Raw genomic sequence first — 450,579 nt, 5'->3', positions numbered from 1 at the left:
TCAGGGAGAAGCCGGTGATATAGGCACCGAGGAATCTCAGGTTCTGCCAGGCCTGCACCGCGATGAAGACTCCGACGATGATGGCGGATGCCGTGAGGCTGAACTCGAACATGTTGGCCCAGGGCACGCGATGCGCCGCGACGCCGCGCAGCACGGTGCCGACCACGTGAAGCACCCAGCCGAGGATCGTCAACGCGAACGCGACCCGCTCGAACTGGTTCGATCTGCGCTGCGGCGCGACCGGTGCGGCCGGCTGGCGCTCGATGACCGCCGTTCCCCCGACCCGCGACATCTGCCCCACGCGCGCGGGGGCGGCTACGGCAGCGACCGGCGTCTCGGCGGACCGCTTGGCGAGGTCGAGCGTGAAGGCGATGAAGGCGAAGAGGTACACGCCCATCGCGGAGTAGATCGCGGTGAGAGAGTACGACGCGAGGGCAGCGGAGGTCACGGATCCAGCCTAAGCCCGAGTTGCTGGGAGTGGCGCTGGGCGATCGCTGAGACTGCGGCGCCCAGGGTGGGGTCCTCACCGCGCGCGAGGCCGGCGTATTCGATGCGGAGTCGGCCCTCCGCGAGCTCCACGACCTTGATCCACACGCGACGACGCGGGATGAACAGGGAGGTGAGCAGCCCGGCGAGCACGCAGAGGGCGAAGAACAGCACCCAACCCTGGGTGGGGTCGCGATGCACGTCGAACGAGACGAAGCGCTGCACGCTCTTCGACAGGTCGGCCTTGTCGGAGGCGGGCGCCTTGTTCTCGAAGGTGATGGAACCGAGGCCGCCGGGGATCTTCGCGGTCTCGCCTGGCTTCAGCCGCAACGCCGACGTGCCGTCGGCGGTGCCCGGTCCGGCGAGCGGCGTCATCTTGTCGGTGTCGAGTACGTAGACCGACTTCGGGACACCCTTGTTGATGCCGAGGTCGCCCTTGAAGACGACGAGGGAGAGCACCGGGTTGCGGAGGTCCGGGTAGACCGAGCCGAGCACGCCGTCCGCACTCTCGGCCGCCGTCGGGTAGAAGAAGGCCCGCATACCCACCTGGGAGGAGAGTCCGTCGGGCACCTTGATGATGCCGAGTGAGGTGAGGTTGGCATCCTGGGCGAGGAACGGCACAGGCTCGGAGTAGACGACCTTGCCGGCCGGATTCTTCACGGTGACCCAGGGCGCGTAGCCGTTACCGAGCAGGTAGATGTCATTGCCGCCGAGCCGCAGCGGGTCGTTGACCTTGACCACCGCCTTTGTAGCCTTGCCGGCTGCATCGAAGGTCGTGACGTCGGCGGTGTAGTCGATCGGCTGGCCGAGCGCGTTGTCGTTCTTCTCCTCGTACTTCACGGCGAACTTGTCGAGTCGCAGCCGGTACGGCTGCAGGTCGCTGTCCGAGAAGAACCGCCCCTTGGTGAAGGAGTCGAAGGTGAGGCGCACGTTGGCGAAGGCCTGCCCGACGACGAGCACCTTCTGGCCGGTGTAGCCGACGCCACCGCCGATACCGACGGCCAGGAGGATGCCGATCAACGAGATATGGAAGACGAGGTTGCCGGTCTCCCGAAGGTAGCCTCGCTCGGCGGAGACAGAGAACTCCGGCCCGTCGGGTCCGCGCCCGTCGAACAGCTTGACGCGATACCCCGCCTTACGCAGCACCCCACGCCCGGACTCGACGGCGGAGGCCGCCGTGAGGGCCGGGCCGGCGGCATCCGCTTCGATCTCGAATGCGCTGAAGGCGCCGAGACGCTCGAGGCGCGCGGGGGTCTTCGGCGGCGGCGACGCGAGGGCCCGTGCATGGTGGATCGTGCGCGGGATGACGCACCCGATCAGGGAGATGAACAGCAGCAGATAGATGGCCGAGAACCATGCAGAGGTGTAGACGTCGAAGAGTTGGAGTTTGTCGAGCACCGGCGCTGCCGACGGGTTGTTGGTGAAGTACTGCGTGACGCCGTTGGGGTCGGAGCTGCGCTGCGGGAAGACCGATCCGGGCACGGCGGCGATCGCAAGGAGCAACAGCAGGAAGAGCGCGGTGCGCATGCTGGTGAGCTGCCGCCAGAAGAAGCGCACGTAGCCGAGGGGGCCGAGCTTCGGCTGGATGACGCCGTCGCGGGGGGCGGGCGCCGGGGAATCGATGTGATCAGAGGGGCGTGACATAGTTTCCGACAATCACTCCCTGCAACTGGTTGATGATGATCTGCCAGATACCGGAGACCATGAGGAGCCCGATCGCAATGAGCAGCGATCCTCCGATGATGTTGATCACGCGGATATGGCGCTTGAGCCAGGCCACCGATCCGGTGACCCAGTTGAGACCGAGTGCTACCAGCAGGAAGGGGATGCCGAGTCCGAGGCAGTAGACGATGCCGAGGAGCACCCCGCGGCCCGCAGTTCCGCTGCCGGCGCTGAGGGCGATCACTGCCGCGAAGGTCGGGCCGATGCAGGGGGCCCAGCCGAGCCCGAAGACGATGCCGAGCAGCGGTGCTCCGGCGAGACCGGTGGTGGTGCGCCAGCGCGGCTTGAAGTCCCGCTGAAGGAAGCTGAACTGACCGATGAAGACGAGTCCCATGAGGATGAGGACCACGCCGGCGATGCGCGTGATCACGCCGATCCAGGGCAGCAGAACTGCTCCGACCGCTGCCGCGACCAGAGTGAGCCCCACGAAGACCACACTGAACCCGAGGACGAAGAGAGCGACGCCGAGCAGGAGCCGGCTGCGTTGCCGGGCGCCGCGCACGTTCTTCTCCGCCGTCCCCGCGAATCCCCCGATGTAGGCGAGATAGCCCGGCACCAACGGAAGCACGCACGGGGACGCGAAGGCCACGATTCCCGCGAACAGGGCGATGGGAAGTGCCGCGGCGAGGTTGCCGCCGAAAATGAGTTGGTAGATCGGGTTCTGCACTACTTGCTCTCGGCGAGAGTGTCGGAGATGAGGGTATTGAGAATCGACTCGGATTCCAGCTGGCCGACGATGCGCGCGGCGATGCGGCCTTTGGCATCCAGCACGAAGGTCGTGGGGGTGGCGGTCGGGGCGACGGCCCCGGCGAAGGCGATCCTCGCGGCACCGCTGTCGACATCCATCACCGAGGGATAGGTGATCTTGTAGGTCTTCTCGAACGAGAGGGCTCCCGGCGACTGGTCGGCGACATTGACGCCGATGAAGTCAACGCCGTCCGACTGGTACTTCTCGTACAGCCCCTGCAGGAAGGGCGCCTCGGCGCGACAGGGCGCGCAGTTCGCGTACCAGAAGTTGACGACGGTCACCGGGGCGCGGTCAGCGGAGACGGTAAGGGTCTTGCCGTCGACCGTGGTCCCGGTGAAGTCGATCGGTATCGTGCGTTTCGCGGCAGGGATCTGCACAGGCAGACCGGAATCATCCGTGTAGTTGGCGCCGCCGTTGCCGTAGTCCTTGGCCAGGGAGTCGGTGGAGCACCCGCTGAGCGCGAGGGCTCCGACCACCAGTGCCGCAGCCATCAAGGAGCGCGCCTTCACACCGCACCCGTGTCGATCGATCCGGCGAGCAGCTCGGCTGCGGGGTCCTGGTAGCCCACCTCGACGAAGGAGTCGCCGTCTTTGCGGAGGGTCGTGATGCTCGACAGGTGACACCGTCGCTGACGGGGGTCGTGGAACGGCTTGGATCCGGCGACGAACCTCTGCACCATGACGATGGGCATCTGGTGGCTCACCATCACCACCTCACCGCCGTCCGAGGCATCCCAGGCGTCGCCGATCGCCGACATCATCCGGTCGATCACGCTCACGTAGGGCTCACCCCAGCTCGGCTTCCAGGGGTTGATCACCCAGCGCCAGACACGCGGTTTGGTGAGCACCGCCGGTCCGAACTCGAACTTCTCGCCTTCGAAGCGATTGGTCGGTTCGATCAGGCGGTCGTCGGTGACGATCTCGAGGCCGAATTTCGCACTCCAGGGAGCGGCGGATTCCTGCGCGCGCTGCAGGGGACTGGCATACAAGGCCGTGATGGGATGCCCGGCCAGTTCGCCTGCCGCGGCCGCCGCCATCCGCCGTCCGAGCTCCGAAAGATGGTAGCCCGGCAGGCGCCCATAGAGGATGCCCTCCGGGTTGTAGACCTCTCCATGCCGGACGAGGTGGATCAGGGATGCAGCCACGCGCCCAGTCTACGTTTTGCGCTGCTGCGGGAATCCCGTGAGGATGCCCTGCGACCGGCTCTGGACCGAAAGCGGCACGGTCCCTAGAGTGGTGCGTGAAACGGGCAGGGTCGCCCGTTCCGACGAGAAATCCCGACGAGAAAGCAGGCTGGACGATGGCTGGAAAGTTCGAGCTCTACACCGACAAAGGCGGCGAATACCGCTTCCGCCTCAAGGCAGGCAACGGCGAGGTCATCGCCCTCTCGTCGGAGGGGTACTCCTCAAAGGCCGGGGCCAAGAACGGCATCGAATCCATCAAGAAGAACGCCGCGGACGCGCCTGTCGTCGAAATCGAGTAGCGTGCGCACTCTGCGCTCAGCGGATGCCCGTGGCTCCGGCCCCGGGCATCAGTGCTGTGTCCGGCTCCCACTGGTACCGTGACCTCCATGGACAACGACTCCCCCGACCCCCGCCAGGCCGCCATCGAGGCAGGACGTGAACTGCAGACGATCCTCGAGACCCACATCGCGCTGCTCGTCGCCGGTTCGGACCAGGACGACGACGCGGTCGAGGTTGACCGCGAGCTCTGGGAGGCCGTCGGTGCCTACGGTGAAGCACTCGACGACCTCTACGACGATGAGGAGGACGACGACGAGGATGACGCGGAGGAGCTCACCTTCACCGTGCGCACCCGTTACGACTACACCGTCGTCGACGAGAAGGAGTTCCTCTCCGCGGGCACCGGCGTGGGAGCTGCGGTCTCGGCGCTGCTCGAACGGGCCGGCGGCAAGCCGGTGAGCGCGCTCGAGGTGGCGTCGCTCGAGACCGGCAGCGGCATCCTCACGGTGCATCTCAACAACGAGCTGCTGGTGTCCGCGGACTTCCAGGCCGCCGACGAGGAGACCGACCTGCTGCTGGTGGCACCCAACGAAGACCTGGTCTACGTGCTCGACGAGCCGGTCTACGACTCCCGCGCCGAAGCGGAAGCCGCCGCGAAGAACCGCTAGGCGTCTTCGACGACCCAGGCCTCGCGGATCACGTTGCGCTCTCGCACCGCCGCGCCCTCCGACCAGGCGAGTACGGCGGCTCCGACGAATCCGCAGAGAACGAGCACAGGCACCACCCAGCCCGGCCAGGATCCGGGCGCTGCGAACTCGGCGGCACCGATGATCGGCGCAATTCCCCATCCGATCCCGACAAGCGTGACACCGGCCCGAGTGCCCCACCACAGGCCGGTCACCTGTGCGACGAGAGCTGCGGACGAGGGTGTCTTGGGGGCGGAGGACCCAGCCAGCCGCCGAATGTCGGCCGCATCCCTGACGCTGGATGCCCAGCCGATCACTGCGACGACCGCGACCAGGAAGAGCGCGACGAGGGCGATCGTGCCCGAGAACCGCAACACGATGTCGATGAGCGTTTCGCCGGTGTCGTTGAAGTACCGCGTATCGCAGAGTCGACAGGGCTTCCGAGCGATCAGCACCGCGAGAAAGGTCACCCCCGACGCCGCCGCGAGAACTCCCGCGGCGAGCGCGCCGCGTCGCGCCATCCGTTTAAGCAGGCGAGTGTCGGACGCGAGCGCCTCGCGTTTCCGAGCGCTCTTCTCGGCACTCCGCTGGCGTCCGCTGCCGGCGCTGGCGACAGACCTCCGTTGCGGCCAGGCTGACGAGAGTCGCTCGCTCGTCGCTTTCCACTGTGAAGACCACAGGGTGCCCGCAAGCGCCAGGCAGCCGATGATGACGATGACGACTCCACAAGTGACGGCGATCGCGACAATCCCGACCGCCACCTCAGCGGGGTTCGATCGTGCCGTGTCGATCGTTGCAAGGGAGAAAATGACCAGGGCAATCGCAGCGAAGATCAGAGAATACGCGCCGTACGCCCAGAGCCCGGAATAAGGACTGGCCATGGTCGATTCCTCGCGCACTTGACGTGGTGGGATCTCAGCGGGACTCGTCTCGGCCTCCCGCGCAAGCTGGCGAGCAAAGGTCAGCCGGGCAACGCACAGTGTGAGCGCCACACCTCCGAGGGCCACATAGACGAGGCCTGCCGCGACTCCGAGGGCCGCCCGCCACATGGCGTCCCACGCGCCGTCGTACCAGACGCCCGGATAGGTGTCCTCGATGACTGTGCCGAAGAAGACCACGAGAAGAAAGCCCGCACCAGCGCCGACGGCGACCGAGGCGAAAATCAGGAACAGAACTCTGGCTGCAAGGGCGGAGCCGCGACGGCGTTGGTCTCGAATTACGGTGAGGCTCATCGGCGGACTACGCCAGGAAGTCGACGGTCGCCTGTTCGCTGACCAGTGAGCGGATGTGCGCTCCGACCTTCTGGTGCTCCGGGTGCACCTGGTAGGCCTCGAGCCCTTCTTCGTCGTCGAAATGCACCACCAGGCCAAGGTCCCAATGATTCGGACCGGTCACCACGCTCGGCCCGACGCTCAGCTCGCGAATCGACGGCACGACCCCCACGAGCGATTCGAGGCCGGCGACGATCGACTCGATCTTCTGTGTGCCCTCGGAGCTCGCGGCATCCGCTATCTTCCACGACACGACGTGTATGAGCATTCTCTAGACCTCCAGTAGGGCGGCACGCAATCGCACCGGGTCGACGCGCCAGATGTTGTGGACGCGCCCGTTGATGAGTACGACCGGGATCTCGTCCGCATAGCGGTCGAGCAGCGCAGCGTCATCGAAGATCGAAAGCTCCTCGACTGACATGGCGGGAGCGGATGCTTCGGACTCGAGCTCTCGCACGACCGAGCCGATCGTCTCCCTCGCGGCGTCGCACAGGTGGCAGCCCGGTTTGCCGATGAGGGTGATCGCTGCCGTGGACACGATTCAACAGTATCGGCGTTGCGCGCGGCAGGTCGGCGAATCGGCCAGACGTGCCGCGTAGCATGGTGCGACATGCCAGCCTCACAACCCGGACCGGCCTCCGCACGACCGATCGTCGCATTCTTCGACGTGGACAACACGCTGCTCCACGGCGCGAGCGCGTTCCACGTGAGTCGTGCCGCCTGGAAGCGCGGGCACGTCGGGGTGCGCGACCTTCTCACCTTCGGCTGGCACCAGCTGAGGTTCGTGACGGTAGGAGAGAACGTCAAGCACTTCGCGAGCGCCCAGGAACGAGCGCTCGGACTGGCCAAAGGGTTGCCCGCGGACGAACTCACGAATCTCGCCGACGACGTCTACGAGCGGGAGATCGAGTCGCGGCTCTGGCCGGAGACCGTGGAGCTTGCCCGCGAACACCTGCGCAAGGGCCATGAGGTCTGGCTCATCACCGCGGCCCCCGTGGACATCGCGGCAGTCATCGCCCGGCGACTCGGACTCACCGGTGCCCTCGGCACGATGCTGCGCGCAGAGGGCGGCAAGCTCACCGGGGAGTTCGACGGCCCCGTTCTGCACGGTGCCCGTAAGGCGGTCGCCGCGAAGGAACTCGCGGACTCGCTCGGGGCGGACCTGGCGGATTGCTGGGCCTATTCGGATTCCCGCAACGACATCCCCCTGCTCGAACTGGTGGGCAACCGCATCGTGGTGAATCCGGATGCCACGCTCGCGGCCCACGCGGGCGCGAACGGCTGGCCGATCATGCGACTCGATCCGGCCAGCATCCGGGCGACGGTGAAGCGGGTACGCCGGGAGGCTCGAGCGGTGCGGCCGGGCGCCGATCCGTCGACCAACGCAAAACGCCAGGCCGGTTAGGCCTGGCGTGTCGCGGTCTGCTCGCGCGGGACGCGGCAGACGTTACTTCTTGTTGCGGTGCTACTTCTTGTTGCGACGCTGGTGACGAGTCTTTCGAAGCAGCTTGCGGTGCTTCTTCTTCGCCATGCGCTTGCGACGCTTCTTGATTACGGAACCCATAGAGACCTCAACTGTTGTTCGGAAGACGACCGGGTCCGATCAGAACCGCGGAAAAATTGCCTCGGGCTATCTTAGCCGCCCGGGTGTGTCCCTGCTAACCGGCCGGGGATCCGATGCCCGGCTCAGGCTTTACAGCGCGGGCTAACCGACGTCGGAGATGTGAGTGTCGATGGCCGCGACGACGGCGGATTCCGGCACGCGGAATGAGCGGCCGAAACGGATGGCGGGCAGTTCCCCGGCGTGCACGAGACGGTAGACCGTCATCTTCGACACCCGCATCATGTCGGCGACTTCCGCCACCGTAAGAAAACGCACCTCGGAGAGATCGCGTGCCATGTCGGGTGCCCCTTAGGTTCCAGCGATATTGGGAACAGACGCACCCGATCGCTTGTGTTACAGGAGTGCTAATCGGTAACTGTAGGGGCTAATGTGACTCGCTGGCAACAGCCCCATTCGGCCGACCACGTGTCGCCCTAGCGCCCGAGCTTCTTTTTGATCGGCTCGATCACGCGGCGCTCGAGGTCATGCTGCGCATCTTGCAGTCGGATCGATGCCTCGGCGGCCCGGCGGCCGATCGCGGTGCCGGCCTCGGTGGGATGCTGCAGCGTCTCGGCCGCGCGGCGGAACGGCTCCGGGACCTGCACTCCGGACCACGCCGCGAACACCGTCGAATCGTCGTCCACTCCGCCGTCGAAATCTGCGCTGAGGAAGGGGATGAGCCAGTCTTCGAGGTCTTCGAGGGGACTGGTGTCGAGGCTGTAATACCTGTGCTGTCCCTCCTCGCGCACGGTCACCAGGTCGTGGTCCCGCAGCACCTTGAGATGCTTCGAGACCGTCGGCTGGCTCAGCCCGAGCTTCTCCACGATCTCACCGACGCTGATCTCCCCGGCGTTGGACTTTCCGCGGGAGGTGTCGGATGCCGTGTACCTGTCGAGCAGCACCTGCAACAGGTCCCGTCGGGTCGCATCGGCAACCACGTCAAAGATGTCAGCCATCCCGACAGGCTACCGGGCGTGGCGCAGGGGTACCATGACAACCTGTTGCGAGGGGATCGATGGCCACCAGACCAGTTGTGAGCGCCGGGCACCTCGGCCAGGCCCGGTATTCATTCACAGCTCTGGCCTCGGCATCCCCGGCTCGCTTTGCCGTCGGGGTGTTCATCGCCCTGATCGTCGTCTTCACCGCACTGCTCTCGTTGCCGGTCGCCACGGCAGCGCCATCCGGAACCAGCTTCGCCGACGCACTCTTCACCGCGGTCTCGGTGGTGTGCGTCACCGGACTGACGACGGTGGACATGGCGACGAACTGGAGCGCATTCGGCAATGGCGTGATCCTCGTCGGCGTGGAAATCGGAGGGGTCGGTGCGCTGACCCTCGCGTCGATCCTTGGGCTCGTCATCTCGCGCAAGCTCGGCCTGAGGGCGAAATTGATGGTCGCGAGCGACAGCAACCCGCTGCGGATCCAGCGCGGTCCGATCGCGGAGGGCCAGGCCGTGAGGCTCGGGGAGATCGGCGGGCTGCTCGCCACTGTCGCCATCAGCACCCTCGTCATCGAGGCGGTGATCGCCGTGGCGCTCCTGCCCCGAATCCTTCTCGGCGGAGTCGACCTTCCCGACGCGATCTGGCAGTCCATCTACTTCGCGGCGATGGCCTTCACCAATACCGGTTTCGTGCCCATTACCACCGGTCTCGCCCCGTATGCCCACGATCTGTGGTTCCTCGGGGTGCTCATGCTCGGCGTACTGCTCGGCAGCATCGGCTTTCCTGTGATCTACGTGCTCTCCCGCACGCTTCGAAAACCGCGCCGCTGGTCCCTCCATGCCAAACTCACCCTCGTCACGAGCGGAATCCTGCTCCTGATCGGTGCCGTCGCCTATTTCGGTCTCGAGTTCGCCAATCCCCACACACTCGGCGGCCTGGACGGCGGGCAGCGAGTGCTGCAGTCGTTCTTCCTGTCGGTCATGACCCGTTCGGGCGGCTTCGCGACCATCGACATCAGCCAGCTCAACGGATCGAGCCTGCTCGTCACCGACATGCTCATGTTCATCGGCGGAGGCTCGGCCTCCACCGCCGGCGGTATCAAAGTGACGACCCTCGCGGTTCTGTTTCTCGCTGCGTTCGCCGAAGCCCGCGGCAACAGCGAGGTCGAAGCATTCGAACGCCGCATCCCCACCGATGTGGTGCGCATCGCTGTGAGCGTGGTGCTGTGGGGCGCAACCACGGTCGCCGTTTCGACGATCGTCGTCCTTCAGCTCACCGGCGAGCGCCTCGACTTCGTGCTCTTCGATGTGATCTCGGCGTTCGCGACGTGTGGCCTCTCCGCCGGCCTCACCGAGAACCTCCCCGACTCCGCGAAGTACGTGCTCGCGGCCACGATGTTCCTCGGACGCGTTGGTACAGTGACACTCGCCGCGGCCCTCGCCGCGAGCACCCGGCGACAGCTGTTCCACCGAGCGGAAGAGAGGCCCATCGTTGGTTGATCCCATTCCGGCCAATGCCGCCGTGCTCGTGATCGGTCTCGGGCGGTTCGGCACGGCTGCGGCCGGCGAACTGATACGACTCGACCGCGATGTTCTCGTGATCGACACCGATCCCCAGCTCGTGCAGACCTGGTCGGAGGTCGTCACGCACGCCGTCCAGGCGGATGCTCGCAACATCGACGCGCTGCGGCAGATCGGCGCGCAGGATTTCTCCATCGCCGTCGTCGCTGTGGGGTCATCCATCGAAGCCAGCGTGCTGATCACCGCGAACCTGGTGGACCTCGGTGTGCCCCAGATCTGGGCGAAGGCCATCAGCAAGTCCCACGGCACGATCCTGGAGCGCATCGGCGCGAATCACGTGATCTTCCCCGAGCTCGAGGCTGGGGAACGGGCCGCCCACCTGGTTTCCGGAAGGATGCTCGACTTCATCGAGTTCGATGACGACTTCGTGATGGTGAAGATGCATCCGCCGAAGCCGATTCGCGGAGTGGCGTTGTCCGAGTCGGCGGTGCGGCGGAAGTTCCGGATCACCGTCGTCGGGGTGAAGACCCCTGGCGAGGAATTCACCTATGCCACGGCAGACACTGTGGTCTCCGACCATGACCTGATCATCGTGAGCGGCAACTCCGCCGACATCGAGAGATTCGCGAACCTGGAGAAGTAGAGCCGGTCGAGTAGCGAGCGCCAGCGAGCGTGTCGAGACCACGGCCCCCGGGTCTCGACACGGCCGCGGGCGGCCTACTCGACCAGCACACCCTTGCCGGTCGAGTAGCGAGCGCCAGCGAGCATGTCGAGACCAGCAGAGCAGGTCAGCCGGCGGCCAACTCACGCGCGCGGGCAAGCGCGGCGCCCGTCGCGCGGCCGAACACCGCCGAGAGGTCGGCCTTCTCCAGTTCCCAGATCGCGCGCTCGGTGGTGCCCTTCGGGCTCGTGACCCGGCGACGCAGCTCCGAGGGATCCTCCCCGGATGCCTCGAGCAGTTCCGCGGCGCCGAGGAAGGTGCCGTTCACCATCGTCGCGGCCTCCTGCCAGGTGAACCCGAGCGCGACGGCGGTCTTGGTGAGCTGCTCGATCAGGTAGAAGACGTACGCGGGTCCCGATCCCGAGATCGTGCTGAGGGCGTCGATCTTCGATTCGGGGATCTCGAGCACCTGCCCCACGGTGTCGAACAGGGTGAGCGCAAGCGCGACATCCTCCGGCGTCGCGCGCGAACCGGGGCTGACGCCGGTCACCCCGCGCCCGACGAGGGCCGGCGTGTTGGGCATCGCCCGCAGCACCACCTGCGAGACAAGGGCCTCCATAGTCGCCGTCGTCACTCCCGCGGCGACACTCACGACGACGGCATCCTCGGCGAGCGCCGGGGCGATCTCCCGCAGAAGGTCGGGCACCATCGCCGGCTTCACCCCGAGGAGCACGATCCGGGCGCCGTCCACGGCGACCAGGTTTGCCCTGGGATCGGTTTCGAGGGCAAGGGAGGTGACGGCATCCGACCGAATGGCAGCGGCCTTGGCCTCGGTGCGATTGGTGACGCGGATGCCGCCCTCGACGGTGATCGACGGGGCGAGCAATCCGCTGAGGATCGCTCCGCCCATCGAACCGGCTCCGAGAATGGCGATGGTCGGAAGGGTGCTCATCACCTCATCCTAGGATTGACCGCATGAGCACCCACCGCAGGACTGCAGAGGCCACGCCATGAGCACCGAGGGCAGCAGGAAGGCGATCCTGGCGGCGATGTCCGCGAACCTCGGCATCGCCGTGGCGAAGTTCATCGCCTGGGGGCTTTCGGGCTCGAGCTCGATGCTCGGCGAGGCCGTCCACTCGCTCGCCGATACGGGCAATCAGCTCCTGCTCTTACGCGGTGGCTCCAAGTCTAAGAAGGCCGCGGATGCTGACCATCCTTTCGGCTTCGGACGCGAACGCTACGTCTACGCGTTCGTGGTCTCGATCATCCTGTTCAGCGTGGGTGGGGTTTTCTCGCTGTACGAGGGGGTCAACAAGATCCAGCATCCGCATCCGCTCGAGAACGCGTGGATCCCGATAGTCGTGCTGCTGGTGGCGATGGTGCTCGAGGGCTTCTCGCTGCGCACCGCGGTGCGCGAGTCCAACCACGTTCGCGGCAAGGACGGCTGGATCGCGTTCATCCGTCACGCGAAGGCACCGGAGCTGCCGGTCGTGCTGCTCGAGGATGTCGCGGCCCTCACCGGCCTGCTGCTCGCCTTCGTCGGAGTCGTGCTCACGATCATCACGGGTGACGGAATCTGGGATGCCATCGGCACCATCGGCATCGGCGTGCTCCTCGTGCTCGTGGCCATCGTGCTCGGAATGGAGACGAAGAGCCTCCTGGTGGGCGAGGGCGCTTCCGCCGACGACACTGTGCGCATCCGTGACGCGATCAACGCCGACTCGGACGTCGAGTCCCTCATCCACATGAAGACCCTCTACCTCGGTCCGGAAGAGCTGCTGGTGGCCGCAAAGGTGGCCTTCCCCACGAAGATGAAACTCGCGGAGGTCGCTGCGGCGATCAACTCCCTCGAAGCGAGGGTGCGCGCCGAAGTGCCGATCGCCAGGGTCATCTACATCGAGCCCGATGTCTATGTCGCACCCGGCGAGGGCAACCCCTCGACCGAGGCCATCATCATTCGAGCGGCCGACTGACCATGCCGGTCGCGCTGGTGCTCCGACACCTCGACATCGCCCACCTCGGCAACCTCGAAGCGGTGCTCCTCGACCACGGCTACGACATCCGCTACGTGGATGTCACGGTGGAGTCGCCCCTCGACCACCCGGAGCCCGACCTCGTGGTCGTGCTCGGTGGCGACATCGGCGTGTACGAGAAGGACGCGAACCCCTTCCTCGTCAGCGAGCTCGACTACCTGCGCGACCGTCTCGCGGCCGAACGCCCGACCCTCGGCATCTGCCTGGGCGCGCAGCTCATAGCGGAGGCCCTCGGAGAGACAGTGCGCCGGGGCAAGACCGTGGAAATCGGGTTCCGCGAAGTCACCCCGACCGAAGCCGGGCTCGACTCGCCGCTCCGCCACGTCGCCGGCGTGCCGATGATGCAGTGGCACAGCGACACCTTCGGGCTTCCGAGCGGGGCCGTCCGACTGGCCAGCTCCGGTGCATACAGCAACGAGGCCTTCGCGCTCGGGGACTACGCGCTCGCTGTGCAGTTTCATCCGGAACTCACGGCCGACATGTACGAGGCGTGGATCTCCGGCGGTCTCGACGAACTCGCGACGCTCGAGATCGAGCCCGACGACCTGCGCCGGGATGCCGCCGCCAATGGGCCCGCCATGCAGGTGGCATCCGTCGCCATGTTCAGCGAGTGGCTCGGCGCGCTTTAGCAGCCGTTGAAGCGCGGTCAGCCGCGGCGCTCCCCGAAGAAGTCGAGCAGCAGGGCGGCGCACTCCGCCTCCTCGACTCCGGCATAGACCTCGACGCGATGAGGCATCCGGCGGTCGCGAAGCAGGTCGTACACCGACCCGGCCGCACCGGCCTTGGCATCCCACGCTCCGAAGACCACAACGGGCACGCGCGCTGCCAGGATCGCCCCGGCGCACATCGCGCAGGGCTCGAGGGTCACGACGAGCGTCGTGTCGGTGAGGTGCCAGTCGCCGGTCGCGGCTGCCGCGGCCTGAAGCGCGAGGATCTCGGCATGCGCGGTCGGGTCCTTGCGCAGCTCCCGCTCGTTGCGTCCCGCGCCGATCACGGTCCCGGATGCGTCGAGCACGAGGGCCGCGACGGGAACGTCCCCGTGCGTGAGAGCCTGCCTCGCGCTCGCAACGGCCTCGAGCATCCGCTGGGTGTAGAGCGGCGGTACGACTGTCAACACGCCCCTCCCTCTCGGCTAGATTGAGCCTATGCGAGTCCACGTAGCCGACCACCCGCTCATCACCCACAAACTCACCGTGCTGCGTGACAAGAACACGCCCTCGCCGACATTCCGGGCCCTCGCCGAAGAGCTCATGACCCTGCTCGCCTACGAGGCGACGCGTAACGTGCGGGTCGAGACGGTGACCGTCGAGACGCCGGTGGCCACCGCGACCGGTCTCGCCATCAGCCAGCCACGTCCCCTTGTCGTACCGATCCTGCGCGCCGGGCTCGGCATGCTCGAGGGAATGGTCAAGCTCATTCCCACAGCGGAGGTCGGGTTCCTCGGCATGGTGCGCGACGAGGAGACCCTTCAGCCGACGACCTATGCCGAGCGACTTCCCGACGACCTCTCCAACCGCCAGTGCTTCGTACTCGACCCGATGCTGGCGACCGGGGGTTCGCTCATCGCGGCCATCGACTTCCTGCTCGCCCGAGGCGCCGTGGATGTCACTGCCGTCTGCCTCATTGCCGCTCCCGAGGGCCTCGCCGCCGTCGAGGCCGCGATGGAGGGTCGGGACGTGACGATCGTGCTCGGCGCCGTCGACGAGAAACTCAATGAGGTGGGATACATCGTTCCCGGCCTCGGCGACGCAGGAGATCGCCTCTACGGACTCGTCTAGGCGCACATCCTGCGCGCTGGCTTGACTTTTGCCCGCGCCCTGCAAGATAGTTGTGCTATGACTGTTTCCGCGCGTACTCCGAACGCCCCCGTGGCATCCGGAAGCTTCCGCGCGGTGATGTGTTGTCGAATGTGTGCCTAACGGCCCACTCCTGAGTCGGATTCCCCTCGTCGCGAGTCGCGAATCCCCGGGTGCCCGCCCCTCATAACGAGCGGCTCCCTGTACTGCACCACCTGAAGTATCCCGAAGGATCACACCCTCATCATTAGAGGCCCTTCACCCCTCTCAAGGATTCTCGACACATGTCTCTTGCCACAATCGACCGCGTTCTGCCCTCCACGTCCCGCTCGTCGGCGCCTCGCCGACTCGTGCCCGTCGAGCAACCCGCTCCGGCCATCGAAACGCCGTCCCGCATCCGCGCCGTCCCCGGCGGCACCGAGGCCCGCGGGTTCGTGCTCTACGTCGGGGTCGACGAACTCAAGGCAGCCGCGGCGGGCACCGACCTCGCTCAGATCGTCGAGGCCCTCCGCGCCCTGGCAAAAGAGCTCGTGCCCACCTCCGAGACCTACGCTGCCGTCGCCCTCGCCCCGCAGGGTGCCGGCGGCCGCGACGTGGAGGTCGTGCGGCTCGCCCTGCAGGACCCGTCCGCCCTTGCCAAACACCGTCAGCAGCCCGAGCCGGAAGAGAAGCCACGCGGCGGCGTCGTCGTCGACCTCTCCCGCAAGCGCGTCGTGCTCGACGACGAGACCGCCGCCCTCACCTACAAGGAGTTCGAGCTGCTGCAGTACCTCGTACTCCGCGAGGGCCGCACCATCGATCGGGCCGAACTCATCTCGTCGCTCTGGTCGGCGGGCGATGACGACGCCCCCAACGAGCGCACCATCGACGTGCACGTGCGCCGTCTGCGCTCGAAGCTCGGGTCGTACGAAGACATCGTCCGCACCGTTCGTGGCGTGGGTTACCGCTTCGACCGGCACGCGGATGTCGCGATCCGCCACACCTCGACGCCGAGCCCGGACGTCTTCTAAGCCGCGCTTTGCCTCACAGGGCAGCGGATGAGTCGGCGGGCTCCGACTTCTTCGACTGGCTGGCCAGCGCATCGCGCTCGGCGAGCAGCGAGTTGAGGGTCACGTTCTCGAGCCCGGGGCTCACGACGTCGTTGAACGGGCTGTCCAGCCCGGTCTTCGCGTGCACCGCGGCAGCGTAGGCCGACGCGGTCGCCTGCAGCTTCGCCGACGCGCGCTGGGACTTCTTGAGGGACACGCGGCTGCCCCCGACGGCCTCCGCGTGCTTGCGAAGGGCCTTGGTCAGATCCTTGAGGGCGGCATCGATTTTCTTGGACATGGGCCTTATTGTCGCGCATGAAGGTAAACAGACCGCAAGTGCGGGTTTTCGTTCTGCGCACGGCACCCCGACAGAGAATTCCCGACCCTCCCCGAGGGTGAATCACGTATGCTCATCTCTTCCTCGTCACCCGTAACGCGAAGGACTAATCCATGAGCCGCTCCCACGCCCGTGGCTGGCGTGCGGCTCTCGGCGCGGCGCTGATGGTGCTCGCCTTCGGTGGCGGCGTCGTGCCGTCCGCTTCCGCTGCGGAACCGACCGGGTCGACCGAGAGCTTCCGAGTGCCCGTGCCCGCGGCGCCGGGATCCGCCGCGACCATCTCCCTCGACGTCGACCTGTACCTGCCCGCGACCTCGCGTCCCGCTCCCGCCGTGCTCCTGGCGCACGGCTTCGGCGGATCGAAGCGCTCCCTCGCCAAAGACGCCGAACGGATGCGGCGCGAGGGCTACGTGGTGATGGCCTACTCCGCCCGTGGATTCGGGCGTTCCGGGGGGCGGATCTCCCTCGACTCCCTCGATTACGAGGTCGCGGACGCGAAACGCCTCGTCGATGTGCTCGGCAGCCGACCCGAAGTCGAGACGAGAGACGGCGACCCCGTCGTCGGCGTGGTCGGAGCGTCGTACGGAGGGGCGCTCGCGCTCATGCTCGGCGCGACGGACCCCCGAATCGATACGGTGGTCGCCGCCATCACCTGGAACGACCTGGCGCAGGCTCTCGTGCCCCAGTCCCCGGCGGCGGATGGCGCTGCGGTGCAGCCCGGCGTCTTCAAACAGGCCTGGGCCACCCAGCTCTTCGGAGCCGCAGCCTCGCCCTTCGCGGGAGCCTGCGGACGCTTCACCGCCGAACTCTGCACCCTCTACACGAAGCTCGTGGGCGGAGGGCAACTCGATGCGGCCGATCACGCGCTGCTCGAGGCATCCTCCCCCGCTTCGGCCCTCAGCGGGATGACGGCGCCGACCCTGCTGCTGCAGGGCAGGCAGGACACGCTGTTCGGCCTCGACCAGGCCGATGCGAACGCCCGCGAGATCGCCGCGGCCGGTGCACCGGTGACGGTGTCGTGGTTCGCCGGTGGACACGACGGCGGGCAGACCGCCGGCACCTCGGCGACCGTCGACCGGTGGCTCTCCTCGCACCTGCGGCGCGGAGCGGTGACACACTCCCGGTCGGAGCCCTTCTCGTTCACCGTGCCGTCTTCGGTGCGCGGCTTCGCCGAGACCCGCGTCGCCGCGCGCTATCCCGGGCTGGAGGGTGGCAGCACGAAGACCCTGCCCCTTCGCGGCCGTTTCGACGTCGTCGTGAATCCGCCCGGAGGGTTGCCGGCGACGATCTCGTCTCTTCCGGGGACCGGACCGCTCGACTCAGTGATCGGCGGGATCGGCAGCGGCATCGCCGGCACCGCTGCACAACCGGCCCAGCAGGCGAAATACACCACCGCGCCGATCACCGCGCCGTTCGTGTTGGCGGGCTCCCCCACCGTGACCGTGGATGTGCGGCTGCCACGTTTCCGGGACCGGGATAGGGAGTCCGCGCCATCCACCGCTCCGGTCGAAGTACTGCTGTTCGCGCAGCTGCGCGTCTCGTCGGGGGACTCGGACATCGCTGTCGGCGGTGGAGTCGCCCCGATCCGGATCTCACTTCCGGCGGACGGCTCTGTCGTTCGGGTGCCGGTGCGGCTGCCGGCCACCACCTGGAGGTTCGAGCGCGGCGACGTGATCGAGCTCTCCCTTCGGACGACGGATGCCGGCTACCAGGGATCCCCCACCACCGCTGTCTTCGCGGTCGACACCGACGGCGGCATCTCTCTGCCGACGATCGCCTCCTCCGACCCGGCGGTCGCCGGGGGTGCGCCGTCGACCGCCGCGATCATCGGCATCCCGATCGTGCTCCTGCTCGCGCTGGTGCTCGGGATCGCCGCCGTCGTGAGCGACCGCCGCCGGGATCGGGCCCTGCCCGTCGCCGCGGCCCCGAACGACGCCCCACCCCTCATGATCCGCGGGCTCACCAAGAACTATGGCGGGTTCCGCGCCGTCGACGACCTCTCCTTCACCGTGCAGCAGGGACGGGTGCTCGGGCTTCTCGGCCCGAACGGCGCGGGCAAGACGACCGCGCTGCGCATGGTCACCGGACTGCTTCGACCCGATGCCGGCGAGATCGAGATCTTCGGCGAGAAGGTCTCCCCGGGATCCCGGGTGCTCACGAGGGTGGGCTGCTTCATCGAAGGGCCGGGGTTCCTCCCCCACCTCTCCGGGCGGCGCAACCTCGAGCTCTTCTGGGCCGCGTCGGGGCGCCCCCGTGCAGAGGCACGTTTGGCCGAGGCGCTGGATATCGCCGACCTCGGCTCGGCGGTGAACCGTCGCGTCGGCGGCTACAGCCAGGGAATGAAGCAGCGCCTGGCCATCGCGCAAGCGATGCTCGGGATGCCGGAACTCCTCATCCTCGACGAGCCGACCAACGGACTCGATCCTCCCCAGATCTTCGCTCTGCGCGGGGTGTTGCGTCGCTATGCCGAGACCGGACGCACGGTCATCGTGTCGTCGCACCTCCTCGGCGAGGTCGAACAGACCTGCTCCGACGTCGTGGTGATGGCCCGCGGCCGCCTCCTCGCCGCAGGTCCCGTCGCGGAACTCGCGGGAGAGTCGACAGAGCTCACGATCGAGGCGACGGATGTGGAGGCCGCCCTCGACGCCGTCCATGGCCTCGAGGGTGCCGAGGCGCACATCATCGCCCCCGGCACCATCCGGGTGCTGCCTGCCGGGAACAGCCCGGAGGCGGTCGTGGCCGCAGTCACGGCGCAAGGTATCGGCATCCGCTCGGTGACTCGCGGGCGGCATCTCGAGGAGACCTTCCTCGAGATGGTGGGCACGGAAGGGATCGTCTGATGAGCACGACCAGTGCGCCGGCACCGTCTGCCTGGAGCCCCGGGCCGATCCCGGAGCCCACCCCCTCCGTGCGCCGCACCATGCCCATCCGGGTCGAATTCGCCCGGCAGATCAGCCAGTGGCGCGTGCGGGTCGTCCTCATCATCTTCGCGCTGCTGCCGGTGGTCGTGCGGCTCGCCTTCCTCATCGGTGGAGCCGGTGGTCCCGCGGCGGGGCGCACCGACCTGGCTGCGTTCGCCCAGGCGAGCGGCACGACGTTCACGGCGTTCATCCTGGTGATCACGGCGGGATTCCTGCTGACTCTCGTCGTTGCGCTGCTCTTCGGAGATATGATCGCCGGCGAGGCGTCGAGGTCCACGCTGAAATACCTGCTCACGATCCCCGTCGGACGCACCCGGCTGCTGTTCGTGAAGGTGCTGGTGTCTTCGACGGTGCTGGTGGTCGGCATCCTGCTGCTCACCGGCATGTCACTGCTGGTCGGAACGATCTCCTACGGGGGTGGCGGCATCCAGATCCCGGTCGGGCCGCAACTCGGGATGGGCGAATCCCTGATGCGGATCCTGGCGGCGGTCGCGATCATCTGCGTCCATCTCTCCTGGGCGGCCGCGCTCGGAACGATGTTCACCGTTCTCGCGGAGGCCCCGCTGGCTGCGGCGGGCGGTGTCGTGATCACCTCCATCCTGTCGAGCATCCTGGAACGCATCCCTGACCTGGGGGAGGTGCGCAACTACCTCCCCACCTGGAATACGGATGCCTTCCGCGAATTCTTCAACGCCCGCATCGACTACGCCCCGATCGCCGACTCCGTGCTGTCGGCCCTGATCTACGCCCTGCTCTTCACCACGGTGGCGGTGTGGTGGTTCCGCCGCAAGGACATCTCGAGCTGAGGGTGGCGGGGCGCGGTCGACGTACCACGCGCGCCTCGCGGCGAAGTTGTGAAAGTCAACCTGTCCAAATCGGATGACTGGCCAGGTGCAGCTGACCGTCGCGCGCAGAGTCCGCTGCCTCATTACCGCGGGCAGGTCTCGCCCTGTGTCGTATCTCATGGGTTACGTGGCACTTCACTTACGGGACGGCGAATCGCCTCAAATCGGGCCAGGTGAAAAAAATACCGCCCGCAAGGGGAACCCTCAACGGGGCGGTGGTGATGCTTTCGCTCTTGTCCTGCCTACCCATGCCTGGTTCCGAATGAAGCGCGAAAGGCACAGGCTGAGGACGATGAATGGGCTCGGGTAGCCTGAGGCCGACGGTCACGTGCAGCTGAGAGTTTTGGCCGCTACCTGGCACTTCAAGAAACTTGATGTAACGGATACGGCCATAGCGGACATTCATGGGTGTGATGGACAACGAGGCGGAACTCTGGCAACGAGCACGCCAAGACGACGGGTGGGCGTTCGCGCAGATCTTCGACCTCCACCGGAATCGGATACACGGGCGCGCACTCTCCCTCATGGGAAATGTGCATGACGCCGACGAAATTGCCGCAGCAGCGTTTTTCGAGTTATGGCGCAAGCGCCGCACGGTGGTCCTCGTCGACCACTCGGTCCGGCCCTGGCTCCTCGTCGCCACAGTCAATCTGTCACGAAACGCCCGCCGGAGCACGGCACGCTACCGACGGCTACTCCAGTCCCTTCCACAACCGGAGCCAGTCCTGGGACATAACGCGGAGCAAGCGGAAGCGAGTCTGAGGCTTGCGTCGTCTCTCGGGCGGCTCGCGCCAGACGACGCCGCGCTTTTCGTTCTTACAGCCCTCGAAGGTCTCTCGATCGCCCACGCCGCTCAAACGATCGGCCTGAAGCCGGCGACAGCGCGCGTCCGCCTCCATCGCGCTCGTGCCCGACTTCGAACCGAACTTGGCGACCTCAAGCCCGATACGCGTCCCGCCATGGAAGGGAGTGCTTCATGACACCCGTTGGAATGACCCCCGCAGTTGCCGAAGCTGTGCGAGCCGAGCTTCTGGCGATCGGTACGAAGAACAGCCGCCTCCAACGCCATCAGCGCCGCGCCCGGCAGCTGGCCCTAACCATCGCCCTGGTCGCGGCGGCGGGACTATCGACCGCCGCCGCGATCGTCGTCAATCACTTCCCCGGATCAACAACTGTGACGCCTCTCGGCGGGCTCCACTCCGTCACGCACACAGGGACCAGTGCCCTCGAACTGGGACCCGCGCCTGCCGGCGCGACCCGCGTAATCGTCATCGTCCAATGCCTCAACTCGGAAGGATCAATCTCCATATCGTCACTCCCACAAAATGCGGGCGACATTGGTGATCTTGCTACGTTCTATTGCAAAGACGGAGGCCGCGTGGACTCTCACGGCATCGTGCACCCGTGGCACATGAACGATGCATCGCTACCCGCTACGGGGAAAACCTCGATTACCATCACCGCAGATTCGGGCACTCGGTGGAAGGTGACCGGACAGTATGCCGATTCGAAGATGACCCCGTGGGGCAAAAATGCCAAAGGACAAAGCTTCGGACAGTGCAACGTCAACGGCTGCCCGGACCTGATCGGAGCCCTCGGCACCAATCACAAGACCGGGTTCGTACTCCTGAAGCAGATGGATGCGCTGCGAGGAAGTGGATACATACCCGTCTATGAGTCAGACGGCACAACCGTGACCGGACGTTTTAAGATCGGCACACCGTCTCCGTAACGCGAGCCGGACGATTAGCGGGCCTCATTTGACGGTACTCCCAGAGTCGGCTCGGGACCCTTCTTCGCCCCAATCGCGTGCCCGCAAGCGGAAACGACCAGCGGGGCAGTTCGCGGGCGAGAATGGCCGCCGCACCGTGGGTCTCGACGTATGTCGGAAGGGAAGTCCATGTGCGATTGTCATGTTCTAGTAACGAGATGAGGCGCTCGAACTGATCAAGCGTTCATTGACAATTACTCCGCGACGGTATGAAGGAGACAAATGAATCGAGCGCGTGTGCGGTGGGCAAAGTCCACTCGCTTCCACCGAATGATCACCACAGCAACCGCCATACTTCTTGTCGTCTGGATCACTATCTATCTGATCGGTAGTGCTGTTGCTAGCAGCGGCGGGTACCTGGATACGAGCACATCGCTCGTGGTGGCGGTCTTGTCTCCAATAGTTGTCGCGTTCGCGATAACTAATCTCGTCCTCGGCTTACGACTCACGGCACGGTTGAAGGCTGAAGAGTCGGCCAATATCAGGAATGAGAAGCTGAACTAGCGATAGCAATCAGCGTGTGGACGATCCGATGGATTCCGTCCGACGCGCCAGCCTGCAAGCCGGACTTCCTGCGGACGCACCCCGAGCGCGAGAGGAAGATGGAACTATGCCCGCTGCTCACCGTCCTGGTCTTCGGGTCGACTCGGGGCTGACGATTCCTGAGTCCGAGCTGTCTTGGCGGTTTTCGCGGTCATCCGGCCCCGGCGGGCAAGGTGTGAACACTGCCGACTCCCGCGTAGAACTCGTGTGGGATATGGCAGGGTCTGTAGTTCTCACTGCATCCCAACGGGAGCAACTCCTAGAGCGTCTGGGCAGTCGTATCGTCGACGGAACGCTGACGATCGCGGCATCCGAGCACCGTGCGCAATTACGCAACAGGGATGCTGCGCGCGCCCGGCTGGCCGCAATCGTGGCCGACGCCCTCTTACCGCCGTCACCGTCGCGACGACCGACGAAGCCGAGTCGCGGTGCCAGGAAGAGACGCTTGGAAGAGAAGAAACGGCGAACCGACGTCAAGCGACTGCGTCGCCCTCCTCGCGAGTAGAGCGACCAGTGAGGAGAAGATGAGCAGGCTATTTTTCCGCCATCGCTAGTCCGCCGGAAACTACATTTCGGCCCGATCAGTCGCCGAGAGTGGAACGCTTACCGGGGCGATCAATCTTCGCGGACCCAGGTCGCTTTCGAGATAAACTGCACGCGATTCTGTACCGTTCTGCGGATGACTGCTGCGACTGACAGGAAGACTAGCGCGACGCCAGCAGCCTGGGTCCAGGTCAGGGTTTCGCCAGCGGCGATACCACCGATGGTGAGCGCGACGATGGGGCTGAGGAGGCCCAGGAATGCTGGAACTCGTGTGGGAAGCAGTGTGATGCCTCGGAACCAGAGGGGGTAGGCCAGAGCTGTACCGGCGAGGGTGAGGTAGGCGTACCCGGCGATATTGCCGAGGGTCGGTGCGCTTGACGGCAACGGTTCGAAGATGGTGGTCAGTAGGACGAGGAAGATTCCGCCGCCGATCAGTTGCCAAGAGGTGGTCACGATGGGTGTCTGACCGTCCGACCACCTCTTGGCCAGCACCACTCCGATCGCCATTGAGACTGCTCCGAGCAACGCCGCGCTGACCCCGATCGGATCGAGCCCGGCTTGGGCGCGAAGGACGATGAGAGCGACGCCCACGACGCCTCCCGCTCCAGCCGCGATCACCGTTCCATTTAGCCGTTCCGAGACCAGGCGGGAGGCAAGCACCGCCACGAGCAAGGGCTGAATGCCACCGACGACCGCGGCGACTCCCCCCGGCAGGCGTTCGGCGGCCACAAACAGAAGCGCGAAGAACACCCCGATATTGAGCAGGCCCAAAACAGCCGACTTCCACCACCATGCCCCGCGGGGTAGGCGTCGCCCGATACAGAGGAGGATGAGCCCTGCCGGGAGGGCTCGCAGGCTGGCGGTAAGCAGCGGGTGATTTTCGATGAGGAAGGTCGTTGACGTGTAGTAGGTGGTACCCCAGAGCATGGGAGGGACAGCAGTGGTGAGGAGAGCAGGCCATAGTTTGCTAAGCACTTAGACATAATACCTAAGTTCTTAGCGATATAGTGAGGTTATGGATCACGTTGACCGGATTGTCGAACAGTGGCGTCTCGAACGACCTGACCTGGACTCAACCCCTATGGCCGTAATCGGTCGACTGAGCCGTGCATCCGCCGCGGTTGACGCTCGATTGGCAGCCACGTTCGCGACTCATGGCATCGACGCATCCACTTTCGATGTGCTGGCGACGTTGGCACGTCAAGGGGCGCCCTACCGGATCACCCCCGCCGAACTCGCGGCAGACAGCATGATTAGCACCAGCGCTGTTGCTCAGCGACTTAACCGGCTGGACAAACTCGGACTTCTCACTCGTGAGCCCCATCCTGACGACGGACGAGGGAAGCTCGTGAGAATCACCAAGGCAGGACGGGAACTCCTCGACAAGGTGTTGCCCGACCACCTTGCGACAGAGGGAGCAATTCTCGCGCCGCTGTCGACAGACGAACGCAGCATGCTCGCTCAGCTGCTGACCAAACTTGCCATTTCCATCGACTGAATCTCGCGCTGGGCAACACCATCGCCACGCCTCCAAACGGGACCCACCACGCGACAACCATTCGGCGCGCCCGTGTCTCATATCCCATGGGATACGAGACACCGAGATGGGCTAAGCGCGACCCTCGAGCTCGCCCGTAAGGCGCCCGGTCCTCGGGCTTAATCTCGGGACAGGTAAACGGTAATCCTCCCAACAGCTGCGAGCTCGATCCCCGTGAGTGTGGGGATGCGTCCTCTCGCCGTCCCTCTTCCGGACGGAAGCGGGGCCAAAACCCTGTGGGCTCAGCGTCAGCGCGGAACTCAGCGATGAAGTTACGGCGATTCGGCAAGAAGCAGGCTTTCCCTTGCTTTGCCTCGTATCGCCGTGCGGGCGCACTCGAGCGTGGGGTTGAGTGATTTAGAGATGGAGGAGACGTTCGGGCGTGGCGTCACATGGTGATGACGAGGGATCCGGATGCTCGGCCAGCCCGCAGATCGGAAAGGGCGGTGTCTACGCTCTCGAACGGGTAGGTGGTGACCGTCGGGGCGAGAGAGAGGTTTTGCGCGAGTTGGAGGAAGGACGTTCCGTCGGCCCGGGTATTTGCAGTGACCGTGCGCAGGTCGCGCTCGTTGAAGAGGTTGTCGCTGTAGTTCATCGCAGGTATGTCAGACATGTGGATTCCGGCCAGAACAACGGTCCCCCCGCGCTGGGTTGCGGCAAGCGCGACCGGCACAAGCCTGCCAGCGGGTGCGAAGATAATCGCTGAATCCAGCTTCACCGGCGGTACTGCGCTTGCACCGCCGACAAAGGCTGCACCGATACTGCGTGCCAAATCTTGGTTGGAGGTCCCTCGAGTCATGGCGTAGATGGTCGCCCCGGCGGCTTGGGCAATTTGGGCGGTGATATGTCCGCTTGATCCGTATCCGTAGATTCCGAGGGTGCCGCCGACGGGCAGAGCGGCACGGGACAGCGCTCGGTATCCGATGATTCCTGCGCACAGCAAGGGTGCTACTTCCGCCGCGTTGGTCGTTTCCGGCAGAAGATAGGCGAACGCTTCGGGCACGGTCGCGTACTCGGCGAAACCTCCGTCGGCATCCCAGCCCGTGTACTGAGAGTCCGGGCAGAGGTTCTCGCGTCCGCTCCTGCACCACAGGCACACCCCACAGGTGCGCCGCAGCCAGGCGATCCCTACTGTGTCACCGACTCGCAGGTGCTGTACACGTTCGCCGAGGGTTGTCACTGTGCCAACAATCTGATGCCCGGGAGTTACGTGGGCCAAGTGGGGCTTCAGCTCCTCGTCGATCACGTGAAGATCTGTCCTGCACACCCCGCACGCTACCACCCGAATCGCGACCTCATCGGGGCCGGGTATAGGTATGGCTTTACGAACCAAACTGATCTGCCCGGGCGCATCGCCTGTTACCCACGCGTTCATCTTCTCCACAAGATTCCTTCGATTCCGTAGCCAAATACTGTGCAGGCGCGAGTTCTCGCACCGATTACTGGCAGGCCAGCCCCAGGGTGATGAGCTGGCCGGCCGAGGTGGAGGTTAGAAGGCTGCGTTGATGTCGACGACGTCGATGACTTTCTTATTGATGAACTCCTGGATACCAAGGTTGGTCAACTCGTGACCGTACCCAGAATGTTTGACCCCTCCGAAAGGGATGTCGGCCTTCACCATCGTCGGATGGTTGACGTAAACCATTCCCGTGTCGATCTTCCTCGCCACCTTCTCACCGTTTTTGGTGTCCTTGGTGAACACTGACCCGCCGAGGCCGAATGGTGAATCGTTTGCCACGGCGATCGCCTCGGCTTCGTCCTTGACCCTGATCACGATCGCGACCGGTCCGAAGAATTCTTCGTAATAGGAGGGATTTTTGGGGTCCATGCCCGTGAGGATTGTGGGCTGAAAGAACGCGCCGACCGACGGCACCGGGTCACCAAGGGTTTCTGCTTTCGCACCACCGGCGACGGCCTCTGTGACCTGGCCGGCAAGTTTGTCGGCAGCTCCCTGGGACGACATTGGTGCGAGAGTTGTCTTAGGATCCATCGGATCTCCTGTTTTCAGCGCGGCAACCCCGGTGCGAAACTTTTCGAGGAACTCATCGAAGACTTCATCGACCACAATGATGCGTTTTGCCGAGACGCAGACCTGCCCGGCGTTCCAGTAACGGCCAAAGACTGCCCAGTCGACTGTTTTGTCTATGTCGGCGTCTTTGAGAACAACAAACGCGTCGGCTCCGCCCAGTTCGAGGGTGCTTTTCTTCACCGCTTTTGCGGCGTACGAGGCAATAATCGAGCCCGCCTCTTCGCTACCGGTGAGAGCGACACCGCGCACGCGTGGGTCGTTGATCACATACTCTGTCAACTCGTGCGGCAGATACAGGTTCTGGAATGCGCCGGCCGGCAGACCGGCTCGTGCGAACAGATCATCGAACATCGCAGCGGCCTGCGGCACATTGCTCGCGTGCTTAAGCAGAATGGTGTTGCCGGCAAGCAGCTGGGGTGCCGCTACGCGCACCACCTGGTAGTAGGGGAAGTTCCAAGGCTCCACGGAAAGGAGCACTCCGAGCGGTTCGCTGACTATTTCCACTTCACCTTCCGCCGCATAGGCGACAGGCACCGTCACTGTCTCTAACAGGCTCCCGCCCTGGTCTGCGTAGTACTGCAGGATGTCGGCTGAGAGATCGACTTCCGCTTCGGCTTCGGCGATTACCTTTCCCATCTCGAGAGTGAGAAGTTCGGCGTAGCGTCGCTTGTCCGCTCGCAACAACTCTGCTGCTTTGGCGAGGAACGCTGTCCGTGTTGAGAAGGCGGTCTCGCGCCACGAAAGGAACGCCTCATGCGCGGCCGCGATGGCAGCCTCGACCTCTTCTTTAGTAGCGTCGGGGAACGTTGCGACGACCTCGTTCGTGTACGGGTTGATGGTTTGATACGTCATTTCGTAGTGCCTTTCTTATCGGTGGAATTGTTATCAGACCGCACAGAGACTGCGTTCGTTGCTGTTAAGGACTCACCTTCGGCGATGATTGGCGGCGTCATTCTTGCGGCCCTGCGTCAGCAGCGGATGGCTGCTTAGCCCTCCAGGGCATGTCGGTGGGCTGCGTTTCTGACATGTCTTCGGGATCGGCTTCAGTCATGAACCAGGCTTTTCGCGTCGGAAAACCGCTGGAACCTTGGGGGCACGTCATGGGTGCTAGATCCTTCCAGTCGGGAGGTGATGCTCGAACTGACGGCCGCGGATATGTTCGGCCACAATGCACACCCAGATTGCCTCCTGGGTGGGGATCCACGGAGGCATGCTGTGGAGCAGCTCAACGCTCAGGGGAGGTTCGTTGGGAAGCACAGACGCACGTCCGCTGACCACTACGCTCCAGGTCCCGTTCTCGACTTCGGCATCCACTTCGAAAGCGACTCGGCGGTTGATCATCAGGTCGCGCAATTTCTCGCCAGCTGCTGTCCGGAACAACACGGTCTGTCGATCGCACACGTAGTTCACCGGATAGATTTCCGGTTGCCCGTCGACGCTGACACCCAGGTGCCCGAGACTCCGTTCACGCAAACGCTCCCAGCTCTCGTCATCGGGAAGCTCCAAGACCGGTCCCTGCGGCGACCACTCTGCCTCCGGCAATGCGGCGGTCAAAGGATTCATCACGTCACCGGGACGACCGCGTGCGCAAACTCGAAGACGAGCCGTGCCGGAACGTCGCCCGAGAGGACCTCCGCCATGGCGGCGTTGACGTCATCGAGCTCGCGCGTCTGGGCGACTACTCGGGTCTTTCCTGCCGCGTGGAGGGCGAACACCTCCGTCAAGTCCTGACGGGTTCCGACGATCGAGCCGATGATCGAGATGCCTTTGATGACGGTGTCGAAAATCGGAATCTCCATTGCACCGGTCGCCGGCATGGCGACGCAGACCAGTCGTCCACCGCGTCGTAGTGAGGCGAAAGCCTGCGCGAATACCTTCGCCGATGGTGCGAGAACGAGCGCTACATCGAGACCGCCGAGCTTCTGGATCTCGACCACCGGATCCGAGGTCGCCGCATTCACGACATGACTGGCGCCGAGTTCGGTCGCGAGGTCGAGCTTCTCCTGCTCGATGTCAATTCCAACAACGAGGCCGCCCATAATGCTCGCGTACTGCACGCCGAGGTGGCCGAGCCCGCCGATCCCGAACACGCCGACGAGTTCAGTCGGCGTGATGTGGGCAACTTTGAGGGCCTTGTAGGTGGTCAGTCCCGCGCAACTGAGCGGGGAGGCATCAAACGAGCTGATGCCGTCGGGTACGGGAACGACATACTTCGCACTGGCGACCGCGTACTCCGCAAATGCGCCGTCCATCGAGTAGCCGCTGTCTTGCTGCTTCTCACACAGGGTCTCGCGGCCGTCGATGCAGTAGCGGCATTCTCCGCAGGCCGAGCCGAGCCAGGCGATCGCGACCCGTTCGCCGACGGTCCGATCGGTGACGTCGGCACCGAGCTTCTCGATGATTCCTACGCCCTCGTGGCCAGGAATCAGCGGCAGGGTCGGCTTGACCGGCCAGTCTCCGTGCGCGGCGTGAATGTCGGTGTGGCAGAGACCGCAGGTCTCCATCCGGATGAGCACCTGGCCTGCTGCTGGTTCGGGGATGTCCCGCTCCTGGATCTCGAGTGGGGATCCGAATGTGGTGACGACTGCTGCCTTCATGGTGTGCCTTTCGTGGAGAGAGATGGTGGGATCAGGCGGGGACGTACTCTTTGACCGCCGCCGTGATATCGGCGAGGCCTTTCTTGGCATCCGCGAAGAACATGCCGGTCTTCGGGTCGGTGAACAGCGGGTTACTGATCCCGGAGTAGCCAGGCCGCATCGAGCGCTTCAGGATGACGACCGACTTGGCATGGTCGACGTCGAGAATCGGCATGCCCGAGACCGGATTGCCCGGCTTCCGGGCATCCGGGTTGTAGACGTCGTTGGCGCCGACCACCAGGGCGACGTCGCAGTTGTCGAAAGCCACGTTGGCGGCATCCAACTGCAGCATCTGCTCGTAGGGCACGTTCGCCTCCGCGAGCAGCACGTTCATCTGACCCGGCATGCGGCCGGCCACCGGATGGATGGCGTACTTCACGTCGATCCCGTGCGCCATCAGCAACTTGGCCAGCTCGGCGACCTCGTGCTGCGCCTGGGCGGCCGCGAGCCCGTAGCCGGGGACGATCATCACGTGCTGGGCGTATGCCAGCTGCACGGCAACATCGTCGGCGGTGAGTTCGTGCACATCGGCGAGATCCTGAGCATCCGCCGGCGCGGACGACGTCGAGTCGCCCGTGCCGAAACCGCCGAGCACGATGGCCAGCACCGAGCGGTTCATGGCCTTCGCCATCTGCAGGGTCAGGATGGTGCCCGCCGCCCCCACGAGGGCACCGGCGATGATCAGCGCCTGGTTGTTGATCGCGAACCCGGCCATTGCGACGGCGAGGCCGGTGAAGGCGTTCAACAACGACACGATCACCGGAGCGTCAGCCCCGCCGATCGGCAGCACCATGAGCACGCCGAACAGGAGCGACGCAACCAGCACGACCACGAGGAACAGAATGTTGTCCCCGATGACGATCGCGAAGACCCCCGCCGCGAGGGCAACTCCGATGGCCACGACGTTGACGATCCGCGCGCCGGGGAAGGTGATCGGACTGCCCGAAATGATGCCCTGCAGCTTGCCCGCGGCGATCAGCGAACCCGAGAACGTGACCGAACCGATGACGACGTCGAGCACGATCGGAATGGACGACGTGAGATCCAATCGCGCACCGCTCGTATGCAGCACGAAGTCGGCGAAGGCGACCGCCGCCGCCGCTCCACCACCCACCGCGTTGAAGATGCTGACCAGCTGTGGGATGTCGGTCATCTTGACCGTGCGGGCGCGGATGATCCCGAATGCCGCACCACCCGCGGCACCGAGCACGAGCGCGAGCCAGCCGATCCAGCTCCCCCCGGAGTTGATCAGCGAGAACACGATCGTCGCCGCGACGGCGATGACCATCCCGCCCGCCGAGATGAGGTTGCCGCGGCGAGCGGTCGAGGGCAGGCGCATGAGATGCAGCCCGACAACGAAGAGCGTCGCGGCGGCGAGGTAGATCACGCCGATGACGAAGGCGAAGAGGGTCATGAGGGGTCCTTGGAGTTAGTGGCGACAGGCGCTGCCGGTGCGGTCACCGCGGGAGCGGGGGCGTGCCGGGTGAACATCTGGAGCATCCGGTCGGTGACGACGTACCCGCCGAACACGTTGGCGGCCGCGAGAGCTGCGGCGACGAAAGTGAGCACATATCCGAGCGGGCTGTTCGCGACCGAGGCGGTCGCGACGGCACCGGCGATGACGACGCCGTGGATCGCGTTCGACCCCGACATCATCGGGGTGTGCAGTGTCGAGGGGATCTTGCCGATCACCTCGACGCCGACGAGCAGGCTGAGGACGAAGATTGCAAGGTTGCTGTACAGGGCTTCCATCAGGCGGCCTTCTTCGTGGTGTCGTCGGGAACGGATGACGTGGGTGCGTTGGATGCTGGGGCGTCGGCTTTAGGAGCATCAGCTGTGGGGGCGCTGACCTTTGTCGCATCGGGTAACGCGTCGAGCTTCAGCACCTTGCGCATCGCCGCGTTAGTGACTTCGCCGTCGTGACCGACGACGATGCCCTGGTGAACCTCATCTGTCGGGTCGATCACGATCTCGCCTTCCGGGGCGAGCGAATCGAGAACGGCAACCACGTTGCGTGCATACATTTGCGAAGCTGAGGCGGGCAGATCGGCCGCGAGCTCGCCACCTCCGACGAGCGTGACGCCGCCCTTCGTGACCGTGGTCTTACCTTCCGCGGAGCCAGCGACGTTGCCGCCGAGCGAACTGGAGCCGAGATCAATGCAGACCGAGCCCGCTCGGAGGGTCTTCAATGTGGCGGCGGAGACGAGTTCCGGCGGGGCATGACCTGGCACCTTCGCGGTCGTGATGATGACATCGAAGTCGGCGAGTGCGTCGTCAAGTTCTTTCTGCTGGGTGGCTTTCTCGTTATCGGTCATGACACGTGCGTAGCCGCCAGCGCCTGAGCCTTTGGCGACCGAGCTGGTCAGGAACTTCGCCCCCAGCGATTCGACCTCTTGGCGCGAAGCGTCGCGGATGTCATAGCCAGTGACGACCGCCCCTAAACGCCGGGCAGTGGCGATCGCTTGCAGACCGGCGACGCCCGCGCCGATCACAATGACCTTGGCTGGGGTCGCCGTTCCAGATGCCGTAATCATCATCGGCAGATACCGACCGAAAACATTCGCGGCCACGATCGCAGCACGGTAGCCAGCCGCGCTCGACTGGGAACTCAGCGCATCCATCGACTGCGCCCGGCTGAGCGTGCGCGGGACGAACTCGAATGCGATGGTGGTAACCCCGCGTTTGGTGAGCTCGCGGATCATGTCGGGTCGGTTGAGAGGATTGAGCAGGCCAACCAAGGCCTGATCCTTCGTGAGGGCTGCGACGAGCTTGTCGTCAGGTGTACGGACAACCGCAATGACCTGGGAGTGTTTGAGAATGCTTGCGCGGGTCTGGATGGTAGCTCCGGCAGTTGTGTACGCCTCATCGGTGAAACTCGCGGCTTCGCCAGCACCGGACTCGATGTGCACGGTACGGCCAGCCTTGACGAGCTTGGCGACCGCTCCAGGATCAAGGGCGACCCGGTGCTCGCCTTCTTCAGTTTCGGTGAGAACACCGACACGAAGTGCCGAGGGCGACGGAGTGGCTGTTGCAGCCATGACAATCCTCTGTTCGGAGCGAATAAATTCGCCGCCGAGGACTGGAGCAACAGGGATTACGTTACGCTTCAAGCCACAGAATTTCGTACGCCTGTGACTATTGCCAGAAAGGACCTTCGGCCCTTCCATTTGGATTGCTGCCGGCCATCCCGCGAATGAGCCCTTTCGGCATCAGCCACTTAGTCATTCAGGTATTGCGCCCGACGTGCGTGAGTCTTTTCACCACGAACATCGACTGCTGCGCTGTGGACGGCGAATGATGATGTCGCCCCGATAGATGGTGGTTTGTCCGCGAATGTGCACATCTTCTGACCTGCCGCCCGCCCTCAGATAGTTTTCTGGTTCCGCCGCGCTTTTCGCGGAGATTGTTTTTGGTGCGCAGGGACGGGCTGCCGTGCCTGGCTCCCACCAACGTTTTCTGGCGTTCAGTTTGCGCCGTATCGCATCGTGGAGTGTGGTCGCCCTGTTCGCGCTCGAGGGTGTGCTCGGGCTCACCACCGGTGCCGCTGGTGTCTGGGGACTGATCAATATTGGTGTTGCGGTCTGGCTCGCAAGCTCGGAGTTGCAAAACCATCACGATGACTGTTTCAACGGTCGTGGCAAAAAAATTGTGGCCGGGATCCGGAAAAGGTTCACACCCCCGCGTCGCTCCCAGACCATCGTTCGCCTGAACCTGGAGGGAGCGCGCATCACGTGAACCCTGTGAACGTTCGCGACGATCGCGAGGGGAGCTCAACGCTCTTCAGTACCCCCATGTGAGATACGTCGTCGTGGAGCGCGGCCATCCCTTCGCAGGGGCGAAGTGACAGCTAGCCCATCATGGAACGGGTGAACGATATTGGGTGCCGAAGACGGCCAATTGATCGGCTGCGCGATCAAAGCCCGGTTCTCGTGCAAATCGGAGATGTGAGGGGGCGAAACCGGTCGTCCTCGATCGGTTCCGCACTTGCGTTCGCAGACTGGGAGTCGATCGCCGGGTTCGCGGTCGGTGCAACTTCGGTGATCGCTCCGGTCTATATAAGCAAGATCGCTCCGACGCGCGTCACCTCAGACGAAGATTCAGCCTCAATCCACCGGTCGGCTTTGATTCGGTGACGGCGAGTTAAACCGAGAATACCCCTCTGATCAGGTAAAATAGTTGTTACTTAGACAAACTATCGACCAACCAGGGAGGCATCTCTTAGATGCAACTTTCTCACACTCACCGGTCCTTGTCCGCATCTTTCGATGACCCGAATCTCGTGTCATCTGCCGGGCTTGTTCCCGTGATGGCGTTGGCGGCGAAAACTGGCCTCAGTACCCTCGTCGATCAGTGGGTGAAACTACCCGGATACTTCGGCGCGAACGCGGGCATGAAAGTGATGGCGTTGGTCGCCGGAATGCTCACCGGGGGCGATTCCATCGACGATATGGCGGTACTGCGGCACGGGGCGCTGCGGAAACTGTTCACCGGAACCTACGCCCCTTCAACGCTGGGATCGTTCCTGCGCGCGTTCCTGTTCGGCCATGTTCGCCAACTCGACGCCGCCGCGTCCCGCTGGCTGGGCAACCTCGCCGCCGTAACCCCGATCGTGGCCGGTATCGACGAGTACGCTCTGGTCGATATCGACGACACCATCAAAGAAGTGCACGGGCACCAGAAACAGGGCGCCGGATTTGGCTACTCCGGCGTCCGCGGCCTCAACGCCCTGTTCGCCATCATCAGCACAGGACTGTCCGCACCGATCATCGTCGCCTGCCGGCTGCGGAAAGGCCCCACGAACTCTGCCCGCGGAGCGGCGAAGTTCGTCTCCGACACCCTCGCCGCCGTGAAACGTCTCCGCAACCCGACCGCGACGGGACTGCTGCTTCTGCGCGCCGACAGCGCCTACTACGTCAGCGCCGTCATCACGGCGGCCATCCGCGCCGGCGCGATGGTGTCGATCACAGCCCGCCTGAATTCTTTGGTGAAAGCGGCGATCAGCAAGATCCCCGACACCGCGTGGATCCCGATCAAGTACACCAACGCGATCTTCGACGACACGACCGGGCAGTGGATCTCCGACGCGGAAGTCGCCGAGATTGGCTTCACCGCCTTCGGCTCAAAGAAAAAGAGCGAACAAGTCGCTGGGCGCCTGGTCGTGCGGCGCATCCCGGAGCTGAACAAAACCGTTGCCGCCGGCCAAGGCACTCTCTTTGACCTGTCGAAACGCACTCGACTCGACTCTGATCGTCCCCGGGTAGCGGTTGAAATCCGGCACGGCGGCTATGTCTCGCAACCCTACGGCTTCGTGGCGTCTCGCCGACTATGTGCACTCCGCGGGGAATCATCTCGCGTTTGCCGACTTCGCGCAGAGTTTTTGACATCGCCGATTCTCGTAACTATGTGTCAAAACCGTGGCGCAAGTTGGCGGAGTCATCCATAGTTTCGAGACACCTGAGAGCGGCCCACGCGCGCAGGTACTGCTCCGCGCGGTGCGCGGAAAAGTTATCTGTCACAACGGACACGGAAGTGTCAATGCGGTGAAAGCAGGTGTCAAAGGACACTCAGTGAAAACTTTTGGATCTCCCAGAAAAATAACGGTTCGATAACTAGCGCATCGTTACCGTGCTGTTATACAGTTCAAGAGCAGAAGTTGTTTGCTGTGGCAGCTTCTGCGGAATGTGATTGCAGGACACTCTTGGTGCAAGGGAGAGGGTCGGTTTCTTGCCTCTGAAACCGACCCTCAATCCTGTTTAACGCGGTTTTAGGGCCTGCACCTGCGCACCTCCCGCCCTCCCCTTCCGTAGAGTTGCACTCGGGTTGAGAGGAGACCCGTGAGCGACAAGACGACTGCGGTCACTGCCTGGGAAGCGCTATTCCGTGCGCAGGTCTCGGTGATGCGCTACCTGAACGCCGAGTTCCCCACCGGCGAACTGTCGCTCAACGAGTACGACGTGCTCTTCAACCTCTCCCGCCAGCCCGGCCGGCAGTTGCGGATGAAGGATCTGAACCGGCACCTTCTGCTGACCCAGCCGAGCGTGAGCCGGTTGGTCGATCGGCTCACCACTCGGGGGCTGCTCTCCAAGTCCCATGACCAGGATGACGCGCGCGGCGTCAATGTGGCACTCACCGTCGCGGGATTCGAATTATTCCGCCGGGTGGCGCGGACCCACATCGAATCGATCGCCGAGCGGGTGGGCGGATCCCTGAGTGCGACGGAACTCGAGACCCTCACCGAGCTCTGCGACCGGCTGAGACTGGCCGAGCGGCCGTAGTCCGCGCCCGCAGGTCAGTGCGCCTGGCGTCAGAGCACCTTGGCGTCAGTGGTTCTCTGTGGCCGTTGGTCGGCGCTCCAGCTGGCGGCGCTGCCGCGCTCGCGACCCGACGATGATGACGAAGGAGCGGGGCGCCGCGAGCAGTGCCCTGATCACGCGCACGGGATACCTCCTCGTGACGCTCCAGAACGGCCCGCTCCGGTGCCCGGGCGGAGACTCGAACAGGGCGACGGCGAAGATGACCGGGTCGCTCACGCGGTCGACGAAGAGCCTCACCTGGCAGTAGACCTCGCTCGGGAGGGTGATCTCGCTTACGGCCCGCCCGATCGCCGTGAGAAAGGGGCGAAGCGGTTCATGGCCATCGACGGTGTCCACCAGCGCGACCACCGCATCCTGCTCGGAGGGGGTGAGGCTCGTTCGGAACATCGTGACGAAGTAGTCGATGTGCGATTCGGCCCGACGGTCGCGGGCGAGAGTACCGAGTTGGTCGTGGCCCGCTACCAGCAGGGTGCTCACGCGGTCGAGGGCCGGCACGTCGATGCCGCCAATCGGCAGCACGACCCTGCGCCCCCACAGCTGCTCGAACACCTCTGCCGGTGGGGCATAGAAGCCCGGGAAGATGTCGTAGATGTCGATCGGGCAGACCAGGGCCGGATGCACCAGCCGCACGAAGACCGGGGGGAGGAATCCCTTGGTCTGGCCGGCTGAGGCGAGCGACCAGCCGATACCTTCGAGAGCCAGCACGAGGTGGAGCTGGTGGATGGGCTCCACGATCACGATCGCCGTCGGCGACACCCGAGGCGAGACGAGACCCAGCTGCGCGAAGATGGGGCCGCCCGCGGCGAGAGCCCGGATACCGTGCTCCTGGCAGAGCTGCCAGACGAGTCCGGCGACCCGCAGCTTGTCGCCCCGGAGGCGCGCCTGGTCGGACGCGCTCTTCGACGCGCCGGGCCAATCCGGTGCCGGATCCGTTGCCATGACTCTCCCCAGGTCACACCGTACTAGACCACTTCCTTTCCAACACGGATCTCGTACTGTGGAGTGCATGACCCCGGCGCCCGATCCCGCACTTGCACCGACGATCGCCTGGCTTCGGGACGACCTCCGGATCGCCGACAATCCCGCGCTGGTCGCGGCCGCCGAGCGAGGTGCGCCGGTCGTGGTGCTGTACCTGCTCGACGAGCAGAGCCCGGGCATCCGACCGCTCGGGGCGGCGTCACGCTGGTGGCTGCATCACAGTCTCGAGGCGCTCGCGGCGGCCGTCCGTGCAATCGGGGCGACGTTCGTACTGCGCCGGGGTGCCGCAGAAACCGAGCTGCCCGCACTCGTCGCGGAGCTCGATGCCGGCGCGGTGTTCTGGAATCGTCGCTACGGCGGGCCCCAGAGGAAAGTGGATGCCGCGCTCAAGTCGAGCCTGCGTGAGGCCGGCCTCACGGTGCAGAGCTTCCAGGCCAACCTGCTGCACGAACCCTGGACGGTGACCACCGGCGGGGGCACCCCGTTCCGCGTCTTCACTCCGTTCTGGAAGGCGTGCCTTGCCGCGGCCCCGCCCCGCGAGCCGCTGCCGGGCCCCTCCGGTCTCTCCGGGATCGAGGGCGTGGCGAGCGACGATCTCGCCGAGTGGACACTGCTGCCGACGCGCCCGGACTGGGCGGGTGGCATCCGGGACGCCTGGACTCCGGGTGAGGCAGGCGCGACGACTCAACTCGAGCACTTCGCCGCACACGACCTCGCCCACTACGACACCGCGCGGGATACCCCAGGCGGAGAAGCCACTTCCCGCCTGTCGCCCTACCTACGTTTCGGTGAGATCAGCCCGTTCCAGGTCTGGCAGCGCACCCAGCGGGGCGAGCTCGACGCGGCCGCACGACGCAACGCGCCGAAGTTCCTCAGTGAGATCGGCTGGCGGGAGTTCAACTGGAACATCCTCTTCCACGCTCCCGACCTGCACGAGAAGAACTTCCGCGCCGACTTCGACGCCTTCCCCTGGCATGACCCAGACCCCCGTGACCTCGAGGCCTGGCAGCAGGGCCGCACGGGCATCCCGTTCGTGGATGCGGGAATGCGCGAGCTCTGGCAGACCGGCTACATGCACAACCGGGTGCGGATGGTCGTGGCATCCTTCCTGATCAAGAACCTGCTCGTGGACTGGCGCGTCGGCGAGCAGTGGTTCTGGGACACCCTTGTCGACGCCGACGAGGCGAGCAACCCCGGCAACTGGCAGTGGGTCGCGGGATCCGGAGCGGATGCCGCCCCGTACTTCCGCATCTTCAACCCGCTGCTGCAGGCGGAGAAGTTCGATAGGGACGGCAGATACCAGCGGCGGTATCTGCCGGAGCTGGGAACCGACGAGTACCCGCAGCCGATCGTCGATCTCAAGAAGTCCCGGGACGACGCTCTGGCCGCCTACGAACTCGTGAAGCGGGCCGGCGAGCGCGCCTGATTTCCGTCGGCCTACGGGCGCGGTCGGCCGCCGATGGTCGACACGGCGAGCGCGCCGGCGCGGGCTCCGGCGGAAGCCGCGGCCATCGCCCCGGCGCCGGTCACCCAGGCCGCGAGGAAGCCCGCCGCGAAGGCATCACCGGCCCCGGTCGGATCGACGATCGCGACCGGTACCGCCGAGACGGTGGTGGTGGGCATGCCGCGCTCGACGACGACGACGCCGGCGGTGTCGAGGGTGAGCGCCACGACGTCGAATCGTTCACCGAGACGTTCGACGATCTCGAGGGGATCGTCCAAACCGGTGAGGATGCGCCCCTCCTCGAGATTGGGGAAGAACAGGTGCGCCCCGGAGACCGTGTCGAGGAACTTTTCGACGCCGAAGTCGCCGATGAACCCGGCCGAACCCGGATCCACCGAGATGCGCACACCGTGCGCGGCGGCCCGGTCGAAGAGGTCGCGCAGCTCGTCTTGGCTCTGCTGCGAGAAGACGCTGTAGCCGGTGAAATGGAGCACGGCCGCCCCGGTGAGCATGCGGTCGGTGACGGCCGCGGGCGACATCCGCGTGTTCGCCCCCTTCTCGGTGAGCATAGTGCGGCGTTCGCCCTCGACGATCACGATGATGGCGCCCGTCGGCAGGTGCGGGTCGCCGATGAGGTGCGGTCGCACCCCGCTCGCGGAGAGGAGACCACTGTGGCGAGCGACATCCTCACGGCCGACCACGCCGACGAAGTCGACGGATGCCCCGAGCGAGGCCATCCAGGCCGCCGCGTTGGCCGCGGAGCCACCCGCCCGATTGCGGATGGATGACGGCGTATCGGTGTCGACTCGGATCGCGCCATCGGGCACCACCACCACGTCGTCGACGACATCGCCGAAGACGACGATCCGCCCGTGTCCGTGGCGCCGTAATCCGCTCAGGCGCGATCCCGCACCGTGGTGATCAGGGCTGCGTTTATCAGGCAAGGGCAGACCATTCGATCGCGATCTGCGCCGCCAGCCTCACGTTGTTGCGGGCGAGGTCGAGGTTCACCTCGAGGCTGCGGCCCTCGGAGGCGTCGACGATGTAGCCGAGGAGGAAGGGCGTCACGGCCTTGCCATGCATGCCGGCCGCGTCGGCCGCGGCGAGCGCCTCGATCAGCACGCGGTCGTGCTCGATCGGATCCCACTGCTGCTCGCGCGGGATCGGATTGGCCACCACGATCCCCTGGCCGTGGCCGAGGGCATCCTGGCTGCGCATGATGGCGGCGACCTGGGCGGCCGACTCGACCGACCAGTCGATCGTGTAGGCCGACTCGGTGAGCCAGAAGCTCGGGAAGATGGTCGTGCGGTACCCCACGACCGGAACGCTGAGCGTCTCGAGGCGCTCGAGGGTCGCCGCGATGTCGAGCACCGATTTCACCCCGGCACTCACCACGGTGACCGGGGTCACCGCAAGGGTCGAGAGATCGGCGGACTCGTCGAATGTCGCGCCCGCGCCCCGGTGCACGCCACCGAGGCCGCCGGTAGCGAACACCCGCACCCCCGCGAGCGAGGCAAGGTGCGCAGTGGCCGCGACCGTCGTGGCCCCGGATGCCCCGGCCGCGGCGAGCACGGGGAGATCGCGCACGCTCGCTTTGGTGAGGTCCTCCTCGGCGATGCGGCGAACGCCCTCGGAGTCCAGTCCGATCTGGGGCACGCCGTCGAGCACGGCGATGGTCGCCGGAGTGACGCCCGCGTCCCGCAGGATCTGCTCGAACTCCTTCGCCGCCTCATGGTTGCGCGGGCGCGGGAGGCCGTGCGAGATGATCGTTGATTCGAGAGCGACGACGGGGCGCCGGTTGTCGAGGGCCTCGGCAACTTCGGCGGAGACGGTGAACGCGGGGTGGGGTGCTGTTGTCATAGGACTTCAGACTATCGGGGGCCCTAAGACGGCACAGGAGAACATCGCACCAGACCCTCGAACCGGTGCCGGGGACTTTCGCGTGTCTCGGCTATCGGCGTCGGAAGGAGGTGAGCAGTGCAGCGAAGAGGCTCAGGCCGAACCCCGCCGCGACCGCCCCCGTCACCCGGCGATGGCTGATGGCCCAGACTTGCGGGGTCATCGAGTGAGCGCGGTCGCTGAAGATTCCTCGGGCCCCCTGATCACCCGCGACGGGTTCATAGAGGTTGGTGGGCAGCATCGGCTGGGTCTTGTCCGCGGCCTGCTGGCCCGAATACCCGGTCTTCGCCAGGTACCAGTCGAGGAATCCCGCCCCGAAGCGGTTGCCGAGCACCGTCGCGACGGTCGGCTCCCCCACCCAGGTGCGGCGGCGCGGGCGCTCGGCCACGGCGGCGATGGCACGGGCGCCGACCTCTGGCTCGTAGATCGGCGGCACCGGCTGCGGATGGTGCGGCAGCTGCGACTTCACCCAGTTGAACTGGATCGTGTTGAGGGCAGGCATGTCGACAGTGGAGATCTTCACGGCGCTGCCGTTGTGGATCAACTCGGTGGTCACCGACTCGGTGAAACCCTGCACGGCGTGCTTCGCCGCGCAGTACGCGGCCTGAAGCGGGATGCCGCGATGCGCGAGTGCCGACCCCACCTGGATCACATGGCCGCGATTGCGCGGCACCATGCGCGAGAGGGCCGCCCGCGTGCCGTTCACGAAACCGAAGTAGTTGACCGCGGTCGCGCGCTCGAAGTCCGCGGGAGAGGTCGAGAGGAACTCGCCGAACACCCCGACCATGGCGTCGTTCACCCAGAGCTCGATGGGCCCGAGCTCCGCTTCCACCCGGTCGGCCGCCTGCTCGACGGCCGCGACATCCGACACGTCGGTGGGGATGCCGAGCGTCCGCCGCCCGCGCGCGGTGACGTCGGCCGTCGCTCCGGCGAGGCCGTCCTCTCCGCGCGCGAGGATCGCGACGTCCCAGCCCCGATCGGCGAGCTCCCGGACGACCGCACGACCGAGCCCGGCCGATCCACCGGTCACCACTGCCACGCCCTTGCTCATGCCCTGTCTCCTCGTGTCGTTGCGGTGTCGTCTGCCTTGCCTTCCGCGATGAACGCGAGGCGCCGCAGCGTCTCAACGTTGCGCTGATAGAGCGCGATGTCGAGGAGGGGACGCGGCACCCAGGTGCCGGGCCCCGCGACAGGGAACTCCTCGATGCGCACCACGCAACCGGTTCCGCGCGGCTTCACGTCGATGATCACCTCGGCCTCGCCCATCGGCCAGCCTTTCGGCCTCAGTGCAAGGTGCCTCGGCGGATCGTACTCGAGCACCACCGACTCGTCGTCGATGAGCGCCGGCCAGACTCCGAAGGAGTGATGAAGCACCGATCCGACGGCGGGCCAGTCTTCGTCCACGTCTCGCATCCGGGAAGCTCCGACCACCCAACCGGGAAACAGCCACCCGTCGGCCAGCACCGCGAAGACGTCTTCGGGGCTGCACGCCATCTCTCGCACGGTGATCGACATCCGGCACCTCTTTCCTGCTCGATCTCCTCATCATGGAGCAGGATGCGTCGTCACGATGGATCGGCCGGGAGGGCTTGCCTCCCGGCCGTCAACGGTCTAGTTTCCGCGGCGCGCGCGGCTCACATCCCGACGCCGGCCATGACGACCACGCCGCCGAACATGCTCACCGCCTCCACAATCGCGACCCGGTTCGAGCGCGGTCGCCTCCCGAGCCGGGCGACCAGCCAGAACGTCAGCGCGGCGACGGTGACGAGCCCGAGCACCAGGAGCACCACGAGGGGATTCGCCATCGTCATTCCGTCGTGGACGCCACCCCCGGCAGCGGCTGCATCCCCACCTGCCGATCGCAGGCCCATCGCCGCGATGGTCGTAGCCGTCAGCAGCAGGGTGAGGCTCCGGTGCACCGCCATCGCCGTGCCCACCGGGGTGCGGACCGCCCGGTCGAATCGAAGTCGCACCACCGGCACGAGCGCCACGAGCAGGAGCAGCGCGATCCACCCGATCGAGGGCACCAGAGGCGCGCGCCCGCCGGTCGCCAGATCGGCCATCGCGAGCATCATCACGATGGATGGGGCAACGGTCACCGGCGCCCAGCCCGTCCAGGCCCGCCGGAGCGGGGCGTGCGTGCGCTGGTCTGCAACCGTGCAGCACACCCCGACGGCCCCCGGCAGGAGCATCGCCACCTCGAGCGCGGGGAGCATCCCTCGCCCTAGTGGTGGTGTGCGGAGTGGTCCGCGTGGCCGTCTCCCCCGTGCGAGCACTCGTGCGCCGCCTCGTTCGGCGGCACGTTGAGTGCGGGGTTGCGGTCGAAGAAGCCATACGGCTTGAGGGTGAACTTGGCGTAGTCGGTGGGCATCACCGGCCAGTCCTCCGGGCGCGGGAAGTGGGTCGGTCCGAAGGTGTGCCAGAGCACGATGTCCTCGCCGTCCAGCGCCCGGTCTCCCGCCATGTACCGCGGGAGGCCGTCCCCTCCCGGGTTCTGGTGCACGAAGTCCCCGGCCGGATACCTCTCTGCCGGGTCGTACTGGGTCACCCACAGCTGCTTCGTGGTGAACGCGGCGCGCTCGGCGATGGATGACGCGGGGTCGGCCATCAGCGTCGGCGACTGCTGGGGCATGAGCACGTAACCGGTCGGACGACCGAGCCGGTTCGTCTTCTCGGTATTGACGATGTGCCAGGCTCGACCGACGGACGCGTCGGCGAGGCGGCCGGCATCCGCCTCGCTCGACAGACGCGTCGCGCTGTTGGTGAACGCGCCGCCGTGGGGGTTCGACTCGCTGATCGGCAAGCGCACGGCATCCACCTCGTCCACCGCGTTTGAGAGCCCGTCGACCATCATGTCGAGACGAGCGCTGAAGTGGTGCTGGTGGTACGGCGCACCGAGCCCGGGAGCGACCTCGCTGGCGTAGGGGCTGCCCTCCACATAAGACGAGGTGAAGAGGATGCCCGTGAGTTTGGCCTCACACTCGATGGTGCCGTCGAGGTAGAGGTACCAGTAGAAGCCGTAGTCGTAGTTGCCCACCGTGGTGAAGAAGCTGATGACCAAGCGGCGGGAACGGCGCACCTCGTTGGAGCCGGTGAACATGTCACTGTGCTTCCAGAGGGTGCCGAAGTCCTCTTCGTGCATGCAGATGCCGTTCTGGATCACCTGGGGGTTGCCCACTTCGTCGGCGAGGACGGCATCGAAGTACTTGATCTCTCCCACGCAGTCGCACCCGAGAGCGAGCGAGTTGGTGAAGCGACCGAAGAGGTACTCCCCGGTGTCGAAGTAGTTCTGCCAGAAACGCACCGGTGAGGGATCCCCGTAGGGCACCACCATCTCGGCGATCGAGCCGCGGTAAAGGATCGGTCGCTGGTCCACACCGTCGAAGAACGACAGCTGGCGCAGGATCAGGCCCTCCCGAGGGTCGAATCCCACGTCGAACTTCCAGTTGCCCCAGGTCACCGACTCGCCGTCGACCTCGAAGCTCGGGCCCTCCGGCTGGGTGATCGAGATGGGCTTGAGCGCGGTGAGCGGCGCGCCCTGCACAGCGGGGTCGTCGAAGTTGCCTCCCTCGGCGGGGATGGGCATCACCTCGGCATCGATGAGTCGCGTGATCGTGCGGCTCGAGACATCCACATAGGCACACAGGCCGTCGACCGGATGCGCCCACGGGTGGTCCTCCGGATAGTCCTGGCGGAAGGCGAGCACGCGCAGGATGCGGCGCCCTTCCTCTTCGGGGTAGTCGTAGTAGCCCGCGGAAAGCGGCACGCAGACCACGGTGTCGACGGACGCCCCGCGCGCCTCGAGGGCCGCCACCCATCGGGGGTCCGCCGCGACGATCGCGCCGATCGCGTCGAACTCCTCGAGTAGCACGGGCAGTTGGCCGGTACTGCCGTCGAGCACCGCCGTGCTCACGATCTCCCCGGTGTCGAGGGACAGCACGCTGTCGGTCGAGTGCCCGGTGGCCATGTCGAGCAACATGACGCGAGCGCGCCGGTCGGGGCGGTCGGCGATGCCGGCGAGGTAGTCGAGAACTTCGAGCTTGTGCGGCTCCTCGAGGCCGACGTAGGCGAACCGTGTGGTGGGGGTGAAGAGCTCGCTCGCGGTCACGAGGTCGCGGATGCGCTCGATCTCGGTGACGCCGAGGCTCTCGAGGGGTCCGGTGGTGGTGATGGGATCGGTCATGGTCATTGGTCTGTCCTCAGGGTGGTGACGGATGGGTCGTGACGGATGGGACGGGTCAGCCGGCGATGGCGTCGGTGATGGACTCGTACGCAGCGACATTGCGCCGCCTGAGCACTGCGGCCTGAATGAGCCCCGCGACCGGGAAGACCACGATCAGTCCGAGCAGGATGGCGCTCACCGCTCCGAAGACCGGCGCGCCCTTGGCATTGACGTCTCCCACCAGGAACGGGAAGTTCATGCCGATGACCACCGCGGAACCGACGAGTCCCACGAAACCGAGAGCCGGGGCGATGAGCGTGTTCCAGAGCCTCCGGTCACTCTTGGTGGTGCGGAAGTACACGATCACCGCGACGGACGTGAGGGCCATGAGGATGGCGATCGCAAGAGTCGCCACCCCGGAGAACCAGGTGAACACCTGCAGGATCGGGTCGAGGCGCAGCACGGCAAAGACGGCGATGAGCACGAACGCGGTGATGGTCTGGATGAGCGACGACACGTGGGGGGAGAGATGCCGGGGGTGCACGTCACCGACACGGCTCGGCAGCAGTCCGGCGTTCGACATGGAGTGCTGGTAGCGGGAGATGACGTTGTGGAACGACAACACGCAGGCGAACATGCTCGTGATGAGCAGCGTGTTGAGGATGATCTCCCCGACCGGACCGAGATAGCGCAGCGTGGTGGTGATCACCATCGTTCCGGGATTCTTGGCGGCCTCGGCCACCACGTTCGATGGTCCCCAAGCCATCACGAGCGCCCAGGAGGCGAGGGTGTAGAAGATGCCGACGCCGATCACGGCGATGTAGGTGGCCTTCGGGATGGTGCGATCGGGGGTCTTGGCCTCGTCCCGGAAGATCACTGTCGACTCGAAGCCGATGAAAGCCGCGAACGCGAACATGAGGCCGATGCCCGGGGATCCGGAGAAGATCGCGCTCGGCAGGAACGGCGCGGCCGAGAGGCCTTCCTGTCCACCGGTCGCGACGACGGCGATGACGAGGGCGAGCACGATGCCGACCTCGCAGACCAGGAGCACTCCGAGCACCTTGGAGCTGAGATCGATGTGCCGGTAGCCGAGGGCCCCGACGATGAGGATGATCGCGAGCGAATAGATCCACCAGGGGAGGTCGGGGCCACCGAGCGCCGCGATGGAGGCGCCGATGAGGTAGCCGACGTAGCCGTGGACGGCGATCTGGATGGTCGTATAGGTGAGGAGGGCGAGGTACGCGGCCGACAGCCCGGCCGGCTTTCCGAGGCCGTGCCCCACGAAGGTGAAGAATCCGCCCGGTTTCGGGATCCTCTTTGTCATGGCCACGAGTCCCACGGCGAACAGCACGAGGACGACCGCGCAGACGGCGAACAGTGCGGGGAAACCCACCCCGTTGCCGAGCAGGAAGCCGAGGGGCGCCGACCCGCCGATAACAGTGAGCGGCGCGGCTGCCGCGACGACCATGAAGACGATCGATCCGACACTGAGAGAGCCGGAGAGCCCGGCCTTGGCGGGAGGGTTGGCGATGTCTGTCGGTTCGCGTGTTGTTGTCATGGTGACTCCGTGGGGGTGGGAGGGAACTTCAGGAATGCCTCCATCGTCGCCGCGGCTCGTTGCGCGCCGGTTCCGCCGGCGTAAACATCCGGAAGCGTCAAATGAGACAGCGCCCGCCGTTGTCTCATTTGACGATCACACGCCCGAAACACTGTCGACCTACCGCCGCAACAGGCGGTCGCTAGCATGAAAACCCCCCACCCAGGAGCTGAGCAGTGACCGCACTCGAGCGCGCGATTTCCGATCCGCCCCGTGTGACGGGCGTGCTCGACCGCTCCCCCGTCTCCGGACTCGCTCGACGCAGCATCGGATTCGTCGACGTGCTTGCACAGTCGGTCTCCGCGGTCGCCCCCTCGGCCGCGGCGATCACGATCCCCTCGATCGTCGCCGCCGTCGCCGGCGACGGCACGCTGTGGGCCGTCGCCGGGGCCCTTTTGCTCTCGTTACTCGTGGCGACGACAGTGAACCAGTTCACCCGGCGGATGTCGGCGACCGGCTCCCTCTACACCTTCGTCTCGAAAGGACTCGGCATCGGCGCCGGTTTCCTGACCGGCATCGCGCTGGTCATCGGATACGCCTTCGTCGCGATGTTCTCCCTCACGGGGAGCGGGCTGTTCCTTGCCACGCTCCTCGGCACGTTCCTGCCGGGAACCAGCAATTCCGCACTGCTGGTGAGCGCGTCGATCGTGGCGCTGGCCGCTGTGTGCTTCCTGGTGCTGGCCCGCGGCATCCGGCTCTCCACCCGCGTCACGCTCGTCGTAGAGTCGGCATCGGTCGCCTTGATCCTCGTGCTGACGATCGCCATGCTCGTGCGGCAGGGCGGCGGCATCCACTGGTCGGTGCTCAGTCTCGCCGGCACGACCCCGCGGGAGTTCGCCACCGGCACGGTTCTCGCTCTCATGGCCTTCGTCGGTTTCGAGAGCGCCTCCACTCTCGGTGCCGAAGCGCGAAAGCCCTTCGCCAGCATCCCGCGGGCGATCGTCTGGACGGTGGTCGCCTCCGGCGTCCTCTACCTGCTCTCCACCTACAGCCAGCTGATCGGCTTCTCGACCCTCGGGCGATCGATCACCACCAGCGCCTCCCCCGTCAACTCCCTCGCCGACGCGTATGGGCTCACCTGGATGGGCCTGCTGCTTGACGCGAGCATCGCCACCTCCTTCTTCGCCTGCGCGATCGCCTCGACGACGGCGCTCGTGCGGGTGATTTTCTCGATGGCCCGTGAGGGCCTGGTGTCGCCGGTGCTCGGGCGCACCCATCCGACGCTCAAGACGCCGATCGCCGCCGTCGCCGCCGCCGTGCCGGTGCTCGCCATCGTGCCGGTGGTCACCATCGCACTCGGCGGAGGGGTGTGGGAGGCGATGGGGGTGCTGCTCGTCGCCTCGGCTGCGGGCTACATCACCGCCTACGTCTTCGTCTGCATCGCCGCCGTCGTCTTCCTCCGTCGCATCGGAGAGCTCACCTTCTGGGTGGGGGTGCGCGCTATCGCCGCAGCGGCGCTCCTCGGCGTGGGGCTCGTCGTTTACCTGATCGACCGCAGCACCAGCGCCAGTTCGGCCGGGGTGTGGATCTTCCTCGCGATCGTCGCCGTGGGAATGGTCGTCTACCGAGTGATGCGTCTGCGCCGTCCGTGGCTGAGCTCCGCCATCGGGGTGTACGACGAGACGACCCTCCAGGACCTGCTCGGCGGCCTGCCGGCCGACCCCTCGCCGCCGGGCCCGCCCATCAGCCGACGATGACCTCAGCCGACCGCCTCAGCGAGGTTCGCGCCCGCCAGCCCAAGGCCATCCACAGCGCCCTCGTGGTGCTCGAGGAGGTGGCGCGCTGCGGTCCGGGGGTCACGGCCCGCGAGGTGAGCGAGAACCTCGGCTTTCCCCGGGCGACGGCCTACCGGCTGCTCAACCTGCTCGTGCAGGAGGAATACCTGGTGCGCCTTCCCGACCTGAGCGGATTCGCGCTTGGCCTCAAGGTGGTGCAGCTCGCCGGAGTGTCCACCCCCGTGCGGCCCCCGCAGGCGGTGCGCGACCTCCTCACCGGCCTGCGCGGAACGATGCGCGGGGGCATCCACCTCGTGCGCTACGACGAGGCACGGCTGGGCATCGTCGATGTGGATCCCGATTTCCCGCTGAGCAATCCCGCTCGGCTGACCCGCTACCTCGATGCCTCAGCGATGGGCCGGTTGCTCCTGAGCGAGTTGCGGGAGGCGGGCACACTCCCGGATTCCGCGACGGAACGCTCCCCCGCCGAGGTCTCCCGGCTCGCACGGGAGACCCGCGCCCGGGGGTTCGCGGTGCAGGTCGACGAGAGCACGGTCGGCTACGGATGCCTCGCCGTTCCGATCCGCGACCGCGCCGGGATCCTCGTGGCGGGCCTGTGCCTCTCCGCTCCGAAATCGCTCATCGAACGACCCGGCTCCGCCCTGGACTCGATGCGCTCGAGCTCGGCTCTGCTCGGTCCGTTGCTCGCCTGAGGCACCGGCGTATTCTCGCCCTCCGCCATCCATTTATGCTTGATCGGTGCTCACTGTCCTGATCCCCTGGCGTCCCCAGCCCTCCCGGCTGGCGGCCATCGACGCCGTCGTGGACTGGTACGTGCAGAACTTCGGGGACGTGGACATCCGCACCATCGATTCCGACGACGAGATCTTCAATCTCGCCCGGTGCCGCAACCTCGGAATCGACTCGATCGAGGACGCCGGCGAGGTGGTCGTCATCAACGACGCGGACACCATCCCCCAGCTCGAGCCGCTGCGCGAGGCCATCGCCGCCGCGGCGACCTCCGGCCTTGTGCACCTGCCGTACACGCGGTACCACTGGCTCGGCACGCCGGGCACCGCCCAGTTCACGGCGGGCACACCGCTCGACCAGTGCGACTACGAACTCGTGAACGGCGCCTGCTCCGGTGTCTACGTCACCACCCCGCAGAGCTGGTGGAGCCACGGCGGCCAGGACGAGCGCTTTCGCGGCTGGGGCTTCGAGGACGCAGCCTGGTATGTGGCGCACGAGACCCTGCTCGACGAGGTGCCGCGGCGCCACGAGGGAGTGGTCTATGCCCTGCACCACGCGGCGCAGGCTCGCGAGGGTGAGCAGTACGACGCGAATGCCGCACTGATGGAGCAATATCGCGAGGCCCGGTCGAGCCGGGATGCGATGCGTCAGCTCGTAGGGACCGACGCCACCGCCGAGAAGGCGCGGCGACTTCCCGCCTCCTGACGCAGCCCCACCGACAACGCAGAGAGTGCTTCGCGGGCGGGCAGGTCCAGCGCGGTGCGCACGGCATCCGCGAGCTCGGCCACCGTTGCGGTGTTCGGTGCGAGGGCGATGCCGAAACCGGCGTCCTCGAGCGCCGCCGCCCCGGCGAACTGGTCCGTCGAGAAGGGCAGAACCACCAGCGGGACACCCATCGTCATTGCCTCGGTGACACTGTTGTTGCCGCCGTGGGTCACCGCGGCGGCGGCCCGCTCCAGCAGGGTCACCTGCGGCAGGAACTCGCGCACGAGCCAGTGCGGCGGCAGCTCACCGAGATCGGCCCGATCCGCGGATCCGATGGCGATCGCTCCCCGGATGCCCAACTTCTCGAGCGCTGCACAGACCCGCGCGAGCACGTCCCCTCGCACCGAGAGGAAACTGCCGAAGCTCACATAGACGAAGGGATCGTCGCTTTCCGCGAGCCAGGCATCCACCTCGGCATCGCGCGCCTCCTCCCGCACAGCGGACCCGAGGAAGCGATGCGGCGGAAGGAGGGCGGTGCGCTCGGGCGGTGAGAGCTCGGCGGGATAGTTGAGCAGGAGCAACTCGCCGTGCTCGCCGAAGGCGCTCGGCGACGGCGGGGCCTGTGGCGCGAGTTCGGCGAGGGCGGCGTTCCACTCGGCGGTGAAGGACTCGCTCACCCGGTCGCAGAGCTCGCGAAGCATCCGCAATTCGTCCGTCGTGGGCTCGAATGCCACGGGCCAGGCCGGCGGGAAGCCGTAGACCTCGTCACCGACGGGGAGGGCGGAAGGATGCCCGAGCACGACGTCCGCGTAGGGCACCGCCGCGGCCACAAGGGCAAGCCGCGCGCTGAAGGCCAGGTGATCGACGATGATCGCGTCGGGCCGGATTGCGGCGACCACCGCCTGCACCTCGCGGGCGACCCGTACCGGCTCCCACATGAGGTCGCTCAGTCGCGCCTCGGCCTGGAAGGCGAGCGTCTCCACCATCCCGCGGCGGGTTGCGTCGAAGAACCCGCGCAGAGCGTCGTCCTCGCCGGTGGGCTGCTGTTCCGCGCGGATCACCCCGGGATTCGAGCCCTTGCCCAGCTGCAGGTTGATGCGTTCGAAGCCGAAGGAGTCGACGATGTCCGCCGTCGCCGGCCCGGTTGCGACGACGACGCGCTCGCCGGCATCTCGCCACGCGGTGCCGAGGGTTGCGAGGGGGAGCAGGTGCGAGGCGTAGTCGGGACTGATGATGAGGAGGGTCACAGGGCCGCGAATGACCAGCCCCGCGATTCACTCTCCTCGTCCTGCACGCCCTGGTAGACGTTGGACAGGGCCCGGGCCATCGCCTGGATCGTGAAGCTCTGCTCCACTGTCGCCCGTGATGCCGTTGCCCGATCGGCATCCTCCTCGGCGATGGAGGCCTCGAGCGCCTCGACCATGGCGCGGCGCAGCAGGTCGACATCCCACGTGGGAGTCAGGAACCCGGTGACGCCCTCCTCGACGTAGGTCGCCGGTCCGCCGCCGTCGGGGGCGACGACGAGGAGTCCGGAGCCCATTGCTTCGAGGAGCGCGATGCCGAACTCCTCCTTGAGGCTTCCGCAGACGTAGATGCCGCGTGGGGCAGCACGCCCGGGCAGCCCGAAGCGGGCCGCGGCGACCCAGCGGGCGACGGTGTCGTTGCGGCGATGACCGGAGAGCACCAGCCCCGCCTCGAATCGGCGATCTGCGGGCACGATCGCGTCCATCAGTTCGAGCTGCTCGCGTTCGTCGGCGGAGGGATCCACCAGGTTCCCGCCGATCAAGAGCAGGTTGGCGCGATCGGCGAGAGGACCGTTCGCCCAGGCATCCACGATCGTGGCCATGCCTTTCACCCGATGGAACCGGCCGACACTGACGAGCAGCGGAAAGTCACGGCGGTGCTCCGGCACCTCGGCGAGAAGATCGCGCAGCTCCTGCAGGGCGGGAGTCGCGGGCTGGCCGGCAGCGTGGCCCGCACTCTCGACGACGGCCCGGTCGACGACTTCGAGGTCGATGCCCTCCGGCACGATCGTGTGGCGTTCCGGATGCGCCGTGATGTCGATCCCCACGAGCTCCCGCATGTCCCGCTCGAGTGAGGGCCGGGGAAACAGCACGGTGTGTGCGGCGTTGGCGGCGAGCTGCTGCACGAGGTGAGTGCGGAACCAGAAGTGCTCCACCTCGTCGACCTCGCCGAAGTTCTGCCGGGTGAGCCGACCGGACAGGTCGAGCGAGTGGATGACGGCGTGCGGGTCCGGAGCGACCGTGAACACCACGGGGATGTCCAGTTCGCGGGCGACGTCTGCGGCGGCGAGGCTGCCGACATCCGCCATCCGCAGGTGCAGCAGGTCGACTCCGCCGGCGGCCCGGAGCATGCGACGGATGCCCCGGCGGGCGGCCACCCGCAACGGCCAGGCGCTCGCGGACTGCACCGGCTCGCTCAGCAACGGCACGCGCCCGTAGTCGTGACCCCACTCGCCGGCACCGATGTCGACGACGCTCTGCAGGGCGTCGGAGACCGAACCACGCGAGAGCGTGATCACCCGCTCCACCCGCGGGGCCGCGGAGTCTTCGGCGACGAGGGCGTCCCCGAGCCTCACCAACAGGGTGGCGATGCCGCCGTTGTCACCGCTGCCGGCCTGGGTAAGACCGGCATCGAGGTCGGCGTGAAGGAAGAGTTGGGCGATCGTGAGGCCGCTGCGGGGGCTGTCGATCGGGGTCGCTTCGGCCGACAGGTCGACGAGGGAGAGGCGCGCGACATCCGCCAGGTAGCCCTCGGAGCGGGCGAGGTCGTCGAGAACGGCGACGATCTCACGATCCCCTCGCCGCTGGCCGAGGGCGGAGACCGCCGCGACCCGCACGGATTCCTCCTCGAGGATGTCGGTCGCGACGCGCAGGAGGGCCGGAGTCGCCACGGACTTGCGGACGAGACCGAGAGTCTCCACCAACCGGTAGCGGGCGCCGGGTTCATCGACGCCGAGGAGGGCCGATTCGAGCCCGATCGCGACATGCTCGGCGACCGGGGATCCCCACTGCTCGAGGGTGCGCTGGGCGAGCATGCCGCCGAAGCCGCCATCGGCCACCAGGCCGATCAGCCTCCCGACAGTGTCGAATCTCGGCAGCCGAAGGCTCAGCGCCCAGGCGGCGTGCTCCCGAAGGAAGCCGCGGCTGCTGGAGAGCAGGCGGGAGAGGGCGATATCGGCCTGCTCGTCGAAGATCTGCGCGAGCGCGTGCGTCGCGGCGATGGCGGCGACCTGGTCGTCGCTGTTCAACGCCGAGGTCAACACCCGGATCGTGCGGGCTCCGCCATCGCGGCTCGCCTCGAAGGCGAGGTCGTCGGCGAGGCGCATCGAGTCGACAAGCCGGTCCGCTCGCAGCACTGCGTCTAGAGATGTCTGGATGCCCACAATGCTGATGATAGGCGGCAGCATGCTGGTAAAACGATGGGGTTGTGCTGGGCGTTCACCGCGTGCTAGTCGCCGGGCAGAGAGACGCCGTTCCCCGGCTCACGCCCGGTCGTGAAGAGTGACGTGGTAGCCGTCGGGGTCCGCGAATGTGAAGGTGCGGCCGAACGGACCGTCCATTGGTGCGAGCACGATCGGGGTGCCGGCGGCGGCGAGGGCGTCATGGATCGCGTCGACCTCGGTGGCGAGCATCCAGAGCGCCATTCCCTGGCCGGGCTGGGCTATGGCGTCGAGATCGACGCCGTCGAGTACTCCCCGAACAGCGAAGGCGACGGGCTTCGTATCGAACACGACCGCGTGCGGTGGCCCCGCGAGGCGGGTGAGTCCGAGGAATTCCTGGTAAAACGCGGCGGAGCGGTCCATATCGCGCACTTGCAGGGAAACGAAATCGGGGCCGATGACGGGCATGGGTGAACTCCTTCTCTGGTGTCAGATATCTGACATTAGCAACTATATGTCAGACTTCTGACATGAGTCAAGATGAAGCGCCCACCCCCGGGCTCGACCTGGACACCTCGCTCGGATACCTCCTCAAGCAGGCCGCGAGCGTTCTACACGGCGCGATGGATGCGGTCCTCCGACCCCTCGGCATGACCATCACCCACTACGCCTGCCTCGAACTTCTCGCCCAACGACCCGGCCTGTCCAATTCGGAGTTGGCGCGCGGAACCTTCGTGACCCGCCAGTCCATGAACACCCTCCTTCACCTGATGGAACGCGACGGGCTCGTCTCGCGGCCGGGCACTCCCCTCGGGCGCGTGCGCCCCACCGAGCTGACCGACCTCGGCCGTCGCCAGCTGGCGTCGGCCAGCTCGGCCGTGCGGGCGGTGGAAGAACGGATGCGAAGCGGTCTGGAGAGCTCCGAGCAGGATCGGCTGCGCCGTCTGCTCGGCACCTGCATCGACTCGCTCGCCGCAGACTGACTACCGCTGCCGGTTCGACTAGCGTGGTGGAGGCTCGCGCGGCGCGACGCCCAGAGAGAGACACTCGGAGATTCACGTGCGCGTAGTAGCAATCGGCGATGTCGGCGTGATCGACGACATGATCCACATCGGTGATGAAGCGATGTTCGAGGCCTTCGTCGACGCGATGCGCGAGCGCGGTCTCGACTCCGTCGTCGCGATCTCGGCGAACCCAGGCGAGACGATCGAGCGCTACAGCAGCGGCGGATTCCGCGCAGAGGCGATCCGGGGTATCGGATTCGCGCCCTCGGCCGGAGGGCGGGCAGCGCAGGAGGATCGCCTCGACCGGGTACTGCGCACTGCCCGCGGCGAGGCCGGCCTCCTGCCCGACGACGACTCGGCATCTGCCGTGATCGATGCCATCCGCAGGTCCGACGGTGTCGTGGTGACCGGGGGCGGCAATCTCGCCTCCACCTGGCCGTCGCACATCTTCGAACGCCTGGCCATCGGGGCGATCGCGGATGCCCTCGACGTGCCGTTCGTCGTGAGCGGGCAGACCCTCGGTCCACAGCTCACCGACGACGACTCCGCGCTCGTCGCCCGCCTGCTCGGCCTGGCCCGGCTGGTGAGTGTGCGCGAGTCGGCGTCTCTCGCGGTCGCCGAGCGCCTTGGCGTACCATCCGATCGCCTGCGACTCGGGGCCGATGACGCCAGCTTCCTCTTCGACGAGGCACTGCCGTCGCTCCCATATTGCGTCGTCACCCTCGCCAATCACGTCGGGGATTCCGACCGGGAGGCGGTGATCACGGCGCTCGCCGACCTGCTCGACGAGATCGTCGAGACCACCGACCTCGACATCGTCTTCCTCGCCCACTTCGGCTCGCTCGACGACTCTCGGGTGCGCGGCGACTCCTTGGTGCACGAGCGCGTGATGGCGCAGATGGAATCCCGGCGGGTGATGGCGGTCGTGCCCCCGGATGCCCCGGCCGCGGCCCGCATCGCCCGCTCGGCTTCGCTGGTGGTCACCAGTCGCTACCACCCCGCGGTCTTCGCGGTGCCGGCGGGGGTCGCGACCATCGGCATCCCGGTCGACGAGTACACGGGCGTCAAACTCGCCGGTGCCCTGCGCAACTTCGGGCAGGATGGCATCCTGCCGGTGAACGACCTGCTCGCCGGCGAAGGCCCGGCTCTGCTCGCCAGGGTGTGGGCAGCGCGGGACGCCACGGTCGCTGCCGGGCGGACGATCGCCGACACACAGCGTGCGGACACCGCCGACTGGTGGGACCGCGTCGCCGGGATCCTGCGCGCGGGGGCCTGAGCCTGGAGTCCCGGCGCTACCGGAGAACCGAGCAGATGCGACGCACGGCTTCGACGAGAAGACGCGGATCGCAGGCAAGGTTGATGCGCACATAGCCGTCGTAGGCCTCGCCGTAGCTGTGGCCGGAGTTGAGTGCGACGCGGGCGCTGTCTATGAGGAGGGCGGCCGGATCGGCGCCGAGGTCGTACGCGCGAAGGTCGATCCAGCCGAGGTAACTCGCCTGAGGACGGTGGTAGACGGCGGCCGGCAGCTGCTGTTCGAGCAGGTCGGCGAGCAGGGCATCATTCTGCACGATGTCGCCGATGGTCTCGTCCAGCCAGTCGGTGCAGCCGAACGCGGCGATGTTGGCATGCAGGCCGAGGATGCTGGTGCGGCAGGTCACCTCTTCGGGAAAACGATCGAGCATGGCGAGGGAGGCGTCGTCGCCCGCGACCAGCATGGCGCACTTCGCGCCGGCCAGGTTCCAGCCCTTGCTCGCTGAGGTGACGCAGATACATCGCGCGCCGAACTCGGGGCCGACCTCGAGGAAGGGCACGAACGCCTGCCCGGGATGCGTCAGGGGCGCGTGCACCTCGTCGCTGATGACCAGCACGTCGTAGCGGGCCGCGAGCACCGCGGCGGCGGCCAGCGTCTCGCGGTCGAAGACGAGCCCGAGTGGATTCTGCGGGTTGCAGAGGAGGAAGGCATCCGCTCCCTCGGCGAACGCCCGCTCGAGCCCGTCGAGGTCGAGTGACCAGGACGACCCGTCGTCGAGCAGCGGCACGTCGACGCGCACCGCACCCGCTTCCTCGACGAGTTCATAGAAGGCGGTGTAGACGGGAGGGTTGATCACGACGCGACCACCGCGGGGGATGCCGTACCGCAGGGTCTCGACGATCGCGGCGCTGACATCCGTGGTCACCCGCACGCTCGCGGGGTCCACCTGCCACCCCCACCGGTCGCGGGCGAATCGGGCGAAGGTGCCGGAGAGCGGCCCGGGGGCGTCGATGTAGCCGAAGTCGGAGGCGCGAACGCGCTCGACGATCGCGTCGGAGATCGGGGTGGCGACGCTGTAGTCCATCTCGGCGACGGACAGCGGGATCACATCCGGGGCGTACCTGGTCCACTTGACCGAGGATCGACCGGCGCGGCTGACGTCGAGGGAGAAGGTCGCCTCGAGTGTCATCCCCCCAGCATCGCGGTTGCGACGGGAGGGCGCGATCCCTTTCGTCACGGAACGTAGCACTCGCGCGGGAGACGACCCCGCCAGGCCGAACGGGCTGCCGGCCCTGATGGGTCGACAGCCCGTTCGACTGGAGCTGTGATCGCGCGCGGGACGTGCTGTCAGTGACGCGAACCGCTGTGACCGGAGTCGTCCGAGCCGTGGCCGGAGTCATCGCCGCGGTCCTCGCCCCGGTTCTGGCCGTGGTCGTCACCCGCGTCGTGTCCCGCACCGTCGTCCGAGACGCCGGAGTGACTGTCGTCGCCATCGACATCATCGGCCTCGTTGGCATCGTCGCCATCTCCGCGGCCGATGCTGTCGTCACCCTGGGGGTGGTCGGTATCCGTCGGCAGCCCGGTCGACGGCGATGGCGCGGGGACCGTCGTCGGAGTCACGGGGAGGGCCGAGTCATCATCGACGGTGCCGTTGCCGCGTAGTCCATTGTCGTCGCCGACGGAGGGAGTGCCGGACGTCGCCGGGGTGCGGTGATCGGACGTGGTGACCGAACCGCTCTGGGCCTGCGCCGACGCGACCGCGCCGACCGACAGTACGCCGGCTGCGGCCAGCGCGACGATGGTGATTGTCTTCCTGGTGCTGAACATTTTCTGGGCCTCTCCGAATCACCGCCTGAGGCGGTGGCTGTGTGTGGCTGATCGGCCACAGGCTCAGTCTGGGAGCCGCAGATGAGACCCGAGGGAGCCGGCTATGAGAGGGTTCTTATTTTTCGAAGATCAGTCAGGTCCCCGTTCTCGCGGTTCACTTCACCTCCTGATTGCCGACCACCTCCCGTTTTTCTCATCACCTCCCGGTGTCGACCGGTGGGTGATCGCAAAAACGGGAGGTGGATGACTAGTCGGGGGCTGCCAATACCCTTGGCCCATGGCAGTCATCACCGTGACGAAGCAGGATGCGCGCCGGATCGCGGTGCGCGCCGCCCTCCTCGATTCCCGGCAGCCGAAAGTCCACCCGCCGGATGACGTGGTCGGCGTCGTGCGCGAACTTGCCATTCTGCGCGTCGAGCTCACCAGCACGGTCGCCCCGGCCGCCGATCACATCTGCTGGTCCCGACTCGGGTCGTCGTACCGCCCGGTCGACACCGAACGCGCGCTCAGTCAGGGCCTGCTCTTCGAGCGCGGATGGATGCTTCGCCCGATGTCGGACCTCGGGCTCTATCTCGCGGGCATGCGCACGTGGGCCGACCGCACCGGTGCCGCCGGATGGATGCAGGACAACGCGGACTTCGCCCGCAGCATCCTCGATCGCATCGCCGACGAGGGGCCGAAGACCTCCCGCGACATCCCGGACGAAGCAGTCGCTCCCTGGCCCTCGACAGGGTGGACCAACAATCGCAACGTCACCCAGATGCTCGAATGCCTGCATATGGCCGGCGAATTGGCGGTGGTCGGGCGGGCCGGGCGGCTGAGGATCTGGGACCTCGCCGAGCGGGTGTTTGCGCCGGTTGCGGAGATCCCGGCGGAGGAGGCGCGCCGCATCCGCAGTGAGCGGCTGCTCGGAGCATGCGGCATCATGCGCGACAGCATCGCCGTCTCGCCTACGGAATTGCACGGGATCGCTGCGGTCGGCGAAGCCGCCACCATCGAGGGCGTTGCGGGCAAGTGGCGCGTCGACCCCGCCCAGCTCGGTCGCCCGTTCGAAGGTCGAACCGTGCTGCTCTCGCCCTTCGACCGGCTCATGACGGACCCGCACCGGGTCGCAAGACTCTTCGAATTCGACTACTCGCTCGAGATATACAAGCCGGCGCGATCCCGCATCTGGGGCCAGTTCGCCCTGCCGATCCTGCACGGCGACCGCCTCGTTGGCAAGGTGGATGCCCGGTCCGATCGCGATTCCGGTCGATTCATCGTGCACCGGATCCACGAAGACGAGCCCTTCGACCGATCGACGAAGGCGGCCGTCGATGCCCAGGTCGAGTCTTTCGCGGAGTGGCTGCGATTGACGGTCGTGCGCGGCTGAGTGCGCTCCGTGTTCAGGCGCCGGCGCGGAAGTAGTGGCTGGCCTCCAGGTCGTCGAGCAGCCCGGGATGGGTCGGCGTCCAGTCAAGCAACTGCTGGGTCAGCGCGCTGGAGGTGGGCACGTCGAGCGCGAAGAACGCGCCGATCCATCCGAAGTGCGCGGCACCGTCCTCCGGCGCGACCGACGCGACCGGGATGCCCAGGTGGCGACCGATCACCTCGGCGATGTCGCGGGCGCGGATCCCCTCCTCCCCCACGCCGTGCACGACCGAGCCCGCCGGCGCCTTCTCGAGGGCAAGCCTGATCATGCTCGCGGTATCCGCCCGGTGTACGGCGGGCCAGCGGTTGGAACCGTCCCCCACGAACCCCGAGGTGCCCGTCTCGCGCGCTACCCCTACGATCGTGGAGATGAACCCGTGGTCGCCTTCACCGTGTACCGTCGGGGCGAATCGGAGGGCAACCGGCCGCACCCCGCGCCCGGCGTAGTCGAATGCGAGCGCTTCGGCCCCGCCGCGCGGCGCATCGGGGCCCGACCACGGAACGGCGTCCCGCTCGGTCGCGACCCGCCCAGGCGCGAGGCCGGCGACGCCGGAGGCGAAGAGGAACGGCCGGTCGGAACCCACCAGAGTGTGCCCGATCGACTCGATGACGGCCCGCTCGGTGCGGCCGGCACCCGCCATGTCTGAGAAGTCGTGCTTGAAGCCGAGGTGGATCACGCCGTCGGATGCCGCGGCCGCGGTCCGCAGCACGTCGAGGTCATCCAGACCCCCACGCACGACAGCGGCACCCGCCGCCGCCACGGAGGCCGCGGATTCGTCCGACCGCGCGAGGCCGACGACCTCATGGCCGGCAGCGATCAGTTCTGGTACGACGGCCGATCCGATCCATCCGGATGCACCGGTGACGAAAACGCGCATGAGGGCTTCTCCTTCCGTCCGGCTGCAGGGCCGGACCATTCATGTCAGTCGCTGTCATCAGTGTAGCACTCCATGTCAGTGACAGACATCACTAGAATGGCGGAGTGGGACGATGGGAACCGGATGCGCGAGGGCGCCTGAGGCTCAGCGCACTCGAGCTGTATGCAGAGCGCGGCTTCGAACTCACGACGGCCGCCGAGATCGCCGAGCGCGCCGGTGTCACCGAACGCACCTTCTTCCGCCATTTCGCCGACAAGCGGGAAGTCCTGTTCGCCGGATCGAGCGAACTGCAGGAGTCCGTGGTGAACGCAGTGGATTCGGCGGCGGGATCGCTCACGCCGATCGAGATCGTCGCGACCGCGATGCAGACCGCCGCGGCGCTACTGCCCGATCGGGACTACTCCCGGCGTCGCGCTCAGGTGATCGCCGCGAACCCCAGCCTCCAGGAACGTGAACTGCTCAAGTTCTCGACTCTCGCCGGCGCGGTCGCCGACGCCCTCGGGCGGCGCGGAATTCCACGGGTCACAGCCGGGCTGGCGGCCGAGACAGGCGTCACGGTTTTCAAGATCGGATTCGAGATGTGGATCGAGGTCGGCACGACTGCCGACTTCCCCCAGTGCATCCGTGACGCGCTCGAGCAATTGAGGGGCCTGACCTCCGGCACCTGACCGCATAGCTGTTGCGCATCGGTAACCCAGGGTTTACGGTAACAATACTGTTACCGATGTGGGGAGCCCGCAATGCACTATTTCGAATCCGAATCCACGATCGCCGCCTCCCCCGCCGATGTCTGGGCCGTTCTCTCCCGAGCCTCCGAGTGGCCCGCCTGGGATTCGGGAGTCGACGCCGTCGAAGGCACGGTGAGCCCCGGGGCGAAGGTGACGGTGCGCTCGCACGTCGCACCGACCCGTGCGTTTCCGGTGAAAGTCACCGGGTTCACCCCGCCACGGTCGATTGTGTTCACGGGAGGGATGCCGCTCGGCTTGTTCCGCGGGGTGCGCACTTACACCGTGACTCCTGTCGATGCCACGTCGACGAAGTTCACGATGCGCGAGGAGTACACCGGTCCGCTGCTCGGCATGATTTGGAAGTCGATCCCCGACCTCTCGGATTCGTTCCGTCAGTTCGCCGAGGGGTTGAAAGCGCGGGTCGAGCGTGGCGCCTGAGCCCGCGGCCGGGGACCCGTTCGATGCGCTTGCCGACGAGAACCGGCGCAAGATCCTCTCCCTTCTCGCCGAGCGCGAGAGGCCGGTCCACGAACTCGCCGCGCAACTGCCGATCAGTCGCCCCGCTGTCTCGCGCCACCTCCGGCTGCTGAGTGAGGCCGGCTTCGTCTCTGAGGAACGCGAGGGCACGCTGCGGATCTACTCCCTCCGCGAGGAGGGCCTAGCCGCCGTGGAGGAGTACCTTCGTCGCACCTGGGGCGAAGCCGCGACCCGCTTCCGGTTGATGGCCGAGAACACCGAACGAGTGGACAACACCGAATGATCGACCCGCTCCGCATCAGCTTCGAGGTCGGCTGCACCGCGGCGCACGCGTTTCACATCTGGACCGACCGCATCGACAGCTGGTGGCCGCGCAACCACACCGCGACCAACCTCGCCGGATCCGTCATCGGTCTCGAGAAGCATGTCGGAGGCCGACTCTTCGAGCGCGCACTAGACGGGCAAGAGCACGTCTGGGGTACCGTCACCGCGTGGCAACCGCCCGAGCGCTTCGCATACCGCTGGCACATCCGGCGGGAGCCGGCCGACGCGACGGATGTCGACATCCACTTCGTTCCGATCGGCGACCGCACCCGGGTCGACATCGTCCACAGCGGGTGGGAAAACCTGGGGGCCGCGGGGCCGAATTGGAGAGACCTGAACCGCGGAGGCTGGGATGGTGTGCTCCCGCACTTCGTCACCGCGGCCGAATTCGCGGGATAGCCCGCACCGGTCAGGCGCTGTTACCCCGCCTCTCACAGCTGGCGGTGTGCGGGGAGAATGGGGCTTGATCGCACCCTCAGGCTCGAGGTTGCGAGTGGGAATGATCCGGGCGATTCATGCGTTTGCATGGATATCCGCGCAGCGGCGCGATCGATGAACAGGAGAAACCATGACTGCGACCACTTCCGGCCTCCACCACGTCACCGCGATCGGGGGCGACCCGCAGGGCAATATCGACTTCTACATCAAGGGCCTCGGGTTGCGGCTCGTGAAGAAGACCGTCAACTTCGACAGCCCGGGCACGTACCACCTCTACTACGGCGACGACGCGGGCACCCCCGGATCGCTCATGACCTTCTTCCCCTGGAAGGGCGTCCACGAAGGCCGCATCGGCGCCGGGCAGTCCACCACCACCGCGTTCTCGGTGCCCGCCGGCAGCCTCGGCTGGTGGAGCACCCACTTCGCCGACCTCGGAGTCGGTTCGACCATCACCACTGAGAACTCCACCGAGGAGCGCCTCTCGCTTCGCGACCCCGACGGCCTCCAGCTCGATCTCGTGGCGTCGTCCATCGCAGACCCGCGCGACCCCTGGGACTCGGCATCCGTCCCGGCGGAATATGCAGTGCGCGGCCAGCACTCGTCGGTGCTCACCGTGAACGACCCGGCCGGCACGTCACGCGTGCTCGTGGATGAACTCGGCATGCGCCTGGTCTCCGAGCATGGCAACCGCCTGCGATTCGCCGCCGGTGACGAGGTGTCGGGCCGAATCGTCGACGTGATCGCGGATCCCCGTGCCGAGCAGGGCCTCACCGCCGGCGGCACCGTGCACCACATCGCCTTCCGGGTGCCGGACGGCGAGACCCAGAAACTCTGGCGCGAGCAGCTCGTCGACCACGGCTACGAGGTCACCGAGATCCTCGACCGGCAGTACTTCACTTCCATCTACTTCCGCGAACCCGGCGGAGTGCTGTTCGAGATCGCGACCGACACACCCGGCTTCGACATCGACGAACCCCTGCTCGAACTCGGTCGCAGCCTGAAGCTGCCACCGTGGCTCGAGCCCTCCCGCGAGGCGATCGAGCACGCGGTGATTCCCGTGACCCTGCCCGGGGAGAACAACCCCGGCCTTGGCGAGGCGTGACCGGATGACTCCGCTCGAAGTCTCCGCCTGGCCCCACGTGTACTCTGCCGGCGTCGGCCCGGTGCTGTTGATGCTCCATGGCACCGGCAGCACCGAGAACGAGATCGCGACTCTCGCCAACAGGATCGACCCCACCGCCGCCGTGCTAGCCCCGCGCGGGCGTGTCAGCGAGAACGGAGCGACACGCTGGTTCCGCCGCCTCGCCGAAGGCGTATTCGACGTGGACGACGTGATCGTTCGCGCCGGGGAGCTTGCCGAATTCCTCGGCTGGGCGCGAGCGGAATACGACCTGGAGGGTCGTGAGATCGTGCCGGTCGGCTTCTCCAACGGAGCGAACATCGCCCTCGCGCTCGCGCTCCTGCACCCCTCCGCGGCACCGCGCGCGATCGCCTTCTCGGGGATGTATCCCCTCGGCGATCGTGACGCTCCGACCCCCCTTGACCGGTCCTCCATCCTGCTCCTGAACGGCTCGTCCGACGCGATGGCGCCCGCTGCCTCGGTCGACCGCCTCGCCGATCAGCTTGCGGTGCGCGGTGCGCAGGTCGACCGGCTGACCCGACCGGGAGGTCACGGCATCACCGAAGAGGAGCTGGCCGCTGCCCGCCGGTGGTTGGCCGGCTAGGAATCGGCGAGCGCCACGTTGAAGTTGTCACGGAACAGGTTCGCCGGGTCGTACCGCGTCTTGAGTTCGCGCAGGCGGGCAAGGGTCGGGGGCGGGAAGGCGTCGGCGATCCGTTCGGGGCGGGGGTCGGTCTCGAAGCTCGTGTAGAGGCCGCTGAAGTGTTCGTGCAGCTCGTCCCAGAGCTCGTTGAGTCGCTCCCGGTGGCTGCCGAGCACCACGATCGAGAAGTTGGCGGATCGCCCGGCGTAGGCCGTGGCATCCGTCGCAATGTCGGATACGGCTCCGCCGACCGAGCGGATCTGGAACCAGTAGACCTCGCCGGAGTCGAGCAACCGCTCGGCGGCGAGCGCGAACTCCGGCGTGATGTGCTCGATCAGCGCCGAGCGACCCACCGGTTCGCCCTGGCCGTGGTGGTCGCCGGGCTGCGCGTTGGCCATGATGCTCGCATAGGGCACCAGCTGCACCGATTGCTGCACCAGCGGGCCGATATCGGCGAGGGGTTGCAGCCGCTCCATGATCGTGTCGGGGTCATCCGAGTCCACCACCGACATCAGCTGGGCGATTCTGGGTTCACCGTCTCTACGCCCACCCATGATCAGAAAGCTCGTGAGATCGCGGGGCGCCGCTTCGATCGCGGCGCCCCAGCGCTCGAGGAAGTTCGCGGTATCGCTGGCGTCGAAAGCGAGTTGGGCCCACCCGACATCACCGACCACATCCACCTCGAATTCGAAGGAGGTGACGATGCCGAAGTTGGCTCCCGCCCCACGGATCGCCCAGAACAGGTCCGGATTCTCCGCGTCACTCGCTGTCACGATGGTGCCGTCGGCCAGCACGATCTCCGCGGCGACGAGGTGGTCGATGGTGAGGCCGTGCTCGCGCACGAGGTATCCGACGCCGCCCGCAGTGGCCAGGCCGCCGACACCGACCCCTCCGTAGTCACCGGAGCTGAGAGCCCAACCGTGCGGGGCGAGGGCGTTCGCGACATCCGTCCACCGCGCGCCCGGTCCGACGCGCACTCGCCGGGTCGCTAGGTCCAGTATCTCGATCGTGTCCAGTTTCTTGACATCGATGATGATGCCGCCCGCGTTGGTGCTGCGGCCGCTGAAGCCGTGTCCGCCGCTGCGAGTGCTGAGCGGAAGCGCGGAGTGGGCTCGGGCGAAGCCCACGGCCTCCGCGACCTCTGCGGTGGTCGTCGGGCGCAGCACGATGCCGGGAGAACCACCGCGCATATAGGTCGCCCGTACCCGGGAGTACGCCGAATCCCCCGGCTCGACTGCCGCCGCGACGAGTGATGCCGGCACGGCGTCGTAGTCGATGCCAGGAGCGCGTGCGGCCAGCGCGACGGCACTGCGCACCCGTCCCTGATCCGTAGATCTCGAGTCGCGTTCGGTCGCCACCCTCTCGCGTACGTCGGGCATGACCTCCTCGGCGAAGCGCTGCAGGGTCGCCGGGTCGTCGGACGCCACGATGAAGGTGCCGACGCCGTTCTCCAGGGTGAGGTCGAGCAACTGCTCCACCCCGAGGTCGGGGCCGATGTTCAGGAGGCGACGGATCTCGCGGGGGTCGCGCCCGGCATCCATCGCCGCGGCGTCGATGATGGCGTTGCCCGCGGCAAGGCCGCCCGGCTCCAGGTAGACGAGCGACGGTAGCCAACCGTCGGCCTTCCGCCCGATGAGGCGCAGCATCCGAGGCTTCAGCGCGCCAAGCCAGATCGGGATGTCGTGGGCAGCCGAAGGGCCGCGCTTGGCGCCATCCACTGCGTAGTACCGGCCGGGCAGGCGGAGCGGCGCGCGCTCGCCGGCATCCCAGATTCCGCGGATCACGTCGATCGCTTCGGAGAGCGCATCGACGCCCTGGCCGGGGGTGAGACGCCTACCGCCCATGGCCTCGATGGCATCCCAGAATGCTCCCGCCCCGAGCCCGAGGTCGAACCGGCCGCCGGAGAGCAGGTCGAGGCTGGCCGCCGCGCGTGCCACCACCGCCGGGGGTCGAAGCGGCAGGTTGAGCACGTTGGCGGAGACGTGGATGGTCGACGTGCGGGCCGCGACCCACGACATCAGTGTCCAGGTATCGAGGAAGCCGGGCTGGTACGGGTGGTCCTGGAAGGTCACGAGGTCGAAGCCCAGTTGCTCGCTGAACACCGCGAGCTCGACCGGCGCCTGCGGCGAAGCGCTCGTCGGGGTGATGAACGTTCCGAAGGAGAGCGGATGACCGTAATCTGGGATGCCGCAAGCCTGCGCCCTATCAGTCCGCTTGGCAAACCACCGGTAAGCGACTTACTATAGGTAAGTGATTAGTGAGTGGCACCATATTGACGACGACGAGTGCCGTCGTTTCCAGTCCTCGATCGAGCACGTGGGCAAGCGCTGGAGTTCCGGCATCCTGATGGCGGTCGCCCAGGGCGCCACCCGGTTCAGCGAGATCCTCGCCGCGGTGCCCGGGCTCTCTGACCGTCTGCTGTCCCAGCGGGCGAAGGAGCTCGAAGCATCCGGCCTGCTGTCACGCGAGGTGATCCCGTCGACCCCGGTGCAGGTGCGCTACCACTTGACCCTGCGTGGGCAGGACCTGATGGACTCGCTGCAGCCGCTGGTCAGCTGGGGGCAGAGGTGGGGGACTCCGAATCCTGCTCCGCGAGGAACGCCTGCGGTCCTTTCTCCGCTGCCACCGGATCCATCCACAGCGCGCTGAACCAGTTGCCGTCGGGATCCTCGAAGTCCCGCGCGTACATGAACCCGTAGTCCTGCGCCTCCCGGAATTCGGTGCCGCCGGCCGCCACTACCCGGTCGATCATCTCGTCGACCGCCTCCCGGGAATCCCGGCTGATCGCCAGCTGGGTCTGCGCAGCAGTGTGCGGATCGACGATCGGCTTGTGGGTGAAGGTGCCGAAGAACTCGGGCGTGAGGATCATGAGAAACAGGTTGTCGTCGATCACGACGCAGGCTGAGTTCTCATCGGAGAAGGCCGGGTTGATGGACCAGCCCAGCGCTGTGAAGAACGCCTTCGACCGCTCCACATCGGTGATGGGGAGGTTGACGAAGATGCTGGTGGCCACGGTGTCTCCTGATCTATCGCCGGTGAGGATCGGTCGAATGGCCGCCACGGTATCCGGGCGTGCGAGTCGCTGTCAAGAGCTGCCCCCGATGCGCCCGTCCGCGGCATCGAGCGAGATCTCCTCCGAATCGAGGGCGGTGCGCATCACTTCGATCGACTCCGTCGAGTAGGCACCGCGCTCGTACGCGTCGCGGAGCACGGCGCGCTCCGCGTCGAGCTGCACCCGGCGCAATCGCTGGTACTGCGCCACCTCGTTCTGCGGGTCTGAGAGGTCGGCCCTCGCCCAGATCTCGAGTCGACCGAGCCACGCCTCCGTCTGCGCGTTGACCTCCCGCACCACCTGTGGTCGTGCCGGAGCGACGGATGATTCGGATCCCTCGGCCGCCGCGGCGACCGCCGTGTCGCCGGCATCCTTCATCTGCTTGCGCAGCTCGACCAGCTCAGCCCGACCACTGCCGGGCACGTCGTCCGCGGGATGCAGCCGGCGCACGACCGGCGGCAGCAACAGTCCCTGCACGACCAGCGTGACGATGGCGACAGCAAAGGCCACGAGAACCAGCGGTTCGCGCATCGGCGCCCCTTCCGGGATTGTCTGCACCGCCGCGACGGTGACCACTCCGCGCATGCCCGAGAGTCCGAGGATCACGCCGTCGCGCCATCCGAGGGCCTGATCACGCTCCGCCGTGAGGTCGTTGTTCTGCTGGTCGAGCCGCTTGCGGAAGTTCTGGAAGGTCTTGGAGAACCGCGCCCGGGCAGTGTCGTCGATCTCGACGGGCTCCGCCGGCGGGTTCGCCTCGAGCTCCGCGATTCGGGTAGCGATCCGGTCGCGGGCGGCCTTGTCCCTCTTCGTGACTATGCCGAAGGTCGCCCGAATCCCCCGCGTGAAGTTCCTCAGCGGAGACTGCTTGATGCCCAGCTGCCGGAACTTCGCGGCGCGCTGCTGAAAGTCCTCCTCGGTGACGCTGTCGAACCGACCGTTGGTCTTCTCCGCCTGAACGGCGCGCTTGCGGTAGCGGCGGCGAATCGTCCAGAGCAGCGGAGGCATCGATGCGAAACGGAGGCCCACGAGCAGCAGGATTACCAGCCCGGCGACGCCGAGGGTGCCGGGCAGCTCACCGCCGCTCGCGACCTCGCCGATTACCGGCCAGAGCTGGAACCCCATGTAGAGGAAGACCGCGTTCTCGACCAGCAGCGTGACGATGCGCCAGGTGCCCGACTCGGCGAGACGCAGGGATGCCCGGATGCGGTACGCCCCCTGGTTGCCCACGAGGATGCCGGCGACCACCACCGCCACGACTCCGGACGAGTGCGCGAACTCCCCCGCGAGGTACGCGACGAAGGGCACTACCAGCGAGACCGCGGCATCCAGCACCGGGTCGGTGATCCGTCGTCGAAGCGCGACTGAGACGGCCCCGAGGACGCCACCGATGATCACGGCGCCGACGACCGCCCAGAAGAAGGTGAGCGCGATCATCCAGCCGCTGGGCGACTGAACCGTGGCGCTTGCGATGGCGAGCATCGTGGAGAGCAGCACCAGCGCAGTCGCGTCGTTGACGAGCCCCTCGCCTTCGAGGATGGTGACGATGCGCGGCGGCAGCCCGAGCCGCTTGCCCAGGCTCGTCGCCGCGACCGCGTCGGGCGGGGCGACGACCGCGCCGAGCGCGACGGCCAGCGCGAGGGGCACGGTCACCCAGAGCAGGCTCACGAGTACGCCCACCAGCACCGCCGACACCGCAACAAGTCCGACGGCGAGGAAGACGATCACCCGCAGGTTGCGTCGGAAGTCCACGAACGGCACCTGCCGCGCGGCCGCATAGAGAAGCGGAGGCAGGATGACAGTGAGCACCAGGCTCGGCTCGATGTCGAAGTGCGGAACGGCCGGGATGGCGCCGATCCCCACCCCGACGACCGTCAGGGCCAGCGGTGCCGCGACCCCGATGCGCCCGGAGAAGAAGGAGACGACGCCGATGACAAGCACCACCGCGACGACGGTGAGTGTGGCGAGTTCGGTGGGTTCCATGCGGGAAAGGCTAGCTGGGGGCGGTGCACGGATCGAGCAGGAGGCAAATGGCTGAACGGTGCCGATGAGCCGACGCATATCGTGAACTCGTCGGTAGCGACCGTCGCGGTTGCGATATCCGCATCACTCCTCACTCCGACGCTCTCGAAGAGACGGTCGAAGGTGCGTCCGTTGAGGACGAGCCATGCCCACCTCTAGAGGGGCTGGACCGGATCGGCCTTCCAGAGGATCTGACGGATCGGCCCCGCCTGAGCCAGGGAGTCGACGAACCCATACGAATCGCGCGCGATCTGCTCGAGGACCGACGGATCCACATCGCTGAGTTTCTTGAAGACGACGCAATATCCGGTGAGGGAGTGCGTGCCCAGCTGATCCAGCAGCCGGGAGTGCCGTGCCGTGCCATCCATCAGGTAGAGGGTGATCTTGCGCTTTCGCGGATAGAAACCGATCGTGTGACCGTCGCCTTCGCGGCCGCTGTCGTACTTGTAGTGGTAGGTGCCGAATCCGATCGTGCCCACGTTCCACAGCGCTGGCACGTGCCCGCTGATCCGTTGCAACAGGTCGATGAGGGCCTCGGTGTCCGCAGCGGTCTGGGCATCGAGCGAGGTGATGTAGGTGTCGACTGCGGAGTCTCTCATCGCGCGCGCTTTCTCGGGGTCGTGCCGCGATTCTAACGACGGATGCCGATTGCCCGCTGTCGTGCAGCGCTTGTTCCAAGCGCGCTCTGGAGTGAGCTTCCGCCGGTGGAGGACGCCGGGGTGGATCGGGCGACATGTCTCCTCCTCCACCGAATGTATATTCGAGACTTATCAACATCTTTGTAGCATAGTATAGTAATTGTGTTCCATTTGAGGGAGAATGGGGCTATGTCCATCACCGCCACTGTCTCGCTCGAGGTCCCCGCCCTCGATGAGATCTCGCGCGCGGACGACGTAGAGCTGATCGAGGTCATGCGCAAGTGGGCGCAGGCGCGTCGAGCAGTGGATGCCGGGCTGGCCACCCTCGCCGGCGTCGTGGCCGCGCGGTCCTCCCTCGAGCTCGGTTATGACGGACTGGCCCAGCGGGCGGGCGCACGCACTGCAGACGCGTTTGTGTCCCAGCTCACCGGCACATCGGGGCCGGAGGCTCGCGCGATCACCGCTGTCGGCACGATGATGAGCGACCCTGCGGCCTGGCTGGGCGAGGTCGCGTCACGGGTGACGTCTGGTGACCTGTCGATCGGGGCCGCTGCCGCCATCCAGAGCGGGCTCGGGACGCCATCGCCCACGGTCGCCGCCGACGATCTGGCGGATGCCGCGCACGAATTGCTGGCATCCGCAAATTTCCTGCCGCCCGAGAAGGTCGCTCGGCACGCTCGCGAACTCCGCGACGAGCTCGATGACGCGGGCGTCGCCGATCGCGAGGCGCAGTTGCGCGACAAGCGATTCCTCCGTCTCACGCCGCAGGCGGATGGGATGACGCGCATTTTCGGTCTGCTCGACCCGGAGTCGGCGGCCCTCGTCACCGATGCGGTCGACGCCGTGACCGCGACACGGCGAGGCGGCCCACGCTTTGTCGACGCGGCTACGGCAGCGCGCGCAGAGGCCATCGCGCTCGACGAGCGCACGACCGGGCAGCTGTCACTGGATGCGCTGGTCGAGATGGTGCGGATCGCCGCCTTTGCAGACGACGGCCGCGTCTTCGGCACCCGCAAGCCCGCCGTGAGGGTGCATGTCACCGCCACGGATCTTGCCCGCGGCACCGGTGTCGCCCACCTGGAAGGCCAGACCGCGGCAGCGTCCGTCGCGACCGCGCAGCGACTCGCGTGCGGCAACGAATTCCTCGCGCTCGAGTTCAGCGACAGCGGGGTCAACAGCGGCTCGGCACTCCGACTCGGTCGCACCCGGCGCACGTTCTCCGACGCGCAGCGCACCGTACTGGCAGCGATCTGGGGCGGATGCGCGGTGGGCGGCTGCGATCGGCCCCCGTCCTGGTGCGAGGCCCATCACATCGACGAATGGGTCGAAGACGGCGGCGCGACCGATGTGGGCAATGGCATCCTCCTGTGCCGACACGACCACATGCGCGTGCACAACAACGGCTGGAAAGTGCGGCGACGCGGCAAGGACTATGTTCTCGAGCCGCCGCCGGGCGATCCCCTGCATCCCGCCGAGATTCCGTTGATTCCGAAAAATCCGGTCTATCGCCGCGGACGGAGGATGGTGGATGCCGACCGCGAAGTCGAATGCTCCGCCTGAGATTGCCTCACACCAGAGCCGAGCGCAGCAGGCCGACTCGAGCGCAGCGGGTGGTCGCGGCGCAACGGACGGTCGCAGTGCAGCGGGTGGTCGCGGTGCAACGGACGGTCGCGGTTCAACTGACGGTCGCGGTGCAGCGGACGGTCGCGGGCATCGTGACCGTCGCACCATAGGACGGGCTGCTGCGGGAGACCAGAGGCGCACACCCGGCATCACCAGGCCTGGACCGTGACGCCCAACCATTCGGCGAGGGCGGCGATCTCGGCACGCACCATTTCGTCTTCCTCAGCGTCGAAAGGCAGGAACTCATGCACCGCGGTGACCACGAGTGCGTCCCGCCCACGGTTCACCTCGGCGTCGAGCATCCCGACGAAGCGGTCGCCCATCAGGATGGGATGGGCGAAGAATCCGTACTTGCGCCGCGTCTTCGGCTTGAACTGCTCGAGCACGTAGTCGAACTCGAAGATGTCATGCAGCCGAGGCCGATCGAACAGCATTCCGTCGTAGGGGCTGAGGAAGGCGACCCGACCGCCCGGGTCGTCATCCAGAGCGGCGAGCGCCTCGGGGTCCACCCGCCACTTCTGCTTCAGGCCCTCGATGACGGCGGGTTCGCCCGCCTCCCCCACCGGAGTCCAGGGCGACTTCTGCTTCGCGATCCCGGCCGCGTGCAGTCGGCGCTCGTTCAGCATCCGCTCGGCCTCGTCCAGCGCCAGCTCGGGAAGATCCTGCGGATACACCCGCTCGGCCAGGTCCCACCGACGATGGCGCCCTTCGCGCCCGACGATCGCCACCTCTCCCTGCCGCTGCAGGAAGTCGAGCATGTGCACGGTCTGGTTGGATCCGAACCAGCCGTCCGGTGGACGGATCACCTCGGCCGTGTCCGGGATCTCGGTCGCCAGCAGCGGCCCCTCCGCACGCAATCGGGCGAGGACATCAGTGCGGAAGCGGTCGTTGGCGGCCAGCCATTCTCGACTGCTCTGCCGACGGGGCCAGCTCCGCATGGCGGGCAGCATGAGCGGAAGCAGACTCACCGGGCGGAACGAACCGTCGAATTCGAACAGCAGCCGATCCTTCTCCACAGCCTTCGACAGCTGGATCTGGTCGTAAGCGGTGCCGAGCCGCGACCAGAGGATCGTGTGCTCCGCGGGGGCGATCGTGGCTGTGGGGTCGATCTTTATCGCGCCGAGCTCCTCGGCGACCTCCACGACATCGCCCGCTCGATCCGCATCCAGCAGCTGGGCGCGCACGGCGATCCGCCGGGCCTGGTCTCGCGTGAGCTGGTGCGTCACGGGTCGAGAGTAGCAGCGGCCGTGTGCCCACCGCCCGGCCGAATGTCGGCACTCGCACGGGAATTCCCCAGACTGACGATATATCGTTGGCTATCGTCGAGCCAGAAGACATCGACGTGGCCAGGCGGGATGAGGTCATCCAGCCAGCAGAGACACCGAGGAGATCATCATGAGCAATCCATTCATGGGCGACAGGTTCGCGGGACGCCGGGGCGGTGCCGGCGAAGGTTGGCCCGCCAACGCCATGTGGGACGCGATGGAGCAGTTGCGCGGGCAGTTCGACCGCAAGGTCGGCACCAGGATGGGGCGCGGTGATGTGCGTGCCGCGGTGCTCTCCCTCCTCGCCGAGAAGCCGATGCACGGCTACCAGATCATCCACGAGATCGAGGAGCGTAGCGGCGGCAGCTGGAAGCCCAGCCCCGGCTCGGTGTACCCCACGCTCCAGCTTCTCGCCGACGAGGGCTTCATCAGCGCCGAAGAGTCCAACGGTCGTAAGACCTACTCGCTCACCGCCGAGGGGCGTGCTGTAGCGGATGCCGCGGCGGAGCAGCCGGCGCCCTGGGAGGGCCAGAACACTCGTGACACCAGGCGGGCGACGGCACTGCCCAAGGCCGGTATCGACCTCGCCCAGGCCGCTGCCCAGGTGGGACGCACCGGCAACCCCGAACAGGTGAAACAGGCTGTCGCCGTTCTCGAAGAAGCGCGTCGTAAGCTCTACTCGATCCTCGCCCAGGACTGAGCGTGCCCCCCGCACTTCGGCGCGGCGGAGACGAGATTACCGAGATCAGATGACCGACGCCGGCAACATGCGTGCCCGCTCCCGCAGAATCCTGCGGTTCGCCGCCCGCTACCTTGCCCAGGCGTGGTGGTACGAGCTGTTCCTGCCGCGGCTCGGGCTTGCGCGACTCTCGGCGCGCGGCCGGAGTAAGCGGCTGCAGCGCATCGCGCGCAACTTCCACGCGCTCGCGGTGGACCTCGGTGGCCTCATGATCAAGGTCGGCCAGTTCATGTCGTCGCGCCTGGACATCCTGCCGCCGGAGATCACCAAGGAACTCGAGGGGCTGCAGGACGAGGTGCCGCCGGTGCCGTTCGCCGCCATCCGCGCCCTCGCCGAAGCCGAGCTCGGAGTGAGCCTCGAGCGGGCGTTCGCCTTCATCGACGAGACCCCGGTGGCCGCAGCATCCCTCGGCCAGGTGCATCGTGCGCGGCTCGCGGAGATGGATGCCGCGGACACGGGCCTCGTCGACGTCGTCGTGAAGATCCAGCGACCGGGCATCGACCAGATCATCGATGTCGACCTCAGCGCGCTGCGTCGGGTCGCCGGCTGGCTCAGTCGGGTGCGCCTCGTATCGGATCGCGTGGACATGCCCTCACTCGTGGAGGAGTTCGCGTTCACCAGTCTCGAGGAGATCGACTACCTGCACGAGGCGGCGAGCGCGGAGAGGTTCGCCCAGAACTTCGCGGGCGATGCTCGGGTGCGGGTGCCCGAGTTCGTGTGGGAACGCTCGACCAAACGCGTGCTCACCCTGCAGGACGTGACGGCGATCAAGATCAATGACGTCAATGCCCTGACAGCCGCCGGCATCGACCCCGCGGAGGTCGCTGCCGATTTCGCAGCCGTGATGTTCGACCAGCTCTTCGTGCACGGCTTCTTCCACGCCGACCCGCACCCCGGCAACATCTTCGTCACGCCAGCGCAACGCAGCGACGCTGAGGGCACCCGGGCCTGGCACTTCACGTTCATCGACTTCGGGATGATGGGTGAGGTACCCGACGGCCTGCGCCGCGGCCTTCGCCAGCTCATCATCGCCGCGGCGTCGCGCGACGGCACGGGCATGGTGGACGGCATCCGCGAGGTGGGGGTGCTCCTGCCCTCGGCGGACACGGCCGAGCTCGAGCGGGCGATGACCAAGCTCTTCGCCCGGTTCGGCGGAATGGGTTTCGCGGAGTTGCAGGAGGTCGATCCGCGCGAGTTCCGGGCGTTCGCGACGGAGTTCGGCGATCTCGTGCGGTCGCTGCCGTTCCAATTGCCCGAAAATTTCCTGCTGATCATCCGCGCCATGTCCGTGACATCGGGTGTCTGCAGTTCACTGAACCCCGCCTTCAACATCTGGGATGCGGTCGAACCGTACTCGGCCCAGCTCATCCGCGCCGAGGGCGGCAACCTCGTGCAGGACGTCCTGAAACGGGCGGTCTCGACCGCAGGGCTGCTCGCGGGGCTGCCGCAACGGCTCGACAACCTCACCACCCGGTTCGACGAGGGTCGGATCTCGGTGCAGGCCCCGCGCCTCGAGCGTCGCCTCATCAGTCTCGAGCGCACGGCTCGCCAGACCATCTCGGCTGTGTTGTTCGGCGCCCTGTTGATCGGGGGCATCCTGCTTCGAGCCGACGACGTCGTGTTCGGGACTGTGCTGATGGGCATCTCGGCCATTCCGCTGCTCCACGCCCTCTTCGCGGGTCTGGTCGCGCGTCGCGGGCCGCTGCCTTAACCGCCGCTAAGCTTTCTCGAGCCCATCGACGACGAGCTGAGGGCCTGGCACCCATGTCCCCACGATTCGGCGTGAACTACGTCCCCTCTTCTCAATGGTGGTACTCCTGGGTCGACTGGGACGCCAAGAGTATCCGAGCGGACCTGGCGGCCATCGCCCGACTCGGCAGCGACCACATCCGAATCCACTGCCTGTGGCCGGTCTTCCAGCCCAACCCGTCCCTGGTCAGTTCCACCTTGCTGAACAGGCTCCGGGAGCTGCACGATATCGCCGACGAGGTCGGGCTCGACGTGGTCGTGACCCTGTTCAACGGGTGGTTGAGCGGATTCGACTTTCGTCCAGACTGGCTTCCGGCCACCGCGAACGTCTTCGCGGATGAGCCGACCCTTGTCGCGCAGGAACTGCTGATCCAGCGGGTCGGGGAGGCCGTCGGAGCACACCCGAGGTTCCTCGGAATCGATCTCTCCAACGAGCCGAGCGTCATCGCGATGAATGCGCCGAATCGCAGCACGACCGCAGAGGGCGATGCCTGGTTGGAGCGGATGTTCGCCGCCGTCTCGCGCGCGGCACCCTCACGGCTCGCGACCGTCGGCATGGACCACCTGCCCTGGATGACTGACGAGACGCCGTTCACGCGCCCGTCCCTCGCGGCTCTCGGCACCGTCACCTCCGTGCACGCCTGGACCTACTTCACGGGGGCCCTTGACCGCTACGGAGTGGACAGTACCGGCACCCAGCGGATCACCGAGTACCTTCTCGAGCTCGCGCGCGCCTACTCGGCCGATCCGCAGCGCCCGGTCTGGCTGCAGGAGTTCGGAGTCTCGGGAGAGTGGATGGCGCCCGACGCCATGGAGCGCTATGTGACCGACGCGACCAAGGCCGCGCTCGGTGTCGACGGGCTCTGGGGCGTCACCTGGTGGGCATCCCACGACATCGACCGGCGTCTCGGCGGATTCGCTGCGCTCGAGTACGACCTCGGACTGCTCACCGTCGACAATGCCGTCAAGGCCACCGGCGAGCGCTTCCGGGACGCCGCCAGTGCCGCCCGCACCCTGCCGAAACTGCCCCAGAAATCGGTGGCGCTTGTTTTGCCCGACGGACGCACCCCCGATCTCGGCTTCGCCGACGCTTTTTTCGAGCTCGTCGATCGCGGCATCTCGCCGACCATCGTGCTCGAGTCGCGATCGGCGGACTCCGCCTGGCTCGCCGCCCGAGGAATCACGCAGGTTCTGTATTAGCCGGTCGCCAGAGCGGGCCGACGACGAGAAGCAGGACCGCCACGTTGAACAGCGCGTTCGAGGGATTACCGGAAGCGATGGATCCCGCGCTGTCGAACAGGAACCAGGCCGAAGCACCGACGACGAGCGACCGCCGCACTCCCTCCGGGGCCGGGTCGTAGGCCCAGTAACGCAGGCACACGACCATCATTCCCCAGCCGAGAAGGAAGCCTCCCGTCAGTGCCGAAAGAAAATGTGTGGTGCCGCCGTCGAACCGCTGCCCACCGTCGATGGGCCAGGACAACAGGTCGAGCGTCCCGTGCGCCGCACCGGAGGTCGCGGCGACCGAGCCGAGGGTGAATACCGGCCCGAACGCTCCGATGACTATGGCCGAGACCCAGAGCCAGTTCTTATGAGCACGTGTGCTTCGCATCGATTCTCCCTCTCCGTGAGAGGGCGATCGGACTCACGACCCATCCGGCCGTGCGGCGGTACCTGGTGAAGAGCCTCGCTGCGGGTGCTACCCCGATGCCGGATTCCGGAATCAGCGCGGCAGCTCGCGGTCGCGCAGGGCGAGAACGGCTGACGGGATGCTGAGGGCCGCGGCCTCGAGCATCCAGAAGATGCCCATTACCGCGTTGTAGTTGAGGGCCACCTTCCAGGTGTCCGGATCCTGCCCGAGCACGACGAAGGCGAGGAGCGCCGCCCCAGCAAGCACGATGACCAGCGCCGCCAGCCAACGGTAGGCCTCGAGGTAGGTGCGGTCCCGCAGCAGCGTCTGCCGCTCGTCGAGGTATTCGTCGGGCAGGTCGGCGACCAGCCGTACCGACAGCCGGAGCATCCACCAGAGGACCGCTCCGACAAGCACCGCCACGATGCCGGCGATCGACCCGAGGAGGATCCAGCACGCGGGAATCACGACTATGAGGGCGATCATCGCCGCCGCCAGCGCGAAACGCGCGCGGCTGGTGCGCAGGGACTGGAAGCGGGTATCGGACATGATGCGGTCGACGCGATCGGCGACCTGTTGCTTGTTCCTATCTTTGCGTGAGGTGCTCATCTGATGCTCCTGAGGGGGTGAACGGGGTCAATGAAAACAGTTCGCCAAGCGGAGTCGCGAGCTCGCTTGCGATGCGCAGTGCCAGGGCGAGACTCGGGCTGTACTCGCCGCGTTCGAGGTATCCGATCGTCTGATAGTGCACGTCGACGGCGTCAGCCAGTTGCTGCCGGCTGATGCCACGACTGGCACGAACGTCTTCCAGTCGGCTGAAGACCGGCTCCTCTGACTTCGGCTTGCGTCCCATGAAAGGCAGCATAAATGCTACATAGCATTATTGCAACATTGTCTCCTTCAGTGGGGCTGCGCGCCCTCCGGCAGGAAGCGGGCCACCGCGTGCTCCAACCATTCCCACAGCGCAACGCGGCGTTCGATCGCGAAGGTGACCGGTTCGGCCCGGGCTAGGCGGCCGATCTCGACGTAGCCGTCGTTGAGCGACGGAAAGGTGTCCCCCAACGCGAAGCGCACCGCGTGACCGGCGGTGATGGGCGCGGTCGTAGCGCCGGGCAGGATGCCCATCGCGGGCATCACGTGCTTCCACACCCAGTACATCGAGGCCGGCATGTCCTTGCCAAGACCGGTGCCAGGGACAAGGCCAGGGTCGTAGGCGTTCAGCCGTCTGCCGGATGCCGCGAACCTCTCCGCCCAGTCGTGGGAGAGGGTCACCAGCGCGAGCTTGCTCGATGCGTAGGCGACACCGCCCCTCCGTCGCTCCTGCGCGAACCGCGTCTCGTCGGCGGCGGGAGCATCCGGCCGCGCGAGATCGGCGGGATCCAGCCACTGCGGATCAGGGACCAGGTTGAAGGATTCCTTCTTGCCGCGGTGGGTCGACGAGCCCATCACCGTGGCATGGGCCGCCGGCGCGAGGGATCGCTCCAGCCCCCGCAGCAGCAGGTGTTGGGCGATGACGTTGACCGTGAAAGTCAGTTCGAACCCCTGGACACCGGTCTTGCGTCGGGAGGCGAACTGGGCACCCGCGTTGAGCATGGCCGCATCGATGGGCCCCAGATCTCCCCCGTCCTGCATGGTTGCGATCTCCTCGAGGGCGCGACACACACTCTCGAGATCGCCGAGATCCAAGTGGATGCCGCGGGCCGCCAGCCCCCGCGACCGAACGGTCTGCACCGCAGCATCCAGTGCCGCGCCATCGCGGGCGAGCAGCAGGATGTCGGGGCGGGACGGGTGCGCGACGAGGGCCTGGAGCATCCGGGCGCCGATGCCGCTGGTGGGGCCGGTGAGGAGAACCGTCGGACTAGTGATGTCACTTTGTGCCATAGCCAGAATCTAGCTGATGTCATGATGTGACACAAGGGTAGGATCGTGGGCATGCCCCGCTGGCCAGAAGACTCCCGCCGGAGGCTGATCGATGCCGCGGTGGTGCTCTTCGCCGAGCGTGGCTACACCGACTCGACCGTCGAGGACATCGCCCTCAGCGCGGGAGTCACCCCCCGCACGTTCTTTCGTCACTTCTCGGACAAGGAGGAGGTGCTCTTCGGCGATGACGACGACCTGCTCCCCCTCCTTCTGGCCGAGATCCGCGGCGACTCGGGGCCGGTTCGAGCCGAGGCGCACATGAAGAGAGCCCTCGGCGCGTTGGCGGAGGTCTTGGAACCGCGGCGCGAGGCACTGCGCAAGCGCCAGCTAATCATCGACTCGCAGATTTCGCTGTCGGGGCGGGAGCTCGCCAAGCAGGCGCTGTGGCAGCAACAGGTCACGACCGCTCTTATCGATCGGGGATTTCCGATCGAGCAATCCGATGTGCTCGCGTCGATCGGTTTCGCGCTGTTTCGGCGATCCCTTCACGCCTGGCTTGCCGAGCCCGGCGGAGCATCACTTCAGAACCGCATCGGTGAGGCCCTGGCCGGCGTGCCATCCGTGCTCGACATCACCAGTACCCACTGAACCGGGCCGATCGAGTCGGAATCAGCGGTCAGGACTTCGCAATTCGAGCACCGAGCGCGGCTCCCGGCGGTCGCCCGGCGCCGTCGCCGCCAGAAGGCCGGTCAGTACGCGACGCCGAACTGCTGGCCGGAGTGCGCCGGGGACTCGATCTCGTCCACGATCGCGGTTGCGAAGTCTGCGCCAGAGATCGCGGACGATCCGCTTTCGTCGAAGATCGCGACATCCCCGCCCGTGCGATGGGTGCCCGTCGCTTCTCCCGGCGCAAAGGACCCGTAGGTGGCGGCCGGACTGACATAGAACCAGTCGAGGCCCTGCGGAGCGCCGTCGACCAGATCGTCGACGACCTCCGCCATGACTCGGGCCTCGGTGGCGAACTGCGGCGGCACCTCACCCGCGTAGGCAATGCGCGGAGCCCCCGGAGCCAGCCGGAGGGCGCTGAAGCCGCCTACGATCCCGATCCGAGTGCTCGCGGATGCCGCAACTCCGGCGAGCGTCGAGTAGAGACTGCGCAACGCGGTCTCGAGCTCGCCCCGCGGAGCCAGCGCACCGACGAGCACGTCGGCGGACGATACCAGCCCGGCCAGTTCATCGTGGATCGAGCCCGTGCGATAGTGCACGCCGGCGATGGGCTCTGCGGGGGCGTTGCGGCTGAAGGACGTCACGTCATGGCCGCGTGCGACAGCTTCGCGGACGATGTTCGCGCCGGTGTAGCCGGTTCCTCCGAGGACGGTGATTCGAGACATTGTCTTCCCTTTCGCTGGTGCTTGCGCTACTTCGATCACTCTAGAAGAAGTGGTTACTGTTGGTAAGTAGGCACCTTGGAGTAACCGACTGGAGTGGCACATGCGGCATGACGATGGGCGTGAACTCGATCCGTATCAGGCGGGCTGCCCGACCCGGCGCATCCTCGACCTCATCGGTGGGCGGTGGACGGTGCTCATCGTGGGTGCGCTCGGCCCGGGGACCGCGCGCTTCTCGCAACTTCAACGGCGAGTGGACGGCATCTCCCAGAAGATGTTGACGCAGACCCTGCGGGCAATGGAACGAGACGGCCTGGTGGTGCGCACGGTGACAGCGGAGGTGCCGGTGAAGGTCGAGTACGCCCTCAGCGACGCCGGCCGCACCCTCACGGAGCCTCTCAAGGCCCTCGAAGAATGGGCGATCGAGCACTTCACGGGCGTCGCCGCGTCGCGCTCAGAGTACGAGTCGCGGGTCGTCGGCTAGGCCGGTTCCACGACGACCGAACAGTCGAAAACGCCGGAGCCAGCGGCGGGCGAGGGTGCGACATCCGCCCCCGCCCGCCGGGCCGGCCATTTCAGGCGGGGGCGTAAGCGACCGCGACGTCGAGCACCCACGTGACCCCGAAGGAATCGGTGAGCATGCCGTAAGCGGGCGAGAACGCGGAGGGCGCGAGGTCGGAGAGGATTCTCGAACCGCGGCTGAGGCGACCCCAGAGTTCGGTGATCTCCTCGGCGGAATCCCCACGCACAGACACGAACACGGCCTTCTCGCCGCGGTCGTATGAGACGCTCGAGGGCACGTCATAGGCCATGACCTGGAAGCCGTTGTCGCCGATGATCTGGCCGAACTTGATCTGCGCGGCCTCTTCTGGGATCTCGGCGCTATAGGCCTGCTCGTTGGTGACGGCGATCAACTGGCCTCCGAACACCGAGTGATAGAACTCGAGCGCCGCAGCGGCATCGCCTCGGAAGTTGAGGTGGGGGGTGGTGATGACGGTCATTTCTGCTCCCTGAATGGATTCGATTGCCGGGAGGTCCCCGGTCTTCCTCCACGCTCGCAGCCATCTAGGACAGATTCCGTCCTAGATTCGAACTACTGTCGAGGTATGACCACGACTGCCTCGACCACAGCACGACTGCTGCGTCTGCTGTCGCTCCTGCAGACGCGGCGGGACTGGCCCGGCACCCTTCTCGCGGATCGGCTGGAGATCAGCCATCGCACGGTGCGGCGCGACGTGGACCGGCTGCGCGACCTCGGGTACAGCATCCGCGCCACGATGGGTCCGGATGGCGGGTACCGCCTCGACGCGGGCTCCGAGCTGCCGCCGCTGCTGTTCGACGATGAGCAGGTGATCGCCCTCGCGGTCTCCCTCCAGGCTGCGCCCGGGCTTGGGGCGGGGGTGGAGGAAGGCGCGGCTCGCGCCCTCGCGACGGTGCGCCAGGTGATGCCCTCCCGGCTACAACACCGCCTCGACGCGCTTCGATTCACCACCCTCCCCGCGCGGCCGGGCCGCGCGGTCGCCGAGCCCGTGGCCCCGGACACACTCGTCGCGCTCTCCGGCGCCATCCGCGACCGGCAGATTCTGCGATTCGACTACGCGAGCCGCGGCCCGGTCGACGAGGACACAGGGATACCGCCCCGATGCGTGGAGCCGCACCACATCGTCAATTCCCACGGCCTGTGGTACCTGGTGGCGTGGGACTGCGACCGCGACGACTGGCGGATGTTCCGCGCCGACCGCATCTCACCGCGCACGCCGACCGGCCCCCGGTTCGTGCCGCGTGAGATCCCCGGAGGCAGCGTCGCAGACTACGTGTCGGCGCGCTTCACGGGATCGGACGGGGTCGACGCCTGGCCGTGCCGCGGCACCGTGATGCTCCACCTTGCCGCCGGTGCGGTTCTCCCCTTCGCCGGCGACGGCGTCGTCGAGGATCTCGGACCCGACCGGTGCACTCTCGAAGCCGGGTCCTGGTCGTGGGGGTCCCTCGCCGCGTCCTTCGGCCGTTTCGAGACGACGATGGAGGTGCTCGGCCCCCCGCAACTCGCGGCGGCGTTCGTCGAGCTCGCGGGGCGCTATGCCTCGGCGACGGCAGGCGAGGGGATACTCTCGACCAGTGCCGACCAGTGACCCGAATGCCCCGCGGTTCCACCACATCGCCGTGCTCGGCAGCTCCTTCGCGGCCGGCCCCGGCATAGGTCCGGTCATCGACAGGGCGGCCGGTCGATCGGGTCGCAATTACGCTCACCTTGTCGCCGAGTTCTACGGTTCACGGCTCACCGACCTGAGCGTGTCCGGCGCCACCACCTCCACTATTCTCGACACCTCCCAGCGCCTGAGGACGAGACGTTTCGCGCCGCAGATCTCTTTGCTCCCGGAGGAGTGCGACCTCGTGCTCATCACCGCCGGAGGCAACGACCTCGGCTACTCGTTCTCCCTCTGGCGAGCGGGGTGGGGAGGGTGGCTGTCGAAGCGTCGACTCCTCGCCGGGATCGGTCGCAGGCTCACCAGGGGCGCGGTGCCGACAGCCGGGCCTTACGACGTCGCTCGTGCCGCCGCCGGGCTCGCCCGGGTGGTCAGCGAGGTCCGCTCTCGCTCCCCTCACGCGCGAGTTCTGCTTGTCGACTACCCCACAGTGATAGGCGCCACGACCACCACAAGCAGCGCTGTGCCGCTGGATGACAGCGCCCTGAAGCTCTTCCGGCGGGTGGGCCAGCTGCTCACGAGTGCGTTCGAAGACGCCGCCGCTTCGTCCGCGGCCGAACTGGTGCAGGTATCGGCGCTCAGCGAGGACCATGCGGTCGAGTCGGAAGAACCGTGGATGGTCGGCTTCGCGCCACGCTTCTCGGGCATTCCCGCGTTTCATCCCAATGCTGCCGGACACGCGGCCATCGCCCGGGCGATCGAGCGGTACCTCATGGCGTACCCCCTAGCACCGGGGACCCGACCGGCCTAAGCGCCGGGAAGCCTCTCGCTGCGGAGGAGTCCCTCTTCGAGCTCGCCGGCGAGCGCCGGCCGGCAGTCGTCGAGGGTCAGGAAGATTGTCGCCCACTCCGACTCGTACTGCGCGGGGGTGAGCCGCCCGTGCACCGCACGGTCATCGAGGGCCGCGAAGGCGGTGCGGGCGGCAGCCATGCTCGCGACATTGCCCCAGCACGAGATGCCGCCATCCACGGCAACCCGAACCACTACCAGCTGTATCGAGGCTTCGCGCAGTCGTCTCGTCGCCCGGGCGCCGTACCAGACACTCGCCCCGTACAGCGCGAACGCCACCATGAACGCGAGCAACGGAGACAGCACCACACCGAGCGCCATCATGGCGAAGAGTGCAGCGACCGAGCCGACAAGGGGCCAGTTGCGGAAGATCCCATGAAGTCTTCGCTCCGCCGCGGTCGTGCCCGGAGGGTAGACGGTGAGGCGTTCGCGAGTCCAGAGGCCCCGGCTGAGAGGTGCGACCTCGAAGTGACCCCATGGGTGCGGTCCCTGCAGCCTCGTCTTCACGCGCTCGGGGAGGCGGTCCCACAGTCGAAGATCGGGGAGGGTGATGGTGGTCTCGGAGTGCTTCACAAGACTGGTCTACGCCGATCCGCCGGCCGCGGGAACGATGCTTACGACATCTACACGCTCGACGGAGGAAACCCTAACGGGTTGCTCGCGCCCGCGGCCAGGCGGGGCCGGTGGCGGTCATGAGCGATGTCGCTGTGCCTAATCCGAGGGCAGAATCCGAGGGGCTGAATCCGAAGGCTGGTCGGGCACGAACCGATAGCCCATCCCGAGGACGGTCATGAAATACCGCGGACGGGATGGCACGGGCTCGAGCTTCTTCCGCAGCTGGGCGAAGTAGAGCCTGAGGTATCCGGTGTCCTTCGTGTGATGCGGGCCCCACACCTGGGTGAGGATGCTCTCGCGCGTGATCAGCTTCTCAGGATTCTGGATGAGGAGCTCGAGGATCCGCCACTCGGTGGGGGTCAGCCGGATCGATTCGGTTCGCTCGGGGTCGCCCCGGGTGACCTGCTTCGCCGCGAAGTCCACGGTGACGTCCCCGAAGGTGGTGACCGGTTCATCTTCGCCCGCCGGAACCCGCCGCGTCAGCGCTCTCACCCTGGCGAGCAGCTCATCGACCGAGAACGGCTTGGTCACGTAGTCGTCGGCGCCGGCATCCAGCGCCTCGACCTTGTCGGCGGCGTCGGTGCGCCCGGACACGACGAGGATCGGCACCTTGCTCCACCCCCGGATGCCCTCGATCACCTGAATGCCGTTGAGGCCCGGCATGCCGAGATCGAGCATCACGAGGTCGGGATGGTGGCTGATCGCCTGATTCAGCGCCTCGACACCGTCGCTCGCCGTGACGATGTCATAGCCCCGGGCCCCCAGCGTCACCTTGAGGGCGCGGAGGATCTGGGGGTCGTCGTCGGCGATCAGGATCTTCATGCCGACAGTGAATTCTGCGTCGCCGACGGTGATTCCTGCGTCGCCGGCAGTGATTCCTGCGTCGCGGACAGTGATTCCTGCGTCGCCGGCAGTGAGATGACCATGGTCAATCCGCCCCCCGGGGTGTCATCGGCCTGGAGCGTTCCGCCCATGCCCTCGACGAAGCCTTTGGAGAGGGCGAGCCCGAGTCCGAGTCCGGTCGCGTTGTCCGTGTCGCCGAGTCGTTGGAATGGCACGAAGATGTCTTCCCGCCGGTCCCGCGGCACACCGGGGCCGTTGTCGGTGACGCGCACCTCGACCGAGCCGCCGAAGGCGCTCGCCGAGATCCGCACCGACATTCCCGGCTGGGAGAACTTGCGGGCGTTCTCGAGTAGGTTCACCAGCACGCGCCTGAGCAGCCCGTCATCCGCGAGCACTTCGGGGAGGTCGTCGGTGATCCCCAGCTCGACGTCCGCCGGCCCGAGCCCCAGCTCGTCGATCGCCGCGAGGATCACATCCTCCACGTGCAATGGTTCGGTCCTCACGGCGAGCGCACCCGCCTGCACCCGACTGACGTCGAGGAGGTTGGTCACGAGGTCGGCAAGCGTCTCGAGGCTCTCCTGGGCGGTGGCCAGCAACTCCTCCCGGTCGGCGGCAGACCAGGCCACGTCGGTGCTCCGCAGCCCGCTGACGGCGGCGGTGGCTGCCGTCAGCGGCCGCCGGAGGTCGTGCCCCACTGCGGCAAGCAGGGCGCTGCGCATCCGGTCGGCCTGCTCGAGGGGCTCCACCTCGCCCGCCGTCTTCACCAGCGCACTGTGTTCGAGAGCCGCGTCGATCTGCGCGGCGATAGCGGCGAGGAGCCGTCGCTCGGAGGCCTCCAGGTCGGGACCGCGCAGCTCGAGCGAGGCCCGCTCACCGACCGGGAGCGTCGTGAGGTGGTCGGCGTCGTCGACGATGCCGGACTCGAGGAGCACCCCCTCCGCTCCGACGATCCGCACACTGTTGAGGGCGAAGGACTCCCGGGTGCGGGCGATGAGCGCCTCCAAAGCGTCCTCGCCGCGGAGCACGCTGCCCGCGATAGTGGCGAGCAGCTCGGACTCCGCCGCCGAGCGCACTGCAGCCCGTGATCGCCGGGCGGCCTGGTCGACGACGTAGCTCACCAGTGTCGCATTGAGGAGGTACAGGATCAGCGCCAGGGCGTGGGCGGGTTTGCCGATCGTCACCGTGTAGAGCGGATCGACGAAGAAGTAGTCGAGGGTGAGCCCGGAAAGCAGGGCGGCAAACAGTGCCGGCCAGATGCCGCCGATCAGCGCGACGATGACCACCAGAAGCTGGAAGGCGAGCACGTCGCTGGTGATCGAGTCGTCGGTGCGGAAGGTGACGAGCAACCAGGTCACGAGAGGGCCGCCGACGAGAGCGACGATGAACCCGATGATCCGCCTCTTGAGCGTGAGCGCGCCTGTGAGGCGGGGCAGCGCGAAGGCCCCGCCCGCCGCGGAGTGGGTGACGATGTGCACGTCGATCGGCCCGGACTCCCGGATGACCGTCGCACCGATGCCCGGCCCGGTCAGCGCCGCGGAGAGGCGGCTGCGCCGGCTGACGCCGATCACGAGCTGGGTGGCGTTGGACGCCTTCGCGAAGTCGACGAGGGACCGGGGGATGTCGTTGCCGATCACCTGGTGGTAGGTGCCGCCGAGTTTCTCGGCGAGCGCGCGCTGCGCCGACAGGGCGCCGGGATGCGACTCGACCAGGCCGTCCTGACTCGTGACGTGCACGACGATCAGCTCGCCTCCCGCCGACCGCGCGGCGATGCGAGCCCCGCGCTTGATCAGGGTCTCTCCTTCCGGGCCGCCGGTGAGAGCCACCACGACGCGTTCTCGCGCCTCCCACTTGCTGTCGATCCCGTGTTCGTTGCGATAGCTCTTCAGCGCGCTGTCGACCTCGTCGGCCAGCCAGAGCAGCGCGAGTTCCCGGAGCGCCGTGAGATTGCCCAGTCGGAAGTAGTTGGAGAGCGCCGCATCGATCCGCACGGCGGGATACACGTGCCCCTCGGCGAGACGATCCCGAAGCGCCTGAGGGGCGAGATCCACGACCTCTATCTGGTCGGCCGAACGGAGGATGTTGTCGGGTACGGTCTCCCGTTGGGGCGCCCCGGTGATCTGCTCGACCACATCGCTGAGCGACTCGATGTGCTGCACGTTGACCGTCGACATCACGTCGATGCCCGCATCGAGCAGCGCCTCGACATCCTGCCACCTCTTCTCGTTGCGGGATCCCGGCGCATTGGTGTGCGCGAGCTCGTCGACGAGCGCGATGTCGGGTTGTCGCGCGATCACGGCGTCGATGTCCATCTCGGCGAGCAGCACGCCGCGGTGTTCGGTCTCGACCCGGGGGATGATCTCGAGGTCCTTGAGCATCGCGGCCGTCGCTGCGCGTTCGTGGGTCTCCACGACCGCGACGACGACGTCCCGTCCCTCATCCCGGAGACGGGCCCCTTCCTCCAGCATCGTGTAGGTCTTACCGACGCCGGGGGCGGCGCCGAGCAGCACTCGGAGCCGCCCTCTCTTCATGCGATCAGCCCTTCAGTTTCGCGAGCGCGATGTTCAGCTCGAGCACGTTTACGCGCGATTGTCCGAGGTAGCCCAGATCCGGTGCCTGGATCTGGTCTTCGACCAGCTTGCGCACCGCGGAGACGGGAAGGCTTCGAACCTCCGCCACCCGGTCGACCTGCAGGAGCGCGTACTCCGGGCTGATGTGAGGATCGAGGCCCGAAGCCGATGCGGTGACCGCATCGGCGGGGATGCTGGATTCCTCGACACCGTCGAGTGTGGCGATGGCCGCCTTCCGTTCCTTCACGGCCGCGATGAGGTCGGCGTTCTCCGGCCCGTAGTTACTGCCGCTGGAGGCGGAGGCGTCGTAGCCGGTGCCCGCAGCCGAGGGCCGCGACTGGAACCACTGCGGGAGGGCCTTGCCCTTCTTGTCGGTGAAGCTCTGGCCGATGAGGGCCGATCCGACTTTCGCGTTCCCGACCGTGATCGTCGACCCGTTGGCCTGGTACGGAAGGGCGAGCTGGCCGATGCCGGTCATCACGGCGGTGTAGCCGATGCCGAGCACGACGGTGAATATCAGCAGAGCCCGGATGGCCACCCAGTATTGGCGGACCGCCGTTCTTGGTGAACTCATGATGTGTGTCTACTTTCCAGTTCGAGGGTGTTCAGAAGCCGGGGATGAGGGTGACGAGCAGGTCGATCAGCTTGATGCCGATGAACGGCGCGACGATGCCGCCGACGCCGTAGATCAGCAGGTTGCGGCTGAGGATGCGAGAGGCCGAGGTCGCCCGGTAGCTCACCCCGCGCAGTGCGAGCGGGATCAGGATGACGATGATGATCGCGTTGAAGATGATCGCCGAGAGGATCGCCGACGCCGGAGAGTGCAACTGCATGATGTTGAGCACGGCGAGCCCCGGGAACGTTCCGGCGAACATCGCCGGAATGATGGCGAAGTACTTGGCCACATCGTTGGCGATCGAGAACGTCGTCAGCGACCCGCGGGTGATCAGCAGTTGCTTGCCGATACGCACGATGTCGATGAGCTTCGTCGGGTCCGAGTCGAGGTCGACCATGTTGCCGGCCTCCTTCGCGGCCGAGGTTCCGGTGTTCATCGCGACGCCGACATCCGCCTGCGCGAGGGCAGGCGCGTCGTTGGTGCCGTCTCCGGTCATTGCCACGAGGTTGCCGCCCTCCTGCTCCTTGCGGATCAGGGCGAGCTTGTCTTCCGGTGTCGCTTCGGCCAGGAAGTCGTCGACCCCGGCCTCCGCGGCGATCGCCTTGGCGGTGAGGGGGTTGTCGCCGGTGATCATCACCGTGCGGATGCCCATCAGGCGTAGCTCCGCGAAGCGCTCCGCCAGTCCGGTCTTGACGATGTCCTTGAGGTAGACGACCCCGAGGATGCGCGCCTCACCGGTGGTGGACTTCGTCGCCACGACGAGCGGCGTTCCGCCGGCGTTGGCGATGCGGTCGACGAGTTCCTCGAGTTCGGCGAGCTCGCTGCTCGCCGCCTTCTTCGACTCCTCGACCCAGGCGATGACGGCGGAACCTGCGCCCTTCCGGATCTGCGAGCCGTCGGAGAGGTCGAGACCGCTCATGCGGGTCTGGGCGGTGAATGGCACGATCTCCCCCGCCACGCTCGTCGGCTCACGGAAACCGTCGACCTTGGCCAGGTCGACGATCGACTTTCCCTCCGGGGTCGGGTCGCTGAGCGAGGAGAGGGCCGCCGCCGAGACCAGGTCGGCCTGGTCCACTCCGGTCATCACGGTGAATTCGGCCGCCTGGCGGTTGCCGTAGGTGATCGTCCCGGTCTTGTCGAGGAGCAGGGTGGTCACGTCGCCCGCGGCTTCCACCGCACGCCCAGACATTGCGAGCACGTTGCGCTGCACCAGCCGGTCCATTCCGGCGATACCGATCGCCGAAAGCAGGGCGCCGATCGTGGTCGGAATGAGGCAGACCAGCAGGGCGATCAGCACCGGCACACTCACCGGGGAGCCGACGTAGCCGGCGACGGGGTTGAGGGTGAGAGCGACGATCACGAAGACAATCGTCAGACTGGCCAGCAGGATGTTGAGCGCGATCTCGTTGGGCGTCTTCTGCCGCGACGCGCCCTCGACGAGCTTGATCATGCGGTCGACGAAGGTCTCGCCTGGCTTGCTCGTGATGCGCACGACCACGCGGTCGGAGAGCACTCGGGTGCCACCGGTGACGGCGCTGCGATCCCCGCCGGATTCGCGGATGACGGGAGCAGACTCTCCGGTGATTGCCGACTCATCCACCGAGGCGATGCCCCAGACGATGTCGCCGTCCCCGGGAACCAGTTCACCGGCGACGATCACGACGACATCGCCGAGGGTCAGGTCCGCGGACGAGACCGGCGAGGTGGCCGCCAGCTCGGCGCCCGCATCCTTCTTCTCGTCGTACGACACGACGCGGTTGGCCATCGTGCTGGTTCGGGTCTGGCGCAGGCTCTCCGCCTGCGCCTTGCCGCGGCCCTCGGCGACGGCTTCCGCGAGGTTCGCGAAGACGACGGTGAGCCACAGCCAGATAGCGATACCCCAGGTGAAGGAGGCGGGCACGATCGCCCCGCCGGACTTGGACGGCCCGCCGAGGAACGGCTCAGCTATCGCGATGAGTGTCGTATACGCGGCACCGATCTCGACGATGAACATGACCGGGTTTCGCCACATCTGGCGCGGATCGAGCTTGCGCAGCGCGCCAGGGAGGGCGGCAAAGAGCTGCTGCGGGGTGAACGCGCTCCGCTTCGGAGCGTGCTCTTCCCCAGGAGCCGGCTTCCGCTCGGGAGCGGGGGTTTCGATGACAGTAGACATGTTTATTGCAGCCCTTCAGCAAGCGGTCCGAGCGCCAATACGGGGAAGTAGGTGAGCGCCGTCACGAGAACGGACACTCCGATGAGCAGGCCGACGAACTGCGGCCGGTGGGTGGGGAGGGTGCCCGCCGTCGCCGGAACCTTGTCCTGGGCGGCGAGCGAACCAGCGAGGGCGAGAACGAACACGATCGGCAGGAAACGACCGAGCAGCATCACGATGCCGAGAGCCGTGTTGAACCACGGAGTGTTCGCGGTGAGGCCGGCGAAGGCCGATCCGTTGTTGTTCGCGGCGGAGGTGAACGCGTAGAGCACCTCTCCCAACCCGTGGAGGCCGGGATTGTAGATAGAGGTCTTCAGGACATCCTCCCGAACTGCCGGTATCGCGAAGCTGAGCGCCGTGCCTGCCAGCGCGAGGGTCGGCGTGATGAGGATGTAGATGCTCGCGAGCTTGATCTCCCGCGGCCCGATCTTCTTGCCGAGGTACTCGGGAGTGCGCCCGACCAGCAGGCCGGCGATGAAGACGGCGATGACCGCGAGGATCAGCATTCCGTAGAGACCGGATCCGCCACCTCCCGGTGCGACTTCGCCGAGCATCATGTTGAACATGGCCATGAACCCGCCGAGAGAGGTGAACGAGTCGTGCATGGAGTTCACCGCGCCGGTGGAGGTGAGGGTGGTCGAGGTGGCGAAGAGGGTGGACCCCCAGATGCCGAACCTCTGTTCCTTGCCCTCCATTGCGCTGCCGGCGAGCCGGGTCGCCGCGCCGCCGGTGAGCGTCTCGAACAGGGTCATCGCCGTAAGTGAGACCGCGAAGATGGAGGCCATCACCGCGAGGATCGCATTGCCCTGGCGCTTGTCTCCCACCATTTGGCCGAAGGTGCGGGTGAGCGCGAACGGGATAGCGAGCATCAGGAAGATCTCGAACAGGCTGGTCCAGGGGGTCGGGTTCTCGAAGGGGTGCGACGAGTTGACGTTGAAGAACCCTCCACCGTTGTTACCGATCTCCTTGATCGCCTCCTGCGATGCCACCGGGCCACCCGGTATCGACTGCGTGCCACCGGTGATGGTGTTGACGGTGTCGAAACCGTTGAAGTTCTGGATGACGCCGCCGGCGATGAGGACGATGGCCGCGACGATCGACAGCGGTAGAAGCAGTCGGAGGGCCGAGCGGGTGATATCCACCCAGAAGTTGCCGACGGTGCCGGACTTTCGGTAGGCGAGACCACGGATGAGCGCGACGGCGACGGCGATTCCCACCGCGACCGAGAGGAAGTTCTGCACCATCAGTCCGCCGAGTTGCACGGCGTAGCCCATCGTCACGTCGGGCGAGTACGACTGCCAGTTGGTGTTGGTCACGAAGGATGCCGCGGTGTTGAACGACAGCCCCTCCGGGATCGCAGGGAAGCCCAGCGCGAAGGGAAGTACGGCTTGCAGTCTCTGGATCGCGTAGAGCACCAGCACGCCGACCAACGAGAACGCGAGCACACTGCGCAGATAAAGGCGCCAGGTCTGCTCGGAATCCGAGTCGACGCCGATGACACGATAGAAACCGCGTTCGACCCGAAGGTCCTTGGAGGTCGTGAACATGCGCGCCATGTAGTCGCCGAGTGGGCGATACACGAGCGCGAGGAGCACCACGAGGGTCAGGATCTGGAGGATCCCAAAGAGTACGGCCATCAGAAGCGCTCCGGTTTGACGAGGGCGAACACGAGGTAGACGAGCGAGGCCACGGCGAGAACCGCGGCGATGATGGTGAACACGATCACAGCTTCTCCACCCCCCAGGCAACGACGCCGATCACCGCGAAGACGGCGATCGGCACGAGGATGTACACAATGTCGAGCACTGGGAGCTCCATTCGAGTTGGATCGCGGAACCCTGAGTCGGGCCCGATGCCACGTGAGGCACAGCAGATGAGTAGACACCCTCCGTTATCGCTGCTTGGTGTTGCTCACGAAGTCTTTACGGCCGGGCCGGAAACCCTAACGAATCCCTAACAGTGACGGTGGATCGGTGCCGCGAGCCGAGGCTCCGCGAGCATCGCGTGAGGATTCGCACCCGGCGCGCACGGAGTTCGTGAGGGATCCGTCCGCGCTGGTGCGGGTCGCGGAGCTCAGCGGCACTCCCTGTTCGATCAGCGGATGTTCGATAGTGCCGGATTGGTCGCCCGTCGACCACCCACCGCACCCCCGTGACGATCTTCCGAATCGGATCGATCGAGACGGATGCCGGTGGGTCCCTGACCATACGGGTGACTGCCCCGTGGGCTGATCCCTCGGACGAGTGGAGTGAAGTGCGACTCATCGGTCGCGCCTGGACGGCCTACGCCAGCCTCGCGCGCCTGGCGTTCGACCCTCAGGGCGTACTCGACTATGTCGTCGCCCGGCCAGCCGATGTGGCTGTCCACCCTGGCATAGGTTCGCGCGCCGATCGGCCGATGCGACGAGATATCGGGCCGGCTCGATCTCGAAAGTGGAGGGTCAGACCGCGGACGCCCGTTCGCGCCGCGCTCGCAGCGCGTGCACGAGCCGCTGCACCCCGAGCGCGAGGCAGGCGGCAGCAAACACGAGGCTCACCGCCACCGAGACCGCCAGGTCCGGCACCGCGGCCCACCACGCGCGATCCAGCAGGGGTTGATGCGTCTGTTGCGGCACGACCACGAACGCGAAGGTCACCGTGACGAGCGTGACGAGCGTGACGACTATTCGGGGCATCCATCGGCCCCACCCGCTTCGTCGCGGTCGCAGCGAAGAGATACCGAAAAAGAGGAACCCAGCGAATTGCACCAGAGGCAGAGCCACCATGATTGTCGGCGCCGCGGCGACGAGCGGATCGACGACGCGGGTCGAAGTCTGGGTGCCGACGATCACGTGTAGTAGCCCGTTGGTGAATACACCGAACCGTCCCATGTCGGTGCCGAGCCCGGTGTTGCTGAGAACCACGACTCCCAAGCCGCGATCGGGTGCGAACGCCAGGTACGAGGTTTCGCGCGTGGTGCTGCCGTCGTGGTCGTAGATCAGGGGAAGGGTCGGGTCGTCGTAGTTCTCGTCCCGGTCATGAAGCTCCCAGAATGGGCGCACGAACCAGCCGCTCGCGTACTTGCTGAACGTGTCGACCGTGGTCAGCGGAGCATGGTCCGCCGCAATCACCTTCGGATCGATGCCCTCCTGGCCACCCAATTCGGCTCGGAGAAGCCGGGTCAGATCGGCCGCGGTCGACGAGGTGTAGGCAGAGGGCGCACCCATCGGCCACCGCGGGCCCGGAATGGTGGAGTCGATCGCCCCGAACCAGGTGTAATGCCCCGTGGCGAGGCCGTTCGCCTTGGCGATCGCCAGGTCGCTGGTGGTTGCGCGGAGGGCGAGCGGCCCCGCGACGAGATCCTGCAGGGAGTGTTCGAAGTCCGTGCCGGTGACCTGCTCGATGATCGATCCGAGCAGCGTGTAGTTGCCGTTGGAGTATTCGAACTTCGTACCCGGCGCCGATGCCGGAGAGCTCTGCAGCAGGTGGCGCGCCTCCGCTTCGAGGGAGGTGAAGCCGGGCGCCGGATCGAACTCGTCGGCGGTGCCCGCCTCTGCACTGATCCCAGAGGTGTGGCTGAGCAGTTGCGCGACGGACACATCGGCGTATGGGCTGGTGCCGCCACTGAGCGGGCGCAACAGCGCGCCCACCCTGTCGTCCAGGGACAGCCGGCCCTGCGCGATGAGCTGCTGGATGGCAAGCCCAGTGAACTGTTTCGACGTCGATCCCAGCACGAAGGGGGTGTCGGGCGTGACCGCCGGCCCTCCGGGAGCGGCATCGCCGTAGGTGCGATCGAAGATCACCGAGCCTTCGGACAACACGACCACGGCGAGACCCGACAACTTCAGCTCCGCGCGCTCCCGCTGCACGAAGGCGTCGATCTCGGATGCGGTCCCCCACCCGGTCGGCGTTGTCGGCGGGGCGGGGACGGCTTTCGCCTGGCCTCCGCCAAGTATCCCCACGAGCACGGCGGCGATCAGCAGGCCTCCCCGCACCCCTACGTGCCGCCCGCCGGTCGCTCGCATGCGCGAAATTCTAGTGAGACGGAGCCGCACCCGCGACTGGTTGCACCATCCGATCAGGCGGCGAGGTGGAACGTGTTCGCGAAGCGATCGAGGAGCTCACCGCGCCCCCGCAACACCTCGACCACACCGGTCGTGATCGCGCGATCCGGGGCGAGCTCTCCCGAGATGAGTCGGCGGATGTCCGCACCCGTTGCGAAGGCGAGGTCGGCCGGCCCGTCCCCGCGCGTCACCTCGAGGGCGGAGCCGTCCACCCGGATCAGCAGCTCGGCGGCCCCGAAGCGCGCCGCGTAGGCGGTCGCGGGCAGGAGCACCGCGACCTGCGGCCGGAACGCGGTTCGCAGATCCATGGTCATCGCGTCGGGGGTGATCACCTGCTCCTCGCGGGGATCACCCATCGTCTTGAACCCCCAGGCGCCGAGCGCGAGAACGACGGGCTCCAGTTCTCGACCGTACGGGGTCAGCTCGTAGACGATCACGCGCGAATGCGGCACGCGGCGAAGCACGCCAGCGGCCTGCAGCTCTTTGAGCCGCGCCGCCAGGATGTTGCTGGGAATGCGCGGAAGCCCCGCAGCGAGCTCTCCGTACCGGCGCGGACCGACGAGCAGGTCGCGCACGATCAGCATTGCCCAACGCTCGCCCACCAGCTCGAGGGCTCGCGTCACACCGCCGTACTGGCCGTAGTCTCGGGCGACCATGGGGTGTCGTTGCTCGGCTTCAGGCCTGCTGTTCTGCGAAGGCTTCGGGTCCCTGCTCGGCGGCGACCGGATCCATCCAACCGAATTCGAGGAAGTTGCCGTCGGGGTCGGTGAGCTGGCGCTGGTACATGAAACCGTAGTCCGACGCGGGGTGGGGTTCAGCCCCGCCTGCAGCCAGGCCATCGGAGACTGCCTTGTCGACCGCGTCGCGGCTGTCGAGGAAGATCGCCGTCGCCACCGTGGGGTTCACCGCCGGGTCGCCGATCGGCAGGTCGGTGAAGGTCTGGAAGAAGTCGCGCACCAGGATCATGAAGTAGCTGTGGCCGTCTTCGACGACGACACAGGCGGCATTGTGATCGGTGAAGAGTGGATTGATGGTGAATCCGATCGCGGTGTAGAACGCCTTCGCGCGCTCCAGGTCGGTCACCGGCAGGTTGACGAACATCTGGGTCATCGTGGACTTCCTTCTTCTGGATTCCGAATGCGGATGCGGATGACGTAAACACTTGCAAAAAACAAGTGCGGCGTCAAGACCCCCTGCGATCTCTTCTGGCGATGAACGGACGACAAGTTTCGATAAACGCCGCTCCGGGCGAGCGCACCAATGGCTCGCACAACGCACGGTTGCGGCCTAATGTCGTGGCCAGGACCCTTTCGAGATCGCGCCCGGCACGTCCGGTGACGCCACACGAGCGAGCGGAGTGACTCCGGATGCCTGAGGACCTGCAGGTGCGGCTGGCGACGGCAGACGACTATCGGGCGATCGAAGAGGTAGAGACCGCGGCGTTCGGCACCCACTCGCGCGTGGTCGTGCCCTTGATCGAGCGATTACGGGCCACCGGGGCCGACGCCTTCGAGCTCGTGGCAGAGAACGGCGGCATGATCGTCGGTCATGTGATGCTGTCCCGCGGCTGGCTCGACGCGCCACCACGGTTGGTCGATGTGCACGTGCTGAGCCCTATCGCCGTCACCGCCGGTCACCAGAACCAAGGAATCGGGAGGAAGTTGATCGATGATGCCGCCATTCGCTCGGGCGAGAGCGTGCCGGCGATCTTCCTCGAAGGAGATCCCGCCTACTACTCCAGAGTGCAGTTCGTCGCTGCCACAGGATGGGGATTTCGATCCCCTTCAGTGCGAATTCCGCCGCGGGCATTCCAGGTGCGACTACTGCCGACCTACGAATCGTGGATGACCGGAACCCTCGTCTATCCGGACGCTTTCTGGTCATCCGACGCCGTGGGGCTTCGCTGACAGATCAGGATCACCCTGGGAAAGCGCCCCCGATCAGTCGTGGGTTTCGTGCTCGTGTTCACCGTGCTCAGCGCGCTCGAGTTGGAATGTGGAGTGCTCGATCGACACGGCGAAGTGCTCGGCGACGCATTTCTGCAGGTCATCCACAATGCGTGGTGCGTGCCCGTCGAAGAAGCAGGCGTCGTCGACGACCACGTGCGCGGTGAGCACGGGGAGCCCGGTCGCGATCTGGGTCGCATGGAGATCGTGCACGGCCCGAACGTGCGGGATTCCGAGGATATGGGTGCGCACGGAGTCGAGATCGAGCCCCCGCGGAGTGGACTCCAGCAGCACGTCGATCGTCTCCCTCAGGAGGGTGAAGGTGCGCGGCAGGATCAGCACGCCGATGAGCATGGCCGCCACAGCATCCGCCCTCGTCCATCCCGTGGTGGCGATGACGATGGCCGCGACGATCACGGCGACCGATCCGAGGGCGTCGTTGACGACCTCGAGGAACGCGGCCCGCAGGTTGAAGTTGGAGTTGCGGCCGGAGGCGAGCACGAGGATCGACGCGATGTTGCCGACCAGGCCGATGATGCCGAACACGACCAACCCGCCCGAGCCGATCTCGGGAGGGTTGATCAATCGCTGCACCCCCTCGACGAGGACGAAGATGCCCACGGCGAGGAGCACGGCCGCCTGCACCGTCGCCGCGAGCACCTCGGCGCGTGCGAAGCCCCAGGTGCGTCGCGAGCTCGAGGGGCGGGTGGCGAGATTCGCCGCGACGAGCGCCAGCAACAGCCCTCCGGCATCGACGAGCATGTGCGCGGCGTCGATCAGCAGCGCGAGGCTGCCGGTGATGATCGCTCCGACGACCTCGGCGAACAGGATCGCGGTGGTGATCGCGAACGCGATGGCGAGCCGCCGGCGATTCGACCCGGCCGGTGCGTGAGTGTGCTCTGCCACAGCTATGCCTCCTCGTGCGTCCAGGATCGTCTCCGATCGTCCTGCTCCCATTATCTGGCCGCGATCGTCGACAAGTCGCCGGAGCGAGGGCGAACGCGGAGCCGTCCGGCGTGACCACGGCGGAGTTCACCATGGTCACGCCGGGCGGCCTATTGCAGAGCGCTCAGGATGCTGGCCATCTCGGTGATCTCCGCCGCCTGGCCGGTGGCGATGCCCTGCGCGAGTGTGATCGCGTCGGGGTTTTTGCCGTCGCTGATCTCCGTCTTCGCCATGGCGATCGCGCCCTGGTGGTGTGTCGTCATCTGGAGGAGGAACAGCCTCGAGGCCTCGATGCCGGTCGCATCGTCGAGCGAGGCCATGTCACCGTCGGACATCATCCCCGAGTCCATGCCGGACATCCCCGACATTGAGCCCATCGGGCTTCCCCAGGTTTTCAGCCAGGCCGTCATTTCGGTGATCTCGGGCTGTTGGGCCGCCTTGATCCGCATTGCGATGTCGATGACTTTCGGATCGATCCCGCTCTTCGCGAGGATCATGTCCGCCATCTCGACGGCCTGCTCGTGGTGCGGCACCATTCCCATCGCGAAGGCGACATCCGAGTCGTTGAATGCCCCGGTGTTCTTGGCGGAGGTGGATCCCGGTGAACTGCTGTGGGTCATCCCTCCTATCGAAGGCGTCGCCGAGCATGCAGACAGGGTGAGGGCGGTGGCGAGTACGCCGACTATCGCCAGGGTTGAACGTCGTTCATACATGGGTGTTTTCCAATCAGTTGAGGGTGAATTTGAGCGCAGAAATGCCCGGGATGCGGGCGCGCTTGATCACGTCCTGCTGATGGAGAGTGCGTTCAGATCGGGTGGCGGTGGCAACGCGAGACACGCGGCCGGGGGGATCGCCCGCCACAGGGAATGCGTGGGGGCGAAGAAGATCGACCACTGGCGGGAAGCGGTGATGGTGAGGACCAGGCCGGTGAACAACAGGGCAAGCACGCAGGCCATGTTGGCCACTACATGGCCCGGGTCGCACATCCCGCTGCAACTACCGGGCGTATTGGCCGAGGTGGGAATGACCATGGCGACCGCGCCACCGTGGGTGTTCATCTCCGCGGCCATGGTCGACACCGGTTCGTGGTGGTCACCGGGCGCCGACACGATGGTGTGCATCGCCAGTAGGCCGACGATCACGCCGACGGCCATCACGAGCATGACGATGAGGTGCGCGAGACCCGGGCGTGGATGTCGAATCACTACGCCCCTTTCGCCACATACCCATGCCGGGTATCGAAGTTGAGATGAAGACCGGTGCCAGCACAGGGAAGAACCCCTAGCCGGCGCTCCTCTCGAGAGCTTTCTCCAGTTGGCCATCATTCCCCGCCGGAGTGTGAGTTTGCCCGGACAACCGGGCGCCCGCACTGACTTCGGGCCGGAGATCCAGGCGCCGCAGCAGCTGTGCGTTCAGGGCAACCACAACGGTGGACGCCGACATGAGCAGTGCCCCGACTGCCATGGGGAGGATGAAGCCGATCGGCGCGAGGACGCCCGCGGCGAGCGGCACCGCGATCAGGTTGTAGCCGGCCGCCCACCACAGGTTCTGTTGCATCTTGCGGTAGCTCTTCCGCGAGAGCTCGATCACGGACAGCACCGAGCGGGGGTCGTCGCTGGCGAGGATGACGCCGGCGGAGGCGATGGCGACATCGGTGCCGGCGCCGATCGCGATTCCGACATCCGCCTGGGCGAGTGCTGGGGCGTCGTTGACTCCGTCGCCGACCATCGCGACCGTGCGTCCTTCTCCCTGGAGCTCGATCACCTTCGCCGCCTTGTCTTCGGGGCGCACCCCGGCGAAGACCCGATCGATGCCGAGTTCTCTCGCGACGGACTGCGCGACCGCGTCGGCATCCCCGGTGATCATGACGACCTGGATTCCCAGCGCATGGATCGCGTCGACGGCCTGCCGCGATTCGGGCCTGATCTCGTCGGCGAGCCCGATGGCCCCCACGACCGCGCCATCTCGCAGCACATGCAGGATGATTTCGCCGTCCTCCGCCCACGCTGACGTTTCCATCAACGCCGAAGCGTTGTGGGATTCGAGCATGCTCGGTCCCCCGACGCTGATGCGGCTGCCCTCGATGGTTCCCGTGACTCCGACGGCGGTCGATGCCTGAAAATCGGTTGCCCGAAGGTGGGTGAGGTTCCGCGCCCTGGCCGCAGCGACGATTGCTGCGGCGAGGGGATGTTCGCTGTCGCCCTCGACGGCTGCCGCCCAGGAGAGCAACTCCTCTTCGGACACTCCGTCGACGACGGCGACTTTCGAGACGGTGGGCTCGCCCGTGGTCAGGGTTCCGGTCTTGTCGAAGAGCACGGAGGACACTGTGCGCATTGCTTCGAGGGCGAGCCTGTCCTTGATCAGCACGCCGCCCTGTGCGGCACGTTCCGTTGCGATGGACACCACAAGGGGAATCGCGAGACCGAGGGCGTGCGGGCACGCGATGACCAGGACCGCGATGGTGCGGATGATCGCATCATCCGGAGCCCCAAGGGCGGTCCACACGATGGCCGTGATCGCGGCGGATCCGAGTGCGAACCAGAACAGCCAGCCCGCTGCCCGGTCGGCAAGGCGCTGGGCGTGGGACGACGAGTTCTGGGCTTCGCTGACGAGACGCTGGATTCCCGCAAGGGCAGTGTCGTCACCGACCGCGGTCACTCGCACCCGCAGCGCGCTGTCGGTCGCGACGGTGCCTGCCACGACGTGGGATCCGATGCCCCGGCTCACCGCACGCGACTCGCCGGTGATCATCGACTCATCGACATCGGCTGTGCCCTCGGTGACTTCACCATCGGCCGGAACCCGTCCACCGGGGCGCACCACCACGAGGTCGCCCACGACGAGGTCTGCGGGCGCGACCGTGACAGTGCTGTCTCCATCGACCCGTTCTGCCTCATCGGGAAGAAGGGCGGCGAGTGACTCAAGGGCGGTCGAGGTCTGCGCGAGGGAGCGCATCTCGATCCAATGCCCAAGCAGCATGATCACGATGAGCAGCGCCAACTCCCACCAGAAGTCGAGCTGATGATCCAGAAGCCCGAGACTCGCTCCCAAGGACGCCACGAACGCGACCGTGATCGCCAGCGCGATGAGAAGCATCATCCCCGGCTTGCGTGCCTTCAATTCCGTGACGGCACCGGTCAGGAAGGGTCGCCCGCCCCACACGTACATCACGGTTCCGAGAACGGGCGAGATCCACGCGACGAACGGGAACGTCGGCAACCGGTAGCCGAGGATCATCGCGAACATGTCGCTGAAGGCTACGACCGGCACAGCGACGACCAACATGATCCAGAACAGGCGCCGGAATTGGGCAACGTGATCGCCGTGACCGGCGTGGTTCATGCCGGCGTGGCCGGCCATCTGGTGCGAATTCATCGCTTCGTGTTCCTGCGCGGATGCGTGCGCGTCCCGTTGTTTCATGCGCCGATCATATACCCCCTAGGGGTATAAGGGAAGGGCTGCAGCAACGGGCGTCACGCAGTACCCAGGTGCTTGACACGCTCGAGGTACTCCTCAGTTGTGAGGTCACCCCGGGCATACCGCTCATCCAGGATCTGACGCGGACTCTGCACAGGGCTCACAGCCGGCGGGGCAACAGTCGCGGAGTGATTCGGGCGTCCGGGGACCAGGCGAAGAACGACGATGACCGCAACGACGACCAGGGCGACAACCACGACCCCAGCGAGCCAACCCCAGCCCATCATGTTGTATCCGTAGCCCCACATTGCGCCGTCTCCTCCCGGTCGAAGCGCGTTCGGCTGCCGACCTCGTGTCCCATGGTCCACTTTGTGGCGCTCACGCCACAGGGCCATTGGTCCCGTTCTCCTGTCGGCCGAATCGCCCCTGAAGTCGAGGGCTCCCGCGTCTGGAAGGGCTTGCGCGCGATGTCCCGGAGAGGTAATGTACAACCAAATGGTTGTACAACTGGAACTCTCCGACGACGACGTGAACCGGATCTTCCGCGCCCTCGCCGACACGACCCGGCGCGACATCGTTCGCCGGACGCTCCTCGCCGAGGTCTCGGTCTCGCAGCTCGCCGACGCGTACGCGATGTCGTTCGCTGCGGTGCAAAAACACGTCGCAGTACTGGAGGAGGCGAAGCTCGTGACAAAACATCCCCGCGGGCGAGAACGGATGGTGCGGGGCGACCCCGAGCGCATCCGCCAGGCGCAACTCCTTCTCGACCAGTTCGCCGCGCTCTGGCGCTCGAGGATCGACCGTCTCGATGCGCTGCTCGAAGAAGATCCCCACTAGAAAGGTTTGCCATGCCCGTCACCTCCGTCGAGAAAGACCTCGACCGTTTCACCCTCACGATCGTCGCCGACTTCGCGGCATCCCTCTCACGCCTCTGGGATGCTTACACCGATCCCCGCCAGATCGAGCGATTCTGGGGTCCGCCGACCTACCCGGCCACCTTCTCCCGCCACGACGCCGCCGTGGGCGGTCGCAGCGTCTACCGGATGACCGGGCCGACGGGCGACGAGCACTACGGCTGCTGGGAGTGGACAACGGTCGATGCTCCCCGGTCGTTCACCATCGTCGACTGGTTCGCCGATGAGACGGGTGCGCCGAACACCGAGCTTCCGCCGCTACATGCGAGTTTCGAATTCGAGGCGACCGACAGTGGATCGCGTCTCACCACCGTCTCCCGCTTCGATTCGCTGGAGGATCTCGAGAAGTTGCTGGAGATGGGCGTGCTCGAGGGCACGACACTGGCGATGGGCCAAATCGATCAGGTCCTCGCCGATCTCGCCGCGTTCGCCACGGACCGTGTCGCGGAGGCGCAGATCCTCAGCGACACGCAGGTGCGGGTCGCCCGCGTCATCCGCGGTTCTGTCGAGCAGGTCTGGCGCGCACACAACGACGCCGACCTCATGAAACAGTGGCTGCTCGGTCCCGACGGCTGGACCATGCCCGTCTGTGAGATCGCGACCACAGTCGGAGACAGCTACCGCTACCTGTGGGCGCCCGAGGGCGGCGGCGAAGGCTTCGGCTTCACCGGAGAACTTCTCGAATCGCAGGCGCCGTACCGCGCCGTCACCACAGAGTCGATGATCGGCATGGACTTCCCGTCGACTCTCAATGAGCTCACCCTCACGCCCGTGGCGGAAGGCACGCTTCTCTCCCTCGTCATCACGTACGCGAACGCCGAGATGCGGGATGCCGTACTCGCCACCGGAATGACGGGCGGCATGGAAACGAGCTACGCCCGCCTCGAGGGGCTGCTCGAGTCACGGGTCGGGGTGTAGCCCGCGAGAACCGCCTGGCCGCCGTCGCCGGTCTCCCTAGGATGAGCACATGGCGATGCCGGTCCTGGCTACGAAGCTGTTCGTTCCACTGCCGCGCGCCAAGGCGATACAGCGCCCCCGCCTCACCGCGAAGCTGGAGGATGGGGTTCGCGCGGGCCGGAAGCTGATGCTCATCTCCGCCCCGGCGGGATTCGGCAAGACGACTCTCCTGAGCGAGTGGATCGGAGTGGCTTCGAGCCGGAACCCGGATCTGAGGGTGGCGTGGCTGTCACTCGAGCCCAGCGACAATGACCCGGCCCGGTTCCTCGCGTATCTGGTCGCCGCGCTCGGCCAGGCAGATCCTTCGATCGGCGCCGATGATCTCGGCAGTCAGCACCTGGACGACACTGCGCTGACCACGATCATCAATCGGGTGTCGCGCAGTGCGTACCCGATCGTGCTGGTGCTGGACGATTTCCAGGTGATCGAGAACCCGCCGGTGCGCGACGCCGTTGCGTTCCTGATCGACCATCTCCCTCCCCCACTGCACGTAACCATTGCGAGCCGATCAGACCCGCTCATTCCCGTTGCGCGGCTCCGCGCGAGGGGAGAGCTGACCGAACTGCGTGCCGCAGACCTGCGCTTCACCCCCGATGAGGCCTCGGCCTTCCTCACCACCGTGATGGGTTTGTCCCTCTCCACCGATGACGTCGCCGCCCTCGAAACCCGCACGGAAGGGTGGATCGCCGGGCTCCAGCTCGCCGCCCTCTCGATGCAGGATCGCTCCGATGTCTCCGCCTTCATCAGCGCGTTCGCCGGCAGCAACCGCTTCGTCATCGATTACCTGGTCGAGGAGGTGCTCGAACGAGCACCGCTCGACGTGCGGGATTTCCTCTGCCAGACCTCGATTCTCGCCCGGCTGAATGGATCGCTCTGCGACGCGGTGACCGGGCGCACCGGCGGTACGGCGATGCTGGAGTCGCTGGAGAGGGCGAACCTGTTCGTCATCCCCCTCGATGACGAACGCGAGTGGTACCGCTATCACCACCTCTTCGCCGACGTTCTGAAGCTCCGCCTCCTCGCCGACGACCCGGTCAAGGGCGCCATTCTTCACACCCGCGCGAGCGAGTGGTTCGATCAGCACGATTCATCCGACGAGGCGGTGCGTCACGCATTCGAAGCCGGCGACTTCGCGCGGGCGGCGCGGGTGATCGAAGCGACGATCCCCGGCGTTCGCAAGAGCAGGCAGGATGCGACGCTGCTCGGCTGGCTGGACAGATTGCCCGAGGCGATCATCGCGCGCCGACCGGTGCTGAGTGTCTTCTCGGCCTGGTCCTCCCTTGTGGCCGGAGACATCGACGCCGTTGCACCCCGCCTGCTTCACGCGGAGCTGTTGCTTGCCTCTATCGGGGCCGACGGGGCGCCGGCGCATGATTCCGAGGCCGGCGAAGAACTCGCTTCACTACCGGTCACCATCGCGCTCTATCGCGCCGCCGTGGCGATGGCATCGGGGGATCAGGCGGGGATCGCGACGCACGCCCGGCACGCCCTTGACGTGGCATCGCCCCAGGACCACCTCGGTCGGGGAGCCGCAGCGGGGCTGTTGGGGCTCGCCTCGTGGGCGGGAGGAGAACTGAACGCGGGCGTCGAGGCCTTCGCTGCGAGCAGCGCGAGCCTGCGACGGGCCGGCAACCTCACCGATGCCCTCAGCACGACGATGGTGATCGGCGACATGCTGGTGCCGCTCGGCCGCCTTCGAGAAGCCGAAGACCTCTACACCTCCGCCCTGATGGAGGCGGTCGAGCACGGCAATGGCGGCCAGCCCACTGCGGACCTTCACGCGGGCCTCGCCGACCTGCTTCGGGAGCGGAACGAACTCCCCAGCGCTCTCCGACACCTCGACGAGAGCGAAGCGCTCGGCGTGGGCGCGTTCTCACACGAACACCACTACCGATGGTTCGTCGCGCTGGCCGGAGTGAGGCACGCGGAGGGCAACCCCGACGCCGCCCTCGCCCTGTTGACCGAGGCGGAGGGGCACTATCGCCGGGGGTTCTTTCCGGAGAGCCGTCCGATCGGCGGCATGAAGGCCCGAGTCTGGATCGCCGAAAGACTCCTCGGGCAGGCCGCAACCTGGGTGGCCGAGCAGGGCCTGTTCGCCGCTGACGACCTGACCTCCCTCCGCGAATTCGGTCACATCACCCTGGCTCGATTCCTGATCGCGCGGCACCGCGCAGACCCCACCGGGGGCGCGATCGGCGACGCGATGCCCCTTCTCGCACGACTCCTGGATGCCGCGGAATCCGGCGGCAGGACGGGAAGCGCCACCGAGATCCTGATGCTGCAGTCGCTTGCGCTGGAATCCCTCGGCGAGGATTCGCTGGCGCTGGCCGCGCTCGAGAAGGCACTCGGCCTCGCCGAACCCGAGGGCCTCGTCCGGTTGTTCGTCGACGAAGGTGCGCCGATGCTGCGATTGCTTCGAGCCGCCGCCGGGGCGGGCATCCGCACCGACTATGTCCGTCGCCTCAGCCAGGCCCTTCGGCAGGCCGAAGGTGCTGGCAGCGCCGGCCAGGCCATCGTCGGGGTGCTCAGCGAGCGAGAGCTTCAGGTGCTCAGGCTCCTGGCCACGGCGATGACCGGTCCGGAGATCGCCCGGGAGCTCTACGTCACCCTCAACACGATGCGCACCCACACCAAGCACATCTTCCTCAAGCTCGAGGTGACGAGCCGCGGTGCGGCAGTCCGGCGGGCAGAAGCGCTTGGCTTGATCTGACCGGGCCTGCTCGAAGATCACCACATCGCGGCTCCGGGTGGTGATGCCCGGTCACCACGGGTCTTCGTAGATTCAGGTCGTTCCGGGTAACCGCCCGGGACGACACTGAACATCGGAGAGCCACCGTGACCATCAACAGCGCCACCCTCACCCGCACAGCCGCCGTCGCGGCCATCCTCGCCGGACTGACGTACGTCGTCATCCAGTTCATTCACCCCGCCGACGTGATCGCCTCGCTCTCGACCTCAGCCTGGGTCGATGTCCACATCCTCAGCTTCGCCGAGGCGGTGCTCGCCACCGTGGGGATTGCAGGGATCTACCTCCGCCAGGTACGCGAGTTCGGCGTTCTCGGCCTGATCGGCTACCTGATGTTCGGCTTCTTCTTCATCCTGCAGTCGGCATTCAACTTCGCAGAGGCCCTCATCGCCCCACTCATCGCGGTAAACGCGCCCCAGCTCGCCGTGGACTTCGTCGGCCTGTTCGGTCGCTATCCCGCCGTGACCGACCTCGGTCCCCTTGCCGCGCTACCGCTGGTCGGGAGCGTGCTCTACGTCGGCGGCGCCCTGCTGTTCGGTATCGCCATCATCCGCGCACGGGTGCTCTCGCGCGGGGCGGGCATCCTTCTGATCATCGCCGCTGCGGTCACACCGGTCGCCGGCGCACTGCTCCCCCACGCCCTCGAGCGCATGGCCGCTGTTCCGATGGGCATTGCCATCGCCTGGCTCGGCTATTCCCTCTTGGCCGACCTGCGCAGGAAGAGCTCCAGCGGGCGGACGCGTGCGGGCCAGCCCCGCCTCGACCGCACCCCTGCGGTCTGACTCACACGCACAACCGATGACCGGCCGGTGCGTCACCGATCACTACGAAGTGCGATTGGAGGGGCAGCTCGACCAGGGCTGGACCGACTGGTTCGACGGGTTCACCCTCACCACCGAGAGCGACGGGACCACCACCCTCAGGGGGGGGGCGGTCGACCAGGCCGCCCTCCACGGCCTGCTGCGCCGCATCGGCGATCTCGGCGTGACACTGCTCTCGGTGAACTGCCTCGCCACAACCCCACGATCGCCTCACACCGAGAGAACACCCTGAGGAAGCACTGGAATGACTGCAACCACCGTCCACATCCCGGCATCACGACGACAGCGAGGGCAGTGGCGCGTGCCAACGGGCCTCGTCTCGCTGAGCCTCATCCCGATCCTCGGCGGGGCACACCGCGTCGCCGAGCTGGGTGGTAACGCCGCCATCACTTTCTCCAACGCCCGCTTCTTCGACTCGCCCTGGCCGGTTGTCATCCACATCGTGAGCGTCACTATCTTCAGCCTGGTGGGCGCTTTCCAGTTCGTCCCCGCCCTACTGAGGCGACCACGCGGGTGGCACCGGCTCGTCGGCCGAGTCCTGATCCCGGCCGGGGCACTCGCCGCCCTGTCAGGCATGTGGATGGCGGTCTTCTACCCGCACCCCATCGGCGACGGTCTTGCCCTCACTCTGCTCCGCCTTCTCTTCGGTGCCGCGATGCTGGCCGCCCTCGCCCTGGGCATTCGGGCGATCGCGCAGCGCAGGTTTGTCGTCCATGGCGAGTGGATGACCCGGGCCTACGCCATCGGGATGGGCGCCGGCACGCAGGCCATCGTGCTGATCCCCGCCGCGATCGTGTACGGACCGCGCGACGAACTCTCGCGAACGGTGCTCATGGGAGCTGCCTGGGTGATCAACCTCGCCGTCGCGGAGTACGTCATTCACCGTCGAGCCCGTCGCCAGGCATCGTCGCCCTCGTCAACTCGGATCTACTGATCTCCCCGTGGTCGGCGGCTGCCGGCGACGCCACGGGCCGACACTCGATCCTCAACCTGCTTGTCGTGGTCGCGGGCTCATTCCGGCTGGATCAGGGAGGAGGTTGACGGAGTCGGCCCGCTGGGGTCAGCCACGGGCCGCGGCTCCGGGGAGCCCGGCCGTCCGAGGCCTAGACATCTAGATATCTAGCATTCAGAGTAGGAGTGTGCCGAGTTCGAAGCAGCAGTTCAACGTGACCCTTCCGCCCGCACTGATCCGCGCCGCGAAGCACCAGGCCATCGACGACCAACACTCGCTGTCCGACTGGCTCGAGAAAGTCCTCACCGAACACCTATCAAAGGAATCCACAATGAGCGCACTACCCGCGGTGACCGTGCAACCAATGGTCCACGTGGAAGACATGCCCGCATCGGTCGCCTTCTACGAGGCCCTCGGAGCGACAGTCGTCAACGGCTCACGCGATGGCGACTTCGTGCTGCTGTCCCTGGGCGACACCCAACTCTCGCTGCTGGCGCATCCTGCCAACCCCGATCAAGGAGGGGGAGACGTCGAATTGAATTTCGAAGCAACCCGCCTCGACGAGCTCGAAGCGTCAGTCACTCGGGCAGGCGTCGAGGTGGTTTCGCCGGTGACCGACGAAGGTTTTGGGAGGCAGCTGCAGCTTCGAGCACCCGGTGGACTCTTGATCAAGATCAACGAACTGGATCCCGAGCTCTACGGGTAGACCTCAGAGGCGATTTCCGTCGGCTTCCCCGTGAGCTACCGGCCGAACAACCTCTTGAGCAACCCGGGGCTCGACGGCTCCTTGTCGTGCCCCGGACATTGTTGTGAGCGCGGGACGTTCTTCATCACCTGGTCGACATGCTGGCCGCATCCCGCCCAGGTCGTCTTGCCACACACTCGGCAGGTGACCGCTCTACACATCGGGCTTTCTCTCTTTCGTTGGGTTCCGTCTCGCTGAACTATACCCCCGGGGGTATAGTTCTTTATAGGGAGATGGTTATGAAGACGGTGATAGTCGGTGGTGTCGCGGGCGGGATGTCGGCCGCGACGAGGTTGCGACGGTTGGACGAGGCCATGGAGATCGTGGTGTTCGAGCGCGGCCAGTACGTGTCGTTCGCGAACTGCGGCCTTCCGTACTATGTGGGCGGTGTGATCCCGAGCCGCGACTCCCTGTTGCTGCAGACGCCGAAATCGCTCGCGTCCCGTTTCGCCCTCGACGTGCGTGTGCGGCACGAGGTCACGGCCATCGATCCGGACCGAAAGCTCGTCACGGTCACCGACCTTTCCACGGGCGCGGTGCATACCGAGTCCTACGATTTCGTGGTGCTCGCCGGCGGAGCGGTTGCGTCTTCCGGCGACACGGCACCGGCCGTGCCGACCTTCACCCTTCGCAGCGTGGAGGACGTCGATCACATCACCGAGACCGTCTCGGGTCTCGTCGGACCCACCCACGCTGTGGTCGTCGGCGGCGGATTCATCGGGCTCGAGGCCGTGGAGAACCTGGTTAATCGCGGCATGGAGGTGACCCTGGCGCAACGCGGCGCCCACATCCTGACACCCCTCGACAGTGAGATGGCTGCCCCCGTGCTCACGGAGCTGCGCCGGCACGGCGTCGATGTGCGCACCGGCACCACTGTGGCATCCGCTTCAGAGGGCTCGGTGCTCCTGAGCGATGGATCCCGGGTGCGGGCCGACATCGTTATCGAAGCCAGCGGGGTGCGACCAGAGATCGCGGTCGCGCGCAGCGCCGGACTCACCATCGGCCCGACCGGAGGCATCGCCGTCGATCGCCAGCAGCGCACGAGCGATCCGTCGATCTTCGCCGTGGGCGACGGGGTGGAGAAGATCGACCACGTGGATGCCTCGCCCACCCTGGTGACAATGGCTGGCCTTGCCAACCGACACGGGCGGGCCGCCGCCGACGCGATCGCCGGGCACCCCGAACCCGCGTGGCCGGCACTCGGGACCTCGATCGTCGGAGTGTTCGATCTCACCATCGCGATGGTGGGCTGGAGCGAGAAGCGGCTGGTGGCCGCGGGACGCCCACATCGGGTCATCCACACGCATCCCGCCTCGCACGCCACCTATTACCCCGGCGCCGAGACGATGGCCCTCAAGCTTCTCGTCGACCCGGTGAACGACGCGATCCTCGGCGCGCAGATCGTCGGCGGCGCGGGAGTCGACAAACGGATCGATGTGATCGCGACAGCGATGGCCGGTGGTCTCACCGCCTCATCGCTCGCCCACCTCGAACTCGCCTACGCACCGCAATACGGATCCGCGAAAGACGCCGTCAACATGGCCGGCTATGTGGCCGACAACCTCGCCACGGGGCTGACCCGGTCCGTGCAGTGGCACGAACTGGACGCCGCCCTCGATCGGGGCGCGATGCTGGTGGATGTGCGCACCCCCGACGAGTTCGCCGCCGGTTCGATCCCCGGAGCCATCAACCTGCCGCTCGACGACCTCCGTCACCGGCACAGCGAACTGGATGGCCGAGCGCTGATCGTGCACTGCCAGGTCGGCCAGCGCGGGCACACCGCGTCCCGCCTGCTCACCCAACTCGGCCACGACGTACACAATCTCGACGGGGGCTATCGCACCTGGGCCGCGGGCACCTCCGCCCACGACCGGGACAGCGAACTCACCCCCGCCTGACCCACACCATTTTCGAGGAGACCGAATGACCGACGACAATTCCCAGCCCGCACCCGACTCCGAAGCATCCGCCGCCGAGATGCGGAAAATTCTCAACCGTCTTCGCCGGGCACAGGGACAGCTCGCAGCGGTGATCGCTGCCGTCGAAGAGGGCAAGGATTGCCGGACCGTGGTCACCCAGCTCGCCGCGGTGTCCAGCGCCCTCGACCGTGCCGGTTTCACCATCGTGTCGTCGGCGATGCGCCGATGCATCACCACCCCGGATGCCGCGGACAACACCCTCACCGTCGACGAGCTCGAGAAGCTGTTCCTCACTCTCGCGTGAACGTCCTGGTGGCTCGAATCCATCGCGGAAGTTGATCGACTAGCCTCGAGATGCCGCGCGCGATTGTTTGGCCGGCCGGTCTGGGTTGCAGAGCCCGACACTCTCGAAAGGCGCATCGTGACGGTACCCACCAGCATCCCCAGCCCCCCGTCCGACTGGGCGCAATTCCACCTGGGCCCCCTCACCATTCACACCTACGCCATCTGCATCCTGATCGGCATCGTCGCGGCCGTCGTGATCACGCAACGCCGCCTGTCGCGCCGCGGTGCGCCGGACGGCGTCGTGCTGGACATCATCATCTGGGCCGTGCCCATCGGGATCGTGGGGGCGCGTTTTTATCACGTATTCACCCACGTCGGCGACTACTTCTTCCCGGGCGCGAACCTCTGGAACGTCTTCGCCATCTGGGACGGCGGCAACGCCCTGTACGGGTCCCTGCTCGGTGGCGCACTCGGCGCCTACATCGGGTGCAGGCGACACGGCATCCGATTCTGGTCTTTCGCGGATGCTCTCGCCCCGGCCATGCTGGTCGCCCAGTCCCTCGGGCGCTTCGGCAACTACTTCAACCATGAACTCTTCGGGCTGCCGACCACGCTGCCTTGGGGACTGCAGATCGAAGCATCCAATGCGAAGTTCCCGGCGGGACTGCCGGCCGGCACGCTGTTCCACCCGTTGTTCCTCTACGAGATCATCTGGAATCTCGTCGGCGTCGCGATCATCCTGATCCTGGAGCGGCGGTTTGCGCTGCGCTGGGGTCGCACCTTCGCGCTTTATCTCATCTGGTATGGCCTCGGTCGCAGCTGGCTCGAGGCGATCCGCATCGACCCGACGAGCGACGGGTTCCTTGGCATCCCCGCCAACATCTGGGCCTCTTTCGTCGCGATCGTGCTCGGCATCACCCTGTTCATCATTCAGACGCGTCGCCACCCCGGCCTCGAGCCCTCTGCGATTCGGCCCGGCTGGGTGCCGCGGCAGTCTCGCGGCACGGCGCCGGCCGTGATCGAGGTCGCGGATGATGCGGAACACCCGGTGGATTCCTCGCCGAAGAGCTGATGCCGTTGGTCAGGCGACTCCCGTCTCCCGCCTGCGTGCCAGCAGGTAGCTCACGGTGACTGCCCCGCCCACACACAGCATCGTCGGCACGAGCAGTGCGGGACCTTGGTTTGTGAACTCGACCACGAGAACTATCGCAGTGAACGGCGCCCGCATGGTGGAGGCGAGAAATGCAGCCGCAGCAACGAAGGCGAATGCCGCGACCGTGCCGCCGGGCCACGCCAGCTCCCAGAGCCCGCCGAGCGCTGCGCCGAGGCAAGCCCCGATCGCCAGGGAGGGTGTGAGCGTTCCCCCGGCCGCTCCGCTCGCGATCGTCGCCGTCGTCGTGAGCACCTTCACGACTGCCAGCAGGGCAAGCACCCCCACTGGTACCAGCGCAGAAAAGGCTGTCTGGCCGAGTGCGCGCCCGTTTCCCAAGACCTCCGGGAAGGGAATCGCGACCAGGCCGACGCCGGTGAAAACGAGGGGCATCACCACGATGACCCACCACGATCGGGGGCGACGAGCCTCCGCGAGTCTTGCCAGTCGCACGAACCCGACCGCACCGACCCCGAGCACGGGACCGGCGAGCAGCGCCCACACGAACAGCGACGAGGTCAGGTCGAATCGGGGCAGTACATAGAGCGGATCGGTGGGCACAGCAATGCTGGCGACGATCGTAGCGATCGCCGATGTCACCAGCGCGGGCAGGGCGGTGGCGAAACTGATCTCGGCCAGGAGAATCTCCACGGCGAAGAGGGCGCCACCCAACGGAACGCTATAGACGGCGGCGAGACCCGCCCCCGCACCGCAGGCGATCAGGATCCGGCGCTCGCGGGCGGTGACCCCGGCCTTCTCGCTCAGCCATCCGGCGGCCGCCGCCCCCAACTCCCGGGGCGCAACCTCGCGACCGATCGATGCACCCAACCCCACAATCGCCACCTGGAGCCCGGCATTCACAAGGGTCGCGAGCAGTGGCATCCTCTTGCCCTCGATGCTCTGCTCGACCGAAACGACACGGTCGCCCCAGCGACGAAGCGACCACCAGCCCACGCCCCCGATGACACCGGCAGCGGCAAGCACCGCAACGCGCTGCCCGGGAGGGGCCTGGCTGACGCCATCGAGAAAGGAGCCAGCCGAATAGCCGTAGGCGAGGTGTTCGATGCCGTGAAGAGCGAGGCTCACGACGAGTCCGCTGATACCCGCGCCTATTCCGACCAGACCGGTCACCACCACCATCCGGATCGCCCAAGAGAAGGACGGTCGGAGGGTAGTCGTCACCCACTGATCGTACCGAGCGACAGCGACCTCGCATGATGGACTTCTCAGATCGTGGGGTTGCTTCGGGTGACGGGCCTACGTGGTTCCGCGTGGCAAGTGCTGACTCACCCTTCGGTGCCGAGGGAAGTCGTCTGGGCGGATCGCTCGGCAACGGGTTAGATGGAGTCCATGCGTGAGCCCGAAGCGATGGTGGTCATGCGGAGAGTTCCTTCGCTTCGACGCCGAGTTGGGCGAGCATGGAGACGACGTGGGCGCGGATCTGGTCGCGCACGCGCCGGACCTCTTCGAGCGGCAGGTCGGCCGGGTCGTCGAGCGCCCAGTCCTGGTAACGCTTGCCGGCAAAGACCAGGCACGCGTCCCCGCACCCCATCGTGACAACGGCATCCGCAGCGTGCACGACGTGATCTGTGAGCGGCTTCGGGACGCTCGCGAAAGTCAGTCACGATCGGACCGGTCAGGCCGTGGCGGGCAGCAGCTCGGCCAGCAGGGCCTGGACACGAGCCTTGATGTCGTCGCGAATCGGACGCACCTCGTCGATCGGCTTGCCCTTCGGATCCGTCAGCTCCCAGTCCTCATACCGCTTGCCCGGGAAGATCGGACACACATCACCGCAGCCCATCGTGATCACCACGTCGGAGTCTTTCACCTGCTCCGTCGTCATCAACTGAGGCACCGCCTGGGAGATGTCGATGCCCTCCTCGGCCATCGCCTGGATCGCCATCGGGTTGATCTGGTCCCCGGGCTCGGAACCACCGGATCGCACCTCGACGGCGCCACCGGACAGCTCGCGCATATAGCCTGCGGCCATCTGGGAACGGCCGGCGTTGTGGATGCAGACGAACAGGACAGTGGGCTTCTCGGGCATGTGATTCCTCAATCTCGACGATAGACAAAGCATAGACCGTCATCTATCTATTGGCGCGCGACAGGAACGGGAGTTCAGATGGCGTTCACCTTGAGGGAGACAATGAGAGACCGCACTCGAGCTTCGATGTCATCCCGGATGTCCCTGACTTGGGCAATGGGCAGGCCGACCGGGTCTTCGATCTCCCAGTCGAGGTACTGCCTGCCCGGGTAGATGGGGCAGGCATCCCCGCAGCCCATCGTGATGACGACATCCGCTGCTCGCACCACCTCGTCCGTCAGCGGCTTGGGGAATTCACCGCCGATCGACACTCCGATCTCATCAAGTGCGGTCAGCACAACCGAGCGCACGGCGCGGGCCGGAGCAGATCCCGCCGTGCGAACGCGCACGGCATCCCCGGCCAGGTGCTCGAGGATGGCGGCCGCCATCTGGGATCGGCCCGCGTTCTGCACACAGACGAACAACACCTCGGGAACATGGTCGAGAGAGGTGGACTCGCTGCGCGCCAGCGCCGACAGCCGGTCAGCGGCGAACCGTGAGGTGAGGGAGGGAAGATATCGGTCGATCCGGGCCCCGTCGGCCAACAGTGCGTAACTTTCCCGAACGTACCGTTCGACGGTCTCCGGCCCGAAAACTCCTGCAAACCGACCGGCAAGGTCGATCGAGATGCGCTCGAGCACACCGTCCGCCATCACGGTGGCGCGAGTCCCGTTGAGCACCTCCACCACACGATCAACCTGCTCCGGATGCATCGAATACCAGGCAATTCGGCCGTCAGGGGTCCGCGTCAATACCCCTTCGTCGACCAGCGCTTTCAGGTGATGGCTCACCGTCGGCTGCCGCAGTTTCAGCTCGGCAGCCAGCTCCCCGACCGAGCGCCTACCCATCGGGCTCTCCATGATCAGTCCCAGGATGCGCGCGCGAGTGGGGTCGGCCAAGAGCTTCAATTCCACCGAAGTGGTCGCCTCTGCACCCATAGATGCGAGTCTATGGGTGCACTGGGGCCGATTGGGCAGCCCGTTGACGGGGACTCGGCGTGATTCACAGCGAGCTACCCGACGCGGTGCGGCGCACAGGCGCCGATTCGGGCGTCGCGCGCTGGAGAGCCGAGACCGGCCAGACGCCCGACTTACGGGAAGTGCGAACGCGCGCTGGGTGACGTCGCCGCGGCGAGCACGAAATCGACGAGAGCCTCGAGATACTCGTCGGCACGCAGGTCGAAGTCCGCACGGCGGCTGTCGGGGATGTAGGCCAGGCGATGTTCCACCGAGCCGGACAGGGCGTCGAGGATGAGCGCGGTGGATACCCCCGGATCGAGCTCCCCCCGGCCGATTGCCCGCTGGATGATGTCGCGACCCGACTCGATCACGGTGCGCCGGTAGGCGTCGCGCACCGGCCCAAGGATCTCGGGATAGGTCACGGCGTCGATCGCTGCACGCCGTTTGGCCTGCCCGGACTCGCCGCCCCACATGCTCAGCTCGATGTTGGCCACGCCGAGCAAGTCACCGCGGATGCTGCCGGTATCGATGACCTCGGGCTCGATGTTCTTCGACAGCAGGGCGTCCCTCAGCAGCGCCGCCTTGTCATCCCAACGGCCGTAGAGCGCGGCCTTGCCCACATGGGCGCGGCGGGAGACGGCGTCCAAAGTGAACGCTGCCCAGCCGACCTCGGCATAGACGGCGAGGGCCGCAGCCATGACTCGAGGCTCGATCTGCGGATCGGGCTTTCGGCCGACCGTGCGTTCAAGAGTCATGCAGCGATTCTGCCATAGGGGTTCGCTACCTCACGCCCAGCACGAGGCTCGCAGAGGCTGCGAAGAACAACCCCACTCCTTGAACGAAGCTCGTGCGCACGTTCGGCACCTGCGCGGCGGCCTCCCCGCGAAGCTGTCGCACCGCTTCCTGGATCGCGAACATGCCGTACATGCCGGTATGGGTATACGAGAGTCCGCCACCGTTCGTGTTCATGGGAAGGCTGCCGCCCGGTGAGGTGTGGCCCTCGGCGATGAAGGCTCCGGATTCCCCGCGCCCGACGAATCCAGTGTCTTCCAGTTCGTAGAGGGGGAGGTGTGCGAACGCGTCGTAACACATGAGGTGATCGATTTCGCCGTGGGTGAGGCCCGAGGTCGCGAACGCCTCGGCACTCGATCTCCGGAAGGCGCCGAACGAGCCATAGTCCTCCATCTGCGACACGAGCACGCCTTCGGCGGCTTCGCCGGATCCGAGTACCAATACCTCGCGACCGGCGCTCGGCAGGTCCTTCGCACGCTCCGCCGTCGTCAGCACGAGGGCGCCACCACCGTCCGTGACCACGCAGCACATCTCTTTGGTGAAGGGGTAGGCGATCATCCTGCCGTCGAGCACCTGCTCGACGGACGTTGGGGTGCGACGTTCGGCGCGGGGGTTGTCGACCGCCCATCGGCGCTGCGAGACGACGACCTCGGCGAGGTCGGTGCTGCTCATTCCGCGCTGGTGAAGGAAGCCCAGCGCGGGAACCGTGAAAATCGAGTACGGTGCGACCGCCCCGTACGGCGTCTCGAACTGGCCGGTGAGCGACGACGGTGAGCGAGTCCAGGGCGGCATCCCGACCTGCGATCGCCCGGATTCGCCGTGCGTGATGAGCACCGTGGTTGCGGCACCGGCGGCGATCGCCGCCGCCGCGTGTCGCACGAGCAGCATGAAGCTGCCGCCACCGACCATGGTGCCGTCGAGCCACCGGGGTGTGATCCCCAAGTAGTGCGAGACCTCCATCGCCATGGGGCCGGCTGTCGCGATGCCGTCGATGTCGTCGAGCGTGAGCCCGGCATCCCGCACCGCGGCGCGCGCCGCTTGGGAGTGCAGTTCGAGCATCGAGACGCCGGGCAGCGCTCCGATTTTGGGTGTCTCTGCGGCCCCGACGATCGCGATGTCTCCGTGCATGGAGGTCATGCGGCGCCGCCGGCCAGAGCGAAGACGGGCAGGGTCATGTCGCCGCGCTGCCGGAACGCGACTGTCACGGCCGCGCCGATCGGAAGGTTCTCGGGCAGCGGCTCAACATCAACGATGTTCGTCATCAGGCGCGGACCCTCCTCCAGTTCGACAAGGGCGATCACGGGCGACTCGCCTTCGGTGCCCGGAATCGGCCGGGCGTTGATGATATACGACACGAGGGTGCCCCTGCCCGATACCAGAGCCCACTCGAATTCGTCGTCAAGGGATCCCGGCACGGCGCCGCGAGGGTAGAAGAAGAACTCGCCGGTGCGCCGCGACCGCTGGAGCATCAACTCGTGGCGAGCGGCCGCCTCCCAGTAGGGGGCGGTCTCGGGCGTGGCCACGGGCACGTACTGGTCAGGCATCCGCAGGCTCCCGACGCTCGGTGAGACGTCCGTTGTTCAGCACGACGGTCTCGCCCACCGTCACGATGAAGCTCGCGCCGTCGTCATCCTTCCAGACCTGCACGACCAGCTCGTCGCCCGGATGCACTATCGACGCGAAGCGCGCCGAGAACGAACCGAAGCGACTCACGTCGTTGTCGAAGAGCTCGGCAAGCAGCAGCCGACCGGTCATGCCGTAGCTACACAGTCCGTGCAGTATCGGTCGGTCGAAGCCGGCGCGCGCCGCGAACGACGGGTCGCTGTGCAAGGGGTTGCGGTCACCCGAGAGCCGGTAGAGCAGCGCCTGATCGGTGCGCGTCCGCGCCCGCAAGGTCACGTCGGGCTCGCGCTCGTCTGGCTTGACCCAGCTCGAACGCGGTCCAGGGTCGCCGCTGAACCCGCCCTCGCCGCGAACGAAGATGTTCATGACCAGGCGCGCCAACGGGGCACCCGTCGCTTGGTCGGTCAGAACGTTCTCGACTTCTATGAGCGCGTCGCGCCCCTTGTCGTAATACCCGATGACGCGGCCGCGGGTCGAGACCATCCCGGCAACGGGAAGCGGGCCGTACAGCTCCACCGATTGCTCAGCGTGCAGCACCTGCTCCATGCCGAAGTCGCCGAGGCGCGGCCCCCCGCCTCCGGAGAGGGTGACGGCGAATGTCGGCAGCACGAGCTGGTCGATGCCGGCACTGTTCTCGGTGGTGAACTGCAGTTCCTGCCCGGGGTCATCGGCGCCGGCTCCCACTCCGAGGGCGTAGAGCAGGGCATCCTTCGAAGACCAGGCGTGCGTGCCCGCATCCCACTCGGTGCCGAGCAAGTCGAGGTTCAGACTCATGCCGTGACCCTCGCGGGGAGCGGCTCACCGTTCATCTCGGGCAGCGGGGCTGCCTCTGCCACGAGTGCGGGGATGGCTGTGTCGAGCTCCTCGAGGGTCCACAGTCCCTCCTTGTCGATGCGAGGACCCAGGTGCCATCCCTCTGCGACGCCGATGCGGGATCCGACGATGTCGAACACGCGACCCGTGACGCCGTGGGCGGCCGGGCTCGCAAGCCAGGCCACCAGCTTGGCGATACGGTCGGGGCCGAGCTCCGGATGCTCGCCCGTCATGAGCGACGCCGTCAGGCGGGTCGCGGCGGCCGGGGCGACCGCGTTCGCGGTGACACCAGACGACGCGAGTTCCTTGGCAGCGACGATCGTGAGGGCGGCGATCCCCGCCTTGGCCGCGGCATAATTGGCCTGTCCGAAATTGCCGTACAGGCCCGACGGCGAGCTCGTGTTGATCAGCCGGCCACCCACAGGCTGGCCGGTCTCCTTGGCTTTCGCGCGCCAGTAGGCCGCGGCGAAATGGCTCGGTGCGAACGTGCCCCGAAGATGCACCCTGATCACCGCATCCCACTCATCAATGCTCATGGCCGCGAGCGTGCGGTCGCGCAGGATTCCCGCGTTGTTCACCAGGATGTCGAGGGTTCCGAACGTCGAAATGGCGGTCTGGATGAGCGCCTTTGCTCCTTCCCAGTCGCTGATGTCGTGACCGTCGGCGACGGCCTGCCCGCCGATCGCGAGGATCTCCTCCACGACCTGCTGGGCTGGGGTCGCGTCGGCGCCGACACCGTCGGCGCTGCCGCCGAGATCGTTGACGACCACGGCCACTCCGTTGCGGGCCAGTTCCAGCGCGTGCTCGCGGCCTATTCCTCGGCCTGCTCCGGTGATCACGGCAACGCGGGTCGTCTTCTGGTCTGTCATGTGCTCTGTCTTCCTGTGTTCGTTCTTCTGGTGGTGGTGGATCAGTTAGGCAGGTACTGGGTTCGCACCAGGCGACGCTGCAGCTTTCCGGCGGCACTGCGGGGCAGCTCGGTCTGTAGGTCGATCTGTCGCGGACGCTTGTAGGAGGCGAGCCCGTTCTTCGCGTGCTCGTTCAGGGCGGCGATCAGCTCGTCGGCCGAGAATCCGGGCTTCGGCTGCACCACTGCGACCACGCGCTGGCCCCACTCGTCATCGGGCACCCCGATCACGCAGACGTCTGCGACGGCATCGTGCGCGAGGAAGTGCGACTCGATTTCGGCGGGGTAGATGTTCACGCCGCCGGAGAGGATGAGGTCGGTGCGCCGGTCGAGAGTGAACAGGTAGCCGTCGTCATCCAAATAGCCGACATCGCCGACCGTCACGTACTCCCCGCGCCGTGACTCGGCGGTCTTCACCGGGTCACCAAGATACTCATAGGGCATGGTGGTCTTGAAATAGATGGTTCCGGCCTCGCCGGTCGCCGCAGTCTCATCCTCGTCGGTGATGATCTGCACGACCTCCGGACTCACCTTGCCGACGGTTCCCGGCTTTGTCTCGAAGTCACTCGGCGGCGTGAGCGCCACGATTCCTTCGGTCGCACCGAGATACTCCCAGATGATCGGGCCGACCCAGGCGAGCATCGCGGCTTTGACATGCACGGGGCACGGAGCACCCGCGACCACGATCGCCTCGAGGCTCGAGAGGTCGAAGCGCGCCTTCGTCTCGGGAGGCAGGCTGAGCATGCGGTGGAAGTGCGTTGGCACCATGTGCGCCGTGGTCACGCGCTTGTCCTGGATAGTACGCAGCACAAGTTCGGCGTCGAAACCCTCCAGGATGACCAGCGTCTGGCCTATGTGCAGTCCGGATTGCGCGAACCCGAACGGCGCGGAGTGGTACAGCGGGGAGCACACGAGGTTCACCCCGTCGGCACCCAGTCCGAACATCGTCATGAAGAAGACCAGGCTCGCGTAGCCCTCGTGGGGTGCGACACCAGTGCTCGGCCGATAGACGCCCTTCGGCGTGCCGGTCGTTCCCGACGTGTAGCCCATGATCTGGCCGAAGATCCGGTCGCGCGGCGGGTGGCCGTCGGCGAGGTTCTGAAGCTCGCTATACGGACGCCAGCCCTCGACGGCTGTGCCCATGACGAATCTAGTCAGGCGAGGGAGATCGGGGAACGTGCCGTGCATGGCTGCGAATTCGCTGCCGGCGACGAGCACCTTCGACTCGGAGTTGGAGAGGATGTACGCCACCTCCGGCTGACTGAGGTGCCAGTTGATCGGCACCTCGATGACGCCGATCTGCGAGGTCGCCAGCACCAGCTCGAGCGAGGCGACGCTGTTGCGCGCGAGCATCGAGACGCGGTCGCCGGCCACGAGACCAAGGTCGCGTAAGGCATTGGAAATGCGGTTGGCACGGGTGGCGAGTTCGCCGTAGCTCACTCGCTCGCCGTCGGGGCCGATCACGGCGAGACGGAAAGGATCACGGGCAGCGATGGAGAAGAAGCCTGCGGCATCCGATACCGCGGGGGCTTCGAGCTGCTGGTCGACCATGGTCATAACTCTCCTTTGAGTCGAAATGGGATCACATGTCCGGAGCTCAGAGCTTTACGGACGATTATTGTCTGATATGCGACGATAGCGCGAGTCGCACGTCTCGTCAACAGAATCACCACAGCGACGGAGTGGGCAGTTGCCGGATGAGGCGTGCCACCTCCCCCGCATCCACCTCCTCCAGTCTCGCGGGGCTCCACCGCGGGGTGTGTGTCCGATCGAGGATCGTCGCCCGCACGCCCTCGCCGACATCCGCCCGCGTAGCGAGGTGGTTCATGATGACGAACTCCATCGACAGGCAATCCCGCAGGCTGAGTCCGGCGGCGCGATGGATCGCGGCGAACGCGACCGTCGTGGCCGTCGGGGAGAAGCTCGAGATTCGGTCGGCGGCGGCGGCAGCGTCCCCGCCCGCGGCGCGCAAGCGTTCCAGCACCTCCGGCAAGGTACCCGCGTCGTAGCACTCGTCGATCCAGTCGCAGTCGGCGAGGAGGCGCGAGGGGCCGGGATCCACGGCGAGACGCTGCGCCGCGGCGCGCGGCTCATCCCCGCGCTCGAGGGCGGTCGCGAGTTCGCTATAAGCGCCGGATGGCAGTTGCAGGTCGGCGAAACCGGCGGCGACCGCATCCTGGCCGGTCATGCTCGAGGACGTGAGACCCAGGTGCAGTCCCAGAAGCCCGGGTGCACGGGCCAGCAGGAACGTGCCGCCCACGTCCGGGCTCAGGCCAATGCGGGTCTCGGGCATCGCGACGCGGGACCGCTCGGTGACGACCCGTACCGCGCCGTGCGCCGAGATTCCGACCCCACCACCCATCGTGATGCCGTCCATCCAGGCGACGTAGGGCTTCGGATACTCGGCGATGCGGGCGTTCATCCAGAACTCGGCCCGCAGAAACTGCGAGGGGTCGTCGTCGTCGGCGCGGAGGTCGCCACCGGCACACAGGCCGCGGTCCCCCGCTCCGTCGATCAGCACGCTCGTGATGGCATCGTCACCCTCCCACTGATCGAGGGCTCGAGTGATGAGGACGACCATCTCGCGGGTGAGTGCGTTGACCGAATCCGGCCGGTTGAGCGTGATGCGCCCGAGGTGACCCTGCTCCCGTACTAGAACGGGATCTTGAGTCCGCAGGGTCACCGTTCACGCCCTTCTACTGGCGCGGCGGGCCGGTGATGACCTGGGTCTCGGTGAATGAGTGCAGTCCCCACGGGCCGTTCTCGACGCCGATGCCGCTCCACTTGTGACCGCCGAAGGGCAGGTCGGGGCGAACCCCGCTGCCGTGCACATTGATCGACACCTGGCCGGCATCGATCTGCGATGCCAACGTCGCGGCCTCGGCGGGGTCGGCCGACCAGATCGAGGCGGTGAGGCCGAAGTTGCCCCGGTTCGCGCGCTCGATCACATCGTCGACGTCGCTGTAGGAGATCACCGGCAAAGCGGGACCGAACTGCTCCTGGTCCACAATAGCGAGGCCGTCGGTGACGTTGCTCAGGATGGTGGGCTCGAAGAAGTAGCCGTCACGGTCGATCGCCTTGCCGCCTGCCGCGACGTGGGCGCCGTGGCTGATCGCATCCTTCACCAGCTCCCCCACCCGGTCGTACTGGGCGAGGTTGTTGAGCGGGCCGAGCTGCGCGCCTTCCACGTTGCCCTCGTCGACCTTGACCGTCTTCGCGATGCCGGCGAGCGCGTCTACCAGGTCGTCGTGAATGCTGTCGTGCACGTAGATGCGCTTGGCGGCGAGGCAGACCTGCCCGTTGTTCATGAACGCCCCCCAGAACAGCGACTGGGCGATGTCGTCGACCGAGCTACCAGGAAGCACGATCGCCGGGTCGTTGCCGCCCAGCTCGAGCGTCACGCGCTTGAGATCGTCGGCGGCAGCGGAGGCCACCTTCTTGCCGGTGGCGGTCGAGCCGGTGAAGCTGATCTTGCGGGCGAGCGGATGCGAGGTCAGGAGCTGCCCGAGCGGGTCGAGTCCCGTGACCACGTTGAAGACGCCGTCCGGCAGCACGCCGCGCAGGATTTCTCCGAGCGCGAGGCTCGTCAGAGGGGTATAGGGCGAGGGTTTGAGCACCATGGTGTTTCCGGTGCGCAGCGCGGGGGCGATCTTCCACATCGCCAGCAGCAGCGGGAAGTTCCACGGCGTGATCGCCGCGACGACCCCGAGGGGCCGGCGGTGTACCTCGGCGAAGCCGGTCGCGTCATCCTGCACGACCTCGAGCGGGATCTCCAGGGTCGCGAAGTAGCGCAGCCATCCTGAGGTCATCGCGACCTCCGTCGCGGCGTCGGAGATCGGCTTGCCCTGCTCGCTGGTGAGGATCGAGGCGAGTTGCGCCGCCGCTGCGTCGATGGCGTCGGCGGCGGCCAGCAGTGCCGCCGTTCTCACACCGTCATCCCGCTTCCAGTTTCTGAAGGCGGCGGCCGCCGCGGTGAAGGCCTCGTCGACCTGGGCAGCGCTGAGCGAGGGTGCTGAGGCGAACACCCTGCCGGTGGCTGGGTTGATGACGTCGAAGCGTACGGACTGGTCGACGGCCTTGCCATTGACGGTCGCCGACAGAGCCGGCGCGAGGGTGGATGTGGACATTGTGTCTCCTGTGACGTGGTTGGTGTTGGCGAGGTGGGCTAGGCGAACGAGAGCACGGGCTTGATGGTGGCGCCCGACAGGCTGTCGGCCTCCGCTTGATTGATCGAATCGAGTGGGTACTGCTTGATCAGACGGTCGAAGGGGAACAGCCCCTGCTTCCAGAATTCGATCAGCTGCGGGATGAACAGCTGGGGGATGGCGCTGCCCTCGAAGATGTAGCGCACGGTCTTGCCCACCATCGAGCCGGGCACGATCGAGAACAGGTCGGCACCGGCACCGACGAGAATGGAGGTGCCGCGGCGGGCGAGCACGTCTACCGAGGCAGTCATCGCGGTACCCACCCCTGTGGTGTCGAGCGAGAAGTCCATGCCCGCGCCCGTACCGCGCACCTCGGCGACGAGGTCGGTGTCCCGACCGTCGACGACTCGCGTGGCCCCGAGTTCGAGCGCGAGCGCGCGACGTTCGGGGTTGAGGTCGATGGCCACGATGTCGGAAGCGCCAGAGAGCTTCGCCGCCATGACAGCCGAAAGACCGACCGCACCGGCACCGAAGATCGCGATCGACTGCCCGGGCAGCAACTTCATCTCATTGAGCACCGCACCCGCACCGGTCTGGATTCCGCAGCCCAATGGGCCGAGGATCTCGAGCGGGACATCCTTGTCGACCACGACGACGTTGCGTTCAGTAGCGATCGCGAACTCCCCGAACGACGACTGGGCGAACCAACGGCTGGTGATCGGGGCACCCGCGCCGTCAGTCACGGCACCGGTTCCGTCGGGACGCACGCCGGAGAGGTTGCGCAGTTCGAAGGTGAGGCAGTAGGCGGGCTGGCCTTGCACGCACATCGTGCACGCGCCGCACGAGCCGAAGGTGAGCACGACGTGGTCGCCGACCTGCACCGACTGCACTCCGGCGCCGACCTCCTCCACGATGCCGGATCCCTCGTGACCGAGGATTGCCGGCAGGAAGTGTTCGCCAAGCAGGCCGCTTCGGCCGAAGACGTCGGTGTGGCACATACCCGCGCCGACCATGCGCACGAGAACCTCGCCGTGGCCGGGATCGGCCACCTGCACGGTCTCGACGACGTAGGGCTGATCTGCCTGACGCAGGATCGCGGATCGGGAATCGGTCATGGTGAGTCTCCTTTGACTGCTGCCGGTGGTTCAGGATGAAGCAGGGTGAGCTATTTCGGACAATCTTTGTCCGTAATTACGAATTCGTCAAGAGTTGGGCAGGACATAACTGATGGGCGCCAGTTCTGCGCCCGACGGGTAACGGAAATCGAATGCGACCGCGCCTTCGCTCGTGAGCGCCGCCACGAGTTCCTGCCGCGGTCGAGCCCCGGCCAGGTTGGCAAGCACGAGCCGGCCGCCCGCTGTGCGTGTCGCCTCGGTGCCCGCGACGCTGAGCCACTGGCCGTCCGAGTCGATGTGGATCCACGGATCTTGGACGAGCAGGTTCATGGTGCCCCCGTGCGCCGTGAAGCGGATGGCTCCGGAGAACCGGTGGATCGCGCCATCCGGCTCGCTCTGTACTCCGACGTAGGGGAAGACGAAGGTGTTGTCGCGCGCCACGGCGGGCTCGGCGACGTCGATGACGCCGCCGGCCTGCTCGACGTACGCCCGGAAGGTGTCTTTCACATTCCAGGCCAGGTGTGGCCCCTCGTTGCGCGACATGGGCGGCCGATCAGGTTCGGGCCGCGGTCGGCTGCAGGATGTCGCCGGCGCGGTCGAAATCCCCGCGGTCGGCGATGAAGCGCCGGTACTTCATGATTCGCCGGGGCTGGTTGAGGGTCGCGGCGCCCACGAGTCGGTCGCCCACCCGGTACAGCGCCACGAAGCTGTCGTCGTTCGGACCACCTGACGCGAAACTGACGCTGTCGGCGACCGCGGTACCCACGAACTGGATGCGGTGGCCGTACCAGTCGCTCCAGAAGTACGGAACGGTCTCGTAGCCCAGCGCCTGTTCCGGGAAGAGCGCGTTCACACCGGCTCTCGTGCCCTGGTCAGACGCATTGGTCCAGTTCTCGAGCCGCATCGTGGCGTCCATCAGTCCGTTCGGCCAGTGCGCGACGTCCCCGGCGGCGTAGACGTCCTGCGCGGACGTGCGCAGGTATGCGTCGCACACCACACCACCATCGATCGGATTCAGCTCGAGGCCGGAGTCCACGAGCCATCCGGTCGCCGGCGCGGCCCCGATGCCCACGATGATGAGGTCTGCGGCGATGGTCTCGCCCGTGCTCAGTCGCACCGCCTCGACACGTTCCGTGCCGATCACCTCCTCGACCTGAACCCCACACAGCAGTCGCGTGCCGTTGCGCTCGTGCAGTCCGCTGATCGCGATGCCCACTACTTCGCCAACGGCGCGCACGAGCGGTACGGGCGCGGCCTCGACGATGGTCACAGTCGCACCCTTGGCTCGTGCCGACGAGGCTAGCTCAGAGCCGATGAAGCCAGCGCCAATGATGACCAGATGCGTGTCGGCGTGAATCGCCTCGCGCAGCCGGTGAGCATCGTCGAGCGTGCGGAGGGTCTGGATGCCATCGAGCTCGGGCAGATGCGCCAGTACCCGAGGCTCGGCACCCGTCGCGATGATGAGCTTCTCGAAGGGGATCTCTTCGCCGCCTACCGAGATGGTGTGGCGCTCGGGATTGAGTGCGTCCACCAGGGCGCCGAGCCTCAGCTCGACCGCGAGATCGTCCCGCAGCTCGCTCTCGGTGAGGAAGTAGCTCGGCGCGCCGCCCTCAGCGAGAAACTCCTTCGACAGCGGGGGGCGATCGTAGGGCAGGTGGGCTTCCGCGCCGAACAGGGTGATTCGGCCGGCGTAGCCACCGCGCCGGGCGGCTTCGACGGCGCGCAGGCCCGCGAGGCTGGCGCCCACGACTACGAGTCCGGCATCCGATGACGGGCTGGTCATGAGGCGCTCGCGATCGTGAGTGCCTTGGCCGGGCACGAGCGCACCGCGGTCTCGATGTCTTCGCGGTCCGCATCCGAGATCGTGTCCTCGAGCAGGATGAGCACCCCATCGTCACCGACCTCGAAGTGGTCGGGGGCGATGGATTCGCAGATGCCGATCCCTGTGCAACGGGTGCGATCGACGATGACGGTGGTGGCCATCAGCTGACCTTTACAGGCAGGCGCTTGATGCCATTGATGAACTCGCTGTACAGCTCTTCCGGCTCGCCCACCTCGATCGCCGGCAGCTTCTCAAGGATCTCGCTGAACAAAGCGCGCAACTGGGCCTTCGCCACCCCATTGCCGAGACAGAAGTGGATGCCGCCGCCACCGAACCCGACGTGCGCGCTGCGACCGCGGGTGAGGTCGAAGGAGTGCGGATTCTCGAACTCCCGTTCATCGCGGTTGCCGGAGGCGTAGAACACCACAACCTTGTCTCCCTCGACGATGTGCTGGCCGCGAAGCTCGATGTCCTGCCGCGCGGTACGCGCGAACTCGATGACCGGCGAGGCATAACGCACGAACTCCTCGATGGAGCCTGCGATGCGGCCGTCGAAGTCCTCGGTGAGCCAGGCCTTTTGGTCAGGGTTGCGGTCAAGGGCCACCACGGTGCGCGAGGTGGTCTGTTTGGTGGTGTCGTTGCCGGCGACGCTGAGCAGCAGCATGACGGCGCCGATCTCGTCGTCGGTGAGGGGCGCCCCGTCGAAGTTGGCTCCGGCGAGCGCGGTAGCGATGTCATTCGCGGGGTGCTGGCGTCGGTGGGCGACCAGGTCGACACCGATCTGCTGCAGGATGCCCAGCTGCTGCATGACGAATTCCATGGGGTTCACTCCCGGTGGCATCATTTCCGGGTCGCGGGCACCGATGAACCGGTCTCCTGCCTCGGCGAACTCGCGCACGAGGGACTCCGGAACGCCGACCATGTCGGCCACCGTGAGCATCGGGAGCTTGGACGAGACCTCGGCGACGAAGTCGAACTCCCCGCCACCCACCACCCGATCCACTATCTCTCCAGCGCGTCGCGAGATCTTCTCGCTCAGCACGCCGACTGCCTTCGGGGTGAACGCGCGACTCATGATCTGGCGGTAGCGGGTGTGAAAGGGCGGATCCATGCTCAGGAAGGTAGGCGGCTGGATCAGCGCGGGGTGCTGCGGGCGCAGACCGACCGATCCGGGCTCGCCGGAGCCGAAAAGTTCGTTGTTCTCGCTCACGTAGCGAATGTCCTCCGCCAGAGTCACCGCCCAGAAGCCGGATTCTCCGTGTACCTCTGCGGGCATCTCCGGGGTTTCCAGCGGGACATGCCAGCTCACCGGATTGTCGCGTCGCAGTCGGGCGAAGGTCTCATCCCGCTGTTCGAAGGTCTTGCCCCAAAACTGCACACTGGAGATGTCCTCCGTGGTGGTGGAATCGTGCCGGGTTGCATAAACGGTCGTCATTGACTGTCCTCTCGTTGGTCCTGCGAATCGTGCGCCGGTGCTCCTGCGAAGTGAGATTTCAGACGGTTTTCGTCTGTTGGTCGAGGGTAACCCTCGCCGACCATCGCGTCAACGCATTCTCGGCGAACTCGAACATTACGGACGATTATTGTCTGTTAGAGTGCTCGTCAACAGTCAGTGACGAAGGAGTGACGATGAGGGTGTTGCTGATGGGACCGCCCGGGGCCGGAAAAGGCACGCAGGGGCTGCGCCTGGCCGCACGCCACGGCGTCGTCATGATCTCAACCGGCGAGCTCTTCCGGGCACACGTGCGGGACCGCACCAACCTCGGCCGGCAGATCGCGGCCATCGTCGACTCGGGCGACTACGTACCAGACGAACTCACCAACGCGGTAGTGCGCGATCGACTCGGACGGCCGGATGCTGCTGCAGGCTTCGTTCTGGACGGCTACCCCCGCACGCTCGGTCAGGTGACCGAACTCGACGCGATCCTTTCCGAGCTCGGGATCGACCTCGATGCCGTCGTCGAACTCGGAGCCTCCGACGACGAGGTCATCGGGCGACTGATGGTGCGCGACACCGAGTCGCGACGCAGTGACGACTCCCCGGACGTCGTCCTCAAACGACTCGCGATTTATCATGAGCAAGCGGCCCCATTGCGTGACGACTACAAACGGCGAGGATTGTTGATCGAGATCGACGGCTCCTATCCCCCAGACGAGGTCGAGCGCCAGATTGCGGCATCCATTCGGTCCGTCGCTCCTGCCGGTTCGTGACGACGGTCACCGGAACCGACCAGCAGCGCGCCTGGTCGGAGAAGCGGATGCCGTCCGTCGAGAAGGTCAGCAACCACGTCTGGTCGGTTCCGGTGGCGTGCGATCCGTTCCCGGTCCGCTACACGCTCGCGTATCTGATGACCAACGCTGCCGGGGATTTCGTCGTGGTGGACCCCGGATGGGATAGCCCGGAGGGCCGCGCACAGCTCCTCGACGCGATCGCCGCCGCGGGGCTGCAGCTGGACCGATTGGTGGGGATCGTCGTGACGCATTTCCACCCGGACCACGTGGGCATGGCGCAGGCGCTCTCCGACATGACCGGGGCATGGATCGGGATGCACCCCCTAGACACGCTCCCCGGAGTCACCTCGGCAGCCGTCACGAGTGCGATCGACGCGGATCGCCGATGGTTGGTGACCTGCGGTGTGCCCGAACCGATGCACAGCACTATGTTGCTGACAGAGCGATCGCTCCGCGCCTTCGGCGGCTCCCCACAGGTTCGAATGGAGTTCGCCGATGGCGACGGGATCCCGTTGCCGGATCGCGACCTTCGGGTGGTCTGGACTCCGGGTCATAGCGCCGGCCATCTCTGCGTGGTCGACCACGACGAGCAACTCGTGCTCACTGGAGACCATGTCCTGCCGAGAATCTCGCCCAACATCGGTATCGGCTTCCACGACGGTGAGCGCGATTCAGTGGGCGAGTATCTGCGATCGCTAGAGACTATTGCGGAATGGGACGCCTACGAGGTCTGCCCCGCGCACGAGTGGAGGTTCGCCGGCCTCGCCGAACGCTGCCGCGAACTGACCGAGCACCATCAGGTGCGCAGCGCTGAAGTCGAAGCGGTTCTCGCCGCGACACCTGAGGCTTCAGTGTGGCAGATCGCCGAGCAGCTGACGTGGTCGCGTGGCTGGGCCAATCTCGATTCTGACGGCGTTCGCGGCGCTCTCGGCGAAACCCTGGCACATGTTCGCCATCTTCGCGCGATGGTGCGGTAGTTCCGGAACGCACCGCGACAGGAAGCAATTCTTTCTCGCCGCTGAGCGATACCTGCAGACGGTCGGGGCGCCCGTCCGCGTCGCTGACCTTGACGGTGAAATCTGCGTCGAAATCAAAGCAGGTTTCGCGCCGAACCAAGCCGACTAGCAGACCCTGCAGGCCGGGAAGGTGGTGGCCCTCGCGCCGACAGTCTGTCTCCCAGAGTTGGACAGCGTCGCTGGAACAGTCAGCTGTCCCGGCCTTAGAGCACGGAAAGGGCACCGCCAATTCCAGCGGTTCCCGCGCCCTGTGGTTCAAAAACCACCTACCTTGATCAGCTCTGTTCTCAGTGCGCCCAAGGATTTGAACCCCAGGTGAAATGTGGGCACTGGCACGGCCAGGCTGTGATTTTCACGGGCACAGATCGACCGGTAATTTCGGCTCCCGAGCTGTACACCTAACCCGGCCCGAAATGATGGCGATGATCCGACGGAGTCGTGTTCAGGCGTCGGCGAAATGCCCGGTTCATGGTCTCGGGCGCCCCGAAGCCGCACGCGCGAGCGATCTGTTCGACCGTGAGGACCGTGGTCTCGAGCAGGCGGCATGCTGCTTCCATTCGCACCGCTTCGACGTGTTCCGCTGGCGTGATCCCGACCTCGAGCTTGAATAGGCGACTGAACTGGCGTTCCGAGAGGTGTGTGCGGGCTGCCATGACCGGGATCGACAGATCGTCCGCCAGGTGCTCGGGAAGCCAAGCGAGAAGGTCACGAATCGGCTCCTCGTTAGCCGACTGGGCCGCCAACAGTGCGGAGAACTGACCTTGACCACCGGATCGACGCAGGTAGACGACGAGTTGCTTGGCAACGAAAGCGGCAGCCTGCCTACCGTGATCATCAGCCACCAACGCCAGCGAAAGATCGATACCGGCAGTGACCCCGGCGGATGTCCACACGTTGCCGTGCTGAACATAGATCGCGTCAGGGTCGACCGATACGTCGGGGTATTCCTGTTCGAGCTGCGCGCAGTCCGCCCAGTGGGTGGTCGCTTCTCTGCCGTGGAGGAGCCCCGCAGCGGCGAGCAAGAAGGCTCCGGAGCACACGGATGCTACTCGTCGAGATCTCCCGGCCACGCGCCGGATGTTGCCAATCAACTCCGCATCGTCGGTCGCCTGGTCGAAGTCGCGCCCGCCAGCCACAACGAGCGTGTCGATGTCGCCGACGACCTTCTCTATCGGCGTGGTTGCGTATTCCAACCCACTCGTTGAGAGAACCGGACCACCGCCGACACTTACGACCTGAGTCGAGTACGGCGGTATGGACAGGAACCGGGAGGCGGTCGAGAACACTTCTAGCGGCCCGGCTACGTCGAGGATCTGGGCGCCCGGGAATCCGACGATGACGATGCGTGGTTGCGGCACGACCCTCCGATACAGAAGTCATTATCAGCCAAACGCGTGGCCGAGAACGTCAACATCGTGTCCTAGGCGGGTCGGCGACCGAACTCTACCGTGAATGCATACCCACAGACAGGAATCGAGAGCAAATGCGCACCCCACGCACGACACAGATTCCGTGGATGTGGCTCGCCACGACAATCGCACTCACGACGGTTGTGATCGCATTCGGCCGCTTTAAGAGCAACGAGCGAATCGCACAAGCAATCGCGGTCGGAGCAACACGACGCCGAGAAGAACCCACCGCCGCGACATTTCCCATTGACGCCAGACAAATTCACGAATCGAGCTCGAAATGACCCCTACAAAACCATCCCAACAGTCCCGACCCCGTCGCCGGACGCGAATGGCCCGAGGATTCGGCATAGCCGTGGTCACTCTTCTCCTGCTCACCGGAGTCTCGGCTCTGGCGAACGCATCCATCACCGCATCGGAAAAGAAGACCCTCACCCCATACGGCCAGCGAGTATCGGTCAATGCGGGCTCACTCAATGTGTACCGCAATGGCGGAACCGGACCGACGATGGTTCTTCTCAGCGGCTTCGGCACCCCGGCACCTGCGATCGACTTCGCACCCCTTATACGCAAGCTGGACGCGTTCAACGTGATCGTCGTCGAGGGCTTCGGCTACGGCTACAGCGATCTGAATGTTGCAAATCGCACGATCGAGAACATTACGAGCGAACTCCACCAGGTTCTGGCCAAACTGCTGGTGAACGAGCCCGTGATTCTGGTCGGCCACTCCGTCGGAGGTCTCTATGCACGCTATTACGCGAACGCCTACCCGAAGGAGGTCTCCGCCATCGTCGGTATCGACCCCATGGCGGCTACGACGTCATCGCTTAAGGTCGGGGCACCGTCGATCGCGGAGGGTATCCAGGCCGGTACCGGTCTCTTCCGATTGGTGACGACTGTCGCGCCCGCCCTCATCCAGCCTCCCGGGACCGCCTACACGCCAGGCGACCGCCGGCGAACCGCTGCCATGACGAATTGGAACTATGGCAACGTCTCGATCTCCGACGAATGGAGCCGAATCGGTGCCAATTCCACAAAAGCCAATGCGCGCCCGTTCGCCGCCGACCTTCCGGTCCTCGAGGTCCTGTCGAGCGAGAGCGTCACGACGATGCCGGAGTGGTTGCCCAACCATGAAAAGGAGCTCAAGGGAGTGGCCACGCATCAGCTCGAGGTGGTTGAGGGATCCCATTACCTGCACTGGACGCAGTCCGCGGCGCTGGCTCGGATCATCTCGAACTTCATCGCCGCGCACGTCACCGACTAACCAATCAAGCTCTCGACGCCGCAACGTGAAGCACCCGGACAGTCGACCCATCACATGCAGGAGAATCATGTCGCCCATACTGCGCCGCATAGGCGCCATCACCCTCTCAGCTACCATCGCCCTCGTCGCATTCGCTGCCACAGCCGCGGCCGGGATCGTTCACTCCAGCCAACCGTCCCCCTCGAAAGTCGCGGGCACCCCGAGCGCCCACCAACCCGCTCCGCGCAGCGCGAAAGCCCGCTTCAACGTTGCAGTAGTCCTCGGTCAATCAGGGTCAGACGCGACTGACGTGCTCGCTCCCTACGAGGTGCTCGCTAGCTCACCCGCCTTCGCTGTCTACACGATCGCCGCCTCGACGAAACCAGCGGCCCTGGACGGCGGCCTGGCTGTCGATCCTGACTACACGTTCGCGGATGTCGCTTCCGGAACCGCTCCAACTCCGGATGTGATCGTCGTTCCGGCCGTCAATCTCCCCGATGGCCCGGAGGAGGAGGCCGCACGCGATTTCGTCGCCGAGGCCTACGGGGACGGTGCGCGCATTCTCGGGATCTGCGCGGGTTCACGCCTGCTCTCCGCAACCGGGATTCTCAACGGCCTCACGGCCACGTCGCATTGGTCACGTATCGCCGCACTGGAGAAATCCAACCCCGAGGTTTCGTGGATCCGGGGGCAACGCTATGTGCAGGACGGTCGAGTGACCACCACGGCCGGCGTCACCTCGAGCATTTCCGGGGCACTCAAGGTGATGGCCGACCTGGCCGGAAGCTCGGAAGCTGCACGAGTGGGCGGCGAGATTGCCTACCCGGGCTGGACGCTCGGTCAGGCAACGACAATACCCAAGGCATCGTTCGGACTTGCAGATGCCGCCGTGCTGCTGAACACAGCGTTTCCGTGGGGTCGCCCGAGCTTCACCATCGAGCTGCATGACGGAGTGGGCGAGATCGATGCCTCTGCTCTCTTCGAGGTCTACGCCTATTCCCAGTCGGCCCAAACGCGCGCCGTGTCCTCCACCGGATCCGTCCGCACGAGACACGGACTCGTATTGCGCACGGAACTGAAACGCGATGCCGCCGAGCCGACGCTCGTCGCCGGCGGCTTGGAGAGCACCAGCGGATTCGGCGGTCTCGACGCCGCGTTCGAGCAGCTGGGTCGCTCCGTCAGCCCCGCAATTGTCGTGTCCGTAGGAAAGATGCTCGAATACCCACTCGACCGAGTCGTCCCCGCCCCCACACAAACGGCTGACCCATGGCGCGCGCCGACCCTTCTCGGGCTAGCCGTTCTGCTCGCCACAGGCCTCGGCACCCTCCCGCTTCTCGCACGCCGGCTCCGGCGACGCAAACGACCATCCATCATCCGACCGTGAATCACCCCACCCTCTCAACAAGGACAACAGCAATGACGAAAGAAACGAACGTCCCGCACATTTCCCGCAGTGCTGCCTGGGTCGGAGGTGTCTGCCTGCTCCTCATTGCAGTACTCGCCGGCGCCGGCAACTTCGGCGCGCTCGCTCCTCTCATCACTGCAGGCGACGCAGCAAAGACCGCCGCTGCCATCAGCGGTTCGGAACTCCAATTCCGCATCGGCGTGCTTTGCATGATCCTCGCGGCCATCCTCGACGTTGTTGTCGCTGCCGCACTGCTTCGCATTCTGGAGCCAGCGAACCGGATGGTTGCCCTCACAGCCGCGTGGTTCCGCATTGCATACGCTGCGGTGTTCGTCGTGGCCCTCACCCAACTCGCGAGCGTACCGAATTTGCTTCAGAACCCGGACCGGGCCCTCGACGCGATCGACTCGTACAACGTCATCTGGCACGTCGGGCTGATGCTGTTCGCCGGGCACCTCCTCTTAGTGGGGTACGTGGCCGTCCGGTCACGCATTCTGCCGCTTTGGCTCGGCATTCTGGTCGGCATCGCCGGCGCGGGATACTTCGTCGACGGCGCCGGCACCATCCTCCATCCCGACTATGTTCCGTCGATCTCGACCGTCACCTTCATCGGAGAGGTCGCACTCATTGGCTGGCTTCTGTGGGCGGCCATTCGCCGACCACAGTTCCAGCTCGCAGCCGCCAAGTGAGACATCCGTCGTCCGCTCTTACTGGAAAGGAATCGAAATGTCTGACGTGAGAAGTCGCTTCGGCACCCGCCCCACTCGCAAGCGCAGATCCCGCCGCTGGTTCCGACGCGCGGCTGCCGCCTTCGTTCTGGTGCTCGTCCCGGCGGCGATACTATTTCAATCACTGCGAAGCGGCCAGTACGCGGACGACAGCTGGACTGGCGTCCTCATGGCGGCAGTCCTCATCGTCATGTTCGTCACGACCAGGCGGCTAGTGCTGACGCTTCTCGTTGCAGCACTCGTCGTTGGCCTCACAGTTTGGGCCGTCACTCCATCCGCAGTGGCTTCCGCCCTCGGCGACTCCGTCGTTCTCGCCAAGATCGACCAGGCGCACGATTCCGGGCTACTCACCCGGCAGCGCGACATCGCGGTCGCGTTGGTATCCCTTCATAGCGACGCGCCTATTCGGTATGCGGGCGTGGGCGCATCGGACGCCACCCCTATGGAGATCGGATCACTGACCAAGGCGATGACCGGGTTGGTCATCGCTGATTCTGTGGGCCGAAGCGAGATCCGAATGGACACGCCGATTTCCACCTACCTTCCTCAGATGGCGGGCTCTCCCGCTGGCACCGTGACGATGCATGAACTCGCGACACATACTGCCGGCTACGCCGCCTTTGGACCGACCGCCCTTCGGCGGGCCAGCTGGAGCGCTCCATTCGGCCGGAACTTCCTCGACAGTGATCTCAGCGAGCTTTACGCGGATGCCAGACAAGGGACGCTCGAGACACGGGGGACCTATTCCTATTCGACCTTGGGAGCCGCAATCGCCGGGCAAGCTGTCGCCGCGGCAGCCGGGATGACCTACCCCGCCTTAATGCAGGAGCGGCTCTTTGGACCGCTCGGCATGAAGCACACATTCATCCAAGGCTCACATGCACTAGTGCCGGGCGGATGGTCAACGTCGGGCCTTCCTGTCCAGCCCTGGCTCCTTGGCGCGTATGCCCCCGGAGGCGGCGGAGTGTCTACAACTCGAGACCTCGCGATACTCGCCACTGCGCTCCTCGATGGCTCAGCACCCGGCGTGCCCGCCCTTGATGCCACCACGCCCACCACGCAGATAGACACGCGGGTGGGGACCTTCTGGCACACCTCGACCCTGAAGTCAGGCACAAAGCTCACGTGGCACGGCGGGCAAACCGGCGGCTACACCACCTACTTCGGCCTTGACCGGACCAGAGGGACCGCCGCCATCGTGCTCTCCGACGTTGCCAATCCCGCGACAGATACCCTCGGTGTCGCGCTCCTGACCAACCGCGACTGAATCTGCAGGAGGGCGACTCGGTGCACCGAGAGTTTCATGGTGCCGTGCGTCTCGCCGAAGAGGATGTCCTTGGCGAGATTGGAACGTCTGCCCTGCTGTTCAAAGGTCAATTGGCTACCTCAGCCTGCCGTACCAAAACCCAGACAAACACTGGGCTGCGAAAAGTCAAGCTGGTCGATTTTCGACTCAGAACCGGCGCCAAATGTTTTGCAGTGTGGGCAGAAACAGAAACGGGCCAGACCCTATTCCACAAGAAATCCAGGTCAGGCCCCTTATTCTAAGTGCGCCCGGAGGGATTTGAACCCCCGACCTATTGATCCGTAGTCGAAAGCCGGAGGCCCGGAGTTATGCGGAAGTGGCCGAAATGTCGCCAAATCGTTGATGACTGGGCACGACCCCGGTGACGCGATCTGACCAGGATGTTATCCAGGTGTGGGTGAGATGTGGGCAGACGGGAGAGTGAGATTCCGCCTGTGTTCGGAACCGGACTCACTCGCGAAGCGAGGGGGAAACACCCGTCTCGGTGGGCGTTTCCCCCTCTAGCTCGCAGTTCGAAGGACGTGGAACCTTCGTGTGTACTGCGAGCGGTCTGGGGTTACGGATCAGCCGCCCTCGTCACGGGACCGCTGCATGATCAGCGGGAAGCTCCAGCCGTGAAACCAGCCGAGGGTTCGGATCCAGGATGCGTCGATCGCAGCGGTGCTCGCGTCTCCCGACTGTGTCATGGACTCCGTCAGAGCGAGCAACATCGTGTGAAGCTCCGCGAGTTGCGTGACTGTCTGATCCCTCGTCTCATTGTCGACGTCGCCGGAAGCGATCAGGTGAAGGCGGCACGGAAGGCTGGTCGGCGCGACTTCCCCGCTCGCTCTCCCCCAGCAATCCGGGCACGCGTGGGGCTGCCAGTGAGCGGCAGTGTCCTGGAACCACGAGCGAGTGAACGCGAATCGGTTCGCTTCGGCCGCGAGTGAGTCGGGGTCGAATCCGGCGTGGGTCACCAGGATTCCGGACGGTGTCCCATCGCGAACGTCGTCACATACCAAGCAAGTACCCTGCCCGGCGAGCGTCTTCATTCTCCGACGATGGTGATTGGTCGACAGCTCGGCAATCATTCGCTCGAGCAGGTAGGCGTAAAGGATGGAAACGTCGAACGGTTGGTGTCCACCTCGTCTGCCAGCGCCCGATTCCCACAGCTCGATCTCGGTGGAGGAATAACCCCAGGCGTGCCGCGAACACATACCCCAATCGGCATGAAGACGTGCCCTCGTCTGAGTGTCCATGATGTCTCCGTGAACGAAGGACCACAGCACGCGCACCTCGTCGACGCTGAGATTCTGAGATTCGTCGGGTGCCAGAGGGAGGTCATACCGTCTCAGCGCGGTGACCTGGTCACTCATGCGCCGCACCAAGCAGGGAAGCCGAGCACTCCCGGAAAGATCGTGTTGTTGAGTAGGACGGGTGCGTCCAATGGATCTCCATCCTCGCCGAGAGAGTCTTCGATGAATCCGCAATCGGCCGGATACCCCATCGGGGTGAAGAGTTCCCGGTCGTGACTGATACGTCCCGTGAGATGGTCGACCTCGTACTTGTTGTTGCCGCCCTTGGGAATCTCGATCATCACGCTCAGAGTGGTCATAGTCCGTCCTTTCCGGTTCGAGGTTCCGTGTCATCGAGGTGGGACCGAAGCCACCCAGCAACGCGTTCTTCGTCGAGGGCACGCGTACTGACATCGCCCAAAAGTCGCAGTATCAGCGAGTCTGAGATCTCGGCCAGGCGGCGAGCCAGCTCCTCGAGCACGCTCGCCCAGCGTGCTATCGACCGCGCGGCAAGTTCGAGCACGGTTGCAGTGTCGGCGAAGTCGACTTCATTGTGCGGGCTCACAGCAGGGACCCGATCCACAGTCCGAAGGATGCCGCGGCGACGGCAACGACCAGCATTCCTGGCCCATTGGCCACGGCTGCACCAAACCGACGGCTTTGCACGAGCCGCACTGTTTCGAAACTGCCAGTGCTGAAGGTCGTGTAGCCGCCCAGAAGCCCCGCTCCGAGAACGAGGTGCGCGCTGTCGGGCAGAACCCGGGCGAGCGTGAGCCCCGTGATGAGGCCGAGCAGCAACGATCCCGAAATGTTGATGAGGAAGGTGGCGATGGGAAAGTTCAGTTTTGATTGGCTTCGTACCAGTCCGTCGACCAGTAGGCGGAGGGCAGCTCCCACGCCGCCAGCGGCGCACAGTCCAATGAAAATCAGTGCTGTCACGATGCGGCCCCCGGGTCAGCCGTGATTTGTCGTCTCTGGTGGACGGCCGAAGCGATCGCGATTCCCGCAAACGTCGTAGCGGCACCCACGACCAGGGTTGCTACCGCGTAACCGATCGCTGCTGCTGCACGGCCATCCGCGAGCAGTTGGCTCGTGTCGGTGGCGAGGGCACTGTAGGTCGTGAAGCCGCCAAGGACACCGGTGCCGAGTAATAGGCGCAGTGATCGCCTCCGCCCCTCATCGGCCCCCGTCCGCGCGAGCGCTTCGAGCAACGCACCCAGTGCGAAAGCGCCGACGACATTGATCACCAGAATGATCACCGGGATACCCCACGCTGACGGCACGATGATGCTCAGTGCCTCTCGCAGTGCCGTTCCCACCATCCCGCCGAGAGCAACCACAGCAAGGTAGCGGATGCGCAGGTGCACCGGTCGACTGGCTCCCGGGTGAGAGTCGCCGAGCTCGATATCACTGTCGACGGGCAAGCCGCTTCCCTGGGTCATGCCGTTGGTTGCTGAGATGTCGTTCACTCGTCAGCAGTTCCCTTCTTGTCAGGCGAGCCCGTAGCGAAGGCCCGGGGTGCTTGTTTCGATTTCCATCAAACGGTTGTACTTCGCCACGCGTTCGCCTCGCGCGGGGGCACCCGATTTGATCTGGCCGACCCCCGTGCCGACGACGAGGTCAGCGATGAACGTGTCGCCGGTCTCACCCGAACGATGCGAGACCATGCTGGCCATTCCTGATTCGCGAGCGGCCGCGATCGCGTCGAAGGTCTGACTGACCGTGCCGATCTGGTTCGGCTTGATCAAAGCAGCATTCGAATACCCCTGAGCGGCTCCGTCACGGATACGTGCAGCATCCGTGACGTAGAGGTCATCCCCCACCAATTGCGTCCGGTTCCCGACCCGATCGAAGAGCACCTTCCAACCTTCATGATCATCCTCTGCAAAGCCGTCCTCGATGCTCCGCAACGGATAGACATCCAGCAAGCGCACGTAATAGTCGGCCAGGTCCTCGCGCGAGAGCATTTTGCCCGCGATTCGGTATTGACCGTTGCCTTCGTAAAATCCGTTCGCGGCTGGGTCGATCGCGATCGCGATGTCGTTCAGCCCGGGCGTGAACCCGGCGTCTCCGATGGCGTCGACCAGAAGTTCCAGCGCTTCCTCCGGGCTGCTGATCGGTGGGGCGAATCCTCCCTCGTCGCCCAGCCCGGTCGCGTTGTACTTAGTGCGAATTCGCGCCGCGAGGGCATGGTAGATCTCCGACCCTGCTTCCACTGCAAGGGCTTCTGTGTCCGCTCCGACCGGCGCGATCATGAACTCCTGGAAGTCCAGATCGTTGGCCGCATGTGCGCCACCGTTCAGAACATTGAAATGCGGCACCGGCATCGATTCCGCAGCCCCGGTGGCCCGCGCGATCCACTTATGAAGCGGCACCCCCGCCTGATGTGCGAAAGCCCGAGTGGCTGCGATGGACAAAGCCACGATGGCGTTCGCCCCTAACCGGCCCAGATTGGGCGTGCCATCCAGCTTCCGCATCGCGGAGTCCACTTCGCCGATGGAGGTCCAACTGCGCGTCACGAGCAGTGGACCCAGCTCGTTCATCACTCCAGCAACGGCCTGACGCACTCCGCGACCCGAGAACGATGCTCCGCCATCGCGCAATTCGACGGCCTCGAACGCGCCAGTGGAAGCTCCGGCTGGCGCAGACGCCTCGACAATGGCGCCGTCCTCAAGCTGGAGGCTCACCTGGATCGTGGGAAAGCCGCGCGAGTCCAGGATTTGGTGTGCCGTGACCGCCCTGATCGCCACGGGATGCCCCGTGGGATGACTGACGTATTCGCCCGCAGCGTGGTCCACCGCAAAGTGTGCACCGGTGTAGTCGTTCATCATGTTCCTCCTTCGTGTGCGAGTGCGAGAGCGGCTGCTTTCGCGGTTGAGGCATCCAAGTACTCCCCGCCGGCAACGACAGGAACCAGGTCATCATCGAATCGGTACACCAGCGGCTGTCCCGTAGGGATGTTCAGCTCCTGCAACGCGCCATCGTCCAGATCGTCGAGAACACCGCAGAGAGCGCGCAGTGAGTTGCCATGCGCGACGAGCATCACCGATGCGCCGGATTCGATCTCCGGGACAACACGTTCGGAGTAGAACGCGCGAACACGGCCGCTGACCTCTCGCAGCGACTCTCCGCGAGTCAGTGCGGCCGTCGGAAGATGCCTGAAGAGTGATGTCGCGGCCAATTCCACGTAAAGGTCGTCCGTCATTTGCGGCGGCGCGCTGTCGACTGACCGTCGCCAGGCCCTGAACTGATTCCGACCGAACTGCGCGAGGACCTCCGCCTTCGACCTGCCCGTAAGAGCACCGTAGTTGCGCTCATTCAATCGCCAGTCGCGCAGGAGACGACCGATCCCAGTGACGCACTCGACAAGGACCTCCGCGGTCTGTCGAGCGCGAAGCATTTCAGAAGCGAACACGACATCCGGAATAATTGCTGACTTCTGGACCAGAAGTCCTGCCAACCGCGCCTCGACCAAGCCGAGCGCAGTAAGCGGGGCATCGATGACGCCAGTGAACAGGCCAGCCGCATTCGCAGCACTCTGGCCGTGACGAACGAGCACCAAAGTCCTCCCACTTCCCCCGCACTCTTCCTCCCTGCTCATGTGTCCTCCCACGGCAATGGGCGTTCGAACGGAATGGGATCTAGCGGAATGACGACGACCGGCCGATGTTGACGGTGCGCCAAATGAACGGCGATGGAGCCGTTGAACATCTCTTGAAACGAACCGGTCATGCCGGCCCGGCGGCTGCCGACCACGATCATCGACGCGTCGACCACTTCGGCGAGGCGTCCGAGAGCACGTGCAGGATCCCCGGCGAGCTCCCGTCTGCTCCAGCTGTCGCCTTCCGGGCCGAGCAGTCTCGAGAGTTGCGCCAGAAGCTTGGTCGGAAGACCGGAGTGCCTTTCATCGCCCATATCCGGGTCGATCGGCATCGAACGACCGTTTCCATCAGGTAGTTCGTCGATCACGTACCGACCGGCGTCAACCCAGGCGCAGATGAGCTGGGTGCCCAGTCGAGAAGCCAAGGCCAGTGCCTGCTCGACAACGACATCGGACTGCCCGGACGCAACCCCCACGACCAGAGGTCCGAAGGTGGGCGATGATTCGCGTGCGGCGGTCACGGGGGCTCCTATCTCTAAGCGCACAAGAGTGCTGAGATAGGGACTGTTGTCGACAATTCGCCGAGGTTGGTTCCGGTGAGCCCCACCGCCGGAGCGCTTCCGCGCTTCTCTTCCAGCATGCCACGTGACGTTGCTAAAGGGAAGGCCGGTAGCGGCTCAACGCCTGCCTACGATGTGGCCCGATAACTAAGTGCGCCCGGAGGGATTTGAACCCCCGACCTATTGATCCGTAGTCAATTGCTCTATCCGCTGAGCTACGGGCGCATTCGTTGGGCGTAAAACCCGACCTGACGACTATACCAGCCGATTCCTCCGCCACGATTCCCGGCGCGGATTCGAGACCGCAAGCATTCGCACAGTCCGGTGCACGAGACTTCAGCCATGCAGATCGAGACGATGTTTGTCCGGGCATGCCCGAGCCGGGATCGCCGACCATGACCGCGGGATTCTCGATCGGTCTTGCCGCGATCTGCGTACTCATCGTGATGGCGAGGTTCGCGCTACCGCAATTGCCGCTTGCCCAGGCGGGCGTACGACTCCGCATCGCGGAGGTGGCACTCCTCGTCGTGGGTGTCCTCGGCCTCACGTTTCACTGTACGGCGATGTTCTCTCGCCAGCTTCTCGTCGGGATCCCCGCCGTGCGACCCCTCGTCGGTGCGGTCAACGGCATGGGAGCCGCCAGCGTCGCGCTCTATGTCGTGCCCGCGATACTGCTGCTCATCGGTCTTCGTCGCCAGCACTGGATCGCACTGGCCGTGATGACACTTGCCTTGATCGCAGTGGGTCTCACCATGTACCTCGGCAGCCCCCTCCGCCTGCACCTCGCCTCCATCTTTTTAGCGGTGGTGGTGCTTGTCGGCATTCTCTCGGTGCTGACCAAGGGGCCCTGGCAGAGGAAAGATGCGGGAGCCACTGCACCGCCGGCATGAGGTCACGGCCAGCGGCGCAGCACGCTACTGGAGCCGCGTGGTCGAACTCCGGCGAGCGCGGAATCCGCCGCTCACCTGCACCGAGGCGAGCACCGGATGACCGAGCAGCTGTTCGAGCGAGTCGAGCGCAGTCTCCACCGTGTCGACGACGTCCCGGGGGGAAACGCCGCGGCGGGCCGTCGCCGATACCTTGAGCACCGGAGTGCGGCGCACCAGGTACGTGGAGACGTGGGACGAGACGAGCTCGGGATGCCCGTCGAGGGCGTCCTGCATGAGCTGCTCCGCGACCTTCGAGTCCACGATGGTCGAGCCGTCGCCCGTCGCGGCATCGTCGATGAGACGCCCCGTGTGGCCGTGGCCCTGCCGGAAGATGAAGACCACGAGCAGGATCACGATCACCAGGAGGGCCGCGAGAACGGCGACCCACCACCAGTCGACCGTGGTGCCACTGAGCGGAGCGGAGCCCAACCAGCCCGAGAGGGACTTGCGAACCCGCGGCGCGACATCCTTCCACGCACTGCTCACGCTGGGCACGCTACCCACGGCGACCGCCGCCGCCCCGAGTGCGAGCACCACGAGTCCGATCGCCAGGATGAGCACGCGGTTCAGTGCTCGATTGGTGTTGTTCATGCTCCGACCTTTCCGGATTGGGCGACGACTACCTTCGAGCGGATGCTGCGGCGAAGGCCGTACTCGTGCAGCTGGCGGTCGACGGCCGCTACGACGGATGCCCGGTCGACCGGCAGTCCGGAGACCGGAGTCACCCGCACCACCGCCTCCCGGTGCGAGACGCTCACACTCACACTGTCGGGGTCGACATTGCCGGCCCGGGCCGCGTGCCGGGCGAGCGCCGAAGCGATCACCTCGTTGTCGACGATGGCGGCGGTGCGGTCCGTCGCCACCACGTGACGCGCGGTGCGGCCCGGCACGAGGGCAGCGACCACCAGCACGAGCCCGATGATTGCGGCGAGCACTCCGATGGCGATCACCGTCGACGCGGGGTACCGGGGCACGTCCACGAGGAAGTCCGCGACAGCCCCGGGGCTGGCGAGGAGCGGCGGCTGCGATGCGAGCGCCAGCACGATCTCGGTGCCGGCGAGGAGGCAGGCGAGGATCACGATCACGGCGAGCACGATAGCGAGGCTGGAGCGCGGCGAATGCGTTTCACGCCGCGTGATGCGCCGATAAAGCGCGTTCGGGGAACTCATCGGACCCTATCTTCCTGCCGGATGTCGGCACTCTTCAGCCGCACCACCACTCGGGCGATACGGTAGCCGGTGAGCTCGCTCACCCCGGTGCGGATCTGCCCCTGCGCACGCGAGGCGCGCTCGAGGATGCTTCCGCCGGTGCGGGCGACCAGGTCGGCGTCACCGGTCACCCGGTCGAGGGCGACCGCGCGGATGGGGCTCTGCACGGTGAGGACGAGCTCACCCCGTTCGTCGGTCAGGTCGACACCGATGCTCGAGGCATCCACCCCGAGCGCCGCGGCGCTCACCGCGGAGGCGACTCGACCGAGGGCGCGCGAGCTGACGTTGGTGCGTCCGCGCCGTTCGGTGGTGCGGGCATCGGTCATGATGACGAGCGCTTGCCTCGGAAGACGTCGACGAGGCTGCTGAGGTCGAGCTTGCCGTCCATCACGCGACCGACGACAGCGCCGACGGCCATCGCGAATGCGACGAAGAAGAACGCCCAGAAGCCGATGACGATCCAGGTGAGGGCGAGGACCGCCCCGATCAGGATGCCGGTCTTTGTCGAGGTCACAGGACCCGCGCCTCGGCCTGGTCGTCAGCGTCGTCAGAGGGAAGGTGCACGTCGTTGACGGTCACGTTGACCTCGGTGACGTCCATGCCGACGAGCGTCTCGATCGCGCTGATGATCGCTGCGCGAACGCCCGCCGCGACAGTCTGCAGCGGCACCGGGTACTCCGCGACGATGCTCACGTCGACGGCCACCTGGGTCTCGCCCACCTCGACCTTGACACCCTGGGTGAGGTCGGTGTTGTTCATCGCCTCGCGGATGGCGCCGAGGGCTCGCGCTGCTCCACCGCCGAGTCCGTAAACTCCGCTGACGTCGCGTGCCGCGATACCGGCGACCTTGGCGATCACGGCGTCGTTGATGACGGTCTTGCCGGTGCTCGTGGCGGTGGTGACCGAGGGGGTTGTGGCGGTCTGGGGGCTGGTCATGTTGGCCATGGGTCTGACTCCTCTTGATGTGAAAGCCCGGAGCGCGGATGGCATTCGGACTGTTTCGATGTATTCATAGAGGAGACGTTGGTCGAGGTCGATTCGTCACGGCGAATCGCGAAATTGTTTTGAGCGGAGCACGCCGATGGGCCAGACCCTTATTTCTCGACTTCCCTCGCTCCGGGTCGGGCGCACGCCGGACCAGTCCCAATCGGTGACGCCGCTCGAGCTCTTCTACGACCTCGTCTATATCTTCGCGGTGGGTCAGCTCTCGCATCACCTGCTCACCCATCTGGACTGGAAGGGCGCCGCGGAGACCGGCATCCTGCTCGTCGGGGTCTTTGCGGTCTGGGCGTTCACGAGTTGGGCCTGCAGTCTTCTCGATACGTCCCGGCTACCCGTGCGCGCATTCGTGATCGTGACGCTCTTTCTCGGCATGATCCTGAACACCTCGCTCGACGACGCCTTCGGGGATCGTGGCTGGCTGTTCGTCACCATCTATCTCGCCTGCCAGGTGTCGCGAAGCATCTTCATCGTGTTCGCGGGCGTCGACGGCATCATGCAGGACCATTTCTTCCGGATGCTCGGCTGGGCGGTGGTCTCGTCGCCGCTGTGGATCATCGGTGCGGTGGTCGACGGGCCGTCACGCCTGCTGCTCTGGGGCATCGCCGCGGTGATCGATGTCGTGGCGACCCTTCTGTCCCACCCCGGGATCCGCCGCCGCACAGAGACCAGGAACTACGAGTTCGCCGGGGAGTACCTGCTCGAGAGGTGCCGGCTGTTTTTCCTCATCGCGCTCGGGGAGACCGTGATCACCTCGGCGACCGTCTTCACGCAGACCTCTCTCGACGGGCTCACACTGCTCGCGCTGTTGGTTGCGATCACCGGAACTACGGCGATCTGGTGGAGCTACTTCGTGCGCTCGGAAGAGGAGGCCCTCGACGTGCTGGAGGAGACTGATGACGAAGCACAGATCGGGCGGAAAGCGATCTACGCGATCGCGGTCATGCTGGCCGGCCTTGTGCTCGTCGCCGTCGGCGATGAGTTGAGCATCTCGCACCCGGATGGAAAGCCCTCCGTCGCGGCCAGCATCATGCTGTTCGGCGGACCCGCGCTCTATGTGCTCGCCCAGGCGGTCTTCCAGAAGCGCACGAAGGGTCGCGCGGTCGCATCCCGCCCCATCGCCCTGATCGCATTCGTTATCGGAGGCGTCGTGTCGCTCTTGTTGCCGACGCTCGCCGCGGCGACCCTCGCCACGGTGATCATGGTCGGCGTCGCCGTGCACGACAGCCTGATCGAGGCTCGGGAGAAGTCCGATCGAACGGCGCGTCGGGACGCCTCCCGGGAGTAAGGGGGAGGGATCCCGTTCACGTCGTCTGTGATGCGAGGGTCTCCGAGAAGCCCCGAAAGGGTATCAATCTGCACGCTTTGCGATATGATCAATTTATAAATTCATTTAGCAAAGGATGAGACATGCGCACCGTCAGCAGGCTGATGTGGCTTCTGGGAGCGAGTTTCGTCACCGTCGACGGGGTCTACCTCGTCTGGAGCCTCCGAGCGGAAAACTTCGAGCTCATCGGCCTGATCACCATCGGGCTCTCCGGTGTTCTCTGCCTGCTGCTCGCCTTCTACTTCGGGCAGGTCGTGAAATCCGCCGGGGCCAATGCCTGGGCCGAAGACCGCCAGGATGCCGAGATCGACGACGGGGATCCGGAGGTCGGCTTCTTCAGCCCCTGGAGCTGGTGGCCCGTGCTGCTCGGTGCGGCCAGCTCCCTCGTCGTGGTCGGACTCGCGATCAGCGCCTGGATCGTGCTCATCGCCGTACCGCTGCTCGTGATCTGCATCATCGGCTGGGTGTACGAGTACTACCGGGGCAACTTCGCACGATGACCTTCGACGAGCGCGCGATCGCGCGGCTTGATGACACTGTCAACTCATGGAATCGTGAGGGCATGTCTGAATACACCGATGCCCATCGTCCCCTCTACGAGGTGAAGGCCAACCTGTTCAAGGGCCTCGCCCACCCGGTGAGGGTGCGGGTGCTGGAAGTCCTCGCCGGGGGCGATGACGTGTCGGTGGCGGATCTCCTCGCCGACACGGGCCTCGAGGCATCCCACCTGTCCCAGCACCTGTCGGTGCTTCGTCGCCACAATCTCGTCGTCGCCGAGCGACGGGCCAGCCAGGTCTTCTACCGGCTGGCCTACCCGAAGGTCGCCGACCTGCTCTCCATCTCGCGGGCGCTGCTGGTCGAGATCCTGCAGACGACCCAGCAACAGCTGGCATCGACGGTGAGCATGTCCGATTTCTCCGAAGACGACCGGCCACGATAGGAGCCCCATGCAACTCCAGCTACTGATAGACCGGATGATCGACCAGGCACTCGAGCTCGATCCGGCCGGCTCGTACAGCATCCTGATCGGCAATTCCCCGGCGACGGAGCTGGACTGGCCGACGGGCAAGAAGGTCTACCGCTGGTGCCCTGTCGTGCAGACGCGTCTCGTGCCCAACTACAGCGTGGTGCTCGCCCCCTCGCCCGACAATCTCCGCAACAGCAACCTGATCGAGTTTCACGGCCGCATCCTCAACGGGGATGTCACGCGGTACACGATCCGCCAGGTCGATCCCGCGTCGAGCGACGACACCGCTCTGCCGACGGCGCCATAGTGACGGTCACCGGGCACAATCCGACCCGGCACCTGATCGACGCGATGATCGACCGGGCCCACGACGACAACGGGCTGGCCGGCTACATCATCGTCATCGGTCATGCTCCCCTCACCAGTCGCGCGAGTGAGGATCTGGCCTGGTTGCAGGGGCACAAGACCTATCGCCGACTCCCCGTCGCCTACAGCAGCTCCATCCCCTGGGAGGCAGTGCTGCTCTCGCCGGCCGCCGACAACTACCAGGTCGGCGAAGTCATCGAGTATCGCGGCCTGATCGATTCCGGCCGGATCACCAGCAACACGATCTACCTCTAGACGGTCGCGTTCTGAGGTGTGCTCCGCGCGCTTCTTGTCAGCATCGGGGCCCGTCCCGTAGCGTCGGAACGCGAGCGCGCCGCCGTCGGGTGCTCCCTGCCCCAGCCCGTCCCGACCACTCGAACGGATTCGATGACGAACCCCAGCCTCGCCCGGCTCGACCTCAACCTGCTGGTCTCGCTCGACGCGCTGCTCACTGAGCGGAGCGTCACCCACGCCGCGACCCGCCTCGGCCTGAGTCAGCCCGCGTTGAGCGCCTCGCTCTCCCGTTTGCGCATCCACTTTAACGACGAGATCCTCACCCGGCAGGGCAACACCTACCAGCTCACGCCGCTCGCCACCCGGCTGGCGGACCAGACCGCGATCGCGCTCGATTCCGCGCGGCGGGTGTTCTCCACCCAGGCCGAATGGGACCCCGCCGAATCCACGCGTGAATTCACCATCTACGGCTCGGACTACAGCTTCGCCACCATCGGACACGTCGTCACCGCCCTCGCCCGCGAGCGTGCGCCGCAGGTGCGGTTCCGATTCGTGCAACACACCCCGCCGATCATCGAGGACGCCGTCAATCAGTTGCGCTCTGCCGACGGCCTCATGATGCCCCACGGTTTTCTCACCGACCTGCCTTTCGTCGACATCGGCACCGACGAATGGGTGGTGATCGCCTCGGCCTCGAACGAGGCTGTCGGCGACGTGCTGACGATGGAGGATGTCGCGGCGCTGCCGTGGGTCTTCACCTACCAGTCGCGCGCGGCCTTCACTCCCGCGGCCCGGCAGATGCAGCAGCTCGGTGTCGAGGCCCGTGTCGAGTGCGTGGTCGAGGGATTCCTCGCGCTGCCCTTCTTCATCGCGGGCACGCAGCGCCTCGGGCTTCTGCAGTCCCGGCTGGCCCACTATGCCGGGCTCGACCCGGACATCCGCGTGCTCGCCCCGCCCTTCACCGCCACGCCGATCTCGGAGGCCTTCTGGTGGCATCCGATGCACCGTCGCGACCCGGAGCACGCCTGGATGCGCGAGCTCTTCGCCGAGGCTGGCCGTTCCCTGGCCGGGACCGCCTCCCGCTGACGCCGACCGACCCTCTCGCCTACGCGGCCGGCCAGATCCCCTGCTTGCCCGGCGACAGGATGCCGTCGGGATCGAGCGCAGTCTTGATGCGACGCGCGAGCCGGAGGGCCGCATGGTCGTTGAAGGAATACTGTTCCGCTGCGACATCCATGTGGGCGACGTGCGCGCGATAGAGTCCGAAGCCCTCCGAGCCCGCTGCAGTGATGAGGGACGACACCAGCTCGCCGATCACCGACCGTTGGGCGTCGTCGCTGCGGTCGAAGGTGATGAGGCTGATCGCGATGATGTGCCGCGGCCACAGCATGAATCCGGCCGCGTAGTCGAGGCCCACCGCTTCGACCCGGGGGCCGACGATGCGGCGCACCGCGTCGGCGGCCTCACCGGTCGGGCGACAGACGAAGCCGACGTCGGCGTGGGCCGGTTCACCGCCGCGCCAGGCGACCATGCCGATCGCCTCGTTGCTCGGGATTCCGAGCTGGGTGCGATCCTGCGGGGCGACATCCGCGGGGTCGACGTCGCCCGGGTACTCGTCGAAGATCATCGTGGCGCCCGGGATGCCGGCGATGGCCTCCTCGATCTCGCCTCGGCGCGCGTTGAGCATGCCTGGCGTGCCGTACACGCCGAACTGCGCATTCCAACGACCGAGACCGAACTCCTGCATCATCGCCGTGAGCGCGTCGTCCGGCATCAGGCCGGGTCCGTCGTAGAAGCGTTCGCGGGTCGTGGCCGCCGAGCCGGCGATCAGCCCGTTGCCGATGACCGCATTGCTCTGGATGACGCCGGCCAGCATCAGCGGACGCAGCGTGTCTATCAGCTGGGCCAGTTGGTCGTCCCGCGGTACGGACACCGAGCAGGAGGCCGCGCGCTCGGGTCGTGGCCGCAGCCAGATGCCCATCTTGGTGACGATGCCGAGGTTGGACTGGTAGAAGAGACCGTCAAATCCCGGGCCGAAGGCGCCGCGGTAGTTGCCCCAGGTGTCGCCGCCCGGCAGCCCGCCCATGCCGGTGCGCACGACGTCGCCGTCGGCCAGCACCACCTCCATGCCGCACTGCATCGCCTGGTGCTCGGAGTTGGTGGTGTAGCTGAAGCCGCGCTCGAGGGTGTTGCCGACGAGGCTGCCCCACGAGAGGTCCGGCACCGAGACGGCGAGACCCGATCCGGTCGCGCGCAGGTGAGCGTCGAGGGCCTGGAACGAGACCCCGGGTTCGACGATCGCAACCCCGGATTCCTCGTCGACGGAGATCACGGCGTCCATTCGGCCGAGGTCGCAGATGACCGAGCCGGGCACTCGCGCCTCCGCGCCGCCGTAGGCGAAGTTGCGCCCGCGGGAGACCGTCCAGAGCGGCAGGCGGTGTTCTCGAGCGATCGCAACGACACGACGCACCTCTTGCACAGTGGATGGCCGCACGACCCCCGCGGGCCGGATGCGCTCGTCGAATGCGAAGGGGTCCAGATACTCCTCCAGACGCGGGGAGTCGGGACCGAGCACGTTGTCACCCCCGAGGGCGGAGACGAATTCGGAGAGCCAGTCGACAGCGGTGTCAGCGAGAGTCATGTCGAGATCCTGTCGCCCCCATCGCATTAAGTCAACACCTGTCAATTTTTTATGGACGACTGTTCAGAATGTTGCTAGGCTGCGAGCGTGATCGACACCGAGGTCAGCCCGCGCCGCGCCCAGCGCCAGGAGCATCCTTCCAAAGGGGATCGCCGCGAGCGCGCGCTGCTCGAAGCCGCCGGGCGTCTGCTGCAGGCGGGCACCTTCGGCGATGTGTCGGTCGCCGGCATAGCGAGCGAGGCCGGCATCTCCCGTGCGAGCTTCTACTTCTACTTCGCCTCGAAGCAGGCTCTCCTCGCCAGCCTCCTCGACGAGGCCGTGCAGCACTTCAACGCGCGGATCATCAGCGTCGTGGCCAGCGATCGGTTCGATTCACCGGCCGATGCCGTGCGCTCCACTGTCGAAGCGGCAGGTGAGCTCTGGTGGGACCACCGCACGGTGCTGTGCGCGAGCGTCGAACTCGGCTCGGCGATGCCGGAGGTCTACGAGCGCACTATGGCGAATCTCTCCGTCGTCGGCGCCCCCACCGTCGCCCTGCTCCAGCGCTATGGAACCGTGCCAGAAGCACGCGACACCGTCGCCGCAGAAGGACTCGTCTCGGTGCTGATGCTGATGTCGGAGCGCAGCTACTTCGACCTGATGCGGGGCGATCCCACCCCCGCGGCGCGTGACGCCCTGACCGAGCGCCTTGTCACGGTGTGGCTGCGCGCGTTCGGGCTGGACACCTGATGCGAGGGGGATTCTGATGCGAGCCGGCCACATCAACGGCGTCACGGTCTGGCACCGCGTGGTCTGCACCCTCAAACGACGCGGCTGAATTTCCGCACCCGGCAGCACCGTGCCCGCTCAGCCCACCCATCCACTTCACGGTCATTGGAGACCCATGCTTCAGAACACCCTGTTCGACCCTGCAGCCCTGCAGGCCACCGTCACCGGCCGCGTCGTCGTGCCGTCCGACTCCGACTACGACGAGATCCGCGCCGGCTTCAACGGAATGATCGACAAGCGGCCGCTCGCGATCCTCCGGGTTCGGAACGACGCGGATGTCGCGGCCGGCATCCGGATCGCCCGCGAATTCGACCTCCCGCTCGCCATCCGCGCCGGCGGTCACTCCGCCCCCGGCTTCGGCAGCGTCGACGACGGCCTCGTCATCGACTGCCGCGAGCTGCAGCACGTCGAGATCGACGACGAGAGGAAGACCATCACCTGCGGAAGCGGCCTCACCTGGAAGGAGTTCGACGCCGTCACGGGCGAGCACGGACTCGCCGTCACCGGAGGGCGCATCTCCGGCACCGGCGTCGCGGGCCTGACGATCGGCAGCGGCAGCGGCTGGCTCGAGCGCGCCATGGGCCTCACTTCGGACAGCCTCATCGGCGTGCGCGTCGTCACCGCGGAGGGCGCGATCGTCGACTCCGACGACGACCCGGACCTCCTCTGGGCGCTGCGTGGCGGCGGCGGGAACTTCGGTGTGGTCACCGAATTCCGCTTCCAGCTCAGGCCGCTCGGGCCGATTGTGCTCGCCGGGCAGCGGTTCTACCCGCTCGAACGCGGGCGGGAGGTGCTCGCCGCCTATCGGGACATCATGATGGCCGCGCCGAAGGAACTCTGTGGCGGACTCGCCTTCATCACGGCACCGCCTGCTCCCTTCGTGCCGGAGGAGTATCGCGGGAAGGTAGTCGCGGCGACCATCGTGCTGTGGGCCGGCGACCAGGCCGACGCGGCCAGGGGGCTCGCGCCCCTCGAGGCGCTCGGCACCCCCATCGTCGACCTCGTGCGACCCATGCCGTACGCCGAGCTTCAGCAGATCACCGACAAGGGCGCCCCGGCCGGCAAGCGCGACTATTTCAAGGGCGGGTTCATGACCGAGCTCTCCGACGCGGCGATCGATGACATCGTGGGCATCGCCGAGACCGTGACCGAGCCGCTCACGCAGATCATCTGCGCCCCGCTCGGGCACCATACCCAGTACGCGGTGGCCGACGAGTCGCACTCGGCCATCGGTCACCGCAACGAGGAGTGGTCGTTCCAGGTGCTGTCGCTCTGGTCCGATGCGAAGGACGACGCCCAGCAGAAGGCGTGGACGAAGGGTGCGGCCGAGGTGATGTCCTCCTACAGCTCGATGGTGTCCTACCCGAACTTCCTGTCCGCCGACGAGGTGGCTGATGTCGAGACCGCGTACTCCCCCGCGGTCTACCGCCGGCTTCGGATGGTGAAGGACCGGTACGACCCGCAGAACGTGTTCCGCATCAACAACAACATCGCCCCGAGCGCCTAAAAGAACTGAGGCTCCGCTGACGCGGAGCCTCAGTTCTTCGCGAAGACGACCACCTCGCGGGTGAGCAGAGTCGTCATCATCGCGGGGTCGGAATCCGGCGCGAGCACGAAGTCCCTTGCGGCATCCAGGGCACCCGCGGAGGTGTCGAAGCGGAGGCTGACGACGCCGGCGGGTTCGGGCATCCCGGCGCCGCCGAAGTACCTCAACAATTCCTCGCCCTCCGGCTTGCGCTCGTGGAAGGTGACCGCGGTCGCGCCGATCGGCAGGGGCCGATCACGAACCGCGCGCCAAGAGGCCAGGAACGCCTCGTGCCGGATGCCCTCGGCCGCGTAGAGGAACGTGAAGGTCTTCGTTTCGGCGGTGCCACCTCCGGAGCCGACATCGTCGGTGAGCACCGCGATGGCGCTCGGCAAGTCGGAGAAATTGCGCCCGTCGGGACCGACCACCTCGCGGGTGTAGTCGGCGCCCATTGTTGCCCCGAGCTGCGGCATCCCCTCGAAGCGAAGCTCGATCACGGCATCGCGATCGTTGATCGTGCGCGAGAACTGCGCGGTGTCACCGGTGATCGAGTCCACGACATAGTTCTGCACGTAGCCGCTCAGCTGCAGCGGATTGCGCGTCGCGATCTCGCCGTGCACATCGTGGAGGTAGGCGAAGAACTGCTCGCGGCTGAGGCCGGGGCGACGACGGATGGCGGACATCAGGGTGATCATGAAACTCCTCCGGGTAGTACAGCCGACCAACCACCATCGACCATGAGGTTGGCGCCGGTTACATACGACGCATCGTCGCTTGCAAGGAAGAGAGCGCAGGTCGCGACCTCCTCCGGCCGACCGATGCGCCCCAAGGGGATGGCGCGAGCGATGTCACGCATGGACGAATCGGCGGCGAGCAGATCGCCCTCGGTCGCCGGGGTGCGGATCATCCCGGGGCTCACGCAGTTCACCCGTACCCCGTGCGGGGCTCCCTCGGCGGCAAGCTGGTTCGTCATCGCGATCACCCCGCCTTTCGTCGCGGTGTGCGCGATGCGGGTGTTCGTGACCGACCCGGAAACCCCGGCGGTGGAGCCGACGAGGATGACGCTGCCGCGTGCCGCTACCAGGTGCGGCCACGCGTGTTTCACCGGCAGGAAGACGATGTCGAGCTCGTGCCGCAGCACCCACGACCAGTCCTCGAAGCTCGTCTCGGCCACCGGCGAGAACCGGGTAGCGCCGGCATTCGCATAGAGGATGTCGATGCCGCCATGTTCGGCGATCACGCGCACGATGAGATCGCGCACCTGCGCGTCGTCGGTGAGGTCGACCGGCGCGACCCCCGACATCCGCGCGCCCGCGAGCCGAGCGGTCTCGGCATTGCCGATCGCGTCGAGATCGCACCCGACCACTGTGGCTCCCTCGGCGGCGAACAGGACCGCGGCGGCGCGCCCCTGCCCGCCCGCGGTGCCGGTGATGACCGCGACCTTTCCGGCGAGCCGCTCAGGCAGCCTGCACCACCAGGGCCGGTTGGGGCTGGCGTGCGAAGACGACGACCACGACGATCGCCAGCACGATGCTCACCGCTCCGACGAGGCCGATCGCGACCGCGAGGCTCCCGGCGGCGCCCGTGAGGGCAAGGACAATGAGCGGGCAGAGGAACTCTCCGAAGAAGATGGCTCCGGTCCAGAGCCCGGTGCCGCGACCGCGCTGTTCGTAATCGAGGCGGGAGATCGCCCAGGTGAGCAGGGTAGGCAGCAGGAGTCCCGTTCCGAAGCTGGTGACGACCGCGCCGATGATCGCGACGACGGGCGACGGCGAGACTGCGACGATTCCCATGCCGAGTGCAGCGAGCACGAGCGCCGTCGGCAGCAGTACCTCGACGCCGAAGCGGGCGACCCAGCGGAAGACGAACGCGCTGATCGCGGTGGCGAGGGAGGCGATTGCCGCCGCCGCCCCGATGAACGCGGTGGAGGCGACACCCAGGCTTGCGAGCACGTAGGGCAGCTCCACGATCATCGTGTAGAAGATGATGCCACCGAAGACGGTGACGATCGTGGGCAGCAGGAGCGCACGCCACCGGATCGGCTCGAGTCGCGTCACCGCCTTCTCGGAGCCGTCCGCGGTCTGGCGCGACGGCCAGATGGCGAAGATCATGGCGATGGCCACGACGAGACTCACCGAGTAGAGCCAGAACGGGGTGCGCCATCCGCTCGCGCCGAGCGCGCCGCCGACCGCGAAGAACACCGTCGCAGCGAGAGCGGTGACGAGCGCCTGGAGGCCGAGGTAGCGATTGCGCCGGTTGCCACTGAAGTAGTCGGCGATGAGCGTCGTGCAGCAGGTCATGATGAAGGCCTCGGTGATGCCGACCCCGACGCGACTGAGCACGATCGGCACGAGGCCGTCGAGCCAGAGCGGCGCCGTTCCGAACACTGCGTAGACGAGCAGCGCGACGATCAGCACTCGCTTGCGACCGACCTTGTCGACGATCGCCCCGGCGAATGGCGCGAGGATAGCGATCATCAACGCGGGAATGGTGAGCACGAGGGGCACGAGTGCCGCGGCTCCGGGCGTCGATGCGAACTCCTTCGACAGGATCGGCAGGATCGGCGCGAGCAGCACCGCGCCGAGGATCGGGAGACAACTGCCGATGAGCAGCAGGGTGGCCTGGAGCTTTCCGGCGGCCCGGCCGGTGGCCGGGTTGACGGCCGCCTCATTGCGGAACGCCTGGGGGGAAGCCGTGGCGAGATCATTCGTCATTGAATTACTACCTTCTCTTCGGGTGGTGACTGGTGTGCCCGGCGTCGTGCGCGATCGCGCACCCTGGCCGGGCGGATGGACGGAACCGGCACGGCGGCTCCGACGGTGTTGCGGATCTCGCCGATGCCTTCGACCCGCATCACTACCTCATCGCCGGCGGCGAGCGGTCGCGGGGTGAGGGTGCCGCTGCGTCCCCAGAGCTCGGCGAGGCATCCGCCATTTCCGGCCGTGCCCGACCCGAGCACGTCGCCGGGAACCACACGGGAGTTGCGCGAAGCGTAGGCCACGAGGTCGCCGAACGGCCAGCCCATGTTGGACAGCAGGTCGGTGCCGATCGGCACTCCGTTCACCTCGACTTCCAGGACGAGCGGGAGGAAGCCGTCGGCATCCACGAGGGGGGCGAACTCGTCGGCCGTGACGATCCAGGGGCCGAGGGTGGTCGCAAAGTCCTTGCCCTTCGCCGGCCCAAGGCGCACCTTCATCTCGCGGCCCTGGACGTCGCGCGCGGACCAGTCATTGAAGATCGTGTACCCGAAGATGTGCTCCGCCGCGCTCTCGGGGTCGAGGGACCGGCCGTCACTGCCCGCGACCGCCCCGATCACCGCACCGACCTCGAGCTCGAAGTCCAGGCGCTCCGTCGCGGGGGGTTCGACCGTGTCGTTCGTGGCGATCACGGAGTGCGGATTGGTGAAGTAGAAGGTGGGGTATTCGTACCACTCCGGCACGACCTCGCTCTTCCCATCGATGCTCGCCGTCACCCCCTCGACGTGCTCTTCGAAGGCGACGAAGTCACGGATGCTCGCCACCTCGAGCGGCGCGAGAAGGGTCACCTGCGCCAGCGGCGTCGTCGGGCCGTCGTGCCTCTCGGCGAGCGCGAGTGCCGCGGGCAGCCCCATCCGCAACAGGTCGCGCACCGTGATGCCGTCGAGCGCCTGCACGCCGGCGTCGGTGACGATCCCCTCCTCGAGGTGCCCGTTTCGCAGCCAGCGCGCGATCCTCATGCGAACAACCGCTCGGCGTTGCCCCGAAGGATGGCGTCGACCTCGGCGGGGGTGAGTCCCGCCGCCTCGACCCGCTCCACCGGGTCGGCGACGCCCATGTCGAACGGGAAATCCGAGCCGAGCACCACGCGGTCGGATCCCACTGCCGCGACGAGCGCGCGCAGGGCCTCGGGCGTGTGCACGAGCGAGTCGAAGCTGATGCGGGAGAGGTAGCTCGAAGGCACGTTCGCGCACTCATGGGCCTCCGGGCGCACGGTCCAGGCGTGGTCGGATCGGCCGATGAAAGTGGGGAGGTATCCGCCGCCGTGGGCGGCGACGATCCTGAGCTGCGGGTGCCGGTCCAGCACCCCCGAGAAGATGAGATGCGAGAGGGCGACGGCGTTCTCCGCCGGCTGGCCGACCGTGTTCGAGAGGTAGTAGACGTTGAGACGCTCATCGAGCGAGCATCCGAAGGGGTGAAGGAAGATGACGGCGCCGAGCTGTTCGGCCCGCGTCCAGAACGGCTCGAGGCGCTCATCCGACAGCTCGACGTCCCCGGCGAACGACGAGATCTCGACTCCCGCCAGGCCATTGCCGATCATCGCATCCTCGAGGGCCGCGACCACCAGGTCGGGATGCTGCAATGGGACGAGCCCGAGACCGCGAAGGCGGTCGGGGGCTTCGGCGACGAGCTGCGAGACGGCCCGGTTCGCCTCCCGCGCGATCCACGCCGCGAGCTCGGCATCCGCCCAGGGGTAGTAGTGCGAGGGGGATGGCGAGACGACCTGCTGGTCTACGCCGGCCGCATCCATGTCGGCCAGACGACGCGCGAGCACCGTCAGCTGCTCGATTCGGGCGCCGATCATGGCCCCGGATGCCCGGGTCGAGGGAGTGCCCTGGCGCCTCAGGTCCAGCGCCTGCGCGGCGGCGAACCCCGCGGGCTGCCGAGCCTGCACCGCGGCCTGGAGCCCCGGAAGCAGCACGTGGGCGTGCACGTCGATCGCTCCCGTCATGCGGGCACGCTCACCATCGCGGCGATCCCGTTCATCAGGCCGGGGATGTCGCCATCACGGTTGTTCTCGAGCAGCCAGGTCACAAGCTGGGTCGACGCTTTCACGACGGCGGTCGCGCGCTCCACCCGACGTTCGTGGAAGGGAGCCCAGACGTGTCCGAGAGTAGTCGTCGAGAGGAGGAGCTCGCTGAGCACGGCGGCATCCTCGAGCGCCTGCGCAGCACCCTGCGCGATGGTGGGTGGGCAGCTGTGGGCCGCGTCACCGATGAGCACGACCGGCCCTCTGTTCCAGGCGCCATCGACGACATGCTCGGTGAACCAGGTGTAGTTGACCCTGGACGATGTCGTGAGGTTCGCCCGCACATCGTCCCAGGGACCGTGGTAGGCGGAGGCGAGTTCCTTCATGATGGCGACGCCTTCTTCTGGCGTCACTCCTGAGCGGTCCTGCTCACGCTCGACGATGTACGCATACATCGAATCCTCACCGGTCGGGCAGTATCCGGCGATGAGCGACGGTCCGCCGTAGAAGAGATCGGTGTGGGTGACCGATGCCGGGCGGTCGACGAAGGCCCGCCAGATACCCGCGCCGATGTGCCGAGGCTGGAGCGCGATCCCCATCAGCGAGCGAACACCGGAGTGAATCCCATCCGCGCCGATCAGTAGATCGTAGTGGCCGCCGTCTGCCCCGTCGAGCGTCACGGTCACGCCATCGGACGAAGCCTCGAACGCGGTGACTTTCGCACCGAACTGCACGTTCGCGCCAACCGCGGTCGCGCGGTCGATGAGAATACGGGCGAGGTCGGGACGATACATCCCGGCGGTCGCTGGCAGGTCAGGGCCGCCGGTGCGCTGATCCGGAAACTCGGCGATCAGAGTGGCGGCGGGGTCCGGTGCACGCAGGCCCAGCATGTCGAAGGAGTACGACTGCCGCCGCACGGCATCCCACACCCCCAGCTGCCGCAGCACCCTCAGTGCGTTTCCCTGCAGGGTGATGCCAGACCCGAGAGCACTCAGGCTCGGCTTCTCCTCGAAGACGTCTACGTCGACGCCGGACTCGGCAAGGATGATCGCCGCCGCCGCGCCGGCGAAACCGCCGCCCGCGATGGCTACGCGCTGCACTGCGCTCATGGTGTTGCTCGTTTCTACTTGATAGCCAAAGGGTTGACGGGGGATCCGACGGCACCGGTGATCGGCAGCGGCGGAGCAGTCAGGAAGAAGTCGTAGCGGCCGTCGGTGGCGCAATCCTCGGCGAGCGCGTCGAGATCCCACATCTCGCCGATCGTGAGGCCGAGGTTGGGGATCACCACCTGGTGCAGAGGCTGGAAGGCATCGTCGAACTCGTTCGGCCGCACCTCGAAGCCCCAGGTGTCGGTCGCGATCGCGGCGATCTCGGTGTCGTGCAGCCAGCCGACCGTCGTGAAGGAGAGCCCGGCGGATGGCCCGCCCGCGTAGCCGTTCCAGCCCTCGCGACGAGCGCGGCTGAGTCGGCCGGTGCGCACAAGCACGATGTCGCCTCGGCCGACCGTCGACGACGTACCCTGGGCCGCAATGCAGCCGACGAGCTCCTCGGTCGTGATCGCGTAGGCATCCGGAAGCTCCCCGTCGTCACGCAGGAAGCGGCCGATATCGAGCAGCACACCGCGCCCGACGAGGTGCGGAGCCATGTGCTCGATGCCCGTCACGAGGTCGCCCTCGCTGGTGACTACGTCGCCGCTCGGCCGTCCGTTCCACGCCCTGCCGTGGTCGAAGATATGACCGAGGCCGTCCCACTGGGTCGAGCACTGCAGCGGCATCGCGATCACGTCATCCGCACCGCCGATGCCGTGCGGGAAGCCCTGATTGCCGCGCTCGGCATCCACCCCGGTATCGAGCATCGTGTGCACCGGGTTGGTGCGTCGACGCCAGCCGAGCTGGGGTCCGTTCATGTCGAAACTCTGGGAGAGCGAGAAGCTCACGCCACGCTGCACGAGGCGAGCGGCCTCGAGCCGCTTGGCCTCGTCGATGAAATTGACCGTGCCGAGCACGTCGTCCTCGCCCCACCTGCCCCAGTTCCCGTAGAGGGCGACGGCGCGGGCGACCGCACCTTCCGGGTCGGCCCTATCGAGGGAGTCGACGGTGATCGCGTCGGTCACCGTGTCACCTCGGCGACGCACCGCACTGTCTGGGAGCCGAGACCCGTGATCGAGCCGACCATCACATCCCCGTCCGTCAGGAAGCGGCCGATGGCCTGGCCGTTGCCGGCGGGGCTTCCCGTGAGCAGGAGGTCCCCGGGATAGAGGCGGGTGGTGTGGGATGCGGCGGAGACCAGGGCGTCGATGCCGAACAGCAGGTCGTTGGTGAGCGCATCCTGCATCGTCTCGCCATTCAGCGTCAGGGTGATGCGCAGATTCTCCGGGTCGTCGACGAAGGCGGCCGGCACCAGCTCCGGCCCGGTGGGAAGGAAGCCTGGAGCGTTCTTGCCGCGGAACCAATCGGTGCCGATCTCCGGCATGTCCCGGCGGAAGATGAGGTCCCGCGTGCTGATGTCGTTCACGATCGTGTAGCCGGCGATGTGCCTGCGCGCGTCGGCCGGGCTGACCTGGAACGCCTCGGCGCCGATCACGACGGTCAGTTCCAGCTCCCAGTCGTGGCGGTCGCTATAGGCGGGCAGTACGAGGTCGACGTTGTCGCCGACGACGACGGTCGGCAGCCCGATGAAGAAGTAGGGGATTCCTGAGCTCGCCCGCGTGTCCATCATGAGCGCGATCTCCGCTCGCGCTTCATCCTCGGAGCGCGGATCGCTCTCCGGCCGGTGGGACATCGCGAGTTCGATCACATGCGTACGGTAGTTGGCTCCGGCCTGGATCACCTGGCGTGGTTCGACCGGCGCCACGAGGGTGACGCTCGAGGCGTCCAGCCAGCCGTCGCTGGCCTCGGCGAGCGCGACCAGACGGGCGAAGCTCGCCTCCCAGACGGCGAGGAGTTCGTTGATCGTCTCGGCGAGCGGCAGGATCCGGCCATCGACCAGGAGTCCGGCCACCGGGGGGCTGTCGACGGTGCGAAAGCGCACGAGCGAGAACGGCACCGCTCGGATGCCTGCTGCAGAAAGTTCGGGCACGGTTCGTGTCTCCATTCGCCGCCGCACTCGTCGGTGAGCGGGGTGCGTCTACTCTCGCCCGACGAGGGGTATCAGAGAAGATGAACTTGTTTATGTTGCGGATAACCGCGATCTATATCTCGCGCAGTGCGTCGGAGATCGCCTTTCCCCCGCCATGGCCGGTGAGTCCTCCATCGACCGGGATCTCCGCCCCGGTGATGAAACGCGCGCCGTCACCGAGCAGGAAGGCCACGAGCGGAGCGACGTCATCCACCGATCCCACCCGCCCGAGCGGAGTCGCCGCGATGTTCGCCGCCCGGAAGGCGGGTGAGGCGCTCGCCGTCATCGGTGTCTCGATGTAGCCGGGGTTCACCAGGTTGACGCGGATGCCGAGCGGGCCGAGTTCCATCGCCGCCGTCTTCGTCACCCCGCGAAGCGCCCACTTGCTCGCGCCGTACGCGACGGCGTAGTGGGCCGTCACCGCGGCCGCGGATCCGACGTTCACGATCGACCCTCCCGCCGTCATGAGGGGGGCGAGATGGCGGATGCCGAGGGTCGCGCCGGTCACATTGACCGCGAAGACTCGCGCGAGATCCTGCGCCTCGATGTCGAGGATCCTCGCGCGCCAGGTGATCCCGGCGTTATTCACGAGACCGTGCACGATGCCGTACCGCTGCGCGATGCCGCCGGCGAGCTCCCGCCAGGACGCATCGCTCGAGACATCGAGGATGCGGCGATCGAGGTCCGCGTCCAGCGGCCCGTCGTCCGGCAAGGCAAGGTCCGCAGCGACGACGGTCGCCCCGAGGGAGGCGAGCAGGGTGGCTTCGGCTGCGCCCTGCCCGCGCGCGGCGCCGGTGACGACGATGACGAGTCCTTCGAGGTTCATGGCGTCACTCTAGCCACAGCATCGGGCATAGGTGTCGCTTATACCCTGCATCAACAGTTTCGTCTTGCCTGATACCCCAGGGCTGCCCGACAGTGGAAGCTCCGGCGAACGACCGCCCCCTCACCGAAGGATCAACGATGATCAAGCTGCTCTCCCATCTCGCCCACATCGAGATCACCGCCCCCGACCTCGAGGCATCTGTGAAGTTCTATGAGGAACAGGTCGGGCTTCGTGTCTTCGGCCGCGAGGGCGGCAAGGTCTACCTCCGCGCCTGGGGCGACTACTACGACTACAGCGTCGTGCTCTCCGAGGGGGCTCAGCCGGCCCTCGCGGTCATGGCCTGGCGCACGTCGAGTGACGAGGCGCTGGATGAGGCGGCGAAGCGCATCGAGGCGGCGGGCATCACCGGCGTCTGGACCGACCGCAACTTCCACCGCGGGCGCTCCTACACCTTCGTCGGCCCGTTCGGCCACACCATGGAGCTCTACTGGGAGGTCGAGCGTTTCCACGGCGAGGGCGAGTTCGCCTCGATCTTCCCCGACCGGCCGGAGCGCCGCAGCCGTCATGCCGTCGCGCCGCGCCAGCTCGATCACCTCACCGTGGCCGCCCCCGACGTGCGGGCGTTCTGCGAGTGGTACAACGACATCCTCGGATTCCGGATCATGGCGTACACGACTCTGGATGAGGCACCACTGACCGTCTTCGGCGTGCTCACCACCAATGAGAAGTCCCACGACCTCGGGGTGGTGTTCGACGGGTCGTCGACGGCCGGTCGCATCAACCACTTCGCCTTCTGGGTCGACACTCGGGAAGACCTCCTGCAGGCGGCGGATGTGCTCATGGAGAACGGCGTGGACATCGAGTACGGGCCATCCATCCATGGCATCGGCGAGCAGAACTTCCTTTACTTCCGCGACCCCAGCACGATGCGCATCGAGGTGAACACCGGCGGCTACCGCAACTACGTGCCCGACTGGACTCCCAACGAGTGGACGCCCGCGAGCGGATCGAACAGCATCTACCGCAACGGGGCCATGCCGATGTCGATGACGGAGTCGTTCCCGCCCGCCGATGCCCCCACCGCGACGGAGGAAGGGATCCACCCCGACACCGCCGAGCAGCTGCTCAATCCCTACGCGAAGCAGGGGCGCGGCTAGGTCGCGCTTCCCCGTCGCATAGGCCTGCACCGGGTGGCAGCGCGCCGGGTGTGAGGCCGTTTCGTGCGCGCGGAGTGTGCGCTCACTGGCGAGAATGACATCCTCTTTGGCAGCGGGAGCATGCTTTTCTCGCCACTCACGGGCGCCGTTGCCCCGGACAGACTCCGCGAGATTCGACGCCCCGCCGGCTTGGTGGCGAGAGGGCCGGACCTCTTGACGGTCGCCGGAGTAATGCATCAGCTGGCTCCTGCAGAGGGGACGCCGGGGGTGCGAGTCCGGGTCCGACGCGGCGCACTCTGGAGTGCGCGCTCACTGGCGAGAAGAACACGCGGATGACGCCCCTAAAGGTGTACTTCTCGCCACTCACCGCACGCGGAGGTGCTCACCGCACGCGGAGGTGCAGCGTGTGACCCCGCCTGCAGGACCGCTAGCTTCGCGGCGAGACCGAGCGATCCCAGGCCGCCCACTCGCCCGCCCGGGCATCGATCTCGCCGCGCAGGCCGGCGTGCGTCGCCGCGGTGTGCTGCACCTCGCGAAAGTGGTCGAGTTTCTCGACCATCGACAGCACGGACTGATCCCGTCCGGCTGCGGAGAACTCCACCGAGACGGCGTCACCAGTGACCACGAACTCACCTCGGGCGCCGCAGCTCGCGCACTCCACACCCTCCGGCACGATCGCGATCACGGAAAGGTGGCAGACCGGGCAGACCCCCGGATCGCCCACATATTCCGCGTCGTCGTAGGTGCGGCCGAGTTGGCGCGCGACGCTTCGGCCGAGCTGCGCCGCCCGCTCGAGCGCGGCCCCATCCAGCACGATCGACGACGGGCTGCCGGCGCCGGCGAACTGCACCTGGTCAACGACGGCCAGCTGCATGGAGGCGGTCAGCGTGTGCATCAGAGGAAGGGCGAGCGTCTTCCAGTACGCGGGGATCGATCCGCCGACGGCGATGAACCCGCCGACCCGGGGCCGCAGCACGCGCTCGTCGATCGCGAACTGCAGCGGGATGTCCTCGCCGGCTGCGCGCATCCGCAACAGTTCAGAGGTGAAGGCGGCGTCGGCCTGGGGACCGGAGATCTTGTCGCCGAGCAACCGGAGCTTGCCGGGAACGGTGCGCGAATAGATCGGCGTCGAGACGATGAGGCCGTCGCTCTCCATCAGCCGATCCCAGAACCAGGCGCCGTCATCGCTGCCAGCCGTCGGCCCTTGGCTGAGTTCGAGGTCGTCGATGCGTACCATCTCCACGGTGGCGCCGGCTTCTTCGGCCGCCTTCAGGGAGGCCTTGAGCAGGATCTCTGCGCTGCCGCCGCGATTGCCCGCCGAGAGTCCAAGAATCGTCATATCGTCGCTCCGTAGATGCTTCCGTCGCCGAGGGAAGCCCACATGCCGAGCACGCCGGCGGTCGGTTGGTGGATCTCGATCGGATGCCCGAAGAGCGGACCGCCGCCGAACCAGTTGGCCACCGCGCCGCCGACCGAGGTGGTGAGCAGGGCGCAGCCCGCCGATTCGAGATGCGCGGTCTCGGTCGTGAGGTCCGTCGTCCGCCACGAAGTATGGCTGACCGCGCCGGGAGCAACGCCGAGCGCCGTTCGAAGGGACGGCGGCTGGATGTCATGGGCCAGGTTCAGCTCGAGGATGACCGGCCCCCACTGAGCGAAGGCCGCACTGTGGTCGAGTACCGCGGGCTCGCCGTCGAATCGGAACAGCCCGAGATCGACGTGCTCGATCACCCGAAACGGGCCGACACCGAGGAGCGCGGTCGCCTGGGCCATCGCGGCGTCCAGGTCGTCCACCCAATAGCCGATGTGGTGCAGCCCCCGGTTTGTGGTCACGGGCGCACCGCCGACAGCCAGCGGAAGGTGTTGACCATGGCGATCCGGCCCGTGGTCGGGTCGGTGAACGGCACGAGCGCGGCCTCGATCGCGGCCCCGACCGCCTGCGCGCCGACGTCTTCGACCGCTCGCGTTCCCCCGCCCGAGCCGCGCAGGCCGCGCACGGCATCCGCGGTGGTCTCGTAGCTCCAGGTGCATTCGACTTCGCCGCGGTCGAGCTCGACCAGCCCGGCGGCCCCGAGCGCCGCCTCGAGGTTGCCCGGTGCCGACAGTGCGTACGGCTGGTGGTCGGCGGAGCGTTCGGGCGGGCTCAGCCGGGTCATCGCGTCGTGGATCGCCGTGGACTGTGAGCGTTCGGGTTCCGCGAACATGCCGATCACCAGCCTGCCGTCGGGGCGGAGCGTTCTCGCCGAATCGGCGATCGCGGCGACCGGGTCCTGCGCGAATGGGAAGGCGTTCACGGCGGTGACGACGTCGAATGTCGCGTCCGCGAAGGGCAGAGTCTGCAGGTCTCCCAATCGAAGATCGGCGCCCGGCAGCCACCCGGACGCGATACCGAGCATCGCGGCCGACACATCGATGCCGGAGACAGTTGCCTCCCGCTCGGCGGCGAGTCGCAGCAGCAGCCCGGTACCGCAGGCCACATCGAGCAGCACAGTGCCGGCAGCGACCCCGGCCGCACCGAGCACGGCCTCGAACAGCGGCAGCGTGTGCGGCTCGCTGAAGAGCGCCCAGCCTTCCGGATCCGCGCTCCACAGCCGCTGCTGGATCAGGGCGGATGCCGACAGCGCAGTCACCTCAGGCAATTCGGGCTCCGTCGGACCCCGTCATCCGTTGCGCGAAATCGAGCGCCCGGTCGAGGATCGCGGCCGTGTCCACGACGCCGTTCCACAGGTGGTTCGCTCCCGGAACCGTCGTGAACTCGACCTGCACGCCCGCGCCGCGAAGGGCATCCGCGAGTGCCTCGCTCTGGGACACGGGCACGAAGGCATCGTCGAGACCGTGCGCGATGAGGAAAGGCGGAGCGGACTCATGCACGCGGTGGAGCGGGCTCGCCGCGCGCGCCGCGGCAGGAAGCTCAAGCGCCGTTCCCCCGAGCCATTCCGATTCACGGGTGAGAGAGAGCGTCTCCGGATCGGCCCGCTCGGCGAGAGCGACGAGGTCGGATGGCCCGTACCAGTCGATGACGGCGAGCACCCCCGAGTCGGACTCGAGAGCGACAAGGGCTCCGATCGTCGCGCCGGCCGATTCGCCCCAGACCACGATGCGTGAGACGTCGAGCCCGTGCTCCGACGCGTGCTCGCGGAGCCACGGCAGCGCGGCCCGCACGTCGTCGACCTGGGCGGGGAAGTGCGCCTCCCCGCTCAGCCGGTAGTCGACGGATGCCACGGCGAACCCGGCAGCGACGATGCGCCCGAAGGACTCGGCCGCGGTGAAGTTCGGTCCGAACACCCGCCTGCTGCCGACCCGCCATCCGCCTCCGTGCACGAACAGGATGACCGGTGCCGGCGAGGCCGAAGGCAGGTGGAGGTCGAGGGTGAGAGGTCGGAAGCCCGGAAGCTCGGCGAAGACGATGTCGCTGAGGACCTCGCCGCTCACTCCCCCATCCGCACATCTGGGCGGAACACGTGGCCGTACTTCTTGCCCGCCGTCATGAACTGCTCTCGGGTGGGGATATAGGGCACGGTCGGCAGGGTGGCCTCGGTGGTGGGCTGTCCGATGCCGTGGAAGAAGCGCTCGAAGCCACCGGTGTTCACTCCCAGGATCTTCGAGGGCCCCTCCATCTTGAAGGCATGCACGGTGAACGCGGGCACGAATCCGAAGTCGCCGGCCCTGAGCAGGCGCTCCTGCTTGAAGCCCTTCTCGTCATCCATCCACACCCGCACGGTGCCGTCGACGATATAGAAGATCTCGTGCACATCGGGGTGGTGATGGGGCGGGATCATGTCGCCGGCCGGCCCCTCGCAGGTGAAGACGCCGAACTGCCCCTGGGTCTCGTCACCAGTGAGCATGAGCGTGAAGAGGGTGTCGAAGACTATCGACTTCTCGCCCTCGCCCTGCTCGAGGAAGTAGGGGGCCGGAGTTCCGGGAAGGATGCCGGCGAATGGTGCGAGGGAACTATCGGTCTGGGGTGACTCGATCGTCATTTTCTAACCTCCTTGTTAGTGATGTCATCTACTTTCAGACCTTCTTCGCCAAGTATCCAGTTCGACCTGCCTATCCATCGTTAGGCTTGTCCTATGGATGTCCCGGTTCATGCCCTGCGATCGTTCTGCGTTCTCGCCGACGAGCTCCATTTCGGAGCCGCGGCTCGACGTCTCAACATCTCGTCCCCCTCACTCAGCCAGCAGCTGTCCCGCCTCGAGGAGAATGTCGGCGCCCGGCTGTTCGACCGCAACTCTCGCCGGGTCACCCTGACGGCGGCCGGTCTCGAACTCCTTCCGCTCGCGCGGCGGGTGCGGGACACTCATGACGACGTGCTCGACTGGGCGCGGGCACGGGCCATCGGCCAGGACGGCGTGCTCCGGGTCGGAGTCGTGGCGGCCGGCGCCGGAGCGCTCACGACCGCCGTCATCATGAGCGCCGTGCAGCAGATGCCGACCCTTCGCCTCGAGATGCGCCGGCTCGGCTTCTTCGATGCCCCCACCGAGCTCCTCGCCGGGCGCGTCGACGCTGTCTTCGTACCGGGCCCGCTCGCCGCCGACCCGGCGCGCATCCGCTCGACCACGCTGTGGACCGAACCCCGCGTGCTGGTCGTGTCGTCCCGCCATCGGCTGGCCGGTCGTGAGTCGATCGGCATCGCCGAAACCTCCGAAGAGACCTTCGTGGCGGCATCCGGAGGCGATGCGGTCGCCGTCGACTGGTGGCTCGTCGACCCGCGTCCGGACGGCAGTCGACCACGGCGGGGTCCGGTGGCCGACGACATCGATGGCCTGCTCGAGCTCTGCGCGGCGGGGGTTGGCGTGAATATCGCCGCCGCTTCGGCCGCCACGCATTACCGCCGCGACGACCTCGCCTTCGTGCCCATCGTCGACATCGAGCCGGCCACGATCATCCTCTGTACCCTGGTGCGCCCACTCACGCCGGCAGCGCAACAGTTCGAGGCCATCGCCCTCGAGGAGGCACGTCGGGCCCGGGAGGGGCAGCTTGCCGCCGAACTCTCTCCGCGGTAGGCTACTTTCAACAGACGAAACTCTCTTTCATGTGCCGTCTGTCAGGAGCGAGAAAGGGGATCCGGTGGTCGACGACGACTCAGCCTCCGCAGGCAAGTCCGGCAACCAGTACCGCATCGAGTCTCTCGCAAAAGGGCTCCAGGTGCTGAAACTCTTCGACGAGAACACCGTGTCGCTACGGTTGCGGGAGATCTGCGACCGCACCGGGATCCCGATGCCCACCGCATTCCGGATCGTGTCGACGCTCGAGGAAGACGGCTTCCTCGATCGCACCGCCGATGGCGACCTGCAGCCCGGGGTCTCGGTGCTCACGCTCGGCTCCGCCGCCCTTCGCGGGTCGAGCCTTGTGCAGGTGAGTGAACGCCCGCTGCGGCACCTCGCCGAGGCCACGGGCGAGACCGTGAACCTGGGCATCCTCATCAATGACCAGGTGCTCTACCTCGCCCGGCTGCGCAACGCCGACCTCGTCACCGCGAACGTGCAGGTGGGATCCACGCTGCCCGCCGTCTACACCTCGATGGGCAAACTGCTGCTCGCCTTCCTCACCGAGACCGAACTCGACGCCCGCATCGGGTCGCACTCCTTCCTCGGCGGCGCGGGACCCAACGCGGTGACCTCGCGAGAGCAGTTGGATGCCCGGCTCGCCACCATCCGTGAGCAGGGCTATTCCATCCAGGACCAGGAACTGGCGCAGGGCCTTCGCTCCGTGTCCGTGCCGGTCTATGGGCGCGAGACGGTGCCGGTCGCCGCGATCAACATCGCGGTGTCGTCGTCTCGGCACGACGTCGAGTCGCTGCGGGGTCCGCTGCTCACCCAGATCCGCGAGACTGCAGCCGACATCAGCATGAGGCTCAAGGCGCTGTGAGGCTGCCGCGCCTTCGTCCCGCAGACCTCGACGACGAACAGCGGGCGCTCTACCGGGAGATCACCGAGGGTCCCCGCGCCCACCGGCCGCAGCACTTCGCACTGACCGCCGAGGACGGCTCGCTCAACGGCCCGTTCAACGCGTTCCTCTTCGCCCCCGGGATCTCGCGATCTCTCCAGGCGCTGGGTGCGGCGGTGCGCTACGAGACCAATCTGTCGGACCGCGAACGCGAGCTCTCCATCCTGGTCGTCGCCGCGCAGTGGGGCAGCGGCTTCGAACGTGAGGCCCATGAGGCCGTCGGCCGCGCCGCCGGCCTCACCGAGTCTGAACTCGACTCCGTGAGACGCGGCGGAATACCCGACCTTACCTCGCCGAGGGAGCTCGCGGTCGTGCGCGTCGTGCACGCCATGACGCGCGGCGATGTCGACGACACGGCCTGGACACAAGCGGCGGCGGTTCTCTCGCGCACGACCCTCGTCGAGCTCTCGACTCTGGTCGGCTACTACTCCACCCTTGCCCTGCAGCTCCGCGTGTTTCGCGTCGATGAGAGGAAGCAATGAGAATCACCCACTACGGCCATGCCTGCGTGCTCGTCGAAACGGCGAGGGCGCGCATCCTGATCGATCCCGGCACCCTGTCGACCGGATTCGAAGGCCTTCGAGACCTCGATGCCGTGCTGATCACCCACAATCACGACGACCACCTCGACCTTCCGCGTGTGACCGAACTCCTCGCTCACAACCCCGGCGCGATCGTGCTCGCCGACCCCGAGAGCGCCGATTCCCTGCCCGCGCGAGCGGTGGGGCAGGGGGATCGCATCGAAGCAGGTGGCACGATCATCGAGGTGATCGGGGAATCCCACGCACCGGTCTTCGAGAACTTCCCCGGCAGTGCCAATGTGGCGTATCTCCTCGACGACGGAGCCTTTTTCCACCCGGGAGACTCCTTCGAGCTGCCGGAGGTGCCGGTGGACGTGCTCGCCCTGCCGATCAGCGGCCCCTGGATCAAGCTGGGTGAGGCGATCGGCTACCTGCGAGCGATCGCCCCCCGCGTGGTCCTGCCGATTCATGAGGCCGCCTGGGCGGATCTCGGGATGCCGCACTCGATGATCCGCAATTTCACTCCGGAGGGCACCGAGTTCACCCCCCTCGAGCGAGGAATCTCCACCGAACTCTGACGGCTGTCGATCGGCTCGTCATCGGCGGCGGTGCTGCCGGGGCGTCGGCAGCGACAACCGCGGCCCGAACCGTGCGCGGGTGCTGGCTGCCCCGTCTGGGGAGGCGCTGCGATTCCGCTGACCTCGGCTCAGAACATCCCGTGGCCACCGGTGGTGGACTCCGGCACCGGCTGCAGCACATCCCAGTGCTCCACGATCAGGCCGTCGGCGAGCCGGTAGAAATCGGCCACTGCGAGCTCCGGGCGGCCCGGGGGCTGCGCCCGCAGGTGGATCGCGGCGAGGTCGCCGTCCACCACGATCCGCTGCACCTCGAAGCTCGCGCCGTCGGCCGAGAACATCGGGGCGAGGAAGGCGATCGCCGCCTCCCGGCCGTCACCGATCCCGGGATTGTGCTGGACATAGTCCATGGCGACAAATCGGCTGAACGCGGCCGGCACATCCCGTTCGGTGTAGAAGAGCCGCGCGAAATGCTCGATGATGGCGCGATTGCCCGCTGTCAGATCACTCATGACGACTCCCTCTGCCGTGTGCTGGATCGCCGAGCCACGACCTCTCGATTCCCCGGATGACCGCCACCATGGTCTCGTGCAGAGGCGTCGGGACTCCGACCGCCCGTCCCGCGGCCACGATACCCCCGTTCAACACATCGATCTCGGTGTGGCGGCGGGCGGCGACATCCTGAAGCATGCTGGCCCGATGCCCGTAGGCGTTCGCCACGGCGTCGTCGATCATGGCACGCGGATCGCTGTCGAGGGTGATCCCGAGGGCCGCGGCCACACGCTCTCCCTCGTCGATCAGCGCATCGACGATCGGTCGAAGCGAAGGGTCATCTCCGAGCTGGCCGACGCTCAGGCCGGTCATCGCCCCGAGAGCGTTACCCGCCGCGTTGAAGACGAGCTTGGTCCACTGGGCGCCGCGCGCGTCGGCCATGGCCCGAGTGGTCATCCCGGAACGGTCGAGCATCTCCGCCAACGCTGAGACTTCGGCCATCGAAGCGGGCTTCGGCTCGAAGGGGCCGAGCCAGGTGCCCCCGGTTGCGTCGAAGCGCACGACCCCCGGCGCGGTCAGCGCCCCGGCCGCGAGAGTCGTTCCGCGGATGACCCTCGGCACGAACTCGGCGATGATCTCTTCGTTGCCGATGCCGTTCTGCACGCTCGCGACCGCGGCATCCGCGAAGATCCCGGCGGTGGCGGCGAGGGCGGAGCGGGTGTATTCGGACTTCACCGCGACGATGCCGAACTCGCAGGGCGGGATTCCGGCGGGATCGACGTGCGCGCGGACGGTCGATCTCAGTCGCGCCTCTCCCGTGAGCTCGAGCCCGTCACGGGTGATCGCGTCGACCTGGGCGGCCGAGACGTCGAATGCCCAGACCGTCACGTCATCGAGTTGGGCGAGGTGCGCAGCGAAGAGGCTTCCGATGGCGCCGACACCGACGACGCAGACGTTCGTCATGCCATCCCCGCGACCGCCGCCATGGCGATCGCGGCACACACCTTCGGTGCGACCCCGGCGACGCCGAGCCCGCCGACCACCCGGCCGTCTTCCTCGAGCGGGATCCCGCCGGGTGAGGCGAGTACGGCAAACGGCAGCGCGGCACCCAGCTGGGTCAGCACCGCGAGATTGCCATAGTGCTCGGCGAGGGTCTCGGTCGGCGCCTGGAAGGTCGCTGCGGTCGCGGCGAGCGCGAGCGAGACGAAGGCGGCGGCGGTCGCGGCGCCATCCATCACGTCCTGCTGGATCGGGTCGCCACGGTGGTCGACGAGAGCGACGGCCACCCGTAGGCCGCGCCGGGTCGCCTCGGCCATCACGGCATCCGACAGCCTCACCGCCCAGTCGTGCTCGAACTGGGCGGATGCCGGCGGCGCCTCGGTCATGCCGAGGCCTGTGGGAGCATCCGCCGGAAAGTCGCCGAAGGACCGCGCCCAGCGCGCGTAGTCGTCACCGTGCTGGCCCACGTACGGCAGGCCGAGCGCGTAGTGGATGAGGAGGTCTTCCGGGTTCGCCGGGCGCCCCTCGGCGATCATATTCTCCGGCGCGATCCCGGATGGGAAGAACGGACTGACGGTCGCCCCGGATGCGGCGATTCCCGCGATCACCTCGTCGCCATCGAAGACGGGCATGCCCCCAGCCCCCGGGAACAGCGCCTCCGGCGATGCCGTCTTGAAGCCCTGCTCCACCGGAGCTGAGACGAAGTTCATGCGGGTGAGATGTTCGGCGCTCGGCACCTGCTGGGTCGCCGAGATCCACGCTTTCGACCTCGCGCGCGCCATCCCTCCCGCGCCTCCACGGTCGAGCCGTGAGGTCGTGACGAGAGCGCCGCTGGCCCCGACCACGGCGATCCCCCCGCGGAGTCCGAGCTGTTCGGCCTTGTCGATGGCCCGCTGCACGAGCGCCCGGGCCTCGGTGAGGCCGATGTCGCGGGTGCGTCCCCGTGTCATTTTCCGGCCTTCCCTGAGGCGAGCACGGGCGCCGGCACGAAGGGCCGCACAGTCTTCACCGGGAAGACGCGATCCCGCAGTTTCACGAAGCGACGAGCGAGGCCCTTCTCCCCCGCGAGTTCGCTCGCCACCCCGTTGGGGTTGGCGATCGCGGTGACGGCCAGCGCGATGCCGGCGACGATCATCTGGTACTGGCCGATGTGCAGCACGTTGTCGAGGAACGAGACGAAAAACCCGTCGGAGGCGAACATGAGGCCGGCGATCACGGCGCCGGCGATGCGCCCGATGCCCGCGACATAGGTGATTGCGAGCACGCTCAACGACGAGAACACCGCGAACGACGACGACGAGACGGTGCCCTGCTGGAAAGCGAGCAGCCCTCCACCGATACCGGCGATGAACGACGAGAGCGCGAAGGCGTAGAGCTTGAGCGGGGCGACCCGGATGCCGACATAGGCGGCCGCGCGCTCGTTGGACCGCACCGCGATCATCATCCGCCCGGTGGCCGAGTTGCGCAGCCGGGCGACGCAGTAGCCGATGAAGACGACGATCACCAGGAGCAGCGCCCCGAACGTGATCGTCGGGTACACGGTGCCGTTCGAGATGCCGAGGTTCAGGCCGAACAGCGACGGCGGAGCGACCTTCCTGCCGCCCAGACCGCCGGAGAACCCGACATTGCTGAAGACGAGAGCGTCCATCGCGGCGGCGGCGGCAAGGGTCACCACCGCGAGGCTGACGCCGCGCACCCGGAGGGCGGGAAGCCCGATCAAGATTCCGAGCGGCACGACCAGCAGCGCACCGAGGATCAGCGAGAACGGGAAGGGGATGCCGAGATCGCCGCTGAGGTGACTGAGGATGAACGCGCCTACTCCCACGAACGACATCTGGGCGAGAGAGACCTGGCCGATGAACCCGCTCAGCAGCACAAGCGAGAGGCAGATGCAGGCGGTGATGATCGACGACATGAAGGCGGCGCGTAGCGACCCCTGGAGGGCGACGAGGATGACCAATCCAACGGCGAAGGTGATGATCGAGGTGAGCAGTGGGCGCGATGGTCGCCCGAGTTTGGGATTGCGCCAGCTGCCCGAACTGCCACGGGCTCCGAGGCGCCTTGCGCTGATCGTCATGGTGACGAGGATGATCACGAAGGGCAGTCCGTCGGAGAGCCCCTGCTGCGGGAGCCAGGTCCAGATGGTCTGGAGCTTGATGAGCTCTGACTGCACGATGCCGAGGCCGAGGCCTGCCCCCGCCGTCCACCAGAACGACTGGAACCGGCCGATCAAAGCGGCCCCGAGGGCAGGCACCACGAACAGCGTGTACGAGGTCGGGTCGAGCGAGGAGATCGGAGTGATGAGGATGCCGGATCCGGTGGCGATCAGGCTCGCGATCACCCAGTTGCGGCCCGCGATCGCGGTCGGGGATATCCCGATGAGCGCGGCACCGGTCTCATTCTCGGCACTCGCCCGGGTGGCGAGGCCGAATTTCGTGAAGCGGTAGACGACCAGCAGCGCCGTCGCGACGACGACGACGATGCCGGCGAGGTAGAGCCGGTCCGAGGGGAAGGCGATCCCGGCGACTCGGAGGGGAGTACTCGGAAGGATCGGGGAGGTGGCGAGGGAGGTGGTGCCGAAATTGAGCACGGCCACGGCCTGCAGGTAGAGCATCACGCCGACCGAGGCGCAGACCTTGGTGAGAGGTGCCGCGCGCAGCAGCGGACGGTACACCCCGAGGAAGAGCAGCAGTCCGAGCCCTGTGCCGTACACCAGCGTGATCACGAGCGCGGGACCGAGGTCCATCGGAGTCTGCCCGGGGGTGAGTTGAATCTCATGCGGGAGCACGATCCACGGGAGTTCGAGAACTCCCGTGGATCGCAGGTTGACGAACACGTACGCGCTGAACATGGCCACGGCGCCGTGAGCGAAGTCGATCACGCCGGTCGAGCGGTATTTCAACACCAGGCCGAGTCCGAGCAGTGCGTACACCGACCCGGCCCCGAGCCCGAGGAGCACGAAGAGCAGGAAAGCACTCACGAGCGTTCGTCACATCCCTAACTAATTGGTCGGATACCGCGATGAGCGGTGGGGTCAGTTCTTCGGCGTGTAGTACGTGCCCGGATCGACGAACTCCTTGGAGGCCACCGTCGGCACTCCACCCTTGATCTGGCGGATCTGCTGGAACGCATTGCAGACGGCCGTCGCTCCGGCGAGTTGCTTGCCGTCGCAGGTGTACGGGTGGCCCATGAAGTTCGCGTGATCACTGCCCGTGGTGAAGGCGGCGAGGATCTTGTCTTTCGTCAGGTCGGCGGTGCTGAACTTCGCCAGGGCGGCCTGCACGTTTATCACGGTCTGGAAGCCGAGAGCGGCGAGCGAGTCGAGGGCGATATCCGCCGGGGCGTACTTCTTGAGCGCGGCGAGGTAGAGCTTGGTCTCGGCGGTACCGGCACCGGGGTCGAGCACCGGTGAGGCGAAGTAGAGTCCGTCTGCGCCGCCATTGGCTCCCTTGATCGCCGCGGGCGAGGTGCACGGGTCGATGCCGAGGATCTTGGCCTGGTTGCCGAGCTGCTTCAGCGAGTTGAGGATGTTCGGGCAGGCCGCCGGCGCATCGACGTAGATCACGTCGGGGCTTGCGCCCACCGCGGTCGCTACGGCGGCGGACACGTCGGACGCGGTCGGGGCGATCGCGATCCTTGTGATCTTGGTGATACCGGCGTTCGTCATGGTCGGGATGATCGCGCCCTCGGCCGACGCGGTGCCCTGGGTGTCGGAGGTGTAGATGACTGCAGCCGACTTGGCCCCGAGGGTCTTCGCTGCGTAGACGGATGCCGCCGCGTTGTCCGCGGTGGATACGCTCGAGAAGATCACGGCGTTCTTGCTGTTCTGCTCGACCGGGGTGAATGGGACCCCGCCGAGGTAGGCCAGATCGGCGCGCTCCCAGACCGGGATGGCACCGGGTGCTCCAGTGTCGGCACCGCCGAGGATCGCGACGGGCTTCTGGTCGAGAATCTGGTTGGCACAGCGCTGCGAGGTCGCGGGGGATCCGTCCGTCGCGCAGGAGACGATCTTGATCGGGTGTCCACCGATGCCGCCCTTGTATTCGTTGACGTACTCGGCCGCGGCCTTTTCGGCCAGCACGACCTCCGGGAAGGTCACCGGGCCGGATTCGAGATTGAGGACTCCGAAGACGATCGGGGTGCCGGTGGCTTTGTTGGGAGTTCCGAGTGCGGATGACGCGGTTCCCGTGTCGGAGCCGGTGGGGGTTGTCGCGGTCGTCGAGCACGCCGCGAGGGCGAGGCTGACGCCGAGGGTGAGGGCGACGATCGTCGCACCTCGGGTCTTTCCATTGATTGCCATGTCACTCCTTCGTTGCAGTACGTGTGGCGCAACCTCGCCCGACGGGTGAGGTTCAAGCGAGCCCCCGATCAGAGGGGCTGCAGGCTAGGGGGATGCCGTCGGTTTCTCCTCGGTGGCCCTCTTCTTGGTGGCCCTTTTCTCGGTGGAGGCAAGGGCCGCGACCGCGTCGGGGTCTCCGAAGTAGGAGGCTTCGATGAGCTGTTTGCTCGATCTCAGCTCGTCGGTCTTGCCCTCGAGCACGATGCGACCGTGGGCGAGCACGTAGGCGCGGGAGGCGACATCCATCGCAAGGGCGACGTGCTGCTCCACGACGAGCACCGCCGTGTCGAGCCGAAGTGCGATGTCCTGGAGCACCGGGAGCAGTCGTTCGACGACGACGGGGGCGAGACCGAGGCTCATCTCATCCACGATGAGCAGCCGGGGCCGGCCGACGAGCGCCCGGCCGACCGCGAGCATCTGCTGCTCGCCTCCGGAGAGGAGACCGGCCTTGCGGGAGAGGCACTTCTTCAGCTCCGGAAGGAACTCGAGCACCTGCTCCTCGCTCTCGTTCGCGTGGCCGCGCACACTGGCGACCCGCAGGTTCTCCCGGGTGGTGAGATCGTGGAAGAGCGCGCGGTCTTCGGGCACGAGGGCGACGCCGTCCCGTGCGAGCCGATGCGCCGACCGTCCCGCCGTCGACGCCCCGAGCAGCGAGATCGTGCCGCTCATCGGCTTCACGAGACCCGCGATCGCCGAGAGAGTCGTGGTCTTGCCAGCGCCGTTCGAGCCGAGAAGGGCCACGATCTCTCCCCGCGCCACGGTGAGGGACACCTCGCGCACGACGGCGAGCCCGTTGTAACCTGCCGACATCGCCGAGAGCTCGAGTACGTGCTCCGAGACCGCCACGGCCGCGTCACGCTTCGACATTGTGTCCTCCGAGGTAGGCCTCGATGACCCGCTCGTCCTTGCGGATCTCATCGGGGGTCCCGCTGGCGATCACCGTTCCGAAGTCGATGACGAAGATGCGGTCGCAGACGCCGAGCACCAGCTCCATGTCATGGTCGACGAGCAGGACGCTCACCCCGTGGCCGGGGAGGGAGCGCAGGCGCTCGCCGAAGGCGATGCTCTCGTCCGTGTCGAGGCCGGCCGCCGGCTCGTCCATCAGCACGAGCCGCGGGCGCTTCGCCAGGGCCCGCGCCACACCGGCGAGCTTGCGCTGGCCGTGGGACAACTCGCTCGGAAAACGGTCGAGCACCTCACCGAGGTCGCAGAGCGCGGCCGCCCAGGCGATGTCTTCGACGCCCTTTGGCCGGCTCGGCGCCACCAGGTCGGAGAGCATGTTCAGAAAGGTCGGCTGCTCGGCGGCGACCTGAAGGTTCTCGAGGATGGTGAGGTCGTCGAAGAGCTCGACGGACTGGAAGGTGCGCAGCAATCCCCGGCGGGCGACGGAATGCGGGGCGAGCGTGTCGAGGCTCTTGCCTTCGAAGAGCACCGAGCCACCCCGGTTTCGGATGGCGCCGGTGAGGGCATCGATGAACGAGGACTTTCCGGCACCGTTCGGGCCGATCAATCCGACGATCTCGCCCTCGTCGATCGAGAGGGAGACGTCGTTGACCGCCACCACGGCTCCATAGGAGACGCGGAGCCTATCCACTTCGAGCAGCCGCATCGTTGCGCCTTCGGGTCGGTAACTTTCATTCTTCGAAAGCCACTTTTATTTTCTTGATTTGAAACTAACGGGTGATCCGGAGGCTGTCAATCGGCGGATCTCGACACGAACCGGGTCGTTATCGAACCGATTCCTTCGATGGTCGACACGAGCACGTCCGCGGCACCGAGGAATCGCTTCGGCGTGCGGGCGTTGCCGATGCCCGAGGGAGTGCCGCTGAAGATGATGTCGCCAGGCAGCAGGGCGCAGATCGCCGAGAGGCGCACGATCAGCTCGGGAACGTCGTAGATCATGGCGGAGGTCCTCGAGTGCTGCAACGTCTCGCCGCCGATGTCACAGCTGATCTCGAGGTCTGCCGGATCGGCGAACTCGTCCGGGGTGACGAGCCACGGTCCGGTCGGGCCGAAGCCGGCATACGACTTCCCGAGGCTGAACTGCGGGCGGCTGCCCTGCATCTGAACGTGACGCTCGGAGAGGTCCTGACCGATGGTGAATCCCGCGATGTGACGCCAGGCATCCTCGCGCGCCACCCTCTGCGCGCGCCTCGAGATCACCACGACGAGCTCGACCTCCCAGTCCACGAACTCGCTCGGCAGTTCGACCGTCGCTTCCGGGCCGGTGAGACACGTGGGGAACTTGGTGAACGTGACCGGGGTCGAATCGCTCGGATACCCGGCCTCCGCGGCATGCTCGGCGTAGTTCACGCCGATCGCGAAGACCTGGGCGGGACGCGGAACCGGCGCATCGAGCCGCGCGACATCGAAGGGTTCCGCCCCCGAGCGCACTCCGGCCGCCCACGCGACGAACTCGTCCCACCGGCCGTAGAGGGCCTGCGGGTCGGATCCGAAGGTGCCGCCGCTGGCGCGCTCGATGTCGACCGCCCCCTCGGGCAGTACCAGCACGGCCCGGCCGGCGAGATTCGCCAGCTTCATCGGATGCCCCGACTCACCAGTCGACCCGCTGCGGGGCCGGCTCGCCGTGGGCCTCTTCCCAGCTCACCACGTGGTTCTTGAGCACCCCGATGCCAGTGATCTCGGCCTCGATCTGGTCTCCGGGCTGCAGGTAGAAGTCGAACGGGTTCGGCTGAACCGCCGCGACGCCCGAGATGGTGCCGGTGGTGATGATGTCGCCCGCGCTGTAGATCTGCGGCGAGTGGTACGCCACCAGGTGGGGGAACTTGATGCGGGTCTGGTTGGTGTTGCCCTGTTGGCGCACCTCGCCGTTCACCCGCAGTTGCATCGGCAGTTCGTGCATGTCGGGCACCTCGTCGGCGGTGACGATCCACGGGCCGATGGGGCAGAAGGTGTCGATGCCTTTGCTGAACGAGAACACCCCCGACTCCATCTCCTTCCGCTGGATGTCGCGAGCGGTGATGTCGTTGAAGACCGTGAAGCCGGCGATGTAGTCGACAGCCTCGTCGGGCCCGAAGAACTTGCCGGACTTGCCGATGATGATTGCGAGTTCGAGCTCGTAGTCGAGCTCCTGCGTGAGGCCCTCCGGGTAGACGATCGCGTCATCCGGCCCGATTATGGCGTCGACGTTCTGGAAGAACACGATGCCTTTGTGCACCGGATGCGACCAGTCCACAGCCTGCAGTTCTTTGTGGTGATCGGCGAAGTTGCCCGCGGTGTGGAAGAACTTCTTCGGCCGGATGGGCGCCTCCAGCTTCACGTCGGAGTAATTCAGACGCTCGCCGGTCTCGATGACCTGGCCACCGCGCTCGAAGTATTCGCGCGTTGAGGGCACGTCCAGTTCGATGACGACGCCCTCTTCCAACTCGAGTCGACCCACGCGGCCGTTGTCGAAGGTGATGAGTTTCATCTTTAGGCTCCTACCATGTTGAATCCGCCATCGGCGAGCAGGTAGCCGCCGGTCAGATGTGCTGCCTCTTCCGTCGCCAGCCACAGGCAGGTGCCCGCGACGAATTCGGGAGGCGGGATGACACCCATCGGCGTCTGGGAGATGAGGGTCTCCCGGCGACCGGCTTTCCAGTCCGCGCGATTGAGCAGCCGCTCGGTCTCCATGAAGCCGGGGGCGAAGGTGTTCACGCGCACCGCCGGGGCGAGCACCTTGGCGTACGACTTCGTGATTCCGAGGATCGCGTACTTCGCCGCGGCGTACTGCGGCGCGCGCGGCGATCCGCGCACGATCACCGTCGAGCCGACGTTGATGATGTTGCCGCCGTTCGGTTGTTCGAGCATCCGCTCGCCGAACTCGTGGGTCATCAGCAGCGTGCCCTTGACGTCGATGTCGATCACGGCATCCAGCGCCTCCTGGGTGAGCTCGCGCCAGGACATCTGCTCGCTTGAGACATCCCCGACATTGTTCACCAGCACGTCGAGAGTGCCGAACGCGGCCCACACCTCGTCGGCCATCTTCTTGATGGCCTCCCAGGTGCCGATGTTCGCCTGCACGGTGATCGCCTCGCCACCGATCGCCTCGATCCGCTCGACCGTCGCCTCGGCTCCGGCCTTCGAGGAGTTGTAGTGCACTGCGACCCTTGCCCCCTCCTGCGCGGCGCGAAACGCGATCTCGGCCCCGAAGCCGGTTCCGGCGCCCGTGACGAGCACGGTCTTGCCTTCGAAGCGGGGGAAGATCTGTGGACTCATGATGATCTCTTTCGTTGCGGGGAACTGGTGAGTGTCGGTGGTCAGACGAGGGTACGGCCGCCGTCGATATAGAGCACATGTCCGGTGATGAACTGCGCGTGGCCGGAGGCGAGGAAGAGCACGGGGCCCACTACCTCGGCCGGCACGCCGAGTCGCCCGGCGGGCACGAGCTTCACCAGGCCCTCGCGCACCCCCGGCTTCGCCAGGTAGTCCGCGGTGAGCGGCGTCTCGATGTAGCCGGGTGCGACCGCATTGACGGTGACGCCCGAGCTCGCCCACTCAGCGGCCATCACGCGCATCATCTGGTTGAGGCCGCCCTTGGATGCCGCGTAGGGGCCGTGGTTCTTGTGGGCCAGCTGCCCGGAGACCGAGGAGAAGACCACGATGCGGCCCGTGCGGTTCGCCACCATGTGGCGACCCGCGGCCTGCGCGACCCCGAATGCCGTGGAGAGGTTGGTGCGCATGACCCGCTCCCACTCGTCCTCCGTGAAGTCGAGCACCGGCCGCCGGTCGTTCATGCCGATGCAGTGCACGAGCACATCGAGGCCGCCGAGGGTATCGATCGCCGCCTCGACGAGTCGTGCGCCCGCTCCAGCCTCCGTGAGGTCTGCCTGGAGGGTGTGGATCGAGCCTTCCGTCGCTAAGGCGTCCAGCCGGGACTGGTCGCGATCCACGATCACGACCGTCGCGCCGGCCGCGACGAATCCGAGTGCGCAGTCGGTACCGATGCCCCCGGCACCCGCGATGAGGACTCGCGCTCCGGAGAGTCCGAGCCAGTCCGCCCCCACCGGAACCCCGGGGTGTTCAATCGTCTGCACGCCGCTTCCCAACTTCGGTCACTTCACTGTGTGAAAGTCGTTTTCGTTATATGAATGTACAGTGATCGGCATGGGAATGTCAACGTAGACACGAGCGATTCGGCGGCGCGCCGAACGCACCGCCAGTCCAGTGTCTTCAAAGAGCCGGAAGCGGTCAGGCGGCGAGGGCTGCGGCGATGGCGGCGGCGGCAGCGGCAGCGGCAGCGGCAGCGGCAGCGGCAGCGGCAGCGGCCGAATCGTGCGGTATCTCGCGAGCGAAGCACCCCGCGTCCACCTCAGTCACTGGGAGACGTAGGCGCCCAGATTTCCTCCCCTTGGCCCGCATCCCGCCGCGAGTGGGCAAAGGTGGCTCCATGCGTCTCGAAATGGCGCCACTACTGCCCACTCGCGCGCTTTTCTCCACGCATCACATACTCGATATTCGGTCGAGGCTAGGCGCGCTCGAACACCGCCGCGAGGCCCTGGCCGCCGCCGATACACATGGTCTCGAGCGCGTACCGACCGCCGCTGCGCTGCAGCTGGCGCGCGAGGCCGGCGAGGATGCGCACGCCCGTCGCGCCGATCGGATGCCCGAGAGAGATGCCTCCGCCGTTGACGTTCGTGCGCTCCCAGTCGGACTCCGCGAATCCCCATTCGCGAGTGACCGCGAGCACCTGGGCCGCGAAGGCCTCGTTGATCTCAATGAGGTCGAGATCCTTCAGCTCGAGTCCGGCGCGATCGAGCGCGAGGGCCGTGGAGGGGACGGGACCGAGGCCCATACGAGTGGGGTCGACGCCGGCCCGCGCCCAGGACACCAGCCTTACCAGGGGCGTCAGCCCGAGCTCGGCCGCACGCTGCGGCGTCGTGACGATGCAGGCCGCCGCCGCGTCGTTCTGTCCACTGGAATTGCCCGCGGTGACGGTGGCGTCGGGATCGCCTTTCGTCACCGGTCGGAGAGCGGCGAGCGTTTCGAGGGAAGAGTCGGCCCGCGGATGCTCGTCGGTATCGACGATCACATCGCCCTTCCGCCCGGGCACGGTGACCGGCACCATTTCGTCGGCGAAGAGGCCGGCCCGCTGCGCCGCGACCGCGCGCTGGTGGGAACGCAGCGCGACCTCGTCCTGTTCCTCGCGGGAGATGCCGTAGTCACGCCGCAGGTTCTCCGCGGTCTCGACCATGCCTCCCGGTGTCGGATAGAACCTGCCCCCGGCCGTGACGCGTCCGCGGCTGAGGGCGTCGTGGAGCATCAGCCCGGCACCCGTGACGCCCCGCCGGCCCTCGACGGTGTAGAGCGGTGCATTGCTCATCGACTCCACGCCCCCGGCGATGACGAGTTCGCTCGCCCCCACCTGGATCTGCATCGCGGCGTCGATCACGGCCTGCAGGCCGGAGCCGCATCGACGGTCGACCTGGTAGCCGCCGACGGTCACCGGAAGGCCGGCGTCCAGCGCTGCGACCCGGGCGATCGGCGGAGCCTCGGACGAGGGATACCCCTGGCCGAAGATCACATCGTCGACGGATGCCCCGTCGATCGCCGTTCGAGCGACAAGCTCTTCGATGACCCGCGTCGCCAGCGATAGGGCGGACACGGTTGCGAGAGATCCGCCGAACCTCCCGACCGGGGTGCGCAGCGGCTCGCAGATCACCACCTCCCGCAGCTCGGTCATCGGTCGAGCGCGATCGTGAGGGGTGCGCCAGTCGCCGCGATGACCTCGTCGACGGTGACCCCCGGAGAGGTCTCGACGAGCACGAGCCCCTCGGGCGTGACGTCGATGACCGCGAGCTCCGTGATGATGCGGTCGACGCAGCGCACGCCGGTGAGCGGAAGGCTGCACGTCTCCACGATCTTCGCCGAGCCGTCTTTCGCCACGTGCTCCATGAGCACGATCACGCGGTCGGCTCCGTTGACGAGGTCCATCGCGCCGCCCATACCCTTGATCAGCTTGCCCGGCACCGCCCAGTTCGCGATGTCGCCGGCCACCGAGACCTGCATCGCCCCGAGCACCGCAGTGGCTATCCGGCCTCCACGGATCATGCCGAAGCTCGCCGCGGAGTCGAAGTACGACGCCCCCGGGAGCACCGTCACCGTCTCTTTGCCCGCATTGATCAGCTTGGGATCCGCTTCGCCCTCCCACGGGTACGGCCCGACCCCGAGTATTCCGTTCTCGGAATGAAGCACGACGGTCACCCCATCGGGGATGAAGTTCGGGATGAGCGTCGGCAGTCCGATGCCGAGGTTCACATAGCTGCCGTCATGCAGCTCGAGAGCGGCCCTCGCGGCCATTTCGTCACGGGTGAGTGGCATCAGTTGTCGCCTCGCTGTCGAACTGTCGTCTTCTCGATGGGCAATTCGGTCGCCTGCTCGGGCGTGAGCTGCACGATGCGGTCCACGTAGATCCCGGGGAGGTGCACCTGGTCGGGGTCGAGCTCGCCTGGCTCGACGATCTCGTCCACTTCGGCGATCGTGATCCGGCCGGACATCGCGGCGAGCGGGTTGAAGTTGCGGGTCGACTTCTCGAAGACCAGGTTGCCGTGGCGGTCGCCTTTCGCGGCACGCACGAGCGCAAAGTCCGCCCGGATCGCCTCCTCGAAGACGTACTCTCGCTGCTCGCCGAGCGACCCGAGCACGCGGGTCTCCTTCGCCGGGGACTGCACGGCCACCGTGCCATCCGCTGCGTACCTCCACGGCAGTCCGCCCTCGGAGACCATGGTGCCCACCCCGGTGGCGGTGAAGAATCCGGGGATGCCGACACCGCCGGCACGCAGCCGCTCGGCGAGCGTGCCCTGCGGAGTCAGCTCGACCTCGAGCTCGCCCCCGAGATACTGGCGCGCGAACTCCTTGTTCTCGCCGATGTACGACGCGATCACCCGGTCGATGCGACCGGCCGAGAGGATCTCGCCGAGCCCCCAGCCGTCGACGCCGCAGTTGTTCGAGATGACCTCGAGGTGATCGGTGCCCTGAGCGAGCAGTGCCCGGATCAGCACGATCGGCACTCCAACGAGTCCGAAGCCGCCAACCGCGATCATCGCTCCGCTCGGGATGTCGGCGACGGCCTCCGCCGCCGATGCATAGGTCTTATCCATGGGTCTCCTTCGTGTCGATTTCGGCAAAGACGTCGCGCGCGATGGCCAGCGCGCGATTGGCCGGCGGCAGCCCGGCATAGAGCGCGGTGTGCAGTATCACCTCGGCGATCTCGATGCGGCTGAGACCGTTGGTGAGGGCGGCCCGAACGTGCATCGCGATCTCGTGCTCGTGACTGCCGGTGACAAGGCTGGCGAGGGTCGCGATGCTGCGCTCCCGCCGGGACAACTCCGTGCGGCTCCAGACGTCGCCCCAGGCGTAGCGGGTGATGAATTCCTGGAAGCTGGCCGTCTCCGCGGTGATCTTCGCCTCCGCCGCATCGACGTGGGCATCCCCGAGCACCGCCCGCCGGGTGCGAACCCCGCGCGAATACAGGTCGTCACCCGACGCGAGCAGGTCGGCGAGGATCCGAGCGGCCTCGACGGGCCTCTCGATGGCGGCGAGGTGGGAAGCGTTCGGGATCTCGACGTAGTGCGCGCCCGGTATCTGCACGGCGAGGTGCGCGACGGCGCCTGGCGTCGTCACGGGATCCTCGCTCCCGCCCACAGCGATGGTCGGCACGGCGATCGCCCCGACATCGGCCGTGCGGTCGAAGTGGGCGAGCGCTCCGCAACAGAACGCGTAGGAGGCGTCATCGGTCTCGGACAGGTCGTTCAGGATTGCGGATGCCACGGCAGGCTGCCGCGCGATGAAATCGCCGGCGAACCAGCGGGCCGGGGTTCCGGCGACGAGCGAGGGGGTGCCCTGGCTGGTCACCTGGGCGACGCGATCGATCCAGGTCTGCTCGGTGCCGATCTTCGCGTCCGAGCAGAAGATCCCGAGGCTGAGCAGGCGATCCGGATGGCGCAGGGCGAGCTCTATCCCGACGGCGCCGCCGAGAGAGACGCCCGCGTAGTGGAAGCGGCCGCCTCCCGCCTCATCGACGAGCCGCAGCACCGCATCCGCCAGCTCCCCCATGGTGAACGGCTCCGTCGCGGCCGGGCTCGCCCCGTGCCCGGGCAGGTCGAATCGCAGGACGCGGGTCGCACGGCGCCCACCACTCGCCGTGAGCGCGGAGACCGCCGGGCTCCAGAGGGAGCTCGTCGTTCCGAGGGACGGACCGAGCACGAGTAACTCGCTCGACGCGCTCGAGGGGTCGGCCGGATCGATCGTGCAGCGGATAAGGGGAACGGTCATCGGGCGCTCCTCGCCTGGTGTGGTGAAGCCTGGTGTGGTGAAGCTTGGTGTGGTGGAGCCTGGTGTCGTGACGCCTGGTACCGGGCAAGGGCGGCGTCGACGATGAGGTCGGCGGTTGCGTGGATCGACTCTGGCGACAGGTCCACGACGCGGCCGTCGAGTTCGGCCGCGAGTGCCGCCCCGAACGACAGGTCGGCGGTGGTCAGCTCGATGGCACGAGCGACGACGACGGCCGCCGCGGCCCGGCCGAGATCGGGCACCAGCTGGGAGGTGGCGTGTTCCGCCCAGGCGAGCCCGCCATCCGAGTCGACGGTGGCACGCATCCGCTGGGTGTCTACAGACAGCGCCGAGAGGAAGACCGCCGTCGCGGCACTGCTCTCCACCGCTATTCGCAGCAGCGAGCGGAGCGCGAGCCATTCGGCGTGCCAGGCCCCGGCCGGCCGTTCGTCTTCCGTCGCGAGGCTCGAGAACACCGTCGCGAGTAGGCCGGGCGCCTGGAGGGCGGCCGATCTCACCAGCACCGCGGCCGTCGGGTTGCGCTTCTGAGGCATGGCCGACGACGCCCCAGCGGAGCCCTCCGACAGCTCGCCGATCTCGGTGCGCGCGAGCACGAGCGCGTCGGTCGCGACGCGGCCGAGACAGCCGATCACGAGGGAGAGGGCGGAAGCGAGGGTGGCGACGATGCTGCGCTCGGCCTGCCAGCTGCGCTCGGGGTCGGCGAGCCCCAGCCTGCCCGCGAGCGCCGCGCGGAGGCGGGGGCCGCTCTCTGCCGACCCGCCGAGATCGGCGAACGCGGTTCCGGTGCCGACGGCTCCGGCGAGTTGAACGGGCAGGGCGAGGGCGTCGAGGGAGGCCCGGGCGGCTTCGACTCCGTCCAGCCAGGAGGCGGCCTTCACGCCGAAGGTGATGGGGGCGGCGTGCTGGGTGAGCGTGCGGCCGACCATGAGACTGTGCCGATGGGTCTCGGCGAGGACGACGAGGCGTTCCGCGGAATCGGCGAGAGACGCGGACACGAGGCCGATGGCCCGCGTCGCGACGAGCATGAGGGCACTGTCGAGGATGTCCTGGCTCGTTGCACCGCGATGCACCCAGTCCCCGGCACCTGCATGGCTCGCCTCGGCTTGCGTTCGCAGCTGGGCGACCAGGGGGATGACGGGATTGCCGCCATCGCGGTTGCCGCGGGCGATCTGCCCGAGGTCGAGGTGCGACACCTCGAACGAGACCTCGGCGACCAGGTCGGGCGCGTCACCGATATCGTGCCAGGCCAGCATCAGCGCCCTCTCCACCTCGACCAGCGCCGCGAGCACGGCATCGTCGTCGACGCCCGGTGTCGCCAGCGGGTCGAGCAACCCCCAGTCACGCACCCGCATCGACTCCGTAGTCGAAGAAGACCGTTTCCTGCTCGCCCTGAAGCCGGATGTCGAACCGATAGCTCGCATCGCCGTCCGGCCGGGCCACCAGGGTCGCCCCGCGGTCACCGAGCCCCTGCAGCGCGGGATCGGGGGCATCGTCCCCGAAATAGGCCCGGGTGAACAGGTGGTGCAGAAGGCCGCGCGCGAAGATCGTGACCATCACATAGGGCGATGAACCGGCGCGCATCGGCCCGGGCTTCACTGTGGTGAAGGAGTAGTGGCCACCGTCGTCGACCGCGGCCCGGCCGAACCCGGTGAAGGTGTAGCCGTCGCGGTGGAGGCTGCCGCGTTCGGAGACGACCGATCCCGCGGCATCCGCCTGCCAGATCTCGACGAAGGCGTCGGGCACCGCCTCGCCGGCGCCGTCGAAGACGGTGCCGTGCAGCCGGATCGTGCCGGGAGCGTGGGGAGGCAGCAGTCGGTCTCCCCCGTCGTAGGGGAGTGCATATCCGAAGAACGGACCGACGGTCTGCGACGGGGTCTGGTGAAGGTCAGTCATCGATCGTCTCCTTCCTGCTCCATCCGGGTCGCCTTCGACCCGGTCAGCACGATATTCCAACGGTAGCCTGTCGCCCACTCGGGCTGGGTCACCTCATGGTCGTAGGTTGCGACGAGTCGGTCCCGGGCGGACTGCTCGGAGATGGACTGCAGGATCGGATCGAGGGGGAAGAGCGGATCCCCCGGAAAGTACATCTGCGTCACGAGACGTTGCACGAACTGGTCGCCGAACAGCGAGAAGTGGATGTGCGCCGGCCGCCACGCGTTGCGGTGATTCTTCCAGGGGTACGGGCCGGGCTTGATCGTGACGAAACGATAGCTGCCGTCGTCTCCGGTGACCAGCCGGCCGGTGCCCGTGAAATTCGGATCGAGCGGAGCCGGATGCTGGTCGCGCTTGTGCACGTAGCGTCCCCCGGAGTTGGCCTGCCAGACCTCCACCAGCTGGTTGCGCACGGGTCGGCCGTCACCGTCGAGCACGTGCCCCGTGACGATGATCCGCTCGCCGAGCGGTTCACCGGCGTGCTGGATCGTGAGGTCGCTCTCGTTGGCCGCGACGTCGCTGTGTCCGTAGACGGGAGACACGAGTTCGATCACCTCGGGATCCGTCCTCACCAAATCGTGGAACGGATGGCGCAGCGTGCTGCTGCGATACGGGGTGAAGCCGCGCTCGGGATGGCCCCGCGAACCGTCCGCGGCCGCATGGGCCGCCGCGATCTCGGCCGAGATCTGCGCCTGGGTGGGGAGTTCCATGATCAGATCCCCTCGATCGCAAGCCCGGTGTATTGCTCGGCGAGGCTCTGCAGGGCGAATCGCGAACCGGTGACGTACTGGAGCTGGCCGATATGGCTCCGGTAGCGGCTCTCCGCCTCTGCCCCTGTGCCCGTCGTGTGCAGCATCTCGGTCATCCAGCGCGAGAAGTACTGGGTCTTCCACTGTCGGGAGAGTGCGCGGTCGCTGTAGCCGGCGAGCGGGCCGGCATCCCCGGCGTAGTACGAGTCGAGGGCAGCGCCGAGCATCGCCACGTCGGAGATGGCGGCGTTCAACCCCTTGGCTCCGGTCGGCGGCACGATGTGGCCGGCGTCGCCCACGAGGAAGAGCGCCCCGTGGTTGAGGGTCGAGGCCACGAAACTCCGCATCGGGGTGATCGACTTCTCGGTGATGACGCCCTCATGCAACGTCCACCCCTCGATCCCGAGCCGCTCGTGGAGGCCGGCCCAGATGCGCTCGTCGCTCCAGGCGGCGATGTCGTCGTCCGGATCCACCTGGAGATACAGGCGCGACACTGACGGAGAGCGCATCGAGTGCATCGCGAAGCCGTCCGGGTGGAGGGCGTAGATCAGTTCGTCGGTGGAGGGCGCGACATCGGCGAGTATGCCGAGCCAGGCGAACGGATACTCCCGCTCGAAGCTCGTGATCACGCCCGCGGGAATGATCGAGCGACACACCCCATGAAAGCCGTCCGCTCCGACCACGAAGTCCGCTTCGACGGAATACTCAGTGCCCTCGTGAACGAAGTCCACCGAAGGACGGGGGGTCTCGACGTCGCGCGGGGTAACCCCGCTCGCTTCGAAGTAGAGCGCCGAGCCGAGCGCGTCGTGGGCGAGCATGAGGTCGTTGACCACCTGCTGCTGCCCGTAGACCGTGACGGTGCGGCCGATCAGCTCGGCGAAGTCGACGTGATGACGGATGCCCTCGTACTGGAGGTAGATGCCGTCGTGCACGAGTCCGTGCTCGGTGAGGCGCCCGTCGAGGCCGAGGCGTCGCAGCACTTCAACCGAGGACTCTTCGAGCACCCCGGCCCGGATGCGCGAGAGCGCGTACTCGCGCGACCTCGCCTCGATGATCACGAAGTCGATGCCGGAGGCGGCAAGCAGGTGCCCGAGAAGCAGGCCGGCAGGGCCCGCCCCCACGATGGCTACCGAGGTGCGGATGTTCATACTGGCCTTTCGCAACGGCGGGAATGGTAGCCCTACTCTGGCCGGTACGGTTCGGACGCGGGGCCCGACTTCCACCCAGTGGAATTCAGGAACGCCACCCCAGCGCCCGGGAGATGCCCCGCGCAGCCACACTCACGGCGAGGGGGTACTGCGGATCGGATCGGAGTGCCGCGTGCGCCACGATCGACACGGCCGCCACAACGGCATCCGTGTGGTCACGCACCGGTGCCGCGGCGGAGAAGGAGTCGGCGGTCATTTCGTTGATCGAGATCGCCATCCCGGTCGCTCGGATCTCGGCCAGCCGAGGTCGGAGTTCGCGATCGGTAGTCATCGTGTTGGCCAGGTACTTGCGCGGCGCGGAGGCGACCAGCTCGTCGAGCACCTCCGGCGGCGACCAGGCGAGCAGCACCAGTCCGACCCCGGTGGCGTGCAGGGGGAGTCGAGTGCCGACATCGGAGATCACGGGCACGGCGGATCGGCCGGAGACGCGCTCGAGGTAGAGCGCACCGAGGCCGTCGCGCACGGCGAGGTGCACGTTCTCCCGCGTGAGGTCATAGAGATCTTCGAGGTACGGGATCGCGACGGTGCGCAGCCGGCGCGCCGTCGGCGCGCGCACCCCGAGCTTCCACAGTCGCATCCCGACGCGGTAGAGGCCGTCGTCGCCGCGCACGATTCCACCCCAGGCCACCCATTCGGCCACAAGGCGATGCGCCGTGGTGAGCGGCAGGTCGGCGCGTCGGGCGATCTCGGTGAGGGTCAGTTCCCCTGCGCCGCCGAACACGTCGGCGATCGCGAAGATCTTCGCGGCGACGCTACGGTCGTCGGCGGACCGGTTGCCGGACATGGTCACAATCTAGCTGGCGAGCGTGCCTCATCCGCGCGGTGACGGCAGCCCGGCGCGCCCGGCGTTGCCGGCGGAGCGCTCCAGCCGATCAGAGCGGGAGCGGCAGGTAGTCGAACCGGTGCGACTGCTCGGACCACTCGGATGCCGCCCCGAGGGCGCCAAGCTCGGCGCGCATCGCGATCAGTTCGATCGCGTGCGCATCCAACGCCGCGTCCTCGTCCGACCGCGGCTCGAGGGCGGGCACCACAACGGCCCGGCCGTCGTCGCCGGTGGCGACGAGGATGCTCATGCACTGCGTCGTCAGCGCCATCACCGGATCGACCGGGTCACCCGACCGCACGTGGATCGCGACATGCATACTGCGCACACCCGTGTGGATGAGTCGGGCCTCGACCTCGACGATGTCGCCGATGTGGATCGGCCGGTAGAAGTGGATCCCGCCGGAGTAGACGGCGATCGTCGCCCGCCGGGTCCACCCGGTCGTGCAGGTGCGGGCTGCCTCGTCGATCCAGCGCATGACCGTTCCACCGTGGGCGTTCCCTCCGAAGTTGGCCACCGATGGCGCGGCGAGGAAACGCAGGACGATGCGGGGCGCCGTCCCGAGGTCGCTGTAGGTCTGGCGGCGCATCTCGTCGTGGATCCGCGCGCGGGCCGCGATCCGTCCCTCTGCCCCCGCTGCGAGATCCAGGTCCTCGAGACCGTGGGGTACCCACTCCGGCACGGGGTGCGGGCGTCCGGCCCCATCGACGGCCACGAATACCAGGATGCAGTGGGTCCCCGGGGCGAACTCGCCGTCACGGGTGTCCGCCGAAGAGATGGTCACCCGTACATGGATGCTGGTTCGACCGGTGTGGATGACGCGGGCCGTGGCCTCCACCAGCTCGCCGGGGTGGATCGGGCGACCGAAGTTCACGTTGCCGACGTAGGCGGTGACGCAGGAGGTGCCCGCCCAGCCGACGGCGCAGGCGTAGCCGGCTTTGTCGATCCATTCGAGCACGCTTCCGGCCTGCACAGTGGACCCGTCGGCAGCGGCATCGCCCGGCGCCGCGAGGAACCGGAGGGTGATGCGATCCTTCACGGGGTCACGTCCTCGACGAAGTCGACGGCACCAGCGGGGCGCAGCGGGAGGACGGCGAACTCGACGCTGGCAGGGGTCACGCACGCAGGCTAGCATCGCCTGCGCCCGGCGGCGCCCGGGTGGGTCGGGCACGGGGCGGTCATCATTGAAGCGGGCTCCTCGTCACCGCCGCACAGCGAAAGCGGCAAGGAACACCCGCACTGCGGCTGCCGCATGAGCGTCGAGCTCCGTCGACGTCGGCACTCCGGCATCGCCAAGCAACATCGCCCGGTTGAGAGGCTCACCCATCATGAGCCAGTTGAACTGGGACGCGGCGACGGCCGGGTCATCGACACTCAGCAGGCCGCGGTCGTGCAGTTGCTCGAGCATTGCGGCTATCGCGGTGATCGCACGTTGCGGCCCGGTGATGTACAGGGTCTCGGCGAGCTCAGGGAAGCGCGCCACCTCGCCGATCACCAGTCGACGCAACTGCAGGATGCGCGGGGTGGTCACGAGGCTGAGCTGGCGCCGCGCATACGCCCTCAGAAACCCGGCGAGCTCGTCCTCTTCCGCAGGGATCTCCAGCTCGCCGATTACACGATCGCCTACATCCGTGGTCATCGCGCTGACCAGTTCGATGAACAGTGCCTGTTTGCTGCCGAAGTGCGAATAGACCGTCTGCTTGGAGACTCCGGAAAGAGCAGACACCTCGTCCATGCTCGCGCCGAGGTACCCGTTGCGCAGGAACACATCTTCGGCCGCTGCCAGAATCGCCCCCCGCTTTCTGATCGAGGCCGCACCCCGTGGTGTCTCTTGCACTTTCATACTGGACAGTCTAGTTTGATTCTATCCCGATGACGTCCCATCGCACTGAGGAGCAAGGTCATGGAACAGATCGCCCTGCCGCAGGCCCTCGACTACGAGTTCGAGGCGACACTCGTGGGCGACATGGGTCCGCACCGCTGGACCGTCGTCAAAGTGCCCGGATCGGCCGACTTCTTCGGCACTCGCAAGTCCCTCAAGGTGGCGGGGACGATGGATGGCTGTGCCTTTGCGGCGACCATGCTTGCGCTCGGCGAGGGTGTGCACATGATTCCGGTCACGGCTGCTCTGAGAAAGGCCATCGGCAAGGACGCCGGCGCCGACGTGACCGTCCGCTTGCTCTCGCGGCTGTCGTGAGGAGCATCGACCATGACTGAATTCGTCACGACCAGACGCGGCGAGAGCCGGGTCGATGGACGAATCGACCTCGACCGCGAGCTGGCGGCGATTGCAGCCCTCGTCGACACCGCCGGGGAACCGGTCGTGTTGTGCGGTCATTCGTCGGGAAGTTCCATCGCGCTCGCCGCCGCAGCCGCCGGGCTGCCCACCGTCGGGCTTGCGCTCTGGGAGGCTCCCATCGGACCGACGGGTGGTGGCGCCCGCGCCTGGGCGGAAGAGGTGGACCGGCTCATCGACGCCGGCGATCTCGACGGGGCCCAGCGCTACTACATGAAGGACATGCCTCGGGAGTTTCTCGAGGGCATCCAGGGCTCCCCGATGTGGTCGGCCCTCGTGGCACAAGTGGGCAGCAATCGGCCGGACGGAGAATCGCTCGCGTAGGCGGAGTCGGCGCCTCTCGGCGAGCTGCTCGGTGATGTGCGAGTTCCGATCGAGGTTCTTCTCGGCGAGCACACCTTCGATTCGATGATCACTGCCGCCGATCTCATCGTCGAGGCGCTCCCCTGGGCCGAACAGAAACGGATGCCGGGGGCCAACCACTCGTGGGAGGCGGAGCCGATGGCGGCCGATCTCGCGAGATTGGTGACGGAGGTCCACCTGCGTGAGTGACCACTGGGCGTGTCCTGGCGGGCACGGCGACCTGCCGGCACCGTGGTGCTCGGCTGACGACTCACAATAAGCGAAAAAGCCCCGATCATCAGGGCTTTTTGCGGATCATTCTCTGTGCGGAGCCGGTGGGATTTGAACCCACGGTACCCTTACGGGTACTCCACCTTAGCAGGGTGGTGCACTAGGCCGAACTATGCGACAGCTCCAAGTAGTCGTCTGCAATCATAGCGGCACTGTCCACCTGGGCCGATTCGCCCCCCTGAATTGGGGAAGGCCCCACCCCCGGACTGGGGAGCCGCCGCAGCCATCCGGCGGGCCGCCGCAGACCTAGAGTGAAGTCCAGCGCCCGAGCAGGCTAAACCGATTGCCGGCAGCCGGTACCGATGCGCGCCACCACCGCTTGAAGGGAACCCACGTGTTTCCCTCCAACCTCGCGTCTGCAGGACCGACGATCGGCGTGCTGATCATCGCCCTCGGGGTGGTGCTGCTGGTCGTGGCGATACTCCTGCTCCGTCACATCCGCCGGGACGACGAGTAACGACCTAGTTGTTCACCTTCGAGCAGGTGTAGTCGGCCGCAGTCTGGCCGAGCACTCCGGTGATGGCCTCCGCGGGGGGCGTCGTGGCTCCGGCCGAGGCCGAGGGTGCCGGGGATCCGGATGCCGCGGGCGCGGGGGTCGCAGGAGCGCTCGGGTCTGCGACCGAGCCACGACCCGTTCCGGAGTCGAGCGAGAAGGGCTCATCCGCCTTGATCTTGGCGAACAGAGCGGTGGCGACATCCTTTAACGGCGCGACCTTGCCCGCGTAGACCCCTCCGACGCCGGTCGTGCCGGGGTACTGCACGAACGTGATCCGGTCGAGGGGGATGCCCTTGAGCACCAGCGCGAGCGACGCCATGGTGTTCACGTTCTTCAGGCTGTTGGACAGCGTCATGTTCTGGCTCGCCGCGGTGGCGATGCCGTACAGCTTCGTGAAGTTCGTGAGCGTGTCGTTGCTTTTCACGGTGCGCACCAGGGAGGAGAGGAAGACCTGCTGCGAGCTGATTCTCCCGAGGTCGCTTCCGTCACCCACCCCGTGGCGGCTGCGGAGGAATGCGAGCGCTTGCGCCCCTTCGAGAGAGTAGGTGCCCGCCTTCGGCAGGCTGATCCCGCTGTACCTGTCGACGAGTGGGCCGTTGATACAGACGGGCACGCCACCGACCGCGGTGGACATCTGGATGACGCCCTGGAAGGTGATGAGCGCCGCGAACGGGATCTTGAGCCCGGTGAGGGTCTCTACCGTGAGCACAGTGCAGGCCAGGCCACCATAAGCGAGCGTGTTGTTGATCGGCTGCGCCGACATCGAGTTGTAGTTGCCCTTGCCGTCTTCCCGCGGGCAGGCCGGGATCGGCACCACCATGTCGCGCGGGATGCTCACGGCGACGGCATTCGTCTGGTCTTCCGACACGTGCACGAGCATGGTCACGTCGTTGAGCACGCCGTCGTCCTTGCCGAACTGCGCTCCCTGTCCGGCACGCGTGTCGCTGCCGACAATGAGGATGTTGAAGCCGCCCTCGAACGATCCGAGATCGGGCGGTGGCCCCTGGGTCTCGCCCGCCAACGCGACGGTCTTGATGTTGTTGGTGATCTGGGTCACGGCGATACCGGCGACGGATGCAGCGCTCACCGCGACGACCGCAGCGGCGGCGGCGACGAACTTGAGCACGGTCACAGCGGGGCGCGACGGGCGCAGCCGACCGTGGCGCGCGATGCCGGAGATCGAGCGGGAACGGGGACGCAGGTCGCTCATGAATGATCCTTTCGGCGAGGCGGAGCCGGAGCTAGGGGGAGGAGGGGGTGCTCGGAAGCGAGTCTGGAGGAGTTTACACGGGCACCATTCGCGGAGGGTCAGAACGACCGAGGCGACGGCATCCGTCCCCGCACCCTAGGCTGAGGCGACCCTCTTGCCGCCCAGACCCGCCGGGAGAATAATGACCGCACATCCGCTCGCGCTCGTCGCACTGGTCCTCGGCGCGCTGGCCCTCGGCGGGTGCACCGGCGGCACGGCGCCCTCCGGCGGGACCCCCTCGCCCTCGGCGACGCCGTCCGAGTCGCCATCGCCATCGGCCACCGCGCGTTCGGTCGCGCTGCCGAAGGACTGCCCGTCGGTCGTGAAGAAGACCCGCTACGAACCCACCTTCGGGGACACCCCGCTGAACGACCCCGGCGTCGTCGACGCTGCGGATGCCGGCGTCGTGGAGCCCACCCCGTCGCCCGCCGGGGCGACGCCATCCGAGATTCTGGCGAACGCCGTCGAGCTGCACTGCGTGTGGCGCGACCCCGGCGCGGACATCACCTACCTCGAGGTGTCGATGGCCCACGTGGACTCCGCCGTCGCCACCGGCTACCTCACCGAGCTTGCGAGCAAGAGTTACTCCTGCACCGACACCCTCGGCGGACAGTCGTGCACGCTGGTGAAGCCCAACGAGCAGTACCCGGTCGATGAGGGCTACACCAGCTTCCTGCGCGATGACGTATTCATCTCCATCGCGGAGGCGAACTTCCCCTCGCCGAGCCTGCTGGCCGACATGGTCGCCATTCTCTGGAAGTAACAGTCTCTGGAAGTGGTGGGGTCAGTCCCCGGGGCCGAGTCGCGCGAGCCCCTCGACGATGCGTGGTCCCATCTGTCGCACCCAGCCCAGGTAGGACGCCGAGTCGTAGGGACGCGGCGCCTCGACCGTCGGACCGATCGCGAAGCCGACCACCGTGACGTCGTAGTCGCCCTGCACGAACTCGGCGGTCTCCGTGTTGAAACTCTCGGCGCGAACTGATGCCCGGCGGGATGCCCCGCGGCGGAACAGGGGCGACGGCGTGGGGTCCGCGATCAGCAGCAGGAACACCTGGTGAGCGGCAGGAAGCCGGGTCCTCAGCAGCCGAAGCGTGATCTCGAGGCTCCGGAGCCAGTCCTGTCGCGAGGTAATGCCGAAGGCATCGTTGATCCCGACGGCCAGGATCACCGCGTCATACCCACCGAGGTCGAGCGAGGACAGGTGGGCGGGAGCGAACCGCAGGAGGAGGGAGGGGATCGGCGCCACATCGACCCTCACCCCGCGGCCGGTCTCCGCCGAGAGGTACCGCGCGAGGTGGCCTCCCGCCCCGAGAGCGTGGCTTGCGAGGCCGGAGCCCACGACCACACCAGATCCCACCAGCAGGATGTGGTGCGGGTCCGGACCGGGTACCGCGATGAATCGCGAGTCCGTCGGCACCGGTAGCGAGGCGAGGACTCCGGGGGTGCGAGCGAGAAGGTTCGTGCCGAACACGATTGCGGATTCACGGAAGAAGCGTCGGGGCGCGCGATCGATCACCACCGGTCGGCGCGCCTTCGCGGCGTCGGCGTGTACTCCCTGTGCTTGCCGCGCATGAAACCACTTCCCGTTTCGTCGACGAATCGGTGCAGCACGTCGGCGCGTTCAGCGCCCTCGGCATCACCCATTGTAGTTCAGATGCTGAATTATCTGAATGTCTAGCAATGAGTTCTTCCGTCGGGGGAGCGCTGTACCGTACGCCCATGGTGCGGTGTGTGGTGGATGACGGCGACCGGTGCGACGCACGGGCCGAGCCGGGCTGCCCGCTCCCCCTGTGCACCAGACACCTCCTCGTCGCGCACGATTGGGTCGTCGGGAGCGTGGGGGTGACGGATCGCCTGCCCTCCCCCTGCCTCGCCTGCGGCTCCCGGCTCGGCGTGCGCTACCCCTCGGGATGGCTCTGCGCCCTCTGCGAATGGAAGCTCGGCGACATCCCCGACCACGACGCGTCGGCCCTGCGGGTGGACGTCGTCTACTACATCCGCTTCCGTGGCCGCATCAAGATCGGCACCTCTGGCAATCCACGCCAGCGGCTCGCGAGCCTGCCCTACGACGAGATCCTCGCCTTCGAGCGGGGCGACCGGCTGGTCGAGCAGCGGCGTCACGCCCAGTTCGCGAGCCATCGCATCCCCCGCACCGAGTGGTTCGAGCAGCACGACGCCCTTCTGCTGCACATCCGTGAGCTCGCCGCCGGGGTGGATGACCCGTGGTCGCAGTACTCGCTCTGGGTGAGCCGGCGACTGGCGGTGCTGTAGCCACCGCCGGCGCGCAGGCGATCTGGTTATGGTGGATTCATGGCTTTCGTCTCCGAACTGTTCGATCCGGCCGCGTGGCGAGACGTCGAGGGTTTCGACGCCCTCACCGACATCACGTATCACCACGACACGACCGGCAAGATCGCCCGCATCGCGTTCAATCGACCAGAAGTGCGCAACGCCTTCCGGCCGCAGACGGTGGACGAGCTCTACCGTGCGCTCGACCACGCGAGGCAGGACACCGCGATCGGTGTCGTCCTGGTCACCGGCAACGGGCCGAGCGCGAAGGACGGCGGCTGGGCGTTCTGCTCCGGCGGCGACCAGCGCATCCGCGGTCGCGACGGGTACCAGTATGCCGACGGCACGTCCTCGACCGGCCGACTCCATATCCTCGAGGTGCAGCGGCTCATCCGCATCATGCCGAAGGTCGTGGTCGCCGTCGTGCCCGGCTGGGCCGCGGGGGGCGGTCATTCGCTTCACGTCACGTGCGACCTCACGATCGCGAGCGCCGAGCACGGCAGGTTCAAGCAGACGGATGCCGACGTCGGCTCGTTCGACGGAGGGTACGGCAGTGCATACCTCGCCCGTCAGGTCGGGCAGAAGTTCGCCCGCGAGATCTTCTTCCTCGGCCAGGAGTACTCCGCCAAGCGCGCCTACGAGATGGGGGCGATCAACGCGGTGGTGCCTCACGCTCAACTCGAGACGACAGCATTGGAATGGGCCCGCACGATCCTCGGCAAGTCGCCGACGTCGATCCGCATGCTCAAATTCTCATTCAACGCGATCGACGACGGTCTTGCCGGCCAGCAGGTTCTCGTCGGCGAAGCAACCAGGCTCGCCTACGGCACGGACGAGGCGGTCGAGGGTCGGGATGCCTTCCTCGAGAAGCGCGACCCGGACTGGTCGCCGTACCCCTGGCAGTTCTAGCGGCCGCCTCTAGCGACCCACGCGCCCGAAGGTGCCCGCGATCGCCCGCAGCACGAGCGGCCGGGCCGCGATCCAGGCGGCGACCATGATCACGATCGACGCGGCGAAGATCCAGAATCCGGCCCAGCCATAGCCGTTGTTGACGGCGTACATGTGGTTGAGATTGTTGATCGCCCCGGTTGCCAGCACGAGGGTGACGTGCACGACGATGAACGCGACGAAGAAGACCATCACCGGGAAGTGGATCCTGCGCGCCACCGGAAGCGGGAAGATCCTGTCGATCGGCGCGAACCGGGCGGCGAGGCCCGGGGACATCCGGATGCCGGTGATCAGGGCAAGCGGCGCTGCGATGAAGACGACGAGGAAGTAGCTGAGCACCTGGAGAGCGTTGTAGTTGGCCCACCCGTTCTCGACCGGCCAATTGAGGGAGGCGTACTGGAGCCCCGCGGAGACCGCATTGGGGAAGACGTCCCAGTTTGTCGGGATGATGCGGGTCCATTGCCCCGTGGAGAAGATCAGCACATAGAACAGCACGCCGTTGAGCACCCAGAGGGTGTCGATGGAGATGTGCATCCAGAGGTTGAGGCTGATCCGCACCGGCTTTCCCGGGGTCTTGATCAGACCGGAATTGTTGCGCGTCCAGTACGCGTCCGGCCGCTTGGTCGTGCGCACGAGCCAGCCGCTTCGGATGATGAACAGAAGGAAGAAGGCATTGAGCCCGTGCTGCCAGGCGAGCCAGGCCGGGAATCCGACCGGCGAGAACGAGGGCAGCTCGGACTCCCCCGGAAACGACTTCAGGAAAGACTGGCCGCCGGCACTCACGCGGATGCCCCGTGCAGCGAGAACAAGCAGGAACAGCACGACAAGCACCGCCGGTACGATCCAGACCAGCTTGAACCACCGGCTTTCCCGGAAGCCCGACATCGTTTCGGAGAACGCCATCAGTCGGCGCGTCTACCGAGAGCGTCGATGAGCTGCGGCACCACGGTGAAGACGTCGCCGACGATGCCGAAGTCGGCGATGTCGAAGATCGGCGCGTCGGCATCCTTATTGATCGCGACGATGGTCTTCGCCGTCTGCATTCCGGCGCGATGCTGGATCGCCCCCGAGATCCCGAGCGCGACATACAGCTGGGGGGAGACCGTGATGCCCGTCTGCCCGACCTGACTGGTCTGCGGCACGTAGCCCGCATCCACTGCCGCGCGGGACGCCCCGACCGCTGCCCCGAGCGCGTCGGCGAGCTGCTCGACCAGTACGAACTTCTCTTTCGATCCCAGGCCGCGGCCGCCGGAGACCACGCGGGTCGCGCCCCGCAGCTCCGGTCGATCCGTCGCGACGACGGCCTCGTGGACTTCATCGATCACGGCGGCGGCCACGGGGTCGACGGTGACCGGCTCGGTCGTGACGGTCGGTGACGCGGCATCCGCCCTGGCGTCGATTGCACCCTGGCGCACGGTCACGATCGTGGGACCGGCGCCGGGTACGGTCGCCTCGACGGTGTACGCGCCGCCGAAGACGGAATGGGTTGCGATAACGACGTCCCCGTCGGATCGGACGTCCACGACATCCACGAGCAGGCCGGTGCGCAGCCGCACGGCGAGCCTTCCCGCGATCTCTCGCCCGTCGATGGAGTGGGCGAGCACGATCGCCGACGGCTGAAGGGCGGCGGATGCCGCCTCGAGCGCGACGACCTGTGGCGCGACGAGCAGCCCGACGGACTGGTCGGTCTCGGCGACGTAGACCTGGGCGGCACCGAGGGCGCCGAGCTGCGCGGTCAGCGCGTCGGTCGCGCCGGGAGCCGCCACGACCACTGCGACGGGAGTGCCGAGCTTCGCGGCGGCGGCGATGAGCATCGCCGCCGTGTTGCGGACCTCGCCGGAGGAGGAGGTCTCAATGAAAGCGAGTGCGTGTGACATGGAGTTCCTCGGCTCAGATCAGGCGGCCGGCTGCGAGGAATTCGGCGAGCTCGTTGCCCGCATTCCCCTCATCGACGATCTTTGTGCCGGCGGTGCGCGCCGGTCGCTCGGTCGTGCTGGTGACCACGGTGCTCGGCGCGAATCCGGAGTCATCGAGGGCGAGGTCGGAAAGCGTCCAGACATCCAGAGGCTTCTTCTTGGCCTTCATGATCCCCTTGAAATTGGGGAAGCGCGGCTCGGCGGATGCTTCGGTGACCGAGATCACCGCGGGAAGGGCGGCGTGCACGGCTGCCGTGCCATGCTCGTCACCCCGCACGCCTCTGATGCCGTCCGGCGTGAACTCGGCCGAGTCGAGATAGGTCATGCTCGGCACTCCGAGGTGCTCGGCGATCATCGCGGGGATGACGCCGCCCCGACCATCCGTCGCTTCGTTGCCGGCGATGACCAGGTCGAAGCCGCTCTTGGCGATGGCCGCGGCGAGCACGGCGGCGGTGCGCGAGAGGTCGGAGCCGGCGAGCGCGTCATCCCGTACATGGATGGCGGAATCTGCCCCCATCGCAAGTGACTTGCGCAGGACATCGGTCACGGAGGAAGGGCCCATGGAGAGCGCGACGACGTCGGCGTCCCCCGCGTCCTTGAACTGGAGAGCCACTTCGAGTGCGCGTTCGTCGATCTCGTCGATCACCGCGTCGCTCGCCGAGCGATCCAATCGGCCGGTTGCGGTGTCGAGCTTGCGCTCGCCCCACGTATCGGGCACCTGCTTCACCAGCACGATGATCTTCATTGATACGCCCATTCCTCGAATACCAAGCGATCTTACGGGGCGGATACACCCGGTGTCATTTGGTTGCACCTCCGAGCATATCCAACTAGTTCCTACTAAAACTGATGATCTCCGCTACGGTGGGGGCATCCAGCGGACGGGAGGATCCAGCCAGTGTCACCAGCGATTCCCCTCTCCAGTGATCCCATCGCCGAGGCGAAACGCCAGTGGCTCAGCCATGGCTGGCGGGAGGCCGCCGACGGCATGGCCGCCGTCACCTCTCTGATGCGTGCCCAGCAGCTCATGCTCGGCCGGGTCGAGAGCACGCTGAAGCCATTCGGGTTGTCGTTCGCCCGGTTCGAGATGCTCACGCTCCTCAGTTTCACCAAGGACGGGCAACTTCCGATGGCCAGCGCCGGCGCACGACTGCAGGTGCATCCGACGAGCGTCACGAATACCGTCGACCGCCTCGAGCGCGATGGTCTGGTGACCCGATCCGCTCATCCCACCGACGGCCGCGCAACCATCGTCACGATCACCCCCGCCGGCCGGGAGATCGTCGCGGGCGCGTCCCCCGCACTCAACTCGACGGTCTTCGAACAGCCCGGGATGTCGGAGCAGGATCTCTCCGACCTGGTGCGGATCCTCGCCCGCTTCCGTCGACAGGCCGGCGACTTCATCGATCCGCCGACGCCGCCGGATCCGCTGTAGCGGGTTGTCGAGACTTCCGCATGGATGGGGAAAGTGTGGTGTTCGCCGGCAACTCGTCCGCAGCCGCCGGAAGGTCTTTCGAGATCCCAGTCGGCATGTACGTCCTCGTTCACAACGGCAAAAACGCCCGGATGCACCTAGATGGGAACTCCTGGGCCCACAGCAAGGCATTCGCGTGCTCTGAGAGTCCGAGCGCCTGTCGCTGTCTGTTTCCCGCCAGCGATCCGGCCGCCTGGTAGTGGCTTGCGCTTCTCAGCTGCCTTCGGCCTTGTCATCCGCTTGACGCAACGTGTTTTCTGCGAAACGCCCTCTGCGGCCCACCGCGGACACAAGCACCAGCGAGCGGATCACAATGGCCAGAGTCAACGCGGAAGCTACCCCGGCCACAGTCAACGCGACGATCTGCCATCCCGCGAATGATGCCACGGAGAGCCATTGAATCAGGTACGTCGCGGCGGCCGCGACAGGGAATGTGAACGACCAGAACCCCAGATTGAACGGGACTCTGCGATAGACGGGCACCAAGAACAGTTGAAGCAGCAGCATCAGGACCGTGACCCCGAGCAAGCCTTGCGATACTCCATCGGCCCTCTCCCCATGAAGAGCGAACCAGGCCGTGCCCGCGACTGCCGGCGGGGCGAGGATGATCGCCAGCGTTGGGGTCAACGGCCCCGGTAGCGGCGGGAAGAAGGCAAGCCGCGCCAGCAGTACCGTGAGGATAACAACCCAAAAAATGATGCCCACAGCAAAGGCTCCAAAGGCGATCATGGGGAAACCCACCCTGTAGGACGTTGTCGCCCCGACGAGGGCCGCGGCCACGGTGGGAAGGAAATATCCGCCGTGGATTGCCTCCGGGGTGAGTCGTCCGGTGTGCCAGTACGCCAGGATCCACCCGGCAAAAAGTGCGGCGGTCACGATCGAGGCGAGGACTAATATCGTTCCGCCTACAGGCCAACTCTGATGCAGGTGCGCTCCGATCAGCATCCCAATGACGGGCACTATCGCGGCGATCGGTCCCTGGGCAGGGTGGCGCAGTTGTGATCGAAGAGTCTCATCACTGTGCCTCCCTCGATAGAGGTGGGCGAAGATCAGCCACGCCCAAACGATCGATGCGCAAATCCAAAGAAGTTCGGAAGGGATGGGCGACATCCTCAATGCAGATGTAACCGTCGTCCATAAGCTGGCGAGCCCGGCGGCACCGAACCCAATAGCCAGGGTGTTCAGCGGTATCCGGGGTTGCCCCGAGCGGTGCAGTGAAGGCGGGGTGTGATGGCCCACAGTCTCATTCCTTCCCTGCCAGGTTCGTTCGCGCACCGGTTTGGCGTGCGTTCTTGGGCGCCTTGACCGCCTTGTAGGTGAGTTGCGCAGCAACCGCGACGAGCAGGAGCGCGAAGAGGATCCCGGAAAGTCTGGCGGGCAGAGCTAGCGATAACGCGGCACCGGGAATGCTAGCCGCAGTTGCGGCAACCCCGATAAGCAAGCCGGCTCGCACATCGACTGTGCTGGCCCGCCAATTGGCGACAGTGCCGATGGCGCTTGTGGGGATCATCACGACAAGCGATGTCCCTTTCGCAACCAGGTCGCTGATGGCAAATAGCCCGACCAGGGCCGGGACGGCGACGATACCGCCGCCGATGCCGAAAAGCCCCGACAGCACACCCATGCCGAGGCCGAGGCCGACATATCCGAGCGCCACAAGTGCGCTGAATTGGAGGGAGTTGCCCCGCTCGGGTGCCACCAGTATCAGCCTGACGGCGACCAACAGGATGAAAGCTATGAACATCCATCTCAGCCAAAACAGTGGTATCCGCTTGAGCAGAGCGCTGCCGGCGATGGCCCCGACCACTGCACCAATGGAGATGAACAGGCCAGCGACAAGATCTATCTCGCCCGCGACAAGGTAAGCGATCGAGCCGACGATAGCGGTGGGAACAATCGCGGCGAGCGAGGTGGCGGCGGCCACTCGCTGATTCAGCTTCGCAAACGTGGTCAACAGCGGCACCATGATGATCCCGCCGCCTATCGCAAAGACTCCGGAAAGTACGCCCCCTACGACCCCGATCGCGATGAGGATCGCCCAACGGCGAGGTTCTCCAGAGGTTGGTGTTGTCATCGCACGTGACGCCCCACCAGCTCGACTGCATCGATCAGTCCGTCCACCCCCGCGCGACCGCGGTTCCGGATTTCGGACGTGTCGATTCCACTACGACCGACTCGTTCAGGGGCAAGATTTCGAATGCTGTCGTCATCCTCGAATCGAGAGAGGCCCGTTTCGTCATCCCAGAGCCGACGGGGAGAGTGTTGAGGGGACTCCGACGTAGTCGGCTTTGTCGGGGTGCGTTCAGTCACGTACGTTCTCGCTTCGCCAAGAGCTCGGCCTCGAGAATCGCATCGGCGAACGCCTCGGGCTTCTCCTGAGGGAGGTTGTGTCCGGCTCCCTGGATGACGTGGTGCCGGTGTGCGCGGGTGAAGTGTTGGGAATATCCGCGGCCGTCCGTGGCCGGGAAGTTCCCGTCGGCACCTCCATCGAGGGAGACCGTGGGCACGGTGATGGCGGGAGCAGATTCAAGTCGCCGCTCGAGCTCGGCGTATCGCTGATGCCCCGCCGCCAATCCGAGGCGATGCCGGTAGGAGTGGATGACCACATCCACATAGGCAGGGTTGTCGAATGCGGCCGCCGCAAGGTTGAGATCGTCGTCGGTGAAGGCCCACTCGGGCGAATTGCGTGTCCAGACGACGCGGGCGATTTCGCGACGGTTCGCTTCCAGACCGGCCCGACCCCGTTCGGTCGCGAAATAGAAGAAATACCAGAGCCCAGCTTCGGTCGCCGGGGGCAGAGGGCTCCGTGATGCGGCGATGTTTTGAATCAGGTACCCGGTCACGGAGACCAGGCCCGAACATCGCTCTGGCCAGAGCGCAGCCGCGACGCATGCGGCGCGCCCTCCCCAGTCGAAGCCGGCCAAGACTGCACGTTCGATATCCAGCATGTCCATCAGCTCGATGACATCGGCACCGATGGCGGCCTGTTGCCCGGATCGTCCTGCATCTTCGAGACTCACGGTCCCGCCGTGGCCCCGGAGATAGGGGATGATGATGCGCCGGCGCTCGTCGGCGAGAAGTGATGCGACTCGACCGTAGCTGTGGATGTCGTAAGGCCAGCCGTGCAAGAGGATGACCGGGTCGCCATCCTGTGGCCCGGTGTCGATGTAGGACACCTCCAGCGGCCCGGTCACCGCATGTTGCAGGGGGATTCCGTCGAGCAGACTCGTCATGACGCTGTCGGGGCGTCGACGAAGGAGGCGACGGGCGCACCCGCCTCCACGATGTAACAGGAGAGCATTCGCCCGGTTTCGGGACCGAGATCGAGCGCGTTGTGCGGTGTCCCGGGCGGGATCAGGAATCCGTCTCCGGCGTCCAAGATGAGGGTCGGCGTATCTTTGATGCTCATCTGCACCCGGCCAGCGAGGAGGTATCCGACTTCTTCACCGGGGTGGGTGTGCCAACCCGATTCGACGCCAGCGGGAATCTCAGTGAGGACCTGCACGATATCGCGCCCCGGAATGGAGGAGCTGACGTGTTGGATCTCGGTCCGCTTGAGGGTCTTTGCGAGATCATCGGCCGGGGGTGTTGTGCTTTCAGACATCGAAGGACCGCCTTTATTGCGTGAGGATGACCTCCTTGCGCGCGGAGGTCGGGGGTTGATCTTTAGCTGTTCAGGAATTCAAGCAAGTCGTTGTTGAACTCCTGCTCGTGCGGGCCGGTCAACCCGTGGGGGGCACCCGGATAGACCTTCAGCGTCGCATTTGGCACGATCTTCGACGACTTGAGGGCTGACGCTTGGATCGGCACGATCTGGTCATCGTCCCCATGCAGGATGAGCGTCGGCACGTCGATCTTCTTCAGGTCCTCGGTGAGGTCGGTCTCGGAAAAAGCCCTGATGCAATCGAACGCTCCCTTGATGCCGACGGTCATGGACATCAGCCAGAACGCCTCTCGGGCGCCTTCAGACACGGTGGAGAGATCCCGGTTGGCCCCGTAGAACGGGAAGGCCAATTCCCGGTAGAACTGAGATCGGTCAGCCAGGACGCTCTCCCTCAACTGGTCGAAAGGTTCGATGGGCAACCCTTCCGGGTTCGCGTCGGTCTTCAGCATCAGCGGCGGAATCGCCCCGAGCAACACGACCTTGGAGACGCGGCCGGTACCGTGGCGCCCGATGTAGCGGGTCACTTCTCCACCGCCCGTTGAGTGCCCGACGAGCACCGCGTCGTGAAGATCGAGAGACTCGATGACCGCGGCGAGGTCGTCGGCGTAATGGTCGAGGTCGTTGCCGTCCCAGGGCTGACTGGATCGGCCCCCGCCGCGCCGATCGTGTGCGATGGCGCGGAAGCCGTGGTCTGCTACGAACTTCGCCGACCCATCCCACACATCGGAGGTGAGCGGCCACCCGTGGCTGAAAACCACCGGAGTACCGGCTCCCCAGTCCTTGAAGAAGATATCCACCCCGTCCGGTGTGGTGACTATTGGCATCGTCGGCTCCTCCTTCTCACTTCAGCCCTTTCGCCGAACTGTCTGCTCATTCTGGGGCGTGCGAAATCGGGAAACGGTGGGGTTTTCCGGAAGAATCGTCCGGTTGACCGGAGTGCAGCGGGCGCGTCGAAGGCGGACTGTCAGTAGGGACACCAACTATCGAGCAAGGGAGTTGCAATGGCCACCATCACCGTGGGTGAAGAGAACTCGGCACCGATCGAGTTGTACTACGAAGACCACGGCAGCGGGCGCGCGGTAGTGCTGCTTGCGGGCTGGCCGTTCGACGCCCGATCGTGGGAGCCGCAACTGCACCCCCTGCTCGCTGCAGGTTACCGAGTCATCACCATCGACCGGCGCGGGTTCGGCCGATCCAGCGCACCGACCACGGGCTATGACTTCGACACACTCAGCGCCGACGTCGAGGTGCTCCTCCGGACTCTGGATGTGCAGGATGCCAGCCTTGTGGGATTCTCGCTTGGCACGGGTGAGGTCGCGAGATACATCGGTCGTTTCGGCACGGAACGGCTGCGCAGCGTGGTGCTCATCGAAAGTCTGACGCCGACGTTCGCGCAGGGCCCCGACAATCCCAAAGGTGTCGACGAGGCAGGAGTCCAGGGGGTACAGCAGGCCATCGTTGAAGACCGATTCGCATGGCTGACGGGCATGATGGAGAATTTTCTGAATCTCGATGAATACCAGGGGAACCGCGTCAGCGAGGATACTGTGCGGGCGATGTGGTCAGCCGGCGCCGAGGCATCCCCCTACGCGACCTGGGCCTGCCCGCAGACGTGGCTGGAGGATTTCCACGCCGATCTCGAACGATTCGACGTGCCGACGCTGATCCTTCACGGAACCGCGGACCGCATCCTGTCCATCGACGGGCAGGGACGGCGCGCCCACGAGGCGCTGCCGGCGGCCCGCTACGTGGAGATCGACGGAGGGCCACACATCAACCCCGTCACTCACACGGCGGAAGTGAACCAGGAACTGCTCCGGTTCCTGGTGGACCCGACGTAGCGGAGCAACCCCCGGAAGGCCGGCTTGGCCCTCGCTCCGGAGCCCGTCAAGGGCTCCCCCCATCGCCCTCGAACCTCGAACCTCGAACCTCGAACCAAAACCGAACGGAACTCTCATGGTCACTGTGATCCTCGTTCATGGCGCATTCGCCGATTCCGACAGCTGGAACGGCGTCATCAAGCCGCTGTCCGATGACGGTCACCGCGTCATCGCGTACGCCAACCCGCTCCGCGGTATCTCCCTCGATGCGGCACCATTGAGCGACCTGATCAGGACGGTGCATGGCCCGGTCTTGCTCGTGGGGCATTCGTATGGCGGAGCGGTGATGACCGCGGTTGACGCCACGGCAGGCGACATCATTGGCGCCGTCTACGTCGCCGGTTTTGCCCTGCTATCCGGCGAGAGTCCGGCAACGGCATCCGCGCTCGCTCCCGGATCGACCCTGGCTGACACCCTGGTCGAGGTTCCGTTGATGTCAGGTGGCGCCGACCTGTACATCGATCAGGACAAGTACTGGCAACAGTTCTGCGCGGACCTGCCGGAAGATCAGGCTGCGGTGATGGCAGTGACCCAGCGCCCCGTGACGTTCGCTGCGTTGAACGATCCGCTGAGCGGCGACCCTCTCTGGAAGTCAGTTCCGAGCTGGTTCGTCTTCGGGGAGGAAGACCGCAACATTCCCGCTGGAGCGCACCATGCCATGGCCGACCGTGCTGGCGCACGCAGAGTTGTGCAGTTCCCGGGCGCGTCCCACGTCGTCGGGATCTCCCACCCGGCGGAAGTGGTGAAAATCGTGCGAGAGGCCATCACGTCAGCCGATTGATCACAAGCAGGAAAACGGATCCCTGACTGCGGAGAGGCACCATGAATCCAGCAACGTTCGTTGGGTGGGTTGTGGTCTTCGTGTTGCTGGCCGTAACGGTCGCGGGGCTTGCCAGGCGTTTTAGTTGGTCAGCGCCAGTGCTTCTCGTGGTAATCGGCGCGGGTGTCTCCTTCATACCTGGCGTACCGAGAGTGCAGCTCGAGCCGGAATTCGTTTTATATGGAGTCGTGCCAGCGCTGCTCTACGCCGCTGCCTTCGGGACCTCTGTCGTGGATGTGCGCGCGCGACGTGACACCATCCTGCAGCTGTCGGTCGGGCTGATCGTTTTCACCGTTATCACTGTCGGGCTGGTCACCCACCTGTTGCTGCCGACGATAGGGCTTGCGGCCGCCTTCGCGTTCGCCGCAGTCGTGTCTCCCACCGATGCCAGCGCGGTCACAGCGATAGCCGGCCGGCTCAAGCTACCGCGCCGCGTTGTGACCGTTCTCGAAGGGGAGAGCCTCCTCAACGACGCAACGGCGCTCGTACTTCTGAATACCGGTATCGCCTCGATAGTCTCGGTCACCACCCCCGGAAGAATAGCGGCGGACCTCGCCCTCGCCATCGTGGGAGGCGTAGGAGTCGGCTTGTCGGTCGGGTGGCTGATGGCAGCGATCCGAAGCCGGCTCCGAGCGCCCGTCCTCGACACCAGCCTCACTCTGATCACCCCCTACTTCGCATTCATCGCCGCCGACGCCATCCACGGGTCCGGTGTGCTCGCCGTCGTCACCTCTGCGCTCTACCTCGGATTCAGATCCCCGGAGGTGCAGTCGGCAGAGGCACGTGTCGCTGAAGCCGTCAATTGGCGCACTGCGTCGTTCCTGATCGAAAACGCCGTCTTCCTGTTTATCGGCTTGAACACGGCGGCTATAGTCCGTGGAGCGGCGACAGAACTTACCGGGTGGGGCACCGTAGGCGTGTGTGCGGCGGTGATCGGAACACTCTTCAGCGCCAGATTCGTATTCATTTTCGCGATGGTCGGCATCTTCAAGCACGGTACGAAATACATGCGAACGCAGGACCTGCGCTGGAAGAACGCCTCGATCATTTCCGCCGCAAATGTGCGCGGCGTCATCACCCTCGCCGCAGCGTTCCTCTTGCCACCAGAGACCCCGGGGCGATCACTATTGCAACTGATGGCATTCGTCGTGGTCGTCGTCTCGCTATTCACCGGTCTGCTGCTCCCCCGGCTCGTCACGCTACTGAATCTGGCTCCGCCGGATGATTTACGAGAGCGCGCCGCCTGGGAGGAATTGATGGCCCAGGCCCAGGCCCGCGGGCTCGAACGTCTCGAGGTCGAGGTAACTGATCGCGACCATGCCCGCGTTGTGGATCAGTTGCGCGTCAACGCGACCCTCATCACGGACTCGATACGCCTCGAGACCGATCAGAACGAGAAATTGCTGATGACCTATCAGCGGCTTCGGCAGGTAATGCTTCGGGCGGAACGCCAGTACGTCATCTCCGCGAGGAGGCAACACCTCTTCCCAGAGAGTGTCGTCGCCGCGGCGCTGCGGTCCATCGACATCGAGGAGCTGGCCTTACGCGCCGCGCCTGTGCTCGACGAAATCGAAAGATCTCCCCGCTCTGATTGGGGTGAGCGGATGCCTCGCCGTCGAAGCCGCGGTGGTCCGAAACGGTCACGATCGGAAGGAGTCGACCGATGAGTCGTCAGTACGGCTGTATCGCTTTCACCGATGATGTCCGCCGAGTGCAAAAGGACTACGGCAGCGCCGAGTTCTACGCTCGGATGGCCCGCCACGGGCACAACAATGCCCAGGTCGATGCGCTGGGAGCACGAGAGGTGAGCTTCCTGGAGGAACGCGACGGGTTTTACGTGTCGACAGTGAGCCAAACGGGTTGGCCTTATGTGCAGTTTCGGGGAGGGCCCCCTGGATTCGTGTCCGTTCTGGACGAACACACGATTGCATGGCCCGAGTACAGAGGCAATCTGCAACACGTCTCCACCGGCAATCTGGCCGGTGGAGATCGTGTCGCTCTTATCGCCGTCGACTACCCGAATCGGCGACGACTGAAACTATTCGGGATGGCGCGAGCTGTTCGGGCAGAAGATGACCCTTCCCTCATCTCGTCGCTCAGAACCCCGGATTACGACGCACTCATAGAAGCCGGCATTGTCGTCGCTGTGACCGCGTACGACTGGAATTGCCCTCAACACATTCCACAACGATTCACCACAGACCAGGTTGAGAAACTGATCGCTCCACTCCGGGAACGCATCCACGCACTGGAGACGCAGATCGCTGACTCTGCCACGATGGCCCTGGAATGAAGCTGCCCCCGTGCCGCGTTGCGCGGATGGGCCCGCGACGAAGCCGAGAGCGTCTTCGTGAAAGAGTCCCGAATCCATTGCGAAACGCCTCGGGCCCGTCGATGATCGAGGAATCTGTCCAGCCGCCCCGGCGTCGAATTCCGGCGAACCCTACGATTTTTGAGCGTCGCTCGAAGCACACTGTGGTGATGGGCCTTTCAGTATTGGTTGTCGACGATGATGACGGGTTCCGCGGATTGGCGATAAGGATCCTGACGGATTGCGGCTATCGCGTCGAGGGCGAGGCGCGTAATGTATCGGATGCGCTCACGCAAATGGCGCGCCACAGGACGGACGTCGTCCTCCTCGATGTCGGGTTGCCCGACGGAGACGGACTCGAGTTGAGCAGGCTGATCACCACACCGCCCTCGACCGTCCGCGTCGTCCTCGTCTCGGCTGACTGCGATGCCACATCCGCGCACGACGCGACCGACGCCGGAGCGACCGGTTTCGTCCCCAAGAGCGAGCTGTCGTGCGGAGTTCTTGCCGCCTTACTTCATACTGGCTGAGGTGCGATGGACACTTCGGTGGCTCACCCGGTACGGGTCTCGGTGGGGGAAGACGACCTACTTCTCCGAAAGGGTATCGTTCGCGTTCTCGGCGACGCTGGACTCGAAGTAGTTGCGGAAACTGGAGACGCGGCCGAGCTGCTCAATGTCACACTGGCCTACCGTCCGGACGTGGCCGTCGTCGACATCAGAATGCCTCCTCATGATCACGAAGATGAAGGACTCCGGGCTGCGATCGAACTTCGACATCGACTTCCAGGGATGGGGGTGGTGGTCCTGACTCAATACGACGACCCCGAGTATGCACTTGCCCTGATCAACGACCGAGCGGAGGGTGCCGGCTACCTCCTGAAGGAGCGCGTCGGAGACGTCCATGAATTCACCGACGCGGTCATCCGCGTGGCGCATGGAGGAAGCGCTCTCGACCCCGCCATAGTCGCTCGAATGATGCGTCCGCGCAGAGTTCCGGAGGCGCTCGCGCGTCTTACCGACCGCGAACTTGCCGTCCTGAAAGCGATGGCTGGGGGCCAGTCGAATTTCGGTATCGCAAGAACCCTCCTCGTCAGCAACGCGGCGGTCGAAAAGCACGTCACGTCGATCTTCCGAAAGCTGGACCTCGCCCCGGAGGCGACTGGCCATCGACGGGTGCAGGCAGTCCTACGCTTCTTCACTACTCAAAGGCCTTAGCCAGTGGATTCTGCCGACAGGATGCCGCGTTCCGTCGGTCACGTGCCCCCACTCACCCCCCTGAGAGAGCTCGAGCTTCGACGACTCGTAGACGAAGAGCAATCACTCCGGAATGTCGCAACACTCCTTGCCGCGTCCGGGCCCACCGAAGACATCCTCACCACCATCTGCCGCGAGGCCTCGGCCTTGCTCGATGGCCAGGAAGTCAGCCTGCTCCGGTTTGAAGAAGACCACACTGTGGTCTGCGTCGCCACCCATAACGGCCCGATACCACCGGGCGTTCGAGCAACTTTCGGTCCGGATTCAGTCCCTGAACGGGTGGGAACGACCAGAGCGCCGGTGCGTGCCGACGACATGGAGGAGTGGTCGGATAGAGATCTGGTTCGTCCCTTCGGCATCCGGGCCGTCGTCGCTGTCCCAGTTTTCGTCGAGGGTGCGGTCTGGGGAATGTGCTCCGCGAGTTCGCAAACCGGACCGCTCTCCCCTCGCACCGAAGACCGGTTGGCTGGGTTCGCGCAACTGACGTGGGCGGCAGTCGCTCACACTGAGGCTCGCGAGAGCCTGAGGCGACTGGCGGATGAACAAGCTGCGCTCCGGGGTGTTGCTGAGCTGGTGGCTCGCGAATCTCCACTACCGGACGTATTCCAGGCCGTCGTCGAAGCGGCTGCCCGGGTCTACGAGGCCGAGGTTCTGCTCGCCGTGGGAGAGGAAAAGCAACCGAGCGGAGAACGAACGCTCGCACATGCAGGGAATTCCCCCGAGACCGAATCCCGCATGGCTCGACTACCAATACAGGTCGACGGTGAAGCATGGGGAACCCTTCAGGCGACGTGGCCCGCTTCGTTCGGGCATGTAACGGAAGAACATCTCAAGGCGTTCGCTGACCTCGCCGCGGCGGCAATCTCGAACGCCGACCATCGGGAGAAACTCACTGAGTCTCGCGCCCGCGTAATCGCAGCAGCGGATGAAGCCCGGCGGCGACTTCAACGCGACGTCCACGACGGGGCCCAGCAGCGCTTGGTCCACGCCATCATCACCCTCAAGCTTGCCCGGCACGCCGCCGGAGAAGATCTCGCGGAACTTCTCGCCGAGGCGCTGGCGAACGCAGAACAAGCCAACCGACAGCTCCGAGATGTCGTCAGAGGTATTTTGCCGGCGTCCCTCTCGCGGGGCGGGCTCGCGGAGGGGATACGTTCGCTGGCCGCCGACACCGGGTTATCCGTTGACCTGGACCTCGACATCCCTCGCCTGCCGACCAGCATCGAAACCACCGGCTACTTCACGGTCGCCGAGGCGCTGACGAATGCGATCAAACATGCTCACGCAAGTCGGATTCGAGTGTCTGGAAAACTCTCGGACTTTGGCGAACTGATCCTTATCGTCGAAGACGATGGTGTCGGCGGCGCTGAACCTTTGCGAGGAACCGGGTTACTAGGTCTTAGCGACCGGATCGAAGCAAGTCACGGTGTACTGACCATCACCAGCCCAGCGGGTAGCGGTACTCGTATCGCTGCAAGTATTCCCGCGCCCGTCGGCGCTGACTGAGCAACAAAACAGGGCTAGTGATGCGCATTTTTTCGGCGGAGGGCTAGGGATTCGAACCCTAGAGACATTTCTGCCCACCAGTTTTCAAGACTGGCTCCATCGGCCGCTCGGACAGCCCTCCTGAAGTACGGATCGAGCTTAGCCGACACGCCGACCGGCGCCGCTCGGCGGGGCGCGGTGCGGCTCGGCGCGGCGCGGCGCGGCTCAGCGCGGCTCAGCGCGGCTCAGCGCGGCTCAGCGCGGCTCAGCGCGGCTCAGCGCGGCTCAGCGCGGCTCAGCGCGGCTCAGCGCGGCTCAGCATCCATCGGCCAATCGAGTCGGGGGACGACGTGCCTTCTGGGACGCGCAGGCCGCAACTACTCCCGAGTCGATTACGAAAGATCGCGCAAAGAAGCACGCAGCACGCGCTCACGCACGCACCCGCGCGCACCCGCACGCACCCGCACGCACCCGCACGCCCACGCACCCGCACCCACCCCGGGGCATCCACTCAGAACGTGCGGAACAGCTCCGCGATGCCGTCGTCGAGATCGGAGAGCGTGACCTCGTTCGCCACCGCGAGCACCTCATCCGGAGCCTGACCCATCGCTACACCCCGACCCTCGTCGGACGCCCAGCGCAGCATGTCGATGTCGTTGCGGCCGTCGCCCACCGCGATCACCCGCGAGCGGGGGATGTCCAGCCACTCGCGCACTCGCTCGAGGGCAGTCGCCTTGTTCACACCATCCGGGGCGATGTCGAGCCAGGCCGTCCAACCCACGTTGTAGGTGACCTTGTGCAGACCCATCTTTTCCACGATCGACAGGAAGTCTTCGATCGCGTGCTCGGGCGAGATCACCACCACCCGGGTGGCCTGATGCTCGCTCAGCTGCTCGAACGGCACCTGCTCGCTCGAGGCGCCGAGAGTCGACTCGGGGAAGGAACCGGTGTACCGGTAGAACCCCTCCTCGTCCTCGACCGCGTAACTCGCATCGCCGAGGCTCTCGCGGATGGTCGTGAGAACCTCCGACGGATCGAACGAATCCACGGCGACGCGCGAGTAGCCGGACTCCGCGTCGGCGTCGCGTCCGAGGGTGATCGCCCCGTTCGAGCAGACGACGTAACGCGGGGTCAGCTGGAACTGCTCGAGCACGGGAAGGGTCATCGACACCGAGCGCCCGGTGGCCAGCATCACCTCGTGGCCGGCATCGCGCACGCGCTGCACCGCGCTGATCACCTCCGGTGAGATGTCGCCGTCTTCACGCATCAGAGTGCCGTCGATGTCGAGGGCGACGAGCCAGGGATCCGTCACGCGACCGGTTCCATCACTTCGAGGCCGCCGAGGTAGGGCTGCAAGGCGGGCGGCACCCGCACCGAACCATCCGCCTGCTGATGCGTCTCGAGAATCGCGACGAGCCAGCGCGTCGTGGCGAGGGTGCCGTTCAGCGTCGCCACGGGCGTCGTCTTGCCCGATTCGAGGCGGTAACGGATGTCGAGGCGCCGGGCCTGGTAGGTGGTGCAGTTGCTCGTGGAGGTGAGCTCCCGGTATTCGCCCTGGGTGGGAACCCACGCCTCGATGTCGAACTTGCGGGCGGCGCTGGATCCGAGGTCCCCGGCGGCGACATCGATCACGCGGTAACTGAGGCCACACGCCTGCAGCATCGACTCCTGGAACGAGACGAGCTTTTCGTGCTCGGCCTCGGCATCCTCGGGAAGCACGTAACTGAACATCTCGAGCTTGTTGAACTGGTGCACGCGCAGGATGCCACGGGTGTCGCGCCCACCCGACCCGGCCTCCCTGCGGTAACAGGTCGACCAGCCGGCGTAGCGCGCCGGGCCGGCGGAGAGGTCGAGGATCTCGTCGGAGTGGAATCCGGCGAGCGCCACCTCGCTCGTTCCCGTGAGATAGAGGTCGTCGGCGGGGAGGTAGTAGATCTCGTCGGAGTGGGCGCCGAGGAATCCGGTGCCGTCCATGATCTCGGGTCGCACGAGCGTTGGGGTGATCAGCGGCTCGAAGCCCTCGGACAGAGCCTTGTCGAGCGCAAGGTTCATCAGCGCGATCTCGAGGCGAGCGCCGATGCCGCGCAGGAAATAGAAGCGGCTGCCGGAGACCTTGGCACCCCGGGTCATGTCGATGGCGCGGAGCTTCTCACCGAGTTCGAGGTGATCGCGCGGCTCGAAGTCGAACACCGGCTTATCTCCCACCTCGCGGAGAGTGACGAAGTTCTCTTCGCCGCCGGCCGGCACCCCGTCGATGATCGGATTGGCGATGCCCCGCACCGAACGGGTGAATTCCGCCTCGGCATCCGCAGCGACCTGCGCCAGTTCCTTCACCCGGGCGGCGAGGCCCTGGGCTTCAGCGAGCAGCCGGGTCTTCTCCTCGCCCATGGCCTGCGCCACCTGCTTGCCGAGGATCTTCTGGGTCGCCCGAAGGTTCTCCGACTCCGAGATGGCGGACCGGCGCTTCACATCGGCCTCGACGGCCACGTCCACGAGCCCGTCGGACTCACCCCGCGCTCGTTGCGATGCCTTGAAAACCTGCGGATCGTCACGGAGAAGCTGCGGATCAATCACCCCTCCAGTCTATTGAGCAATGCCGTACCGTAGACCACGTGACCGCCGCCTCGCTGCCCGAAGACCGCCACGCCGCCGTTGTCTACAACCCGATCAAGGTGGATCTGCCGCGGCTCGAAGCGCACGTCGCCGAGGCCGAAGCCGCGGCTGGCTGGGGCACCACCCAGTGGCACGCCACGTCGGTGGAGGATGCCGGCCAGAGCGTGACGAAGACCGCAATCGAGCAAGGAGCCGCCGTTGTGATGGCAGCGGGTGGCGATGGCACGGTGCGCGCTGTGGCCGAGGCCCTGCGCGACTCCGGCGTGCCGATCGCCCTCATTCCCTCCGGCACAGGCAACCTGCTCGCTCGCAACCTCGAGCTGCCCCTCACCGACCAGATCGCGGCGATCAACGCCGCATTCACGGGCAGGGAGCGCAAGATCGATCTCGGCGTCGCCGAGATCGAGCGCTCCGACGGCAGTTCAGAGGAACATAGCTTCCTCGTGATGGCCGGCCTGGGCCTCGACGCGAAGATGATCGCGCTCACCAATCCCAAGCTTAAGAAGGCGGTCGGATGGCTCGCCTACATCGATGCCGGAGTGCGCGCCATCCCCGACCTCAAGCCTGTCAAGCTGCGCTTCAGCATCGACGGGGCACCGGAGCGCACCACGAGCGTGCACACGATAATCGTCGGCAACTGCGGGGCGCTGCCGGGCGGCATCCTGCTCATGCCCGATGCGAAACCCGATGACGGCATTCTCGACATCGCCGCCCTCAAGCCGAGCGGCCCGTTTGGCTGGCTGAAGGTGTGGAACAAGGTGGCCTGGGAGAACGGCGTGCTGCGCAAGAGTGCGCTCGGCCGATCGATCATCGACCTCACCAAAGACGTGAAAGACGTGCTCTACGCCACCGGCACCGACCTGCGGATGACGGTGGAGCAGCCGCAGGAATTCCAGCTCGACGGTGACGAGTTCGGTGAGGCGAAGTCCGTGCATGCCTGGGTCGATCCCGGAGCGCTCACGGTGAAGGTTCCGGCGTAGGGTCTTCGTCTCCCTCCGGGCCAGCTGTCCAACGGAACGCGCGCAGGAAGAGCAGGCCTGCCCCGGCAGCGAGGCCGACGAGGGCGAATGCCGATGCCGCAGAGGACGCGACCTGCGCCCAGACCACCGGCCACGGTATCCCCGAGTCGGTGCTGCGGTAGCTCTGCGGCGAACCGGCGTTGTACCAGCACAGCGCCACCGCCGCGACGAGGAGTATCCCGACGCTTACGACGAGCACTCGTTCCGCGATTCTCACGGCCGCTGCCGACGCACCGCGAGCCAGAATACGTATCCGACCAAGGTGGCGAGCCCGACGGTGACGAGCGGGGCGGAGAAGACGTAGGAAAGCACGCCCGTGAATCGCCTCTCGACAGAATTGTCGGACCCGAATGCGCCGGAGTACGACCAGACGAACTGGGTCACGAGCAGCCAGCTGCCGAGAACGATGAACCCGAGCGCGACGACCGGGATGGTGAACACGTAGGGGTTACGCCGCCGCGTCACCTGATCCGCGTGCACGCTCGGTGCATCGGCGGCCGCTTCGAGATCGATCGCGGCCGCGGGAGGCATCCCGACCTGCGTCGGCTCATCGACTCGCGGTGCCGGGACGATCGGCCTCGGCGCAGCGCCACCGGTGTACCCGCGCTGGAACTCCGGCCGATACCGGGGGTCGATCGACGGTGATTCGCTCTCCATGCCCACATCATCGTCGATCCTCGAGTGATCGTCACTACGACGTGCCGCCGTGACGGCGTCGGCAGCCATCCCAGCGGCAACTGCTCAACATCACCGATCGTCAGAAACCGACGCAAATCTGCTGTTGAACGCTCCATCCGCCCAGAATCTGCTGTTGAACGCTGCCTGGCCTAGACGAGCAGCGACGGGCTCGCGACCCGCTCCGGATGCAGCAGGCGCGCCAGCACGACCGCCGCCCCGGCCAGACCGAGGAACAGCGACACGCTGCCCTCCGCCCGCACTCCGGACGGCCACTCGAGCGGATCGGCCGGAAGGGCGCCGACGATGGTCTCGGCGAACCGGCGGGCGGCTTCGAGATGACGGGGGACTCCGCGCTCCGAGGCGAGAACGAGCACGTCGAGCGAGGCGCCGAGCCCATGGCAGAGGGTGAGGCCGCCGAGCAGGTCGGCATCCCCGAATCGCGGGACGGATGCCGCGGCCCGTGCCAGCTCCGATCCGCAGGCCTGCACCGCGGCCTCCGCCTCGGCTCGCACGGAGGTGGCAACCGATCCGAGGTCGAGACCGCCGTCTTCGAGCTGCAGCAGCCGGAGTCGCGTTGCGCCGATGCCGGCGGCACCGTGGCACCACATGGTCGGGTAGCCGCCGTCGTCACTGCGAAGGTCGGGCCAGCCTCCGGCGATCGGATCGAACCAGGCCGCCTCCCAGCGCAGGGTGTCCCGCAGCAGCGGGAGGGCGACATCCGCGGTGCGTTCGTCGCGACACGCGGCCTCGGCGAGCGCGAGCGCGATGCCGCTGTTGCCGTGCGCGAGCCCCAGCAGCGGGCGAGCGGCGCGCTCTTCGATCGCGAGCGGATCCGCCCAGCACACGCCCACCGGATGCCGGGTGGCGCGGGCGGCGAGCAGGGTGACGGCATCGTGAGTGCAGGGGCCGGGTCCGCGGGACTGGGCGAGAACGAGCCCGGCGAGTCCGCTCGTGAGGTCGGTCGCCGGCACTTTGGGGCTCGCCGTCGCTAGGGCCTTGCGAGCACCACCGGCCACCCCGGCACTCTCGGCCGCCAGCACCACGCCGGTGGCGCTGTCGAGCAGGCCGCCGAAGGGCTGCCCCTCGACCGCACGCAGGGCCGAGGCAGCGGCTCGTCGAGCGAGGTCGTCGAGGTCACTTCGGTCGGTCTCTGCGGCGAGCTGGGCGAGAGCCCACGCCACTCCTGCATCGCCGTCGTAGAGGTTCGCGCGGCCCCCGACCAGGCGGGCGGGCGTCCCCTCGGCATCCAGTTCCCAGCTGAGCCAGCCGACGCGAGTGCCGTCGTCGATCGCGGTGGAGACGAGGGCGTCGATGCAGTCGTCGAGAGCCGCCTCGAGAATGGCGCTCACGATCCCACCTCCGCGGTGTCGGCATCGGCTGCGCGCACGGCCCGGCGATGCGGGTGCGACGGATCCAGACCCGCTCGCACGAAGCCGGCCTCGACGGCGGCGATCGGGAAGTCCGACGCTTCGATGAGCGCACGGGCCACCAGGGCGCACCGCTCTTCGCCGAAGCTCAGGCCGTTCTCCGGGTCCTCCGACCAGCTGATGCCCGGGGCGATCCACTCGGTGAAAGGCGGGCCCGGCACCCAGCGCACGAGACCCTCCGCCTGCCGGGCGAGCATCGACCGCAGGTCGACTTCGGCGTCTTCGAGGTAGACGACCACGGCGTCCGCGCGGTTGATCGAATACGCGTCGATGCCCGCCTTGAACATCCAGGGGGTACGCGCGGTGGCGAGCACCCCGGACAGCGCCCCGACAAGGTCCGGCAGCAGCTCGAGCTGCGGCGCGAGGTACAGCCGGGAGAGCCCGGGGCCGACGGTGCGAGGATCCCACCCCCCGCCCCAGGTGCGCCACCACCCGTTGGCGACGGCGGCACCGAATCGTGACAGCACCGTAAGCCGTTCGCCGACGGTCGGGATCAGGCCGAAACTCGGTGACCCCTCGGCGTGGAGGTACTCGCCCCTGGCCGCCGCGTGCAATGATCCATCGTCGCGACGCACGACCGCGATCCCGGCGGCGCCCCGTCGCACGACTGTGGAGTCGGCGACCAGCCGGGTTCCGGCGTGCGCCTCCCTCAGCATGCCGGCCAGGGGCGGCCAGGTCGGATCGATCACCTGCGTCTCGCCGACAGGCGCCGCGTACCAGCCGCCATAGAGTGCCCCCGCCAGGTCGTCGGCGGAGATACTCGGTGTCTCGGCGAGGAGGTCGAGACCGAGCCGGATGCCCCGCTCCAGCCGGGCGCGCAGCTCGGGCGGGAACGAGGCGATCATTGCGCCACCACCCGCACGGTTGTGCCGATCGACCGCTCGGCGGCGTGCGCCCTCGCCCGGTCGAGCCAGGCGTCGACCTCCGAAGTGACATCGTCGAGGTCCGGCCCCGGCATCGCGAGCTGTCGTGCGGCCCAGCCCGGCGCCATGGCCACCTGCCACGCGGTGAGAAGTGCGCGCACGCAGGCGAGCGAGGACTCGATGCGCCCGCTGCCCCCGCCGTGGTGGTATGCCTCGCCCAGGGCATCGCCCGCTGCCGCAGCCGTTACATCGTCGAGAGCGAGGGACTGCACCATCGTCACCGCGCAGATGAGATCCCAGGAGGGATCCCCCCGGCCTGCCGCTTCGAAGTCGATGAAGGTCAGACCGAGTGCGGCGCTGCCGCGAGAGGGAGTGCCGACGACAAGGTTGCCGGCCGACAGGTCGCCGTGGATGAGGTGGTCGGTGGTCCAATTCGCCGCCGCGACATGGAGGGCGGCGTGGATGACGGGCTCCGTCAGCGCGGCAAGCACGGAATGAAGGGTGGCCGAGCCATCCGTCGCCATCGACGGCGGAAGCGAGTCCGGTGCGAGGGCCCACGGCCGAGGGGCGTTCGGGCACCCCTCGGCCAGGGCTGTCTGGTGCAACTCCGCGAGCGCGGAGCCGGTCGCCCGCGCCGCGGCGATGAGCGACCGCGGTTCCCGGGAGAATTCGGCGAGATCGATTCCGGGCACGGCCGAGGTCCAGAGACCGGGGTCGGGCGCATCGAGCAGGCGGGGCGCGAACCGGCGGCCCTGCAGCATCCGCAGCACCGCCCGTTCGTTTTCGATCGCATCATCCCCGTCGAGCCGCGAGGCGAGGCCGCGCTGCTTGACGAAGACGAGGGGCACATCGTGCCGGTCGAACCGGTGAACGACGTTGCTCCGGGACTGCGGCACGACGGCGACCGATCCGTCCAGCACGTCGGAGGCGTGCAGGAGGCCGGATCGGATCGCCGCGGCCGCGAGTCCCGGAGCGGTGGTCATTCCGTGCCCTCGTCCGACAGATCCTCGAGCGCCGCAAGGTACCCGGCCCAGTAGGTGGTGTCGTCTTCGAACTCGCCGGTCGAGTACTGTCCGGCGTCGGGGTCGGTGTAGTCCGCCTGGAAGCCGGGCATCTGTCCCCCGGGAATCTCGATCGGCCCGCCGGGATTGAACGGGTCGGAGGGATCGTTGCACGCCCGCGAGAAGATCGGGCCGGGCGGGCAGGCCGGGCGGCTGTAGACGACCTGGCAGATCGGGGTGCGGGTGATCCGGCAGGTGATCGGCCTCGTCGGGAGGCAGACAACCGACCGCGTGACCCGGCAGAGCACCGTCGATCGCGTGACGCAGGTGGTGATCACCCGGGTCGGGCAGAGCACCGGGATGCGGGTCGGTGGCAGCGAGATGATGCGCACGATCAGGTCGACCCCCATGGTGTCGAGCGCCGTCGCGATCGGGTTCGCGAAGGTCATCGAGCCGTCGTTGGAGCCCGCGAAGAGCAGGCCGACGACATGTCGACTCGCGTTCACGACCATCGATCCGGAGTCGCCGTGGTCTGAGAACCGGGCCGACTTCGTCGTGTCGGTGTTGATGCGCAACTGGTGCTTCAGCGTGCGAACGCCGATGGCTCCGCCGTAGTTGACGCTCGCCGTGAAGTCGGTCGACGCGATACTGCCGTACGTGAGCTCGGTCGTGCGGCCGCGCTTGCGCACCGGCTCGCCGACGATGGCGGTCGCCTGCCCGGCGACGTACCCGATGTCCCGGATGCTCGGCTCCCAGGCCTTTCCGGCGTCGAGGGTGACGACAGCGGCATCCACCTGGTCGGTGAGTGAGCCGCGGGCGAGGCTGCCGAACTGCACCGCTGATCCGCCACCGTCCGGGATGGAGGGCTGCACCATCCGGTCCCCGGCGGTCCACGTGTTGTTGAGACAGGCTACGTGGAAATTGGTGAGCGCCATCGTGGCCCCGGATGCCCGGTCGCGCACGAGCGCGCCGAGGGTGCCGGAGAAGACGTACTGTCCGCTCGTCGGCACGTCGGGTGGGTCGAGGTGGATGCTGCGCACCGGCCCCATGCTGATGCCGCCGGTGAGTGTCGGGTAGACCGTGGCATCCACGAACGCGGATCCGTCCGCGAGTTCACGGGCAGGCTGCAGTTCGATCGTCAGCTCCTTGACATCCGTCTTGATGCCGTCGATCTCGGCCGGGATGAGCTGGTCTTTGGGCAGAGAGCTCTTCGGCTTCTTCTTGTCGACGTACACGACGATGCTCAGCTCGCCGGTGTTCACTCCCTTCGACACCTTGTGGCCGATGTCGACGGCGACGACACCCGGTTGGGCGATCAGCGCGTCTTCGACCCGTTCCTTAACCGGGCGGATGGCCGCTCGGGCTTCGTTCTCTGGCTCGGGCGCCATGAGTTACTCCTCCATACGGGCGGCCCCACGGGTTGGAGTCGCTACCAGTACAGGAGGAGGAAGTGGTCGGTGAGATACCTCGCCGCGGCAGGAATCGCGACCTCTTAGGAGTCGAGCCCCTCGAGCCACTCGCGAGCGGCGGTGAAGGCCCGGTCGTCATAGCGGGGAGTCACCGTGATCGCGAGCTTGTCAGCACGGGGGTATGAGCCGAGGAAAATCACGTTCGGGCTGAAGCGCTTGAGCCCGAGGAGCGCATCCGCGACTCGCTCGTCGTGGAGGTGGCCATCGAGGTCGATCACGAATCGATACCGTCCGAGAGCGTCCCCGATGGGTCGCGAGGCGAGCAGGCTCATGTTGACCCCGCGGGTGGCGAACTGCTCCAGCATCTCGAGCAGGCGCCCGGCCGTGTCATCCGGCAGCTCGACTATGACGCTGGTCTTGTCCGAGCCGGTCGGCGCAGGAAGGCGGGTCGTGCGGCTCACGAGTACGAAGCGGGTCACGGCGTGGGGATTGTCGCCGATCTCGGTCGCGAGCACCTCGAGTGGATAGTGGCCGGTGATGCCCGGGGGTGCGATAGCGGCATCGGCCGTGGTGTCCTCGAGGAGGGACGCGGCCGCGGCGACGTTCGACGTGGCCGGCAGGTGGCCATGCTCCGGCAGGGTCGCATCGAGCCAGAGGTGACACTGAGCGTAGGCGACCGGATGACCGTTGACGACCCGCACATCCTGCAGCCGGGTGCCGGGCCTGGCGACGAGCACGAAGTTCACCGGCACGAGGTATTCGCCGATGATGCGGAGGTTCGGGATGTTGGCGAGCGCATCCTGGCTCGCGCTCACGCCGCCCTCGATGGAGTTCTCGATCGCAATCATGGCCGCGGTGCTGCGCCCCGACACCACGTCGTCGAGGGCCTGGCCGACGTTGTTTACCGGCCGCCAGGTCTTGCCAGCGGCATCCACTACCTGGGCGAGCGCCGCCTCGGTGAAGGTGCCGGCGGGGCCGAGGTACGAGTAGGTGTCGTCGGCATGCATTTCGGGCATGGCTGGAAGCCTATCTCCCCGGTGTGCGCCGATCAGTGTCGGCACAAACGGTCCGGTCACAGAGGGGCGACACCCAGTTCCTGGTCGGCCTCGACGAAGCCGCCCGCGAGCAGGATGGCGTCGAGTGAGCGCTCCTCCTTCTGGTCGATCTGCGACGCGAACTGCTCGGCATCGTCGACGGGCACGAATCCGATGCGCCGGCCGGCGTCCAGCCGAACCCAGCGGCGAGAGTTGTTCGATACGCCCCACACGATGGAGTGCCCCGGCTCGGTCAGTGCCGCACACGCCTCCACGAGTCGCACCATGTCGGCCGGCGAGAACCACAGCGAGAGACCACGGCCGTGGACGGGTCGATCGACGAAGTTCGCGATTCGGGCGGAGACCACCGACATGCCGATACGGTCGCCATAGAGGCTCGCGAGCGCCTCGGCCGCGACCTTGCCCACTCCGTAATAGGTGTCGGGGCGTGGCGCGAGCACCTCGGCCACGCGGGCCTCCGCGGCCGTGGCGTAGCCGACCGCGTGGATCGAGCTGGCGATGAGCACCCGCGGGACACCCGCTCGCCGCGCGGCCTCCAGAACCGCCTGGGTGCCGTTGATGTTGGTCTCGACGATCTCTGACCAGCTGCGTTCCGAGGCGTAACCGCCGAGGTGGATCACCAGGTCGACCCCCGCGCAGGCCGCCTCGAGGGCATCGAGGTCGGTGACGGATGCCGTCACCGACTCCTCCGCGCCGGTGGCGGGCACCGCAAGGGGCAGGATGTCGAGCAGGCGCAGCGCGTGGCCCGCGGAGGCGAGTGCGGGTCGTATCGCGGTGGCGATCCTCCCGTTGCCCCCGGTCACGAGAAAACGTTGCATGAGCCCTAGGTTACGGTAGGCACGTGACACGGACGAGCATCTGCGCCTACCCCTGGGACCTCATCGGGGACGCCGCCGCCGGGGACAGGCTCGCTGCCGTCGGCGCTGATTCCGTCGTGCTCGCGGCCGCCTACCACTCGGTTCGCGCCGCGACTCCGCTCCACCCCGGGCATCGCGTCGTCGACGCCACGCACTCGGCGCTCTACGTCCCCGTGCGTGCCGACGCCTGGTCGGGGACGCGCCTCGTCCCCCGAGCGGCCGGGGCGTGGGCCGGCCCGGATTCCTTCTCTCGCGCCGCCGAGACGGCCACTGCCGCCGGGGTTGCGGTGGAAGCGTGGATCGTGCTCACTCACAACGGGGCCCTTGGTCGGGAGAATCCCGAGCTGTGCGTTCGCAACGCCTTCGGCGACGTGTACGACTACGCGCTCTGCCCATCCAATGGCGATGTCGTCGACTACTCGGAGCGCCTGGTGAGCGAGGTGGTGGAACAGTCCGCCGTGTCGTCCCTGGTGATCGAGGCGTGCGGCCCACTCGGCTCCGGCCATCTCGGTCACCATGAGAAGACGACCGGGGCCGATTGGACTCCCGTTGACGATGCCCTGTTGTCGGTCTGCTTTTGCGGAGCATGCGTGAACGGCATGATCGAGAGAGGGCTCGACCCCGCCTATCTTGCCGAGCGCACCCGTCGGGCGGTCGGTCGCACCGGCTCCCTCGAGCAGACCTTCGAGGATGCCACCGGCGAGGTGCTCGCGGTGCGCGGCTCCGCGACGGCGCGCTTGAAATCGACCGTCAGGAGCGCGGCCCGTAGCCGGGGCATCCGGCGGATCACCTTTCATGCACAGCCCGACCCCTGGGCCGTCGGGCCGGGTGCCGCCGTCATGGACGGATCCGCAGACGACGCCTACCTGCTGCCGGAGAGCAACCTGCTCGGGGCGGACGCGGCAGAGCTGGAGCGCATCCGGACCCTGGCCGGCACGGCCGCGCTCGGGGCATACGTCTCTGCGATGCCGCCGATCGACAGCGGCGTCCTGCCCGAGCGATGGAGCCAGCTGGCGGGTGTGGTCGACGAACTGTGCGCGTACCATTTCGGCCTGCTGTCGGCGGAGCGACTCGACGCGGTGGCGCGATCACTGCGCGCCGCTTCCGCGAGCTGAATCGACCCCGGCGGCCCTACTTCAGCCCGGTGGTAGCGATCCCCTTGACCAGATACTTCTGTCCGAATAGGAAGGCGAGGAACACCGGAAGGAGTGAGACCACCGACATCGCGAACATCGGCCCGAACGACGAGGTGCCGGTCGAGTCGACGAACGACCGCAGTGCGACTGGCACCGTGAGCATTTCGGGCGATGTCAGGTAAATCAGCGCGCCGAAGAAGTCGTTCCAACTGTTGATGAACGTGAAGACCGCGGTGGCGGCAAGCGCCGGCAGCATGAGCGGAAGCGTGATTCGGAAGAAGATTCCGAAGTGGCCGTTGCCGTCGATCCTCGCCGCCTCATCCAGATCCCTCGGAATATTGCGGATGAACTGCACCATCAGGAAGATGAAGAAGGCATCGGTCGCAAGGAACTTCGGCAACAGCAGCGGAATGAAGGTGTTCACCAATCCGAGCTGGGAGAAGATGATGTACTGCGGCACGATGATCACGTGAACGGGGATCATGATCGTGATAAGCATGATCGCGAACAACGGCTTCTTGAAACGGAAGTTGATCCGAGCGAACGCGTAAGCGGTCACGGCGCACGAGACAAGGTTGCCGATCACCGAGCCGAGCACCAGGATCGCGGAGTTGAGCAGGTAACGACCGAACGGATGGGCGAGGGAGACCCACCCATCGGAATAGTTCTGTGTCTGGAAATCCTTGAGCAGGATGCCCGGCTGGGTGAAGATCTCGTCGTTCGGTCGCAGCGAGGACGCGACCATCCACAGCAGCGGGTAGATCATGATGAGTCCGGCCACGATCATGATGCTGTGCCGGATCACCGAGCCGACGCGTTTGCGCGCTACCCGACGGCGGCGTGCTTCGTCGTGGAGAGCCGTCATCGTCGTTCGAGCATCATCGGTGCCGGGTATTGGCTCCGGAGTGGTCACCATCCGGTCGCTTTCAATCGTCATAGAACACCCAATATTTCGAAGCGATGAAGTTCACCGCAGTGAATGCGCCGATGATGAACACGAGCCCCCAGGCGAGAGCGGACGCGTAGCCCATGTCCAGCTGCGCGAATCCCTTCTGATAGAGGTACATCGTGTAGAACATCGTCGAGTCGGCCGGGCCGCCACTCCCCCCGGAGACGATGAACGCCTGCGTGAAGGACTGGAACGAACCGATGATCTGGAGCACCAGGTTGAAGAAGATGATGGGGCTCAGGAGCGGCAGCGTGATCTTCACGAAGCGCTGGAATGCAGTGGCGCCGTCCATCTGCGCGGCCTCGTAATACATCACCGGGATCTGCCGCAGGCCGGCGAGGAAGATCAGCATCGGAGCCCCGAAGGTCCAGACATGCAACAGGATGATGGTCGAGAGGGCCGTTTGGGGATTCGAGATCCAGCCGGGTCCCTCGATTCCGAACCACGCGAGGATCTGGTTGACGAGCCCTGCGGTACCGAAGATCTGGCGCCAGAGGATCGCGATTGCGACGGAAGACCCGAGCAGGGACGGCAGGTAGAAGACCGACCGGTAAAAGGCGAGCCCCCGCATCCCGCGATCGAGCACCATGGCGATGAGCAGAGCGAAGACCAGCTGCAGGGGCACCGAGACGATCACGTAGGTGAAGGTCACCCTCAGGGAGTTGGCGAGGCGGGCGTCGTTGAACATCCTGATGATGTTGTCGAAACCGATCCACTTCGGTGCCTGAATGAGGTTGTAGTCGGTGAACGAGAGGTACAGCGACGCGAGCATCGGTCCGATGGTGATGACGACGAGCCCGATCAGCCACGGCAGCAGGAAGATGAAGGCGGTCTTGTTCTCCTGCCGACCCTCGGAGTGGGCAGTCGATTGACCTTTCTTCCGCAGTTCCCCAAGCGCGCTCATCGGACGCGGCCCGTGATCCGCGTGCATCGGGCTTCTCGCACCGTGTTCGTGTTCAAAGTGCAGACCTCCTCGTCCGTCGTCCTTGGGGAAAGGCCGCTCTCGGCCGATGAGCCTGAGAAATCGATTCCTGACCGTGGGCCATTAGATCAGTAATGATGGACATCGTCAAGATTCCGGGGTTCGGACGGCCCGCCCGGTCCAGCAGTTTAGACTCGATGTGGCCCGTGACGGCCGTCGGCGTGTCGTTCCCACTGAATGCAGCGTTCGCGGAGCCTGAGAACATCAGATGTTGACACAAGAAAGCGATTTCTGTACTGTACAGAAATCGCTTTCTCACCTGTATTCCGGGTCTGGAGAGTGATCACAGCAGGACGATGATCAAAGGAGATTGACTGTGAACAGTTCCCCCTTCAGGCACACTCTTGGCGTCGCCGCCGTCGTGGCCCTGACCGCGCTCGTACTCGGCGGATGTTCGTCCACGCCGACTCCGGCGACACAAACCGGAAGCCAGAAGCCCGTCACAATCCGAATGGTGTGGTGGGGCTCCGACGACCGCGCAAAGGTGACCAACGACGCCGTCGCCGCCTTCGAGAAGAAGCACCCGAACATCACCGTCGCGACCGAATCGCTTCCCTTCGATGGGTACTTCGACAAGCTGTCGACGCAGGTCGCCGCCAACGATGCGCCCGACGTGCAACAACTCACCGGCGACTATGTCGTCGAGTACGGGTCGCGGGGTGCTCTCCTCGACATCACAAAGGTCGATCTCAGCGACGTCGACAAGGCGACGACCAAGTCGGTCCACCTGGACGATAAGCAACTCGGGGTCCCGACGGGCATCGGCACGATCGCCATCATCGCGAACCCGGTCCTCTTCAAGCAGGCGGGTGTCGAGATGCCCGACGACACCACCTGGACCTGGGACGACTACGAGAAGATCGCCAAAAAGATCTCCAAGGCCAGTCCCGCGGGCACCTTCGGCTCGCAGGCTCTTGGCACGGACTCCGGACAGCTCGCAATGTGGGCTCGCCAGCGTGGTGGCGACGTCTTCACCGCCGCGGGAAAAGTCGGGTTCACCGCGAAGGACGCAGCCGGCTTCTACACGCTGACGAAGAGGATGGTCGACGAGGGTGCGGCACCGTCCGCCGATGAGGCCTCGGAGCAGACCGGTCTCGCCCTCGAGCAGACCGGGACGGCGACCAATCGCTACGCCATGGGTTTCTGGGCTACAAACCAGCTGACCTCGCTCGAAGCGGTGTCGAAAGACGGCCTCAAGATTCTGCGGTTCCCCTCGACGAACGGCAAGGTCGGCGGAGCCAAGATGGGGTTCGGAGCGGCCCAGTACTGGTCAGTGGCGTCCCGCTCGAAGCATCCTCTCGAGTCGCAGATGCTCATCGACTTCCTGACCAACTCGACCACCGCCGGCAAGCTTCTTCTCGTGGGTCGCGGATCACCGGTCAATAGCAAAGTGCGCGATGCTGTCGTGCCGCTCCTGAGCGAATCGGACGCCCAGATTGTCAACTTCATCGGCGACATCAGTAAGGAGGTCGTGCAGACGCCACTTGCGCCCGCCGGCAGCGCGACATTCCAGGAGAACATGCGTCGCTACACCTCCGAGGTGCTCTTTGGACGACAGACGCCGGAACAGGCCGCCAAGGGACTTCTCGATGAGACCAAGGCGAGCCTGGTGCAGTAGCAGGACAGGCGCCCCCGGCTTTCGGTGGAGACGCCGGTCCGGTTCACTACGGTGGCCGGCGCCGGCGCCCCACGGCGGGCGATCACGAACCGGTCGGCGGCGATCGCCGCACGACACGCGCACGATGATCCAAGGAGAATCCCTGTGAGCCGTTCCCCCTTCCGACCTGCCCTGACTGCGGCAGCCGTCGCGGTGGTGAGCGCACTCGTGCTCAGCGGATGTTCGAGCGGCGCCTCCTCTCCATCGGCGAAACCGGAGAGCGTCAAGCCCGTCACGATCCGCCTGGTCTGGTGGGGATCGGATGACCGCACCAAGGTGACCAACGATGCTGTCGCAGCGTTCGAGAAGAAGTATCCGAACATCACCGTCGCGGCCGAGTCGCTTCCCTTCGACGGGTACTTCGACAAACTCTCCACCCAGGTCGCGGCGAACGATGCCCCGGACGTGCAGCAGCTCACTGGAGACTTCACGATCGAGTACGGCGCGCGAGGAGCTCTCCTCGACATCAATGGTGTCGACACGAGCAAGGTGGATAAGGCCACGCTCAAGGTCGTCAACCTCGACAAGAAACAACTCGGCATCCCCACCGGCATCGGCACGGTCGCTATCATCGCCAACCCCGTGCTCTTCGCGCAGGCCGGGGTCGAGATGCCCGATGACAGCACCTGGACCTGGGACGACTACGAAAAGATCGCGAAGAAGATCTCCGAAGCCAGCCCGGCCGGAACCTTCGGATCCCAGGCACTCGGCACCGACACCGGATTCGGCATCTGGGCCCGCCAGCGCGGCAGCGAACTCTTCACCAAGAGCGGGAAGGTCGGGTTCACGGAGAAAGACCTTTCCAGCTATTACACCCTGACCAAGAGACTCGCCGACGAGGGCGCGGCACCTTCAGCGGACGAGGTATCCGAGCAGGACGGGATCGCGCTCGAACAGAGCGGAACCGCGACCAATCGGTACGCAATGGGCTTCTGGTCGACGCAGCAGTTGACGTCGCTCGAGGCCGTCTCCAAGGACGGCCTCAAAATCCTTCGCTACCCGTCGACAAACGGCAAGATGGGAGGGGCGAAGATGGCATTCGGAGCGGCCCAGTACTGGTCTGTTGCTTCGCGCACGAAGCATCCCGCCGAGTCGCAGAAGCTCATCGACTTCCTGACCAACTCGACCACCGCCGGCAAACTCCTGCTAGTCGGCCGCGGATCACCGGTCAACAGCGCAGTGCGGGATGCTGTCGTGCCCCTCTTGAGCGAATCCGACGCCCAGATCGTGAACTTCGTCGGTGACATCAGCCGAGAGGTCGTGGAGGCGCCTCTGGCGCCCGCCGGAGGCACGACGTTCCAGGCCAACATGCGCCGCTACACCGCCGAGGTGTTGTTCGGGCGACAGACGCCTGAGCGGGCCGCCACGGGACTGCTCGACGAAACCAAGGCGAGCCTGCAGTAATGACAGTCACCACTCATCTCGACGTCGAACTCGGGGGTGTTCGGTTCACGTTGCGGCATTCGCCTGAGGCGCCGGTCTGGCTCACCTCGGTGACCAGCACGGACACCCCCGCGGTGCTCGATGAAGACCTGGTCGGCGGATGCGCCAATCCGCTCGTGGAGCTGTGTCTCTCGGGAGAGAGTCATTCGCGACACAGCCACAACGTGCGACACCGCAACTACTCGGCGAGCCACCGGCTGCGCTATCGGCGCCACGCCCTTCGCACCGTCGACGGCCGTGCCGAGCTCGTGATCGAGCAGCGGGATGCCGAGAGCGGCGTCGCGGTCGTCACCACCCTCACGCAGACCACCGGGGCGACGGTGCGCATCGCGAACCGGCTGGTCAACGAGGGAGATCACGCTGTCGTCGTCGACTACATCAGTTCGCTCGTGCTTGGCGGCTTCGTCGATGCTGCAAGCGACTCCGCGATCGACCGCCTGACGGTGCATTACGCCCACAACGCCTGGTCGACGGAGTATCGCTGGCGAACGGCCACGTTTCGCGACCTCGGCTTCGTCGACGCCGGCATCAGTCACGCCACCAGCTCGACCCGCTCGACCTTCGCAATCGGTGCGGTGGGCAGCTGGTCGACGGGCTCCTCCCTCCCGATGGCCGCGATCGAGGATGTCGCGAGCGCGACCACCTGGCTCTGGCAGGTCGAACATAACGGCGCTTGGCTGGCCGAGTTCGCTGATGTGGGACCGGACTTCTCCGCCATAATCAGCGGGCCGACCTTCCGCCAGCACCACTGGCAGGAACGACTGGCACCCGGCGACGAGTTCGAGACCGTCGCGGTGGCGATCGCCGTGGTGCACGGTGACTTCGATGACGCGGTGGCCGAGCTCACCCGGCATCGGCGATTCAGCCGCCGGCCGCACCCGGATTTCAAATCGACACCGGTGATCTTCAATGACTACATGAATTGCCTGATGGGCGACCCGTCGACGGCAGCGTTGCTTCCGCTCGTCGACCGGGCGGCCGATGCCGGCGCGGAGTACTTCGTGATCGACGCCGGGTGGTATTCCGACGACAGTGGATGGTGGTCAACCGTCGGTGCGTGGGAGGAATCCTCCACGCGGTTCCCGGGCGGCCTCGGCGAGGTCATCGACCGCATCCGCTCCCGGGGGTTGGTGCCCGGGCTCTGGCTGGAGCCCGAGGTGATGGGCGTGAATTCCCCCGCCGTGCACGAACTGCCGCTCGAGGCCTACATGCAGCGCGGCGGCCGACCCGTCGCGGAGTTCGACCGCTACCAGCTCGACTTCAGGCATCCGCTCGTGATCGCGCGCATGAACGGCGTAATCGACCGCCTGGTGGCCGACTACGGCATCGGCTACTTCAAGCTGGACTACAACATCACCATCGCCGAGGGCACTGAGGTGAATACCGAGAGCCTCGGTTCCGGGCTGCTCGGCCACAATCGCGCCTACCTCGAGTGGCTCGCCGGCCTTCTCGACCGCCACCCGCAGCTGGTGCTCGAGAGCTGCTCGTCCGGCGCGATGCGGGTCGACTACGCCCAGCTCGCGGTGTCGCAGTTGCAATCGACCAGCGACCAGGAGAGTCCGCTTTTGAATGCGGCGATCGCCGCCGGCGCGATGACCGCGATCACCCCGGAACAGTCGGCGGTGTGGAGCTATCCGCAACCCGACTGGGACATCGACACCAATGACTTCAGCCTCACCCAGTCGATGCTTCAGCGCGTGCACCTGAGTGGAAGACTCGACCAGCTCGACGCGGCGCAACTCGGCCGGGTGGCCGACGCGATCGCCGTTCACAAGACGCTGCGGCCCTTCATCCGCGAAGCCCTGCCGTTCTGGCCGCTCGGCCACGGTGGCTGGGAAGACCCCTGGCTCGGCGTCGGACTCCGCGCCGGATCGCGCCGCGTTGTCGCCCTCTGGCACCGCCCCGGGCCTGCCCGTACCGGCGATGCGGATGCCGGCCGCACCGTGCGACTGCCGGCGCCGGACGGCGCGCGCGGGCTTCGCATTCTCTACCCGACCGATCGCGGAGTGAGTGTCGCGGCACTGCCGGGCGGCGTCGAGGTGACGATCCCGGCACTGCCGGGTAGTGCCGTCGTCGAATGGACGGTCTGAACTACCAGCGCGGCAGGGTGACTCTGGTACCGGTCACCCGTTCGAGATAGGCGCTGTCATTGCGATGCTCGCGCCCGAGCGCCAGGTAGTCGGCGTGCAGAGCCGCAAGGCGCGCCTTGTCCAGTTCGATACCGAGGCCGGGGGCCACTGGCACTGCCAGCTCCCCGTCGACGAACTCGATCGATCCCGGCACCAGGATGTCGCTCGCCGAGTTCCACGGGTAGTGGGTGTCGCAGGCGTAGCCGAGGTTCGGCGTCGCCGCTGCAGCGTGGGTCATGGCGGCGAGACTGATTCCAAGATGCGAGTTCGAGTGCATTGACAGCCCGAATCCCGCGGCGATGCAGACGTCACCGAGCGCGCCGATGCCCCGGATGCCACCCCAGTAGTGATGATCGCCGAGCACGATCGACACCGATCCGTGCTCGAGGGCCGGCCGCACCGTCTCGAGCGAGACGACACACATGTTGGTGGCGAGCGGAATCGGGGTGAGCTCCGCGAGGCGTCCCATCTGCTCGAATCCGGCGACCGGGTCTTCGAGATATTCGATGAGTCCCTCGAGCTCGACGGCAGCCCGGCGAGCCGTCTCGAAGGTCCAGGCCGTGTTCGGGTCGATGCGCAGCGGCAGATCGGGGAACTCGGCGCGCAGCGCACGGATCGCCTCGATCTCCGCCTCGGGTTCGAACACGCCGCCCTTGAGCTTGAGCGAGCGGAATCCGTAGCGGTCCACCATCCGCCTGGCCTGTCGCACGATCCCGTCGGGGTCAAGGGCCGCGCCCCAGTCATCGCCGATGGCGGGACGAGACGCGGTAGCCGGATGCTCCGCCCACTTGTAGAAGAGGTAGGCGCTGAACGGCACGGTGTCTCTCGCCCGCCCGCCGACCAGGTCGACCACCGGCACACCGAGGAGTTTCCCCTGCGCGTCGAGGCTGGCGACCTCGAGCGCCGAGAACACCCTCCGCCGGTCGAACAGAGAAGCGGGCAGCGGCGCCGGACCGCGGGATTCGGTAGGGCCGGTGCGATCCGCCCATCGCCGCCAGGACGCCTCCGGAGACGTGTCCACCCCGTCGACAAGGCCGGTGAGGAGCGCGTCGATTAACCCCCGAAGGCTCGACGTCTCGAAGACGCTGCGACCGGCGAGGTGCTCGCCCGCAAGGGAGAGCCAGTCGAGTTGCCAGGAGTGCCCCGTGCACTCACCGAGCCCGACGACCTCTCCGCCGCGGCCGTCGTCGACCACCAGTTCGATCACGGCGCGGAGCACGTGGGGCTCATGCACGCCGTCCGAATTGAGCAGCGGAGGGTCCGCGAAGGCGATCGGGGTGACGCGGAGTTCGCGGATGAACATGGCTCAGAGCTCCATCACTGCGGGTCGGGCGAGACCCGCCACCGTGGTCGTCGGCCACGCGGCATCCGTCGTCAACACTCGGAAGCCGTCGGCCGTTCGCAGCATCGTGTCTTCGACCTTCACCCCCGGTGCACTGGGATTCCACGCGAAGGCCTGGTCTACCGCGATGAGATCGGTCGTCTCGGCGGTCGCCCTCGGGTCGCGCCCGTTATAGCCGCAGGGGCCACCCTGATGGTGCCTCATCCATTCGTCCGGGGCGAAGCCGTGCGTGGCGTAGGACGCGGTGCCGGCCGCGAAGGCGTCGGAGAGCCGGCGTCCCGGCACCGTGGCCCGGAAGTAGTCGGCCTCGACCTCGAGGATCCGGGATTGCGCATCCTGCTGTTCGGCGGTCGCTCTGCCGAATCTCACCCAGCGAGTCAGATTGGCGATGAGGCCGCCGCGGCGGGCGCACGCGACGACCATCGCGGTGTCGCCGATGGGGGAGTCTGTGGCGAGGGGATGACGAAACTCCAGCCGGGATCGTCCGGCGGCCAGCAGCACCAGCGGCTCGGCACCGAGGTCGACGAGGGCCTGCGAGATGCGCGCCGTGACCTGGCGCTCGGTGTTCTGCGGGCGTTCCTCACGCAGCACCGCCGTCATCATCGCGGCCACCTCCGCGCAGAGCGCTGTGTAGCGTGCGAGCTCGCCGGGCAGAAGCATCGCCCTGGCCGCTCGGAGCTCTGCGGCGGCATCGGACTCCTGCAGCACTGACGGTGCGACGAACCGGGGGTCGAGCAGTGACGCGTCCCAGCGCACCGACCGCACCGGAATGCCGGTGGGTAGTTCCTCGAGCACCAGCCGCGCCTCCTCGTTGGAATAGGCGACGATCTCGTCACCTTCGCGGTCCACAGTGACGGCGAGCACCGGATCCCCGACGAGCGAGACATGGATGCGCGCACCTTCGAGGTACCAGGAGAGAGCTCCCGGTGAGGTGAGGACGAGGGCATCCGAGCGGTGATCGTCGAGGATGGCGAGCAGTCTCCGGCGTTTCGTCTCGTGGTCGTCACCGGCATCCGCGGGCCTCCCTTGCCGGTGGTCGGACAGGGCGGAGTCGCCGGGAGTGGAAGAGTGGCCGCCGTTCAGCGCCGTGGTCATGTGCGAGTCCCTCCGTATCCGAGCACCGACGACGCTCGACGCGCCGGGGTCTAGGAAACGTTTTCTTGACTACAGTAGCAATCACGCGAGAAATGGTGTCGCTGGCGTGACGAAGGGAGCTCAGGACGGTGGACTACCGCAACCCGATCCTCAATGCCGACTGGCCCGACCTCGATGCCATCAGGGTCGACGACGAGTACTACCTGGTGGCCTCCAGCATCAATCGCGTTCCCGGCCTCCCGATCCTGGCCTCGCCCGACCTGGTGAACTGGCGTCATCTCGGCTCCGCCCTGGCCGTGCTCGAGCCCCGCGAGCACTTCGCCCTTCCCCGCCACGGCGCCGGCGCATGGGCGCCAGCCCTTCGCCACCACGACGGACTCTTCTATCTGTTCCTGCCCGACCCGGACCACGGCATCTTCGTTCTCACGGCGACGGATGCCGCCGGACCCTGGTCTGCGCCGCATCCGCTGCTGCCGGGCCTCGGACTCATCGACCCGTGCCCGCTCTGGGACGACGACGGTCGCGCCTACCTCGTCTTCGCCTGGGCGCGCAGCCGCGGCGGCATCGCGAATCGGCTGAGCGTCGTCGAGATCTCGCCGGATGCCCGTAACGTGCTCGGCACTCCAGTCACGGTGATCGACGGAGACGACCTGCCGGGCTATTCCACTCTCGAGGGGCCGAAGTTCTATCGCCGCGACGGCTGGTATTGGATCTTCGCCCCCGCAGGCGGAGTCACCGAGGGGTGGCAGTCCGTGTTCCGGTCGCGCTCGGTTCTCGGCCCGTACGAGGATCGCGTCGTGCTCGAGAGCGGGGGCGGTGCGGTGAACGGCCCGCACCAGGGAGCCTGGGTCACCTCGCCGGAGGGCGAGGACTGGTTCCTGCACTTCCAGGACCGTGGCCCGTTCGGTCGGGTCGTGCACCTTCAGCCGCTGCGGTGGGGCGACGACGGATGGCCCATGATCGGTGACAACGGACGACCGGTGCTCGATCATCCGGTGCCTGCCCGCGCCGTGGTAGCGGCCCCTTCCGCACCCGTTCGGGACGACGCCTTCCAGGAGGCGCGGCTTGGGCCGCAGTGGCACTGGCAAGCCAACCCTGCCGACGACTGGGCGATGATCGGCGGCGGGCTCGCCCGGTTGCGCGCGGTGCCCGACGACCTCGGGTCCCTCCGGTCGGTGCCGCAGGTGCTCGGCCAGCAACTGCCGGGGGTCGCGAGCACATTCACCACCTCGCTTGCCCTTGACACTCCGGAGCCCGGATGTCGCGCCGGTGTCGTCGTGCTCGGCACGACCTACGCGTGGCTCGGCCTCGCCGCTCGGTCAGACGGATCCCTCGTCATCCGCGCCGCCCGGTCCAGCGCCGGCGACGAGGAGGTCACCGACTTCGGACCGTTGGCCGTCGGCGAGACGCTGCGGCTGCGCATCCGTAGTGACGATGCGGGGCTCTGCTCGCTGGAGTATGCGACAGGAGTGCAGGACTGGTCGGCCGGCATCGAGTTCCCCGCCACCGCCGGACAATGGATCTCGGCTGAACTCGGGCTCTTCGCCTGCGCTCCGCCGGCTGCCGCCGGTACCGCGATCGCCGCCTTCGGGCCTGTAACCATCGTTGACGGTTAGCCGCGATCAAGACCGAACGGGCCCGGTGCTTCCGCGAATCTCGATGCGCGGCTTGAAGTTGATGTTGTGCTCGGGGATCTCGCCCTCGATCAGCGCGCGAAGGCGCTTCCAGGCCTGCTCGCCGAGTTCGACAACGGGTACCGAGGCCGTCGTGAGCGGCGGCGTTGTGAACCGGGCGAACGGGATGTCATCGAAACCGGTCACCGAGATGTCGCCCGGAACGCTGACCCCCTTCTCGCTGAGCCCGTTGAGGAGCCCCATCGCTACGAGGTCGTTGAAGGCGAGCACACCGGTGGCCTTCGACGCGATGACGGCGCCGGTCACCCCGTAGCCGTTCTCGAAGGTGACTCCGGAGGGCAGCGTCACCAGTTCAACGTCGGGGTGAAGCGCGGTGAACGTCGTGAGTCCGTTGACCCTCAGGGTGTTCGACGAGCTCTCCGGGTTGCCCTCGAGGTAGACGATCCTGCGATGACCGAGCGCATAGAGGTGCTCGGCGAGCGGTCGGATGCCCGCCTCATAGTCCGCCGTGAGCACGGGTGCATCCACGCTCGCGCTCTCACGGTTGATGAGCACGACCGGAGTGAGTTGGGGCACGAGGGCCACGAGCACGTCCTCCGGCATCCGGGGCGAGCAGAGGACGATGCCGTCGCAGCGGCGGCGCATCTCCACGGCGAGGATGCTCTCTTCGCTCGTCGTCTCGAACGAGTCGGCGACGAGGATGCGGTAGTCGTCTCTCGCCGCGGCGCGGCTGACTCCGCGCATGATGCTCTGGAACGTCGGGTTGGCGAGATCGGGCACGAGGATCGCGACAGTCATGGTGCGTCCGAGCACCAGCGACCTCGCGAGCGGGCTCGGCGAGTAGTTGAGTTCGACCGCGGCGATCCGCACTCGCGCCGCGATGGCGGCATCCACCGTGAAGTTGCCGTTCATGACCCGGGACACGGTCGAGGGTGACACCCTGGCCAGCTCGGCCACCGCATTGATCGTCGCCGACTTCGAGCGAGCTGAGCGTGCCATTCGATCTCCAGGGAGTGAGCGCGGGTGCCAGGGGTCAGGAAACCCTTTCACAGCACCATACCGGGCGAATGCGTGAGGCGTTTGACGCATCTGGACATTCCTGATCTAATTGCCGTAGCCATCTCAGGAAACGATTTCTCACCGGTGCGAACAGCGCCTGCCGAAGACGGATCAATCCATTCCGAGACGGCCCAACGCCCGGAGGCACTCGATGACGAAGACCCGCTACGCACTCATCGGCGCCGGCATGCGTGCCCGCATGTACGTCGGAGCGATCACCGGCGTGCACTCCGAAGTCGCCGAACTCGTCGCGATCAGCGACCCGAATCCCGGCCGCATGCGATTCCACGCCGACGCCGTCGAAAGCTCCGGAGCCGCCCGACCCACGCTCTACTCGCCGGACGACATCGAGGCGATGATCCGCAACGAGAGGGTCGATCGCGTGATCATCGCCTCTCCCGACTTCACTCATGCCTCGATGGTGGTTCGCGCGCAGTCCGCCGGCGCCGACGTCGTCGTCGAGAAGCCGTTGACCATCGATGCCGACGGATGCCGCGCCATTATCGAATCGAGCGAGCGCACCGGTCGTTCGGTCGTGGTGACCTTCAACTACCGGTACTCGCCGCGCAACTCGGCGCTCAAGCAGCTCGTGCAATCCGGACAGATCGGGGCGGTCACCTCCGTGCACTTCGAATGGGTGCTCGACACCAACCACGGGGCGGACTACTTCCGGCGCTGGCACCGGGAGAAGCTCAACTCCGGCGGCCTTCTCGTGCACAAGGCTTCGCACCATTTCGACCTGGTCAACTGGTGGATCGACGATTCCCCGGTGCGGGTCTTCGCCAGTGGCGGGCTTCGCTTCTACGGAGCAGAGAATGCCCGGGCACGCGGCCTCGACGCGCGGCCAGAGCGCGGTACCGTCGACGGCGCGGTTCAGGATCCATTCCTCCTCGACCTCCGCACCGACGAGACGCTAGCCGCCCTCTACCTGGCCAACGAGCACTACGACGGCTACCTCCGTGATCGGGATGTCTTCGATCCGGGCATCACCATCGAAGACAACCTCTCGCTCGTCGTGGACTACAACGGCGGGCCGAGCATGTCCTATTCGCTGAATGCGCACTCCCCCTGGGAGGGCTACACCGTGTCCATCAACGGCACGAAGGGCCGCGCCGAGCTCACCGTCGTGGAGCGCGGATCGGTACTCGAGCTCGACACTATCGACCCGAGCGCGTCCGCCGAGAACGGGCAGGCCGCGAGCATCCGTCCCGTCAGTGAGCGACTGGTCGTTCAGAGACACTGGGAGAACGCGAGCGAGGTCGAGATCCCCGGCGGCGACGGAGCGCACGGGGGCGGCGACTCGCGCCTGCTTCGCGATGTGTTTCTCGGTGCGGGAGATGACGAACTCGGGCGCCCCGCCGGCTACCTCGATGGCGTGCGTTCAGTTGCTGTCGGCATCGCCGGGAACCTCTCGCTCGAGACTGGTGTGGCCGTGCGAATCGACGACCTGCACCTCGGAGCAGACCTCGCCAAACACCGGACGGCGATCCCCCGATGAGTCGTATCGTCGTCACGGGCGGATCCGGGCGGCTCGGTCGCAGTGTCGTGGAGGCGCTCGCCGAGGGCGGGTACGAGGTGACATCCTTCGACGTCGCGCCGGTGTCGGGGTTGCCGGCCCACCAGGTCGAGATAGACCTCTCGGATGCGGTGGCCACCGCGGCCGCGCTGCGGGCAGCGCGACCCGAGGCCGTCGTGCATCTCGCCGCGATCGCCGTGCCGTTCAGCGCCCCGGAGGCGGTCATCCTGGCTACCAACACCTCCATCGCCTGGAACGTCATCGACGGCGCCGTGGCCGCCGGCGCCACCCGGCTCCTCGCCGCCAGTTCGCCGACCGTGATCGGGTACGGAGCGCCCACCGGCTGGGCGCCGGCCTACCTGCCCATCGACGAGGAGCATCCGATCGCTCCCTGGAACGCCTACGCGCTGTCCAAGCGGGTCATCGAGGAGATCGTCGCCATGGCCGTTGCCCGCGATGGCGCAACGGTGCGATTCGGCATCTTCCGCCCCTGTTTTGTGATCTCCCCCGCCGAATGGACGGGCGCTCCGACCCAGCAGGGCCACACCGTCGCCGAGCGTCTCGACCAGCCGGAGTACGCCGCCGTCTCGCTGTTCAACTACGTGGATGCCCGGGACGCGGCATCCTTCGTGCTCGCCTGGCTGGAACGCGGGGCCGCCGCCCCGAACGGGTCCGTCTTCTTCGTCGGCGCGGATGACGCCTTCGCCAAGAGACCGCTCAGCGAGCTGATCCCGCGATTCCTCACCGGAACGGATGTCCTGGCATCGGCCCTGCACGGAACCGCGCCGGCATTCAGTTCGGCGAAGGCTCGGCGCATCCTCGGCTGGCAGCCACGTCACAGCTGGCGCACGGAACTCGCCCTCGGCGTCTCGCCCTCCGGTCGCCCCATCGCAGAAGGAACCCTCTCGTGACCCCCTCCCCGCTCCACTTCGACGGAGTTCTCTTCTTCCCCGTCACCCCCTTCACCGCGGGCGATACCGTCGACCTCGAGGTGCTCGCCGAGCATGTCGCCTCCCGCCTCCCCCACCTTCCGGGCGGGGTCTTCCCGGCCTGCGGAACCGGCGAGTTCCACGCGCTGTCCGTCGCTGAGGTGGCCGCGGTGGTCGCAACGACGGTCGAGACCGTCGCCGGTCGGGTACCGGTCGTCGCCGGGGCCGGGGGCTCCCTCGGCAACGCCATCGCAGCCGCCCGCAGCGCCTCGGATTCCGGTGCGGACGCCCTGCTCGTGCTGCCGCCCTACCTGGTGTCGGGCACGATGGAGGGGACGATCGCCTATGTCGAGACGATCGCCGCCGCATCCGACCTTCCCGTGATCATCTACCACCGCGGCACGGCGATCTACACGGCCGCCGCGGTCGCCAGACTCGCCCGCAACCCCAAGGTCGTCGGCTTCAAAGACGGCTTCGGCGATGTGGGGCTCGCGCAAGAGATCGTGCGCGCGGTGGTGGCCACCGGTCGCACCGACTTCCAATTCTTCAACGGGCTGCTCACTGCCGAACTCAGCCAGGGCGCCTATCGTGGCCTCGGGATGCCGCGCTACTCCTCTGCCGCGTTCGCTATGGCACCGGAGATCGCCACCGCCCACTATCGCGCCTACGAGTCGGGGGATGAGGACCGCCGCCTGCAACTGCTCGACGGGTTCTACGCCCCGCTCGTACGCCTGCGCGATCAGGTTCCGGGGTTCGGCGTCTCGCTGATCAAGGCGGGCCTTCGCCTCGCCGGTCTCGAGGTCGGATCGGTTCGCCCACCGCTTGTGGACCCGAACGATGCGCAACTCACCGAGCTCGCGCGCGTCCTCGATGCCGGCTACTCGCTGGTCGAGGCGCAACGCTCCCGCGAGTCGGTGGCACCCTGAGCATGACCCCGTCGACGGACGCTCGAATCGCCGCGGTCACCGTCGCCCTCCACACCGCGACGCTGCCCCGGCCGTGGGGACCACAGGTCACCGAGATGCACGCCATCGCGGTGACGGTGCGCTGTGACGACGGCTCGATCGGCCACGGATTCTCCTGGACACCGACCATCGGACCGACCGCGATCGTCGCGCTGCTCGAGCGGGACATCCGCGATTTCGTCATCGGAAGGACGGCCGACCCCGGCGTGCTCTGGGATGATCTCTGGGCGCACCTCCACGAGGCGGGTTCCGGCGGGCTCACTACGATGGCGATGGCGGGAATCGACCTCGCGCTGTGGGATCGACAGGCAGCGGCATCCGGTCGCTCGCTCGTCGACCGGCTCGGACGCCGCCACGATTCTGTACCGGTCTACGGCAGCGGCGTCAACCTGCATTACTCCGAGCAGCAGCTCGTGGCGCAGGTGCGGCGCTGGGTCGCGGCCGGCTTCGGCGCGGTGAAGGTGAAGGTCGGAAAGCCGGATATCGCGGAAGACGTCGATCGCCTCTCGGCGGTGCGCGAGGTGCTCGGCCCCGATCGCGGCCTGATGATCGACGCGAACCAGCGCTGGGATTTGCCGACCGCGCGACACGCCATCGGCCAGCTCACGCGATTCGGACTCGACTGGATCGAAGAGCCGCTTCTGGCGGATGACACCCGCGGCTATGCGGAGCTGCGGACATCGATCGATGTTCCCGTGGCACTCGGCGAGAATGCTCACACCATCCATCGCTTCCGCGACCTGATCGAGGCTGGCGCATGTGACATCGTGCAACCCAACATCGTCAGGGTCGGCGGCATCACGCCCTTCCTCCGGATCGTCGACCTCGCGCGGGCGAACGGCCTCACCATCGCCCCCCACCTGTTGCCGGAGCTCTCCGGGCAACTCGCTCTCGCGATGATCGAACCGGCCTGGGTCGAGGATGTCGAGGACGCCTCCTTCGATACGCTCGGCATGCTCGAACGGCCGACCGGTGTCGTGATCGACCGGGGGCAGCTCACGGCCGACACCGGACCCGGGCTCGGGTTCCGCTTCGCCTCCTGAACTGCCCGCCCCCATCCCCGCACGCTAGGAACCCCCATGGACACCACGCTTCTCGAGCTCGACTCGATCATGGCCGCCGCCGTCGCCGCGGCGCCGAGTGCGGCCGCCGCCAGTGACGACGATCGGGCGCGATGGCTGGAGGCCGTCGCCGCGGCGATCGACTCCGAGACCGACTCGCTCGTCGCAATCGCCGACGAGGAGACGCACCTCGGCCTTCCGCGCCTGCTCGGGGAGGTCGCGCGCACCACCGCGCAACTGCGGCTGTTCGCCGCCGTGCTTCGTGACGGCGGCTATCTCGAGGCCACCATCGATCACCCGAATCCGAACGGCACCCCACCCAGCCCCGACCTGAGGCGGATGCTCGTACCCCTCGGCCCGGTCGCCGTGTTCTCCGCGTCCAACTTCCCGTTCGCCTTCTCCGTTGCTGGCGGTGACACCGCGTCGGCCCTGGCCGTCGGCAACCCGGTCGTGGTGAAGGCCCACCCCGGGCATCCGGAGCTGTCCGTCCGCACCGCGGCGATCGTCGCGCACGCGCTGCACGACGCCGGCGCACCCGACGGCATCTTCGCCCTGGTCGTCGGCTACGACGTCGGTCCGGCCCTTGTACGCCATCCCGCCACGGCCGCGGTCGGCTTCACCGGATCGGTGGTCGGCGGTCGCGCGCTGTTCGACATCGCTTCGGCCCGGCCCGAGCCGATCCCCTTCTACGGCGAACTCGGTAGCGTGAATCCGGTCGTCATCACCAGGCAGGCCGCAGCGGAACGCGGGTCGGAACTCGCCTCCGGACTCGCCGGATCCTTCACCCTCGGCGCCGGCCAGTTCTGCACCAAGCCGGGAGTGGTATTCGTGCCGAGTGGCGCCGGTTTCGAAGAAGCCGTCGGTGCGGCGACCGGCGTCGACGCGCCAGCCGTCCTTCTCACCGAAGCGATCCGGGTGGGCTTCCCTCGAGGGCTCGCCGCCTTGGCCACCGTGCCTGGCGTGCGGGTGATCGCCGGCACGCCCGAGCAGCGGGCCGGAGAGGCTACGGCCGTCGTGCTCGCCACCAGCGTGCCGGCCGTGCTGGCCAATCCGGAGGTGCTGCTCGAAGAATGCTTCGGCCCGGTGACCCTGCTCATCGCCTACGACACCGACGATCAGCTGCTGGCCGCGATCGCCGCGGTGCCCGGCAGCCTCACCGCCACCGTGCAGGCGGGCGACGGCGAGGACATCCGTGCCCTCATCCCCGCCCTGCAGGCGAAGTCCGGGAGGCTGCTCTTCAGCGGATGGCCGACCGGGGTCGCGGTCAACTGGGCCCAGCATCACGGTGGTCCCTATCCCGCAACCACCTCCCTGCACAGCTCCGTCGGCGCGAGCGCGGTGCGACGGTTCCTGCGCCCGGTCGCATTCCAGACCGCGCCGGCATCCGTCTTGCCGCCCGCGTTGCAGGAGCACAACCCTCTCGGCATCCCGCGTCGCGTCGACGGCGTGCTCGGCCGCTCCTGACGCTCGGCCGTTGTGCACAGGGCGGGATGAGATCAAGGCCTATGTCCACCCACCGGCGTGGTGCAAGACTTGCCCCATGAATGCTCGCGCAGGCCAGCCCGCCCAGGAATCCGATCTCGTCAACTTGGAAGCGCTGCATGCGGCGTACTACGAACTGGTGCCGGACGTGAGCATCGCCGAGCAGAAGGTGGTGTTCGGTACCTCCGGGCATCGTGGATCCAGCCTCGACAGCGCCTTCAACGAGACCCACATCGCGGCGATCACACAGGCCATCGTCGAGTACCGAGCGGGGCAGGGCATCAGCGGGCCGCTCTTCATCGGGGGTGACACGCATGCTCTCAGCCATCCCGCGCAGACCACAGCGCTCGAGGTGCTGGTCGCCAACGGGGTGGATGTCCTCGTGGACGAGTTCGACGACTTCGTGCCCACCCCCGCCCTCAGCCACGCGATCATCAAGTACAACGCCGCGCTCGCCGCGGGCGCCCCGCAGGCCGACGGCATCGTGGTGACGCCGAGCCACAATCCCCCTCGCGACGGGGGCTTCAAATACAACCCTCCACACGGCGGACCGGCCGACAGCGATGCCACGAACTGGATCGCTAACCGCGCCAACGAGATCATTGCCGAGGGCAGCCACGCGGTGAAACGTGCCGAACCGAGCGGGGTCGGCACCTACGACTACCGCGGCAACTACGTGAACGACCTCGAGAACATCATCGACGTCGAGGCGATCCGGAAGGCCGGCGTGCACATCGGCGCGGACCCGCTCGGCGGGGCAAGTGTGCACTATTGGAGCGCGATCGCGGAACGGTACGACCTCGACCTCACCGTGGTCAACCCCGGCGTCGACCCCCAGTGGGCGTTCATGACCCTCGACTGGGACGGCAAGATCCGCATGGATCCGTCATCGTCGTCGGTGATGGCATCCGTGCTGCGGCACAAAGACGACTACGACGTGGTCACCGGCAATGACGCCGACGCCGACCGCCACGGCATCGTGACCCCGGACGGCGGTCTGATGAATCCCAACCACTACCTCGCCGTCGCCATCCAATACCTTTACAGCCACCGCCCGCAGTGGGGAGCGGATGCCGCGATCGGCAAAACCCTCGTCTCGAGTTCGATGATCGACCTCGTCGCCGAATCCATCGGGCGCAGGCTGTGGGAGGTGCCGGTGGGATTCAAGTGGTTCGTGCCCGGACTCGTGGATGGATCCGTCGCGTTCGGCGGCGAGGAGTCTGCCGGGGCGAGCTTCCTGCGCAAGGACGGCACCGTCTGGACCACCGACAAGGACGGCATCCTGCTCGCGCTGCTCGCGAGCGAGATCATCGCCGTCACCGGCAAGTCGCCGAGTGTGCTCTACACCGAACTCACCGAGAAGTACGGGGCTCCGGTGTACGAGAGGGTGGATGCCGCAGCGACGAAAGCGCAGAAGGCCGCGCTCGGCAAGCTCACCGGGTCTGCGATCACCGCGACCGAACTGGCGGGCGAACCGATCGTCGCGAAGCTGAGCGAGGCCCCGGGAAACGGTGCAGCGGTCGGCGGCGTCAAGGTCGTGACCGAGCACGCCTGGTTCGCGGCCCGCCCGAGCGGCACCGAAGACGTGTACAAGATCTACGCCGAGTCGTTCCTGGGCGCCGAGCACCTCAAGAAGGTGCAGGCTGAGGCGAAGCTCATCGTGGATGCGGCGCTCGCCGGCTGAACCGCGCCAGTTTTGCTGGTCGAGTAGCGAGCGCCAGCGAATTGCTGGTCGAGTAGCGAGCGCCAGCGAGCGTGTCGAGACCTCCGCCTGCACACCGAGGTCTCGACACGGTCGCGGAGCGACCTACTCGACCAGCGGAGTCGCGGAGCGACCTACTCGACCAGCACGGTCGCGGAGCGACCTACTCGACCCGCAGCGTCACGGCGCGTACGCCGGCGCCGGCGACAGGCCGAAGAACTCCTCGAGCGTGGTGGCACCGGTCCCGTGCAGCTCCGTCGCGAGCGCAAGCCCCACGTACCGATAGTGCCACGGCTCGTACACGTAGCCGGTGACCGCCTGCTTGTCCGACGGATACCGCAGCACGAATCCGAATCGGTACGCGTTGGCCGCGAGCCAGATTCCCTGCGGCGTCTGGCCGAAACAGGCCTGGATGTCGCAGCGGCTCGGTGATGCCGCGATGTCGACGGCGAGTCCGGTCTGATGCTCGCTGAATCCCGGGCGCGCGCTCTGGGCATCCGCCTTCGCCTCCCCGAGGCTGCGCACCAGCGAATTGTGAGTGTTCGTCTGCACGACGAAGGAGCGATAGGCGTTCTGGATCTGCATTGCGCCAGCACCCTCGGCGGCCGCGGTCGCGAACATCGACTGGAGTGCCTCGGCGGCCTCGGCCCGCATGCTGGATGACGCGGCGCTCGAGATGTGCGGGACCGACGGCAGCACCAGGTCGGGTGGAACGTACGAGGCGGGCTGCAGCGGTCGCAGCTTGTCCACCACTACCCAGAGGCTCGTCGGGTCGTCGATCGACAGGGCCTGGCGATTGAAGGTGGGCGTCGGCGTCGGAGTAGGCGTGGGTGTGAGGCTCGGGCTCGGGGAGGCCGAGGCGGTGCGCGAGGGGGTGGGAGCCGGCTCGGCGGCGCAGGCGGCGAGAGGAAACAAGATGACGAGCATCAGAGTGATCGCGACGGTGGGACGCACTCGACGGGATGACATCAGTCGATAGTAACGGCGACCCCGCATCGCGGCCGCGGCACCTCCCATTGTGGGGCGCGGATCGACTTGCGGAATGCTTGCCGCGGGTGTAACTTTGCAGACCACGCAAGATTTTCTGCCACTGATGGACGCGCGTTCTTCAGTGGCCATTTTCGTTAACTCACCCACGCCATACAGATCGAGGATCCATGTCACGCGCCGACGCAGCAACCCGGGCCAAAGAGGTCCACGAGTCCGGGGGGATCATGACTCACCGTCAGATCCTCTTCGTCCTATACGGCCTGATGGCCGGAATGTTCCTCTCGGCGCTCGACCAGACCGTGGTCGGAACGTCGATCCGCACCATCGCCGACGACCTCGACGGCCTCAGCCAGCAGGCCTGGGTCACCACCGCCTACCTGATTGTCTCCACGATCGCGACGCCGATCTATGGCAAGCTCTCGGACATCTTCGGACGCCGGCCGTTGTTCATCTTCGCGATCTCCGTCTTCATCATCGGGTCCGTCGCCTCGGGCTTCTCCACCTCGATCCTCGAACTCGCCGGCTTCCGAGCGATCCAGGGCATCGGCGCCGGCGGTCTCATGGCGCTGCCGCTCGCGATCATGGGCGACATGCTCGCGCCGCGGGAACGAGCCAAGTACCAGGGCTACTTCCTGGCCGTCTTCGGCATCTCCAGCGTCATCGGCCCGCTGATCGGCGGCCTGTTCGCCGGCGCTCCGTACATCCTCTTCATCGACGGCTGGCGCTGGGTCTTCCTGATCAATATCCCGATCGGCATCATCGCCCTCGGAATGGTGCTGCGATTCCTGCACCTGCCCAAGCGCAGCGTCAACCGCAGCGTGCGCATCGACTGGTGGGGTGCAACGACGGTGATCGTCGCCGTCGCGCCGCTGCTGCTCGTCGCCGAGCAGGGTCGCGACTGGGGCTGGGCCTCGGGCGGAGCGATCGCCTGCTACATCGTCGGTGGGCTCGGAATCATCGCCTTCATCATCTCCGAGCGCATGATGGGGGATGACGCGCTCATCCCGCTCAAGCTGTTCAAGTCGTCGACCTTCTCGGTCGCAACGATCCTGGGTGTGCTCGTCGGTTTCGGGATGTTCGGTGCCATCTCCACCGTGCCGCTGTACCTGCAGCTCGTGAAGGGCTCGACCCCCACCGAGAGCGGATTCCAGCTGCTTCCGATGATCCTCGGGCTCATGATCTCCTCCATCGTCAGCGGCCAGCTGATCTCGCGAACCGGACGCTACAAGATCTTCCCGATCATCGGCACCGGCTTCATGGTGGTCGGCTTCCTGATCTTCACGACCATCAAGGCCGACACGAACTACCTGGTGCTCGCCAGCGCGATGCTGCTCGTCGGCCTCGGCCTCGGCCAGCTGATGCAGACCCTCACGATCGCCAGCCAGAACTCGGTGGGACCGCGGGACATCGGCGTCGCCACCTCGTCGTCCACCTTCTTCCGCCAGGTCGGTGGAACGCTGGGCGTCGCGGTGATCTTCTCCGTCGTGTTCAGCGTGGTCGGCGGCTTCATCAAGGCCAACTTCACCAACAAAGGCACCCTGCGCGCGGCGCTCGATGCCGCCCTCAATCCGGCGATCGCGAACGCCCCGGCCAACAAGGGCATCATGTCGAAGATCTACGACTCGATCGTCGGTCCGATCAAGCAGAACCTGCCCGCGCAGGTCGACCTGTCCAACGCGACCCAGCGTCACCAGATCGTCGACAGCGTGCTCGCCAAGATCACGCCCGGCAGTACTGGCGGCGGGGCGACGACCTCGCTCGACGGCAACACCTCGTTCCTCAACAACGCCAACCACGCGCTCGCGGCGCCGTTCCTCAACGGCTTCTCCGACGCCATGGTGCGCGGGTTCTGGGTGAGCCTCGTAGTGGTGCTGATCGCCTTCATCCTGAGCTTCTTCCTGAAGGCCACCCCGCTTCGCCAGAAGTCGGCTCTCCAGGAGGTCGCCGACCAGGATGCCGCGATCCTCGCCACCCAGGCGGCGGAGATGATGGGCGCGCCGCTCGAGCCCGACACGAGCGACCGCGACAGCGGCAGCGACCGGGACGGCGGCAGGCCCGACGGATCCGCCGATGACCGGGTCGGTGCTTCGCCGAAACCGTAGCGAAGGCAGTTCACCCGAAAGGGCGGTTCACCAGGATTTCTGGTGGACCGCCTTTTCTGTACGGTCCGGGCGCCGGGCGTCATCGTGGTCTGTCCCTCAGTGCGCCACCTGCTCAGCCCTCCGCCAGCTCAGAAGGAGGCCCGGCCCCGTTCGCGGATCAGGAGTGACGCCCTTTTGTCGGCGTGTCACTCCGCAACACGCCGTAATTCGCGCACGCCTCCTGATCCGTGAACAGGCAGATCGAGGGTTCGACCCTGCTGTGACGACGCCGGGTGCGATCCTGCCGCTCCCAGCCATGCTGGACTCCGTCGGCCGACGTGGAAAGTCGGGCGGACTGCAGACACAGTCAGGCCGAAACGGCACCCAGGGAGAATCCGGCCCGATACTCACGCGGGGTCATCTTCTTCACGTCGCGGAAACGACGGTTGAAGTTGGAGAGGTTGGTGAAGCCGCTGTCCACGGCGATCGACGCGATGCTCCGGTCTGTATCGCGCAGCAGGCGACAAGCGGCGTTGACCCGCACGACGTTGAGGTAGATGGTGACGCTCGAGCCCGTGCTCTTGGAGAACAGCCGGCTGGCCGAACTCGGAGTCAGGTGCGCCGCATCCGCGATGTCGGAAAGGGTGAGATTCGAGGCGAAATCGGTGTGCATCAGTCTCACCATGGATTCGATCCGCTGGGCGGAAACCAGGTTGAGTGCCGGGGTCTCCTGGTCGCTCGCAAGCACCTCCGCCTTACGGTGCGAGAGGTCGAGAAGAAGCGAGACGAGGCCGAGGGTCTTTTCGGCCGGGTGCGCGCTCTCGAGTCGGCGGATCGCCTCGTCCTCGATGTGGAACGACACCCCGCGGCGCGAGGAATTGAGCAGGGCGGCCACACCGGCGAACAGCGGGATGTCGAAAAAGGCGTCACCGAGGAAGTCCCGCTTGAACTGCATCACCACCGCCGAGTGCATGAGATCTCCCGGGGTGGACACATACGTGTGCGGCACTTCTGGGCCGATGAGCGTGAGATTGCCCGGAGAGTACTCACCCACGGAATCGCCGACGAGGCGCGTGCCCTGCCCCGCCCTGATATAGGTGAGTTCGAATTCGGGGTGGAAGTGCCACACCGACTCGAACTGGGGAACCTCGATGGTGGTGATCGCCCAGGTGAGCGGGAAGGTCGGAACGATGTGTTCGAACGATGCCAGCATGAGATTTTTCCTCCCGTGTGGGGACAAAATAGTATCACAACCTGAAATCAGGGACGTTGTTCGGTGACCGGATGTGGACGATTCTGTACTCATGACCACCACACTTGAGAACATGAAGACGAGATACCCCATCTCGTTCGAGACCATTCAGAAGTTCAACGAGGAGGGCTTCGTGAAGCTCTCCGATGTCCTCGACCCCGAGGCACTCAAGGTCTATGAGGCCGAGATCACCGCCAAGGTGAAGGAGCTCAACACCCAGCACCTCCCCCTCGAAGAGCGCGACACCTATGGCAAGGCGTTCCTGCAGGTATCGAACCTCTGGCAGCACAGTGAGATCGCCAAAGAGTTCGTCTTCTCCGAGCGTCTCGCGGCGATCGCGGCCGACCTGCTCGGCGTCAAGGGCGTTCGTCTCTATCACGACCAGGCTCTCTACAAGGAGTCGGGTGGCGGCATCACCCCTTGGCACGCCGACCAGTACTACTGGCCGCTGTCCAGCGACCGCACGGTCACTGTGTGGGTGCCGCTACAGGACACCCCAGAGGACATGGGCCCGCTCTCTTTCGCGCGCGGCAGCCAGAAGCACGAGTTCGGGCGCGACCTGCCGATCAGCGACGAGTCGGAGGCCAAGCTCAAAGTCGATCTGGCCGAGGCGAACTTCCCGCTCGTCGTCGAGCCGTTCAAGCTCGGTGATGTCTCTTTCCACACCGGCTGGACCTTCCATCGCGCCGGCGCGAACAACTCGGGATCGCCTCGTGCCGTGATGACCGTCATCTACATGGATGCCGACATCACGATCATCGAGCCGACCAACGAGTTCCACGAGCGCGAGGTCAACGACTGGCTTGGCGGCACCCCCGTCGGCGAGGTCCCCAACGGGCCTCTCAATCCGGTGCTGTACTCCGCCTGATAGTCCACCATCCACCGCAGCCCGGGACGCACGCGCGTCCCGGGCTGCTCTACGGTTGCCGCGGAGTGTCGCAACGAGAGAGGTCACTATGAGCACAATCGACTGGAGATACTTGGTTCCCGACACCGCGGACGACCCGGGTTGGTCGCATTCCGGTATCGCTGTAACGGATTCCGGTGTCGTGATCTTCGCCGAACCCGCGGGCGGGGGACTAGTACTTTATCGTCCCGCCGTCGAGAATGACGCGTTCACCGTCGAACGCCGCAGGGTTCCGCTACTCGAGATCCACGGCATCTTCTACCAACACGACGAGCGCGGCGAGGCACTCTGGCTCGCCGATCCCGGTTTCAAGGCGCGACCTGAGCTCGGTTATGCGACCGAATCCGCCCCGGGTCAGGTCGGTCGTTTCGACCTGTCGAACTTCGATTATGCGCCGCTCCCCGCCCCTCCCCGTTCCGCCACCGGCGCGGGATGGGAGCCGACTTCGGTCGTGGCGACCCGGGTCGGCGCCGACGAGGCGGAACTCGTGATCGTCGCGGACGGCTACGGCTCTAGCCTTGTGCACCTCTATCAGGACGGCACGCTCGTGCGCACCATCGACGGCAGCGAGAGCGGCGTCGCCTTCGCGTGCCCCCACGGGGTTGTGGTCGACGATCGCTCCGGGCATCCGCTTCTCGTCGTCGCGGACCGCGGTAATCGGCGACTCGTGATCTTCGAGCTCGACGGCACCTTTGTGCGAACCCTGGAGGACCCGCTCTTCACCAGCCCGAGCAGTCTCGCCCTGCGCGGAGACGACCTGCTCGTCACCGAACTGGACGGGGCGCTGTTAGCGGTGAACGCGGATGGGGCGCGAGCGCTCATCGAGACCCGATCCGAGCGGGGGCGCCCGGGTTGGCCGAACGTCGAGCGCGAGGACACGTTCGCCCGACCGCAGCTCGAACTCGGCATGCTCAACAGTCCGCATGGCATCGCGGTGGGGCCGGACCAGTGCGTGTATCTCACCGAATGGGTCATCGGCGGGCGCCAGCTGCAGCTCACACTGCACGACGAGGCCACTCGCGATTAGCCCTTCAGGCCACCGGTAACGGTCTGCACGAACTGCTTCTGGAAGATCGCGAACACGATGATGACCGGGATCGCGGTGAGCACGGAGCCCGCCATAATCCCGCCGTAGTCGGTCGTGTACTGCCCGACCAGGTTCTGGAGCCCGACAGTCGCCGTGAACGAACTCGGATCGTTGAGCAGCGACGAGGCGATGACGAACTCCTGCCAAGTGTTGACGAGCACATAGATTCCGGCCGAAGTGAGCGCCGGCGCGAGGAGCGGGAGTACCACCCGACGAAACGCGGCGAAGTGACTACAGCCGTCGATGGCCGCGGCCTCATCGAGCTCGCGCGGGATGTCATCGACAAATCCCTTCAACAGCAACATGCACACGGCGGTATTGAGACCGGCGTAGGCAATCCCAAGGCCGATCACACTGTTGAAGAGGTGAAGGTCGGCCCACAACTTGTACAGGGGGACGACCATCGAGACGGCGGGGATGACCTGCACGACGAGAATCAACCAATAGAGCGCATTGCTGCCCCTGAAGGTGAATCGTGAGAAGGCGTATGCTGCCACAGCACTGACGAAGACACTCACCACAGAGGCGACCAAACACGCGATCGCGCTGTTGACGAGATTGCCTGGCAGGCCGCTTGTCAGCACCTTGACGTAGTTGGCGAAACCCAGGTTCGAGACGTCGAAGAAGGATCCGGTGAGCACGTTCGCTTGCCTTAGCGACGCCATCAGCACCCAGGCGAAGGGCACAACGACGATCACCAGGATGACGAGCAGAACGAGGTTCGGTCCGACGCTCGCCAATCGACTTCTGAGGGTATTCATGACCGTGCTCGCTTTCTTCCGGCAACCAGCCTGACGATGACGGGCACGAGCACGATCAACAGGATGATGACGGAGAGCGCTGATGCCTTGGCGAAGTCGAAGTTGGAGAACGCGGTGTTGTAGACGAAGATCGGCAGCGTAAGCGTCGCACTGTTGGGTCCGCCGCCGGTCATCAGGTAGATGCCGTCAAAGTAGTTGGATGTCGCGATCACCCCGAGCACGAGGCTCGTGGTCACGATCGCGCGCATCTGGGGAAGCACGACCCTGATCAGCGTCTGGAATGAGCCGGCACCGTCGATCTTCGCGGCCTCCCGCGTCTCCTCCGGCACGGACTGGAGCCCGGCGAGGAGCAGCAGGAAATAGAAGGGGAACCCTTTCCAGGCCGCGGCGACGATGACCGCGATCATGGCCGTATTACTGTCGGCGAGCCAGGCCTGCTGGGTCGGAAGCCCGACCGCGGTGAGCACTGTATTGATCAGTCCGTTGTCGTTGTAGAAGATCACCCAGATGTTGGCGACGACCACACCGGGCAGCACCCACGGGATGATCAGGATTGTGCGGATGCGTCGGATGAAGAACGTATTGCGATCGGCAGCGAGCGCCGCGATCGCGCCGAGCAGGAACTGCAGGGCGGTGACACCGACCGTCCAATAAACGGTGAGGAGAATCGACTGGTAGAAAACCGGGTCTTTGAGCAGCGCGGCGTATTGGTCGAAACCGACGAACGTGCTCACTCCCCCCGACGCCGTCGTGAAGCTCGCGAAGATGTTCTGCAGGATCGGATACCCGACCACGAACGCCAGAAGAGCATAGGCCGGAATCAGCCACACGTACGGCTGTACGGAAGACCTTGGTTTCGCCGGCCGGCGCGGGGCAAGTATCCCCACGCCGGCCGTCTTGATCGATGTCACCACATGCCCCGCAATTTCTATTTGGTGAGGGTTGCCTGGAACGCCGTGTTGGCCTTCGCGAGAGCATCCTGCACGGAATCAGTGCCCTGCAGGATGGACTGCACCGCGCTGGTGAGCAGGTTTCCCTGCTCGACGAGCTTGTCGCTCAGCGGGATGGGGTTGTCGGCGTTCTCGCTGAGGATCTTCCAGTAGATGTCATACTGCGACGCCTTGAGAGTTGTCGCTGCATCCCGTCCGGAGAGGGTCGCTGGCATGAGGCCGGTGAACTTCACGAGGTTAGCCGGCTTGTACATATCGGTCACGAAGGCCTTGATGACAGCCGACTTGTCGGACTTGACGTAGGCCGGAATACCGAGAACCCAACCGCCGGTGCTCGAGTAGGTCGTCTTATCCTTCGGAAGGGTCTGGCCGAGCTCGAAGACCGCCGGGTCCGCTTTTGACGGAATCGTCCAGAACCCGTTGTACTGCATGCCCACCGTACCCGCGGCGAGGCCCTCATCACACGATGCCTCCGACGTCGAGACGATGTTGGACTTGCTGCCGGTCGCGGCGAGGTCCTTGAAGAACGTCACGCCTCGAACGGCCGCCGAGCTGTCGATTGTCGCCTTGGTGCCGGCTTCGTTGATGAATGCGCCGCCGGATTGCTTGATGAACGGGCCGATGTTGGAGTTGATTGTGTACTCCTTGACGCCGCCGACGTAGCAGAAGCCCTGAATGCCGTTGCCAAGGGCTTGGATCTTCTGCGCCGCGTTGAGAATCTCCGAGTAGCTCGCGGTGTCGCCGAACGGCGCGACGCCAGCCTTCTCGAATAGCTTTTTGTTGTACTGGATGACGCGCGTGCCGGTGTCGATCGGGATCGACACCTGCTTGCCGTCGAACTGGGCGGCCTTCAGCAGGTTGGGGTAGAAATTCTTCGTTGCCAGGTCGCCCGACGTTCCGACGACCTTGGTGATGTCCTGCAGGAAGCCCTTGCCGGCGAACGACGGCATCGAAGTGCCGTTGATCTGGGCGAGGTCCGGACCCTGTCCGGCGCTGAAGGCCTGGCCGAGTGCGTTGTCATAGTTCGCGAACGGGATCTCGCGAACCGTGACCTTGTAGTCCGGGTGGCTCTTGTTGAAGCTGGCCACGTAGGGCGCGATCGTCGGTGTGCCGGCGGGAACCCAGAGGCTCAGCGTCTTGCTCGCCCCCGACGTGGATGAGCCGTTCGAAGCGCATCCGGCCAGGGCGAGGGACGCCGTGAGTGTCACGCCGACGATTGCGGCGAGCTTTCGTGATCTGTGCATTTTCTCTTCCTTGAGTGCTGGTGACGAATCAGTTGGGGGGTGATGCTGACGTGCTAGGGCGCGCTCCTTTCGACTAGGGAGTCCGAGGCCGCGAGAGCCGGGTTCTCCAACACCATGCCGTCGCGCACGAGGCGCTCCTGCAGCGACGGGATGGAGAGCTCGCGTAGGGCTGAATCGACCGGAAGGGCCAGTGCGACAGCGGTGCCGGCGGCCTGGCCCATCGCGAGACACTGGGCGATCGATCGCGCGGAGGCGTGGGCGCCGTGGGTCGCCGACAGGCAGCGACCGGCGACGATCACGTTGGAGAGCCCAACCGGCAGAAGCACCCGATAAGGGATGTCGTAGGTGCGGGAGTCGGGGATGTACTTCCAGACGGTGTCGGTGCCGCCGCTGTGGTCCTCGATCGGTGCGCCGCAGGAGGCGATGGCATCATCGAATCGCTGCGCGGAGAGCACATCATCCTCGGTCAGCTGGTAGTCGCCGCGGATGCGTCGGGACTCCCGTACACCGATGTGCAGGCCGACACCGACGAGCTCCGCCGTCTCATAGCCGGGAATCTCACCCTGGAGGAAGCGCACGTACTCACCGACCTGGCGCCGACCCTCGAGCTCCGCGATCGACAGGGCGACCACGTCGGTAGGGTCAACGTTCTCCACCCGCGTCATGTTGGCGAGCGAGACACCGGCAACGGGCGTGCGATGGATGCTGCCCTCCTGCCGGGGAAGGTCGTAGCGACCGGATGCCGCGGCATCCGCCATCCGCTCGAACAGCTGCTCCTTGGGGAACGACCGCGACTTCTCGTCATCCACGTTGGCGAGTCGGAAAGTGGTCGTGAGCGCCTGCACCTGCTCGCCCGTCTCCGATCCGTCGAAGCCGGCGCCTGCGAGCGCGCACACATCGGCATCGCCGGACGCGTCGATGACGTATCGCGCGGAAACCCGGGAGAGGCCGTTCTTATTTGCGATCAGCAGGCTCGTCACTTCATCGCCCGAGGAGCTGGAGACGACATCGATCACGAGGGAGTGGAAGAGCACCGAGACGCCGGCCGCCGTGACCAGGTCGTCCCACACGCCGAGGAGGATCTCGGGGTTGTAGGTCACCCCGCCGCCGGCGCCGTAGGTGTTCGGGCGGATGAACGCGGCCCCCTTCGCGGTGAGCGCGCCAACGACCTCGTCACCGATGCCGCCCACGACCTTGCGATTCTCACCGGGCGTGTAGAAGCCGTAGAAGGTGTCAAGCACCGCGGTGCCGATGCCGCCGAGACGTGCCGACTTCTCGACGATGAGCACCCGTGCTCCACCGCGACTGGCCGCGATCGCCGCCGAACAGCCGGCCGAACCGCCACCGACCACGACCACGTCCACCTCGGCGAGCGCCGGGATGGATGCCACGGCAGTGCCAAGGGTCCGAGCGAGCGGAAACGGGCTGATAGTCATTTCTGTGCTCCTTCGAGGGAGAGGAACCGGGCGGGTGTGTCGACGAGCAGTGTCGCGACGGCTTCCGTGCCGATGCGCTCCACGAGTCGCGGGAGGAAGGATCGGCCGAGCACGTCCATGCCCGGTCCGCCGCCATACGCACGGAGGGTGTGGCGCCGACCGACGTCGGTTCCGAGGGTGAGATTCGCGCTGAACCCCCGCTCGACCATCTCGGCGCACAGGTCGAGGAGGTGACTCTCCGGACGATACTTGATGCGCCCGACGGTGTCGTAGACCAGGGTTGCGCCGCGGCGGATGAGCTGCTCGTGCAGGTCGGGGTCGGGGTTGCGGTCGAGGTGGGCGAGCAGCACACGGCTCGCAGGGAGGCCCGCAGCCTCTATGACATCGAGCAGCTCGCCGGCCGCCGTTCCTACCTCGGTGTGCACGGCGAGCGGCACACCGGTGGATGCCGCGGCCTCGGCACACACCTCGAGTCGAAGCTGCTCCGTTCGGCTGATGCGTTGGTAAGACGCCCCGCACTTGATGATGCCGGCGCGAAAGCTGCTGGTCTCGCGGAACGGGGAGGCCCAGTCCGAGGCATCCATTCCTTCCTCGACATCGGAGAGGACGGCTGAGAGGAGCTGCTGCCTGGTCGCCCTGAAGATCCAGTGGTCGCCGCGGTAGTGCGCATCCCGGTGGTACCCGCTGGCCGCGACGATGTGCACGCCGGTGTCATTCGAGACGCTCGCCAGGCCGACAGGGTTTCGTCCGAGGCCGATTGTGGTGAGATCGACGATCGCGTCGATGCCAGATTCTTTGACCGTACGGAGCTCGACGATGGCCTTGTCGACGTCCTGGAACTCCTCTCCCGCGAGCAGGGGCGAGGCGAGGAAGATGTGCTCGTGCGCATCGGTGCGCCCGAGTTCGGCGACGTCGATGTCGCCGAGTACGGTGCGCACTGTGCCCGTGCCGGGTACGACGGTCATCGCAACGTCCACCCTCCGTCGGCAGGGAGCTCGGCGCCGGTGAGGTCGCTCGAATCGTCGGAGAGCACCCAGCAGATGACCTTCGCAACCGATTCGGCGGACTGGGCACCGTGGCTCAATCGCTGGATCTCGGCGAGTCGCGGGCCGACATCGGGCGAGTCGATCGCCCTTCGCGCCATCGGGGTGTCGACGACACCCGGCGAGACGAGGTTGACGCGCACGCCGCTCGGCGCTCCGACGTATGCGGAGGAGCGCACCAGGGGAAGGAGCGCACCCTTCGCACTGGCGTAGGCCACAGTGAGGAAGTCGTCGTCGAGAGTACGGGCAAGCCCGGAGCCGACGACAGCGATCGAGCCTCCGCCGCTCTCCGCTACCGCCGGAACCGCCGCCCGCAGCAGTCGGAACACCGATTCGAGGTTCACCCGGTGCACCTCGGCCCAGGCCTCATCGGTACAGCTCGTGATCGGGCCGTCGCCGAGACGGCGGCCGCTCATGCCGACGGCATGTACGACCCCGGTGAGGTCGCCGAGTGCACTCTTCGCGAAGGCGATCGCCCGTTCCGCGCCTCCGACTTCGGTGATGTCGAAGGTGTCGCGATCTACGCCGACGCACGGGATGCCCCGCCTCGAGAGTTCGCTGAGCACCGCAGATCCGATTCCGCCGCTCGCACCGGCGACCAACACGCCCGTCATGAGCGGGACTTCCGAACGCGCAGGACGGCAGCGGAGCGTTCCGCCTGGTCGAGATAGGCATCCTCGAACAGGGCCTGGGAGCGATCGACACCAATCACGGCTCCGCTGGTGAGCACCGATGGGAGCTGTCCGCGCGCCAGCAGCAGGCGGGCCGTCTCGACTTTCATCGCGTTGACGATCGCCGCGCCGGCGAGCGTCGTGCCCGGGCCGATGGGAGTCTCGAGTCCGTCGAGCGTGATGAGGGAGTCTCCGACCGGCGTGCACAGGTCGATGACCACATCCACGACATCCGCGAGCTTCTTCCCCGAGCTGTGGCGGGGGGCGCTCGCCCCATACTCGGCGAGGGAGGTGACACCGACGACGGGCAGCCCGGCCTCGCGGGCGATCATCGCGAGTTCGATCGCGACCGCGTTCTGTCCGCTCGCGCTGAAGAGGATCATGCTCTGCGGCGGAGCGAGTTCGAAGTTGGCGAGGATCGCCGCGGCGAGGCCCTCCACCTTCTCGAGGAACATCGCCTGGCGCTGGCCGTTGTTGCCGACGACCTGGGTGTGGAAGGTCGTCGAGAGCTCGACGAGCGGATAGAAACCCGGAAACGATCCGTAGCGGGGGAAGAGCTCCTCCACGGCGATGCGGGAGTGCCCGGTGCCCGAGGCGAACATGACCGATCCGGCGCCGATCGAATCGGCCGCGATTGCCGCGGCCTCGGCGATGTTCCCGGTCTGGGTCTGTTCGACGACGTCGAGTACCTCGTGGGCTCTCTTCATCCAGTTCATGCCTGGTGCTCCAACTCTGTGCGTGCGGGTGTTGTGTTCGACGGCGTCATGCTGCTGTGCGAGTGGTCTCGACGGGCGAGGGCTGCGCCGAGGGCTCCTGCTCGGGAGCCGAGCAACCCGACCCGCACCTCGACGGTTCCGAGGAGCCCGAACCGTTCGACAAGGCGCTCCCGGGTGCGATCGAGGTAGCCGGGGAGTTCCGTCGCCACTGCGCCGCCGACCACAACGAGGTGGGAGCCGGTGACGGCACACAGGCTCGAGACGCCGACTGCGAAGGCGTCGTAGGCCTCCTCGAGCACGCTGGCGGCGATCGGATCAGACAGCGCCGCGAAGGCGAGGGAGATGAGAGCGTCCGGCCCGGCGTCGACCGTCACGCCTCGCCGTTTCGCGCGGGCGAGCACCGAGGTGCCGCCGGCATAGGCCTCGACACATCCACGCCCGCCACAGGCACAGGTCTCGCCCCCGGCGACCGCCGTCGAGTGCCCGATCTCCCCGAAGCTGTCCCGGCGAGACGAGACGACCTGACCATTCACCGCCACGGCTCCGCCGATGCCCGTGCCGATGGTCGCGAAGACAGCGTCGGAGGCGCCGACGGCAGCGCCGAGTTCGAGTTCGGCCCTGGCGAAGGCGCGAGCGTCGTTGAGGAGGGTCGGCTCATAGCCGGTGTGCTCGGCGATGTACGAGCGCACGGAAAACCCGAGCCACTCGCCTGCGACATTGGGCAGAAGCGTGATCGAGTCGCGCTCCTCGGAGAGATGCCCGGGAACGGCGATCCCGACCCCGGCGAGACCCGACTCGCCGGCACTGTAATCATTCACGATGCGGATGATCGCCTCGGTGACTGCGATGTGACCCGTCGTCGGGGTCGCCGTTCGTCCTGATCCGAGGCTCGCTCCATCGTCGCCGAGCAGCTCCCACTTGATGAAGGTGCCACCCAGGTCGATTCCTAGCCAGTCCGGAGCTGTCATACGTCTGCCGTGTCGACGGTGCTCGGATCGACTGTCGTGCCGGTGCGGGCGGACTGGATCGCGGCGTAGCAGAGCTGCAGGCTCGGGAGCACCGTCATGGCGGCGTTCAGGGGCGCGCGGCCCTCCTCGCGAGCCTTCAAAAGCTCTGCCATCGTGCCGTGCATGCCGTTCTTGAACCACTCGCCCTCGAGCTCCACCGTCGAGGTGCCGGCCTCGGTGGTCACCGAAATAGACGAGCCGCCGAGCCAGGGCCCGGTGTGGCTGATGACACCCTTCGTGCCCTCGACCCGGAAGCCGGCCTCCTCGTCGAAGTGGCTGCTGCCGCGGAATCGGATCGATGCCTGCGCATCATCGAAGTCGACGATGACCTGGGTGTTCGTCGGAACGGGGATGACCGCGCCGGGAACCTTTTTGACCCGCGCGGTGACCTCGGTCGCCTCCTTGCCCTCGAAGATCTGTGCGATCATGTCGAACCAGTGGATGCCGAAGTCGAGCAGGATCAGGTCCTGCATGTTCGAGAAGATCTCGTTGCCGCTGACCACTTCATCGTGCGGCCAGTACTCCCAGAAGTCCGCCGAGGTGACCTCGCCGATCACGCCGGAGCGCACGGCTGAGAGCAGGTAGCCGAAATGCGGGGCCCAGCGGCCGTTCTGGTTCGCCGCGAGCAGGCGCCCGCGGTCGCTGGCGTAGTCGATGAGCTCTTGGCCGGCCGCGATGGACCGCACGAACGGCTTCTGGCTCAGCACATCCTTGCCGGCGTCGAGCGCGTCGCGAACCAGCGGCGGGCGCACGTGCACGTGGGTGGCGATGTCGACGACCTCGACGTCGGTGCGGGCGAGCACCTCATGGTGGTCGGTGTAGACGTCAGCGTCGGGGAAGAATTCGTCCCGGCGCTCGATTGCCCGCTCCTCGACGATGTCGCACAGGGCGACAACGTTGTAGCCGGCCTCCCGGTAGGCGGCGAGGTGGAAGGCGCTGATCCCGCCGCATCCGATGATCGCGATCGGGGTGGAGAGCGACCTGGGGTCGGTCGGAAGGTAAGTGACGTCGGCAGGGGCCGGCACAGTCGAGGGGGAGATTGTCATACTCATTTCTGGAGTGTCGCGTTCGCGAGGGTGGAGCCGAGCAGGTCGGTGGTCGTGCCGGTGGCGACGGCCTTGATCGCGGTGTCGACGATTTGCTGGCCCTTGCGGGAGAGCTCTTTGCTCGACGGACCGGATGGCACGAGGCCGTTATCGAGGCAATGGATCACGTGGGCGAGCGCCCCGGTCTGATCGATGCGCGGAACATCGACCGGTATGCCGACGGCGGCCGGGTTGGCCACCGTCTGCACGAAGACCTCGGGGGCGAAGTCGCGGCTGGAGATCGTGCCGCCGGTGCCGACGACGACGAATCCACAGGCGGGGGCGTTGTGGGCATCCCAGGGGTTGGAGAACGTTCCCCACTTGGTCTGGAAGGTGGAGAGGCCCTTCGGATACGCCGCCGCGACCACCGACTGTTCGTCGACCGCGAGGCCTTCCGAGCCCCAGGTGAGGGCGGTGAGGCGCTCGGGCAGTTCCCCGTCGCGGAACCAAGTGCCGATGGTGGCGCCGTAGCCGAGGTAGTCGAGCAGCGAGCCGCCGCCGAACTCCGGCGAGTACCACCACGAGGCCGCCTTGGTCGCGATGTCGGGGTCGACGCGCTCTTTCTTGTCGTGAACGTGGGTGAGCGGCCCGCGGTTGCCGTCGTAGTAGTGCACCTCGGTCACCTCCCCGATGGTGCCCTCGGCAATGAGCCGCTGGGTGGTGAGGTGGGCCGGGTACCAGGCGAGCGGCCAGTTGACGGCGAGGATCGTCTCCGCCAGATCCGAGGCGGCGATCATGCGGTCGGCGTCGTCGAGCGACAGCGCGAATGGCTTCTCGAGGATGACGTGCACACCGAAGGCGGCGAGCCTCTCCACGAGTTCGGTGTGATCTCCCGTCGTCGAACAGACGATCGCGATATCCGGGGTCGTCTCGGCGACGAGTGCGTCCAGATCGGTGTATCGGATGTCCTTTGCGACCCCGAGGTCGTCAGACACCGCGTCGCGTCGATTCACATCGGTGTCCCAGACGCCGACGAGCGCTGCCCCGGGGTGACCCTCGATGAACCTGAGCTGGTCACCCGCGTGCATGTGGGCGAACCCGATCACAGCCACTCGATAAGAGGCGTTGCTGGCCATGAGACTCCTTTGTCTAACGTGTCGGTGCTGTCGATCCTGAAACTGGTACTTGCATATTCGCTCATATGAGCGCTACAGTTACGCTCACTTGATAGATGGAGTATTGCATAATGCTTTTCCCAGAGTCAACCCCGGGAGCCCCGAGCGACTTCGACGAGGAACTCGCCGCCACCGTGAGTCGGATGTTCTGGATCGAGGACCGCTCGAAGATTGAGATCGCCGAGGAATTCTCCCTGTCTCGGTTCAAAGTCGCGCGCATCCTCGACGACGCCCGGCGCTATGGAATCGCGCGCATCGAGATCACCGAACCCAAGGAACGCCTCGGCAGGATGGCCGATCAGCTGAGGGATGCGTTCGGCCTGGAAGACGTGCGGCTCTCAGCGAGGCCAGTCACGGCCTCCGGCGGACTGTCCGAACTCGGCGCGGTCGCGGCGGCCTATCTCGACTCGAAGATCACCCCCGGTTCGAGCCTGGGGCTCGGTTGGGGCGCCACCCTCGGTGAGGTTGTGAGCCACCTCGCACCCGGCGGTCCGGCGGATGTCGTGCAGCTCGCCGGAGGGTTCGCGAGCTCCGCCGGGAACTTCAACGGCAACCAGCTGGTCGTGTCGGCGAGCACGATCCTCGGGGGGAATCCCTACCTGCTGCACGCTCCCGCCCTCGTCTCGAGCCCCGAGGCACGAGCTCTGCTCCGCGCCGACGAGACGATCGCGCGCACTGCAGACCGGTACCGCGACCTCGACATCATGGTCACCGGCATCGGCTCGCTCAGCGCCTCCCCCACCTCGGCCCTCTACCGCGGAGACGTGCTCAGCAAGAAGGTCCACGAAGAGCTGCGACACTGGCGGGTGATCGGGGATACCTGCTGCCACTTCATCGACGAGACCGGGCATGTGATCCGCGCTCTCGAAGGCCGAGTGACGGGCATCTCGGTGAGCGACATGCAGCAGATCCCCCTGAGGGTCGCCGTTGCCGGCGGCGCCGACAAGCGCGAGCCCATCCGTGCCGCACTGCAGAGCGGACTCCCGAATGTGCTCATCACCGACCTCGATACCGCTCGCGCACTCCTCGCCACCAAACAAGCGACGCACAAAGGACGGTAAGCCCGTGAACAACGCTCCCGCCGTGACCCTCGAACGACTCGAGCGAGCGCGCCTGGTGCCCGTCGTCGTTATCGACGACGCTCGCCAAGCGCTCGCAGTGGCGCGAGCCCTTGCCGACGGGGGCATTCGTTGTGCGGAGATCACCTTGCGCACCAGTGCCGGAATCCCCGCGATCGCCGCGATCGCACAGCTCGACGACTTCACCGTGGGTGCCGGAACCGTGCTGACGCTGGCCGATGTCGACGCCTGCGCCGATGCGGGCGCGGAGTTCATCGTGAGCCCCGGCCTGGATCCGGCGGTGGTGGAACGATCGCAGGCGCTGCCCATCCTCGCATTGCCGGGCATCGCCACCGCCTCCGAGCTGCAGGGTGCACAACGGCTCGGGCTTCGGGCGGTGAAGTTCTTCCCGGCCGACCGCCTCGGTGGTCTCGGCACCATCGCGGCACTCGCCGCGCCGTTCCCCGGAATGCGCTTCATGCCCAGCGGCGGAGTGGGCGTCGACAACCTGGTGGAGTACCTCTCGCACCCGTCGATCTTCGCTGCAGGGGGCAGCTGGATGGTGCCCCGCGCGATTATCGCCGCCGGCGACTTCGCCGCTATCACTCGGCTCGCCGCCCACGCCACGTCGCTCATCGAGAGCATCCCGGCGACTCTTCGCCAGCCCGTCTGACACCGCGGCCCATGGTCGGGCGGCCACCGCCTTCCCGGACCCGATCCATTCCCTCAACCCTGCGAGGTCCCGTCCCGTTCACGGATCAGGAGGGGCGCGGCTCTGTCGGCGAGTCGCTCCGCAACACGCCGCGGATTACTCGTGACTCCTGATCCGTGAACAGGGTCACCACAGGGCGACGACGCGTGGAAACAAGATCCTTGCGCGGCGTTCCGTGGTAGCCGAGCACCGAGTTCGCCTTCAATGCAAAAGCGCTGTGACCGGCAATTCCGTCGCGGGGTCAATTCTGTAGTTGACAGCATAGGTCGGTCGTGAATAGGGTTAGCGCGATCGCGTGGGAGCGCTCCCACGAAATAATTTGGGAGCGCTCCCACGCGCCCTTCGCATAACCCTTCCCACGCACACAAAGGAGTGACCGTGAAACTCTCACGACGCACGACCGCCGTTGCCGCCATCGCTGGCGCAGCAGCATTCGCCCTGATCGCCACCGGATGCTCGGCCAACGGCAGCTCGACCGCCGATGCCAGCAAGCCGATCACACTGACCCTCGCCACCTTCAACAACTTCGGCTACGACGACGCGCTCCTGGCCGAATACCACAAGCTCCACCCCAACATCACGGTCGTGCAGAACAAGGCGGCGACCTCGGATGCGGCCCAGACCAACCTCTTCACCAAACTCGCCGCCGGCTCCGGCCTCGGCGATGTCGAGGCCGTCGACGGCGACTGGATGCCGAAGGTGCGCAAGTACGCCAGCAAGTTCGTCGACCTCGCCTCCGCCGACAACAAGGACCGCTACTCCAGCTGGAAGACCGCCGGAGGCGTCGCCGACGGAAAGCAGATCGGGCTCGGCACGGATATCGGCCCGGAGGCCATCTGCTACCGTTCGGACCTCTTCGCCAAGGCCGGCCTTCCGACCGATCCCGACGCTGTCGCCAAGCTCCTCACCGGCGGGTGGGACACCTATTACTCGGTCGGAAAGACATTCGCCGACGCCAAGACCGGCGCCGCGTGGTTCGACTCGGCCGGAGCGACCTTCCAGGGTCTCGCCAACCAGTACAAGAACTTCTTCGAGAAGAGCGACGGCACGGTCATCGCCGCGACCAATCCCGACGTCAAGGCGGCGTTCGAGTCGGTGCTGAAGGCGAGCTCCACCGAGTCGTCACACCTCACCCAGTGGAGCGCCGACTGGACGGCCGGCCAGGCCAATGGCGCTTACGCGACGATGCTCTGCCCGGCGTGGATGCTCGGAGTGATCCAGGGCAACACCCCGAAGCTGACCGACTGGAAGATCGCCAACGTGTTCCCGAATGGGGGAGGCAACTGGGGCGGCTCGTACCTGCTCGTTCCGACCCAGGGCAAGCACACCGCAGAGGCCAAGGCCCTCGCCGACTGGATCACCGCTCCCGCCCAGCAGATCAAGGCGTTCAAGGTGGCCGGTACCTTCCCGAGCCAGGTCGCGGCCTACACCGATCCGACCCTCACGGGAGCGACGAACGCCTTCTTCAACAACGCGGAGATCGGCAAGATCTACATTGATCGCGCCAACGCGGTGAAGGTCACCCCGTTCAAGGGCGCCCAGTACGGATCCATCATGACCGCCGTGCAGAACGGTCTCACGCGAGTCGAAACCGGCACCCAGTCCGTCGATGACTCCTGGAACCAGGTCGTCACCGACATCAAGGCCCTCGGCTGAGCAGTCGAGCACCATCCGGGTCGCCCGCGTGATCGGGCGACCCGGCCCTCGTACGCCGCAGAACCTGTGAACGCCCCGCCCCACCGAACACCAGCGCAACTCGCGCCGCTAGGACTCGCACCATGACAACCTCGACGCTCCGGGCGGCGCAACGCACCCCCCGCAGGATCGCCTTCAGCCAGACACTCGGCCGCTGGGACATCCGCTTCTCGCCCTATCTCTACATCTCCCCGTTCTTCCTGCTTTTCGCCGTCGTGGGGCTGTTCCCCTTGCTCTACACGGGTTGGGTGTCCCTGCACGCCTGGGACCTCATCGGTGGCCAAGGCGCGTTCGTCGGAGGCGACAACTTCCTCTGGGTGCTGCAGCAGCAGAAATTCTGGATCGCGCTTCGAAACACCTTCAGCATCTTCCTGCTCTCGTCGGTGCCCCAGATCATCATCGCCCTCGCCATCGCGGCGGTGCTCGACACCAACCTGCGGGGCAAGACGTTCTGGCGCATGGGGGTGCTGCTGCCCTACATCGTGATGCCGGTGGCGGTCTCCCTCATCTTCAGCAACATGTACGGAGACAAATACGGCCTCGTCAACACGTTGCTCGCACACGTCGGGATCCCGGGCATCCAGTGGCATTCCAACCCGATCGCGAGCCAGTTCGCGATCGCGACCATGGTCAACTTCCGCTGGACCGGCTACAACGCGCTCATCCTGCTTGCCGGCATGCAGGCCATCCCGCGCGACTACTACGAGGCGGCCACCATCGATGGAGCCGGCGCGGTGCGACGGTTCTTCTCGATCACGATCCCCCAATTGCGGCCGACGCTCATCTTCGTGATCATCACCGCCACGATCGGCGGCCTGCAGATCTTCGACGAGCCGCGGCTCTTCGACCAGTACGGCACCGGCGGCGCCAACAGCCAGTGGCTCACCCTCACCATCTACCTCTACAACCTCGGCTGGGGGCAGCTTAACTTCGGCCGCGCCGCTGCTGTGGCCTGGCTGCTGTTCCTGGTGATCGTGCTGATCGGACTCCTCAATCTCGGCATCACCCGCCGGATCGCCAGCAACGAAGGACGCAGATCATGACCGTCACCCCACTCCGCCGTCGCGGTCGCCCCGGCATCGGTCGGCCGAGCCCGATCGTGTACGCGTTCCTCACTGTGGTGATCGTCGCCTCGGTGTTCCCGCTCTACTGGTCGTTCCTCATCGGCAGCGGCGACTCCTCCACCATCAACGACCCGACCATGTCGTGGTGGCCCGGCGGCAATTTCCTCGCCAACGCGGCATCCGTCATCGGTAACGAGAGCGTCAACTTCTGGAAGTCCCTCGGCAACAGTGTGATCGTCTCGACCGTCGTCTCGGCATCCGTCGTCTTCTTCTCGACTCTCGCCGGCTATTCCTTCGCGAAGCTGCGCTTCCGGGCGAAGAAGGGCCTGCTGGTCTTCGTGATCGCCACGACCGCCGTTCCGACGCAACTCGGAGTCGTGCCCCTCTTCATCGCGATGTCGGCCTTCGGGTGGACCGGCACACTCGGCGCGGTGATCGTGCCGGCACTCGTGAGCGCCTTCGGGGTGTTCTGGATGACCCAGTACATCGCACAGGCCCTTCCCGACGAGCTGGTGGAGGCGGGGCGGATCGACGGCGCCACCATGTTCCAGACGTTCTGGTACATCGGGCTGCCGTCGGCGCGGCCGGCCGCAGCGATGCTCGCCTTGTTCACGTTCATCACCACCTGGACCAACTTCTTCTGGCCTTTCATCGTGCTGAATGCGAGCAATCCCACACTGCCGGTCTCGCTCGCGACGCTGCAAGCCAACTACTTCATCGACTACTCGATCGTTTTGGCCGGCGTGCTCCTTGCCACGCTCCCGCTCATCGCGCTGTTCGTGGTCGCCGGAAGGCAGCTGGTCGCGGGCATAATGCAGGGAGCCGTAAAAGGATGATGAGCGTTCAGACCACAAGCACCGAAGGGATGGCCCGCGTGACCATCGACACCGCAGCACTGGCCACCACCACCCGGGTCGCCCGCGCGTTCCCCCAGAACTTCCTGTTCGGGGCCGCGACCGCCGCCTACCAGATCGAGGGTGCAGCCCACGAAGACGGACGCACCGATTCGATCTGGGACGTGTTCTGCCGCGTTCCCGGGGCCGTCGTGCGCGGTGACAACGGCGAGGTCGCCTGCGACCACTACCACCGGTACGCCGACGACGTGGCGATGATGGCCGACCTCGGTTTGCAGACCTACCGTTTCTCCACCTCGTGGTCGCGCGTGCGTCCGGACGGCGGGCACGTCAACAAGCAGGGGCTCGCGTTCTATTCGAAGCTCGTCGACCAGCTGCTTGAGAAGAACATCAAGCCGTGGCTCACCCTCTACCACTGGGACCTGCCGCAGGCACTCGAAGAGAAGGGCGGATGGGCCAACCGGGACACCGCCTATCGGTTCGCCGAATACGCCGCAACGGTGCACGACGTGCTTGGAGACAGAGTGGAGGCGTGGACCACGCTCAACGAACCGTGGTGTGCCTCCTTCCTCAGCTACATCGGCGGCGAGCACGCGCCCGGTCGCCAGGACGTGCCGGCCGGACTCGCCGCCGCACACCACCTGCTGCTCGGTCACGGCCTCGTCGTGCAAGAGCTGCGAAAGCGCGACCCCGCGCTGCAGCTCGGCCTCACCCTCAACCTCACCGTTGCGGATCCGGTCGATCCGTCCGATGCCGGCGACCTCGATGCGGCCCGTCGCATCGACGGCCAGTTCAACAGGTTCTTCCTCGATCCGATCTTCCGGGGCGAGTACCCGCCGGATGTGCTGCAGGATGTCGCGGGCAACGGCTTCGAGACCGTGGTGCAGGGCGGCGACCTGGCGATCATCTCGACGCCGATCGATGCGCTCGGGGTCAACTACTACCACGGCGACTTCGTGAGCGCACGGCCCGGAGCGGAGGAGACATCCACGGCCGCGCCATCCGAGCGCCCGAAGCGGTCGCCGTTCCCGGCCGCCGACGGCGTCTACTGGCACTCGCGCGGACTGCCGCTGACGGCGATGGAGTGGGAGGTGCAGCCCGAAGGCCTCACCCGCCTGCTGCACCGCGTGCACGACGAGTACAGCGGGCCGGCCGGAGTGGCCATCGCGGTGACGGAGAACGGCGCGGCCTACGACGACGTGGTCGACGAAGACGGGGCTGTGCACGATGTAGAGCGCAGGAACTTCCTCTCCGTTCACCTGGATGCGATCCTCGATGCGATCGACGGCGGAGTGCCGGTGACGGGCTACTTCTACTGGTCGCTGCTGGACAACTTCGAGTGGGCCTGGGGCTACGACAAGAGGTTCGGAATCGTCAGGGTGGACTACGAGACGCAGGCGCGCACCCCGAAGGCCAGCGCGATCGAATACAGCCGCATCATCGGCGAACGCGCGCTGTAGGAGCACTCGGATGCCCGGCAGCACTGGCCCTGCCGCACCTACTGGCTAGACTTCGGGCACCATGACAATCACGCCGTCGGCACGACGCGTCGCCCCGACCCTCGAGGCCGTTGCGGCGGCCGCTGGCGTGTCCCGATCCACGGTGTCCCGGGTGGTGAACGGGTCCAGCCAGGTGAGCCCCGAGGTGCTCGAGGCGGTGCAGGAGGCGATCCGCGCCCTCAACTACAGCCCCAACCGGGCCGCGCGATCCCTCGCCAACAATCGCACTCTCGCGATCGCACTGGTGATCCCCGAAGAGACCAGCCGCTTCTTCGGCGACCCGTACTTCGCCGCGATCGTGCAGGGCATCACCCGCGAGCTCGACAACAGCGACTATGTGCTCACCCTGCAGCTTGCACAGTCGCGGCCGAGCGAGAAGACCCTGCGTTATCTCACCGGAGGCAATGTCGACGGGGCATTCGTGGTGTCCCACCACTCCGGTAACGAATTCCTCGCGGCGCTGCAGGAGACCATCCCGGTGGTCTTCAACGGGCGGCCGATGCGCTTCGACGACCCACCGGCCTATTTCGTGGATGTCGACAATGCCGCCGCTGCCGCCCGCGGCACGCAATACCTGATCGATCGGGGCCGGCAGCGAATCGCCCTCATCGCCGGGCCGCCCGACATGCCCGCCGGCGCCGACCGAGCCGAAGGATCTCTCCGCGCGCTCTCGGCAGCCGGTCACGCCGTCGATCGGGTGGCGTACGGCGACTTCTCCCAGGTGAGCGGCGCCCGCGCCATGCGCGAACTGCTCGACCGCTTCCCCGACCTCGATGCGGTTTTCGTGGCGAGCGACCTGATGGCCACGGGCGCCGTGTCCGTGCTGCGCGAGCGCGGTCGCAGCGTGCCGGGGGACGTCGCGGTGGTGGGCTTCGACGACTCTCCGGCGGCATCCAGCGGCGACATCCAGCTGACCACCGTTCATCAGCCTTCGGAGGCGATGGGCGCCAAGATGGCGCAGATGATGCTGAGCCTGTTGCGCGGGGAGACCGTGGACCACCAGTGCATCATGGAGACCCACATCGTGGAGCGCGACAGTGCGTAGTTCGATTGCGTCGGGCGCTTTCCGTTGAGCAGCCATGAATGCGTGCCACTCCTGCGTTCGCGGATCAGGAGTTGCGCGCGACACGCCGTTCCGCGAGAGGGCGACACGCCGCATCCGCAGCACAACTCCTGATCCGTGAACGCTGCCGCCAATAGCGCCTGCCGCTGGTGCGGGGGCCGGCCGAGACGCGGGGCGCCCCGAGCGGGCGCCTCCGGCATCGACCGACGCCCCTAGAGGGTGGCGAACCTCAGGATCACCACGGCGAGCGCGAGCAGCAGCAGCACGGCATTAACCGGGTATGACTTCGGCTCATTGCGGCGGGCGTGGATCACGAACGCGACGACCTGCACGAGAACGAGACCGATGGCCGCTATCGCGGTGACGACCGGTGCGATACCCGTAGCAAGGGGCAGGATGACACCGAGGGCTCCGAGCAGCTCGATCACCCCGACCACTTTCACCTGGGGCTCCGAGAAGTCTTCGACCCAGCCCATGTTGGTCTGGAGTTTGGCCTTCGGCGAAAAGGTCTTCGTGGCTCCCGCCCCGAGGTAGGCCACGGTGAGGAGGATGGCGGTGATCCAGAGGGCGATGGTCATGGGGAGTCCTGTCGATTGGGGGAGTCGATTGTTATGATGAGTGCCTAGCCACACGATCAGTTACTTAGGTGGCGAGGTCCTTTATACCTCACGACGACCACGCACTGCAGTGTGCGTGACGAACAGGAGAGTGCCCATGAGCCCGACGGCGGATGTCACGGCCCCCGGCATCGCCGAGATGGATGGGATGTGCTCGGCCTCGATCGAGCGCGGGCTGATGATCCGCGACCTGCTCGATCACCTCAGCGACAAGTGGACGCTGCTCGTCGTCGGCATGCTCGAAAGCGGCCCGGTACGGTACTCCGAGATCAAGAATCGGGTCCCCGGCATCTCGCAGAGAATGCTCACCCTCACGCTCAAAAAGCTGGAGCGTGACGGCCTGGTGAGCCGCCAGAGCTTCGCCGAGGTGCCTCCTCGCGTCGAATACTCCCTCACAGCGCTCGGACGCACCCTGCTCGCACCCGCGCTGGCCTTCGCCCGCTGGGCGATGGAGAGCGCCGAGAGCATCGTGGCGGCGCGGGCCGCCTACGACTCGCGCGACTGACGTGGCGGCGCCGGCCGCCTACGATTCGCGCGACTGAGTCCCCGGAGAGGTAGGCATCGCCGCCGTGAAGACACGCACTGCCTCCGCGGGAGGCGCGGCCGCAGCGACGAATCCGTCCGGGCGCACCAGGTAGACCACGGCCGGGGTGAGCCCGGTCGAGCCCGTCGACGGGAAGCCATGAGACGCGATCCCCAGCGCGGCGCCGACCGGGCGGGCATCCGCTCGCCCGTAGCCGTGCACCTGCCACTCGAACGAGCGCAAGACGTCATAGTTGCTTCCCGTCCAGGGCAGCCGGCGACCGACCACACGGTCGCGGTGCCCGCCGGATCGCTGCTTGTCGGCGGCATCCATCCAGTAGTGGATGCGCGTCTGCGACAGGTAGCCGAAGAACCGGGAGGCACCCTTCACCCGCGGGATCACCCGGATGACGAGGGGCGCGAGCAGCGGAGCCACCCTCCGGCGCACCAGCCGGGCGCGCCGGGTGCTCGAAGTCGCGAGGCCGAACACACGATCCGTCGTGGCGATGAGACGCACGGCGACCGGCCGGCGTTCGGCCTCGTAGCGATCGAGATACTCGTCGGTGGCGGTGCCCCGGATCACCTCGGCGAGTTTGAGCGCCAGGTTGTGGGCATCCTGCAGCCCGGTATTCATGCCCTGCGCCCCCACCGGGGAGTGCACGTGGGCGGCATCCCCCGCAAGGAAGACACGGCCTCGACGGAAGGCGGATGCCACCCGGTGCTGCACCCGGTAGGTGGAGAACCAGTGCGACTCTCGCCAGCTCACCCCGAAGACCTCGTCGACCGTCGCACGGGCCGCTGCTTCGTCGATCCCCGCGCCCCGGGAAGGCAACAGTCCGATGATGCGGTGGTGTCCGCCGGAATCGTGGCCGCCGAGGGGGAAGGAGAGCAGGAATTCCGCATCGCCGAGGCGCAGGTTCACGGCATCAGCGGTGAGTCCCCGCGTGTCATCGGTGTCGCAGACGAAAAAGCTGTGGGCATTGGTCGACCCCTCGAAGTCGATGCCGAGGGAGCGTCGCACCGGGGAGTTGCTCCCGTCGGCGCCGACGACGTACCGCGCCCGGATGACTCGGCTCCCCTCTGGCGACCGCACGGTGACGAAGCCGGACTCGGCGACGTCCGGCGCCGGTTCGACTTCGGCATTCCACTCGATCGGCACCGAGAGTTCGGCGAGGTGTTCACCGAGGATCGACTCGGTCTTGCTCTGCTCGAGCACGGTGAGCCGCGGGAACGGCGTGAGTCCGCGCCCCAGTGCTCCGATCGGCAGCACGCCGAATCGGCGGCGACCGTACCCCGGCGCCAGCAGCGCTGCGTCGGCGCTTGCTGCGGTCATCCGCTCCGCCAGTCCCAGTTGGTCGTAGATCTCGAGTGTTCGCGCCTGCACCACCACCGCGCGCGACTCCCGCGTCGGGCCGGCTTTGCGGTCGACGAGCTGCACCCTCACCCCGCGCCGGGCCAGCACGATGGCGAGCAGGAGGCCGGTCGGCCCCGCGCCGATGACCAGGACATCGGTGTCGGTCGGATCGCTCACGGCGAATCCCTTCGCTCTCTCCCGGTCGATTCTCCTCCCGCACGATGCCATCGCCCGCGGGACTTTCGGCCCTGCCCGGATGAATTGACAGGGCCACTGTGGGAGTCATGAGCATCGTCGTCGTCTTCGAGTCCATGTTCGGCAACACGCGCCAGGTTGCCGACGCGATAGCGGAGGGGCTCGCGCCCTACGGGCCAGTGACGACGTTCACCGTCAACGACCCTGAAGCGAAGGATGCCGCGCAGTCCGCGACCCTTCTGGTTGTCGGCGGTCCGACCCACGTGCACGGCATGAGCCGGCCGGCTTCGCGAGAAGAAGCCCGCAAGTGGATGGACGACCCCACAAAGAACGTCACCCTCGAACCGACCGCGCCAGGCACCGGAGTGCGCGAGTGGCTCGACGGACTCGACACTGTGCCCGCTCTCTGCGCCGCGTTCGATACGCGGATGGATATCGCGCGGATACTCTCCGGCGCCGCATCCGGCCACATCGAACGCGAGCTCACGAAGCGCGGCGCGCGTGCGGTGCTGCGTGCCGCCAGCTTCCTCGTCTCGAAGGAGACTGTGCTCGAGGGGGGAGAACTGGCCAGGGCGCGCGAGTGGGGCTCCCGCGTGGGCGAGGCGGCGGCGGTGCCGTTGCGGCGCTGATCGACTCTGGGCTCACGGCTCGGGTCAGAGTGTGGGCGCGGTCCGGGCCGGGCGGTCGGCCACTGTCGGCACGCCGAGAGCGCTCAAGAGCGTGAGCAGGCCCGCCGTCTCTGATCCGCGTTCGGCATGGTAGATCGCGAGGAGCTGGCCATCCGTGCCCCCGATCGTCAACTTCTCCCGGCGCAGGCTGAGTCGCCCGAGCTCAGGATGATGGATGATCGTCGGGCCTCCCGCCCGGATGAGCACATCGTGGCGCCCCCAGAGGCGCCGGAACTGCTCGCTGGCCAGCGAGAGCTCTCCGACCAGTTGCACCGCCCGCTGGTCGGTGGCCTCGGTGCCGATCGAGGTGCGGAACCCGGCGACGAGCTGGGGCGCGGAGCGATCCCAATCTTCGTAGAACTGCTTCTCGCGGTCATCCAGGAAGAAGTCGCGCAGCCGGTTGCGGCCGACCGCCAGGTTGGGCGAGAGCGCCACCGCGAGCGCGTTCGAGGCGAGCACGTCGAGGTATCTGCCCTCGACGAACGCGGGCTGCTCCAGCACCTCCAGCAGCTGGCGGATGCCGGCGGGCACCACCTCCCGCGTGCGCCGTTTGGCTGCGGTTCGCGCGCGCTCCTGGGTGAGGCTCACCAGGTAGTCCGTTGCGGAGTCGTCGAGCTGCAACACCTGGGCCAGGGCTTCGAGAACCTGAAGGGAGGGGTGCCGGTCGCGCCCCTGCTCGAGCCGGAGGTAGTAGTCGGCGCTCACCCCCGCGAGCATCGCGACCTCCTCGCGGCGGAGGCCGGTGACCCTGCGGATTCCGCCGACGCGAATGCCGACATCCTGTGGCTGCACCAGCTCGCGTCGCGCCCGGAGGTACTCGCCGAGCGCGTTCCCATCGTCCATCGCGCAACTGTATCCCGGTGTTCCGAGAGCTGGGTGTCCCTCGTGCTCCCAGGACACCGGGAACCCTCGCTGCGGCCGGGCGCCGGGAGGAGAGTGGACTCACGCACGACTGAAAGGATTGTCATGACGACACCCACTCTTGCCGGGGGCACCTTCACCCTCGCCGACGACCTCACCCTCACTCGCGTGGGATACGGAGCGATGCAACTCGCCGGCCCGCGGGTGTTCGGCCCGCCCGCCGACCGGCTCGGAGCCGTCGAGGTGCTCCGAACCGTCGTCGACCTCGGGATCACGCACATCGATACCTCGGACTTCTACGGCCCCTACGTGACCAACGAGATCATCAGGGAGGCGCTGCATCCCTATCCCTCGCAGCTGCACATCGTCACCAAGGTCGGGTCGCGTCGGGATGCGGAGGGCAACTGGCCCCACGCGAGGTCGCGGGAGCAATTGCGCCAAGCCGTTCACGACAACCTCGAACACCTCGGTCTCGACGTGCTCGACGTGGTCAACCTCCGGGTGGGAGCGGTGGAGGGGCCGACCCCCGGCTCCATCGCCGAGCCGTTCACCGCCCTGGCCGAACTGCAGCAGGAAGGCCTGATCAGACACCTCGGCGTCAGCACCGTCACTGCCGAGCAGGTGGCCGAAGCGCAGTCCATCGCCCCGATCGTCACGGTGCAGAACCTCTACAACATCGCGAATCGCCAGGATGACGCGCTCGTCGACTCTCTCGCCGCGCAGGGCATCTCCTACGTGCCCTACTTCCCGCTCGGCGGATTCACCCCCCTGCAATCGCACGTGCTCGACGCCGTCGCCCTGCGCCTTGAGGCATCCCCGATGGCGGTGGCGCTGGCCTGGCTGCTTCACCGCTCGCCCAACATCCTGCTGATTCCCGGCACCTCCTCCGTGGCCCACCTCCACGAAAATGTGGCCGGTGCTGCGCTCGAGCTACCCGCCGACGCGGTCGAGGAGCTGGATTCGATCGGCGGGTGAACGGGCTCCGAACCGAACGGCATCGGTTCGATGCTGCTTACAATCGAGACCATGGCCCTCCTGCACCGCGCCGAACTGCGTCCATCCAAGATCGAGCTGATCTCCGCCTGGGCACCGACCCAGCCATGGTTCACCGGGAGCGAGACCTCGGTTCTCACGAACCTGGCATCGTTCCGATTCGATGACCCGGACGGCGAGGTCGGCGTCGAGACCATAATCGTCGGCGTCGATGACGGAACCGTATTGCAGATTCCGCTCACCTACCGCGGAGCGCCGCTGGCCGAGAATGCCGGATCGCTCATCGGCACCACGGAGCACTCGGTGCTTGGGCGACGGTGGGTCTACGACGGCACCGGGGATCCCGTCTATCTCGCCGCGGTGGTGGTGACGGCGCTCACCGGCGGCATACAGGCCGACGAGTACTTCGAGGTGGACGGAGAGAGGGTCGGGCGGGAATCCTCGGCTCACGTGGTCGGCACCGGGCGCGCCGGGGGCGCCGTTCCCGAGCTCGTCGGAGAGATCTCCCCCCGGCACGGAATCGGCACCACCGAGATCGAGTCCGGTGGTCTTCGGATCGTCTTGGCTCGGGTGCTCGACCCGGCCGTCACTCCGGTCGCTGGCGCGAAGCACTCGATCACCGGCACCTGGGCCGGCCAAGGTGAACCCCGACCGCTGGTGTGGGTGAGCGTCGACTGAGGGGCGCCGCTACTCGAACGCGACGCCCGCCTTCGTGAGCCGCGCGCGGATCACCGAGAGGGCATCCGCGCTCTCGTCGACGAGCACGAACCGTCGGCCGAGAGAGGCCGCGACGGCACCGGTCGTGCCGGAACCGGCGAAGAAGTCGAGTACCCAGTCCCCCTCCCGGCTCGATGCCTGGATGATCCGGCGCAGCACGCCCTCGGGCTTCTGTGTGGGATAGCCGGTCTTCTCACGGCCGGTCGGCGAGACGATCGTGTGCCACCAGACATCCGTCGGCAGCTTGCCGAGCGCCACTTTCTCGGGCGTGACGAGCCCGGGCGCCATGTAGGGCTCGCGGTCGACGGCGGTCGAGTCGAAGTAGTAGCCCTTGGGATTCTTCACGTAGACGAGGATCGTGTCGTGCTTCGCCGGCCAGCGGCTCTTGGACTTGGCGCCGTAGTCGTAGGCCCAGATGATCTCGTTGAGAAAGCTCTCACGGCCGAAGAGCGCGTCGAGGAGCACCTTGGCGTAGTGTGCCTCGCGATAGTCGAGGTGGAGGTAGAGCGTTCCGTCGTCGGCGAGCAGGCGCCAGGCTTCCGCGAGGCGCGGCTCGAGGAAGGTCCAGTAGTCCTCGAAACGGTCGTCGTAGCTCATCAGGTCCCCCCGGATGCGCTCGTATTGCTGTCCCTTGAACCCCCGGATCGGACCGGATGCGCTGCGCACGCTCGTCGTGGACTGCCGGGCCTGCGAACGCCCGGTATTGAAAGGCGGGTCGAGGTAGACCACGGTGAATGCTCCGTCGGGAAGGGCTGCGACGGCCTCGAGATTGTCGCCGTGGATCACGCGGTCGGGCGATTCGGGCGTCCAGGCGGCGGGCATCTGCCTATTCTCCCGCACAGACAAGTCAATCCCTTTGCGCTGCCCGGTCGCCGACCGTAGTCTCGTGTGATGTCCAGTGTCGTGCAGCACCTGCCAGCCCAGAACCGTTACGTCTTCACCAAAGACGGCGTCGAGGTCGGACTCACCGACTATCAGCTCGTGGACCGTGACATCCACATCACCCATACCGAGATCGACCCGTCGATGCGGGGCGCCGGCCTCGCGTCGGAGATGGTGCAGGGCGTGCTCGACGCGATTCGCACGGAGACCGACTACCGCGTCGTGGCCGAGTGCCCGTACGTGGTGACCTGGCTCAGCCGCCATCCGGAGTACCAGGAGCTCGAGCAGCGCGTCTGAACTTTTCCCTTCGGCTCCCCTTCGGTACCGGCATCCTGCGAGTGTCGGTCCAACAGCAAATTGTGGACGAAGGGGCTGCTGAACAGCAGATTTACCGGAGATTCCCGCGACCGCGGATGTTGGGACGCTGAGGCGCGTGCGGGACGCTGATGCCCCGATCGCGCCGACGCCCTGACGCTGCTCCTCCCCGCCGGGATGGCTGACGGCGGATGGGTACACGACGGGCCGGCGTGTCGCCGCGGGCGTTGGGCGTGTCAGCGGAGTCGTCCGCTCTCAGCAGCACGCTAACGCCCGCTTGGCCTCCCAACAGGGGCCCAGCACTCGACGAGTTCGATCGGCGGGGCCGAATCACCCGGCGTGGGCGCGCGGCGCTACTCGCGGGGAGTGCGCGTGAGGTCGATGACGACCCGGCCGCGGTAGATCCCGGCCTCCTGTGAGGGGCGCACCGGATCTCCGGCGAGCGGAGCGGGGGCCGGCAGGATGGTCTGGCGGTCCATCTCGATCGCGGCTTCGTGCCGGGCGGGTGCGAAGATCTCGTCGCCGATGCCCATGAGACCGGCGCCGTTTCCGGCACTGCGGGCCTTGCTCTTACCGACGATGTCGATGAGGCCGAAGCGTTGGCCGAGGATGCCGAACAGCACAAGGCCGACGACAACACCCCCGAAGATCCACCAGTTCACCGGTCAAGGCTACGTGATCGGGCGGGCGATCGGGTCATCCCTCCGGTGGATATCGCGAGCTCAGGGCACCCGGTAGAGCCAGTCTTCGGTCGCGAACTTCTCTTCCACGAGCTGCTGCGCGCGGGCGAGTTCCTCCGGGGTCACGTCATCGGGCGTCGCGCCATACAGGCGGGTGAAGGTCTGCTCCATGCGCTCGATGATCTCCGCCCGACTGAGCCCGGTCTGGCTGCGCAGTGGATCGACGCGCTTGTTCGCACTCTTCGTGCCCTTGTCGCTCATCTTCTCGCGGCCGATGCGCAGCACCTCCACCATGCGGTCGCCGTCCATGTCGTAGCTCATGGTGACGTGATGGAGCACCGCGCCGGTTCCGAGTCTCTTCTGGGCCGCGCCGCCGATCTTCCCCGTCGGGCTCGTGATGTCGTTGAGCGGCTGGTAGGAGGCATCGATCCCGAGAGATTTGAGCGCGGTGATCACCCACTCGTCGAGGAAGGCGTAGGAGTCGGCGAAAGTCATGCCGTGCACGAGATCGGTCGGCGCATAGATCGAATAAGTGATCACGGAGCCGGCCTCCATGAACATCGCTCCCCCACCGCTGACGCGTCGCACCACCTGGAAGCCGTACTTCGCGGCGTTGTCGAGGTCGACCTCGTTCTTCACCGACTGGAAGCTGCCGATCACGACGCCGGGTTCGTTCCACTCCCAGATACGCAGGGTGGGCTTGCGGCGGCCGGCGCCGACCTCCTCCGAGAGCACCTGGTCGAGCGCCATCTGCAGGACGGGCGGATAGGCGGCGCCGTGGATGAGCTGCCAGTCGTAGTCGGTCCAGCTGGTGGCTCGGGCGAGCGAGCGTCGCACCGCTACGGCGACGGCATCCGGGGAGAACCCGAGCATGATCACGTCGTCGGGCAGCGCACCCTGCACCGCGAACGAGATCGTGGAGGCGTCGCTGTCTTCGGAGAGGCCGTTGACCGCCTCGTTGATCAGGGCGAGGGCGTCGTCGGGTTCGAGGAAGAAATCGCCGGCCAGTCGGAAGTTGGCGATGCGGTGGTCGATCACGTCGAGATCGACGACCACGAGTTTTCCGCCGGGGACCTTGTACTCACCGTGCATTGCTGTGCCTTTCGTCGAGCGGATTCCAGCCTAGGGCCGTGACGATGGATGAAGGCCGGGGTGGGTCTACTCGGGCGTGAGGTGGGTCTTCAGCCAGTCGATCGTGTCGGCGATGACCTCTTCGCGGTTGGTCTCGTTGAAGACCTCGTGGCGGGCATCCGTGTAGATGATGAGCTTCACATCGCTGAGCTTCGACCGGGTGAGGTAGGCCTGGGCGAGCAACTCGGCACTGTGCACGCCGCCGAGGGTATCTTCGCTGCCGATCTGGATGAGCACCGGGATGTCATGGGCGAGATTCTTGGCCGGGCGGCCGAGGAGGCGCAGGCTGTCAGCGACGCCGAACAGCTTCATGCCGTTGGCCTTGAATGTGAGGGGATCGTCGAGGAAGGCCTGTCCGACCGACTGGTCCCGGCTCAGCCACTCGTAGCCGGTGGTGCCGAGGTGCGCGTGCTTCTTTGCGAGATCGCCGCCGTTCATGTGAACAAGAGTGCGGTAGGCGGTGCCGGTGAGGATCAGTGCCTCGTAGTCGTCGGCGTGTTCGTTGATGATCGATTGCGCGATGAGTGAGCCCCAGCTGTGGCCGAGAAGGGCGAGCGGCACCCCGGCGTTCTCGTCGCGGATGATCGGCAGCAGCTCGCGCACCGAACGGATGGTGGAGCGGATGCCGCCGGGGCCGAGCTTGCCGAGCTGCGAGTGGTCGCCGCCCCACTGCTCGAGGCCGGTCTGGCCGTGCCCGCGGTGGTCGTCGGCGTAGACGGAGTATCCGGCGGAGACGAGTTTCTGGGCGAGCTCTTCATACCGCGCGGCGTACTCACCGAGACCGTGGGCGATCTGCACGACGCCCACCGGCGTGCCGACCTTCCAGTGGAAGAAGTGGATCGTCACGCCGTCGGAATCGACGAAGGTGCGCTCCTGCCGTGCGGCGGTGAACTGGACCATCGGGCCTCCTGGCAACGGACGTATTCTCGAGTGCTCCAGTGTAGAGCGCAGGGTGCACTGAAGGGCCAGTCCCCGCGGATCCGGCTCTCGCGGTAGGCGCTGTGCCTTCAGCGCGCCGCTGGGTGACACTCGCGCCGGAAAGGGCAGGCGCCCGTGTCACTCACGGCAGCACCGCTGGAGGAAGCCGCACCCGCCTTCCGTACGGCCGGCCGACGTCACGTGCTCTGCGCCTCCACGAGTCGCCGATACCGGCCGTCGAGCGCGAGGAGCTCATCGTGCGAGCCGACCTCCGCGATGCGACCGTGGTCGAGCACGACGATGCGGTCGGCCGAACGGATCGTCGAGAGCCGGTGCGCGACGATGAGGGTGGTGCGGCCGCCGATCAACCGCTGGAGTGCCTGCTGCACCAGGCGCTCGGACTCACCGTCGAGCGCGGACGTCGCCTCATCCAGCAGCAGGATGCGGGGATCGCGGATGAGCGCGCGGGCGATCGCGAAACGCTGGCGCTGGCCCCCGGACAGTCGCGATCCGCGTTCGCCCACGATCGTGTCCCAGCCCTCGGCCATATCGGCGACGATCTCGGTCGCGTTGGCGTCGGCCAGCGCCTGGCGCACCTCGTCATTGCTCGCTCCCACCAGCCCGTGGGTGATGTTGTCACGCACGCTTCCTTCGAAGAGAACGGACTCCTGGGGAACGACCGCGACGAAGGACCGCAGGGTGCGCATGTCGAGCTCGGCCATGTCCCGGCCGTCGAAGAGGATGCGTCCCTCGGTGGGGCGCAGGAAGCCGAGGACGAGATTGAGCAGAGTCGACTTGCCCGACCCCGAGGGACCGACGAATGCGATCGTCTCGCCGCGCCGGATGTGCAGATCGATGCCGGAGAGCACGGGACGCACGCCATCGGCATGCTCGAAGCCCACGTTCTCGAGGCGCAGGTCGCCGTCCAGCGAGGAGACGACCGCCTTTCCATTGTTCGCCTCGATGTCCGGCTCCTCGAGCACCTCGCAGATCGACTTCACCGACTCGATGCCCCGCGTGATGATCGGGGCGAGCGACAGCAGTGCGACGATGCTGCCGGTGAGGATCGTGAAGTAGGTGCTGAGCAGCACGACCTCGCCGGGGGTGATGGGGATGAATCCGGTGAGGGAGGCCAGTGCCGCCCCGGTGAGGCAGAGCACCCCGAGCGACTGGTACGAGATCCAGCTCAGGGCGCCGAAGGAGCCGTTCAGCCTGTCCAGCTTGAGGCCTGCGTCGCGCACGCCCTCTGCACTGCGGCCGACGCGGTCCGCGGCATCCGATTCGAGGCCGTGCGCCCGGGTGATGGGCATCAGGGTCGACATCTCGCCGACTCGCGCCGAGAGGTGCTCCACCGTGTGGCGGAACTGCTCGTTGCGGGCGTTGGACCGCCGACGCAGTCCCCGCACGAGCAGCGCCGCGACCGGCACGGCGATGAAGAAGACCGGCACAAAGGCGGGAACGCGCAGGGCGGTGACGACGATGGCGCCGGCGAGCACGAAGAACGCGGAGAAGCCGGTCTGGGCGGTCTGCTGCATCATCAACTCGATGTTCTCGACATCCCGGATGATCTTGGTCTGGATGATCGACGAGCTCGCACGCGAGTGGTACCCGATGGTGAGTTCCTGCAGCTGGTGCGTCAGGCGGTTGCGGATGTCGACGGCGAGCTGGCGCACGCTGCCCATGTAGAGGGTCACGAAGACGATGTTGGTGGGGAAGTTCTGCATCAGGATCACGAGCGCCGCTGCCAGCAGCCACAGCAGTTGCTGGGGCTGGCCGTGCGAGACAACGATGTCGATCACCGCTGCGGTGATCACCGGCAGCACCCACTGCGGGCTGTCCTTGACCCCGAAGACGAGCATCGACAGCAGGATGCGGGTGCGGAACGGTCGCAACCACCCGAGCAGGGTGCGGCCGGGGCGCGTGGCATCCGCTCCGGACGCGCGAAGCCCGGTCACGGCGACAGGTCGATCATCGTCGGCGGGCGGCGTAGTGCTGCCGAACGACCTCTTCCGCCGGCTTGCCGTAGATGCAGTAGTCGTCGTCGGTCGCGGCGGCCTCCCGCGCGTAGAGCACGGGTGGCCAGTCCCAGAGCATGAAGCCCTGCACCCACGGCCGTTTCGCGCAGGTCTCGAAGGCATCGCGGTACCACGCGGCCTGCTCTTCGAGCGAGACCGCTCCCGCCAGGGTCCAGTCGTTGGGGCGGGCGGAGGACCCCACCCGGCTCGGGCATCCGGACTCCATGAAGAAGAATGGCTTGTTCTCCCGCTCGACGACGGTGCCGATCCGGTCGAGCTGGGTGTCCCATTCGCCGAGCGGGTAGTACCCGCTCGAGGAGATGATGTCGACCGCGTCCCACCAGGTGACCCGGTGCTCCTGGTACTTGTCGCTGTTGTAGGTGACGAGGCCGCTATAGGCGGCGCGCACCTCCGCAATGAGCGTGCGCCACTCGGCATCCCTTTTGTCGGTCTGCACCATCTCGCACCCGATGCACAGCATCTCGCAGCCCTCCTCGTGCGCGATGCGGGCGTAGTGCAGCACGAACCTCGTGAAGGAGGCGAACCACTCGGCCCAGCTCGGCTCGCCAGGCACCTCCTCGTCGAAGAAGCCGATGAAAGCGCGCCAGGTGCCGTCGGCAACGTTCACCACGGGCTTGAGGCAGACCTTGAGTCCCTTGGCCTTCGCCTCGCGAATGGCCCAGCGCACCTCGTCGTCGGTCACCGTCGGCTCATCGGCGAAGCGGATGTCGGTCGACTGTGCCGTCGCCTGGAGCGCCCCGAAGGCGATCCCGACCCAGTTGGCGTCGAGGTCGACGAGGGCGGAAAGCGACCGCTCGGCCTGCGGGGTCGCCCAGGTGCCGCGCACGCCCGTCCAGCCCCAGGTCATGCCGCAGAACTGCTCGGTGCTCAGATCCCCGGTCATGCCTGCGCCACGAGCTGGTTCGCGCTGCGCAAAATCGTGGGATCCGACCACACGGCATCATCGATGCCAGCGGCGGCGGTCACCGTGAAGACGACGCTCTCGCCGGCGAGCAGGGTGACGAGCTGGTCGTCGACGCGGGCGCTGCCGTCGATCTTGTCGACGAGGAGCGCGAGATCCCGCACGAGGTTCGCTGCCGTCACGGTCACCGCGTAGCCGCCGTCGACGCGGTGCGCGGTGACCTCGAGGCGCGGCGCCTCGAGTTGCGAGTCGCGATACTCGGCGAAGAACCACAGTGCCCGCCGGTCGCCGAGCGTCACTTCGAGGAATTCGGATGCCGCGTCATCCGGGGTCGTGACCGCGAGATCCACATGGATGGTCGCCGTCGTTCGGGGCGGGGCATCGACGGCGACCGCGGTCGCCGCGAGTTCGGTGCCGTCGAATCGCAGGCGGCGCACGACAGCCTGGCCGGACCAGGCCTCGTCGGTGTCGTTCACGGCGCTGGCGACCACGGCGTCGGCGCGGGGTTGGAGGGTGAGCAACCTGTCGGCGTAGGCGTGCGTGATCGCATACAGGAGAGGCTTCGGCCGACCATCCCCGTCGACGGCGGCCCACGAGGTCACCGGCCAACAGTCGTTGAGCTGCCAGACGATCGATCCCATGCAGTGCGGGGAGAGCGAGCGGAAGTGCTCGATGCCGGTCTGCACGGCGACGGCCTGGTTGAGCGACATCGCCCAGTGCCAGTCGTCGATGTCGTCGGGCAATGGCAGGTGCGCCACCAACCCGTCGATCAGCTTGACGTTGCCGTCCTGGGCCTTCTGGTGCACGAGCATGCCGGGTGACTCCGGCGTGAGCGGGGAGTCGGAGATCGAGCGGGTCATCGTCGACCAGGTCGGCGGCCCCTGCCAGCCGAACTCCCCGACGAACCGCGGGCTGTGGTCACGATAGTGGGGATAGTCCTGCCGGTTCCAGAGCTCCCACAGGTGCACCGAGCCGTGCTCGGGATCGTTCGGGTAGTACTCGTCGCTCGGCGAGAACGGGCTGCTCGGGGTGTACGGGCGGCCGGGGTCGAGCTCGGAGAGAAGGCGGGGAAGCAGGTCGAGGTAGTAGCCGAGCCCCCAGCTGCGATCGCCGAGTCGCTTCTCCCAGCCCCACTCCTGGTAGCCCCAGATGTTCTCGTTGCTTCCGTTCCAGATCACGAGACTCGGGTGCGGCATCAGCCGCACGATGTTGTCCCTCGCTTCGGCCTCCACCTCTGAGCGCATCGGTTCTTCCTCGGAGTAGGCCGCACAGGCGAACAGGAAGTCCTGCCAGGTGAGGATCCCCTGCTCGTCGCAGACGTCATAGAAGTCGTCGCTCTCGTAGATGCCGCCGCCCCAGACCCGCAGCAGGTTGATGTTGGCGCCCGCGGCCTGAAGGATCCGCTCCTCGTACCGCGCCCGGTCGACCCGGTGCACGAAGGCATCGTCGGGAATCCAGTTGGCGCCCTTGATGAAGACGGGTCGCTCGTTGACGAGGATCGTGAACGGTGTGCCTGCGGCGTCGGGTTCGGTGTCGACCCTCACGGTGCGGAAACCGAGGCGACCGTGCCAGCTATCGCGCAGCACGTCTTCACCCTCGAGCACGACGTCGAGATCGTAGAGCGGATGCTCGCCGTGACCGATCGGCCACCACCGCTCGGCGCCCGGAACCACGATCCGTGCCTCGGCCACGGTCTCGCCCTGCTCGAACCCCACGGTGGACGACACCGTGCCGACGGTGACCCGCGCCGAATATCCGGACGCGGCGGCGGGTGCCGCGATCTCGACGCGCACGGTCGCGACGCCGTCCGGACCGTCCATCGTTACCGTCGGCCGCACGGAGTCGAGCCGCGCTCCCGACCAGGTCTGCAGCGTGACCGGACGCCAGAGGCCGACGCTCGCGGTATCCGGTCCCCAGTCCCAGCCGAAGCTACAGGCCATCTTGCGGATCGAGTTGTAGGGATGGTGGTTGACGTGCGGGCGGTAACCCTGCTCGAGGCTCTCGCGATCGGCATAACGCACCGGCGACGCGAAGGTGACGGTGAGCTCGTTCTGCCCGGCACGAAGCAGCGATCGCACCGCGAAGCGATAGGTGCGGTGCATGTTGCGGGTCTCGGCGATCACCGCGCCGTTGAGCTCGACCCGCGCGATGGTGTCGAGACCCTCGAAGACGAGCTCGGCCACCTCCCTGCCATCGTCGGCCCACTCGAAGGTCGTGCGGTACTCCCAGTCGCACGCGCCGATCCAGGCCTGGAGGTGCTCGTTGTCGTCGAGGTACGGATCGTCGATGATGCCCGCCGCCAGCAGGTCGGTGTGGATGCTGCCGGGAACCGTGGCGGCGAAGGAACGCCCGGCGAGCTGTGCCGGTGCCGGGCCTCCCACGGCTCGAACGGACCAGCCGTCGTGGAGAGCGCGCGTGGTCTTCGACTCGGCGACCGTGGTCGTTGTGGTGCTCATTTGGTTGCCCCCTGGGTGAATCCGTTGTAGATGAAGCGCTGGAGTACGAGAAAGATGATGAGCGTGGGGATGATCACGAGCAGCGCACCGGCCGAGATGATCTGCCACTGCGAGCCGTACGGCCCCTTGAACGCGAACAGCGCGGTCGAGATCATCGCGTTTTCCGGCGACGGCGCGTAGAGGAAGGCCTGGTAGAACTCGTTGTAGATGGCGATGCCCTTGATGATGACGACTGTGGCGATCGCCGGCTTCAGAAGGGGGAGGATGACCCGCCAGTAGATCGTGAACTTGTTGGCGCCGTCGAGCATCGCCGCCTCATCCACGTCTTTGGGAATCGACTGCATGAACTGCACGAAGATGTAGATCGAGATGATGTCGGTGCCGAGGTTCAGCGCGATCAGCGACCACAGGCTGTCGTACAGGCCGAGGCCGTTGACGATCTGGAAGGTCGCGACCTGCGTCGTGACGCTGGGCACCAAGGTCGCCACCAGGAAGAGCCCGACCACGACCTTCTTGAACCGGAACTCGAACCGGTCAACCGCGTAGGCGGTCATCGATCCGATCACGACGGTGCCGAACAGCGACACGATGAGCACGAAGGTCGTGTTGCGGAAGCCGACCGCCATGTTGCCGTCGGTGAAGGCCGTGACGAAATTGCTGAAGTTGAACCAGTTCGCCGGCAACTGCAACGGGCCGGTGGTCGCGAATTCGCGTTTGGTCTTGAACGAGGTGATCACCAGTACGACGAGGGGGAGCAGCGTGACGGCGCTCGCCACCACCAGGATCACGTACTTGGAAACCGCCCCGCCGACCATGCCCGCGCGACCCTGTCGCGATCGCGGCGGCACTGCGTTGCGTGCCCGAGGTTCGGACTGTGTCCTCGATGTCGTCGTCGTCATGTGAGATTCACCTCGTCGTCAGGAACCAGTCTCCGTTGGATAACGGTCACGATCAGCACGATGATCAGCAGTACGACGGCCATGGCCGACGCGAGTCCGACCTGCCGGTAGGTGAAGGCCTGCTGGATCGTCTTGATCACGAATGTGCTGCTGCCGTTTGTGCCCCCGGTGATGATGAACGGGATCTCGAAGACCGACAGGCTGCCCGAGATCGCGAGGATGAACGAGAGGCTGATGATGCGTTTGATGCCGGGAAGGATGATGAAGCGGAACTGCTGGATCTTGTTGGCCCCGTCGAGATCGGCAGCCTCGTAGAGCGACGCGGGGATCGACTGGATCGCCCCGAGGAACAGGATGAAGCTGAGCCCGGTGTAGCGCCAGATCGATGTCGACGCCAGGGAGATGTTCACCACGTCGGGGTTGCCAAGCCACTGCACGGTGAGCTGCTGGAGCCCGACCAGCTTGAGCACGCTGTCGAGGGTGCCGTTCGGCTGGAAGAAATAGAGGAACATGAGGCCGATTGCGACCCCGTTGAGAAGAGTCGGGAAGAACAGGATGCCCTTGAACAGGTTGCGTAGGCGGGTGCTGAAACTCAGCACGGTCGCGAAATAGAGGGCGAACCCCATCTGCAGGAACGACGCCACGATGTAGTACAGGCTGACCGCGAAGACCCGGAGGAACTCCGGCTTAGTGAAGATGTCGATGTAGTTCTGGACACCGATGAAATTCTTGGTGAGGTCGATGCCGTCCCAGTCTGTGACGCTGTACCAGAACAGGTTGACCGCGGGAATGTAGGTGAAAACCACCAGGAACGCGAGAGGGGCGAGAAGGAAGAGGTAGGGCGTGATCCTGCGCTGGCGCACACCCCGTCGCGGTAGGCCGGTCTTCTTCCGGGCGAGGGGTGCGGCTGCAGTGGGGAGGATCCCCCCGGTGGTGCCAGTCACTTGGGACATCGTGCCTGTCCTTCCGGGGGGATCCCCACAACTGCTCTGTTGGTCGGTCGAATTCGATGATGCTGCTGCGTGTCGCTACGACTTCACGCTAGCGAGGGCATCCCCCCATTGCTTGTTGAGGTCTGCGAAGTAGGACTTCATGTCCCCGGGAGCGGCACCGCGGGCGATGTCGACCAGCTTCTGCCGGTAGAGCATGCCGAACAGGTCGATCTGCGCCTTGTTGTAGATGTCCGAATCCAGGCTCGGGTTCTTGGCGGGGTTGAGCTCCACATACTGCACGTCGGCGTCGGTGAAGTCCTGCAGCGTTGACGGGTTCTTCGATCCGACCAGCGGTGACAGGGCACCAGAGTCTTCGGCGAAGGTGGACTTGGTCGTGAACCAGTCGACCCAAGCCCGAGCGGCCGGCTTGTTCTTGGAGTTCACGTTCACCGCGAGGTTGACGTCACCGCCGATGTTCGAGTGGAACTTGCCATCGGTCTGATACGGCATGGGCATGAATCCGATGTCGGCCGGGTCCGCTCCCGCATCCTTGGCCGCCTGCTGGAACTGCACGATCGCCCAGGAACCGAGTACGGCCGTCGCGACCTTGCCAGTGGCGAGCATTCCCTTCGAGCCTTCCCACGCTGTCGTGGTCGGGTCCGGTTCGCTCAGGCCGTCGTGCACCACGGTGTAGAGCAGGGCATCGGTGGTGTACTGCTCGGTGCCCGACGTCCAGGGCGCCTTGTCCTTGTCGCGGTCGGCGACGACATCCGCATTTCCTGAAAAGCCCTGCTGCCCCTGCCAGCTGCTGAGCGGCCAGCCGTCCTTGTAGTTGGTGTAGTACGGGATCGCATCGGTCTTGCTCTTGATCAACTTGAGGTCGGCGATGAACTCGTCGGGCGTCTTCGGGAGGCTGGTGACGCCGGCCTCTTTCCAGACGCGCTTGTTGTAGAGGATGCCGTTGGCGTTTCCGAAGGTGGGAAGGCCGTACTGCTTGCCCTTGTACGACTTGTCGTTGAGGAACCGGTACTTGTCCTTGAGCTTCGCCGTGTCGCCGAGGGGCTCGAAGAACTGCGGAAGCTGGTTGGGAGTGACGGAGGCCGGGATGCCGAGCACGTCGCCGTAATTCTTGGTGCTGAGGCGCGTGGTCACCTGGCCCTCGTAGTCGGTGATTCCCTGCACCTTGACGGTCACCTTCGGATACAGCTTCTCGAAGGCAGCGGTGTAACCGGCGTAGGTCTTGTCTTTGATGAGGTCGGTGCGGTTGGTGAGAACGGTGATCTCGCCGGACGGTGTTCCATCGGCCGATCCACCGCCCCCGGCCGAGCATCCGGCGAGCAGGAGGGCGGATACCGCCACTGCCGCGATCGCGATGTGCTTCTTTGCCATCTCTTGGTCTCCAGATCTATGTCGCCCTTGACGAGACAGCGCCGTCGCCAAGTTGCGCTGCGGTCTTGTGGTGCACGCCGTCCCGGATGACGCTAAGGCAGTATCGCCCGGTCGTCAAGGCTCAATGTCAGCGTTGACATGAAATCCACATTCACGCGTTTCCGCCGTGGATGCCCGAAATGTCACTGATTTTGAGGGATTTCGGCGAGTAACCGGCTTAAAAGCCCGATCACCGATGTCCACGCTGTCATCTAGCCGGGCCTGGCGGCCTCGGTGCTACTGTTGCTCCATGATCGACCCGGTGGCCAGCAGCGAGCTGGTCGGAAGCGAGGCGGACTTTCCGCCCGGAATCGACCGCGCCCCTGCCCTGCCAGCGGCCCCGGCGCCCCAATCCCGCGCCACCCTCGCGGACGTCGGTCGGCTCGCCGGGGTGAGTCCCAAGACCGTGTCGCGGGTGGTTCTCGGCAGCAGCAACGTGTCACAGGACACCCGGGAGAAAGTGCTGAGCGCCGCGAGATCGCTGCGTTTCCGCCCCAACCACCTCGCACGCAACCTGCGCCACGGCAGCGTGACGAACACGGTCGCCTTCGTCATCGGCGACCTCACTAACCCCTTCTATTTCCTCGTCGCCGCCGGCATCGAGCGCGAACTCTCGCGCCACGGTCTCATGATGATCCTCGCCGCCACCGATGACGATCCGGCAAGCGAGGAACGCGTCGTGGAGACCCTGCTCAAGCAGCGGGTGCGCGCACTGCTGATGGTGCCGATCGCCTCGGACCAGGCCTATCTCGAGGGCGAGCGCCAGCTCGGCACGCCGGTGGTATGCATCGACCGGCCGGCCCACAATCTCATCGCCGACTCCGTCGTGCTCGAGAATTTCGAGGGCACTGCCGAAGCGGTTCGGGGCCTGATCCGGGCCGGTCACCGGCGCATCGCCTTCGTGTGCAGTCCGGCCTCCCTCTACACGCACCAAGAGCGGCTTCGCGGTTACCGCCAGGCGCTGCGCGAAGCGGGCATCCTCGACTCGTCGCCGTGGGAGCGACTGGAGGATGCCGACGGACCGACGGCCGAGGAGTCGGTGCGGGACTTGCTCGCCATGTCCGAACCACCCACCGCGATCATCGCCGGCAACAACCGGGCGAGCTCCGGAGTCGTGCGGGCGCTCGGCAACCATTTCGACCGCGTCGCCTTCATCGGCTTCGACGACTTCGAACTCGCGGATGCCGCGGGCATCAGTGTGATCGCGTACGACCCCGCCGAGCTCGGGCGCCAGGCAGCCCGTCTCGTCGTCGCCCGCCTCGACGACCCGATCGGCCCTCCCCAGCAGATCGAGATCCCCACTCGCCTGATCCAGCGCGGATCGGGTGAGCTCGCCGTTCCGCTCGACTGAAAACATCCTGTCACCGCCGAAAGGACTGTTCACGCATGCCCGTTTACCGCGAAACCGCGCCCCTCTCTGTGCTCGTCTGGGGGGAAAACCGTCATGAACAGACCGAACCGTCGGTAGCTCAGCGCTATCCGAACGGCATGCACGGGGCCATCCGTGAGGGGATCGAAGCGAACCTCGGCGAGCGCGCAGTGGTCACGACGGTCACCCTCGACGACCCGGAGCACGGACTGACCGAGGAGCGGCTTGCCGCCACCGACGTGCTGGTGTGGTGGGGACACGCGGCACACGGAGAGGTCGCCGACGAGATCGTCGAGCGCGTGCATCGGCACGTCCTCGCCGGGCTCGGCCTCGTCGTGCTGCATTCCGGCCATTTCTCCAAAATTTTCCAGAAGCTCATGGGCACCTCGTGTTCGCTCCGGTGGCGGGGAGAGATCGACCGGGAGCTGGTGTGGACCGTCGACCCGACGCATCCGATCGCCCAGGGCGTGCCGCACCCGCTCATCATCGAGCAGCAGGAGATGTACGGGGAGTTCTTCGACATCCCCGCGCCCGACGAATTGGTCTTCATCAGCTCCTTCAGCGGCGGCGAGGTGTTTCGCAGCGGCTGCACCTGGAAACGCGGCCACGGCCGCATCTTCTTCTTCAGCCCGGGCGACCAGGAGTACCCCGTGTACTTCCACGACGACGTGCGCCGGGTGATCGCCAACGGCGTCGAATGGGCACGCACCGACAGACCGGATCGCACACCTCCCCGGCTCAGCCGCGTCTACACCGGGGAGTTCTTCCCCCGATTCGATGCAGACGGCAACGCCATCAAGGGCTCGGTGGCACCGTGAGTGCGTTCGCGACCCTCAGCGAGACGACCTCCCCGGTGCGGGTCATCCAGGTCGGAGCGGGAGGGATGGGCCTGGTCTGGCTGCAACTGCTCATCGACACGCCAGAGGTCGAACTGGTGGGACTGGTCGACCTCGACCGTGAGGCCGCCCACCGGGCTCTCGCCGAGGTCGGCCATCCCCAGATCGCGGTGGCGGCCAGCCTGTCCGAGCTCGTCGAATCGACCCGCGCGCACGCCGTCGTCAATGTGACCGTGCCGGGCGCGCACCACCCGGTGAACACCGAGGCGATGTTCGCCGGACTCCCCGTGCTTTGCGAGAAGCCGATAGCACCCACGGTGAGCCAGGCGTTGTCTCTCGCGGCGGCATCCGAGGCATCCGGCCAACTGCTGATGACGAGCCAGTCGCGCCGCTACTACCCGGTTCTCGCCGAGTTCAAGGAATCGCTCGCGGCGCTGGGGGACGTGGGCATCGCCACCACCGAATTCTTCCGGGCGCCGCACTTCGGCGGATTCCGTGATTCGATGGACAGTCCCCTGCTCGTCGACATGTCGATCCATGCCTTCGATGTGGCCCGCTATCTGCTGGAGGCCGATCCGGTCTCGGTCTACTGCGACAGCTTCAACCCGGCCTGGAGCTGGTACGCCGGCGATGCGGCGACCACCGCCATCTTCGAGTTCGCCGGCGGCATTCGCTACACCTTCGTCGGGAGCTGGTGCAGCCCGGGAATCGAGACCTCGTGGAACGGCTCGTGGCGAGTGAGCGGGTCACGGGGTTCCGCGACGTGGGACGGCGAAACGAGTCCCACAGTGGAGGGCGACATCGCGACGGACCGTGCGCTCGTCGCGAACGCCCACTCCGACCTCGAGACCATCGCCGGCTCCCTCGCGGAGTTCATCGATTCGATCCGCACCGGGCGGGTGCCGTCGGGAGAAGTGCACTCCAACATCCTCAGCCTGGCGATGGTGGAGGCCGCGGTGCTCTCGGCCCGGCGCGGCGAGCGCGTCTTCATCGATGCGCTCCTCGAGGACGCGTACGGTGACGCGATCGCCACGGAGAGGCGAGGGGATGTATCAGCGATCTTGGCCGGGTGGGGTTCCGCGCGAGGTGGTCTCTCCCCGGAGCGGGATGCCCCGCTCGAACGGCACGAGTCGGAATGACGATCCTCCCGGTCAACCCGAACGCATCGCCGGCAGCTCGGCGGTTGCTCGAGCGGGTCTCGGCTGTCGGTGGTGCTGGCATCCTGAGCGGCCAGCACAACACTCCTCGTGAGCTGTCGTACTACAGCGAGCAGGCGCACGAGATCACCGGATCGCATCCGGCCATCTGGGGCCAGGACTTCGGATTCTCCGAAGACGGCGACATGGACGGCGTCAACTTCCGCCAGGCCGTGATCGATGAGGCGAAGACGCAGCATGGATCCGGCGCGATCATCACGCTGATGTGGCATGCCGTGCGTCCGACCGAGGCGGAACCGGTCACGTTCCTCGACAGCATCTGCAACGGGATGCTCGACGCGTCCGACTGGGACGACCTGCTCACCGAGGGCACCGAGATCCATGAGCGCTGGGTGCGCCAGGTCGACGTCATCGCGGGGTTCCTCGCCCAGCTGCGGGACGCGAACGTGCCGGTGTTGTGGCGTCCGTACCACGAGCTCAACGGCGACTGGTTCTGGTGGGGCGGCCGTCCGGGACCCCGGGGGCACGCGGCGCTATACCGGCAGCTCTATGAGCGCTTCACCTCGGTGCATCACCTCGACAACCTGGTCTGGGTGTGGAACACCAATGCTCCGCGGAGCGATGCGGCGCCCTACGCGGGGTTCTATCCGGGACACGATGTGGTCGACATCCTCGCCGCCGATGTCTACGCGAACGACTATCGCCAGTCCCATCACGACGAGTTACTCGAACTCGCGGCGGGGCGGCCGATAGCCCTCGGTGAGGTCGGCGTGCTCCCCACCCCCGAAATCCTTGACCGCCAGCCCTGGTGGGCATGGTTCATGACCTGGACGACCTTCCTCACCGAAGAGAACGACCCGGCGGCGGTGCGGCGGCTCTTCGCCGACCCCCGGATGGTGCACCGACGCTTCGACGGCCACGAATCCACTACTTAGCATGGCTAATAAGCTATGCTAAGTAAATATGCCTGACGAACCCACCGATGACCAAGACCTCCGGCTTGCCATTCAGCGACTGGCGCGCCGCATCCGCTCGATGCAGGCCGACGACGAGGTCACCGAGGGCCAGCGTGCCGTGCTCTTCGCGCTGTCGAAGAACGGCACCCAGACCCTCGGATCGCTGAGCGAGCACGAGCGGGTCACTCCCCCCAGCATGAACCGCACCATCAACGCCCTCGTCGAGCTCGGGCTGGTCACGCGGGAGCCCGCCCCGGATGATGCGCGCAAAGTGAGCCTCGACCTCTCGCCGGCCGGGGAGGCCTTCATCCGCGAGACCCGTCGGCGCCGGGACGCCTGGTTCACGACCAGGCTCGATGCGTTGCCGTCCCACCAACGTCAGATGCTGCGCGAGATCGCGCCGATCCTTCGTGACCTGGCCGACAATTGAGCGCGATGTTCCGCTCGCTGAGCGGCTTCAACTATCGGGTCTGGGCGGCGGGCGCACTCGTCTCCAACGTGGGCACCTGGATGCAGCGCACTGCCCAGGACTGGATCGTGCTGACCCAACTCACCGACCACGACGCGGCCGCGGTGGGCTTCGTGATGGCGCTGCAGTTCGGACCCCAACTGCTGCTGCTGCCACTCACCGGACTCGTCGCCGACCGCTTCGACCAGCGCAAGATCCTCATGGCCACCCAGGCGGCCGGTGGTGCGCTCGGTCTCGGTCTCGGTCTGCTCACCGTGACCGGCGCGGTGCAGCTCTGGCACGTGTATGTCTTCGCCGCGCTGCTCGGCATCGTCGCGGCATTCGACTCTCCGGCCCGGCAGACCTTCGTCTCCCAGCTCGTCGGCGGTGCCAACCTGTCGAACGCGGTCGCGCTCAACTCGGCATCCTTCAGCGCGGCACGGATGATCGGACCCGCGGTCGCCGGACTGCTCACCGCCGCCGTCGGTGCCGGCTGGGTCTTCCTGATCAACGGCGCCTCCTTCGGTGCCGTGCTGGTCTCGCTCACCTTCCTGAGAGTCGCCGAGCTGCAACGCTCGCCCCGGGCGAAGGCGAAGAAAGGCAACCTGATGGAGGGCTTCCGCTACGTGCGGTCCCGACCGGACATCATGGTGATCATGGTGATGGTCTTCCTCATCGGCACCTTCGGACTCAACTTCCCCATCTTCATCTCGACCATGGCGACTACCGTCTTCCACAAGGGCGCGGCGGAATTCGGGGTGCTCTCGTCGGTGATGGCGATCGGATCCGTGGTCGGCGCACTGCTGTCGGCGCGCCGTGACAAGCCGCGGTTGCGGTTCCTCTTCGTGGCATCCGCCGTCTTCGGCATCGGGTGCACCGCGGCCGCACTCATGCCGAGCTACTGGGGATTCGCTGTCGCCCTCGCGGTCGTCGGTCTCGCATCGCAGACCATGATGACGACGGCGAATGGGGCCGTCCAGCTCTCCACCCCGGCAGCAGTCCGCGGTCGCGTGATGGCCATCTACTTGGCGATCTTCATGGGCGGCACCCCGATCGGCGCGCCGATCGTCGGGTGGGTCGCCAACGAGTTCGGGCCGCGCTGGGCGCTCGGCGTCGGCGCGGCATCCGGAATCGCCGCGACGCTCGTCGGGTTGTTGTGGCTCGTGAAGTACCGCCACCTTCGCGTGCACTACGCGGATCGCCGGCTGAGTCTCTCCCATGACGGGCGCGAGCGTGCGGCGGAGCAGATCGTCACAGAAGAGGTCGTCTCGCAGAAGGGCTGAGAACGAGCTCGACCCTGGCTGCCGGGAACTGGAGGCCCGCCCGCTAGGCGGGGGACACCGCGCGCGGCATGCTGACGGTCACGGTGGTGCCGCCGGCGACGTGGTCGCTCGTGAGTGTGATGCGCCCCCCGTGCCGCTCGACGAGCGACTTGACGATCGGCAGTCCGAGACCGGTACCGGGGATCACCCGCAGGGCTTCAGCCGGCGACCGGTAGAACCGCTCGAACACCCTCTCGACATCTTCGGGCGGGATGCCCGGGCCGGTGTCCCTGACCACCATCTCCACCTCGTCGTCTGTGCAGGAGGTCGCGACATCCACCTCTCCTCCCGAAAAGGAGAACTTGATCGCGTTGGACAGGATGTTCGACACGATCCGGGTGAGGTCGTGCGACACGGACTGCACCCACGGTGACTGCCGGTCGAATGAGGTCGTCACCGTCACGCTGCGCGAGCGCGCCATGGTGGACTGCTCCTGCACGCACTCCAGGATGAGTTGATGCAGGTCGACGGCTTTGGAGTCATGGATCGGCGTAGCCGCGCTCATGCTACCGAGCTCGAGCAGGTCTTCGACCAGATCGGCCAGCCGGCGGGCGTTGCGCTGGATGACCGCGACATACTCCCGCAGCTCTGGCTCCATCACCGCGTCTTCCATCACCTCGGAAAATCCGAGGATGCTGGTGATCGGGGTGCGGAGTTCGTGACTGACCGATGAGACGAAATCATCCTTCTGGCGGTTGAGATCGCGCAGCTGGTCGACGAGTTCCTGCTCGTGTTCGAGCGCCTTCTGGTTTGCAAGCTGGGCCTCGTACCGCTCCGTGATGTCGACGAACTGCGCGGTGATGACACCCTGATCGAACTCGGAGGTGCGGGTGCTCAAAAAATACTGCACGCGCCGACCACCTCGAGTCGTCAACTCGCCGCGCTGTTCCAGATCCCCGCTGCGGCGATACGAATCGAAGATCTGCGTTGCCGGATCCCGACGTGACAACCGCACGACGCCTCCGGGGCCCAGATCCTCGACGTCGCCGGCGAGCGCGGGCCAATCGAGCATCTCGCTTGCGGCGTCGTTCCCGAGCAGCACTCGCACCTCCGGAAAGCGCACCGGCTGCAGAATGAGCAACCCCACCTGAACCCCGACAAGGCCGCCTCGCAGGAGCTGATCGCGAGACCGAACCTCTTCCGCCAGACGGTCGCGCTCGAGGCGTCCCGCACCGAGGAAGATGATCGTTCCGGCCTGGGCGATGAGGAAGACCTGGACCATCTGGTTCGTGACGCTCACCCCCGCAAGGGTCGAATTGACGAAAGGCCCCCCACCGACCGCCGTAAGCTCCACCGCAAGCACTCCGGCGAGGAGAAGCTCGATGATCACGAAACCGTAGCTGAACCTGAACGCGGCCCAGGACAGTATCGGGAGCGAGAGGAAGGCGAGCGGCAGTGCATTGACCGGCGAGAACACGAATCCGACGAGTGCGAACGTGATGATCACCTGCGCAGCCAGCTCGATCCGATTGACCCTGATATCCCGTCCGAAGACAACGAGGGCTGGCGGAACGATCACGATCACCGCCGCCGCGTGGGATGCCGTCACCGCGATCAACGCGTCGACGAAGCTGCCTCCCTCGAGCAGCCCGATGATCCCTCCGGCAAGCACGCCGATCACGACCGATCCGGCGATGGTAGCCACAAGCAAGCGCGCCACCTCGGTCATCCGCCCCAGTGCCGGACCCCCGACGGCCCCGGAGAGAATGGTGCTGACCAGCCAGGCCTCAAGGAAGTTGGCGATGCCGAAGCCGATCGAGACGGCCAGCGGTCGCCCGGCGACGAAATTCGATCCGGCAGTGACAAGACCGACGAGAAGCGCCGCCCCCCATCGTCGCCTCCGTGCGAAGAGCGCGGCAACCACGCCGACGCCGGCTGCGGGCCACCAGGCAGCGGTCTGGGAACTCGGTGGCGTGAGCGCGACCGCCGCCATGCCAAGCACAAAGATTAGCCCGAGCAGGCCGCCGATGACGGAGAACCTCTGAAGCGCACCGAGGCTGCGCACAACTGCGACGGCGTTCCTGTTAGATCCCAACTCTGCTCCCCCCGAGACTGCCACCTCATTGTGCCACTCGGGGCGCCGCATCCCGCGATTCCTCTTCCCTGCCAGGCGTGCGAATACCCGAGAGGGCGCGCACCTCACCAGCGGGAGCAGAAGGGGTACGACTCAACTCTCGCGGGTGATCTCGACTTTCACGAACAGTACGGACTTGAATGGGCCGGCATAGACGCCGCGCAAAGGGGGCACGTCGTTGTAGTCGCGGCCGCGGCCGACGGTGACGTGACGGTCTCCGATGTCGATCTGGTTCGTGGGGTCGAAACCACGCCATCCGTTGCCGCAGAACCATTCAACCCAGGCGTGGGACTCCCCGGCGACAGTCTCACCGATCGCGGCGTTGGGCCTCGGATGCAGGTAGCCGGAGACATACCGGGCCGGGATTCCGACGGCCCGCAGCGCACCGAGCGCGAGGTGCGCGATGTCCTGGCACACTCCCTTGCGGTGCGCCCACGCCTCGGTGGCCGTCGTGTGGACGCCCGTGACACCCTGCATGTACTCGACGCTCTCGCCGATCTTCATGCAGATGGCGAGGGCGGCGGCACAGGGGTCGTCGGTGCCGTCGGCGATCTCCTTCGCGAGTGCGACGACCTCCGCCGGCGGCTCGGTGCGCTTGGTCTGCTTGCGCTGCTCGACGTACTCCGTGGCGCGCTCGGCCGCTTCGGCAAGCTCCACCCAGCTGAGCTCATGCTCGGGATGATCGCGCGGCCGCACCTCGACGAGGCTCGTGGCCGTGAGCGACAGTTCCTTGTGCGGGGTGAGGATCTCGAACGACGAGACACGGCTTCCCCAGTAGTCCACATAGGTGTGGTGGGCGGAGATCGGCAGGATCTCGAGATTGGAGTAGAGCACCAGCTGACCGTCGCCGCTGGTGGGAAGCATCCGCGCCTCGTTGTAGCTCGCCGTGACCTCACCGCCGTAATGGAAGCCGGTCATGTGCTTGATGCGGAGTCGATTCACGTGTTCTCACCGACCCAGCTCGGTGCGGCATTCGTGGGGAAGTAACGCTGGCGGATCGCCTCCGAGGCCGCACTCGTCGCGGCTTGCACGTTGTCCATGTGCAGCGTGAGGTCCTCGAGGATCTCGGCGATGGGACGGTATTCGAGCTCACTGCGGATCTGTCCGAGCAGGCGCTGCGCCTGGTCTGACACCCCGACGCGGTCGGTGCGCGGCTCGATGTCACGCATGCACATCTCCGCGCGACGTACCGAGAAGAGGATGCTGCGAGGGAACAGCCGGTCGAGCAGCAGGAACTCGGCGGCGTTGCGCGCGCTCGGCACTCCGCGGTAGGTGCGCAGGTAGGCCTCGTACGCGCCGCAGGATCGCAGGATGGTCGTCCACGACGGTCCGCTCGCCTCGGTGAGGCTGCGGGTGGCCAGCAGCCGGGCGGTCATGTCGGCGCGCTCGATCGACCGGCCGAGCGTGAAGAACTGCCAGGCTTCGTCGCGGCTCGTCGCCGACTCGATGATGCCGACGGCGAGCGCCGAACGCTCGCGCACCCAGCCGAAGAACTCGTGCACCTTGTCGGTGGCGATCTTGCGCGGCATCCGGGCGCGGGTCGTGTTGAGGCACTCCCAGAGCTCGCTCGATACGATCTCACGGGCGCGGCGTGCGTTCTCCCGGGCGGCGCCGAGCGAATAGGCGATCGATGCCGGCTCCGAACGATCGACGGCGAGGATCTCCAGCACGCTCTGGCGATTGAGCACCCGGTCCTCTGGCACATCACTGCCCATCACGCTGAGCAGCGATCGGCAGGCGAGGTCCTCTTCGATCCACGGGTCTTCGAGCAGCAGCTGGAGGTGCACATCGAGGATGCGGGCGGTGCCGTCGGAGCGCTCGATGTAGCGCCCGATCCAGAACAGGCTCTCGGCGATGCGGCTCAGCATTGCGATTCCCCCTTCGGACGGGTCTCGACACGCTCGCTGGCGCTCGCTACTCGACCAGCAGCCTGCTGCTGCTGTTCCTGCTGGCCCTGTCCGAGCGTGCGGTCGCGCGGGGCCTGGTCTATCTGGTGCACCTCGGAGTTGATGATCGGGATCGCCTCGGTAGAGGTCGCCTGGTCGGCGACGAGGCCCTGGATCGAGTGACGGGACACCTGAAGGGGCAGCTCCCCGACGACCCAGGTGTCTTTCGACCCGCCGCCCTGCGAGGAGTTGACGACGAGCTCGCCCTCGGGCAGGGCCACCCGGGTGAGGCCTCCTGGAAGCACCCAGACGTCCTTGCCGTCGTTCACAGCGAAAGGCCGGAGGTCGGCGTGCCGCGGTCGCATGCCATCCTCGACGAGTGTGGGGATGGTCGAGAGCTGCACGACGGGTTGCGCGATCCACCCGCGCGGATCGGCGAGCAGCGTCTTGCGCAGCTTCTCCAGCTCGGCGGGGCTGGCGGCCGGGCCGACGACGAGACCCTTGCCGCCGGATCCGTCCACCGGCTTGACGACGAGTTGGTCGAGCCGGTCGAGCACCTCCTCGAGCGAGGCGGGGTCTTCGAGACGCCAGGTGTCGACGTTGGGGATGATGGCCTCCTCACTCAGGTAGTACTTGATGAGGTCTGGCATGTAGGTGTAGACGAGTTTGTCGTCGGCCACCCCGTTTCCGATCGCATTCGCGATCGTCACGTTGCCGAGCCGGGCCGCGAGCAGCAGGCCGGGGCTTCCGAGCATCGAGTCCGCCCGGAACTGCAGCGGGTCGAGGAACTCGTCGTCCACCCGGCGGTAGATCACGTCGACCCGGGTGGGACCGGATGTCGTGCGCATCCACACGCGACCGCCGGAGCAGAAGAGGTCGCGGCCCTCGACCAGCTCGACGCCCATCAGGCGGGCGAGCAGGGTGTGCTCGAAGTAGGCCGAGTTGTAGACACCGGGGGTCAGGACGACGATGGTCGGGTCATCCACCCCTTCCGGAGCGCTCGCGCGCAGCGCTTGCAAGAGCTTGTGCGGATAGTCTCCGACGGGACGCACGCGCATGGAGACGAAGAGTTCGGGAAGGGTCTGCGCCATCACCCGGCGGTTCGAGATCACGTAGCTCACGCCGGAAGGCACGCGCACGTTGTCCTCGAGCACGCGCCATCCGCCCTGCTCGTCGCGGATGAGGTCGATGCCGGACACCTGGATGCGCACCCCGTTGGCCGGATGGATGCCCGCGGCCTCGCGATGGAAGTGACTGGACGAGCTGATCAGGGATGCCGGGATCACGCCGTCCTTCACGGCGTTCTGGGCTCCGTAGATGTCCGCGAGGAAGGCCTCGAGCGCACGGACGCGCTGCTTGATGCCGGCCTCGACATTCACCCATTCGGCGAGTTCGATCACGCGCGGCACCGCGTCGAGGGGGAACGGGCGCTCCTCGCCGGCGAAGTCGAAGGTCACGCCCTGCGCGAGATAGGAGCTGGCGAGGGCATCCGTTCGGCCGCGGAGCTCGTCCTGGGTCATCTGCGCGAGCGCGGAATGGATCTCCCGATAGCCGGCGCGCACCTTGGACGGCTCGTCGAACATCTCGTCCCACGGCGTGGCTCCGGCCATCCGACCTTTCACGACCGGGGCGCCGTATCCCTCGAACAGGCCTTCCATGGCTTCACCTTAGGCCCCGCATGTTGCGGCGTTGTTTCCGCCATCCGCGTCCCGGGTTTCGGCCGGGCGAAATGCCACTATCCCCCGTGGGGATGGCGTGGGTCGTAGGCCGTGGGTCGTGGGTCGTGCGTCGTTGGTCGTTGGTCGTTGGTCGTTGGCCGTGGGTCGTGCGTCGTGCGTCGTGTTCACGGATCAGGAGTTACGCCGGACCTGCGGCGTGTCGAAGGCCCGGCGCGCCCGCAGATCCGCGTGACTCCTGATCCGTGAACGGGAACCGGGCGCGGGCGGTGAGGGTGAGCGTGAGCGTGAGCGTGAGCGTGAGCGTGAGCGTGAGCGTGAAGCGTGAGCGTGAAGCGTGAGCGTGAAGCGTGAAGCGTGAGCGTGAGTCGAGTCGAGTCGAGTGCAGGGCGTCACCGGGGCGAGACCTCCGCCGCGGGGCCTATTCCCCCGCATTCTCGCGGTGAGTTGCACTCTTTTGCGACCCGGCCGCGCGCCGAGGTCGCAAAAGAGTGCAACTCACGGCCGCGAGACCGCGTTGCTAAGCGAGAAGGGAGGAGCCGAGCGCCACGACCCCGTCGAGCACGACCCGCTCGTGACTGACCGCCCGTGAGTAGAGCACGAACCCGATGATCCACACCGCGACGACGAGCACGATCGCGAGCAGAGCGATCCACCAGGCCTGGCGACGCCGTACGAGGGTGACGATCGTGAGCACGGCCCCGACGATCAGCAGCAGGAACATCACGAACCAGGAGATTCCGAGGGATGCGACGGCCGCACCCGCCGAGCAGGTGCGCGCGGGACAGTTGCCCACGAGGGCCGCGGAGAACAGGTCGATCACGGCCGAGACAACCAGGAAGCCGAAACCGATGAGGAGCACCGCCGTCGAGACGGCGATGTCCCAGACGAGGAGCGGACGCTTGGTGGGGATGTTGTCGGTCATCGATCCATCATCCCACTGTGGCTTCCGAAGGGGGATGGCGGTGCCCGCACACTCGACGGCCGCCCGGGCCGGTGCGAAATTACGCGGGACCTTGTGCCCCCCGACCTCTCCCGACGGCGGACACAATCGAATCGAGCCTCACCGCCATATCGGCGGCGGCACCGGGCGCCGGCAGCATACGGCAGGCTCCAATTCGGGGAATCGACCAGGGGATCAGATCATGAAGGCACCAAGCGCTCGCGCACGACGAATCGCCATCTTCACGGCCGGGCCAGCGGCCATCGTGGTCGCGGGCCTGTTGATCTGGCAGATCTCGGTCGCTGCGTTCACCGCCCAGACCCAGAATGTGGGCAACAGCTGGAGTACCGGATCGGTGAACCTCACGGACGACGACCTCGGCGCGGCGACTTTCCAGCTCACCAACGTGAAGCCCGGCGACACCGGTACGAACTGCATCAAGGTGACGTCGACTTCATCGGTGCCGGGAGTGGTGAAGACCTACATCGCGCGGCTCGGCGCACAGGGGCTCGAGAACAACATCCTCATCACCGTGGAGATCGGATCGGGCGGGTCCTTCGGCAGCTGCACCGGATTCGTCGCGGATGCGGTGGCAGCACCCGCGATCTCCATCGCAACGGCGGCGGCACAGTCGACCGACTATGCGACCGGCATCCTGCCCTGGACGACCACCGGTGTCACTTCCGGCGAATCGAAGACCTACCGGGTCACGTGGAAGTTCGACGTGACGAGCATGACCCAGAGCCAGATCGATGCGTTGCAGGGCAAGTCGGTCAGCGACGACGTGGTCTGGGAACTCCAAAGCAACTGAGCGATTCCCCCGATCATCGAGGGTGCCCACCATGCCAGCCCAGAGGGAATCCCTAGCCAGCGCACGCCCGACGATCGTGCTTGCGGCCTGGACCTGGCTGTTTGTGCGGCTCGTGGCCCGGCTGTCGCTCTCATTCGTTTTGGCCCTTGCGGTGTTCTCGATCGCGCCACTGGCGTTCGGGATGACCGGATCCGACGTGTTCGGCGGCTCGATGAGACCGCACCTCCAGGCAGGGGATGTGGTGCTCTCCTTTCCCCTGGATAAGGATGCCCCGACCCCGATGGGGCGGGTCGTGACATTCCACGGGTCCGGCGCCGGCAAGTCATCCGACCTGATCGTTCATCGCATCGTGGGCAAGAACAAGGACGGCACCCTGATCACCGCGGGCGACGCGAACATCGAGGTCGACAGCACTTCGCTGAAGCGCTCGGACATCATCGCGCGGGCGTGGGTGCTGATTCCGTGGGTCGGGCTCCCGCTGCTCTGGCTCTCCACCGGAGGCTGGGTACCCTTCTCGATCTGGGTCTTGCTCACGTTGCTCGCCCTCCTGGTCGAGGTGATCGGAGACCCCGGCCCGCGGACCAAGAGGAATCGAGCACCCTTCCGGGCGAAACACCCCGCATTCGTTCGCGCGATCCCCGGGATCGCGGCCGGAGTCGCGCTCGCCATCGCCGCCACTTTCGCACTGGTGGCGCTCAACCCGGCGAACGCGGTGTTCACCTCGCAGACTTCGTCCGTCGGCAACAACTGGGTCTATCCGGCCGCAACGGCGCCGACGAAACTGGTGTTCGCGGTGAACCCGTCGAGCGGCACCGGTGGGGCGCGCCTCGCGGTGCAGCCCTCGGTGCGATTGCTCGATGCAGCGGGGAAGCCGACCACCGGCACGGCTCGTACGATCACGCTCACCCTCACGAATCCGGCAGGCGCGGCACTGGCGTGCGCCGCGAATCCCATGACCACCACATCCGGTATCTCCACCTTCAGCGCCTGCGCGGTCGACAAGGCTGGGACCTACACGCTCACCGCCACTTCTCCCTTGCTCAGCAGTGCCGTGAGCTCATCGTTCACGATCTCGGTGGGCCCCGCGACGAACCTGCGGTTCTCCGCGTCGCCCGCCACGACACCGATCAACTCCCCCTTCGCGAAGCAACCGGTGGTGATCGTCGTCGACGCCGGCGGGAACCAGACCACCAGTGCGATCCCCGTCACCCTCTCTCTGACGACTGCCGCGGGTGCGACCCTCACCTGCACGACCGACCCGAAGGGAACGACGGCCGGAAGCGTCACGTTCGCCGGGTGCCGCATCAACCGGGCCGGGATCTACTCCCTCACCGCCACCTCTCCCGGCGTCGCCTCCGCGGTCTCGGGAAGCTTCGTCATCGGCCAGTACTCCACCTGCACGAGCGCGGGCTCCTCCGACCAGGCCAACGCCTACTTCCAGTACCACCTCCAGGAGGGATCGAACTCGTTGTTCGCCGCGGACAGCGCGAGCTTCATGAGCTGGGGGACCTATCAGGGATCCATGACCAGCAGCGCAGTGACGCCGCTCGCGTGCCCGCGCGATTCCGGGGGCGCCTACGTGCTGAACGGGACGTCGAGCTTCGTCTCGACCCCGCGCCAATACTCGAACCCGACGACGTTCAGCGAGGAGCTGTGGTTCAAGACGACCGTGCCCGGCGGCCGGCTGATGGGGTTCAGCAACACCCAGACGGGCGTCTCCAACCACTACGACCGGCACCTCTACATCGGAACGACGGGCGCGCTCGAGTTCGGCACCAACAATGGGGGTTCCCTCCAGGTCCTGGTCACTCCGGGCGTCGTCACCGATGGTCTGTGGCACCACACGGTGGCGACGATGTCACCCGGAACGGGAATGAGGCTGTATCTCGACGGCATCCTCGTCGCATCGAACGCCGCGTGGGTCACCCCGGAAAGCTACAGCGGGTACTGGCGCATCGGGTACGACAATCTCAACGGCTGGCCGAACCAGGGCAACTCCTACTTCGCCGGGCAGCTGCGCTTCGCCGCGGCATACTCGGTGGCGCTCAGCGCGACTCAGGTGCAGAATCACTGGGCAGCCGGGCAGTGAGGGCAGCTACCGCCGGCTCAGCACGAACACCGGGATCTGCCGGTCGGTCTTCTCCTGATAGTCGGCATAGGGCGGATAGGCCGCGACGGCCCGTTTCCACCACACCGCCTTCTCGTCGCCGGTGACTTCCCTGGCGATGTAGTCGGCCTTCTCCGCCCCATCCTGCAGCTCGACCTCGGGGTTCTTCACGAGATTGAAATACCAGACCGGATGTTTCGGGGCGCCGCCGAGCGACGCCACCACCGCGTACTCGCCTTCGTGTTCGACCCGCATGAGGGCGGTCTTGCGCAGCAACCCCGACTTCGCCCCGACCGAGGTCAGCACGATGATCGGCATGCCGCGGAGGTCAGCACCCTTCGCGCCTCCCGTCGCCTCGAACAGCTCGGCCTGCTCACGCGCCCAGTCGGATGTGCTCGGTGCGTAGTCCCCTTCGAGAGGCATGTCTATTCCGCTCCTCGCCAGTCGATGACGATTCCATTGAGATGATCCCGCTCCGAGGTGAAGAGGCGTCTGTAGGTGGTGTCCGCATCGGTCCAGTTCACCTGGTTCGTGATGAGCGGATCGAAGTCGAGCTCGCCGGAGACGATGCGGCGCAGCACCGTGCGCCGCACCTCGGAGGTGCCGATGAACCACGGGAACACCGCGTTGATCTGTCGTTCGTGCGCGAGCTCGTAGGTGAAGGAGACCTGGTCGGGATAGACGCCCTCGAAGACCATCGTGCCCTCGAAGCGCAGGCACTCGAGCGCGCTGTCGATGAGGGCGGCGACGCCGGTGGACTCGATCACCATGTCGAATCCGTCGGGAAAGTCGGGCTGCAGCTGCGACCAGGGCGATCCGGCCGAGCCGTCGATCACGCGGTCGGCACAGTGGGCGCCGGAGATGGCCCGGCGCTCGGGCGAGACCTCGGAGACCACGACGTAGGCGCCGCGATCACGCGCGAGCATGGCCGTCGCCTGCCCGATGAGACCCTGGCCCAGCACGAGCACGGTGTCGCCGCTCTCGAGGCCGGCCTTGTCGATGGCGTTGAGGCCGACCGCCGCGGGCACGAACAGCGCGGCCATGTGGTACGAATCGGTCTCTTCGATCGGGTACGTGAGCTCGAGATCCGCGACGAAGTAGGCGCCGTGGGTGCCGTCACCGAAGCAGGCGACCGCCTCGCCGAGGGTGAGTCCGTGGCGCTCTTCGCCCTCGCCGAAAGCGACGATGTGGCCGACCCCCTGGTAGCCGGGGGTGAAGGGCACCGGGCCCCAGGAAGGCCGTTCGCCGGTGGCGGCCAGCATCTCGGTGCCGACGCTCACTCCGGTGAAGTCGGTGCGGATGAGCACCTTCCCCGGTCCGGGATGCGGCACAGGCCGCCGGCCAAGTTCAATGCGACCGAACTCCGGCACGATCAGCGCGGGAGCATCGGCGGGGATCTGCGTCGACATGATCCCTACAAACTACTCTCCCGCACCACCAGTTCGGGCTGGAAGACGACCTGACGGGGGGCGAGCGCGGGGTCCGCGGCCTCCTCGAGCAGGATCTCGACCGCCGTCTGGCCGATGAGAGCGCTCGGCTGGCGAATGGACGAGAGCGGCACCACCGCAGCGCTCGCGAAGTCGATGTCGTCGTACCCGATCAGTGCGATCTGCCGCGGTACCGGTACATCCGACCCCTGCATCATGAGGGCCTGGAGCACGCCCATCGCCACGAGGTCGTTCGCCGCGAAGACCGCGTCCGGCCGATCCGCGGGATCCCGCGCCACGAGCTCGGATCCGGCGGCGCGGCCGGCTATCACGCTGAGGCCGTCGATCAGGATGACCTCGAGCGAGGCATCCGAAACGCTCGCGACCGCGGTACGCGCGCCGTCGAGCCGGTCGGTGACCTGCTGGATCTCGAGGGGTCCGCCGATGAAGGCGATGCGACGCCGTCCCTGGGCGAGGAGGTGCCCGACAGCGAGAGCGCCTCCGGCGATGTCGTCGACCGAGACTGAGCTGAAGGAAGCATCGGCGCTCGTGCGGTCCACCAGCACCGCGGGGATGCCCCGATTGCGCAATTGCCGCAGCCGTGCGGTGATGTCGCCGAATGGGGAGATGAGCACCCCGTGCATCCGCTGCACCTCGAAGAGGTCGAGGTAGGTGGCCTCACGATCGGCCTTCTCGTCGCTGTTGCCGAGAATCACCGAGAAGCCGTCCGCGGCGGCCCGATCCTCCGCCCCGCGAGCGAGATCGGTGAAGAAGGGGTTGCGCACGTCGAGGACGACGAGCCCGATGGTGCTGCTTCGGCCGGCCCGAAGCTGGCGGGCGGCGTCGTTGCGCACGAATCCGAGCTCGTCGATCGCGGCCTGCACACGGGACGCGACGGCGGCCGACACCTTCTCGGGGCGGTTCATCACGTTGGAGACGGTGCCGACGGAGACGCCGGCGAGCGCCGCGACATCCTTCACGCTGGCCGCCATGTTGATCACCGATGCTTCCCGCGTCGCCGCAGTGCTCTCCGCGTCGCCTCAGTGCGTCGCTCATTGCATGATGCCAGCAATCCGACGCTCGTGGGTACGGTTTTGGAACGATTCATAATCGAGCTTGACGAGAACCGACCGTGCGCCATAGAGTGCATTCCGTCCCGATCTTAAAACGATTCAATAAACCTCGACGTGGAGGATCAGCCGTCAATGACGATGAGCCCCGATAGCGCAACCCCCGCCGCTCTCTCGCTGACATCAGCGACGAAGTCCTTCGGCGCGGTCGCCGCCCTCACCGATGGCACGATCGAGATCCGTTCGGGCGAGATCCACGCGCTCGTCGGCGAGAACGGCGCGGGCAAGTCGACCCTGGTCAAGATCCTCGCCGGAGTGCACCAACCCGACTCCGGACGCTTCACCGTCGAAGGAGCGGATGTCTCGTTCCGGTCGCCGGCAGACAGCAAGGCCGCCGGCATCTCCGTGATCTACCAGGAGCCCACGCTCTTCCCCGACCTCACCGTTGCGGAGAACATCTTCATCGGCCGCCAGCCGCGCGGTCGGCTCGGCCTGATCGATCGAGCGACCATGCGCGCCGACGCTCGCGCGCTGTTCACCCGTCTCGGCGTGCCGGTCGATCCCGACCGGGTCGCCGAGGGGCTGTCGATCGCCGACCAGCAGATCATCGAGATCGCGAAGGCAATCTCGCTCGACGCCCGCATCCTGGTGATGGATGAGCCGACCGCCGCCCTGAGCGGTGTTGAGGTGGACCGGCTGTTCGCCGTCGCCCGCAGCCTGCGTGACCGGGGCACCGGCATCCTCTTCATCTCCCACCGTTTCGACGAGGTGTTCGACCTCTGCGACCGCATCACGGTGATGCGGGACGGCGCCTTCATCGCCACTCACGACACCCCGGACATCACCGTAGACGGACTCGTGCGGGAGATGGTCGGCCGCGACATCGCGACCCTCTTCCCCAAGCAGGAAGCCGCTATCGGAGAGCCCGTGCTTTCGGTGACCAACCTCACGAGGGCCGGGGTCTTCAACGACATCAGCTTCGAGGTGCGTGCCGGCGAGATCGTGGCGCTCGCCGGACTCGTGGGCGCCGGGCGCACCGAGGTGGCCCGCGCAGTGTTCGGCATCGACCGCTACGACACCGGGAGCGTGCTTCTCAGCGGCCGGTCCATCCGCGCGCACTCCCCCCAGGCCGCTATCGATGCGGGCATGGGCTTCGTGCCGGAGGACCGCCGCAAGCAGGGTCTCGTGATGGACCTCTCGGTCGCCCGCAACGCCACCCTCACCCTGCGCAAGAAGCTCGCACGATTCGGCCTGATCAATGCCAAGGACGAACGCCGGGTCGCGGAGGAGTGGAGTGCGCGCCTCCAGGTGAAGACCGGATCGCAGGACCTCTCGGTCGCGACCCTCTCCGGAGGCAACCAGCAGAAGGTGGTGATCGCGAAGTGGCTCGCCACCGCTCCGCGACTGCTCATCGTGGATGAACCCACCCGCGGCATCGACGTCGGGACAAAAGCCGAGGTCCACCGCCTGATCTCCGAGCTCGCGGTGCAGGGCATCGCCGTGCTCATGATCTCGTCCGAGCTCCCGGAGGTGCTCGGAATGGCCGACACCATCCTCGTCATGCACGAGGGGCGGATCTCGGCCCGGCTCTCCCGCGACGAGGCGACCGCCGAAGCCGTCCTGCACGCCGCAAGCGCATCCCCGGAGAGTGCCGCATGAGCCAGACCCTGAGTGCCCCTCCGATCGAGAAGGCCGTCGCCGGGCGCGCATTCGGACGCATCTTCGTGTCCCGCGAATTCTCGGTGTTCGCCGCCCTCGCCGTGCTGATCATCGTGACCGCGGTGGTCAACCCTCGGTTCCTCGCCGCGCAAGGAGTGAAGGACCTCCTCCTCAATTCGACGATCTTCGTGATCATGGCCGTCGGACTCGCCATCGTCGTGATCACGAACAACGTCGACCTGTCGATCGGCTCCATCCTCGGGCTCTCCGCGTTCGGCACCGGATCGTTGTTCCACGCCTTCCCGAGCATCCCGATTCCGCTGGTGTTCCTCATCGGAATCGTGCTCGGAGCGGTGCTCGGGGCGATAAACGGGTTGGTGGTGACGATTGCCGGGGTGCCATCGCTCGTGATCACCCTCGGGACGCTCTACATCTTCCGGGGAATCAACAACGCCTGGGCCGGAAGCACCCAGTACTTCATCGGCAATGAGCCTCCCGCGTTCGGCAATCTCTCGGTGCAGACGCTGTGGGGTATCCCGCTGTTCGCCATCGCCGCCCTCATCGTGGTGATTCTCGCGGCCGTCTTCATGTTCGGCACCCGGGCCGGGCGAGACCTCTACGCGATCGGATCCGACACCGAGGCCGCCCGCCTGTTCGGCATCAAGGTCAACGGCCGGGTCGTGGGGGCGTTCATCGCCAGCGGCGCGCTCACCGGACTCGCCGGAGTGCTCTACGCCTCGCGCTTCAACTCGGTGGGGGCCGATACCGGCACCGGCTTCGAGCTGCAGATCGTCGCGGCGGTCGTCGTCGGCGGTGTCGCGATCTTCGGCGGAAGCGGCACGGTCACCGGTGCAGCGATCGGTGCAGTGCTGCTCACCACCATGACCGGCGCACTGGCCGCCCTCAACGTCAGCAAGTTCTGGCAGCAGGCGATCGTCGGCGTGCTGATCATCGCGGCCATCCTGCTCGACCGCATCCTGTCCATTCGAACCGCCCGCAAACTGCGAGTGAGCGAGGCACGCAATGACTAACGCCGTCACGACCAATGCAACCGCGAGGCCCGTGAAGGCCAGGAGCGCCGCCCGGCGGCTGTTCCTCGGCCGAAACGCGAACACCGTCTACGCGCTGCTGCTGATCGTGGTCATCGCGAGCGTCTTCGTACCCTACTTCGCGGGCGTCGCCACGGTGAGCTTCCTGCTCATCGACGCCGTACCGATCCTCCTGATGGCCATGCCGATGGCGCTCATCATCATCACCGGGGAGATCGACCTCTCGGTGGCGAGCACCGCCGGTCTCTCCGCGGCCGTCATGGGCGTGCTGTTCCACGACGCGCACTGGAACATCTGGTGGGTTTTCGTAGCCTGCATCCTCGTCGGCCTGCTCTGCGGTGCCTTCAACGGCATCCTGATCACCGCGATCGGGCTGCCCTCGCTGGCCGTGACCATCGGAACCCTCGCGCTCTTCCGCGGGCTCGCCCTCGTCGTGATCGGCGACAACGCGGTGGCGGACTTCCCCATCGACCTCACCACCTTCGCCACCTCGACGATCGGGGCGACGGGCATCCCGACCTTCATGATCTTCGTCGCGATCGTGGTCGTCGCGTTCGGGGTACTGCTGCACTTCACGCCGTTCGGTCGCGCACTGTTCGCTCTCGGTTTCAGCAAGGAGGCCGCGCGCTTCGTGGGCATCCGGGTGAATCGCTCCAAGTTCTGGCTCTACGTCGCCAGCGGCGGCATCTCGGCCTTCGCCGGCATCTTCTGGGTGCTGCGGTACTCGAGCGCCCAGAGCGACAGCGTCACCGGCCTCGAGCTCAGCGTGGTCGCGGCCGTATTGCTCGGCGGGGTCTCGATCTTCGGCGGGTCCGGCGGCATCGTCGGGGTCGTCGCCGGCGTGCTCATCATCCGCACCGTCAACTACTCACTGCAGCTCGCCGGACTTCCGGACACCGTGCTCACCATCGTCACCGGCTCGCTTCTCGTGCTCTCCGTCATCGCCCCGAGCGTGAGCGCGAGTGTGCGGCGAGCGGGCGAAAAACGCCGCAACCGCGTGCCACTCCAGGGCACCGCCGCGGCATAAAACATTCGGCGCCGAGCACCCGGCGACGATTCTATGAGGAAAGGAAGAACAATGAAGTTGTTTCATCTGAAGGAGGGCCGATCAGTGACGGCCCGCCGTGTCCTGGCGATGTCCGCGCTCACCACCGCGGCGGTCATGGCCCTCGCAGGCTGCGCGGCCGGAACCACACCGTCCTCCGGCGGCAGCGCGAAGGGCTTCAGCATCGCCTTCGTGCCCAAGCAGCTCAACAACCCCTACACCGACGTCGAACTCGGCGGAGGCAAGAAGGCCGCGGCCGCACTCAGTGGCGTGACCTACTCGGTCGTCGGACCGAACACCGCGAGCGCCTCCTCCCAGGTGAGCTACATCAACACGCTCACCCAGAAGAAGATCAACGTGATCGCGATCGCCGCCAACGACCCGAACGCGGTCTGCTCGGCCCTCAACCAGGCGAAGGCCGGCGGCGCGAAGATCATCACCTTCGACTCCGACACCGACAAGAAGTGCCGCAGCCTGTTCATCAACCAGGTCGTGTCGAAGGATGTCGGACTGATCGAGGTGAAGCAGGTCGCCGAGCAGATCAACTACGAAGGCGACATCGCCATCCTCTCCGCCACCGCCAACGCGACGAACCAGAACGCCTGGATCGAATTCATGAAGGCCGAGCTCAAGTCGAACCCGAAGTACGCGAAGATCAACCTCGTCGCGACCGTCTACGGAAACGACGACGACACGACTTCCTTCCAGGTCGCCCAGGGTCTGCTCTCCACGTACCCGAACCTCAAGGGCATCATCTCGCCCACGACGGTCGGCATCGCGGCGACGGCTCGCTACCTCTCGACCTCGTCCTACAAGGGCAAGGTCGCGCTGGTCGGTCTCGGACTTCCGAACCAGATGCGCGAGTACGTGAAGGACGGCACCGTCAAGGCCTTCGCTCTCTGGGACCCTGCCAAGATCGGCACCGCTGCGGTCTACGCCGCCAAGGCGCTCGTCGCCGGCACGATCACCGGCAAGGAAGGCGACACCTTCAAGGCCGGCGACCTCGGCACCCTCAAGGTCGGAGCTGACAACACCGTCATCGTCGGCCCGCCGACGGAGTTCGACGCCAACAACATCGACCAGTACAACTTCTAAACCCTCCGCTCTCCCGGGCCGGCACGCCGGCCCGGGAGAGCACCCCCTCATCTCAGATCCTGCGGAGACCCCATGACTTCCCTTCTCACCGGCGCCCTCGAGCCGAAGAAGCGCCGCCAGACCCGGATCGGCCTCGTCGCCGGCGGGCTCGCCGCGTACTGGCCCCAGTTTCCTGATCTCCTCCCCCAGCTTCAGCAGTCGTCCGCCTACGTCACGTCGCGCTTCAACGCCCTCGACGCCGAGGTGGTCGACGTGGGATTCATCTCGGATGCCCAGGAGGCGAACGTCGCCGCCGAGAAGCTGCGCATCGCCGACTGCGACCTCATCGTCATCTTCCTCACCACCTACCTCACCTCGTCGATGGTGCTGCCGATCGCGCAACGCGCCAAGACGCCCGTGCTCGTGATCGACCTGCAGCCCACCGAGGCGATGGACCACGCCAACTTCGACACCGGCAAGTGGCTCGCCTACTGCGGCCAGTGCCCCGTGCCGGAGGTGGCGAATGTGTTCCGCCGGGCGGGCATCCCCTTCCGTTCCGTATCCGGCCACCTGAAGCAGGAGTCGGCCTGGGCACGCATCGACCAGTGGGTGCATGCGGCCGGTGTGCGCGCGACCCTGCGCACCGCCCGCCACGGCCTGATGGGCCACCTCTACCCCGGCATGCTGGATGTCTCCACCGACCTCACCCTCGTCTCCACCCAGTTCGGCTCCCACGTGGAGGTGCTCGAATTCGACGACCTGCGCGTGCGGGTCTCCGAGGTGACGGATGCAGAGGTGCGGGATCGTATGGAACTCGCGAAGTCGTTGTTCACGCTCGACCCCTCGGTGAAGGAGGAGGACTTCGCCTGGGGCGCCAAGGTGTCTGTCGGCCTCGACCGCTTGGTCGAGGACTTCGAACTCGACTCGGCCGCCTACTACCACCGCGGCCTGCAGGGCGAGCAGCACGAGCGACTCGGCGCGGGAATGATTCTCGGCGCCTCGCTGCTGACCGCCCGCGGCATCCCCTTCGTGGGGGAATACGAGCTGCGCACCAGCCTCGCCATGCTCGCCGCCCACACCATCGGTGCCGGAGGCTCGTTCACCGAGATCCAGGCGCTCAACTTCTTCGACGGCGTGGTGGAGATGGGCCATGACGGCCCGGCCCACCTCGCGGTCTCCGAGCGGGACCCGCTGCTGCGCGGCCTCGGGATCTACCACGGCAAGCGCGGCTACGGCGTGTCGGTCGAGTTCGACGTGAAGCAGGGCCCGGTCACCACCTTCGGCATCGGCCAGGACCGTGACGGCAGCTTCACCTTCATCACCAGCGAGGGCACCGTCGTACCCGGCCCGCTGCTCGCGATCGGCAACACGACCTCCCGCGTCGGCTTCGGGGGCGACCCCGGCGAGTGGGTGGACGAGTGGTCGCAGACCGGCATCGGGCATCACTGGGCACTCTGCGTCGGGCATCGCGCCGGAGACATCCGCGCCGCCGCCTCGCTGCTCGGCATCGAGCACCGCCATGTCGACATGGCGAGTCTGCCGAGTTGGCGATGAGACGCGTCTGCTTCCAGCTCCAGGTGAAGCCTGGCCACATCGACGCCTACCGGGAGGCCCATGCCGCCGTGTGGACCGACATGCTCGAGGCGCTTCATGAGACCGGATGGCGCAACTATTCGATCTTCCTGCGCGACGACGGCCTCGTGATCGGCTACTTCGAGACCGAAGACCTTCAGGCCAACCTCGACGGCATGGCGGCCGCTCCCGTCAACGCCCGCTGGCAGGCCGCGATGGCCGAGCATTTCGTCGACCTCGACGTGCCCGCCGACCAGGCATTCCTCTACCTCGACGAGGTCTTCAACCTCGACGACCAGCTCACCAGAGTCACACAGAACGGGAACCGACCATGACAACCTTCTCCGATATCGAGCCCCTGCTCGCCACGCAGGCCATCGAGCTCCCGTCCTGGGCATTCGGCAACTCGGGCACCCGGTTCAAGGTCTTCGGCACCCCCGGCACCCCCCGCACCCCTCAGGAGAAGATCGCGGATGCCGCGCAGGTCAACAAGTACACCGCGCTGTCCCCCTCGGTGGCACTGCACATCCCCTGGGACAAGGTCGATGACTACGCGGCTCTCGGAGCCTTCGCGAATGACCACGGCGTCGCCCTCGGCACGGTCAACTCCAACACCTTCCAGGACGACGACTACAAGTTCGGGAGCCTGACGCACACCGACCCGAAGATCCGCCAGAAGGCCATCGACCACCACTACGAGTGCATCGACATCATGGATGCCACCGGCTCCCGTGACCTCAAGATCTGGCTCGCCGACGGCACCAACTACCCCGGCCAGCAGGATCTTCGCGGTCGCCAGGATCGCCTCGCCGACTCGCTCGCCTCCATCTACGCCCGCATCGGCGCCGAACAGCGACTCGTGCTGGAGTACAAGTTCTTCGAGCCCGCTTTCTATCACACGGATGTTCCGGACTGGGGTACCTCTTACGCCCAGGTCGCCGCGCTCGGCGACCGCGCGCTGGTCTGTCTCGACACCGGCCACCACGCCCCTGGCACGAACATCGAGTTCATCGTGATGCAGTTGTTGCGCCTCGGCAAGCTCGGGTCCTTCGACTTCAACTCCCGCTTCTACGCCGACGACGACCTCATCGTCGGCGCCGCGGACCCGTTCCAGCTGTTCCGCATCCTCTACGAGGTGATCCGCGGTGGGGGATACGGACCCGGATCGAGCGTCGCGTTCATGCTCGACCAGTGCCACAACATCGAAGACAAGATCCCCGGGCAGATCCGCTCCGTGCTCAACGTGCAGGAGATGACCGCGCGCGCCCTGCTCGTCGACACGGCGGCACTGACCACTGCGCAGAAGGCGGGCGATGTACTCGGCGCGAACGGCATCCTCATGGACGCCTTCTACACCGACGTGCGCCCCGACCTCGCCGCGTGGCGCGAGAGCCGCGGACTCGCCGGGGATCCGATGGCCGCCTATGCGGCATCCGGGTACCAGGCGCAGATCGCCGCCGACCGCGTGGGAGGCCAGCAGGCCTCCTGGGGTGCCTAACCCGCGTGTTCTCTCGCGGCGGCCGTGCGACGTCGCGGAGGGTGCCATGCCTCCCTCCGCGAGGGCATCCGGCCTCCGTGACAGCGCGTATCCCCCGCCACCGCCGATTCACCGCAGACCAGTTCACCGCAGACCGAAGGATCACCACATGACCAACCCCGCTGCCGCCGAGCTCCTCGCCCGGAGCAATCGCCTCGGCTCCGACCCACGCGTCACGAACTACGCGGGTGGAAACACCTCCGCCAAGGGAACGGATGTCGACCCCGCGACCGGCGAGCCGGTCGAGCTGCTCTGGGTCAAGGGCTCCGGCGGCGACCTCGGCACTCTCACCGAGCCGGGCCTCGCAGTGCTGCGCCTCGACCGCCTGCGCGCGCTGAAGAACGTCTATCCGGGAGTCGATCGCGAAGACGAGATGGTCGCCGCCTTCGACTACACCCTGCACGGCAAGGGCGGCGCCGCGCCGTCGATCGACACCGCAATGCACGGACTGGTCGATGCCGCCCACGTCGATCACCTGCATCCGGACGCCGGCATCGCCTTCGCCACCGCCGCCGACGGCGAGGAGCTCACCGCGAAGGCCTTCGGCGAGAAGGTCGTGTGGGTGCCGTGGCGCCGGCCGGGCTGGCAGCTCGGGCTCGACATCGCCGCTATCAAGGACGCCAACCCGGCGGCCATCGGGTGCATCCTCGGCGGCCACGGCATCACCGCCTGGGGTGAGACCTCGGCTGAGGCCGAAGCGAACTCGCTGTGGATAATCGAGACAGCCGAGAGATTCATCCTCGAGAACGGGCGCGAGGAACCCTTCGGAACCGTCATGGAGGGTTACGCCGCACTGCCTTCTGACCAGCGTCTTTCCCGGGCCGCCGCGCTCGCCCCGACCCTGCGCGGGCTCGCCTCGACCGACCGCGCCCAGGTCGGCCACTTCACCGACGCGCAGGTGGTGCTCGACTTCCTCGCCTCTTCGGAGTCACCGCGCCTCGCCGCGCTCGGCACCAGTTGCCCGGACCACTTCCTGCGCACCAAGGTCAAGCCCATGCTGCTCGACCTTCCTCCCACCGCCTCCCTCGAAGACCAGCTCGCGCGACTGCACGAGCTTCACGAGGAGTACCGCGCCGACTACCAGGCGTACTACGACCGCAATGCAGTCGAGGGAAGCCCGGCGATCCGAGGCGCGGACCCGCTGGTCGTGCTCATCCCCGGCATCGGCATGTTCAGCTACGGCGCCAACAAGCAGACCGCCCGCGTCGCGAGCGAGTTCTACATCAACGCGATCAACGTGATGCGCGGCGCCGAAGCCCTCTCTACCTACGCACCGATCGACGAGGCGGAGAAGTTCCGCATCGAATACTGGGCGCTCGAAGAGGCCAAGCTGCAGCGGATGCCGAAGCCGAAGCCCCTCGCGACGCGCGTCGCGCTCGTCACCGGCGCGGCATCCGGGATCGGCAAGGCCATCGCTACCCGCCTCGCCGCCGAGGGAGCGTGCGTCGTGATCGCCGACCTCGACCTGGAGAAGGCACAGGGTGCCGCCGCCGAAATCGGAGACACCGACGTCGCGATCGGCGTGCAGGCCAACGTCACGGACGAGCTGCAGGTGCAGGCCGCGGTGGATGCTGCTGTCCTTGCGTTCGGCGGGCTCGACCTCGTCGTGAACAACGCCGGCCTCTCGCTCTCCAAGAGCCTTCTCGAGACCACCGTCGCCGACTGGGACCTGCAGCACAACGTGATGGCCAAAGGCTCCTTCCTCGTCTCCCGCGCCGCCGCGAAGGTTCTCATCGACCAGAAGCTCGGCGGGGACATCATCTACATCTCCTCAAAGAACTCGGTGTTCGCCGGGCCGAACAACATCGCCTACTCCGCCACAAAGGCCGACCAGGCGCACCAGGTGCGACTGCTCGCGGCGGAGCTCGGCGAGTACGGGGTGAAGGTGAACGGCATCAACCCCGACGGCGTCGTGCGGGGATCCGGCATCTTCGCCGGCGGCTGGGGCGCCAAGCGCGCCGCGGTCTACGGCGTCGACGAGCAGGACCTCGGCAAGTACTACGCCCAGCGCACGCTGCTGAAGCGCGAGGTGCTTCCCGAGAATGTGGCCAACGCCGTGTTCGTGCTCTGCACCAGCGACCTCAGCCACACCACCGGCCTGCACATCCCCGTCGACGCCGGCGTCGCTGCGGCATTCCTGCGATGACCGCTCTTCCGCCGCCGCGCCCGCGAGTGACACCCGCTGCCGAAAGGGCGGGCGCGCGTGTCACTCGCGGGCGCGAAGTGGTCCTGCGATGACGGAGGCCGTCGCTGCCGTCGATCTCGGTGCGACCAGCGGTCGTGTCATGCTCGGCTACGTCGGCCATAACGAGCTGAGCCTGCGGCCGATCGCGCGCTTTCCGAACGGCCCGGCCGCGACATCCGACGGGTTGCGCTGGAACGTCACCGAGCTGTACCGCAATGTGATCTCTGGGCTCGAGGCCGCGATCCGCGAAGAGGCCGACGTGCGAAGCATCGGCGTCGACTCCTGGGCGGTCGACTACGCGCTCCTCAGCGGAGACCGGATGCTCGCCGAACCGTTCCACTACCGCGACGAGCGCAACGTGCGGGCGGTCGCCGCGGTGCACGAACTCGTGTCGGACGCCGACCTGTACGGCGCCAACGGCCTGCAGCACCTGCCGTTCAACACCCTCTTCCAGCTCAGTGCCGATCGCCTGGCCGGCACGCTCGCCGAGGCGGACGGGATGCTGCTCATCCCCGACCTCCTCGGTTTCTGGCTCACCGGTGCCCGGGGCGCCGAGATCACCAATGCGTCGACGACCGGACTGCTCGGCGTCGCCACCCGCCGGTGGGACGACGCCCTTGTCGAGCGCCTCTCGCTGCCCCGAGGAATTCTGCCCGACCTCATCGAGCCCGGCACGACCCTCGGTGCCGCCCGGGGATTCACTGGAGTGCAGGTCACAACGGTCGGGTCGCACGACACCGCCTCCGCCGTCGTGGCCGTGCCCTCGACCCGCGACGATTTCGCCTACATCTCCTGCGGCACCTGGGGGCTCGTGGGGGTCGAGCTGGAGCATCCGGTGCTCACCGAGGCGAGCAGGCTCGCGAACTTCACCAACGAGGGCGGCGTGGATGGTCGCGTACGTTTCCTTCACAACGTGATGGGACTCTGGCTGCTCAGCGAGTCGGTGCGCAGTTGGGAGGCGGAAGGCGACTCGATCGATCTGCCGTCACTCATCGCCGCAGCATCCGCTGCGTCCGCCGAACCGTTCGATGCCGAAGACGCCCGGTTCCTCGGTCCTGGCGACATGCCGGGGCGGATCGCGAGCTGGTACACCGAGCGCGGCCTCCCCGCCCCGCGGAGTCGCGCCGAGTTCGTGCGGGCGATCATCGAGAGTCTCGCGCTCGCTTTCGCGCACGCCGTCGAGACCGCAAGCGCACTCTCCGGCCAGCCGGTCTCGCTGATTCATATCGTCGGCGGGGGATCGCAGAACGAGCTTCTCTGCCAGCTCACCGCAGATCGAAGCGGGCTCCCGGTGCTGGCCGGCCCCGTGGAGGCGACCGCGATCGGCAATGTGCTCGTGCAGGCGCGGGCACAGGGTCTCACCGCGGGTTCCCTCGAGGCGATGCGCGCGCTCGTGGCCTCGGCGTTCTCCCCGCGGCGCTACGACCCCGTCCGCTGACCTCCGCGCGCGCATCGGGAAGCGAGCCCTGCAACGCCGTCGTTAGGATCGTCGGATGGCAGTCACCGACGAGGCGATCCTGAAGATCAAGGACATGATCCTCAGCGGGGAGTTGCGCCCCGGCGACCGCCTCCCTCCCGAGAAGGAGCTGAGCGAGCACCTCGGGCTTTCCCGAAGTTCGCTGCGCGAGGCGATCAAGGCCCTCGAGGTGCTGCGCGTGCTGAGTGTGCGCCGCGGAGACGGCACCTTCGTCACGAGCCTCGAACCCCGGCTGTTGCTCGAGGCGATGACCTTCGTCGTCGACCTTCACGACAACGACTCCATCCTCGAGATGTTCGCCGTGCGGCGCATCCTCGAGCCGGCTGCCGCCGCGATAGCGGCCGCTCACCTCGGCGCGGAGGGCATCGCCGACCTTCGCGCCCAACTCGCCGCGGTGCACGAGCAGTCGGATGTCGAGACCCTCGTCGCTCACGACACCCGGTTCCACGCCACGATCGTCGACGCTGCCGGCAACTCCTATCTCTCGACCCTCATCGCGTCCCTCTCGGGCCAGACCACGCGCGCGCGAATCTGGCGCGGCATCACGCAGCAGAGCAGCGCGGCACGCACCCTCGCGGAACACACCGCGATCGTCGATGCGCTCGAAGCAGGCGACAGTCGACTCGCGGAGGTGCTCACCGCCGCCCACATCTATGGCGTCGAACAGTGGCTGCGACTGTGGAGCGCTCCCGTCGAGTGACCCGTGGCGCAAACATCCGATGTCTTGATGGATATTCGCGCGCAGAGCTGGATCTCGCCCCATAATGCACGATAGAGTTCGGATGTTCGCCCAGCCCGTATTGAACTTTCGAGAAGGTTGCCCATGAAATTCGCCCGCATCGGAGCGCTCGGCCAGGAACGCCCGGTCGTGCTCGTAGATCAGGCCACGTTTGACATCGGCGGCATCACGAGCGACATCACGGCGCAGTTCCTGGAATCGGATGGTGTCGATCGGGTGCGCGCTGCTCTCGCGGCCGGGGTCCTCCCGACTGTCGAGACCGCCGGCGAGCGCATCGGAGCCCCGATCGTGCGCCCGAGCGCCGTCGTCTGCATCGGCATGAACTACGCCGCCCATGCCGCGGAGAGCGGATCGGCTCCGCCCACCATCCCGATCATGTTCCTGAAGACACCCAACACGGTCGTCGGACCGGATGACGCAGTCGCGATTCCGCGGAAGAGCACCAAGACCGACTGGGAGGTCGAGCTCGGCGTCGTGATCTCGAAGCGGGCCTCTTACCTCGAATCGCCGGCCGACAGCATCGACCACATCGCCGGTTTCGTCGTGGCGAACGACCTCTCGGAGCGCGAGTTCCAGCTCGAACTTTCGGGCGGCCAGTGGTCGAAGGGCAAGTCGGCCCCGGGATTCAATCCCACCGGCCCGTGGCTCGTGACGCCCGACGAGGTCGACTACCGCAATCTGCGGCTGCGCAGCTGGGTCAACGGGGAGCCGCGCCAGGACTCTTCGACGGCGGACCTGATCTTCGACGTCGACTACATCATCTGGCACCTCAGCCAGTTCCTCACCCTGGAGCCCGGAGACCTCGTCCTTACCGGCACTCCCGAGGGGGTCGCGCTCTCGGGGCGTTTCCCCTACCTGCGCGCGGGAGACGTCTGCGAGATCGAGATCGACGGCCTCGGCCGCCAGCGCCAACTCTTCGTCTAGTCACCACCCCGATCCGAACCTGGAGCAGCCATGTCTGAAGCCTCTCGTCCTGAATTCAGTGAACTCGTCGCCGTCGTCACCGGGGGTGCCTCCGGAATCGGAGCCGCGATCGCCCGCCGACTGCATCAGGGCGGTGCACGGGTCGCCGTGCTCGACCTCCAACCGGAGGCCGCGGAAGACACCCACTTCGCGGTCGCGGCCAATGTGGCCGACGACGTCTCCGTACGGGCGGCGATCGCCGCGGTCGCGGAGAAGTTCGGTCGCATCGACATCGTGATCAACAACGCGGGGATCGGTGCGCAAGGCACCATCGCTGACAACGACGACGAGGAGTGGCTGCGTGTCTTCAACATCAACGTGGTCGGCATGGCCCGGGTGACCCGGGCCGCCCTCCCCTACCTTCGCGAGTCCCCGTCGGCCGCCATCGTGAACACGTCCTCCGTCGCGGCGACCGCCGGCCTGCCGCTGCGGGCGCTCTACAGCGCCTCGAAGGGCGCGGTGCTGTCGATGACGCGCGCGATGGCCGCGGACCACCTGCGCGAGGGCATCCGGGTCAACTGCGTGAACCCCGGAACCGCCGACACCCCCTGGGTCGCTCGCCTGCTGGACTCCGCCGAGGACCCGGCTGCGGAGCGCGCCGCCCTCAGCGCCCGCCAGCCGCACGGGCGCCTCGTCTCGGCGGATGAGGTGGCCGACGCGGTCGCCTACCTCGCGAGCCCTCGCTCCGGCTCCACCACCGGCACCTCGCTCGCGGTGGACGGCGGCATGCAGAACCTGCGATTGCGGCCGGAATAGCCTCCCCTCGACGGGTCGACACCTAGGCTGGCGGCATGAAGGCGACAGAACCTCCGGACGGTAGCCGCCGCTTCGAACTGACTCTTCGCCGGCCCTGGTTCGGATTGGTTCCCAAGCCGACGGTGGTGTTCGACGGCCGCGGCAATCCCGCACAATGGGGTACGGGCACTTGGATGGTGCCCACCGAGGGCACGACGGTGGTGGGGGTGTACCTCTTCAATCGGCTCTGGCGGTTCGGCGAGGCAGAGATCTCCCTCGACGGCAGGGGACCCTCTGCGGTCACCTACTCCGCACCGTGGCTTCCGTTCCTGCGTGGAAGCCTGCGGGTCACCGCGCCGTAGCCCAGGCCCGTCTTTCCCCGCGAGACGCCACTTTCTGTCCTGAAACCCGCCGGGAAGGACAGGTATCGGCATCTCGATGCACGCGAGATGGACTTCCGGTCGAAACCGCCCGCGCCGCGCAGTCAGTCCAGATGGAACAGCTCCGGGAGTTCCTTCCACCATTCGCCCGGAGCGCGGTCGTCGAGCGGCTCCTGCAATGGTTCGCAGAGCTCCCACCACCGCTGGGTCGCCGGGTCCGCGGCGATGGCCGCGGCATCCGCCTCGTAGTCGGTGCCGGTGTACTCGAGATAGGAGACCAGCAGGTCACCGTGCCGATAGATCGAGTAGTTGTGCATGTTGCTCGCGGTGAGGCGGGCGAGCACCTCGGGCCACACCGCGGAATGCAATCGCTCGTATTCCGCGACATTCTGCGGAGCGATTCCGATCACCGAGAGGATGCGTCTCACGGAAGCCCATCCGATCGTTCCTGCGCGGCAGCGAGCAATCCCGCGTCGAGGCGGTAGAACCGTTCGGCGGTCCCCCCGAGGATCGCGTCCCGTGCGGTCTCGTCGAGTTGGTCCAGGATCCGGCCGAGCCCGGCCCACACCCGTTCGTAGCCTCCGGCGAGCACGGAGATCGGCCAGTCTCCCCCGTACATCAGTCGATCAGGGCCGAAGGTCGCCAGGGCTCGCTCCACGAAGGGGCGCACCGAATCGACGGTCCAGTCGCCCGCAGCACCGACGCTCGAATACAGCCCGGATACCTTGGCGAAGACGAGGGGATTCTGCGCGGCCCGCTCGATGAGGGTCCACCACGGCTCGGGGTCCCCGGCTCCGATCGGCGGGGCGCCGAGGTGGTCGATCACGATGCGCAGCTGCGGGTGCCGCTCCGACAGGGTCGGCACGTGCTCGAGGTGCCGGGGAAGCACGCCGACGAAATCGAAGGTGACGCCGGCGTCTTCGAGCACCCCGAGGCCCTCGTCGACGTCCGCGCGAAGGATCCAATCAGGGTCGGGAAGATCGTGGATGAGGTTGCGCACCCCGACGACGCGGGCGTCGCGCCGAAGCTCGGCCAGCCGCTCGGCCGCGCGCTGCGGCCGGTCGAGGGGGACGAATGCCACGACGCCCACGATCTCCGGGGCGGTCTCGGCGAGCGCGAGCATCGCATCCGTGTCCTGGTCGTTGTCGGCCGACTGCACGAGAACCGTGGCGTCGATCCCCGCGGCGCGGAGTGACGGCCGCAGCTCCTCGAACGTCATCGTGCGGTCGATCGGAGCGTGGGAAGGCCCGAGCCAGCTGTACTCTGCCCGTTCCAGATCCCAGACGTGCTGGTGCGAATCGATGATGGTCATGACGACTGTTCCGTAGCAATCATCAGGTGAATTCGAGGGCACACGGCCGGGCGGGACACTGCCGGCCCTACAATTGCGGAATGTCCACGCCTCCGCCCGCCAGTCGCAAGTCCGAAGGTGCCGGCCCCTCGCAGACCGATGTCGTGATCCAGCGGATCAAGGCGATGATCACGGATGGGCGGCTCGGCGCCGGCTCCCGACTGCCGATCGAGAAGGATCTGGCGGCCGAGCTCGCCGTCTCCCGCGGGTCGCTGCGGGAAGGGGTGCGAGCGTTGGCGATCATGGGTGTTCTCGAGACCCGGCAGGGCGACGGCACCTATGTGACCTCCCTCAACCCCGACCTGCTGCTCGCTCCCATGGGTTTCATGGTGGACCTCCAAACGCCCGCCAACGGTGCCCATCTCCAGTCCGTTCGACGCGTGCTCGAGACCGAGGCTGCGGGAAGAGCTGCCCTGCGGATGACCGAGGAGGAGCTGCTCGCGGCGGCTGCAGTGCTCGACGCAGTCGAGCCGCATATCGCGGACTCCGCGGTCACCGACCACGAGGTCGTGATGGATGCCGACATCGCTTTTCATCGGATCATCTCGCGAGCGTCGGGCAACCCCGCCCTTGACGCTCTGATCGAGTCACTGGCGAGCCGCACCGTGCGCGCCCGCATGTGGCGGGCGATCAGCGAGCGCGGTGCCCTGCGAGACACGCAGCACGAACACCGGGCGATTCTGGCGGAGCTGGTCGCGCGAGATCCGGACCGTGCGCGCATCCGCATGTCGAACCATCTGCTCGGGGTCGAGGAGTTCATGGATGCTCACGCTATCGAGGGGACCGACTCCAGCGCGGCCGAGAGCCAGTAGCCTCCGGTCGGATAGGAGTACTCCTCCACGGTGGAGGCGTACATTTCGGCGCTGTACCCCGCGACCGTCGGCAACACGTACGCACCGTCGACCACCACGCACGGAGCGACGAAATGCTCGTGCAGATGATCGACGAACTCGGTGACCCGGCCCTCGAGACTGCCGGAGACCGCGACGTAGTCGAAGACCGAGAGGTGCTGCACCAGCTCGCAGAGCCCGACACCGCCGGCGTGCGGGCACACCGGCACGCCGAACTTCTTCGCCATGAGATAGACCGGGATGATCTCGTTGATGCTCGCGAGCCTCGCTGAGTCCAACTGGCAGTAGTCGATCGCCTCGGCCTGGAAGAGCTGCTTGAACAGCACGCGATTCATGCCATGTTCCCCGGTTGCCACGCCGATCGGTGCCACGGCGCGGCGGATGGCCGCGTGGCCGAGCACGTCGTCCGGGCTCGTGGGCTCCTCGATCCAGAGCGGCTTGAACGGAGCGAGGCGGGCCATCCAGTCGATCGCCACCGGCACATCCCAGACCTGGTTCGCGTCGATCATGAGGTTCGCGTCCCACCCGATCACCTCTCGGGCGATGCCAAGGCGGCGCACGTCGTCTTCGACGTCGGCCCCGACCTTGAGCTTGAAATGGTCATATCCCGCCTCGACGGCCTCGGTGAGAAGACGTCGCAGCTTCTCGTCGCTGTAGCCGAGCCAGCCGGCGCTCGTCGTGTAGCAGGGATACCCGGTGAACTCGAGTTCGTCGATGCGCGACTGCCGGGTCGGCTCGAGGTCGGTGAGCAGCGCGACCGCCTCCTCACGGGTGAGCGCGTCGGAGAGGTAGCTCAGGTCGGAGACATCCACGAGCTCGGTCGGTGTCATGTCGGTGAGGAGTTTCCACAGCGGCTTGCCAGCCACCCGGGCGGCGAGATCCCAGAGCGCATTCATCACCGCGGCGAGCGCGAGGTGCTCGACGCCCTTCTCCGGCCCGAGCCAGCGCAGCTGCGAGTCGCTGCCAAGTAGCCGGTAGATGCCACCGAGGTCGGCGACGGTCTGGTGGACATCGAGTCCGATGAGGGGAAGTCCGCGCTGGCGGGCAGCCTCGACGCACAGGTCGTTTCCCCGCCCGATCGTGAACGTGTAGCCGTACCCCGACAGTGCCGGGTCGTCGGTGTGGATGACGACGTAGGCGGCGGAGTAGTCGCCGTCTTTATTCATCGCGTCCGACCCGTCCATGCTCAGCGAGGTCGGGAAGCGCACATCGTGCGTCGTCACGGCGGTGATCGTGGTCATACTGGTCCTTCGGTAGAGGCACTGTGTGTGGAGACACTGTCTGCGAATGCACTGTCGAGCGCAAGGCCCGGCAGGATTCCCGCGGCCTGCAGGTCGGTGAAGAGCGCATCGGGAACCACGGCGGCGTACCGCTCGAGATTGCTCGACATCTGGGCACCGTTCCTCGCACCGATGACGACGGAGACCACAGCCGGATGTCTCCGGGCGAATGCGATCGCGGCCTCAGGCAGCGACACGTGGTGGGCTTCGCAGATCGCAGCAATGGCACGTGCCCGCGCGACCAGTTCGCCGGGGGCCGCAGAGTAGTCGAAGTGTGCGGCGGACGACGGGTGAGGAGAACTGAGCAGTCCGGAGTTGTAGACCCCCGCCGCCACAACTCCGACACCGCGCTCGAGGGCGAGAGGCAGCAGCCCGGTGAGAGCCGACTGGTCCAGGAGGGTGAACCGACCGGCGATCATCACCACGTCGATATCGGCCCGTTCGATCAGCGTGACGCCGGTACTCGCGAAGTTCGTTCCCACACCGACCGCGCCGACGACCCCGGCTTCCCGCAGCTCGATGAGGGTGGCGATTCCCGTCGAAGACGCCTCAGCCAGGTGATCTTCGGGGTCGTGGAGATACAACACGTCGAGCCGGTCGAGACCGGTGCGCTCGAGACTGGCGTCGACCGACCTCAGGATGCCGTCACGGCTGAAGTCCCACTGCCGGCGGGTGACCGCCGGCACGAGGAATCCCTCGGTGTCCGAGAGGTGGGATGTCTCGGGGCTCGGCACGAGCAGGCGGCCGACCTTCGACGACACGATCACCTCGTGCCGCGGCAGTGGGGCGAGCAGCTTTCCGAGGCGGCGCTCTGCAAGGCCCAGGCCGTAGTGCGGTGCGGTGTCGAAGTAGCGCACCCCGCCGGCGAAGGCGGTCTGCACGGCGTCCCGAGCATCCTCATCGGTCGTCTCCCGGAAGAGATTGCCGAACTGCGCGACCCCGAGCCCCAGCCCGCGGGGTACGGCAGTGCGTGGTGTCGGAGTGGGGCGCATCATCATCCTCTGGTTCGTTCTCCCCCGATGATACGGCAAACATCAGATGTATTGGGAGGTTCCTGCGACTTTCCCCCGCATTTGTTGCACGGCTGATGCAATTGATTAGCTCTATCGCGCGCGCGGGTGCCCTTGCGCCTCGCTGATAGCGTCTCGTACACTTGTCTGACAATGTCGTCCCCATTTGCCCGCTCCCCCCGGAGCCCCGCCCTCAAGACCACCTCGCTGCCCGAAGCGGTGTACGACGCGCTTCGCGAGAGCATCGTCACCATGGACGACCGCCCGGGAGCGCTGCTCACCGAGACTGCGGTGGCGGATCGCTACCGCGTCGCCCGACCCACGGCGAAAGCCGCTCTCGAGCGGCTCGTGAGCGAGGGCCTGCTGTCGAGGCGGGCGCACCACGCCGCGCAGGTCCCGCGACTGAGCCGCGACGACATCCAGGATCTCTACTCCAACCGGGCCATTCTCGAAGAGGCCGCCTTGCACAACCTGGCCGCCGACGCCGTGGTTCCCGTCGCCGCCCTCTCCGTGCACCGTGAACTGCTTGAACACGCGCGCACCGATGACCGGGCAGCCCTCGCCCGCACAGACCTCGACTTCCACCGGCAGCTCGTACTCGCCCAGCACAGCCCACGACTCGCGAAGATGCACGGCCTGCTGATGGGTGAGATCGAGCTCTGCATCGGGCAGGTTCAGTCACATCGGCTGATCCGCCCGTCGGATGTCGCGCACCAGCACCAGGGAATCCTCGATGCCGTCGCGGCCGGGGACGCCGCCCTCGCGGGCCGGCTCACCCGCGAGCACATCGAGGGCGCCCGCGACCGACTCCTGCAGAAGTACGACACCGTCCTCGACGACGACAGCGATGCCCCGGAATGACCATCACCGTGGCCGTGCCTGACGCGGCGATGCGCGACCGACTCCTGCGTGATGATCCGGGGGTCGGCGACGATGTCGTGCTCGAGGTCTGGACGACGGATGACCCGCCCCTTGGTCATCCCGTCGACCTGGTGGTGCTGCCGTATTCGGTATCGGCGGCAGCGCTGCCGAAACTCGCGGACTCCCCGGTGTCGGTGATCCAGAGCCAGGCGCTCGGGTACGACGCCGTCGACCGGGCGCTGCCCCCCGGGCTTGTCTACTGCAACGCCGTCGGTGTGCACGAGGGGCCCACAGCCGAACTCGCCGTTGCCCTGATCCTCGAGAGCCAGCGCGGCCTCGATGTCGTGGCGCGCGCGCAACCCTCCGGCAGCTGGGAACGCGGCTGGTACCCCGGCCTCCTCGGTCGCTCGGTGCTCATCGTCGGCGTCGGGGGTGTCGGCGAGGCCGTCGCCGCTCGACTCGAGCCCTTCGGTGTCACGATCAGCCGGGTGGCGCGCACCGCCCGCGAAGACGTGCGGGGCAGCATCCATGCCCTGGCCGATCTTCCGCGGCTGCTCGGCGAGGTCGACATCGTCGTGCTCGGCATCCCCCTCACCCCGGAGACCACCGGCATGGTCGACGCGGACTTCCTCGGCCGGATGAAGACTGGCGCGCTGCTCGTGAATGTCTCGCGCGGCGCGATCGTAGACACTGGGGCGCTGACCGCGAGTGTGGCGAGCGGTGCCGTCCGAGCGGCCCTCGATGTCGTGGACCCCGAGCCACTGCCCTCCAACCATCCTCTCTGGACCCTCCCCGGCGTGATCATCACCCCTCACCTCGGTGGGCAGGTCGCGAGCATGGCCTCCCGCATCGACCCGCAGGTGCGCCGCCAGATCTCCCGGCTGCGCAGCGGCCTTCCTCCCCTCAATATCGTCGTCGACACAAGGACTGTCCTATGAAACTGCAACGCCACATCCCGAAGGTGCGCGACCTCGCGCCGCTCATGCACTTCGCCACCCCGGAGCTCAACGCGAAGAAGCGCCGGCTGGAGAAGGCGCTTACCATCTACGACCTGCGCGCCATCGCGCAGAAGCGCACGCCCAAGGCCGCCTTCGACTACACCGAGGGAGCCGCCGAGGCGGAGATCTCGCTCGCGCGAGCGCGGCAGGCTTTCGAGGACATCCAGTTCAATCCGTCGATCCTGCGTGATGTCTCGGTGGTCGACACCTCGTCGACCGTGCTCGGCGGCCCGACCGCGCTGCCGTTCGGCATCGCCCCGACCGGCTTCACCCGCATGATGCAGAGCGAGGGCGAGATCGCCGGAGCCGGTGCGGCCGCCGCCGCGGGCATCCCCTTCTCGCTGTCCACCATGGGGACCAGCGCCATCGAAGACGTGAAGGCCGCGAACCCGGATGGCCGCAACTGGTTCCAGCTCTACATGTGGAAGGATCGCGACCGCTCGATGGCGCTCGTCGACCGTGCCGCGAAGGCCGGGTTCGACACCCTGCTGGTGACCGTGGACGTGCCGGTCGCCGGAGCTCGCCTCAGAGACAAGCGCAACGGTTTCTCCATCCCACCGCAGCTCACCCTCGGCACCGTGATCAACGCGCTTCCCCGGCCGGAATGGTGGATCAACTTCCTCACCACCGAGCCGCTGGCCTTCGCCTCCCTCGATCGCTGGTCCGGCACCGTCGGAGAGCTGCTCGACACCATGTTCGACCCGACGGTCACCTTCGACGATCTCGCCTGGATCAAGGACCAGTGGCCGGGAAAGGTCGTGGTCAAGGGAGTGCAGAACCTCGACGACGCGAAGCGACTCGCCACCATGGGGGTCGACGGCATCATCCTGTCGAACCACGGCGGCCGGCAGCTCGACCGCGCGCCGATCCCCTTCCACCTGCTTCCGGATGTCGCCCGCGAGGTCGGCTCGGATCTCGAGGTCCACCTCGACACGGGAATCATGTCGGGCGCCGACATCGTCGCCGCGATCGCCCTCGGCGCGGACTTCACCCTCGTGGGTCGCGCCTATCTCTACGGCCTGATGGCCGGGGGGCGTGAGGGGGTCGATCGCATGATCGAGATCCTCGGTGAGCAGATCACCCGCACGATGCGCCTGCTGGGGGTCACCTCCCTCGCCGAGTTGACGCCCGCCCACGTCACCCAGCTCGAGCGTCTCGCGCCGCGAGCGCTCAGCGTCCCCGCGGCAACCGCTCCGCGGCCTGTCGCGAAGTCCCCGACTACCAAGCCCCGCACCGCGCCCCCGAAGGCCGGCCCGCGCAAGTCGCCGATCGCCGGCTGAGCGGATCTTCTTCGCGCGACTCCGCCATCCGGGCGGTCCGCGCCCGCCATCCGTGCAGTCTGCGCCCGCCATCCCGGCAGTCCGCGCCCGCCATCCGGGCGGTCCGCGCCCGCGAGTGACACCTGCGCCCGAAAGGGCGGGCACACGTGTCACTCGGCGGCGCCCACGCGCTGGACTCGCATCGACGTAGGATTGTCGCGCCGACTGAAGCGCTCCAACGCGCTGCTGCCCGAGCGGCTGGTTTGGCGGCCCCCTGCGCGTGCCGTCGTTTTGATCTGATCTATCTTTCCCCCGCCGGAAAGCGTTGACTGAATACCCGCGTCATTTCCTCATTTCGAGCGGAAATGGGGCTCCACATCCACTAAGTTGCAGTGCTCTCTCCAAATTGATCTGATCAATGTGCCCCCAAACCCTTGTGCCCATCGCAGGGGTGTGTTTGAGTAGCTGGGTACCGAGTGGCTGGAATGGAGAACAAAGATGTCTCGCTCAATGATGAGTTTGCGCAGCATCCACCCCTCCCCGAGCCCGTGCGCCCCCCGGCCGGGCGGTCCCACGCCATGACCACCACCGTGCGGGCGCCGCGCTCCACCGCGCCGGAGACCGTGAACCTTCCCCGTCGCCGCCCGGGTCTGCGACGGCTGCGCAAGAGCCTCCGATTGCACTGGCAGCTGTACCTGCTGATCGCCGTGCCGCTGGCCTACTTCGTCATCTTCAAGTACATCCCGATGGCGAATGCCGTCATCGCGTTCAAAAGTTACAACGTAGTACAGGGCATCTGGGGAAGCACCTGGGTCGGCACCGAGAACTTCGTGGCGTTCTTCACCAACCCGGTGTTCGGAACGCTGCTGCAGAACACGCTGTCGTTGTCCTTGTACACGGTGATCGCGAGCTTCCCGATCCCGATCATCCTGGCCCTCGCCCTCAACGAGGTGCGCTTGCGAGTCTTCAAGAAGACCGTGCAGATGGTGACCTTCGCGCCGTACTTCATCTCGAGCGTCGTCGTCGTGTCGATGACGATCCTCATCCTCGGACCGCGGGTCGGCATCGTCAACCAGATCTTCGGCCTGTTCGGCGGTCGACCGGTCGACTTCCTCGGCAACCCCGACAACTTCCGGCATATCTTCGTGTGGACGGATGTCTGGCAGTCGGCCGGATTCTGGACCATCATCTACCTCTCGGCGTTGTCGGCGATCGACGTGAGCCTGTACGAGGCGGCGAAGGTGGACGGCGCCTCGCGGTTGCAGAAGATCATCCACGTCGACATCCCGGGCATCATGCCGACGGCGGCGATCATCCTGATCTTGTCCGCCGGCAACATCATGACCCTCGGGTGGGAGAAGGCCTTCCTGCTGCAGAATCCGCTCAATCTCCAGAATTCGGAGATCATCAACACCTACGTCTACAAGATCGGCCTGCTCAACGCCGACTTCAGCCAGGCGGCGGCCGTCGGCCTCTTCAACGCCGGCATCAACCTCGTGCTGCTGCTCACCGTCAACTGGGTGGCAAAACGGCTGACCGGATCGGGGCTGTGGTCATGACGAGCTCGACAGACCAGCGCGACGTGGGCACGGGATTCGACCAGCCGGATGAGAGTGGCGCCACCACGGCGGCCTCCTCGAAGCGCGCAGCCGGGGCGCTCAAAGCCCTCCGGAACGACACCACGTTCCGACCGCAGAAGTTCCGCCCGCAGAAGATCAAAGAGACGCTGCGCGACCGGATCTTCCTGATCGGGATCTACGTACTGCTCACGGTCTTCCTGCTCATCGTGCTGCTTCCGCTGATGTACATCCTCGCGAGCTCGTTCAGCAGTCCGGCGGCGGTCTCCTCCGGCCGAGTCGGCCTCTGGCCGGTCGACTTCACCCTTCGCGGCTACCAGGTCGCCCTCGGAGACAGCTCGATCGTGCGCGGGTTCCTCAACTCGCTGCTCTACACCGTGCTCGGCACCTTCATCAGTGTCGTCCTGACGATCGCGATCGCGTTCCCGCTGTCCCGCAAGGAACTGGTCGGACGAAACCTGATCACCACGATCGTGCTGTTCACCACGATCCTCGTCGCCGGCATCATCCCCACCTACCTCGTCGTTCAGTCCCTCGGGATGCTCAACACGATCTGGGCGCTGATCATCCCCAACGCCATCGGAGTGTGGCAGGTGATCATCGCGCGCACCTACTTCCGCAGCGCGATCCCCGAGGAGCTCTACGAGGCCGCCCAGCTCGACGGCAGCAGCGACCTGCGCTTCCTCTGGTCGGTGGTCATCCCGCTGGCAAAGCCCGTCATCGCAGTGATCGCACTGATGTACGCCATCCAGAACTGGAATTCCTACTTCGACGCACTGCTCTACCTGAAGGACACCGATCTGCAGCCGCTGCAGCTCGTGCTTCGCAACATCGTCATCCTCAATTCGGCGAGCGGGATCGTGGATGCCTCGGCCCAGCTCGCCCGGCAGCAACTCGCCGACCTGCTCAAGTACTCCACCATCGTGGTCACCACGGTGCCGATTCTCCTCATGTACCCATTCGTCGCCCGCTATTTCACCAAGGGCATCATGGTCGGCGCCGTCAAGGGGTAGTCCGCAACACCGAAATCGGCATATCCGTGCCACCCAACGAGGGCGATCGCGCCCGAAAACACCAAGAAAGAGAGTCAACGATGACGTTCATTCGACCGCGACGCGCGCGCTACCTGGCTATCGCCGGGCTCTGCGCGGCCGCGCTAACCCTCAGCGCCTGCGCGCCGGGAAGCTCGAAGTCGGATGGAGAGACCCTCTCCATCTTCACCGCCAGTAATCCCCAGTCGAACCCCGACATGAAGACGAACGACTTCACCAAGACCATGGCCAAGAAGTTCAACGTCAAGTTCTCGTTCGAGACGACCGGCATCGAAGCCGGGCCCGCCCGGGAGAAGCGCCAGCTCGCGCTCGGCAGTGGCGACTATCCCGATCTCTTCATGCTCGTGCCCTACGTGGACAAGTTCAGCCAAGCCGAACTGCTGAAGCTCTCGAAGCAGGGGGTGGTGGTGCCACTTCAGGACCTCATCAAGAAGTACGCCCCGAACGTCACGAAGGCCTTCGCCGAGAACCCCGAGTTCAAGAACATGGCAACAGCCCCCGACGGCAAGATCTACGGCATGCCGCAGTGGAGCGACTGCTTCCACTGCTCCTACCAGGACAAGCTCTGGATGAACTCCGCCTGGCTGAAGAAGCTCGGGCTCAGCCAGCCGAAGACAACGGAAGACCTGCGCAAGGTGCTCACCGCGTTCAAGAACGATGACCCGAACGGCAACGGTAAGGCCGACGAGATCCCGATGACTGCCGATGTGCGCGACAACCTCGTGCCCTACCTGATGAACGCGTTCATCTACGACCCGCAGGGCACCGGTTCGACGAATGCGTCGACGCTGGTGCTCAACAAGGGCAAGGTCGACCTTCAGGCGAACAAAAACGGATGGCGCGACGGCCTCAAGTACATTCACTCGCTCTACAAGGACGGCCTCATCGACCCGGCCGCCTTCACCCAGGATGCGGATGCACTGAAGACCCAGGGGGACAACGCCGCAGCCGCCACGATCGGATCAGCTGCGGTGCTTCATCCGGCCATCTTCGTGACCCTGGATGATTCGCTTCCCCGTGCGAAGGAATACGACGCGGTGCCGCCGCTCACCGGACCGGACGGGGCGAATTTCACGGGATACACGTTCCCCTCCTCGGCCGGCTCCACGTTCGTGCTGACGAACAAGGCGACCCCGCAGGAGCAGATCACCGCCGTGAAGATGCTGAACTACTTCTTCACCCCGGAGGCCCAGCTCGTCGGTGGCTACGGCAAGGAGGGCGTTGCCTGGAAGAAGGCCGCCGCCGGAGACGTCGCCCTCGACGCCAAGGCCAAACCGGTCTGGGTGAACATCCAGCCGAAGATCGGCGAGAAGCGCAACTCCGGCTGGGGCGGCCTCGTGTCGTTCAACAACACCGCCGCGTTCCGCAATTCGGAGGTCGTCGGAAGCGACCCGTACAGCGTGGCCGGCTACGAACGTCGACTCTTCGACGCCACCAAGCTGTATGAGGGCCACGAGGACAAGGCCCAGATCTACCCCTACTGGTCGGTATGGCTCACCGAGGACCAGGGCAGCGAGGTCGCGACCCTGCAGACCAACATCGAGAGCTACATCAGCCAGAACAACATCCAGTTCATCACCGGGTCGAAGAACATCGACACGGACTGGGACGCCTACGTCAAGGGGCTGAAGGATCTCGGGCTCGACAAGTACCTGAAGATCCAGCAGACCGCATACGACAAGTCCGAGGCATCCAGCAAATAGCGTCACTGGCGAGGCGACTGGTGGCCGTGGTGCGCGGCCGCCAGTCGCATTTCCCTGATCCGACCGCCTTCGCAAGGAAAGATGGACCCCCTGAACACGCCCCGCATTTCCACCCCGACCCTCGCGGTGCGGTTCGACTCGCGAACCGGCCTCCCCGCGGGGTATGACCTGGCGGGCGTTCCCGCAGCATTCGACGGACCGGTCGGTGGCGGCAACATCCCGGTGCTGGCGACCGGACCCGCCGGGCAGGTCTCTTCGGAGGCTCGCCTGCGGGACATCACTGTAGAGGGTGGGCGGGCGGTCGTCCGCTACGACGGCGGCGGCTGCTCGTTCGCGCTCGAGTATGTCGTGACCGGGAGCTCCGTGCAGGTCACCCTCGTCGACGTGGTCGAGGCCGACGGCCACGAGGTGATCGAGATCGGGCTTCGCGGCATCCTCTCCCTCAGCGACAGCCACGCGGGCGCGTGGCTCGCTCACGGCGACGGAGGCGGCTTCCACTCCCGCCTCTCTGCGGCGACGGAGTGCGAACTCGACCCCGGCGATCGTGGGTCCTTCCCCAATTTCAGCGTGTTGCCGCTCGTGCTCCTCGGACACGACCGGGCGGGAGTCGCCCTGGAGGTGCAGGGCTACCTGAGCAATACGGCACTGCGCGTGAGCCGGGACGAGGCGGGCACGCGGGCGACCATCGGAGCGTCCGTGCTCTACCGGGTACCCGGCGGCGCTGCCACGCCGAGCCTCCCGGTGGAGCAGCCAGAGGTCGCACGTCTCGACTTTGTAGTCACGGCGCCTGTCTCGACCGCTCCGGATGCCGCGGTGACCTGGATTGACGTCGCGAACGTCGTGCAGGCGCGCATGCCACCACGATCCACTGACTATTTCGACGACAAGCTGCTTTACGTCGCGCTCGGTCAGATGGGGCCATCCGACCGCACCGATCCGGCCAACACTTTCGTCGACATCCAGGCGCTGGTGAAGCGTATCTGGCATCTCACCGATGCGGCGCCCCAGGTGGTCTTCGTTGCGGGCTGGTCCGACGGAGGGCACGACACCTCCTATCCGAACGTGAGCGTCGTCAATCCACAGCTCGGCGGGGCGACCGGGTGGCAACAGCTGCAACGCGCTGGTCGCGAGCTGTACAACGCGAACGTCACGCTCGACGACAACTACGACGACCAGTACGACAACGATTACGCGAAGCCCGCATTCGACCCCCGCTATCTCGCTCTCGAGAGTGATGGAACGGTGCAGGCCCAAGAGATCTGGAACGGCGTCGATCTCTCGCTGATCACCGGATTCGCCAAGTACGTGAACGGAGACGGTCCCGGCATCCCCCGCGCCGACGAGACGATCGAACGCTACGGCCTCCGAGACGCGATGCTGATCGATGCGATGTCGTGGTGGTCGATCCGCAACGACTGGGATCCGACCGCTCCCGCCAGCGCGGTCAAGAACCTCCGCGAAGGCAAGTTCGCGCTGCTCCGCCACTTCGAATCGAAGGGCATCCACGTCGGGTCCGAACTGCTGCGCTACCCCTTCATCGGTGAGGTGCCGTTCGTGATGGACGGACCAACGGGCCAGGGCTGGAACGGATTCGAGGGCACGCCGATCCCGTTGATGGCGCTCGTCTACCGCCGGTCGCTGATCTACGGGGCCGGCGGCGGCGGCAATGCCTCCTACCCAGATCCCGATGACGCTCTCTTCCACAACAACCGCGCGGCGAAGTGGCTCGGCCAGGATACCGAAGACCGCGTGATCACCGGCATGTACTACCTTCACTACCTGCCGTGGATGCTGCTCAGTCGGCTGGACATCGTGTCGTTCCGGCGCGAGGGGAGCGCCTGCACCATCGGCCTGTCCGAGGACACGGAGATCGTGATCGACGGTGACTCGCCGCTGCCGATCGTGCGCCACCGCGGTGTCGAAGTGATGCGCGGCCGCAGTGTGAGCATCCCCCTGTCGGGCGACCGGGTGGCGTTCTACTCGGAAACCGCTGCAACGCTCTCCTCCCCGCTGCCGGAGGGAAGCCCGGTACGCGTCGAACGACTCGGGGCGGGATCCTGCTCCGACCACCCCTACCGGATCGAGGGAGGTCGACTCATGGTCGACGTGCAGCCGTTCATTCCCGTGATTGCACGGCTCCATGGCTGAACTGCCTCTGACCACGGTGTCGAGTGGTCGGGTCGAGACTTTCGGACCGGAGTTCGATCGAGCCGCGCTGCCGCCACGGCCCGGACGCGCCGGATGGCTGTGGCTGGCTTCTCACGACGAGACACCGGTCACTGCCCTGTTCCGCGGTGAGGTCATCCTCCCGTCGGAGCCGCTCTCCGGCCGGCTGTGGTTCAGCGCCGACGCCCACGCCCGCATCTTTGTCAACGGCGTGCTGGTGGCGCGAGGACCGGACGACGGCGGTCAGGACTACCTCGGCGAGCAGACCGGCCGATGGATGGTGAACTTCCGTGAGCTGGGCGGCGTCTTCGTGCCCGGCCGCAACGTGATCGCCGCCGAGGTGTTCACCGCCGAGGCGATGGCCGGGCGCTACAACACCACCGGTGCCGGCGGACTCCTGCTCGAGTGTGAACTCGACCTGGCCGACGGGGGCACCCACGTGATCGTCGCCGACGAGACCTGGCGATGCGCGCTCGGCGACGAGTGGTCGTTCGCGCCCTGGGTATCTCCCGACACGGGAATCCCCGAACCGAGGCTGCGCTTCTCGGGCGAGCGCGAGCGGGTGGGCTGGCGCTCCCCCGCGTTCGACGACGCAGACTGGGCGACCTGCGTGGCGGCATCCGGATGCTGGCCGCCGCTCATGCTGAGCGAGCTGCCGCCGCGCACCGAGGCGGTGTATCCGGCGACCGGAGTGCGGATTCTGGATGGCGACCTCGCGATCGACGGCGAGGAGATCCTGTTCGCCGGAAAGGGCCGGTGTGCCGTCGACTTCGATCGAGTGTTCAGCGCCTTCATCGGGCTGCGGGTGACCGGCGTTGCTGGAACGGTGCTCGCCATCCGTCCCAACGAGGCGAAGGAACCCGGTCACAACCGGATGGCCACCATCGTGCTGCGCGACGGGGAGCAGGTACTCGAGCTTCCCTTCTACGACAGTTTCTCCACCATCCACCTCGAGACGATCACCGTCACGGGGCCGCTGGCAGTGATCGAGGTGCGGGCCACCTTCGTCGCCCTTCCGGTGCGATACGACGGGTCGTTCGAATGCAGTGACGCGTCGCTGGACCGGCTCTGGGAGGCTTCCCGCTGGCTCACCCAGATCTGCCAGCAGACCCACCACCTCGACTCTCCACACCACCAGGAGCCGATCAGCGACCCCGGCGATTACCTCATCATCGCCCTCGACAACTACTACGCGTTCGGCCAGCCCCACCTCGCCCGCCAGGACCTGCGCAAGTACGCTTTGCTGCTGCGGGCGACGGGCTTCGCCCCCTTCCATACGAGCTACGCGCTGCTCTGGCTCCAGATGCTGCGGGACTACGAGAGGTATACCGGCGATGCCTCCCTCACCGTGGAGCTCGCGCCAGAGGTGCACGGCCTGCTCGCCCGGTTCGCGACCTATCGTGGGCGTACCGGCATCCTCTCCGAGGCACCCGACTACATGTTCCTGGACTGGGTCGATATCGGCGGCTTCCCGGCCCACCATCCGCCCTCCGTCATCGGTCAGGGCTACCTGACCGCTCTCTACTACCGCGCGCTCGCGGACGGCATCGAAGTTGCCGAGCGCTGCGGGGAGGCCGCACTGGTCGATCGCTACACGGAGGAGCGCCGATGCATCCACGCCGCCTTCTCCCGTGAGCTGTGGAATGACAGCACCGGACTCTTTCGCGACGGCGTACCGTTCGTCACCGCGGTCGAGCCTCACGAGTGGCTGCCGGCCGACCGCGACATCGAGACCTTCAGCACCCAGGTCAACGCGCTCGCGGTGCTCTACGACCTCGCCCCTGCCGATCGGCGGGAGTCGATCATGCGGCGACTCGCAGCCGGGAATCTCAATGTCCAGCCCTACTTCATGCACTTCGTCTTCGCGGCCTTCGATCACGCCGGAGTGTTCGACGAGCTCGCGCTGACGCAGCTCCGACGCTGGACCATCGATGCCGACACCGGCACCTTCCGAGAGATGTGGGATGCCGGTGACTACAGCCATGCCTGGCAGTGCACCCCGCTGTTCCAACTGTCGGCGCGGGTGCTCGGCGTCACGCCGCTCACCGATGGATTCACGTCAGTGCGTATCCGCCCCTCGCCGATCGGGCTCGACTGGGCGCGCGGCACGGTCCCGACTCCACGCGGAGACATCGACGTTCACTGGGCACGAGCGACCGGCGAGTTCCGGCTGTCCTGCACGCTGCCGATCGGCACCACCGCCGAGATCGAACTGCCCCCGGTGGATGGCGCGGACCTCACCGTCGACGGAGCGACCGTGGTCACAGGTGGGTCGAACACAGTCCTGTCGGTGGCCGGTGGCTCGCACCAGGTCGTTCTGCGGTGGGGGTCTGCCTGAGGCAACAGTGACAGCCGATGCGGTGGCCCGACACGCCTCGATGTCGTCAGCGGCCACAATGTGCGAGGCCAGTTCCTCGGTGCCCGAAATGTACACGCTCGCTCCGTGGGCAGCTCGTGTGTCTGGGGCCCGCGTCACCGCAGGAATGAATTGAGCGCCTCTACACGATGGGAGAAACCTAACCGTTGGCTCGAAAACAGGCTCCGCTACATGTCCTGCAGTTCGACCGCGCCCGCGCGCTCGTACACCAGTGACACGGCACCCTTCGGGAAGGTGCGCGCCGGCTGCGCCAGCCGGAACGTGGCGGGGATCATCCCCGCGAATAGCCGCTTACCCTGCCCGAGGGTGAGCGGGTAGAGGTAGAGGTGCAGCCGGTCGAGCACGTCCGCCGCGATCAGCGAACGGATGAGCTCGCCGCTGCCGAACGTGTGCACCTCGTCGTACTGCTCCCGCAATCGACCGGCGGCCGCGGCATCCGGCAACACGGTCGTGCCCTCCCAGGTCGGATCGGTCAGGGTGTTCGAGACGATGAACTTGGGCACCCGGTTGAGAATGTCGCCGATCGGGCCTGACTGGAGCGGCCAGTAGGCCGCGAAGATGTCATAGGTCCTGCGGCCGAGGAGCAGGGCGTCGATCCGCTCGATCTCGGCGCCGATGACCTCGCCAGCCTCATCGTCGGAGACCGGCGCCTGCCACCCTCCGAACTCGAAGGCATCCGAGGGGTCCTCTTCCCGACCGCCCGGTGCCTGGTAGACCCCGTCGAGGGTGAGGAACATGTTCGCGACAATGCTGCCCACGGGAGGCATCCTTCCGTCGAGGCCGACACCCGGAGCGCCGGCGCGCTGCCTCCATCTTCTGGCGCTGGCGGGGGGCTGTCCATCCCGGCGCTATTGTCTAGGCGCGCGCTTCGGTGAACAATCGCAGCATGAACAACCGTGTGGACTACTTCGAAATCGGCTCATCCAACCCAGCGGCGAGCAAGGCCTTCTACTCCGGGATGTTCGGATGGCCGATCGGTGACCCATCCGAGGCGCAATACAGCATGGTGGATGGGGGTGCCGGCGGCCTCTGGGACACCGCGGCGTTGGGAGGAGCATCCTGGGCGATCTTCTATGTGCACGTCGACGACGTCGCTGCTGCGATCGGCCAGGCCAAGGAGCTGGGTGCAACCGTGGCTCTTCCGCTGGTGAACAACGGCGCGATTACGTTCGCGCACCTCATCGACCCCACCGGCAATCGTTTCGGCGTGTGGCGCCCGAACGATTCCGTGTAGCTCGGCGCGCGCGTGGCTAGGTGGGGTGAGTGGGCAAAAGTGCACCCAAACAGCCGGTCTTAGCGCCACTATTGCCCAGTCGAGCGCTGCCGGGACGACGGCGCGGGTGTCGCGCCCAGCCCCGGATGCTCGCCCCTACCGCGCCGAACCGAAAGACCGTTGAGCGTACTCACCCACCCCGCACGGCGATTCGCCGGCGGCGGAGCGACGTGACGATCTCCCACCGCTCAGTAGCGGGCGACCGTGACCACCACGTCATTGCTGCCGCGGGAGTTACGCAGGGTGGTCGCATGCACGAGGTCGCCATCGCGGTTCCAGGCCAGCGACTGGCTGTAGCCGGAATCGTCGCCTCCCATCACACGGTCAGCCGCGGTCGGAAGATCGATCTCGTGCCAGACACCGCGACCCCCGTCGCCGTTCAGCAGGGCGATGTTCACCAGCTCGCCAGACGGATGGATCGCGGTGCGACCGGTCGCGATCACCGAGATCGCACCCGATGGCTCGGACCGCCAGTACACGTTGGGTGTCGCCGTGAGCGCCACACCGCGCTCGCTCACCAGCCGCGCCCCCAGGTCGTCAGTCGGCCCCCAGTCGATCCCGTCCGCAGAGGTGACCCAGCGCACGGGCACCCCCGGCTCGCCGACGACCTCCATCACGGCGCCGTAACCGCCGTTCGGCATCCGCCCTGTCGAGACGAACATGCCCGGGCGTGAGACCGAGTCCGGCACGCCCTTCACCAGGGTCGGCTCGCTCCACTCCTGCAGATCAGTGGTCGTACGCAGCGAGATCGACTGGTGCATACCCTCGGGCTTGCGCCGTTCGTCGGCGAAGTAGCAGAGCAGGGTTCCCTCGACCAGCAGCAGGTCGGGCTCCCAGACCGAGGTGGTCGTCGCCTCCGCTGACGAGTCGCAGACGGCAGGCCCGCCCGCATCGATCGTCGACCGGTAGACCCAGCTCACTCCGCCATCCGTGCTCGAGTAGAGCACCAGGTGCGTCGACGACATGTCCCGCGGGATCGCGTTACCGGCCAGCAGGATAGCGCCGGCGGGGAGGCCCGCGAAGGGCTCCGGAAGTTCGTAGAGCACCGGCTGGTGACGATGGCCGAGCAGGAGCGCGTCGTCCCTGACCTGGGCGATGAGCTGCCAGGTGGAGCCGCCGTCGGAGCTGCGATAGATGGGGAATGCGGGGCGCCCGTCCTCCAGGTCGCGATAGACCTCGGCGGTGAGCAGGAGGTCTCCCGCATTCGGGCCGGAGGGATCAGTCGCCAGCAGCCGCGTGTAGAGCGGGCCGATTTCATCGACCCGGCCGGCGAGCACGGTCGTCTGGTGAAAGATTTGCACGCGGTCAGGGTACCACAGTCGCGAAGAATCATCTGATGAGTAAGGCATATTCAGCGGCTATCGTGAACTTTGGCTAAGCTTGTTGCGTTATTAGTCATACCAATTGAGGGAGAATCGCCCGTGTCTACCGATCTCAGCACCTTCCCGCGGCGGATGGTCCACCTCGACTTCCACACCGGCCCTGACATCCCCGACCTCGGTCACGACTTCGACGCGGCCGAGTTCGCCCAGACCTTCGCGGAAGCCGCCGTCGACAGCGTCACGGTGTTCGCGAAGGATCATCACGGACACCTCTTCTACGACACCGACCGCCCGGAGCGCCATCCGGGACTTCCCCGCGATCTCGACCTGCTCGGTCAGCAGATCGAGGCGCTGCACGCGGTGGGCATCCGCGCTCCGATCTACCTCAGCGTGCAGTGCGACGAATGGGCGGCCAATACCCACCCCGAGTGGATCGCCCTGGATGAAGACCTCCGCCAGGTGAAGAAGTTCGGCGAACTCGGCGCCTTCGATGCGGGCTGGCAGATTCTGGACATGTCGAGCCCGTACCAGGACTTCCTGGCCGAGCAGGTGACCGAGGTACTCGAGAGGTATTCGCCCGTCGACGGGATCTTCCTCGACATGTGCTGGGACCAGCCGAGCACGAGCATCTGGGCGAAGGCCGGGATGGTGCGCGCGGGTCTCGATCCGTCGAACGCCGAACACCGCCTCGAGTACGCCCGGCAGGTCTCGCGGCAGTACATGCGGCGCTTCAAGAGCCTGGTCGAGCCATCCCTGCGACCGGGCAATGCGGTCGGAACCTGGTTCAACTCGCGCCCCAAGACTCGCCTCTACGACGAGCGCGACCTCGTGCGCCACGTCGAGATCGAGTCGCTGCCGAGCGGCGGATGGGGCTACGCCTACTTTCCGTATGTCGCTCGATTCGTGCGACCACTCGGGCTGCCGACTCTCAGCCACACCGGCAGGTTCCACAAGAGCTGGGGCGACAACGGCGCCCTGAAGACGCCCGCGGCGCTCCTCTACGAGTGCACCCAGATGCTGAGCCAGGGCATCACCTGCGGAGTCGGCGACCTGCTGCCGCCGAGCGGGCGGCCGAGCCCCGCGGTCTACGACCTGATCGGATCCGTCTATCGCCATATCGAGGCCTGCGAGCCCTTTGTGGAGAAAGGCGTCCTGCAGTCCGAGGTGGCGCTGATCATGGACCCCGGCCTCGGCGACGCTCCCGGCCCGGCCGGTGTCGGAGCAGTCCGGGCCCTGCAGCAGCTGAGAGCGCAATTCGATGTGATCGGGCCGGACACCCCACTCGACGGCTACCGCGTGGTGATCGTGCCGGAGGGCACGGTCATCGGTGAGCCGCTCGCGGAGTCGCTCTCTCGCCATGTCGCGTTGGGCCGCGGTCTTGTCGTCTCAGGAGATGCCGCGACTACCGACGACGGAGAACCGGCTCTCACCGAGCTCGGCATCATCGCGCACGGGGCATCCCCGTTCAGCCACGTCTTCCTTCACTCGGACAACGCCACCGACGCCCGTCCCGGGTACGACACGGTGATGTACGAGCGTACGGACCGGATGACCGCGGTCGCCCCGGCCCGGGCCATGGTGCGTGTCGTCGAGCCCTACTTCGAACGCACCTACGACCGTTTCAGCGGCCACGAGTACACCGTCGCCTCTCCTGAGGTGAGCGAGTACGCGTTTGCGGTGCGGAACGGCAGTGCGATCACCTTCGCCGCGCCGATCTTCCGCGCCTTCGCAATCCACGGCAATGCCGCGTATCGCGAGCTGATCCGGATGGCCCTCGACGAGCTCCTCCCGGATCCCCTTGTGCGCGACAACGGTCCGTCCCATCTCGAAGCGACCGTGGTGCGGGTCGACTCGGGCACCGTCGTGCATCTCGTGAGCTTCATCCCGAGCCGACTGGCCGACGGGCTCGACATCATCGACGATCCGGTTCCCGTCGTGGGGCTCGAGCTCGAGATCCGTTGCCCCTCGGCGCCGACCCGGGTCACCCTGCAGCCGGACGGCCCCGACCTTCCCTTCGACTACACCGACGGCTACGTGCGCACGACAGTGTCATTCACCCGGGGTCACGCGATGGTCGTCGTGGACCACGCGAGCTGAGCCCGGGCACAGCACAAGCAGCCCCGGGGCGAGCCGACCCGAAGGGGTGCGGGCCACCCGGGGGCTGCCTGTTGGCGCACTCAGTTCTGCGGCACCATCGTCCATTGCTGGTTGACATCCGGAGCGACGCGCCTCATCTGCATGAGTGCACCATCGAAGTTGAGCCCACCGGTGTCGACGGCGAGCGAGTTCGCGCGATTCACGAGCCGCAGATAGCCGTCGGCATACTGCCGCTTCCACTGCTGGTTGAAGCTCGGCCCGCCCGTGAACTGCCCCACGTTCTGCCCACTCTTCGTGCGGCCGAGACTGTCGAGATACTCATCCCCGCCGGCGACGCTCCGCAGCTTCAGGGTGCCGTCGGGCCCGTTCTGCACATTCCAGACCAGGTTGTTCGACGAGACATTCGTCCACTGGGCCACATCGGTGCCGGGAGTCGCAGATCCGGTATTGTCCAGTGCTTTGCCGGTTGCGCGGCTGACGAATTTGGCGAGGCCCCCGCCGGCATCCACATCCGCGTAGACGACCTTCTGCCCACTTCCGGTGGTGAGGAAGAGCCGTCCATTGTCCAGGGCTGTCACGCTTCGGCTGTAGCCCGACACCAAGGGGGTCGGGACTGTCGACCACGCGCCGGTTCCGTTGGCGGAGTTCGTGAAGACCTCACTGTGTTCGAGGATCGATACCACCACCTTGCCGTTGGGCATGGTGGTCACATAGGGCGCACCGCCACTGGCGATGTAGGTGCCCTGGTCGGTCGGATTCCACACCTCGGGGTTCGATGAGATCTGGTAGTGCACCGGGTCACCGGCAAGCGGCATGACCTCGTAAGTCATGATCCATCGACCGTCGGCCATTTGCGCGAGCGTGGCCATGCCGGGTCGGAGCCCGGTATTCGTGAGCGCGACATCTGTCACGACGCTGCTCCAATTGCGGCCATTGGTGGATGTCTGGTGCACGAGTTTCTGGTTGTGAGCCGGGTCTCGCTCGTCGGAATAGTAGGCGATGAGCTTGTTATTCGCCACGAGTAGGAATGGCTCCCACACGGGATCGTTGTGACTGTCGGGATTGGCTGCACCACCGGTCGCGATGCTGCTCACGAAGGTCCAGGTGCGACCGATGTCATTGCTCTTGTAGAGGTCGATCTTGGTGGCCGAGAGATCGGTGGGGATCGAGTTGCCGGCGACGAGCAGCGTGCCTGTCGGCATGCCGCCGATCGGCTGCGACAGTTCGATCATGTGGGGTTGATATCGCAGGCCCCACCCGTTCTTCGTGTCACTCACAGTGCCGACCCGGGTCCAGTTTTCCCCCGAGTTCGTGCTCTCGAGCACGGGGAACACGGGATTGGAGGGTATGGCGTCATCCATGATCGCCAGCATCTTCCCGTTGTTCACACCGTTGTAGTGCAACTGGATGGCTCGGGAATAGCCGGGGTTCTGTGCGGCTCCCTCATACATCGTGGACGGGCCGTAGGCCGATGCCGCGAGCGGCACGGCGAACGCGGTCAATAACAACGCACCGGCAGTTGCAATCGACATCCCTCGGCGTATCCGCACGCCATTCGGTCGGAGTTTGACGCTCTGTCTAGTCACGGAGAAAACCACCTTTGCTTTTCAGATCATTCACGATGAGCGTGAATTGATCTGATGATAGAGCGTTCGGCGGAACTTGGCCAGCACTCAGGTTTGTCCGGATCCGCGAGCTGCAATGCGAGAGAACGGCCTATTTCGCCCGAATATTCGTCGAATGACGTGCGATTCGACCGCTTCGGGTGAGGATGCAACCGTGATGGTCGGCGCAGCGCAGATCACGAAAGGTTAAATGAATATTCAAATTGCGGGGCCTTTGTCGATACGATTTATGTAGGACCGAATCGGGTGGGCACCGCTCGCGGATGTTCGGTCCCTCCAGACTCCTTCTCCAGATCGGTTGCTCGACGTGGACAACACCCCGACTCGAATTCTCGACATCGACGCGCTCGGCGACTCGTTTCGTGCGCCTCCCGCGCACGCGCAGGCGACCCCGTTGTACTGGTGGAGCGGGGCGGATCTGTCGCGCGACAAACTTGCCCACCACCTCGACCTGCTGCAGGAGGCGGGGATCGGAGGCACGATCGTCGGCTATTCCCACCACTCCGACACCAGCCTCGATCATGGTGATCCGACACCATTTTCCGACGAATGGTGGTCGCTGTTGGAATGGTTCACTTCCGAGAGCGCCGCACGGTCGCTCACTGTCGGGATGATGGACTACGGAATCATCAGCACCGTGCTGCGCACTGTCGCTCCGGCCACCGCCGGGCTACATGCCGGCAGCCTCTCGCACCGGATGGTGCAGGTATCCGGCGGCACCATCGCCCGCGTTCCGCTCGAGGGTGCTGCTGTGGTCGCTGCCGCCGCCTGGCCCGCCGGGTCGACTCCCATCGATGGTCCAGAGCCGATCGCGGTCGAGATCGGCTCCGATGAGCTGCGCTGGAGCGTTCTTCCAGGGGAGTGGACCCTCTCCGTCGTGCTGAGGCGGCCGGGTCGCATCGGCCCGCGCGACACCGATTTCGATCCGATGCATCCGAATTCCGGAGCGGCGGTGATCGCCGAACTCTACGAGCCGTTCGCCGCGCACATCGGCCCCCATTTCGGTACCGTGTTCACCACCTTCTTCCAGGATGAACTGGACCTCGGCCTGATGATGCCGATGTGGAACGACGATGTCGCACGACGGCTTCGCGACGCCGGTTTCGAGCCGACCCGATGGGTGCACGCCCTCTGGCTCGACCTCGGCGACCGTACCCTCGAGTTCCGGGCGACATATCGAGACGCCGTCGTCGGGCTCCTCGAACGCCACTACTTCAAGCCGATCTACCGCTGGCACGACAGCCGCGGCAGCCGGCTGGTCATGGACCAGATGAGCCGGGGGGATCTGCGCACCGGTCGCACGCACTACGGCGATTTCCTGGAAGTGATGAAGTGGTATCACGGGCCAGGAAACGACGATCCGGACCTGAACTCGCCGAGCAACGTGACCGCCTTCCGGGTGAGCGCGTCGATCGCTCACCTGCACGATCGCCCCCTGGTGATCAACGAGGCCTTTCACAGCAGCGGCTGGGGGGTGACGCCGGCGACGATGGTGCGGGCCGCGAACCTGGGGTTCGTCTCCGGCGCGAATCACCTCATTCTGCACGGCCTCTACTACACGACCGAAGGCGGATGGTGGGAGTGGGCCTCCCCCGACTTCCACTTCCGCCAGCCGTGGTGGCAGCACTCGCGCGACCTGTGGCGGTACTTCGCCCGCGTGAGTGAAATGTTGCGAGCCGGCCGGAACGTCGCCGATGTGGCGATAGTCGACCCGACCCAGGACATCGACCTCTCGCTGTCAGCCACGGGATCGCCAGAACTCGCGCGGGCACTCCTTGGCGGCCTCGGCGAGAACGGGGTGAACGCGGACGTGGTGCCGATGAACCTCTTCGCGGATTCAGTCGTCATCGCCAGCGAGACTCTCGACAGCGAGACTCTCTACAGCGAGATCGAGCTGGCGCACAGTCGCTATCGCGTCGTCGTGATCCCCGCCATCCAGAACCTCCGCGACAACGTTCTCACCGCATTGGCCCGCTTCGCCGCCCAGGGCGGAAAGGTCGTCGTCGTCGGCCCTCCCCCCGTAGGCACGGAGATGAAGAAGCTGCTCGCCGCCGACACCGAGGCCTGGGACGTACTGCCCGCCGACATCGCGCCGGCCGAGCTCGCGGCGCACCTGGCGTCGCTCATCGACCCGGACATCCGATTCGGCGTGCCGGGCGTCGCCGCGGCGCACCGATCGGTCGACGGGGGCGATCTGTATTTCCTGGTGAACATGACAGAGGCCGACATCCACACCTCCTGCTCCCTTCGTTCCACGGGCCGGATCGAGCTCTGGGATGCCTGGACGGGCGACCAGTCGACCATCGCGTCGACGCACCCGGGTCGCTCGGAGTTCAACGTCTCGCTTCGACCGGGCGAATCGGCTACCTATCTGATCCGCTCGGCTGCGGGTGCGCCCGCTCTCGAGCCCGAGAACGACGGGGCGATCGTCGATGCCGAAGTGCGGGCCATCCCGCTCAGCGGACCCTGGACGGCGAGGGTACGGTCCACACTCGACAACCGCTTCGGGGATTTCGAGGTCGGCAACGCGCCTGTCGGAGTCGAGACCTGGCGCGTGCAGACCGGCACGAGCTCAACCGGACCGTGGACTCCGCACATCGTGCGGGACGGGGTTCGCTTCTTCGCCCTCGGGCCGGTCGCCGGTGAGGATGCCGCGGAGGTCGGCGCCCGTCTCGCGACGCTGCGTGCACTGGATGCCACCGAGCCCGTCGAGGTCGCCGGCGGCTCGCTGGCCTGGCGCCCCTACCGCTTCTCACTGGAGACGGGCATCGATCATGATCCGGCCTCCCTCGACAACCGCACCGGACCCCACGGCCTCAAGTTCGTCCCAGACGAGTTCCTCGATCCCGCGATGCTCGATCCTCGGCCTCCGGTCGGCAGCGTGTATTTCTTCTGGTCGACCGTCGACTCCGTCGGGGCACCGGAGCTTCTCACCGTGACCAGTCGGTCGGCGACGAGGGTGTGGGTGGACGGCCGACCGACCGGCATCGGCACGCCCGAGACGCCGGTGCGTCGCCTCGAACCCTGGGACCTTCTCGATGCGACGGCCGTTCGGTCGCAGGGGATGGTCGCCACCGGTGCGACCCGATCGAGCGTTCTGGTCGCTCTCACCGTCACTGCCGAGCAGCCGACCCGAGCAGCCGTGGTGATCGGCGGGTCGGGCTTCGACAGCAGCTCGAAGGCGCGCCTCCGCTGGTGGAGTGGAGCGGAACCCGCGAGGGACTACAGCCCAGAACTTCGCCCCGGGTCGGCCGGCGATCCCGGCTCTGCGTGGCTGAAGGTCACGGTGCCTCCCGGTGCCCTCGCCGCGACCATCGACTCCGGCGGCGTTGTGTCGGCGCGGGTCGGCGGCGAACCGATGGTGCTCCGGTCATCCGAGTCGGCAGCATCCATCACGGTCGAACTTCCACGACCGACCCATTCCCGGTCGCGCGAGCTCGTGGTCGAGCTGCGGGCGTCAGGGCCGTGGCCCGATGCATCCGCCCTGCGTGGCCCGATCGTGTGGGAGTGCGAGGACGGTCCGCTCGATCTCGCAGACTGGCGGGACCTCGGCCTCGCCGACTTCTCGGGCACGGTCACCTATTCGACATCCTTCGCCCTGGATGCCCCGCTGCCGGTCCGCGCCCGTCTGGTGCTCAACGGCCTGGTCGGCACTGCAACGGTTGCGGTGAACGGCTCGCCTCTGCCCACAGCGATGCTCATCTCGAACGACGTCACGGTGGACGCCTACCTGCGGCCGGGGCGAAACGACCTGCGGATCGAGGTCGCCAATACCCTCGCGAACTTCTACGCTCGCGTGCCGTCGCCGTATTCGGCGATGCACGAGCCGGGTGGAGGATTCGTCTCGGCGGAGATCCTGCTCGTGAACGACCGCTAGACGGTTAACCCCAGCTGCCGCCGCGCCTCGTCGATCGTCTCGAGCACTGCGATCGAGACATCGAGCGGATGCAGCGGAGACTCGGTCAGCCCGTCGGCGACATGCTGCGCCACCGCGGTGGCCTGCCAGACCAGTCCCTCGCGCCAGCGCAGAGTCGTGGGGTCGTCCCACCGCAGCGGTTCGTCGGTGCCGTCCCGATACAGTGTGAATCCCCCCGGGGCGACGAAGGGCGCGTCGACGTCGATGCTCGCGAGGGAGCCACTCACCGTGGCCCGCACCGGCGTGGAGACGATCATGCTCGTGCTCAACTGGGCCTCTGCGCCGCTTTCGGTGCTGAACAGGAGGGCGGCCTGGCCATCGACTCCGGTTGACGTGATCGAGCCGCTGGCAACCACCCGGCTGGGGCGGCCGAGCACGAAGTGCGCGAACCAGATGGGATACACGCCAAGGTCGAGCAGCGCGCCGCCACCGAGGGCCGGATCGAACGCGCGACTCGCGGGGTCGAAATCGAAGATCGATCCGTAGTCCGCGGCGACCAGTCCGATCTCGCCGAGCATCCCGTCGGCGATCAGGGCCGCGATCACCGTGGTCTGTGGCAGGAAGCGCGCCCACATCGCCTCCATGGCGAACACTCCGGCGGCGCGCGCAGCATCCGCGATCTCGCGCGCCTCGACGGCGGTGAGGGCGATCGGCTTCTCGACGAGCACGTGCTTGCCGGCGGCGATCGCCAGGAGCGCGAGCGCGCGATGCTCGCTGTGTGGAGCCGCCACATAGACGATGTCGATGCCGGGATCGGCCACAAGCTGCTCGTAACTGTCGTAGACCCGATCGATGCCGAACCGGGCGCCGAACGCCGCTGCCCGTTCGAAAGAGCGTGACGCCACCGCGTGCATCCGCTGGTCGGAGTTGGCGTGCAGGGTCTCGACGAAATCGGCGGCGATGCGACCGGGAGCGAGCACTCCCCAGCGAAGGTTCGGCCCCCCTCTCAGGGGAGTCGCACTCGATGCGGGAAAGAAATTCATCGCGGGGCCCCCCTGGCCGATCGGCGTACGTTGTCGACGATACTCGTCGCGGTGAGCACGGATGTCACGAGCGCGACCAGCACCACGGTGACCGCCACCCCGTAGGCTGCCGCTCCGAGTGGAATGATCAGCACGATCACCGCGGCGACTGCGAGACCGAGGGGACGAGTCGCCACCGCATCCTCGATCGCGGAATGGAGCAGGTAGAGCAGCACGAAGAACAGAGCAACGGGTATAGCGAGGGCATACCCGATGACCACCGGCGGGACCACCGCGTGTTCGCCGGCTTCCACGGCGACCTCGAGAGCGGCTCCTATCGCCGCTATCGCCGCGAACAGCAGGTAATGACCGTAACCCCAGATGAAGGACCGTGGCCGGTGGGCGGCGAGTCCCTCACCGGCAGGTTCGAGGAAGTGGAGCCACCAGAGGGCGAAGAGCAGCACGAGCCCGCCTCCCGCCACGAAGACGAGCCCCACGCTCAGTCCCGACAGGTCGAGCGCCTTCTGCACCGCGATGGTGACCGCCGAGACCGATTCCCCGAGCAGGATGATGGTGAACAGCCCGTAGCGCTCGGCGATGTGGTGCGGATGCCACGAGCTGAGGCCCGAGCGCTCGGCCCACAGTGGCACGCACATTTCGGCGAGCGCAAGCACCACGAAGGTCACCGTGCCGAGCTCCGGGGGAAGCAGCAGTCGGGCGATCCAGCCGAACTGCACAACGGTGATCCCGCCGGCGTAGCGGAAGGCCGTTCGCCGCCCGTCCGGATTCTCGATACCCGCCCGCACCCACTGGCCGACAAGTCCGACCCGCATGATGAAGTAGCCGAGTGTGATGCCGAAATACTGCTGCTTGTCGAAGGCACTCGGCACCCCGGCGGCAAGCACGAGAACCCCCGCCATCTGCAGCATCGTCGTGAGCCGGTACGGCAGGTCGTCGGTGTCGTACGCCGAGGCGAACCAGGTGAAGTTGAGCCAGGCCCACCAGATGGCGAAGAACACCATGAGATACGGGCCGATGCCTGCGGTAAGCGCCGTACCTTCGCCGATCGTGCGGGCCAGCTGCACGGCGATCTGCGCCACCGCTACCACGAAGGTCAGGTCGAAGAGCAGTTCCAGCGAGCTCGAGACCCGATTCTCTTCCTCGATGTCGCGCCCGGACATGCGGGTACGGAATCGGATGCGTGGAGCCGAGGTCATGGCCACAGCTTAGGAGCAGGGCACCGAGGGGTCGCGCGCGAACTTAACACTTTTCGTGGCAGCCAGCTCAGATTCGTGGAATGCACAGCATTGCTCTCGACATCCACAGAATCGAGTCTCGGGAGGACGGCGACGCGGACACTGGGAGTGGAACGACCTGTCTACGAAACCAATCTCTCTCAGAATGGAGCCGAATCATGACATCGAAGAACTTCCGCTACGGGGTGCTCGGAGCGCTCGCTCTCGGCGCAGGACTCATCGCCGGGGGCTCGACCGGCGCAGTGGCCGCCCCCTCGGACTCCTCCTCGGGTGTCGACACCTGGTTCGTGGCCCAACAGGTACACGCGCAGACTCAGCAGGTCGGAGACTACTGGACCGCCGAACGGATGCGTGACGCTACTCCGGGTGACGCCCTCGTCGCCGACCACGCCGCCGCCGCCGCCACGGGCGCGCAGTCGCGAGCCGCGACATCCGGCACCGCCCGCACCGTCCCGAGCCAGGCCGCGACCGTCTCTCCCCAGCCGAACGCGGCGTCAGAGGCGACCGTGAGCCACATCGGCAAGGTGTTCTTCACCCTCGGCGGCACCGACTACGTGTGCTCCGGCAATGCGATCGCCTCCTCTAACGAGAGCACGGTCGCGACCGCCGGGCACTGCGTGAACGAGGGGCCGGGCGCCTTTGCCTCCCGGTGGATCTTCGTGCCCGCCTACGAGAGCGGCACCGCTCCCTATGGCCAGTGGACGGCGAGTGAACTCACCGCTCCGAGCCAGTGGACTTCGGGTGGGGACATCACCTACGACACCGGATTTGCCACGGTCGGGACCCTCAACGGGTCGACCCTCAGCGACACCGTCGGAGCGTCCGCCGTCTCGTTCAACCAGGCGCGTGGGCTCACCTATAACGCCTTCGGCTATCCGGCCGCGTCGCCCTTCAACGGCGAGACGCTCAAGTCGTGCAGCGGCAACTCCTCTGACGACCCCAACGGCCAGACGGAATCGCAGGGCATCGCGTGCGACATGACCGGCGGATCATCCGGCGGACCGTGGTTCATCGGCAGCGGATCGGGGGGATCGCAGAACTCGATCAACAGCTTCGGCTACAACAACGTGCAGAACACGATGTTCGGCCCGTACTGGGGCTCGGTCATCCAGAGCGCCTACGCCGCGGCGTCGTCCTAGCGGGTATCCGGCGATCCCGCTTCCTGGGGGTCGCCGGATGCTCACCGCCCCGGCGAGGTCGTGGAGAAACCCAGCTCGTTGGCCGATCGGATCAGGCGTTCGTCAGAGGCGACCACGAGATCCGCGTCGATCAGGGTCGCTGTCGCGAGATGGATGGCGTCGACCGAACGGAGCGTCGGGCCGGCGATGCGACGGGCGATGTTGACAACGCCCTCGCTGAGAGTGCATTCGTCGATACCAGAGAGCGCAGTCTCGATCTGCTCGGTCACCACCGCGGGGGCTTCCGAGTCGAGTTGGGCGCGAATTGCTCGACTGACCTCGACCCACGCGAGAGACGAGGAGAACAGTCTCTCGCCCTGGGGATCGAGTTGCCGCAGCGCCACTTTCAGCGCTGCAGACTCCCGCTCCTGAAGCCCCCGCTTCACCAGGGCACTGCTGTCGAAATAGACCCGCATCACAGGCGGTCCTCCCGGTCGAGAAGGTCGAGAGAGGTGACCCCCTCGGGCAACTCGAGCAAACGACTGGCGTAGCGTATCGGTCCCCGTGCGGGCTTCACGCCGCCTGCGGCGACTAGACCGTCGAGGGCGCCAACGGATCGACCGCCCCCAGCGCCGGCTGCCAGTCCGAGGTACTGGTCGAGGGCGTCCCGAATGAGATCCTGCTGGGATCGATTCGATCGAGCCGCTTCGGCGCGAAGGGCAGTTTCGGCGTCCGGTCGGAGCCGCAGGTTGGTTGCCATGATTAGAACGGCACCACCCCCGGTACCGCCAAGGTACCGAACTAGCCGCGCAGCTCCAGCAGCACGGCCTCGAGCTGGTCGACGACGAAGTCGACCTCTTCCGCCGTGATCACGATCGGCGGCGCGAGGCGGATGGTCGAGCCGTGGGTGTCCTTCGCGAGCACGCCGCGGGACATGAGCAGTTCGCAGACCTGGCGCCCGGTTGCGAGACCCGGATCGATGTCGATCCCGGCCCAGAGCCCGGCGGAGCGCACCGCGACCACCCCGAATCCGACGAGGCGTTCGAGGCCGGCGGTGAGGCGCGCGCCCATCACGCGGGCGCGCTCCTGGTACTCGCCGGTCTCGAGGAGGGCGACTACCGCCGAGCCGACCGCTGCGGCGAGCGGGTTGCCGCCGAAGGTCGAGCCGTGCTGGCCTGCTCCGAGCACACCGAGGATGTCTGCGTTGCCGACCACGGCGGACACCGGCACGATGCCGCCACCGAGTGCCTTGCCGAGCAGGTAGAGGTCGGGCACGACGCCCACGTTGTCGCACTGGAAGGTGGCACCGGTGCGCCCGAGTCCCGATTGGATCTCGTCCGCGATGAAGAGCACATTGTGACGGGTGGTGATGTCGCGTACAGCAGGGAGGTAGTCGGCCGGGGGGATGAGGATGCCCGCCTCGCCCTGAATCGGCTCGAGCAGCACCGCAACGGTGTTGCCGTCGATCGCCGCTTCGAGAGCCGCGGAATCGCCATAGGGCACCGAACGGAAGCCGGGGGTGAACGGGCCGAAGTCCGTGGTGGCCGTGGCGTCATCCGAGAAGCTGATGATCGTGATGGTGCGCCCGTGGAAGTTGCCGTCGGCGACGATGATGTTGGCGCGGTCGGGTGCGACTCCCTTCACCCGGTAGCCCCAGGCACGGGCGGCCTTGAGGCCGGACTCCACCGCTTCTGCTCCCGTGTTCATCGGGATCACGAGGTCTTTCTTCGCGAGCGCGGCGAGCGCGCCGACGAAGGGGCCGAGTCGGTCGTTGTGGAAGGCACGGCTCGTGAGGGTGACCCGGTCGAGCTGCGCCCGGGCGGCCGCGATGAGCGCCGGATGTCCGTGGCCGAAGTTCACTGCGGAGTAGGCCGCGAGGCAATCGAGGTAGCGTCGGCCCTCGACATCCGTCACCCAGGCGCCGTCGGCGGTCGCGACGACCACCGACAGCGGGTGGTAGGTGTGCGCAATGTGCGCATCCTCGGCCGCGATGTACTGCGCCGGTGTCGAGCTCATCGACGAAGTTCGAGGGTGCAGCACTTGACGCCGCCGCCGCCGAGCAGCAGCTCGGAGAGGTCGACGCCGATGGGGTTGTACCCGCGTTCGCGCAGCTGGCGCTCGAAGTCGGTTGCCCGGGAGGCGATGACCATGTTGTAGCCGTCGCCGAAGGAGTTGAGGCCGAGCACGGCGGCATCCTCCTCGTTCACCAGGATCGCGTCGGGGAAACGCTCGCGCAGCACGGCGAGGCCAGCCTCGTTGAATGCGCTCGGCAGGTAGGCGATGTTCGGGTTCTTGAATCCCGGCTGGGGGTCCAGCACGGCGATCGCAGTATCGAGGTGGTAGAAGCTCGGGTTCACGAGTTCGAGGGTGACGACCTCGCGACCGTAGAGTTCCGCGAGCTCCTGGTGGCTGTTGGACGCGCTGCGGAACCCGGTGCCGGCGAGGATCACATCTCCCACGAGCAGGAAGTCGCCCTCGCCCTCGTTGATGTTCTCTGGCACCTTCACCTCGAATCCGTTCTCACGGAACCAGTCCATGTAGGCCGGGCCCTCGGGCTGGCGTTCCGGATAGGTGAAGCTCGCACCGTAGGCGATGTTGTCGAGCACGAACCCACCGTTCGCCGCGTAGACCATGTCGGGCAGGCCGTCGATGGGATCGATGAGGTGCACGTCGAAGCCGAGGTCGATGTAGGTCTGGTAGAGCGTCTCCCACTGGCGAACGGCGAGGCTCGTGTCGGTGGGGAGCTGGGGATCCATCCAGGGGTTGATGCGGTACACCACCGTGAAGAACTCTGGGCGGCACATGAGGATGGTGCGCTTGGACGGGGTGCGGACGGTGGCAACATTCGTTGCAGGCATGGTGGCCGACACGAGGGCTCCTTTGGAGATCGGGGTGTGGGGTCGTTCCAGTCTCACACGCACACATCCGATCTTTGGCAGCGTGGCGCGCACAAAATCGCCGACAATGGCGCAGTCGGCACAACAATGCACCATAGGGTATGACCATGGACAGTCTCGACTATGGCATCATCGACCTCCTCCGCCAGAATGCCCGTGCCGGATACGGTGATATCGGCGAAGTGATCGGGCTCTCTGCCTCCGCAGTGAAACGCCGCGTCGACCGGCTGGTCGCCGACAAGGTGATCCGCGGATTCACCATCCAGGTCGATCCCGCCGTCGACGGACTCGGTACCGAGGCCTACGTCGAGCTCTTCTGCCGCGGCACCGTCGCACCGGAGGAGTTGCGGCGCATCCTCTCCGGAGTGCCGGAGGTCGTGGATGCCGGCACTGTCACCGGCAGCGCGGATGCCATCGTGCACATGCGCTCCCGCGACATCCCGTCCCTCGAGCTCGCCCTGGAGCGCGTACGGGTAGCGCCGAACGTGGACCACACCCGCAGCGCCATAGTGCTGTCGAAGCTCATCCACCGCACGCGCGAGGGGTAGTCGTCTGCCGGTCGAGTAGGTCGCTCGGCGCACTGAGACCTCGTCGATCCTGGACGCCGCAGTGAGTGGCGAGAAGTACACCCTCGCGGGCGCACGGAAGGTGCACTTCTCGCCAGTCACTGCCCCTGGCGCGTGGGGTGGGGCCGCTCGCGCGGGCGCGTCGCGCGGGCGGGCGCGTCGCGGGAGCGGGCGCGTCGCGAGGGCGCGTCGCGAGGGCGCCTCGCGGGCAGACGTTCGCGGATCAGGAGTTTCTCGCGACACGCCGAGGCACTCCCGTGCGACACGCCGCATCCACGTTGAAACTCCTGATCCGTGAACATCATCCCGGTCTCGCCACGGTCGGCGAACGACCTGGCCGACCAGCAGAAGCCGCCTGAGCGACCTACTCCACCGGCTGGGCCGCGAGTTCGTCGATGGTGATCGCCGCATTGATGAGGGCAAGGTGGCTGAGGCCCTGCGGGAGGTTGCCGAGGAACTCGTGCGTCTCGGCATCCATCATCTCGGAGTAGAGGCCGACATCGTTGCCGAGCTCCACCAGCTCGTTCATGCGCGCCCGCGCCTCACTCCCGCGCCCGACGCAGGCGAGGGCACTCGCCACCCAGAATGCGCAGGCGACGAACGTGCCTTCTTCGCGCTGCATCCCCGAATACCGGTAGACGAGCGGACCCCGACCGAGCTCGCTTTCCACCGCGTCGATCGTGGCCGACATCCGCTCGCCCCGGTCGAATCCGCTCAGGGCGTGAAGAAGGATGGATGCGTCGAGCTTCTCGCTCCCCGGAAACATCACGTAGCTCCCGCGCGACTCCGACCACGCATTGAGCTCGACCCAGGCGCGGATGCGATCGCGTTCCGCCGCCCAGCGCTGGCTTCCGCCGGGCAACTGCCCGAGCTCGGAGAGGTGCACCGCGCAGTCGAGCGCCTGCCAGCATCCGAGTTTCGAGGAGGTGTAATGCTGCTCCTCCTCGAGCTCCCACATGCCGGAGTCCGGACGCTGCCAGTTGTCGCAGGCGCGGTCGGCGATCGAGGCGAGAAGCCGCCCGGTCTCCGCGTCGAGCAGGTTTCCATCTTCCACGTAGGCGCGCACGACATCGAAGAGGTCGCCGTAGACGCCGAGCTGCCGTTGGCCCTGGGCTCCATTGCCGACGACGACCGGAGGGATGCCGCGCCACCCCGCGACATCCGGCTGCGAACTGCCCTCGGGCACCGAGCCGTCGAGCGCATAGAAGATATGCAGTTCGGGGCCCTGCGCCCGGATGGTGGTGAGAAGCCAGGAGACCGCCGCATGGGTCTCCTCGCGCAGCCCGAAGCGGATGAGTGCGCGCACCGTGTAGGCGACATCCCGCACCCAGGCGAAGCGATAGTCCCAGTTCTTGCCGCCGTCGCGGCTCTCCGGAATCGAGGTGGTGGCCGCGGCGGCGATGGATCCGGTGGGACTGTGGATGAGCAGCTTGAGGGCGAGGGCGCTGCGAAGCACCGCGTCGCTCCATTGCCCCTGCCAGGAGAACTCGGTCGACCAGGCCTTCCAGTTGGCGACCGTGCGATCCACTCCCTTGTCCACGATCTCCGGCGTGACCATGCGGAGCGGCTCGCGTTCGGTCGCTGTCACGACCACGAGGTGGCGCGAGCCTTCGCGCGCGGTGAAGGCGCCGGCGATCCGCTGCCCCTCGGCGGCGGACGGCCCGTGGTCGATGCCGCGCACCCCGAGCATCACGCCGTCGACCCTGATGACCGCGCCCTGCACCGTGTGCTCGACCCACGGCGAGGCCGTGCCGAGCATCGTGCCGGGCGCCACCGACCAGCGAAGCGCGACCTCGCCCTTCAGCCCGTCCACCCTCCGCGCGAGCTCGGCCCAGGGCAGACGGCCGGCGACACCGGTCACGAGGGCATCGGTGATGCGCACGCGCCCAGTGGCCGTGGTGAAGGTGGTCTGGAGCACGTTGGTCCCGGCGATGTAGCGCCGCGTGACGGTGTAGTCGTCGACCGGACGCAACTCGATGCGGCCGCCGTGCGGAGCATCCACGATCGCCGCGAACGCGGGCGGGGTGGTCAGGTTCGGCGCCGGGAACCAGTCGACGGAGCCGTCGAGGGCGATGAGCGCGACGGTGCGCCCGTCGCCGATCGCCGCGTAGGCGCGCAGGTCGGCGTAACCGTCGATCCGGTTGGCGGGTCCGTTGCCGTCCCGCTCGAGCGAGAACCCGGTCATGCGGCGAAGCGGCGCGCCGGGCGTCCGTGGGTCTCGGTGTCGATCGCGAAGATCGCGCCGGAAAGCGGATGCGCCTCCAGCTGCCGCTCCGTGAGATTCTCGCGCGCGGAGCCGACGAAGAGCGTCGACATCCCGGGTCCGCCGAATGCGACGGACGTGATGTTCGGGGCCGGAAGCTCGACCACGAGGTCTTCGACCCCCTCCGGCGTGTAGCGCACCACCCGACCGCCCCCGTAGATCGCGCCCCAGAGGAATCCTTCGGCGTCGATGGTCAGCCCATCATGAGCTTGCCCGGCATGGAAGACCTTGACATCGCCGAGCTCTCCGGTCTCGCTGTAGGGCGCGCAGTAGATGGTGCCCACCGCGGTGTCGGTGAAGTACATCTGCGAGTCGTCGAGGCTCCATTCGAAGCCGTTGGCCACCCCGAAACCGCCGCGGAGCACCCGTACGCGACCGTCTCGCTCGACCGAGTACAGGGCGCCATCCGGCTGCCCGGTGGTGAGGTTCATCGACCCGGTGATCCACCGCCCGTAGGGGTCGCACTTGCCCTCGTTGAGCCGCAACCCCTCGTGGGCGTGCTCGATGTGAGCGAGATCGCGGATGCGGCCGGAGGCATCCGCCATCACGATCCGGTCGCCGAGGGAGGCGATGTAGCCGCCCGTGGTCGTCGGGGCGAACGATGCGAGCGGCGGGGGCAGCTCGATCACCGTGTCGTCGTGGCCATCGACCGGGCACCGATAGAGCAAGCCGGCGGTGATGTCACACCAGAGTACGAAGCCGGTGGGATCCCACACGATGCTCTCAGCGAGGATGGCGCTAGCATCCCGAAAAATCCGGGGCAACCCCCTGACGACGCTCATGACTCCAGCCTACGTTTCGATCGTGAACGTCTAACAAGGGAGCACTCATGGACCTCGGAATCACCGGTCGCACCGCCCTCATCAGCGGCGCCGACTCGGGCATCGGTTGGGAGACGGCCCGCATCCTGCTGGGCGAGGGAGTGCGGGTCGTGCTCACCGACAAAGACCAGAAGAGCCTGGATGCCGCGGCGGCGAGCCTCGGGGCCCTCGACGGCCGGTTGTTCGCCTTCGCCGCCGATATCACCAACGTCGATTCGATCGCACAGATGCGCGATAAAGTGCTCGACGCGGTCGGGGACATAGACATCCTCGTGCAGTCCTCCGGCATCACGGGCGCGCAGGGATACTTCCACGAGATCGACGATGCCGGGTGGACGAACACGATCGAGGTCGACCTGATGGGCCCGGTTCGGCTCGTGAGCGCCTTCCTTCCCAGTCTGCGGAAGGGAGGCTGGGGGCGCATCGTGCTGTTGGCCTCCGAGGACGGGGTGCAGCCCTACGACGATGAGATCCCGTACTGCTCGGCCAAGGCCGGGGTGCTCGCCCTGATGAAGGGCCTGTCGCGCACCTATGCAAGAGAGGGCCTGCTCGTGAACTGCGTCTCCCCCGCCTTCATCCACACGCCCATGACCGACGCGATGATGGAGAAGCGCGCGAAGAAGATCGGATCGAGCGTCGACGAGGCGATCGTGAGCTTCCTCGACGAGGAGCGGCCGTACATGGCCCTCAAGCGTCGGGGCGAGCCGCAGGAGGTCGCCGCCGTTGTCGCGTTCCTCTGCTCGGAGCAGGCGAGTTTCGTGAACGGCGCGAACTACCGCGTCGACTCCGGGGCGGTCGCGTCGATCTGATCAGCGCAGGGCGGCCCGCACGAGTTCGACCGCTTCGGCGGGATCGAGGCGCAACTGGCGGATGCGCGCGGCGAAGGCCGCGGCGGCCTCCTGAGCCTGGCGTGTGGTTGCGTCTCCCGAGGCCGCGATGAAGGTGCCGGCACGGCCACGGGTCTCGATCACTGCATCGCGTTCGAGCTCGCGGTAGCTACGCGCGACCGTATTCGGGGCGATGCCGAGGGCATCCGCGAGACCGCGAACGGTCGGCAGCTTAGCGCCCGGGGCTACGGTTCCGGCGGCCACGGCATCGATCACCTGCACGCGTAACTGCTCGTAGGGAGGAACGGAAGAACCCGGGTCGACCGTCACGGTGAATTCGCCGATCGTGGTGGCCCGGGGGGCGAGGGGGGAGCTGTTCACGGAACCTCCGGTGTAGCGCTGCTCTTCCATCGAGCGTAGTCACCGAGGGCCACACCGTCGCTCAGCTGTTCTCGTCGAGCATCCGTCTCAACTGCCGCAGCCCGTCGTGGATGCGCGACTTGACGGTGCCGAGCGGCACCTGCAGGCGCTCGGCGACCTCGACGTGGGTGAGATTGCCGACGAATGCGAGGACGAGGGCTTCGCGCTGCAACTCCGAGAGCTCGGCGAGTGCACGCACCACCCGCTCGCTCTCGAGGCGGAGCTCCACAGTCTCGACGACCGAGTCATAGCCCGGCTCGAAGTCGCGCAGGCCGAAGCGGGTGTCGCGGGCGCGGTCGGCTTCTGCGGTGCGCACCCGGTCCACCGCGCGAGCGTGGGCGCGGGTGAGGATCCACCCTGCCACCGATCCGCGTCCCGGTTCGAAGCGCGCAGCCTGCTGCCAGATCTCCAGGAAGACCTCCTGCAGCACCTCTTCCGACTGCGCTGTATCGCGAAGCACCGCACGGATGCGGCGGTAGACGCGAGGGGCGAATTCGTCGAACAGTTCGGCAAAGGCCGCCCGGTCGCCGGCGGCGATCCTCTCGACGAGTCGGTCTGCGAACCGGTCGGAGCGGGATGGGTCGGAGACCGCTTGGTCGGAGTTTTCGGCCGCCACGACACTCCGATCGGGTGCGAGCCGGAGCCGTGGGCAGTTCGAGGTGCGAGAAAGCAGGGTCCGGGTACTCGAAGAGACCGCGGATCCGCAGTGCTATGACGCGACGAATACTGTCGGTTCGCTGGGGATCCGCCGAGTGCCGACAGACGCCGCGCGGTCAGCGGCGAGCGCGACGTCGTCGCACGACGACCAGAGCGATGCCGGCGAGCATCAGCGCCAGCGCGGTGAAGAGGGTTCCTTGCGCATCGGCTCCCGTGTGGGCGAGTCCCGTTGCGGAGGTGGCCGTGCTGGCGAGGCCGGTAGCCGCGGAGGGCGAGGCTGCGGCGACCTCATCGGCCGAGACGGCGGAGACCGGGGCGAGGACTGCGACCCGCTGCACCATGAGGGACGCTGAGGCGGTGTCGTTGGCCGCGTCGGCATCCTGCACGGAGCTCGAGAAGATCGTGACCCGCTGCGAGAGGCGGCCGAGTGTCGTGACGGCCCCGCGGAAGCTGATCGACTCGGTCGCACCGGAAGCGAGGGCCGGAACAGTCCACCGGCTCGTCGCGGGGTCGAAGCTGCCGGCCGTCGGGGTGGCGTCGAGTCCGGCTGGGACGTCGATGGCCAGCACGATCGCCGTGGCATCCGAGGGACCGGTGTTGCCGACCTCGATCGCGAACCCGGTGATGTCACCCTCGCGCACGCTCGTCGCGGAGGCACGCGTCGTGACCCAGAGATCGCCCAGGCTCACGGTCGTTGCGCTCACGCCTGCCGAGTTGTCCGCGGTCGAAGATTCGTAGACCGCACCCGTGGCGGAGGCCGAGAGGGCAGCGACAGTGCCGGACGGCACTCCGCCCGCGATCGAGCCGGTGATCGTGATGGCAGCACTCGCCCCGGCCGCGAGGGAGCCGATCGCGCACTGCGCCGTACCGGAGGCGATGGCACACGGTGCCCCGGCGAGAAGGACGGATGCCCCGCTCAGGGCGGCCGGCACCGCGATCGAGACGACCACGGCCGAGTCCGCCTGCGGGCCGGAGTTGCCGACCGTGACGGTGTAGGTGGGACCGTTCGACCCGCCGGCGATCGGCGCAGCGGAGTCGACGGTCGCGGTCACGACGAGGTTCGCGGTGGGCGCCACCGGGGTGACGACAGTGGGCGCCGTCGAGGTCTGGACGGTGCCCGCGAGGGAATCCGTGTAGCTGAGCACACCGGTGTTGCTGAGGCTCGTGAATGCGCCCGACGAGAGAACGACGACGCGGAAGACGAGGGAGGTGGTCTGCCCGGGCGCGAGCGAGCCGCCCGTAACGGCGTCGGCACCCGTGCCGAGACGACCGACGATGGTTCGGGTCGCGGAATCGTATTCGGCCTGGTCGTCGCCAGCGACATCCGTCTTGCCGCCGGTGTTCGGGCCGGTGACACGGATGGATCCGGGCACGAGTTCCACGCCCGCCGGCAGCGTGTCTCGCAGCGCTGCGAGTGTCGCCGCCCCGCCGCCACTGTTGGTGGAGGTCACGGTGTATTCGATGGTGTCGCCGACGTGCACTCCGCCGCCCGGCACTGTCACGTTCGTGACGCCGCCAGTGCTCTCGATGCAGGGCCCGAGGCCGAAGGTGATGTCGTCGAGGAAGTTGCCGACGCTGGGGTTGCCGTTCGCGGTCGACACAGCGCGGAAGCCGAAGCGGGTCGAGGTCTGGCCGACGGGCACGACATAGACGCCGGTGTGGCGGCCCCAGCCGGAGGTGTCGTCGGTGAGCTCGCCCTGCGAGGCGAGGGTTCCCCCGGTGGCGCCGATCACGACATCCATCACATCCGCGCCGCTGCGACCGCGGTGAAGGAGCGACCACTGGAGGCTCTGGCCGGGAGTCGTCACGACGTCCTGGTAGAGCGTGCCCGGCTGGGTCGCGTTGATCTCGGCGAACTGGTTGCCGACGCTGGCCGGCACACCGTTGAAGCCGGTGGACCAGATCTCGATGCCGGAAGGATCGGTCGACTCCCACCCGGGCACGTTGGCCGAGGGCATGATCTGGTACGAGGTCGGGGCGATCGCCGGGTCTTCGAATCCTCCGTCGGAGAGCGCCGTCGAACTCCGGCAGCTCGTTGCGGCGGAGGCCGGCACCGACTCGGACACCATCACGCCGAAGATCAGCGCGGATGCCGCGAGTCCGGTCGCGACGACGATCGCGGCGGGCCGCAACAGGGTGAGCGGTGCAGTGGGCATGTCGCCTCTCGTGGTTAGTCGACCGGATGCGTAAATCGGGTACGCATCCGGTCGCGTTTCCGCGGCCGTGCTCGGGTACCCGGCCGCAGCAGGGTTGCACCGAGTGCATCCCCCGAATCGATTATGGGGGGACACTCCGTGTCCACACAATGGAGGACAGACCGCCAGTTCGGGGGGTCTTCTTCATGCTGGGTAACACGAGCGAACAGTCAGGATCTGCCCTCGAGAATGGAGGGATGCAACTCACACTTCCCGTACTCGACCTCTCCCGACTCGATCGCGGCGAAGAGGAAGCGGAGACGTTTCGCCGTGACCTTCGGGAGGCCACGCATGAGTTTGGATTCTTCTACCTCACCGGCCACGGCGTCTCCGAGCGGCTGCAGGACGCCATCATCCGTACCGCTCGCGCGTTCTTCGAGCTGCCGGATGCCGACAAGTTCGAGATCGAGAACCTCAAGAGCCCGCACTTCAGGGGGTACACGCGGGTAGGGGGCGAGATCACTCGTGGCGCCGTCGACTGGCGCGAGCAGATCGACATCGGAGTGGAACGCCCGACCGTGCCCCGCGCACCGGGCGTCGCCGACTACTGGCGGCTGGACGGCCCCAACCAGTGGCCGACCGCACTGCCGGAACTTCGGGAGGTGGTGACCGAGTGGAACGCCGCCCTGTCCGAGGTGGCGCTCACCCTGCTGCGGGCATGGGCTGTGTCGCTCGGCGCAGCAGAGGATGTCTTCGATTCGAGTTTCGCGACCAAGACGTCGACGCTCACGAAGATCGTGCGCTATCCCGGAAAGTCGGATCCGACTCCCCGGCAGGGGGTCGGCGCGCATAAGGACTCCGGCGTGCTCACCCTTCTGTTCGTCGAGCCGGGAAAGGGCGGTCTCCAGGTGCAGTACGGCGACGGCTGGATCGACGCCCCACCGTTGCCCGGAGCCTTCGTCGTCAACATCGGCGAGCTGCTCGAAGTGGCGACGGACGGGTATCTCACGGCGACCGTGCACCGGGTGATCTCGCCCCTCATCGGCACGGATCGCATCTCGGTCCCGTTCTTCTTCGCCCCGGCGCTGGATGCCACGATCCCGACCCTCACGCTGCCACCGCACCTCGCCGCCGAGTCGCGCGGCGTCGCTGTGGACCCGCAGAATCCGATCTATCGCACGTACGGCGAGAACGCCCTCAAGAGTCGCCTGCGCGCGCATCCGGATGTCGCGGCGCTGTACCACTCGGACCTGCTCTAGCCCTCTGGCACCCACACCGGAGCGCCCATCGCTCGCCTCCGCGCCCCGGAGTGACACGCGCGCTCGAACGTGCGGGCGCGCGTGTCACTCCGGGGCGCAGGGGCGGGCGGAGAGAGCGCGCGGCCGACTACAGGGCGACGAAGGTGGACGGGTCGGGGTTGCCGAAGCGGTGAGCGGTGATGCTGATCGCCTGTTCGTGCAGGAAGGGCAGGAGTTCAATGCGGCCAGAGGTACTCACGGCACCCGCGTAGATCGCCACGTCCGGATCGCCCCCGAGCACCGTCGCGAGTGCGAGCCGGTCGCCGCCGAGCAGGCGGATCCGGCCCGGCCGGACCTCGCCGGACTGCAGGCGCGCGTGCCAGCGGGCATCCGACTCCACCACGACGGAATCGACGGTGAGCGGGGGAAGAGCCGAGCCGAAGAGCCGCACGAGCCCTGCCGACACCGGCATCGCAGAACTGATCGAGAGGGTGGCTCCCGCCCGCGTCGCCGCGGCGATCGTACGCACGAGCTGGGCGGGGGATGCCCCCTCGGCCAGTCGCACCGTCACCGCGACAGGACGGTAGCGGAGCACGTTGCGCTCGATTCCGAGGCCCGAGACATCTTTGACCGTGCCGTACTCCTCGACCCAAGCCTGCTGGTCGCTCACGGCTCCGGCACGCACCCGGTCGAACTCGAGGAACTCCATGCCCTGCTGAGCCGCTTCGATCACACGTGAGACCTTCTCGCTGAGACCCTGGAGCACCACGGTTCGACCGGGCTCCGCAAAGACCGGGCGCCAGTCCCCGAGGGTGAGCAGGTAGTTCGGTCCGCCGGCCTTTGCGCTCGAGCCGACCGTGGACCGCTTCCAGCCACCGAAGGGCTGGCGCCGCACGACGGCCCCTGTGATCCCGCGATTCACATAGAGGTTGCCCGCCTGCACGCCGTCGACCCACTGCGCGATCTCAGCGGCATCCAGGGAATGGATTCCGGCGGTGAGACCGTAGGCTGGCGCGTTCTGCAGCGCAATCGCCTCCGTGAGGGTGTCGGCCCGCATGATCCCGAGCACCGGGCCAAAGTACTCGGTGAGGTGGAATTCCGATCCGGCAGCCACTCCATCCCGGACACCGGGTGACCACAGCCGGTCGCTGTCGTCGAGGGATCGCGGGGTGACGAGCCAGGACTCACCCTCGGCGAGAGTGGTGAGCGCCGATCGGAGCTTGCCCTGCGCCGGCTCGACGAGCGGGCCCATGACCGTGGTCGCCACCTGGGGGTAGCCCACCCGGAGGGTGCTCACCGAATCGACGAGCTGGCGACGAAACCGCTCCGATTTCGCGACCGACCCGACCAGGATCACCAGGGATGCCGCCGAGCACTTCTGGCCGGCGTGGCCGAACGCGCTCTTCACGACATCCGCCACCGCGAGGTCCAGGTCGGCACTCGGGGTCACGATGATCGCGTTCTTGCCACTCGTCTCGGCCAGCAGCGGCAGATCGGGGCGCCACGAGCGGAACAGTTTCGCCGTCTCCCAGGCGCCGGTGAGGATCACCCGGTCGACGGACGGATGCGCCACGAGTTCCCGTCCGAGGTCGCCCTCGTCGAGGTCCACGAAAGCGAGGACGTCGCGGGGAACACCGCCGGCCCACAGCGCCTCCACCATCACGGCCGCGCTGCGGCGTGCCTGGGGAGCCGGCTTGATGATCACGCCGGCGCCGGAGGCCAGGGCGGCGAGCACCGATCCCGCAGGGATGGCGACCGGGAAGTTCCACGGCGGGGTCACGACGATGAGACGGGATGGCTCAAACTCGGCGTCGGCGATCCGGTCGAGCTCGCGGGCGCGTTCCGCGTAGTAGTGGGCGAAGTCGACAGCCTCACTCACCTCGACGTCACCCTCCGCGATCGTCTTGCCGGTCTCGCTCGCCATCACCTCGATCAGGTCGGCGCGGGCGGCGGCGAGCGCCTCGCCTGCGCTGTGCAGCACGGTCGCGCGGGTATCGGACCGGCGCTGGCCCCAGCTCTCCCCGGCGCGTGCCGTGGCCGTGATGATGGCCTCGAGTGCGGGCAGTCCGGTGATCCGCGCCGCGGCGACGCTGTCATCCCCCAGCGTCGACGTCGCGACCCGGGAGAGGATCCGGCGACCCCACTCGCGATTGGCGGCGATCGACGGATCGGTGTCGGGCTCGTTGGTGAAGTCGCGCGGTGCAGTGTCGAGGGGGGCGATCGGCACCGGCAGGCGGCGATCCTGAACGCGGTGGGAGGTGGGCTCGGTGTCGGTGAGATCGGCGAGCGACGACAGGAAGCGCGCGGCCTCACGGTCGAAGATCGCGGGATCGTCCGCGAGATCGAAGACACCCGACATGAAGTTCTCGCTCGACGCGTTCTCCTCGAGCCGACGGATGAGGTAGGAGATGGCGGCATCGAACTCGCCGGGGTGCACGACCGGGGTGTACAGCAGGAGGCCGCCGACATCGCGCCGCACGGCATCCGCCTGCCCGGTCGCCATGCCGAGCAGCATCTCGAACTCCACGCGGGTCTCGACCCGGCGCTGCTTCGCGAGATGCCACGCCCAAGCGATATCGAAGAGATTGTGGCCCGCGACCCCGATGCGCACCGCGTCGGTTCGGGCCGGCTCAAATGACCAATCCAGGATGCGTTTGTAGTTGGCGTCGGTGTCGTGCTTGCTGCCCCAGGTGGCGAGTGGCCAGCCGTGCACCGTGGCATCGACGCGCTCCATCGCGAGATTCGCACCCTTCACGACACGCACCTTGATGCCCGCTCCACCCTGGGTGTGACGCGCGGTCGCCCAGGCAGTGAGTCCCTGCATCGCCCTCACGGCATCCGGAAGGTAGGCCTGGAGCACGATCCCGGCCTCGAGGTTCTTCAGTTTCGGCTGCTCGAGGATGCGGCGGAACACCTCGATCGTCAGGTCGAGGTCGCGGAACTCCTCCATGTCGAGGTTGATGAACTTGGTGGTGCGGGATTCTGCGGCGAGCTCGTACAGGGGGGTGAGGCGCGCAACCACCCGAGTCACCGTCTCGTCGAAAGACCACATCGAGAGCTGGCTCGACACGGACGAGACCTTGATGGAGACGTAGTCCACGTCGTCCCGCTGCAGCAGTTCGCGGGTCCCGGCGAGCCGCCGATCGGCTTCATCATCGCCGAGCACCGCCTCACCGAGCAGGTTGAGATTGAGGCGGATGCCCGATCGACGCAGCGCGCGCAGGCTGTGGTCGAGCTGGCGGGGACTCGCATCCAGAATGAGGTGACTCACCATTCCCCGCAGCACCCGCCGGGCGATCGGCACGATCGGCCACGGGATGAGTGGCGCGAATCCCCCGCCGAGCTGGATCGCCACCCGCATGTACCAGGGCAGGAACGCGGGGATCGCCCGGGAGAGCTTCTCGAGGTTGCGACCGGCGACACGCAAGTCTTCCGGGCGCACCACGCGATCCACGAATCCGATGGTGAAGTCGAGTCCGCGCGGATCCTTGAGCACGCCGGCCAGTCGCTTTTCGGAGCGGTCGGGCGAGACATCCGCACTCTCGGTCAGCCAGCGGCGCACGGTCGCGACGGCCTCGGCGGCGAGCGGATCGGGGCTCGCGGGCACATCGGCAGCAGTCGAAAGCATGGATACGAGACTACTTGGGGCGGGATGAGGACTGCGGGTCCACAATTAATGCATGACCGAAACGAGCGCAGTCGACGTGTCCGTGCCGCCCTCTTCGACCGGATGTGTCGAGTGCGAGGCATCCGGAAGCTGGTGGTTCCACCTGCGACGGTGCGCGACCTGCGGTCACATCGGATGCTGCGACGACTCGCTCGGACGCCATGCCACCGCGCATTCCACTGCATCCGGCCACCAGGTCATCCGCTCCTTCGAGCCCGGCGAGAGCTGGTTCTACAGCTACGCGACCGGCGAGACCTTCGAGGGACCGGATCTCGCCCCGCCCGAGAGCCATCCGGCGGAGCAGTCGACCCCCGGGCCGGCCGATCGGGTGCCCGGCGACTGGCAGGACGAGCTGCTGCGAGGGCGCGAGCGGGGGCCGCTCTCGTAGACTCTGTCCATGACGGACCCGCCCGCCCTCAGCGACGATGAGCTGTCGGTCTGGCGATCGTTCTACGCGATGCGGCGCACGCTCGATGGTGCTCTCGACCTGCAGCTCCAGCGGGATTCGAAGCTCTCCGCCTCGGAGTACGAGGTGCTGCTGGCAATCAACGTCGCCCCTGAACGCCGGCTGCGGGTGAAGGAGATAGCCGCCACCATCGGCTGGGAGAAGAGCCGCGTCTCCCACCTGGTCACGCGGATGGAGAAGCGGGAACTCGTGGATCGCACTCGGTGTGCGTCGGATGCCCGAAGCACTTGGATCGGCCTGACCCCGCACGGTCGACGCGCCGTGCTCGGCGGTCTGCGCGGGCACTCCGCCGCCATCCGCCGGTATTTCCTCGACGCGCTCGAGGGCGATGAGGGCGAGCGGCTCTCGGCACTGTCCGCCCGGGTGGTCGCGGCCATCGGGTGTGGGGCCGACGAAGACCTGGCAGAGGCGCCGTGACCCGGCCCGATCCTGCGGTGGACATCGTGATCGTCGGCGGTGGCCACAACGGCCTCGTCGCGGCGGCCTACCTCGCCCTCTCCGGCAGGACTGTCACGGTGCTCGAACGACTCGACCACCTCGGCGGGGCAGCAGTGTCGGCACAGGCCTTCGAGGGGGTCGAGGCGCGGCTCTCGCGATACTCGTACCTCGTCAGCCTTCTGCCCGCCGCCATCATCCGTGACCTCGGTCTCGACATCCGCCTCGAGCGCCGTCGTTACAGCTCGTACACCCCGTTGCCGGGAACCGATCGCGGCCTCCTCGTCGACAACGGGGATGCCGATGCCACTCGCCGCTCGTTCGATGCGCTCGGCGCCGACTTCGATGCCTGGCAGTCGTTCTACGGTCGCACCGCCGCGCTCGCCCGCGCCGTCTTCCCCACGGTCACCGAACCGCTGCTGCGGCGATCGGAACTCCGGCGCCTGGTAGACGCCTCGGACTGGACCGACTTCATCGACCGCCCGATCGGGGAGGTGATCGAGCACACTTTCGACGACGATCTGGTGCGCGGAATCGTGCTGACGGATGCCCTGATCGGCACCTTCGCCCCGGCCGGCGACCCCACTCTCGCCGCAAATCGCTGCTTTCTCTACCACGTGATCGGCGGGGGAACCGGCGACTGGGATGTTCCGGTCGGCGGCATGGGAGCGGTCACGAGCGCGCTGGCCACCGCCGCCCGGGCCGCCGGCGCATCGCTCGTCACCGGGGCCGAGGTGCTCTCGATCACCCCCGATGGGGAGGTGCGCTATCGCCTCGGGGACGACGAACACCGCCTGGACGCCGCGACCGTGCTCTCCAATGTGGCGCCATCGCTGCTCGCCCGGCTGCTTGGGGAGGACGTCGAGCCCGCGGAGGGCGCCCAGGTGAAAGTGAACCTGCTGATGCGGCGACTTCCCCGACTTCGCGATGCGTCATTAGATCCGGCCGCGGCCTTCGGGGGCACCTTCCACATCAACGAGGGCTACGGGCAGCTCGAACGCGCGTACCGGGCGGCGAGCGCCGGCGACATCCCGAACCCGCTGCCGGCGGAGATCTACTGCCATTCGCTCACCGATCCGAGCATCCTCTCGCCGGAGCTCGCGGCCTCCGGCGCCCAGACCCTCACCGTCTTCGGCCTCCACACCCCGCACCGGCTGGTAACAGCGGCGACCAACGACTGGGTGCGGGCCGCCCTCGAACGTGCGGTGATCGACTCCCTCGACAGCGTTCTCGCCGAACCGATCGAATCCCTGCTGCTGACGGATGCCGCGGGCCGCCCCTGCATCGAGACCAAGACCACCCACGACCTCGAGTCGGCGCTCGGGCTGCCCGGAGGCAACATCTTCCACGCGCCGCTGTCCTGGCCCTTCGCCGAGGACTCGGCGAGTCTCGGCACGGCGGCGGAGCGCTGGGGAGTCGCCACGGCCCACGAGCGGATCCTGCTCTGCGGGGCCGGGGCGCAGCGCGGGGGCGGCGTGAGCGGGCTCGGCGGGCACAATGCCGCGATGGCCGTGCTCGAGGGGTAACCGAGCGCTCTTTGCCTCCCGCGTGCAGGGCGGTTAAACTCGTGCGAAGCAGCGTGCTCGGAATGCTGCGGGATCAGGGAGCTTCGCCATGGCAACGTTCGACCAGTTTGCGAACCAGGGCGGGGCCGCCGCGGGCGACGAGTCAGAGGCGGCCGCGGCCCAGGCCGAAGCCGACGAACTGCTTCGCCAGAGCGCCGGCGCGGCCCAGGCGGCCGACTTCGGTGGCGGTCCGCTCGGAGCCCTCGTCGAGCCCAACGTCGCCGTCGAATCGGACACCGCCGACACCCCCGACGTGCTCGAGGAGCCCGACGCGGTCTAGTGTGACTCGGCTGTCGCGACTGCATCGCTACGGCGCTTCGGCGCTTCGGCGCTGCGGCGCTACGGCCATCGGACCGACGACACCCGGCCGGCTCGCTCACGTTCTGCAGGACGGTTTCCTGCAGAACGGGCGGGGATGAAATCCACGTGCCTGGCGACGCGCTGCTTCGCGCCACCTCAGCTTCTCAAGCTGTTCTGCGCGCGCGTCGTTCTGCAGGACATCCTCCTGCAGAACGCGAACGTCCTCTGCGCTCACGCGGTGGCCAGAATCGGGGGCGTGGGCGGGTGGCGTCGAGAGCGGACATCCCGATGACTCGGCGGCGTGGTGCGCGCGAAAGACGGCGTGTCGACGGAGCATCCGCCCTCCGCCGCCCTCAGTCGAGCGCGGCTAGTCCCACTCGCTCGGCGCCGCAGCACGCGCGGGAGGCAGCGCGACATCCGTGGCCCAGCGCGCCACCCATTCGGGCAACGGATGACCGGTGATGTCGATGCCGGCCACCTCCGCGACCTCGGCCGTCGTGACGGTGCCGCCGGTCTTCTTCACGAACCGCCCCCGGGTGGTCGCCCGCGCATAGATCTCCCCGTCGACCACCGCGCGCTGCTCCACGTACACCGCTTTCGCGTCGTAACCTACAATGCGGGTTTCGAGTGTGAAGCGCTGCCAGGGCATCAATGAACGCCGGAAGCTGATGGTCTCATCCGCCATCACCGGGAAGAATCCCGCGCTGAGCAGGCGTGACCAGACGCCGGAACGCTGAAGCAGGTCCATGCGACCGAGATCCATGATCGACAGGTACACACCGTTGTTCATGTGCCCGAGCACGTCGAGATCGGTGGGGAGCACGCGAAACCTCAGGCGGCCCACATCATGGGCGTCGAGCCGTGGACCATTGCGGCGCAGCCAGACGAGGAAGGTACGGAAGATGAGGTGCACGCCACAACGTTACCGGCGAGGACTAATGACGACGATGATCCTGAATCGTCATCCGCGGCCCGAAGCGCGGTTTCGCGAACCCGCTCGACTCGATGAGCCGCATGACGCGCTGGCGCTGTCCGGTCCAAGGAGCGAGGAGTTCGAGCATCCCGTCATCGTCGACAGGGCTGCCGATGAGGGCCCAGCCGACGAGCGCGGGAAGGTGATAGTCGCCGACGCTCACCGAATCGGCGTCACCGTGCGCGCGCTGGGTGGTCTCCGCAGCGGTCCAGGCACCGACGCCTGGCACGCTGCGCAGCCGCTTCGCCACTTCGGCGCCACCCCGACCGATGGCGAGGGTGCGCTCGAGGCCCCCGGCGACGGATGCCGCGGCTATCGCCGTGCGTGAGCGCTGGGGACCAACGCCCGCCGCGTGCCACTCCCACGACGGGATCAGCCGCCACGCGTGCGCCGAAGGGAAGACACGCATCCCCGTCGGTGCCGGCCCCGGCGCGGGCTCCCCGTGGGCGCGAATGAGAGTCGCCCAGGCGCGGCGGGCCTCCGTGCCGGTGACCTTCTGCTCGAAGATCGCCGCGATCATCATTTCCAGCACGAGCCCGGTGCGGAGGAGCCTCAGGCCCGGATTGCGCCGGTGCGAGTCGCGCAGGAACGGGTTCTGGGACACGTCAAATTCGCCGGCATCGTCGCCGGCCCCCAGCAGCTCGGGCACCGAGGCGATCGCCCACTCCGCACCATCGCCCCAGGCCGTGGCGTCTACCGTGCCGCGAGAGCGCGTGAGATGCAGAGTCGCCGGGCCGAGTGGCGTCGGCAGCGTGCGCCACACGCCGGAGGCTTCCCACTTCAGGGTCGGGTCGGCAACACCCCGGCTGAGCGGGCGGAGAGTCTGGGCGAGGTCGAGCGGATGCGACGGGCTGTAGCTGCTGCGAAGCGGGACATCCGCCGCCACCTCGTCCATGTCCTCGAGGATACGACTTTCCGCTGACGGCGACGTAGCGCCCGTCGGTGGACCGTGCCACCATGTCCCATGACGATACTCAACCCCTACCTCAGCTTCCGCGGCAACGCCCGCGAGGCGATGACGTTCTACCAGTCGGTGTTCGGCGGCGACCTGAGGGTCGACACCTTCGGCGAGGGCGGAATGAGCCAGGACCCCGCTGAGGTCGACCTGGTGATGCACGCGCAGCTGGCCACCCCCTCCGGCCTCAACCTGATGGGATCCGACACCCCGGCTCGCATGGACCTCACGGTGGGCGACAACGTCTCCGTGTCGCTGAGCGGAGAAGACGAAGCGGAACTGCGGAGCTTCTGGGATGGACTGGTCGCCGGCGGCATTGTCACCATGCCGCTGGAGCGCGCTCCCTGGGGCGACACCTTTGGTATGTGCATCGATCGCTTCGGCATCCACTGGATGGTGAATGCGACGGTTCCCGCCGGCTGAAGCCGACGCCGGGCGCCCACCGGCCTCTCAGCCGCACGCCCAGCCGCGAATGGTGGAATGGACTGACCCCCACGAAAGAGGCCAGACGGTGACCCCTTCCCTCCCGACCGAACCCGCATCGCCTCACGCGCGCCGCGACGAGAAACTCGAGGCTTTCCGGACCGGGGAGCGTCGCCGCGTGCGCGTGAGACGGATCGCAATCGCCTCCGGGATCGTCGCCGCGATCGCGATCGTCTCGATCGTCGTCGTGTCGATCGTCGTCACCTCCCGGCCCGAGCCCTCGGGGCCCTCGTCCGGCATTCGCGGGCTGCAGACCTTCAGCAACACGGCCGAGCACGTGCAGGGTCCGGTCACCTACGACCAGACCCCGCCGGCCGGCGGACCCCACAACCCGACCTGGCTGAACTGCGGGATCTATACGGAGCCGGTTCCCAACGAAAACGCAGTGCACGACCTCGAGCACGGAGCGGTCTGGGTCACCTACGACCCGTCGCTACCGGCTGCCGAGGTGGCGAAACTGCGAGACCTCATGCCCTCGACCTACACGGTGCTCTCGCCGTACCCCGGCCTCCCGGCGAAGATCGTGCTCAGCGCCTGGAACGCCCAGGTCACCGTGTCATCCGTGACGGATGCCCGAATCGCGCAGTTCTTCGAGAAGTACTGGAAGAGCGCCAACGCACCGGAGCCCGGAGCCCCCTGCACCGGTGGACTCGACGCCCCGGGCAAGCTCTAGCGTGAGCAGTCCTGCTCCGGCGCGCGGCCGCAGCGGCCGGTTTGGGCTCATAGCGGCAGCCGTGGTCGTGATCGTCGTCGTCGCGCTCCTCGCGTTCTCGATCGGTCGCCTCAGCGCACTCGACACGGCGCGCCCCTCGAACACAAGCGCCGATGCCGGTTTCGACCGTGACATGCAGGTGCATCACGACCAGGGGGTCGAGCTCGCGATCCTCATCAGGGAGCGCACAGCCGATCCCGCTGTCCGAAGGCTCGCCTACGACATCGAGACCACCCAGGCGCAGCAGTCGGGCCAGCTCTACGGCTGGCTCACCCTGTGGGGACTGCCGCAGGCGTCGAGCGAACCATCGATGGCCTGGATGACCGATGACGGCGGGCACGAAACGATGAGCGGGTCGAGCACGGCGATGCCCGGCCTCGCCACCCCCGCGCAGATCGCCGCCCTCAGCACCGAGTCTGGGGTGCAGGCCGAGCGCACCTTCCTCACTGTGATGATCGCGCACCATCGCGGTGCGATCGAGATGGCGGATGCCGCGCTTGAACGAGCGCACAACCCGGCGATCCTCACCTTCGCGCGCGGTGTGATCGCGAGCCAGCGGCCCGAGATCGCGACAATGACCCGGATGCTCGCCGACCGCACACCGTGAAAGCGACACCCTCGGAATCTAGACTCGGGCAGTGGCTGTTCCCAAGATCCTGCTGTTCTACATGTTCACCCCGCTCGCCGACCCCGAGGCGATCCGGCTCTGGCAGCGCGACCTCTGCCGCTCGCTCGGCCTCGGCGGGCGCATCATCGTCTCGGAGCACGGTATCAACGGCACTGTCGGCGGCGAGCTGCGGGCGGTCAAGACCTACCTGCGCACCACGCGCGAACATCCCGCTTTCAAGACCCTCGACGCGAAGTGGAGCGAAGGAGCCGGAGACGACTTCCCCCGTCTCAGCGTCCGAGTGCGCGACGAGCTGGTGAGCTTCGGGGCACCGGGCGAACTGCGCGTCGACGAGAACGGCGTCGTCGGCGGGGGAACCAAGCTCACACCGCACCAGCTGCACGAGCTGATCGAGCGCGAAGAGGTGGTCTTCTTCGACGGCCGAAACTCCTTCGAAGCGGAGATCGGCAGATTCGCGGATGCTGTGGTGCCGCCGGTGGGCAACACCCGGGAGTTCGTGGCCGAGCTCGATAGCGGACGCTACGACCACCTCAAGGACAAGCCGGTCGTGACCTACTGCACGGGAGGCATCCGGTGCGAGGTACTGAGTTCACTCATGGTGAGCCGCGGGTTCGAGAAGGTCTACCAGCTCGAGGGCGGTATCGCGAAATACGGCGAGACCTATGGCGATTCAGGGCTGTGGAAGGGCTCGCTCTATGTATTCGACAATCGGATGTCGATGGACTTCAGCGCCGCCTCGCAGGTGATCGGGCACTGCTACCGCTGCGGCACCGCCACGAAGCACATGCAGAACTGCAGCGACCTGGCCTGCCGGGTGCAACTGGTGGTGTGCGAGGAGCACGCCGCCGAGACCGCGTGCCCCGAGCATCCGATCGCCCTATCCGCGGACGCGACCCGCTAGAGGTTGCAGGTGATCGTGCTGCCGTTGCCGAGTTCGTGCACCCCGTTGCCGAGTTCAGCACACTGGCTGCCGAAGGCGACGAGTCCGACGATGACGAGGACCGTGACGATCGTCCCGACGATGAAGAAGACGATCGACAGGATCAGGCCGGTGAGCGCGATGCCGTTCTTGTAGCCCGCCTTCTTCGACCGGCTGAGGGCGATCGCGCTCACGATGATGCCGGCGAGGCTCACGATGAACGCGAGGACGAGGCCGACGATTCCGAGAGTGCGTCCGGGGTCTACAGCGGCGGACGGGGCATAGCCCGTCGGGGCGGATGAGGCATAGGCATCCGGTGCCTGTGGCGCGGGAGGGGGCGTGGTCGGGCTCTGGCCGTCGGACGGATTGGGGATCGGGACCCCGTTGAGTTCGGTCATGATGCTCCTTGGATCGTGGGCGCGCATCCCCCCGCGGTCTGCGCTTTCCCCGACTCTAGCGAGCACCCCCGGTGCGGGTGTGATCGGCAGGCGGCCAACCTACGGAATGATGGGCACATGAGCATTGGAATCCTCACCAGCGGCGGAGACTGCCCCGGGCTGAACGCGGTCATCCGCGGCGCCGTACTCAAGGGCACCCAGATCTACAAACAGGAGTTCGTGGGATTCCGCAATGGATGGCGCGGCGTCGTCGAGGGTGACGTCATCCCGCTCGAACGCAAGGACATCCAGGGCATCGGCAAGCAGGGCGGCACGATCCTCGGCACCTCGCGCACCAATCCGTTCGAAGAGAATGGCGGAGCGGATGTCGTGCGGGCCAATATGGAGCGGCTCGGCGTGGACTCCCTCATCGCGATCGGCGGAGAGGGCACCCTCGCGGCCGCCAAGCGCCTCACCGACGCCGGAATCAAGATCGTCGGCGTGCCGAAGACCGTGGACAACGACCTGTCGGCCACCGACTACACCTTCGGGTTCGACACCGCCGTGCAGATCGCGACGGACGCCATGGATCGCCTCCGCACCACCGGAGACTCGCACGGCCGCTGCATGGTGGCGGAGGTCATGGGTCGCCACGTCGGCTGGATCGCCCTGCACTCCGGCATGGCGGCCGGGGCCCACGCCATCCTCATCCCGGAACAGAAGACCTCGATGGACCAGATCGTCGCCTGGGTGCAGTCCGTCGTGGACCGCGGTCGCGCACCGCTGGTCGTCGTGGCCGAAGGCTTCCACCTCGACACCATGGATGACGCCCACTCCGAGCGCGGACTCGACGCGTTCGGTCGCCCCCGCCTCGGTGGCATCGGCGAGCTCATCGCGCCGGAGATCGAGGCGCGCGTGGGGATCGAGACTCGGGCGACGACACTCGGCCACATCCAGCGCGGCGGAACGCCCACCGCCTACGACCGGGTACTGGCCACCCGCTACGGCATGGCGGCGGTCGACTCGGTGATCCACGCCCGCTGGGGGCGCATGGTGTCGCTCAGCGGCACGTCCATCACCCACGTCGCCTTCGAGGATGCCCTCGGCAAGCTCAACACCGTGCCGCAGTCCCGCTACGACGAGGCCGCGATCCTCTTCGGCTGACGCGAAGTGCGGTGGCGCCACCGGGGCCTGCGTCCTGCGGGCGCGGCGTCGCCTGCCCCGCACCGGTGCGCCGAACAGCAGGTGGACGCCGAAACATCCGAATTCCTGATGTTGAAGCGCCCACTCGTCGAGATTCTGATGTCGGGCAGTGGTGCCCCTCTCGGCTGATGCGCGCTCACGCATCCGCCATACTTGCGAGCATGACTGCACTGTTTGTGATCGGGCTCGTCTTCGCGGGGCTCGCCGCCCTCATCCACGTGTACATCTTCATGCTCGAGAGTCTGCGGTGGACGAAGCCGAGCACCTGGAGGATCTTCGGCATCGCCAACCAGGCCGATGCCGACACCCTCAAGCCGATGGCCTACAACCAGGGCTTCTACAACCTGTTCCTCACGATCGGCATCGTCGTGGGCATGCTGCTTCTCACGCCGAGTCGTCCGGCCGGACTCGCCCTCATCTTCATGGGCACCGGCAGCATGGTGCTCGCTGCGCTCGTGTTGATCTCGACGGGGCGTTCGAACGCCCGACCTGCGGCCATCCAGGGAGTTCTCCCGCTGCTCGCGATCATCTTCCTGGCGGCGTCGCTGGCCTGAGGCCGGGTCGCAGAAGGATACCGCCCGGCAGGAGGCCGCCGGCCGGCCGGAGGCTGCCGCGCGGCCCGACGCTGCCGCGCGAGAGGAGGATGCCGCCCGAATCCGAGTCGGGAGTAGATGCGACCTTCCGCATGGCGCACCCGCATCTTCCCGCGAGTCGAACTCCGTACAGAAGAGCTCGGCAATCGAGTCGGGAGTCGTTGCGGGCTGGAGTCGGGCGAACCCGCATCTAGTCCCGGCTGGATGTGATGTGACGGCGCACGGGTCTCGACACGGCCGCGGGCGGCCTACTCGACCAGCAAAAAACACGGCCGCGGGCGGCCTACTCGACCAGCAAAAAGCACGGCCGTGGGCGGCCTACTCGACCAGCGAACGCACGGCCGCAGGCGGCCTACTGCCCCGGGGGCACCGCGGCCGCGGCCGCCTTCGCCGCCGCCGGAAGCGCCTCGAGGATGCGGGACACTGCTGCTTCGTCGTGCGCGGCCGTGACGAACCACGCCTCGAAGACCGAGGGAGGAAGCGACACGCCCGCGTCCAGCATCGCGTGGAAGAAGGGCGGGTAGCGGAACGACTGCTGAGCGCGCACATCGTCGTAGTTGCGGGGCTTCGCGGCGGAGAAGGCGAACGAGAACAGGTTGCCGGCCCTCTGGACCGAGTGCGCGACGCCTTCCGCGTCCAGGGCGGCCGAGACGGCGCCGGAGAGCCGGTCGGCGACCGCATCCAGGCGAGCGTAGACCGACGCATCCGCGGCTCGCAGCGTGGCGATACCGGCGGCGACCGCCACCGGGTTGCCGCTGAGCGTGCCGGCCTGATAGACCGGGCCGAGTGGGGCGAGGTAGTCCATGACGTCGGCACGACCGCCCAGCGCGGCGAGGGGCATGCCTCCACCGATGACCTTGCCGAAGGTGATGAGGTCGGGGATCCAGCCCGCCCCATCGGGCACGACCCTGGCGGCCTCGAGCCCCCACCAGCCGGCCGGGCCGACGCGGAATCCGGTCAGCACCTCGTCGAAGATCACGAGTGCGCCGTTCTCTCGCGCGATGGCGGCGAGCTCGCGATTGAATCCACGATCCGGGGGCACGACCCCCATATTGGCCGCGGCCGCCTCCAGGATGACCGCGGCGATGTTCTTGCCCTGCACCGCGAAGAGCGCCCGTACGGCATCGAGGTCGTTGTAGGGCAGCACGATCGTCTGGGCTGCGGTCGCTGCGGTCACGCCGGCAGAGCCGGGCATCGTGAGCGTCGCGAGACCCGACCCGGCTTCTGCGAGAAGCGCATCGGAGTGCCCGTGATAGTGCCCGGCGAATTTGACGAGCAGCTCGCGACCGGTGAATCCTCGGGCGAGACGGATGGCCGTCATCGTCGCTTCTGTGCCGGTCGAGACCAGGCGGATCTTCTCGATCGCCTTCTGCACCGACCCGGTGAGCTGGCCGGAGCTGTTGGTGGACTCCACACGCACCCGCTCGCGCACGAGCTCGGCGAGTTCGGTCTCGCCGGGAGTGGATGCTCCGAACGAGAGGCCGCGAGCCGCGGCATCCTGTACCGCCGCGACGACGGACTGATGCGCATGGCCGAGAATCGCGGGACCCCAGGAGCTGACGAGGTCGACGTATTCGCGGCCGTCCGCATCCGTGATGTAGGCACCGTGGGCCGACACCATGAAGCGCGGCGTGCCGCCGACGGAGCCGTAGGCTCGCACGGGCGAATTGACGCCGCCCGGGATGGAGAGCTTCGCCCGCGTGAAGTAGGTCTCGTTCGCGCCCATCAGAAGCACAGTCCCATCAGAAGCACAGTCCCATCAGCGCAGCCACCCCGCCAGCTCGACGGCCCAGTAGCTGAGGATCGCGTCGGCTCCGGCGCGCTTGATACTCACGACCGACTCCTCGACAGCGCGACGACGATCGATCCACCCGTTCGCGGCGGCGGCCTCGATCATCGCGTATTCGCCGGAGACCTGATAGGCCCATACGGGCACCGGGCTCACGGCCGCGGCATCCGCGAGCACGTCGAGGTAGCTCATGGCCGGCTTGACCATCACGACGTCGGCGCCCTGCTCCACATCGAGCAGCACCTCCCGGAGCCCTTCCCGACGGTTGCCGGCATCGAGCTGGTAGCTGCGGCGATCGCCGACGAGCGAAGAGTCCACGGCCTCGCGGAACGGACCGTAGAACGCGGAAGCGTACTTGGCCGCGTAGCCGAGGATGGCGGTGCCGCCGAAGCCGTTGCCGTCGAGTGCCTCGCGTACGGCAGCGACCTGGCCGTCCATCATCCCGCTGAGACCGAGAAGCTGAGACCCGGCGGCGGCCTGCGCGACGCCCATGTCCCGGTAACGCAGCAGGGAGGCGTCGTTGTCGACGCTGCCATCGGCCGCGAGCACTCCGCAATGGCCGTGGTCGGTGAACTCATCGAGGCACAGGTCGGTCTGCACGACGAGCGCGTCGCCGACCTCGGCGACCACCGCGCGGGTCGCGACGTTGAGGATACCGTCGTCGGCCGTCGCGCCGGAACCCACAGAGTCCTTGAACTCCGGGATTCCGAACAGCATCACGCCGCCGACGCCCGCCTCGGCGGCCTCGGCTGCTGCACGTCGCAGGGAGTCGAGTGAGTGGTTGACCACCCCGGGCATCGAGGAGATCGGCACCGGTTCGCGCACTCCCTCGCGCACGAACATCGGAAGCACAAGCTCGGCCGGATGGATACGGGTCTCGGCCACCAGCCGGCGCATCGCCGGTGTCGCACGCAGTCGGCGGGGGCGGATGTTCGGGCCGGTCACGAGGCGCCCGCCTGATCGCCGGCGTGGTCTTCGCCATGCGCGATCACGTATTCCGCGAGACTCTCCACGAGGGAACTCGCGGAGCGGAACTCGGCGATCACGTGCACGGTCAACCCGGCCGCGCGAGCATCGAACGCGGTGCGCGGCCCGATGGCGGCGACGACAGTCTCGTCGGGTAGCGGCGCGAGCTGTGCCTGCACCTGGCGGGCGACGCTGCCAGAGGTGATGAGCACGGCGCGGATGCGTCCGGACGCGACATCTGCCGCCACATGCTCGGAGACGGGCACCCCGACCGTGCGGTAGGCGGAGACGTATTCCACCTCGAGCCCCAGGGTGGCAAGCCCCGCGACGAGGGTCGGCTCGGCGATGTCCGATTGCGGAATGAGCACCCGTCCCACGATGTCGGAGGCCGGCCACTCCTTAACGAGTCCGCGGGCCGAGTTGTCGCTCTCGGGCACGAAGTCGACCTGGTAGCCCGCGAGAGTGAGTGCGGCGCCGGTGGTCTCGCCGACGGCAGCGATGCGGGTGGTGGGAGGAATGGTCACCTGCTGGCTGATGAGCACATCCACCGTGGTGGCGCTCGTGATCACCAGCCAGTCGAACCGGCCGTTCTCGAGTCGCTTGAGGGCATCGGAGAGCTCCATCGCGTTCTCGGCGCTGGCGAAGTTGATTATCGGAGCGATCACCGGCACGGCGCCGTAGGTGCGCAGGTTCGCGGCCACCCCGTCACCCCAGTTGCCGCCGCGCGGCACGAGCACGCGCCATCCGGCCAGTGGCTTCAGGCTGCGGAAGGGGGTCACGAGAGGGCTCCGATCGGCGCGATGTCCGCCGCACCGAGGGCGAGCAGCTCACCGGCAACCCGGTCGCCGAGCTCCGTCGGTAGCAGCGCGCGCTCCGACGGGCTTCCCTCGAGCACCAGAGCGTGCGAACTGGTGAGCGAGCTGCTGCCATCGGGCGCGTAGACGGTGGCGGTGAGGAAGAGCATCTCGCCGTCGACCACCCCGGCAGCCCCGATCGGTGCAGCGCAACCGGCCTCGAGCCGCGCGAGGACGGCGCGCTCCGCGAGCACCGCGAGTCGGGTGGACGGGTGATCGATCGTCTTGAGGACGGCAGCGAACGAACTCGAATAGCTGTCCCGAACCTCGATCGCCAGGGCACCCTGGCCGGGAGCCGTGGCCCATGTGCCGAGCTCGAAGTACTCGGTGACGGCATCGAGCCGGCCGATCCGGCCGAGCCCGGCCGCGGCGAGGACCACCGCATCCAACTCACCATCGGCCACCTTGCGAAGGCGAGTGTCGACGTTGCCGCGGATGTCGACCACCTCGATCTCGGGGCGCCAGCCTCTCAGCTGCGCGGCGCGACGCGGCGATCCCGTGCCGACCCGGGCGCCAGCCGCGAGAGCGTCGAGGGTGAGGCCATCGCGGGAGCACAGGGCGTCCCGGGCATCCGCCCGCTTCGGAATCGCGCCGATGCGTAGTCCCGGATAAGCCTCGGTCGGAAGGTCCTTCAGCGAGTGCACCACGAGGTCGCAGGTCTCGGCGATGAGCGCCTCGCGCAGCGCACTGGCGAAAACCCCGGTACCTCCGAGAGTCGCGAGCGATGCCGTGGAGTGGTCGCCCTCTGTGGCGATCGGCACGATCTCGACCTCGAGGCCGGATGCCTTCGCCACGGCCGCGGCGACCACACCGGTCTGCGCGAGCGCGAGCGCGCTTCCGCGGGTGCCGATTCGCAGGATGCTTCCCTCTCCGCTCACGGAGTCAGTCCCGCGAGCGCGGGTTTGAATCCGAGGCGCACGTTCTCGCAGCATCCCGAGCGGCAGACGTCGTACCAGGGTCCGAGCTCGGTGAGAGCCGGGCGTTCGGCCACCGGCACCCCGTCGCGGCGCTCGAGCACGAGGTCGATGAGGCCCGACACATAGGCCGCGTGGATGCCGGGCGTCGGCACGCGGATCGCGAGCACACCGAGCTCGTGGGAGGTCTCCATCGCCTCGGTGTCGAGATCCCACTTCACCTCCATGTGGTCGCTCACGAAGCCGAGAGGCACGATGACGACCGCGCGGATGCCGTTACCGGACAGCTCACGGATGGCGTCGTTGATGTCGGGCTCGAGCCACGGCTGCGTTGGCGGTCCACTGCGCGACTGGAAGACGAGGCTCCACTCCACCGCCTCTGCCGGTCGAGTAGCGCGCTCCGCCTCTGCCGGTCGAGTAGCGCGCTCCGCGCGCGTGTCGAGACCATCCGGATGCTGGGCCGCGATCACGACCTCCGCGACCGCCCGGTGCTGAGCTTCGTAGGCGCCACCCTCGCCGAAACCACGGAACGAGGGACCGCTCTTCGCGGCATCCGTCGACGGGATCGAATGGGTGGAGAACAGCACGTGAGTCTCGCTGAGCGGGATGCCGGCCGCGGCGACCTCGGCGAGGCCGGTGCGCAGGCCCTCGATGAAGGGCGTGACGAAGCCGGGGTGGTCGAAGAATTGGCGCACTTTATCGATCTGGATCACGCCGTCGAGGCCAGAGTCGGTGAGCGCGGCCGCGTAGTCCTCGCGATACTGGCGGCAGCTGGAGTAGGAGCTGTAGGCACTCGTGCCGATGGCGATCAGCCGGGTGAACCCGCGGTCGTTCGCCTCGACGACGGCGTCGCGGATGAACGGCGCCCAGTTGCGGTTGCCCCACAGCACCGGCAGGTCGATACCGCGGCGCTCGAGCTCGGCCTCGAGGGCCGCCTTGAGCTCGCGGTTCTGCTGGTTGATGGGGCTGATTCCGTCGAACGCCCGGTAGTGGTGAGCCACTTCTTCGAGCCGCTCGTCGGGGATCCCTCGCCCACGGGTGACGTTGCGCAGGAACGGGATGACGTCGTCCTGCCCCTCCGGCCCGCCGAAGCTCGCGAGCAGGATGGCGTCATAGGCCGTGGCCTCGGTCACGTGCTCGGGGCCGTGCTTCGCGGCATCAGTCGCACCGCGCACCAGCGGGCCGGTGAGGTCCCCGGTGAGCTCGCCATTCGTGATGGTCATCGAAGCACCTCGGGGATGTCGGAGACCGGGATGCGACGGCCGGTATAGAACGGCACCTCTTCGCGAACGTGACGGCGTGCTTCGGTCTGTCGCAGGTGACGCATCAGGTCGACGAGGTCGACGAGCTCCGGCGCCTCGAGGGCCAGGATCCATTCGTAGTCGCCGAGCGCGAAGGATGCCACGGTATTGGCGAGCACCTGCGGGTAGGCGCCTCCCTTGCGCCCGTGGTCCGCCAGCATGCCGCGGCGCTCCTCCTCCGGCAGGATGTACCACTCGTACGAGCGCACGAAGGGATAGACGGTAAGCCAGGTCTCCGGCTCCGTGTCCCGCATGAAAGCCGGGCGGTGGTTGGCCGAGAACTCGGCATCCACGTGCACCCCCATGGCATTCCAGGTGGGGTGCAGGGTGCGCAGCAGAGCACTGCGGCGCAGTTCACGGAGCGCCCACTGCAAGGTCTCCGGAGCTCCGCCGTGAAGCCAGATCATCAGGTCGGCGTCCGCCCGAAGGCTGGAGACGTCGTAGAAACCGCGCACGGTGACTCCGGCCGCCTCCACGACCGCGACCGCAGCCGAGAGAGAGTCGCTATCGCCACCGGCCGGCGCCCCGGCATCACGACGGAAGACCGCCCAGAGGGTGTAGCCGGCCAGAGTGTGGCCGTGCTGTGCGTGGTCTTCGGGACTGCTGGCGTCGCCGACGGGAGGCCCGTCCGGGATCGGGGTGGTGCTCATGCCGTCTATCCTCCCCCGCATCTCTGCGAGAACAAAAAGCGGCCGAGCGTCAGTGAGCGAGAGCTTTTCGGTACTGGTGGTTGCCGATCGACGGGATCTAGTCGTCGCCGAAGATCGCCCAGGCCACGATGCCGCCGATGACGACCACCGCTGTGGTCGCTCCGATGATCCACGGTACGGGGTTCTCCTCGTAGGAGGACTGCACTTTAGCTGTCAGTTTGCCCACCTGCTTCGGCACGTTGAGTCGGTCCTCAATCTCGTCGAGCGTCTGTTCGAGCTCCGAGCGCGTGGCGGTGATCCTGGTCTCGATCGAATCGGAGGATGTCGTGTCACTCATCGGTTCTCCCTCTTTCCCAGTCCCTTGATCACGTTGACGTCTTTCTTCACGCTCTTGATCGTCTCGGTGGGTGCGGGCGGAACGCCCTGCTTCACCTGGCGCAGCCCGACCAGCACGAGGATCACCACCATCACCAACAGGATGCCGGCGACGATGAGAGCGGCGAGCCAGCCCGGCACGATGGTCGCGAAGGCCAGCACCGCCGCTGCGATGAGCACGGCGAAGAGGAAGAAGGCGATGAATCCGGCCGCCGCGAAGAGGCCGACTCCGATGCCGGCGTGTTTGATCTTGGCGATGAGCTCGCTCTTCAACTGCTCGATCTCGTTCTTCACCTGCCCGATCACGAGACGGGGGAGATCGGCGATGAGGGAGAAGAGCGACTTGCGCGCGGTGGCGTCGTCGTTCACGAGCCGCTACTTACCGCTGGCGGAAGCGGGCTTGGCCGCCGCTGCAGATCGCGCCGCCGGGGACTTTCCCGATGCCGACTTCGATCCGCTCACCTGGGAGACGACCTTCTTGGCGCCGTCGCTGAGGAAGTCGACGACCTCGGGGGCCTTATCCTTGGCGAATTCCTTCGCGCGTCCTTCGACGTTCTTCACCTGGCGCTGCACCCGGGGGTCGCCCCAGAGTTTGCTTGTGGCTCGCTTGATGTCTTCGTAACGGCCGCGTCCGGCTTTGGCGCCGAGCACATAGCCGGCGGCCAGTCCGACGACGAGCAGCAGTTTGCCTCGCATGATTTGCTCCGTCCTGTGCGTGCCCGAATGGGCATATATCTGGGGGTCTAATCCACAGTAGCCCCCGGAGGCTAGGCCTCCACCCCTTCCAGCAAACGTCCAGACTCCGCTCGCGCCTGCGCGATGACGGCCGCGAGCCCGGTGCCGGCTACTCCTTCGCCGACGAGCGTGACGCCGGCGATCGACTCGGGGGCGCCCGAGGGTGCAGTCCATTCCACCCGCGCGAATTCGACGACGGATGCCTCGGCCAGCGTCACCCCGAGCAGCACGGAGGCATCGCGAATGGCCTGTTCCCGCAGTGGGGAGTCGCCGACCCCGGCCGCCACCGCGCCGTCATAGGAGAGTCGCAGCACGTGGCGATGCGGCGCCCCCCGTTCGGCGAGCCAGTCCCACTTGGCGGTCGCGTGGGTCAGCGCCTTCGCCCTCAGCTCGGTGTCGGCGGGATCGCGCGCCACCAGTACGCCGGTGCCGCGGGGTGCGGCATCCAGCTCCGGTGCATCCACGACGAGCGTCGCGAGCACGATCGCCGCGGCACCAGCCGGCACCAGTGAGGCCGCCAGCACCACGTGGTCGGCCTCGAGCACCACACCACTGGACAGCGTCACGCTCGCGGCGTGCACCGCGGCGACCGGCGTCTCGAGGCGAATCGTCACGCCGAAGCGCTCCAGGTCGCGGGTCAGGGCCTCGACGAGGCCGAACATCCCTCCGACGATGCCCGAGACCGCAGTGCCGGCTGGTGCTGCCTCCCGCAGCCGGCGGACCCCGTGCGCGAGCGATCCGGTGGACAGCATTGCCGTGCGCAGGCCGGGCGCGACGACATCCACGTCCAGCTCGTCGGGATGCCGGGAGTGGATGCCGAGGGTCACGGGCGCCACCAGCTGCTCGAGCACCTTCCGGCCCATCCGGCGGCGCACCAGTCGCCCGAGTGACCGCTCCTTGGACGCGGCGAAGCCGAACATCAGTTCGTCGAGCTGGCCTCGCAGCGCAGCCCAGAATCCGACCACCTCGATCACATCCGCCGCCATCGGGGTTCCGGGAATGCCGAGGATGCCGGTGCGCGGAAGCGGATAGGACCGGCCGTCCGCCGTCTGGAGCCAGGCTCCCTCGGGATTCGGGCGGGCGATGCCGGACTCGAGACCCAGCTGGCGGGCGAGGTCCGCGACGGTGCCGCGTCGCGTGGCGAAGCTCTCGGCGCCGGCGTCGAGGGCGAGTCCGGCGACAGTGTGGCGGGCCACCTTGCCGCCGAGACGGTCGGTGGCCTCGAGCAGCGTGACCTCGAAGCCGCCGAGTACGAGATCGCGAGCCATCACGAGGCCGGCGATCCCGCCGCCGACGACGATCGCGCTAGGCATGGACGACGGCGGGCGAGTGGGCGAGCTGCACGATGCGCGTGAGCACGTCCGGGTCGGTGTCCGGAGGCACCCCGTGCCCGAGGTTGAGCACATGCGAAGTGGCGGCACGGCCCCGGGCGATCACATCGAGCACGTGTGCCTCGAGCACCGGCCACGGGGCTGCGAGGAGCGCGGGATTGATGTTGCCCTGCAGTGGCACGTCGGCGCCGAGTCGGGCGGAGGCCGTATCGAGCGGCAGCCGGTCGTCGACACCCATCACGTCGACCCCGATCGCGTGCATCGACCGCAGCAGTTCACCGGTGCCCACCCCGAAGTGCACGACGGGCACCCCGAGATCCGTCACGTGCTCGATCGCCCGCCGGGAGAAGGGAGCGACGCTGCTCTCGTAGTCGACGACGGACAGCGATCCCACCCAGGAGTCGAACAGTTGCACGGCGCTGGCGCCCGCGAGGACCTGGGCACGGAGGAAGGCTCCGGTGACGTCCGCCGCCCATCCGAGCAGGGCGTCCCAGGTAGCCGGGTCGGCGTGCATGAGGGTGCGGGCGCGCAGATGGTCCTTGGAGGGGCCACCCTCGACGAGGTACGCGGCGAGGGTGAAGGGCGCGCCCGCGAATCCGATGAGCGGAGTGGTGCCGAGCTCGGCGACCGCGCGGGCGACACCCTCCGCGATCGGCGCGAGCGCCTCCGGCTCGAGCAGGCGGAGAGCCGCGACATCCGCCGCCGAGCGGATCGGGGCACCGAGCACCGGTCCCCGCCCGGGCACGATGTCGACGTCTACGCCGGCGACCCTCAGGGGCACGACGATGTCGCTGAAAAAGATGCCCGCGTCCACGCCATGGCGTCGAACGGGCTGCAGGGTGATCTCGCTGGAGAGCTCGGGGTCGAGGCAGGCGTCGATCATCTTCGTGCCCACCCGCAGGGCCCGGTACTCCGGAAGCGACCTGCCGGCCTGGCGCATGAACCACACCGGCATCGTCGACGGACGATCGCCGCGATAGGCCCGGATGAGCGGTGAATCAGCCGTGCGGCCGTCGATCAGGGGATGGCTGGCTGGGAGGTTCACGAGATTAAGTATGGGCGAGTGCGCTGGGAGTGCCCTACGCCGCCCGACCGTGCCGGGCAGACGTAGGCTAAGCGGGTGCTTCTGTGTCTGACCGCCAACCATCGCAACGCGAGCTTCGAGATCCTCGAGAAGCTCTCGATCGGTGCGCCCCAGGCAGCGGGCATCCTGGTGAACGACGGCGACTTCGTCTCCGGCGCGGTCGTGCTCGCCACCTGCAATCGCTTCGAGGCGTATCTCGAGATCGACGAGCCACTCACGGCCGCCACTGCCGTCGCCGTGGAGAACTCGGTGCAGGTGATCGGAGCCGCGAGCGGCATCGACCCGGTGGACCTCCGCGCAACGGTGAACGTCTTGAGCGGCGATGCCGTCGCGGAACACCTCTTCTCGGTGAGTTCCGGTCTCGAGTCGGTGATCGTCGGCGAGGACGAGATCTCCGGCCAGGTGCGCCGGGCCCTCGAGGAGGCCCGCGCGGCCGGCACGACGTCGTCCGGCCTCGAACGGCTCTTCCAGAAGGCCGCCAACACCTCTCGTGAGGTGAAGAACCAGACCGCGATCGGCGGCGCTGGCCGCTCTCTCGTGCGTCTCGGGCTCGAACTCGCCTCCAGCCGCATCGCGGACTGGTCGACGACCCGGGTGCTGATCGTCGGTACCGGCCAGTACGCGGCCACCACGGTCGCTGCACTGCGGGACCGGGGAGCAGTGGATGTCACGGTGTTCTCTCCGTCCGGACGCGCCGCCCGTTTCGCCCTCCGCCTCGGCCTCAGCGCGAGCGTCGACCTGGTCGCCGCCCTCGCGGCGGCGGATGTAGTGATCACCTGCACCAGTTCGGCGGCGCCAGTAGTGACGGCGGCCCACCTCTCCGCTCCGGCGACGAGCACGCATCGCCGAATCGTGATCGACCTCGGACTGCCGCGCAACGTGCATCCCGATGTCGCGCAGGTGCCGGGCACCGAGCTCCTCGATCTCGAGACGATCAGCCTGCACGCCCCTCTCGAAGAGCTCACCGCGACGACGGATGCCCGTGCGCTCGTCGTGAACGCGGCCACAGAGTTCGCAGCGGCGACCGCGGAACAGCAGCTCACCCCGTCGGTGGTCGCTCTCCGCACCCATGTCTTCGGGCTTCTCGAGGCCGAGATCGACCGTGTCCGCGCCCGAGGTGACGACGACGGGCGCATCGAAGCGGCCCTGCGTCACCTCACCGGTGTGCTGCTGCACACCCCTTCGGTACGCGCCCGCGAGCTCGCCCGGGCCGGAGAGGGCGAGTCTTTCAGCTCAGCGGTGACCGCCTTGTTCGGCATCGACGTCTCGCCGACCGCGGCGGCCGACGACGTGCAGGACCTTCCCGCCTGACCCACGCGCTGGTGGGGCGGCCTCCCTCGGCCGCGCAGCGGACGGACGCCTGTTCTCGAAACAGCCGGGTGTGTGCTCGTCGCCGTTGGTGCGTTCAACATCCCGCGGGGCCTTTCGCGACCGAGATCCAGCTGTCGAAGGTGCGGATGCCGCGAATCCTGCTGGTGAACACACAGTGACGCGGCCGGCCGGGAGACGAAACACGCCCCGCACCGGCCAGGGGCCAGTGCGGGGCGCGCGCTCAGGGGTGGATCAGGCCTTCGCCTTGCGGCGAGACCCGAATACAAGGGCCGCGCCGAGCATCAAGAGCCCGGACGCCACCGCGATGTAGCCCGCTCCCGAATCGAAGCCGGTGAAGGCCAGGGTGGTGAGGCTCTGCGGATCGAGGTTTCCGCAGCTGGTGCTCGCCTTCGTGATGGTCGCCGTGTAGCTCGAAGGTCCATCGATCGTGTCGCCGGGCGGAGCCGTAACGGTCACCACGTAGGTACCAGGCGCGAACGCCGTGCGAGCCGAGACGAGCTGCGTGGTGCCGACGAAGTAACTGAGGAAGTCCGTCGGATCGATGGCGATGTAGCCGCTGACCGTTCCGCTCGTGGAGCAGGTCTGGCCGACCCAGCTGACGGATGACGGCAGGAAGGCGTCCGTGGGAAGACTGCAGTCCACCGCATTGTCTTCAACCGTGCGCTGCCACTCGGTCACCCCGGAGAGTATGAAGCCCGGTTCGGCCGCCGCGGTGATCAGGTACTCGCCCGGCGCCACGTTCGTCTTCACTCCGGTCACCGTGATATCCGCGCCGGTCGGCGTCACCGGGTGAATCGTGTAGACCACGCCCGCGACCGGTGCGACCGTGAGGTAACCGCTCACCACGCCGTCGGAATCGACCGCACAGGTTTGGCCGACAGCCTCTGGATCACCGGGGATCGTCACGCAGTTGTTCTGCGCGTCGGTCTTGAAGGTGTGAGACCAAGAGGTCACGGCATCCGAGCTGAAGCCATAACCGGCATCGGGTGCAGCGGTGACTGTGACAGTGCGCGCGCCGCTCTCCGACGCGGTCTCGGAGGTGGAGTAGGTGAAGTGGTCATCGCTGGTCAACGCGGGGATCACTACCGTGTCGGCCTCGGTTCCACAGGTGTCGACGAAGGTGACGGGTGTCGGGTCGGTCAGCGGCAGGGTCGGGATCACCGGCTCGTCGCAGCCCCGTGACGATGCCGCGAAGTACGTCTGCGGGGGTCCGCGGAAGTCGAGGGCCTCAGCGAGGTAGGGCGGCTCGAACGGGTTGTGTGCACCGATGAGGTGGGTGGGCAGGGCCAGCGCGTCGAATCCGGCGAACGAGGCATAGATGTCGAACTGACGGCAGGTCATCCCGCCGTTGGGCGCGCTGTACGAGAAGGTTCCCACGCTGTCGACGTTGACATCGGAGAACTTCTCGAGGGTCTGGCTCCAGGACGGTGCGTCACCGGTAGTGGGGAGGTCGTAGAGCCAGGAGGCCGCTCGCACGGCAAGCGGCGAGCACAGCGGTGAGCCGGCGGCGGCGCCCTCGGAGTAGACGCGCACGGTTCCCGTGGAATCGGTCTTGTCGTAGGTGTAGGTGATCCACGGGTCGCTGATGCAGCTCGGGGCCTCGGGGACGGGCGCCGTCTCGGCGGGCGCCGCAACGCGCGCGGCCGCCGCAGGAGCCGCGGCGACGGGCGCCTGGTCGGAAGCCGGCGGCGTCACAGCTGCTGGCGCGTCCGAAGCCGGCGCGGGCGCGGCCGGCGCGTCGACGGTGGCGGTGTCGGTCGCCACCACATCGGTGGTCGCAGGCGGCGGCGCGACGGCGTCGTCGGCGGTCGCGGTCGATACACCGGTGATGGCAATGCCTACGGCGATCACGATCGTCGTGATCGCGGCAAGGGTTCTCTTCATGACGTGCTCCTGGGTAAGGGAGATTTACGTCGGCCTTCGGCAGGGAGCATTACAGGGCTGCCTCTTCACGCTTCGGGGGGCGTTGGAGTGGCTGTGATGCAGACGTCGGGGGCGTCAGTTCGGCTGGGTAACCGATTGGGTTCGGGTCGGGAAATACTGGCAATGCGACACAGCGTGGATTTCGGGTTCAGACAACTGTGCTTCAGCGAACGTTACACGAACTGTGACCCTTATGAGTACCACCTGAACGGGGGGTACTAGAAAACGTACTCCAGCAGGTCGTACCCGAAGGTGCGCATGGCCTCGAGCACGCGCAACCGAGCGGCGAGTTCGGTGCCACCGAAACTCACGGTCAGGGCGTACGCGACGCCGGTACGCGATCCGCTGAGAAGCCCTGCTTCCGACCGCACCCCGACATCCGTGCCGGTCTTATTGATCAGTTGGAGTCCGGAGTCCGGAGTGCGGTGCGACAGAGGATCCAGCCCGAACGCACTCGACACCATCGAGAGGTCGGCGTTGTGGGAGAGCCAGCCGAGTACACGCTTGCTGGTGACCGCATCGACGACCTGCCCCCGCGCGAGGGCGGAGAAGAGCCACGAGAGCTCGGCGGTGGATCCGATGGAGAGCTGCGGCGCGTCATCCGGGCCGCGGTGGTCGCGCACGAGATCGAGCAGGGCCGTGCGAGACAGGCCGAGTGACTCGCCGCGCGCGCGCACGGAGTCGAGCCCCACCTGCCGCAGCAGAACGTTCGTCGCGAGGTTGTCGCTGGTGGCTCCGACGAGCAGCGCGAGGTCGGTGACGGGCAGCGCGGGCGCTTGCAGCCGCTGCCAGATGCCGGAATCGCCGACGGAATCGCCGGGCGTCTTGTCGAGGATGCCGAAGCCGGCCGCATCGCGCGAGGTGATCCGCGCCGACACCTCGATGAGCAGCAGGATCTTGCCGACGCTCGCCGTCGGCATCGCCACACGGTCGTCGATGGAGACGAGAGTGAGTCCCGTACGCAGGTCGAGGACGCTGGCCGAGACCGTCGCGCCCGCGTATGCCAGCTGCGCGAGCGCGGTGAAGCCGCCGGTGAAGCTCTCCGCTCCGCCGACTCCGCGGTGGCGACCGACGCGTGGTGCGCGCAGTCGCTCCCGGCGCTCGTGATCCCGGGTGCCAACTACCAAATGGTCACGCGCTCTTCGGGGTCGAGCCAGAGCTCATCCGAGGAAGTAACACCGAAGGTGTCGTAGAACCCCTCGATGTTGCGCACGATCTGGTTGCAGCGGAACTCGTTGGGCGAATGCGGGTCGATCGCGATCAGGCGGATGACCTCCTCGTCACGTCCCTTCTGCTGCCAGGCCTGCGCCCAGGAGAGGAAGAAGCGCTCGGCCCCGGTCAGGCCGTCGATCACCGGCGGCTCCTGTCCGGCCAGGGAGATCAAATAGGCCTTCCAGGCGATCGACAGGCCGCCGAGGTCCCCGATGTTCTCGCCGATGGTGAGGGCGCCGTTGACGTGGTGATCCGGCACCTGACGGGGGGCGAGCTTGTTGTACTGCTCGATGAGCGACGCCGTGAGCTTCTCGAAGGACTCGCGATCGGCGGCCGTCCACCAGTCGATGAGCCGGCCGTCGCCGTCGTACTTCGAGCCCTGGTCGTCGAAGCCGTGGCCGATCTCGTGTCCGATGACGGCGCCGATAGCGCCGTAGTTGGCCGCGGCATCCCGGCCCTCGTCGAAGAAGGGGTACTGCAGGATGGCCGCGGGGAAGACGATCTCGTTGAAGCCGGGGTTGTAGTACGCATTGATCGTCTGCGGGGTCATGAACCACTCGTCGCGGTCAAGCGGGGTGCCGATCTTGCCGAGCTCCCGCTGGAACTCGAACTCGCTTGTCGCCCGCAGGTTCGCGATGAGGTCGGTCGCGCTGATCTCGAGGCGGGAGTAGTCCCGCCACTTCACCGGGTAGCCGATCTTGGGGGTGAACTTCTCCAGCTTCTCGATGGCGCGCGCCCTGGTGGCTTCAGTCATCCATTCGAGTGAGGTGATGCTCTGGCGATACGCCTCGACCAGGTTGCCGACGAGCACATCCATTGCCGCCTTCGCGCCCTGCGGGAAGTGGCGCTGGACATAGATCTTGCCGACGGCCTCGCCCATCGCGCCCTCCACGAGCGAGACACCGCGCTTCCACCGATCGCGCAACTCAGGAGTGCCGGAGAGCGTGCGGCCGTAGAAGTCGAAATTCGCCTCGACGAAGGCGTCGGAGAGATACGCGGCAGACGAGCGGATGACCTGCCAGCGCAGCCAGTCGGTCCAGGACTCCAGGTGGCCGGCATCCAGCAACGCCGCGACCCCCTCGAGGAACGAGGGCTGGCGAAGCACGAGCTCATCGAAGACGCCGTGCGGCGCGTCGAGCGCGTCGAGCCAGCGATTGAGATCCGGCCCGTCGGTGGCTTCGGATGCAGTGGTCACGACGGCGTGCCAGGTGCTGAGGTTGTAGGTCTTCTCGGAGTCGCGCGAGGTCACGTTGTCCCAATGGAATGCGGCGATCTCGGTCTCGAGACCGAGCACCCGCCCGGCACGTTCCGCGGCGTCATCCGATCCGGCGAGCGTGAACATCTTCTCGAGGTAACCGGCATAGGCGGTTTTGATCTCGGCGAACTTCTCATCGCGGTAGTAGCTCTCGTCGGGGAGCCCGAGTCCGCCCTGTTCGAAGAGGGCGATGTAGCGTTCCGGGTTGCCCGGGTCGTTATCGATGTAGAGCTGGAAGAATCCGCTCACCCCTTGGCGTTCGAGTCGCCCGAGCGTCTCGAGAAAGCTGGGGATGTCGCTGATCGCGTCGACTGCGGCGAGGTCGGTGGTGAGCGGCGCCGCTCCGAGTTCGTTGATGCGCGCCTCGTCCATGTAGCTCGCGTAGAGATCGCCGAACTTGCGCTCCTCCGTGCCCTCGGCCGAGCCCTGCGCCTCGACGATGATCTCGCGCACGGCCTTCTCCGCTTCTTCGGCGAGCACGTGGAACGACCCGTAGCGGGCCTTGTCAGACGGGATCTCGGTGCGGTCGATCCACCGGCCGTTGACGTGGCGGTACAGGTCGTCCTGCGGACGCACCGCCGGGTCGAGTTCTTCGCTGTGGATACCGGAGGGGAGCGGGGAGGCGGCGGTCATGCCGACCAGCTTAAGCCGTGGAAATGGCCGCGCGGTGACGGCTGGGGAAAGTGGCGCGAGCCCGGCGGGCAGCGGCGTCCAACAGCAGAATTTGCGATGCTGGGCGCTCCAACAGCAGGATGTCGGGCTGATCGGCTGCCGGGTGATGTCGACGCACCAATGGCGGTCGGCGCCGACCGCCGGCGTCAGACCTCGAGGGTCGTGCCGGGCAACGCGAGCTCGACGGACGGGAACCCGGCGAGGGCCCGATTCCGGGCATCCGGAGCAGCGATATGCGTCAGTACGAGTCGCTTCGCACCGGCCGTGAGGGCGAGGCGGGCGGCATCCTCCGGCGTGCAGTGCACCGCCCCGTCCGGCGGATGCTGCGAAGTCCCCGCTTCACACAGGAACAGGTCTGCACCCTCTGCGAGTTCGACGAGGCTCTCGCAGTAGGCGGAGTCCCCGGAGTACGCCAGCACGGATCCGCCGGCCTCGACCCGGAGTCCGAACGCGGGCACGCCGTGGTCGAGCGGACCCCAACCGAGGGCGAGGTCGCCGATGACGCGCTCCTGCCAGCCGCGCATCTCGGTGACGTCGAAGACCTCGGGGATCAGAGCCTCCGAGCGGTGACCGAGGAACCCGACCATCCGGTCCACGAGGCCGGGAGGCCCGATCAGCGGGATGGCAGTCGGTGGTGCCTGGTCGGCGAAACGCAGGGCGTAGAACGCGGTGAGCAGGTCGGCGGTGTGATCGGCGTGGGCGTGCGAGATCCAGATGGCGTCGAGCTCGGCGAGCCGCAGGTGGCGCTGCAACTCCGCGAGGGTGCCCGTGCCGGCATCCGCCCAGATCGAGGTGGCGCCGTGCTGCACGAGGTATCCCGAGCACGGGTTGTCGGGGCGGGGATACGGCGTCGCAGTGCCGAGGATCGTCACTCTCACGGGCGGGTCGCCTTCCATTCGTCGAGCAGTGCAGGCAGGCGTTCCCTCATGAAGACGAAGTAGTCGCGCATCTCCGTCACGCGATCCCGAGCCCTCGAGTGCTCCGGCATCGCCGCTGCGCCCTTTTCGGACAGGGCGATGAGATGGGTATAAAGGGGCGTCTGGGAGCTCGATGTGGCGTACCAGAAGTGGTCGGGCAGCTCATATCGATGCCGGCGGGTGCCCGGGATCGTGAGTCGGCGGATGATCGACAGCGTCTGCAGGTACCGCACCGCCCCCGAGATCGCGGCGGCGCTCGCGCCCAGTCGATCCGCGAGCTCCTCGGCGGTCGCGCTGCCCGATTCCTCGGTCATCAGGATCATCATCACCCGCGCAGCCATGCGCGGAAATCCCGCCGCGGCGAGAGTGGCGGCGGTCTGTTCCGCGAATTCGTCGATCGGATCGGCGGCGTTCATGTCACCAGGTCTCTCCTGCGGGTCAGGACCGCCGCCGCGAGACTCACGCCGACTGCGATCAGAAGCACGACGATCGCCGGCCACCATCGAGCGTCGGCGCCGGGCAGCACGGGGGTGTGGGTGAACGGACTGATGTCGCGCACCCAGTCGGGCAGGCGGAGGAGCCCGCCGAACTGGCCGAGGACGAATCCGACGGCCAGCAGTCCCCAGCCGGCGGACACGGCGAGACGCGGCACCAGTACGAGGATTAGAACGCTCACCGCGGCGAACATCACCGCGGCCGGAAACTGCACGAGCGCCGCCGCGAGAGTGATGCCGAAGCGATCCGGATGCCCAGCCGCGACGAAGGCGAGCCCGGCCGCGAGCCCCCCGACGACGAGCACGATGACGATCGAGAGCGCCGCGACCCCGAGCGCGTCGACGACCAGCCGGCTGCGAGACACGGCACCGGCAGACACGAGCTCGGTGTGACCGTCGGTCTCCTCGGTGCGGGCGCGAAGGACGGCCTGCACCGCGACGCCCGCCGAAAGGACTCCGAGGAAGGCCATGATCGCGGCGACGAAGACATCGAGCAGTCCGGCAGTGCCACCGGAGACGATCCCACTCACGGCCGCCCGGATAGAGGCGTTCGCCTTCACCGCTGCCACTGCCGGATCGGCGAGCCCGCCCGCGAAGATCCCGAGCAGCAGTGCTCCGCACGACCACCCGATAACGGCACCGCGCTGAAGCCGCCAGGCGAGCCCGAAGGATCCGGTCAGCGAGCGCGCGGCCCGAGCTCGGCCGGGGCGTTCACCGATCACCCCCGACCCGAGATCGCGCCGGCGCGCGAGCACCACGGCGAGGATCGCACCGATACCCGCCAGGGCGACATCCAGCAGCACGGGCAGGGCCGTCGACTCGCCGAAGGGGCGCACCTGCTGGGCCCAGCCGATCGGCGACACCCATGACGGCCAGGCGCTGACGAGGCGGAGGGGACTTGCGTCGGGCGTGCCGAGGGCATCCCCGAAGGCGCGAAGGAGGAAGGCGAGGGCGAGGGCGGCGCCGGCAAGGGAGTTGGCCGCTCTTGACGACCGGGCGAGCTGGGCCGCCACCGCGGCGACGCCGCAGAAGGCGAGCCCGACGGCGCCCGTCGCGAGTCCCGTGAGAACGCTGCCCGCAGCGGGGAGACCGGATGCCACGAGCCCGAGAGCCACGGCCACGGCGATGCCGATGTTGGCAAGCGAGCCGAGGGTGAGGGTGGCGACGAGCGACGATGATCGCCCCACCGGGGTCGACCCCACGAGCTCCGTCCGGCCGCGCTCCTCATCCCCCCGCGTGTGCCTCACGGTGAGGAAGGTGCTCATCAGCGCAGCCATGATCGCGAGATAGGTGAAGACCTGGAACGTGATCACGGCGCCGGGGCTGACCCCGTCCGGGAGGCCACGGATGGCGAGGAGGGCGGGATTCGACGCCGCGAGAGTCATGAGCGCGGTGCGCTCCGTGAGTCCGCCGAACTCCGAGAGGACTGCAGTCGCGCTGAACGCGGCGAACAACCCCGTACTGAGGATCCAGATGAGGAGTTGCCAGCGATCGCGCCGCGCCTGCGCGCGCAGGAGTCGCAGCATCAGGACGCCGCCGCGGAGCCGCGCGCAAGGTCGTCGCCGTAGTGGCGGAGGAACAGATCCTCCAGCGAAGGAGGAGCCACTGTCAGGCCGCTGGTGCCGGATGCCGCGAGGGCCGAGAGCACCGGGGCGAGGGCATCCGTGTCCACCTCGAAGAGGAGCTTGTCGCCGTCCCGCCGGGCGTGGTGCACGCCCGGGAGCGCCGCGACGGTGGCGAGATCCGCCGTGGTCACCGCGGTGAAACCGGTGCGGGTGAGATGACGCAACTCGCTGAGGGTGCCCGTCTCGACCGTGCGCCCGACCCGGATGATGGTCACCCGGTCGCAGAGCTGCTCCACCTCGCTGAGGATGTGGCTCGACAGCAGCACGGTGGACCCGCCCGCAGTGACCCGCTCGACCTGTCGTCGGAACACCGCTTCCATCACGGGATCGAGGCCGCTGGTGGGCTCATCGAAGAGATAGAGTTCGGCCGGTCGTGCGAAGGCTGCGATGAGCGCCACCTTCTGCCGGTTGCCCTTCGAATAGTTGCGCGACTTCGTGCGGGGGTCGAACTCGAACTGGTCGATCAGGTCGGCCCGCAGTGCCTCATCCGCACCGCCGCGCAGCGAGGTGAGGAGGTCGATGGCCTCGCCGCCGGTGAGGCCGGGCCAGAGGTCCACGTCGCCCGGAACATACGAGAGACGGCGATGGATGGCCACCGAGTCGTTCCACGGATCGAGGCCGAAGACGGAGGTCGCGCCCCCGCTCGCCCGAATGAGTCCGAGGAGCACCCGGAGCGTGGTGGACTTGCCCGCTCCGTTCGGACCGAGGAAGCCGTGCACCTCGCCCTCGGCCACGGCGAGGTCGAGGCCGTCAAGGGCGCGAACGCGCCCGAAGTTCTTGCTGAGCCCGGAGGTCTCAATGATCGTGCTCACGAGACGACGCTACTCGTACTTCACCGGTTTGTGAATCTAATGAATCCTAGGCGGCGCGGTCGTCGTGCCGCGGTGGAAGCGCGCGGTGAAGGAAACGCGGGCCGGATGCTCGCCGCCCAGCAGCGCGATCACACCGCGACCCGCCGCACGACCCTTCTCGACGGCGGGCTGCACCATCGTCGTCAGGTCGTAGGGCGCGACGCCGTCGAGCTTCACCCCGTCGAAGCCCACGACGCTGAGCTCGGCGGGGACCGCGAGCCCGAGCTGCTCTGCGGCGCGGATCACCCCCACCGCGAGAAGGTCGCTCTGCGCGATCACCGCGGTGGGCCGCTCGAAGGGATCGGAGAGGATGGCGAGCCCGGCGGTGAGGCCCTCTTCGATGCTGCTCACGGAGGCCATCACGCCCGGGGCACCCGCGAAGACCTCCCGTGCCCCCCGGATGCGTTCGAGCGCGGTGAAACCCGTGCTCGCCGTGATGGCGGCCTCGGTGAGGAGTCCACGGGTGCGAGCGGCATCGAGCGGCAGGGTCACAAGGCTCACCCGCCGGTGCCCGAGCTCGGCGAGGTGCGACGCGAGCGTGCGGGTGGACTGCCGGTTGTCCAGGTCGATCGCGAGCACGTCATCCATCGGTTCGGCCTCGATCGCCACCAGGGCGATACCGCGCTGTCGGAATATCTCCACCTGTGCGGCGAGGCTCGTGCTGCAGCCGATCAGCACCACGGCATCCACCGGGGCATTGCGGATGCTGGCGGCCCCCTCGCCGTTCTCGGTGAGCAGCAGGAGGCCGGCCCCGAGGGATCCGGTCTCGTCCGCGATGCCGTCGAGCATCGCGATGTTCATCGGGTCTCGGAAGGCGTCGCGAAGGCGATCCTCGATGACGACGCCGATGATGCCGGAGCGGCCACGACGCAGGGACTGGGCGCGGGGATCCGGCCCGGCGTAGTCGAGCTGGGCGGCAGCGGCAAGCACCCGCTCCCGGGTGGCGGCAGAGATCGGTCCGGAGCCGCTGAAGGCGAGGGATGCCGTCGACGGCGAGACTCCGGCCAGGGCGGCGACGGCGGCGAGATTCGGCCTCGCGCGGGCGGGTGTTGCCTCATGCTGCATGGTTTGTTAGCGTAGTCGAATCGGTTCGATCGAATCGATTCGATAGCCTTCTCCCAGGATTCCCCGTGGCCCTCACCCAATCTACTTCCGCCGGCCTCACGCGCCCCCAGGTCGTGGCGTGGCGCAACGCTCTCTTCGTGATCTTCGGGCTGTGCGGCCTGTCCATGGCGAGCTGGGCATCCCGCATCCCGGCCGTAAAAGAGGCACTTCAGGTGTCAACCTCGTCGATGGGCATCCTGATCTTCGGCATCGCGGCGGGCTCCATCGTCGGGCTCTTGGCGTCGAGTCACGTGATCGCCCGAATCGGCGCCCGGCGTACGATCGCGGTGGTGCTCACCGTCGGAGCTGTCGGCTTCGCGGTCGCCGGGTTCGGAGTCTCTGTCGGGCCGAGCTACGCCGTCGTCATGATCGGCCTCATCGTCTTCGGATCGATGTTCTCCATCTGCGATGTGGCGATGAATCTGCAGGGCGCCGTGAACGAACGCGTGCTCGGTCGATCGATCATGCCGGTATTCCACGCCTTTTTCAGCTTCGGCACGGTGATCGGGGCGGCCCTCGGAGCCGGGGCGGAGGCGATCCACCTCCCCATCGTGATCCATCTCCTGGTCGTGGCGCTCATCTTCGCGGCGGGTGCGCTCGTCTCGGTGCGGTTCCTCCAGTCGGAGCACATCATCGCGGAGGAGTCCGTCGCGCACGACGACCATTCGAAGACCTGGCGGGGACGACTGAGCATCTGGCGCGATCCGCGCACGCTCATCATCGGTCTCATTGTGCTCGGGATGGCGTTCACCGAGGGATCGGCCAACGACTGGCTCGCGCTGGCGATGGTCGACGGCCACGGCACGACCAAGGCGACGGGCGCACTCGTGCTCGGCATCTTCGTCGCCTCGATGACGGTGGGGCGTCTCGCGGGCGTCAGCCTGCTCGATCGCTTCGGCCGCGTCCCGGTGCTACGCGGCTCGGCGGTTCTCGCCGCCATCGGACTCGTCATGGTGATCTTCGTGCCGGTGCTCTGGATTTCTATCGTCGGCGTCGTGTTCTGGGGACTCGGGGCCTCCCTCGGCTTCCCGGTCGGCATGTCGGCCGCCGCCGACGACCCCAAGACCGCCGCAGCGCGAGTGAGCGCGGTCGCCACCATCGGGTACTTCGCATTCCTCGTCGGACCCCCGGTCATCGGCTTCCTCGGCCAGCACGTCGGCCTCCTGAACGCACTCCTCGTCGTGCTTGTGCTGGTCGCGATCGCCGGGCTCGCATCAGGAGCCGCGCGGGAGCCCTCCCGTCGCTGACCCTGCCGCCGCGCCACCCTCCCCCCGCTCTCCTTCTCAAAACGCAGGAGATTCACCACCGAAGGACCCCGTCGGCCGCCGAAACGCCCCTTTCGTGGCTGATGTCCTGCGTTTTCGGTGGGGATAGGGTCGAAGCATGACGCCCTCGATCTCCGACTCGGTTCCCGTCGACAACGCGTCCCTGCGCGCTGCCGTCGAGGCGTTCGCGACGAAACCCGAGCAGTCCACCTACCTCGACGTCGTGCGCGGATGCCTCCAGGGCCGCCTGCTCCTCGATTCGACCGGGTCCGACCGTCCCACTGTCGAACCCGACGGCAGCTACAGCTTCCCGGCCGGCGCGACCCTGCAGTTCGCCGGCGGAACAGGACCCGACGGACGCCCCGCTCTCTTCGCGTTCACCTCGCAGCAGCAGATCAACCGGATGCACCCGGACGACCTGTCCGAGGTGCAGGCCCTCGTGCAGCCCGCCGCCGGAGCGCTGCAACTCGCTTCGACCGAGCGCTACGGCTGGCTCTACATCGATCCCGCCGGGCCAACCTGCGCCATCTCCAACCGCGATGCTGCCTTCGCGCTTCGCGGGGAGCGCAACGACGCGGTGAAGGCCGCTCTCGAGATCGCCGACCCGAAGGCGAGCAAGGCCGCGGTATTGGATGCCCTCGCCGAGAACGGTCCGCTGCTGCTCGCGGTCGACACCGACTCCGTTCCGGCATCGGGAGTATCGGACGGCACGCCTGTGCGCATCCGCGATTCCGTCGATCCGGATGGCCACCCGGTGCTGCTCGCCTTCACCTCCGGCCCAGAAGTGAGTGCCCGCAACATCGCCGATTCGTTCGCCACGCGCCCGGCCGCCGAGATCATCCACGATGCGATCCAGGCCCCCTACGGCGGGCTCGTGATCAACCCGGGCGGACCATGGATGGCGCTGTCGGCCGACGAGTTGCGTGTCGTGCTTCACCGCATCGCCGGCAGTACCTCGCCCAACTAAACTCGTCGGGTGCGTCTCGTCATTGCCCGGTGTTCCGTCGACTACGCGGGACGCCTCAGCGCGCACCTGCCGCTCGCCACGCGTCTCCTACTGCTGAAAGCGGATGGCAGCGTGCTCGTCCACTCCGATTCGCTGAGCTACAAGCCGCTCAACTGGATGAGCCCGCCGTGCTCGGTCACCGCCCTCGAGCCGGATGCGGACCAGTCCGCGGCCGGCGTCGCCGAGATCTGGAAGGTGACCCAGGCGAAGACTGCCGACCTGCTGGTGATCTCGATCCATGAGATCCTGCACGAGAGCGCCCATGAGCTCGGCATCGATCCCGGTCTTCAGAAAGACGGCGTCGAGGCACACCTGCAGAAGCTCCTCGCCGAGCAGATCGAGCTCGCGGGTGACGGCTGGCGCCTGGTTCGCCGCGAGTACATGACGGCGATCGGGCCGGTCGACATCCTGGCGACGGATGCCGCGGGCCGGTCCGTCGCGATCGAGATCAAGCGTCGCGGCGACATCGACGGTGTCGAACAGCTCACCCGCTACCTCGAACTGATGAACCGCGACCCGCACCTCGCCCCGGTGAGCGGGGTGTTCGCGGCCCAGGAGATCAAGCCTCAGGCGCGGATGCTGGCCGAGGACCGCGGCATCCGCTGCCTTCTCCTCGACTACGACGCGATGCGCGGACTTGACGACAGCGATCATCGCCTGTTCTGATATCGGGCCTGGTGAACCTCGATCGACTCCTAGGCTTACGACGGTGACCACAAACTGGAGCTGTTTCCTCTTCGACCTCGACGGCACCATCATCGATTCGGCGCCGGGCATCACCGCGAGCCTCGCCTGGACCTTCGAACGGCTCGGGCGGCCGATCCCGTCTCCCGCCGAGCTGCTGGCCTACGTGGGCCCGCCCATCCTCGACTCCTTCCGCGATCTCGCGGGCATGAGCGTTGAAGAAGCTCACCACGCGCTCGAGGTCTATCGGCCGCACTACCTGCAGACCGGGGTCTTCAACAGCTCGGTCTACCCGGGGATTCCTGCGCTCCTGAAGCGCATCCACGAGAGCGGCATCCCGATGTCGCTCGCGACCTCGAAGCCTGAGCTGCCCGCGACGACCGCCCTCGACTACTACGGCCTCGCCCACTACTTCACCGTGATCACCGGCGCCTCGGAAGACGAGGTGCGCAGTCGCAAAGCGGATGTCGTCGCGGAGGCACTGCGAAGGCTGGCGGCGATCGGGGCCGATACGTCGAAACCCGTGATGGTGGGCGACCGCGAGCACGACGTGCACGGGGCGGCCGAACACGGAGTTCCCACCATCTTCGTCGAGTGGGGCTACGGAACGGTTGCCGAGCAGGCTGGCACGATCGGCGTGGCCGCGACGGCCGAGCAGCTCGGCACCCTGCTCCTCGGCTGACGCTCCCTGTCATCACGCCCGCGCCGCCGAGTGACACGTGCGCCCGCGCGATTCCGCGCGCGTGTCACTCGCGGGCGCGGAGACGCGGCGGAGTCAGGCGGGGCAGTGCAGCTGCGTCGGGCGATCGGCCCGGCGCTCGACGTCGTGGTCGGACATCGCGTTCCCGCAGACCGGGCAGGCCTTGGCCTGGGTGGGCGGAAGCGGCTCCTCGTCGTACGGGCCGAGCGGCGGCGGCCCGATGTAGGGCAGCAGCCGTCGGTTCAGGCGATCCCACCACGGGCGTTTGGCAATCATCAGCAACTCCTTAGTGCACTAACTAATAGTGTACTCGCTAAGCTGGGACTATGGATCCGCTCGCCCTCGATCGTCAGGTCTGCTTCGCCCTCGCCGCCGCCTCGCGCAGCGTCATCGCCCTCTACCGCCCGGTGCTGCAGCCCCTCGGCCTGACGCATCCGCAATACCTCGTCATGCTCGCGCTGTGGGAGCGCAGCCCGCGAACGGTCAGCGACATCGGAGCGACCCTGCTGCTCGAGCCGGCGACACTCTCACCACTGCTCAAGAGGCTCGAGGGCGCCGGATTGCTCACCAGGGCCCGCAGCCTCACCGACGAACGCGCCCTCGACGTGAAATTGACGCCGGATGGCGCGGCCCTCCGCGAGCAGGCGGAAGCGGTGCCCCCGCAGATCGTCGACCGGCTCGGGATGCCCCTTGCCGAGCTCGAGCGCATCCGCGACGACTTGACGAAGCTCATCGCAGCCGCGACCGTAGAGGCATGACACCTCTCTCAATCCTGTTCATCGGCGGCACCGGCACGATCAGCTCCGCGGCGAGTGCCCGAGCCATCGAGGAGGGCCACGAGGTGACCCTCCTCAATCGCGGCCAGTCCACCCTGCGCCCGGTGGCGGTCGGCGCCGAGGTGCTCGTCGCCGACGTGCGAGACCCCGCCTCGGTCACGGAGGCCCTGGCCGGCCGCGAGTTCGACGTCGTCGTCGACATGGTCGCGTTCACCCCCGAGCATGTCGCCCAGGACATCGAGCTCTTCACCGACCGGGTCGGGCAGTATGTGTTCATCTCCTCGGCATCCGCGTACCAGAAGCCGCCGGCACGGCTGCCGATCCTGGAGTCCACTCCGCTGCGCAACCCGCACTGGCAGTACTCGCGCGACAAGATCGCCTGCGAGGACCTGCTCGTCGCGGAGTACCGGGCCAGCGGATTCCCGGCCACCATCGTGCGCCCCTCCCACACCTACGACCGCACGAGCCTTCCCCTCAACGGCGGCTGGACCGCGATCGACCGCATGCGCCGGGGCGCCCCCGTCGTGCTTCACGATCACGGATCCTCCCTCTGGGCGCTCACCCACGCCCGCGATTTCGCGGTCGGCTTCGTCGGCCTGCTCGGCAATCCGCACACGATCGGCGGGGCCATCCACATCACTTCCGACGAGTTGCTGAGCTGGACACAGATCACCCACCTGATGGCGGATGCCGCGGGTGCCGTTCCGAACATCGTGCACGTCACCTCGGATGCGATCGCCGCCGCCGACCCCGACATGGGTGCCGGACACCTCGGCGACCGCAGCCACTCGATGATCTTCGACAACAGCCTCGTCAAGTCGCTCGTGCCGGCCTTCAACCCGACGACGGGATTCGCGGAGGGTGCCCGCGAGATCATCGACTGGTACGACGCGCATCCCGAGCAGCAGATCGTCGATCCCGTGCTCGACGCTCTCTTCGACCGACTGGCCGCGAGCGCGGGCGCGTAGCCCGGCCGCTGCTTCTCTGAAGGCAATCGCTCGCGGCGGGGGTTACGCGCCCTCGCGGAGGCTTAGGCGCGTCATGGCGGGAGTCGTGTCTCCCTCCGCGACGTCATATCCCCGCCGCGAGAGGTTCAGGACGTCATATCCCCGCCGCGAGAGGTTTGCGCGACGGACAGCCCTCCCGCTCGGCTCAGCCCACCCGCAAGCCTCAGCCCTACGCGAGCTCGACGGCCACCACGACCTCGCCCGCGATCCGCGTCGCGTCCCCCGCCGCGAACACGCCCGCGCCGGGCACCAGGGCGTTCGCGGTCGCGGCGCCGGCCGCCAGGCGGAGGGCCTCGTCGAACGGATCCCCGCGGTCGAGACCCGCGAGCAACCCGCCGAGGTAACTGTCCCCGCTCCCGACCGGGAACCGTCCGATCGCGCCCGTCCACGTGGCCCGCCAGCGCGAGGAACCGTCGACCGCGACGGACCCCTCCGCTCCATCGGTGATCACCACGCGGCCACCGGTCTCCGAGCGGATGCGGAGGGCGAGGTCGAACACCTCCGTCGCTGTATCGAGACCCAGCAGCTCCGCCGCCTCCCGCCGGTTCACCTTCACGAGATCCGGCCGCGCATCGAGCGCCGCGGCGAGCGCGGCGCCATGACTGTCGATCGCCACCGTTTGCCCGAGCGAGTGACCGAGGCGCACGAGTCCGGCGAGTTCATCGACCGCGACCGTGGGCGGCATCCCCCCGGAAATCGCCCACCACCCGGCCGCTGCGGGCATCCCGAGCAGACTTCTGAGTGTTGAGAGTTCCCCGCTACTGACGGCTGACGGATGCTCGTACAGCTCGCTCAGCAGCCCGCTCGCAGCGGACGCGATTGAGACGCACGTGCGGGTCTCGGCGACGGCCTCCACCGCGTCGAGCGGCACCCCGGCGGACGCGAGGTCCCGCCGGATGAACTCCCCGGCCGAGCCGCCCAGGACCGCAACCGCCCGCACTGATGCCCCCACCACGCGAGCCGCCCGCGCCGCATTCAGCGCCTTGCCGCCCGCCGCCCGGAACACACCCGTTGGCCGGAAGGTGCCGCCCTCGAAGAATTCGTCGACGAGATAGGTGACGTCGACCGAAGGGCTGAGCGAGACGAAGCTGATCATGCGAGGTGGGCGGTGAGCTCCGACAGCGTGGCCTGGGCCGGCGTTCCTCCGGCGGCCCTGGTGGAGAGCGATCCCGCCACTGTCGCCCAGCGCACTCTCTCGGACTCCGAGGTGACACCGGATGCCACGGCCGCGAGGTATCCCGCGTCGAAGCTGTCACCGGCTCCGGTGGAGTCCCGCGCATCGAGCACCAGCCCCGGGGCGCGCACAACGGCGGAATCGGCGGCGACGGACCATCCGCCCTCCCGTCCGACCTTCGTCACAACGCGTGGGCCGAGCGCGGCGACGCCGCGGGCCAGGTCTTCGTCGGAATCGCCGGTCACACCGACGGCTCCGGCGATCGCCCGCAGCTCCTCGAGATTGGGCATCAGGATGTCGACGAGCGGCAGCACTGCGGCAAGACCCGCCCACTGTTCGGCCGGGTCCCAGTTGGTGTCGAGGCTCGTGGTGACCCCGAGCGCGCGCAGGGTGCGCAGCACCGTCGGCAGTTCGGCGGCGAGGCCGGGGAGCAGGAAGTAGGAGGCGAAATGCACGTGGGAGACGCCGGATGTCGCGGCGAGCACGGCGTCGCCGGTGAGGGTGGGAATGGAGCCGAGCAGGGTGAGGATCGACCGGTCGGCCGGAGCCGAGAGGATGACCGAGAGCCCGGTGGGCAGCGTCGGGTGCACACCAAGGGGGGAGACATCCACGCCGGCCTCGGTGAGCCAGTGCCTCGTGAGCCTGCCGAATTCGTCGTTTCCGACAGTGGCCGCGAGGGCGGTGGGTACGCCGAGCCGTGCGAGCCCGTGGGCCACGATGCCGGCCGAGCTTCCCAGAGTGAGATCGGCGGAATCGAGAAGCTGCTCGGCCTGGCCGAACCGCGGCACGACATCCCCGCGCAGAACCAGGTCGACGTTGGCGTCACCCACCACAAGAATCGTCACGTCGGCCTCCTCTGTCGTCCCCGTCCTCATCCTTTCAGCCCGGTGAACGTCATCGTCGCCACAAACTGCTTCTGGGCGAAGAGGAAGAACAGGATGAGCGGCAACGTGGCGATCACGTTACCGGCCATCAGCAGTGACCAGTCGGTTCGGCGTGTTCCCTGGAAGTTCGCCAGTCCGAGCTGCAGCGTGAAGGCGTGCGCGTCGTTGATCGCGATCAACGGCCAGACCAGGTCGTTCCACGAACTCAGCAGCGTGAAGATCGCGAGTGTGGCGAGCGCCGGTCGCGCCAGCGGAAGGATGATGCGGAAGAACACCTGGAGCCTGGTGCACCCGTCGATCAGCGCAGCCTCCTCGAGTTCCGCGGGCAGCGAGAGGAAGAACTGCCGCATCAGGAAGATGCCGAAGGCGGAGGCGAGCCACGGCACGATGGCGGCACCGAGGGTGTCGATGAGGCCGATTCGGGAGAAGACGATGTAGGTCGGGATCATGAGCAGCTGGGTGGGGATCATGATCGTCGCCAGCACGGCAAGGAAGCCGAAGTTGCGCCCCGGGAACCGGAGCCGGGCGAATCCGTAGCCGGCGAGGGAGCACAGGACGAGATGAGACACGATCGCGGAAGCCGAGACGATCACCGTGTTGCCGAGCCAGAGGAAGATCTGCGACTGGTCGAATAGTTTCGCGTAGCCGTCGAAGGTGATCGTGGAGGGGAAGAACCGCGGGGGGAACCTGTTGATCTCGGCGGCGGGGCTCACCGAGGTGAGGAACATCTGCACGAACGGGATCGCGAACAACACGGCGACGGGCGCGAGGAACAGGTGCCAGCCGCTGAATCGCCGGCGCCGGCGGGTACGAGGGGGAATCCGGGTCTGGATCGCGGTCATCAGAAGCCCTCGGTCTTGGATCGGCGGGAGTAGACGACGACACCGATGGTGATGATCAGGGTGAGCGCGAAGAGTCCGTAGGCCACGGCAGACCCGTAGCCGAACTCGAGCTTCTGGAACGCGGTCTGCCAGAGGTAATACACGATGGTCTGGGTGGCATTGAGCGGCCCACCGCGGGTGGTCGTGTAGACGAGGTCGAACAGTTGGATGGCGCCGATCAGCTGCCAGATCGTGGCGAAGATCGTCACCGGCATGAGCTGTGGCCACACCACCGCCCAGAAGGCCTCCCACCGGTTGGCCCCATCGATCCGGGCCGCCTCGAGGAGTTCCGCCGGGGTGTCCTGCAAGGCCGCGAGATAGATCACCGTCGTGAATGCCGCCTGGCCCCAGAGCGACATGATCGTGATCACGACCATTGCCTGCGAGGGATCCTCCAGCCAACCCTGCTGCGGGAGGCCGAGCACCCGAAGCACGTTGTTGACCAGGCCGAACTGCGGGTTGAACAGATAGGTGGTCAGAATGCCCGTGACGGCGGCCGAGGCGACGAAGGGGACGAAGATCGCCGTGCGATAGAGGCCGATGAAGCGGATGCGGCGGTTCAGGGCGACCGCGAGGAACAGGCCGAGGCCGATGGAGGTGGGAACGAACAACAGCACGTAGAGCACCGTGTGGAAGAAAGCGTCGTGAAGTTCGCTGTCGGTGACCATCTGCTGGTAATTGCCGAGGCCGACGTTCTGCGCCGGGCTGAACCCGTTCCACTTCTGCAGCGAGAGGAAGAATGCCCAGATCGCGGGGAAGATCGACAATCCGAGCACGATCACCAGCGCCGGGACCACGAAACCCCAGCCCTCGAGGGCCTCCCGCAGCCGGCGTCGGCGCTTGGCCGTGGTCCGCCGCGCCGGCGGCGGGGCCGGAGCGCCCCGACGCTCCGTCTGCACCTCCGGCTCGACCGCGACCCGGGTCATCACTTGTCCTTCAGCGCTTTGTCTGCCTTCGCGGCGGCCGTCTTCAGCGCACTGTCGACAGTGCCCTTGCCCTGCAGCACCTGCGACACCGCATCGCCCAGTGCCGCGGAGAGTCCGACGTATCCGGCGACGGTGGGTCGGGCGATGGTGGCATTCACCGAGTTGGCGGCCATCACCTCGAGCCCGGGGTTCTCTTCGACTTTCTTCTTGAAGGCGGCACTGTCCACCTCGCTCGAGCGCAATGGCAGGTTGCCGATGGCCACGTTGAACTGTTCGTCCTGTGCCGGGTCGGTGAGGAACTTGGTCCACTCGTAAGACCAGTAGGCGCGGTTGGCGTCCTTGTGGTCGAACAGCGCCCAGATGTCCGGGCCCGACACGGTCGTGTGCTTTCCGTCGGTGCCCGGGAGCACGGTCACGCCGTACTTGGTTCCCGCGACGCCGAGATCGTAGAGCTGCCAGGGGCCGGAGGTGATCATGCCGATGGCGTTGCTGGTGAAGAGTTGGCCGTATTTTGTGTCCGTCTGGTCGAGATAGACACTCTTGTCGTCCACGGCCATATCGCGCAGGAGAGTCAGCGACTTCCTGCCCGCCTCGCTGTCGAATGCCGACTTCGTGCCGTCGTCCGAGAGGATCGAGCCGCCGTTCTGCCACAGGTGCGGCCAGAGCTGCCAGGTGGTGTCCTCACTCCCCGAGACCGAATAGCCGTAGCCGTAGATCTTCTTCGCCGGATCGGAGATCTTCTTCGCTGCCGCGCGGAAGTCGTCCCAGGTCCAGCTGTCGGTGGGGTAGGCCACCTTGGCGTTATCGAACACCGTCTTGTTGTACAGCAGCGAGATGTTGTCGACGACTGCCGGGAATCCGATGGTCTTTGCCCCGGTCGGGCGTGCGGTCTGCTGCGCCGCCTCCGAGAACTCGGACCACTTGACTGTCGGGTCGGCGACCTTCTTCGTGATGTCGAGGGTGCGTCCCGATGACTCGAGCTGGCTGGACCAGGACCCGAACGCGTAGGAGAGGTCGGGGTAGTTTCCGCCGGCGAAGCTCGCCGAGAGCTTCTGCAACAGGTCTTCGGTGGAGGAGGCACCCGGCGAGACCGTCAGCGACACATTGGGGTGCAGCTTCTCGAATTTGGCGGCGAGCTTCTCGATCAGCTTCTCCGCACCGGAATCCTGGCCCGTCCACATGGTCAGCGAGACATTCGCCTTCTTATCGAGTGTTGCCGATCCGGTCGTGCCGCCGGCGCAGCCGGCCAGCAGGGCCACTGTGGCCATGATGGCGAGGCCACTCGCAACCGCTCGCGTGCCGCCGAACCTGGATCTGGTGAATTTCGTGAGCATCGATGATCTCCATTCAAAAGTGTTCGACGGGCTGGGGCGAAACCTGCTAGCTGAGGATGACGGACCGGCTGAGATGACGCGGGGTGTCGGGGTTGAGGCCCCGACTCTGGGCGAGCGCCACGGCGAGGCGCTGTGCCTGCACCAGTTGCACGAGGGGGTCGAGGTCGTCGGCATGCACCGTCGCCCCGGTCGCTGCGATGTCGGCGATCAGGTCGGGCTGCACCTCGCCGAAGATCCAGACGAGCGATCCCGGATGCGCGACCGCGATCGGTCCGTGCCGGTAGTCGAGCAGCGGGTACGACTCCGACCACGCCTGTGCCGCCTCACGTACCTTGAGTGCCGCCTCCTGCGCGAGCCCGTAGGTCCAGCCGGATCCGAGGCACACGAAGTGGTCGAACTCGGCCACGTCGTACGGGAAGGGGGCGGCGAGGGCGGCGGCCGCGGCGCGCGGGAGCCCGGCGACGTCGTACCCGTAGGCCTGGCGGGCGAGGATGAGCGTCGAGGTGGGGAAACGGGTCTGCACTACCGACTTCTCGTCCGCGAAGTCGAGCACGAGCGAGTTGTCGACGAGCTCGTGCACGGCTTCGTCCCGCACCCCGGTGATGGCGCTGCGGAGCGTACCGGGATCGACCGACGCAAGGGCACTGAGCACTTCGCTGGTGTTCCCCGAGCGGGTGATCGCCACGACGCGGTCGTAGTGACGACCCGGCGTCCACTCCGAGGCGTAGGCGGCGTCGGTCTCGCCGAGTCCGGCGCGCTCCCTCAGCAGGGCGAGCGACTCGGCCACGAACTCCGAAGTACCGCATCCGAGGAACAGCACTCGCTCGCCGGGGAGACCGAACGCCGAGCGGTCCTGTTCGAGCAGCGCGGTCTCCCACATGGCCGGCTGGCTCTCGATCTCGTCGCCGGTGATGGTGTTGGGGATGCTCATGGGTGCCTTCGTTCTGCGGGGGACGTGCGGAATTGATCCATAGTGAGACCAGGAGTGTTCATATGACAAGAAAAACGCCTGAGTCGCTCAGTTTGGCTGAGCGGTTGACGGCTCCACGCCCGCGCGCACCATCAGGCTTGGCACAATGTCGCCATGGAATCTCCCGACTGGGCCGCCCTCGCCGGCCTCCCGCTCACCGCCTGGACACCGCGCTCGCAGCTCACAGCGCGGGTGACGGCGGTGCCGCGCGCGCGGGTGCCGGCCATCGACGTCCACAACCACCTCGGCCGTTGGCTCAGTGACGGGGAGTGGATGATCGACGACGTCGACGCGCTTGTGGCCATGATGGACGACCGCGGCGTCGAGACGATCGTGAACCTCGACGGCATGTGGGGCGACGAACTCGACGCCAACCTCCACCGCTACGACCGGGCGCACCCCGGCCGCTTCCTCACCTTCTGCCAGCTCGACTGGACGCTCCTCGCCGACGGAGACGGCGAGCGGATGCTGCGCGAGTCCCTCGACGACAGCGCGCGGCGCGGCGCGCGCGGCCTCAAGGTCTGGAAGAACCTCGGCCTCACCGTGCGCGACGCCTCCGGTCTCGTGCTTCCGGATGACGACCGCGTGGTGCGTATCCTCGCCCACGCCGGGGAGCTGGGGCTTCCGGTGCTCATCCACGTGGCCGACCCGAAAGCCTTCTTCGCGCCGCTCGACGAGCACAACGAGCGCCTCGACGAGCTGCTTCAGGAGAAGGACTGGTGGTTCGGCGACACGAGCAGGCATCCCCCTTTCGATCGCCTGCTCGACGCGCTCGCCACCCTCGTGATCGCGACCCCGGGCACGCGTTACATCGGTGCGCACGGCGGATGCGCGGCCGAAGACCTCGATCGTGTCGAGTCACTGCTTGCCGTGGCCCCCAACTTCGCGATCGACATCGCCGGGCGGCTGGCCGAACTCGGCCGCCAGCCGCGCCGCTTCCGCGAGTTGATCGAGCGCTTCCCGGACCGAGTGCTCTTCGGCACCGACATCTATCCGATCACCAGCGAGCAGTACGAGCTGCACTTCCGGTTCCTCGAATCGGATGACGAGTCCTTCGAGTACGCGCCGGAGTCGCCAATCCCTCCGCAGGGCCGGTGGACGGTCTCCGCCCTCCACCTTCCCACTGAGCGGCTCGAGGCGATCTACCGCGACAATGCCCGGCGGGTGCTCGGCCTGTGAGCTCGGCCTCTGAGCTCGGGCTCTGAGCATCCCCCTACCGTTTTTGCGACCACCACCGTGTGCACACTGCGGGGTGGTCGCAAAAACGGGAGGTGGATCGCGGGGGAGACACCGCGCTCGCCCTCATCGCCGAGCCAGCGCTGGCGGGCTGCACGACGATCTCCGATCCACCCGCGTGCCCCGCGCAACAGCCGGTCATCCCCTTCACGGTTCCCGGCGCCAACGGCCTGAGTCGTTGGCCGACCCCCGCTGCCGTCCGTCCGGCCATCCACCTCCCGTTTTTGCGACCACCCCCCTGTTCACACACGGGGGTGGTCGCAAAAACGGGAGGTGGTGGAGGGCGCACGCGCTGATCGATTTTCGGACTGCTGTCGATCGACGCTGTCGGCGGTCGTCACCTTCATGACAGCATCACTTACGAGAAAGGATCCACGATGCGATATTCACTCCTGCTCAACTACTCAGAAGCGGGTGGGGCCGAAGCTCCCGCCGAGGCGATCGCTGAGGCCCAGGCCGCCTTCGACCGTTACGCCAAGTCGCTCGAGGCGGCCGGCGTGCTGATCGGTGCCGACGTGCTTCAATCGGTCGCGGCATCCACCACCGTGACGCTGCGAAGCGGCAGCCTGCAGGTGCAGGACGGTCCCTTCGCCGACACCAAGGAACAACTCGGTGGCGTATTCCTGATCGACGTGCCCGACCTGGATGCTGCGCTCGCCTGGGCGGAGAAGTGCCCGGCTGCACAATGGGGCACCATCGAGGTACGTCCGACGGCGGTCTACTTCGCGAACGGGCAGTGGAACCCGACGGCCTGACCGCCAAGCGGGCGGAGGAGGTGGCCCAGTCGTCTTACGGACGACTGCTCGCCGTGCTCGCCGCCCGCACCGGCGACATCCCGGCCGCCGAGGATGCCCTCGCCGATGCCTTCGAACGGGCGCTGCGCACCTGGCCGAAGTCCGGCATCCCCGACAATCCCCAGGGCTGGCTCGTGACCGTGGCGAAGAACCGCTGGCTCGACGCGCTCAAGAAACGCCGGCCGCCGTGGGAGGCGACCGGGTCCGTCGAGGACGACCCCGATCGCATCCCGGACAGGCGGCTCGAGTTGATGTTCGTGTGCGCGCACCCGGCGATCGACCCCGCGGTGCGCACGCCGCTCATGCTGCAGGTGGTGCTGGGATTCGAGGCCTCCGTGATCGCAACCGCCTACGCGATCCCCCCGGCGACGATGGCCCAGCGCCTTGTGCGGGCGAAACGGCGGATTCGGGATGCCCGCATCCCCTTCGTCGTCCCCGAGCGGGACGACATGCCGACCCGACTCCCGGCGGTGCTCGAGGCCGTCTACGGTGCGTACGCGATCGACTGGCAGCTCGTCTCCGACACGACGGTGCGCGACTCGCTGGCGCCGGAGGCCCTCTCGCTCGCCACACTCCTCGCGGCGCTGCTGCCCGACCCTGAGACCCTCGGTCTCGCCGCTCTGCTCTCGCTCTCGATCGCCCGGGCCCCGGCGCGCATCAGCGAGGGGATGCTGGTACCGCTCGACGAACAGGACACCACTCTCTGGGACGCCGCCCTCATTGCCAACGGGGAGGCCCTGCTTCACCGGGCTCACGCCTATGGACGCATCGGCCGCTTCCAGCTCGAGGCCGCGATCCAGTCGGTGCACTGTGCGCGGGCGTCGACCGGCGTGACGGACTGGCCGGCACTGCAGAGCCTGTATGCCGCGCTTGTCGTGATCGTGCCGACACTGGGGGCGAGCGTCTCCCGAGCCGCGGTCGCCGCCCGGGTCGAGGGCCCGCTCGCCGGGCTCGCCATGCTCGACGCGCTCGGCGGGCCGGCATTCCAGCCCTACTGGGCCGTGCGCGGGCACCTGCTCACGCAACTCGGGAGATTGGAGGAGGCGTCCACGGCGCTCGCCAAGGCCCTGAGCCTCACGACGGAGCCGGAGGTGCGGGCCTACCTCATCGGCCGCGGCGCGGACGGAGCATCGCGAGTCAGCCCACTGACATGAGGGTGTCCTTCTGGCGTCGCCGGCGTCCACGCCCTCTGCGGCTTCTGCGGCTTCTGCGCTACATGGCATCACAGGCGCGAATTGCGCTCGCCCGCACCTACTCCCTGTTTCCGGGGGAATTCGCGGTCGACCCGGATGCTGCGGACGCGGCGAACACGCGCTGCCCTCGAACACGCGCTGACCCGCGAATCACAGCGACTCGCGAGACTGGCCGCGGCGACTATCCCGCGATGACCCCGCAGAGGTGCGCGACGAGTTCGCTCACCCGATCGCGCGCCGGCGCGAGGTATCGCCGCGGGTCGGTCAGCGTCGGGGAGGACCCGAGCACAGCACGCACCTCGGCGGTGAACGCGACATTGAGACCAGTGCCGACGTTCACCTTACGGATGCCCGCTGCCACGGCCTCCCGCAGCGCGGCATCCGGTACCCCGGACGAGCCGTGTAGCACCAGCGGCACCGGCACGATCGATGCGAGCCGCGCGATGAGCTCTAGGTCGAGAGCCGCGGTCTGCGCGGTCATCGCGTGGGAGCTGCCGACCGCCACGGCGAGGCCGTCGACGCCCGTGGCCTCCACGAATCGCGCCGCCTCCGACGGATCCGTGCGCACGCCGGGCGCGTGGGCACCGTCCTTGCCGCCGACCTCCCCGAGCTCGGCTTCGATCCAGAGACCCGCGGCCCGACCGCGCGCCGAGGCGGATGCCGTGAGGGCCACGTTGCGATCGTAGGGTTCGGTCGACGCGTCGATCATGAGCGATCCAACCCCCAAGCGTGGGCCGAGCGCGATCGCCTCGTCGACGAGCGTCGGCGACTCGAAGTGATCGAGGTGGATGCCGATGGGCGAGCGCGCAGAGCTCGCGAGCTCCCGGCACGCCGCCAGCAGCGGTCGCATGCCGCCGTGGTATTTCACCGCATTCTCGCTCAGCTGCAGCAGCACTCCGATGCCCGCAAGGTCGGCGCCGGCGACGATCGCCTCCGCGTGCTCGAGCGAGATCACGTTGAAGCTCGGCACCGCGCGACCCCGGGCGACCGCGTCGTCGATCAGCGCTGTCGTCGAGCCGAGGGTCACAGCGTGTCTGCCGGGATGAGTTCGCGCAGCGGGTCCGGCAACAGCTCGCCGTGAGCGGCCACCAGATCGTTGCACAGCGCCCAGATCTGCTCGGGGGTGAGCGTGGAGTTGGCATTCGGATCCATCAGGACGGCCTGGCGGATGAGCGTCGCGTTGCCGGTGCGCGCGGCCTCGATCGTCAGCTCGGCCACCGAGAGGTAAGGCCGGTTGAGGGCGGCGCACTGCACGGGCAACGCACCGACGGCGTGGGGGCTGAGGCCCGAGGCATTCACCGTTGCCGGCACCTCGACAACCGAGCCCTGAGGCAGGTTGTCGATGAGGCCGGTGTTGACAACGTTGGCGTGGATAACCCGCTGCGTGCCGGTGACCATCGAATGGATCACCTGCGGGGCGTACTCCGCCGCGTTCTGCTCGAGCTCGAGGGGCGTGCCGTCGGCGAGGGAGCGCTTCGCCTGCTCGAACTCCGCGACGTTCTCCTCGCTGATGCCGATGTATTCCAGCGGCTGGAGTCGGTAGCGCTCGATCTGCTGCGGCGAGCGCAGGAACCAGGGGAGGTACTCCGAGGAGTGCTCGCTGGTCTCGGTGGGATAGAAGCCCAGCCGACGGAAGATCTCGACGCGAACGCGGCGCGAGAGGCCGTCATCCTGCCGGATCTTCTCGCGCAGCAGCGGGTAGAGGTCCTCGCCGTCGCGGGTCCACTCGAGAAGCCAGGCCTGGTGATTGACGCCGGCCGCGCGGTACCGTGTCTCCTCTATCGGAACGCCGATCAGCTCGCCAAGGTCGTGCACGGTCCAGTAGACGCTGTGGCAGAGCCCGACGGCCTTGACCTCCGGCGCGACGACAGAGGCCCACCAGATGTTCATCGCCATCGGGTTCGTGTAGTTGAGTAGCCAGGCGTCCGGGCAATAGCGGCGGATGTCCGCCGTGAGGTCGCTGAGCACCGGGAAGGTGCGGAGGGCGCGGAAAACACCCCCCACCCCTGTCGTGTCGCCGATGGTCTGGTTGAGCCCGTAGCGCGCAGGGATCTCGAGGTCCTTGCGGGTGGCGTCGATGCCACCGACCTGGATGGTGTTGATCACGAAGTCGGCACCCTCGAGAGCCGCCCGCCGATCGAGGGTGCTTGTGATGGTCGCCGATGCCCCGAGCCGCTCGTTCACCTGCCGCGCCGTGCCCTCTGCCACCGCGAGACGCGCGGCATCCACGTCGTGGAGCACGATCGAGATGTCGCGCAGCTCGGCGAACCCGAGGAGGTCGGCCACGAGCTGGCGGGTGAACACCACGCTGCCCGCCCCGATGAAGGTAACCGTTGTCATAGTGCGATCATCGATGCATATGATCAAACCGCGCAAGTTCGCGATACTATTTTGGTCGAACTGTGCAGAATTACTGATCGGTATGTCTCAAGCACGCAATCGAAGGAGCCGGATGACCATCACCGCACCCGGATTCCTCGTGCCGCGTGCCGCCTCGTCCAAGCGCTCGCAGCGCATGGTGTCGATCCTCGAGTTGCTCGCACAGCGATCGAGCGTCTCCCTCGCCGAGTTCTCGGATGCCCTGCACGCCTCTGCGGCGACGATCCGCCGCGACCTCGCCGACCTCGAGGCGCAGGGCTTGCTCTCGCGCACCCACGGCGGTGCTCGGGCGGTCGGCAGCCAGTCCGAGCTACCGGTGCGGCTCAAGGATTCGCAGTTTCGCCACGCCAAGCAGCTGATCGCGCGCAAGGCCGCTCAGCTCATCCCGAGCGGCCGTTACGCGATCGCCCTGAGCGGTGGATCAACGACGGCCGAGGTCGCGAAGGCGCTGGCCAATCGTTCAGAGCTCACCATCGTGACGAACTCGCTCACCACCGCGATGGAGTTCGCCTCTCGCCCGAACCTCAAGGTGCTGATGACCGGCGGGCTCATCCGCTCCAACTCCTTCGAGCTGGTCGGGTCGCTCGCGGAGAACACCTTCAACGCGATCAACGTCGGCACGGCCATCCTCGGCACCGACGGCATCAGCGCCCTCGCCGGAGCCACCACCCACGACGAGACCGAGGCCAAGACGAACCTCGCGATGGTGCTGCATGCCGAGCGCGTGCTGGTGGTCGCCGATGGGTCGAAGGTGGGGCGTGTGACGCTGGCGAAGGTGGCCGCGCTCGATCAGATCCACGAACTGGTGACCGATTCGACCGCGGACCCGGATGAACTGGAGCGCATCGCCGCGGCCGGGGTCACCATCCACGTGGTCGACGTCGGCTGAGCGCGCCTGCGCGCCTGCGCGCCTGCGCGCCTACCTGCCTGCCACGCCTGCCTGCCTGCCTGCCTGCCTGCCTGCCTGCCACGCTAATGCGGGCGAAAGCGGTCATTGCGGGTCGGCGCGCTGGCCCCATCGGTCCGTGAACGCCCCGTTTCCGACATTGCTGCCCGGGATCGACGCAGGAGCGGGTGGCCCACTGTCCAGGCTTCGTCCGTCCTCTATCGCGCCAGCCGCTCCACTACGGCGCCGAACACCCTGGGGAGAGCGGATGCCGCGGGCACGATCGCCCCGCGCGCGGGCGAGTTCGCCGCCGCCACTAGCCCGGCCGTGAGCAGGCGGAAGTCCCGGGTGCGCCGCATCCACTCCCGCTCGTAGGCCCGCGGCTCGTCGCGGGCGATGCTCGCGATCGCGACCTCCGCCTGCGCGAGACCCACCCGGATACCCTCGCCGGTGATGGCATCGACGTAACCGGAGGCATCGCCCACGAGCAGTATCCGGCCCTCTGACCGGCGGGTCGTGCGCTGGCGAAACGGGCCGGCGCCGCGCAACGCGCTCGCCGGCTCGGCGCCTCTCACCAACGACGCCAGAGCGGGGATGCCCGCCAAAGCTCCCTCGAAGTCGAGCTTCTGCCGGCCGAGCATCGCGATTCCCACCACACCACCGCCCACGGGGGTGACGTAGGCCTCGACGGTCGGCGTCCAATAGACCTCGATCAGGTCGGTCTGCGGCTCGACGTGGAAGTGTCGCCGCACTCCGTACCGCCGACTCCGCGCGGCGACCGGTCGCTCGAGCCCAGTCAGCCGGCGAACCGTGGAGTGCAGTCCGTCCGCGGCCACGAGATATCGAGCCCGGATGCCGGCAGCTGTCACCGACTGTGAGTCCTGTTCGAGGGCATCCACTTTGCCTCTCACCACGTCCACACCGAGGGATCGCGCCCGCTCGGCGAGCGCATCGTGTAGCGCCGTGCGCCGCACCCCGCGGCCCTCGCCGGTTGCGAAATAATGATCGACGCGACGACCGGGGGAGCGGTAGCTCACCCCGCGGAGAGTGAACCCGGGAGGATCGACACCGAGTCGCGCGAGGGCGGGCACCGCGCCCGGCATCAGCCCTTCGCCGCAGGCCTTGTCGGCATCACCCTTGCGCTGCTCGACGACGATCGCGGTCAATCCACGCAGCCGGGCCTCGATCGCCGTCGCGAGGCCGACGGGACCGCCCCCGACCACCAGCACGTCGACATCCATTCTCAGGCCACCGCGTCCAGGGTCTTGAGCGCCCTCTCCTCCGTGGGGATGCGGAATCCGAATAGCAGGATCGCATTCAGCACCGTGAACACCAGCGCCGTGACCCACGCGGTGTGCACGAGCGGCAGCGCGATGCCTTCGGTGATAACGACGACGTAGTTGGGATGCGTGAGGAAGCGATACGGCCCGCCGGTGACACGGCCGAGACCCGGAATCACGATCACTCGCGCATTCCACTGCCGGCCAAGGGTGCCGATGCACCAGTAGCGCAGAGCCTGGCAGGCGAGCGCGATCGCGAGCATCGGCCAGCCCAGCCACGGCAGGAAGGGCCGATCGGTGAAGAACACCTCGGCGAGGCAGGCGAGAAGCATGCCCGTGTGAAGCACCACCATGAACGGGTAGTGGCCCTGGCCGTATTCCCGGCCACCGCGCGCAAAGGCCCACGCGGCATGCCGGTTCGAGAGCACGACCTCAACTATGCGTTCTGCACCCGTGGCGAGGATGAGCACGGTGAACCAGATCACGATGGCCACCTCAGCAGCACCAGCTCCGCGCTGACTCCCGGGCCGAGGGCGAAGAGCGCGCCGTGCGATCCAGGTAGGTGCACGGCCGCAAGCTCCTCGGCGAGGATGTGCAGCACCGAGACGGATGAGAGGTTGCCGACGGCCGCAAGGGAGCGCCAACTGTTGTCGAACACCCCGTCCGTGAGCCCGAGTGACGACTGGAACTGCTCGAGCACCCGCGGCCCGCCGGGATGGGCGATCCAGGTGTCGATGTCGTCGATGTCGAGGTCGTTGTCGCCGAGGAAGCCGGTGACGTCCCGCCCGAAGTTGGCCTCGATCACGTCTGACACCTGGGCGGTGAGGATGATGCGGAATCCGGTCTCACTTGCGGTGAATCCGATCACGGACTCGGTGTCGGGGTAGAGCGCGCTTCGGGTGTCCACGACGTCGGGCCCGGTGGCGGGCATCCGCTTCGCTCGCTCGTCGCCGACCATGATCACGGCTGCGGAGCCGTCGCCGAACAGGCCGGTGGCCACGAGGTTCGCGGTGGAATCGTCGTCACGCTGGAAGGTGAGCGAGCAGAGCTCGACCGCGATGAGCACGGCCACCCCCTCGGGGTGCCCGGCGAGGTAGTCGGCGACCCGCGCGATGCCCGCCGCCCCGGCCACGCATCCGAGCCCGTACATCGGCACCCTCTTCACATCGGATCGCAGCCCGAGGCGGGTGACGAGGATGGCGTCGATCGAGGGGGCGGAGATGCCCGTCACGGAGGTGAACATGAGGTAGTCGACGTCGTGCGGGTCGAGCCCGGCGAGGGCGAGGGCATCCCTCAGGGCACGCTCGGCGAGATCGGCCGCGACCTCGATGAACATGTCATTCGACTGGGTGAATGTGCTGGCGTCGCGATAGCGCTCGATCGGCATGACGAGATGACGGGTCTCGACATGGCTGCCGGAATGGAGCCGACGCAGCACCGCCTGCTTCTTCGAATCCGCGGTGACCATCGGCGCGATCATGTCCGTGATGTCGGACTGCGCGTACACGTTGTCCGGCAGCGCGGGGGCGACGGCGACTATTCGGGCCATTCGGCGACGCTAACACTGTTGGGTGCCAGTTCGGCCGTCGGCTGAGGGGCTTGACTATTCGCCGTCGCTGATGCCCCTAGCGTTGAACCATGACCGCCACACCCCCCGCACCCCGCCCGGCGTCACGTCCGGTGGGTGCCGTCGGGCTCGTGGCGATCGGACTCATCTGCCAAGAGGTCGGAGCGTCCTTCGCGGTGCTGCTCTTCCCGTCGGTGGGTGCAATCGGCATGGTCTCCCTTCGGCTGGCGTTCTCGGCGATCGTGCTGCTCGCCGTCGCCCGGCCCCGGCTTCGCGGTCACAGTCGAAACGACTGGTTCACCGTCATCGCCTTCGGCATCGCGCTCGCCCTGATGAACGCACTGTTCTACGAGGCACTCGCCCGGGTGCCGCTCGGGGCCACCATCACCATCGAGGTTCTCGGACCCCTCGTGCTCTCTGTCGTGATCAGCCGCCGGGCATCGAGCTGGCTCTGGGCGGTACTCGCCTTCGCCGGGGTCGTGATCCTCAGCCAGGGCAGCTTCGGTGATTTGGATCCGGTGGGCGTCGCCTTCGCGTTCGGTGCAGCGACGATGTGGGCGGGGTACATCCTGCTCTCCGCCCGCACCGGGTCGCGGTTCGCCCGGCTCGACGGGCTCGCGCTCGCGATGACGATCGGAGCAGTGATCACGGTGCCGTTCGGTATAGGCAGTGCCGGCCCAGTGATCTTCCAGCCCGGGATCCTCCTGCTCGGGGCGGCCGTCGCGCTGCTGTCTTCGACCATCCCGTACACCTTGGAACTCGTCGCCCTTCGCCGGCTGCCTTCGGCGACCTTCTCGATCCTGATGAGTCTTTCCCCAGCGATCGCGACGACCGCCGGTTTCCTCATCCTTGGCCAGACCTTCACCTGGGTAGCCTTCGTGGCGATCGGCCTCGTCATCGCCGCCAGCATCGGAGCGGTGCTCTCGGCGACACGGGTCGCTCACCCCGGCGAACCGGGAACGTCCGAGACCGGCCTCGCCGAACCGCTGAGCTGAGCCGGACCGCTCAGCAGCACAGGGCGCCGATCGCTCGTGTTGTCCCAGCCCGGCGTTCGTTCAGGGTCGTCGGGTTAGTCTGGGAGACCCCGCGACCGCTGAATCGAGAGGGTGATCGTGTCTGAAGCGAAGCCCACCAGCCTGTTGCGCTCCATCCTCGGCCTCCTGGGATTCAGCGCGCTTGCTGCCGTTCTCGTCGTCACGCTCGCCGCCCCCGCGATCGTCGCCACGAGCCAGGTCACCAATAGTGCCGTCGGGCTGTTCGAGAATCTGCCGGACTACATCAAGATCGGCGCCCAGTCCCAGCGCAACATCCTCTACGGGCTCCGCGGCGGGGAGCAGGTGCCGTTCGCGCAGGTCTACGACCAGAATCGCCAGGAAGTGGCGTGGGATGCGGTGTCGCCGTTCGCGAAGGACGCCCTCGTCGCCGCGGAAGACGTGCGCTTCTACGACCATGGCGGGGTCGACCTCGCGGGCATCGCCCGGGCCGCGGTGAACAACCTGACCGGAAACGACCTCCAGGGCGCGTCGAGCATCGAACAGCAGCTGGTGAAGCAGCTGGCCATCCAGGATGCCGTCGCCACGATCAGCGATCCGAAGAAGCTCGCGGCAGCGAAAGCGAAGGCGCAGGCCAACACCCTCGACCGCAAGCTCAAAGAAGCCAAGCTCGCCATCGGGCTCGAGAAGAACTACACGAAGCACCAGATCCTGCTCGCGTACCTCAACATCGCCGGGTTCGGTGGCAACACCTACGGGATCGAAGCGGCAGCAGAGCAGTACTACTCGACGACGGCCGCCAACCTCACGCTGGCCCAGGCTGCGAGCCTCATTGCGGTGGTGCAGCAGCCGTCGCTTCGTAACCCGGGCTCGTCCGACAACTGGGAGCGCAACAAGTCCCGGCGCGATGTGATCCTCGCAACCATGCTCGACGAGAAGATGATCACCGCCGTGCAGTACACCGAGGCCATCGGCACCCCGGTCGATGCGACGACGGTGAAGATCAGCCCTGCGACCAACGGATGCTCCTATGCCTCCGCGGCGAAGGCCTTCTGTGACTACGTGATCAAGAACGTGAAGAACCTCACCGGCCTCGGAGAGACCGAAGCCGACCGCGTGGCCGCCTGGCGCCGCGGCGGCAACGCCGTGTATACGACCATCGACCTCGACCAGCAGACGGTCGCCGAGCAGGATCTCGCACAGCGCACGCCCGCCACCGAGGGTCGATTCAATCTCGGCAGCGCGATCTCCACGGTGCAGGTCGGCACTGGGCGCATCGTGATCATGGCGCAGAACAAGGGGTTTGACGACACCGGTGAGGGGGATCCGGCCACCACCACCGCGATCAACTTCAACACCGATAAGGCGTACGGCGGGTCATCCGGATTCCCGGTCGGATCCACCTGGAAACTCTTCACGCTGATCGATTGGCTGCAAAAGGGCCACGGCATCCAGGACACGGTCAATGCCAACATCCAGACCTATCCCGCCCGGTCCAAGTCATTTCCCGCAACCTGTGATGGCGGCTACTACCCCCTGATCGAGAGCTACACGCCCAAAAACGACAGCGGAGTGAGCCAGGGTCAGATGAGCGTGCTGAGCGCCACGAAAGGCTCGGTCAATGCGGCATTCATGAACATGGCGTCGAGGCTCGACCTCTGCGACATCCGCGATACCGCCGAGTCGATGGGCGTACACAACGCCGACAATTCCGAACTCTCCCATGCGCCAGCGTCCATCCTCGGCACGAACACTCCGTCGCCGCTCACCATGGCCAACGCGTACGCGACGGTCGCCAGCGGCGGAAAGCTCTGCCAGCCGATCGCGGTGGACAAGATCGTCGGACCGGATGGCAAGGAATTGCCCGGCCAGGCCCAGAGCTGCAGCCAGGTGCTCACCCCCGAGGTTGCAGCAGCGGCCGCGTACGACCTGCAGGGACCGCTGCAGTCCGGCGGCACCGGAGCGGTCGCGAATCCTCGCGACGGAACGCCTCTCTTCGGCAAGACCGGCACGGCCGAGGCCCTGCACAGCTACATGGTCGCCTCGAGTACGCAGACCACGACGGCGGTGTGGATCGGCAACATCGTGGGCAGCCAGAACATGCGGCGCATCTCGATCGGCGGCATCCTCGCGTCCAATCTGCGCACCTATGTGATGAAGCCCGTTCTGGCGTCGCTGAATGCGAGCGCGGTCTACGGCAAGGGCGGCACGTTCACCGAGCCGACGGGAACGCTCTTGCGCAGCAACAGCTACCGAACGACGTCCCCCACGCCGACTCCCGCCCCGACCACGGGTACCGGCACCGGAACCGGGAACAACAACGGCGGTAACAACGGGAACGGCAATGGCAATGGCCCGGGCAATGGAGGGCCACCCGGCCGACGCCCCTGATCCCGCGCCGAAAGCGTGATGGTGGCGATCCCGCGCAATTGGTCCGCGGGATTGCTGGCGATCGTCTTCCTTGCGCTCTCGATAGTGGCATTTGTCTTCTACGGCAGGGCCGCGGCGGCCGCCCGGCGGGAGTAACGTCGCACCGGTGACCATGACGACACCGGCGGGACCGCTCGCCGGCATACTCGTCGCCGATTTCTCCCGGGTCCTCGCCGGTCCGCTTGCCACCATGACCCTCGCCGATCTCGGCGCCCGCGTCATCAAGGTGGAGCGACCGGATGTCGGCGATGACACCCGCTCGTGGGCTCCACCCTCTTCCGCGACGGGCTCCACCTACTTCGAGAGCGTCAATCGCAACAAGGAGTCGGTCTGTCTCGACCTCGCCGAGGCCGGCGACCTCGTGCTCGCCCGGGAGTTGATCGCCCGTGCCGACGTGGTCGTCGAGAACTTCAAGCCCGGGGGTATGGAGGGGCTCGGCCTCGGCTATGACGACGCCCGGGCGACGAATCCGGGTGTCGTGTACGCCTCCATCACCGGCTTCGGCAGCGCCGGTGGAAGTGGGCTGCTCGGCTACGACTTCGTCGTGCAGGCGGTCGGCGGGTTGATGAGCATCACCGGGGAGGTCCACGGCCCGGCGCTCAAGGCCGGCGTCGCCCTCGTCGACGTGCTCACCGCGAAGGATGCCGTGGCCGGCATCCTCGCGGCGCTCCTGCAGCGCCAGACGACCGGCGTCGGCGCGCGGCTCGAGCTGAACCTTCTTTCGAGCCTGCAGGGCTCACTCGCCAATCAGGCGCAGGCCTACCTCGGCGCCGGGGTGGTTCCGGGGCGCCTCGGCAACACGCATCCGTCCATCGCCCCCTATGAGACCCTCGAGTGCGCCGACGGTCCGATCGCCGTCGCGTGCGGCAACGACGGCCAGTTCCGGCGACTGGCCGCCGTGATCGGCAGCCCGCTGTTGGCGGATGACCCGCGATTCGGCGAAAATTCCCTGCGCGTCGCGAATCGGGCCGCGCTCGTGCCGCTCCTCGAGGAGCGGCTGCGAGAGCACGGTGCTTCCGAATGGCAGCGCCGACTGACCGCGGCGGGGGTTCCCGCCGGGCGCGTCGGAACGATCGCCGACGGGCTCGAACTCGCCGAATCACTCGGGCTCGAGCCCACGATCGAGGTGTTCGACGCTACCGGGGTCGCCGTCGGCTCGCAGGTGCGGCATCCGATCACCTGGACCCCACCGATCACCCGACGCAATTCCGCACCGCCGCTGCTGGGGGAGCAGGATGCCGCGGTGCGCGAGTGGCTCGCACACTGAGCGATTGCGCACGACGGGCTGGTACCGTGCGAGAGACCCCGACCGAAGGAAGCCCCGTGCCCGATACCTCCGACCTCATCGACGTCGATTCGCTGCTCAGCGACTCGGAGCTCGAGTTGCGAGCCACGGTGCGCGGCTTCGTCGAAGCGGAGATCAAGCCGCACATCGCGGGCTGGTACGACGCCGCCGTTTTCCCCACCCAGATCATCCCGCGTCTCGCCGAGCTCGGGCTGCTCGGGATGCACCTGAGCGGGTACGGCTGTCCTGGTCGATCCGCCGTGGAATACGGCATCGCAGCCCTCGAGCTCGAGGCCGGCGATTCGGGGCTGCGCACCTTCGTGAGCGTGCAGGGCTCACTCGCGATGACGGCGATCCACCGTCACGGCTCAGAGGAGCAGAAGCAGGAGTGGCTGCCACGGATGGCTGCGGGCACGGCCATCGGATGCTTCGGGCTCACCGAACCCACGGCCGGCTCCGATCCCGGGAGCATGACGACCTTCGCCAGACGCGACGGGGACGACTGGGTGATCAGCGGCACCAAACGTTGGATCGGGCTCGCCTCTATCGCCGACATCGCCGTCATCTGGGCGATGACCGATGACGGCATCCGCGGCTTCCTCGTGCCCACCGGCACCGCCGGCTTCACGGCGACCGTCATCCCGCAGAAGCTGTCGATGCGCGCCTCGATCCAGTGCGAGATCGACCTCGCCGAGGTACGCCTGCCGTCGTCGGCGATGCTGCCGAAGGCGAAGGGGCTGCGTGGTCCCTTCGAGTGCCTGAACGAGGCCCGCTACGGCATCATTTGGGGAGTGATGGGTGCCGCGCGGGACAGCTATCTCGCGGCCCTCGACTATTCGAAGCAGCGCCTGCAGTTCGGCAAGCCGCTCGCCGGGTACCAGCTCACGCAGGAGAAGCTCGTGAACATGGCTCTCGAGATCAACAAGGGCACGCTGCTCGCGCTACAACTCGGACGGCTCAAGGACGCCGGTGCCCTGCAGCCGCACCAGATCTCGATCGGCAAGCTCAACAACTGCCGCGAAGCCATCCAGATCGCCCGGGATGCCCGCGCCATGCTCGGCGGCAACGGCATCACTCTCGACTATTCGCCGCTCCGCCACGCCAACAACCTGGAGAGCGTGCGCACCTACGAGGGCACCGATGAGGTGCACACCCTCGTCATCGGCAACCACATCACGGGCATCCCGGCCTTCCGCTGACGGTCGCAGGGCTCGTTTTCAGCGAGCCGGCCCGAGGAGCACCGCGAACATGGCCGTCGCTCCGCCGATGATGAACAGCATGGTCCCCAGCTGCATGGTGCGGGTCTTGTTCCGGTCCGCTGTCGGAACGTCGACTTCGAGGATCGGGCATCCCGACCATCCGATCAGGCCGATGGACAGCGTGACCAGCGCTGCGCCGATCCACCACATCACCTCAAGGTCTTCTGGCAGCACGGCCGGACGCCACCCGGATCCGAGGAGTAGTCCGAGCGTCACGGCCGAGGACCCGACCGCAACCGAGAACCAGGCGGTGCCGGTCCACATGATGCGTTTGACATTGTTTTCGGGAGTCATGAGTTCGTGCGTCACCGTTTCATCCTCATCCCGAAACGCACTTTTGGGTACGCCTTGACGCGCGGGCAATTCGGGTCAATAGGCTCGACCGAACGATTCGACGCCGTCAATCCTCGGGTGTGATGAGGCAGAAGGGATGCCCGGCGGGGTCGAGATAGACCCGGAACGTGGGCGAATCCGAACCCGCTTTTGTCGCACCGAGTGCGAGCACCGCGGGTTCGGCGACCTCGAAGTCGTCGATCTTCACGTCGAGATGCAGCTGCTGGCCGACATCCTGACCGGGCCACCGTGGTGGCCGGTAGTCCTCGGCGAGCTGGAATGCGATGAGCGGGCGCGAACTGCCGGGCGGCACGAGCTCGGCCCGATCGGGGTCGTACTGGACGATCTCCGCGCCGAGGAGTTCGGAATAGAACCGGGCGAGAACGCGAGGGTCAGGGCAATCGAAGATGATCGCTTCGAGGGTTCCGATCATGGTCCCACCGTATGCCCGGGAGGGAAGGTGCGCCATCGTTCATCGCTCGCGAGATCCGTCAGCCGCTGGCGGCCGCCACGGCTCGTGCGTGTGGGCGAGCCAGACCAGGTCCGGCTCGAGTGCACGAATCTTGAGCTGGCCCTCGGTGCGCGGCTCGTCGAGCTCGCCGAACCATACCGCGGCGTCGCCACAGATCACGAGCGGACTCCCGCCGGTCTCGACGACGACGACCTGCGAGCCGCGGGTGTGACCCGGCGCCGGAACGAGCCGGATTCCCGGAAGCAGCTCGAACTCGCCGTCGACCGGCACATACTGCACACCGGGCGCATCGACCCACTCACGAATCGTGTAGTCGTTCTCGGTGCGGGCATCCTCGAGCTCCTGGCGCTGCACGTAGATCGGTGTGCCGGCGAAGAGTCGATTGCCGCCACAGTGGTCGAAGTGCAGGTGGGTGTTCACGACGAAGTCGATGCCGGAGAGGTCGAAATCCTGCTCGCTCAGTGGGCGGATGCGGGGTTCCATGTCGGCCACCGCCGAGTGCAGCTCGGTCATGCCGGTATCCACAAGGACGCGGCCATCCGGATGGTCGATGACATGCACGTAGACCGGCATCCGCTCGCCCTCGGCGAGGAGATCGGCGACGAAGACCGGCGTGATGGTGATCGGCGGGGCGGCGCTCATTCGGCAGCACCTTCGTCATTTGCGATGGCTTCGATCCAGTCCGTCTCTTCGTCGGAGAAAAAGAAGGTACGGTCGGCCTCCGGAGTGACCTCGCCACCGACGGCCGCGATCTGCCCCAGAATCTCGGCCGACACCGCGTCTCCGTTGTTGGCGATCAGCCACTGCTGCGCGGAGGGGTCCAACTTGGGCCACCACTCATCGATTTCCATGTGTCGACCCTGTCACTGATTCACGGCGCTCTCTAGTGCACTTTCGATCGAAGCCTCGTCGGCACGAAAAGCCTTGAGAGTGTCAGAACCCCCGACTAGGTTGGCGATGCCGCCACCCGCGCCGGGTGGGGACTCACAGTTCTTCTTCGTCCGTGAGGAGCACGAATGGTCGACTGGATCAGCGCCAGGCAGTTTCATGACGAGCCCGGCACCGCCGGCTGGCACGTTTTGTACGGCGGCGCACAGACCGTCTTCCCCACCGGGTCGTTCGCCACCGGTGTCGAGTTCATCCGCCGCATTGCCGCCCAGACAGCAGAGGTGGGGCGGGAGCCCGACATCGACCTTCGCCCGGAAGCGGTCGTGGTCCGCACCGCGGCCTCGCCGGGCGGTCGACTCGATGCCGCCGATGCCGAGCTCGCGCGCCGCGTCTCGGCGATCGCCCTCGAACTCGGTCTCACCCCTGATCCGTCGCGATTGCACACCATCCAGATCGCCATCGCTGAGGCGGAGGGCGTGACGACCCGTGACTTCTGGATCGCGGCGCTGGGATACGAATCGATCGGCGGACTCATCGTCGATCCCCTGCGGCGAGGTCCGCGGATGTGGTTCGACGAGATCGGCGCGCCGGGTCGCGGACGATCGCACATCGACGTTGCCGTGCCGAATGACCAGGCCGAGGCGCGGGTCGTCGCCATTCAGGCTGCGGGCGGCCGGTTGGCCGACGATTCGCACGCGCCGGAGTGGTGGACGATGGCGTCCCCTGAGAATCATGGCGTCGACATCGCGGCGTGGGGCGATGTGGATGACGATGCGTGACTCGCGGCGACGGAAATGGCGCTCGTCTCGGGAGGCCCTGTGAAGCTTCTCCTCACTTCGGCTGGGGTCTCGAACCCGAGCATCCAGGATGCACTGGTCGAGCTGTTGGGCAAACCGATCGCCGAGTCCATCGCGCTCTGCATCCCGACCGCTCAGTACGGCCATCCGTGGGTCGGCCCGGAGTCAAAGCCTGGGAGTTCATCTCCGGTCGATCGGAGAATCCCATGGTCGACCTGGGCTGGAAGTCCGTCGGGGTGCTGGAGCTCACCGCGCTGCCGAGCATCGACGACGAGCGGTGGAAGCCGCTCGTGCGCGAGACAGACGTGCTTCTGGTGGCTGGCGGTGATGCGCTCTACCTGAGCCACTGGATGCGGCAGTCGGGTCTGGCCGACATGCTCTCGTCGTTGAACGAGACGGTGTGGGTGGGGCTCAGCGCCGGAAGCATGGTGATGACTCCCCACATAGGCCGAGAGTTCATGGGCTGGCGACCGCCGGCCGGAGATGACAGCCCGTTGGGGGTCGTCGACTTCTCGATCTGCCCGCATCTGGCCCCGGAGGGCCTCCCCGGCAACTCGATGGCGGCGGCCGAGAAGTGGGCTGCTGGCCTAGCCAATGCGTCCTATGCAATCGACGACCAGACAGCGATCATGGTTGTCGATCACGCCGTCCGGGTCGTATCCGAAGGACACTGGCGGCACTTCCCCTTCGACGATCGGGACTCATTCCGGTCCCCGAGGGTAGGTTGAGAGACGTGAACAACAGCACCGCACGCACCGTCCTGACCGCCGTGGGCGTGATCGCCCTGCTCATCGGTGGCGTGTTCGCCGGACAGGGCCTGAACCTGATCCCGGGAAGCTTCATGACCGGCGACCGCACGTGGCTGTACATCGGCCTCGTCATCGCTGTCGTCGGCATCGTCCTGATGGTGCTCGGGCTGCGTCGATCGGGGCGCGACCGCTCGAACTAGCGAGCGAGCACGCGCCCTCCTCGACCCCTACTTCAGGATGCGGATCATCTTGCGGTTCACGAACTCCTCGATGCCGAAGCGCCCGAGTTCGCGGCCGAAGCCGCTGCGCTTGATGCCTCCGAAGGGCAGCTCCGGGCTGTCGAGCCCGACGCCGTTGACGAAGACCATTCCGGCTTCGATCTGGTCGGCCACGCGCAACACCTGCTCCGAGTCGGTGGAGAAGAGGTACGAGCCGAGCCCGAACGGGGTGTCGTTGGCCAGGGTGACCGCCGCGGCCTCGTCGGGCACGCTGTAGACGATGGCCACCGGTCCGAAGAACTCTTCGTGGTGGGCATCCATCTCGGGCGTGACGCCGGTGAGCACGACCGACGAGAAGTAGGTTCCGTCGCGATCGCCGCGGGCGACGACTGTCGCACCCTGGGCGATGGCGCGCTCCACCTGCTCGTCGAGGCGATCCGCCGCAAGGGCCGACGACAGCGGACCGAGCACCGTGCCATCCGCCATCGGGTCCGACGGGGTGGGCTCGGTGAGCTTCGCGGTGAACCGGGCGAGGAAGTCGTCATACAGGTCGGCGAGCACGACGAAGCGTTTGGCCGCATTGCAGGCCTGGCCGTTGTTGTCGATTCGGCCGGAGACGGCGGCATCGACAGTGGCATCCAGGTCATCGGTGCTGAGCAGGATGAACGGATCCGACCCTCCCAGCTCGAGCACCACCTTCTTCAGGTTGCGGCCGGCCACCTCGGCAACCGCGGCGCCGGCACGCTCGGATCCGGTAAGCGAGACACCGACAAGACGCGGATCCGCTATCAGGTCGGCGACCTGCTCGTTGGACGCGTAGATGTTGACATAGGCTCCCGCCGGGAAGCCGGCATCGTGGAAGATCTGCTCGATCGCCGCGGCCGACTCCGGGCACTGGCCCGCGTGCTTCAGCAGGATGGTGTTGCCGAGCACGAGGTTCGGGCCGGCGAAGCGTGCCACCTGGTAGTACGGGAAGTTCCACGGCATGATGCCGAGCAGCGGACCGAGGGATGACCGGCGAACGAATGCGGTCCCCTCGCCATCGAGCAGATCGATCTGCTCGTCGGCGAGGAACTTCTCGCCGTTCTCGGCGTAATAGGAGTAGATCGCTCCGCTGAAGTCGACCTCGCCGAGCGCCTGGTCCAGCGGCTTGCCCATCTCGCGCACGATGATCTCGGCGAGCGCCTCACGTCGTTCGACATGCAGCTCTCCGACGCGCTGAATCAGTGCGGTGCGCTCGGCCAGCGTGCTGGTGCGCGACCACGTGCGGTGGGCTGTGTCGGCGGACCCGAGGGCGGCATCCAGCTGGGCATCGGTGGCCGGGGGGAAGACGGGACCCTGCTCCCCGGTGGCGGGATTGGTGACGACGTACTCGCTCATTATTTTGTTGCTCCTCGATCTACGTTCGCGGCCGGCCCGTGCACCACAGCGTGCACCACCTCGGTTCAACGAAACCTCACCAGAAATCTACGGGATCGCGCCGAGTGCCGCAGCAGGGGTAGCGCCGTCCAGGATCGGGGCTACCGTCGAGAGCATGGAATATCGCACACTCGGAAACAGCGGCACCGTGGTCTCTGCCCACGCCCTCGGAACGATGACCTTCGGCGCGGAGGCCGACGAGGCCACCTCACATCTCATTCTCGACACCTTCCTCGAGGCCGGCGGCACCTTCATCGACACCGCGGACGTCTACAGCTCCGGCACCTCGGAAGAGATCATCGGCGCCTGGCTCGCCTCGCATCCCACCGAGCATGAGCAGGTGGTGATCGCCACCAAGGGACGCTTCCCGATGGGCACCGGGCCCAATGACCTCGGACTCAGCCGCCGCCATCTCGGGCGCGCGCTCGACGCATCCCTCCGCCGTCTCGGCATCGAGCAGATCGATCTGTACCAGATGCACGCGTGGGATGCCCTGACCCCGATCGAGGAGACTCTCGGATTCTTGAACGATGCGATCGCGCAGGGCAAGATCGCCTACTACGGCTTCTCCAACTACCTCGGCTGGCAGCTGACCAAGGCCGTGCACGTAGCGAAGGCGCACGGCTGGACTCCGCCCGTGACCCTGCAGCCTCAGTACAGCCTGCTGGTGCGCGACATCGAGCACGAGGTCGTGCCGGCGGCTCTCGACGCGAACATCGGCCTGTTGCCGTGGTCCCCGCTCGGCGGCGGGTGGCTCAGCGGCAAATACGCGCGCGACCAGGCGCCGACCGGCGCCACCCGCCTCGGCGAGAACCCCGAGCGCGGCATGGAGGCGTGGAAGCAGCGCAACGCCCGCGAGCAGACCTGGACCATCATCGACACAGTGAAGTCGATCGCGGATGCCCACGGCGCGAGCTCCTCGCAGGTGGCCCTCGCCTGGCTCGGCGCCCAGCCCGCCGTGACCTCGGTGATCCTCGGAGCCCGCACCGTCGCTCAGCTCACCGACAACCTCGGCGCGGTCGACCTCCGACTGGCCCCGGACGAACTCGCGAGCCTCACCGCGGCGAGCGCCCCGCGTTCCGACGACTATCCCTATGGAGTCGGCGGCCTCGCCCAGCGCAATCGCAACCTCGAGGGTGGGCGCTGAGGGCTAATTTCCCCTCTGATGCCGCCACAGTGCGCGAGGGGGCAGAAGTGGCGCCATATCCGCGATCATGCCGCCACTTTCGCCCACTCGCGGAGGGGTCGGCGCCGGGGCTACTGCCCGCAGCTTCGACCAACCCAGTCGTAGAACTCTCCCTTCACCACGGGCGAGACTGCCACCCGGAAGTACGCGTCGCGGAACTCCCCGGCCACGGCATGGAACGGGATGAGCGTGCCGATCTTGTCCTCGGAGATCACGTGCGTTCCGCACCGGGAGGGTACGAAGTCGAGGGTGAGGATGGTCGAGGCACTCGCTGCACTGAAGCTGAGGCCGAGCGGCCGCACCTCGCCCTCGGTCGGGATGAGGAGCGTAGTGCCGGTGGTGGACACGAGTGTCACGGTGCCGGCGGCGCCGGTGGGGGTGATGGTGAAATCGAGGAGCGCGAGCTCCGAACCATCCCGAGTCTCGAACCGCAGGTGCGGCGCCGGAGTGATGCTCGCGACCTTCTCGAATGCCCGCTGCCCGCAGTCCTGCGCATGCAGGGCGCCGAGGGAGTTGAACGGCACCTTCGGCGTGCTCTTCACGACGAGTGAAGAACCGCCCTTCGCGGTGACGTGGATCGTGGCGGTCGGCTTCGCGTCCGGCCCGTCGCAGACCGGTGGCGGAACCTTCGCGGGGAAATCCGTGGTCGTGCCCGCCACCAACGTGTAGGGCAGGTGCCCAGCAGTGCCGGATCCCGCGAAGAACGGGGAGGTGAAGGTGGCGTCGGTGATGACCACATCCGTCGCTCCGCGATTGCTGATCTCCACCTGAAGGCTGCGGGTCGCGTAGTCGGCGCGATTCTGGAACAGAGACACGGAGAGCTCCGGGGCCGGCTCGCTCGAGCATCCGCCCAAAAGGAGGAGCGCGGCGGCCGCGATCAGAGCCAGGACCGGTCGTGGCCTCATCGCAAGCGCTCGCTCGTCATGCCGAAAACCTATCGGATAGCAAAAAAGGGCCGACCCGGGATGCTCCCGGACCGACCCTTTCGAACCTGCTGTGCGCGAGGGGGGACTTGAACCCCCATGCCCTCACGGGCACACGGACCTGAACCGTGCGCGTCTGCCAATTTCGCCACTCGCGCAGACTTAGCGACATTACCACAGCGACGGACAAGCCTGAGTGCCGCCCGCTGACGCCCGCGTCTCAGGGCGTGCGGCTAACATCTACCTAGTTATCCACACACTACTTCTGTCAGATGAGGGAAAACATTGGGCCTGCTGGACAGCTTCGAGAAGGGTTTGGAGCGCGCCGTCAACGGGGCGTTCGCCAAGACCTTCAAGTCCGGCCTGCAGCCCATCGAGATCACGTCTGCACTGCGCCGCGAGCTCGACACCAAGGCCGCCGTCGTCGCGCGCGACCGCATCCTCGTTCCCAATAAGTTCACGGTGCGCCTCTCGGGTGTCGACTACGCCAAGATGACGGCAATCGGCCCCACACTTGTCGACGAACTCAGCCGCCTCGTCCAACAGCACGCCGCCGCCCAGCACTACCAGTTCTCCGGCGGCATCAGCATCACCCTCGCCGAAGACCCCACCCTCACCCAGGGCGTGCTCGGCATCGACTCGGTGAGCGTCAAGGGCACCGTCTCGTGGACCCCGGTGCTGGATGTCGCGGGCAAGCGCTACCCCATCACTCAGAGCCGCACGATCATCGGGCGCGGCCACGACGCCGACATCACCGTGGATGACACCGGAATCTCGCGCAAGCACGTCGAGATCCTCTGGGACGGCACCCGGGCCGAGGTCAACGACCTCGGGTCCACCAACGGCTCCCAGCTCAACGGCGCTCCCGTCCACAAAGCGCCACTCGCCCCCGATTCCGTCATCAACATCGGAAGAACCCGTATCGTGTTCCGGGTGCTCGCCCAATCAGCGTCGGTTGACCAGTTCTCCGATCTCCGTGCCGGCGACGACGGTGTCGGCGGCCGCCGATGAGTGAACTCACCCTCCTTCTCCTGCGGTTCGGCTTCCTCTTCATCCTCTGGGCGTTCGTCTTCGCCGTCGTCTACGCGCTGCGCACCGACCTGTTCGGACAGCGCGTGCGGCGGTTGCCCGCAGATGTCGCCTCCGGTGCCGTGTCCAGTGCACCGTTCGTGGCCTCTGCGGTCGCGCCGGCCGTGGTGGCTCCCGCTCCCGCCTGGGGCGGCGGATCGGCGTCCGATGCGACCGAAGCCTTCAACGTGCAGTCGAGCAGCGGCTCGTCGTCCGCGATCGCGACCCGCCTGGTGATCACCTCGGGCCCAAAGGAAGGGTTGGAGCTCAGCCTTCCCAAAGAGCCGCTCACCATCGGTCGGTCGAGCGAGAGCGGTCTCGTCATCCGGGACGATTACACCTCGACGCATCACGCGCGCCTCATGCTCTGGAGCGAGGACTGGGTGATCCAGGACCTAGACTCGACCAACGGCACGTTCCTCAACGGCACTCGGGTCACACTTCCCACACCGGTACCGCTCAACACACCGGTTCGGATCGGCACGACCAGTTTCGAACTTCGGCGGTAGGTGAATGGCCACATCGGGCAAGAGCACGGCCGTTTCGCACGTCGGGAAGATCCGGGCGAACAACCAGGACTCCGGCTATGCGGGCACGCAGCTCTTCGTCGTCGCCGACGGGATGGGCGGTCACGCCGGCGGTGACGTAGCCTCGGCGATCGCACTCAAGCGGGTGATGGAGGCCGACCGGCAGTACGCTTCGGCCGCCGACGCGGAGTTCGCGCTTCAGTCCGCGCTCAGCGCGGCGAACACGATGCTCGCCGAGACCGTGTTCGAGCATCCGGAACTCACCGGAATGGGTACGACGGTCAGCGCGATCCTGCGCTCCGGCTCGCAGATCGCGATCGCGCACATCGGCGACTCACGCATCTACCTGCTGCGGGATGGCACGCTCAAGCAGATCACCGCGGACCACACCTTCGTGCAGCGGCTCGTCGACAGCGGTCGCATCACCCCGGAGGAAGCGGCGGTGCATCCGCGCCGCTCCGTGCTCATGCGGGTGCTCGGCGACGTCGACGCCACCCCGGAGATCGACACGACGGTGTTCGACGTGCTGCCGGGGGACCGGTGGATGCTCTGCTCCGACGGCCTCTCGAGCTATGTCTCAGACGAGAAGATCGAGCACACCCTCACGGCCCAGAGCGCGGTGACGGATGCCGCGGACCGCCTGGTGAAGGAGAGCCTCGACCAGGGCGCGCCCGACAACGTGACCGTGGTGATCGTCGACATCGACGAGACCGGCGAATCGGCGTCCTCTCCCGTGATGGTCGTCGGATCCGCCGCCGCCCCGCTCACCTTCGAAGGGGAGTCCGGTCGTCGCCCGCTGCGCCTGCCGACGCTGTTGCTGCATCCGCTCAAGTCCACCCAGGCGCACGAAGACAGCCATTTCGAGCCGGAATCGGACGAGTACCTCGACGAGTTGATCCTCGAAGACCGCCGCCGAGCCCGGCGCCGCCGCATCACCTGGCTGGTCGGCATCGTCGTGATCGTCGCGCTCATCGTGGCGGCGCTTTTCGTGGGATACCGGTGGTCGCAGTCCCTCTTCTACGTGGGCGCCGACGGCCAGACCGTGGCCATCTATCGCGGCGTGCAGCAGGATATCGGCCCGATCTCGCTCCACAGCATCTACTCCGAGACGAGCGTGCAGCTCGCGGACCTGCCGAGCTACACGCGAAAGACCGTCGAAGACACGATCAGCGCCGCGGATCTCGCCGACGCGAAGGCGATCATCAAGCGGCTGACAGATGCCAGCAAGTAGAGCTCGATAATGCCCAGCACCGACGGCACCACCCAGATCGGACTGCCCGCTCCGGCCAACGATGCGGGCCAGCGGTCGACCTTCACGAACACGATCCGGTTGCGGCTCCGGGTGCCGGCGAAACTCCGCAACCTCGAACTCCTACTGCTGATCTTCGCCTGCGGCATCGTCGGGGCGTCGATCGCTCTCGTCGAACTCGGGGCAACCGGGGCCGTGCAGGGCCCGGTGCTGGCGCTCGGCGCCGGGCTCGGCGTGATCACCCTCGTGATCCACGTGGCGCTCCGCTTCGTCGCACCGCAGGCGGATCCGTTCATCCTGCCGGTGGTCACCCTGCTCAACGGCCTCGGGATCGCCGAGATCTACCGCCTCGACATCGGCAAGAACCATTCGGGCTGGGAGGCCGCCGGGGTGCGGCAGATCGCCTGGACCGCGATGGCGATGCTGCTCGCGCTCGCGGTGTTGCTGCTGATCCGCAACCACCGGGTGCTGCAGCGCTACCGCTACATCGCGATGTTCGTCGGCATCGTGCTGTTGCTGTTGCCGATGCTTCCGGGCATCGGCCAGACGATCAACGGGGCCCGGCTCTGGATCCGCATCGGGAGTTTCAACTTCCAGCCGGGCGAGCTCGCAAAGATCGCCCTGGCGATCTTTTTCGCCGGCTACCTGGTGACCGCACGGGATAGCCTCTCGCTCGTCGGGCGCAAATTCCTCGGCATGCGATTTCCGCGGATTCGGGATCTCGGCCCGATCCTCGTGATCTGGCTCGCGGCGATGGCCGTGTTGGTGTTCCAGCGCGACCTCGGCACGGCGCTGTTGTTCTTCGGGCTGTTCCTCGTGATGATCTACGTCGCGACGGGGCGCCTGAGCTGGGTCATCCTCGGTCTGGGGCTCTTCGTCGGCGGCGCGCTCATCGCCAGCCGTCTGCTGCCCTATGTGCAAGGCCGCTTCGACTCGTGGCTGGATGCCTTCAACCCGAAGATCTACGACGCGGTCGGCGGAAGCTACCAGCTCGTGCAGGGCATCTTCGGGCTCGCACACGGCGGCCTGATCGGCACCGGCTGGGGCCAGGGCAGCCCGGGGATCGTGCCCCTCGCCGAGAGCGACTACATCATCGCGAGCCTCGGTGAGGAGCTCGGCCTCGCCGGCCTCTTCGCCATCCTCGCCCTGTACCTTCTGTTCGTGTCGCGCGGCTTCCGCATCGGTTTCGCCGGCCAGGACGACTTCGGACGCCTGCTTGGCGTCGGTCTCTCCTTCGTCATCGCCCTCCAGGTGTTCATCGTGCTCGGTGGCGTGACCCGCGTCATCCCGCTGACGGGACTCACCACCCCGTTCCTCGCCGCCGGCGGATCATCTCTCGTGGCCAACTGGATCATCGCCGCCCTGCTGCTGAGACTCTCCGACAGCGTGCGCAATCAGCCCCAATTGGTGGTGGAGTGATGAATCGCCAGCTCAAGCGCGTGACCATCGCCGTGCTTCTCATGTTCCTCGCCCTGTTCGCCTCCACCACAGTCATCACGGTCTTCCAGGTGGACTCGCTCAACGCCGACAGCCGCAATGTGCGCACGCTCTACGACAGCTATTCGGCCGAGCGCGGCCCGATCCTGGTCGACGGCCAGGCGATCGCCGAGTCGAAGGCGGTGGACGACAAGTACAAGTTCCAGCGCGTCTACAGCAATCCACAGCTCTATTCAGCGGTCACCGGATACTTCACCCTCAACCAGGGCAACACCGGGGTCGAGGGCGCCCTGAACAGCTACCTCAGCGGCACCGCGAACGACCAGTTCCTCACCAAGATCAACTCGATCCTCACCGGCCAGACGCCCAAGGGCGGATCGGTCTCCCTCACCATCGAGCCCAAGGTGCAACAGGCCGCGTGGGATGCCCTCGGCAACAACTCCGGTGCCGTGGTCGCGATCAATCCGCGCACCGGGGCCATCCTGGCCATGGTGTCGAAGGCCGCCTACGACCCCAACCTGCTGGCGTCCCACAACTCGAACGACGTGATCGCCGCCTACAAGACCCTGCTCGCCGACCCCACGAAGCCGCTCATCAACCGCGCCATCGCCGGTGACCTGTACTACCCCGGTTCGGTGTTCAAGCTGATCACGACCTCCGCCGCGATCGACAGCGGAAAGTACACGCCCACCGACACCTTCCCCAATCCCAGCACCCTGACCCTCACGGGCACCTCAACGCCCATCAACAATGCCGAGGGCGGCAACTGCGGTGGCGGCGCGACAGTGTCGATCGCGGATGCACTCCGACTCAGCTGCAACATCCCGATGGCCCAGCTCGGCGCAGCCCTCGGCGGCGACGTGCTCAAGAAGTACGCCACCGCCTACGGCTACGGTCAGAAGCTCTCCATCCCGATGGCCGTGACACCGAGCATCTACAACATCGGGGATGCCGCCCAGGTGCAGCTCTCGGCCTTCGGACAGTTCGAAGACCGGGTCACCCCGCTTCAGGTCGCGATGACCTCTGCCGCGATCGCCAACGGGGGATCGCTGATGCAGCCGACTCTCGTGAAAGAGATCAACGCCCCCGACCTCACGGTGATCCAGCCCTTCCAGCAGAAGGTGTTCAGCCAGCCGATCACCCCCGCCACCAGTGCCACGATGACCCAGCTGATGGTCAACAACGTCAGCAACGGGGCAGCCAGTAATGCAAGAATTAGCGGGGTCGCCGTGGCAGGCAAAACCGGTACGGCACAGAACGGCGACGGCAAGCCGTACACGCTGTGGTTCACTGGATTCGCCCCCGCAGACGACCCGCAGGTCGCCGTAGCGGTGGTCGTTGAGAACGGAACGAGCTTCGGCAATGTGGTCGCGGCACCAATCGCGAAAAAAGTTATAGAGGCGGTGCTTGGCAAATGAGACCCACGAGTGGCCTCACTTTCGGAGGACGTTACCAACTCTCCAGCCGAGTCGCCATCGGCGGCATGGGGGAGGTCTGGCAGGCGACCGACCTGGTGATCGGGCGCACCGTCGCCATCAAGATCCTCAAGGACGAGTACCTCGGTGACCCTGGGTTTCTCGAGCGGTTCCGTGCCGAGGCCCGTCACGCCGCCCTGGTCAACCACGAGGGCATCGCCAACGTCTTCGACTATGGCGAGGAGGAGGGCAGCGCCTACCTCGTGATGGAACTGGTGCCGGGCGAAGCCCTGTCCACCATCCTCGAGCGGGAGCGCGTGCTCTCCACCGACCGGGTGCTCGACATCGTGGCCCAGACGGCATCCGCCCTGCACGCCGCCCACTCCGCCGGCCTCGTTCACCGCGACATCAAGCCGGGCAACCTGCTCATCACGCCGGATGGCCGAGTCAAGATCACCGACTTCGGCATCGCCCGGATCGCCGACCAGGTGCCGCTTACCGCGACCGGCCAGGTCATGGGTACCGTTCAGTACCTTTCGCCGGAGCAGGCGAGCGGACACCCCGCGTCTCCCACCACCGACATCTACTCCCTCGGCATCGTGGCCTACGAGGCCCTCGCCGGCAAGCGGCCCTTCACCGGCGAGTCCCAGGTCGCCATCGCGATGGCGCAGATCAACGAGGCCCCTCCCGAGCTGCCGGTCACGGTCTCCGAGCCGGTGCGCAATCTCGTCTACGCCTGCATCGCCAAGAACCCGGCCGATCGCCCGGCCTCGGCGGCGCACCTGGCTCGCGCCGCCCAGGCGCTTCGTCGCGGGGATGTCGCGGCCGCGGCATCCGCGGTGCCCGGAATCCTCGGCGCAGGAACGCTGCCCGCTCTCCTTCGCGAGAACCCGGCGACCCAGGCCACCCGTCTGCTCACCACTGCTAACGCCGTGGAGTCGGGACCGCCGACCACCCCGGTGCCCACCAAGACCCGCAGCCCCTGGACCTGGCCACTCATCGCCCTTGTCGCGATACTGCTCGTGGTGCTCATCGGCACCCTGATCACCCTCGTAGCGAATCCCTCGCCGGCGCCGTCCAAGTCGCCGAGCGTCTCCCAGACTCCCAAGTCCACCAGCCCCTCCCCGACTCCCACGAGCGATATCGTGAACATCGGCCCGACCATGTTCATCGGAGAGAAGCTCGCCGACGTGCAGGCACAGCTCGACAAGCTCGGGCTCGCCGCGAACATGGTGCCGGATGCGACACCGGCTCCCGATGCCTCCAAGGTCGGTACCGCCTACTTCGTCAACCCCACCGGCAATGTGCGCAAGAACGACACGATCACCGTGCGTTTTTACGGTGACGTCGCGGCGACGCCGACGCAGCCGGGTGCGCTCGTCGTTGACTCCGTCCCCCCGGTCAACGCCGACAACACCGTGACCGTCAAAATCCCGCCCTACTCGGGATGTCCGAGTGGATCAGCCTTCCTGAACTACACGTTCACTTTCAACGCGCCGTCGAAGATCGACCAGCCCACACCGAACTCGACCTCGCCGAGCACGGTTGATCCAAAGACGCTCACTCTCACCTGGACACTTGCACCGACTCCCACCACCAATAACACGATGACGTACGTCGCAAATTGTTCGGGTGGGTCATCTCCGTCGTCCGCCACCCTCACTGAGACGTCCATCGCCACAACAACCCCCTGACCACCGGGCGCCAAAGCGGGACGCATTACACTGGCAAGGTCCTGCCCCCCGCACCACCAGGAGATCATTCGTGACTGAAGGCACTCGGCTGCTCGCCGGCCGGTACGAAGTCGGTGCTCTCATCGGCCGGGGCGGAATGTCGGACGTGCACGTCGGCACGGACATCAGGCTCGGTCGCCGCGTGGCCATCAAACTGCTCAAGCCGGCCCTGGCGACGGATCCGCGATTTCGCGTGCTCTTCCGCGAAGAGGCGCAGAAGGCCGCCCGCATGGCGCATCCCACGATCGTGCGAGTCTTCGACGCCGGCGAGGAGACAGTGCGCGAGCCGAACGGCCTCGAGACCCAGGTGCCCTACATCGTCATGGAATTCGTCGACGGTCGCCTGCTCAAGGACATCGTCGCCGATGGACCGCTCGAGCCCAAGGAAGCCGTGCGCATCGTGTCGGGCATCCTCACCGCTCTCGAGTACAGCCATCGCGCGCTTCTCGTACACCGCGACATCAAGCCCGGCAACGTCATGGTCACCCAGAATGGCCAGGTCAAGGTGATGGACTTCGGCATCGCGCGTGCCGTCTCCGACAACTCCGCGACCGTCGCCGACACCAGCGCGGTGCTGGGAACCGCCCAGTACTTCTCGCCAGAGCAGGCCCGCGGCGAGACCGTGGATGCCCGCACCGACCTCTACTCCACCGGTGTCGTGCTCTTCGAACTCCTCACCGGCCGGCCGCCGTTCCGCGGGGATCGCGCCGCCGCCGTCGCGTATCAGCACATCAGCGAGGCCGCCGTGGCGCCGAGCACCATCAACCCGAGGGTCTCACCCTCGCTCGACTCTGTCGTGCTCCACGCGCTGGCGAAAGACAAGTTCCAGCGGTTCCAGACCGCCGCCGAGTTCCGTCAGGACCTCGAGGATGCGAGCGCGGGCGGCATCCCGCCCCGCAAGCCCCCGGTCAGCGACTTCAACTCCACGCTCTTCGGCGTGAACCCGTCCGCGACCGCCGGCTCCGAGGCTGCGCTGCGCCAGCTCGCGGCGCCCAACGACGAACGCGGCGCTCGCACGCAGACCCGCCCGCCGGTCGCCTGGATCTGGGTGGGCATCACCGCTCTCGCGGTCATCCTCATCGCCGTGGTGTTCTGGGTGATCAACCTGCCGCCGGCCACCATCGGCGACAACCTCTCCGTGCGGGTGCCGAGCGTGTCCGGTCAGCTGTACGACGACGGTGCAGCCAAACTCAAGGACCTCGGGCTCAAGACAACCAAGCTCGACCAGCCGAGCTCGAGCGTGGAGTCCGGCCACATCATCAGCACCGATCCGGCCTCGGGGCAGAAGGTGGCGAAGGGCAGCACGATCGCTCTCACGGTGTCGTCGGGCAAGACGCCGACCACCGTGCCGAGTCTCAGCAACCTCACCGTCGAAGCAGCGAAGGCAGCACTGGATGCCCGCAAGCTGGCCCTGGGCACCAACACGCCCGAGAACTCCGCGACCATCGCCGCCGGCACAGTGATCCGAAGCGACCCGGCCGCGAGTTCGGCGGCACGGGAGGGAGACGTGGTCAATCTGATCATTTCCACGGGACTCGTCACCATTCCCTCGGTCGTCGCCGCCGACATCAGCGACGCGAACACCCAGCTCGGCGCCATTCAACTCAGCATCAACGCCGTGCCGGATGCCACCTGCACCGGGAGCAAGGTGAAGGCCCAGTCCCTCACCGGCGACCAGCCCCAGCACTCCACCATCACGATCACTTACTGCAGCGGCTGATCCGTGGCCGGGAAGCCGCGCGTCACGCGTCCGGGAGGCTAGCCCAGGTTGACCAGCGGCGTCAGCCCCCGGGCTGCCTCACGGGCGGTCTCGAGGCCGGTGACCGTGAGCCAGTTCGCGATCATGCTGTAGCCGCCCTCGGTGAGCACAGACTCGGGGTGGAACTGCACGCCGAAGATCGGAGCCGATTCGTGGCGCGCACCCATGATCACGCCACCCTCGGTGCGCGAGGTGACGACCAGCTCCGCGGGCACGGTCGAATCGACGACGGCCAGCGAGTGGTACCGGGTGGCACGGAAGGGCTGGGGAACATCCCGGTAGAACTCGCTGTCGTCGTGCGTGATCAGCGAGGTCTTTCCATGCATCAGTTCCTCGGCGTGCGTCACCGTCGCCCCGAGAGCCTCGGCGATGGCCTGGTGCCCGAGGCAGACGCCAAGCAACGGCAGGCCGGAGGAGAGGGCCGCCGTGACGATCGGGATGGAGACCCCGGCCGCCGCCGGCGTCCCCGGCCCCGGCGACAACAGCACGCCGTCGTAGTCGGCGATGCGCGCGGCCGCGTCCGTTGCCGGGAAGGAATCGTTGCGAACGACATCCGTCGTCGCTCCCAGCTGCAGCAGATACCCGTTCAGCGTGTAGACGAAGCTGTCGTAGTTGTCGATCACCAGGATGCGTGTCATGTTCCCACCGTCACGTCGTTCACGTTCACGAAGGTGTTGAGCCACGGGAACACGAAAAGGACCAGTACGGCGAGTACCGCCGCGAAGAAGAGGATGAAGAGGATTATGCGCAGCCACAGGGGGCCGGGCATCAGTCGCCAGAGTGCTGCGTACATCGGTCGCCCTAACTCTTCGCCGTCGCGATCGCCGAGATGGCGGCCGGTGCTCCCGCGGAGGTCGGCTGCCACGATTCGAGAGAGGCATACGCGATGATCCGCTCGGCAGCGGAGAACATGGGGTTACAGCTGGTCATTGTGAGGATGCGGTCGGTCGGTGCGACGCCGGAGAATTGCGGCACCGGATCCAGCACTCCGACTCCGGTCGGGCGCACATACTCGAGCCCGCGGAACTCGTAGGTGTAATACCCGTCCTGCGTCTGCACGTAGATCTTGTCCCCCACCTGAAGGGTGGCGAGCGGCTTGAACGGAGCACCGTGGGTGGTGCGGTGGGCGGCGACGGCGAAATTGCCGATCTGGCCCGGCATCTGGGTTCCCGGATAGTGGCCGATGCCGTTCTTGTCCAACACCTTCGCGGTCTCGACCCCCTCGGAGATGGATCGCGCGTAGTCGGCACCGAAGCGCGGCACGTACATCACGGCGAACTTCACCGCGTCCCCGGGAGCGACTGCCACAACGGGATCCCCGAAGCCGGTCGCGGGGGTGGTCCCGTGCTGGTGGCTCGGAGATCCGGCGTCCCAGCCCTGGGCCAGAGCGGCCCCGGCCTTGTTCTGGTCGGCCCCGACGATGAGATCGTTGAGCCAGAGCTGCCACCCGAGAAAAAGAAAGACCAGCACGCCGGCGGTGATGAGCAACTCACCGAGAACACCGACGATGCTCACCCGGGTGCGGTGCTTCCGCGGCGCGGACCGCGAGGGCTCCGACGGGTGGTCAGTCATGGTGTCGATTCTAAGTGTTCGGTCCGAATGCGCCGTCGGAGTCCCCTCGCCTCGGGCCCCCGAGCCCATTCAGGCTAGAATTCCCGCATGGCAAGATCCACTCCGCGCACCAAGGCCGTTGCTCCCTCAGACAATCGTTCGGGAGACGACGCTCCGAACCCGGTCTGGTTCAAACCGATCATGTTCGGTCTCATGCTCATCGGTCTCGCCTGGATCATCGTCTTCTACGTGAGCCAGGGCACTCTTCCCGTGCCCCAGTTCGACCAGTGGAACATCCTCATCGGCTTCGGGATCCTCTTCGTGGGATTCCTCATGACCACTCGCTGGCGCTGATCCCGCGCCCCCGCAGGGGCAATTACACGGCTGTAATTATCCCCAGTGTGGAGAAGCCTGTGGATAACTTCCGCTTCAGACACCGCTGCTGCGCGCCACGGCGACGCGGCCGCTCCGTACCGGGGATCTAGGCGAGGATGCCGGCCCCGACGACGGTGAGCACGACGAGTCCGACCGCCGTTCCGCCGAGGGCCACCAGCTGGATCCCTCGTTGGGTTCGATTGCGGGTGCGAGTGAGGATGAATCCGACGAGCGCTCCGATGATGAGTCCGCCCACGTGCGCCTGCCAGGCGATGCCGGGCACGAGGAATCCGATCGCCAGGTTGATCACGATCACGATGATCAACTGGCGGCTGTTTCCGCCCAGGTGCCGCGCGATGACGAAGTAGGCGCCGAAGAGGCCGAAGATGGCCCCGGATGCCCCGATCACGGCAGAGTTGGGACTGCTCAGCAGCACGGCGACCGAGCCACCGAGACCGCTCAGCAGGAAGAGCGCGCCGAACCGCCAGCGGCCTACGAGGCGCTCCAGCTCTGGCCCCAGCACGAACAGCGAGTACATGTTGAAGAGGATGTGCAGGATCGATCCGTGTACGACCAGCGAGGTCAGCATCCGCCACGGTTCGATCGTCGTGTACGGCGGGTAGTACAGCAACGCGCTCACGATGGGACTGTTGCCCACCAGTTCGCCCGTGAGCACCTCGGCGACGAATACGAGCACGCACACCGCCATGATGGCGTAGGTCACGATCGGGGTTCCCGGTCGAGCGAGGCTCCTCACCGAAGTCACTACGGCGGGCCGGGTACGCGGAGCGCTCTGGCGCGACTCGCGCATACATTCCGGGCAGTGCACCCCGACGGCCGCCGGCGTCTGGCATTCGGCGCAGATGGTGCGCCCGCAGCGCTGGCACAGGATGAAGCTCTGCCGATCGCGATGCCGGTAACAGAAGTCGTCGGGGTTGGCCGACCCCTCGCTCACTGAACGATCACGAGGGATCGACCGGATCGGTGCATCAGACTTCGTCGATCGAGACCGAGTTGATCACGATGGCCTCGATCGGGCGATCGTTGCGGTCCTTCTCCACTGCTTCGATCTTCTTGACGACGTCGCGGGACGCCTCGTCCGCCACCTCGCCGAAGATGGTGTGCTTGCCCTGAAGCCAGGTGGTCGGCACGGTGGTGATGAAGAACTGCGATCCGTTGGTGCCCTTGCCGCCGCGGGAGCCTGCGTTGGCCATCGCAAGGAGGTAGGGCTTGGTGAAGGTGAGCTCCGGGTGGATCTCGTCGTCGAAGTTGTAGCCCGGACCCCCGGTGCCCTGGCCGAGCGGGTCGCCGCCCTGGATCATGAAGTCGTCGATGATGCGGTGGAAGACCACACCGTCGTAGAGCTTGTCCTTCGAGACCTTGCCGGTGCCGGGGTGGGTCCACTCGATCTCGCCGGCTGCGAGGCCGACGAAGTTCTTCACCGTCTTGGGGGCGTGGTTGCCGAATAGGTTGACCTTGATGTCACCTTCGGTGGTGTGGAAAGTAGCGGTGTGGGTATGCATTGACATGCAATCATTCTTCCACAGCAATCCCTAGCGTTCAGGGTTCATCCAGTCAACCGGGTTTGTGCGCGCAGGCGTGCGTGCAAAGATGTAAGAATTCTCCGTCCGACTACTGGAGGTCCCCTTGGCACTGTCACGTAAGCGCGCGAAAGAATTGAAGCGGCTCAGGTCCGCAGCATCCGATCTCTGGGATGACCAGCGGGTGGTGCTCGAGCACGCCTCCCAGGTCGTGAAGGAAGCGGGCCGCCAGGCGGCCAATGCCGGTCGTGAAGAGGTGGCCCCGCGAGTGCGCGACACCTACGATCACCGCGTGCGTCCGGTCGTCGACCTCGGAGTAGCCTCCGGCCGTGCGGTCGCCGACACTGCCAAGGACAAGGTGCAGCGCGACGTGCTGCCCGCCGTCTCCTCCGCGCTCGCCTCGGCTCTCGCCGTGCTCGAGGTCTCCAAGGACCCGCGCGTGCGCGAGGCGCTCAGCAACGTGCGCAAGGCCGGCACCCAGTTCGGCGCAAAGGTCGGCGTCGTGCCGCCCAAGCCGCAGCCGGGACCGGGCCGCTACATCCTCATCGCCCTCGCTGTCGTGGCCGCTGCCGGAGTCGCCTACGCGGCCTGGCAGACCCTTCGGGCCGACGACGAGCTCTGGGTCAGCGACGACGAGGCGGACGACCCCATCGCGCCGGCCACTGCTCGCTCGTAACCCCATCGCGCCGGCCACTGCTCGCTCGTAACCGGATCGCCGGCGCCCCGGCCGGCGATCGGTGATGGCTATTGCGCTGCCATTCGTGCACCCTGCTGCGGATGGGTCGGCCGCACGGTCGACTTTCGGAGGCAGAGTCGCATCGTCGCGCGGCGTTGGGCGCAAAGCGATCCTCACGCCACCGGGCGAAGGGGATGCGGTCGCCGCCATCCGTGAGATTGAGATGTTGTGGAGCTTAGGAGAATCGAACTCCTGACCTCCGCCTTGCAAAGGCGGCGCTCTACCAATTGAGCTAAAGCCCCGGGTGCCGTCAGGCAACACCGGTGTTGGGAAACACGTGGGGATACCAGGACTTGAACCTGGGACCTCTTCGTTATCAGCGAAGCGCTCTAACCGCCTGAGCTATATCCCCATGGCCTGCGATTCACGCGAGGCAGATACGAGAGTATCGCACCTGTCGAGTTTCAACGAATCGAGCGCCGGGCCCTGCTAGTTGTTGGTGAAACCGACCAGGAGGCCACCGGTGATACGCACGCTGAAGTTGTACAGCATCGCCGTGATCGCACCGAGTGCCGTGCCGACGACGGTGTTGAGAATGGCCACGACCACGGCGAACAGGCCGACCTGCGCCAGCGAGAAGCTCGCCGTCACACTGAAGGTCGGTTCGTTCAGGATGTCGCGCAGCACCTTGTCGAGGCTGCCGAAGATTCCCGTGCCATCGAGCACGATCCATACCAGCATGCTCGCAACGATCAGGATGATGCCGAGCGTGATGGCGATAAGGAACGACAGCTTCACGGCCGACCAGAAGTCGACGTACACCAGCTTGAGACGCACCTGCTTGGTCGCGGTGGCACGCTGCGATTTCTTCTGGAGCTTTTCGGCGACGCTACTCATCTACGGACTCGTCCTTTCCGGTCTGGATCTCTTCGACCGCGGGCTCCTCTTCGGGAGCGTCCGGGCCTTCGACTTCCAGATTGCGTTCACTGTTCTTCGCGACTGCGATGATCTTGTCGTCGTCCGCGAAACGTGCGAAGACTACCCCCATGGTGTCACGACCCGTTGCCGTGACCTCGGCGACAGACGAGCGTACCACCTTGCCGCTGGCCAGAACCACGAGCACCTCGTCGTCCTCACCCACGATCAGGGCCCCGGCGAGGTCTCCGCGGGCCTCCTGCAGCTTGGCCACCTTGATGCCGAGACCGCCTCTGCCCTGCACCCGGTATTGGGTCACCGAGGTGCGCTTCGCGAAGCCGCCCTCCGTGACAACGAAGACATATCCGGCATCCGCGACGACGGATGCATCCAACAGGGTGTCCTCATCGCGGAAGTGCATGCCGATCACGCCGGAGGTCGCGCGGCCCATCGGGCGCAGTGCATCGTCCGATGCGGTGAAACGGATGGACATGCCCTTGCGCGACACCAGCAGCAGGTCGGAATCCTCCTCCACCAACATCGCGGAGACGAGTTCGTCATCCTCGCGCAGGTTGATGGCGATGATGCCGCCCGTGCGGTTCGTGTCGTACTCCGACAGCAGGGTCTTCTTCACGAGGCCGCCGCGGGTGGCGAGGGCGAGATACTTGGCGACCCCGTAGTCGCGGATGTCCAGGATCTGCGCGATCTCCTCGTCCGCCTGCAGGGCGAGCAGGTTGGCCACGTGCTGGCCCTTGGTGTCGCGGCCACCCTCCTGCACCTCGTACGCCTTGGCGCGATAGACCCGGCCCTTGTTCGTGAAGAACAGCAGCCAGTGATGGGTCGTGGTGACGAAGAAGTGCTCGACCACGTCATCCGCCCGCAACTGGGCGCCCTTGACGCCCTTGCCGCCGCGGTGCTGGCTGCGGTAGTTGTCGCTGCGCGTGCGTTTGATGTAGCCACCGCGGGTGACGGTGATCACCATCTCCTCTTCGGGGATGAGGTCTTCGACGTTCATGTCGCCGTCGAAGCCGAACATGATCTCGGTGCGCCGGTCGTCGCCGTACTTCGCGATGAGTTCGGTGAGCTCCTCGCTCACGATGTCGCGCTGGCGCTGGGGGCTCGCCAGGATCGCCTTGAAATCCGCGATCTCGAGCTCGATCTTCTCGGCCTCCTCGATGATCTTCTGGCGCTCGAGGGCGGCGAGGCGGCGCAGCTGCATCTCGAGGATGGCGCGGGCCTGCTGCTCATCGATCTCGAGCAGCGTCATCAGCCCGTCGCGGGCATCCTCGACGGTGGCGGAGCGGCGGATGAGCGCGATGACCTCGTCGAGGGCATCGAGGGCCTTGAGATACCCGCGCAGGATATGCGCGCGCTCCTCGTGCCGGCGCAGCCGGAAAGCGGTGCGACGCACGATCACCTCGATCTGGTGATCGCTCCATGCGGTGACGAACCCGTCGATGGCGAGCGTGCGCGGGATTCCGTCGACGATCGCGAGCATGTTCGCGCCGAAGTTCTCCTGCAGCTGCGTGTGCTTGTAGAGGTTGTTCAGCACGACCTTCGCCACGGCGTCACGCTTCAGCACGATCACGAGTCGCTGTCCCGTGCGGCCGGAGGTCTCGTCGCGGATGTCCGCGATCCCCGAGATCTTCTGCTCCTTGACCAGCTCGGCGATCTTGAGCGCGAGGTTGTCGGGGTTCACCTGGTACGGCAGTTCCGTGACCACGAGGCAGGTGCGACCCTGCAGCTCCTCGACATTGACGACGGCGCGCATGGTGATGGATCCGCGGCCGGTGCGATAGGCGTCCTGGATGCCCTTGAGACCCAGGATCTGCGCGCCGGTCGGGAAGTCCGGGCCCTTGATGCGCTGGATGAGAGCTTCGACGAGCTCCTCCTGCGAAGCATCCGGGTTCGCCAGGTGCCAGAGGGCACCCTCACCGACCTCTCGCAGGTTGTGCGGCGGGATGTTGGTCGCCATGCCGACCGCGATGCCGACCGATCCGTTGACCAGCAGGTTTGGGAACCGGCTCGGCAACACGAAGGGCTCCTGCGTGCGGCCGTCGTAGTTGGGCTGGAAGTCGACGGTCTCTTCCTCGATGTCCCGCACCATCTCCATGGCGAGGGGGGCCATCTTGGTCTCGGTGTACCGGTGGGCGGCCGCGCCGTCGTTGCCGGGGGATCCGAAATTGCCCTGGCCGAGCGCGAGCGGGTACCGGAGGCTCCACGGCTGTACCAGGCGCACGAGAGCGTCGTAGACCGAGGAGTCACCGTGCGGGTGGAACTGGCCCATCACGTCGCCGATGACGCGGGTGCACTTGGAGAACCCCTTGTCGGGGCGGTAGCCGCCGTCGTACATCGCATAGATCACGCGGCGGTGGACCGGCTTGAGTCCGTCGCGTACCTCGGGAAGCGCACGACCGACGATCACGCTCATTGCGTAGTCGAGATAGGAGCGCTGCATCTCGAGTTGGAGGTCCACCTGCGTGATCTTGTCGTGCGCGAGGTCGAGCTCCTTGCCGGCGATCTGCGGTTCCGCGTCGTCCGGGGGTGTTACATCAGCCATTTTTCTTCACTTTCAGCAGTGGTGATCGAGTAGCGCCGTCTTCGGCGCGTGTCGAGATCCGGGGGCGTGGTCTCGACACGCGCCGAAGACGGCGCTACTCGACCAGCAATCTCTATATATCGAGGAAACGCACGTCTTTCGCGTTCTTCTGGATGAAGTTGCGGCGGGATTCCACGTTCTCGCCCATGAGGGTGTCGAAGATCTCGTCTGCCGCCGCGGCATCGTCGAGTGTCACCTGGAGAAGAGTGCGGGTGACCGGATCCATGGTCGTCTCCCACAGCTCCTTGTAGTCCATCTCACCGAGACCCTTGTACCGCTGGATGCCGTTGTCCTTCGGGATGCGCTTGCCTGCCGCGATGCCGGTCTCGAGCAGTGCGTCCCGCTCCCGGTCGCTGTAGACGTACTCGTGCGGGGAGTTGCTCCACTTGAGGCGGTAGAGCGGAGGCTGGGCCAGGTACACGTAACCGAGGTCGATCAGCGGCCGCATGTAACGGAAAAGTAGGGTGAGAAGCAGCGTGGTGATGTGCTGGCCGTCGACGTCGGCATCCGCCATCAACACGATCTTGTGATACCGGGCCTTCTCGGGGTTGAAGTCCTCGCCGACCCCGGCACCGAATGCCGTGATCATGGCCTGCACCTCATTGTTGGCGAGGGCGCGGTCGAGACGAGCCTTCTCCACGTTGAGGATCTTTCCGCGCAACGGAAGGATCGCCTGGAACTCCGGGTTGCGTCCCTGCACAGCGGAACCGCCGGCCGAGTCACCCTCCACCATGAAGATCTCGCTCAGCGAGGGGTCGTTGCTCGAGCAGTCACGGAGCTTGCCAGGCATCCCGCCGGATTCGAGCAGACCCTTGCGGCGGGTCTGCTCGCGCGCCTTGCGGGCGGCGAGACGGGCAGCGGATGCCTGGATCGCCTTGCGGATCACATCGCGAGCCTGCGTGGGGTTGCGGTCGAACCAGTCGCCGAGCTGGTCTCCGGCGACGCGCTGCACGAAGGACTTTGCGATGGTGTTGCCCAACTTCGTCTTGGTCTGGCCCTCGAACTGCGGCTCGGCGAGCTTCACCGAGATGACCGCGGTGAGACCCTCGCGCACGTCATCGCCGGTGAGGTTCTCATCTTTCTCTTTGATGATCCCCTTCTCGCGGGCGTACTTGTTCACGAGGGTTGTGAGTGCGGCGCGGAATCCCTCTTCGTGGGTTCCACCCTCGTGGGTGTTTATGGTGTTCGCGTAGGTGTGAACGCTCTCCTGGTAGGAGGTAGTCCACTGCATCGCCACCTCGAGGGAGATCTTGAGGTCCTTGTCTTCGAGCTCGAAGGAGATGACATCCGGGTGCACCACCTCGACCTTCTTCGCCGAATTGAGGTACTCCACGTAGTCGACGAGACCCCTCTCGTACATGTAGGTGACCGAATGCTCTTCGGCGCCGTCGAGCTCGCGCTCGTCGGTGAGCGTGATCGAGAGACCCTTGTTGAGGAAGGCCATCTGCTGGAAGCGCGCACGCAGCGTTTCGTAGTCGAAGATCACCGTCTCGAAGGTCTCGGGACTCGGCCAAAAAGTTTGAGTGGTGCCGTGATCTTCCGATGGCTCGCCCTTTGCGAGCGGTGCGTCCGGGACACCGTCGGTGAAGCTCATCCGCCAGACCGCTCCCTGGCGACGGACCTCGGTGTCCATGCGGGAGGAGAGGGCGTTGACCACGGAGATGCCGACGCCGTGCAGGCCACCGGAGACGGAGTAGCCGCCACCACCGAACTTGCCACCGGCGTGCAGGATGGTCATGACGACCTCGACGCTCGACTTGTTCTCGGACTTGTTGAGGTCGACAGGGATGCCGCGGCCGTTGTCGACGACACGGATGCCGCCGTTCTTGAGCATCGTGATCAGGATCGTGTCGCAGTAGCCGGCCAGCGCCTCATCCACGGAGTTGTCGACGACCTCGTAGACGAGGTGGTGAAGGCCGCGGGGGCCGGTGGAGCCGATGTACATGCCGGGGCGCTTTCGCACCGCCTCGAGCCCCTCGAGCACCTGGATCTGATCTGCTCCGTAGCTGTCTTCAGATTCGGAATTCGAGCGGTTCTCTGCCATGTGAAATTGGGCTCCTGCCAGGTAGATCGATTGTTCGTTCGCGGCTCGGGTTCCTCAGATAGGAACTGCCATGACGACTCTGTAATTCTACCAAACCATCGGGGCGGATGGTCGCGAATCGGCGATCTGGGGACTCAGAGTTGCCGCGGCGACCTATTTTGCCCTGTCAACCGTAAGTATCGCGCGGACCACGCCCTGGGATTGATCTGGGGCCGCGTTTCCACGAGGGGGCACCCGGCCCTTCGAAACGCACCGAGTCGATCCCGGCATCCGGGTAGCGCGACACGATCCGGCTCATAATCTGCACGCGCATCAGACGCAGCTGCGTCGCCCACGCCGTCGAATCGCATTTCACGGTGAGAACACCCTCTTCGATGCCGACCGGGGACGAGTGTTCGGCCGTGTCGGCTCCCGCGATCTCGAGCCACGAGGCCAGGAGTTCCGATCGTGCCAGCGGCGAACTCCAGCCGAGTTTCGAGGTGAGGGAGTCCATCACCGAGCCGAGCCCTTCCGGGTCCCGGCCCCCTCCGAAGGGGATCGTCGATCCGGGTTCCTTCTTCGCCCGCTTGCGCGCGTCGGAGGACCGGCTCGACCCGTCGCCGAAGACGCGGCGGAAGCGCAGGTAGACGGCGACCGGCTCCGATTCTTCCGGAGCGTCGGCCATCTCCCTCATGGGGCCTCCTCGTCGAGGATGGTGCCCTTGGAGATGTGCACGGTATTGCCGGTGAGTTCCTCGGGAACGTCGTCGAAGACGGCCGCAGTGATGAGCACCTGCTCGAAATCCCGCACGGCGGCTGCCAGGCGGGCGCGCCGGGCCTCGTCGAGTTCAGCGAATACATCGTCGAGCATCAGCACCGGGTCCCCCATCGAGGATTCCCGCCGCAGCAATACTGCGGATGCGAGCTTCAGGGCCAGCGCGAACGACCACGATTCCCCGTGGCTCGCGTAGCCGCGCGCCGGGAGCGAGTTCAACTCGAGTACCAGGTCATCCCGGTGGGGGCCGACGAGGGTGATCCCGCGTTCGAGCTCGCTTCGTCGGCGCGCCGCGAGGGCATCCCGGAAGGCGACGGCGGCATCCTCCGCCTCAAGGCGGCCGCGACTCACGCCGGCGGGATCCGAATCCTCATCCCCCGAGCTCTCCACCCCCGACCCTCGAGCGAAGATGCTGAGCTGGTTGGCGAGGGTCGCGTGATGGTCCTCGCCCGCCACCGAGGTGTATGCGCCGGCGACCTCGGGAGACAGCTCGGCCACCAGGGCGGTTCGCGCCTCGATCAACTGGGATCCGAGAGCGACAAGGCGCTCGTCCCAGATGTCCAGGGTGGAGAGTTTGTCGCTCTTGATCCCGGATGCCCGCGCCGACTTCAGCAGGGTGTTGCGCTGGCGGACCACGCGGTCGTAGTCCGCGATCACCCCCGAGATCCTCGGCGATCGCAACACGAGCAGCTCGTCGAGGAACCGGCGGCGACCGGCCGGGTCCCCGCGGATCAGGGCGAGATCCTCCGGGGCGAACAACACGCTCGAAAAATACCGGGGAAGCTCGCGGGTCTTGATGACCGACCGGTTGATCTGGGCACGGTTGGGCGAAGAGCGATTGAGTTGCACCTCGGCGAGGATCTGCCGCTCGTCGTGCTCGAGCCGGGCCCGGATGATCGCGGAATCGGTGCCCTGCCGGATCATCGCATGATCGACGGAAACCCGGTGCGATCCGAGGGTGCTGAGGTAGGCGAGTGATTCGACCAGATTGGTCTTGCCCTGCCCGTTGCTACCGACGAAAAGGTTCGATCCCGCCGCAAGGCCGACTTCGGCGGAGCGGTAGTTTCGAAAATCGGTGAGACTGAGATGGGTGACGATCACAGCATCAGTCGACGGCTTTGACCGAATGCCCGCCGAACTGGTTGCGCAACGCGGCAACGGCCTTCATCGCGGGTGATCCCTCCGGCTGTCGTGACACGAACCGGGCGAAGATCGAGGCACTGATCGTGGGCACAGGCACGGCATTGGCCAGGGCTTCCTCGATGGTCCAACGTCCCTCGCCCGAGTCCTCTACATAGCCTTCGATATCCGCGAATTCGGGGTCTTCCTCGAGCGCACGGACGAGCAGTTCGAGCAGCCAGGAGCGCACGACAGTGCCACGCTGCCAGGCCTTGAAGGTGCCGGTGACGTCCTTGATGATGTCATCACGCTTGTCGAGAAGCTCATAGCCCTCGGCGTAGGCCTGCATCAGGGCGTATTCGATGCCGTTGTGCACCATCTTGGCGTAGTGCCCGGCTCCGATCTCACCGACGTGCACGAAGCCCTCCTCGCGCGGGCCTTCCGGGCGAAGCGCGTCGAAGATCGGCATCAACAGATCGATGTTCTTCTTGTGGCCACCCACCATCAGGCCGTAGCCGTTGGCGAGTCCCCAGACGCCGCCCGAGACGCCGGCGTCGACGTACTCGATGCCCTTGGCGGAAACCTGCTCGGCGTGCTTGATGTCTTCGGTGAACCGCGAGTTTCCCCCGTCGATGATGATGTCGCCCGCCTCGAGCACCTCGGCAAGATCGGTGATTACGGAATCCGTGATCGCCCCGGACGGCACCATCACCCACACGATGTGGGGGGATGGCAGCGCCTTCACCAGGTCGGTGAGACTTGCGACATCCGTCACATCGGGATTGCGGTCGTAGCCCGTGACCTCGATGTCGTGCGCCCGCAGCCGCTCGCGCATGTTGTTGCCCATTTTGCCGAGACCGATGAGGCCGATGTGCATGTCAGAACTTCCTTCGGGGATATCGCGGGAGGGGGGTCACCGCAGCAGCAGGTTGGGCTGCAGCAGGTACTTGTAATTATCCGCGCCTGGCTGGTCTTTGGACGACTGGCTGGTGATGAGAACCGGGCCGGGCTTGTTGGGATTCTCGGTCTTGGTGAACGAGATGCGCACGAACTCCGAATGCACGGCGCCGAGACCGTCGAGAAGGAAGGCCGGCTTGAGTGAGACGACGGTGTCCCCGCCGCTGAGGTGCGCGTCGATCGACTCGGACGCCTGGGCCTGCTCGGATCCGATCGCTTCGAGAGTGACGCCGTCGATGGTGAATGTGAAACGCAGGGCCGCTTCGCGCTCGAGAACCAGGGACACTCGTCGAACCGCCTCGATCAGCTCGGCCGTGTTGATGACGGCATAGTTGTCGACGGTCTCGGGGAACAACCGCTTCACGGGCGGGAAGTTGCCCTTGATCAGCAGGGATGTGACGGTCTTTCGATCCGCGCGGAAGGCGATTAGCTCTCGATCGTCGGTGTTGGTGATGGCCACCGAGATCGTGCCACTGTGCCCGAAGGTCTTGCCGATCTCCTGAAGCGTTCGCGCAGGGACGAGGGCGGTGAGCGTCTCCGTGGTTCCGGTGTCCCCGGAATCCCAGTCGATCGCCCGCACGGCCACCCGGTAACGGTCGGTGGCGACCATCGTGAGACTGTTTTCGGAGACCTCCAGCTGCACACCGGTGATCACCGGGGTCACATCGTCGCGGGATGCGGCGACCGCGACCTGCGCCACGGCGGTCGCGAATGCCTCGGCCGGCAGCAGACCGGACTGGGCGGCCACCTGGGGAAGCGTGGGGTATTCCTCGACCGGCATGCTGAGCAACGTGAACTTTGCAGGCCCGCAGGTGACGGAGATGCGCCCTTCCTCTGTTGCGAACTGCACCGGGGCATTCGGGAGCCTGCTGGCGATGTCGGCCAGGAGGCGCCCGGAGACCAATATCTTTCCCGGCTCTTCGACCTCGGCGGCGATCTCGGTCTGCGCCGACACCTCGTAGTCGAATGACGAAAGCGTGAGACCGGAATCGGTGGTTTCGATCAACACCCCGCTGAGGATCGGCAAGGTGGTGCGCTGGGGCAGGAGTTTCACCGCAAAGGAGACGGCCTCACTGAAGACGTCTCGATTGACTTGGAACTTCATGGGCACCCCTTGCTATCGAATTGTCGCGCTCGGAGCGAGCGTTGATCCGGGAGGTTAATACTGGCACAGCCGGTACTTTCGTCGGACCCAAGGGTTATCTTCCCCAAAATTATTGTCATTAAGGATTAACACTCTTAACCGCTGTGCGATCTGTGAATAACTCTGGGGATGCCCGTCGCCGACGGGGAACTACAACGGTGTGAGTTGTGGGGAGTCTGTGGCATCCGAGGTCGATCCGGCAATCTCTGGCGAGAGTGGAGGGGACGAGTTTCCACAGGGCGGGTTGGGATTGCACAGTGTTTGTCGGCGTGTTCCACAGTTATCCACAGGTTATCCACACTGTGAGACTGGGAGGTCTACCCCACGGGTCAAATCGAGTTGTAGCGGTGATTCTGCTTGATCCGGCTGGTGAGCTCGGTGACTTGGTTGTAGATAGAGCGGCGTTCTTTCATCAGTTCGCTGATCTTCTTGTTCGCGTACATGACCGTCGTGTGGTCCCGGTTGCCGAACAGCTGGCCGATCTTGGGCAATGAGAGGTTGGTCATCTCCCGGCACAGGTACATGGCGATCTGCCGGGCCGTCGCGACCGCCTGGGACCGGGATGAGCCGTAGAGGTCGTCGACCGTGAGTTTGAAGTACTCCGCGGTGTGATTGATGATGTCGACTGGGGCGATCACGTTGTCGTCATCGAGGGTGATGAGGTCTTTCAACACGGTCTGCACCAGGGCGAGGTCCACGGGAGTGCGATTGAGGCTGGCGAACGCTGTGACGCGGATGAGCGTGCCCTCGAGCTCCCGGATGTTGGATGACACCTTGGTGGCCATGTACTCGAGGATCTCGGCGCTCACCTGCAGCTTCTCGCTCTGGGCCTTCTTGCGCAGGATGGCGATTCGCGTCTCCAGGTCGGGGGCCTGCACATCCGTGATGAGGCCCCACTCGAAGCGCGACCGCATCCGGTCCTCGAATCCGGTGAGCGCTTTCGGCGGCAGGTCGCTCGTGATCACGACCTGCTTGTTGTGGTCGTGGAGTGTGTTGAAGGTGTGGAAGAAGGCCTCCTGCGTCTCGACTGCCCGCTGGAGGAACTGGATGTCATCGATGAGCAGGATGTCGATCTCCCGATACCGCGACTGGAAGACCGATGCACGGTTGTTCGCGATCGAGTTGATGAAGTCGTTGGTGAATTCCTCGGAACTCACATAGCGCACGCGGATGCCCGGATACAGGCTCTCGGCGTAGTGGCCGATCGCGTGCAGGAGGTGGGTCTTGCCGAGGCCGGAGTCGCCATAGATGAAGAGGGGGTTGTACGCCTTCGCCGGCGCCTCGGCGACGGCGACCGCTGCGGCGTGCGCGAAACGGTTGGACCCCCCGATCACGAAGTTGTCGAAGTTGTACTTCGGGTTGAGGCGCGAGTCAGCCCGGCGGGCCCCGGAGGAGATCCCCTCCGACTGGGGGGCGGGGGTGACCGGCTGTTCGATGTAGGGCTGTTCCACGGTGGTGTCGTTCGGCTGGCCGAGGGCGTCGTGCGCGATCTCCGGATTCACGACGATCGCGAAATTGCTCACGGACTGCTCGTCGTCGAGGCCGGTGATCGCATTGAGAAGGGGGAGGCGGATGCGCTGTTCGAGCATCCCGCGCGTGAGATCGTTCGGTACCTCGAGGTAGAGGGTGCCGGCCATCACGCCCTTCGGCTCCACCAGGCTGAGGAAACCCTGCAGTTGGGGTGTGATCCGCTCATCGTCGCGCAGGGTGGTGAGCACGGATTTCCAGATGTCCTGGGTCGAATCCGTGATGTCGGTCAT

At 66.7% G+C, this 450,579-nt stretch carries 445 protein-coding genes, 6 tRNA genes and 3 pseudogenes (1 of these 454 only partly in view); 188 read left to right on the top strand and 266 right to left on the bottom strand.

The genetic code is table 11. The features are described 5' to 3' along the window. The 5 genes in view from ccsB to ACVXZ4_RS02250 are tightly spaced (at most 14 nt apart) and all read right to left on the bottom strand, a layout consistent with a single transcriptional unit that may run on beyond the window. Positions 1-448, bottom strand: the start of a protein-coding gene (gene ccsB / locus ACVXZ4_RS02270) for a c-type cytochrome biogenesis protein CcsB (RefSeq protein ID WP_461796631.1). It extends 524 nt beyond the left edge of the window; the window shows 448 of its 972 coding nt (coding positions 1-448); the start codon lies at positions 446-448; its stop codon lies off the left edge, out of view. Next, positions 445-2,130, bottom strand: a complete 1,686-nt coding sequence (gene resB, locus ACVXZ4_RS02265) for a cytochrome c biogenesis protein ResB (protein ID WP_461796630.1) — start codon at positions 2,128-2,130, stop codon at positions 445-447. Before resB ends, ccsB begins: the two co-directional genes overlap by 4 nt. Then, positions 2,114-2,875 (bottom strand): cytochrome c biogenesis CcdA family protein, encoded by a 762-nt coding sequence (locus ACVXZ4_RS02260; protein ID WP_461796629.1) that lies wholly within the window; start codon positions 2,873-2,875, stop codon positions 2,114-2,116. Before ACVXZ4_RS02260 ends, resB begins: the two co-directional genes overlap by 17 nt. Further along, on the bottom strand, positions 2,875-3,447 hold the full coding sequence (locus tag ACVXZ4_RS02255) for a TlpA disulfide reductase family protein (RefSeq protein WP_461796628.1): 573 nt from the start codon (positions 3,445-3,447) through the stop codon (positions 2,875-2,877). Before ACVXZ4_RS02255 ends, ACVXZ4_RS02260 begins: the two co-directional genes overlap by 1 nt. A 14-nt stretch (positions 3,448-3,461) precedes the next feature. Beyond that, a complete protein-coding gene (locus tag ACVXZ4_RS02250; RefSeq protein ID WP_461796627.1) occupies positions 3,462-4,100 on the bottom strand; it encodes a histidine phosphatase family protein in 639 nt (212 codons plus the stop codon). Positions 4,101-4,255: 155 nt separating this feature from the next. On the opposite strand from ACVXZ4_RS02250, the gene ACVXZ4_RS02245 reads away from it, so the two are divergent. Together ACVXZ4_RS02245 and ACVXZ4_RS02240 are read left to right on the top strand one after the other, a co-directional pair. Then, positions 4,256-4,438 carry a YegP family protein gene (locus ACVXZ4_RS02245; protein ID WP_354573777.1) on the top strand — a complete coding sequence of 61 codons (183 nt, stop codon included), beginning with the start codon at positions 4,256-4,258 and terminating at the stop codon, positions 4,436-4,438. 87 nt (positions 4,439-4,525) lie between these two features. Next, the gene (locus ACVXZ4_RS02240) at positions 4,526-5,086 is read left to right on the top strand and encodes a hypothetical protein (protein WP_461796626.1); all 561 of its coding nucleotides are present in this window, start codon (positions 4,526-4,528) and stop codon (positions 5,084-5,086) included. Here ACVXZ4_RS02240 and ACVXZ4_RS02235 read toward each other — a convergent pair. Genes ACVXZ4_RS02235 through ACVXZ4_RS02225 form a run of 3 tightly spaced genes read right to left on the bottom strand, consistent with a single transcriptional unit; the run spans position 5,083 to position 6,913 of the window. Continuing rightward, positions 5,083-6,336: a hypothetical protein gene (locus tag ACVXZ4_RS02235; RefSeq protein WP_461796625.1), complete on the bottom strand. Its 1,254-nt coding sequence runs from the start codon at positions 6,334-6,336 to the stop codon at positions 5,083-5,085. The genes ACVXZ4_RS02240 and ACVXZ4_RS02235 overlap by 4 nt on opposite strands. Positions 6,337-6,343: 7 nt before the next feature. Continuing rightward, positions 6,344-6,643 (bottom strand): Dabb family protein, encoded by a 300-nt coding sequence (locus tag ACVXZ4_RS02230; RefSeq protein ID WP_461796624.1) that lies wholly within the window; start codon positions 6,641-6,643, stop codon positions 6,344-6,346. A gap of 3 nt (positions 6,644-6,646) precedes the next feature. Next, positions 6,647-6,913 (bottom strand): glutaredoxin family protein, encoded by a 267-nt coding sequence (locus ACVXZ4_RS02225; RefSeq protein WP_461796623.1) that lies wholly within the window; start codon positions 6,911-6,913, stop codon positions 6,647-6,649. 72 nt (positions 6,914-6,985) lie between these two features. Between ACVXZ4_RS02225 and ACVXZ4_RS02220 the strand changes: the two genes are divergently transcribed. Further along, complete coding sequence (locus ACVXZ4_RS02220) at positions 6,986-7,780, top strand: HAD family hydrolase (RefSeq protein ID WP_461796622.1); 795 nt, start codon at positions 6,986-6,988, stop codon at positions 7,778-7,780. 60 nt (positions 7,781-7,840) lie between these two features. On the opposite strand, the gene ACVXZ4_RS02215 is transcribed toward ACVXZ4_RS02220, so the two are convergent. The 3 genes from ACVXZ4_RS02215 to ACVXZ4_RS02205 all read right to left on the bottom strand — a co-directional run bounded on the left by ACVXZ4_RS02215 (position 7,841) and on the right by ACVXZ4_RS02205 (position 8,934). Next, a complete protein-coding gene (locus ACVXZ4_RS02215; protein ID WP_003792170.1) occupies positions 7,841-7,939 on the bottom strand; it encodes a 30S ribosomal protein bS22 in 99 nt (32 codons plus the stop codon). 141 nt (positions 7,940-8,080) lie between these two features. Continuing rightward, positions 8,081-8,275, bottom strand: coding sequence for a helix-turn-helix domain-containing protein (locus ACVXZ4_RS02210; RefSeq protein ID WP_461796621.1), 195 nt, complete (start codon positions 8,273-8,275; stop codon positions 8,081-8,083). Positions 8,276-8,412: 137 nt separating this feature from the next. After that, positions 8,413-8,934 carry an ArsR/SmtB family transcription factor gene (locus ACVXZ4_RS02205; protein ID WP_461796620.1) on the bottom strand — a complete coding sequence of 174 codons (522 nt, stop codon included), beginning with the start codon at positions 8,932-8,934 and terminating at the stop codon, positions 8,413-8,415. A gap of 59 nt (positions 8,935-8,993) precedes the next feature. Here ACVXZ4_RS02205 and ACVXZ4_RS02200 point away from each other — a divergent pair, with 59 nt between their 5' ends. Together ACVXZ4_RS02200 and ACVXZ4_RS02195 are read left to right on the top strand one after the other, a co-directional pair. Then, the gene (locus ACVXZ4_RS02200; protein ID WP_461796619.1) at positions 8,994-10,418 is read left to right on the top strand and encodes a TrkH family potassium uptake protein; all 1,425 of its coding nucleotides are present in this window, start codon (positions 8,994-8,996) and stop codon (positions 10,416-10,418) included. Further along, a complete protein-coding gene (locus ACVXZ4_RS02195) occupies positions 10,411-11,082 on the top strand; it encodes a potassium channel family protein (RefSeq protein ID WP_461796618.1) in 672 nt (223 codons plus the stop codon). Before ACVXZ4_RS02200 ends, ACVXZ4_RS02195 begins: the two co-directional genes overlap by 8 nt. Before the next feature lie 145 nt (positions 11,083-11,227). Here the strand turns inward: ACVXZ4_RS02195 and proC are convergent, their stop codons facing one another. After that, entirely contained in the window at positions 11,228-12,052 is an 825-nt protein-coding gene (gene proC / locus ACVXZ4_RS02190; RefSeq protein WP_461796617.1) for a pyrroline-5-carboxylate reductase, read from the bottom strand. A gap of 58 nt (positions 12,053-12,110) precedes the next feature. Here proC and ACVXZ4_RS02185 point away from each other — a divergent pair, with 58 nt between their 5' ends. Further along, a complete protein-coding gene (locus ACVXZ4_RS02185; protein ID WP_461796616.1) occupies positions 12,111-13,073 on the top strand; it encodes a cation diffusion facilitator family transporter in 963 nt (320 codons plus the stop codon). A gap of 2 nt (positions 13,074-13,075) precedes the next feature. Next, positions 13,076-13,762: a glutamine amidotransferase gene (locus tag ACVXZ4_RS02180; protein WP_461796615.1), complete on the top strand. Its 687-nt coding sequence runs from the start codon at positions 13,076-13,078 to the stop codon at positions 13,760-13,762. A 17-nt stretch (positions 13,763-13,779) separates the two neighbouring features. Here the strand turns inward: ACVXZ4_RS02180 and ACVXZ4_RS02175 are convergent, their stop codons facing one another. Then, positions 13,780-14,214 carry a nucleoside deaminase gene (locus tag ACVXZ4_RS02175; protein WP_461798041.1) on the bottom strand — a complete coding sequence of 145 codons (435 nt, stop codon included), beginning with the start codon at positions 14,212-14,214 and terminating at the stop codon, positions 13,780-13,782. Between the two features lie 64 nt (positions 14,215-14,278). On the opposite strand from ACVXZ4_RS02175, the gene upp reads away from it, so the two are divergent. After that, entirely contained in the window at positions 14,279-14,911 is a 633-nt protein-coding gene (gene upp / locus ACVXZ4_RS02170) for a uracil phosphoribosyltransferase (RefSeq protein ID WP_461796614.1), read from the top strand. 302 nt (positions 14,912-15,213) lie between these two features. Beyond that, positions 15,214-15,939: a winged helix-turn-helix domain-containing protein gene (locus tag ACVXZ4_RS02165; RefSeq protein WP_461796613.1), complete on the top strand. Its 726-nt coding sequence runs from the start codon at positions 15,214-15,216 to the stop codon at positions 15,937-15,939. Positions 15,940-15,952: 13 nt separating this feature from the next. Here ACVXZ4_RS02165 and ACVXZ4_RS02160 read toward each other — a convergent pair whose 3' ends face one another. Continuing rightward, complete coding sequence (locus ACVXZ4_RS02160; RefSeq protein ID WP_461796612.1) at positions 15,953-16,255, bottom strand: hypothetical protein; 303 nt, start codon at positions 16,253-16,255, stop codon at positions 15,953-15,955. 152 nt (positions 16,256-16,407) lie between these two features. Between ACVXZ4_RS02160 and ACVXZ4_RS02155 the strand changes: the two genes are divergently transcribed. The 5 genes from ACVXZ4_RS02155 (at position 16,408) to arfB (ending at position 22,879) form a co-directional block, all read left to right on the top strand. After that, the gene (locus ACVXZ4_RS02155) at positions 16,408-19,134 is read left to right on the top strand and encodes an alpha/beta fold hydrolase (protein ID WP_461796611.1); all 2,727 of its coding nucleotides are present in this window, start codon (positions 16,408-16,410) and stop codon (positions 19,132-19,134) included. Next, positions 19,134-20,021, top strand: coding sequence for an ABC transporter permease (locus ACVXZ4_RS02150; protein WP_461796610.1), 888 nt, complete (start codon positions 19,134-19,136; stop codon positions 20,019-20,021). The genes ACVXZ4_RS02155 and ACVXZ4_RS02150 overlap by 1 nt, the downstream gene beginning before the upstream one ends. A 443-nt stretch (positions 20,022-20,464) precedes the next feature. Further along, a complete protein-coding gene (locus tag ACVXZ4_RS02145; protein ID WP_461796609.1) occupies positions 20,465-21,040 on the top strand; it encodes an RNA polymerase sigma factor in 576 nt (191 codons plus the stop codon). Continuing rightward, the gene (locus ACVXZ4_RS02140) at positions 21,037-21,792 is read left to right on the top strand and encodes a hypothetical protein (RefSeq protein WP_461796608.1); all 756 of its coding nucleotides are present in this window, start codon (positions 21,037-21,039) and stop codon (positions 21,790-21,792) included. The genes ACVXZ4_RS02145 and ACVXZ4_RS02140 overlap by 4 nt, the downstream gene beginning before the upstream one ends. A gap of 649 nt (positions 21,793-22,441) precedes the next feature. Continuing rightward, entirely contained in the window at positions 22,442-22,879 is a 438-nt protein-coding gene (gene arfB / locus ACVXZ4_RS02135) for an alternative ribosome rescue aminoacyl-tRNA hydrolase ArfB (RefSeq protein WP_461796607.1), read from the top strand. Between the two features lie 110 nt (positions 22,880-22,989). Here the strand turns inward: arfB and ACVXZ4_RS02130 are convergent, their stop codons facing one another. Then, a complete protein-coding gene (locus tag ACVXZ4_RS02130) occupies positions 22,990-23,892 on the bottom strand; it encodes an EamA family transporter (protein WP_461796606.1) in 903 nt (300 codons plus the stop codon). A 40-nt stretch (positions 23,893-23,932) separates the two neighbouring features. On the opposite strand from ACVXZ4_RS02130, the gene ACVXZ4_RS02125 reads away from it, so the two are divergent. Next, positions 23,933-24,415: a MarR family winged helix-turn-helix transcriptional regulator gene (locus ACVXZ4_RS02125; RefSeq protein WP_461796605.1), complete on the top strand. Its 483-nt coding sequence runs from the start codon at positions 23,933-23,935 to the stop codon at positions 24,413-24,415. Positions 24,416-24,842: 427 nt separating this feature from the next. Here the strand turns inward: ACVXZ4_RS02125 and ACVXZ4_RS02120 are convergent, their stop codons facing one another. From ACVXZ4_RS02120 to ACVXZ4_RS02090, 7 genes are all read right to left on the bottom strand, one after another. After that, positions 24,843-25,829: a zinc-dependent alcohol dehydrogenase family protein gene (locus ACVXZ4_RS02120; RefSeq protein ID WP_461798040.1), complete on the bottom strand. Its 987-nt coding sequence runs from the start codon at positions 25,827-25,829 to the stop codon at positions 24,843-24,845. A gap of 114 nt (positions 25,830-25,943) precedes the next feature. Then, entirely contained in the window at positions 25,944-27,335 is a 1,392-nt protein-coding gene (locus ACVXZ4_RS02115) for an NAD-dependent succinate-semialdehyde dehydrogenase (protein ID WP_461796604.1), read from the bottom strand. A 255-nt stretch (positions 27,336-27,590) separates the two neighbouring features. Further along, on the bottom strand, positions 27,591-28,046 hold the full coding sequence (locus ACVXZ4_RS02110) for a pyridoxamine 5'-phosphate oxidase family protein (RefSeq protein WP_461796603.1): 456 nt from the start codon (positions 28,044-28,046) through the stop codon (positions 27,591-27,593). Next, entirely contained in the window at positions 28,046-29,080 is a 1,035-nt protein-coding gene (gene adhP, locus ACVXZ4_RS02105) for an alcohol dehydrogenase AdhP (protein WP_354576658.1), read from the bottom strand. Before adhP ends, ACVXZ4_RS02110 begins: the two co-directional genes overlap by 1 nt. Positions 29,081-29,111: 31 nt before the next feature. Then, positions 29,112-30,533 carry an NAD(P)(+) transhydrogenase (Re/Si-specific) subunit beta gene (locus tag ACVXZ4_RS02100; RefSeq protein WP_116284687.1) on the bottom strand — a complete coding sequence of 474 codons (1,422 nt, stop codon included), beginning with the start codon at positions 30,531-30,533 and terminating at the stop codon, positions 29,112-29,114. Continuing rightward, positions 30,530-30,871, bottom strand: coding sequence for an NAD(P) transhydrogenase subunit alpha part 2 (locus tag ACVXZ4_RS02095; RefSeq protein ID WP_354576657.1), 342 nt, complete (start codon positions 30,869-30,871; stop codon positions 30,530-30,532). The genes ACVXZ4_RS02100 and ACVXZ4_RS02095 overlap by 4 nt, the downstream gene beginning before the upstream one ends. Further along, positions 30,871-32,157: an NAD(P) transhydrogenase subunit alpha gene (locus ACVXZ4_RS02090; protein WP_461796602.1), complete on the bottom strand. Its 1,287-nt coding sequence runs from the start codon at positions 32,155-32,157 to the stop codon at positions 30,871-30,873. Before ACVXZ4_RS02090 ends, ACVXZ4_RS02095 begins: the two co-directional genes overlap by 1 nt. Before the next feature lie 394 nt (positions 32,158-32,551). On the opposite strand from ACVXZ4_RS02090, the gene ACVXZ4_RS02085 reads away from it, so the two are divergent. From ACVXZ4_RS02085 to ACVXZ4_RS02075, 3 genes and pseudogenes are all read left to right on the top strand, one after another. Then, on the top strand, positions 32,552-32,854 hold the full coding sequence (locus ACVXZ4_RS02085) for a hypothetical protein (RefSeq protein WP_147305962.1): 303 nt from the start codon (positions 32,552-32,554) through the stop codon (positions 32,852-32,854). 487 nt (positions 32,855-33,341) lie between these two features. After that, positions 33,342-34,346 (top strand): annotated as a pseudogene (locus ACVXZ4_RS02080) (IS1380 family transposase); the annotation flags it as partial. A gap of 607 nt (positions 34,347-34,953) precedes the next feature. After that, complete coding sequence (locus ACVXZ4_RS02075) at positions 34,954-35,394, top strand: MarR family winged helix-turn-helix transcriptional regulator (RefSeq protein WP_461796601.1); 441 nt, start codon at positions 34,954-34,956, stop codon at positions 35,392-35,394. Positions 35,395-35,439: 45 nt separating this feature from the next. Here the strand turns inward: ACVXZ4_RS02075 and ACVXZ4_RS02070 are convergent, their stop codons facing one another. Continuing rightward, positions 35,440-36,372: a hypothetical protein gene (locus ACVXZ4_RS02070; protein ID WP_461796600.1), complete on the bottom strand. Its 933-nt coding sequence runs from the start codon at positions 36,370-36,372 to the stop codon at positions 35,440-35,442. Positions 36,373-36,439: 67 nt separating this feature from the next. Between ACVXZ4_RS02070 and ACVXZ4_RS02065 the strand changes: the two genes are divergently transcribed. Continuing rightward, positions 36,440-37,837, top strand: a complete 1,398-nt coding sequence (locus ACVXZ4_RS02065) for a cryptochrome/photolyase family protein (RefSeq protein WP_461796599.1) — start codon at positions 36,440-36,442, stop codon at positions 37,835-37,837. 11 nt (positions 37,838-37,848) lie between these two features. Here ACVXZ4_RS02065 and ACVXZ4_RS02060 read toward each other — a convergent pair whose 3' ends face one another. The 7 genes from ACVXZ4_RS02060 to ACVXZ4_RS02030 form a co-directional block, all read right to left on the bottom strand. Further along, complete coding sequence (locus ACVXZ4_RS02060) at positions 37,849-38,799, bottom strand: carbohydrate kinase family protein (protein WP_461796598.1); 951 nt, start codon at positions 38,797-38,799, stop codon at positions 37,849-37,851. Further along, positions 38,792-39,715, bottom strand: a complete 924-nt coding sequence (locus ACVXZ4_RS02055; RefSeq protein ID WP_461796597.1) for a pseudouridine-5'-phosphate glycosidase — start codon at positions 39,713-39,715, stop codon at positions 38,792-38,794. The genes ACVXZ4_RS02060 and ACVXZ4_RS02055 overlap by 8 nt, the downstream gene beginning before the upstream one ends. A 91-nt stretch (positions 39,716-39,806) precedes the next feature. Then, a complete protein-coding gene (locus tag ACVXZ4_RS02050; protein WP_461796596.1) occupies positions 39,807-40,805 on the bottom strand; it encodes an SDR family oxidoreductase in 999 nt (332 codons plus the stop codon). Further along, the gene (locus ACVXZ4_RS02045; RefSeq protein ID WP_461796595.1) at positions 40,802-41,269 is read right to left on the bottom strand and encodes an SRPBCC family protein; all 468 of its coding nucleotides are present in this window, start codon (positions 41,267-41,269) and stop codon (positions 40,802-40,804) included. The genes ACVXZ4_RS02050 and ACVXZ4_RS02045 overlap by 4 nt, the downstream gene beginning before the upstream one ends. A 119-nt stretch (positions 41,270-41,388) precedes the next feature. Continuing rightward, entirely contained in the window at positions 41,389-41,970 is a 582-nt protein-coding gene (locus tag ACVXZ4_RS02040; RefSeq protein WP_461796594.1) for a hypothetical protein, read from the bottom strand. An 8-nt stretch (positions 41,971-41,978) separates the two neighbouring features. Then, the gene (locus ACVXZ4_RS02035) at positions 41,979-43,943 is read right to left on the bottom strand and encodes a primary-amine oxidase (RefSeq protein WP_461796593.1); all 1,965 of its coding nucleotides are present in this window, start codon (positions 43,941-43,943) and stop codon (positions 41,979-41,981) included. A 49-nt stretch (positions 43,944-43,992) separates the two neighbouring features. Next, complete coding sequence (locus ACVXZ4_RS02030) at positions 43,993-45,474, bottom strand: APC family permease (protein WP_461796592.1); 1,482 nt, start codon at positions 45,472-45,474, stop codon at positions 43,993-43,995. Between the two features lie 215 nt (positions 45,475-45,689). On the opposite strand from ACVXZ4_RS02030, the gene ACVXZ4_RS02025 reads away from it, so the two are divergent. The 3 genes from ACVXZ4_RS02025 to ACVXZ4_RS02015 are packed head-to-tail and all read left to right on the top strand — an operon-like array spanning position 45,690 to position 48,683. After that, on the top strand, positions 45,690-47,210 hold the full coding sequence (locus tag ACVXZ4_RS02025; RefSeq protein WP_461796591.1) for an APC family permease: 1,521 nt from the start codon (positions 45,690-45,692) through the stop codon (positions 47,208-47,210). Continuing rightward, positions 47,207-47,941, top strand: a complete 735-nt coding sequence (locus tag ACVXZ4_RS02020) for an IclR family transcriptional regulator (RefSeq protein ID WP_461796590.1) — start codon at positions 47,207-47,209, stop codon at positions 47,939-47,941. The genes ACVXZ4_RS02025 and ACVXZ4_RS02020 overlap by 4 nt, the downstream gene beginning before the upstream one ends. Positions 47,942-47,987: 46 nt before the next feature. Next, the gene (locus tag ACVXZ4_RS02015) at positions 47,988-48,683 is read left to right on the top strand and encodes a hypothetical protein (RefSeq protein WP_461796589.1); all 696 of its coding nucleotides are present in this window, start codon (positions 47,988-47,990) and stop codon (positions 48,681-48,683) included. Here ACVXZ4_RS02015 and ACVXZ4_RS02010 read toward each other — a convergent pair. The 3 genes from ACVXZ4_RS02010 to ACVXZ4_RS02000 all read right to left on the bottom strand — a co-directional run bounded on the left by ACVXZ4_RS02010 (position 48,626) and on the right by ACVXZ4_RS02000 (position 52,554). Next, positions 48,626-49,930: a nucleotide disphospho-sugar-binding domain-containing protein gene (locus ACVXZ4_RS02010; protein WP_461796588.1), complete on the bottom strand. Its 1,305-nt coding sequence runs from the start codon at positions 49,928-49,930 to the stop codon at positions 48,626-48,628. The genes ACVXZ4_RS02015 and ACVXZ4_RS02010 overlap by 58 nt on opposite strands. Continuing rightward, a complete protein-coding gene (locus ACVXZ4_RS02005; protein ID WP_461796587.1) occupies positions 49,927-52,089 on the bottom strand; it encodes a glycosyltransferase in 2,163 nt (720 codons plus the stop codon). Before ACVXZ4_RS02005 ends, ACVXZ4_RS02010 begins: the two co-directional genes overlap by 4 nt. Before the next feature lie 99 nt (positions 52,090-52,188). Further along, a complete protein-coding gene (locus ACVXZ4_RS02000) occupies positions 52,189-52,554 on the bottom strand; it encodes a VOC family protein (RefSeq protein WP_461796586.1) in 366 nt (121 codons plus the stop codon). 62 nt (positions 52,555-52,616) lie between these two features. Here ACVXZ4_RS02000 and ACVXZ4_RS01995 point away from each other — a divergent pair, with 62 nt between their 5' ends. Both ACVXZ4_RS01995 and ACVXZ4_RS01990 read left to right on the top strand, forming a co-directional pair. Continuing rightward, the gene (locus ACVXZ4_RS01995; RefSeq protein ID WP_461796585.1) at positions 52,617-53,069 is read left to right on the top strand and encodes a MarR family winged helix-turn-helix transcriptional regulator; all 453 of its coding nucleotides are present in this window, start codon (positions 52,617-52,619) and stop codon (positions 53,067-53,069) included. A 76-nt stretch (positions 53,070-53,145) separates the two neighbouring features. Beyond that, positions 53,146-54,366 carry a polysaccharide pyruvyl transferase family protein gene (locus ACVXZ4_RS01990; RefSeq protein ID WP_461796584.1) on the top strand — a complete coding sequence of 407 codons (1,221 nt, stop codon included), beginning with the start codon at positions 53,146-53,148 and terminating at the stop codon, positions 54,364-54,366. A gap of 16 nt (positions 54,367-54,382) precedes the next feature. Here ACVXZ4_RS01990 and ACVXZ4_RS01985 read toward each other — a convergent pair whose 3' ends face one another. After that, positions 54,383-55,531 carry a MalY/PatB family protein gene (locus ACVXZ4_RS01985; RefSeq protein ID WP_461796583.1) on the bottom strand — a complete coding sequence of 383 codons (1,149 nt, stop codon included), beginning with the start codon at positions 55,529-55,531 and terminating at the stop codon, positions 54,383-54,385. Positions 55,532-55,689: 158 nt separating this feature from the next. Beyond that, the gene (locus ACVXZ4_RS01980) at positions 55,690-56,169 is read right to left on the bottom strand and encodes a hypothetical protein (protein WP_461796582.1); all 480 of its coding nucleotides are present in this window, start codon (positions 56,167-56,169) and stop codon (positions 55,690-55,692) included. A gap of 277 nt (positions 56,170-56,446) precedes the next feature. Between ACVXZ4_RS01980 and ACVXZ4_RS01975 the strand changes: the two genes are divergently transcribed. Beyond that, entirely contained in the window at positions 56,447-57,541 is a 1,095-nt protein-coding gene (locus tag ACVXZ4_RS01975) for a DNA glycosylase AlkZ-like family protein (protein WP_461796581.1), read from the top strand. Positions 57,542-57,554: 13 nt separating this feature from the next. Here the strand turns inward: ACVXZ4_RS01975 and ACVXZ4_RS01970 are convergent, their stop codons facing one another. Then, complete coding sequence (locus ACVXZ4_RS01970; RefSeq protein WP_461796580.1) at positions 57,555-58,457, bottom strand: SDR family oxidoreductase; 903 nt, start codon at positions 58,455-58,457, stop codon at positions 57,555-57,557. A 104-nt stretch (positions 58,458-58,561) separates the two neighbouring features. On the opposite strand from ACVXZ4_RS01970, the gene ACVXZ4_RS01965 reads away from it, so the two are divergent. From ACVXZ4_RS01965 to ACVXZ4_RS01940, 6 genes are all read left to right on the top strand, one after another. After that, on the top strand, positions 58,562-59,125 hold the full coding sequence (locus tag ACVXZ4_RS01965) for a TetR family transcriptional regulator (RefSeq protein ID WP_461796579.1): 564 nt from the start codon (positions 58,562-58,564) through the stop codon (positions 59,123-59,125). 72 nt (positions 59,126-59,197) lie between these two features. Next, positions 59,198-59,623 (top strand): SRPBCC family protein, encoded by a 426-nt coding sequence (locus ACVXZ4_RS01960; RefSeq protein ID WP_461796578.1) that lies wholly within the window; start codon positions 59,198-59,200, stop codon positions 59,621-59,623. Further along, a complete protein-coding gene (locus ACVXZ4_RS01955) occupies positions 59,613-59,945 on the top strand; it encodes an ArsR/SmtB family transcription factor (protein ID WP_461796577.1) in 333 nt (110 codons plus the stop codon). Before ACVXZ4_RS01960 ends, ACVXZ4_RS01955 begins: the two co-directional genes overlap by 11 nt. Continuing rightward, a complete protein-coding gene (locus tag ACVXZ4_RS01950; RefSeq protein WP_461796576.1) occupies positions 59,942-60,385 on the top strand; it encodes an SRPBCC domain-containing protein in 444 nt (147 codons plus the stop codon). Before ACVXZ4_RS01955 ends, ACVXZ4_RS01950 begins: the two co-directional genes overlap by 4 nt. Positions 60,386-60,554: 169 nt before the next feature. Continuing rightward, complete coding sequence (locus ACVXZ4_RS01945) at positions 60,555-61,526, top strand: ring-cleaving dioxygenase (RefSeq protein WP_461796575.1); 972 nt, start codon at positions 60,555-60,557, stop codon at positions 61,524-61,526. A 4-nt stretch (positions 61,527-61,530) separates the two neighbouring features. Continuing rightward, entirely contained in the window at positions 61,531-62,148 is a 618-nt protein-coding gene (locus ACVXZ4_RS01940) for an alpha/beta hydrolase (protein ID WP_461796574.1), read from the top strand. On the opposite strand, the gene ACVXZ4_RS01935 is transcribed toward ACVXZ4_RS01940, so the two are convergent. After that, positions 62,145-64,289 (bottom strand): LLM class flavin-dependent oxidoreductase, encoded by a 2,145-nt coding sequence (locus tag ACVXZ4_RS01935; RefSeq protein WP_461796573.1) that lies wholly within the window; start codon positions 64,287-64,289, stop codon positions 62,145-62,147. The genes ACVXZ4_RS01940 and ACVXZ4_RS01935 overlap by 4 nt on opposite strands. A 244-nt stretch (positions 64,290-64,533) precedes the next feature. On the opposite strand from ACVXZ4_RS01935, the gene ACVXZ4_RS01930 reads away from it, so the two are divergent. Then, a complete protein-coding gene (locus ACVXZ4_RS01930) occupies positions 64,534-64,836 on the top strand; it encodes a winged helix-turn-helix transcriptional regulator (RefSeq protein WP_461798039.1) in 303 nt (100 codons plus the stop codon). On the opposite strand, the gene ACVXZ4_RS01925 is transcribed toward ACVXZ4_RS01930, so the two are convergent. From ACVXZ4_RS01925 to ACVXZ4_RS01915, 3 genes are all read right to left on the bottom strand, one after another. Then, positions 64,739-65,200, bottom strand: coding sequence for a VOC family protein (locus tag ACVXZ4_RS01925; RefSeq protein ID WP_461796572.1), 462 nt, complete (start codon positions 65,198-65,200; stop codon positions 64,739-64,741). The two genes, ACVXZ4_RS01930 and ACVXZ4_RS01925, sit on opposite strands and share 98 nt — an antisense overlap. Positions 65,201-65,272: 72 nt before the next feature. Continuing rightward, positions 65,273-67,219 (bottom strand): cation:proton antiporter, encoded by a 1,947-nt coding sequence (locus tag ACVXZ4_RS01920; protein WP_461796571.1) that lies wholly within the window; start codon positions 67,217-67,219, stop codon positions 65,273-65,275. A gap of 194 nt (positions 67,220-67,413) precedes the next feature. Further along, positions 67,414-67,857 carry a DUF1801 domain-containing protein gene (locus ACVXZ4_RS01915; RefSeq protein WP_461796570.1) on the bottom strand — a complete coding sequence of 148 codons (444 nt, stop codon included), beginning with the start codon at positions 67,855-67,857 and terminating at the stop codon, positions 67,414-67,416. A gap of 228 nt (positions 67,858-68,085) precedes the next feature. On the opposite strand from ACVXZ4_RS01915, the gene ACVXZ4_RS01910 reads away from it, so the two are divergent. Next, positions 68,086-69,456 carry an HNH endonuclease signature motif containing protein gene (locus ACVXZ4_RS01910; RefSeq protein WP_461796569.1) on the top strand — a complete coding sequence of 457 codons (1,371 nt, stop codon included), beginning with the start codon at positions 68,086-68,088 and terminating at the stop codon, positions 69,454-69,456. Between the two features lie 212 nt (positions 69,457-69,668). Here the strand turns inward: ACVXZ4_RS01910 and ACVXZ4_RS01905 are convergent, their stop codons facing one another. Beyond that, a complete protein-coding gene (locus ACVXZ4_RS01905) occupies positions 69,669-70,745 on the bottom strand; it encodes a DNA glycosylase AlkZ-like family protein (RefSeq protein WP_461796568.1) in 1,077 nt (358 codons plus the stop codon). 169 nt (positions 70,746-70,914) lie between these two features. Between ACVXZ4_RS01905 and ACVXZ4_RS01900 the strand changes: the two genes are divergently transcribed. From ACVXZ4_RS01900 to ACVXZ4_RS01890, 3 genes are read left to right on the top strand one after another with little or no spacing between them, the layout of a single operon-like run. Then, positions 70,915-71,484, top strand: coding sequence for a PadR family transcriptional regulator (locus ACVXZ4_RS01900; protein WP_461796567.1), 570 nt, complete (start codon positions 70,915-70,917; stop codon positions 71,482-71,484). Positions 71,485-71,533: 49 nt separating this feature from the next. Further along, the gene (locus ACVXZ4_RS01895) at positions 71,534-73,234 is read left to right on the top strand and encodes an ABC1 kinase family protein (protein ID WP_461796566.1); all 1,701 of its coding nucleotides are present in this window, start codon (positions 71,534-71,536) and stop codon (positions 73,232-73,234) included. Between the two features lie 53 nt (positions 73,235-73,287). Beyond that, positions 73,288-74,472 carry a glycoside hydrolase 5 family protein gene (locus ACVXZ4_RS01890; RefSeq protein ID WP_461796565.1) on the top strand — a complete coding sequence of 395 codons (1,185 nt, stop codon included), beginning with the start codon at positions 73,288-73,290 and terminating at the stop codon, positions 74,470-74,472. Here ACVXZ4_RS01890 and ACVXZ4_RS01885 read toward each other — a convergent pair. The 4 genes from ACVXZ4_RS01885 to ACVXZ4_RS01870 form a co-directional block, all read right to left on the bottom strand. Continuing rightward, positions 74,453-74,884, bottom strand: a complete 432-nt coding sequence (locus ACVXZ4_RS01885) for a hypothetical protein (protein ID WP_461796564.1) — start codon at positions 74,882-74,884, stop codon at positions 74,453-74,455. The genes ACVXZ4_RS01890 and ACVXZ4_RS01885 overlap by 20 nt on opposite strands. 111 nt (positions 74,885-74,995) lie before the next feature. Beyond that, positions 74,996-75,511: a hypothetical protein gene (locus tag ACVXZ4_RS01880; protein WP_461796563.1), complete on the bottom strand. Its 516-nt coding sequence runs from the start codon at positions 75,509-75,511 to the stop codon at positions 74,996-74,998. Next, complete coding sequence (locus ACVXZ4_RS01875; protein WP_461796562.1) at positions 75,489-75,755, bottom strand: helix-turn-helix transcriptional regulator; 267 nt, start codon at positions 75,753-75,755, stop codon at positions 75,489-75,491. Before ACVXZ4_RS01875 ends, ACVXZ4_RS01880 begins: the two co-directional genes overlap by 23 nt. A 47-nt stretch (positions 75,756-75,802) precedes the next feature. Next, the gene (locus ACVXZ4_RS01870; protein WP_461796561.1) at positions 75,803-76,783 is read right to left on the bottom strand and encodes an SDR family NAD(P)-dependent oxidoreductase; all 981 of its coding nucleotides are present in this window, start codon (positions 76,781-76,783) and stop codon (positions 75,803-75,805) included. 51 nt (positions 76,784-76,834) lie between these two features. On the opposite strand from ACVXZ4_RS01870, the gene ACVXZ4_RS01865 reads away from it, so the two are divergent. Next, the gene (locus ACVXZ4_RS01865; protein ID WP_461796560.1) at positions 76,835-77,410 is read left to right on the top strand and encodes a TetR/AcrR family transcriptional regulator; all 576 of its coding nucleotides are present in this window, start codon (positions 76,835-76,837) and stop codon (positions 77,408-77,410) included. A 101-nt stretch (positions 77,411-77,511) separates the two neighbouring features. Here the strand turns inward: ACVXZ4_RS01865 and ACVXZ4_RS01860 are convergent, their stop codons facing one another. Continuing rightward, complete coding sequence (locus ACVXZ4_RS01860) at positions 77,512-78,153, bottom strand: NAD(P)-dependent oxidoreductase (RefSeq protein WP_461796559.1); 642 nt, start codon at positions 78,151-78,153, stop codon at positions 77,512-77,514. Positions 78,154-78,253: 100 nt separating this feature from the next. On the opposite strand from ACVXZ4_RS01860, the gene ACVXZ4_RS01855 reads away from it, so the two are divergent. Then, on the top strand, positions 78,254-78,634 hold the full coding sequence (locus ACVXZ4_RS01855) for a winged helix-turn-helix transcriptional regulator (RefSeq protein WP_461796558.1): 381 nt from the start codon (positions 78,254-78,256) through the stop codon (positions 78,632-78,634). Between the two features lie 91 nt (positions 78,635-78,725). On the opposite strand, the gene ACVXZ4_RS01850 is transcribed toward ACVXZ4_RS01855, so the two are convergent. After that, entirely contained in the window at positions 78,726-79,151 is a 426-nt protein-coding gene (locus ACVXZ4_RS01850) for a VOC family protein (RefSeq protein ID WP_461796557.1), read from the bottom strand. 105 nt (positions 79,152-79,256) lie between these two features. Between ACVXZ4_RS01850 and ACVXZ4_RS01845 the strand changes: the two genes are divergently transcribed. Together ACVXZ4_RS01845 and ACVXZ4_RS01840 are read left to right on the top strand one after the other, a co-directional pair. Next, positions 79,257-80,279, top strand: a complete 1,023-nt coding sequence (locus ACVXZ4_RS01845; RefSeq protein ID WP_461796556.1) for a helix-turn-helix transcriptional regulator — start codon at positions 79,257-79,259, stop codon at positions 80,277-80,279. Next, on the top strand, positions 80,266-81,105 hold the full coding sequence (locus ACVXZ4_RS01840; RefSeq protein ID WP_461796555.1) for an SGNH/GDSL hydrolase family protein: 840 nt from the start codon (positions 80,266-80,268) through the stop codon (positions 81,103-81,105). Before ACVXZ4_RS01845 ends, ACVXZ4_RS01840 begins: the two co-directional genes overlap by 14 nt. Here the strand turns inward: ACVXZ4_RS01840 and ACVXZ4_RS01835 are convergent. The 10 genes from ACVXZ4_RS01835 to ACVXZ4_RS01790 form a co-directional block, all read right to left on the bottom strand. Further along, positions 81,102-81,716: a DUF6611 family protein gene (locus ACVXZ4_RS01835; protein ID WP_461796554.1), complete on the bottom strand. Its 615-nt coding sequence runs from the start codon at positions 81,714-81,716 to the stop codon at positions 81,102-81,104. The genes ACVXZ4_RS01840 and ACVXZ4_RS01835 overlap by 4 nt on opposite strands. 138 nt (positions 81,717-81,854) lie before the next feature. Next, complete coding sequence (locus tag ACVXZ4_RS01830) at positions 81,855-82,580, bottom strand: response regulator (RefSeq protein WP_461796553.1); 726 nt, start codon at positions 82,578-82,580, stop codon at positions 81,855-81,857. Continuing rightward, on the bottom strand, positions 82,577-85,129 hold the full coding sequence (locus ACVXZ4_RS01825; protein WP_461796552.1) for an ATP-binding protein: 2,553 nt from the start codon (positions 85,127-85,129) through the stop codon (positions 82,577-82,579). The genes ACVXZ4_RS01830 and ACVXZ4_RS01825 overlap by 4 nt, the downstream gene beginning before the upstream one ends. Positions 85,130-85,133: 4 nt before the next feature. Continuing rightward, positions 85,134-85,742: a potassium-transporting ATPase subunit KdpC gene (gene kdpC, locus ACVXZ4_RS01820; protein ID WP_461796551.1), complete on the bottom strand. Its 609-nt coding sequence runs from the start codon at positions 85,740-85,742 to the stop codon at positions 85,134-85,136. A gap of 31 nt (positions 85,743-85,773) precedes the next feature. Beyond that, the gene (gene kdpB / locus ACVXZ4_RS01815) at positions 85,774-87,936 is read right to left on the bottom strand and encodes a potassium-transporting ATPase subunit KdpB (protein WP_461796550.1); all 2,163 of its coding nucleotides are present in this window, start codon (positions 87,934-87,936) and stop codon (positions 85,774-85,776) included. A gap of 2 nt (positions 87,937-87,938) precedes the next feature. Further along, complete coding sequence (kdpA, locus tag ACVXZ4_RS01810) at positions 87,939-89,612, bottom strand: potassium-transporting ATPase subunit KdpA (protein WP_461796549.1); 1,674 nt, start codon at positions 89,610-89,612, stop codon at positions 87,939-87,941. Continuing rightward, the gene (kdpF, locus tag ACVXZ4_RS01805) at positions 89,612-89,701 is read right to left on the bottom strand and encodes a K(+)-transporting ATPase subunit F (RefSeq protein ID WP_461796548.1); all 90 of its coding nucleotides are present in this window, start codon (positions 89,699-89,701) and stop codon (positions 89,612-89,614) included. The genes kdpA and kdpF overlap by 1 nt, the downstream gene beginning before the upstream one ends. A 714-nt stretch (positions 89,702-90,415) precedes the next feature. Beyond that, a complete protein-coding gene (locus tag ACVXZ4_RS01800; protein ID WP_461796547.1) occupies positions 90,416-91,978 on the bottom strand; it encodes a serine hydrolase domain-containing protein in 1,563 nt (520 codons plus the stop codon). A 53-nt stretch (positions 91,979-92,031) separates the two neighbouring features. Further along, positions 92,032-92,673, bottom strand: a complete 642-nt coding sequence (locus tag ACVXZ4_RS01795; RefSeq protein WP_461796546.1) for a winged helix-turn-helix transcriptional regulator — start codon at positions 92,671-92,673, stop codon at positions 92,032-92,034. A 19-nt stretch (positions 92,674-92,692) separates the two neighbouring features. Next, positions 92,693-93,127 carry a VOC family protein gene (locus ACVXZ4_RS01790; protein ID WP_461796545.1) on the bottom strand — a complete coding sequence of 145 codons (435 nt, stop codon included), beginning with the start codon at positions 93,125-93,127 and terminating at the stop codon, positions 92,693-92,695. 257 nt (positions 93,128-93,384) lie between these two features. Between ACVXZ4_RS01790 and ACVXZ4_RS01785 the strand changes: the two genes are divergently transcribed. Then, positions 93,385-93,924 carry a GNAT family N-acetyltransferase gene (locus ACVXZ4_RS01785; RefSeq protein WP_461796544.1) on the top strand — a complete coding sequence of 180 codons (540 nt, stop codon included), beginning with the start codon at positions 93,385-93,387 and terminating at the stop codon, positions 93,922-93,924. 33 nt (positions 93,925-93,957) lie between these two features. Here ACVXZ4_RS01785 and ACVXZ4_RS01780 read toward each other — a convergent pair whose 3' ends face one another. From ACVXZ4_RS01780 to ACVXZ4_RS01760, 5 genes are all read right to left on the bottom strand, one after another. Beyond that, on the bottom strand, positions 93,958-94,920 hold the full coding sequence (locus ACVXZ4_RS01780; protein WP_461796543.1) for a cation diffusion facilitator family transporter: 963 nt from the start codon (positions 94,918-94,920) through the stop codon (positions 93,958-93,960). Between the two features lie 98 nt (positions 94,921-95,018). Further along, positions 95,019-95,621 (bottom strand): DUF305 domain-containing protein, encoded by a 603-nt coding sequence (locus tag ACVXZ4_RS01775; RefSeq protein ID WP_461796542.1) that lies wholly within the window; start codon positions 95,619-95,621, stop codon positions 95,019-95,021. A 66-nt stretch (positions 95,622-95,687) separates the two neighbouring features. Continuing rightward, positions 95,688-96,113 carry a DUF6153 family protein gene (locus tag ACVXZ4_RS01770; protein WP_461796541.1) on the bottom strand — a complete coding sequence of 142 codons (426 nt, stop codon included), beginning with the start codon at positions 96,111-96,113 and terminating at the stop codon, positions 95,688-95,690. Between the two features lie 76 nt (positions 96,114-96,189). Next, the gene (locus tag ACVXZ4_RS01765; RefSeq protein ID WP_461798038.1) at positions 96,190-98,283 is read right to left on the bottom strand and encodes a heavy metal translocating P-type ATPase; all 2,094 of its coding nucleotides are present in this window, start codon (positions 98,281-98,283) and stop codon (positions 96,190-96,192) included. Between the two features lie 98 nt (positions 98,284-98,381). Beyond that, positions 98,382-98,633 carry an SHOCT domain-containing protein gene (locus tag ACVXZ4_RS01760; RefSeq protein ID WP_461796540.1) on the bottom strand — a complete coding sequence of 84 codons (252 nt, stop codon included), beginning with the start codon at positions 98,631-98,633 and terminating at the stop codon, positions 98,382-98,384. 187 nt (positions 98,634-98,820) lie between these two features. On the opposite strand from ACVXZ4_RS01760, the gene ACVXZ4_RS01755 reads away from it, so the two are divergent. The 10 genes from ACVXZ4_RS01755 to lgt all read left to right on the top strand — a co-directional run bounded on the left by ACVXZ4_RS01755 (position 98,821) and on the right by lgt (position 108,736). Beyond that, positions 98,821-99,162, top strand: a complete 342-nt coding sequence (locus ACVXZ4_RS01755; RefSeq protein ID WP_461796539.1) for an ArsR/SmtB family transcription factor — start codon at positions 98,821-98,823, stop codon at positions 99,160-99,162. 11 nt (positions 99,163-99,173) lie between these two features. After that, the gene (locus tag ACVXZ4_RS01750; protein WP_461796538.1) at positions 99,174-100,157 is read left to right on the top strand and encodes an SRPBCC family protein; all 984 of its coding nucleotides are present in this window, start codon (positions 99,174-99,176) and stop codon (positions 100,155-100,157) included. A 49-nt stretch (positions 100,158-100,206) separates the two neighbouring features. Beyond that, on the top strand, positions 100,207-102,906 hold the full coding sequence (locus ACVXZ4_RS01745; protein WP_461796537.1) for a LuxR C-terminal-related transcriptional regulator: 2,700 nt from the start codon (positions 100,207-100,209) through the stop codon (positions 102,904-102,906). 125 nt (positions 102,907-103,031) lie between these two features. Beyond that, on the top strand, positions 103,032-103,724 hold the full coding sequence (locus ACVXZ4_RS01740; RefSeq protein WP_461796536.1) for a hypothetical protein: 693 nt from the start codon (positions 103,032-103,034) through the stop codon (positions 103,722-103,724). A gap of 16 nt (positions 103,725-103,740) precedes the next feature. Then, the gene (locus tag ACVXZ4_RS01735) at positions 103,741-103,995 is read left to right on the top strand and encodes a hypothetical protein (RefSeq protein WP_461796535.1); all 255 of its coding nucleotides are present in this window, start codon (positions 103,741-103,743) and stop codon (positions 103,993-103,995) included. A gap of 12 nt (positions 103,996-104,007) precedes the next feature. Continuing rightward, entirely contained in the window at positions 104,008-104,697 is a 690-nt protein-coding gene (locus tag ACVXZ4_RS01730; protein WP_461796534.1) for a DUF2306 domain-containing protein, read from the top strand. Positions 104,698-104,902: 205 nt separating this feature from the next. Then, positions 104,903-105,421 (top strand): VOC family protein, encoded by a 519-nt coding sequence (locus ACVXZ4_RS01725; RefSeq protein WP_461796533.1) that lies wholly within the window; start codon positions 104,903-104,905, stop codon positions 105,419-105,421. 278 nt (positions 105,422-105,699) lie between these two features. Continuing rightward, the gene (locus ACVXZ4_RS01720; RefSeq protein ID WP_461796532.1) at positions 105,700-107,358 is read left to right on the top strand and encodes an FAD-dependent oxidoreductase; all 1,659 of its coding nucleotides are present in this window, start codon (positions 105,700-105,702) and stop codon (positions 107,356-107,358) included. Positions 107,359-107,383: 25 nt separating this feature from the next. Then, entirely contained in the window at positions 107,384-107,683 is a 300-nt protein-coding gene (locus ACVXZ4_RS01715) for a metal-sensitive transcriptional regulator (protein ID WP_461796531.1), read from the top strand. Between the two features lie 117 nt (positions 107,684-107,800). After that, positions 107,801-108,736, top strand: coding sequence for a prolipoprotein diacylglyceryl transferase (lgt, locus tag ACVXZ4_RS01710; RefSeq protein ID WP_461796530.1), 936 nt, complete (start codon positions 107,801-107,803; stop codon positions 108,734-108,736). 9 nt (positions 108,737-108,745) lie between these two features. Here the strand turns inward: lgt and ACVXZ4_RS01705 are convergent, their stop codons facing one another. From ACVXZ4_RS01705 to ACVXZ4_RS01625, 17 genes are all read right to left on the bottom strand, one after another. Beyond that, entirely contained in the window at positions 108,746-109,996 is a 1,251-nt protein-coding gene (locus tag ACVXZ4_RS01705; protein WP_461796529.1) for a chloride channel protein, read from the bottom strand. A 193-nt stretch (positions 109,997-110,189) separates the two neighbouring features. Further along, a complete protein-coding gene (locus tag ACVXZ4_RS01700; protein ID WP_461796528.1) occupies positions 110,190-110,393 on the bottom strand; it encodes a hypothetical protein in 204 nt (67 codons plus the stop codon). 57 nt (positions 110,394-110,450) lie between these two features. Beyond that, entirely contained in the window at positions 110,451-110,861 is a 411-nt protein-coding gene (locus tag ACVXZ4_RS01695; RefSeq protein WP_461796527.1) for an arsenate reductase ArsC, read from the bottom strand. A 74-nt stretch (positions 110,862-110,935) separates the two neighbouring features. After that, a complete protein-coding gene (locus tag ACVXZ4_RS01690) occupies positions 110,936-111,838 on the bottom strand; it encodes a metalloregulator ArsR/SmtB family transcription factor (RefSeq protein ID WP_461796526.1) in 903 nt (300 codons plus the stop codon). A gap of 152 nt (positions 111,839-111,990) precedes the next feature. Beyond that, positions 111,991-112,614: a TetR/AcrR family transcriptional regulator gene (locus ACVXZ4_RS01685; RefSeq protein WP_461796525.1), complete on the bottom strand. Its 624-nt coding sequence runs from the start codon at positions 112,612-112,614 to the stop codon at positions 111,991-111,993. 25 nt (positions 112,615-112,639) lie between these two features. Next, on the bottom strand, positions 112,640-113,788 hold the full coding sequence (locus ACVXZ4_RS01680) for a thiolase C-terminal domain-containing protein (protein WP_461796524.1): 1,149 nt from the start codon (positions 113,786-113,788) through the stop codon (positions 112,640-112,642). Beyond that, positions 113,785-114,195 (bottom strand): Zn-ribbon domain-containing OB-fold protein, encoded by a 411-nt coding sequence (locus ACVXZ4_RS01675; protein WP_461796523.1) that lies wholly within the window; start codon positions 114,193-114,195, stop codon positions 113,785-113,787. The genes ACVXZ4_RS01680 and ACVXZ4_RS01675 overlap by 4 nt, the downstream gene beginning before the upstream one ends. Beyond that, positions 114,188-115,048, bottom strand: a complete 861-nt coding sequence (locus ACVXZ4_RS01670; protein ID WP_461796522.1) for a MaoC/PaaZ C-terminal domain-containing protein — start codon at positions 115,046-115,048, stop codon at positions 114,188-114,190. The genes ACVXZ4_RS01675 and ACVXZ4_RS01670 overlap by 8 nt, the downstream gene beginning before the upstream one ends. Beyond that, a complete protein-coding gene (locus ACVXZ4_RS01665; protein ID WP_461796521.1) occupies positions 115,045-115,956 on the bottom strand; it encodes an SDR family NAD(P)-dependent oxidoreductase in 912 nt (303 codons plus the stop codon). The genes ACVXZ4_RS01670 and ACVXZ4_RS01665 overlap by 4 nt, the downstream gene beginning before the upstream one ends. Before the next feature lie 41 nt (positions 115,957-115,997). Further along, complete coding sequence (locus ACVXZ4_RS01660) at positions 115,998-117,551, bottom strand: AMP-binding protein (protein WP_461796520.1); 1,554 nt, start codon at positions 117,549-117,551, stop codon at positions 115,998-116,000. Positions 117,552-117,660: 109 nt separating this feature from the next. Beyond that, a complete protein-coding gene (locus ACVXZ4_RS01655; protein ID WP_461796519.1) occupies positions 117,661-118,677 on the bottom strand; it encodes an enoyl-CoA hydratase/isomerase family protein in 1,017 nt (338 codons plus the stop codon). Positions 118,678-118,690: 13 nt separating this feature from the next. Next, positions 118,691-120,121, bottom strand: a complete 1,431-nt coding sequence (locus ACVXZ4_RS01650) for an aldehyde dehydrogenase family protein (RefSeq protein WP_461796518.1) — start codon at positions 120,119-120,121, stop codon at positions 118,691-118,693. A gap of 38 nt (positions 120,122-120,159) precedes the next feature. Further along, the gene (locus ACVXZ4_RS01645) at positions 120,160-121,254 is read right to left on the bottom strand and encodes an NAD(P)-dependent alcohol dehydrogenase (protein ID WP_461796517.1); all 1,095 of its coding nucleotides are present in this window, start codon (positions 121,252-121,254) and stop codon (positions 120,160-120,162) included. A gap of 87 nt (positions 121,255-121,341) precedes the next feature. Next, positions 121,342-121,797 (bottom strand): HtaA domain-containing protein, encoded by a 456-nt coding sequence (locus tag ACVXZ4_RS01640; protein WP_461796516.1) that lies wholly within the window; start codon positions 121,795-121,797, stop codon positions 121,342-121,344. A 10-nt stretch (positions 121,798-121,807) separates the two neighbouring features. Then, on the bottom strand, positions 121,808-123,037 hold the full coding sequence (locus tag ACVXZ4_RS01635) for an NAD(P)/FAD-dependent oxidoreductase (RefSeq protein WP_461796515.1): 1,230 nt from the start codon (positions 123,035-123,037) through the stop codon (positions 121,808-121,810). After that, entirely contained in the window at positions 123,034-123,237 is a 204-nt protein-coding gene (locus tag ACVXZ4_RS01630) for a ferredoxin (RefSeq protein ID WP_461796514.1), read from the bottom strand. Before ACVXZ4_RS01630 ends, ACVXZ4_RS01635 begins: the two co-directional genes overlap by 4 nt. Then, positions 123,237-124,511: a cytochrome P450 gene (locus tag ACVXZ4_RS01625; protein WP_461796513.1), complete on the bottom strand. Its 1,275-nt coding sequence runs from the start codon at positions 124,509-124,511 to the stop codon at positions 123,237-123,239. Before ACVXZ4_RS01625 ends, ACVXZ4_RS01630 begins: the two co-directional genes overlap by 1 nt. A 194-nt stretch (positions 124,512-124,705) precedes the next feature. On the opposite strand from ACVXZ4_RS01625, the gene ACVXZ4_RS01620 reads away from it, so the two are divergent. Continuing rightward, entirely contained in the window at positions 124,706-125,287 is a 582-nt protein-coding gene (locus ACVXZ4_RS01620; RefSeq protein WP_461796512.1) for an adenylate kinase, read from the top strand. After that, positions 125,284-126,285, top strand: a complete 1,002-nt coding sequence (locus ACVXZ4_RS01615) for an MBL fold metallo-hydrolase (RefSeq protein WP_461796511.1) — start codon at positions 125,284-125,286, stop codon at positions 126,283-126,285. The genes ACVXZ4_RS01620 and ACVXZ4_RS01615 overlap by 4 nt, the downstream gene beginning before the upstream one ends. A 437-nt stretch (positions 126,286-126,722) precedes the next feature. Here the strand turns inward: ACVXZ4_RS01615 and ACVXZ4_RS01610 are convergent, their stop codons facing one another. Then, the gene (locus tag ACVXZ4_RS01610) at positions 126,723-127,610 is read right to left on the bottom strand and encodes a GlxA family transcriptional regulator (RefSeq protein ID WP_461796510.1); all 888 of its coding nucleotides are present in this window, start codon (positions 127,608-127,610) and stop codon (positions 126,723-126,725) included. Between the two features lie 478 nt (positions 127,611-128,088). Here ACVXZ4_RS01610 and ACVXZ4_RS01605 point away from each other — a divergent pair, with 478 nt between their 5' ends. The 4 genes from ACVXZ4_RS01605 to ACVXZ4_RS01590 all read left to right on the top strand — a co-directional run bounded on the left by ACVXZ4_RS01605 (position 128,089) and on the right by ACVXZ4_RS01590 (position 132,376). Further along, a complete protein-coding gene (locus tag ACVXZ4_RS01605) occupies positions 128,089-128,997 on the top strand; it encodes an alpha/beta fold hydrolase (RefSeq protein ID WP_461796509.1) in 909 nt (302 codons plus the stop codon). 67 nt (positions 128,998-129,064) lie between these two features. Continuing rightward, a complete protein-coding gene (locus ACVXZ4_RS01600; RefSeq protein WP_461796508.1) occupies positions 129,065-130,360 on the top strand; it encodes a DJ-1/PfpI family protein in 1,296 nt (431 codons plus the stop codon). A 32-nt stretch (positions 130,361-130,392) separates the two neighbouring features. After that, positions 130,393-131,070 (top strand): DUF4386 domain-containing protein, encoded by a 678-nt coding sequence (locus tag ACVXZ4_RS01595; protein ID WP_461796507.1) that lies wholly within the window; start codon positions 130,393-130,395, stop codon positions 131,068-131,070. A 37-nt stretch (positions 131,071-131,107) separates the two neighbouring features. After that, complete coding sequence (locus tag ACVXZ4_RS01590) at positions 131,108-132,376, top strand: serine hydrolase domain-containing protein (RefSeq protein WP_461796506.1); 1,269 nt, start codon at positions 131,108-131,110, stop codon at positions 132,374-132,376. Positions 132,377-132,978: 602 nt separating this feature from the next. On the opposite strand, the gene ACVXZ4_RS01585 is transcribed toward ACVXZ4_RS01590, so the two are convergent. The 8 genes and pseudogenes from ACVXZ4_RS01585 to ACVXZ4_RS01550 all read right to left on the bottom strand — a co-directional run bounded on the left by ACVXZ4_RS01585 (position 132,979) and on the right by ACVXZ4_RS01550 (position 138,075). Further along, positions 132,979-133,770, bottom strand: a complete 792-nt coding sequence (locus ACVXZ4_RS01585) for a hypothetical protein (protein WP_461796505.1) — start codon at positions 133,768-133,770, stop codon at positions 132,979-132,981. Positions 133,771-133,793: 23 nt separating this feature from the next. Then, positions 133,794-134,009: pseudogene (locus tag ACVXZ4_RS01580) on the bottom strand (inorganic diphosphatase); the annotation flags it as partial. 241 nt (positions 134,010-134,250) lie between these two features. Further along, a complete protein-coding gene (gene crcB, locus ACVXZ4_RS01575) occupies positions 134,251-134,628 on the bottom strand; it encodes a fluoride efflux transporter CrcB (RefSeq protein WP_461796504.1) in 378 nt (125 codons plus the stop codon). Then, the gene (locus tag ACVXZ4_RS01570) at positions 134,625-135,056 is read right to left on the bottom strand and encodes a CrcB family protein (RefSeq protein ID WP_461798037.1); all 432 of its coding nucleotides are present in this window, start codon (positions 135,054-135,056) and stop codon (positions 134,625-134,627) included. Before ACVXZ4_RS01570 ends, crcB begins: the two co-directional genes overlap by 4 nt. A gap of 123 nt (positions 135,057-135,179) precedes the next feature. After that, positions 135,180-136,520 (bottom strand): phosphopyruvate hydratase, encoded by a 1,341-nt coding sequence (gene eno / locus ACVXZ4_RS01565; protein ID WP_461796503.1) that lies wholly within the window; start codon positions 136,518-136,520, stop codon positions 135,180-135,182. After that, positions 136,517-137,290: a 2,3-bisphosphoglycerate-dependent phosphoglycerate mutase gene (locus ACVXZ4_RS01560; RefSeq protein WP_461796502.1), complete on the bottom strand. Its 774-nt coding sequence runs from the start codon at positions 137,288-137,290 to the stop codon at positions 136,517-136,519. Before ACVXZ4_RS01560 ends, eno begins: the two co-directional genes overlap by 4 nt. Continuing rightward, a complete protein-coding gene (locus ACVXZ4_RS01555) occupies positions 137,287-137,811 on the bottom strand; it encodes a universal stress protein (protein ID WP_461796501.1) in 525 nt (174 codons plus the stop codon). The genes ACVXZ4_RS01560 and ACVXZ4_RS01555 overlap by 4 nt, the downstream gene beginning before the upstream one ends. A 191-nt stretch (positions 137,812-138,002) precedes the next feature. Next, positions 138,003-138,075 (bottom strand) — tRNA-Arg (locus ACVXZ4_RS01550). A gap of 170 nt (positions 138,076-138,245) precedes the next feature. Between ACVXZ4_RS01550 and ACVXZ4_RS01545 the strand changes: the two genes are divergently transcribed. After that, on the top strand, positions 138,246-138,740 hold the full coding sequence (locus tag ACVXZ4_RS01545; protein WP_461796500.1) for a hypothetical protein: 495 nt from the start codon (positions 138,246-138,248) through the stop codon (positions 138,738-138,740). Between the two features lie 24 nt (positions 138,741-138,764). On the opposite strand, the gene ACVXZ4_RS01540 is transcribed toward ACVXZ4_RS01545, so the two are convergent. Genes ACVXZ4_RS01540 through ACVXZ4_RS01520 form a run of 5 tightly spaced genes read right to left on the bottom strand, consistent with a single transcriptional unit; the run spans position 138,765 to position 140,932 of the window. Next, positions 138,765-139,370 carry a hypothetical protein gene (locus ACVXZ4_RS01540; protein ID WP_461796499.1) on the bottom strand — a complete coding sequence of 202 codons (606 nt, stop codon included), beginning with the start codon at positions 139,368-139,370 and terminating at the stop codon, positions 138,765-138,767. Beyond that, entirely contained in the window at positions 139,367-139,948 is a 582-nt protein-coding gene (locus ACVXZ4_RS01535) for a DUF6286 domain-containing protein (protein WP_461796498.1), read from the bottom strand. Before ACVXZ4_RS01535 ends, ACVXZ4_RS01540 begins: the two co-directional genes overlap by 4 nt. Next, positions 139,945-140,313 carry a hypothetical protein gene (locus ACVXZ4_RS01530; protein WP_461796497.1) on the bottom strand — a complete coding sequence of 123 codons (369 nt, stop codon included), beginning with the start codon at positions 140,311-140,313 and terminating at the stop codon, positions 139,945-139,947. The genes ACVXZ4_RS01535 and ACVXZ4_RS01530 overlap by 4 nt, the downstream gene beginning before the upstream one ends. Beyond that, entirely contained in the window at positions 140,310-140,501 is a 192-nt protein-coding gene (locus tag ACVXZ4_RS01525) for a DUF2273 domain-containing protein (RefSeq protein ID WP_461796496.1), read from the bottom strand. The genes ACVXZ4_RS01530 and ACVXZ4_RS01525 overlap by 4 nt, the downstream gene beginning before the upstream one ends. Next, entirely contained in the window at positions 140,498-140,932 is a 435-nt protein-coding gene (locus ACVXZ4_RS01520; RefSeq protein WP_461796495.1) for an Asp23/Gls24 family envelope stress response protein, read from the bottom strand. The genes ACVXZ4_RS01525 and ACVXZ4_RS01520 overlap by 4 nt, the downstream gene beginning before the upstream one ends. A 136-nt stretch (positions 140,933-141,068) precedes the next feature. On the opposite strand from ACVXZ4_RS01520, the gene ACVXZ4_RS01515 reads away from it, so the two are divergent. From ACVXZ4_RS01515 to ACVXZ4_RS01490, 6 genes are all read left to right on the top strand, one after another. After that, positions 141,069-142,274 carry a low temperature requirement protein A gene (locus ACVXZ4_RS01515; protein WP_461796494.1) on the top strand — a complete coding sequence of 402 codons (1,206 nt, stop codon included), beginning with the start codon at positions 141,069-141,071 and terminating at the stop codon, positions 142,272-142,274. 122 nt (positions 142,275-142,396) lie between these two features. Next, complete coding sequence (locus ACVXZ4_RS01510; protein ID WP_461796493.1) at positions 142,397-142,813, top strand: cytochrome c oxidase subunit 4; 417 nt, start codon at positions 142,397-142,399, stop codon at positions 142,811-142,813. Between the two features lie 62 nt (positions 142,814-142,875). After that, entirely contained in the window at positions 142,876-143,253 is a 378-nt protein-coding gene (locus ACVXZ4_RS01505) for an ArsR/SmtB family transcription factor (RefSeq protein ID WP_461796492.1), read from the top strand. Between the two features lie 7 nt (positions 143,254-143,260). After that, on the top strand, positions 143,261-143,587 hold the full coding sequence (locus ACVXZ4_RS01500) for a hypothetical protein (RefSeq protein WP_461796491.1): 327 nt from the start codon (positions 143,261-143,263) through the stop codon (positions 143,585-143,587). After that, positions 143,587-143,901 carry a hypothetical protein gene (locus tag ACVXZ4_RS01495; protein ID WP_461796490.1) on the top strand — a complete coding sequence of 105 codons (315 nt, stop codon included), beginning with the start codon at positions 143,587-143,589 and terminating at the stop codon, positions 143,899-143,901. Before ACVXZ4_RS01500 ends, ACVXZ4_RS01495 begins: the two co-directional genes overlap by 1 nt. Before the next feature lie 132 nt (positions 143,902-144,033). Next, the gene (locus ACVXZ4_RS01490; RefSeq protein ID WP_461796489.1) at positions 144,034-144,966 is read left to right on the top strand and encodes a LysR family transcriptional regulator; all 933 of its coding nucleotides are present in this window, start codon (positions 144,034-144,036) and stop codon (positions 144,964-144,966) included. A gap of 19 nt (positions 144,967-144,985) precedes the next feature. Here the strand turns inward: ACVXZ4_RS01490 and ACVXZ4_RS01485 are convergent, their stop codons facing one another. Next, on the bottom strand, positions 144,986-146,521 hold the full coding sequence (locus ACVXZ4_RS01485; RefSeq protein WP_461796488.1) for an FAD-binding oxidoreductase: 1,536 nt from the start codon (positions 146,519-146,521) through the stop codon (positions 144,986-144,988). A gap of 87 nt (positions 146,522-146,608) precedes the next feature. On the opposite strand from ACVXZ4_RS01485, the gene ACVXZ4_RS01480 reads away from it, so the two are divergent. Together ACVXZ4_RS01480 and ACVXZ4_RS01475 are read left to right on the top strand one after the other, a co-directional pair. Beyond that, positions 146,609-147,250 carry a TetR/AcrR family transcriptional regulator gene (locus ACVXZ4_RS01480; RefSeq protein ID WP_461796487.1) on the top strand — a complete coding sequence of 214 codons (642 nt, stop codon included), beginning with the start codon at positions 146,609-146,611 and terminating at the stop codon, positions 147,248-147,250. 154 nt (positions 147,251-147,404) lie between these two features. Then, positions 147,405-148,796 (top strand): FAD-binding oxidoreductase, encoded by a 1,392-nt coding sequence (locus ACVXZ4_RS01475; RefSeq protein ID WP_461796486.1) that lies wholly within the window; start codon positions 147,405-147,407, stop codon positions 148,794-148,796. Between the two features lie 29 nt (positions 148,797-148,825). Here the strand turns inward: ACVXZ4_RS01475 and ACVXZ4_RS01470 are convergent, their stop codons facing one another. From ACVXZ4_RS01470 to ACVXZ4_RS01430, 9 genes are all read right to left on the bottom strand, one after another. Next, the gene (locus ACVXZ4_RS01470) at positions 148,826-149,509 is read right to left on the bottom strand and encodes an EthD domain-containing protein (RefSeq protein ID WP_461796485.1); all 684 of its coding nucleotides are present in this window, start codon (positions 149,507-149,509) and stop codon (positions 148,826-148,828) included. Further along, positions 149,506-150,246, bottom strand: coding sequence for an SDR family NAD(P)-dependent oxidoreductase (locus tag ACVXZ4_RS01465; RefSeq protein ID WP_461798036.1), 741 nt, complete (start codon positions 150,244-150,246; stop codon positions 149,506-149,508). The genes ACVXZ4_RS01470 and ACVXZ4_RS01465 overlap by 4 nt, the downstream gene beginning before the upstream one ends. A 25-nt stretch (positions 150,247-150,271) precedes the next feature. After that, entirely contained in the window at positions 150,272-151,528 is a 1,257-nt protein-coding gene (locus ACVXZ4_RS01460; protein WP_461796484.1) for an MFS transporter, read from the bottom strand. Continuing rightward, the gene (locus tag ACVXZ4_RS01455) at positions 151,525-152,529 is read right to left on the bottom strand and encodes a fumarylacetoacetate hydrolase family protein (protein WP_461796483.1); all 1,005 of its coding nucleotides are present in this window, start codon (positions 152,527-152,529) and stop codon (positions 151,525-151,527) included. Before ACVXZ4_RS01455 ends, ACVXZ4_RS01460 begins: the two co-directional genes overlap by 4 nt. Beyond that, complete coding sequence (locus tag ACVXZ4_RS01450; RefSeq protein ID WP_461796482.1) at positions 152,526-153,521, bottom strand: amidohydrolase family protein; 996 nt, start codon at positions 153,519-153,521, stop codon at positions 152,526-152,528. The genes ACVXZ4_RS01455 and ACVXZ4_RS01450 overlap by 4 nt, the downstream gene beginning before the upstream one ends. After that, on the bottom strand, positions 153,518-154,648 hold the full coding sequence (locus tag ACVXZ4_RS01445) for an FAD-dependent monooxygenase (RefSeq protein ID WP_461796481.1): 1,131 nt from the start codon (positions 154,646-154,648) through the stop codon (positions 153,518-153,520). Before ACVXZ4_RS01445 ends, ACVXZ4_RS01450 begins: the two co-directional genes overlap by 4 nt. 14 nt (positions 154,649-154,662) lie before the next feature. Continuing rightward, positions 154,663-155,652 carry a cyclase family protein gene (locus ACVXZ4_RS01440; RefSeq protein WP_461796480.1) on the bottom strand — a complete coding sequence of 330 codons (990 nt, stop codon included), beginning with the start codon at positions 155,650-155,652 and terminating at the stop codon, positions 154,663-154,665. Further along, the gene (locus ACVXZ4_RS01435; protein WP_461796479.1) at positions 155,649-156,617 is read right to left on the bottom strand and encodes a fumarylacetoacetate hydrolase family protein; all 969 of its coding nucleotides are present in this window, start codon (positions 156,615-156,617) and stop codon (positions 155,649-155,651) included. Before ACVXZ4_RS01435 ends, ACVXZ4_RS01440 begins: the two co-directional genes overlap by 4 nt. 112 nt (positions 156,618-156,729) lie before the next feature. Then, on the bottom strand, positions 156,730-157,482 hold the full coding sequence (locus ACVXZ4_RS01430) for an SDR family NAD(P)-dependent oxidoreductase (protein WP_461796478.1): 753 nt from the start codon (positions 157,480-157,482) through the stop codon (positions 156,730-156,732). A 137-nt stretch (positions 157,483-157,619) separates the two neighbouring features. Between ACVXZ4_RS01430 and ACVXZ4_RS01425 the strand changes: the two genes are divergently transcribed. Beyond that, on the top strand, positions 157,620-158,639 hold the full coding sequence (locus ACVXZ4_RS01425; RefSeq protein ID WP_461796477.1) for a VOC family protein: 1,020 nt from the start codon (positions 157,620-157,622) through the stop codon (positions 158,637-158,639). 427 nt (positions 158,640-159,066) lie between these two features. On the opposite strand, the gene ACVXZ4_RS01420 is transcribed toward ACVXZ4_RS01425, so the two are convergent. From ACVXZ4_RS01420 to ACVXZ4_RS01400, 5 genes are read right to left on the bottom strand one after another with little or no spacing between them, the layout of a single operon-like run. Then, positions 159,067-159,978 carry an NAD(P)H-dependent oxidoreductase gene (locus tag ACVXZ4_RS01420; RefSeq protein ID WP_461796476.1) on the bottom strand — a complete coding sequence of 304 codons (912 nt, stop codon included), beginning with the start codon at positions 159,976-159,978 and terminating at the stop codon, positions 159,067-159,069. Continuing rightward, positions 159,975-160,469: a VOC family protein gene (locus ACVXZ4_RS01415; RefSeq protein WP_461796475.1), complete on the bottom strand. Its 495-nt coding sequence runs from the start codon at positions 160,467-160,469 to the stop codon at positions 159,975-159,977. Before ACVXZ4_RS01415 ends, ACVXZ4_RS01420 begins: the two co-directional genes overlap by 4 nt. Continuing rightward, positions 160,466-161,266, bottom strand: coding sequence for a class I SAM-dependent methyltransferase (locus ACVXZ4_RS01410; RefSeq protein ID WP_461798035.1), 801 nt, complete (start codon positions 161,264-161,266; stop codon positions 160,466-160,468). The genes ACVXZ4_RS01415 and ACVXZ4_RS01410 overlap by 4 nt, the downstream gene beginning before the upstream one ends. A 1-nt stretch (position 161,267) precedes the next feature. After that, positions 161,268-162,068, bottom strand: a complete 801-nt coding sequence (locus tag ACVXZ4_RS01405) for an alpha/beta hydrolase fold domain-containing protein (RefSeq protein WP_461796474.1) — start codon at positions 162,066-162,068, stop codon at positions 161,268-161,270. Further along, entirely contained in the window at positions 162,065-162,616 is a 552-nt protein-coding gene (locus ACVXZ4_RS01400; RefSeq protein WP_461796473.1) for a quercetin 2,3-dioxygenase, read from the bottom strand. Before ACVXZ4_RS01400 ends, ACVXZ4_RS01405 begins: the two co-directional genes overlap by 4 nt. Before the next feature lie 93 nt (positions 162,617-162,709). Here ACVXZ4_RS01400 and ACVXZ4_RS01395 point away from each other — a divergent pair, with 93 nt between their 5' ends. The 4 genes from ACVXZ4_RS01395 (at position 162,710) to ACVXZ4_RS01380 (ending at position 165,684) form a co-directional block, all read left to right on the top strand. Continuing rightward, positions 162,710-163,642, top strand: coding sequence for a LysR family transcriptional regulator (locus ACVXZ4_RS01395; RefSeq protein WP_461796472.1), 933 nt, complete (start codon positions 162,710-162,712; stop codon positions 163,640-163,642). 64 nt (positions 163,643-163,706) lie between these two features. After that, positions 163,707-164,507 (top strand): IclR family transcriptional regulator, encoded by an 801-nt coding sequence (locus ACVXZ4_RS01390; RefSeq protein WP_461796471.1) that lies wholly within the window; start codon positions 163,707-163,709, stop codon positions 164,505-164,507. Beyond that, on the top strand, positions 164,504-165,067 hold the full coding sequence (locus tag ACVXZ4_RS01385) for a carboxymuconolactone decarboxylase family protein (protein ID WP_461796470.1): 564 nt from the start codon (positions 164,504-164,506) through the stop codon (positions 165,065-165,067). The genes ACVXZ4_RS01390 and ACVXZ4_RS01385 overlap by 4 nt, the downstream gene beginning before the upstream one ends. Further along, on the top strand, positions 165,064-165,684 hold the full coding sequence (locus ACVXZ4_RS01380; protein ID WP_461796469.1) for an MBL fold metallo-hydrolase: 621 nt from the start codon (positions 165,064-165,066) through the stop codon (positions 165,682-165,684). Before ACVXZ4_RS01385 ends, ACVXZ4_RS01380 begins: the two co-directional genes overlap by 4 nt. A 128-nt stretch (positions 165,685-165,812) precedes the next feature. On the opposite strand, the gene ACVXZ4_RS01375 is transcribed toward ACVXZ4_RS01380, so the two are convergent. The 23 genes from ACVXZ4_RS01375 to ACVXZ4_RS01265 form a co-directional block, all read right to left on the bottom strand. Next, complete coding sequence (locus tag ACVXZ4_RS01375) at positions 165,813-166,193, bottom strand: nuclear transport factor 2 family protein (RefSeq protein WP_461796468.1); 381 nt, start codon at positions 166,191-166,193, stop codon at positions 165,813-165,815. After that, positions 166,186-167,136, bottom strand: a complete 951-nt coding sequence (locus tag ACVXZ4_RS01370; protein ID WP_461796467.1) for a ketopantoate reductase family protein — start codon at positions 167,134-167,136, stop codon at positions 166,186-166,188. Before ACVXZ4_RS01370 ends, ACVXZ4_RS01375 begins: the two co-directional genes overlap by 8 nt. After that, the gene (locus ACVXZ4_RS01365) at positions 167,133-168,122 is read right to left on the bottom strand and encodes a GlcG/HbpS family heme-binding protein (RefSeq protein ID WP_461796466.1); all 990 of its coding nucleotides are present in this window, start codon (positions 168,120-168,122) and stop codon (positions 167,133-167,135) included. Before ACVXZ4_RS01365 ends, ACVXZ4_RS01370 begins: the two co-directional genes overlap by 4 nt. Beyond that, the gene (locus ACVXZ4_RS01360) at positions 168,119-170,152 is read right to left on the bottom strand and encodes a branched-chain amino acid ABC transporter permease (protein WP_461796465.1); all 2,034 of its coding nucleotides are present in this window, start codon (positions 170,150-170,152) and stop codon (positions 168,119-168,121) included. The genes ACVXZ4_RS01365 and ACVXZ4_RS01360 overlap by 4 nt, the downstream gene beginning before the upstream one ends. Positions 170,153-170,206: 54 nt before the next feature. Next, positions 170,207-171,472: an ABC transporter substrate-binding protein gene (locus tag ACVXZ4_RS01355; protein ID WP_461796464.1), complete on the bottom strand. Its 1,266-nt coding sequence runs from the start codon at positions 171,470-171,472 to the stop codon at positions 170,207-170,209. An 84-nt stretch (positions 171,473-171,556) separates the two neighbouring features. Beyond that, on the bottom strand, positions 171,557-172,378 hold the full coding sequence (locus ACVXZ4_RS01350; RefSeq protein WP_461796463.1) for an ABC transporter ATP-binding protein: 822 nt from the start codon (positions 172,376-172,378) through the stop codon (positions 171,557-171,559). After that, on the bottom strand, positions 172,365-173,120 hold the full coding sequence (locus ACVXZ4_RS01345) for an ABC transporter ATP-binding protein (RefSeq protein WP_461796462.1): 756 nt from the start codon (positions 173,118-173,120) through the stop codon (positions 172,365-172,367). Before ACVXZ4_RS01345 ends, ACVXZ4_RS01350 begins: the two co-directional genes overlap by 14 nt. 86 nt (positions 173,121-173,206) lie before the next feature. Continuing rightward, positions 173,207-174,052: a fumarylacetoacetate hydrolase family protein gene (locus ACVXZ4_RS01340; RefSeq protein WP_461796461.1), complete on the bottom strand. Its 846-nt coding sequence runs from the start codon at positions 174,050-174,052 to the stop codon at positions 173,207-173,209. A 13-nt stretch (positions 174,053-174,065) separates the two neighbouring features. Then, positions 174,066-174,941, bottom strand: coding sequence for a fumarylacetoacetate hydrolase family protein (locus tag ACVXZ4_RS01335; protein ID WP_461796460.1), 876 nt, complete (start codon positions 174,939-174,941; stop codon positions 174,066-174,068). Positions 174,942-174,943: 2 nt separating this feature from the next. Then, the gene (locus tag ACVXZ4_RS01330; protein WP_461796459.1) at positions 174,944-175,729 is read right to left on the bottom strand and encodes an SDR family NAD(P)-dependent oxidoreductase; all 786 of its coding nucleotides are present in this window, start codon (positions 175,727-175,729) and stop codon (positions 174,944-174,946) included. Between the two features lie 41 nt (positions 175,730-175,770). Beyond that, on the bottom strand, positions 175,771-176,547 hold the full coding sequence (locus ACVXZ4_RS01325) for an SDR family NAD(P)-dependent oxidoreductase (protein ID WP_461796458.1): 777 nt from the start codon (positions 176,545-176,547) through the stop codon (positions 175,771-175,773). 154 nt (positions 176,548-176,701) lie between these two features. Continuing rightward, on the bottom strand, positions 176,702-176,830 hold the full coding sequence (locus ACVXZ4_RS01320) for a hypothetical protein (RefSeq protein WP_461796457.1): 129 nt from the start codon (positions 176,828-176,830) through the stop codon (positions 176,702-176,704). A 148-nt stretch (positions 176,831-176,978) separates the two neighbouring features. After that, positions 176,979-178,193 carry an acetyl-CoA C-acetyltransferase gene (locus tag ACVXZ4_RS01315; RefSeq protein ID WP_461796456.1) on the bottom strand — a complete coding sequence of 405 codons (1,215 nt, stop codon included), beginning with the start codon at positions 178,191-178,193 and terminating at the stop codon, positions 176,979-176,981. Then, positions 178,190-178,831, bottom strand: a complete 642-nt coding sequence (locus tag ACVXZ4_RS01310; protein ID WP_461796455.1) for a CoA transferase subunit B — start codon at positions 178,829-178,831, stop codon at positions 178,190-178,192. The genes ACVXZ4_RS01315 and ACVXZ4_RS01310 overlap by 4 nt, the downstream gene beginning before the upstream one ends. Then, on the bottom strand, positions 178,831-179,610 hold the full coding sequence (locus ACVXZ4_RS01305; protein ID WP_461796454.1) for a CoA transferase subunit A: 780 nt from the start codon (positions 179,608-179,610) through the stop codon (positions 178,831-178,833). The genes ACVXZ4_RS01310 and ACVXZ4_RS01305 overlap by 1 nt, the downstream gene beginning before the upstream one ends. Continuing rightward, positions 179,603-180,784 carry a bifunctional 3-oxoadipate enol-lactonase/4-carboxymuconolactone decarboxylase PcaDC gene (gene pcaDC / locus ACVXZ4_RS01300; RefSeq protein WP_461796453.1) on the bottom strand — a complete coding sequence of 394 codons (1,182 nt, stop codon included), beginning with the start codon at positions 180,782-180,784 and terminating at the stop codon, positions 179,603-179,605. The genes ACVXZ4_RS01305 and pcaDC overlap by 8 nt, the downstream gene beginning before the upstream one ends. Then, entirely contained in the window at positions 180,781-182,154 is a 1,374-nt protein-coding gene (locus ACVXZ4_RS01295; RefSeq protein ID WP_461796452.1) for a lyase family protein, read from the bottom strand. Before ACVXZ4_RS01295 ends, pcaDC begins: the two co-directional genes overlap by 4 nt. Continuing rightward, positions 182,141-182,695 (bottom strand): protocatechuate 3,4-dioxygenase subunit alpha, encoded by a 555-nt coding sequence (pcaG, locus tag ACVXZ4_RS01290; RefSeq protein WP_461796451.1) that lies wholly within the window; start codon positions 182,693-182,695, stop codon positions 182,141-182,143. Before pcaG ends, ACVXZ4_RS01295 begins: the two co-directional genes overlap by 14 nt. Next, a complete protein-coding gene (gene pcaH / locus ACVXZ4_RS01285) occupies positions 182,692-183,444 on the bottom strand; it encodes a protocatechuate 3,4-dioxygenase subunit beta (RefSeq protein ID WP_461796450.1) in 753 nt (250 codons plus the stop codon). Before pcaH ends, pcaG begins: the two co-directional genes overlap by 4 nt. A gap of 2 nt (positions 183,445-183,446) precedes the next feature. After that, on the bottom strand, positions 183,447-184,631 hold the full coding sequence (locus ACVXZ4_RS01280) for a 4-hydroxybenzoate 3-monooxygenase (protein ID WP_461796449.1): 1,185 nt from the start codon (positions 184,629-184,631) through the stop codon (positions 183,447-183,449). A gap of 85 nt (positions 184,632-184,716) precedes the next feature. Further along, on the bottom strand, positions 184,717-185,475 hold the full coding sequence (locus ACVXZ4_RS01275; RefSeq protein ID WP_461796448.1) for an IclR family transcriptional regulator: 759 nt from the start codon (positions 185,473-185,475) through the stop codon (positions 184,717-184,719). An 88-nt stretch (positions 185,476-185,563) separates the two neighbouring features. Then, a complete protein-coding gene (locus ACVXZ4_RS01270; protein ID WP_461796447.1) occupies positions 185,564-186,553 on the bottom strand; it encodes an acyl-CoA thioesterase in 990 nt (329 codons plus the stop codon). 162 nt (positions 186,554-186,715) lie between these two features. After that, entirely contained in the window at positions 186,716-187,357 is a 642-nt protein-coding gene (locus ACVXZ4_RS01265; protein WP_461796446.1) for a TetR/AcrR family transcriptional regulator, read from the bottom strand. A gap of 60 nt (positions 187,358-187,417) precedes the next feature. Here ACVXZ4_RS01265 and ACVXZ4_RS01260 point away from each other — a divergent pair, with 60 nt between their 5' ends. The 3 genes from ACVXZ4_RS01260 to ACVXZ4_RS01250 are packed head-to-tail and all read left to right on the top strand — an operon-like array spanning position 187,418 to position 188,362. Next, on the top strand, positions 187,418-187,711 hold the full coding sequence (locus tag ACVXZ4_RS01260) for a DUF1905 domain-containing protein (protein WP_461796445.1): 294 nt from the start codon (positions 187,418-187,420) through the stop codon (positions 187,709-187,711). A 12-nt stretch (positions 187,712-187,723) separates the two neighbouring features. Further along, a complete protein-coding gene (locus ACVXZ4_RS01255) occupies positions 187,724-188,134 on the top strand; it encodes an alpha/beta fold hydrolase (RefSeq protein ID WP_461796444.1) in 411 nt (136 codons plus the stop codon). Positions 188,135-188,170: 36 nt separating this feature from the next. Next, positions 188,171-188,362 carry a hypothetical protein gene (locus tag ACVXZ4_RS01250; protein WP_461796443.1) on the top strand — a complete coding sequence of 64 codons (192 nt, stop codon included), beginning with the start codon at positions 188,171-188,173 and terminating at the stop codon, positions 188,360-188,362. A gap of 117 nt (positions 188,363-188,479) precedes the next feature. Here ACVXZ4_RS01250 and ACVXZ4_RS01245 read toward each other — a convergent pair. Continuing rightward, positions 188,480-188,568: transfer RNA gene (locus ACVXZ4_RS01245), tRNA-Ser, on the bottom strand. A gap of 209 nt (positions 188,569-188,777) precedes the next feature. Here ACVXZ4_RS01245 and ACVXZ4_RS01240 point away from each other — a divergent pair. Beyond that, positions 188,778-188,900, top strand: a complete 123-nt coding sequence (locus ACVXZ4_RS01240) for a hypothetical protein (RefSeq protein WP_461796442.1) — start codon at positions 188,778-188,780, stop codon at positions 188,898-188,900. Positions 188,901-188,904: 4 nt separating this feature from the next. Here ACVXZ4_RS01240 and ACVXZ4_RS01235 read toward each other — a convergent pair whose 3' ends face one another. Then, complete coding sequence (locus ACVXZ4_RS01235) at positions 188,905-190,149, bottom strand: LCP family protein (protein WP_461796441.1); 1,245 nt, start codon at positions 190,147-190,149, stop codon at positions 188,905-188,907. 181 nt (positions 190,150-190,330) lie between these two features. Here ACVXZ4_RS01235 and ACVXZ4_RS01230 point away from each other — a divergent pair, with 181 nt between their 5' ends. Beyond that, positions 190,331-190,951, top strand: coding sequence for a hypothetical protein (locus ACVXZ4_RS01230; RefSeq protein WP_461796440.1), 621 nt, complete (start codon positions 190,331-190,333; stop codon positions 190,949-190,951). Between the two features lie 21 nt (positions 190,952-190,972). On the opposite strand, the gene ACVXZ4_RS01225 is transcribed toward ACVXZ4_RS01230, so the two are convergent. Then, complete coding sequence (locus ACVXZ4_RS01225) at positions 190,973-191,707, bottom strand: SGNH/GDSL hydrolase family protein (RefSeq protein ID WP_461796439.1); 735 nt, start codon at positions 191,705-191,707, stop codon at positions 190,973-190,975. Between the two features lie 161 nt (positions 191,708-191,868). On the opposite strand from ACVXZ4_RS01225, the gene ACVXZ4_RS01220 reads away from it, so the two are divergent. Together ACVXZ4_RS01220 and ACVXZ4_RS01215 are read left to right on the top strand one after the other, a co-directional pair. Beyond that, a complete protein-coding gene (locus tag ACVXZ4_RS01220) occupies positions 191,869-192,459 on the top strand; it encodes a GIY-YIG nuclease family protein (protein ID WP_461796438.1) in 591 nt (196 codons plus the stop codon). Positions 192,460-192,498: 39 nt separating this feature from the next. Next, positions 192,499-193,386, top strand: a complete 888-nt coding sequence (locus tag ACVXZ4_RS01215) for a 1,4-dihydroxy-2-naphthoyl-CoA synthase (RefSeq protein WP_461796437.1) — start codon at positions 192,499-192,501, stop codon at positions 193,384-193,386. Between the two features lie 9 nt (positions 193,387-193,395). On the opposite strand, the gene ACVXZ4_RS01210 is transcribed toward ACVXZ4_RS01215, so the two are convergent. The 3 genes from ACVXZ4_RS01210 to ACVXZ4_RS01200 are packed head-to-tail and all read right to left on the bottom strand — an operon-like array spanning position 193,396 to position 196,086. Then, a complete protein-coding gene (locus ACVXZ4_RS01210; protein WP_461796436.1) occupies positions 193,396-194,328 on the bottom strand; it encodes a cytochrome b/b6 domain-containing protein in 933 nt (310 codons plus the stop codon). Continuing rightward, positions 194,328-195,302 (bottom strand): electron transfer flavoprotein subunit alpha/FixB family protein, encoded by a 975-nt coding sequence (locus tag ACVXZ4_RS01205; protein WP_461796435.1) that lies wholly within the window; start codon positions 195,300-195,302, stop codon positions 194,328-194,330. The genes ACVXZ4_RS01210 and ACVXZ4_RS01205 overlap by 1 nt, the downstream gene beginning before the upstream one ends. Positions 195,303-195,315: 13 nt before the next feature. Next, complete coding sequence (locus tag ACVXZ4_RS01200; protein WP_461796434.1) at positions 195,316-196,086, bottom strand: electron transfer flavoprotein subunit beta/FixA family protein; 771 nt, start codon at positions 196,084-196,086, stop codon at positions 195,316-195,318. A 153-nt stretch (positions 196,087-196,239) separates the two neighbouring features. Between ACVXZ4_RS01200 and ACVXZ4_RS01195 the strand changes: the two genes are divergently transcribed. Next, positions 196,240-196,776, top strand: coding sequence for a MarR family winged helix-turn-helix transcriptional regulator (locus tag ACVXZ4_RS01195; RefSeq protein ID WP_461796433.1), 537 nt, complete (start codon positions 196,240-196,242; stop codon positions 196,774-196,776). Between the two features lie 252 nt (positions 196,777-197,028). On the opposite strand, the gene ACVXZ4_RS01190 is transcribed toward ACVXZ4_RS01195, so the two are convergent. The 5 genes from ACVXZ4_RS01190 to ACVXZ4_RS01170 all read right to left on the bottom strand — a co-directional run bounded on the left by ACVXZ4_RS01190 (position 197,029) and on the right by ACVXZ4_RS01170 (position 201,303). Further along, positions 197,029-198,054 carry an SLAC1 family transporter gene (locus ACVXZ4_RS01190; protein WP_461796432.1) on the bottom strand — a complete coding sequence of 342 codons (1,026 nt, stop codon included), beginning with the start codon at positions 198,052-198,054 and terminating at the stop codon, positions 197,029-197,031. A 4-nt stretch (positions 198,055-198,058) separates the two neighbouring features. Further along, positions 198,059-198,889 carry a sulfite exporter TauE/SafE family protein gene (locus ACVXZ4_RS01185; protein WP_461796431.1) on the bottom strand — a complete coding sequence of 277 codons (831 nt, stop codon included), beginning with the start codon at positions 198,887-198,889 and terminating at the stop codon, positions 198,059-198,061. 232 nt (positions 198,890-199,121) lie between these two features. After that, complete coding sequence (locus tag ACVXZ4_RS01180) at positions 199,122-200,048, bottom strand: alpha/beta fold hydrolase (protein WP_461796430.1); 927 nt, start codon at positions 200,046-200,048, stop codon at positions 199,122-199,124. Further along, a complete protein-coding gene (locus tag ACVXZ4_RS01175) occupies positions 200,045-200,419 on the bottom strand; it encodes a cupin domain-containing protein (RefSeq protein WP_409156444.1) in 375 nt (124 codons plus the stop codon). The genes ACVXZ4_RS01180 and ACVXZ4_RS01175 overlap by 4 nt, the downstream gene beginning before the upstream one ends. 62 nt (positions 200,420-200,481) lie before the next feature. Then, positions 200,482-201,303: an alpha/beta fold hydrolase gene (locus ACVXZ4_RS01170; RefSeq protein WP_461796429.1), complete on the bottom strand. Its 822-nt coding sequence runs from the start codon at positions 201,301-201,303 to the stop codon at positions 200,482-200,484. 177 nt (positions 201,304-201,480) lie between these two features. On the opposite strand from ACVXZ4_RS01170, the gene ACVXZ4_RS01165 reads away from it, so the two are divergent. The 7 genes from ACVXZ4_RS01165 to ACVXZ4_RS01135 all read left to right on the top strand — a co-directional run bounded on the left by ACVXZ4_RS01165 (position 201,481) and on the right by ACVXZ4_RS01135 (position 208,252). After that, positions 201,481-202,320 (top strand): alpha/beta fold hydrolase, encoded by an 840-nt coding sequence (locus ACVXZ4_RS01165; protein WP_461796428.1) that lies wholly within the window; start codon positions 201,481-201,483, stop codon positions 202,318-202,320. Between the two features lie 115 nt (positions 202,321-202,435). Further along, entirely contained in the window at positions 202,436-203,140 is a 705-nt protein-coding gene (locus ACVXZ4_RS01160; protein WP_461796427.1) for an alpha/beta fold hydrolase, read from the top strand. A gap of 41 nt (positions 203,141-203,181) precedes the next feature. After that, positions 203,182-204,846, top strand: coding sequence for a cation:proton antiporter (locus ACVXZ4_RS01155; RefSeq protein WP_461796426.1), 1,665 nt, complete (start codon positions 203,182-203,184; stop codon positions 204,844-204,846). Next, positions 204,843-205,472: a pyridoxamine 5'-phosphate oxidase family protein gene (locus tag ACVXZ4_RS01150; protein ID WP_461796425.1), complete on the top strand. Its 630-nt coding sequence runs from the start codon at positions 204,843-204,845 to the stop codon at positions 205,470-205,472. Before ACVXZ4_RS01155 ends, ACVXZ4_RS01150 begins: the two co-directional genes overlap by 4 nt. A 188-nt stretch (positions 205,473-205,660) precedes the next feature. Further along, entirely contained in the window at positions 205,661-206,020 is a 360-nt protein-coding gene (locus ACVXZ4_RS01145; protein WP_461796424.1) for a response regulator, read from the top strand. 6 nt (positions 206,021-206,026) lie between these two features. Continuing rightward, positions 206,027-206,707, top strand: coding sequence for a response regulator transcription factor (locus tag ACVXZ4_RS01140; protein WP_461796423.1), 681 nt, complete (start codon positions 206,027-206,029; stop codon positions 206,705-206,707). 42 nt (positions 206,708-206,749) lie between these two features. Next, entirely contained in the window at positions 206,750-208,252 is a 1,503-nt protein-coding gene (locus ACVXZ4_RS01135; protein ID WP_461796422.1) for a GAF domain-containing sensor histidine kinase, read from the top strand. A 36-nt stretch (positions 208,253-208,288) separates the two neighbouring features. On the opposite strand, the gene ACVXZ4_RS01130 is transcribed toward ACVXZ4_RS01135, so the two are convergent. The 3 genes from ACVXZ4_RS01130 to serS form a co-directional block, all read right to left on the bottom strand. Beyond that, a tRNA-Ser gene (locus ACVXZ4_RS01130) sits at positions 208,289-208,373 on the bottom strand. A 369-nt stretch (positions 208,374-208,742) separates the two neighbouring features. Beyond that, positions 208,743-209,543 (bottom strand): HAD family hydrolase, encoded by an 801-nt coding sequence (locus tag ACVXZ4_RS01125; protein ID WP_461796421.1) that lies wholly within the window; start codon positions 209,541-209,543, stop codon positions 208,743-208,745. Beyond that, on the bottom strand, positions 209,540-210,805 hold the full coding sequence (gene serS / locus ACVXZ4_RS01120; protein ID WP_461796420.1) for a serine--tRNA ligase: 1,266 nt from the start codon (positions 210,803-210,805) through the stop codon (positions 209,540-209,542). The genes ACVXZ4_RS01125 and serS overlap by 4 nt, the downstream gene beginning before the upstream one ends. A gap of 38 nt (positions 210,806-210,843) precedes the next feature. Here serS and ACVXZ4_RS01115 point away from each other — a divergent pair, with 38 nt between their 5' ends. After that, positions 210,844-211,824: a diacylglycerol/lipid kinase family protein gene (locus ACVXZ4_RS01115; RefSeq protein ID WP_461796419.1), complete on the top strand. Its 981-nt coding sequence runs from the start codon at positions 210,844-210,846 to the stop codon at positions 211,822-211,824. Here ACVXZ4_RS01115 and ACVXZ4_RS01110 read toward each other — a convergent pair. The 8 genes from ACVXZ4_RS01110 to ACVXZ4_RS01075 form a co-directional block, all read right to left on the bottom strand. Next, positions 211,802-212,062, bottom strand: a complete 261-nt coding sequence (locus ACVXZ4_RS01110) for a hypothetical protein (protein ID WP_461796418.1) — start codon at positions 212,060-212,062, stop codon at positions 211,802-211,804. The genes ACVXZ4_RS01115 and ACVXZ4_RS01110 overlap by 23 nt on opposite strands. A gap of 14 nt (positions 212,063-212,076) precedes the next feature. After that, positions 212,077-212,589 carry a hypothetical protein gene (locus ACVXZ4_RS01105; protein ID WP_461796417.1) on the bottom strand — a complete coding sequence of 171 codons (513 nt, stop codon included), beginning with the start codon at positions 212,587-212,589 and terminating at the stop codon, positions 212,077-212,079. Between the two features lie 101 nt (positions 212,590-212,690). Further along, a complete protein-coding gene (locus ACVXZ4_RS01100; protein ID WP_461796416.1) occupies positions 212,691-213,890 on the bottom strand; it encodes a lanthionine synthetase LanC family protein in 1,200 nt (399 codons plus the stop codon). Continuing rightward, the gene (locus ACVXZ4_RS01095; protein WP_461796415.1) at positions 213,887-214,813 is read right to left on the bottom strand and encodes a T3SS effector HopA1 family protein; all 927 of its coding nucleotides are present in this window, start codon (positions 214,811-214,813) and stop codon (positions 213,887-213,889) included. Before ACVXZ4_RS01095 ends, ACVXZ4_RS01100 begins: the two co-directional genes overlap by 4 nt. Then, positions 214,810-215,814: a phosphotransferase family protein gene (locus ACVXZ4_RS01090; RefSeq protein WP_461796414.1), complete on the bottom strand. Its 1,005-nt coding sequence runs from the start codon at positions 215,812-215,814 to the stop codon at positions 214,810-214,812. Before ACVXZ4_RS01090 ends, ACVXZ4_RS01095 begins: the two co-directional genes overlap by 4 nt. Continuing rightward, positions 215,811-217,220 carry a chymotrypsin family serine protease gene (locus ACVXZ4_RS01085; protein WP_461796413.1) on the bottom strand — a complete coding sequence of 470 codons (1,410 nt, stop codon included), beginning with the start codon at positions 217,218-217,220 and terminating at the stop codon, positions 215,811-215,813. The genes ACVXZ4_RS01090 and ACVXZ4_RS01085 overlap by 4 nt, the downstream gene beginning before the upstream one ends. A 104-nt stretch (positions 217,221-217,324) precedes the next feature. Then, positions 217,325-218,248, bottom strand: a complete 924-nt coding sequence (pheA, locus tag ACVXZ4_RS01080) for a prephenate dehydratase (protein WP_461798034.1) — start codon at positions 218,246-218,248, stop codon at positions 217,325-217,327. Between the two features lie 65 nt (positions 218,249-218,313). Further along, on the bottom strand, positions 218,314-219,114 hold the full coding sequence (locus ACVXZ4_RS01075; protein WP_461796412.1) for an NAD-dependent epimerase/dehydratase family protein: 801 nt from the start codon (positions 219,112-219,114) through the stop codon (positions 218,314-218,316). Positions 219,115-219,137: 23 nt separating this feature from the next. Between ACVXZ4_RS01075 and ACVXZ4_RS01070 the strand changes: the two genes are divergently transcribed. Beyond that, positions 219,138-220,268 carry a hypothetical protein gene (locus ACVXZ4_RS01070; RefSeq protein ID WP_461796411.1) on the top strand — a complete coding sequence of 377 codons (1,131 nt, stop codon included), beginning with the start codon at positions 219,138-219,140 and terminating at the stop codon, positions 220,266-220,268. 16 nt (positions 220,269-220,284) lie between these two features. Here ACVXZ4_RS01070 and ACVXZ4_RS01065 read toward each other — a convergent pair whose 3' ends face one another. Beyond that, complete coding sequence (locus ACVXZ4_RS01065) at positions 220,285-221,226, bottom strand: carbohydrate ABC transporter permease (protein WP_461796410.1); 942 nt, start codon at positions 221,224-221,226, stop codon at positions 220,285-220,287. Further along, the gene (locus ACVXZ4_RS01060; RefSeq protein ID WP_461796409.1) at positions 221,216-222,142 is read right to left on the bottom strand and encodes a carbohydrate ABC transporter permease; all 927 of its coding nucleotides are present in this window, start codon (positions 222,140-222,142) and stop codon (positions 221,216-221,218) included. Before ACVXZ4_RS01060 ends, ACVXZ4_RS01065 begins: the two co-directional genes overlap by 11 nt. A gap of 394 nt (positions 222,143-222,536) precedes the next feature. On the opposite strand from ACVXZ4_RS01060, the gene ACVXZ4_RS01055 reads away from it, so the two are divergent. From ACVXZ4_RS01055 to ACVXZ4_RS01045, 3 genes are all read left to right on the top strand, one after another. Continuing rightward, on the top strand, positions 222,537-223,838 hold the full coding sequence (locus tag ACVXZ4_RS01055) for an ABC transporter substrate-binding protein (RefSeq protein ID WP_461796408.1): 1,302 nt from the start codon (positions 222,537-222,539) through the stop codon (positions 223,836-223,838). Positions 223,839-223,982: 144 nt separating this feature from the next. After that, positions 223,983-225,281, top strand: coding sequence for an ABC transporter substrate-binding protein (locus tag ACVXZ4_RS01050; protein WP_461796407.1), 1,299 nt, complete (start codon positions 223,983-223,985; stop codon positions 225,279-225,281). Then, on the top strand, positions 225,281-227,410 hold the full coding sequence (locus ACVXZ4_RS01045) for a glycoside hydrolase family 36 protein (protein WP_461796406.1): 2,130 nt from the start codon (positions 225,281-225,283) through the stop codon (positions 227,408-227,410). Before ACVXZ4_RS01050 ends, ACVXZ4_RS01045 begins: the two co-directional genes overlap by 1 nt. Before the next feature lies 1 nt (position 227,411). On the opposite strand, the gene ACVXZ4_RS01040 is transcribed toward ACVXZ4_RS01045, so the two are convergent. Both ACVXZ4_RS01040 and ACVXZ4_RS01035 read right to left on the bottom strand, forming a co-directional pair. Continuing rightward, a complete protein-coding gene (locus ACVXZ4_RS01040) occupies positions 227,412-228,752 on the bottom strand; it encodes an enolase C-terminal domain-like protein (protein ID WP_461796405.1) in 1,341 nt (446 codons plus the stop codon). Positions 228,753-228,755: 3 nt separating this feature from the next. Then, positions 228,756-229,886, bottom strand: a complete 1,131-nt coding sequence (locus ACVXZ4_RS01035) for a M24 family metallopeptidase (protein WP_461796404.1) — start codon at positions 229,884-229,886, stop codon at positions 228,756-228,758. Positions 229,887-230,014: 128 nt separating this feature from the next. On the opposite strand from ACVXZ4_RS01035, the gene ACVXZ4_RS01030 reads away from it, so the two are divergent. Beyond that, a complete protein-coding gene (locus ACVXZ4_RS01030) occupies positions 230,015-231,502 on the top strand; it encodes a glycoside hydrolase family 43 protein (RefSeq protein ID WP_461796403.1) in 1,488 nt (495 codons plus the stop codon). Positions 231,503-231,508: 6 nt separating this feature from the next. Here ACVXZ4_RS01030 and ACVXZ4_RS01025 read toward each other — a convergent pair whose 3' ends face one another. Then, positions 231,509-232,519 (bottom strand): LacI family DNA-binding transcriptional regulator, encoded by a 1,011-nt coding sequence (locus ACVXZ4_RS01025; protein WP_461796402.1) that lies wholly within the window; start codon positions 232,517-232,519, stop codon positions 231,509-231,511. Positions 232,520-232,730: 211 nt separating this feature from the next. Between ACVXZ4_RS01025 and ACVXZ4_RS01020 the strand changes: the two genes are divergently transcribed. The 6 genes from ACVXZ4_RS01020 (at position 232,731) to pgm (ending at position 240,216) form a co-directional block, all read left to right on the top strand. After that, entirely contained in the window at positions 232,731-234,077 is a 1,347-nt protein-coding gene (locus tag ACVXZ4_RS01020) for a Gfo/Idh/MocA family protein (RefSeq protein WP_461796401.1), read from the top strand. Continuing rightward, positions 234,074-235,006, top strand: coding sequence for an NAD-dependent epimerase/dehydratase family protein (locus tag ACVXZ4_RS01015; protein ID WP_461796400.1), 933 nt, complete (start codon positions 234,074-234,076; stop codon positions 235,004-235,006). The genes ACVXZ4_RS01020 and ACVXZ4_RS01015 overlap by 4 nt, the downstream gene beginning before the upstream one ends. After that, positions 235,003-235,950, top strand: coding sequence for a 5-dehydro-4-deoxyglucarate dehydratase (locus ACVXZ4_RS01010; protein WP_461796399.1), 948 nt, complete (start codon positions 235,003-235,005; stop codon positions 235,948-235,950). The genes ACVXZ4_RS01015 and ACVXZ4_RS01010 overlap by 4 nt, the downstream gene beginning before the upstream one ends. A gap of 2 nt (positions 235,951-235,952) precedes the next feature. Continuing rightward, positions 235,953-237,032: a mandelate racemase/muconate lactonizing enzyme family protein gene (locus ACVXZ4_RS01005; protein WP_461796398.1), complete on the top strand. Its 1,080-nt coding sequence runs from the start codon at positions 235,953-235,955 to the stop codon at positions 237,030-237,032. Positions 237,033-237,068: 36 nt separating this feature from the next. Continuing rightward, complete coding sequence (locus ACVXZ4_RS01000) at positions 237,069-238,514, top strand: aldehyde dehydrogenase (NADP(+)) (RefSeq protein ID WP_461796397.1); 1,446 nt, start codon at positions 237,069-237,071, stop codon at positions 238,512-238,514. Between the two features lie 76 nt (positions 238,515-238,590). Further along, positions 238,591-240,216, top strand: coding sequence for a phosphoglucomutase (alpha-D-glucose-1,6-bisphosphate-dependent) (gene pgm, locus ACVXZ4_RS00995; protein ID WP_461796396.1), 1,626 nt, complete (start codon positions 238,591-238,593; stop codon positions 240,214-240,216). A gap of 198 nt (positions 240,217-240,414) precedes the next feature. Here pgm and ACVXZ4_RS00990 read toward each other — a convergent pair whose 3' ends face one another. Then, positions 240,415-240,888: a M15 family metallopeptidase gene (locus ACVXZ4_RS00990; protein WP_461798033.1), complete on the bottom strand. Its 474-nt coding sequence runs from the start codon at positions 240,886-240,888 to the stop codon at positions 240,415-240,417. A gap of 503 nt (positions 240,889-241,391) precedes the next feature. On the opposite strand from ACVXZ4_RS00990, the gene ACVXZ4_RS00985 reads away from it, so the two are divergent. Beyond that, entirely contained in the window at positions 241,392-243,326 is a 1,935-nt protein-coding gene (locus ACVXZ4_RS00985; RefSeq protein WP_461796395.1) for an MDR family MFS transporter, read from the top strand. 346 nt (positions 243,327-243,672) lie between these two features. Here the strand turns inward: ACVXZ4_RS00985 and ACVXZ4_RS00980 are convergent, their stop codons facing one another. Continuing rightward, positions 243,673-244,518, bottom strand: coding sequence for an AraC family transcriptional regulator (locus ACVXZ4_RS00980; protein WP_461796394.1), 846 nt, complete (start codon positions 244,516-244,518; stop codon positions 243,673-243,675). A gap of 91 nt (positions 244,519-244,609) precedes the next feature. On the opposite strand from ACVXZ4_RS00980, the gene ACVXZ4_RS00975 reads away from it, so the two are divergent. Both ACVXZ4_RS00975 and ACVXZ4_RS00970 read left to right on the top strand, forming a co-directional pair. Then, complete coding sequence (locus tag ACVXZ4_RS00975) at positions 244,610-245,425, top strand: phytanoyl-CoA dioxygenase family protein (protein WP_461796393.1); 816 nt, start codon at positions 244,610-244,612, stop codon at positions 245,423-245,425. 88 nt (positions 245,426-245,513) lie between these two features. Next, positions 245,514-246,491: an NHL repeat-containing protein gene (locus tag ACVXZ4_RS00970; protein WP_461796392.1), complete on the top strand. Its 978-nt coding sequence runs from the start codon at positions 245,514-245,516 to the stop codon at positions 246,489-246,491. On the opposite strand, the gene ACVXZ4_RS00965 is transcribed toward ACVXZ4_RS00970, so the two are convergent. The 10 genes from ACVXZ4_RS00965 to ACVXZ4_RS00920 form a co-directional block, all read right to left on the bottom strand. Then, positions 246,488-247,312 (bottom strand): carbohydrate ABC transporter permease, encoded by an 825-nt coding sequence (locus tag ACVXZ4_RS00965; protein WP_461796391.1) that lies wholly within the window; start codon positions 247,310-247,312, stop codon positions 246,488-246,490. The two genes, ACVXZ4_RS00970 and ACVXZ4_RS00965, sit on opposite strands and share 4 nt — an antisense overlap. Then, the gene (locus tag ACVXZ4_RS00960) at positions 247,309-248,142 is read right to left on the bottom strand and encodes a carbohydrate ABC transporter permease (RefSeq protein ID WP_461796390.1); all 834 of its coding nucleotides are present in this window, start codon (positions 248,140-248,142) and stop codon (positions 247,309-247,311) included. Before ACVXZ4_RS00960 ends, ACVXZ4_RS00965 begins: the two co-directional genes overlap by 4 nt. A gap of 98 nt (positions 248,143-248,240) precedes the next feature. Continuing rightward, positions 248,241-249,506: an ABC transporter substrate-binding protein gene (locus ACVXZ4_RS00955; protein ID WP_461796389.1), complete on the bottom strand. Its 1,266-nt coding sequence runs from the start codon at positions 249,504-249,506 to the stop codon at positions 248,241-248,243. 53 nt (positions 249,507-249,559) lie between these two features. Continuing rightward, positions 249,560-250,942: an FAD-dependent oxidoreductase gene (locus ACVXZ4_RS00950; RefSeq protein WP_461796388.1), complete on the bottom strand. Its 1,383-nt coding sequence runs from the start codon at positions 250,940-250,942 to the stop codon at positions 249,560-249,562. Continuing rightward, positions 250,939-251,907 (bottom strand): phosphotriesterase family protein, encoded by a 969-nt coding sequence (locus ACVXZ4_RS00945; protein WP_461796387.1) that lies wholly within the window; start codon positions 251,905-251,907, stop codon positions 250,939-250,941. Before ACVXZ4_RS00945 ends, ACVXZ4_RS00950 begins: the two co-directional genes overlap by 4 nt. After that, the gene (locus ACVXZ4_RS00940; protein ID WP_461796386.1) at positions 251,904-252,599 is read right to left on the bottom strand and encodes an SDR family NAD(P)-dependent oxidoreductase; all 696 of its coding nucleotides are present in this window, start codon (positions 252,597-252,599) and stop codon (positions 251,904-251,906) included. Before ACVXZ4_RS00940 ends, ACVXZ4_RS00945 begins: the two co-directional genes overlap by 4 nt. Beyond that, complete coding sequence (locus tag ACVXZ4_RS00935; protein ID WP_461796385.1) at positions 252,596-253,372, bottom strand: sugar isomerase domain-containing protein; 777 nt, start codon at positions 253,370-253,372, stop codon at positions 252,596-252,598. Before ACVXZ4_RS00935 ends, ACVXZ4_RS00940 begins: the two co-directional genes overlap by 4 nt. Next, entirely contained in the window at positions 253,369-254,340 is a 972-nt protein-coding gene (locus tag ACVXZ4_RS00930; RefSeq protein WP_461796384.1) for an ROK family protein, read from the bottom strand. Before ACVXZ4_RS00930 ends, ACVXZ4_RS00935 begins: the two co-directional genes overlap by 4 nt. Then, positions 254,337-255,431, bottom strand: a complete 1,095-nt coding sequence (locus tag ACVXZ4_RS00925; protein WP_461796383.1) for a Gfo/Idh/MocA family protein — start codon at positions 255,429-255,431, stop codon at positions 254,337-254,339. Before ACVXZ4_RS00925 ends, ACVXZ4_RS00930 begins: the two co-directional genes overlap by 4 nt. Next, entirely contained in the window at positions 255,428-256,540 is a 1,113-nt protein-coding gene (locus tag ACVXZ4_RS00920; RefSeq protein WP_461796382.1) for a Gfo/Idh/MocA family protein, read from the bottom strand. Before ACVXZ4_RS00920 ends, ACVXZ4_RS00925 begins: the two co-directional genes overlap by 4 nt. A 110-nt stretch (positions 256,541-256,650) precedes the next feature. On the opposite strand from ACVXZ4_RS00920, the gene ACVXZ4_RS00915 reads away from it, so the two are divergent. From ACVXZ4_RS00915 to ACVXZ4_RS00885, 7 genes are all read left to right on the top strand, one after another. After that, entirely contained in the window at positions 256,651-257,640 is a 990-nt protein-coding gene (locus tag ACVXZ4_RS00915) for a sugar-binding transcriptional regulator (protein WP_461796381.1), read from the top strand. A gap of 4 nt (positions 257,641-257,644) precedes the next feature. Beyond that, complete coding sequence (locus ACVXZ4_RS00910) at positions 257,645-258,310, top strand: bifunctional 4-hydroxy-2-oxoglutarate aldolase/2-dehydro-3-deoxy-phosphogluconate aldolase (protein WP_461796380.1); 666 nt, start codon at positions 257,645-257,647, stop codon at positions 258,308-258,310. 417 nt (positions 258,311-258,727) lie between these two features. Further along, complete coding sequence (locus tag ACVXZ4_RS00905; protein WP_461796379.1) at positions 258,728-260,005, top strand: ABC transporter substrate-binding protein; 1,278 nt, start codon at positions 258,728-258,730, stop codon at positions 260,003-260,005. Positions 260,006-260,127: 122 nt separating this feature from the next. Then, positions 260,128-261,087, top strand: a complete 960-nt coding sequence (locus tag ACVXZ4_RS00900; protein ID WP_461796378.1) for a carbohydrate ABC transporter permease — start codon at positions 260,128-260,130, stop codon at positions 261,085-261,087. After that, complete coding sequence (locus tag ACVXZ4_RS00895) at positions 261,084-261,944, top strand: carbohydrate ABC transporter permease (RefSeq protein ID WP_461796377.1); 861 nt, start codon at positions 261,084-261,086, stop codon at positions 261,942-261,944. The genes ACVXZ4_RS00900 and ACVXZ4_RS00895 overlap by 4 nt, the downstream gene beginning before the upstream one ends. 29 nt (positions 261,945-261,973) lie before the next feature. Next, positions 261,974-263,422: a GH1 family beta-glucosidase gene (locus tag ACVXZ4_RS00890; protein WP_461798032.1), complete on the top strand. Its 1,449-nt coding sequence runs from the start codon at positions 261,974-261,976 to the stop codon at positions 263,420-263,422. A gap of 61 nt (positions 263,423-263,483) precedes the next feature. Continuing rightward, entirely contained in the window at positions 263,484-264,506 is a 1,023-nt protein-coding gene (locus tag ACVXZ4_RS00885; protein WP_461796376.1) for a LacI family DNA-binding transcriptional regulator, read from the top strand. A 230-nt stretch (positions 264,507-264,736) separates the two neighbouring features. Here the strand turns inward: ACVXZ4_RS00885 and ACVXZ4_RS00880 are convergent, their stop codons facing one another. Further along, positions 264,737-265,102 carry a DoxX family protein gene (locus ACVXZ4_RS00880; protein ID WP_461796375.1) on the bottom strand — a complete coding sequence of 122 codons (366 nt, stop codon included), beginning with the start codon at positions 265,100-265,102 and terminating at the stop codon, positions 264,737-264,739. A gap of 136 nt (positions 265,103-265,238) precedes the next feature. Between ACVXZ4_RS00880 and ACVXZ4_RS00875 the strand changes: the two genes are divergently transcribed. Then, entirely contained in the window at positions 265,239-265,646 is a 408-nt protein-coding gene (locus ACVXZ4_RS00875; RefSeq protein ID WP_461796374.1) for a winged helix-turn-helix transcriptional regulator, read from the top strand. Positions 265,647-265,664: 18 nt separating this feature from the next. Here the strand turns inward: ACVXZ4_RS00875 and ACVXZ4_RS00870 are convergent, their stop codons facing one another. Further along, a complete protein-coding gene (locus tag ACVXZ4_RS00870; RefSeq protein ID WP_461796373.1) occupies positions 265,665-267,194 on the bottom strand; it encodes an FAD-dependent oxidoreductase in 1,530 nt (509 codons plus the stop codon). Between the two features lie 107 nt (positions 267,195-267,301). Between ACVXZ4_RS00870 and ACVXZ4_RS00865 the strand changes: the two genes are divergently transcribed. Next, positions 267,302-267,841 (top strand): flavodoxin family protein, encoded by a 540-nt coding sequence (locus ACVXZ4_RS00865; protein WP_461796372.1) that lies wholly within the window; start codon positions 267,302-267,304, stop codon positions 267,839-267,841. Positions 267,842-267,865: 24 nt separating this feature from the next. Here the strand turns inward: ACVXZ4_RS00865 and ACVXZ4_RS00860 are convergent, their stop codons facing one another. Further along, positions 267,866-268,723: a helix-turn-helix domain-containing protein gene (locus ACVXZ4_RS00860; RefSeq protein ID WP_461796371.1), complete on the bottom strand. Its 858-nt coding sequence runs from the start codon at positions 268,721-268,723 to the stop codon at positions 267,866-267,868. Between the two features lie 123 nt (positions 268,724-268,846). Between ACVXZ4_RS00860 and ACVXZ4_RS00855 the strand changes: the two genes are divergently transcribed. Further along, entirely contained in the window at positions 268,847-269,716 is an 870-nt protein-coding gene (locus ACVXZ4_RS00855) for an aldo/keto reductase family oxidoreductase (RefSeq protein ID WP_461796370.1), read from the top strand. Positions 269,717-269,767: 51 nt separating this feature from the next. After that, positions 269,768-270,412, top strand: coding sequence for a CG0192-related protein (locus ACVXZ4_RS00850; RefSeq protein ID WP_461796369.1), 645 nt, complete (start codon positions 269,768-269,770; stop codon positions 270,410-270,412). Between the two features lie 9 nt (positions 270,413-270,421). Here ACVXZ4_RS00850 and ACVXZ4_RS00845 read toward each other — a convergent pair whose 3' ends face one another. Beyond that, positions 270,422-271,273, bottom strand: a complete 852-nt coding sequence (locus ACVXZ4_RS00845; RefSeq protein WP_461796368.1) for a DNA-methyltransferase — start codon at positions 271,271-271,273, stop codon at positions 270,422-270,424. A gap of 69 nt (positions 271,274-271,342) precedes the next feature. Here ACVXZ4_RS00845 and ACVXZ4_RS00840 point away from each other — a divergent pair, with 69 nt between their 5' ends. After that, entirely contained in the window at positions 271,343-271,630 is a 288-nt protein-coding gene (locus tag ACVXZ4_RS00840; RefSeq protein WP_461796367.1) for a GNAT family N-acetyltransferase, read from the top strand. 371 nt (positions 271,631-272,001) lie between these two features. On the opposite strand, the gene ACVXZ4_RS00835 is transcribed toward ACVXZ4_RS00840, so the two are convergent. From ACVXZ4_RS00835 to ACVXZ4_RS00795, 9 genes are all read right to left on the bottom strand, one after another. Then, positions 272,002-272,310 carry a hypothetical protein gene (locus ACVXZ4_RS00835; protein ID WP_461796366.1) on the bottom strand — a complete coding sequence of 103 codons (309 nt, stop codon included), beginning with the start codon at positions 272,308-272,310 and terminating at the stop codon, positions 272,002-272,004. Between the two features lie 60 nt (positions 272,311-272,370). Next, positions 272,371-273,420, bottom strand: coding sequence for a lipoate--protein ligase family protein (locus ACVXZ4_RS00830; protein WP_461796365.1), 1,050 nt, complete (start codon positions 273,418-273,420; stop codon positions 272,371-272,373). A 66-nt stretch (positions 273,421-273,486) separates the two neighbouring features. Then, positions 273,487-274,359, bottom strand: coding sequence for an alpha/beta hydrolase (locus ACVXZ4_RS00825; RefSeq protein ID WP_461796364.1), 873 nt, complete (start codon positions 274,357-274,359; stop codon positions 273,487-273,489). 215 nt (positions 274,360-274,574) lie between these two features. Beyond that, positions 274,575-276,332, bottom strand: a complete 1,758-nt coding sequence (locus ACVXZ4_RS00820) for an ABC transporter ATP-binding protein (RefSeq protein ID WP_461796363.1) — start codon at positions 276,330-276,332, stop codon at positions 274,575-274,577. A 13-nt stretch (positions 276,333-276,345) separates the two neighbouring features. Further along, entirely contained in the window at positions 276,346-277,296 is a 951-nt protein-coding gene (locus ACVXZ4_RS00815) for a glycoside hydrolase family 113 (protein WP_461796362.1), read from the bottom strand. Continuing rightward, positions 277,293-279,770: a glycoside hydrolase family 2 protein gene (locus ACVXZ4_RS00810; RefSeq protein ID WP_461796361.1), complete on the bottom strand. Its 2,478-nt coding sequence runs from the start codon at positions 279,768-279,770 to the stop codon at positions 277,293-277,295. The genes ACVXZ4_RS00815 and ACVXZ4_RS00810 overlap by 4 nt, the downstream gene beginning before the upstream one ends. Further along, complete coding sequence (locus ACVXZ4_RS00805) at positions 279,767-280,585, bottom strand: carbohydrate ABC transporter permease (protein WP_461796360.1); 819 nt, start codon at positions 280,583-280,585, stop codon at positions 279,767-279,769. Before ACVXZ4_RS00805 ends, ACVXZ4_RS00810 begins: the two co-directional genes overlap by 4 nt. An 80-nt stretch (positions 280,586-280,665) precedes the next feature. Next, positions 280,666-281,622 (bottom strand): carbohydrate ABC transporter permease, encoded by a 957-nt coding sequence (locus ACVXZ4_RS00800; protein WP_461796359.1) that lies wholly within the window; start codon positions 281,620-281,622, stop codon positions 280,666-280,668. A 75-nt stretch (positions 281,623-281,697) separates the two neighbouring features. Beyond that, on the bottom strand, positions 281,698-282,990 hold the full coding sequence (locus ACVXZ4_RS00795; protein WP_461796358.1) for an ABC transporter substrate-binding protein: 1,293 nt from the start codon (positions 282,988-282,990) through the stop codon (positions 281,698-281,700). A 289-nt stretch (positions 282,991-283,279) separates the two neighbouring features. Here ACVXZ4_RS00795 and ACVXZ4_RS00790 point away from each other — a divergent pair, with 289 nt between their 5' ends. The 6 genes from ACVXZ4_RS00790 to ACVXZ4_RS00765 are packed head-to-tail and all read left to right on the top strand — an operon-like array spanning position 283,280 to position 289,078. Next, the gene (locus ACVXZ4_RS00790; protein ID WP_461796357.1) at positions 283,280-284,380 is read left to right on the top strand and encodes a LacI family DNA-binding transcriptional regulator; all 1,101 of its coding nucleotides are present in this window, start codon (positions 283,280-283,282) and stop codon (positions 284,378-284,380) included. Between the two features lie 35 nt (positions 284,381-284,415). Then, the gene (locus ACVXZ4_RS00785; protein ID WP_461796356.1) at positions 284,416-285,216 is read left to right on the top strand and encodes a ThuA domain-containing protein; all 801 of its coding nucleotides are present in this window, start codon (positions 284,416-284,418) and stop codon (positions 285,214-285,216) included. Further along, positions 285,213-286,373: a Gfo/Idh/MocA family protein gene (locus ACVXZ4_RS00780; protein WP_461796355.1), complete on the top strand. Its 1,161-nt coding sequence runs from the start codon at positions 285,213-285,215 to the stop codon at positions 286,371-286,373. The genes ACVXZ4_RS00785 and ACVXZ4_RS00780 overlap by 4 nt, the downstream gene beginning before the upstream one ends. Then, the gene (locus ACVXZ4_RS00775; RefSeq protein ID WP_461796354.1) at positions 286,370-287,326 is read left to right on the top strand and encodes a glycoside hydrolase family 26 protein; all 957 of its coding nucleotides are present in this window, start codon (positions 286,370-286,372) and stop codon (positions 287,324-287,326) included. The genes ACVXZ4_RS00780 and ACVXZ4_RS00775 overlap by 4 nt, the downstream gene beginning before the upstream one ends. Positions 287,327-287,354: 28 nt before the next feature. Then, positions 287,355-287,777 carry a MarR family winged helix-turn-helix transcriptional regulator gene (locus ACVXZ4_RS00770; RefSeq protein WP_461796353.1) on the top strand — a complete coding sequence of 141 codons (423 nt, stop codon included), beginning with the start codon at positions 287,355-287,357 and terminating at the stop codon, positions 287,775-287,777. Positions 287,778-287,782: 5 nt separating this feature from the next. After that, positions 287,783-289,078, top strand: a complete 1,296-nt coding sequence (locus tag ACVXZ4_RS00765; protein ID WP_461796352.1) for an MFS transporter — start codon at positions 287,783-287,785, stop codon at positions 289,076-289,078. A 43-nt stretch (positions 289,079-289,121) separates the two neighbouring features. On the opposite strand, the gene ACVXZ4_RS00760 is transcribed toward ACVXZ4_RS00765, so the two are convergent. The 5 genes from ACVXZ4_RS00760 to ACVXZ4_RS00740 all read right to left on the bottom strand — a co-directional run bounded on the left by ACVXZ4_RS00760 (position 289,122) and on the right by ACVXZ4_RS00740 (position 295,678). Continuing rightward, a complete protein-coding gene (locus tag ACVXZ4_RS00760; protein WP_461796351.1) occupies positions 289,122-291,152 on the bottom strand; it encodes an ATP-binding protein in 2,031 nt (676 codons plus the stop codon). A gap of 132 nt (positions 291,153-291,284) precedes the next feature. Further along, entirely contained in the window at positions 291,285-292,133 is an 849-nt protein-coding gene (locus tag ACVXZ4_RS00755) for a transglutaminase family protein (RefSeq protein WP_461796350.1), read from the bottom strand. After that, positions 292,130-293,059 carry an alpha-E domain-containing protein gene (locus tag ACVXZ4_RS00750; RefSeq protein ID WP_461796349.1) on the bottom strand — a complete coding sequence of 310 codons (930 nt, stop codon included), beginning with the start codon at positions 293,057-293,059 and terminating at the stop codon, positions 292,130-292,132. Before ACVXZ4_RS00750 ends, ACVXZ4_RS00755 begins: the two co-directional genes overlap by 4 nt. Then, positions 293,053-294,735, bottom strand: coding sequence for a circularly permuted type 2 ATP-grasp protein (locus tag ACVXZ4_RS00745; protein WP_461796348.1), 1,683 nt, complete (start codon positions 294,733-294,735; stop codon positions 293,053-293,055). The genes ACVXZ4_RS00750 and ACVXZ4_RS00745 overlap by 7 nt, the downstream gene beginning before the upstream one ends. A gap of 538 nt (positions 294,736-295,273) precedes the next feature. Then, on the bottom strand, positions 295,274-295,678 hold the full coding sequence (locus tag ACVXZ4_RS00740; protein WP_461796347.1) for a hypothetical protein: 405 nt from the start codon (positions 295,676-295,678) through the stop codon (positions 295,274-295,276). A gap of 220 nt (positions 295,679-295,898) precedes the next feature. On the opposite strand from ACVXZ4_RS00740, the gene ACVXZ4_RS00735 reads away from it, so the two are divergent. Together ACVXZ4_RS00735 and ACVXZ4_RS00730 are read left to right on the top strand one after the other, a co-directional pair. Then, positions 295,899-296,507: a hypothetical protein gene (locus ACVXZ4_RS00735; protein ID WP_461796346.1), complete on the top strand. Its 609-nt coding sequence runs from the start codon at positions 295,899-295,901 to the stop codon at positions 296,505-296,507. A 31-nt stretch (positions 296,508-296,538) separates the two neighbouring features. Continuing rightward, positions 296,539-298,596: a LamG-like jellyroll fold domain-containing protein gene (locus ACVXZ4_RS00730; RefSeq protein WP_461796345.1), complete on the top strand. Its 2,058-nt coding sequence runs from the start codon at positions 296,539-296,541 to the stop codon at positions 298,594-298,596. Positions 298,597-298,602: 6 nt separating this feature from the next. Here the strand turns inward: ACVXZ4_RS00730 and ACVXZ4_RS00725 are convergent, their stop codons facing one another. Genes ACVXZ4_RS00725 through ACVXZ4_RS00715 form a run of 3 tightly spaced genes read right to left on the bottom strand, consistent with a single transcriptional unit; the run spans position 298,603 to position 301,033 of the window. Beyond that, positions 298,603-299,037: a nitroreductase family deazaflavin-dependent oxidoreductase gene (locus ACVXZ4_RS00725; RefSeq protein WP_461796344.1), complete on the bottom strand. Its 435-nt coding sequence runs from the start codon at positions 299,035-299,037 to the stop codon at positions 298,603-298,605. Positions 299,038-299,039: 2 nt separating this feature from the next. Further along, on the bottom strand, positions 299,040-300,023 hold the full coding sequence (locus ACVXZ4_RS00720) for a zinc-dependent alcohol dehydrogenase (RefSeq protein WP_461796343.1): 984 nt from the start codon (positions 300,021-300,023) through the stop codon (positions 299,040-299,042). Between the two features lie 5 nt (positions 300,024-300,028). Then, positions 300,029-301,033 (bottom strand): LacI family DNA-binding transcriptional regulator, encoded by a 1,005-nt coding sequence (locus tag ACVXZ4_RS00715; RefSeq protein ID WP_461796342.1) that lies wholly within the window; start codon positions 301,031-301,033, stop codon positions 300,029-300,031. A 219-nt stretch (positions 301,034-301,252) separates the two neighbouring features. Between ACVXZ4_RS00715 and ACVXZ4_RS00710 the strand changes: the two genes are divergently transcribed. The 13 genes from ACVXZ4_RS00710 (at position 301,253) to ACVXZ4_RS00650 (ending at position 315,508) form a co-directional block, all read left to right on the top strand. Then, positions 301,253-302,770, top strand: coding sequence for a sugar ABC transporter ATP-binding protein (locus tag ACVXZ4_RS00710; protein ID WP_461798031.1), 1,518 nt, complete (start codon positions 301,253-301,255; stop codon positions 302,768-302,770). Beyond that, positions 302,767-303,801: an ABC transporter permease gene (locus ACVXZ4_RS00705; protein ID WP_461796341.1), complete on the top strand. Its 1,035-nt coding sequence runs from the start codon at positions 302,767-302,769 to the stop codon at positions 303,799-303,801. The genes ACVXZ4_RS00710 and ACVXZ4_RS00705 overlap by 4 nt, the downstream gene beginning before the upstream one ends. Beyond that, positions 303,794-304,846 carry an ABC transporter permease gene (locus tag ACVXZ4_RS00700; protein ID WP_461796340.1) on the top strand — a complete coding sequence of 351 codons (1,053 nt, stop codon included), beginning with the start codon at positions 303,794-303,796 and terminating at the stop codon, positions 304,844-304,846. The genes ACVXZ4_RS00705 and ACVXZ4_RS00700 overlap by 8 nt, the downstream gene beginning before the upstream one ends. 51 nt (positions 304,847-304,897) lie before the next feature. Next, on the top strand, positions 304,898-305,959 hold the full coding sequence (rhaS, locus tag ACVXZ4_RS00695; protein ID WP_461796339.1) for a rhamnose ABC transporter substrate-binding protein: 1,062 nt from the start codon (positions 304,898-304,900) through the stop codon (positions 305,957-305,959). A gap of 72 nt (positions 305,960-306,031) precedes the next feature. After that, the gene (locus ACVXZ4_RS00690; protein WP_461796338.1) at positions 306,032-307,492 is read left to right on the top strand and encodes an arabinose isomerase; all 1,461 of its coding nucleotides are present in this window, start codon (positions 306,032-306,034) and stop codon (positions 307,490-307,492) included. Next, the gene (locus tag ACVXZ4_RS00685) at positions 307,489-307,845 is read left to right on the top strand and encodes an L-rhamnose mutarotase (RefSeq protein WP_461798030.1); all 357 of its coding nucleotides are present in this window, start codon (positions 307,489-307,491) and stop codon (positions 307,843-307,845) included. The genes ACVXZ4_RS00690 and ACVXZ4_RS00685 overlap by 4 nt, the downstream gene beginning before the upstream one ends. Then, a complete protein-coding gene (gene rhaI / locus ACVXZ4_RS00680; protein WP_461796337.1) occupies positions 307,842-309,008 on the top strand; it encodes an L-rhamnose isomerase in 1,167 nt (388 codons plus the stop codon). Before ACVXZ4_RS00685 ends, rhaI begins: the two co-directional genes overlap by 4 nt. A 148-nt stretch (positions 309,009-309,156) precedes the next feature. Beyond that, complete coding sequence (locus ACVXZ4_RS00675; RefSeq protein ID WP_461796336.1) at positions 309,157-311,193, top strand: bifunctional aldolase/short-chain dehydrogenase; 2,037 nt, start codon at positions 309,157-309,159, stop codon at positions 311,191-311,193. 88 nt (positions 311,194-311,281) lie between these two features. Further along, positions 311,282-312,670, top strand: a complete 1,389-nt coding sequence (locus tag ACVXZ4_RS00670; RefSeq protein ID WP_461796335.1) for a rhamnulokinase — start codon at positions 311,282-311,284, stop codon at positions 312,668-312,670. A gap of 55 nt (positions 312,671-312,725) precedes the next feature. Further along, positions 312,726-313,409, top strand: a complete 684-nt coding sequence (locus tag ACVXZ4_RS00665) for a FadR/GntR family transcriptional regulator (protein WP_461796334.1) — start codon at positions 312,726-312,728, stop codon at positions 313,407-313,409. A gap of 123 nt (positions 313,410-313,532) precedes the next feature. Continuing rightward, a complete protein-coding gene (locus ACVXZ4_RS00660; protein ID WP_461796333.1) occupies positions 313,533-314,372 on the top strand; it encodes a fumarylacetoacetate hydrolase family protein in 840 nt (279 codons plus the stop codon). Positions 314,373-314,402: 30 nt separating this feature from the next. Next, the gene (locus ACVXZ4_RS00655) at positions 314,403-315,167 is read left to right on the top strand and encodes an SDR family NAD(P)-dependent oxidoreductase (protein WP_461796332.1); all 765 of its coding nucleotides are present in this window, start codon (positions 314,403-314,405) and stop codon (positions 315,165-315,167) included. Between the two features lie 35 nt (positions 315,168-315,202). Continuing rightward, positions 315,203-315,508 carry a hypothetical protein gene (locus ACVXZ4_RS00650; RefSeq protein WP_461796331.1) on the top strand — a complete coding sequence of 102 codons (306 nt, stop codon included), beginning with the start codon at positions 315,203-315,205 and terminating at the stop codon, positions 315,506-315,508. Between the two features lie 122 nt (positions 315,509-315,630). Here the strand turns inward: ACVXZ4_RS00650 and ACVXZ4_RS00645 are convergent, their stop codons facing one another. Then, on the bottom strand, positions 315,631-315,954 hold the full coding sequence (locus ACVXZ4_RS00645; protein WP_461796330.1) for an L-rhamnose mutarotase: 324 nt from the start codon (positions 315,952-315,954) through the stop codon (positions 315,631-315,633). Then, a complete protein-coding gene (locus tag ACVXZ4_RS00640) occupies positions 315,951-316,838 on the bottom strand; it encodes an amidohydrolase family protein (RefSeq protein ID WP_461796329.1) in 888 nt (295 codons plus the stop codon). The genes ACVXZ4_RS00645 and ACVXZ4_RS00640 overlap by 4 nt, the downstream gene beginning before the upstream one ends. Before the next feature lie 80 nt (positions 316,839-316,918). On the opposite strand from ACVXZ4_RS00640, the gene ACVXZ4_RS00635 reads away from it, so the two are divergent. Then, a complete protein-coding gene (locus tag ACVXZ4_RS00635; RefSeq protein WP_461796328.1) occupies positions 316,919-317,689 on the top strand; it encodes a FadR/GntR family transcriptional regulator in 771 nt (256 codons plus the stop codon). Here the strand turns inward: ACVXZ4_RS00635 and ACVXZ4_RS00630 are convergent. Both ACVXZ4_RS00630 and ACVXZ4_RS00625 read right to left on the bottom strand, forming a co-directional pair. Further along, the gene (locus ACVXZ4_RS00630) at positions 317,644-318,969 is read right to left on the bottom strand and encodes an L-fuconate dehydratase (RefSeq protein ID WP_461796327.1); all 1,326 of its coding nucleotides are present in this window, start codon (positions 318,967-318,969) and stop codon (positions 317,644-317,646) included. The genes ACVXZ4_RS00635 and ACVXZ4_RS00630 overlap by 46 nt on opposite strands. Next, positions 318,966-320,003 (bottom strand): aldo/keto reductase, encoded by a 1,038-nt coding sequence (locus ACVXZ4_RS00625; protein ID WP_461796326.1) that lies wholly within the window; start codon positions 320,001-320,003, stop codon positions 318,966-318,968. Before ACVXZ4_RS00625 ends, ACVXZ4_RS00630 begins: the two co-directional genes overlap by 4 nt. 168 nt (positions 320,004-320,171) lie before the next feature. Here ACVXZ4_RS00625 and ACVXZ4_RS00620 point away from each other — a divergent pair, with 168 nt between their 5' ends. The 8 genes from ACVXZ4_RS00620 (at position 320,172) to ACVXZ4_RS00585 (ending at position 331,972) form a co-directional block, all read left to right on the top strand. Next, positions 320,172-320,879: a GntR family transcriptional regulator gene (locus ACVXZ4_RS00620; RefSeq protein ID WP_461796325.1), complete on the top strand. Its 708-nt coding sequence runs from the start codon at positions 320,172-320,174 to the stop codon at positions 320,877-320,879. Beyond that, a complete protein-coding gene (locus ACVXZ4_RS00615) occupies positions 320,876-321,817 on the top strand; it encodes an NAD(P)-dependent oxidoreductase (protein WP_461796324.1) in 942 nt (313 codons plus the stop codon). The genes ACVXZ4_RS00620 and ACVXZ4_RS00615 overlap by 4 nt, the downstream gene beginning before the upstream one ends. Further along, the gene (locus tag ACVXZ4_RS00610; RefSeq protein WP_461796323.1) at positions 321,814-323,157 is read left to right on the top strand and encodes an alpha-hydroxy acid oxidase; all 1,344 of its coding nucleotides are present in this window, start codon (positions 321,814-321,816) and stop codon (positions 323,155-323,157) included. The genes ACVXZ4_RS00615 and ACVXZ4_RS00610 overlap by 4 nt, the downstream gene beginning before the upstream one ends. A gap of 464 nt (positions 323,158-323,621) precedes the next feature. Continuing rightward, positions 323,622-324,695: an ABC transporter permease gene (locus ACVXZ4_RS00605; protein ID WP_461796322.1), complete on the top strand. Its 1,074-nt coding sequence runs from the start codon at positions 323,622-323,624 to the stop codon at positions 324,693-324,695. Next, positions 324,692-325,726, top strand: a complete 1,035-nt coding sequence (locus ACVXZ4_RS00600) for a carbohydrate ABC transporter permease (protein WP_461796321.1) — start codon at positions 324,692-324,694, stop codon at positions 325,724-325,726. The genes ACVXZ4_RS00605 and ACVXZ4_RS00600 overlap by 4 nt, the downstream gene beginning before the upstream one ends. Positions 325,727-325,806: 80 nt before the next feature. Continuing rightward, on the top strand, positions 325,807-327,468 hold the full coding sequence (locus ACVXZ4_RS00595; protein WP_461796320.1) for a type 2 periplasmic-binding domain-containing protein: 1,662 nt from the start codon (positions 325,807-325,809) through the stop codon (positions 327,466-327,468). Positions 327,469-327,549: 81 nt separating this feature from the next. Continuing rightward, positions 327,550-329,616 carry an endo-alpha-N-acetylgalactosaminidase family protein gene (locus ACVXZ4_RS00590; RefSeq protein ID WP_461796319.1) on the top strand — a complete coding sequence of 689 codons (2,067 nt, stop codon included), beginning with the start codon at positions 327,550-327,552 and terminating at the stop codon, positions 329,614-329,616. Continuing rightward, positions 329,609-331,972 carry an alpha-L-rhamnosidase C-terminal domain-containing protein gene (locus ACVXZ4_RS00585; protein WP_461796318.1) on the top strand — a complete coding sequence of 788 codons (2,364 nt, stop codon included), beginning with the start codon at positions 329,609-329,611 and terminating at the stop codon, positions 331,970-331,972. Before ACVXZ4_RS00590 ends, ACVXZ4_RS00585 begins: the two co-directional genes overlap by 8 nt. 206 nt (positions 331,973-332,178) lie before the next feature. Here the strand turns inward: ACVXZ4_RS00585 and ACVXZ4_RS00580 are convergent, their stop codons facing one another. Then, positions 332,179-332,769 (bottom strand): dihydrofolate reductase family protein, encoded by a 591-nt coding sequence (locus tag ACVXZ4_RS00580; protein ID WP_461796317.1) that lies wholly within the window; start codon positions 332,767-332,769, stop codon positions 332,179-332,181. Between the two features lie 128 nt (positions 332,770-332,897). Between ACVXZ4_RS00580 and ACVXZ4_RS00575 the strand changes: the two genes are divergently transcribed. Beyond that, a complete protein-coding gene (locus ACVXZ4_RS00575) occupies positions 332,898-333,245 on the top strand; it encodes a VOC family protein (protein ID WP_461796316.1) in 348 nt (115 codons plus the stop codon). A 227-nt stretch (positions 333,246-333,472) separates the two neighbouring features. Here ACVXZ4_RS00575 and ACVXZ4_RS00570 read toward each other — a convergent pair whose 3' ends face one another. Further along, positions 333,473-334,585 (bottom strand): sialidase family protein, encoded by a 1,113-nt coding sequence (locus ACVXZ4_RS00570; protein ID WP_461796315.1) that lies wholly within the window; start codon positions 334,583-334,585, stop codon positions 333,473-333,475. A gap of 120 nt (positions 334,586-334,705) precedes the next feature. Here ACVXZ4_RS00570 and ACVXZ4_RS00565 point away from each other — a divergent pair, with 120 nt between their 5' ends. Next, a complete protein-coding gene (locus tag ACVXZ4_RS00565; protein WP_461796314.1) occupies positions 334,706-336,703 on the top strand; it encodes an alpha-L-fucosidase in 1,998 nt (665 codons plus the stop codon). An 80-nt stretch (positions 336,704-336,783) separates the two neighbouring features. Here ACVXZ4_RS00565 and ACVXZ4_RS00560 read toward each other — a convergent pair whose 3' ends face one another. Continuing rightward, positions 336,784-338,235: an RICIN domain-containing protein gene (locus ACVXZ4_RS00560; RefSeq protein WP_461796313.1), complete on the bottom strand. Its 1,452-nt coding sequence runs from the start codon at positions 338,233-338,235 to the stop codon at positions 336,784-336,786. 400 nt (positions 338,236-338,635) lie between these two features. On the opposite strand from ACVXZ4_RS00560, the gene ACVXZ4_RS00555 reads away from it, so the two are divergent. Further along, positions 338,636-342,205 (top strand): glycosyl hydrolase, encoded by a 3,570-nt coding sequence (locus tag ACVXZ4_RS00555; RefSeq protein WP_461796312.1) that lies wholly within the window; start codon positions 338,636-338,638, stop codon positions 342,203-342,205. Here the strand turns inward: ACVXZ4_RS00555 and ACVXZ4_RS00550 are convergent. Next, complete coding sequence (locus tag ACVXZ4_RS00550; RefSeq protein ID WP_461796311.1) at positions 342,202-343,227, bottom strand: Gfo/Idh/MocA family protein; 1,026 nt, start codon at positions 343,225-343,227, stop codon at positions 342,202-342,204. The two genes, ACVXZ4_RS00555 and ACVXZ4_RS00550, sit on opposite strands and share 4 nt — an antisense overlap. Beyond that, positions 343,224-344,423: a low temperature requirement protein A gene (locus tag ACVXZ4_RS00545; protein WP_461796310.1), complete on the bottom strand. Its 1,200-nt coding sequence runs from the start codon at positions 344,421-344,423 to the stop codon at positions 343,224-343,226. The genes ACVXZ4_RS00550 and ACVXZ4_RS00545 overlap by 4 nt, the downstream gene beginning before the upstream one ends. Before the next feature lie 197 nt (positions 344,424-344,620). Between ACVXZ4_RS00545 and ACVXZ4_RS00540 the strand changes: the two genes are divergently transcribed. Then, positions 344,621-345,601 (top strand): trypsin-like serine peptidase, encoded by a 981-nt coding sequence (locus ACVXZ4_RS00540; protein ID WP_461796309.1) that lies wholly within the window; start codon positions 344,621-344,623, stop codon positions 345,599-345,601. Between the two features lie 41 nt (positions 345,602-345,642). Here the strand turns inward: ACVXZ4_RS00540 and ACVXZ4_RS00535 are convergent, their stop codons facing one another. The 4 genes from ACVXZ4_RS00535 to ddaH are packed head-to-tail and all read right to left on the bottom strand — an operon-like array spanning position 345,643 to position 348,438. After that, a complete protein-coding gene (locus ACVXZ4_RS00535) occupies positions 345,643-346,056 on the bottom strand; it encodes a type II toxin-antitoxin system VapC family toxin (RefSeq protein ID WP_461796308.1) in 414 nt (137 codons plus the stop codon). Beyond that, positions 346,056-346,340: a ribbon-helix-helix protein, CopG family gene (locus ACVXZ4_RS00530; protein WP_461796307.1), complete on the bottom strand. Its 285-nt coding sequence runs from the start codon at positions 346,338-346,340 to the stop codon at positions 346,056-346,058. Before ACVXZ4_RS00530 ends, ACVXZ4_RS00535 begins: the two co-directional genes overlap by 1 nt. Positions 346,341-346,381: 41 nt before the next feature. Continuing rightward, on the bottom strand, positions 346,382-347,596 hold the full coding sequence (gene rocD, locus ACVXZ4_RS00525) for an ornithine--oxo-acid transaminase (RefSeq protein ID WP_461796306.1): 1,215 nt from the start codon (positions 347,594-347,596) through the stop codon (positions 346,382-346,384). Continuing rightward, complete coding sequence (gene ddaH, locus ACVXZ4_RS00520; RefSeq protein ID WP_461798029.1) at positions 347,593-348,438, bottom strand: dimethylargininase; 846 nt, start codon at positions 348,436-348,438, stop codon at positions 347,593-347,595. Before ddaH ends, rocD begins: the two co-directional genes overlap by 4 nt. 146 nt (positions 348,439-348,584) lie before the next feature. Here ddaH and ACVXZ4_RS00515 point away from each other — a divergent pair, with 146 nt between their 5' ends. Beyond that, positions 348,585-349,025 carry an Lrp/AsnC family transcriptional regulator gene (locus ACVXZ4_RS00515; protein WP_185202137.1) on the top strand — a complete coding sequence of 147 codons (441 nt, stop codon included), beginning with the start codon at positions 348,585-348,587 and terminating at the stop codon, positions 349,023-349,025. Positions 349,026-349,407: 382 nt separating this feature from the next. On the opposite strand, the gene ACVXZ4_RS00510 is transcribed toward ACVXZ4_RS00515, so the two are convergent. Together ACVXZ4_RS00510 and ACVXZ4_RS00505 are read right to left on the bottom strand one after the other, a co-directional pair. Beyond that, positions 349,408-351,228 carry a glycoside hydrolase family 15 protein gene (locus tag ACVXZ4_RS00510; protein WP_461796305.1) on the bottom strand — a complete coding sequence of 607 codons (1,821 nt, stop codon included), beginning with the start codon at positions 351,226-351,228 and terminating at the stop codon, positions 349,408-349,410. Continuing rightward, positions 351,225-352,088 carry an SMP-30/gluconolactonase/LRE family protein gene (locus tag ACVXZ4_RS00505; RefSeq protein WP_461796304.1) on the bottom strand — a complete coding sequence of 288 codons (864 nt, stop codon included), beginning with the start codon at positions 352,086-352,088 and terminating at the stop codon, positions 351,225-351,227. The genes ACVXZ4_RS00510 and ACVXZ4_RS00505 overlap by 4 nt, the downstream gene beginning before the upstream one ends. Positions 352,089-352,135: 47 nt before the next feature. Here ACVXZ4_RS00505 and ACVXZ4_RS00500 point away from each other — a divergent pair, with 47 nt between their 5' ends. Then, positions 352,136-352,936 carry an SDR family NAD(P)-dependent oxidoreductase gene (locus tag ACVXZ4_RS00500; RefSeq protein WP_461796303.1) on the top strand — a complete coding sequence of 267 codons (801 nt, stop codon included), beginning with the start codon at positions 352,136-352,138 and terminating at the stop codon, positions 352,934-352,936. On the opposite strand, the gene ACVXZ4_RS00495 is transcribed toward ACVXZ4_RS00500, so the two are convergent. The 3 genes from ACVXZ4_RS00495 to ACVXZ4_RS00485 form a co-directional block, all read right to left on the bottom strand. Continuing rightward, positions 352,937-353,335, bottom strand: a complete 399-nt coding sequence (locus ACVXZ4_RS00495; RefSeq protein WP_461796302.1) for a GntR family transcriptional regulator — start codon at positions 353,333-353,335, stop codon at positions 352,937-352,939. It abuts the gene before it with no gap. A gap of 61 nt (positions 353,336-353,396) precedes the next feature. Further along, positions 353,397-353,990, bottom strand: a complete 594-nt coding sequence (locus ACVXZ4_RS00490; RefSeq protein ID WP_461796301.1) for a sigma-70 family RNA polymerase sigma factor — start codon at positions 353,988-353,990, stop codon at positions 353,397-353,399. 157 nt (positions 353,991-354,147) lie between these two features. Then, a complete protein-coding gene (locus tag ACVXZ4_RS00485; protein ID WP_461796300.1) occupies positions 354,148-356,187 on the bottom strand; it encodes an LPXTG cell wall anchor domain-containing protein in 2,040 nt (679 codons plus the stop codon). Between the two features lie 236 nt (positions 356,188-356,423). Between ACVXZ4_RS00485 and ACVXZ4_RS00480 the strand changes: the two genes are divergently transcribed. Next, positions 356,424-357,425, top strand: a complete 1,002-nt coding sequence (locus ACVXZ4_RS00480) for an isopenicillin N synthase family dioxygenase (protein WP_461796299.1) — start codon at positions 356,424-356,426, stop codon at positions 357,423-357,425. A gap of 127 nt (positions 357,426-357,552) precedes the next feature. Here ACVXZ4_RS00480 and ACVXZ4_RS00475 read toward each other — a convergent pair whose 3' ends face one another. Continuing rightward, the gene (locus tag ACVXZ4_RS00475) at positions 357,553-361,032 is read right to left on the bottom strand and encodes a bifunctional proline dehydrogenase/L-glutamate gamma-semialdehyde dehydrogenase (protein ID WP_461796298.1); all 3,480 of its coding nucleotides are present in this window, start codon (positions 361,030-361,032) and stop codon (positions 357,553-357,555) included. 52 nt (positions 361,033-361,084) lie between these two features. Between ACVXZ4_RS00475 and ACVXZ4_RS00470 the strand changes: the two genes are divergently transcribed. The 4 genes from ACVXZ4_RS00470 to ACVXZ4_RS00455 all read left to right on the top strand — a co-directional run bounded on the left by ACVXZ4_RS00470 (position 361,085) and on the right by ACVXZ4_RS00455 (position 363,817). Beyond that, complete coding sequence (locus ACVXZ4_RS00470; protein WP_461796297.1) at positions 361,085-361,459, top strand: UBP-type zinc finger domain-containing protein; 375 nt, start codon at positions 361,085-361,087, stop codon at positions 361,457-361,459. Positions 361,460-361,468: 9 nt separating this feature from the next. Continuing rightward, on the top strand, positions 361,469-361,954 hold the full coding sequence (locus ACVXZ4_RS00465) for a MarR family winged helix-turn-helix transcriptional regulator (RefSeq protein WP_461796296.1): 486 nt from the start codon (positions 361,469-361,471) through the stop codon (positions 361,952-361,954). Next, positions 361,951-363,498, top strand: coding sequence for a phytoene desaturase family protein (locus ACVXZ4_RS00460; protein WP_461796295.1), 1,548 nt, complete (start codon positions 361,951-361,953; stop codon positions 363,496-363,498). The genes ACVXZ4_RS00465 and ACVXZ4_RS00460 overlap by 4 nt, the downstream gene beginning before the upstream one ends. An 88-nt stretch (positions 363,499-363,586) precedes the next feature. Further along, on the top strand, positions 363,587-363,817 hold the full coding sequence (locus ACVXZ4_RS00455) for a hypothetical protein (RefSeq protein ID WP_461796294.1): 231 nt from the start codon (positions 363,587-363,589) through the stop codon (positions 363,815-363,817). Between the two features lie 387 nt (positions 363,818-364,204). On the opposite strand, the gene ACVXZ4_RS00450 is transcribed toward ACVXZ4_RS00455, so the two are convergent. Beyond that, positions 364,205-364,750, bottom strand: coding sequence for an acyl-CoA thioesterase (locus ACVXZ4_RS00450; protein WP_461796293.1), 546 nt, complete (start codon positions 364,748-364,750; stop codon positions 364,205-364,207). A 22-nt stretch (positions 364,751-364,772) separates the two neighbouring features. Then, positions 364,773-365,705 carry a DNA-3-methyladenine glycosylase family protein gene (locus tag ACVXZ4_RS00445; protein WP_461796292.1) on the bottom strand — a complete coding sequence of 311 codons (933 nt, stop codon included), beginning with the start codon at positions 365,703-365,705 and terminating at the stop codon, positions 364,773-364,775. A gap of 69 nt (positions 365,706-365,774) precedes the next feature. Between ACVXZ4_RS00445 and ACVXZ4_RS00440 the strand changes: the two genes are divergently transcribed. The 4 genes from ACVXZ4_RS00440 to trhO all read left to right on the top strand — a co-directional run bounded on the left by ACVXZ4_RS00440 (position 365,775) and on the right by trhO (position 368,489). Next, positions 365,775-366,188: a VOC family protein gene (locus ACVXZ4_RS00440; RefSeq protein WP_461796291.1), complete on the top strand. Its 414-nt coding sequence runs from the start codon at positions 365,775-365,777 to the stop codon at positions 366,186-366,188. Positions 366,189-366,276: 88 nt separating this feature from the next. Then, the gene (locus ACVXZ4_RS00435) at positions 366,277-366,921 is read left to right on the top strand and encodes a DUF3105 domain-containing protein (RefSeq protein WP_461796290.1); all 645 of its coding nucleotides are present in this window, start codon (positions 366,277-366,279) and stop codon (positions 366,919-366,921) included. A gap of 1 nt (position 366,922) precedes the next feature. Next, complete coding sequence (locus tag ACVXZ4_RS00430; protein WP_461796289.1) at positions 366,923-367,567, top strand: DUF305 domain-containing protein; 645 nt, start codon at positions 366,923-366,925, stop codon at positions 367,565-367,567. A gap of 31 nt (positions 367,568-367,598) precedes the next feature. Next, the gene (gene trhO, locus ACVXZ4_RS00425) at positions 367,599-368,489 is read left to right on the top strand and encodes an oxygen-dependent tRNA uridine(34) hydroxylase TrhO (RefSeq protein WP_461796288.1); all 891 of its coding nucleotides are present in this window, start codon (positions 367,599-367,601) and stop codon (positions 368,487-368,489) included. Here the strand turns inward: trhO and ACVXZ4_RS00420 are convergent. Further along, entirely contained in the window at positions 368,486-368,905 is a 420-nt protein-coding gene (locus ACVXZ4_RS00420; RefSeq protein ID WP_461796287.1) for a DUF4190 domain-containing protein, read from the bottom strand. The genes trhO and ACVXZ4_RS00420 overlap by 4 nt on opposite strands. Before the next feature lie 117 nt (positions 368,906-369,022). Here ACVXZ4_RS00420 and ACVXZ4_RS00415 point away from each other — a divergent pair, with 117 nt between their 5' ends. After that, positions 369,023-370,048, top strand: a complete 1,026-nt coding sequence (locus ACVXZ4_RS00415; protein ID WP_461796286.1) for a 6-phosphofructokinase — start codon at positions 369,023-369,025, stop codon at positions 370,046-370,048. Positions 370,049-370,257: 209 nt separating this feature from the next. Beyond that, entirely contained in the window at positions 370,258-370,641 is a 384-nt protein-coding gene (locus tag ACVXZ4_RS00410) for a DUF1304 domain-containing protein (RefSeq protein ID WP_461798028.1), read from the top strand. A gap of 391 nt (positions 370,642-371,032) precedes the next feature. Here the strand turns inward: ACVXZ4_RS00410 and hemL are convergent, their stop codons facing one another. From hemL to hemE, 11 genes are all read right to left on the bottom strand, one after another. After that, positions 371,033-372,406: a glutamate-1-semialdehyde 2,1-aminomutase gene (hemL, locus tag ACVXZ4_RS00405; protein WP_461796285.1), complete on the bottom strand. Its 1,374-nt coding sequence runs from the start codon at positions 372,404-372,406 to the stop codon at positions 371,033-371,035. A 33-nt stretch (positions 372,407-372,439) separates the two neighbouring features. Then, entirely contained in the window at positions 372,440-373,366 is a 927-nt protein-coding gene (gene hemB, locus ACVXZ4_RS00400; RefSeq protein ID WP_461798027.1) for a porphobilinogen synthase, read from the bottom strand. Positions 373,367-373,410: 44 nt separating this feature from the next. Next, entirely contained in the window at positions 373,411-374,214 is an 804-nt protein-coding gene (locus ACVXZ4_RS00395; RefSeq protein ID WP_461796284.1) for a uroporphyrinogen-III synthase, read from the bottom strand. Then, positions 374,211-375,167: a hydroxymethylbilane synthase gene (gene hemC / locus ACVXZ4_RS00390; RefSeq protein WP_461796283.1), complete on the bottom strand. Its 957-nt coding sequence runs from the start codon at positions 375,165-375,167 to the stop codon at positions 374,211-374,213. Before hemC ends, ACVXZ4_RS00395 begins: the two co-directional genes overlap by 4 nt. Continuing rightward, positions 375,164-376,426, bottom strand: coding sequence for a ferrochelatase (locus tag ACVXZ4_RS00385; RefSeq protein ID WP_461796282.1), 1,263 nt, complete (start codon positions 376,424-376,426; stop codon positions 375,164-375,166). The genes hemC and ACVXZ4_RS00385 overlap by 4 nt, the downstream gene beginning before the upstream one ends. Beyond that, the gene (hemQ, locus tag ACVXZ4_RS00380; RefSeq protein ID WP_461796281.1) at positions 376,423-377,154 is read right to left on the bottom strand and encodes a hydrogen peroxide-dependent heme synthase; all 732 of its coding nucleotides are present in this window, start codon (positions 377,152-377,154) and stop codon (positions 376,423-376,425) included. Before hemQ ends, ACVXZ4_RS00385 begins: the two co-directional genes overlap by 4 nt. A 97-nt stretch (positions 377,155-377,251) precedes the next feature. After that, entirely contained in the window at positions 377,252-377,491 is a 240-nt protein-coding gene (locus ACVXZ4_RS00375) for a DUF3618 domain-containing protein (protein ID WP_461796280.1), read from the bottom strand. Then, positions 377,488-377,898 carry a phage holin family protein gene (locus tag ACVXZ4_RS00370; protein WP_461796279.1) on the bottom strand — a complete coding sequence of 137 codons (411 nt, stop codon included), beginning with the start codon at positions 377,896-377,898 and terminating at the stop codon, positions 377,488-377,490. Before ACVXZ4_RS00370 ends, ACVXZ4_RS00375 begins: the two co-directional genes overlap by 4 nt. A 6-nt stretch (positions 377,899-377,904) precedes the next feature. After that, entirely contained in the window at positions 377,905-378,225 is a 321-nt protein-coding gene (locus tag ACVXZ4_RS00365) for a YtxH domain-containing protein (RefSeq protein WP_461796278.1), read from the bottom strand. Between the two features lie 71 nt (positions 378,226-378,296). After that, entirely contained in the window at positions 378,297-379,577 is a 1,281-nt protein-coding gene (locus tag ACVXZ4_RS00360) for a protoporphyrinogen/coproporphyrinogen oxidase (RefSeq protein WP_461796277.1), read from the bottom strand. Then, on the bottom strand, positions 379,570-380,640 hold the full coding sequence (gene hemE, locus ACVXZ4_RS00355) for a uroporphyrinogen decarboxylase (protein ID WP_461796276.1): 1,071 nt from the start codon (positions 380,638-380,640) through the stop codon (positions 379,570-379,572). The genes ACVXZ4_RS00360 and hemE overlap by 8 nt, the downstream gene beginning before the upstream one ends. Positions 380,641-380,715: 75 nt before the next feature. On the opposite strand from hemE, the gene ACVXZ4_RS00350 reads away from it, so the two are divergent. Then, positions 380,716-381,990 (top strand): glutamyl-tRNA reductase, encoded by a 1,275-nt coding sequence (locus ACVXZ4_RS00350; RefSeq protein ID WP_461796275.1) that lies wholly within the window; start codon positions 380,716-380,718, stop codon positions 381,988-381,990. A gap of 252 nt (positions 381,991-382,242) precedes the next feature. Here the strand turns inward: ACVXZ4_RS00350 and ACVXZ4_RS00345 are convergent, their stop codons facing one another. From ACVXZ4_RS00345 to ACVXZ4_RS00310, 8 genes are all read right to left on the bottom strand, one after another. Then, positions 382,243-383,895, bottom strand: coding sequence for a hypothetical protein (locus ACVXZ4_RS00345; protein WP_461796274.1), 1,653 nt, complete (start codon positions 383,893-383,895; stop codon positions 382,243-382,245). Positions 383,896-384,152: 257 nt separating this feature from the next. Further along, positions 384,153-385,061: a serine hydrolase gene (locus ACVXZ4_RS00340; RefSeq protein WP_461796273.1), complete on the bottom strand. Its 909-nt coding sequence runs from the start codon at positions 385,059-385,061 to the stop codon at positions 384,153-384,155. After that, on the bottom strand, positions 385,055-387,034 hold the full coding sequence (locus tag ACVXZ4_RS00335; protein WP_461796272.1) for a M13 family metallopeptidase: 1,980 nt from the start codon (positions 387,032-387,034) through the stop codon (positions 385,055-385,057). Before ACVXZ4_RS00335 ends, ACVXZ4_RS00340 begins: the two co-directional genes overlap by 7 nt. Positions 387,035-387,219: 185 nt before the next feature. After that, positions 387,220-387,951 (bottom strand): MBL fold metallo-hydrolase, encoded by a 732-nt coding sequence (locus ACVXZ4_RS00330; protein ID WP_461796271.1) that lies wholly within the window; start codon positions 387,949-387,951, stop codon positions 387,220-387,222. Then, positions 387,948-388,406 carry a GbsR/MarR family transcriptional regulator gene (locus ACVXZ4_RS00325; RefSeq protein WP_461796270.1) on the bottom strand — a complete coding sequence of 153 codons (459 nt, stop codon included), beginning with the start codon at positions 388,404-388,406 and terminating at the stop codon, positions 387,948-387,950. Before ACVXZ4_RS00325 ends, ACVXZ4_RS00330 begins: the two co-directional genes overlap by 4 nt. After that, positions 388,403-390,010: an ABC transporter permease gene (locus tag ACVXZ4_RS00320; RefSeq protein ID WP_461796269.1), complete on the bottom strand. Its 1,608-nt coding sequence runs from the start codon at positions 390,008-390,010 to the stop codon at positions 388,403-388,405. Before ACVXZ4_RS00320 ends, ACVXZ4_RS00325 begins: the two co-directional genes overlap by 4 nt. Then, entirely contained in the window at positions 390,010-390,921 is a 912-nt protein-coding gene (locus ACVXZ4_RS00315) for an ABC transporter ATP-binding protein (RefSeq protein ID WP_461796268.1), read from the bottom strand. The genes ACVXZ4_RS00320 and ACVXZ4_RS00315 overlap by 1 nt, the downstream gene beginning before the upstream one ends. A 36-nt stretch (positions 390,922-390,957) precedes the next feature. Next, positions 390,958-392,025 carry a substrate-binding domain-containing protein gene (locus ACVXZ4_RS00310; protein WP_461796267.1) on the bottom strand — a complete coding sequence of 356 codons (1,068 nt, stop codon included), beginning with the start codon at positions 392,023-392,025 and terminating at the stop codon, positions 390,958-390,960. Positions 392,026-392,090: 65 nt separating this feature from the next. On the opposite strand from ACVXZ4_RS00310, the gene ACVXZ4_RS00305 reads away from it, so the two are divergent. From ACVXZ4_RS00305 to ACVXZ4_RS00290, 4 genes are all read left to right on the top strand, one after another. Then, on the top strand, positions 392,091-393,311 hold the full coding sequence (locus tag ACVXZ4_RS00305; protein ID WP_461796266.1) for an MFS transporter: 1,221 nt from the start codon (positions 392,091-392,093) through the stop codon (positions 393,309-393,311). Between the two features lie 136 nt (positions 393,312-393,447). Continuing rightward, positions 393,448-394,296 carry an SseB family protein gene (locus ACVXZ4_RS00300; RefSeq protein WP_461796265.1) on the top strand — a complete coding sequence of 283 codons (849 nt, stop codon included), beginning with the start codon at positions 393,448-393,450 and terminating at the stop codon, positions 394,294-394,296. Positions 394,297-394,305: 9 nt separating this feature from the next. Then, positions 394,306-395,001 carry an endonuclease NucS gene (gene nucS / locus ACVXZ4_RS00295; protein WP_461796264.1) on the top strand — a complete coding sequence of 232 codons (696 nt, stop codon included), beginning with the start codon at positions 394,306-394,308 and terminating at the stop codon, positions 394,999-395,001. Positions 395,002-395,044: 43 nt separating this feature from the next. Further along, entirely contained in the window at positions 395,045-395,701 is a 657-nt protein-coding gene (locus ACVXZ4_RS00290; protein ID WP_461796263.1) for an HAD hydrolase-like protein, read from the top strand. Between the two features lie 93 nt (positions 395,702-395,794). On the opposite strand, the gene ACVXZ4_RS00285 is transcribed toward ACVXZ4_RS00290, so the two are convergent. Next, positions 395,795-395,995, bottom strand: a complete 201-nt coding sequence (locus tag ACVXZ4_RS00285; RefSeq protein WP_461796262.1) for a hypothetical protein — start codon at positions 395,993-395,995, stop codon at positions 395,795-395,797. A 50-nt stretch (positions 395,996-396,045) separates the two neighbouring features. On the opposite strand from ACVXZ4_RS00285, the gene ACVXZ4_RS00280 reads away from it, so the two are divergent. Together ACVXZ4_RS00280 and ACVXZ4_RS00275 are read left to right on the top strand one after the other, a co-directional pair. Further along, positions 396,046-396,477 carry a MarR family winged helix-turn-helix transcriptional regulator gene (locus ACVXZ4_RS00280; RefSeq protein ID WP_461796261.1) on the top strand — a complete coding sequence of 144 codons (432 nt, stop codon included), beginning with the start codon at positions 396,046-396,048 and terminating at the stop codon, positions 396,475-396,477. Further along, positions 396,474-397,463, top strand: coding sequence for an SDR family oxidoreductase (locus ACVXZ4_RS00275; protein ID WP_461796260.1), 990 nt, complete (start codon positions 396,474-396,476; stop codon positions 397,461-397,463). Before ACVXZ4_RS00280 ends, ACVXZ4_RS00275 begins: the two co-directional genes overlap by 4 nt. Positions 397,464-397,671: 208 nt before the next feature. Here ACVXZ4_RS00275 and ACVXZ4_RS00270 read toward each other — a convergent pair whose 3' ends face one another. The 6 genes from ACVXZ4_RS00270 to ACVXZ4_RS00245 are packed head-to-tail and all read right to left on the bottom strand — an operon-like array spanning position 397,672 to position 403,632. After that, positions 397,672-398,598 (bottom strand): 1-phosphofructokinase family hexose kinase, encoded by a 927-nt coding sequence (locus ACVXZ4_RS00270; protein ID WP_461796259.1) that lies wholly within the window; start codon positions 398,596-398,598, stop codon positions 397,672-397,674. Then, positions 398,595-399,521: a carbohydrate kinase family protein gene (locus tag ACVXZ4_RS00265; RefSeq protein ID WP_461796258.1), complete on the bottom strand. Its 927-nt coding sequence runs from the start codon at positions 399,519-399,521 to the stop codon at positions 398,595-398,597. Before ACVXZ4_RS00265 ends, ACVXZ4_RS00270 begins: the two co-directional genes overlap by 4 nt. Before the next feature lie 26 nt (positions 399,522-399,547). After that, positions 399,548-400,402 (bottom strand): carbohydrate ABC transporter permease, encoded by an 855-nt coding sequence (locus tag ACVXZ4_RS00260; RefSeq protein ID WP_461796257.1) that lies wholly within the window; start codon positions 400,400-400,402, stop codon positions 399,548-399,550. After that, positions 400,402-401,367 carry a carbohydrate ABC transporter permease gene (locus ACVXZ4_RS00255; RefSeq protein ID WP_461796256.1) on the bottom strand — a complete coding sequence of 322 codons (966 nt, stop codon included), beginning with the start codon at positions 401,365-401,367 and terminating at the stop codon, positions 400,402-400,404. The genes ACVXZ4_RS00260 and ACVXZ4_RS00255 overlap by 1 nt, the downstream gene beginning before the upstream one ends. Then, positions 401,367-402,701, bottom strand: coding sequence for an extracellular solute-binding protein (locus ACVXZ4_RS00250; protein ID WP_461796255.1), 1,335 nt, complete (start codon positions 402,699-402,701; stop codon positions 401,367-401,369). The genes ACVXZ4_RS00255 and ACVXZ4_RS00250 overlap by 1 nt, the downstream gene beginning before the upstream one ends. A gap of 46 nt (positions 402,702-402,747) precedes the next feature. Next, complete coding sequence (locus ACVXZ4_RS00245; RefSeq protein ID WP_461796254.1) at positions 402,748-403,632, bottom strand: SIS domain-containing protein; 885 nt, start codon at positions 403,630-403,632, stop codon at positions 402,748-402,750. Positions 403,633-403,785: 153 nt separating this feature from the next. On the opposite strand from ACVXZ4_RS00245, the gene ACVXZ4_RS00240 reads away from it, so the two are divergent. The 3 genes from ACVXZ4_RS00240 (at position 403,786) to ACVXZ4_RS00230 (ending at position 406,855) form a co-directional block, all read left to right on the top strand. Continuing rightward, positions 403,786-404,850 (top strand): amidohydrolase family protein, encoded by a 1,065-nt coding sequence (locus tag ACVXZ4_RS00240; RefSeq protein ID WP_461796253.1) that lies wholly within the window; start codon positions 403,786-403,788, stop codon positions 404,848-404,850. Between the two features lie 434 nt (positions 404,851-405,284). Then, positions 405,285-405,662, top strand: coding sequence for a YciI family protein (locus tag ACVXZ4_RS00235; protein ID WP_461796252.1), 378 nt, complete (start codon positions 405,285-405,287; stop codon positions 405,660-405,662). Continuing rightward, a complete protein-coding gene (locus ACVXZ4_RS00230) occupies positions 405,644-406,855 on the top strand; it encodes an RNA polymerase sigma factor (protein WP_461796251.1) in 1,212 nt (403 codons plus the stop codon). The genes ACVXZ4_RS00235 and ACVXZ4_RS00230 overlap by 19 nt, the downstream gene beginning before the upstream one ends. Before the next feature lie 220 nt (positions 406,856-407,075). On the opposite strand, the gene ACVXZ4_RS00225 is transcribed toward ACVXZ4_RS00230, so the two are convergent. Together ACVXZ4_RS00225 and melA are read right to left on the bottom strand one after the other, a co-directional pair. Beyond that, positions 407,076-407,921 carry a class II fructose-bisphosphate aldolase gene (locus ACVXZ4_RS00225; RefSeq protein ID WP_461796250.1) on the bottom strand — a complete coding sequence of 282 codons (846 nt, stop codon included), beginning with the start codon at positions 407,919-407,921 and terminating at the stop codon, positions 407,076-407,078. Further along, the gene (melA, locus tag ACVXZ4_RS00220; RefSeq protein WP_461796249.1) at positions 407,918-409,234 is read right to left on the bottom strand and encodes an alpha-galactosidase; all 1,317 of its coding nucleotides are present in this window, start codon (positions 409,232-409,234) and stop codon (positions 407,918-407,920) included. The genes ACVXZ4_RS00225 and melA overlap by 4 nt, the downstream gene beginning before the upstream one ends. A 112-nt stretch (positions 409,235-409,346) precedes the next feature. Between melA and ACVXZ4_RS00215 the strand changes: the two genes are divergently transcribed. Further along, complete coding sequence (locus ACVXZ4_RS00215) at positions 409,347-410,162, top strand: DeoR/GlpR family DNA-binding transcription regulator (protein WP_461796248.1); 816 nt, start codon at positions 409,347-409,349, stop codon at positions 410,160-410,162. A gap of 215 nt (positions 410,163-410,377) precedes the next feature. Here the strand turns inward: ACVXZ4_RS00215 and ACVXZ4_RS00210 are convergent, their stop codons facing one another. From ACVXZ4_RS00210 to ACVXZ4_RS00200, 3 genes are read right to left on the bottom strand one after another with little or no spacing between them, the layout of a single operon-like run. Further along, complete coding sequence (locus tag ACVXZ4_RS00210; protein ID WP_461796247.1) at positions 410,378-411,400, bottom strand: NAD(P)/FAD-dependent oxidoreductase; 1,023 nt, start codon at positions 411,398-411,400, stop codon at positions 410,378-410,380. A gap of 2 nt (positions 411,401-411,402) precedes the next feature. After that, a complete protein-coding gene (locus ACVXZ4_RS00205) occupies positions 411,403-411,924 on the bottom strand; it encodes an isoprenylcysteine carboxyl methyltransferase family protein (protein ID WP_461796246.1) in 522 nt (173 codons plus the stop codon). After that, entirely contained in the window at positions 411,921-412,988 is a 1,068-nt protein-coding gene (locus tag ACVXZ4_RS00200; protein ID WP_461796245.1) for a type III polyketide synthase, read from the bottom strand. The genes ACVXZ4_RS00205 and ACVXZ4_RS00200 overlap by 4 nt, the downstream gene beginning before the upstream one ends. Before the next feature lie 89 nt (positions 412,989-413,077). On the opposite strand from ACVXZ4_RS00200, the gene ACVXZ4_RS00195 reads away from it, so the two are divergent. The 4 genes from ACVXZ4_RS00195 to ACVXZ4_RS00180 all read left to right on the top strand — a co-directional run bounded on the left by ACVXZ4_RS00195 (position 413,078) and on the right by ACVXZ4_RS00180 (position 418,912). Beyond that, entirely contained in the window at positions 413,078-414,001 is a 924-nt protein-coding gene (locus ACVXZ4_RS00195) for an EamA family transporter (RefSeq protein WP_461796244.1), read from the top strand. Between the two features lie 117 nt (positions 414,002-414,118). Next, positions 414,119-416,389: a transglycosylase domain-containing protein gene (locus tag ACVXZ4_RS00190; protein WP_461796243.1), complete on the top strand. Its 2,271-nt coding sequence runs from the start codon at positions 414,119-414,121 to the stop codon at positions 416,387-416,389. Positions 416,390-416,540: 151 nt separating this feature from the next. Continuing rightward, on the top strand, positions 416,541-417,695 hold the full coding sequence (locus ACVXZ4_RS00185) for a CaiB/BaiF CoA transferase family protein (protein ID WP_461798026.1): 1,155 nt from the start codon (positions 416,541-416,543) through the stop codon (positions 417,693-417,695). Between the two features lie 56 nt (positions 417,696-417,751). Continuing rightward, complete coding sequence (locus ACVXZ4_RS00180) at positions 417,752-418,912, top strand: acyl-CoA dehydrogenase family protein (RefSeq protein WP_461796242.1); 1,161 nt, start codon at positions 417,752-417,754, stop codon at positions 418,910-418,912. Positions 418,913-418,930: 18 nt separating this feature from the next. Here ACVXZ4_RS00180 and ACVXZ4_RS00175 read toward each other — a convergent pair whose 3' ends face one another. From ACVXZ4_RS00175 to ACVXZ4_RS00160, 4 genes are all read right to left on the bottom strand, one after another. Then, the gene (locus ACVXZ4_RS00175) at positions 418,931-419,281 is read right to left on the bottom strand and encodes a hypothetical protein (RefSeq protein WP_461796241.1); all 351 of its coding nucleotides are present in this window, start codon (positions 419,279-419,281) and stop codon (positions 418,931-418,933) included. 91 nt (positions 419,282-419,372) lie between these two features. Then, complete coding sequence (locus ACVXZ4_RS00170) at positions 419,373-419,738, bottom strand: VOC family protein (RefSeq protein ID WP_461796240.1); 366 nt, start codon at positions 419,736-419,738, stop codon at positions 419,373-419,375. 39 nt (positions 419,739-419,777) lie between these two features. Next, positions 419,778-420,419, bottom strand: a complete 642-nt coding sequence (locus ACVXZ4_RS00165) for an N-acyl homoserine lactonase family protein (RefSeq protein WP_461796239.1) — start codon at positions 420,417-420,419, stop codon at positions 419,778-419,780. Further along, positions 420,416-420,628: a hypothetical protein gene (locus ACVXZ4_RS00160; RefSeq protein ID WP_461796238.1), complete on the bottom strand. Its 213-nt coding sequence runs from the start codon at positions 420,626-420,628 to the stop codon at positions 420,416-420,418. Before ACVXZ4_RS00160 ends, ACVXZ4_RS00165 begins: the two co-directional genes overlap by 4 nt. Before the next feature lie 165 nt (positions 420,629-420,793). On the opposite strand from ACVXZ4_RS00160, the gene ACVXZ4_RS00155 reads away from it, so the two are divergent. The 3 genes and pseudogenes from ACVXZ4_RS00155 to ACVXZ4_RS00145 all read left to right on the top strand — a co-directional run bounded on the left by ACVXZ4_RS00155 (position 420,794) and on the right by ACVXZ4_RS00145 (position 422,411). Further along, complete coding sequence (locus tag ACVXZ4_RS00155; RefSeq protein ID WP_461796237.1) at positions 420,794-421,444, top strand: VOC family protein; 651 nt, start codon at positions 420,794-420,796, stop codon at positions 421,442-421,444. Positions 421,445-421,483: 39 nt separating this feature from the next. Then, positions 421,484-422,190: pseudogene (locus ACVXZ4_RS00150) on the top strand (Type 1 glutamine amidotransferase-like domain-containing protein). A gap of 5 nt (positions 422,191-422,195) precedes the next feature. Further along, positions 422,196-422,411: a hypothetical protein gene (locus tag ACVXZ4_RS00145; protein ID WP_461796236.1), complete on the top strand. Its 216-nt coding sequence runs from the start codon at positions 422,196-422,198 to the stop codon at positions 422,409-422,411. A 27-nt stretch (positions 422,412-422,438) separates the two neighbouring features. Here the strand turns inward: ACVXZ4_RS00145 and ACVXZ4_RS00140 are convergent, their stop codons facing one another. Continuing rightward, complete coding sequence (locus ACVXZ4_RS00140; protein WP_461796235.1) at positions 422,439-423,809, bottom strand: NAD-dependent succinate-semialdehyde dehydrogenase; 1,371 nt, start codon at positions 423,807-423,809, stop codon at positions 422,439-422,441. A 154-nt stretch (positions 423,810-423,963) separates the two neighbouring features. Between ACVXZ4_RS00140 and ACVXZ4_RS00135 the strand changes: the two genes are divergently transcribed. Beyond that, a complete protein-coding gene (locus tag ACVXZ4_RS00135) occupies positions 423,964-424,995 on the top strand; it encodes an aldo/keto reductase (protein ID WP_461796234.1) in 1,032 nt (343 codons plus the stop codon). Between the two features lie 110 nt (positions 424,996-425,105). On the opposite strand, the gene ACVXZ4_RS00130 is transcribed toward ACVXZ4_RS00135, so the two are convergent. Further along, a complete protein-coding gene (locus ACVXZ4_RS00130; protein ID WP_461796233.1) occupies positions 425,106-425,939 on the bottom strand; it encodes a hypothetical protein in 834 nt (277 codons plus the stop codon). Positions 425,940-426,031: 92 nt separating this feature from the next. After that, positions 426,032-426,115 (bottom strand) — tRNA-Leu (locus ACVXZ4_RS00125). A gap of 127 nt (positions 426,116-426,242) precedes the next feature. On the opposite strand from ACVXZ4_RS00125, the gene ACVXZ4_RS00120 reads away from it, so the two are divergent. From ACVXZ4_RS00120 to pknB, 7 genes are all read left to right on the top strand, one after another. Further along, positions 426,243-426,968 carry an FhaA domain-containing protein gene (locus ACVXZ4_RS00120; RefSeq protein WP_461796232.1) on the top strand — a complete coding sequence of 242 codons (726 nt, stop codon included), beginning with the start codon at positions 426,243-426,245 and terminating at the stop codon, positions 426,966-426,968. Continuing rightward, positions 426,965-427,534 carry an FHA domain-containing protein FhaB/FipA gene (locus ACVXZ4_RS00115; protein WP_461796231.1) on the top strand — a complete coding sequence of 190 codons (570 nt, stop codon included), beginning with the start codon at positions 426,965-426,967 and terminating at the stop codon, positions 427,532-427,534. Before ACVXZ4_RS00120 ends, ACVXZ4_RS00115 begins: the two co-directional genes overlap by 4 nt. A gap of 4 nt (positions 427,535-427,538) precedes the next feature. Next, positions 427,539-428,783, top strand: a complete 1,245-nt coding sequence (locus ACVXZ4_RS00110; RefSeq protein WP_461796230.1) for a Stp1/IreP family PP2C-type Ser/Thr phosphatase — start codon at positions 427,539-427,541, stop codon at positions 428,781-428,783. A 9-nt stretch (positions 428,784-428,792) separates the two neighbouring features. After that, positions 428,793-430,220, top strand: a complete 1,428-nt coding sequence (locus ACVXZ4_RS00105; protein ID WP_461796229.1) for an FtsW/RodA/SpoVE family cell cycle protein — start codon at positions 428,793-428,795, stop codon at positions 430,218-430,220. Continuing rightward, a complete protein-coding gene (locus ACVXZ4_RS00100; protein ID WP_461796228.1) occupies positions 430,220-431,656 on the top strand; it encodes a peptidoglycan D,D-transpeptidase FtsI family protein in 1,437 nt (478 codons plus the stop codon). Before ACVXZ4_RS00105 ends, ACVXZ4_RS00100 begins: the two co-directional genes overlap by 1 nt. After that, positions 431,653-433,347: a serine/threonine-protein kinase gene (locus ACVXZ4_RS00095; RefSeq protein WP_461796227.1), complete on the top strand. Its 1,695-nt coding sequence runs from the start codon at positions 431,653-431,655 to the stop codon at positions 433,345-433,347. The genes ACVXZ4_RS00100 and ACVXZ4_RS00095 overlap by 4 nt, the downstream gene beginning before the upstream one ends. A gap of 70 nt (positions 433,348-433,417) precedes the next feature. Next, entirely contained in the window at positions 433,418-435,106 is a 1,689-nt protein-coding gene (pknB, locus tag ACVXZ4_RS00090) for a Stk1 family PASTA domain-containing Ser/Thr kinase (RefSeq protein ID WP_461796226.1), read from the top strand. 38 nt (positions 435,107-435,144) lie between these two features. Here the strand turns inward: pknB and ACVXZ4_RS00085 are convergent, their stop codons facing one another. Genes ACVXZ4_RS00085 through ACVXZ4_RS00075 form a run of 3 tightly spaced genes read right to left on the bottom strand, consistent with a single transcriptional unit; the run spans position 435,145 to position 436,717 of the window. After that, positions 435,145-435,783 carry an anthranilate synthase component II gene (locus ACVXZ4_RS00085; RefSeq protein WP_461796225.1) on the bottom strand — a complete coding sequence of 213 codons (639 nt, stop codon included), beginning with the start codon at positions 435,781-435,783 and terminating at the stop codon, positions 435,145-435,147. Beyond that, positions 435,780-435,938, bottom strand: coding sequence for a hypothetical protein (locus ACVXZ4_RS00080; RefSeq protein WP_461796224.1), 159 nt, complete (start codon positions 435,936-435,938; stop codon positions 435,780-435,782). Before ACVXZ4_RS00080 ends, ACVXZ4_RS00085 begins: the two co-directional genes overlap by 4 nt. Positions 435,939-435,946: 8 nt before the next feature. Next, on the bottom strand, positions 435,947-436,717 hold the full coding sequence (locus tag ACVXZ4_RS00075; protein ID WP_461796223.1) for a class E sortase: 771 nt from the start codon (positions 436,715-436,717) through the stop codon (positions 435,947-435,949). Positions 436,718-436,804: 87 nt separating this feature from the next. Between ACVXZ4_RS00075 and ACVXZ4_RS00070 the strand changes: the two genes are divergently transcribed. Beyond that, positions 436,805-437,050, top strand: coding sequence for a cell division protein CrgA (locus ACVXZ4_RS00070; protein WP_461796222.1), 246 nt, complete (start codon positions 436,805-436,807; stop codon positions 437,048-437,050). A 127-nt stretch (positions 437,051-437,177) separates the two neighbouring features. On the opposite strand, the gene ACVXZ4_RS00065 is transcribed toward ACVXZ4_RS00070, so the two are convergent. Beyond that, positions 437,178-438,026: a rhomboid family intramembrane serine protease gene (locus ACVXZ4_RS00065; protein ID WP_461796221.1), complete on the bottom strand. Its 849-nt coding sequence runs from the start codon at positions 438,024-438,026 to the stop codon at positions 437,178-437,180. A gap of 34 nt (positions 438,027-438,060) precedes the next feature. Then, entirely contained in the window at positions 438,061-438,600 is a 540-nt protein-coding gene (locus ACVXZ4_RS00060) for a peptidylprolyl isomerase (RefSeq protein WP_461796220.1), read from the bottom strand. 118 nt (positions 438,601-438,718) lie between these two features. Between ACVXZ4_RS00060 and ACVXZ4_RS00055 the strand changes: the two genes are divergently transcribed. After that, complete coding sequence (locus tag ACVXZ4_RS00055) at positions 438,719-439,288, top strand: hypothetical protein (RefSeq protein WP_461796219.1); 570 nt, start codon at positions 438,719-438,721, stop codon at positions 439,286-439,288. A 229-nt stretch (positions 439,289-439,517) separates the two neighbouring features. Here the strand turns inward: ACVXZ4_RS00055 and ACVXZ4_RS00050 are convergent. The 10 genes from ACVXZ4_RS00050 to dnaA form a co-directional block, all read right to left on the bottom strand. After that, positions 439,518-439,590 (bottom strand) — tRNA-Ala (locus ACVXZ4_RS00050). Positions 439,591-439,626: 36 nt separating this feature from the next. Then, positions 439,627-439,700 (bottom strand) — tRNA-Ile (locus ACVXZ4_RS00045). 77 nt (positions 439,701-439,777) lie between these two features. After that, a complete protein-coding gene (locus ACVXZ4_RS00040; protein WP_461796218.1) occupies positions 439,778-440,185 on the bottom strand; it encodes a DUF3566 domain-containing protein in 408 nt (135 codons plus the stop codon). Continuing rightward, a complete protein-coding gene (gyrA, locus tag ACVXZ4_RS00035; RefSeq protein WP_461796217.1) occupies positions 440,178-442,763 on the bottom strand; it encodes a DNA gyrase subunit A in 2,586 nt (861 codons plus the stop codon). Before gyrA ends, ACVXZ4_RS00040 begins: the two co-directional genes overlap by 8 nt. 112 nt (positions 442,764-442,875) lie before the next feature. After that, on the bottom strand, positions 442,876-444,846 hold the full coding sequence (gene gyrB, locus ACVXZ4_RS00030) for a DNA topoisomerase (ATP-hydrolyzing) subunit B (protein ID WP_461796216.1): 1,971 nt from the start codon (positions 444,844-444,846) through the stop codon (positions 442,876-442,878). Between the two features lie 166 nt (positions 444,847-445,012). Further along, positions 445,013-445,519 carry a DciA family protein gene (locus ACVXZ4_RS00025; protein ID WP_461796215.1) on the bottom strand — a complete coding sequence of 169 codons (507 nt, stop codon included), beginning with the start codon at positions 445,517-445,519 and terminating at the stop codon, positions 445,013-445,015. Then, positions 445,516-446,700: a DNA replication/repair protein RecF gene (recF, locus tag ACVXZ4_RS00020; RefSeq protein WP_461796214.1), complete on the bottom strand. Its 1,185-nt coding sequence runs from the start codon at positions 446,698-446,700 to the stop codon at positions 445,516-445,518. Before recF ends, ACVXZ4_RS00025 begins: the two co-directional genes overlap by 4 nt. Positions 446,701-446,704: 4 nt before the next feature. Then, positions 446,705-447,595: a phosphogluconate dehydrogenase (NAD(+)-dependent, decarboxylating) gene (gene gnd / locus ACVXZ4_RS00015; RefSeq protein ID WP_461796213.1), complete on the bottom strand. Its 891-nt coding sequence runs from the start codon at positions 447,593-447,595 to the stop codon at positions 446,705-446,707. A 36-nt stretch (positions 447,596-447,631) separates the two neighbouring features. Next, on the bottom strand, positions 447,632-448,780 hold the full coding sequence (dnaN, locus tag ACVXZ4_RS00010; RefSeq protein WP_461796212.1) for a DNA polymerase III subunit beta: 1,149 nt from the start codon (positions 448,778-448,780) through the stop codon (positions 447,632-447,634). A gap of 368 nt (positions 448,781-449,148) precedes the next feature. After that, entirely contained in the window at positions 449,149-450,579 is a 1,431-nt protein-coding gene (gene dnaA, locus ACVXZ4_RS00005) for a chromosomal replication initiator protein DnaA (protein ID WP_461796211.1), read from the bottom strand.

This window comes from Lacisediminihabitans sp. FW035 (genome assembly GCF_054880895.1).
This window is presented reverse-complemented; position numbering and strand designations above follow the sequence as displayed.

Coding starts and splice junctions, on each gene's coding strand:
- resB (WP_461796630.1), bottom strand. CDS start 2,130: ATGTCACGCCCCTCTGATCACATCGATTCCCCGGCGCCCGCCCCCCGC.
- ACVXZ4_RS02255 (WP_461796628.1), bottom strand. CDS start 3,447: ATGGCTGCGGCACTGGTGGTCGGAGCCCTCGCGCTCAGCGGGTGCTCC.
- ACVXZ4_RS02245 (WP_354573777.1), top strand. CDS start 4,256: ATGGCTGGAAAGTTCGAGCTCTACACCGACAAAGGCGGCGAATACCGC.
- ACVXZ4_RS02240 (WP_461796626.1), top strand. CDS start 4,526: ATGGACAACGACTCCCCCGACCCCCGCCAGGCCGCCATCGAGGCAGGA.
- ACVXZ4_RS02235 (WP_461796625.1), bottom strand. CDS start 6,336: ATGAGCCTCACCGTAATTCGAGACCAACGCCGTCGCGGCTCCGCCCTT.
- ACVXZ4_RS02230 (WP_461796624.1), bottom strand. CDS start 6,643: ATGCTCATACACGTCGTGTCGTGGAAGATAGCGGATGCCGCGAGCTCC.
- ACVXZ4_RS02220 (WP_461796622.1), top strand. CDS start 6,986: ATGCCAGCCTCACAACCCGGACCGGCCTCCGCACGACCGATCGTCGCA.
- ACVXZ4_RS02215 (WP_003792170.1), bottom strand. CDS start 7,939: ATGGGTTCCGTAATCAAGAAGCGTCGCAAGCGCATGGCGAAGAAGAAG.
- ACVXZ4_RS02210 (WP_461796621.1), bottom strand. CDS start 8,275: ATGGCACGCGATCTCTCCGAGGTGCGTTTTCTTACGGTGGCGGAAGTC.
- ACVXZ4_RS02205 (WP_461796620.1), bottom strand. CDS start 8,934: ATGGCTGACATCTTTGACGTGGTTGCCGATGCGACCCGACGGGACCTG.
- ACVXZ4_RS02200 (WP_461796619.1), top strand. CDS start 8,994: ATGGCCACCAGACCAGTTGTGAGCGCCGGGCACCTCGGCCAGGCCCGG.
- proC (WP_461796617.1), bottom strand. CDS start 12,052: ATGAGCACCCTTCCGACCATCGCCATTCTCGGAGCCGGTTCGATGGGC.
- ACVXZ4_RS02185 (WP_461796616.1), top strand. CDS start 12,111: ATGAGCACCGAGGGCAGCAGGAAGGCGATCCTGGCGGCGATGTCCGCG.
- ACVXZ4_RS02180 (WP_461796615.1), top strand. CDS start 13,076: ATGCCGGTCGCGCTGGTGCTCCGACACCTCGACATCGCCCACCTCGGC.
- ACVXZ4_RS02175 (WP_461798041.1), bottom strand. CDS start 14,214: ATGCTCGAGGCCGTTGCGAGCGCGAGGCAGGCTCTCACGCACGGGGAC.
- upp (WP_461796614.1), top strand. CDS start 14,279: ATGCGAGTCCACGTAGCCGACCACCCGCTCATCACCCACAAACTCACC.
- ACVXZ4_RS02165 (WP_461796613.1), top strand. CDS start 15,214: ATGTCTCTTGCCACAATCGACCGCGTTCTGCCCTCCACGTCCCGCTCG.
- ACVXZ4_RS02160 (WP_461796612.1), bottom strand. CDS start 16,255: ATGTCCAAGAAAATCGATGCCGCCCTCAAGGATCTGACCAAGGCCCTT.
- ACVXZ4_RS02155 (WP_461796611.1), top strand. CDS start 16,408: ATGAGCCGCTCCCACGCCCGTGGCTGGCGTGCGGCTCTCGGCGCGGCG.
- ACVXZ4_RS02150 (WP_461796610.1), top strand. CDS start 19,134: ATGAGCACGACCAGTGCGCCGGCACCGTCTGCCTGGAGCCCCGGGCCG.
- ACVXZ4_RS02145 (WP_461796609.1), top strand. CDS start 20,465: ATGGGTGTGATGGACAACGAGGCGGAACTCTGGCAACGAGCACGCCAA.
- ACVXZ4_RS02140 (WP_461796608.1), top strand. CDS start 21,037: ATGACACCCGTTGGAATGACCCCCGCAGTTGCCGAAGCTGTGCGAGCC.
- arfB (WP_461796607.1), top strand. CDS start 22,442: ATGCCCGCTGCTCACCGTCCTGGTCTTCGGGTCGACTCGGGGCTGACG.
- ACVXZ4_RS02125 (WP_461796605.1), top strand. CDS start 23,933: ATGGATCACGTTGACCGGATTGTCGAACAGTGGCGTCTCGAACGACCT.
- ACVXZ4_RS02120 (WP_461798040.1), bottom strand. CDS start 25,829: ATGAACGCGTGGGTAACAGGCGATGCGCCCGGGCAGATCAGTTTGGTT.
- ACVXZ4_RS02115 (WP_461796604.1), bottom strand. CDS start 27,335: ATGACGTATCAAACCATCAACCCGTACACGAACGAGGTCGTCGCAACG.
- ACVXZ4_RS02110 (WP_461796603.1), bottom strand. CDS start 28,046: ATGAATCCTTTGACCGCCGCATTGCCGGAGGCAGAGTGGTCGCCGCAG.
- adhP (WP_354576658.1), bottom strand. CDS start 29,080: ATGAAGGCAGCAGTCGTCACCACATTCGGATCCCCACTCGAGATCCAG.
- ACVXZ4_RS02100 (WP_116284687.1), bottom strand. CDS start 30,533: ATGACCCTCTTCGCCTTCGTCATCGGCGTGATCTACCTCGCCGCCGCG.
- ACVXZ4_RS02095 (WP_354576657.1), bottom strand. CDS start 30,871: ATGGAAGCCCTGTACAGCAACCTTGCAATCTTCGTCCTCAGCCTGCTC.
- ACVXZ4_RS02090 (WP_461796602.1), bottom strand. CDS start 32,157: ATGGCTGCAACAGCCACTCCGTCGCCCTCGGCACTTCGTGTCGGTGTT.
- ACVXZ4_RS02070 (WP_461796600.1), bottom strand. CDS start 36,372: ATGGCAACGGATCCGGCACCGGATTGGCCCGGCGCGTCGAAGAGCGCG.
- ACVXZ4_RS02065 (WP_461796599.1), top strand. CDS start 36,440: ATGACCCCGGCGCCCGATCCCGCACTTGCACCGACGATCGCCTGGCTT.
- ACVXZ4_RS02055 (WP_461796597.1), bottom strand. CDS start 39,715: ATGACAACAGCACCCCACCCCGCGTTCACCGTCTCCGCCGAAGTTGCC.
- ACVXZ4_RS02050 (WP_461796596.1), bottom strand. CDS start 40,805: ATGAGCAAGGGCGTGGCAGTGGTGACCGGTGGATCGGCCGGGCTCGGT.
- ACVXZ4_RS02045 (WP_461796595.1), bottom strand. CDS start 41,269: ATGTCGATCACCGTGCGAGAGATGGCGTGCAGCCCCGAAGACGTCTTC.
- ACVXZ4_RS02040 (WP_461796594.1), bottom strand. CDS start 41,970: ATGCTCCCCGCGCTCGAGGTGGCGATGCTCCTGCCGGGGGCCGTCGGG.
- ACVXZ4_RS02035 (WP_461796593.1), bottom strand. CDS start 43,943: ATGACCATGACCGATCCCATCACCACCACCGGACCCCTCGAGAGCCTC.
- ACVXZ4_RS02030 (WP_461796592.1), bottom strand. CDS start 45,474: ATGACAACAACACGCGAACCGACAGACATCGCCAACCCTCCCGCCAAG.
- ACVXZ4_RS02020 (WP_461796590.1), top strand. CDS start 47,207: ATGACCTCAGCCGACCGCCTCAGCGAGGTTCGCGCCCGCCAGCCCAAG.
- ACVXZ4_RS02000 (WP_461796586.1), bottom strand. CDS start 52,554: ATGCCCGTCATCGGCCCCGATTTCGTTTCCCTGCAAGTGCGCGATATG.
- ACVXZ4_RS01995 (WP_461796585.1), top strand. CDS start 52,617: ATGAGTCAAGATGAAGCGCCCACCCCCGGGCTCGACCTGGACACCTCG.
- ACVXZ4_RS01985 (WP_461796583.1), bottom strand. CDS start 55,531: ATGACACTCGAGGCGACCTTCTCCCTCGACGTCAGCCGCGCCGGTCGA.
- ACVXZ4_RS01980 (WP_461796582.1), bottom strand. CDS start 56,169: ATGTTCAGCACCAGGAAGACAATCACCATCGTCGCGCTGGCCGCAGCC.
- ACVXZ4_RS01975 (WP_461796581.1), top strand. CDS start 56,447: ATGGCAGTCATCACCGTGACGAAGCAGGATGCGCGCCGGATCGCGGTG.
- ACVXZ4_RS01970 (WP_461796580.1), bottom strand. CDS start 58,457: ATGCGCGTTTTCGTCACCGGTGCATCCGGATGGATCGGATCGGCCGTC.
- ACVXZ4_RS01960 (WP_461796578.1), top strand. CDS start 59,198: ATGCACTATTTCGAATCCGAATCCACGATCGCCGCCTCCCCCGCCGAT.
- ACVXZ4_RS01950 (WP_461796576.1), top strand. CDS start 59,942: ATGATCGACCCGCTCCGCATCAGCTTCGAGGTCGGCTGCACCGCGGCG.
- ACVXZ4_RS01945 (WP_461796575.1), top strand. CDS start 60,555: ATGACTGCGACCACTTCCGGCCTCCACCACGTCACCGCGATCGGGGGC.
- ACVXZ4_RS01940 (WP_461796574.1), top strand. CDS start 61,531: ATGACTCCGCTCGAAGTCTCCGCCTGGCCCCACGTGTACTCTGCCGGC.
- ACVXZ4_RS01930 (WP_461798039.1), top strand. CDS start 64,534: ATGGCGGTCGCCCAGGGCGCCACCCGGTTCAGCGAGATCCTCGCCGCG.
- ACVXZ4_RS01920 (WP_461796571.1), bottom strand. CDS start 67,219: ATGGAACCCACCGAACTCGCCACACTCACCGTCGTCGCGGTGGTGCTT.
- ACVXZ4_RS01915 (WP_461796570.1), bottom strand. CDS start 67,857: ATGAGAGACTCCGCAGTCGACACCTACATCACCTCGCTCGATGCCCAG.
- ACVXZ4_RS01910 (WP_461796569.1), top strand. CDS start 68,086: ATGTCCATCACCGCCACTGTCTCGCTCGAGGTCCCCGCCCTCGATGAG.
- ACVXZ4_RS01900 (WP_461796567.1), top strand. CDS start 70,915: ATGAGCAATCCATTCATGGGCGACAGGTTCGCGGGACGCCGGGGCGGT.
- ACVXZ4_RS01895 (WP_461796566.1), top strand. CDS start 71,534: ATGACCGACGCCGGCAACATGCGTGCCCGCTCCCGCAGAATCCTGCGG.
- ACVXZ4_RS01890 (WP_461796565.1), top strand. CDS start 73,288: ATGTCCCCACGATTCGGCGTGAACTACGTCCCCTCTTCTCAATGGTGG.
- ACVXZ4_RS01885 (WP_461796564.1), bottom strand. CDS start 74,884: ATGCGAAGCACACGTGCTCATAAGAACTGGCTCTGGGTCTCGGCCATA.
- ACVXZ4_RS01880 (WP_461796563.1), bottom strand. CDS start 75,511: ATGAGCACCTCACGCAAAGATAGGAACAAGCAACAGGTCGCCGATCGC.
- ACVXZ4_RS01875 (WP_461796562.1), bottom strand. CDS start 75,755: ATGGGACGCAAGCCGAAGTCAGAGGAGCCGGTCTTCAGCCGACTGGAA.
- ACVXZ4_RS01870 (WP_461796561.1), bottom strand. CDS start 76,783: ATGGCACAAAGTGACATCACTAGTCCGACGGTTCTCCTCACCGGCCCC.
- ACVXZ4_RS01865 (WP_461796560.1), top strand. CDS start 76,835: ATGCCCCGCTGGCCAGAAGACTCCCGCCGGAGGCTGATCGATGCCGCG.
- ACVXZ4_RS01860 (WP_461796559.1), bottom strand. CDS start 78,153: ATGTCTCGAATCACCGTCCTCGGAGGAACCGGCTACACCGGCGCGAAC.
- ACVXZ4_RS01855 (WP_461796558.1), top strand. CDS start 78,254: ATGCGGCATGACGATGGGCGTGAACTCGATCCGTATCAGGCGGGCTGC.
- ACVXZ4_RS01850 (WP_461796557.1), bottom strand. CDS start 79,151: ATGACCGTCATCACCACCCCCCACCTCAACTTCCGAGGCGATGCCGCT.
- ACVXZ4_RS01845 (WP_461796556.1), top strand. CDS start 79,257: ATGACCACGACTGCCTCGACCACAGCACGACTGCTGCGTCTGCTGTCG.
- ACVXZ4_RS01830 (WP_461796553.1), bottom strand. CDS start 82,580: ATGAAGATCCTGATCGCCGACGACGACCCCCAGATCCTCCGCGCCCTC.
- ACVXZ4_RS01825 (WP_461796552.1), bottom strand. CDS start 85,129: ATGAAGAGAGGGCGGCTCCGAGTGCTGCTCGGCGCCGCCCCCGGCGTC.
- kdpC (WP_461796551.1), bottom strand. CDS start 85,742: ATGAGTTCACCAAGAACGGCGGTCCGCCAATACTGGGTGGCCATCCGG.
- kdpB (WP_461796550.1), bottom strand. CDS start 87,936: ATGTCTACTGTCATCGAAACCCCCGCTCCCGAGCGGAAGCCGGCTCCT.
- kdpA (WP_461796549.1), bottom strand. CDS start 89,612: ATGGCCGTACTCTTTGGGATCCTCCAGATCCTGACCCTCGTGGTGCTC.
- ACVXZ4_RS01800 (WP_461796547.1), bottom strand. CDS start 91,978: ATGCGAGCGACCGGCGGGCGGCACGTAGGGGTGCGGGGAGGCCTGCTG.
- ACVXZ4_RS01795 (WP_461796546.1), bottom strand. CDS start 92,673: ATGGTCGCCCGAGACTACGGCCAGTACGGCGGTGTGACGCGAGCCCTC.
- ACVXZ4_RS01790 (WP_461796545.1), bottom strand. CDS start 93,127: ATGACCCAGATGTTCGTCAACCTGCCGGTGACCGACCTGGAGCGCGCG.
- ACVXZ4_RS01785 (WP_461796544.1), top strand. CDS start 93,385: ATGCCTGAGGACCTGCAGGTGCGGCTGGCGACGGCAGACGACTATCGG.
- ACVXZ4_RS01780 (WP_461796543.1), bottom strand. CDS start 94,920: ATGGGAGCAGGACGATCGGAGACGATCCTGGACGCACGAGGAGGCATA.
- ACVXZ4_RS01775 (WP_461796542.1), bottom strand. CDS start 95,621: ATGTATGAACGACGTTCAACCCTGGCGATAGTCGGCGTACTCGCCACC.
- ACVXZ4_RS01765 (WP_461798038.1), bottom strand. CDS start 98,283: ATGAATTCGCACCAGATGGCCGGCCACGCCGGCATGAACCACGCCGGT.
- ACVXZ4_RS01760 (WP_461796540.1), bottom strand. CDS start 98,633: ATGTGGGGCTACGGATACAACATGATGGGCTGGGGTTGGCTCGCTGGG.
- ACVXZ4_RS01755 (WP_461796539.1), top strand. CDS start 98,821: ATGGTTGTACAACTGGAACTCTCCGACGACGACGTGAACCGGATCTTC.
- ACVXZ4_RS01750 (WP_461796538.1), top strand. CDS start 99,174: ATGCCCGTCACCTCCGTCGAGAAAGACCTCGACCGTTTCACCCTCACG.
- ACVXZ4_RS01745 (WP_461796537.1), top strand. CDS start 100,207: ATGGCGATGCCGGTCCTGGCTACGAAGCTGTTCGTTCCACTGCCGCGC.
- ACVXZ4_RS01735 (WP_461796535.1), top strand. CDS start 103,741: ATGACCGGCCGGTGCGTCACCGATCACTACGAAGTGCGATTGGAGGGG.
- ACVXZ4_RS01730 (WP_461796534.1), top strand. CDS start 104,008: ATGACTGCAACCACCGTCCACATCCCGGCATCACGACGACAGCGAGGG.
- ACVXZ4_RS01720 (WP_461796532.1), top strand. CDS start 105,700: ATGAAGACGGTGATAGTCGGTGGTGTCGCGGGCGGGATGTCGGCCGCG.
- ACVXZ4_RS01715 (WP_461796531.1), top strand. CDS start 107,384: ATGACCGACGACAATTCCCAGCCCGCACCCGACTCCGAAGCATCCGCC.
- ACVXZ4_RS01695 (WP_461796527.1), bottom strand. CDS start 110,861: ATGCCCGAGAAGCCCACTGTCCTGTTCGTCTGCATCCACAACGCCGGC.
- ACVXZ4_RS01690 (WP_461796526.1), bottom strand. CDS start 111,838: ATGGGTGCAGAGGCGACCACTTCGGTGGAATTGAAGCTCTTGGCCGAC.
- ACVXZ4_RS01685 (WP_461796525.1), bottom strand. CDS start 112,614: ATGACTCTTGAACGCACGGTCGGCCGAAAGCCCGATCCGCAGATCGAG.
- ACVXZ4_RS01680 (WP_461796524.1), bottom strand. CDS start 113,788: ATGACCTCCATGCACGGAGACATCGCGATCGTCGGGGCCGCAGAGACA.
- ACVXZ4_RS01675 (WP_461796523.1), bottom strand. CDS start 114,195: ATGCCTGACCAGTACGTGCCCGTGGCCACGCCCGAGACCGCCCCCTAC.
- ACVXZ4_RS01670 (WP_461796522.1), bottom strand. CDS start 115,048: ATGAGTCTGAACCTCGACTTGCTCGGCACCGAGTGGGATGCGGGCACG.
- ACVXZ4_RS01665 (WP_461796521.1), bottom strand. CDS start 115,956: ATGACAGACCAGAAGACGACCCGCGTTGCCGTGATCACCGGAGCAGGC.
- ACVXZ4_RS01660 (WP_461796520.1), bottom strand. CDS start 117,551: ATGACCATGGTCGACCAGCAGCTCGAAGCCCCCGCGGTATCGGATGCC.
- ACVXZ4_RS01650 (WP_461796518.1), bottom strand. CDS start 120,121: ATGTCCACATCCACCCTCGCGCCGGCTCTGTCGGCGACCGTCAATGGC.
- ACVXZ4_RS01645 (WP_461796517.1), bottom strand. CDS start 121,254: ATGACCGATTCCCGATCCGCGATCCTGCGTCAGGCAGATCAGCCCTAC.
- ACVXZ4_RS01640 (WP_461796516.1), bottom strand. CDS start 121,797: ATGTCGCGCAACGAGGGGCCACACCTGGCCTGGAATGTGAAAGACACC.
- ACVXZ4_RS01635 (WP_461796515.1), bottom strand. CDS start 123,037: ATGACCAGCCCGTCATCGGATGCCGGACTCGTAGTCGTGGGCGCCAGC.
- ACVXZ4_RS01630 (WP_461796514.1), bottom strand. CDS start 123,237: ATGGCCACCACCGTCATCGTCGATCGCACCCGTTGCACAGGGATCGGC.
- ACVXZ4_RS01625 (WP_461796513.1), bottom strand. CDS start 124,511: ATGACGACCGTTTATGCAACCCGGCACGATTCCACCACCACGGAGGAC.
- ACVXZ4_RS01620 (WP_461796512.1), top strand. CDS start 124,706: ATGAGGGTGTTGCTGATGGGACCGCCCGGGGCCGGAAAAGGCACGCAG.
- ACVXZ4_RS01600 (WP_461796508.1), top strand. CDS start 129,065: ATGTCGCCCATACTGCGCCGCATAGGCGCCATCACCCTCTCAGCTACC.
- ACVXZ4_RS01595 (WP_461796507.1), top strand. CDS start 130,393: ATGACGAAAGAAACGAACGTCCCGCACATTTCCCGCAGTGCTGCCTGG.
- ACVXZ4_RS01590 (WP_461796506.1), top strand. CDS start 131,108: ATGTCTGACGTGAGAAGTCGCTTCGGCACCCGCCCCACTCGCAAGCGC.
- ACVXZ4_RS01585 (WP_461796505.1), bottom strand. CDS start 133,770: ATGAGTGACCAGGTCACCGCGCTGAGACGGTATGACCTCCCTCTGGCA.
- eno (WP_461796503.1), bottom strand. CDS start 136,520: ATGATGAACGACTACACCGGTGCACACTTTGCGGTGGACCACGCTGCG.
- ACVXZ4_RS01560 (WP_461796502.1), bottom strand. CDS start 137,290: ATGAGCAGGGAGGAAGAGTGCGGGGGAAGTGGGAGGACTTTGGTGCTC.
- ACVXZ4_RS01545 (WP_461796500.1), top strand. CDS start 138,246: ATGACCGCGGGATTCTCGATCGGTCTTGCCGCGATCTGCGTACTCATC.
- ACVXZ4_RS01540 (WP_461796499.1), bottom strand. CDS start 139,370: ATGAACAACACCAATCGAGCACTGAACCGCGTGCTCATCCTGGCGATC.
- ACVXZ4_RS01535 (WP_461796498.1), bottom strand. CDS start 139,948: ATGAGTTCCCCGAACGCGCTTTATCGGCGCATCACGCGGCGTGAAACG.
- ACVXZ4_RS01530 (WP_461796497.1), bottom strand. CDS start 140,313: ATGACCGATGCCCGCACCACCGAACGGCGCGGACGCACCAACGTCAGC.
- ACVXZ4_RS01520 (WP_461796495.1), bottom strand. CDS start 140,932: ATGGCCAACATGACCAGCCCCCAGACCGCCACAACCCCCTCGGTCACC.
- ACVXZ4_RS01515 (WP_461796494.1), top strand. CDS start 141,069: ATGGGCCAGACCCTTATTTCTCGACTTCCCTCGCTCCGGGTCGGGCGC.
- ACVXZ4_RS01510 (WP_461796493.1), top strand. CDS start 142,397: ATGCGCACCGTCAGCAGGCTGATGTGGCTTCTGGGAGCGAGTTTCGTC.
- ACVXZ4_RS01505 (WP_461796492.1), top strand. CDS start 142,876: ATGTCTGAATACACCGATGCCCATCGTCCCCTCTACGAGGTGAAGGCC.
- ACVXZ4_RS01500 (WP_461796491.1), top strand. CDS start 143,261: ATGCAACTCCAGCTACTGATAGACCGGATGATCGACCAGGCACTCGAG.
- ACVXZ4_RS01490 (WP_461796489.1), top strand. CDS start 144,034: ATGACGAACCCCAGCCTCGCCCGGCTCGACCTCAACCTGCTGGTCTCG.
- ACVXZ4_RS01485 (WP_461796488.1), bottom strand. CDS start 146,521: ATGACTCTCGCTGACACCGCTGTCGACTGGCTCTCCGAATTCGTCTCC.
- ACVXZ4_RS01475 (WP_461796486.1), top strand. CDS start 147,405: ATGCTTCAGAACACCCTGTTCGACCCTGCAGCCCTGCAGGCCACCGTC.
- ACVXZ4_RS01470 (WP_461796485.1), bottom strand. CDS start 149,509: ATGATCACCCTGATGTCCGCCATCCGTCGTCGCCCCGGCCTCAGCCGC.
- ACVXZ4_RS01460 (WP_461796484.1), bottom strand. CDS start 151,528: ATGACGAATGATCTCGCCACGGCTTCCCCCCAGGCGTTCCGCAATGAG.
- ACVXZ4_RS01455 (WP_461796483.1), bottom strand. CDS start 152,529: ATGAGGATCGCGCGCTGGCTGCGAAACGGGCACCTCGAGGAGGGGATC.
- ACVXZ4_RS01450 (WP_461796482.1), bottom strand. CDS start 153,521: ATGACGGGAGCGATCGACGTGCACGCCCACGTGCTGCTTCCGGGGCTC.
- ACVXZ4_RS01445 (WP_461796481.1), bottom strand. CDS start 154,648: ATGAGCGCAGTGCAGCGCGTAGCCATCGCGGGCGGCGGTTTCGCCGGC.
- ACVXZ4_RS01430 (WP_461796478.1), bottom strand. CDS start 157,482: ATGAACCTCGAAGGACTCGTCATCGTCGTCACCGGCGCCGCGCGCGGG.
- ACVXZ4_RS01425 (WP_461796477.1), top strand. CDS start 157,620: ATGATCAAGCTGCTCTCCCATCTCGCCCACATCGAGATCACCGCCCCC.
- ACVXZ4_RS01420 (WP_461796476.1), bottom strand. CDS start 159,978: ATGACGATTCTTGGACTCTCGGCGGGCAATCGCGGCGGCAGCGCAGAG.
- ACVXZ4_RS01400 (WP_461796473.1), bottom strand. CDS start 162,616: ATGACGATCGAGTCACCCCAGACCGATAGTTCCCTCGCACCATTCGCC.
- ACVXZ4_RS01395 (WP_461796472.1), top strand. CDS start 162,710: ATGGATGTCCCGGTTCATGCCCTGCGATCGTTCTGCGTTCTCGCCGAC.
- ACVXZ4_RS01380 (WP_461796469.1), top strand. CDS start 165,064: ATGAGAATCACCCACTACGGCCATGCCTGCGTGCTCGTCGAAACGGCG.
- ACVXZ4_RS01375 (WP_461796468.1), bottom strand. CDS start 166,193: ATGAGTGATCTGACAGCGGGCAATCGCGCCATCATCGAGCATTTCGCG.
- ACVXZ4_RS01370 (WP_461796467.1), bottom strand. CDS start 167,136: ATGACGAACGTCTGCGTCGTCGGTGTCGGCGCCATCGGAAGCCTCTTC.
- ACVXZ4_RS01365 (WP_461796466.1), bottom strand. CDS start 168,122: ATGACACGGGGACGCACCCGCGACATCGGCCTCACCGAGGCCCGGGCG.
- ACVXZ4_RS01355 (WP_461796464.1), bottom strand. CDS start 171,472: ATGGCAATCAATGGAAAGACCCGAGGTGCGACGATCGTCGCCCTCACC.
- ACVXZ4_RS01350 (WP_461796463.1), bottom strand. CDS start 172,378: ATGTCGAAGCGTGACGCGGCCGTGGCGGTCTCGGAGCACGTACTCGAG.
- ACVXZ4_RS01345 (WP_461796462.1), bottom strand. CDS start 173,120: ATGCGGCTGCTCGAAGTGGATAGGCTCCGCGTCTCCTATGGAGCCGTG.
- ACVXZ4_RS01340 (WP_461796461.1), bottom strand. CDS start 174,052: ATGAAGCTGGCGAATCTCGCCGGCCGGGCCGTGCTGGTACTGCCCGAG.
- ACVXZ4_RS01335 (WP_461796460.1), bottom strand. CDS start 174,941: ATGAAACTCATCACCTTCGACAACGGCCGCGTGGGTCGACTCGAGTTG.
- ACVXZ4_RS01330 (WP_461796459.1), bottom strand. CDS start 175,729: ATGAGTCCACAGATCTTCCCCCGCTTCGAAGGCAAGACCGTGCTCGTC.
- ACVXZ4_RS01315 (WP_461796456.1), bottom strand. CDS start 178,193: ATGACCGAGCTGCGGGAGGTGGTGATCTGCGAGCCGCTGCGCACCCCG.
- ACVXZ4_RS01310 (WP_461796455.1), bottom strand. CDS start 178,831: ATGCCACTCACCCGTGACGAAATGGCCGCGAGGGCCGCTCTCGAGCTG.
- ACVXZ4_RS01305 (WP_461796454.1), bottom strand. CDS start 179,610: ATGGATAAGACCTATGCATCGGCGGCGGAGGCCGTCGCCGACATCCCG.
- pcaDC (WP_461796453.1), bottom strand. CDS start 180,784: ATGACCGTTCCCCTTATCCGCTGCACGATCGATCCGGCCGACCCCTCG.
- ACVXZ4_RS01295 (WP_461796452.1), bottom strand. CDS start 182,154: ATGCGGGTGCGTGACTGGGGGTTGCTCGACCCGCTGGCGACACCGGGC.
- pcaG (WP_461796451.1), bottom strand. CDS start 182,695: ATGACTGACCTTCACCAGACCCCGTCGCAGACCGTCGGTCCGTTCTTC.
- pcaH (WP_461796450.1), bottom strand. CDS start 183,444: ATGGAACTCCCCACCCAGGCGCAGATCTCGGCCGAGATCGCGGCGGCC.
- ACVXZ4_RS01280 (WP_461796449.1), bottom strand. CDS start 184,631: ATGAACATCCGCACCTCGGTAGCCATCGTGGGGGCGGGCCCTGCCGGC.
- ACVXZ4_RS01275 (WP_461796448.1), bottom strand. CDS start 185,475: ATGTCCGGCAACCGGTCCGCCGACGACCGTAGCGTCGCCGCGAAGATC.
- ACVXZ4_RS01265 (WP_461796446.1), bottom strand. CDS start 187,357: ATGAAAGTGCAAGAGACACCACGGGGTGCGGCCTCGATCAGAAAGCGG.
- ACVXZ4_RS01260 (WP_461796445.1), top strand. CDS start 187,418: ATGGAACAGATCGCCCTGCCGCAGGCCCTCGACTACGAGTTCGAGGCG.
- ACVXZ4_RS01255 (WP_461796444.1), top strand. CDS start 187,724: ATGACTGAATTCGTCACGACCAGACGCGGCGAGAGCCGGGTCGATGGA.
- ACVXZ4_RS01235 (WP_461796441.1), bottom strand. CDS start 190,149: ATGAGCGACCTGCGTCCCCGTTCCCGCTCGATCTCCGGCATCGCGCGC.
- ACVXZ4_RS01230 (WP_461796440.1), top strand. CDS start 190,331: ATGACCGCACATCCGCTCGCGCTCGTCGCACTGGTCCTCGGCGCGCTG.
- ACVXZ4_RS01220 (WP_461796438.1), top strand. CDS start 191,869: ATGAGTTCTTCCGTCGGGGGAGCGCTGTACCGTACGCCCATGGTGCGG.
- ACVXZ4_RS01215 (WP_461796437.1), top strand. CDS start 192,499: ATGGCTTTCGTCTCCGAACTGTTCGATCCGGCCGCGTGGCGAGACGTC.
- ACVXZ4_RS01210 (WP_461796436.1), bottom strand. CDS start 194,328: ATGGCGTTCTCCGAAACGATGTCGGGCTTCCGGGAAAGCCGGTGGTTC.
- ACVXZ4_RS01205 (WP_461796435.1), bottom strand. CDS start 195,302: ATGTCACACGCACTCGCTTTCATTGAGACCTCCTCCTCCGGCGAGGTC.
- ACVXZ4_RS01200 (WP_461796434.1), bottom strand. CDS start 196,086: ATGAAGATCATCGTGCTGGTGAAGCAGGTGCCCGATACGTGGGGCGAG.
- ACVXZ4_RS01185 (WP_461796431.1), bottom strand. CDS start 198,889: ATGACAACACCAACCTCTGGAGAACCTCGCCGTTGGGCGATCCTCATC.
- ACVXZ4_RS01180 (WP_461796430.1), bottom strand. CDS start 200,048: ATGACGAGTCTGCTCGACGGAATCCCCCTGCAACATGCGGTGACCGGG.
- ACVXZ4_RS01175 (WP_409156444.1), bottom strand. CDS start 200,419: ATGTCTGAAAGCACAACACCCCCGGCCGATGATCTCGCAAAGACCCTC.
- ACVXZ4_RS01170 (WP_461796429.1), bottom strand. CDS start 201,303: ATGCCAATAGTCACCACACCGGACGGGGTGGATATCTTCTTCAAGGAC.
- ACVXZ4_RS01165 (WP_461796428.1), top strand. CDS start 201,481: ATGGCCACCATCACCGTGGGTGAAGAGAACTCGGCACCGATCGAGTTG.
- ACVXZ4_RS01160 (WP_461796427.1), top strand. CDS start 202,436: ATGGTCACTGTGATCCTCGTTCATGGCGCATTCGCCGATTCCGACAGC.
- ACVXZ4_RS01155 (WP_461796426.1), top strand. CDS start 203,182: ATGAATCCAGCAACGTTCGTTGGGTGGGTTGTGGTCTTCGTGTTGCTG.
- ACVXZ4_RS01150 (WP_461796425.1), top strand. CDS start 204,843: ATGAGTCGTCAGTACGGCTGTATCGCTTTCACCGATGATGTCCGCCGA.
- ACVXZ4_RS01145 (WP_461796424.1), top strand. CDS start 205,661: ATGGGCCTTTCAGTATTGGTTGTCGACGATGATGACGGGTTCCGCGGA.
- ACVXZ4_RS01140 (WP_461796423.1), top strand. CDS start 206,027: ATGGACACTTCGGTGGCTCACCCGGTACGGGTCTCGGTGGGGGAAGAC.
- ACVXZ4_RS01105 (WP_461796417.1), bottom strand. CDS start 212,589: ATGGCTGCCGACGCCGTCACGGCGGCACGTCGTAGTGACGATCACTCG.
- ACVXZ4_RS01095 (WP_461796415.1), bottom strand. CDS start 214,813: ATGATCGCCTCGTTCCCGCCCGAGCTGCGCGCCCGGCTGGAGCGGGGC.
- ACVXZ4_RS01090 (WP_461796414.1), bottom strand. CDS start 215,814: ATGACCACCGCTCCGGGACTCGCGGCCGCGGCGATCCGATCCGGCCTC.
- ACVXZ4_RS01085 (WP_461796413.1), bottom strand. CDS start 217,220: ATGGCGCCCGAGCCAGAGAACGAAGCCCGAGCGGCCATCCGCCCGGTT.
- pheA (WP_461798034.1), bottom strand. CDS start 218,248: ATGCATGCCGACGACACCTACTCGTACCTCGGCCCCGCCGGCACCTTC.
- ACVXZ4_RS01075 (WP_461796412.1), bottom strand. CDS start 219,114: ATGCAACGTTTTCTCGTGACCGGGGGCAACGGGAGGATCGCCACCGCG.
- ACVXZ4_RS01065 (WP_461796410.1), bottom strand. CDS start 221,226: ATGACGATTGAAAGCGACCGGATGGTGACCACTCCGGAGCCAATACCC.
- ACVXZ4_RS01060 (WP_461796409.1), bottom strand. CDS start 222,142: ATGAGCGCGCTTGGGGAACTGCGGAAGAAAGGTCAATCGACTGCCCAC.
- ACVXZ4_RS01045 (WP_461796406.1), top strand. CDS start 225,281: ATGACAGTCACCACTCATCTCGACGTCGAACTCGGGGGTGTTCGGTTC.
- ACVXZ4_RS01040 (WP_461796405.1), bottom strand. CDS start 228,752: ATGTTCATCCGCGAACTCCGCGTCACCCCGATCGCCTTCGCGGACCCT.
- ACVXZ4_RS01035 (WP_461796404.1), bottom strand. CDS start 229,886: ATGACCACGGCGCTGAACGGCGGCCACTCTTCCACTCCCGGCGACTCC.
- ACVXZ4_RS01025 (WP_461796402.1), bottom strand. CDS start 232,519: ATGGCACGCTCAGCTCGCTCGAAGTCGGCGACGATCAATGCGGTGGCC.
- ACVXZ4_RS01020 (WP_461796401.1), top strand. CDS start 232,731: ATGACGAAGACCCGCTACGCACTCATCGGCGCCGGCATGCGTGCCCGC.
- ACVXZ4_RS01015 (WP_461796400.1), top strand. CDS start 234,074: ATGAGTCGTATCGTCGTCACGGGCGGATCCGGGCGGCTCGGTCGCAGT.
- ACVXZ4_RS01005 (WP_461796398.1), top strand. CDS start 235,953: ATGACCCCGTCGACGGACGCTCGAATCGCCGCGGTCACCGTCGCCCTC.
- ACVXZ4_RS01000 (WP_461796397.1), top strand. CDS start 237,069: ATGGACACCACGCTTCTCGAGCTCGACTCGATCATGGCCGCCGCCGTC.
- pgm (WP_461796396.1), top strand. CDS start 238,591: ATGAATGCTCGCGCAGGCCAGCCCGCCCAGGAATCCGATCTCGTCAAC.
- ACVXZ4_RS00990 (WP_461798033.1), bottom strand. CDS start 240,888: ATGCGGGCCGAGGCCGCCGAGGCACTCCAGTCGATGTTCGCGACCGCG.
- ACVXZ4_RS00985 (WP_461796395.1), top strand. CDS start 241,392: ATGTCACGCGCCGACGCAGCAACCCGGGCCAAAGAGGTCCACGAGTCC.
- ACVXZ4_RS00980 (WP_461796394.1), bottom strand. CDS start 244,518: ATGCTGGCATCGTTCGAACACATCGTTCCGACCTTCCCGCTCACCTGG.
- ACVXZ4_RS00975 (WP_461796393.1), top strand. CDS start 244,610: ATGACCACCACACTTGAGAACATGAAGACGAGATACCCCATCTCGTTC.
- ACVXZ4_RS00970 (WP_461796392.1), top strand. CDS start 245,514: ATGAGCACAATCGACTGGAGATACTTGGTTCCCGACACCGCGGACGAC.
- ACVXZ4_RS00965 (WP_461796391.1), bottom strand. CDS start 247,312: ATGAATACCCTCAGAAGTCGATTGGCGAGCGTCGGACCGAACCTCGTT.
- ACVXZ4_RS00955 (WP_461796389.1), bottom strand. CDS start 249,506: ATGCACAGATCACGAAAGCTCGCCGCAATCGTCGGCGTGACACTCACG.
- ACVXZ4_RS00950 (WP_461796388.1), bottom strand. CDS start 250,942: ATGACTATCAGCCCGTTTCCGCTCGCTCGGACCCTTGGCACTGCCGTG.
- ACVXZ4_RS00945 (WP_461796387.1), bottom strand. CDS start 251,907: ATGACCGTCGTACCCGGCACGGGCACAGTGCGCACCGTACTCGGCGAC.
- ACVXZ4_RS00940 (WP_461796386.1), bottom strand. CDS start 252,599: ATGACGGGCGTGTTGGTCGCCGGTGCGAGCGGCGGAATCGGATCTGCG.
- ACVXZ4_RS00935 (WP_461796385.1), bottom strand. CDS start 253,372: ATGAACTGGATGAAGAGAGCCCACGAGGTACTCGACGTCGTCGAACAG.
- ACVXZ4_RS00930 (WP_461796384.1), bottom strand. CDS start 254,340: ATGACAGCTCCGGACTGGCTAGGAATCGACCTGGGTGGCACCTTCATC.
- ACVXZ4_RS00925 (WP_461796383.1), bottom strand. CDS start 255,431: ATGAGTATGACAATCTCCCCCTCGACTGTGCCGGCCCCTGCCGACGTC.
- ACVXZ4_RS00920 (WP_461796382.1), bottom strand. CDS start 256,540: ATGGCCAGCAACGCCTCTTATCGAGTGGCTGTGATCGGGTTCGCCCAC.
- ACVXZ4_RS00915 (WP_461796381.1), top strand. CDS start 256,651: ATGCTTTTCCCAGAGTCAACCCCGGGAGCCCCGAGCGACTTCGACGAG.
- ACVXZ4_RS00900 (WP_461796378.1), top strand. CDS start 260,128: ATGACAACCTCGACGCTCCGGGCGGCGCAACGCACCCCCCGCAGGATC.
- ACVXZ4_RS00895 (WP_461796377.1), top strand. CDS start 261,084: ATGACCGTCACCCCACTCCGCCGTCGCGGTCGCCCCGGCATCGGTCGG.
- ACVXZ4_RS00890 (WP_461798032.1), top strand. CDS start 261,974: ATGGCCCGCGTGACCATCGACACCGCAGCACTGGCCACCACCACCCGG.
- ACVXZ4_RS00885 (WP_461796376.1), top strand. CDS start 263,484: ATGACAATCACGCCGTCGGCACGACGCGTCGCCCCGACCCTCGAGGCC.
- ACVXZ4_RS00880 (WP_461796375.1), bottom strand. CDS start 265,102: ATGACCATCGCCCTCTGGATCACCGCCATCCTCCTCACCGTGGCCTAC.
- ACVXZ4_RS00875 (WP_461796374.1), top strand. CDS start 265,239: ATGAGCCCGACGGCGGATGTCACGGCCCCCGGCATCGCCGAGATGGAT.
- ACVXZ4_RS00865 (WP_461796372.1), top strand. CDS start 267,302: ATGAGCATCGTCGTCGTCTTCGAGTCCATGTTCGGCAACACGCGCCAG.
- ACVXZ4_RS00860 (WP_461796371.1), bottom strand. CDS start 268,723: ATGGACGATGGGAACGCGCTCGGCGAGTACCTCCGGGCGCGACGCGAG.
- ACVXZ4_RS00855 (WP_461796370.1), top strand. CDS start 268,847: ATGACGACACCCACTCTTGCCGGGGGCACCTTCACCCTCGCCGACGAC.
- ACVXZ4_RS00850 (WP_461796369.1), top strand. CDS start 269,768: ATGGCCCTCCTGCACCGCGCCGAACTGCGTCCATCCAAGATCGAGCTG.
- ACVXZ4_RS00845 (WP_461796368.1), bottom strand. CDS start 271,273: ATGCCCGCCGCCTGGACGCCCGAATCGCCCGACCGCGTGATCCACGGC.
- ACVXZ4_RS00840 (WP_461796367.1), top strand. CDS start 271,343: ATGTCCAGTGTCGTGCAGCACCTGCCAGCCCAGAACCGTTACGTCTTC.
- ACVXZ4_RS00830 (WP_461796365.1), bottom strand. CDS start 273,420: ATGCACGGTGAGTACAAGGTCCCCGGCGGAAAACTCGTGGTCGTCGAT.
- ACVXZ4_RS00825 (WP_461796364.1), bottom strand. CDS start 274,359: ATGGTCCAGTTCACCGCCGCACGGCAGGAGCGCACCTTCGTCGATTCC.
- ACVXZ4_RS00815 (WP_461796362.1), bottom strand. CDS start 277,296: ATGACCGGGGATCTGAGCACCGAGCAGTTCTGCGGCATGACCTGGGGC.
- ACVXZ4_RS00810 (WP_461796361.1), bottom strand. CDS start 279,770: ATGAGCACCACAACGACCACGGTCGCCGAGTCGAAGACCACGCGCGCT.
- ACVXZ4_RS00805 (WP_461796360.1), bottom strand. CDS start 280,585: ATGGTCGGCGGGGCGGTTTCCAAGTACGTGATCCTGGTGGTGGCGAGC.
- ACVXZ4_RS00800 (WP_461796359.1), bottom strand. CDS start 281,622: ATGTCCCAAGTGACTGGCACCACCGGGGGGATCCTCCCCACTGCAGCC.
- ACVXZ4_RS00795 (WP_461796358.1), bottom strand. CDS start 282,990: ATGGCAAAGAAGCACATCGCGATCGCGGCAGTGGCGGTATCCGCCCTC.
- ACVXZ4_RS00790 (WP_461796357.1), top strand. CDS start 283,280: ATGATCGACCCGGTGGCCAGCAGCGAGCTGGTCGGAAGCGAGGCGGAC.
- ACVXZ4_RS00785 (WP_461796356.1), top strand. CDS start 284,416: ATGCCCGTTTACCGCGAAACCGCGCCCCTCTCTGTGCTCGTCTGGGGG.
- ACVXZ4_RS00775 (WP_461796354.1), top strand. CDS start 286,370: ATGACGATCCTCCCGGTCAACCCGAACGCATCGCCGGCAGCTCGGCGG.
- ACVXZ4_RS00770 (WP_461796353.1), top strand. CDS start 287,355: ATGCCTGACGAACCCACCGATGACCAAGACCTCCGGCTTGCCATTCAG.
- ACVXZ4_RS00765 (WP_461796352.1), top strand. CDS start 287,783: ATGTTCCGCTCGCTGAGCGGCTTCAACTATCGGGTCTGGGCGGCGGGC.
- ACVXZ4_RS00750 (WP_461796349.1), bottom strand. CDS start 293,059: ATGCTGAGCCGCATCGCCGAGAGCCTGTTCTGGATCGGGCGCTACATC.
- ACVXZ4_RS00745 (WP_461796348.1), bottom strand. CDS start 294,735: ATGGAAGGCCTGTTCGAGGGATACGGCGCCCCGGTCGTGAAAGGTCGG.
- ACVXZ4_RS00740 (WP_461796347.1), bottom strand. CDS start 295,678: ATGACCGACAACATCCCCACCAAGCGTCCGCTCCTCGTCTGGGACATC.
- ACVXZ4_RS00735 (WP_461796346.1), top strand. CDS start 295,899: ATGAAGGCACCAAGCGCTCGCGCACGACGAATCGCCATCTTCACGGCC.
- ACVXZ4_RS00730 (WP_461796345.1), top strand. CDS start 296,539: ATGCCAGCCCAGAGGGAATCCCTAGCCAGCGCACGCCCGACGATCGTG.
- ACVXZ4_RS00725 (WP_461796344.1), bottom strand. CDS start 299,037: ATGCCTCTCGAAGGGGACTACGCACCGAGCACATCCGACTGGGCGCGT.
- ACVXZ4_RS00720 (WP_461796343.1), bottom strand. CDS start 300,023: ATGTCGACGCAGATCCCCGCCGATGCTCCCGCGCTGATCGTGCCGGAG.
- ACVXZ4_RS00715 (WP_461796342.1), bottom strand. CDS start 301,033: ATGGCGGCCAGCGTGAAGGATGTCGCGGCGCTCGCCGGCGTCTCCGTC.
- ACVXZ4_RS00710 (WP_461798031.1), top strand. CDS start 301,253: ATGAGCCCCGATAGCGCAACCCCCGCCGCTCTCTCGCTGACATCAGCG.
- ACVXZ4_RS00705 (WP_461796341.1), top strand. CDS start 302,767: ATGAGCCAGACCCTGAGTGCCCCTCCGATCGAGAAGGCCGTCGCCGGG.
- ACVXZ4_RS00700 (WP_461796340.1), top strand. CDS start 303,794: ATGACTAACGCCGTCACGACCAATGCAACCGCGAGGCCCGTGAAGGCC.
- rhaS (WP_461796339.1), top strand. CDS start 304,898: ATGAAGTTGTTTCATCTGAAGGAGGGCCGATCAGTGACGGCCCGCCGT.
- ACVXZ4_RS00690 (WP_461796338.1), top strand. CDS start 306,032: ATGACTTCCCTTCTCACCGGCGCCCTCGAGCCGAAGAAGCGCCGCCAG.
- ACVXZ4_RS00685 (WP_461798030.1), top strand. CDS start 307,489: ATGAGACGCGTCTGCTTCCAGCTCCAGGTGAAGCCTGGCCACATCGAC.
- rhaI (WP_461796337.1), top strand. CDS start 307,842: ATGACAACCTTCTCCGATATCGAGCCCCTGCTCGCCACGCAGGCCATC.
- ACVXZ4_RS00675 (WP_461796336.1), top strand. CDS start 309,157: ATGACCAACCCCGCTGCCGCCGAGCTCCTCGCCCGGAGCAATCGCCTC.
- ACVXZ4_RS00670 (WP_461796335.1), top strand. CDS start 311,282: ATGACGGAGGCCGTCGCTGCCGTCGATCTCGGTGCGACCAGCGGTCGT.
- ACVXZ4_RS00665 (WP_461796334.1), top strand. CDS start 312,726: ATGGCAGTCACCGACGAGGCGATCCTGAAGATCAAGGACATGATCCTC.
- ACVXZ4_RS00660 (WP_461796333.1), top strand. CDS start 313,533: ATGAAATTCGCCCGCATCGGAGCGCTCGGCCAGGAACGCCCGGTCGTG.
- ACVXZ4_RS00655 (WP_461796332.1), top strand. CDS start 314,403: ATGTCTGAAGCCTCTCGTCCTGAATTCAGTGAACTCGTCGCCGTCGTC.
- ACVXZ4_RS00650 (WP_461796331.1), top strand. CDS start 315,203: ATGAAGGCGACAGAACCTCCGGACGGTAGCCGCCGCTTCGAACTGACT.
- ACVXZ4_RS00640 (WP_461796329.1), bottom strand. CDS start 316,838: ATGACCATCATCGATTCGCACCAGCACGTCTGGGATCTGGAACGGGCA.
- ACVXZ4_RS00635 (WP_461796328.1), top strand. CDS start 316,919: ATGTCCACGCCTCCGCCCGCCAGTCGCAAGTCCGAAGGTGCCGGCCCC.
- ACVXZ4_RS00630 (WP_461796327.1), bottom strand. CDS start 318,969: ATGACCACGATCACCGCCGTGACGACGCACGATGTGCGCTTCCCGACC.
- ACVXZ4_RS00625 (WP_461796326.1), bottom strand. CDS start 320,003: ATGATGCGCCCCACTCCGACACCACGCACTGCCGTACCCCGCGGGCTG.
- ACVXZ4_RS00620 (WP_461796325.1), top strand. CDS start 320,172: ATGTCGTCCCCATTTGCCCGCTCCCCCCGGAGCCCCGCCCTCAAGACC.
- ACVXZ4_RS00615 (WP_461796324.1), top strand. CDS start 320,876: ATGACCATCACCGTGGCCGTGCCTGACGCGGCGATGCGCGACCGACTC.
- ACVXZ4_RS00610 (WP_461796323.1), top strand. CDS start 321,814: ATGAAACTGCAACGCCACATCCCGAAGGTGCGCGACCTCGCGCCGCTC.
- ACVXZ4_RS00605 (WP_461796322.1), top strand. CDS start 323,622: ATGGAGAACAAAGATGTCTCGCTCAATGATGAGTTTGCGCAGCATCCA.
- ACVXZ4_RS00600 (WP_461796321.1), top strand. CDS start 324,692: ATGACGAGCTCGACAGACCAGCGCGACGTGGGCACGGGATTCGACCAG.
- ACVXZ4_RS00595 (WP_461796320.1), top strand. CDS start 325,807: ATGACGTTCATTCGACCGCGACGCGCGCGCTACCTGGCTATCGCCGGG.
- ACVXZ4_RS00590 (WP_461796319.1), top strand. CDS start 327,550: ATGGACCCCCTGAACACGCCCCGCATTTCCACCCCGACCCTCGCGGTG.
- ACVXZ4_RS00585 (WP_461796318.1), top strand. CDS start 329,609: ATGGCTGAACTGCCTCTGACCACGGTGTCGAGTGGTCGGGTCGAGACT.
- ACVXZ4_RS00575 (WP_461796316.1), top strand. CDS start 332,898: ATGAACAACCGTGTGGACTACTTCGAAATCGGCTCATCCAACCCAGCG.
- ACVXZ4_RS00560 (WP_461796313.1), bottom strand. CDS start 338,235: ATGTCGATTGCAACTGCCGGTGCGTTGTTATTGACCGCGTTCGCCGTG.
- ACVXZ4_RS00550 (WP_461796311.1), bottom strand. CDS start 343,227: ATGAATTTCTTTCCCGCATCGAGTGCGACTCCCCTGAGAGGGGGGCCG.
- ACVXZ4_RS00545 (WP_461796310.1), bottom strand. CDS start 344,423: ATGACCTCGGCTCCACGCATCCGATTCCGTACCCGCATGTCCGGGCGC.
- ACVXZ4_RS00540 (WP_461796309.1), top strand. CDS start 344,621: ATGACATCGAAGAACTTCCGCTACGGGGTGCTCGGAGCGCTCGCTCTC.
- ACVXZ4_RS00535 (WP_461796308.1), bottom strand. CDS start 346,056: ATGCGGGTCTATTTCGACAGCAGTGCCCTGGTGAAGCGGGGGCTTCAG.
- ACVXZ4_RS00530 (WP_461796307.1), bottom strand. CDS start 346,340: ATGGCAACCAACCTGCGGCTCCGACCGGACGCCGAAACTGCCCTTCGC.
- rocD (WP_461796306.1), bottom strand. CDS start 347,596: ATGAGCTCGACACCGGCGCAGTACATCGCGGCCGAGGATGCGCACATT.
- ddaH (WP_461798029.1), bottom strand. CDS start 348,438: ATGCCTGCAACGAATGTTGCCACCGTCCGCACCCCGTCCAAGCGCACC.
- ACVXZ4_RS00515 (WP_185202137.1), top strand. CDS start 348,585: ATGGACAGTCTCGACTATGGCATCATCGACCTCCTCCGCCAGAATGCC.
- ACVXZ4_RS00510 (WP_461796305.1), bottom strand. CDS start 351,228: ATGACCGGGTTCTCGCTCGAGCGGGACGGCAACGGACCCGCCAACCGG.
- ACVXZ4_RS00505 (WP_461796304.1), bottom strand. CDS start 352,088: ATGAGCGTCGTCAGGGGGTTGCCCCGGATTTTTCGGGATGCTAGCGCC.
- ACVXZ4_RS00500 (WP_461796303.1), top strand. CDS start 352,136: ATGGACCTCGGAATCACCGGTCGCACCGCCCTCATCAGCGGCGCCGAC.
- ACVXZ4_RS00485 (WP_461796300.1), bottom strand. CDS start 356,187: ATGCCCACTGCACCGCTCACCCTGTTGCGGCCCGCCGCGATCGTCGTC.
- ACVXZ4_RS00480 (WP_461796299.1), top strand. CDS start 356,424: ATGCAACTCACACTTCCCGTACTCGACCTCTCCCGACTCGATCGCGGC.
- ACVXZ4_RS00475 (WP_461796298.1), bottom strand. CDS start 361,032: ATGCTTTCGACTGCTGCCGATGTGCCCGCGAGCCCCGATCCGCTCGCC.
- ACVXZ4_RS00470 (WP_461796297.1), top strand. CDS start 361,085: ATGACCGAAACGAGCGCAGTCGACGTGTCCGTGCCGCCCTCTTCGACC.
- ACVXZ4_RS00465 (WP_461796296.1), top strand. CDS start 361,469: ATGACGGACCCGCCCGCCCTCAGCGACGATGAGCTGTCGGTCTGGCGA.
- ACVXZ4_RS00455 (WP_461796294.1), top strand. CDS start 363,587: ATGGCAACGTTCGACCAGTTTGCGAACCAGGGCGGGGCCGCCGCGGGC.
- ACVXZ4_RS00445 (WP_461796292.1), bottom strand. CDS start 365,705: ATGGACGAGGTGGCGGCGGATGTCCCGCTTCGCAGCAGCTACAGCCCG.
- ACVXZ4_RS00440 (WP_461796291.1), top strand. CDS start 365,775: ATGACGATACTCAACCCCTACCTCAGCTTCCGCGGCAACGCCCGCGAG.
- ACVXZ4_RS00420 (WP_461796287.1), bottom strand. CDS start 368,905: ATGACCGAACTCAACGGGGTCCCGATCCCCAATCCGTCCGACGGCCAG.
- ACVXZ4_RS00415 (WP_461796286.1), top strand. CDS start 369,023: ATGAGCATTGGAATCCTCACCAGCGGCGGAGACTGCCCCGGGCTGAAC.
- hemL (WP_461796285.1), bottom strand. CDS start 372,406: ATGGGCGCGAACGAGACCTACTTCACGCGGGCGAAGCTCTCCATCCCG.
- hemB (WP_461798027.1), bottom strand. CDS start 373,366: ATGCGCCGGCTGGTGGCCGAGACCCGTATCCATCCGGCCGAGCTTGTG.
- ACVXZ4_RS00385 (WP_461796282.1), bottom strand. CDS start 376,426: ATGACCATCACGAATGGCGAGCTCACCGGGGACCTCACCGGCCCGCTG.
- hemQ (WP_461796281.1), bottom strand. CDS start 377,154: ATGAGCACCACCCCGATCCCGGACGGGCCTCCCGTCGGCGACGCCAGC.
- ACVXZ4_RS00375 (WP_461796280.1), bottom strand. CDS start 377,491: ATGAGTGACACGACATCCTCCGATTCGATCGAGACCAGGATCACCGCC.
- ACVXZ4_RS00365 (WP_461796278.1), bottom strand. CDS start 378,225: ATGCGAGGCAAACTGCTGCTCGTCGTCGGACTGGCCGCCGGCTATGTG.
- ACVXZ4_RS00360 (WP_461796277.1), bottom strand. CDS start 379,577: ATGCCTAGCGCGATCGTCGTCGGCGGCGGGATCGCCGGCCTCGTGATG.
- ACVXZ4_RS00345 (WP_461796274.1), bottom strand. CDS start 383,895: ATGAAGAGAACCCTTGCCGCGATCACGACGATCGTGATCGCCGTAGGC.
- ACVXZ4_RS00335 (WP_461796272.1), bottom strand. CDS start 387,034: ATGACCGCCGCCTCCCCGCTCCCCTCCGGTATCCACAGCGAAGAACTC.
- ACVXZ4_RS00325 (WP_461796270.1), bottom strand. CDS start 388,406: ATGAACGCCGCCGATCCGATCGACGAATTCGCGGAACAGACCGCCGCC.
- ACVXZ4_RS00320 (WP_461796269.1), bottom strand. CDS start 390,010: ATGCTGCGACTCCTGCGCGCGCAGGCGCGGCGCGATCGCTGGCAACTC.
- ACVXZ4_RS00310 (WP_461796267.1), bottom strand. CDS start 392,025: ATGCAGCATGAGGCAACACCCGCCCGCGCGAGGCCGAATCTCGCCGCC.
- ACVXZ4_RS00300 (WP_461796265.1), top strand. CDS start 393,448: ATGACGCCCTCGATCTCCGACTCGGTTCCCGTCGACAACGCGTCCCTG.
- ACVXZ4_RS00285 (WP_461796262.1), bottom strand. CDS start 395,995: ATGATTGCCAAACGCCCGTGGTGGGATCGCCTGAACCGACGGCTGCTG.
- ACVXZ4_RS00280 (WP_461796261.1), top strand. CDS start 396,046: ATGGATCCGCTCGCCCTCGATCGTCAGGTCTGCTTCGCCCTCGCCGCC.
- ACVXZ4_RS00275 (WP_461796260.1), top strand. CDS start 396,474: ATGACACCTCTCTCAATCCTGTTCATCGGCGGCACCGGCACGATCAGC.
- ACVXZ4_RS00270 (WP_461796259.1), bottom strand. CDS start 398,598: ATGATCAGCTTCGTCTCGCTCAGCCCTTCGGTCGACGTCACCTATCTC.
- ACVXZ4_RS00260 (WP_461796257.1), bottom strand. CDS start 400,402: ATGACCGCGATCCAGACCCGGATTCCCCCTCGTACCCGCCGGCGCCGG.
- ACVXZ4_RS00255 (WP_461796256.1), bottom strand. CDS start 401,367: ATGACCCGGGTCGCGGTCGAGCCGGAGGTGCAGACGGAGCGTCGGGGC.
- ACVXZ4_RS00250 (WP_461796255.1), bottom strand. CDS start 402,701: ATGCTCACGAAATTCACCAGATCCAGGTTCGGCGGCACGCGAGCGGTT.
- ACVXZ4_RS00245 (WP_461796254.1), bottom strand. CDS start 403,632: ATGAGCATCCCCAACACCATCACCGGCGACGAGATCGAGAGCCAGCCG.
- ACVXZ4_RS00240 (WP_461796253.1), top strand. CDS start 403,786: ATGGAATCTCCCGACTGGGCCGCCCTCGCCGGCCTCCCGCTCACCGCC.
- ACVXZ4_RS00235 (WP_461796252.1), top strand. CDS start 405,285: ATGCGATATTCACTCCTGCTCAACTACTCAGAAGCGGGTGGGGCCGAA.
- melA (WP_461796249.1), bottom strand. CDS start 409,234: ATGACAACGGTTACCTTCATCGGGGCGGGCAGCGTGGTGTTCACCCGC.
- ACVXZ4_RS00215 (WP_461796248.1), top strand. CDS start 409,347: ATGACCATCACCGCACCCGGATTCCTCGTGCCGCGTGCCGCCTCGTCC.
- ACVXZ4_RS00210 (WP_461796247.1), bottom strand. CDS start 411,400: ATGGATGTCGACGTGCTGGTGGTCGGGGGCGGTCCCGTCGGCCTCGCG.
- ACVXZ4_RS00200 (WP_461796245.1), bottom strand. CDS start 412,988: ATGGCCCGAATAGTCGCCGTCGCCCCCGCGCTGCCGGACAACGTGTAC.
- ACVXZ4_RS00195 (WP_461796244.1), top strand. CDS start 413,078: ATGACCGCCACACCCCCCGCACCCCGCCCGGCGTCACGTCCGGTGGGT.
- ACVXZ4_RS00185 (WP_461798026.1), top strand. CDS start 416,541: ATGACGACACCGGCGGGACCGCTCGCCGGCATACTCGTCGCCGATTTC.
- ACVXZ4_RS00170 (WP_461796240.1), bottom strand. CDS start 419,738: ATGATCGGAACCCTCGAAGCGATCATCTTCGATTGCCCTGACCCTCGC.
- ACVXZ4_RS00165 (WP_461796239.1), bottom strand. CDS start 420,419: ATGAGCGCCGCCCCGCCGATCACCATCACGCCGGTCTTCGTCGCCGAT.
- ACVXZ4_RS00160 (WP_461796238.1), bottom strand. CDS start 420,628: ATGGAAATCGATGAGTGGTGGCCCAAGTTGGACCCCTCCGCGCAGCAG.
- ACVXZ4_RS00155 (WP_461796237.1), top strand. CDS start 420,794: ATGGTCGACTGGATCAGCGCCAGGCAGTTTCATGACGAGCCCGGCACC.
- ACVXZ4_RS00140 (WP_461796235.1), bottom strand. CDS start 423,809: ATGAGCGAGTACGTCGTCACCAATCCCGCCACCGGGGAGCAGGGTCCC.
- ACVXZ4_RS00135 (WP_461796234.1), top strand. CDS start 423,964: ATGGAATATCGCACACTCGGAAACAGCGGCACCGTGGTCTCTGCCCAC.
- ACVXZ4_RS00130 (WP_461796233.1), bottom strand. CDS start 425,939: ATGAGGCCACGACCGGTCCTGGCTCTGATCGCGGCCGCCGCGCTCCTC.
- ACVXZ4_RS00115 (WP_461796231.1), top strand. CDS start 426,965: ATGAGTGAACTCACCCTCCTTCTCCTGCGGTTCGGCTTCCTCTTCATC.
- ACVXZ4_RS00110 (WP_461796230.1), top strand. CDS start 427,539: ATGGCCACATCGGGCAAGAGCACGGCCGTTTCGCACGTCGGGAAGATC.
- ACVXZ4_RS00105 (WP_461796229.1), top strand. CDS start 428,793: ATGCCCAGCACCGACGGCACCACCCAGATCGGACTGCCCGCTCCGGCC.
- ACVXZ4_RS00100 (WP_461796228.1), top strand. CDS start 430,220: ATGAATCGCCAGCTCAAGCGCGTGACCATCGCCGTGCTTCTCATGTTC.
- ACVXZ4_RS00095 (WP_461796227.1), top strand. CDS start 431,653: ATGAGACCCACGAGTGGCCTCACTTTCGGAGGACGTTACCAACTCTCC.
- ACVXZ4_RS00085 (WP_461796225.1), bottom strand. CDS start 435,783: ATGACACGCATCCTGGTGATCGACAACTACGACAGCTTCGTCTACACG.
- ACVXZ4_RS00080 (WP_461796224.1), bottom strand. CDS start 435,938: ATGTACGCAGCACTCTGGCGACTGATGCCCGGCCCCCTGTGGCTGCGC.
- ACVXZ4_RS00075 (WP_461796223.1), bottom strand. CDS start 436,717: ATGACTGACCACCCGTCGGAGCCCTCGCGGTCCGCGCCGCGGAAGCAC.
- ACVXZ4_RS00070 (WP_461796222.1), top strand. CDS start 436,805: ATGGCAAGATCCACTCCGCGCACCAAGGCCGTTGCTCCCTCAGACAAT.
- ACVXZ4_RS00060 (WP_461796220.1), bottom strand. CDS start 438,600: ATGTCAATGCATACCCACACCGCTACTTTCCACACCACCGAAGGTGAC.
- ACVXZ4_RS00040 (WP_461796218.1), bottom strand. CDS start 440,185: ATGAGTAGCGTCGCCGAAAAGCTCCAGAAGAAATCGCAGCGTGCCACC.
- gyrA (WP_461796217.1), bottom strand. CDS start 442,763: ATGGCTGATGTAACACCCCCGGACGACGCGGAACCGCAGATCGCCGGC.
- gyrB (WP_461796216.1), bottom strand. CDS start 444,846: ATGGCAGAGAACCGCTCGAATTCCGAATCTGAAGACAGCTACGGAGCA.
- ACVXZ4_RS00025 (WP_461796215.1), bottom strand. CDS start 445,519: ATGAGGGAGATGGCCGACGCTCCGGAAGAATCGGAGCCGGTCGCCGTC.
- gnd (WP_461796213.1), bottom strand. CDS start 447,595: ATGCACATCGGCCTCATCGGTCTCGGCAAAATGGGCAACAACATGCGC.
- dnaN (WP_461796212.1), bottom strand. CDS start 448,780: ATGAAGTTCCAAGTCAATCGAGACGTCTTCAGTGAGGCCGTCTCCTTT.
- dnaA (WP_461796211.1), bottom strand. CDS start 450,579: ATGACCGACATCACGGATTCGACCCAGGACATCTGGAAATCCGTGCTC.